General features: G+C 62.2%; 310 protein-coding genes, 4 tRNA genes, 2 other RNA genes, 2 pseudogenes and 2 riboswitches. Of the genes and pseudogenes, 134 read left to right on the top strand and 184 right to left on the bottom strand.

Annotated features, from left to right (window positions below; all coding sequences use genetic code 11):
• Positions 1–129: 129 nt before the first annotated feature.
• The 4 genes from proB to rplU all read right to left on the bottom strand — a co-directional run bounded on the left by proB (position 130) and on the right by rplU (position 3,212).
• Entirely contained in the window at positions 130–1,248 is a 1,119-nt protein-coding gene (proB, locus tag CNQ84_RS06240) for a glutamate 5-kinase (RefSeq protein WP_096004029.1), read from the bottom strand.
• A gap of 66 nt (positions 1,249–1,314) precedes the next feature.
• Positions 1,315–2,520 carry an Obg family GTPase CgtA gene (gene cgtA / locus CNQ84_RS06235; protein ID WP_096004028.1) on the bottom strand — a complete coding sequence of 402 codons (1,206 nt, stop codon included), beginning with the start codon at positions 2,518–2,520 and terminating at the stop codon, positions 1,315–1,317.
• Positions 2,521–2,618: 98 nt separating this feature from the next.
• A complete protein-coding gene (rpmA, locus tag CNQ84_RS06230) occupies positions 2,619–2,876 on the bottom strand; it encodes a 50S ribosomal protein L27 (RefSeq protein ID WP_083728244.1) in 258 nt (85 codons plus the stop codon).
• A gap of 24 nt (positions 2,877–2,900) precedes the next feature.
• Complete coding sequence (gene rplU / locus CNQ84_RS06225; protein WP_096004027.1) at positions 2,901–3,212, bottom strand: 50S ribosomal protein L21; 312 nt, start codon at positions 3,210–3,212, stop codon at positions 2,901–2,903.
• 255 nt (positions 3,213–3,467) lie between these two features.
• On the opposite strand from rplU, the gene ispB reads away from it, so the two are divergent.
• Positions 3,468–4,436: an octaprenyl diphosphate synthase gene (gene ispB, locus CNQ84_RS06220; RefSeq protein ID WP_096004026.1), complete on the top strand. Its 969-nt coding sequence runs from the start codon at positions 3,468–3,470 to the stop codon at positions 4,434–4,436.
• Positions 4,437–4,560: 124 nt separating this feature from the next.
• Here ispB and bamJ read toward each other — a convergent pair whose 3' ends face one another.
• Entirely contained in the window at positions 4,561–5,178 is a 618-nt protein-coding gene (gene bamJ, locus CNQ84_RS06215; protein ID WP_096004025.1) for a BamJ family beta-barrel-assembly machinery protein, read from the bottom strand.
• Positions 5,179–5,301: 123 nt separating this feature from the next.
• On the opposite strand from bamJ, the gene CNQ84_RS06210 reads away from it, so the two are divergent.
• Together CNQ84_RS06210 and trmA are read left to right on the top strand one after the other, a co-directional pair.
• Positions 5,302–6,594 (top strand): NCS2 family permease, encoded by a 1,293-nt coding sequence (locus CNQ84_RS06210; RefSeq protein ID WP_096004024.1) that lies wholly within the window; start codon positions 5,302–5,304, stop codon positions 6,592–6,594.
• Entirely contained in the window at positions 6,594–7,679 is a 1,086-nt protein-coding gene (gene trmA / locus CNQ84_RS06205) for a tRNA (uridine(54)-C5)-methyltransferase TrmA (RefSeq protein WP_096004023.1), read from the top strand. The genes CNQ84_RS06210 and trmA overlap by 1 nt, the downstream gene beginning before the upstream one ends.
• Before the next feature lie 7 nt (positions 7,680–7,686).
• On the opposite strand, the gene CNQ84_RS20895 is transcribed toward trmA, so the two are convergent.
• Genes CNQ84_RS20895 through CNQ84_RS21055 form a run of 6 tightly spaced genes read right to left on the bottom strand, consistent with a single transcriptional unit; the run spans position 7,687 to position 13,605 of the window.
• A complete protein-coding gene (locus tag CNQ84_RS20895; protein WP_165771232.1) occupies positions 7,687–8,070 on the bottom strand; it encodes a type IV pilin protein in 384 nt (127 codons plus the stop codon).
• 17 nt (positions 8,071–8,087) lie between these two features.
• Complete coding sequence (locus CNQ84_RS06195; protein WP_096004022.1) at positions 8,088–11,306, bottom strand: PilC/PilY family type IV pilus protein; 3,219 nt, start codon at positions 11,304–11,306, stop codon at positions 8,088–8,090.
• 17 nt (positions 11,307–11,323) lie between these two features.
• Positions 11,324–11,845: a pilus assembly PilX family protein gene (locus tag CNQ84_RS06190; protein WP_096004021.1), complete on the bottom strand. Its 522-nt coding sequence runs from the start codon at positions 11,843–11,845 to the stop codon at positions 11,324–11,326.
• 1 nt (position 11,846) lies between these two features.
• Complete coding sequence (locus CNQ84_RS06185; RefSeq protein WP_096004048.1) at positions 11,847–12,641, bottom strand: PilW family protein; 795 nt, start codon at positions 12,639–12,641, stop codon at positions 11,847–11,849.
• On the bottom strand, positions 12,638–13,129 hold the full coding sequence (gene pilV, locus CNQ84_RS06180) for a type IV pilus modification protein PilV (protein ID WP_083728254.1): 492 nt from the start codon (positions 13,127–13,129) through the stop codon (positions 12,638–12,640). The genes CNQ84_RS06185 and pilV overlap by 4 nt, the downstream gene beginning before the upstream one ends.
• Positions 13,130–13,140: 11 nt before the next feature.
• Positions 13,141–13,605 carry a GspH/FimT family pseudopilin gene (locus CNQ84_RS21055; RefSeq protein ID WP_083728255.1) on the bottom strand — a complete coding sequence of 155 codons (465 nt, stop codon included), beginning with the start codon at positions 13,603–13,605 and terminating at the stop codon, positions 13,141–13,143.
• Between the two features lie 129 nt (positions 13,606–13,734).
• Here CNQ84_RS21055 and CNQ84_RS06170 point away from each other — a divergent pair, with 129 nt between their 5' ends.
• The gene (locus CNQ84_RS06170) at positions 13,735–14,259 is read left to right on the top strand and encodes a GspH/FimT family pseudopilin (RefSeq protein ID WP_133065869.1); all 525 of its coding nucleotides are present in this window, start codon (positions 13,735–13,737) and stop codon (positions 14,257–14,259) included.
• A gap of 395 nt (positions 14,260–14,654) precedes the next feature.
• On the opposite strand, the gene argJ is transcribed toward CNQ84_RS06170, so the two are convergent.
• The 3 genes from argJ to CNQ84_RS06155 all read right to left on the bottom strand — a co-directional run bounded on the left by argJ (position 14,655) and on the right by CNQ84_RS06155 (position 19,778).
• Positions 14,655–15,872 carry a bifunctional glutamate N-acetyltransferase/amino-acid acetyltransferase ArgJ gene (argJ, locus tag CNQ84_RS06165; RefSeq protein WP_096004019.1) on the bottom strand — a complete coding sequence of 406 codons (1,218 nt, stop codon included), beginning with the start codon at positions 15,870–15,872 and terminating at the stop codon, positions 14,655–14,657.
• Positions 15,873–16,026: 154 nt separating this feature from the next.
• Complete coding sequence (gene secA, locus CNQ84_RS06160) at positions 16,027–18,759, bottom strand: preprotein translocase subunit SecA (protein WP_096004018.1); 2,733 nt, start codon at positions 18,757–18,759, stop codon at positions 16,027–16,029.
• Between the two features lie 182 nt (positions 18,760–18,941).
• Complete coding sequence (locus tag CNQ84_RS06155; RefSeq protein WP_133065868.1) at positions 18,942–19,778, bottom strand: M23 family metallopeptidase; 837 nt, start codon at positions 19,776–19,778, stop codon at positions 18,942–18,944.
• Positions 19,779–19,973: 195 nt separating this feature from the next.
• On the opposite strand from CNQ84_RS06155, the gene CNQ84_RS06150 reads away from it, so the two are divergent.
• Positions 19,974–20,438 (top strand): DUF721 domain-containing protein, encoded by a 465-nt coding sequence (locus CNQ84_RS06150; protein WP_096004016.1) that lies wholly within the window; start codon positions 19,974–19,976, stop codon positions 20,436–20,438.
• 117 nt (positions 20,439–20,555) lie between these two features.
• Here the strand turns inward: CNQ84_RS06150 and lpxC are convergent, their stop codons facing one another.
• From lpxC to rsmI, 18 genes are all read right to left on the bottom strand, one after another.
• Positions 20,556–21,467, bottom strand: a complete 912-nt coding sequence (lpxC, locus tag CNQ84_RS06145) for a UDP-3-O-acyl-N-acetylglucosamine deacetylase (RefSeq protein WP_083728261.1) — start codon at positions 21,465–21,467, stop codon at positions 20,556–20,558.
• A 107-nt stretch (positions 21,468–21,574) separates the two neighbouring features.
• Complete coding sequence (gene ftsZ, locus CNQ84_RS06140; protein ID WP_096004015.1) at positions 21,575–22,741, bottom strand: cell division protein FtsZ; 1,167 nt, start codon at positions 22,739–22,741, stop codon at positions 21,575–21,577.
• A gap of 87 nt (positions 22,742–22,828) precedes the next feature.
• Positions 22,829–24,061 carry a cell division protein FtsA gene (gene ftsA / locus CNQ84_RS06135; protein WP_096004014.1) on the bottom strand — a complete coding sequence of 411 codons (1,233 nt, stop codon included), beginning with the start codon at positions 24,059–24,061 and terminating at the stop codon, positions 22,829–22,831.
• Positions 24,062–24,070: 9 nt separating this feature from the next.
• Positions 24,071–24,931: a cell division protein FtsQ/DivIB gene (locus tag CNQ84_RS06130; protein ID WP_096004013.1), complete on the bottom strand. Its 861-nt coding sequence runs from the start codon at positions 24,929–24,931 to the stop codon at positions 24,071–24,073.
• Positions 24,932–24,942: 11 nt separating this feature from the next.
• Positions 24,943–25,860 (bottom strand): D-alanine--D-alanine ligase, encoded by a 918-nt coding sequence (locus CNQ84_RS06125; protein ID WP_096004012.1) that lies wholly within the window; start codon positions 25,858–25,860, stop codon positions 24,943–24,945.
• Positions 25,860–27,266, bottom strand: a complete 1,407-nt coding sequence (gene murC, locus CNQ84_RS06120; protein ID WP_217350062.1) for a UDP-N-acetylmuramate--L-alanine ligase — start codon at positions 27,264–27,266, stop codon at positions 25,860–25,862. Before murC ends, CNQ84_RS06125 begins: the two co-directional genes overlap by 1 nt.
• A 34-nt stretch (positions 27,267–27,300) precedes the next feature.
• Positions 27,301–28,374, bottom strand: coding sequence for an undecaprenyldiphospho-muramoylpentapeptide beta-N-acetylglucosaminyltransferase (murG, locus tag CNQ84_RS06115; protein ID WP_096004010.1), 1,074 nt, complete (start codon positions 28,372–28,374; stop codon positions 27,301–27,303).
• Positions 28,364–29,542, bottom strand: a complete 1,179-nt coding sequence (ftsW, locus tag CNQ84_RS06110) for a putative lipid II flippase FtsW (protein ID WP_096004009.1) — start codon at positions 29,540–29,542, stop codon at positions 28,364–28,366. The genes murG and ftsW overlap by 11 nt, the downstream gene beginning before the upstream one ends.
• Positions 29,539–30,888 carry a UDP-N-acetylmuramoyl-L-alanine--D-glutamate ligase gene (gene murD, locus CNQ84_RS06105; protein WP_096004008.1) on the bottom strand — a complete coding sequence of 450 codons (1,350 nt, stop codon included), beginning with the start codon at positions 30,886–30,888 and terminating at the stop codon, positions 29,539–29,541. The genes ftsW and murD overlap by 4 nt, the downstream gene beginning before the upstream one ends.
• 10 nt (positions 30,889–30,898) lie before the next feature.
• Positions 30,899–31,981 carry a phospho-N-acetylmuramoyl-pentapeptide-transferase gene (mraY, locus tag CNQ84_RS06100; protein ID WP_096004007.1) on the bottom strand — a complete coding sequence of 361 codons (1,083 nt, stop codon included), beginning with the start codon at positions 31,979–31,981 and terminating at the stop codon, positions 30,899–30,901.
• A gap of 1 nt (position 31,982) precedes the next feature.
• Positions 31,983–33,371, bottom strand: coding sequence for a UDP-N-acetylmuramoyl-tripeptide--D-alanyl-D-alanine ligase (locus tag CNQ84_RS06095; RefSeq protein ID WP_096004006.1), 1,389 nt, complete (start codon positions 33,369–33,371; stop codon positions 31,983–31,985).
• On the bottom strand, positions 33,364–34,815 hold the full coding sequence (locus tag CNQ84_RS06090) for a UDP-N-acetylmuramoyl-L-alanyl-D-glutamate--2,6-diaminopimelate ligase (RefSeq protein WP_096004005.1): 1,452 nt from the start codon (positions 34,813–34,815) through the stop codon (positions 33,364–33,366). The genes CNQ84_RS06095 and CNQ84_RS06090 overlap by 8 nt, the downstream gene beginning before the upstream one ends.
• Positions 34,812–36,557, bottom strand: coding sequence for a peptidoglycan D,D-transpeptidase FtsI family protein (locus tag CNQ84_RS06085; RefSeq protein ID WP_096004004.1), 1,746 nt, complete (start codon positions 36,555–36,557; stop codon positions 34,812–34,814). Before CNQ84_RS06085 ends, CNQ84_RS06090 begins: the two co-directional genes overlap by 4 nt.
• On the bottom strand, positions 36,554–36,859 hold the full coding sequence (ftsL, locus tag CNQ84_RS06080; protein WP_096004003.1) for a cell division protein FtsL: 306 nt from the start codon (positions 36,857–36,859) through the stop codon (positions 36,554–36,556). The genes CNQ84_RS06085 and ftsL overlap by 4 nt, the downstream gene beginning before the upstream one ends.
• Entirely contained in the window at positions 36,859–37,797 is a 939-nt protein-coding gene (gene rsmH, locus CNQ84_RS06075; protein WP_096004002.1) for a 16S rRNA (cytosine(1402)-N(4))-methyltransferase RsmH, read from the bottom strand. Before rsmH ends, ftsL begins: the two co-directional genes overlap by 1 nt.
• Complete coding sequence (gene mraZ, locus CNQ84_RS06070) at positions 37,794–38,249, bottom strand: division/cell wall cluster transcriptional repressor MraZ (protein ID WP_096004001.1); 456 nt, start codon at positions 38,247–38,249, stop codon at positions 37,794–37,796. Before mraZ ends, rsmH begins: the two co-directional genes overlap by 4 nt.
• Positions 38,250–38,548: 299 nt before the next feature.
• Positions 38,549–38,905, bottom strand: an RNA gene (gene rnpB / locus CNQ84_RS06065) — RNase P RNA component class A.
• 33 nt (positions 38,906–38,938) lie between these two features.
• A complete protein-coding gene (gene rsmI, locus CNQ84_RS06060) occupies positions 38,939–39,796 on the bottom strand; it encodes a 16S rRNA (cytidine(1402)-2'-O)-methyltransferase (protein WP_096004000.1) in 858 nt (285 codons plus the stop codon).
• A 141-nt stretch (positions 39,797–39,937) separates the two neighbouring features.
• On the opposite strand from rsmI, the gene CNQ84_RS06055 reads away from it, so the two are divergent.
• Genes CNQ84_RS06055 through CNQ84_RS06040 form a run of 4 tightly spaced genes read left to right on the top strand, consistent with a single transcriptional unit; the run spans position 39,938 to position 43,303 of the window.
• Positions 39,938–41,761 carry a penicillin-binding protein activator gene (locus CNQ84_RS06055; RefSeq protein ID WP_096003999.1) on the top strand — a complete coding sequence of 608 codons (1,824 nt, stop codon included), beginning with the start codon at positions 39,938–39,940 and terminating at the stop codon, positions 41,759–41,761.
• An 8-nt stretch (positions 41,762–41,769) separates the two neighbouring features.
• Positions 41,770–42,135 (top strand): YraN family protein, encoded by a 366-nt coding sequence (locus tag CNQ84_RS06050; RefSeq protein WP_174704246.1) that lies wholly within the window; start codon positions 41,770–41,772, stop codon positions 42,133–42,135.
• Positions 42,136–42,146: 11 nt separating this feature from the next.
• On the top strand, positions 42,147–42,740 hold the full coding sequence (locus tag CNQ84_RS06045; protein ID WP_083728279.1) for a phosphoheptose isomerase: 594 nt from the start codon (positions 42,147–42,149) through the stop codon (positions 42,738–42,740).
• Entirely contained in the window at positions 42,737–43,303 is a 567-nt protein-coding gene (locus tag CNQ84_RS06040; RefSeq protein WP_096003997.1) for a BON domain-containing protein, read from the top strand. The genes CNQ84_RS06045 and CNQ84_RS06040 overlap by 4 nt, the downstream gene beginning before the upstream one ends.
• A gap of 76 nt (positions 43,304–43,379) precedes the next feature.
• Here the strand turns inward: CNQ84_RS06040 and CNQ84_RS06035 are convergent, their stop codons facing one another.
• The 7 genes from CNQ84_RS06035 to rplM form a co-directional block, all read right to left on the bottom strand.
• A complete protein-coding gene (locus CNQ84_RS06035) occupies positions 43,380–43,781 on the bottom strand; it encodes a ClpXP protease specificity-enhancing factor (RefSeq protein WP_096004047.1) in 402 nt (133 codons plus the stop codon).
• A gap of 38 nt (positions 43,782–43,819) precedes the next feature.
• On the bottom strand, positions 43,820–44,449 hold the full coding sequence (locus tag CNQ84_RS06030; RefSeq protein ID WP_096003996.1) for a glutathione S-transferase N-terminal domain-containing protein: 630 nt from the start codon (positions 44,447–44,449) through the stop codon (positions 43,820–43,822).
• Positions 44,450–44,608: 159 nt separating this feature from the next.
• Positions 44,609–45,397 carry a cytochrome c1 gene (locus tag CNQ84_RS06025; protein ID WP_096003995.1) on the bottom strand — a complete coding sequence of 263 codons (789 nt, stop codon included), beginning with the start codon at positions 45,395–45,397 and terminating at the stop codon, positions 44,609–44,611.
• The gene (locus CNQ84_RS06020) at positions 45,397–46,620 is read right to left on the bottom strand and encodes a cytochrome b (protein WP_096003994.1); all 1,224 of its coding nucleotides are present in this window, start codon (positions 46,618–46,620) and stop codon (positions 45,397–45,399) included. The genes CNQ84_RS06025 and CNQ84_RS06020 overlap by 1 nt, the downstream gene beginning before the upstream one ends.
• On the bottom strand, positions 46,620–47,213 hold the full coding sequence (petA, locus tag CNQ84_RS06015) for a ubiquinol-cytochrome c reductase iron-sulfur subunit (RefSeq protein ID WP_096003993.1): 594 nt from the start codon (positions 47,211–47,213) through the stop codon (positions 46,620–46,622). The genes CNQ84_RS06020 and petA overlap by 1 nt, the downstream gene beginning before the upstream one ends.
• A 264-nt stretch (positions 47,214–47,477) precedes the next feature.
• A complete protein-coding gene (gene rpsI / locus CNQ84_RS06010; RefSeq protein WP_083729421.1) occupies positions 47,478–47,870 on the bottom strand; it encodes a 30S ribosomal protein S9 in 393 nt (130 codons plus the stop codon).
• A gap of 10 nt (positions 47,871–47,880) precedes the next feature.
• Complete coding sequence (gene rplM, locus CNQ84_RS06005) at positions 47,881–48,309, bottom strand: 50S ribosomal protein L13 (protein WP_083729423.1); 429 nt, start codon at positions 48,307–48,309, stop codon at positions 47,881–47,883.
• Positions 48,310–48,686: 377 nt separating this feature from the next.
• Between rplM and CNQ84_RS06000 the strand changes: the two genes are divergently transcribed.
• Both CNQ84_RS06000 and CNQ84_RS05995 read left to right on the top strand, forming a co-directional pair.
• Positions 48,687–49,727 (top strand): NADP(H)-dependent aldo-keto reductase, encoded by a 1,041-nt coding sequence (locus CNQ84_RS06000; RefSeq protein WP_096003992.1) that lies wholly within the window; start codon positions 48,687–48,689, stop codon positions 49,725–49,727.
• Positions 49,728–49,854: 127 nt separating this feature from the next.
• Entirely contained in the window at positions 49,855–50,862 is a 1,008-nt protein-coding gene (locus CNQ84_RS05995) for a GlxA family transcriptional regulator (protein ID WP_096003991.1), read from the top strand.
• Positions 50,863–50,871: 9 nt separating this feature from the next.
• Here CNQ84_RS05995 and zapE read toward each other — a convergent pair whose 3' ends face one another.
• Together zapE and CNQ84_RS05985 are read right to left on the bottom strand one after the other, a co-directional pair.
• Positions 50,872–51,963: a cell division protein ZapE gene (zapE, locus tag CNQ84_RS05990; protein ID WP_096003990.1), complete on the bottom strand. Its 1,092-nt coding sequence runs from the start codon at positions 51,961–51,963 to the stop codon at positions 50,872–50,874.
• Positions 51,964–52,027: 64 nt separating this feature from the next.
• Positions 52,028–52,660, bottom strand: coding sequence for an alpha/beta hydrolase (locus tag CNQ84_RS05985; protein WP_096003989.1), 633 nt, complete (start codon positions 52,658–52,660; stop codon positions 52,028–52,030).
• 310 nt (positions 52,661–52,970) lie between these two features.
• Between CNQ84_RS05985 and CNQ84_RS05980 the strand changes: the two genes are divergently transcribed.
• The 11 genes and pseudogenes from CNQ84_RS05980 (at position 52,971) to CNQ84_RS21050 (ending at position 65,684) form a co-directional block, all read left to right on the top strand.
• Positions 52,971–53,429 carry a Z-ring associated ZapG family protein gene (locus CNQ84_RS05980; protein ID WP_096003988.1) on the top strand — a complete coding sequence of 153 codons (459 nt, stop codon included), beginning with the start codon at positions 52,971–52,973 and terminating at the stop codon, positions 53,427–53,429.
• A 39-nt stretch (positions 53,430–53,468) separates the two neighbouring features.
• On the top strand, positions 53,469–54,605 hold the full coding sequence (locus CNQ84_RS05975; RefSeq protein ID WP_096003987.1) for an ABC transporter permease: 1,137 nt from the start codon (positions 53,469–53,471) through the stop codon (positions 54,603–54,605).
• Complete coding sequence (locus CNQ84_RS05970) at positions 54,602–55,399, top strand: ABC transporter ATP-binding protein (RefSeq protein ID WP_096003986.1); 798 nt, start codon at positions 54,602–54,604, stop codon at positions 55,397–55,399. The genes CNQ84_RS05975 and CNQ84_RS05970 overlap by 4 nt, the downstream gene beginning before the upstream one ends.
• Positions 55,400–55,407: 8 nt before the next feature.
• On the top strand, positions 55,408–56,346 hold the full coding sequence (locus CNQ84_RS05965) for an MlaD family protein (protein WP_096003985.1): 939 nt from the start codon (positions 55,408–55,410) through the stop codon (positions 56,344–56,346).
• The gene (locus CNQ84_RS05960; RefSeq protein WP_096003984.1) at positions 56,343–56,966 is read left to right on the top strand and encodes an ABC-type transport auxiliary lipoprotein family protein; all 624 of its coding nucleotides are present in this window, start codon (positions 56,343–56,345) and stop codon (positions 56,964–56,966) included. The genes CNQ84_RS05965 and CNQ84_RS05960 overlap by 4 nt, the downstream gene beginning before the upstream one ends.
• A 220-nt stretch (positions 56,967–57,186) precedes the next feature.
• Positions 57,187–59,406, top strand: a complete 2,220-nt coding sequence (locus tag CNQ84_RS05955; protein WP_096003983.1) for a TonB-dependent siderophore receptor — start codon at positions 57,187–57,189, stop codon at positions 59,404–59,406.
• 150 nt (positions 59,407–59,556) lie between these two features.
• Positions 59,557–61,848: a 5-methyltetrahydropteroyltriglutamate--homocysteine S-methyltransferase gene (gene metE / locus CNQ84_RS05950; protein ID WP_096003982.1), complete on the top strand. Its 2,292-nt coding sequence runs from the start codon at positions 59,557–59,559 to the stop codon at positions 61,846–61,848.
• A gap of 150 nt (positions 61,849–61,998) precedes the next feature.
• Complete coding sequence (locus tag CNQ84_RS05945) at positions 61,999–63,378, top strand: class II fumarate hydratase (protein WP_096003981.1); 1,380 nt, start codon at positions 61,999–62,001, stop codon at positions 63,376–63,378.
• A 270-nt stretch (positions 63,379–63,648) separates the two neighbouring features.
• Positions 63,649–64,185 (top strand): PAS domain-containing protein, encoded by a 537-nt coding sequence (locus CNQ84_RS05940; RefSeq protein ID WP_096003980.1) that lies wholly within the window; start codon positions 63,649–63,651, stop codon positions 64,183–64,185.
• Positions 64,185–65,204, top strand: a pseudogene (locus CNQ84_RS05935) (methyl-accepting chemotaxis protein); the annotation flags it as partial. The gene CNQ84_RS05940 and the pseudogene CNQ84_RS05935, both read left to right, overlap by 1 nt.
• A gap of 81 nt (positions 65,205–65,285) precedes the next feature.
• Positions 65,286–65,684, top strand: a complete 399-nt coding sequence (locus tag CNQ84_RS21050) for a CZB domain-containing protein (RefSeq protein WP_425439951.1) — start codon at positions 65,286–65,288, stop codon at positions 65,682–65,684.
• A 48-nt stretch (positions 65,685–65,732) separates the two neighbouring features.
• On the opposite strand, the gene CNQ84_RS05930 is transcribed toward CNQ84_RS21050, so the two are convergent.
• From CNQ84_RS05930 to CNQ84_RS05840, 18 genes are all read right to left on the bottom strand, one after another.
• The gene (locus CNQ84_RS05930; protein ID WP_096003978.1) at positions 65,733–67,154 is read right to left on the bottom strand and encodes an efflux transporter outer membrane subunit; all 1,422 of its coding nucleotides are present in this window, start codon (positions 67,152–67,154) and stop codon (positions 65,733–65,735) included.
• Between the two features lie 16 nt (positions 67,155–67,170).
• Positions 67,171–70,251, bottom strand: a complete 3,081-nt coding sequence (locus CNQ84_RS05925) for an efflux RND transporter permease subunit (RefSeq protein WP_425439949.1) — start codon at positions 70,249–70,251, stop codon at positions 67,171–67,173.
• Positions 70,248–73,328 carry a multidrug efflux RND transporter permease subunit gene (locus CNQ84_RS05920; protein ID WP_096003976.1) on the bottom strand — a complete coding sequence of 1,027 codons (3,081 nt, stop codon included), beginning with the start codon at positions 73,326–73,328 and terminating at the stop codon, positions 70,248–70,250. Before CNQ84_RS05920 ends, CNQ84_RS05925 begins: the two co-directional genes overlap by 4 nt.
• Positions 73,329–73,338: 10 nt before the next feature.
• Entirely contained in the window at positions 73,339–74,577 is a 1,239-nt protein-coding gene (locus CNQ84_RS05915; RefSeq protein WP_096003975.1) for an efflux RND transporter periplasmic adaptor subunit, read from the bottom strand.
• A 170-nt stretch (positions 74,578–74,747) separates the two neighbouring features.
• Positions 74,748–75,065, bottom strand: a complete 318-nt coding sequence (locus tag CNQ84_RS05910) for a DUF3325 family protein (protein ID WP_096003974.1) — start codon at positions 75,063–75,065, stop codon at positions 74,748–74,750.
• Entirely contained in the window at positions 75,058–76,740 is a 1,683-nt protein-coding gene (locus CNQ84_RS05905) for a PepSY-associated TM helix domain-containing protein (protein ID WP_096003973.1), read from the bottom strand. The genes CNQ84_RS05910 and CNQ84_RS05905 overlap by 8 nt, the downstream gene beginning before the upstream one ends.
• A gap of 10 nt (positions 76,741–76,750) precedes the next feature.
• Positions 76,751–77,047: a hypothetical protein gene (locus CNQ84_RS05900; protein ID WP_217350057.1), complete on the bottom strand. Its 297-nt coding sequence runs from the start codon at positions 77,045–77,047 to the stop codon at positions 76,751–76,753.
• Positions 77,048–77,295: 248 nt separating this feature from the next.
• Complete coding sequence (locus tag CNQ84_RS05895) at positions 77,296–78,195, bottom strand: sulfurtransferase (protein ID WP_096003972.1); 900 nt, start codon at positions 78,193–78,195, stop codon at positions 77,296–77,298.
• On the bottom strand, positions 78,195–78,815 hold the full coding sequence (locus CNQ84_RS05890) for a hypothetical protein (protein WP_096003971.1): 621 nt from the start codon (positions 78,813–78,815) through the stop codon (positions 78,195–78,197). The genes CNQ84_RS05895 and CNQ84_RS05890 overlap by 1 nt, the downstream gene beginning before the upstream one ends.
• A 20-nt stretch (positions 78,816–78,835) precedes the next feature.
• Complete coding sequence (locus CNQ84_RS05885; protein WP_096003970.1) at positions 78,836–79,540, bottom strand: porin family protein; 705 nt, start codon at positions 79,538–79,540, stop codon at positions 78,836–78,838.
• The gene (locus CNQ84_RS05880; protein ID WP_165771230.1) at positions 79,541–81,547 is read right to left on the bottom strand and encodes a TonB-dependent receptor; all 2,007 of its coding nucleotides are present in this window, start codon (positions 81,545–81,547) and stop codon (positions 79,541–79,543) included.
• Between the two features lie 235 nt (positions 81,548–81,782).
• A complete protein-coding gene (locus CNQ84_RS05875) occupies positions 81,783–82,742 on the bottom strand; it encodes a FecR domain-containing protein (protein ID WP_096003968.1) in 960 nt (319 codons plus the stop codon).
• Positions 82,739–83,266 carry a sigma-70 family RNA polymerase sigma factor gene (locus CNQ84_RS05870; protein ID WP_096003967.1) on the bottom strand — a complete coding sequence of 176 codons (528 nt, stop codon included), beginning with the start codon at positions 83,264–83,266 and terminating at the stop codon, positions 82,739–82,741. The genes CNQ84_RS05875 and CNQ84_RS05870 overlap by 4 nt, the downstream gene beginning before the upstream one ends.
• Positions 83,267–83,396: 130 nt before the next feature.
• Positions 83,397–85,997 carry a TonB-dependent receptor gene (locus tag CNQ84_RS05865; protein WP_096003966.1) on the bottom strand — a complete coding sequence of 867 codons (2,601 nt, stop codon included), beginning with the start codon at positions 85,995–85,997 and terminating at the stop codon, positions 83,397–83,399.
• A 186-nt stretch (positions 85,998–86,183) separates the two neighbouring features.
• Positions 86,184–87,158 (bottom strand): FecR family protein, encoded by a 975-nt coding sequence (locus tag CNQ84_RS05860; RefSeq protein ID WP_342745750.1) that lies wholly within the window; start codon positions 87,156–87,158, stop codon positions 86,184–86,186.
• 32 nt (positions 87,159–87,190) lie between these two features.
• Positions 87,191–87,712, bottom strand: a complete 522-nt coding sequence (locus CNQ84_RS05855) for an RNA polymerase sigma factor (protein WP_096004044.1) — start codon at positions 87,710–87,712, stop codon at positions 87,191–87,193.
• Positions 87,713–88,106: 394 nt separating this feature from the next.
• A complete protein-coding gene (locus CNQ84_RS05845) occupies positions 88,107–88,451 on the bottom strand; it encodes a hypothetical protein (protein WP_133065867.1) in 345 nt (114 codons plus the stop codon).
• A gap of 168 nt (positions 88,452–88,619) precedes the next feature.
• A complete protein-coding gene (locus CNQ84_RS05840) occupies positions 88,620–89,045 on the bottom strand; it encodes a putative quinol monooxygenase (RefSeq protein ID WP_217350056.1) in 426 nt (141 codons plus the stop codon).
• A 130-nt stretch (positions 89,046–89,175) separates the two neighbouring features.
• On the opposite strand from CNQ84_RS05840, the gene CNQ84_RS05835 reads away from it, so the two are divergent.
• Positions 89,176–90,036, top strand: a complete 861-nt coding sequence (locus CNQ84_RS05835) for an AraC family transcriptional regulator (protein ID WP_096003963.1) — start codon at positions 89,176–89,178, stop codon at positions 90,034–90,036.
• 233 nt (positions 90,037–90,269) lie between these two features.
• Positions 90,270–91,871, top strand: coding sequence for an OpgD/OpgG family glucan biosynthesis protein (locus CNQ84_RS05830; RefSeq protein WP_096003962.1), 1,602 nt, complete (start codon positions 90,270–90,272; stop codon positions 91,869–91,871).
• Between the two features lie 81 nt (positions 91,872–91,952).
• Here CNQ84_RS05830 and CNQ84_RS20325 read toward each other — a convergent pair whose 3' ends face one another.
• Positions 91,953–92,156, bottom strand: a complete 204-nt coding sequence (locus CNQ84_RS20325; protein ID WP_281254811.1) for a DesA/ISL3 alpha bundle tail domain-containing protein — start codon at positions 92,154–92,156, stop codon at positions 91,953–91,955.
• A gap of 268 nt (positions 92,157–92,424) precedes the next feature.
• On the opposite strand from CNQ84_RS20325, the gene CNQ84_RS05825 reads away from it, so the two are divergent.
• Entirely contained in the window at positions 92,425–93,147 is a 723-nt protein-coding gene (locus CNQ84_RS05825; protein ID WP_096003961.1) for an ATP-binding cassette domain-containing protein, read from the top strand.
• A gap of 366 nt (positions 93,148–93,513) precedes the next feature.
• Positions 93,514–94,794: an MgtC/SapB family protein gene (locus tag CNQ84_RS05820; RefSeq protein WP_217350055.1), complete on the top strand. Its 1,281-nt coding sequence runs from the start codon at positions 93,514–93,516 to the stop codon at positions 94,792–94,794.
• Positions 94,795–94,963: 169 nt separating this feature from the next.
• On the opposite strand, the gene guaA is transcribed toward CNQ84_RS05820, so the two are convergent.
• Positions 94,964–96,544, bottom strand: coding sequence for a glutamine-hydrolyzing GMP synthase (guaA, locus tag CNQ84_RS05815; RefSeq protein ID WP_096003959.1), 1,581 nt, complete (start codon positions 96,542–96,544; stop codon positions 94,964–94,966).
• 112 nt (positions 96,545–96,656) lie between these two features.
• Positions 96,657–98,129: an IMP dehydrogenase gene (guaB, locus tag CNQ84_RS05810; protein ID WP_096003958.1), complete on the bottom strand. Its 1,473-nt coding sequence runs from the start codon at positions 98,127–98,129 to the stop codon at positions 96,657–96,659.
• A 395-nt stretch (positions 98,130–98,524) separates the two neighbouring features.
• Here guaB and xseA point away from each other — a divergent pair, with 395 nt between their 5' ends.
• The 3 genes from xseA to leuA all read left to right on the top strand — a co-directional run bounded on the left by xseA (position 98,525) and on the right by leuA (position 102,633).
• A complete protein-coding gene (xseA, locus tag CNQ84_RS05805; RefSeq protein ID WP_096003957.1) occupies positions 98,525–99,901 on the top strand; it encodes an exodeoxyribonuclease VII large subunit in 1,377 nt (458 codons plus the stop codon).
• 2 nt (positions 99,902–99,903) lie between these two features.
• Complete coding sequence (locus CNQ84_RS05800) at positions 99,904–100,746, top strand: peptidoglycan DD-metalloendopeptidase family protein (protein ID WP_096003956.1); 843 nt, start codon at positions 99,904–99,906, stop codon at positions 100,744–100,746.
• 216 nt (positions 100,747–100,962) lie between these two features.
• Positions 100,963–102,633, top strand: a complete 1,671-nt coding sequence (leuA, locus tag CNQ84_RS05795) for a 2-isopropylmalate synthase (RefSeq protein ID WP_096003955.1) — start codon at positions 100,963–100,965, stop codon at positions 102,631–102,633.
• Positions 102,634–102,651: 18 nt separating this feature from the next.
• Here the strand turns inward: leuA and CNQ84_RS05790 are convergent, their stop codons facing one another.
• Positions 102,652–103,041 carry a winged helix-turn-helix transcriptional regulator gene (locus CNQ84_RS05790; RefSeq protein WP_096003954.1) on the bottom strand — a complete coding sequence of 130 codons (390 nt, stop codon included), beginning with the start codon at positions 103,039–103,041 and terminating at the stop codon, positions 102,652–102,654.
• A 116-nt stretch (positions 103,042–103,157) separates the two neighbouring features.
• Between CNQ84_RS05790 and CNQ84_RS05785 the strand changes: the two genes are divergently transcribed.
• Positions 103,158–104,264, top strand: a complete 1,107-nt coding sequence (locus CNQ84_RS05785; RefSeq protein ID WP_096003953.1) for an alkene reductase — start codon at positions 103,158–103,160, stop codon at positions 104,262–104,264.
• Between the two features lie 166 nt (positions 104,265–104,430).
• Here the strand turns inward: CNQ84_RS05785 and der are convergent, their stop codons facing one another.
• The 12 genes from der to CNQ84_RS05725 all read right to left on the bottom strand — a co-directional run bounded on the left by der (position 104,431) and on the right by CNQ84_RS05725 (position 116,442).
• A complete protein-coding gene (gene der, locus CNQ84_RS05780) occupies positions 104,431–105,852 on the bottom strand; it encodes a ribosome biogenesis GTPase Der (RefSeq protein WP_096003952.1) in 1,422 nt (473 codons plus the stop codon).
• A gap of 92 nt (positions 105,853–105,944) precedes the next feature.
• Positions 105,945–107,081, bottom strand: a complete 1,137-nt coding sequence (gene bamB / locus CNQ84_RS05775) for an outer membrane protein assembly factor BamB (protein WP_096004042.1) — start codon at positions 107,079–107,081, stop codon at positions 105,945–105,947.
• Positions 107,082–107,086: 5 nt separating this feature from the next.
• Positions 107,087–107,731, bottom strand: a complete 645-nt coding sequence (locus CNQ84_RS05770) for a YfgM family protein (RefSeq protein WP_096003951.1) — start codon at positions 107,729–107,731, stop codon at positions 107,087–107,089.
• A 39-nt stretch (positions 107,732–107,770) separates the two neighbouring features.
• The gene (hisS, locus tag CNQ84_RS05765) at positions 107,771–109,048 is read right to left on the bottom strand and encodes a histidine--tRNA ligase (protein WP_268877905.1); all 1,278 of its coding nucleotides are present in this window, start codon (positions 109,046–109,048) and stop codon (positions 107,771–107,773) included.
• A gap of 26 nt (positions 109,049–109,074) precedes the next feature.
• Positions 109,075–110,187 (bottom strand): flavodoxin-dependent (E)-4-hydroxy-3-methylbut-2-enyl-diphosphate synthase, encoded by a 1,113-nt coding sequence (ispG, locus tag CNQ84_RS05760; protein WP_096003950.1) that lies wholly within the window; start codon positions 110,185–110,187, stop codon positions 109,075–109,077.
• Between the two features lie 14 nt (positions 110,188–110,201).
• On the bottom strand, positions 110,202–111,176 hold the full coding sequence (locus CNQ84_RS05755) for a helix-turn-helix domain-containing protein (RefSeq protein ID WP_096003949.1): 975 nt from the start codon (positions 111,174–111,176) through the stop codon (positions 110,202–110,204).
• Between the two features lie 2 nt (positions 111,177–111,178).
• A complete protein-coding gene (pilW, locus tag CNQ84_RS05750; RefSeq protein ID WP_096003948.1) occupies positions 111,179–111,928 on the bottom strand; it encodes a type IV pilus biogenesis/stability protein PilW in 750 nt (249 codons plus the stop codon).
• Positions 111,929–111,954: 26 nt separating this feature from the next.
• Positions 111,955–113,109 (bottom strand): dual-specificity RNA methyltransferase RlmN, encoded by a 1,155-nt coding sequence (gene rlmN, locus CNQ84_RS05745; protein WP_096004040.1) that lies wholly within the window; start codon positions 113,107–113,109, stop codon positions 111,955–111,957.
• Between the two features lie 39 nt (positions 113,110–113,148).
• The gene (ndk, locus tag CNQ84_RS05740; protein ID WP_096003947.1) at positions 113,149–113,574 is read right to left on the bottom strand and encodes a nucleoside-diphosphate kinase; all 426 of its coding nucleotides are present in this window, start codon (positions 113,572–113,574) and stop codon (positions 113,149–113,151) included.
• Between the two features lie 112 nt (positions 113,575–113,686).
• Positions 113,687–114,838, bottom strand: coding sequence for an IscS subfamily cysteine desulfurase (locus CNQ84_RS05735; protein WP_096003946.1), 1,152 nt, complete (start codon positions 114,836–114,838; stop codon positions 113,687–113,689).
• 6 nt (positions 114,839–114,844) lie between these two features.
• Positions 114,845–115,663 carry a serine O-acetyltransferase gene (gene cysE, locus CNQ84_RS05730; RefSeq protein WP_096003945.1) on the bottom strand — a complete coding sequence of 273 codons (819 nt, stop codon included), beginning with the start codon at positions 115,661–115,663 and terminating at the stop codon, positions 114,845–114,847.
• A 2-nt stretch (positions 115,664–115,665) separates the two neighbouring features.
• Positions 115,666–116,442 carry an RNA methyltransferase gene (locus CNQ84_RS05725; RefSeq protein WP_096003944.1) on the bottom strand — a complete coding sequence of 259 codons (777 nt, stop codon included), beginning with the start codon at positions 116,440–116,442 and terminating at the stop codon, positions 115,666–115,668.
• A gap of 138 nt (positions 116,443–116,580) precedes the next feature.
• Between CNQ84_RS05725 and suhB the strand changes: the two genes are divergently transcribed.
• The gene (gene suhB, locus CNQ84_RS05720) at positions 116,581–117,396 is read left to right on the top strand and encodes a type III secretion system regulator SuhB (RefSeq protein ID WP_096003943.1); all 816 of its coding nucleotides are present in this window, start codon (positions 116,581–116,583) and stop codon (positions 117,394–117,396) included.
• A 219-nt stretch (positions 117,397–117,615) separates the two neighbouring features.
• Here suhB and secF read toward each other — a convergent pair whose 3' ends face one another.
• The 5 genes from secF to queA form a co-directional block, all read right to left on the bottom strand.
• Positions 117,616–118,530, bottom strand: coding sequence for a protein translocase subunit SecF (gene secF, locus CNQ84_RS05715; RefSeq protein ID WP_096003942.1), 915 nt, complete (start codon positions 118,528–118,530; stop codon positions 117,616–117,618).
• A gap of 10 nt (positions 118,531–118,540) precedes the next feature.
• A complete protein-coding gene (gene secD / locus CNQ84_RS05710) occupies positions 118,541–120,409 on the bottom strand; it encodes a protein translocase subunit SecD (protein ID WP_096003941.1) in 1,869 nt (622 codons plus the stop codon).
• A 61-nt stretch (positions 120,410–120,470) separates the two neighbouring features.
• Positions 120,471–120,803 (bottom strand): preprotein translocase subunit YajC, encoded by a 333-nt coding sequence (yajC, locus tag CNQ84_RS05705; protein ID WP_083727541.1) that lies wholly within the window; start codon positions 120,801–120,803, stop codon positions 120,471–120,473.
• 95 nt (positions 120,804–120,898) lie between these two features.
• Positions 120,899–122,017 (bottom strand): tRNA guanosine(34) transglycosylase Tgt, encoded by a 1,119-nt coding sequence (gene tgt / locus CNQ84_RS05700; protein ID WP_165771233.1) that lies wholly within the window; start codon positions 122,015–122,017, stop codon positions 120,899–120,901.
• 5 nt (positions 122,018–122,022) lie between these two features.
• Complete coding sequence (queA, locus tag CNQ84_RS05695) at positions 122,023–123,072, bottom strand: tRNA preQ1(34) S-adenosylmethionine ribosyltransferase-isomerase QueA (protein ID WP_096003940.1); 1,050 nt, start codon at positions 123,070–123,072, stop codon at positions 122,023–122,025.
• 153 nt (positions 123,073–123,225) lie between these two features.
• Between queA and CNQ84_RS05690 the strand changes: the two genes are divergently transcribed.
• Positions 123,226–123,312, top strand: a tRNA-Leu gene (locus tag CNQ84_RS05690).
• Between the two features lie 32 nt (positions 123,313–123,344).
• Here CNQ84_RS05690 and CNQ84_RS05685 read toward each other — a convergent pair.
• From CNQ84_RS05685 to CNQ84_RS05665, 5 genes are all read right to left on the bottom strand, one after another.
• Entirely contained in the window at positions 123,345–125,210 is a 1,866-nt protein-coding gene (locus tag CNQ84_RS05685) for a DUF7844 domain-containing protein (protein WP_096003939.1), read from the bottom strand.
• Between the two features lie 20 nt (positions 125,211–125,230).
• The gene (locus CNQ84_RS05680) at positions 125,231–125,545 is read right to left on the bottom strand and encodes a DUF2388 domain-containing protein (protein WP_096003938.1); all 315 of its coding nucleotides are present in this window, start codon (positions 125,543–125,545) and stop codon (positions 125,231–125,233) included.
• Positions 125,546–125,619: 74 nt separating this feature from the next.
• A complete protein-coding gene (locus tag CNQ84_RS05675) occupies positions 125,620–126,336 on the bottom strand; it encodes a ZIP family metal transporter (RefSeq protein WP_096003937.1) in 717 nt (238 codons plus the stop codon).
• A gap of 71 nt (positions 126,337–126,407) precedes the next feature.
• Positions 126,408–127,355 (bottom strand): thioredoxin-disulfide reductase, encoded by a 948-nt coding sequence (gene trxB, locus CNQ84_RS05670; protein ID WP_096003936.1) that lies wholly within the window; start codon positions 127,353–127,355, stop codon positions 126,408–126,410.
• A 102-nt stretch (positions 127,356–127,457) separates the two neighbouring features.
• Positions 127,458–128,057, bottom strand: coding sequence for a peroxiredoxin (locus CNQ84_RS05665; RefSeq protein WP_096003935.1), 600 nt, complete (start codon positions 128,055–128,057; stop codon positions 127,458–127,460).
• Between the two features lie 150 nt (positions 128,058–128,207).
• On the opposite strand from CNQ84_RS05665, the gene cysZ reads away from it, so the two are divergent.
• Both cysZ and CNQ84_RS05655 read left to right on the top strand, forming a co-directional pair.
• Positions 128,208–128,951, top strand: a complete 744-nt coding sequence (gene cysZ, locus CNQ84_RS05660) for a sulfate transporter CysZ (protein WP_096003934.1) — start codon at positions 128,208–128,210, stop codon at positions 128,949–128,951.
• Positions 128,952–128,980: 29 nt separating this feature from the next.
• Positions 128,981–130,204 (top strand): glycosyltransferase family 4 protein, encoded by a 1,224-nt coding sequence (locus CNQ84_RS05655; RefSeq protein WP_425439948.1) that lies wholly within the window; start codon positions 128,981–128,983, stop codon positions 130,202–130,204.
• Between the two features lie 23 nt (positions 130,205–130,227).
• Here the strand turns inward: CNQ84_RS05655 and CNQ84_RS05650 are convergent, their stop codons facing one another.
• The 3 genes from CNQ84_RS05650 to CNQ84_RS05640 all read right to left on the bottom strand — a co-directional run bounded on the left by CNQ84_RS05650 (position 130,228) and on the right by CNQ84_RS05640 (position 132,632).
• Complete coding sequence (locus CNQ84_RS05650; RefSeq protein ID WP_096003932.1) at positions 130,228–131,337, bottom strand: NADH:flavin oxidoreductase; 1,110 nt, start codon at positions 131,335–131,337, stop codon at positions 130,228–130,230.
• 81 nt (positions 131,338–131,418) lie between these two features.
• Positions 131,419–132,006 carry a TetR/AcrR family transcriptional regulator gene (locus CNQ84_RS05645; protein ID WP_096003931.1) on the bottom strand — a complete coding sequence of 196 codons (588 nt, stop codon included), beginning with the start codon at positions 132,004–132,006 and terminating at the stop codon, positions 131,419–131,421.
• Between the two features lie 140 nt (positions 132,007–132,146).
• Complete coding sequence (locus CNQ84_RS05640) at positions 132,147–132,632, bottom strand: FKBP-type peptidyl-prolyl cis-trans isomerase (protein ID WP_096003930.1); 486 nt, start codon at positions 132,630–132,632, stop codon at positions 132,147–132,149.
• A gap of 194 nt (positions 132,633–132,826) precedes the next feature.
• Here CNQ84_RS05640 and CNQ84_RS05635 point away from each other — a divergent pair, with 194 nt between their 5' ends.
• From CNQ84_RS05635 to CNQ84_RS05625, 3 genes are all read left to right on the top strand, one after another.
• Positions 132,827–134,026: an acetate/propionate family kinase gene (locus CNQ84_RS05635; RefSeq protein ID WP_096003929.1), complete on the top strand. Its 1,200-nt coding sequence runs from the start codon at positions 132,827–132,829 to the stop codon at positions 134,024–134,026.
• 2 nt (positions 134,027–134,028) lie between these two features.
• Positions 134,029–136,164: a phosphate acetyltransferase gene (gene pta / locus CNQ84_RS05630; RefSeq protein ID WP_096004039.1), complete on the top strand. Its 2,136-nt coding sequence runs from the start codon at positions 134,029–134,031 to the stop codon at positions 136,162–136,164.
• A 92-nt stretch (positions 136,165–136,256) separates the two neighbouring features.
• Entirely contained in the window at positions 136,257–137,180 is a 924-nt protein-coding gene (locus CNQ84_RS05625; RefSeq protein ID WP_096003928.1) for an acyltransferase, read from the top strand.
• 721 nt (positions 137,181–137,901) lie between these two features.
• Here the strand turns inward: CNQ84_RS05625 and CNQ84_RS05620 are convergent.
• Positions 137,902–138,555, bottom strand: a complete 654-nt coding sequence (locus CNQ84_RS05620; RefSeq protein WP_096003927.1) for a YiaD family glycine zipper/OmpA-like lipoprotein — start codon at positions 138,553–138,555, stop codon at positions 137,902–137,904.
• A gap of 65 nt (positions 138,556–138,620) precedes the next feature.
• Positions 138,621–139,262, bottom strand: coding sequence for an MBL fold metallo-hydrolase (locus CNQ84_RS05615; protein WP_096003926.1), 642 nt, complete (start codon positions 139,260–139,262; stop codon positions 138,621–138,623).
• Between the two features lie 152 nt (positions 139,263–139,414).
• On the opposite strand from CNQ84_RS05615, the gene CNQ84_RS05610 reads away from it, so the two are divergent.
• A complete protein-coding gene (locus tag CNQ84_RS05610; RefSeq protein WP_096003925.1) occupies positions 139,415–139,756 on the top strand; it encodes a 50S ribosome-binding protein YggL in 342 nt (113 codons plus the stop codon).
• Between the two features lie 40 nt (positions 139,757–139,796).
• On the opposite strand, the gene CNQ84_RS05605 is transcribed toward CNQ84_RS05610, so the two are convergent.
• The 6 genes from CNQ84_RS05605 to CNQ84_RS05580 form a co-directional block, all read right to left on the bottom strand.
• Positions 139,797–140,765, bottom strand: a complete 969-nt coding sequence (locus tag CNQ84_RS05605) for a PstS family phosphate ABC transporter substrate-binding protein (protein WP_096003924.1) — start codon at positions 140,763–140,765, stop codon at positions 139,797–139,799.
• The gene (locus tag CNQ84_RS05600) at positions 140,762–140,989 is read right to left on the bottom strand and encodes a hypothetical protein (RefSeq protein WP_096003923.1); all 228 of its coding nucleotides are present in this window, start codon (positions 140,987–140,989) and stop codon (positions 140,762–140,764) included. Before CNQ84_RS05600 ends, CNQ84_RS05605 begins: the two co-directional genes overlap by 4 nt.
• A gap of 30 nt (positions 140,990–141,019) precedes the next feature.
• On the bottom strand, positions 141,020–142,177 hold the full coding sequence (locus CNQ84_RS05595) for a Na/Pi symporter (RefSeq protein WP_096003922.1): 1,158 nt from the start codon (positions 142,175–142,177) through the stop codon (positions 141,020–141,022).
• Positions 142,178–142,264: 87 nt separating this feature from the next.
• Positions 142,265–143,176 carry a polyphosphate kinase 2 gene (ppk2, locus tag CNQ84_RS05590; RefSeq protein WP_096003921.1) on the bottom strand — a complete coding sequence of 304 codons (912 nt, stop codon included), beginning with the start codon at positions 143,174–143,176 and terminating at the stop codon, positions 142,265–142,267.
• 98 nt (positions 143,177–143,274) lie between these two features.
• Positions 143,275–143,649, bottom strand: coding sequence for a GFA family protein (locus CNQ84_RS05585; RefSeq protein WP_096003920.1), 375 nt, complete (start codon positions 143,647–143,649; stop codon positions 143,275–143,277).
• A gap of 74 nt (positions 143,650–143,723) precedes the next feature.
• Positions 143,724–144,320: a DJ-1/PfpI family protein gene (locus CNQ84_RS05580; RefSeq protein ID WP_096003919.1), complete on the bottom strand. Its 597-nt coding sequence runs from the start codon at positions 144,318–144,320 to the stop codon at positions 143,724–143,726.
• An 87-nt stretch (positions 144,321–144,407) separates the two neighbouring features.
• On the opposite strand from CNQ84_RS05580, the gene CNQ84_RS05575 reads away from it, so the two are divergent.
• Positions 144,408–145,754, top strand: coding sequence for an aminotransferase-like domain-containing protein (locus CNQ84_RS05575; RefSeq protein WP_096003918.1), 1,347 nt, complete (start codon positions 144,408–144,410; stop codon positions 145,752–145,754).
• Between the two features lie 264 nt (positions 145,755–146,018).
• Here the strand turns inward: CNQ84_RS05575 and CNQ84_RS05570 are convergent, their stop codons facing one another.
• A complete protein-coding gene (locus CNQ84_RS05570) occupies positions 146,019–146,894 on the bottom strand; it encodes a carbon-nitrogen hydrolase family protein (protein ID WP_096003917.1) in 876 nt (291 codons plus the stop codon).
• The gene (locus tag CNQ84_RS05565) at positions 146,894–147,481 is read right to left on the bottom strand and encodes a GNAT family N-acetyltransferase (RefSeq protein WP_096003916.1); all 588 of its coding nucleotides are present in this window, start codon (positions 147,479–147,481) and stop codon (positions 146,894–146,896) included. The genes CNQ84_RS05570 and CNQ84_RS05565 overlap by 1 nt, the downstream gene beginning before the upstream one ends.
• Before the next feature lie 100 nt (positions 147,482–147,581).
• Between CNQ84_RS05565 and CNQ84_RS05560 the strand changes: the two genes are divergently transcribed.
• Positions 147,582–147,980, top strand: a complete 399-nt coding sequence (locus CNQ84_RS05560) for a ketosteroid isomerase-related protein (protein WP_096003915.1) — start codon at positions 147,582–147,584, stop codon at positions 147,978–147,980.
• A gap of 67 nt (positions 147,981–148,047) precedes the next feature.
• Here CNQ84_RS05560 and CNQ84_RS05555 read toward each other — a convergent pair whose 3' ends face one another.
• Positions 148,048–149,409: a DUF1329 domain-containing protein gene (locus CNQ84_RS05555; protein WP_096004038.1), complete on the bottom strand. Its 1,362-nt coding sequence runs from the start codon at positions 149,407–149,409 to the stop codon at positions 148,048–148,050.
• 453 nt (positions 149,410–149,862) lie between these two features.
• A complete protein-coding gene (locus CNQ84_RS05550; RefSeq protein WP_096003914.1) occupies positions 149,863–151,548 on the bottom strand; it encodes a fatty acid--CoA ligase in 1,686 nt (561 codons plus the stop codon).
• 225 nt (positions 151,549–151,773) lie between these two features.
• Between CNQ84_RS05550 and CNQ84_RS05545 the strand changes: the two genes are divergently transcribed.
• Complete coding sequence (locus CNQ84_RS05545; protein ID WP_096003913.1) at positions 151,774–152,955, top strand: acetyl-CoA C-acyltransferase; 1,182 nt, start codon at positions 151,774–151,776, stop codon at positions 152,953–152,955.
• Between the two features lie 633 nt (positions 152,956–153,588).
• Here CNQ84_RS05545 and CNQ84_RS05540 read toward each other — a convergent pair.
• From CNQ84_RS05540 to CNQ84_RS05530, 3 genes are all read right to left on the bottom strand, one after another.
• On the bottom strand, positions 153,589–155,553 hold the full coding sequence (locus CNQ84_RS05540; protein ID WP_096003912.1) for a TonB-dependent receptor domain-containing protein: 1,965 nt from the start codon (positions 155,551–155,553) through the stop codon (positions 153,589–153,591).
• 91 nt (positions 155,554–155,644) lie between these two features.
• A complete protein-coding gene (locus tag CNQ84_RS05535; RefSeq protein ID WP_096003911.1) occupies positions 155,645–156,991 on the bottom strand; it encodes a sensor histidine kinase in 1,347 nt (448 codons plus the stop codon).
• Positions 156,988–157,680: a response regulator transcription factor gene (locus CNQ84_RS05530; RefSeq protein WP_096003910.1), complete on the bottom strand. Its 693-nt coding sequence runs from the start codon at positions 157,678–157,680 to the stop codon at positions 156,988–156,990. The genes CNQ84_RS05535 and CNQ84_RS05530 overlap by 4 nt, the downstream gene beginning before the upstream one ends.
• Positions 157,681–158,019: 339 nt before the next feature.
• Between CNQ84_RS05530 and urtA the strand changes: the two genes are divergently transcribed.
• The 7 genes from urtA (at position 158,020) to CNQ84_RS05495 (ending at position 165,845) form a co-directional block, all read left to right on the top strand.
• The gene (gene urtA / locus CNQ84_RS05525; protein WP_407920664.1) at positions 158,020–159,264 is read left to right on the top strand and encodes an urea ABC transporter substrate-binding protein; all 1,245 of its coding nucleotides are present in this window, start codon (positions 158,020–158,022) and stop codon (positions 159,262–159,264) included.
• A 99-nt stretch (positions 159,265–159,363) separates the two neighbouring features.
• Positions 159,364–161,013 (top strand): urea ABC transporter permease subunit UrtB, encoded by a 1,650-nt coding sequence (gene urtB / locus CNQ84_RS05520; protein WP_096003908.1) that lies wholly within the window; start codon positions 159,364–159,366, stop codon positions 161,011–161,013.
• A 31-nt stretch (positions 161,014–161,044) separates the two neighbouring features.
• The gene (gene urtC / locus CNQ84_RS05515) at positions 161,045–162,157 is read left to right on the top strand and encodes an urea ABC transporter permease subunit UrtC (RefSeq protein ID WP_425439947.1); all 1,113 of its coding nucleotides are present in this window, start codon (positions 161,045–161,047) and stop codon (positions 162,155–162,157) included.
• The gene (gene urtD, locus CNQ84_RS05510; protein ID WP_096003906.1) at positions 162,154–162,990 is read left to right on the top strand and encodes an urea ABC transporter ATP-binding protein UrtD; all 837 of its coding nucleotides are present in this window, start codon (positions 162,154–162,156) and stop codon (positions 162,988–162,990) included. The genes urtC and urtD overlap by 4 nt, the downstream gene beginning before the upstream one ends.
• A 2-nt stretch (positions 162,991–162,992) precedes the next feature.
• A complete protein-coding gene (urtE, locus tag CNQ84_RS05505) occupies positions 162,993–163,688 on the top strand; it encodes an urea ABC transporter ATP-binding subunit UrtE (RefSeq protein WP_088274669.1) in 696 nt (231 codons plus the stop codon).
• A gap of 333 nt (positions 163,689–164,021) precedes the next feature.
• Entirely contained in the window at positions 164,022–164,927 is a 906-nt protein-coding gene (locus CNQ84_RS05500; RefSeq protein ID WP_096003905.1) for an SDR family oxidoreductase, read from the top strand.
• A 153-nt stretch (positions 164,928–165,080) separates the two neighbouring features.
• Positions 165,081–165,845 (top strand): HNH endonuclease, encoded by a 765-nt coding sequence (locus tag CNQ84_RS05495; RefSeq protein WP_096003904.1) that lies wholly within the window; start codon positions 165,081–165,083, stop codon positions 165,843–165,845.
• A gap of 13 nt (positions 165,846–165,858) precedes the next feature.
• On the opposite strand, the gene CNQ84_RS05490 is transcribed toward CNQ84_RS05495, so the two are convergent.
• Complete coding sequence (locus CNQ84_RS05490; protein ID WP_096003903.1) at positions 165,859–166,608, bottom strand: hypothetical protein; 750 nt, start codon at positions 166,606–166,608, stop codon at positions 165,859–165,861.
• Between the two features lie 207 nt (positions 166,609–166,815).
• Positions 166,816–167,979 (bottom strand): type III PLP-dependent enzyme, encoded by a 1,164-nt coding sequence (locus tag CNQ84_RS05485; RefSeq protein ID WP_096003902.1) that lies wholly within the window; start codon positions 167,977–167,979, stop codon positions 166,816–166,818.
• A gap of 654 nt (positions 167,980–168,633) precedes the next feature.
• On the opposite strand from CNQ84_RS05485, the gene CNQ84_RS05480 reads away from it, so the two are divergent.
• Genes CNQ84_RS05480 through CNQ84_RS05465 form a run of 4 tightly spaced genes read left to right on the top strand, consistent with a single transcriptional unit; the run spans position 168,634 to position 171,071 of the window.
• Positions 168,634–169,521 (top strand): MotA/TolQ/ExbB proton channel family protein, encoded by an 888-nt coding sequence (locus CNQ84_RS05480; protein WP_202974575.1) that lies wholly within the window; start codon positions 168,634–168,636, stop codon positions 169,519–169,521.
• Positions 169,511–169,906, top strand: a complete 396-nt coding sequence (locus CNQ84_RS05475) for an ExbD/TolR family protein (protein WP_096003901.1) — start codon at positions 169,511–169,513, stop codon at positions 169,904–169,906. Before CNQ84_RS05480 ends, CNQ84_RS05475 begins: the two co-directional genes overlap by 11 nt.
• Entirely contained in the window at positions 169,903–170,331 is a 429-nt protein-coding gene (locus tag CNQ84_RS05470; protein WP_096003900.1) for an ExbD/TolR family protein, read from the top strand. The genes CNQ84_RS05475 and CNQ84_RS05470 overlap by 4 nt, the downstream gene beginning before the upstream one ends.
• A complete protein-coding gene (locus tag CNQ84_RS05465; protein WP_096003899.1) occupies positions 170,328–171,071 on the top strand; it encodes an energy transducer TonB in 744 nt (247 codons plus the stop codon). The genes CNQ84_RS05470 and CNQ84_RS05465 overlap by 4 nt, the downstream gene beginning before the upstream one ends.
• Before the next feature lie 61 nt (positions 171,072–171,132).
• Here the strand turns inward: CNQ84_RS05465 and CNQ84_RS05460 are convergent, their stop codons facing one another.
• From CNQ84_RS05460 to CNQ84_RS05445, 4 genes are all read right to left on the bottom strand, one after another.
• Positions 171,133–171,999, bottom strand: a complete 867-nt coding sequence (locus CNQ84_RS05460; protein ID WP_328587536.1) for an ABC transporter ATP-binding protein — start codon at positions 171,997–171,999, stop codon at positions 171,133–171,135.
• Between the two features lie 15 nt (positions 172,000–172,014).
• Positions 172,015–173,034, bottom strand: coding sequence for an ABC transporter permease (locus CNQ84_RS05455; RefSeq protein ID WP_096003898.1), 1,020 nt, complete (start codon positions 173,032–173,034; stop codon positions 172,015–172,017).
• A 65-nt stretch (positions 173,035–173,099) separates the two neighbouring features.
• A complete protein-coding gene (locus CNQ84_RS05450; RefSeq protein ID WP_096003897.1) occupies positions 173,100–174,482 on the bottom strand; it encodes a CmpA/NrtA family ABC transporter substrate-binding protein in 1,383 nt (460 codons plus the stop codon).
• A 39-nt stretch (positions 174,483–174,521) separates the two neighbouring features.
• Positions 174,522–175,748 (bottom strand): alginate export family protein, encoded by a 1,227-nt coding sequence (locus CNQ84_RS05445; protein WP_165771229.1) that lies wholly within the window; start codon positions 175,746–175,748, stop codon positions 174,522–174,524.
• Between the two features lie 438 nt (positions 175,749–176,186).
• On the opposite strand from CNQ84_RS05445, the gene CNQ84_RS05440 reads away from it, so the two are divergent.
• From CNQ84_RS05440 to CNQ84_RS05395, 10 genes are all read left to right on the top strand, one after another.
• On the top strand, positions 176,187–179,969 hold the full coding sequence (locus CNQ84_RS05440) for a DUF1631 family protein (protein ID WP_096003895.1): 3,783 nt from the start codon (positions 176,187–176,189) through the stop codon (positions 179,967–179,969).
• 189 nt (positions 179,970–180,158) lie between these two features.
• Positions 180,159–180,259, top strand: a riboswitch (guanidine-I (ykkC/yxkD leader).
• 53 nt (positions 180,260–180,312) lie between these two features.
• Positions 180,313–181,356 (top strand): putative urea ABC transporter substrate-binding protein, encoded by a 1,044-nt coding sequence (locus CNQ84_RS05435; protein ID WP_096003894.1) that lies wholly within the window; start codon positions 180,313–180,315, stop codon positions 181,354–181,356.
• Between the two features lie 46 nt (positions 181,357–181,402).
• Positions 181,403–182,221 (top strand): ABC transporter permease, encoded by an 819-nt coding sequence (locus CNQ84_RS05430; protein WP_096003893.1) that lies wholly within the window; start codon positions 181,403–181,405, stop codon positions 182,219–182,221.
• Positions 182,221–183,003: an ABC transporter ATP-binding protein gene (locus CNQ84_RS05425; protein WP_096003892.1), complete on the top strand. Its 783-nt coding sequence runs from the start codon at positions 182,221–182,223 to the stop codon at positions 183,001–183,003. Before CNQ84_RS05430 ends, CNQ84_RS05425 begins: the two co-directional genes overlap by 1 nt.
• A gap of 26 nt (positions 183,004–183,029) precedes the next feature.
• A complete protein-coding gene (locus CNQ84_RS05420) occupies positions 183,030–183,746 on the top strand; it encodes an urea amidolyase associated protein UAAP1 (RefSeq protein WP_096003891.1) in 717 nt (238 codons plus the stop codon).
• A gap of 11 nt (positions 183,747–183,757) precedes the next feature.
• Entirely contained in the window at positions 183,758–184,399 is a 642-nt protein-coding gene (locus CNQ84_RS05415) for an urea amidolyase associated protein UAAP2 (RefSeq protein ID WP_096003890.1), read from the top strand.
• An 85-nt stretch (positions 184,400–184,484) separates the two neighbouring features.
• Positions 184,485–188,099, top strand: coding sequence for an urea carboxylase (uca, locus tag CNQ84_RS05410; RefSeq protein ID WP_096003889.1), 3,615 nt, complete (start codon positions 184,485–184,487; stop codon positions 188,097–188,099).
• Between the two features lie 148 nt (positions 188,100–188,247).
• Positions 188,248–189,678 carry an alanine/glycine:cation symporter family protein gene (locus CNQ84_RS05405; RefSeq protein ID WP_096003888.1) on the top strand — a complete coding sequence of 477 codons (1,431 nt, stop codon included), beginning with the start codon at positions 188,248–188,250 and terminating at the stop codon, positions 189,676–189,678.
• A 54-nt stretch (positions 189,679–189,732) separates the two neighbouring features.
• Positions 189,733–191,136, top strand: a complete 1,404-nt coding sequence (locus tag CNQ84_RS05400) for an aspartate ammonia-lyase (RefSeq protein WP_096003887.1) — start codon at positions 189,733–189,735, stop codon at positions 191,134–191,136.
• Positions 191,133–192,158, top strand: a complete 1,026-nt coding sequence (locus tag CNQ84_RS05395) for an asparaginase (protein WP_096003886.1) — start codon at positions 191,133–191,135, stop codon at positions 192,156–192,158. The genes CNQ84_RS05400 and CNQ84_RS05395 overlap by 4 nt, the downstream gene beginning before the upstream one ends.
• Here the strand turns inward: CNQ84_RS05395 and CNQ84_RS05390 are convergent.
• Positions 192,155–192,982, bottom strand: a complete 828-nt coding sequence (locus CNQ84_RS05390; protein WP_096003885.1) for a helix-turn-helix transcriptional regulator — start codon at positions 192,980–192,982, stop codon at positions 192,155–192,157. The two genes, CNQ84_RS05395 and CNQ84_RS05390, sit on opposite strands and share 4 nt — an antisense overlap.
• 105 nt (positions 192,983–193,087) lie before the next feature.
• On the opposite strand from CNQ84_RS05390, the gene CNQ84_RS05385 reads away from it, so the two are divergent.
• From CNQ84_RS05385 to CNQ84_RS05365, 5 genes are all read left to right on the top strand, one after another.
• Positions 193,088–194,986 (top strand): hypothetical protein, encoded by a 1,899-nt coding sequence (locus tag CNQ84_RS05385; RefSeq protein ID WP_096003884.1) that lies wholly within the window; start codon positions 193,088–193,090, stop codon positions 194,984–194,986.
• Positions 194,987–195,176: 190 nt separating this feature from the next.
• Positions 195,177–196,763: a peptide chain release factor 3 gene (locus CNQ84_RS05380; RefSeq protein ID WP_096003883.1), complete on the top strand. Its 1,587-nt coding sequence runs from the start codon at positions 195,177–195,179 to the stop codon at positions 196,761–196,763.
• 284 nt (positions 196,764–197,047) lie between these two features.
• A complete protein-coding gene (locus CNQ84_RS05375) occupies positions 197,048–197,845 on the top strand; it encodes a TatD family hydrolase (RefSeq protein WP_096003882.1) in 798 nt (265 codons plus the stop codon).
• Positions 197,846–197,982: 137 nt separating this feature from the next.
• The gene (locus tag CNQ84_RS05370) at positions 197,983–198,453 is read left to right on the top strand and encodes a multidrug transporter (protein ID WP_096003881.1); all 471 of its coding nucleotides are present in this window, start codon (positions 197,983–197,985) and stop codon (positions 198,451–198,453) included.
• Positions 198,454–198,463: 10 nt separating this feature from the next.
• Complete coding sequence (locus CNQ84_RS05365) at positions 198,464–199,282, top strand: SDR family oxidoreductase (protein WP_096003880.1); 819 nt, start codon at positions 198,464–198,466, stop codon at positions 199,280–199,282.
• Here the strand turns inward: CNQ84_RS05365 and CNQ84_RS05360 are convergent, their stop codons facing one another.
• Complete coding sequence (locus CNQ84_RS05360) at positions 199,283–200,311, bottom strand: Leu/Phe/Val dehydrogenase (RefSeq protein ID WP_096003879.1); 1,029 nt, start codon at positions 200,309–200,311, stop codon at positions 199,283–199,285. It lies immediately after the preceding gene.
• A gap of 165 nt (positions 200,312–200,476) precedes the next feature.
• Here CNQ84_RS05360 and CNQ84_RS05355 point away from each other — a divergent pair, with 165 nt between their 5' ends.
• Positions 200,477–201,319 (top strand): Tim44 domain-containing protein, encoded by an 843-nt coding sequence (locus tag CNQ84_RS05355; protein WP_096003878.1) that lies wholly within the window; start codon positions 200,477–200,479, stop codon positions 201,317–201,319.
• 191 nt (positions 201,320–201,510) lie between these two features.
• On the opposite strand, the gene CNQ84_RS05350 is transcribed toward CNQ84_RS05355, so the two are convergent.
• Positions 201,511–202,065, bottom strand: coding sequence for a response regulator transcription factor (locus tag CNQ84_RS05350; RefSeq protein ID WP_096003877.1), 555 nt, complete (start codon positions 202,063–202,065; stop codon positions 201,511–201,513).
• Positions 202,065–203,333, bottom strand: a complete 1,269-nt coding sequence (locus CNQ84_RS05345; RefSeq protein ID WP_096003876.1) for an ATP-binding protein — start codon at positions 203,331–203,333, stop codon at positions 202,065–202,067. The genes CNQ84_RS05350 and CNQ84_RS05345 overlap by 1 nt, the downstream gene beginning before the upstream one ends.
• Before the next feature lie 175 nt (positions 203,334–203,508).
• Between CNQ84_RS05345 and CNQ84_RS05340 the strand changes: the two genes are divergently transcribed.
• On the top strand, positions 203,509–204,210 hold the full coding sequence (locus CNQ84_RS05340) for an SIMPL domain-containing protein (protein WP_096003875.1): 702 nt from the start codon (positions 203,509–203,511) through the stop codon (positions 204,208–204,210).
• 109 nt (positions 204,211–204,319) lie between these two features.
• Here CNQ84_RS05340 and CNQ84_RS05335 read toward each other — a convergent pair whose 3' ends face one another.
• Positions 204,320–204,535, bottom strand: coding sequence for a hypothetical protein (locus tag CNQ84_RS05335; RefSeq protein ID WP_096003874.1), 216 nt, complete (start codon positions 204,533–204,535; stop codon positions 204,320–204,322).
• A 62-nt stretch (positions 204,536–204,597) separates the two neighbouring features.
• Positions 204,598–205,281: an energy-coupling factor ABC transporter permease gene (locus CNQ84_RS05330; protein WP_096003873.1), complete on the bottom strand. Its 684-nt coding sequence runs from the start codon at positions 205,279–205,281 to the stop codon at positions 204,598–204,600.
• Positions 205,282–205,425: 144 nt separating this feature from the next.
• Here CNQ84_RS05330 and CNQ84_RS05325 point away from each other — a divergent pair, with 144 nt between their 5' ends.
• Both CNQ84_RS05325 and CNQ84_RS05320 read left to right on the top strand, forming a co-directional pair.
• Complete coding sequence (locus CNQ84_RS05325; protein ID WP_083727909.1) at positions 205,426–205,602, top strand: DUF3094 family protein; 177 nt, start codon at positions 205,426–205,428, stop codon at positions 205,600–205,602.
• A gap of 89 nt (positions 205,603–205,691) precedes the next feature.
• Positions 205,692–207,014: an NAD(P)/FAD-dependent oxidoreductase gene (locus CNQ84_RS05320; RefSeq protein ID WP_096003872.1), complete on the top strand. Its 1,323-nt coding sequence runs from the start codon at positions 205,692–205,694 to the stop codon at positions 207,012–207,014.
• Between the two features lie 672 nt (positions 207,015–207,686).
• On the opposite strand, the gene CNQ84_RS05315 is transcribed toward CNQ84_RS05320, so the two are convergent.
• From CNQ84_RS05315 to CNQ84_RS05290, 6 genes are all read right to left on the bottom strand, one after another.
• A tRNA-Lys gene (locus tag CNQ84_RS05315) sits at positions 207,687–207,762 on the bottom strand.
• A gap of 14 nt (positions 207,763–207,776) precedes the next feature.
• Positions 207,777–207,853 (bottom strand) — tRNA-Pro (locus CNQ84_RS05310).
• Between the two features lie 13 nt (positions 207,854–207,866).
• Positions 207,867–207,942 (bottom strand) — tRNA-Asn (locus tag CNQ84_RS05305).
• Between the two features lie 188 nt (positions 207,943–208,130).
• The gene (locus tag CNQ84_RS05300) at positions 208,131–209,678 is read right to left on the bottom strand and encodes a phosphoenolpyruvate carboxykinase (protein WP_096003871.1); all 1,548 of its coding nucleotides are present in this window, start codon (positions 209,676–209,678) and stop codon (positions 208,131–208,133) included.
• Between the two features lie 159 nt (positions 209,679–209,837).
• Entirely contained in the window at positions 209,838–210,719 is an 882-nt protein-coding gene (hslO, locus tag CNQ84_RS05295) for an Hsp33 family molecular chaperone HslO (protein WP_096003870.1), read from the bottom strand.
• A gap of 33 nt (positions 210,720–210,752) precedes the next feature.
• Positions 210,753–211,160 carry an RNA-binding S4 domain-containing protein gene (locus CNQ84_RS05290; protein ID WP_096003869.1) on the bottom strand — a complete coding sequence of 136 codons (408 nt, stop codon included), beginning with the start codon at positions 211,158–211,160 and terminating at the stop codon, positions 210,753–210,755.
• 102 nt (positions 211,161–211,262) lie between these two features.
• On the opposite strand from CNQ84_RS05290, the gene rimB reads away from it, so the two are divergent.
• Positions 211,263–211,724, top strand: coding sequence for a retropepsin-like aspartic endopeptidase RimB (rimB, locus tag CNQ84_RS05285; RefSeq protein WP_096003868.1), 462 nt, complete (start codon positions 211,263–211,265; stop codon positions 211,722–211,724).
• Between the two features lie 44 nt (positions 211,725–211,768).
• Positions 211,769–212,674 (top strand): 30S ribosomal protein S6--L-glutamate ligase, encoded by a 906-nt coding sequence (rimK, locus tag CNQ84_RS05280; RefSeq protein ID WP_096003867.1) that lies wholly within the window; start codon positions 211,769–211,771, stop codon positions 212,672–212,674.
• A gap of 161 nt (positions 212,675–212,835) precedes the next feature.
• Here the strand turns inward: rimK and yrfG are convergent, their stop codons facing one another.
• Positions 212,836–213,510, bottom strand: a complete 675-nt coding sequence (gene yrfG / locus CNQ84_RS05275; RefSeq protein WP_096003866.1) for a GMP/IMP nucleotidase — start codon at positions 213,508–213,510, stop codon at positions 212,836–212,838.
• An 82-nt stretch (positions 213,511–213,592) separates the two neighbouring features.
• On the opposite strand from yrfG, the gene nudE reads away from it, so the two are divergent.
• Both nudE and msrA read left to right on the top strand, forming a co-directional pair.
• Entirely contained in the window at positions 213,593–214,159 is a 567-nt protein-coding gene (gene nudE, locus CNQ84_RS05270; protein WP_096003865.1) for an ADP compounds hydrolase NudE, read from the top strand.
• Between the two features lie 18 nt (positions 214,160–214,177).
• The gene (msrA, locus tag CNQ84_RS05265) at positions 214,178–214,825 is read left to right on the top strand and encodes a peptide-methionine (S)-S-oxide reductase MsrA (RefSeq protein WP_096003864.1); all 648 of its coding nucleotides are present in this window, start codon (positions 214,178–214,180) and stop codon (positions 214,823–214,825) included.
• 56 nt (positions 214,826–214,881) lie between these two features.
• On the opposite strand, the gene CNQ84_RS05260 is transcribed toward msrA, so the two are convergent.
• Positions 214,882–216,378: an HDOD domain-containing protein gene (locus tag CNQ84_RS05260; protein ID WP_245841257.1), complete on the bottom strand. Its 1,497-nt coding sequence runs from the start codon at positions 216,376–216,378 to the stop codon at positions 214,882–214,884.
• A gap of 102 nt (positions 216,379–216,480) precedes the next feature.
• Between CNQ84_RS05260 and CNQ84_RS05255 the strand changes: the two genes are divergently transcribed.
• Positions 216,481–217,218, top strand: coding sequence for a helix-turn-helix domain-containing protein (locus tag CNQ84_RS05255; protein WP_165771228.1), 738 nt, complete (start codon positions 216,481–216,483; stop codon positions 217,216–217,218).
• Between the two features lie 91 nt (positions 217,219–217,309).
• Positions 217,310–218,167 (top strand): DMT family transporter, encoded by an 858-nt coding sequence (locus CNQ84_RS05250; protein WP_096004034.1) that lies wholly within the window; start codon positions 217,310–217,312, stop codon positions 218,165–218,167.
• Positions 218,168–218,196: 29 nt separating this feature from the next.
• Here the strand turns inward: CNQ84_RS05250 and CNQ84_RS05245 are convergent, their stop codons facing one another.
• From CNQ84_RS05245 to CNQ84_RS05230, 4 genes are read right to left on the bottom strand one after another with little or no spacing between them, the layout of a single operon-like run.
• On the bottom strand, positions 218,197–219,372 hold the full coding sequence (locus tag CNQ84_RS05245) for an AI-2E family transporter (RefSeq protein WP_217350054.1): 1,176 nt from the start codon (positions 219,370–219,372) through the stop codon (positions 218,197–218,199).
• Positions 219,369–219,641: a hypothetical protein gene (locus CNQ84_RS05240; RefSeq protein ID WP_096003862.1), complete on the bottom strand. Its 273-nt coding sequence runs from the start codon at positions 219,639–219,641 to the stop codon at positions 219,369–219,371. Before CNQ84_RS05240 ends, CNQ84_RS05245 begins: the two co-directional genes overlap by 4 nt.
• Positions 219,610–220,119, bottom strand: a complete 510-nt coding sequence (locus tag CNQ84_RS05235) for a hypothetical protein (protein ID WP_096003861.1) — start codon at positions 220,117–220,119, stop codon at positions 219,610–219,612. The genes CNQ84_RS05240 and CNQ84_RS05235 overlap by 32 nt, the downstream gene beginning before the upstream one ends.
• On the bottom strand, positions 220,116–220,418 hold the full coding sequence (locus tag CNQ84_RS05230) for a hypothetical protein (RefSeq protein WP_096003860.1): 303 nt from the start codon (positions 220,416–220,418) through the stop codon (positions 220,116–220,118). Before CNQ84_RS05230 ends, CNQ84_RS05235 begins: the two co-directional genes overlap by 4 nt.
• A gap of 244 nt (positions 220,419–220,662) precedes the next feature.
• Between CNQ84_RS05230 and CNQ84_RS05225 the strand changes: the two genes are divergently transcribed.
• The gene (locus tag CNQ84_RS05225) at positions 220,663–221,841 is read left to right on the top strand and encodes a saccharopine dehydrogenase family protein (RefSeq protein ID WP_096003859.1); all 1,179 of its coding nucleotides are present in this window, start codon (positions 220,663–220,665) and stop codon (positions 221,839–221,841) included.
• A gap of 69 nt (positions 221,842–221,910) precedes the next feature.
• Here the strand turns inward: CNQ84_RS05225 and CNQ84_RS05220 are convergent, their stop codons facing one another.
• From CNQ84_RS05220 to CNQ84_RS05200, 5 genes are all read right to left on the bottom strand, one after another.
• Complete coding sequence (locus tag CNQ84_RS05220) at positions 221,911–222,753, bottom strand: 23S rRNA (adenine(2030)-N(6))-methyltransferase RlmJ (RefSeq protein WP_096003858.1); 843 nt, start codon at positions 222,751–222,753, stop codon at positions 221,911–221,913.
• 57 nt (positions 222,754–222,810) lie between these two features.
• Positions 222,811–223,491, bottom strand: a complete 681-nt coding sequence (locus tag CNQ84_RS05215; protein ID WP_096003857.1) for a Fe2+-dependent dioxygenase — start codon at positions 223,489–223,491, stop codon at positions 222,811–222,813.
• Positions 223,492–223,670: 179 nt separating this feature from the next.
• Complete coding sequence (locus tag CNQ84_RS05210; RefSeq protein WP_096003856.1) at positions 223,671–225,965, bottom strand: catecholate siderophore receptor Fiu; 2,295 nt, start codon at positions 225,963–225,965, stop codon at positions 223,671–223,673.
• 283 nt (positions 225,966–226,248) lie between these two features.
• Positions 226,249–228,048, bottom strand: coding sequence for a type IV pilus assembly ATPase TfpB (gene tfpB, locus CNQ84_RS05205; RefSeq protein ID WP_096003855.1), 1,800 nt, complete (start codon positions 228,046–228,048; stop codon positions 226,249–226,251).
• Positions 228,049–228,080: 32 nt separating this feature from the next.
• Positions 228,081–229,484, bottom strand: coding sequence for a CYTH domain-containing protein (locus CNQ84_RS05200; protein ID WP_096003854.1), 1,404 nt, complete (start codon positions 229,482–229,484; stop codon positions 228,081–228,083).
• Between the two features lie 127 nt (positions 229,485–229,611).
• Here CNQ84_RS05200 and CNQ84_RS05195 point away from each other — a divergent pair, with 127 nt between their 5' ends.
• The 7 genes from CNQ84_RS05195 (at position 229,612) to CNQ84_RS05160 (ending at position 239,677) form a co-directional block, all read left to right on the top strand.
• Positions 229,612–230,289, top strand: a complete 678-nt coding sequence (locus CNQ84_RS05195) for a TIGR00153 family protein (RefSeq protein WP_096003853.1) — start codon at positions 229,612–229,614, stop codon at positions 230,287–230,289.
• An 87-nt stretch (positions 230,290–230,376) separates the two neighbouring features.
• Positions 230,377–231,636 carry an inorganic phosphate transporter gene (locus CNQ84_RS05190; RefSeq protein WP_096003852.1) on the top strand — a complete coding sequence of 420 codons (1,260 nt, stop codon included), beginning with the start codon at positions 230,377–230,379 and terminating at the stop codon, positions 231,634–231,636.
• An 88-nt stretch (positions 231,637–231,724) separates the two neighbouring features.
• Positions 231,725–232,873 carry an acetylornithine deacetylase gene (gene argE, locus CNQ84_RS05185; protein ID WP_096003851.1) on the top strand — a complete coding sequence of 383 codons (1,149 nt, stop codon included), beginning with the start codon at positions 231,725–231,727 and terminating at the stop codon, positions 232,871–232,873.
• 60 nt (positions 232,874–232,933) lie between these two features.
• On the top strand, positions 232,934–234,217 hold the full coding sequence (gene argA / locus CNQ84_RS05180) for an amino-acid N-acetyltransferase (protein WP_096003850.1): 1,284 nt from the start codon (positions 232,934–232,936) through the stop codon (positions 234,215–234,217).
• A 273-nt stretch (positions 234,218–234,490) separates the two neighbouring features.
• On the top strand, positions 234,491–235,795 hold the full coding sequence (locus CNQ84_RS05170; RefSeq protein ID WP_096003849.1) for an OprD family porin: 1,305 nt from the start codon (positions 234,491–234,493) through the stop codon (positions 235,793–235,795).
• A 150-nt stretch (positions 235,796–235,945) separates the two neighbouring features.
• Positions 235,946–237,784, top strand: a complete 1,839-nt coding sequence (ilvD, locus tag CNQ84_RS05165; RefSeq protein ID WP_096003848.1) for a dihydroxy-acid dehydratase — start codon at positions 235,946–235,948, stop codon at positions 237,782–237,784.
• 231 nt (positions 237,785–238,015) lie between these two features.
• Entirely contained in the window at positions 238,016–239,677 is a 1,662-nt protein-coding gene (locus CNQ84_RS05160) for a GGDEF/EAL domain-containing response regulator (RefSeq protein WP_096003847.1), read from the top strand.
• 15 nt (positions 239,678–239,692) lie between these two features.
• On the opposite strand, the gene CNQ84_RS05155 is transcribed toward CNQ84_RS05160, so the two are convergent.
• The 4 genes from CNQ84_RS05155 to CNQ84_RS05140 are packed head-to-tail and all read right to left on the bottom strand — an operon-like array spanning position 239,693 to position 242,576.
• A complete protein-coding gene (locus CNQ84_RS05155) occupies positions 239,693–240,202 on the bottom strand; it encodes a dihydrofolate reductase (RefSeq protein WP_096003846.1) in 510 nt (169 codons plus the stop codon).
• Positions 240,199–240,993: a thymidylate synthase gene (locus CNQ84_RS05150; RefSeq protein ID WP_096003845.1), complete on the bottom strand. Its 795-nt coding sequence runs from the start codon at positions 240,991–240,993 to the stop codon at positions 240,199–240,201. Before CNQ84_RS05150 ends, CNQ84_RS05155 begins: the two co-directional genes overlap by 4 nt.
• Positions 240,990–241,784 (bottom strand): prolipoprotein diacylglyceryl transferase, encoded by a 795-nt coding sequence (lgt, locus tag CNQ84_RS05145; protein WP_096003844.1) that lies wholly within the window; start codon positions 241,782–241,784, stop codon positions 240,990–240,992. Before lgt ends, CNQ84_RS05150 begins: the two co-directional genes overlap by 4 nt.
• Before the next feature lie 9 nt (positions 241,785–241,793).
• Entirely contained in the window at positions 241,794–242,576 is a 783-nt protein-coding gene (locus CNQ84_RS05140; protein WP_096003843.1) for a sulfite exporter TauE/SafE family protein, read from the bottom strand.
• 200 nt (positions 242,577–242,776) lie between these two features.
• Between CNQ84_RS05140 and CNQ84_RS05135 the strand changes: the two genes are divergently transcribed.
• A complete protein-coding gene (locus tag CNQ84_RS05135) occupies positions 242,777–243,532 on the top strand; it encodes an NRDE family protein (RefSeq protein WP_096003842.1) in 756 nt (251 codons plus the stop codon).
• 21 nt (positions 243,533–243,553) lie between these two features.
• Here CNQ84_RS05135 and ptsP read toward each other — a convergent pair whose 3' ends face one another.
• Both ptsP and rppH read right to left on the bottom strand, forming a co-directional pair.
• Complete coding sequence (gene ptsP / locus CNQ84_RS05130; protein ID WP_096003841.1) at positions 243,554–245,821, bottom strand: phosphoenolpyruvate--protein phosphotransferase; 2,268 nt, start codon at positions 245,819–245,821, stop codon at positions 243,554–243,556.
• Between the two features lie 2 nt (positions 245,822–245,823).
• On the bottom strand, positions 245,824–246,312 hold the full coding sequence (gene rppH, locus CNQ84_RS05125; protein ID WP_083727944.1) for an RNA pyrophosphohydrolase: 489 nt from the start codon (positions 246,310–246,312) through the stop codon (positions 245,824–245,826).
• Between the two features lie 143 nt (positions 246,313–246,455).
• Here rppH and CNQ84_RS05120 point away from each other — a divergent pair, with 143 nt between their 5' ends.
• The gene (locus tag CNQ84_RS05120; protein WP_096003840.1) at positions 246,456–247,109 is read left to right on the top strand and encodes a histidinol-phosphatase; all 654 of its coding nucleotides are present in this window, start codon (positions 246,456–246,458) and stop codon (positions 247,107–247,109) included.
• Positions 247,110–247,298: 189 nt separating this feature from the next.
• On the opposite strand, the gene CNQ84_RS05115 is transcribed toward CNQ84_RS05120, so the two are convergent.
• Complete coding sequence (locus CNQ84_RS05115; protein ID WP_096003839.1) at positions 247,299–248,492, bottom strand: class I SAM-dependent rRNA methyltransferase; 1,194 nt, start codon at positions 248,490–248,492, stop codon at positions 247,299–247,301.
• Between the two features lie 173 nt (positions 248,493–248,665).
• Here CNQ84_RS05115 and CNQ84_RS05110 point away from each other — a divergent pair, with 173 nt between their 5' ends.
• Positions 248,666–249,544, top strand: a complete 879-nt coding sequence (locus CNQ84_RS05110) for an HDOD domain-containing protein (RefSeq protein WP_096003838.1) — start codon at positions 248,666–248,668, stop codon at positions 249,542–249,544.
• Positions 249,545–249,577: 33 nt separating this feature from the next.
• On the top strand, positions 249,578–250,093 hold the full coding sequence (locus CNQ84_RS05105) for a glycine cleavage system transcriptional repressor (RefSeq protein ID WP_096003837.1): 516 nt from the start codon (positions 249,578–249,580) through the stop codon (positions 250,091–250,093).
• A 54-nt stretch (positions 250,094–250,147) separates the two neighbouring features.
• Here CNQ84_RS05105 and trkA read toward each other — a convergent pair whose 3' ends face one another.
• Together trkA and CNQ84_RS05095 are read right to left on the bottom strand one after the other, a co-directional pair.
• Complete coding sequence (gene trkA / locus CNQ84_RS05100; RefSeq protein WP_096003836.1) at positions 250,148–251,527, bottom strand: Trk system potassium transporter TrkA; 1,380 nt, start codon at positions 251,525–251,527, stop codon at positions 250,148–250,150.
• A 27-nt stretch (positions 251,528–251,554) separates the two neighbouring features.
• Complete coding sequence (locus CNQ84_RS05095) at positions 251,555–253,003, bottom strand: TrkH family potassium uptake protein (protein WP_096003835.1); 1,449 nt, start codon at positions 253,001–253,003, stop codon at positions 251,555–251,557.
• A gap of 156 nt (positions 253,004–253,159) precedes the next feature.
• On the opposite strand from CNQ84_RS05095, the gene CNQ84_RS05090 reads away from it, so the two are divergent.
• From CNQ84_RS05090 to CNQ84_RS05075, 5 genes and pseudogenes are all read left to right on the top strand, one after another.
• A complete protein-coding gene (locus tag CNQ84_RS05090; protein WP_096003834.1) occupies positions 253,160–254,077 on the top strand; it encodes a LysR family transcriptional regulator in 918 nt (305 codons plus the stop codon).
• Between the two features lie 76 nt (positions 254,078–254,153).
• A complete protein-coding gene (locus tag CNQ84_RS05085; protein WP_174704245.1) occupies positions 254,154–254,501 on the top strand; it encodes a DUF7352 domain-containing protein in 348 nt (115 codons plus the stop codon).
• Positions 254,502–254,582: 81 nt separating this feature from the next.
• Positions 254,583–254,897 carry a sodium-dependent bicarbonate transport family permease gene (locus CNQ84_RS05080; protein ID WP_217350053.1) on the top strand — a complete coding sequence of 105 codons (315 nt, stop codon included), beginning with the start codon at positions 254,583–254,585 and terminating at the stop codon, positions 254,895–254,897.
• Between the two features lie 15 nt (positions 254,898–254,912).
• Positions 254,913–255,128 (top strand): sodium-dependent bicarbonate transport family permease, encoded by a 216-nt coding sequence (locus CNQ84_RS20640; RefSeq protein WP_217350060.1) that lies wholly within the window; start codon positions 254,913–254,915, stop codon positions 255,126–255,128.
• A gap of 192 nt (positions 255,129–255,320) precedes the next feature.
• Positions 255,321–255,779: pseudogene (locus CNQ84_RS05075) on the top strand (sodium-dependent bicarbonate transport family permease); the annotation flags it as partial.
• Between the two features lie 11 nt (positions 255,780–255,790).
• Here CNQ84_RS05075 and CNQ84_RS05070 read toward each other — a convergent pair.
• Genes CNQ84_RS05070 through CNQ84_RS05050 form a run of 5 tightly spaced genes read right to left on the bottom strand, consistent with a single transcriptional unit; the run spans position 255,791 to position 259,461 of the window.
• Positions 255,791–256,111: a DUF6482 family protein gene (locus CNQ84_RS05070; protein WP_096003832.1), complete on the bottom strand. Its 321-nt coding sequence runs from the start codon at positions 256,109–256,111 to the stop codon at positions 255,791–255,793.
• 14 nt (positions 256,112–256,125) lie between these two features.
• A complete protein-coding gene (locus CNQ84_RS05065; RefSeq protein WP_096003831.1) occupies positions 256,126–256,824 on the bottom strand; it encodes an SDR family NAD(P)-dependent oxidoreductase in 699 nt (232 codons plus the stop codon).
• A gap of 52 nt (positions 256,825–256,876) precedes the next feature.
• On the bottom strand, positions 256,877–257,914 hold the full coding sequence (locus CNQ84_RS05060) for a DUF2955 domain-containing protein (RefSeq protein ID WP_096003830.1): 1,038 nt from the start codon (positions 257,912–257,914) through the stop codon (positions 256,877–256,879).
• A 9-nt stretch (positions 257,915–257,923) separates the two neighbouring features.
• Complete coding sequence (locus CNQ84_RS05055; RefSeq protein ID WP_096003829.1) at positions 257,924–258,985, bottom strand: HlyD family secretion protein; 1,062 nt, start codon at positions 258,983–258,985, stop codon at positions 257,924–257,926.
• Positions 258,982–259,461 carry a MarR family winged helix-turn-helix transcriptional regulator gene (locus CNQ84_RS05050; RefSeq protein ID WP_096003828.1) on the bottom strand — a complete coding sequence of 160 codons (480 nt, stop codon included), beginning with the start codon at positions 259,459–259,461 and terminating at the stop codon, positions 258,982–258,984. The genes CNQ84_RS05055 and CNQ84_RS05050 overlap by 4 nt, the downstream gene beginning before the upstream one ends.
• A 162-nt stretch (positions 259,462–259,623) precedes the next feature.
• Here CNQ84_RS05050 and CNQ84_RS05045 point away from each other — a divergent pair, with 162 nt between their 5' ends.
• Positions 259,624–260,034: a PH domain-containing protein gene (locus tag CNQ84_RS05045; RefSeq protein WP_096003827.1), complete on the top strand. Its 411-nt coding sequence runs from the start codon at positions 259,624–259,626 to the stop codon at positions 260,032–260,034.
• A gap of 9 nt (positions 260,035–260,043) precedes the next feature.
• On the opposite strand, the gene mgtE is transcribed toward CNQ84_RS05045, so the two are convergent.
• Positions 260,044–261,666 carry a magnesium transporter gene (mgtE, locus tag CNQ84_RS05040; RefSeq protein WP_096003826.1) on the bottom strand — a complete coding sequence of 541 codons (1,623 nt, stop codon included), beginning with the start codon at positions 261,664–261,666 and terminating at the stop codon, positions 260,044–260,046.
• A gap of 158 nt (positions 261,667–261,824) precedes the next feature.
• Here mgtE and CNQ84_RS05035 point away from each other — a divergent pair, with 158 nt between their 5' ends.
• The 4 genes from CNQ84_RS05035 to creC all read left to right on the top strand — a co-directional run bounded on the left by CNQ84_RS05035 (position 261,825) and on the right by creC (position 266,608).
• On the top strand, positions 261,825–263,804 hold the full coding sequence (locus CNQ84_RS05035; protein ID WP_096003825.1) for a marine proteobacterial sortase target protein: 1,980 nt from the start codon (positions 261,825–261,827) through the stop codon (positions 263,802–263,804).
• On the top strand, positions 263,797–264,363 hold the full coding sequence (locus CNQ84_RS05030; RefSeq protein ID WP_096003824.1) for a class GN sortase: 567 nt from the start codon (positions 263,797–263,799) through the stop codon (positions 264,361–264,363). Before CNQ84_RS05035 ends, CNQ84_RS05030 begins: the two co-directional genes overlap by 8 nt.
• Positions 264,364–264,443: 80 nt before the next feature.
• The gene (creB, locus tag CNQ84_RS05025) at positions 264,444–265,148 is read left to right on the top strand and encodes a two-component system response regulator CreB (RefSeq protein WP_096004032.1); all 705 of its coding nucleotides are present in this window, start codon (positions 264,444–264,446) and stop codon (positions 265,146–265,148) included.
• Positions 265,145–266,608 (top strand): two-component system sensor histidine kinase CreC, encoded by a 1,464-nt coding sequence (gene creC, locus CNQ84_RS05020; RefSeq protein ID WP_096003823.1) that lies wholly within the window; start codon positions 265,145–265,147, stop codon positions 266,606–266,608. The genes creB and creC overlap by 4 nt, the downstream gene beginning before the upstream one ends.
• 11 nt (positions 266,609–266,619) lie before the next feature.
• Here creC and gcvP read toward each other — a convergent pair whose 3' ends face one another.
• From gcvP to CNQ84_RS04975, 9 genes are all read right to left on the bottom strand, one after another.
• On the bottom strand, positions 266,620–269,505 hold the full coding sequence (gene gcvP, locus CNQ84_RS05015) for an aminomethyl-transferring glycine dehydrogenase (RefSeq protein ID WP_096003822.1): 2,886 nt from the start codon (positions 269,503–269,505) through the stop codon (positions 266,620–266,622).
• A gap of 80 nt (positions 269,506–269,585) precedes the next feature.
• Positions 269,586–269,966 carry a glycine cleavage system protein GcvH gene (gene gcvH / locus CNQ84_RS05010; RefSeq protein WP_096003821.1) on the bottom strand — a complete coding sequence of 127 codons (381 nt, stop codon included), beginning with the start codon at positions 269,964–269,966 and terminating at the stop codon, positions 269,586–269,588.
• Positions 269,967–269,995: 29 nt separating this feature from the next.
• Positions 269,996–271,081 carry a glycine cleavage system aminomethyltransferase GcvT gene (gcvT, locus tag CNQ84_RS05005; RefSeq protein ID WP_096003820.1) on the bottom strand — a complete coding sequence of 362 codons (1,086 nt, stop codon included), beginning with the start codon at positions 271,079–271,081 and terminating at the stop codon, positions 269,996–269,998.
• 75 nt (positions 271,082–271,156) lie between these two features.
• Entirely contained in the window at positions 271,157–272,800 is a 1,644-nt protein-coding gene (locus tag CNQ84_RS05000) for an ABC transporter permease (RefSeq protein WP_096003819.1), read from the bottom strand.
• An 88-nt stretch (positions 272,801–272,888) separates the two neighbouring features.
• The gene (locus tag CNQ84_RS04995; RefSeq protein ID WP_096003818.1) at positions 272,889–273,890 is read right to left on the bottom strand and encodes an extracellular solute-binding protein; all 1,002 of its coding nucleotides are present in this window, start codon (positions 273,888–273,890) and stop codon (positions 272,889–272,891) included.
• A 111-nt stretch (positions 273,891–274,001) separates the two neighbouring features.
• Positions 274,002–275,228: an FAD-dependent monooxygenase gene (locus CNQ84_RS04990; RefSeq protein WP_096003817.1), complete on the bottom strand. Its 1,227-nt coding sequence runs from the start codon at positions 275,226–275,228 to the stop codon at positions 274,002–274,004.
• Positions 275,229–275,231: 3 nt separating this feature from the next.
• Positions 275,232–276,428 (bottom strand): 2-octaprenyl-6-methoxyphenyl hydroxylase, encoded by a 1,197-nt coding sequence (ubiH, locus tag CNQ84_RS04985; RefSeq protein WP_096003816.1) that lies wholly within the window; start codon positions 276,426–276,428, stop codon positions 275,232–275,234.
• Positions 276,425–277,765 (bottom strand): Xaa-Pro aminopeptidase, encoded by a 1,341-nt coding sequence (pepP, locus tag CNQ84_RS04980; protein ID WP_096004031.1) that lies wholly within the window; start codon positions 277,763–277,765, stop codon positions 276,425–276,427. Before pepP ends, ubiH begins: the two co-directional genes overlap by 4 nt.
• Before the next feature lie 11 nt (positions 277,766–277,776).
• Entirely contained in the window at positions 277,777–278,349 is a 573-nt protein-coding gene (locus CNQ84_RS04975) for a UPF0149 family protein (RefSeq protein ID WP_235846723.1), read from the bottom strand.
• A gap of 245 nt (positions 278,350–278,594) precedes the next feature.
• Here CNQ84_RS04975 and CNQ84_RS04970 point away from each other — a divergent pair, with 245 nt between their 5' ends.
• The 6 genes from CNQ84_RS04970 to CNQ84_RS04945 all read left to right on the top strand — a co-directional run bounded on the left by CNQ84_RS04970 (position 278,595) and on the right by CNQ84_RS04945 (position 282,709).
• Positions 278,595–278,804, top strand: a complete 210-nt coding sequence (locus CNQ84_RS04970) for a TIGR02449 family protein (protein ID WP_065335686.1) — start codon at positions 278,595–278,597, stop codon at positions 278,802–278,804.
• Positions 278,801–279,103, top strand: coding sequence for a cell division protein ZapA (locus tag CNQ84_RS04965; RefSeq protein WP_065335685.1), 303 nt, complete (start codon positions 278,801–278,803; stop codon positions 279,101–279,103). Before CNQ84_RS04970 ends, CNQ84_RS04965 begins: the two co-directional genes overlap by 4 nt.
• Positions 279,104–279,174: 71 nt before the next feature.
• A non-coding RNA gene (ssrS, locus tag CNQ84_RS04960) (6S RNA) lies at positions 279,175–279,352 on the top strand.
• 7 nt (positions 279,353–279,359) lie between these two features.
• A complete protein-coding gene (locus CNQ84_RS04955; RefSeq protein ID WP_096003815.1) occupies positions 279,360–279,947 on the top strand; it encodes a 5-formyltetrahydrofolate cyclo-ligase in 588 nt (195 codons plus the stop codon).
• A gap of 262 nt (positions 279,948–280,209) precedes the next feature.
• On the top strand, positions 280,210–280,665 hold the full coding sequence (locus CNQ84_RS04950) for an EVE domain-containing protein (protein WP_096003814.1): 456 nt from the start codon (positions 280,210–280,212) through the stop codon (positions 280,663–280,665).
• A gap of 181 nt (positions 280,666–280,846) precedes the next feature.
• A complete protein-coding gene (locus tag CNQ84_RS04945; RefSeq protein WP_096003813.1) occupies positions 280,847–282,709 on the top strand; it encodes a diguanylate cyclase in 1,863 nt (620 codons plus the stop codon).
• On the opposite strand, the gene ilvA is transcribed toward CNQ84_RS04945, so the two are convergent.
• A complete protein-coding gene (ilvA, locus tag CNQ84_RS04940; protein ID WP_096003812.1) occupies positions 282,697–284,211 on the bottom strand; it encodes a threonine ammonia-lyase, biosynthetic in 1,515 nt (504 codons plus the stop codon). The genes CNQ84_RS04945 and ilvA overlap by 13 nt on opposite strands.
• 128 nt (positions 284,212–284,339) lie before the next feature.
• Here ilvA and rpiA point away from each other — a divergent pair, with 128 nt between their 5' ends.
• Complete coding sequence (gene rpiA / locus CNQ84_RS04935) at positions 284,340–285,014, top strand: ribose-5-phosphate isomerase RpiA (protein WP_096003811.1); 675 nt, start codon at positions 284,340–284,342, stop codon at positions 285,012–285,014.
• A gap of 19 nt (positions 285,015–285,033) precedes the next feature.
• Here the strand turns inward: rpiA and CNQ84_RS04930 are convergent, their stop codons facing one another.
• The 3 genes from CNQ84_RS04930 to CNQ84_RS04920 all read right to left on the bottom strand — a co-directional run bounded on the left by CNQ84_RS04930 (position 285,034) and on the right by CNQ84_RS04920 (position 288,153).
• Positions 285,034–285,927: an SdiA-regulated domain-containing protein gene (locus tag CNQ84_RS04930; RefSeq protein WP_096003810.1), complete on the bottom strand. Its 894-nt coding sequence runs from the start codon at positions 285,925–285,927 to the stop codon at positions 285,034–285,036.
• A 52-nt stretch (positions 285,928–285,979) separates the two neighbouring features.
• Positions 285,980–286,648, bottom strand: coding sequence for a fumarylacetoacetate hydrolase family protein (locus CNQ84_RS04925; RefSeq protein WP_096003809.1), 669 nt, complete (start codon positions 286,646–286,648; stop codon positions 285,980–285,982).
• 113 nt (positions 286,649–286,761) lie between these two features.
• On the bottom strand, positions 286,762–288,153 hold the full coding sequence (locus CNQ84_RS04920; RefSeq protein WP_096003808.1) for an FAD-binding oxidoreductase: 1,392 nt from the start codon (positions 288,151–288,153) through the stop codon (positions 286,762–286,764).
• A 175-nt stretch (positions 288,154–288,328) separates the two neighbouring features.
• Here CNQ84_RS04920 and serA point away from each other — a divergent pair, with 175 nt between their 5' ends.
• On the top strand, positions 288,329–289,558 hold the full coding sequence (gene serA / locus CNQ84_RS04915) for a phosphoglycerate dehydrogenase (protein WP_096003807.1): 1,230 nt from the start codon (positions 288,329–288,331) through the stop codon (positions 289,556–289,558).
• Positions 289,559–289,806: 248 nt separating this feature from the next.
• Here serA and CNQ84_RS04910 read toward each other — a convergent pair whose 3' ends face one another.
• Both CNQ84_RS04910 and CNQ84_RS04905 read right to left on the bottom strand, forming a co-directional pair.
• Positions 289,807–290,280 (bottom strand): 2-thiouracil desulfurase family protein, encoded by a 474-nt coding sequence (locus CNQ84_RS04910; RefSeq protein WP_096003806.1) that lies wholly within the window; start codon positions 290,278–290,280, stop codon positions 289,807–289,809.
• Positions 290,281–290,313: 33 nt separating this feature from the next.
• Positions 290,314–290,949 carry a 2OG-Fe(II) oxygenase gene (locus CNQ84_RS04905; protein ID WP_096003805.1) on the bottom strand — a complete coding sequence of 212 codons (636 nt, stop codon included), beginning with the start codon at positions 290,947–290,949 and terminating at the stop codon, positions 290,314–290,316.
• Positions 290,950–291,137: 188 nt separating this feature from the next.
• Between CNQ84_RS04905 and CNQ84_RS04900 the strand changes: the two genes are divergently transcribed.
• A complete protein-coding gene (locus CNQ84_RS04900) occupies positions 291,138–291,884 on the top strand; it encodes a DUF2059 domain-containing protein (protein ID WP_096003804.1) in 747 nt (248 codons plus the stop codon).
• 96 nt (positions 291,885–291,980) lie between these two features.
• Here the strand turns inward: CNQ84_RS04900 and CNQ84_RS04895 are convergent, their stop codons facing one another.
• The 3 genes from CNQ84_RS04895 to CNQ84_RS04885 are packed head-to-tail and all read right to left on the bottom strand — an operon-like array spanning position 291,981 to position 294,207.
• Positions 291,981–292,316 carry a DUF3325 domain-containing protein gene (locus CNQ84_RS04895; protein WP_096003803.1) on the bottom strand — a complete coding sequence of 112 codons (336 nt, stop codon included), beginning with the start codon at positions 292,314–292,316 and terminating at the stop codon, positions 291,981–291,983.
• Positions 292,313–293,899 carry a PepSY-associated TM helix domain-containing protein gene (locus tag CNQ84_RS04890; RefSeq protein ID WP_096003802.1) on the bottom strand — a complete coding sequence of 529 codons (1,587 nt, stop codon included), beginning with the start codon at positions 293,897–293,899 and terminating at the stop codon, positions 292,313–292,315. Before CNQ84_RS04890 ends, CNQ84_RS04895 begins: the two co-directional genes overlap by 4 nt.
• On the bottom strand, positions 293,896–294,207 hold the full coding sequence (locus tag CNQ84_RS04885) for a hypothetical protein (protein WP_096003801.1): 312 nt from the start codon (positions 294,205–294,207) through the stop codon (positions 293,896–293,898). Before CNQ84_RS04885 ends, CNQ84_RS04890 begins: the two co-directional genes overlap by 4 nt.
• A 107-nt stretch (positions 294,208–294,314) precedes the next feature.
• On the opposite strand from CNQ84_RS04885, the gene CNQ84_RS04880 reads away from it, so the two are divergent.
• Complete coding sequence (locus CNQ84_RS04880; protein WP_096003800.1) at positions 294,315–294,998, top strand: response regulator; 684 nt, start codon at positions 294,315–294,317, stop codon at positions 294,996–294,998.
• A 28-nt stretch (positions 294,999–295,026) separates the two neighbouring features.
• Here the strand turns inward: CNQ84_RS04880 and CNQ84_RS04875 are convergent, their stop codons facing one another.
• The gene (locus tag CNQ84_RS04875; RefSeq protein WP_096003799.1) at positions 295,027–297,018 is read right to left on the bottom strand and encodes a TonB-dependent receptor domain-containing protein; all 1,992 of its coding nucleotides are present in this window, start codon (positions 297,016–297,018) and stop codon (positions 295,027–295,029) included.
• Between the two features lie 67 nt (positions 297,019–297,085).
• On the opposite strand from CNQ84_RS04875, the gene CNQ84_RS04870 reads away from it, so the two are divergent.
• Positions 297,086–298,426, top strand: a complete 1,341-nt coding sequence (locus tag CNQ84_RS04870; RefSeq protein WP_096003798.1) for a sensor histidine kinase — start codon at positions 297,086–297,088, stop codon at positions 298,424–298,426.
• 26 nt (positions 298,427–298,452) lie between these two features.
• Here the strand turns inward: CNQ84_RS04870 and bipL are convergent, their stop codons facing one another.
• A complete protein-coding gene (bipL, locus tag CNQ84_RS04865) occupies positions 298,453–299,385 on the bottom strand; it encodes a phospholipase BipL (RefSeq protein WP_096003797.1) in 933 nt (310 codons plus the stop codon).
• 176 nt (positions 299,386–299,561) lie between these two features.
• On the opposite strand from bipL, the gene CNQ84_RS04860 reads away from it, so the two are divergent.
• From CNQ84_RS04860 to CNQ84_RS04850, 3 genes are all read left to right on the top strand, one after another.
• On the top strand, positions 299,562–301,739 hold the full coding sequence (locus CNQ84_RS04860; protein WP_096003796.1) for a malate synthase G: 2,178 nt from the start codon (positions 299,562–299,564) through the stop codon (positions 301,737–301,739).
• A 185-nt stretch (positions 301,740–301,924) separates the two neighbouring features.
• Positions 301,925–302,158, top strand: a complete 234-nt coding sequence (locus CNQ84_RS04855) for a DUF2845 domain-containing protein (RefSeq protein ID WP_245841255.1) — start codon at positions 301,925–301,927, stop codon at positions 302,156–302,158.
• A 31-nt stretch (positions 302,159–302,189) separates the two neighbouring features.
• Entirely contained in the window at positions 302,190–302,501 is a 312-nt protein-coding gene (locus CNQ84_RS04850) for an antibiotic biosynthesis monooxygenase family protein (RefSeq protein WP_096003794.1), read from the top strand.
• Positions 302,502–302,548: 47 nt separating this feature from the next.
• Here the strand turns inward: CNQ84_RS04850 and CNQ84_RS04845 are convergent, their stop codons facing one another.
• Positions 302,549–303,076, bottom strand: a complete 528-nt coding sequence (locus CNQ84_RS04845) for a DUF3087 family protein (RefSeq protein WP_096003793.1) — start codon at positions 303,074–303,076, stop codon at positions 302,549–302,551.
• Positions 303,077–303,280: 204 nt separating this feature from the next.
• Here CNQ84_RS04845 and CNQ84_RS04840 point away from each other — a divergent pair, with 204 nt between their 5' ends.
• Complete coding sequence (locus CNQ84_RS04840; protein WP_096003792.1) at positions 303,281–304,114, top strand: hypothetical protein; 834 nt, start codon at positions 303,281–303,283, stop codon at positions 304,112–304,114.
• Positions 304,115–304,160: 46 nt separating this feature from the next.
• Positions 304,161–304,862, top strand: a complete 702-nt coding sequence (locus CNQ84_RS04835) for a phosphatase PAP2 family protein (RefSeq protein ID WP_096003791.1) — start codon at positions 304,161–304,163, stop codon at positions 304,860–304,862.
• Between the two features lie 22 nt (positions 304,863–304,884).
• On the opposite strand, the gene CNQ84_RS04830 is transcribed toward CNQ84_RS04835, so the two are convergent.
• Entirely contained in the window at positions 304,885–305,427 is a 543-nt protein-coding gene (locus CNQ84_RS04830; protein ID WP_096003790.1) for a cytochrome b, read from the bottom strand.
• A gap of 162 nt (positions 305,428–305,589) precedes the next feature.
• Here CNQ84_RS04830 and CNQ84_RS04825 point away from each other — a divergent pair, with 162 nt between their 5' ends.
• The 4 genes from CNQ84_RS04825 to CNQ84_RS04810 all read left to right on the top strand — a co-directional run bounded on the left by CNQ84_RS04825 (position 305,590) and on the right by CNQ84_RS04810 (position 308,916).
• Positions 305,590–306,552, top strand: coding sequence for a diacylglycerol/lipid kinase family protein (locus tag CNQ84_RS04825; RefSeq protein ID WP_096003789.1), 963 nt, complete (start codon positions 305,590–305,592; stop codon positions 306,550–306,552).
• Positions 306,549–307,355 (top strand): metallophosphoesterase family protein, encoded by an 807-nt coding sequence (locus CNQ84_RS04820; protein ID WP_096003788.1) that lies wholly within the window; start codon positions 306,549–306,551, stop codon positions 307,353–307,355. Before CNQ84_RS04825 ends, CNQ84_RS04820 begins: the two co-directional genes overlap by 4 nt.
• Before the next feature lie 105 nt (positions 307,356–307,460).
• A complete protein-coding gene (locus CNQ84_RS04815; RefSeq protein WP_065335910.1) occupies positions 307,461–308,246 on the top strand; it encodes a sulfite exporter TauE/SafE family protein in 786 nt (261 codons plus the stop codon).
• A 49-nt stretch (positions 308,247–308,295) separates the two neighbouring features.
• Positions 308,296–308,916: a glutathione S-transferase family protein gene (locus CNQ84_RS04810; protein ID WP_096003787.1), complete on the top strand. Its 621-nt coding sequence runs from the start codon at positions 308,296–308,298 to the stop codon at positions 308,914–308,916.
• A 2-nt stretch (positions 308,917–308,918) separates the two neighbouring features.
• Here CNQ84_RS04810 and CNQ84_RS04805 read toward each other — a convergent pair whose 3' ends face one another.
• Positions 308,919–310,136, bottom strand: a complete 1,218-nt coding sequence (locus tag CNQ84_RS04805) for an MFS transporter (protein WP_425439950.1) — start codon at positions 310,134–310,136, stop codon at positions 308,919–308,921.
• A 236-nt stretch (positions 310,137–310,372) separates the two neighbouring features.
• On the opposite strand from CNQ84_RS04805, the gene CNQ84_RS04800 reads away from it, so the two are divergent.
• Complete coding sequence (locus CNQ84_RS04800; protein ID WP_096003785.1) at positions 310,373–310,813, top strand: YqaA family protein; 441 nt, start codon at positions 310,373–310,375, stop codon at positions 310,811–310,813.
• On the opposite strand, the gene CNQ84_RS04795 is transcribed toward CNQ84_RS04800, so the two are convergent.
• Positions 310,810–311,037 (bottom strand): VF530 family protein, encoded by a 228-nt coding sequence (locus CNQ84_RS04795; protein ID WP_096003784.1) that lies wholly within the window; start codon positions 311,035–311,037, stop codon positions 310,810–310,812. The two genes, CNQ84_RS04800 and CNQ84_RS04795, sit on opposite strands and share 4 nt — an antisense overlap.
• Positions 311,038–311,136: 99 nt before the next feature.
• On the opposite strand from CNQ84_RS04795, the gene CNQ84_RS04790 reads away from it, so the two are divergent.
• Entirely contained in the window at positions 311,137–312,351 is a 1,215-nt protein-coding gene (locus CNQ84_RS04790; protein WP_096003783.1) for a BaiN/RdsA family NAD(P)/FAD-dependent oxidoreductase, read from the top strand.
• 10 nt (positions 312,352–312,361) lie between these two features.
• Here the strand turns inward: CNQ84_RS04790 and lnt are convergent, their stop codons facing one another.
• On the bottom strand, positions 312,362–313,969 hold the full coding sequence (lnt, locus tag CNQ84_RS04785) for an apolipoprotein N-acyltransferase (RefSeq protein WP_096003782.1): 1,608 nt from the start codon (positions 313,967–313,969) through the stop codon (positions 312,362–312,364).
• A gap of 194 nt (positions 313,970–314,163) precedes the next feature.
• Here lnt and CNQ84_RS04780 point away from each other — a divergent pair, with 194 nt between their 5' ends.
• A complete protein-coding gene (locus CNQ84_RS04780) occupies positions 314,164–315,063 on the top strand; it encodes an acyltransferase (protein WP_096003781.1) in 900 nt (299 codons plus the stop codon).
• A gap of 22 nt (positions 315,064–315,085) precedes the next feature.
• Here CNQ84_RS04780 and ald read toward each other — a convergent pair whose 3' ends face one another.
• On the bottom strand, positions 315,086–316,216 hold the full coding sequence (gene ald, locus CNQ84_RS04775; RefSeq protein WP_096003780.1) for an alanine dehydrogenase: 1,131 nt from the start codon (positions 316,214–316,216) through the stop codon (positions 315,086–315,088).
• A gap of 85 nt (positions 316,217–316,301) precedes the next feature.
• Positions 316,302–317,411, bottom strand: a complete 1,110-nt coding sequence (locus CNQ84_RS04770; protein WP_096003779.1) for a GGDEF domain-containing protein — start codon at positions 317,409–317,411, stop codon at positions 316,302–316,304.
• Between the two features lie 242 nt (positions 317,412–317,653).
• Here CNQ84_RS04770 and CNQ84_RS04765 point away from each other — a divergent pair, with 242 nt between their 5' ends.
• The 5 genes from CNQ84_RS04765 to CNQ84_RS04750 all read left to right on the top strand — a co-directional run bounded on the left by CNQ84_RS04765 (position 317,654) and on the right by CNQ84_RS04750 (position 323,357).
• The gene (locus tag CNQ84_RS04765) at positions 317,654–318,658 is read left to right on the top strand and encodes a response regulator (protein WP_096003778.1); all 1,005 of its coding nucleotides are present in this window, start codon (positions 317,654–317,656) and stop codon (positions 318,656–318,658) included.
• Between the two features lie 19 nt (positions 318,659–318,677).
• The gene (locus CNQ84_RS04760) at positions 318,678–319,631 is read left to right on the top strand and encodes a sensor domain-containing diguanylate cyclase (RefSeq protein WP_096003777.1); all 954 of its coding nucleotides are present in this window, start codon (positions 318,678–318,680) and stop codon (positions 319,629–319,631) included.
• Between the two features lie 164 nt (positions 319,632–319,795).
• Complete coding sequence (locus CNQ84_RS20475) at positions 319,796–319,960, top strand: hypothetical protein (RefSeq protein ID WP_165771227.1); 165 nt, start codon at positions 319,796–319,798, stop codon at positions 319,958–319,960.
• A gap of 68 nt (positions 319,961–320,028) precedes the next feature.
• Positions 320,029–321,408 carry an ATP-dependent RNA helicase DbpA gene (gene dbpA / locus CNQ84_RS04755; protein ID WP_096003776.1) on the top strand — a complete coding sequence of 460 codons (1,380 nt, stop codon included), beginning with the start codon at positions 320,029–320,031 and terminating at the stop codon, positions 321,406–321,408.
• An 80-nt stretch (positions 321,409–321,488) separates the two neighbouring features.
• Positions 321,489–323,357: an SLC13 family permease gene (locus CNQ84_RS04750; RefSeq protein ID WP_096003775.1), complete on the top strand. Its 1,869-nt coding sequence runs from the start codon at positions 321,489–321,491 to the stop codon at positions 323,355–323,357.
• A 12-nt stretch (positions 323,358–323,369) separates the two neighbouring features.
• Here CNQ84_RS04750 and CNQ84_RS04745 read toward each other — a convergent pair whose 3' ends face one another.
• Both CNQ84_RS04745 and CNQ84_RS04740 read right to left on the bottom strand, forming a co-directional pair.
• Positions 323,370–323,537: a rubredoxin gene (locus CNQ84_RS04745; protein WP_096003774.1), complete on the bottom strand. Its 168-nt coding sequence runs from the start codon at positions 323,535–323,537 to the stop codon at positions 323,370–323,372.
• Positions 323,534–324,733, bottom strand: a complete 1,200-nt coding sequence (locus CNQ84_RS04740; protein WP_096003773.1) for an alkane 1-monooxygenase — start codon at positions 324,731–324,733, stop codon at positions 323,534–323,536. The genes CNQ84_RS04745 and CNQ84_RS04740 overlap by 4 nt, the downstream gene beginning before the upstream one ends.
• Before the next feature lie 153 nt (positions 324,734–324,886).
• On the opposite strand from CNQ84_RS04740, the gene CNQ84_RS04735 reads away from it, so the two are divergent.
• Positions 324,887–325,912: a helix-turn-helix transcriptional regulator gene (locus CNQ84_RS04735; protein WP_096003772.1), complete on the top strand. Its 1,026-nt coding sequence runs from the start codon at positions 324,887–324,889 to the stop codon at positions 325,910–325,912.
• Here the strand turns inward: CNQ84_RS04735 and CNQ84_RS04730 are convergent, their stop codons facing one another.
• The 7 genes from CNQ84_RS04730 to tkt all read right to left on the bottom strand — a co-directional run bounded on the left by CNQ84_RS04730 (position 325,913) and on the right by tkt (position 333,438).
• On the bottom strand, positions 325,913–327,007 hold the full coding sequence (locus tag CNQ84_RS04730; RefSeq protein ID WP_096003771.1) for a PQQ-dependent sugar dehydrogenase: 1,095 nt from the start codon (positions 327,005–327,007) through the stop codon (positions 325,913–325,915). It abuts the gene before it with no gap.
• Between the two features lie 19 nt (positions 327,008–327,026).
• On the bottom strand, positions 327,027–327,500 hold the full coding sequence (locus tag CNQ84_RS04725; RefSeq protein ID WP_245841254.1) for a hypothetical protein: 474 nt from the start codon (positions 327,498–327,500) through the stop codon (positions 327,027–327,029).
• Positions 327,501–327,530: 30 nt separating this feature from the next.
• Positions 327,531–327,815, bottom strand: a complete 285-nt coding sequence (locus CNQ84_RS04720; RefSeq protein WP_096003770.1) for a hypothetical protein — start codon at positions 327,813–327,815, stop codon at positions 327,531–327,533.
• Positions 327,816–327,865: 50 nt separating this feature from the next.
• Positions 327,866–328,930 carry a class II fructose-bisphosphate aldolase gene (gene fba / locus CNQ84_RS04715; protein WP_096003769.1) on the bottom strand — a complete coding sequence of 355 codons (1,065 nt, stop codon included), beginning with the start codon at positions 328,928–328,930 and terminating at the stop codon, positions 327,866–327,868.
• 142 nt (positions 328,931–329,072) lie between these two features.
• Entirely contained in the window at positions 329,073–330,233 is a 1,161-nt protein-coding gene (locus tag CNQ84_RS04710; protein WP_096003768.1) for a phosphoglycerate kinase, read from the bottom strand.
• A 72-nt stretch (positions 330,234–330,305) separates the two neighbouring features.
• Entirely contained in the window at positions 330,306–331,343 is a 1,038-nt protein-coding gene (epd, locus tag CNQ84_RS04705; RefSeq protein WP_096003767.1) for an erythrose-4-phosphate dehydrogenase, read from the bottom strand.
• A gap of 94 nt (positions 331,344–331,437) precedes the next feature.
• Positions 331,438–333,438 (bottom strand): transketolase, encoded by a 2,001-nt coding sequence (tkt, locus tag CNQ84_RS04700; protein WP_096003766.1) that lies wholly within the window; start codon positions 333,436–333,438, stop codon positions 331,438–331,440.
• Positions 333,439–333,657: 219 nt separating this feature from the next.
• Between tkt and CNQ84_RS04695 the strand changes: the two genes are divergently transcribed.
• Positions 333,658–334,674, top strand: coding sequence for an ArsR/SmtB family transcription factor (locus CNQ84_RS04695; RefSeq protein ID WP_096003765.1), 1,017 nt, complete (start codon positions 333,658–333,660; stop codon positions 334,672–334,674).
• A complete protein-coding gene (gene metK, locus CNQ84_RS04690; protein ID WP_083725734.1) occupies positions 334,671–335,855 on the top strand; it encodes a methionine adenosyltransferase in 1,185 nt (394 codons plus the stop codon). Before CNQ84_RS04695 ends, metK begins: the two co-directional genes overlap by 4 nt.
• 199 nt (positions 335,856–336,054) lie before the next feature.
• On the opposite strand, the gene CNQ84_RS04685 is transcribed toward metK, so the two are convergent.
• Complete coding sequence (locus tag CNQ84_RS04685; protein WP_096003764.1) at positions 336,055–336,516, bottom strand: c-type cytochrome; 462 nt, start codon at positions 336,514–336,516, stop codon at positions 336,055–336,057.
• Between the two features lie 103 nt (positions 336,517–336,619).
• A riboswitch (S-adenosyl-L-homocysteine riboswitch) is annotated at positions 336,620–336,702 on the top strand.
• A gap of 20 nt (positions 336,703–336,722) precedes the next feature.
• On the opposite strand from CNQ84_RS04685, the gene ahcY reads away from it, so the two are divergent.
• The 4 genes from ahcY to CNQ84_RS04665 all read left to right on the top strand — a co-directional run bounded on the left by ahcY (position 336,723) and on the right by CNQ84_RS04665 (position 341,809).
• A complete protein-coding gene (gene ahcY, locus CNQ84_RS04680) occupies positions 336,723–338,126 on the top strand; it encodes an adenosylhomocysteinase (protein ID WP_096003763.1) in 1,404 nt (467 codons plus the stop codon).
• A 171-nt stretch (positions 338,127–338,297) separates the two neighbouring features.
• On the top strand, positions 338,298–339,143 hold the full coding sequence (gene metF / locus CNQ84_RS04675) for a methylenetetrahydrofolate reductase [NAD(P)H] (RefSeq protein ID WP_096003762.1): 846 nt from the start codon (positions 338,298–338,300) through the stop codon (positions 339,141–339,143).
• A 120-nt stretch (positions 339,144–339,263) separates the two neighbouring features.
• A complete protein-coding gene (locus CNQ84_RS04670) occupies positions 339,264–339,995 on the top strand; it encodes a substrate-binding periplasmic protein (RefSeq protein WP_096003761.1) in 732 nt (243 codons plus the stop codon).
• 215 nt (positions 339,996–340,210) lie between these two features.
• Positions 340,211–341,809 carry a DEAD/DEAH box helicase gene (locus CNQ84_RS04665; protein ID WP_245841252.1) on the top strand — a complete coding sequence of 533 codons (1,599 nt, stop codon included), beginning with the start codon at positions 340,211–340,213 and terminating at the stop codon, positions 341,807–341,809.
• The last annotated feature ends 55 nt before the right edge of the window (positions 341,810–341,864 follow it).

The raw sequence follows: 341,864 nt of genomic DNA, 5'->3' as shown, positions 1-341,864 counted from the left end.
GGCTGAAGCCGCCTGATTCGCAGTTCTTGCTGAACAAAAAAACCGGCCTAGGCCGGTTTTTTGTGCCCGCAAACCGGGCCAGTCAGAACAACCAGGCCGGGCTTGCCGCAGCACGCCCGACCAAACCACTTACACCAGGACCAGATTGTCCTTGTGCACCATCTCCGGGTCGTCGATATAACCCAGAATACCGGCAATCTCATCGGTCGACTTGCCAGCAATACGCGCCGCATCCTGCGCAGCGTAATTGGCCAGGCCTCGGGCAACCTCGCGCCCGTCCGGCCCGACACAGACAACCATCTCGCCGCGCCGAAAACCACCCTCAACCCCCACAACACCTACGGGCAGCAAACTGCTCTTGCCCGACCGCAGCGCCCTGACAGCGCCCGCATCCAGCAATAGGCGACCACGGGTCTGCAGATGCCCCGCCAGCCACTGCTTGCGCGCCACCAGCATGCCCTTTTCGGACAGCAATAGCGTACCCAGCGACTCGCCCGCGTGCAGCCGATCAATCACTCGCTCCAGCCGACCACCCACAATCACCGTGGCTGCGCCGGAACGCGCCGCCAGCCGCGCAGCACGGAGCTTGGTAGCCATCCCCCCGCGCCCCAGCGCACCCGCACTGCCACCAGCCATCGCGTCCAGCTCAGGGTCGTCTGCCATGGCAGAGGACACCAGCTCGGCATTTGGGCTACTGCGCGGATCGGCGGTGAACAAGCCATCGCGATCAGTCAGGATGACCAGCAGATCAGCCTCAACCAGATTGGTCACCAGGGCACCCAGGGTATCGTTATCACCAAAACGAATCTCGTCAGTGATGACAGTATCGTTTTCGTTGATAACCGGGATAACCCCCAGATCCAGCAGGGCGCGCAGCGTGCTGCGGGCATTCAGGTAGCGCTTGCGATCAGACAGGTCATCATGGGTCAGCAACACCTGCGCAGTCGACAACCCATGACGCTGGAAGCTGGACTCCCAAGCCTGCACCAACCCCATCTGACCGATAGCAGCCGCCGCCTGCAAGTCATGGGTCGTCTTAGGCCGCTCACTCCAGCCCAGGCGACTCATCCCAGCCGCGACCGCCCCTGAGGACACCAGCACCACCTGAGCACCGGAGGCACGCAAGGCCGCCAACTGCTCAACCCATACCGCCATGGCCGCCTGATCGAGGCCACGACCGTCACCAGTGAGCAGCGCACTGCCAATCTTCACCACCCAGCGACGGGCCCCGGTTACCTTTTCACGCATGCTGATTCCATCAACAGATTGTCAAAGCCCACCCGTGGCGACTGCGGCGGCCGCCACGGCGCTCACTCAACGGACGTAGATAATCTCAGGCCCGTCTTCATCATCCTCATCGTCGTCATCATCCAGATCATCAGCACCGATACCCTGCTTGCGCAGAGCACGCCGATCATCCAGCTCCTGGATATGCGCCCGAGCCTCATCTTCAATGCGCTGATCAAGCTCCGCCATCGCCTCGGCGTACTCTTCATCCTCGATCAGTCGATGCTCACGCTCATCCAGCCAATTCATTACGTCCTTGGCCAGCTCAGCGGTACCCTGGCGCTCAGATGCAGAGATGACATATACCGGACCTTCCCACTCCAGACGCTCGACAACATCATCCAGAATCGCCTGCTGCTCGTCTTCGAGCAGCTGGTCGCACTTGTTCAGCACCAGCCAGCGCTCACGCAGGGTCAGCGAGGGGCTGAACTTGCCCAGCTCGTGCAGGATGGTTTCAACCGCCTCAACAGGATCAGACTGATCCAGCGGCGCCATATCGACCAGATGCAACAGCAAACGCGTGCGTGACAAGTGCTTGAGAAAGCGCGTCCCCAGACCCGCACCATCGGCAGCGCCGGCGATAACACCCGGAATGTCAGCAATCACGAAGCTGCGCAGCTGACCCACATCCACCACACCCAGATTGGGAACCATGGTCGTGAAGGGATAATCAGCCACCTTGGGCTTGGCCGCGGAAACAGAACGAATAAAGGTACTCTTGCCGGCATTGGGCAGCCCCAGCAAGCCGACATCAGCCAACACCTTCAGCTCCAGCTTGAGATCACGCAGATCCCCCAGCGAACCCTGGGTAGTCTGGCGCGGCGCGCGGTTCACGCTGGACTTGAAGCGCGTGTTGCCCAAACCATGAAAACCGCCCTGCGCAACCAGCAAGCGCTGACCCGGCTCAGTCAGATCACCAATGATCTCCTGGGTGCCCGCATCGATCACCGTCGTACCCACCGGCACCGGCAGGACCATGTCTTCGCCCTTGGCGCCAGTACAATCACTACCACGGCCATTTTCGCCGCGCTTGGCGTTAAAGCGACGCGTGTAGCGATAGTCAACCAACGTATTCAGATTGACGTCGGCCTCCAGAAAGATGGAGCCACCATCACCACCATCACCGCCGTCAGGGCCGCCTTTGGGGATGAACTTCTCACGCCGGAAGCTCATGCAGCCGTTACCACCATCGCCAGCCTTGACCGTGATGGCTACCTCATCAACAAATTTCATTCTGCTCCCCTTCCCGAAAGGGACGGGCTAATGGAAAGAATACGCTACAAACAAAAAAGCCCCGTCGCAAGACAGGGCTTTTTGCAATCTCAGGCCAATCAGGCAGTTACGACACTGACGTAACGGCGATTGAATTTACCTTTGACTTCAAACTTGACCACACCTTCCGCCTTGGCGAACAGAGTGTGATCCTTGCCCATACCGACGTTCTTGCCGGCGTGGAATTCGGTGCCACGCTGACGGACAATGATGTTGCCCGGAATGATGGCTTGGCCGCCGTAGATTTTCACACCAAGTCGTTTGGATTCTGAATCGCGACCGTTACGTGTGGAACCGCCTGCTTTTTTGTGTGCCATGAGTCTTTACTCTCCTGAATCAGCTTAGGCAGAGATGCCGGTGATCTTGATTTCGGTGTACCACTGACGGTGGCCCTGACGCTTCATGTGGTGCTTGCGACGACGGAACTTGATGATGCGAACTTTATCGCCACGACCGTGCGCACTGACTTCTGCAGTCACTTTGGCACCTTCAACAACCGGCGCACCGATCTTGATGTCGTCACCGTTGCCTACCAGCAACACCTTGTCGAACTCGATGCTGGCGCCAGTCTCAACGTCCAGCTTCTCTACTTTCAGGAACTCGCCTTCAGCGACCTTGTATTGCTTGCCGCCGGTAACAATGACTGCGTACATATTGCTTTCTCCGTAATCCTGCTCACCCAGCGCTTTATCTAATGGTTATTGGCTGGCATGGCTGCAAGTGAGCTCGCCTATCGAGTTCGACCTTGCCATTGTCAAAACAGGGATGCTTTTTATCTCAGGGCGCGGATTTTACTCAACCGCCTACCATTAAGCAAGCCTTGAAACACTGCGACAACCGGCCTTTCTTGACAGCCCGCAGCCCGCAACCTAGCATGCCGCGGAACCTTTTCTGGAATTCTGCATTCAATGAGCACGCTGCCTTTCTATGAGCCGGTCGCCGGAGACTTCGCTGCGGTCAACCAGCTGATCCTGGATCAATTGCATTCCCGGGTCCCGCTTGTGGAGAAGATCGGCCATTACATCATCAGCGCGGGCGGCAAACGCCTGCGCCCACTGGTGGTGCTGCTCAGCGCACGCGCCTGCGGTGCAGACAGCAGCGAGCAACACACACTCGCAGCCATCATCGAATTCCTGCACACAGCGACTCTGCTGCACGACGACGTGGTCGACACCTCCGACCTGCGCCGTGGCCGCTCCACCGCCAACGCACTCTGGGGTAATGCGCCCAGCGTGCTGGTGGGCGACTTTCTCTATTCCCGCGCCTTCGAGATGATGGTTGCATTGGGCAATATGGAAGTCATGCAAATTCTGGCGAACGCGACCAACGTCATCGCCGAAGGTGAAGTCCTGCAACTGTCCAAGGTGCGCGACGCCAACACCGACGAAGCCACCTACATGGAAGTCATCCGCAGCAAAACGGCCATGCTATTTGAAGCGGCAAGCCACAGCGCCGCCGTGCTGGCCGGAGCCAAGGCCGATCAAATTGAGGCGCTGCGCGAGTTTGGCGACGCGCTCGGCATTGCCTTCCAGCTGATGGACGACCTGCTTGATTACAGCGGTGACGCGGCCGAGATGGGCAAGAACGTTGGCGATGACCTGGCCGAAGGCAAACCCACGCTACCGCTGATCTACACCATGCGCCACGGCACTGAGGCGCAGGCAGCGCTGGTTCGCCAGGCGATCCAGAAAGGCGGCACCGATGACATGACCCCCATCCGCGAAGCCGTAACCGCCTCTGGCGCACTGGATTACACGGCCCGCCTTGCCCAGCAACATGCTGATCGCGCCATCGCTCTGCTGGGCACTCTGCCCGCATCTGAATACCGCGACGCACTGGAGCAACTGGCACGCTTTGCGGTCAAGCGTAGCTTCTGAAACTGGAGCAGCGGCGTAATCGCACCCGCAGCCAGCACGCTGGCCAACAACAGACCGGGAGCCAACGCTTCCTGAGACAAAAAAGGCACGCAATGCGTGCCTTTTTCGGTCCTGCCATTCGGCATCAGAGCACTTTCAGCAGCTCGATATCGAACACCAGTGCACTGTGCGGCGGAATGCTGTTGCCCGCTCCGCGAGCGCCGTAGGCCAGCTCCGAGGGGATAAACAGACGCCATTTGGCACCTTCTTGCATCAATTGCAGCGCCTCGGTCCAACCTGCGATCACGCCACCAACCGGAAACTCTGCCGGCTGACCACGCTTGTAGGAGCTGTCGAACACCTCACCGGAAATCAGCGTGCCCTCGTAATGAGTCTGTACCGTGGAACTGGCTTCAGGGGTAGCGCCGGTACCCGCGGTAACCACTTCGTACTGCAAACCAGAAGGCAGAGTCACAACGCCATCGCGCTTGGCGTTCTCAGCCAGGAAATCGACACCAGCCTGCGCCGCCTCTTTTGCAGCAGCCTCGGCCGCAGCCTGCATTTTCCCCTGCAGCACCTGGAAGGCAGCCTGCAGGTCAGCTTCCGGCACCTGGCTCGCCTGCTGACCAAACGCGTCCTTAAGGCCGGCGGCAACCAGTTCCAGATCCAGATCAGGAATATTGCTGGCCAGCAGCTGATCGCCCATCTGGCGTCCAATGCCGTAGCTGACGCGCTTCTCGTCGGTATCGATTGTATTGCTCATGGTGGCGGCACTCCGCTAGAAAAATGGCCGACAAGACTGACACATTGTCGGCAAAAATTCACCCGCAGCGGCGAATCCGCTACACTTGGCGGCTTTTCGCCCTCAGCCTGGAACGCCACACCCATGTTGGAAAAACTGTTCAAACTGCACGAACACGGCAGCAACGTACGCACAGAGGTGCTCGCTGGCGTTACCACCTTCCTGACCATGGCCTACATCATCTTCGTCAACCCGATGATGATGGCAGACGCAGGGATCGATCCGGGCGCTGCCTTTGTCGCCACCTGCCTGGCAGCAGCAATCGGCTCACTGGTCATGGGCCTGTGGGCCAACTACCCCATCGCACTGGCGCCCGGCATGGGGCTGAACGCGTTCTTCAGCTACACCGTGGTCGGTTCCATGGGCTACAGCTGGCAAGTTGCCCTGGGCGCCGTATTCCTGTCCGGCTTTCTGTTCTTTCTGCTTAGTCTGTTCCACATTCGCGAGTGGATTATCGACAGCATCCCGCTGCCACTGCGCTCCGCCATCGCGGCAGGTATCGGGCTATTCCTCGCACTGATCGCACTGAAGAGCGCAGGACTGGTGGTTGATCACCCGGTCACACTGGTCACCATGGGCGACCTTGGGCAGCCAGAGCCGTTGCTGGCGGCAGCCGGCTTCGCCGTCATCGTGGCTCTGTCCTACCGCAAGGTGACCGGCGCCGTGATGATCGGCATTCTGCTGGTCACCGCCGCCAGCTTCCTGCTTGGCCTGAGCCACCTTGACGGCCTGGTGTCGACGCCCCCCAGTCTCAAGCCCACCTTTCTGGAGCTGGATATCAAGGGAGCACTGGAAGTCGGCCTGCTAAGCGTCGTATTTGCGTTCCTGTTCGTCGACCTGTTCGACACTTCCGGCACCCTGATCGGCGTAGCGCAGAAGGCCAATCTGGTCGAAGCCGACGGCAAGATGCCGCGCCTGGGCCGGGCCCTGATGGCCGACAGCACCGCCACCATGGCCGGCGCCGCCCTCGGCACCTCCACGACCACCAGCTATATCGAGTCCACCGCCGGCATCAGCGCCGGCGGCCGTACCGGCTTGACCGCTTGCGTGGTCGCTTTGCTCTTTCTGCTCAGCATGTTCTTCTCGCCACTGGCCACGGCCGTACCCGGCTATGCGACGGCACCCGCACTGTTGTTCGTTGCAGTACTGATGACCCACGGCCTGGTACAGATCAACTGGGACGACCTGACAGAAGCGGCTCCCGTCGTCGTGACCGCTTTGGCAATGCCGCTGACCTTCTCGATCGCCAATGGTATCGCGCTTGGCTTTATCAGCTGGACGGTGATCAAGCTGCTGGCGGGCCGCTGGCGTGAACTCAACCCCAGCCTGTACATCCTGGCTGCCCTGTTCGTCATCAAACTGGCGCTGTTCAGCTAATGAGTACCGCATTCCAACCCGAGCAGTACGACACCCAACTGGCCGCCAAGCGCGAACGTCTTGAGCAGTTGCTTGCCCCCTTTGACGCTCCTGCCCCCGAGGTATTCGAGTCCGCGCGCGAACACTTTCGCCTGCGCGCCGAGTTTCGTCTTTGGTACGAGAATGGCGAGCCGCACTACGCAATGTTTGAGCAGGGCGACAAACGCAAGCCGATCCTGATCACCCAACTGCCCATCGCCAGCCGCCAGATCAATACTCTGATGATGCCCCTGCTGGAGGCCTGCAAGGCCGATCCAATCCTGGGCCGCAAGCTGTTTCAGGTTGAGTTTCTGACAACACTATCCGGCCAGGCATTGATCACCCTCTGCTACCACCGCCCACTGGACGACGCCTGGGATGGCCCCGCCCGCACGCTTGCAGCCCAACTCGGGGTACAACTGATCGGCCGCAGCCGCGGTCAGAAGCGTGTTCTGCAGACAGATCACGTAGTGGAAGTGCTGGATGTGGCTGGCCGCCAATGGCACTACCAGCAGATTGAAGGCGGGTTTACCCAACCCAACGGCGGCGTCAACCAGCATATGCTGAGCTGGGCGCTGGATGCCGCCGGCAGCAACAGCGACGACCTGCTGGAGCTGTACTGCGGCAACGGCAACTTCACGCTACCGCTGTCTACCGCTTTCCGCCGGGTTATGGCTACCGAGCTCGCCAAAAGCTCAGTACGCGCCGCACAGGAAAACCTGCGCCTGAACAACGTCGACAATGTCACCCTGGTACGCCTGGCCAGCGAAGAAGTTACCCAGGCACTGACCGGTGTGCGCCCCTTCCGCCGACTGCAGGGCATCGACCTGAGCGGTTTTGAGTTCGGCACCGTATTCGTCGATCCGCCGCGCGCCGGCCTCGATCCCGCCACGCTGGACCTGGTCAAAGACTACCGGCGCATTCTCTACATCTCCTGCAACCCGGAGACCCTGGCAGGCAACCTGCAGACCCTAACAAAAACGCACCGCGTAGTGCGGTGCGCCTTGTTCGATCAATTCCCCTATACCCACCATATGGAGTCGGGGGTGTTGCTGGAGCAAAAATAAGAGCCACTCAGTCAGCCCACTGCGGCCCACCATTTACGGTCTCAAACTCAAGCGTCTGCTCACCCGTCATAATACCTTTAGGAGCCGCGGTGATCGTAAAGGCATGAGGACTATCACGACTGTACACAGGCGTATAAAAATCACCGCCATATAGACCGTCAGGAGCGAACCTCCTAGCCGCAGCATCGTCAGCAGGGTATTCAAAGTTTTTAGCCCTGAATGCCTCCAACTCGCTGGCGTACTCCATTATCAAACCCTTAGCCTCCGCCTCTCGCGTGTTGCGGATGTGCTCTTGATAAGAGGGATAAGCGATTGCGGCGAGAATCCCCACAATCGCTACTACAATCATCACCTCGACTATCGTAAAACCGGCACTACGCGAGAACTTCATCGCTTTTCTCATCACGGTTAATCCCCCTCCCCGCCTTCATCTTGAGGCAGTTTGATAGCCCCAGCAGCGTCCGGCGTCAACTGCATCCAGCGACCATGGCGCAGATCACGCAACGTGCCGCCACCGCCACCGCCACCACCACCACCACCGCCAGCGCCCTCCGGAATGGTTTCGGTTCCAACAACGATGGCTGTATCACCGTCCTCGCCAAACAGAACAGTGACCCCCGGGGGCAGACCAGGCTGGACCAGCGTATAGCGCTCACCCTGCCCCGTCAGCAAGTTAACCCGGTGGAGATAAGACTGACCGTAGCTAACCGAACAAGGGTCACGCTCATCGTCCGAGGATGTAGTCGGAGAATACGTTGTGAACAGGACCTCATAGTTGAAGACAGCCGGTGAGGATAGCGACTTCTCGCCCTCGGCCTTATTCAACGCCATATACCAGCCACGCTTAGTTGTATCGGGCTCAGCTCCGGTCGACACATTAGTGAAGTCGCCAAGTGTCGCCGCCGATTTCGCGGGGCCACCAAAAGGCTCCCGGTCACGCAACACAAAGAGCGCATCTTGCGCATCAACATCCAGTGGGTGGCTACGATACCCCGATGCCAGCGACACGTAGTAACTGGAATAAGCTCCATCGCGCACATATGAAACCGTCGGCTGCTCATAGAATCGACGGTGGTTCTCGCCAGTACCACCGAGTCGCGCCAGCAGCGTGACGCTATGGGCACCAGCTTCCGAACCATCGATGTCAGCGCGGAACAACTGCCCACCAAGGTCGGCGAAATACAAATGATCAACCACCCCATCAGAATCAGCATCAACTACCGCGATGCTACCTGGAATCGAGTGCGTCATACTTGATACGGTTGTTGCTACATTCCCGCTCCGGCTACCCGCAGACCAAACCAACTCGCCGGTGTTGGCATTTACCACATAGATTGCGTTGCCCTTTTCATCCTGAGCGCGGCGCTCCTTGTGGTCATCGTGATCTGCTGGACTATACCCCCCACCAAAGATCACCACCGGAATACTCCCACCATCACTAGTTGGGAAACGAGCCACCTTCGGCGTAGACCAAGTCTGGCCCAAGTCGACAAAGTCACCGGTGCCGCCACTAATCTGCCATGCGAGCTGCGGACTGCTTACATTGGTGACGTCCAGCGCAAAATAGCTATTACCTCCACGCCGCATCCCACCATAAATCATGACCTTTGATGGTGCGTCCTCAAGCGAGGCACCAGGCTGCCGCAACACCGACCAGCTACCATCCAACCCGTATGTCTGGCGTTTGTTCCCCCCGGCAAGCGGCGGGCGATTAACCGTGTAGCTAGAGGCTTTCGAGATAAACTCGTAGGGCATAAAGGCAAATTTTTCATCGCCGTTACGGGTGTCGATTGCGTGCAGCATGCCGGCGTTGGTTGAGACGAAAACAATGTTGTCTTCAACAAAGTCCTCACCCACAGTGGTACCACCATAGTTAACCATGAGCGGCCGACTGTGCAGCGGATCGCCCCACATATTGAGGAGCTCGCGCTCTACATTCCCCCGCACCGCATCGGTAGCCTCCGGGGGTAACAGCAGCTGCGCATTGGTGAAATCATTCAGATCAAACCGGCGCAGACTGCCGCCAGGCGAGGCTGTATAGAAGAGCCGGCGCGACGTAGTCTGCAGTCGATCACGAGCACCGCCCAGCATGATATCGGCGCCGTCGACCGAACGACTCCACCAACTGCGGGCCGAGGAAGAGAACTCACTGCCGGTCATCGCATTACTACCGGACGCATCGTAGAAAGTTGCCTCACCATCATCCACCTCAACCCGGTAGCGCTTGAGGTTGCCGTTCCAGAAGCTATTTTGCAGCGGCTTGAATAACGAAAAATACATTTCATCAAGATGCTGAAAACGCTGACTTTGGCTCACAGCTACGCCCGGGGAAACCATTGTGCTGGCTTCGTCAGCAATCAAATCAAGAGTAGATTTAAAAGCCAAAAGCAAGCTTTCTGCGTTATCCGAGTTATAAGTACTCCCACCACCAGCACTGGAAACACTCTGCATATTCGCCAGCGTATCAGCCCCCATATAGAGTCCAATATTGTGAGTTTTAATCTCACGACCCACTGAATTACCTTCACGATTCAGGTGACGGGCAATACGCACTTGGCAGTCGTACGACGTACCGCTACAGGAAACAAGATCAACAGTGCTGGGGCTATCACCCGAAGGCGCTCCATCGGTAAACAAGATAATATGGTTAGACTCGCATTGATTCGCCTCCACAATAGGAGACTGGTAGTTAGAACCAGAAGTTATCTGCGAGTACTCAGCGCAGTCCCCAGTAGGCACAGACTCACAATAGGTCACTTCATTGACGACCGAGCCCTGCATATAACTTGCCGAGCGCTCTTGAAACTGAGACAGGTTGTAACTCCACCAGAACAAGAACCCCCTCTCAGCACACCGCACAGCTCCAGCGGGACAACGCCCACTCTTCCATCCAAGCTCAATAACCCGACACACGTCTGCATTAGCCTCATTACAGCTTGCGGCAACCGGCAACGGCTCCCAGCTGCCATAAGAAACAGTGCAAGCGGGGCTACTTACATCACAATAAGAAACCGGAACCCCCCCGGAGTACTCGTACTCTGTAGTACACTGCTCCTCGTACTCATCTTCTATACAGTACCGTCCACCATCAGTACCATAATTCTCACTACGACCACCGCCCAGCATATACTGAGCCATCTCTTCGTATGCCTGAGAGGTCGGTGTTCCACCACTTGGCATCCCCCCGCTTGGAGTTTGAATATTTCGACTTGGATTTATCGACGATAGTGCATCATCGAAATAAGGGCGTGTTTTTTCAGTCACCGGCATCACCGGCAACATGACATACCCGCCATCACTATCGCTATTAAATCGCCCAAGCCCAATATTTACGTTCTCATCAGCCTCATCAAGAATTGCCTCCATTGCATCATGCAGCAGATTAATACGTCGCTGACGCCAATCACTATTGGTGCACCATGAACTACCCGACCCTGTCTCACAGTTGCGCATAGAGCCTGACGTGTCCAGCATAATCATGACGTTAGCGATATTCTTATTCACTGAGTCGTCTGATAACACCTCAGAGTAATACACCTCAACATCTTCAGCCCACAATTGAGCCGAAGAAAACATCGCTGCCGCGGCAAAGAAAGCAACAGGAGTGTAACGAGTAAAAACCTTCATTTTCGCCTCCTCCAGACTCAAAGCTGGATGCAGTCGAGACCTACTTTCAAGGCCTCTTGCAAGTGATTATTCTCTATCTGATAGGACTGCATGTTACTTTCACCCAATATATCAATCACATAGTCTCGATATATCTCGACATCACTACCGGAAACCATTCGGCAATTATTCTTTAAATGAACAATATAACTACCAGCCTGCAGAAGCTCACGCGAATCCATCCGATCCGAATTGCCACACTCACTATTTTGCAGCGAACCATCTGACAGGAGACAGGTTTGCATTGACTCACCATTAAGAACAGACCTTGAAAGCTCGGTGTCATTTAGCCCACGCAAGCGCTCCAAGCTCATAGCCACGGCCGACTCTGCTGCATCAAAACTCATGGTGTCCGCCTGAACACCTGTGGCCACTTTGGCGGAATAAATACTTGTTCGCATCGCTGATATCCCCAGAACCGATACCATAAGTAAAATAAACAGCGCGACAATCAATGCAGAGCCTCGTTGCGCAGAACCGTTGTTAGTCAGAGAACTCATATCAAATACCATCCCAATAGACGTTGCGAACTTGAGCGGTGGTAGAGAAGACACGGCGGATTGCGCGATCTTCCGGCGTCACAACCTGCTGATCAAGCACAGAGACCGTCTGGCCACCCGCTGGAACAGGCAATGTTGTATCGCTACTACGAAGAAGCAGACCTACTCGTATGGACACAACAGAGTCAGCTGCAGCTAGATCTGTCGCCGATACAAAGCGGGTAGCACCAATTTCACCATTGAGACTTCCATCAACGCCATATAGAACCTGGAAGCTATCAACTCCTGAAATCAGCTCCACTGCATTGGGGGCTAACGCGGCATAACCGCCTCCTTCAAGCTGACGCACACTCGCACACCACAAGCTGTCGTCTACGACAAAGTAGCGATTAACAACGATCTCGCCCTCTGGATTGGCACCGCCTGCCGTCAAGTCGGCACCCTGACAAGCCCGCTGAGCCAGGTAGCTAACCACCAATACGTCGTTGCCGTTCGCCCCCCCATCTGTTGACTGGAAAGCGACGGGATTACCTTCAGAGTCATCAACAGATAGCGCCAGCACTACCGGCTGGACAAACCCTTCAATCTGACCACCGCGCCCAGCATTGCGAATATCAGCAGCGATATAGCGCAACACCGTCTGACCGTCTTCGTTCACTCCGGTCACTGCGTCCTGCAGCGAGAAAGTTCGTTGATTGCTCACCAACAGCTGTATAGCCGCGAAGCTCAGCAATAAGCCAAGCAACAATGCAATCATCAGCTCTACTAGGGTCAACCCTTGTTGTGAGTGCTTCATCGAGCGAACTCCATTACCAGACAATTTGCATCCTCGGCGAGATTCACACCGGCACCGCTAGTGCACGCATCGATACTATTCACCGCACCGTCGCGCTCTCCCCAATTCAGCACCACACAGGTCAAACCATTGAAGTCGCAGCTATCAATCTTGATCAGCCCATTTGGCAAGGTCTGATTCGCCGCCCACGCCAACTGAGCCAAGTCCAAATCGACTACGTCACACCCATTACCGCACGTCTGAGCGGGAGCGCTGGAAGGAGTGACGATCGCAGTGCCGTTCCGGTAATCGGCAATCTCAGCCGCGTTGGCTTGAATTCGCTCTACAGCATCCTGGGCGATCAGCATGGCCGCACTACGGTAATTAGCATCTTCGGATTTCTGCATCGCAACCACCTGCACACCTGCAAACCCCAGCGCACCGACAGCCAGAACAAGCACCGCGATGAGCACTTCCACCATGCTCACACCTGCTTGAGCACTCTTCATCGAAAGCCTGTTCACGCTCCACACCCCCCTGCGATCGTTTCAACCGTCACACGCCCCAGAAAAGAGAGGGTTATACGCCTACCATCGATGGTGGCATCTTCGTGACAGATCGTGATGTTGTTTCCCGCGGCAGTGAGCCCACCCTCTGGCCTGAAGACAACGGAGGCGATATCACTACGAATCCTGACCTTATCGGCAAGCTGATAAGCGTCGTCACTATTTACAGAGGCCTGATGCACTATCGTCCATCCATTCCCCCAGTCCCCACCCTGGGGTGACACGGTAACCATCGCCCTAGAACTCATAGATTCCGCCCTGGCGGCATTCAAGGCGGAGACCAGGTCGCTCGTAGTTGATCTAACGGCATTATTTGCAACAGTTCTCTGGAAGGACGGCACGGCAAGACTCAACACAATGGCAGCGACCACTAGCGTCACCATCAGCTCGAGCACAGTAAACCCTCTTTCCCGCTGCATTCTCAGAACCTCCACTTTTTGATTGGTAGATCATAAATCTCGCCTACATCAATAGCTCAGCACTGCAGATAGGCGGTCATAATCACCGGACAAGCTGACAACCGATCCGAAGGTGTGGGCCAAGTGCAGATGAAAAGTAACGGATTTACCCTGACCGAACTGCTGGTAGCAGTGGCCTTACTCGGCATTCTGATCAGTATTGGCGTGCCGTCGCTGCAGCGACTGATCGACCAGCAGCGCCTGGACAGCGCGCAGGACGCCTTAGAGCGCAGCATTCGGTTTACTCGGAACGAGGCCATCGAGCGCAATGAGCCGGTAGTAATGATGCCAATGACAGGGGATTGGAACAGAGGCTGGCAGGTGTTTGTCGACCGGGATAACAACCTTGAACTTGGCGCCGGTGACGTTCTGTTGCTGGAAGATCAGGCGGCATTGCTGTCCAGCGTCGCCGCCAGTGGTCAACTGCGAAGCTACTTGCGCTACAACGCGCTGGGCGAGTCAGAGCAGGTACACGGCGGTTTTCTGGCCGGCAGCTTTAGGCTGTGCCCGCCAGATCTGAAGCAGCGCGGCCGACAGCTGATCATCAATCGTGTCGGGCGCCTGCGCACAGAGTCTCGTCAGTTTGACGCACGGCAGTGCGCCGCCACGCCATAAGCGAAGCGCACACCCGTGACAAGGTGTGCGCCTAGGGTCTGTTGACGTTTCGTTCACCCACCTGTTGCTGCCTGTAGGGCCGCCAATCAAGAGGCAAAGAGCGCAGTTTGTTCAGCACATTCCTGTGCTTCACCCCTTTGGGGCTGGCGCACAAAAACGCTCCCTGCGTTTTTGTGGTCATTCCAAATCAGCGACGAGCGACGAGCGACGCCGAGTGGCGGCCTTACAGGCGCAACCTCGGCGGCCCCACCCGCAGGGCCGGGGCCATTTTTCGGCCATGCTACGTTGTCGGTCGCTTATGTAGATCAACGACACTACGCTTCCTCCGCCTTGCCTGACCGAAAAAATGGCCTCCGGCAGGCGGGCGAGCGAAACGTCAACAGACCCTAGGTACCTCAGGTACGGTACTCGGCGTTAATCCGGACGTATTCGTGCGAGAGGTCGGTCGTCCACAAGGTTTCACTCACCTCGCCGCGACCCAGCTCGATGCGAATGGTGATCTCTGACTGCGCCATGACACGCGCACCCTGGGACTCCTCGTACTCGGCGGCACGACCACCCTGACGGGTAATGCAGACATCATCCAGATAAACGTCGATTTTCTCGACATCCAGATCAGGCACACCGGCATAGCCAACGGCAGCCAGGATGCGCCCCCAGTTGGGATCGGAAGCAAACAGCGCGGTCTTGATCAGAGGAGAGTGGGCCACAGCGTATGCGACATCCAGGCACTCGTCGACGTTGGCCCCACCATTGACACGAATGGTCACGAACTTGGTCGCCCCTTCCCCATCACGCACAATGGCCTGCGCCAGTGTCAGCATCACATCCTTGATGGCGGCTGCGAGCTCCTCATAGCCCTGCGCATCAGCGCTGTCGATCAACGGAATATCCGCCTTACCGGTCGCAATCAGCATGCAGGAATCATTGGTGCTGGTGTCGCCATCAATGGTGATGCGATTGAACGACAGGTCGGCCGCCTCACGCAGCAGCGATTGCAGCAGCGGCTGAGCAACCGGCGCATCGGTCGCGACATAGCCCAGCATGGTCGCCATATTTGGGCGAATCATGCCGGCGCCCTTGGAGATACCGGTGATGGTGATGACTTGGCCCGCAATCTCGATACGCCGACTGCAGCCTTTGGGCTGGGTATCGGTAGTCATGATGCCTTCCGCCGCGTTCGCCCAGTTATCTTCGGCCAGATCAGCCAAGGCAGCCGGCAGCGCTGCGATAACCTTGTCGGCAGGCAACAATTCGCCAATCACACCGGTGCTGAACGGCAGCACCTGCGCCGCCTCGCAACCTACCTTCTCGGCCAGCGCCTCGCAGGTTCGCTCGGCAGCCTGCATGCCAGGCTTGCCGGTACCGGCGTTGGCATTACCGGTGTTGACCAGCAGGTACTGCGGCGACCCTGCCAGCCGTTGGCGGCACAGGGTTACGGGTGCAGCGCAAAAAGCATTACGGGTAAACACGCCAGCCATGCTGGAGCCCTGAGCGGCCTCCATGACCACCACATCCTTACGGCCAGCACGCTTGATACCCGCCGAGGCGATGCCAAGACGAAAACCGGAAACCGGATGCAGTGCGGGCAGAGGACCAAGACCAACAGGCATGTATAACGCTCCAAAAAAGAGGGAAAGGGAAGCTTCAAGCTTCAAGCTTCAAGCTTCAAGCTTCAAAAGCATACAGATTCCCCCGACTATAAAGCCGAGGGTTAACAGGTTTAACTTGTAGCTTGCCGCTGAAGCTTACAGCTGCTTTTCAGGCTCAGCTTATCTGCCCGTGACAGTGTTTGTACTTCTTACCGGAGCCGCATGGGCAGGGATCGTTACGGCCGACCTTCGGCCCTTCGCGTGTCTGCGGTGCGGCTGCCTGCGGCTGGTCCGGCTCCTGCTCGCTTTCGTCAGCGACGGCATTGACCTCTTCATGCTTGAACTGCATGCGCCGCTGCATTTCCTCGGCCTGGCGGCGCAAACGCGCCTCCTCCTCGGCCGGATCCTCGCGACGCACCTGCACGTGGCTCAGCACGCGAATGGTGTCGCGTTTGAGCGTATCCAGCAGCTCCTGGAACAGGTTGAAGGCTTCGCGCTTATATTCCTGCTTCGGGTTCTTCTGCGCATAACCACGCAGATGGATGCCCTGGCGCAGGTGATCCATCGTCGCCAGGTGCTCTTTCCACAGGTCATCCAGCACGCGCAACAGCATCTGCTTCTCAAAGGTCCGCAGGGCTTCCGCGCCTGCCAGCTCTTCCTTCTCGCGATAGGCCGCAACCAGCGCGTCCAGAATGCGCTCGGCTACGCCTTGCTCCTGCAACCGTTCATCTTCATCCAGCCACTGCTGGATTGGCAGATGCAGGCCCAGCTCGCCGGCAAGCGCCTTCTCCAGCCCATCAACGTCCCATTGCTCAGGCAGACTACCTGCCGGCATGTGCATGGCCACCATGTCGTTGACGACGTCTTGACGGATCGCCGCGATGGTTTCTTCAACCGATTCGCTGGCAAGAATGGAATTACGCTGGCCGTAAATCACCTTACGCTGTTCGTTGGCAACATCGTCGTATTCCAGCAACTGCTTGCGAATATCGAAGTTACGGCCTTCGACCTTGCGCTGGGCTTTCTCGATGGCGTTGGTGACCATGCGATGCTCGATGGCCTCACCCTTCTCCATCCCCAGGGCTTTCATGAAGTTCTTCACCCGGTCAGAGGCGAAGATGCGCATGAGGTTGTCTTCCAGCGACAGGTAGAAGCGGCTGGAACCCGGATCACCCTGACGACCAGCACGACCGCGCAGCTGGTTGTCGATACGGCGGGATTCGTGACGCTCGCAGGCGATGATATGCAGGCCGCCCGCTTCCAGCACCTGCTGGTGCCGCAGCTGCCATTCGTCCTTGATCTGCGCGACTTGCTGCTCTGTGGGGTTCTCCAGAGCGGCGACCTCGGCTTCCCAGTTGCCGCCGAGGATGATGTCAGTACCCCGGCCGGCCATGTTGGTGGCGATGGTGACGGCACCCGGACGACCCGCCTGGGCTACGATCTCGGCTTCCTTCTCGTGGAATTTCGCGTTGAGGACCTTGTGTGGGACCTTTTCACGATTGAGCAACTGGGCAACAACTTCGGACGACTCAATGGAGGCGGTACCTACCAGCACCGGACGGCCCTGCTCCATGCAGTGCTTAATATCGGCAACGATGGCGGCAAACTTCTCTTCAATGCTGAGATAGACCAGGTCGTTGTAATCCTTGCGCACCATCGGCTTGTTAGTCGGGATGACCAGCACGTCGAGGCCGTAAATCTGACGAAACTCAAAGGCTTCGGTATCCGCCGTACCCGTCATGCCCGCCAGCTTCTGGTACAGCCGGAAATAGTTCTGGAAAGTGGTGGAGGCCAGGGTCTGGCTCTCAGCCTGAATCTGCAGGCCTTCTTTCGCCTCGATGGCCTGGTGGAGCCCCTCGGACAAGCGACGGCCCGGCATGGTGCGCCCGGTATGCTCATCGACCAGTAGCACCTGGTTGTTCTGTACGATGTACTCGACGTTGCGATGGAACAGGGTGTGAGCGCGTAACGCGGAGTTAACGTGATGCAGCAGGCCGAGGTTCTGCGCCGCATAAAGGCTGTCGCCCTCATTGAGCAGCTTCTCGCGTACCAGCAGGTCTTCGATAAACTGGTGGCCGCTTTCGGTCAGCTCAACCTGGCGCGCCTTCTCGTCGATCAGGTAATGACCATCGACCGCCTCGACACCCTCTTCGGCAGTCTGGCCGCGCTTGAGCTGAGGAATCAGTTTATTGATCGCCGCATACATCTGGGAGCTGTCTTCGGCCGGGCCGGAGATAATCAACGGCGTGCGGGCTTCGTCGATCAGAATGGAGTCAACTTCATCGACCACCGCAAAATAAGGTTCGCGCTGGAACTTGTCTTCCAGACGGAAAGCCATATTATCGCGCAGGTAGTCAAAGCCCAGTTCGTTGTTGGTACCGTAGGTGATGTCACACTGATAGGCCGCGCGTTTTTGCTGCGGGTCCTGGAATGGCACCACCACGCCAACCGTCATACCGAGAAACTCGTATAGCGGACGCATGGTGTTGGCGTCACGGCTGGCCAGATAGTCGTTGACCGTCACCACGTGAACGCCCTTGCCAGCCAGCGCATTCAGGTAGACCGGCAGGGTTGCTACCAGCGTCTTACCCTCACCGGTTTTCATCTCGGCGATCTTGCCTTCGTGCAGGGTCATGCCGCCGATCAGCTGGACATCAAAGTGACGCATGCCCATCACCCGCTTACCGGCCTCGCGCACAACAGCAAAGGCCTCCGGCAGCAGCTGATCCAGGGTGGCGCCATCAGCCAGGCGTTGCTTGAACTCGCCGGTCTTCGCCTTCAGCTGTTCATCGCTCAGCGCATTCAACCCCTCCTCCTGAGCGTTGATGGCGACAACCACCTTGCCCATGCGCTTCAACTCACGATCGTTCTTGCTTCCCAACAGCTTTCTGACTAACGGCGCAAACATAATCGAATTAGGTATCCATGTGAGAGGTGACGAGCTCAGTCCCGTGCAGCCCGGACCAGCACTGAAAAAGGCATTCTACTCTGATTCTTGCCGCACATTAAACCGCGCGGCCGGCGCGACCTTTGCCACAACAATTCAGGCAAAGGCCGGTATGAAAGGATATGAGTGGGGGCGACGCGAGACTAATTCAATGCCAGGAAACGGCGTGGGTTAACGGCCATACCATTCTTGTACACTTCGAGGTGCAGGTGAGCGCCAGTGGAGCGCCCGGTACTGCCAACAGTGGCGATTTCCTGCCCCTTCTGCACCAGATCACCTTTGCTCACCTTCAGCTCCGAGGCGTGAGCGTAGCGGGTTTTGAGACCGTTACCGTGGTTAATTTCCACCATATTGCCGTACGCCCCATTGCGGGCAGCGAAGGTGACCACGCCCGCCCCCACCGCGTGGATTGGCGTGCCGCGCGGCGCGGCGAAATCCAGGCCGTTATGCATCGAAAAACGCCCGGTAATAGGGTCCGTACGACGCCCAAAACCGGAAGACAGGCGCCCGTCGGGCACCGGAATGAAATCCAAAATTGCGTCAACATCGGTCTGCCGGCTGACCATCAGGTCTTCCAGCAATTGCAGTTGCCGAGTGCGATTATCGACTCGCGCCGACAGCTGCTCGATCAGGCCCTGCAGATCAGGTGCGTTGTAGCTGAGGTCATCATCGCGCAGCTCGGGGCCGCCCATGCCGGGCTCAAGCTCCGACCCCAGACCAAAATCGACCTCGGCGCCAAAATCAAACTCGCCATCACTGAATTCACCCAGCTCGGTCAACCGCTCACCGAGGGCATCCAGCCGGGTAAGACGCATCTGCAACCGCGCCAGCTGCTGGCTCATACGCTCTATCTGCGCCTGCGTGCCGTCGTCTTCCTGCAGCGGCTCTACTTCATACTCCTGCAAGGCTTGCTGCCAGGCCGGCACAGCCCGGTCGTCAGCAACAGCGCTTCCGGAACCGGAGAGCAATTGCCAGGTCACAAGAGAAGCCACCAACGGCAAGGTAAGCAACAGGCTCACCCCCGCGGCAACCCAGTGCGCTCCCAGCGTCACGGTCCGCGACGCGCCGTGGCGTCCGGTTAAAATGATGATATTCAAATAACGACCCCAAACAATCGTGGCGGCGCTTCTGTTAGCATGGCCGCTCCTCTACTTCTCTGGCTGGCAGCAACCCCCATGGCATTCCGTCCACTGGATGCACGTCGACCAACCGACCTGTTACGCACCAACAGCACGCTCAAGGCGCTGCTGGAAAAATCCCGTCAAATTGAGCGATTGCAGGCGCTGCTGGAATCCCGTCTGGAACCGGCGGCCCGCGCGCACTGTCATGTTGCAGCGTTGGATAGCGGCACATTACGCCTGGTGGTCAGCAGCAGCCATTGGGCAACCAGGCTGCGCTATCAGCAAAAACGGCTGATTCGCGACCTGCAGGCGTTCAACGAATTCGCCACCTTAACGAAAATTCATTGCAGGGTACAACCACCACTGGTCAAAAAAGCACCACCGGTTCGCACTATGCCGCGTTCACAAGTGGCCAGTGCCAGCCTGCGCGAAACCGCCGACTACGTGGAAGACCCGGGCTTGAAAGCCGCCCTGCAACGCCTGGCTCGTCACCACGACGATGGCCAGGGACAATCTTGAGGCACACAGGGACACCCAAGCGGTCGCCAAGTTCCCCGTCCCGCCAAAAAGAAAACGGCCACCCGAGGGTGGCCGAAACAAAGTACAACGAAACGAGAAAGGGGTGGGCTCAGGCCCTCATACAGCGGTGGCCGGACGCATGAAAGAAATGGGTGCGGTGCCAGCATCATCGAAGGTCACCAGCTCCCAGGCATCCTGATTGGCCAGCAGCGCGCGCAGCAGCTTGTTGTTCAGCGCATGGCCGGACTTGTAACCACGGAACTCGCCAACCAGACTTTTGCCCAGCAGGTACAGGTCACCAATGGCATCCAGGATCTTGTGCTTCACAAACTCGTCTTCGTAGCGCAGACCGTCTTCGTTCAACACCCGGTATTCATCGACGACGATGGCGTTGTCAACGCTGCCGCCGAGCGCCAGGTTCTGTGAACGCAGGTACTCGATGTCGCGCATGAAACCGAAGGTCCGTGCCCGGCTGACTTCCTTGACAAAGGAGGTACTGGAGAAGTCGACGCTGGCGTACTGGCTGCGACCACGGAATACCGGGTGGTCGAAATCAATCCCGAAGCTGACCTTGAAGCCCTCGAAAGGTACGAAGGTCGCGGTTTTACCGTCCTCCTCGACAGTCACTTCCCGCTTGATGCGGATGAACTGCTTGGCTGCATCCTGCTCGGCAATACCCGCCGACTGAATCAGGAATACGAAGGGACCGGCGCTACCATCCATGATCGGGACTTCCGGTGCGCTCAACTCGACATAGGCGTTATCGATCCCCAGACCGGCCATGGCAGACAGCAAATGCTCGACGGTATCGACCTTGGCACCATCCTTGATCAGGGTGGTAGACATGGTCGTCTCGCCCACGCACTCGGCTCGGGCAGGGACCTCGACCACAGGGTCGAGATCCACGCGACGGAACACGATACCCGTGTCAATCGGTGCCGGCTTCAGGGTGAGATATACCTTCTCACCCGAATGCAGACCTACACCGGTTGCCCGGATGACGTTCTTCAGTGTGCGTTGTCTGATCATGTTTGCTTCCGCTCTGGTTGCGAAAAACCCTCAATAAATTGGCGTGCATCATAGCAAAGACCGCTTTTGATGAATACCAATTAGCCCTATGCCTCCGATTAACCGGATTAATCGGCCTGACGACGCAAAAAGGCCGGGATATCCAGGTAGTCCAGATCTTCTGCCGGTTTGCTCAGGTGCGCAGCAGCGCTGGTTGCAGGCTGGTTACGCATTACAGTCGGGCGATCCAGGTCGCGGTAGTTAGGCGCACCGGCATCAGACTGACGGGCAACCGGTGCAGCGGCGGCGGTGTTATCGACCACTTTGACTGGCTTTTCACGCGCACCCAGGCCGGTGGCAACCACGGTAACTCGCAGTTCGTCACGCAGTTCAGGATCGATAACGGTACCGACTACAACGGTGGCGGACTCGGAGGCAAACTCCTCAACGGTGCTACCTACTTCGGAGAATTCGCCCAGCGACAGGTCCGGACCGGCGGTGATGTTGACCAAGATACCGCGGGCGCCCATCAGGTTGACGTCTTCGAGCAGCGGGCTGCGGATGGCCGCTTCGGCCGCTTCACGGGCGCGGTTCGGGCCGCTGGCGTGGCCGGTACCCATCATTGCCATGCCCATTTCGCTCATCACGGTTTTCACGTCGGCAAAGTCAACGTTGATCATACCCGGGCGCATGATCAGGTCAGCAATACCCTGTACCGCGCCCAGCAGCACATCGTTGGCTTTGCTGAAGGCAGCCAGCAGGCTGGCATCTTTGCCCAGTACGGTCAGCAGTTTTTCGTTCGGGATGGTGATCAGCGAGTCGACGTGCTGGCTCAGTTCGCGGATACCTTCTTCGGCAACCTGCAGACGCTTGCGACCTTCAAACGGGAACGGCTTGGTCACCACGGCAACAGTCAGGATACCCATTTCACGGGCAACTTCTGCAACGATCGGCGCAGCACCGGTACCGGTACCACCACCCATGCCGGCGGTGATGAATACCATGTCGGAGCCCTGCAGGACTTCTGCAATGCGCTCGCGGTCTTCGATCGCCGCTTCACGGCCAATCAGCGGATTCGCGCCGGCACCCAGGCCCTTGGTCACGCCGGAGCCGAGTTGCAGGACAGTGCGGGCACTGACGTTCTTCAGTGCCTGGGCATCAGTGTTGGCACAAATGAAGTCAACGCCTTCCACGTTGTTGACCACCATGTGCTGGAGGGCGTTTCCGCCACCGCCGCCAACGCCGACGACTTTGATTACTGCGTTCTGGGGAACATTGTCGATAAGTTCGAACATGGCCTTTCTCCTTGAATCACTCTTTGTTTCGTTGTCGTTTCGTTTACTGCATGTGCCCGCTTTGGCGGGTCTGTTAACTGCGGGCGACTAGAAGTTGCCCTGGAACCACTTCTTCATACGCTCGACCACCGACGCCTTGTTGCTGTCAGTTGGTTGAGCGCTCTGCTCACCGTGGTGCTTGATGCCGTAATGCAACAGGCCCACACCGGTGGCATAAATCGGGTTGCGGACCACATCGGTCAGCCCTTTGAACTCCTGCGGCATGCCAAGGCGAACCGGCATATGGAATATTTCTTCGGCCAGCTCAATGGCGCCTTCCATTTTGGCGGTGCCACCGGTCAGCACGATGCCGGCCGGGATCATGTCCTCGAAGCCGGAACGACGCAGTTCCGCCTGAATCAGCGTGAACAGCTCGTCATAACGCGGCTCGACCACTTCAGCCAGCGCCTGGCGTGACAGGTCGCGCGGCGGGCGCTCGCCCACGCTCGGTACCTTGATGGTTTCCTCCGGGCCAGCCAGCTTGGCCAACGCGCAGGCATAGCGAATCTTGATTTCTTCGGCGTACTGGGTCGGCGTACGCAGCGCCATGGCGATGTCGTTGGTCACCTGATCACCGGCAATCGGAATCACCGCGGTGTGGCGAATCGCCCCTTCGGTAAAGATCGCGATATCGGTCGTGCCACCACCCACATCCACCAGGCACACGCCCAGCTCTTTCTCGTCCTCGGTCAGCACCGCGTAGCTGGACGCCAGCTGCTCCAGAATCACGTCTTCGACTTCCAGGCCGCAGCGACGGATGCACTTTTCGATGTTCTGCACCGCATTCAGTGCGCAGGTCACCAGATGCACCTTGGCTTCCAGACGCACACCCGACATGCCCAGCGGCTCACGCACGCCTTCCTGGTTATCGATGACGTATTCCTGCGGCAGGATGTGCAGCACCTTCTGATCCGCAGGAATGGCGACCGCCTGACCGGCATCCAGCACGCGTTCGATATCGGCCTGCACCACTTCACGGTCGCGAATCGCAACGATGCCGTTGGAGTTCAGGCTGCGGATGTGATTACCGGCAATACCGGCGTAGACCGAGTGAATCTGGCAGCCCGCCATCAGCTCGGCTTCCTCGATAGCGCGCTGGATCGACTGCACGGTCGACTCGATATTGACCACCACGCCTTTCTTGAGTCCGCGCGAGGGATGCGAGCCGATACCGACGATCTCCAACTCGCCGTCCGAGCCGATCTCACCGACCAGCGCGACCACCTTGGAGGTGCCGATGTCCAGGCCCACAATCATTCTGCTGCCCTGCTTGCTTGCCATAATCTCCCGTTACTCCCCCGCTGTTTCCGCCGTGGCGGCATCTCGCCAGGCCACGGCCATACCATTGCTGTAGCGCAGGTCGACCCGCGCGATCAGTTCACGGCGGTCAGACAGCATCAGCTGTTCGACGGTCATGAACCGCTGCATTTTTTCCACCAGATTGTCGCGCCCGAGCAACAGCTGCATGCCGTCCTCGGTGGTCAGAAACCAGCTGCCGCGATCACGCAACTCAAGACTGCTGACCACCATGCCCTGCGGCCGCAACAGGCCGCTAAATTGCTGGTACTGACGCATGACCTTGCGCTTGGCTCGCTCCGGCCCGCTCAGGCGCGGCAGCTCGCTGAAGCTGCCAATGTTCTGCGGCTTGAACGCCTTGCCTTCGTTGTTCAGCAGCGCACTGTCGCCCCAGCGGGCAACCGGCAGCTGCTCATCGAGCTGAATCACCAACCGGTCCGGCCAGACTCGCCGTACCGAGGCCTGGGCCACCCAGGGCATGTCCTGCAGATCTGCGTGCAGGCCATCCAGATCGATTCCCAGAAAACTGTCGTTCAGGTAGGGCTCGATCACCCCCTGCACGGCATCACCGTCGATGTACTGCAGATCGCCCTCGACGCTGATCAGCGCGATAGGGCGGTCAGCCAACGGCATCAGGCGGCTGCCCAGCTCGTACAGGCCCATACCTAGGGCCACCAGCAGCAGCGGCCATAGCAGTTGCTGCAGGCGCCGCCCGATACCCTGCAGGTCCGCGCTGGGCAGGCGCAGGCGCGGCATTTGCCGAGGCTGCGCCGGCTGCACGCGCACCGCGCCGCGGCTGCCGGCCTTGCGGCGGGGCGGCGGCGGTGCACTGCGTGTATCGCGAATAGCCTGCATTCAGTTATCCATCAGTTCAGGGTGCCGGCCAGAATGGCCAGTACCAGATCGCCAAAACTCAACCCCGTGGCCTTGGCCGCCATGGGCACCAGACTGTGGTCCGTCATACCCGGCACGGTGTTGACTTCCAGCAGGTAAAAGTTGCCCTGCTCGTCCTGCATCACATCGACCCGGCCCCAGCCCTTGCAGCCAACGGCCTCGAAGGCGCGCAGACTGAGTGCCTTGAGCTGCTCTTCCTGTTCGGTTGGCAGGCCACAGGGGCACAGGTACTGGGTATCGTTGGCCTGATACTTGGCCTCGTAGTCGTAAAAGGTGTGCGGCGTGCGCAGGCGGATCGGTGGCAACGCCTGACCGTCGAGTACCGCCACGGTAAATTCGGCGCCCTGAATCCACTGCTCGACCAGCGCCTCGCTGTCGTAAGACTGGGCGCCCTGCCACGCGTCCTGCAGCTGCTGCAGGCTGTCAGCCTTGGCCATGCCGATGCTGGAGCCTTCGTGCAGCGGCTTGATGATCAGCGGCGAACCCAGACGCTCGACAATCTCGGCGCACTGACCACCATCGCGCAGCATGGCGTAAGCCGGTGTCGGCAGGCCCAGGCTTTGCCAGATCTGCTTGGTGCGCAGCTTGTCCATACCGATCGCCGAGGCCATCACGCCACTGCCGGTATAGGGAATCAGCAAGCTTTCCAGCAGCCCCTGCAGGCTGCCATCCTCACCGCCGCGCCCGTGCAGCGCGATAAACACCCGGTCCGGGCGCTCGTTCAACAGCTGCTCCGCCAATTGCGGACCCGCGTCGATGCCGTAGGCATCCACACCCGCGACCTGCAGCGCGGCCAGCACGGCAGCACCGGATTTGAGGGACACCGCACGCTCGGCCGAGCTACCACCAAACAACACCGCTACGCGCCCGAATACAGATACGTCGATCATCAGGCTTTACCCTCCCGGAAGTGGGTTGCCAGGGCATCGGCCAACTGCACCGACAACCCGCCAATATCACCGGCACCCTGGGTCAGCAGGATGTCGCCCGGTTGCAGCACCGCTTCGAGCAGCGGCATAACGTCGGCATCACGCTCGACGTAAATCGGATCCAGCTGGCCGCGCTGACGGATGCTGCGGCACAAATGCTTGCTGTCTGCGCCGGTCACCGGCTCTTCGCCGGCCGGATAGACTTCCATCAGCAGCAGGGCGTTTGCCTCACCCAGTACCTGCACAAAATCTTCGTAGAGATCACGGGTACGGCTGTAGCGGTGTGGCTGATAGAGCATCACCAGGCGGCGCTCCGGCCAACCGGCACGCACAGCCTTGATCACGGCAGCCACTTCGCGCGGGTGGTGACCGTAGTCGTCCACCAGCATGATTTCGCCTGTACCCCAGCGGAAATTGCCCTGCACCTGAAAGCGCCGACCAACGCCCTGAAAACCGGCAAGCCCGTCAACGATGGCGCGATCAGACACGCCCTCATCGGTGGCCACGGCGATGGTTGCCAGCGAGTTCAGGACGTTGTGCACGCCCGGCATGTTGACCGATACATCCAGCGGCTCGCGTCCTTCGCGCAGCACGGTGAAGAAGGTCTGCATGCCGCGCTGGTGGATGTTCACAGCACGAATATCGGCGTCCTCGGACTGACCGTAGGTCACCACCTGACGGTTGATCTGCGGCAGAATCTCGCGCACGACCGGGTCATCGATGCACAGCACTGCCAGGCCGTAGAACGGCAGGTTGTGCAAGAACTCGACGAAGGTGCGCTTGAGCTTGCTGAAGTCGCCCTCGTAGGTCTCCATGTGATCGGCATCGATGTTGGTAACGATCGCCACCATCGGCTGCAGATGCAGGAAAGACGCGTCGCTTTCATCGGCCTCGGCCACCAGGTAGCGGCTTTCGCCCAGCTGGGCGTTGGTGCCGGCAGCGGTCAGCTTGCCGCCAATGACGAAGGTCGGGCTCATGCCGTCGGCGGCCAGCACCGAGGCAATCAGACTGGTGGTGGTGGTCTTGCCGTGGGTGCCGGCCACGGCGATGCCGTGACGGTAGCGCATCAGCTCAGCCAGCATCTCGGCGCGCGGCACTACAGGAATGCGGCGCTCGATGGCGGCGGCGACTTCGGGGTTCTGCGGGTTGATCGCGCTGGATACCACCAGCACGTCCGCTTCCAGCAAATTTTCGGCACGATGCCCAATATCGATGCGAGCGCCAAAGGACTCCAGCCGCTCGGTCACGGCCGAGCGCTTGAGATCGGAACCCGACACCTCGTAGCCCAGGTTCAGCAGTACCTCGGCAATACCGCACATGCCCACACCGCCAATACCCACAAAGTGGATATGGCGGATACGACGCATGCCCGGCAGCGTGAAAGTAGCCTGAGTAGCTGTATTAGTGCTCACGGGCAACCTCCAGGCAGGCACGCACGACGTCGGCGGTGGCATTGGGGGTGGCTTGTTCACGGGCTCGTTGGGCCATCTGTTGCAGCTGCTCCGGGTTGTTCATGTAAGTCGTCAGGGTATTGGCCAATTGCTCGGCATCGAGCTCTTTCTGGGGCATCAGCACAGCGGCGCCGCGATCCGCCAGGTAACGGGCGTTGGCGGTCTGGTGGTCGTCGATGGCGTGCGGCAGCGGCACCAGCAGCGAAGGCCGGCCAGCGGCTGCCAGCTCGCACACCGTCAGGGCACCGGCCCGGCAGATCACCAGATCAGCCCAGGCGTAGGCACCGGCCATATCGGCGATAAAGGCTTCAACCTCTGCGCGCACACCAGCCTGCTCATAGGCTTCGCGCGCCAGCAGCAGATGTTGCTTGCCGCACTGGTGCACCACTTGCGGCCGCTGGGCGGGGTCAATCTTGGCCAGCGCCGCCGGCAGCAGTTTATTCAGCGGCATAGCGCCCAGGCTGCCGCCCAGCACCAGCAGGTGCATCGGACGGCTGCCGTCCCAGCTAAGGACCGGCGTGGCAAAGATATCTTCGCGCACCGGGTTGCCGGTGCTGCGGCGGTCTGCGCCGTCGGCAAAACTGCCGGCAAAGCCTTCGCAGCGACGTTTGGCGATACGCGCCAGCAACCGGTTGGCGGTACCAACAACCGCGTTCTGTTCATGGATGATCACCGGAATACCACGCATCCAGGCCGCCAACCCGCCTGGACCGGTAACATAGCCACCCGCCCCCAGCACACAGACCGGTTTCAACTGCTTGAGCAGCCGCAGGGACTGCCCCAGCGCGCGCAGGATGCGGAACGGCGCCTTCAGCAAATCCAGCTTGCCCTTGCCGCGCAGCCCCTGAATGTCGATGTAATGAATCGGGAAGCCGGCCTGGGGTACCAGGTCCACTTCGATACCGCGCCGGGTGCCAAGCCAATGCACCTCGTACCCCTGTTCTTTCAGCAGGCGGGCGCAGGCCAGTGCCGGGAACACGTGTCCGCCGGTGCCACCAGCCATGACCAGTACCTTATTGCTCATTGCTGGCCTCCTGACGCGGTTGACGGCGCTCCCAGTCGATGCGCAGCAACAGACCGAGACAGATACAGCAGACCACCAGCGAGCTACCGCCGTAACTGAGGAACGGCAATGTCAGCCCCTTGGTTGGCAGCAGGCCGATATTGACCCCCACGTTAATCAGAATCTGCCCACACCACATGATCGCCAGGCCGTAGGCCAGATAGGCGTGGAACAGCATGCCCTCGCGCTCGGCTGCCAGCCCCACGTACAGGCCACGCACGGCCACAAAGATCAGCAAGGCAAAGGCGGCGAGCGCGCCGATCATGCCCAGCTCCTCCGCCAGCACGGCGAACACAAAGTCGGTGTGCGCCTCGGGCAGATAGAATTGCTTTTGAATGCTGTTGCCCAGACCAACGCCAAACCACTCGCCACGTCCAAAGGCGATCAACGCCTGGGTCAGCTGGTAGCCGGTGCCGTAGGGGTCTTGCCAAGGGTCGAGAAAACCGGTCAGGCGCTGCAAACGGTAGGGTTCGGCCCAGACCGCCAGCGCCGCCAGCGCACCGAGCGAGCCGAACAGCAGCAGGAAGCGGAACAGCCCCACACCACCGAGAAACAGCATGCCGGTTGCGGCACCCAGCAGCACCACGGTGGCGCCAAAGTCAGGCTCGACAATCAGCAGGCAAGCCATCGGCCCCAGCACCATGAAGGGTTTGATAAAGCCGAACCAGGCCTCTTTAACCTCATCCTGACGATGCACCAGATAGCCCGCCAGAAACACCACCGCAAACAGCTTGGCCAGCTCGGACGGCTGGATGTTGATCGGGCCGACACCAATCCAGCGCCAGCTGCCGTTGACCTCACGCCCGATGCCGGGAATCAGTACCGCCACCAGCAGGGCAAAGCCGAGGAACAGCAGCAAAAAGCGAAAACGCTCCCACACCGCCACCGGGACCGATAGCGTGACCGCCAACGCGCCCAGGCCGATCAGCAGGTAAACGATCTGACGGTTCATATAATACAGCGGGCTACCAAGGCGGCCGGCCGCCACTTCCATCGACGCCGAGGTCACCATCACCAGCCCGAGTGCCAGCAAGCCAAAGGCGCCTACCAGCAACGGCAGATCCATATCAAAGCGGCGCGCACCGAACAGCGGTGCGGCAACCTCACGCAGGTTCAGAGACAGGTTCATGCGCCCAGCCTCCCGACCGCGTCGGCAAACAGCCGGCCACGTTCTTCAAAGTTGCGGAACATATCCAGGCTGGCACAGGCCGGCGACAGCAGCACCAGATCGCCAGCTTGCGCCAGCTCAGAGGCGACAGTGACGGCGTCTTCGATAGACGTCACACGGCGCTGCACCACCGCATCGCCCAGCGCGGCGCTCAACCGATCAGCGTCACGGCCCAGCAGCACCACCGCGCGGCAGTGCGCGCTCACCGGCACCTGCAGCGGCGCAAAGTCGGCGCCCTTGCCATCGCCGCCGGCGATCAGCACCAGCTTGCCGTCCATGTCCGCAGCAAAGCCGTTGATCGCCGCCAGTGCAGCGCCCACGTTGGTCGCCTTGGAATCATCAAAGTAGGCCACGTCGTTGTGGCTACCGACCCACTGGCAGCGGTGCGGCAGGCCGGTGAAGCGGCGCAGCGTATCAAGCATCGCATCCATCGGCAGGCCAGCTGCCTGACCTAGCGCCAGCGCCGCCAGCGCGTTGGATTGATTGTGAGCGCCACGCATCTTCAACTCGCGGGTCGGCATCAGGGCCTTGAATTCATAGGCCAGCCAGCTCTCGCCATCCTGCTCGATCAGACCAAAGCCCTTGAAGTCGGGACGCGACAGACCAAAGGTCAGTCGTGGCAAGTCATCGGCCACCAGCGGACGCGACAGCGCGTCATCGCGGTTCACCACCACCTGCTGCGCGCCGCGGAAGATGCGGTGCTTGGCCAGGTGGTAGGTCGCCAGGCTGGCGTAGCGGTCCATGTGGTCTTCACTGATGTTCAGCACAGTAGCGACCATCGCGTTGAGGTTCGCGGTGGTCTCCAACTGAAAGCTCGACAGCTCCAGCACATACAGCTCGGGCTGCTCATCCAGCAGGTCCAGTGCGGGCGTGCCCAGGTTGCCGCCAACCGCCACCTTGACGCCAGCCGCAGCAGCCATTTCGCCGACCAGCGTAGTGACCGTACTTTTGGCATTCGAGCCGGTGATCGCCACGATCGGCGCCTTGGCCACGCGGGCAAAGAGTTCGATATCACCCACGATGCTGACACCCGCCTTGGCGGCGGCCTGCAGCGCAGGCACTGCCAAGGCGACGCCTGGGCTGACGATCAGCTCGTCAGCGGCGCACAGCAGCGCCTCATCCAGCTCACCGAGGTACAGATCAGCCATGGGCGCAAAACGCTTCAGCTTTTCCAAGCCGGGCGGATTTTCACGGGTGTCGGCCACGGCAAAGGACAGGCCCTGGCCCGCCAGATAACGGGCGACCGAGAGCCCGCTGCTGCCGAGCCCGACGATGATCCGTTGCTTGTCCGTGGTAATCAGTGACACGCCCTGCTCCTCAACGCAGCTTCAATGTGGCCAGGCCGATCAGCACCAGTACGACGGTGATGATCCAGAAACGCACGATCACGCGCGGCTCCGGCCAGCCTTTGAGTTCAAAATGGTGGTGGATCGGCGCCATACGAAACACCCGACGCCCGGTCAGCTTGAACGACGCCACCTGCACGATGACCGACAGCGTTTCCACCACAAAAATGCCGCCCATGATGAACAGCACAATTTCCTGTCGCACGATCACCGCGATCACGCCCAGCGCGGCGCCCAGCGCCAGCGCGCCCACGTCGCCCATGAAAACCTGGGCGGGATAGGTGTTGAACCAGAGAAAGCCAAGGCCGGCGCCCAGCAGCGCACCGCAGAAGATGATCAGCTCGCCGGCGCCCGGCACGTAAGGGATCAGCAGGTACTCGGCAAACCTGGCATTACCCGACAGGTAGGCAAAGATGCCCAACGCGCCACCAACCATGACCGTTGGCATGATGGCCAGACCATCCAGTCCATCGGTCAGGTTGACCGCATTGCTGGAGCCGACGATGACGAAATAGGTCAGCACGACAAACAGAATGCCGAGCTGAAACTCGACCTGCTTGAAGAACGGCACGATCAGTGTGGTTTCTACCGGCGTCTTCGCCGCCATATACAGCACAATGGCGGCCGCGAGGCCGAACACCGACTGCCAGAAGTACTTCCAGCGCGACGGCAGACCGCGGGAGTTTTTCTCGATGACCTTGCGGTAGTCATCGACCCAGCCCACCGCGCCAAAGCTGATGGTCACGCCCAGCACTACCCAGACGTAGAGGTTGCGCAGGTCAGCCCACAGCAGGGTGGCGATGCCGATCGCGACCAGAATCAGCGCGCCGCCCATGGTGGGGGTACCCTTTTTGGACAGGTGCGACTGCGGGCCGTCGGTACGCACCGACTGGCCAATCTGACGCACCTGCAGGGTGCGGATCATCCAGGGCCCCAGAAACAGCGCGATGGCCAGCGCGGTCAGCACGCCCAGAATGCCGCGCAGGGTCAGGTACTGGAACACCGAAAAGCCGGAGTAGTACTGCTGGAGAAACTCGGCAAGGAAAAGCAACATGTCAGCTGGCCCCGTTGTCGTTGTTGAGCGCGTCAGCCGGGGCCAGAAGGCCGGCGACGACAGTATCCATGCCCGCACTGCGCGAGCCTTTCACCAGCACTCGGGTGTTGGCGTCCAAAGTGGGAACCAGCGCGGCAACCAGCGCCTCGCGGCTATCGAACAGGCAGCCCTGCTCACCAAAAGCGTCAACGGCCAGGGCAGACAGCCGGCCGGTGGCATAAAGGGCATCCAGGCCGACCTTGCGAGCGTGCTCACCAACCTCACGATGGCTTTGCTCGGCCCACTCGCCCAGCTCACCCATGTCACCCAGCGCCAGCACGCGGCGCCCGTCCATGCTGGCCAGCAGGTCGATGGCGGCGATGACCGAGGCAGGGTTGGCGTTGTAGGCGTCGTCGATGATCTGCGCGCCGCCCAGGCCAACCGCCCAGTTACCACGACCATCAACGGGTGCCAGTGCAGCCAGGCCCGCGGCAATGGCTCTCAGGTCGGCACCAGCCTGCAAGGCGGCGCCAGCAGCAGCCAGCGCGTTGGCAACGTTGTGCATGCCGCGCAGCTGCAGTTGCACGGACACGCCACCTGCCGGCGTGATCAGGTTGAAGCGCGGACGCCCCTGCTCGTCCAGCTCAAGCGCCTCGGCGCGCAGCTGCGCAGTCGGATTCTTCAGACTGAATGAGCTGGCGGTACGCCGGCTGCCGAGCAACTGATACCACTGTTCGAACCAGGGACTATCCAGGTTCAGCACCGCGTGACCCCCGGCCGGCAGCGCAGAAACAATTTCGCCTTTGGCCTTGGCGATACTCTCCGGACTGCCAAAGCGGCCGACGTGCGCCATCTCGGCATTGGTCAGCACGCTGATCTGCGGCTTGACCAGGCCCATGCTGTAATGGATGTCGCCCACCTGAGCGGCGCCCATCTCGATCACCGCAAAACGGTATTCGCTGGTCAGTTGCAGCAGGGTCAGCGGCACACCCAATTCGTTGTTCAGGTTGCCGCGAGTGGCCAGCACCGGGCCGCATTCGCGCAGGATGGCGGCCAGCATTTCCTTGACGGTGGTTTTGCCGCTGGAACCGGTAATGCCGATGACCGTGCCGCTGAACTGCTTGCGTACCAGAGCGGCCAGGTTGCCCAGCGCCAACTGGCAGTCATGCACCAGCAGCTGCGGCAGCGGGTCATCCACCAGATACTCGACCATCGCCGCCGCCGCGCCGTTTTCACGGGCCTGGGCAACAAAGTCATGACCGTTGCTGCGGCTGCCAGCCAAGGCAACAAACAGGCCGCCACGCTCGACGGTACGTGCATCAATGCTGACGCTGTCAAAATGAGTATCGACCCCATTGAGGGTCGCCATCAGAGGTTTCAGCAGGTCGCTCAGGCGCAGCGCTTCAAGCATGGCTGACCTCCCACTGCTGCAGAGCCAGTCCGGCTTGTTCGATATCGCTGAAGGGGTGACGCACGCCGTCGATCTCCTGGTAATTCTCGTGACCCTTGCCGGCAAGCAGAATGACATCGCCGGCCTGTGCCGCAGCAATCGTCTGGGCGATTGCCTGTGCACGGTTGGGTATGACGGTCAACGCCTGCGGGTGTTCCGCGCCCTGACAAACTTGTTCAATGATCTGTGCCGACGCCTCGGTACGAGGGTTGTCGTCGGTCACTACCACTTTCGCTGCATGCTGCTCGGCAATGCGCGCCATCAGCGGCCGCTTGCCGTTGTCGCGGTCGCCTCCGCAACCGAAGACGCAAACCACTCGACCGGCAGCGTGTTCACTCAAGGCGACCAGCGCCTTTTCCAGCGCGTCCGGGGTATGAGCGTAATCCACCACCACCAACGGCAGCGTGCCGCCACCCAGGCGCTGCATGCGCCCTGCCGGTGGCAGCAGTGACGCCACCTGCGCCAGCGCGGCGTCTGCATCGATGCCAAGCGCCAAGAGGCTGCCGAGCACCGCGAGCAGGTTGCTGAGGTTGAAGCGGCCAAGCAGCGGGCTGCGCAGGTTGAATTCTTTACCCTGAATGAACAGGCGGGCACCCAGCCCCAGGCTGTCGGACTGCACGTCGGCACAATACAGCGCAGCGCTGCTGTCCTGCAGGCTGAAGCCAATGACCGGACAGGCGCAGCCGGCGGCCAACTCCCGGCCAAAGCGGTCATCCAGGTTGATCACCGCCGCACTGAGCGGGCGCTTGAACAGCTCGGCCTTGGCCTGACCGTAGGCCTGCATGCTGCCGTGATAATCCAGATGATCTCTGCTCAGATTGGTAAACACGCCGACCGCAAAGCGCACGGCCGCGACCCGCTGCTGATCCAGCGCGTGAGACGACACCTCCATGGCCACCTGACGCGCGCCCTCTGCCAGCAGGCCGGCCAACTGGCGCTGCACGGCAAGGGCATCAGGGGTGGTCATGCCATGATCGACCAGCGCCTCAGGGAAACCACTGCCCAGGGTACCAATCACGCCGCAGCGCGAACCCAGCTGATTCAGCGCCTGGGCGAGCATCTGGCTGACACTGGTTTTGCCGTTGGTACCGGTAATGCCAACCACCTGCAGCGCAGCGCTGGGCTGGCCGTAAAAACGGTCGGCCAGCGCCGACAGTTGCTGGTGCAGGCCACTGACCGCCAGCATGGGCACAGCCAGCGCCGAGGCACTGAAGCCGTCCGGCTCATAGGCAACCGCGACCGCACCCGCAGCAACAGCCTGCTCGATGTAACGGCGGCCGTCGTGCTGGCGACCGGCACAGGCAAGAAACAGGTCGCCCGCCTTCACTTGACGGCTGTCCAGGGTCAGGCCCTGAATCTCGATATCGGCCTGGGTCAGATCAGGGAGCAATTGAGACAGCTTCATCCGCGCCCCCCTTCCGCAGGCGGTGCGGGCAGTTCTACCTGCTGCAACCCGGCCAGGTTGTCCGGCGCAATGTTCATCAAACGCAGCACGTTGGACATCAACCCGCCAAACACCGGTGCCGCGACCAGGCCGCCGTAATAACCGCCTTCGCTCGGTTCATCGATCACCACGGCAATCGCGATGCGCGGATCGGTGCTAGGCCCAAAGCCGGCAAACAGGGAACGATAGGAATCCTCGCGATAGCCTTTTTCCGAGGTGCTGGCCTTGCGCGCAGTGCCGCTTTTGCCGGACACGTGGTAACCGGGCACACGTGCCCGGTAGGTGCCGCCATCGGCCTCAATCACATTTTGCAGCATGGTTTGCACCATGCGTGTCGCCTCTTCGGGCAACACCTGTTCTCCTGCGGGTCGCTCCGCTACCTGCAACAGCGACATCGGCACCTTGCGACCGTCGTTGGCCAGAACCGCGTAAGCCTGCGCCAGCTGCACAGCGGTGACAGACAGGCCGTAGCCGTAGGACAGTGCAGCGGTCTCCGCCGAACGCCAGGTACGGTAGGTTGGCAGTTTGCCGACACCCTCACCCGGGAAGCCAACACCGGTGTACTCGCCCAGGCCAACCGCCTGCATGGCGTCGTGCACGGCTTCGCCACCGATATCCAGCGCCACCTTGCTCATGCCCACGTTACTGGATTTGAGCAGAATGCCACCCAGATCCAGTACCCCGCCCGGAGCGCGCGATACGTCACGAATGGTGTACCGACCGATGCGCAGGGTGCCGGGGTACACATTCACCTGATCGCTAGGCTTCCAGCGCCCGGTCGCCAACGCTGCCGTCATGGAGAATGGCTTCATCGTCGAGCCTGGCTCGAACACGTCGATCATGGCGCGGTTGCGCATCATGCTTGGCTGCAGATTGGAGCGGTTGTTCGGGTTGTAGGAGGGGTGGTTGACCATGGCCAGCACTTCGCCGGTCTTCACATCAAGGATCACCACCGAGCCGGCCTTGGCGCCAAACTCCTGCATGCCCTCGCGCAGCTCACGATGCGCCAGATATTGCAGACGCAGATCGATGGACAGGCGCAGATCGTTGCCGGGCCGAGCGTTGGCGACCACCTGCACATCCTTGATCAGCCGGCCGCGCCGGTCCTGCAGCACCTGCCGCCGCCCCGGGACACCCTGAAGCCACTGGTCATACGCCAGCTCCAGCCCTTCCTGCCCCTGCTCGTCTACGTTGGTAAAGCCGACCAGATGCGCCGCCACTTCGCCCGCGGGGTAGAAACGGCGGTACTCTTCAATGCTGTATACGCCGTGTACATCCAGCGCCATTACCGCCTCACCGTCTGCGGGCGTCATGCGGCGGCGCAGGTAAATGAACTCCTTGTCGGCGTTGGCTTTCAGGCGTTCACTGAAGGTAACCAGGTCAGTGCCCAGCGCAGCGGCCAGCGCCGGCCAGTGCGACTGCTGATCGATCAGTTGCGAAGGGTTGGCCCAGATGGTGAGAACCGGGGTGCTGACCGCCAGCGGCTCGCCGTTACGGTCGGTAATTTGCCCGCGATGAGCCGGGATCGGCACATGACGCACACTGCGCTTGTCACCCTGGCTTTTCAGGAAACCTTCATCCAACACGTGCAGCTCGGCAATGCGCCAGCCCACGGCCACACAGCACAAGCCCAGCACGCCCACTACCAGGCGGAACCGCCAGGGGTAGAGGCTGCCATTGGACTTGAGTGCGAACTTTTTCATGGCTGCACCAGAATCACGTCGCTAGGCTCCGGCACTTTCATGCCGAGCTGCTCGGTCGCAATGCGCTCGATGCGGCTGTAGGCCGTCCAGGTGCTCTGCTCCAGCACCAGACGCCCCCATTCGGCCTGCGCTTTTTCACGCACGTCCATTTCACCAGCCAGCTCATTCAGCAACTGGCGGCTCCAGTGCGCGCTGAAGGAAACCGCCAGCGCACTGACAATCACCAGCACGGCGACCAGCAGCAGCCAGCCGCTGCCGGCGGGCAGGCCTGCGCGGCGGGATTGAGGCGCAGGGGCGCTCATCAACGTTTCTCCGCTACGCGCAATACGGCGCTGCGAGCACGGGGATTGGCATCCACTTCGGCTGCGCTCGGTTTGATCGCCTTACCCACCAGGTTGATGGACACCGGAATATCGATATCGCGAATGGGCAGGTCACGCGGAATGGGCGCGCCCTTGGCCTCACGGCGCATGTACTGCTTGACCATGCGATCTTCCAGCGAGTGAAAGCTGATCACCGCCATACGTCCGCCGGGGGCCAGCACTGCCAGTGCCGCACGCAGGCCGTCGGCAAGATCGTCCAGCTCACGATTGATAAAGATGCGAATACCCTGAAAAGCGCGGGTCGCCGGGTGCTTGCCCTTTTCCCAGGCGGGGTTGGCTTCCTTAATCACGGCAGCCAGGTCGGCAGTGCGGGTGAACGGCTGTTCGGCACGACGGGCCACCACGGCGCGGGCCATGCGTTTGGCAAAGCGCTCTTCACCGTACTCCTTGAGTACCGTCGCAATATCCGCCTCGCTGGCGCTGTTGATCCAGTCGGCAGCGCTCTGGCCTGCGGACGGATTCATGCGCATGTCCAGCGGACCGTCGTTGAGAAAACTGAAACCGCGGGTCGGGTCGTCCAGCTGCGGCGAAGACACGCCCAGATCCAGTAAAACGCCCTGTACCTGCCCGGCCAGACCGCGCGCGCGCAATTCGTCAGCCATCTCGGCAAAGGAGCGCTGTACAACGACAAAGCGGCCGTCTTCGGCCGCTAGCTGGTCGCCAACCCGGATGGCCTCCGGATCTTTATCGAAGGCGATCAGCCTGCCCTCCGGCCCAAGCTGCGCGAGGAGCGCGCGGCTATGTCCGCCGCGCCCAAAGGTACCGTCGATATAAAGGCCGTCAGCCTGAATGGCCAGACCGTCAAGCGCCTCGTTCAGCAGCACGCTGATATGTGAATAGCCGGTTGCGGCGCTCATAGACTCAGCGAATGCAGTTGTTCCGGCAGTTCGCCGGCTTCCTGCGATTCGTCCAGATAGGCACTGGTGGTAGCCGTCCAGGCTTCTTCACTCCAGAGCTCGAATTTATTGATTTGCCCGACCAGCATGACTTTCTTGTCCAGCCCGGCGTGTTCACGCAGCAGCGGCGGAATAACAAAGCGACCGTTGCTGTCCAGCTCCAGATCGTTGGCATTACCAATCAGCAGGCGCTGCAGGCGCTTGACTGCCGGGTTCATGTTCGGCGCCTTGCGCAGTTGCTCTTCGACCACTTCCCACTCATGCAGCGGGTAGATCCAGAGACAGCGCTCTTCCAGCGCGATGGTCGCGACCAACTGCCCGCCACACGACTCCAACAGACGGTCGCGGTAGCGCGCTGGCACCGCGAGTCGCCCTTTGGCGTCGAGATTGATGGCATTGGCTCCGCGAAACACGCTGCAGTCCTTTTTCCTTGGTTGGCGGCCGAAAGCGCCAAAATTTCCCACTTCGACCCACTTAACACCACTTTGCGACACTATAGAAATGCGCCCAAACAGCGTCAATAGCCGCGCAGAGGAAAAAAACCTTGCGTAGCAGTGGTTTAGCGCTATTTACCGGGAATCGGGATGCAAAGTAGGTATATGGAAGAGGACAAAAAACAGCCAAAGCAAAAAGATCGCCCCACAACTTAAAGTGAATTGTGAGGAATAAGATTTTTTTGCTCTAAAAGCGAAGGATGTCACACAGGAAAGAAATTAAGAGTTGGCCTGTAAGCCGGGTTCTGTCGAGGACAGTCATTCCTCTGGGATCGCCATCACTGACGACCTCTAGCAACCTACCCGAATCCAGTGCGGGTCACACCAACGGATTCCTATTTGGTCTTGCTCCGAGTGGGGTTTACCACGCCACAGACTGTTGCCAGCTGCGCGGTGCGCTCTTACCGCACCTTTTCACCCTTACCGGCGCTTGCGCGCTTAGGCGGTTTGCTTTCTGCTGCACTTTCCGTAGGCTCACGCCTCCCAGGCGTTACCTGGCACTCTACCCTTTGGAGCCCGGACTTTCCTCCATGACAGTGCTTGCGCACCACCACAGCGACTGCCCGGCCAACTCTCGGCGGCAAGAGTAGCGGCAGGCGCCGCGCCCGTCAACGCGCCGTGCCATCACCACGCTCAAGCGCCACCTGATACAACAGGTTCTTGCGCACCCCAGTGATGTCTGCAGCCAGCCTGGCGGCACGCTTGACTGGCAGCTCGGCCAGCAGGAGATCCAGCACACGCAGGGCCTGGGCACTCACCTCGTCAGCCTCCGGCTCCGGCGCACCCTCCACCACCAGCACGCACTCGCCGCGCTGCTGGTCTGCATCCGCCGCCACCCAAGCGACCAGCTCGTCCAGCGGCGCCGCGTGCAGGGTTTCAAAGGTCTTGGTCAGCTCGCGGGCCAGCAGCACCCGCCGCTGCGACCCCAGCACCTGCTGCATGTCTCTAAGGCACTCAAGCAGCCTATGCGGCGCCTCATACACCAGCCAGGTACGCGGCTCTGCCAGCAAAGCCTGCAGGCGCTGCTGGCGACCGTGCGCCTTGGCCGGCAGAAAGCCCTCAAAGGCAAAGCGGTCAGACGGCATGCCGGCAGCACTCAGCGCGGCGATCAGGGCACAGGCGCCCGGCACCGGCGACACCTTCACTCCCGCCTCGCGCGCCTGACGCACCAGATGAAACCCCGGATCCGAAATCAACGGCGTGCCGGCATCGGAGATCAGGGCGATGTCATCTCCCGCCAGCAGCCGCTCGACCAACCGCAACCCCTTTTCACGTTCATTGTGGTCATGACAGGCCGTCATGGGGGTAGCAATACCAAAGTGCTGCATGAGGCGCGCACTGTGGCGAGTATCCTCCGCAGCGATCAGGCTGACATCCCGCAGCACCTGCAGCGCGCGGGGTGTCAGGTCTTGCAGATTACCGATGGGCGTGGCAACCACAAACAAGGTGCCGGCAGCGATGGTCATGGCGATTCCTGAGGCTGATTTGTGACGCATTGTACAGCAGGGGCCAGACAGTCGCCGCCCGCCTTGGAGATTGGCCAACCCGACGGCTACAATAGCGCCAACCAACCGTCTGCTTTGCCCGCACGTAAGGATACCCTCCGCATGCCTCGCACGCTTCGCCTGTCTGCCCTCGCCCTGACCCTGTCTGCGCTACTGGCCGGCTGCGCCTCTACCCCGCAGAGTCTCGACGAGCTGCCACGCACGCCACAGGCTTCGGTCGATGACATCCTCAAGAACGCTGACCGCCGCGAAGGTGCCGAGGCCAACCTGCTGCGCCTGCACGCAGCCCAGACAGCGCTCAATGCCGGCAACCCCGAGCGAACCCAGCAAATCCTGCAGCGCGTCCCGCAGAGCGATCTGCCGACTGACCAGCAGATTCGCTTCAGCGAACTGCAAGCAACCAGCGCCCTGGCACTGGGCGACAACCCGCGCGCACTGCGCGCCATTCAGCACAACTCCCTGCAGCAGCTGGATTTGCGCCCCGTTGAGGAGCAACTACGCATTCAACAACTGCGCGCCGACATTCTGGAAGCCAACAACCAGCCGGTCGAGGCAGCCCAAGAGCGCGTATACATCGACGGCCTGCTGCCGGCCGGACGCCAGGCCAGCAACCGGCAAGCCATCTGGGAAAGTCTGAGCGCTGCGGACACAGCCGCGCTGCAACAAGCCAGCAAGAACGCCAGCGGTGACTATGCAGGCTGGCTTGAACTGGCACTAATCACCCGTACCGAGCGCAACCTCGACCTACAGATGCGCGCACTGCAAACCTGGAAGGACGAGCACCCCAATCACCCCGCAGCTGGCCAACTGCCGCAGCCAGTGCAACAGATCGAGGCCCTCCATGCGAGCCGGCCAACCCATATCGGCCTGCTGCTGCCGTTCAACGGCCCCCTGGCCGGCGCCGCTCAGGCACTGCGCGACGGTTTTCTGGCCGCTCAGTACCAGGCTCAGAGCGAAGGCCTGGAGCAACCGCAGGTCACCCTGTACGACAGCACCCAGTACACCCAGGTCGTCGATGCACTCAATCAGGCGCAGCGCGAAGGCGTTCAGTGGATGATCGGGCCGCTGGAGAAAGACAAGGTAGCCCAGCTGGCAAGCGCTTCGGAACTGCCTCTACCCACGCTGGCACTGAATTACGCCGAGCAACCGGCCGCCGGTAGCACTTTCTATCAATTCGGCCTGGCCCCGGAAGATGAAGCCCGTTCTGCCGCCCAGCGCGCCTGGGCCGACGGCCACCGTCGCGTCGCCACCCTGAGCACCCGTGACGATTGGAGCCGGCGCGCCAACCGCGCCTTCATTGCCGAATGGGAAGGCATGGGTGGCAGTATCATTGGTCAGGAGCTGGTCGATCAGCCCGCCGCCGTCGCCAACCAGATGGGTGAACTGCTGAAGATCCAGCAAAGCGAGCGGCGTGCCAACCGCGTCAAGGGCATTCTGGGCAGCGTCATGACCCAGCCGACCCCGCGCCAGGATCTGGATGCGCTATTCCTGGCCGCGACACCGCTGCAGGCACGCCAGATCAAGCCGACACTGGCGTTCCAGTACGCTGCCGACCTGCCGGTATATGCGACCTCCCACTCTTACCAAATTGACCCCAGCGGACTACAGAACTCCGACCTGGAAGGCCTGCTGATTGCCGAAATCCCGTGGCTACTCGATCACAGCGATCCACTCTACGGCGCTGTCACAGGCAACTGGCCGCAGGCTGGTGGCGCGCTCGGACGACTGTATGCGATGGGCGTGGACACCCAGCGCGTCTTTGCCCGACTGCCACAGATGCGCCAGTACCCTGACACCCGCATCGAAGGCGCCACCGGCACCCTTTCCCTCGACCAGGATGGGCGCATCCAACGGCAGCTGTCCTGGGGTGAAATCCACAATGGCGTGCTGCAGCCAGCCCCGGACAGTAGCGCCAACGCCCTCTGATGCTGCGCCTGACCAGCAGGCAGAAAACCGGTAATCAGGCCGAGCGCATGGCTGAACAAATCATGCGCCAGGCCGGTCTAAGCTGTCTGGCGCGCAACCACCGCTGTCGTCAGGGCGAGCTTGATCTGGTCATGCGTGACGGCGATACAGTAGTATTTGTCGAAGTGCGCTACCGGCAGCAAAGCCGCTGGGGCAGTGCAGCAGAGAGCGTCGGGCGCAGCAAGCAGCAGCGCGTTATCCGCGCCGCCGAACACTTTCTGCTGAGCCACCCCCGCCTGGCCAACCGCCCGTGTCGCTTTGACGTCATTGCCGCCGAAGGCAACCCCGCGGATCCCTCTTCCTACACCTGGATCCGAGAAGCTTTCACTTGCTAGCGAGTTTCCCTATGGATATGCAACACCGCATCAGACAGCTGTTCACCGACAGCATCGAAACCAAAACCCGCGCAATGGAGGTGCTCTGCCCCAGCATCGAGCAGGCCAGCCAACTTATGGTCAACGCCCTGCTCAGCGAGGGCAAGATTCTTAGTTGCGGCAACGGCGGCTCTGCTGGCGACGCCCAGCACTTCTCCTCCGAACTGCTCAATCGCTTTGAACGGGAGCGCCCCAGCCTGCCGGCTATCGCCCTGACTACCGACAGCTCCACCATCACCTCGATTGCCAACGACTACAGCTACCAGGAAGTGTTCTCCAAGCAGATCCGCGCCCTGGGACAGCCGGGCGACGTCTTGCTGGCCATCTCGACCAGCGGCAACTCCGGCAACGTGATGCAGGCCATACAGGCCGCGCACGACCGCGAGATGCAGGTGGTCGCCCTGACCGGGCGTGACGGCGGCGCCATGGCGTCGCTGCTGCTGCCTGAAGATGTCGAAATCCGCGTACCGGCGCGATCTACCGCACGCATCCAGGAAGTCCACCTGCTGGCTATCCACTGCCTGTGCGACCTGATCGACCGTCAACTGTTCGGGAGCGAAGAATGATCAGAGCGCCTGTTATCGCCCTGTCGCTACTGCTCGCCAGTTGCAGCAGCGTGCTCACTGCCACACGTGACACGCCTATCGAAGACAACCACGGCACTCGCACCTTTGGCAGCACCATCGACGATCAGCTGATCGAAACCAAAGTAGTGGTCAACGTTAACAAGGCCGATACCGCCATTGAGTCCGACGGGCGCATCGTCGCGACCAGCTACAACGGCGTCGTCCTGCTTGCCGGCCAGGTGCCCCGTGGCGACCTGATCGCCCGGGCAGGCGAAGCGGCCAAACAGGTCCAGCGCGTCAAGGTGGTACATAACGAGCTGACCGCCGGCCCGCGCCTGTCACTGCTGGCGCGCAACCAGGACGGCCTGATTACCGCCAACCTGAAAACCCGCCTGCTCACCGATGGCACCATTCCGGGCAGCCGTATCAAGGTGGTTACCGAAGCCGGCGTCGTCTACCTGATGGGCCTGGTCACCCATCAAGAGGCTGATCTTGCCGTACAGCAAGCCCAGCAGATCGGCGGCGTACAACGTATCGTCAAGCTATTCGAATACCTCGACTGATAGCATGCACCCCGCCATAACAAGAAGCCCCGCATATGCGGGGCTTCTTGTGTTATTACCGTTGGCAAAGCAGGCCTCACTTCACCACTTTCAATGCAGGACGCCCTGACTCCGGACGGGGCGGCGCAGCATCGTCATCACCAGGACCATCGTCCGGCGGCGGCGCACTGGGCTCCAATTCAAAGACCATACCCTGTCCATTCTCTCGCGCATAAATGGCCATTACCGCACCGACTGGAATCCAGACCTGCTGAGCAACGCCGCCAAAGCGACCATCAAAGCAGATTCGATCGTTGTCCATGTCCAGTTGACGTACCGCGCTGGGCGACAGATTAAGCACGATCTGCCCATCTTCGACAAACCCCGTTGGCACCGCGGTATCGGGATATTCGGCGTTGACCAGCAGGTAGGGCGTGCACTGGTTATCCAGAATCCACTCGTACAGCGCGCGCACCAGATAGGGCCGGCTAGAGTTCATCTCGGTCATGCCTGTCTCTCCTCAAAGGTTCAGATTGACTATTGCATGTCCCGCTCAGCCGGCGACAGGCTGGCAATAAAGCCCTCGCGCTGGAAAATCCGCTCCATATAGTCCTGCAGAGGCTTGGCCTGCTTGGGCAGCTCGACACCGAGCTGCGGCAGACGCCACAAGATGGGTGCGATACAGCAGTCCACCAGACTGAACTCATCGCTCATGAAAAACGGCATTTCAGCGAACACCGGCGCAACACCGGTCAGACTTTCGCGCAGCTCCTTGCGAGCACGCGTCACCTCGGCGCTAGCGCTCTTGGGATCGACAATAATATCGACCAGACGGCACCAGTCGCGCTGTACGCGATACATCAGCAATCGGCTGTTGGCCCGCGCTACCGGGTAGACCGGCAGCAACGGCGGATGCGGGAAACGCTCATCCAGGTATTCCATCATGATGTTGGGCTCGTAGAGCACCAGATCACGATCAAGCAGTGTCGGCACACTGTTGTAAGGATTGTTCTCGGCCAGTTCCTGAGGGTAATCACCAGACTCTACGTCGACCACGTCGACAGTGACCCCCTTCTCCGCCAGCACGATGCGGACCCGATGGCAGTAGTGATCAAGCGGGTCAGAGAAAAACGCCATGGAGGAACGCTTGTTGGCGGTAACGCCCATATTTCAACCCTCATCCTTTAAAGGACTGCGGCAGGCGCCCTGCATGGCACCCTAAATAAACAAGCGCGGGCTAGCCCGCGCACACGAACGGCCATTATACCCCAGAAACGACTGCGCGCCCGCAAGGGGCGCGCAGCGATCACTCAGGCATGCCGGCGATCAATGCACATCACGCCAGTATTCGCGCTTGAGCAAGTACGCGAACACGAACAGGAAGGCCAGGTACAGCAGCACGTAGACACCGATACGATGACGCTCCAGCTTGATCGGGTCAGCCGAGTAGGCCAGGAAGGTCACCAGATTACGCACGGTGGTATCAAACTCTTCCTCGGTCTGAGTGCCGGTATCCGGCACCACGGTCAGCACATCGCACTGCTCGTCCTTGACCACTTCACCGCTCAGCGTGTCGCGCATGATGTTGCCGCTTTCATCCTTCACCGGCATGGCCTTGCAGCCAATCACCTGGCGGCCCTGCAGCTCAGCCAACACGTTAGGCATACCCACGTTGGGGAATACCTTGTTGTTGGCACCCAACGGGCGAGACGGATCCTCATAGAAGGTACGCAGATAGGTGTACAGCCAGTCAGTACCACGTACACGTGCTACCAGCGTCAGATCCGGTGGCGCCGCGCCAAACCAGGTTTTGGCATCCTCGGCACGCATACCGTTCTTCATGTGGTCACCGATCAGGGTGCCCTCGGTGAAGACTAGGTTGTCGAGCATCAGCTGCTCCGGGATACCCAGATCAGTCGCCACGCGCTCATAGCGCTGGTACTGAGCCGAGTGACAACCCATGCAGTAGTTGACGAAGGTGCGCGCACCATCCTGCAGGGCAGCCTTGTCGGTCAGATCGATGTTGGCTTCATCCAGGTGGTAGCCGCTGCCACCGGCAGCCGAGGCCAAGGCCGGTACCAGCGCAAACATCAGGGCAATCAGTTGTTTTTTCATTAGCCAGTAACCCTCTCCGGAACCGGTTTGGTCTTCTCCATCCGGGTGTAGAACGGCATCAGGATGAAGAAGGCGAAATACAGAACGGTGCAAATCTGCGATACCAGTGTGCGAACCGGTGTGGACGGGATAGCACCCAGCACACCCAGAATCACGAAGCTAACGCAGAAGATCACCAGCCACAGTTTGCTCATCCAGCCTTTGTAACGGATGGAACGAACCGGGCTACGGTCCAGCCAGGGCAACACAAACAGAATCGCGATCGCCGCACCCATCGCCAGCACGCCCGGGAAAGCAGAGCCTGCAATGGACGGAACCGCACGCAGAATCGCGTAGAACGGCGTGAAGTACCAGACCGGGGCAATGTGGTCAGGCGTTTTCAACTGGTTGGCGATTTCAAAGTTCGGCTTCTCAAGGAAATAACCCCCCATCTCCGGGAAGAAGAACACGATCGAGCAGAACACGAACAGGAAGACCACAACGCCGACGATATCCTTGACGGTGTAGTAAGGGTGGAAGGCGATACCATCCAGCGGCTTGCCATTCTCGTCCTTGTACTTCTTGATATCGATACCATCCGGGTTGTTGGAGCCGACTTCGTGCAGCGCAATGATGTGCAGCACAACCAGGCCCAGCAGCACGATCGGCAGTGCAATCACGTGCAGAGCAAAGAAGCGGTTCAGCGTGATACCGGAGATCAGGAAGTCACCACGCACCCACTGGGCCAGATCCGGACCAATGAACGGAATCGCACCGAACAGCGAGATGATCACCTGGGCACCCCAGTAGGACATCTGACCCCAGGGCAGCAGGTAGCCCATGAAGGCCTCACCCATCAGCACCAGGTAGATCAGCATACCGAACAGCCAGATCAGCTCACGCGGCTTCTGGTAAGAGCCGTACATCAGGCCACGCAGCATGTGCAGGTAGATGACGACGAAGAACGCCGAGGCGCCGGTGGAGTGCAGATAACGCAGCAGCCAGCCGTACTCGACATCACGCATGATGTACTCGACAGAGGCAAACGCGCCATCGGCAGACGGCTCGTAGCTCATGGTCAGCCAGATACCGGTTACCAGCTGGTTAACCAGCACCAGCATGGCCAGCGAGCCGAAGAAGTAGAAGAAGTTGAAGTTCTTGGGAGCGTAGTATTTGGTCAGGTGATCTTCCATCACCTGAGTGACGGACATCCGCTCATTCACCCACTGCATCAGTTTGTTCATCAGGCGCTCTCCTGATCCACGCCGATCACGATCACGTCATCAGTCTCGTAAGAATAAGGCGGTACCGGCAGGTTCAGAGGCGCAGGCTGCCCCTTGTGGACGCGACCGGACATGTCGTAGTGGGAGCCGTGGCAAGGGCAGAAGTAGCCACCTTTCCAGTCAGCGCCCATGTCGGCAGCAGCCACTTCCGGCTTGAACAGCGGAGAGCAGCCCAGGTGGGTGCACACGCCCATGACAACCAGAAACTCCGGCTTGATGGCGCGGGTTTTGCCGTCCACGTACTCCGGCTGGTTGGAAGCAGCAGATTGCGGGTCCGCCACGATAGAGTCGGTCTCATCCAGCAGAGCGATAGCTTCGGGCGAGCGGTGGGAGACGAACACGGGCTGTCCGCGCCATTCCACTACGATCTGCTGCCCCAGCTCGATCTTGCTGATATTTACCTTCACCGGCGCACCAGCCGCCTTGGCTCGGGCGCTGGGGAACCAAGCCCCCACAAAGGGGGTTGCTGCCCCCACTGCTCCGGCGGCACCGACCACACTCGTGGCTGCCACCAGGAAGCGACGCCGGCCATTATTCACGCCGTCATTACTCATCCAGTCGTCTCCCATCAGCTAATTTCTGACCTTTTTACAAGGCCTTTTCAAAGTTGAACAGCCTGCACAAAATGAATCAGATGGTAATGAAAAACCCCTTTTTTGACAAGGTGATATCCCATTCCCAAGAAGGCCGACACTATACCGAATTCCCCGCCACTCAGGGACTTGCAAACAAGAATAGTCGACGCGACATCTTGCCGCAGACACGAAAACGCCCGGCACTCCTTCCGGAGCCCGGGCGTTTTGCAGCGCAATCTACGATTAACGCTTGGAGTATTGCGGACGCTTACGCGCTTTACGCAGACCCACTTTCTTACGCTCAACTTCACGAGCGTCACGGGTAACATAGCCCGCTTTACGCAGCTCGCTGCGCAGAGTCTCGTCGTACTCCATCAGGGCACGGGTGATACCGTGACGGATGGCGCCGGCCTGACCGGAGATACCACCACCGCTGACAGTGACGTACACGTCGAACTTCTCGGTGCTCTCGGTCAGCTCAAGCGGCTGACGAACAACCATGCGAGCCGTCTCGCGACCGAAGAAGTTCTCCAGGCTGCGATTGTTGATGGAGATGTTGCCAGAACCCGGACGCAGGAATACGCGAGCGGTGGCAGTTTTACGACGGCCAGTGCCGTAGTTTTGTGTCGCCGACATGGTGAACTCCTTAGATCTTCAGTTCTTGGGGCTGTTGTGCAGCATGCGGATGAGCGGTGCCTTTATACACCTTCATCTTGCGATACATTGCACGACCCAGGGGGTTCTTCGGCAACATGCCTTTGACGGCAGATTCGATCACACGCTCAGGAGCGCGCTGGATCAGCTTTTCAAAGTTGATCGACTTGATGCCGCCCGGGAAACCGGAGTGGCTGTAGTAGATCTTGTCCTGAACCTTGTTACCGGTTACATGAACTTTCTCGGCATTGATAATGACGATGTAGTCACCGGTGTCAACGTGCGGGGTGTATTCGGGCTTGTGCTTACCGCGCAGACGCGAGGCAACTTCGGTAGCCAGGCGACCCAGGGTCAGGCCTTCGGCATCCACGACGTACCAGTCGCGTTTTACGGTTTCAGGTTTTGCGCTGAAAGTTTTCATCAATCCTAGCCTCAGAGGCCGCCTTTATAGAAGACGGCGAATCTTACAGAACGAAATGTGTTTTTACAAGACAACAAAGCCTAGAACAGACACTCAGTGGGGGCTGCGTGGGTCTGGGTGGCATCTGTGCTGTAACAACAACGACAGGCTAGGCATCCTGTCGAGAGTGCGCGGCATTATGCCAATCGGCTGAAAAAATTCAACCTTTATTTCACCTCGCACCGCGATCCTGCCTCCCGAGCCAGACACTATTCCAATACGCCAGCGCAGGGCGCAAAATCAGCTGCATGTCGGCGTTCCCCCTCCAACAACAGAACAATCGCGCAAAACACCAGTCCAGATAAGCAAGCATCCCAAGGCAACCCAAGGAGCACCCAATGCAATACCGCCCTCTCGGCCGCAGCAACCTCAAGGTCAGTGCCCTCTGCCTCGGCACCATGACCTGGGGTGAACAGAACACGCAGCAGGAAGCCTTCGCCCAGATTGACCGCGCCCGCGATGCCGGGGTCAACTTCATCGACACGGCCGAAATGTATCCGGTGCCGCCCAAGGGCGACACCTACGGGGCCACCGAAACCATCATCGGCAACTTCTTTGCTCAGCGCGGCGAGCGCGACAAGTGGATCCTGGCCAGCAAGATAGCGGGCCCGGGTAACGGCTTGAGCTATCTGCGCGGCGGTCGTACCCGCTTCACCAAGACGCACATCAACGACGCCATCGAGGGCAGCCTCAAACGCCTGCAAACCGACTACATCGACTTGTATCAGTTGCACTGGCCTGACCGTGAGACCAACTTCTTCGGGCAACTGGGCTACCGCCACAACCCGGACGATGAACTGACCTCTTTCGAAGATACCCTGGAGGCGCTGGACGGACTGGTCAAGGCGGGCAAGGTGCGGCACATCGGGCTATCCAACGAGACGCCGTGGGGAGTCAGCCGCTTTCTGCACCTGGCCGACAGCCGCGGCTGGCCGCGCATGGCGTCGATTCAGAACCCCTACAACCTGCTCAACCGCACCTACGAGGTAGGCCTGGCAGAGATGTCGATGCGCGAGAACATTGGCCTACTGGCCTATTCGCCCCTGGCGTTTGGCGCCCTTACCGGCAAGTACCTTAACGGCCTGCGCCCGGAAAAGGCACGCCTGACGCTGTTCGAGCGCTTCGTTCGCTACAGCAACCCGCAGGCCCAGAAGGCCTGCGGGCGCTACGTGCAACTGGCCCGCGATCACGGCATGGACCCGGCACAGATGGCGCTGGCCTTTGTCACCCGCCAGCCCTTTGTCACCAGCAATATCATCGGTGCGACCAACATGGACCAGCTCAATCGCAACCTGAGCAGCATCAACATGGGCCTGACCGACAGCGTGCTCAAAGCCATCGCCGAAATCCACCAGAGCCAGCCCAACCCTGCCCCCTGAATCATCCCTCCGGGCGCCCCTCACGGGCGCCCTGCGCCACAACACTTGACCCGCCGTGGCGACCGATAGACACTGCAACACGCCATTTCGGCCAGTTTTGTCCGTTCTACCCCATAAAGATAACAACATGTCCAACAGCTCCCTGCGCCAGGTCGCGATTCTCGCCACCGACCACACCATCTCCTCCACCCTGACCCAGGCCAAGGACTTCTTTTATATGGCCAGCCTGAATACCGGGCGGCAGCAGGGGCTGGGGCTGGCGCCCGGTTTCGAGACCTTGATCGTTTCAACCGACGGCAAGCCGGTAACCAGTTTCAGTGGTGACCCGATCATCGCTCAGGCCAGCATCGATGAGGTTGAGCCACAGCTGATTATCCTGCCATCGTTCTGGGCCGACTTTGACAGCCTGCAGCAAAGCTACCCGCACCTGATTCCGTGGCTCCAGCAGCAATATCAGCGCGGCGTGCTGATCGGCGCCGTGGCAACCGGCGCGTTCTGGCTGGCTGCCGCCGGCCTGCTGGACGGCAAGGAGGCCACAACCTACTGGCGCTTCCACGACGAGTTTGCCCGGCGCTTTCCCGCCGTGGACCTGCGCCGCGACAAGCACCTGACCGATGCCGGCCAGTCACTGTGCGCTGCCGGCATCAGCTCGGGCCGGGATCTGTTCGTGCATCTGGCAGAGCGTCTGTGCAGTCCGGAGGTGTCACGCACCCTGGCGCGGGACGTGTTCTACGAGGTACAGCGCAGCTATACCCCCGGCGTCATCGGCTTTGGCGGCCAGAAGATGCATCAGGACATGGCGATACTGCAGATCCAGCAGTGGCTGGAACAGCATTTTGCGGAGAAGTTTCGCTTTGAGGATGTGGCCAGCCGTCACGGCATGAGTATTCGCAACTTCATGCGCCGCTTCCATCAGGCCACCGGAGACAAGCCCCTGCACTACCTGCAGCGACTGCGGATCGAGATGGCCAAGACCCTGCTGGTGACCGGCAACCAGAGCATCAAGACCATCAGCTACGACATCGGCTATGACGATGCCAGCTTCTTCGCACGCCTGTTTCGCCAGCACACCGGGCTGTCGCCCAACGCCTTTCGCCGCTCGCATCTGCAAAGCGGCCGCGCATCGGCAGACTGAGCGCCCCGCTCAGGGTTTGTGCGGCCGCGCCAGAAACTCGTGGGACTGCATTTCCAGCAGACGGCTCAGGGTGCGCTGGAATTCAAACTCCAGTCGCCCGCCGGCGTAGAGATCCTTGAGCGGCACCTCCGCCGAGATGATCAACTTGACGTTGCGGTCGTAAAATTCGTCCACCAGGTTGATAAAGCGCCGCGCCATATCATCCTTGGCCACGTTCATCTGCTCGACATTAGCGATCAGCACCGCATGGAACACGCGCCCCAGCTCGATATAGTCGTTCTGGCTACGCGGACCGTCGCACAGGGCCCGAAACTCGAACCAGGCCACATCCTCACAGACGCGCAGCGACTGGATGGGACGGTTCTCGACAATCAAGGCTTCGTTTTCACTGACGCTGGCCAGGTCAGGCACCAGACTTTCAAAGCTGCGCCGCAGGCTGGCATCTGCTTCACAGTCGAGCGGGTAGTGGTACAGCTCGGCCTGCTCCAAGGCGCGCAGGCGGTAATCCACGCCGTTATCCACATTGACCACTTCGGTACAGCTGTTCAGCAGCGCAATCGCCGGCAGGAAACGCGCGCGTTGCAGGCCGTCCTTGTAGAGCCCGTCGGGCACGATGTTGGAGGTCGCCACCAGGGTCACGCCCTGGGCAAACAGCTCTTCCATCAGGCTGCCCAGAATCATCGCATCGGTAATATCAGAAACGAAAAATTCGTCGAAACAGATCACCCGCGCCTCGCCGGCAAAGCGCTCGGCAATCAGCTTGAGTGGGTTCTTCTGCCCCTTGAGACCTTTCAGCTCGTGGTGCACGCGCTGCATGAAGCGGTGGAAGTGCGTACGCATCTTGCGGTCAAACGGCAAGGCGTCATAGAAAGTGTCGACCAGGTAGGTCTTGCCGCGGCCCACGCCACCCCAGAAATACAGCCCCTTGATCGGCTCCGGCTTGCGCTTGCGCAGACGATCAAGCAGGCCTGGCCGGGTCTGGTCGCTGGCAATCAGCTCGTCGTACAGACGCTGCAGGTGCCTGACCGCCCGTTCCTGGGCAGGATCATGAAAGAAATCGGGACGCTGGAGGTCCGCCTTGTATCGTTCCAGGGGAGACATGCGCGAGACACCAATAGGGGCAAACGGGGGGCAATACTCTAACGCCAGCACCGCCCCTTGGCAATCAAGCCTCTGCAGCCAGAACCCGCTCCACCTCGGCCTTCAGCGGCACCAGCTTGCCGTGGAAGAAGTGGCCGGTGTCGGCAAAGCGAACCACCTCGGCGTCCTGTTCGTCGGCAAAGGCCGCGTAAACGGCCTGCGGCGCAACCACATCGTCGGCCTCGCCCATCATCACGCTGACCGGGCCGGCCAGCGGTTTGAGTAAATGAAAAGCCTGCTTTTCCACCGAAGGCGCCACCAGCACCAGACGCTGCGGCCACTGATCCAGGCGCGAGGCTGCAGCGGCTGCAACGTAGCCGCCAAAAGAGAAACCCAGCAGCCAGAGCTCGCGGACGGCGAGGGTGTTCTGCGCCCAATCAACTACAACCAGGCAGTCATCTACTTCACCATTGCCGTAATCGTGCTCCCCGGCACTGGCCCCGACTCCACGGAAGTTGAAACGCAAGGTACTGGCGCCCAGGTCGCGAGCCGCGCGCATCAGCGTGTGCACCACCTTGTTCTGCATGGTGCCACCCTGGATCGGATTGGGGTGACAGATGACCGCCAGTACGCCTTCACGCTCACCCTCGGTCAGCACAGCCTCCAACGGCCCCGCCGGGCCATCGATCATCAGGTTTTGCTCGCCAGCTCGACTCATTCGGGATACTCCGTGACTACAGTGCGTGACCGGGCGTCGCACCAGCGGAACCTGCCGAAGGCGCAACACTCCAAACCCGTATTCTGGCCTTTGCGTCTTTGCCCTGACAAGCTGGCAGTGATACCGCTGTTCAGGCTGAGCGAGGCGGCACGCCTGCCGGGCCAAACCAGCTTTACCGACCGGTTTTGCAACGCACCAACCCAGGCAGAATTTCAACGGCCTGCTGGCCTTGCCAGCTAAAACTGTTTACCGTAAGCCAAGGCAAGGTGCACTGACCTGAACGCACCAACCGATAGATGAGGGACCCAAGGTGGAAGCAAGCGAAAACCTGTGGATTGCAACAGCCGTCGCGCTGGCAGTCGGAATTGTTATCGGCATCGTACTGGCCCAGGTGTCACGTCGCGTCAGCGGCGGCACCAGCGGCAGCACCCAGGCCCAGCTCGAGAGCCTGCAGCTGCGCTTTGAAGAGTATCAACAGGAAGTGGCCACGCACTTCAAGACGACTGCCACCCTGGCCAGTCGCCTGAACCGCAGCTACCAGGATATTCAGGAGCACCTGACCCACGGTGCAATGGAGCTGGCCCCGGACGATATGACCCGGCAACGCCTGCTGGCCGCCCTGGATCAGGAAGCCGGCACCGTCAGCGAGAATCGCAACCGCAAGGACCCTGCGTTCGACTCGCTGGAGCCGCCGCGCGACTACGCCCCCAAAGAAGCCAACGGCCCGGGCACCTTGTCCGAGGACTTCGGCATCAAGCGCAAATCCTGATGCAACGGCCCGTGTCCTGATCCGACGCGGGCCAACACCATGCCCCACTCCGATACCTCCTCTTTTATCCAGACAACCGACAACGGCAACGCTCTGCGCCTTGCCGGCGACTGGACGTTGGCCAACTACAGCGCCTTGCGTGCGCAACTGACAGAGCTGCCCCACGCCCCTGAGCGCACCGCCAGTGTCGACATCAGCGCGATAAGCAGCATGGACACGGCCGGAGGTCAGCTACTGGCAGACCTGCTCGGACACAGCCGCCTGCAAAAACTGGTCGAGCAGGACCAATCGCTCTCCAGCGAGCGCCGCGCCCTGCTGCAGCGCTTGGCGGACATTCAGCCCGAGCCCGACCCGGCAGCCAGCCCCGAGCTTAACCCGGTGCTGATTCTGCTCGAGCGTATCGGCGCCAAAATGCAGGTACTGGCCGCTGACCTGCGCGAGCTATTCGGCTTTATCGGCCTGACCCTCAGCGGCCTGTTCGGCAACCTGCTGCGCCCGTCGCGCTGGCGTGTGACCGCGGTCGCCGCGCAGATAGAACAGACCGGGATCGATGCTATCCCCATCGTGGCCCTGCTGACCTTCATGGTCGGCGCCGTGATCGCCTTTCTTGGCGCCACCGTGCTGCAGACCTTTGGCGCGGCGATTTTCACCGTCGACCTGGTCGCCTTTTCGTTTTTGCGGGAGTTCGGCGTACTGCTGACCGCGATCCTGATGGCCGGCCGCACCGCCAGCGCCTTTACCGCACAGATCGGCTCCATGAAAGCCAACGAAGAGATCGACGCCATCCGCGCGCTGGGTCTTAACCCGCTGGAGCTGCTGGTATTGCCGCGCGTCATCGCGCTGCTGATCACCCTGCCGGCCCTGACGTTTATCGCCATGCTTTCCGGCTTGCTGGGCGGCGCCATGGTCTGCGCTTTCAGCCTGCATATTTCACCGACCATGTTCATCAGCATGCTGCAGGAAAACGTGGAGGTGCAGCACTTTCTGTTAGGTCTGGCCAAGGCGCCGGTTTTTGCCTTTCTGATCGCGGTGATCGGCTGCATGGAAGGCTTCAAGGTATCCGGCAGCGCCGAATCGGTCGGTGAACACACCACCTCCAGCGTGGTGCAGTGCATTTTTGTGGTCATTCTGGTCGATGCCCTGGCCGCCCTGTTCTATATGGAGATGGGCTGGTGAGCAAAGACACGGGCCTAGCCCCGGTGGTTGAGGTGCGCGGGCTGGTCAACCGCTTTGGCAGCCAGACCGTACACGACAACCTGGATCTGGATATTCTGCCGCGCGAGGTACTGGGCGTGGTTGGCGGCTCGGGTACCGGCAAGTCGGTATTGCTGCGCTCGATCGTCGGCCTGCGTCGACCCAACGCAGGGTCGGTCAAGGTGTTCGGCAAAGACCTGCAGACGCTGCCGCCCCAGGCGCGCTCGGAACAGGAGCGCCGCTTCGGCGTGCTGTTCCAGTCCGGCGCGCTGTTCTCCTCACTGACGGTGGTCGAGAACATCGCCCTGCCGCTGATCGAGCATACCGGCCTCAGCCGCGAAGACGCCGAACACCTGGCGCGCATGAAGATCGCGCTGACCGGGCTGCCCCCGGGCGCCGGGGACAAATACCCGGCGATGCTCTCCGGCGGCATGGTCAAGCGCGCCGCCCTGGCCCGCGCCCTGGCGTTGGACCCGGACATTCTGTTTCTTGATGAGCCGACCGCCGGCCTCGACCCGATTGGCGCCGCCGCCTTTGACCAGTTGATCCGCACCCTCTGCGATGCACTGGGCTTGAGCGTCTTTCTGGTGACCCACGATCTCGATACCCTGTATGCGATCTGCGACCGCGTAGCGGTGCTGTCACAAAAGCGTGTGCTGATCGCCGATACCCTGGAGCGCGTCGCCGAGACTGATGACGCCTGGATTCAGGACTATTTTCACGGGCCGCGCGGTCGCGCCGCCGCCTATCAGCAACCCACCCCGGCCAAGGAGTAAGCCTGCCCATGGAAACCCGAGCCAATCATGTGCTGATCGGCCTGTTCACCGTCCTCGCGGCGCTGGCCTCTATCGTCTTCGCCATCTGGCTCAGCAGCGCCAGCACCAGCAGCGAGCAGAACTACTACACCGTGGTATTCAAACAGGCGGTTACCGGGCTGTCGCGCGGCAGCGCAGTGCAGTTCAGCGGCATCCGTATTGGCGAGATCACCGAACTGAGCCTGGACCACGATGATCCGCGCATCGTTCGCGCGCGCATCCTGATCGACGCCGATGTACCGATCAAGCAGGACACCAAGGCGCGCCTGTCCTTCACCGGCATCACCGGCAACTCGGTGATCGAGCTGACTCACAACGACCCGAACAGCCCACCGCTCACCGCCAAGCGCGGCGAAGACCCGGTCATCTACGCCACGCCCTCGCCGCTGGCCAGCCTGCTGAGCAACGGCGAAGACCTGATGACCAACATCAACAAACTGGTGGTCAATGCCGGCGACGTGCTGTCGGAGAACAACGTCAGACACCTCAGCGAAACCCTCGAAGGTCTGAACCAGGCCACCCAGAGCATCGCTGACCCCAACGGCAACCTGCAGCAGCTGATCGCCGAGCTGCGCAGCACCAGCGAGGCCGCTACCCAGACGCTGGAGAACAGCAGCCGGCTGATTGCCGATGCCGACCAGCTGCTCAATCAGGAAGGCGCTCAGACCCTGCAGAGCGCCCGCGAGACCATGGCCTCGGTGGCCGACACCAGCGCTCAGCTGGAGCAGATACTCAGCGAGAACCGCTACGCCCTGAAAAGCGGCATGCAGGGACTCGGCCAGCTTGACCCGGCAATCAACGAGCTGCGCGACACCCTGGCCGAGCTGCGCAGCCTTACTCGCCGCCTGCAGGACGACCCTGCGCGCTTCTTGCTGGGGCGTGACCAGCGACAGGAGTTCCAGCCATGATCATTCGCCACCTGACCGCCGGCCTGCTGCTAGCCAGCGCACTATCAGCCTGCACCGTGCTGCCCGACCGCGAGCCGCTGACCTTCTACCAACTGCCGCCACCTGACCTGGCACAGCACAGTGGCGAGCCCCTGCCGCTGGCCCTGCGCATCATCACGCCGTCCAGCAGCAACGCGCTGCAGACCATCCGCATTCTGGTCTCGCCCGACGGCAACACCCTGAGCAGCTACCAGGGCGCGCGCTGGGCCGACCCCAACCCCAATCTGCTGCGTGAACAACTGGTCCAGGCGTTTGAGCAGGACGGCAGTTTCAGCGCCGTTACCACCGAGACTCAATCGCTGCAGGCCGACGTGCATCTGATGAGCGACCTGCGCCAATTCCAGACCCGCTATCAGGGCGAACAGGCCAGCGTGATCATCGAACTGGACGCCAAGCTGATCGACCCGAGCACCCGCGAGGTTCTCGCCGCCAAGCGCTTCAGCATCCGGCAGCCGCTGCAGGACACTGCCATCGAATCGGTGGTGAACAACTTCGGCACGGCCAGCGAACAACTGGCCGGCGAGCTGCTTGCCTGGAGCCGCAGCGCGCTGGGCGACTTCGAGCCGCTGCGTATTCAGTAACCCCAACGGCGCCAGCCAGGCGCCGGACTATCCAGGTTATCCCGCCCTTCCCTGTGGCCTGAGCACTAAGCGGGCCACACCGCCAACCCGCCGTATCCCCTCTGGCAAACAACGGCTTGCGAGACAGTTTGCTTTACTGTTTTCACACAAATAGAATGCAAATCCTTATCATTAACACTAACTCTTTTTTGCCAACCCCCGACATTCAGGACCCTCCTCCATGTCTGCACTTCCCTTCGCTCGTACTGCCTCGCCCAAAGCCCTGCGCCCGCTTGCCATTACCGTCCACCTGCTTGCTGCCGGCACGGCGCTGACCAGCCTGCCGACGCTTGCACAGCAGGCCAGCCCGACCCAAGCTACCGAGCTCGCACCACTGACCGTGACCGGCCAGGGCGAACGTCGCACCACAACCGAAGGCAGCGAGTCCTACACCGCCGAAGCGGCCCGCACCGCAACGCCACTGAGTCTGTCACTGCGCGAAACCCCGCAATCGGTCAGCGTGGTCACCCGGCAGCGCATTGAAGATCAGGACCTGCAGAACATTCTCGATGTGGTCAACAACGCCACCGGTGTATCTGTCAACCGCTACGAGACCACTCGCGCCCAGTTCAACGCCCGCGGCTTTGCCATCAACGCACTGATGATCGACGGCGTGCCCACCATCTGGGAGCAACCCTGGAGCTCCGGCGAAATCTTCAGCAGTCTGGCGATGTACGATCGGGTAGAAGTCGTGCGCGGGGCCAACGGCCTGATGACCGGGTCAGGCGACCCGTCCGCCTCACTCAACCTGGCCCGCAAGCGCGCCAGCAATCGTGATCTGACCGGATCAGTGGAATTGAGTGCGGGCACCTGGGATACCTACAGCACCCTCGGCGACGTCTCCTTTGCTCTGAACGAAGCCGGCACGGTACGTGGCCGCCTGGTTGGGGAATATCAGAATGGCGACAGCTGGATCGATATGCATGCCAACCAGACCGAGACCCTGTACGGCACCATGGATGTCGATCTGAGCGAAAACACTACGCTCTGGTTTGGCCTGAGCCGACAGGACAACACCTCCGACTCGCCTATGTGGGGCGCGCTGCCAATCTGGTATGCCGATGGCTCGCGCACCGACTGGAGTCGTTCCAAGACCACGTCCGCCGACTGGAGCAAGTGGGACACCAGCTATGACACCTACTTCGTCAATCTGGATCACGAACTGGGCAGCGGCTGGCAGCTCAACCTGAGCTACAACCGCGGTGAGCGCGAGGCTGACTCCTACCTGCTCTATCTATACGGTAACCCCGGCCGCAACGGCAGCTCGCCAATGAACGCCATGGCCGGCTCCTACAACGTAAACACCGTTCAGGACGATTACAGCGTGCGCTTTAGCGGTCCCGTCTCCCTGTTCAACCGCGACCATGAAGTGGCTTTCGGCTACATCTACAGCAAGCAGGACTTCGACGCAGACTCACGCACCGCGCTGGCCGGCTCGGCCACCGTACCCAACTTTGATGCCTACGACGGCCATCACCCGGCACCCACCTGGTCCGGTCTGACGCCCTACGGCTCCGGCGAGACCATTCAGAAAGGCTACTACGGGGTCACCCGCCTGAACCTCACCGATGACCTCAAGGTCATTCTCGGTGCCCGGGTCAGCGACTATGAAAAGACCGAGTACGATTACACCCGAAACACCCGCTCGGCGCTCGACGTACACGACGAAGTCACCCCCTATGCCGGCATCATCTATGACCTGACCAACACCCTGTCGGCCTACGCCAGCTATACCGATGTATTCCAGCCCCAGTCAGAGAAGAATGCCAGCAATCAGCAGTTGCAGCCAATCGTCGGCGAAAGCTATGAAATGGGTCTCAAGGGCGAGTTCTACGACGGCGCGCTGAATGCCTCTGCCGCTATCTTCCAGATCAAGCAGGACAATCTGGGGTCCAACACAGGCGTTCGCATTGACCCGGCGGAACCGGCACTGGGCTTTGCCTACGTCGAGAGTGAGGCCGTCAGCAAGGGCTTCGAGCTGGAAGTATCCGGCGAGATCATGCCCGGCTGGAATCTAAGCGCCGGCTACACCCAGTTTGAGGTGGAAGACGGCAACGGCGACGACACCAACACCCTGTACCCGACCAAACTGCTGCGCACCTTTACCACCTACCGTTTTGCCGGCGACTGGAGCCGCCTGACTATTGGCGGCGGTGTGAACTGGCAGGACAGCATCTACACCTACGCAACCAACCCGTCCGACGAGCAGGAGAAGATCGAGCAGGACGCCTACGCGCTGGTCAACCTGATGGCCCGTTACGACATCACCGACAACCTGTCGGCGCAGATCAACGCCAACAACGTCACGGATGAAAAGTACTTCGACATCTTCGACGCGTACGGCGCCCTCACTTACGGCGCACCGCGCAGCGTGACAGCAACGGCCAAGTACCGTTTCTGAGCCCTTTGGGCCCTGTCGCCTGCCCATCACGGGCGGCGGGGCCACACCCAACATGAGCTACTTTCATTAATATCTGAATAAACATCAATTTTAATAATTCACCCACCACCCTAGCATGCCCCTGTACCCACTCACCGACAGAGGCAGCACATGGCACGCATCCACAACCTGGGGTTCCCCCGCATCGGCGCTCGCCGAGAACTGAAGTTCGCCCTTGAATCCTATTGGAAGGATCAGTCTTCCCGCGAGGAGCTGAAGACCACTGCAGCCGCCCTACGTCAGCGTCACTGGGCCCAGCAGGCCGAACTGGACCTGGTGCCGGTGGGCGACTTTTCCTTCTATGACCAGGTGCTGGACATGAGCTTCACCCTGGGCAACCTGCCCGAGCGGGTACGCGACTTCCACGGTGATGAGCTGGATAACTACTTCCGCATCGCCCGTGGCCGCTCTGCGCAAACGGCCGAAGAGCACGCCGGGTGCTGCGGCGGTGTAGCCGCTGGCGAGATGACCAAGTGGTTCGACACCAACTACCACTACATCGTCCCGGAGTTCACAACCGACAGCGCGTTCACCCTGAATGCCACTCGGCTGATTGAGCAACTATGCGAGGCCAGGGCCCAGAACGTGGCTGCCAAACCGGTCATCATCGGCCCACTCACCTATCTGGCAATTGGCAAAGAAAAGGACGACTCCAATCGCTTTGATCTGCTGGAGCGTCTGCTGCCGGTTTACCTTGAGCTGCTCACCACGCTGGCCGCCGAGGGCGTGGAGTGGGTGCAAATCGACGAGCCCATTCTGGTCACTGAATTGCCCAGCGGCCTGGATGCTGCTTTCGAACAGGCCTACCACGCCCTGGCTGCTGCGCCGGTCAAGCTGCTGCTGGCCACCTATTTCGGTCGCCTGCAGGACAATCTGGCCCTCGTCACCCGCTTGCCGGTCGCCGGTGTGCATCTGGACGCAGTGAACGCGGCCGATGAGATTGACGCGCTGATCGCCCAACTGCCGCAGCACAGCGTGCTGTCACTTGGCGTGATCAACGGCCGCAATATCTGGAAGACCGACCTGAACGCCGCGCTGCAACGGCTTGCGCCCATCGCCACCGCGCTGGGAGAGCGCCTGTGGGTCGCCCCCTCCTGCTCGTTGCTGCATGTGCCGGTAGACCTGGCCAGCGAGCAGGCACTGGATACCGAGATCGCCAGCTGGCTGGCCTTCGCCCTGCAAAAGCTGGATGAGCTACGCATCCTCGGCAGCGCGCTGAATCAGGGTCGCAACAGCGTGGCCAGCGAGCTGGCCGACAACCAGGCGGCCATCGACAGTCGGCGTCAGTCGCCACGCGTCACCAACCCGGCCGTACAGGCTGCTGTTGCCGCCATCGATAGCAGCCTGGGCCAGCGCCACAGCCCCTACGCCGAGCGCGCGGCCAGGCAGTCTGCGCTGCTCAAGCTGCCGCTGTTTCCGACCACCACCATTGGCTCCTTCCCGCAGACCGCCGATATCCGCCAGGCACGCCGACAGTTCAAGTCCGGCGAACTGGATGAGGCCAGCTACACCCAGGCCATGCAGGCCGAAATTGCCCACTGCGTGCGCGAGCAGGAGGCGTTGGGGCTGGACGTACTGGTGCACGGCGAACCCGAGCGCAACGACATGGTCGAGTACTTTGGTGAACAGCTCGATGGTTATGCCTTCAGCCAGTACGGCTGGGTGCAGTCCTACGGCTCGCGCTGCGTCAAGCCGCCGATCCTGTTTGGTGACATCAGCCGCCCACAACCGATGACCGTTGCCTGGTCCACCTACGCCCAGTCGCTGACCGACAAGCCGATGAAGGGCATGCTCACTGGCCCGGTGACCATCCTGAACTGGTCCTTCGTACGTGACGATCAGCCGCGTTCGGCCAGCTGCCTGCAACTGGCGCTGGCGATTAGGCAGGAAGTACTGGACCTGGAAAAGGCCGGCGTGCGCATCATTCAGATCGACGAAGCCGCCCTGCGTGAAGGCCTGCCGCTGCGCCGTGCACAATGGCAGGCGTACCTGGACTGGGCGGTGGAGTCATTCCGTATCAGCGCCAACGGCGTCGCCGATGACACCCAGATTCACACCCACATGTGCTATTCGGAGTTCAACGACATCATTCAGTCGATCGCCGCCATGGATGCCGATGTCATCACCATCGAAACCTCACGTTCGGACATGGAGCTGCTGGATGCCTTCAAGCACTTCGAGTATCCGAACGACATCGGCCCCGGCGTATACGACATTCATTCGCCCAACATTCCGACGCAGGAGTACATGGTCCAACTCATGAAGCTGGCTGCCGAGCGCGTGCCGGCGGAGCGCCTCTGGGTCAACCCGGACTGTGGCCTGAAAACCCGCCAGTGGGCTGAAGTAACGCCGGCGCTGGCAAACATGGTAGCTGCCGCTCGGGCACTACGCGCCACACTGTGAGTCCAAGCAGGGTCGGGACAGCAATGTCCCGGCCAGTCTTGATAATGATAACAACTTGCATTAACGTCAAGACGCACAGGTACCACAGACCGGGCGGCGACCTTGCTACTCTCTGCACCACGCTGCCCCCAGACCCAGGAGCGCAGCATCATGAGCAATACCCGAATAGAAAAAGACAGCATGGGCGAACTGGCGGTACCGGCAGAGGCGCTCTATGCCGCGCAGACCCAGCGCGCCGTCGACAACTTTCCGGTCAGCGGACAGCCCATGCCGGCCCCCTTCATCCGCGCCCTGCTGCTGGCCAAGCGCGCCGCCGCCACCGCCAACAGCGAGCTGGAGCAGATTCCCGCCGACCTGGCCGAGGCCATCTGCGGCGCCGTGGATGAGCTGCTGACCGAGGATTTCATGCCGCATTTTCCGGTCGATGTGTTCCAGACCGGCTCCGGCACCAGCTCCAACATGAATGCCAACGAAGTGCTCGCCACCCTGGCCGCACGCCGTTACGGCCAGCCGGTCAGCGCCAATGACCACATCAACTGTGGCCAGAGCAGCAACGACATCATCCCTTCCAGCATCCACATCAGCGCCGCCATGGAACTGGCCGAGCAACTGCTGCCGGCGCTGGAGCATCTGGTCAGTGTCACCCGCAGCAAGGCCGCCAGCGTCGATCAGTACGTCAAGACCGGCCGCACGCATCTGATGGACGCCATGCCCGTGCGCCTGAGCCAAAGCCTGGACACCTGGGCAGATCAGATCGAACAGAACATTCACAACCTGCGTCAGTTGCAGCCCAGCCTGCAGAGCCTGGCCCAGGGCGGCACAGCAGTGGGGACCGGTATCAACGCCCACCCCGAGTTTGCAGAACGCTTCAATCAGGCACTGAGCACCCACACCGGCCTGACCTTTACGCCCGCCAAGAACTTCTTCACGCATATCGGTTCGCAAGATATCGCGGTGTCGCTGTCCGGCCAGCTGAAGACCACCGCGGTCAGCCTGACCAAGATCGCCAATGACCTGCGCTGGATGAACTCCGGCCCGCTGGCCGGCCTGGGCGAGATCGAGCTGCAGGCGCTGCAACCGGGCTCCTCGATCATGCCCGGCAAGGTCAACCCGGTGATTCCGGAAGCCGCCGCGATGGTCGCCGCTCAGGTGATCGGCAACGATGCCACCATTACCATCGCCGGCCAGTCAGGCAACTTTGAGCTGAACGTCATGCTGCCGCTGATCGCGCGCAATCTACTGGAAAGCATCAGCCTGCTGAGCAACGTCAGCCGCCTGCTGGCCGACAAGGCCATCGCCAGCTTCACCGTCCGCGAGGACCAACTGACCCAGGCATTGGCCCGCAACCCGATTCTGGTGACGGCGCTGAACCCGGTGATCGGCTACCTGAAAGCCGCCGAGATTGCCAAGTTGGCCTACAAGGAAGGCCGTCCGATTGTCGACGTGGCCGCCGAGCACACTGACCTCAGCCGTGACGAGCTGGAACGCCTGCTCAACCCCGCCAAACTCACCCACGGCGGTATCGAATAAACAGCCAGCCGATCGCTGCAACGGGGCTGTCCGCGCAGCAAGCCTGACCTGCGTCAATACGCCCACTGCGCGCCTCTCTTAGCCTTGCCAGCATACCGACTCGCGGCTGCGTTTCGAGATGCTGGCGAGCGCCTGGCTGCCTCCCCCTAGGTCAGCCCCTTCGCAATACCAGTTTGGCAGCCGCTTTGGAGTTTGCTGCACGGATGCATCGCCGCTGGGCTCAGGGCACAACCACGTTTCCGTTTGCACAAACAACAAAAAGGCTGAGTTATGGTTGAGCGCGTATCGGTCACCCAGAAGGAAGTCTCGCTGAGCGACGACGAATTCATCGTCAGCAAGACCGACCTGAAGGGCAAACTGACCTATATCAATCGCACTTTCATGCGTATTTCCGGCTTCCCCGAGGCCGAACTGCTGGGTTTTCCACACAACGTCATCCGTCACCCGGACATGCCCCGCGGCGTTTTCAAGCTGATGTGGGACACCCTGCGCGACGGCAACGAGTTCTTTGGCTACGTCAAAAATCGCTGCAAGGATGGCGGCCACTACTGGGTGTTTGCCAACATCACCATCGACTATGGCCTCGATAACAAGCCACTTGGTTACTACTCCGTACGCCGCAAGCCCACCCCAAGAGCGCTGGACCACATCATTCCCATCTACCGCGAGATGCTGGCTATAGAAGCGGGCAGCAGCGGCAAGAACGCCGTGGAAGCGTCGTTACAGTTCTTCCGCAATGAACTGGCGCGCAACGACACCGATTATCTGGACATGATGATGAAAATCGAGAATGGGGAGCTGGGCTGATGAGTCTTCTGGCAAGGCAGGTCACGGGAGCCAGTTCCGGCTTTCTGTTCTTGAACCGACTGCTGTTTGGGTTTCTGCTGCTCATGGTGCTGATGAACCTTGCGGTTGTGGGGCTGGTTATCGCTACCGGCTATACCGGGTACTGGCTGTTGCTCGCCCCCTTGCTGGTCATCGTCAACAGCATCTTTATTGGCCGCGTCTTTCTCAAGGTCCTGCAGGCCTGCGGGCGCATCTACCGCGCCCTGCGCGATGCAACCCGGGGCAACTTCAGCGGCCGTATTACCAACCTGAAAACCATGGGCGAGATCGGCAAGATCGGCTGGGAGGTAAACGATCTGCTGGATATCGTGGAATCCTACTTCAAGGAGGTGGACTCCTGCTTTCGCAATGTGGCCAACAACAACTATCAGCGCAAAGCTCTGCATCGCGGCATGCCGGGCGCTCTGAAAACCTCGCTGACCCACATCAACGAATCGATCGAAGCGATGAAAAGGTCGGCAAGGCTGATCGCCATAAACGAGCTGCACTCCTCGCTGCACTCAACCAACATCAACAACCTGATCGTCAACCTGAAGGATGCTCAGGGTGATATAGCCGGTATTGGCGATCGCATGCAGCACGTGGAGAACATCGCCCGCGCCACCGATTCGGCCGCCAGCGAAGGTCAGGTAGCGGTAACGCAGATGGTCGACTCGCTCTCGCACATCAATCACACCATGCAGGATGTCAGCGCGGTCGTCTCGGCACTGGGCGCCGACAGTGTGAAGGTATCCAAGTCCCTGTCGATCATCACCGACATTGCCGATCAGACCAACCTGCTGGCACTCAACGCTGCCATTGAGGCCGCTCGCGCCGGTGAGCAGGGCCGCGGCTTTGCCGTGGTGGCGGACGAGGTAAAAGCGCTGTCGAGGCGAACCCTGGAAGCTGCCATCGAAGTATCGGAGACCATTGCCTCCTTCTCGCGCGCCGTTGAAAGCACCATCGCCAAGACCGAGCAATCCAATACGCTGGCGCAGCAGATCAACACGCAGATCGTCAATTTCAAGGGACAGTTCGACACCTTCTCCGAAGGCGCGCGGGAGACTCTCAACAAGTTGGGTGTGGCGCGCGACATCTCGCTCAGTGCGTTAATCAAGGTTGATCACATCATCTTCAAGCAAAATGGCTACATCGCGCTGAATGATGAGAAGAACGACGCGGCAAGAGCGGCGGTCAGCGTCACCCATCATCAGTGTCGGCTTGGCCGCTGGTATCACGAGGGCGAGGGTCCGGACAGCTTCGGCCATACAGCTGCCTTTCGCGCGCTGGATGCCTCACACGCGGAGGTGCATACCTCCGTACAACAGGCGCTGGCGCTGGCGAGTCAGCCCTGGCATCACAACCCCAAACTGAAGCAGCAGATCTACCAGGCCATGGCCAATGCTGAGCAGGAAAGCAACCGTGTCCAGCAGCATCTTGATCAGATGGTACGCGAGAAGCATCGCGACGCCAGCCTCTGAGCCGTGCCGGTCGGGCCGCCAACGGGCGGCCCGGCGATCACCATCGGGCTACTGCGCCGGCCGTTGCGCCGCACCGCCCACATCATCACCCACCTCCCAGCCACCGCCAATGCTGGCGGCCAGCTGCGCGGCAGCCGCCAGCTGCGCGCTGGTCACGCTGACCTGGCCGCGCTTGGCGTTAAGGGTGGTGTTCTGGGCGATAGCCACCTCCAGATAGGACACCAGACCGGACTGATAGCGGTTGGTGATCACCCGCTCGTTCTCTTCCGCCAGGCTGACCAGCTTATCCTGCTGCACCGCCTTCTCACGCAGGATGGCAGTGGTGGCCAGGGCATTTTCTACCTCTGTCAGGCCCTCCAGCACGGTTTGCCGGTAGCCGGCCACCTGCTCGTCGTAGCGGGCGTAGGCCGCGTCACGCGCAGCATCGCGAGCGCCGCCGTCAAACAGGGTCTGCGCCAGGCTTGGGCCGACCGACCAGAAACGTACCGGCGCATTCCACAGGTCACTGATCGACTCACCGCTGACGCCGCCACTGGCACCCAGACTGATGGTCGGCAACCAGGCCGTGATGGCCACACCGATATCGGCGTTGGCGGCGGCCACTGCGCGCTCGGCCGCCACCACATCCGGGCGGCGGGCGATCAGCTCACTGGGCAATTGCGAGGGGATCGGCGGCACCGCCGGCAGCGCATCGACCACCTCCTGCTCGAATGCCGACGGCGCTCGCCCCAATAGTGCGGCCAGCGTGTTCTCCTCAACCGCGCGCTCGGCCTGCAGGTCATACAGGTCGCTGCGCAGGGACTGCAGCTGGGTTTCGGCCTGAATGACATCAGCGCGCGAAACGATGCCGGCGTCGTACTGATTGCGCGTCAGCTGGGTCGAGCGCGCCGACGACTCCAGGGTCTGCTGCAGAATGCGCTGCTGTACATCCAGCGCGCGCAGATTGACGTAACTGTTGACCACCGCCAGCTGGATCGACAGCCGCGCAGCCGCCAGATCAGCGGCGCTGGCATCCAGTGCCGCGGTATCAGACTCCACCTGCCGCCGCACCCGCCCCCACAGATCCAGCTCCCAGCTGATGCCCAGCTGCGCGCGGCTGCTGTCGGTATTGGCGCTGTCGCTACCACCGCTGCGGCTGGCATCCAGCGCCGCACTCAGGGTAGGCAGATAGTCGGCACTGCTCAGCCGGCGCTGGGCCAACGCGGCACGATAGCGCGCAGCGGCCTGCGCCAGGGTCAGGTTGTTGGCGTTGGCTTCGACCACCAGCGCGCTGAGGTCGTCATCGGCAAAGGCCTCCCACCAGGCGCCGCTCTGTGCCCAGGGCTGAGCCGGCACCGGCTGCCAGCCCTGATCGTATTTGAGTACCAGCGGCTGGGCGATGGGCGGTTGGCGATAATCCGGCCCCATGGTGCAGCCACCGACAAGGGCGGCGGCGAGCAGGACAGTGGAGGTTAACAGCGAAGGCTTCATGGGCAGCAACCGGAGTTCAGACAGAGGATTCGGAGGGTTCAGGCGCAGCGCGGCGACGCAGCACGCGCTGGCGCAGGTTTTCCAGGTACAGGTACACCGCAGGTGTGGTGTACAGCGTCAGCAACTGACTCAGGGCCAGACCACCAAAGATAGTCATGCCCAGCGGACGACGCATCTCGGCGCCCTCACCAAAACCGAGAATCAGCGGCACCGCGCCAAGCATACCGGCCAGGTTGGTCATCAGGATCGGACGCAGGCGCAGCAGCGCCGCACGTTCAATGGCCTGGCGCGGCGCCATGCCGTCTCGACGCTGCAGCTCCAGCGCAAAATCGATCATCATGATGGCGTTTTTCATCACAATGCCAATCAGCAGGAACAGCCCCAGCATGGCAATCAGGCTGAGATTCTGGCCACCAAATTTCAGCGCCAGCAACGCGCCCAGCCCGGCCGGCGGCAGCGTAGAGAGAATGGTCAGCGGGTGCAGGGTACTCTCGTACAGCACCCCCAACACCAGATACACAGCCAGCAGCACCACCACAAAAACCCAGGGGTCCAGCGCGGTGCCGAAGTCATTGGCCGAGGGCGGCGCCTGGTGCACCGAGCTGGGCAGCATCACGTCGTTGAGAATCTGCTCGATGGCCTCACGCGCCTGAATGTCCGTCACCCCCTCAGCCAGCGCATAGCCAATGCCGAGGGAGGCAAACTGACCTTCGTGACGGATCCGGTCCTCGGCCATGCCGTAATCCCAGGTGGCAAAGGTGGAGAACGGCACCCGCTGGCCATCGCTGGTCAGTGCCTCCAGCTGGGACAGCACGGCGGGACTTTCGGTATAGCGTGGCGCCAGCTCCATCACCACCCGGTACTGGTTGAGCTCGTCGTACAGGGTGGCGACCTGGCGCTGGGAGAAGGAGTTGTTCAGCACCGAGGCGATGGTCTGCATATCCACGCCCAGGCGCCGCGCCGCTTCACGGTCGATATCCAGCACCACCTGGCGAGTCTCGTCGCCGTCCATGGAGTCCACGTCGGTCAGCAACGGGCTCTGTTCCATTGCCTGCGCCACCGTGCGCGACCACTGTTTCAGGGCCTCCAGCGAGTCCGACCGCAGCAGCACCTCGTACTCGCTGCTACGAAACGGTGGGCGGAAGAACAAGTCCTGCTGCACCATCAGGAACATCATGATGCCGGGAATCTTGGGCGCATTGGCCCGGAGTCGGTCGACCACTTCCTGCGCCGACGCATCGCGCTCGGACAGTGGCTTGAGCTTGATCGACAGCTGGGTGTTGGTCAGTCCTCGATCGCCACCAGAGGTACCGGTCAGGTCCGCCACCGCCGGGTCCTGCAGGATGTACTGCCGGTAGGCTTCAATCTTTGGCTGCATGACCTGAAAGGACAGGCCGTCATCACCGCGCAGAAAACCGTTGATCTGACCGCTGTCCTGCTGGGGCAGCGACTCTTCCGGCAGAGTGATCATCAAGTAGGCGCTAGCGCCAATCGCGCCCAACAGCAGCACAATGGCAACCGGACGAAAGCGTAGCAACCAGCGCAGAGAGCGAGCGTAACCGTCCTGCAAACTGGCAAACAGCGACTCCTTGTCCTGCTCCTGTGGCGCGGCGTGCTGTCCAGGCTTGAGCCATAACGCGCAGAGTGCCGGTGTCAGGGTCAGGGACACCAGCAGGGAAATCAGCATGGCCGCCACCAGCGTGATCGAGAACTCCTGAAACAGCTGCTGGATAAGACCGCCGAGCAGCAGGATAGACGCAAACACCACCGCCAGCGCCAGGGTCATGGCGATCAGGGTAAAGCGCAGCTCGCGGGCGCTGCGGGCAGCCGCCTGCAGGGGAGACAGCCCGTTGGCCATATGCCGCTGGACGTTCTCCAGCACCACAATGGCATCGTCCACCACCAGACCGGCGCCAACGATCAACGCCATCAGCGACAGGTTGTTGAGCGAGAAGCCACAGAGGTACATGACCACAAAACTGCCGATCAGCGATACCGGAATGGCGGTGGAAGGAATCAACGCAGCGCGCAGGTTACCGAGGAACAGCCAGACCACAACCACCACCAACAACGCAGCGAGCAGCAGCGATATTTGCGCCTCGCGCAGAGTCGCGCGGATCACCGGCGAGCGATCACTGATGATCGTCAGCTCGGCATCGGCCGGAATCAGGTTGTACAGCTGCGGCAGGCGCTCGTGGATATTGGCCACGGTTTCCACAATGTTGGCACCGCTCTGGCGGCTGATATCGAGAATCACCGCTGAGCGGTCGTTATGGAAGCCCGCGCTGTAACGGTTTTCCACCGAATCGGTGACCTGCGCCACGTCGCCAAGACGCACGGCGGCGCCGTCCTGATAGCGCACGATCAGCTCGCGGTAGGCCGCCGCCGTACGCAGCGCCTCGCTGGTCTGCACCTGCCAGCGGTGACTGCCCTGCTCGATCACGCCCATCGGGCGCAGCGCGTTAGTGCTGGAGATCACGCTGCGCACCTCGTCCAGCGAGATGCCGTAATGCATCAGCGCAGCCGCATCCAGTTGCACCCGCACCGCCGGCAGGGATGCACCGCCCACGCTCACCTCACCAACGCCGGAAATCTGCGCGATCTTCTGCGCCAGAATGGTCGAGCCAATGTCGTACAGCTCGCTGGGTGAGAGGTTGGGAGAACTCAGCGCCAGCCCCATGATCGGCGCCTGTGACGGGTCGATCTTGTGGTACTCGGGGTTGCCGGGCATACCCGCTGGCAGATCGCCGCGTACCGCGTTGATTGCCGCCTGCACCTCGCGTGCCGCCTCGTTAAGGTCGCGGTCCAGCTCAAAGGCGAGCGCCACCTGGGTCGAGCCCTGGCTGGACGATGAGGAAATCTCGGTGACCCCGGAAATGGCCCCCAGCGCGCGTTCCAGCGGCGTCGCCACGGTCGTTGCCATGCTCTCGGGGCTGGCGCCCGGCAGACTAGCGGTGACCACGATCATCGGCACCTCGACCTGCGGCAAGGGCGCCACCGGCAGCAGACGCCAGCACAGCACACCGACCAGTACCAGCGCCAGCGCCAGCAGCGACAGGCCAACCGGGCGCTGCAGCATGCCTGTCTCGGTGCTCACAGTGCGCGCTCGGGCGTCGACGCAGGCTCGGGTGTGCGCTGACGGGTCAAACGATCAAAGAACAGATACACCACCGGCGTGGTGAACAGCGTCAGCACCTGGCTAACCAGCAGCCCGCCGACCATCACCACCCCCAGCGGCTGGCGCAGTTCGGCGCCCGAGCCGCTGGCCAGCATCAGCGGCAGCGCGCCAAACAACGCCGCCAGCGTGGTCATCAGAATCGGCCGGAAACGCAGCAGGGCTGCCCGGTGAATCGCCTCGCGCGGGCTCATGCCCTGATTGCGCTGCGCCTCGAGGGCAAAGTCGACCATCATGATGCCGTTCTTTTTCACCAGACCAATCAGTAGCACGATGCCGACCACCGAGATCATGTCCAGCGCGCGCCCGGTCAAGAGCAGCGCCAGCAAGGCGCCGACCGTGGCCGAGGGCAGCGTCGAGAGAATGGTCACCGGGTGAATGGTGCTCTCGTAGAGCACGCCGAGCACGATATACATGGTCAACACTGCAGCCAGGATCAGCCACAGGGTATTGCTCAAGGAAGCGCGGAAGGCCTCGGCGGCGCCCTGGAAGCGCAACTCCACACTGACCGGCAGCTGCAGCTCCTGCTGTACGCTTTCAATCGCTTCGACCGCCTCACCGAGCGAAGCGTCGGGTGCCAGATTGAAGGACACAGTCGTCGCCGGAAACTGCCCCTGGTGGTTGATCAGCAACGCCGCGCTGCGCTGATGCACCTGCGCGACACTGGCCAGCGGAACGGAGCTGCCGGCGGCGCTGGTAACGTGCAGGTTGCGCAGGCTATCCGGCGTGCCGGCAAACTGCGGATCCACTTCCATGATCACGCGGTACTGGTTGGCCTGGGTAAACAGGGTCGCGATCTGGCGCTGACCAAAGGCGTTATACAGCGTGTTGGCCACGTCGGTGACACTCAGCCCCAGGCGCGCAGCGGCGTCGCGGTCAATCTCCACATAGGCTTCCAGGCCCTGCTGCTGCAGATCGGAGGCAACGTCCTGCAGCTCCGGGCGCGCGTTCAGCGCGTCGACCATCAGCGGCACCCACTCGCGCAGCTCGTCACTGTCCAGGCTGGTCAGACTGAACTGGTACTGGGTGCGGCTGACCCGGTCTTCAATGGTCAGCTCCTGCACCGGCTGGAACCAGGCAGTAATGCCCGGCACCTCGGCGGCGCGCTCGCGCAGCCGGTCCATCACGGTAAACAGACTTTCGTCGCGTTCACTGTGCGGCGGCAGGTTGATCAGCAAACGACCGCTATTGAGCGTGACGTTACTGCCATCGACCCCGATGAAGGACGACAGGTTCTCGATCGCCGGGTCTTCCAGCAGGGCGACGGCCAGATTGCGCTGACGCTCGGCCATGGCGCTGAACGAGATATCCTGCGGCGCCTCGGTAATCACCTGGATGACGTTGCTGTCCTGTACCGGGAAAAAATCCTTGTCCACCGCCAGGTACAGCAGCCCGGTCAACGCGATGGTGCCCAGCATCACCAGCAACGTGGCGCGCTGGCGCTCCAGCACCCAGTCGAGTGCGCGGCCATAGCGTTCGATCAGGCCATGCAAAAAGCCACCGGCGTGCTCCTGCGGCGGGGTATGCAGCATGCGCGCACACATCATGGGCGTCAGCGTCAGCGAGACCACCAGCGAGATGACAATGGCCACCGCCAGCGTAATGGCGAACTCGTGGAACAGCCGCCCCACCACATCCGGCATGAACAGCAGCGGAATCAGTACCGCGACCAGCGAGAAGGTCAGCGACATCAGGGTAAAGCCGATCTCGCCAGCGCCGGCCAGCGCGGCCTGCATCGGCGACTTGCCCATCTCCCGGTGCCGGGCCACGTTCTCCAGCATGACAATGGCATCATCCACCACAAACCCGGTGGCGATGGTCAGCGCCATCAGGGTCAGGTTGTTGACCGAGAAGTCCATCAGATACATGAAGGCGAAGGTGCCCACCAGCGACAGCGGCACCGCCACGCTGGGGATGATGGTGGCCGAGGGGCTGCGCAAAAACGCAAAGGTCACCAGCACCACCAGGCCAATGGCAAACAGCAGTTCTTTCTGGGTATCGCTGACCGAAGCACGGATGCTGTGGGTGCGGTCGGTCAGCACCGCGACATCGACCGCCGCCGGTAGGGTCGCGGTCAGCTGCGGCAGCAACGCACGCACACTGTCGGTGACATCGATCACATTGGCCCCGGGCTGGCGCTGCACGTTCAGCAGCACTGCCGGCTGGCTATTGGCCCAGGCGGCCAGGAAACGATCCTCGGCGCCGTCGACAATGGTCGCCACATCGCCGAGCCGCAGCGGCGCGCCGTCCTGCCAGGTGATGATCAGCTTGCGGTAGTCCTCTACCGAACGAATCTGGTCGTTGGCATCGAGCATGGTTGAACGGGTCGGACCATCAAAGCTGCCCTTGGGCTGATTGACGTTGGTCGCCGCGATGCTCTGGCGCACGCTGTCCAGACTCAGGCCGTAAGCCGTGAGCGCATTCGGGTTGATCAGCACCCGCAGCGCCGGACGCTGCCCACCGGCCAGACTCACCATGCCCACGCCGGATAGCTGCGCCAGCTTCTGCGCCATGCGGGTGTCGACCAGATCGTGCACCTCCGGCAGCGGCAGGCTGTCGGAGGTAATCGCCAGGGTCAGAATGGGCGCGTCCGCCGGGTTGACCTTGCGGTAGATCGGCGGTGTCGGCAGGTCGCTGGGCAGCAGGCTGTCTGCGGTGTTCATCGCTGCCTGCACTTCCTGTTCGGCCACGCCCAGGTCTTCGTCCAGGTCAAACTGCAGGGTGATGACCGAGGCGCCACCGGAACTGGTCGATGACATCTGTTTAAGCCCTGGAATTTGCCCCAGGTGGCGTTCCAGCGGCGCGGTAATGGTCCGCGCGGTGATTTCCGGGCTGGCACCCGGCTGGAAGGTAAAGACCTGAATAATCGGGTAATCGACCTGCGGCAACGCGGCGACCGGCAGCAGGCGCCAGGCCAGCAGGCCGGCGGCCATAAAGGCCAGCATCAGCAGCGAGGTGGCTACCGGGCGCAGAATAAAGGGCGTAGACAGGCTCTTCATGCCAGCGTACTCAATTGGCTGGTCGCGGACCGCGACGCTCACCGTTGCCCGGACGCTGCGCGGGCGCGGTTGCCGGCGAGGCGGTGGCGACCTCATTCTCGGCGTCAGGAATGACGACTTCCTTGCCGTCGCGCAGGCGATCCAGCCCTTCCAGCACCACCAGCTCACCGGCCTGCAACCCGCTGGTCACGGCAATTCTGCCGTCGGCGCTGGCGCCCAGCGTGACCTCACGCACATAGGCCTTGCTGTCCTCTACCACGTAGACATAGGTGCGGCTGTTGCCGAACTGCACCGCATCCGACGCAATGGTGACCACGTCGCGCAGGGTACTCAGGCGCAAACGCACATTGACGAACTGGTTGGGGAACAGCGCTTCATCCTCGTTGGCAAACTGGCCGCGGACACGCAGTGTGCCCGTCGCGGTATCAATCTGGTTGTCCAGGGTGGTGAGGTTGCCGCTGGCGATCACCTGTTGATCATTACGGTCCAGCACCTCGACCTTCAGCGGCTCTTCACCCCGGAACGAGCTGCGCAAGGCCGGCACGTCCACTTCTGGTACGGTGAAGTTGACGGCAATCGGCTGCATTTGGGTAATGCTGACAATGCCCTCGGCCTCGCTGCCGGTCACCAGGTTGCCCTGATCGATCTTGCGCAGCCCCAGGCGGCCGGCCAGCGGTGCGGTAATGCGTGTCCAGGACAGTTGCAGGCGGGCATCGTCAACGGCAGCCTGATTGGCTCGCACGGTGCCCAGCAGTTCGTTGACCATGGCGCGCTGATCACTCAATTGCTGACGGGCGATGGAGTCCTGCTCCCACAGGGTTTCATACAGGGCCAGGTCCGCACGGGCGTTTTCCAGCGTGGCGCGGCTCTGCTGCAGTTGACCTTCAGCCTGTTCCAGCTGCGCCTTGTAGGGCAAGGGGTCCACCTCGGCCAGCAGATCGCCCTGCTCAACGGCGGCGCCTTCTTCGAACACCACCCGCTCGAGCACGCCATTGACCCGGCTCTGCACAATCACGGTGTTGAGCGGCGTTACCGTCCCAATAGACTTGATCTGCACGTCCAGCTCGCTGCGCTGGGCAGGCTCCACTCGCACCACCGCTGGCGCGCCAAAGGCCATGCGATGCGACATGGGCGCCGGAGCGGCAGAACCAGAAAACTGATACCAGGCGAAAACCAGCGCAGCAACGATGGCAGCAAGCAGCAGCAGCCACTTGACCCGCGTACGGGAGAACAGAGCAGAAGAAGGCATAAAGGTCAGGGTCCGGGAATAGCTTTAAGCACTAGGGACTCTAGGCAATATGCCTTGCCAGCCCTAGAGAATTTACACACTTTTACCTAATGCGAAGACGACCTGACAAAGCCGCCTTCCAAGGTTCCATCCCGGACAGAACGCCCTCTCCGGGCGCTGGAAGCGCGCCGTTAGCGAGCGCGCAGAAACACTGGGCAAACCACACGCAACAGCGCCGGTCGATAGCTTAGCGTCATCGCCGTGGCCACAGCGGCAACCGGCAACAGGGTAAACCAGACCAGCACCGCCATTGACGGGTGGTCTGCCTTGAAACAACAGAGCACCGACACCCCTAGCGCCAGCCAGCCAAGGGGCCGCAGATAACCCGGCGCCACCTCATTGGCCACGAACACCTGGCGCCAGTGTGCCGGTAGAGACAGGGCCAGCCAACCGGTGGCCAGCCACATGCTGGCCGCCGCAGCCAGCAACCATAGTCCAGCGTTACTCATACGCCACCCCGTCAATCCGGCTGGCCTGCTTCACCTCTACGGTGCGTGCCAGGCGCCGCGCCGTGAATACCGACACCAACGCGCAGGCCAGCAGACTCAAGTCAACGCCGGCAACCGCCCAGTAGGGCTCCAGCAGCATGGTTTTCAGCAGATGATCGCCGGTGGTGAGCCAGTTGAGCAGCACCGCCGCCACGCAGGCCAGCGCCAGCGCCCAGCACTGCTCGCGCCAAGCCGGATTGCTGCGCGCCTGGGCCACCGGAGCGCTGCGCCAGAGGGCGTGCAGCAGACTCAGCAGCCAGACGGCCCAGAAAGTCCACTTCTCCCAGTCGCCACGACCGGGCATGGCGTCGGGCAGCAAGCGGTTGGCCACCAGCATGGCCACGGCCGCCAGTACCATGCCGGTCACCGTGGTCACCGCCATGGCATCGACCAGTCGACAGCCCTGCAGACCGCGCTTGGCGTGTTCCTGCTTACGCTTTTCGACAAAAAACACAAAACCGGTGGCGATACAGATACAGCCCAGCAAGCCACCAGCGACGTAAAGCCAGCGCAAGGTCCAGTGTTCGAAATGCTGCAAATGCAGGCCGGTCAGGAATTCATTGACCGCGCCCACCGGATCGCTCGGTGGCTCTTCGCGCAGCACCTCGCCGGTGCTGGCCTTGAAGTGGATACCCTCACCCACCAGCGCCACCCGGTCACTGCCGGCGCGATAGATGCTGACATAACCGTTGGCGTCGCCCAGATGCTCGATCATCAGCAGGCCCACCTCACCGGCCATGTCACGCTCGGCCCAGATACGCTTGGCCTCGGCAACCATGGCATCGACCGAGGCCAGCTCGGCCGGCACGCCCGCCTCGTCATGCGGCAGCCCGGTATGCTCGGCCTCAATGACCTCGTGCCGGTCATGCAGCGGTTTGAGCAGGGTCCCGGACACCGGGAAATAGTAGAAAGAGGCAAAGATCACCAGTCCGGTGAAGGCGAAGAAGAAGTGAAAGGGCAACGCCACCACACCGGTCATATTGTGCAGATCCAGGGTGCTGCGCTGGGTGCGCTTCTTCGGCCGAAAGGTAAAGAACTCCTTGAACAGCTTGCGGTGCATGATCACGCCGGTGACCAGCGCTACCAGCATGACCAGCGCCGCCAGCCCCACCACAAAGACGCCGATGTTCTTCCAGTGCACCTGCAGGCTGTAATGCATCGGATAGAACCAGTTGCTGCCGATTTTCAGCTGGTCATCCGGCAGCGCCGCACCGGTACGCGGGTCGATGGTGGCCCAACCGTGCACGTGCAGGTGGTCGTCTTTGGAGTCGATCGGTTTGTTGGGGATGGCGAACTCGGCGCCAATACGCAGCACCGGGTCACGGTGGGTGGTGTAGGCAAATAGCCCGACCATGGGCATGGTCTCGGGTGCCGGCAGATCGCCAATTACCCGTTCCGCGGTCGCGGCCATATCCAGCGGGTGAGGCTTGAGATCAGCAAAGACCTGTTTGAGCAGGTTGTCGTAGGACGGCATCGGCTGCGGCTCAAAACGCGTCTCCGGGATCGCCCAACGGTCGATCTCGCGGTCGAAGACGGACAGCGCGCCAAAGAAGAAGGCGACCATCAGCACAAACCCCAGTACCAGCCCGAACCAGGTATGCACCCAGGCCATGGATTGGCGGAAACTGTTCAGCATGGCGGTGCTCCTATCCGATGATCATGCGCTGCAGCTGCCAGGCGGCAGCCAGCATGACCGCGCTGCCACCAGCCAGCACCAGCCAGACTCGCCGCACACTGGCAGCGGCAAAGGTCCACAGAAACAGCCCCAGGTAAAGCAAAAAGGCCAGCATCATCATGGCCTGCTCGGCCGCGTGATACTCCAGCCCAGCGCCATGCAGCGCCGCGACGCCCAGGGCAACCACACCCCAGACAAAGGCATAGCAACCAAAAATCGCTGCCAGAATACGCGAGATGATGGCGCCACGTGACGCGCTGACCATCATGAATTGTACTCCGCCAAAGGACCTGTCATGCCATTCACCTACAGCACGCCCGGTGCTGTTGCCGGGCGGTGATAGAAAGAAGAAACGACCCGGTCAGCCCAGCGTGGGCAGATGACGCAGGTGCGCAGCCGAGAATGATAGAAATTATCATTTTACTATGCAAGCAGCAGCCGCCCGACGGTGTGCTGCGGGCGGCCAGGCCAGGCCGTGCCGTGCCGTGCCGTAGCAGCAGCATTCAAAGCTAGCGTTCAGCGCCCCCGCCAGACAGTGCCGGCCGGATTGTCGATAGGTACCCCGACGGAATTGCCGTATTCAGTCCAAGAGCCATCGTAGTTCCGCGCCGGGTAGCCGAGCAGGCGGTGCAGCACAAACCAGCTATGACTCGAACGCTCACCGATGCGGCAATAGGTGATCACCGGACGCTGACCGTCGATACCCACTCTCTGATAGAGCGCGCGCAGCTCTTCTACCGGACGAAAACGACCATCGGGCTGCACTACCTTCGACCAAGGCACGTTGACCGCGCCAGGCACGTGGCCGGCTCGCATAGACAATTCCAGCGAGCCAGCCGGGGCGATCACCCGGCCCTGATACTCATCCGGCGAGCGGATATCCAGCAACGCGACATCAGTGCGCCCCTGCGCCGCATCCACCACATCGCCCAGACGCGCACGGTAACGCTCACTGGCCTCGGGCAGTATGAGTTGGCTGGGCTTGGCAGTACTTGCCTCACGCGTCAGGACGCGCCCCTCCAGCTCCCACTTGATGCGCCCGCCGTCGAGCAGTTTTACCTGCTCCAGACCGTAGGTTTCGAAAATCCAGGCACCCCAGGCAGCAAACCAGTTGTGGTTGTCGCCGTACAGCACCAAAGTGCTGTGCGCATCGACTCCCGCCGCGCGCAGCTGGGCCTGCAACTGCTCGCGCGGAGCGATGTCCCGGCGCACCGGATCAACCAGATCGGTATGCCAATCCAGATTGAAGGCACCGGGAATGTGTCCGGCGTCATATTGCTCGGGCGCCACGCTGACCTCAAACAGCCGGATCTGCGGATCATCCAAATGCGCAGCTAGCCACTCGGTACTCACCAGCGCATCGGCACGGGCTAACCCAACACTCAACAGCAAGGCACACAACATAAGAAAACGCATCAGTGGATCTCCTCGGCAGCATCGATAGAACGGGCGACGGCAATCAAACGCTCGGCGTCAGCCAGCGAAGCAGACGGGGTAAACAGCGCAAATCCTCGGTCTGCGCCCTCCCATGCCAGCAACGTCGCCTCACTGCCCGACAGCGCCTTAAAACGCTGCAGACTGGCCGGCCGCTGATTGACCAGCAGGTTTACCTGCTCGGGGTGAAGCGCCAGCCCATCGTTACCCTCAGTCGGCAAGAACTCCCGCAGATTGGTGATCTGGCTATCACAGTTAAAGGTCATAAATTGGCCCGGTATCCGCTGGCCGCCACCCACTTTAAGGCCGCACAGCTGCGCGCACTCAACCAGCATCGAGCTGTGCACGTAATAGGAGAGCGAGCGCATGGCAGGTTGTTCACTGTCACCGGCGGGGCGACGCCAGGCCGTCAATTCCGGCTCCAGGCTATCCAGGCGAGGATCATCCAGTGGCGTTTGCACAGCGATCAGCTCCGGGGTGGCGGCGGCCTGCTGCAGGATGGCGAGCCGCGCCCCATCGACATCATTGACGGCATGACGGGCACAGCCCGCTAGACTGGCGGCCAACAGCAGGGCGCCAAACACGGTTAGTTTGGTATTCATCAGGTACTCCGGATCAGGATTCAGAAGCGGTAGCCGACTTCCAGGGTAAAGTTGCGACCAAGCTCGTAATCCAGCTCGGCGGTCGTGCTGTAGCTGCTGCTACTGCCGATGGCATTGCGGCGATTCAGCACATTGCCCACATCCAGGCTGGCAAATACCGCTTGGTGATTGCCCAGTGCCTGCTCCCAGCCAACGCGCATATCCCAGGTCAACGCCGAGGAAATGTCGTAATCCTCGTAGTTGTAGATACTCTGCCCCTCATGGGTCACACGGCCGGTGCGAATGACCTGCGAATAGTCCGCACGCCAGTTAAAGAAATTACCCAGTGTCAGCCCCCAAGCCGGAATCTGCGTGGTGGTCGCCAGTCGGGCTGACCAGGGCCGGGTGTAGTTGTCCACCGGAATATCGTAGGTCTTGATGACTTTGCCCTTGTACATCACCGGCGTGTCATCAAATTCCTCGTCATAACCGGTGTTGGTGGTTGTCACATCGTTCCAGCTGAGGGTCAGCTCGCCGTGGGTGCGGGTATCCCAGAAGTCCAGAGCGCGCAATGGACTGACACTCAAGTAATAGTTGAGGCTGTCAGTCTTGCCGTCATTGGTGTAGGTGTAATAAGTCGTTGCCAAATCCGGCCGACTGCCGTCATTGGTTACAGGCTCGCGGTGGATCTGGTCACGACCATCGCGACTAACCACCCGCAAGGTAAACAGGGTGTCGGCAACCACTTACTCAATGGCCAGGGTCAGCTCGTCGTCATAGGGCGTATCCATATCCTGCAGGCTGGTGGCATTGCGCGCGGCCAGAGTTAGCTCACCAAACTCCAGCGTGGTGCTGTCGCGCAGGGTGTAGTAGCGCAGTGACTCACGCTCCTCGCGCAGGCGAAAGTCGAAGATGTTACGGCCGTAGTAACGGTTGGCGCCGGCAATCAACCGCGTGCTGCCGTCACTGAACAAGTCCCAGGTGCCGGACAGACGGGGGGCCAGATTGGCGTTTTGCTGGTAGTCATCCCATTCAGCGCGCAGGCCGGCGCGCAATTCGACATTGCGCCACTCCATGCGGTCTTCGGCGAAGGCCGCCAATGACAGCTGGTCAACCTCGATCTCGCCGGGTAGATAGTAATAGAGCCGGTTGAACATCTGCCCTGCTCCCGGCTCCCAGCCGCGATAGGGGTTGGCGGTAATCGGCGACTCCGAGCAATACTCGGTATCCACTGCGCCGGAGGCCGTCAGGCAGCTGTAGGTCGCAACGAGGTCGGTTCCGTTGGCCTGTACAAAGGTGTTGTCGCGGACGTAGCTTGCCTCGGTGTACTCCACCAGGCTGCCGAGGCTGACGTTGTGCTGCACGCCGCCAGCGGCAAAAGGCAATAGCTCCAGCCGTAGCTCATGCCCAAGCTTCTCCTGGCTCTGCTCGATGTTGCCGTAGGTGCCTTCCATCGCCGCATTCCAGCGCTGGGTAGGGTCAGACCAGTTTTTCTCGTCCGAGGCGTACCAGGCCTTGAAGTAGTCCGCACCGTTTTGCCGTGATTGCTCTACCTCGGTGTAATACAGCGCATTGCGCCAAGTACCCCAGTTACCCCTCCAGTCCGCTTTGACGTTGAACTGCAGCCCACCCGACTCCATGTCGAAGCCGCCATTCAGGGTGTTGATATTGAAGTACTCGGCCTTTTGCGGCGCGTAATTCAGGCTAGCGCCCAGATCGAGCCGGTCACTCGCCGCCCAGACCGCTTTGAGAAACAGGTTGTCGATCTGCTGCTGTAGATCCGTCACGGTCGGCGCGGTAACACCATTGTCGGCATAGGTACGCGCGTAGATGTTCTTGTCATAGATGGTCGACTGCCGCCGCACCACACTACCCAGCAGGCCAAAGTCATCGGTCAAGTGGCCTTCGAGCGTGGCGCGGTAGGTCAGGGTTTTGAAGTCGGGCTGGATCTCAGCAGTGCCGTCGGGGTCGCCAGAGTCATAAAAGTCGTCCTGATAGCGCTCATCCAAGTGGTACTCGGTCCAGCTGTCCTTGGTCATGCTGGCGGAGATACTGCCGGCCAAGCGCTGGCTGGGGTCGCGTGTGGTGGCGTCGATCACACCACCGGTAAAGCCGCCATAGCGGGCCGGCACGTTGCTGTCGTACACCGTGATCGCCTCCAGCAGGGAGGTATCCAGGTTCATGCCCTGGCTGGTATTGGCCGGCAAATCGGTAGTCGATGAGTTGGCGGCCACCGTGCGCCCGCCCGGGTTGATGTCGTTGTTGACGTTGATGCCATCCACCGAGAAGTTGTTGTCCCAGTATTTGGCGCCGTTGATGGAGATGTTCTCGGCGCTCAGATCAGCCGGGGTTTTGCTGTCACGCGAATAGCGATCAAACTGCACCGCCGGGTGCTGTCTCAACAGCTCGGTGATCTGGCCGTTGCGTCCGGGAGCAGTGGCGATGTGTTCAGCATCGTAAACGGTGATACCGGGCACCCTCGCAGCCTCCTCCAGCGCCGCAGCAGAGACCTGCAGGGCTGGCAAGGCGCCATGTTCAGCAGAGACAATGCGATAACTACCGTCACGGTCGAGCACCGCCTGCAAACCGGAGCCGCCTAGCAACACCTGTAACCCCTCAGCCACCCCGTAACTGCCATTCAGGCCTTCGGTAAGCAGCCCCTCGGTCAGGCTGGCGTCAAAGGAGATAACCACGCGATTGCGGGCAGCAAACTGGCTTAGCGCAGCGCCCAACGGGCCCGCCGGAATGTCCATTTGCTGAACATGCGCCGTATCAGCTTGGCTCTGCGCGTGCGCTATGGCTGTCGGCGTCAAGGCCAAAACAGCGCCCAGCATCAGGCTGCGGCGCAGCGCGCTGGCAAGCGGCCTCAGGTTTAAGCGAGGGGTATGGGTGTTGGGTACTGAGATCATGACGTTACCTGTCAGTGTGTGTGGCATTACTGACTAGGTCGAACGACAAATGAAAAAGGACAGCAACTGACAATGATTTTTATTCAGGAAGAATATCCACCCAATACCGGGTGCGAAATTGCACGCGCGCAGGGAAGGAGCGAGTGATCGCCTGCAGCGCTTGGTCGGTGTCATCGATACGGAAAGCGCCGCTGATACGGTATTGCGCCAGTTCAGGCGCACAACGCACAAAACCCGAGCGGTACCGCGCCAGCTCATCGGCAAACTGGGTAAGAGGCATATTTTCCACGGCGAGAATTCCGTTAACCCAGGCATCACTAAAAGCCGGATGGGTACCGATGGACAGCTCACCCGGGGTTATTTTTACCGACTCCCCTGCGCCGAGCAGACGTTGCTGCCCCTGCGCACCGGTCACTTCAACCAGGTGCTCGTAGACCTTCACCTCACTACGGGAGCCGTCGCGGCGTACCGAAAAACGGGTCCCCAGAGCGCGCGCGACGCCTTGCCCGGTTTCGACCAGGAAAGGCCGACCAATCGGATCTTTGGCAGTTTCGATCATCACTTCACCCTGACGCAGCAACGCTCGGCGTTCTAGCTCGCTAAAACGCAGGTCTACCGCCGACGCAGAGTTAAGGGTCAGACGCGAGCCGTCGGGCAAGGTCAACATGCGCACTTCTCCGCGCGCACTATGCGCGTCGGCGACATACAAGCCTGCGGGGCTATAGCGGTACCCCAGCCAGCCAGTGGCGCCCACTCCTACCCCTAGCAGCAGAGCCCGCAGAACCGTACGACGACTGCTTTGCAACTCACGATCGCGGCGCTGAAAACTGTCAAAGGCGAGTCGCCCAGGCAGATTGCCCAGTTGTGCCTGCAGCATGCCTACCCGCCCCCAGGCCCAGCGGTGCAGCGGGTCCTGAGCCAGCCAGGCTTCCAGCTCGCCTGCGGATCGCTCTGCTGCCTCACCAGCACAGAGGGTGGAGTACCAATGGGCAGCCTCCTTGAGCGCCACCCGGCGGTCAGAGGAATGGGTAACAGTCATGACAACTCCAGCTCCAGCGCATACAACAGACAATGCTCGGTAGCCTTGGCCATATACTTTTTAACCATGCTCACGGAAACACCCAGCCGCTCGGCAATCTCGCTGTAGCGCAGCCCTTGCAGTTGGGAAAGCAGAAAGGCCTCACGTACCTTGGAGCCCAGACCAGTGAGCATGCAGTCAAGCTGCTGCAGTGCCTCCAGAAGCAACAGGCGCTGTTCCGGAGAGATATCCACCGCTTCCGGAGCCAACGCCAGCGATTCCAGCCAGGCCTTCTCCAGCGCACGGCGACGCAAGTGATCGATCAGAACCCGATTGGCGATGGTGGCAAGATAGCTACGCGGCTCTCGCACCGCTTGCACTTGGGTGGCAGCGTTATCCGCGCTGAGAATGCGAACAAAGGTATCGTGGCAGAGGTCTGCAGCTCGAAAACTGCAGCCCAAACGACGCTGCAGCCACCCAGTCAGCCACCGGTGGTGCTGCAGGTACAATTGCTGCACCTGATCTCCAGATGATTCGGCAGACACGCCCCCTCCCCCAACACATGCAAGTGGGCGCAAAAGGCACCCAAACAAGAATGCTTCTCATTATATTGAGAGAGAACACAGCATGCAATGTGTCAGCCCCTTGCGCTAGGCGAGGGGCTGACCTGCTGACTCAGATATCCCACACCAAATTGACTGCAAAGTTGCGACCTGGCTGGGTCAGGCGGTCGAGGTTGGCAGGGCTGGTGACGGTCGCTTCGCCGACGCTGTCGTAGCCGCGCACGTCATCCCACAGCCAGTACTTTTTATCGGTCAGGTTAAACAGCCCGGCGTTGACCACCAGATCGTCCGTCACCTGATAGTAGGCGGTCAGGTCCAGCAGGCCAAAGCCGGGGCTGGCGAACTGGCTGGTGGTGCCATCGGGGATGTTCAGGCTGGATTCGTCGATGCGGGTCTTGCGTTTGACCAGCGTCCAGGCCAGCTCGCCGCCGTAACGGGCCTGTTCATACCCCAGGCTGAACACACCGGTCAGCGGGTTGACGCTGTTCAGCGGTGCGCCATTGTCATCGTTGCGGCCACGGGCGTAGGCAATCGAGCCCTGCGCATACAGCCCAGGAGCCATGCCGAAGTGCTCCAGGTTCAGACGGCCCTTGGCTTCCACGCCACGGATGCTGGCGTGAGCAATGTTGCGGGTCTGGAAGGTATCACTGGTGTAGCCGGGGGTAATGGCGTTCTCGTCGATAAAGTCGCGGTACTCGTTGTAGAACAGCGCCAAATCAAAGTTGCCGGCCTCAAAGTAGCCACGCAGGCCGGTTTCCAGGCCGCGGCTCTTCTCCGGCTCCAGGTCCGGGTTGGGTTCCACCGTGTAGCCGCCGGCCAGGTTCTCAAAGCGGCCGTACAGGGCCTTGGCGGTTGGCGTGCGGAACCCTTCGGCATATTGCCCGAACCAGGTGTAGCGATCATCAAACTGGTAGGTCACGCCCAGCTTGGGCGATACCCGGTGCCAGGTGCGGTCATCATCGTTGTAGTCGGTCACGTCACTGCTGCTGACAGTCGCCAGAAACTCATCGGTCAGCTCGGGCGACAGACGGGTGTGGTCATAACGCAGGCCCGGCAGGAAGGTCCACTGATTCCAGCGAATCTCGTCCTGTACAAACAGGCTGTAGACCTTGATGGTCGGATCGGGGAAATCACTCTGCGGGGTCAGGGTGTCAGAGGCGTTACTGCTGATCGCGCCGGCGGTCGGACAACTGGCGCTGATCGCCTGCAGGCAGACGCCATAACCGGTACGCAGGCCCGTCACTTCCTGACGTTTCAGTGTCGCACCGTAGGTCAACAGGTGATCACTGCTGCCCAGACTGAACGCCTTGTCCAGCTGCAGATCCAGCATCCACTGCCGATCCTTGTAGGTGGTGTCGCGGTAGCGCTGTACGTCACGGCTGACTGCACCAGTGAAAAAGTTCTTGGGGACGTAGTGCTCTACCGTGCTCTGGTCGGTTTTGGCCAGCTGGTAATTCAGACTCCAGTTCAGGTTGTCAGCCAGCAGACTGTCGAGCGCCAGCATGTGCGACAGGCTGTAGCGCTCGCGGGTAATGGTGTCGTTGCCCTCACGCGACTCGTAGTAACCAAAGCCGCTGCCGGCGTTGTATGGCCCGCCCACGGCGCTGAGCTGGTTGGTGTCGCGGTCGTCTTCGTAGTTCTCGTAGGTCAGCTGCAGGCGGCCGTTGTCGCTGTAGTCCCAGCCGAGCTTGGCCAGAATGTTGGTGGTCTGCACGTCTTCCGGGTTGGCGGCCGTGCGATCCAGGCCGATGCCGCCGGTGGTGCCATAAGACTCGGTCTCATGGCCGTTACGCTGGGACAGGTGCAGCAAGGCATCAAGATTGCCGGTACGACCGGCCACGGTGCCCGAGGTCAGCCAGCTTTCATCAGCCGAGCTGTAACCGGTCATGAAGCGCGCGCCGGTATCGCGGCCGGGCTTGATGATGTCGTCGGCGTCCAGGGTGAAGTAGCTGACCGCGCCACCGATGGCGCTGCTACCGTACAGAGCCGAGGCCGGGCCGCGCAGAATTTCCACCCGCTTGACGATTTCCGGGTCAACATAGTTGCGCTGGGTGTTGGCGTAGGGGCCGTTGAAAAAGCTGTTGGGAATCTCGACGCCGTCTACCTGGGTCAGCACCCGATCACCATCGATGCCACGAATGTTGTAGCCGGTGATGCCCGAGCGCTGCCCGGTGCCGCCCACCGAGACGCCCGGTTCGCCACGCACCAGTTGGCGAGTGGTATTGACCAGTTCACGGTCCAGTTGCTCGCGGCCCAGTGAGCTGACCGTGCTCGGCACCTCGTCAACCATGCGCTGGCTGCGCGTCGCAGTGACGGTAATGGCCTGCAGGTTGACCGCCCGCTCGCCAGACACCAGCACGACACTACGCTGGCCCGCACTGCGGTAGCCCACGCCGGTGCCACGCAGCAGCTCGGTCAGCGCCTGTTCGGGAGACAGCCGGCCACTGACCGGTGCGGACTGCAGGTCTGCCGCCAGATCAGCCTGCAGTCCAACCTGCCAGCCACTGATATCGCTGAAGGCATTGAGCGCTGCCACCAGCGGCTGCGCCGGAATCTCAAAGCTGTAGCGCGCCTGGCTCTGCTGCAGATTGCTGGCAGGAGCGTCGGCGGCGAGCGCCTGCGGCACAGCGGCGCAGGAGATGGCCAGGGCCAGGAGCGAGAGGCAGGTGGTAGAGCGGGTTCGGGACAGGACGCGGCGAGGTTGAGCGGTCATCGAGAATCTCTTTGCAGGGTCGTGGAGCAGCAAACAATGCGAATGGTTTGCATTACTTCCTGACGAGACGAACAACCTGTCGAGATTGCGTAAAAATAATTTGGCGTGTCTTGCGAGAGGGGGCGCGCAGCCGGCCAGCAGCCACCGATCTCGGGCTCCGCCCGGCCGCCTCGGGGTCAGCCAGGATCAGTTGAGAATCAGTAGCGCCGGGTATTCATGCAGGTTGGCCGAGGTCACCTGCGCCAGCGAACGCATGACGCTGACCGGATCACTGAGCCGATAGTTACCGGTTACCCGCATGCTGTCCAACGGACCACTGGCGTTGATGATCCAGCCCGGATAGTAGCGCCGCAGCTCGGCCAGCACCTCGCCGAGCGGCTGGTCATCAAACACCAGGCGGCCTTGCACCCAGGCCAGCTGGTTGGCGGCGTTGCCGCGTACACGATTGCCGGCACCCTGCTGATCAATGCAAATGCTGTCGCCGGCGCTCAAATGAATACGCGCCCCGCTGTTGCGCGCATGCACCTCGACCTGCCCGTGGGCAACACTGACCTCGGTGGCGTCATCCAGGTAGCGCACGGCAAAGGCGGTGCCCAGCACCGAAATCTGCACCGGCCCGGCGTTGACCTCAAAGGGCCGCGCGCTGTCGCGTGCCACGTCAAAATAGGCCTCGCCGCGCAGCAGGTTCGCGGTGCGCTTGCGCCCGTCGATATCGCTGGAAAACGCGCTGTCGGTATTGAGCACCACCTGCGAGCCGTCGGCCAGATCAAGGCTTTGCCGCTGACCGACTGCCGTCACGTGATCGGCGCGCCAGTCGAGCAGCAGGTTGCTCTGCATCAGCACACCCAGCGCCAGCAGCACCGAGGCGGCCAGCGCCAGCGCGCCAGCCCAGCGTCGCCGCGGCGCGGGCGTGGTGCGGGCCTCCAGCTGCGCCGCCGCATCCACCAGGGCTGACGACTGCCAACAGGCGCGGGCATGCTCAAAGGCCGCCCGGTGCGCAGCCGACTCGGCCAGCCAGGCATCAAAGCGCGCCAGACACTCGGCGTCGGCGTCTTCCAGCGCCAGCAGCCAGTCCAGCGCCTGGCTCTGCAGCGACTCGCCGTCGGCAGGGTGGGTAGTGGGCTCGGTCATCGGCCGGCTCTCGTCATCACGGGTGTTCATTCTGGCTTATGCGGTGAACGAGCGAAAGCGGCTCATGGCGTGGGCGTGAGTCGCTCGATCAGCGTCACGCACAGCGCCATGATCAATTTCAGCTCCTTTTGCACCGTGCTGGGCGATACCCCCAACTCGGCGGCAATATCGCCTGCGCTCATGCCATGCAGGCGGCTGAGCACAAATATCCGCTGCTGACGGGCACTCAGTTGATCCAGCGCGCTGCCCAGATGCTGCAGCAGGCGCGCAGCGTGCAGGCTGTCTTCGCTGGAGGAAGCCGGCGCGGCCACTGCCTCGACCACCTCATGGGGCACGTCGTCGAGCATGGTGCGCGACTGCATGCGTTCACGGCGCAGGTGGTCCAACGCCAGATTACGGCCAGTCTGAAAAAGAAAGGGTTCAAGGTGATCAATCGGCTTGTCACGCACCGTGCGCGCCACCCGCAGATACGTCTCCTGCACCAGCTCCTCGGCGATGCTGGTGTTCTTGACGATTTTCAGCAAGGTGCGCAGCAGCGAGGTGCGCTGGCTGATAAAGACGCTGTCTAGATTGGAACTGTTCACTGGCAAGCCCGATTTGCCGACTTCACTTGCAAATGATAATTGCTTTTAATACGAACAGCCAGAGGCTTGCGGGATTGACCGGCACATACGTAAACTGCGACTCATTCTCAAAAAGAAAGCACCGCACCCTGCGCATGAGCCATTCCAGCGATCCCCTTTCCAGCGTCTATCGCGGCCATCACAGCTGGTTGCGCGCCTGGCTGCAGCGCCAGACCGGCTGCCGTGAGACCGCTGCCGACCGACATCGCTCGCCCCACCCTGCAGCGGCTGCACAGCCAGGACCGGCGCAAGACTCTCAAGGTACTGTCGCTACTGGCCCTGGGCGTACCCTTGACCGCCTTGACCGCATCACAGTTGCCCTGGGGCGCTTTATCGAGGAACAGCCATGAGACAGCTACTGCTGCAGGCGGCTGCGCGCGTGCTGATACTCGGCCAGCGCCGACTCATACTGCGCGGCCAGCGACGGGCAGTCGATGCTGGCGGGCCAGCCCTGCCGGCCGGCACGCTGACTGGCAAGCAGGACCTCGTCCAGCGACATGCTGGCCGGAAAGGCATCGTTGTAGATCCACTCGAACACCGCGCGCCGGCCATTGAGCTGCTCAATGCCCTGCTCCAGCGCAGACAGCAGTTCGCTCTCGTCACGGCATTCGACCAATGCCGCGCCCGAGGGCCGCGCGTGCGCCGGCAGTGCAAGCAGCGCCCACGCCAGACATATCCAGACTAACCTTGCCAACCCCATATCACCCCACGTCCTGATCCGTGCTGTCAGCTCCTCTGGCAGCCGGGCACCAGAGCCTCCGTGACTCCGCAGCAGAATATAGTCGCAGGCTCAAGCTGAGCGTGGATATTCCTGCCGAAGACTGTCCAGCGCCCCAGCAGGATCGCACGGGATTCTGTCTCTTCAGGCCTACAGGTGAGAGAAGCTGTCCTTGCTCATCAGCACATCCAGCCGGTGCACCCGGGCGGCGTCGGCCAAAATCGCATTCATTCGCTCCCGGTCCCTGAAGATGTCGCCGCCGCCACCCTCAACGTGGGCCTGTCTGCCCGCAATATCGGGAAACGCCTCAAAGATGCCGAACACCCGCTGGGAAAAGCGCACCGCAAACCAGGGGCCAGTGCCCGGTTCATCTTCAACACAGGCGCGAATGTCGCGCAGCATCTGCAGCACTTCCTCCTCGCGCCCCGGTTTGGCCTCGATATGAATGTAAAAGGCTTTACGCCCTTCATCGCCCGACTCTCCAATCTGCCGGACACCAACATGGGGTCCTTCAATCGCCGCTAGTGGTGCGGTTGGCCCGGGTACGGACGCGTCGTTCATCTGCTTGTCATGCATAGGTCACCTCCTGTCGTGGAGATTCCACTCTAGCCATGGGCGCGTGCAGCAGATGCCCAAAGCACCGGCAAACATGCCTGATAATCCAGGTGGCTTTACCCGAAACTCAGCGCCAGCGCAGAATGAGTACATGAACAAAGCCCTCGTCGACGCCACCCGCCACTTCTGCCAAAGGCACGCCAACAGCGGCCCGCTGATCAGCACACCGGTGCCGGGGCTGGTGCTGCTGCGCAGAACCTCGCCGGCAGCAGTCGATCACGCAATCGTCCAGCCACTGCTGTGTCTGGTCCTGGAGGGCAGCAAAGAAGTCGACATTGATCAGCGCACCGAGCGCTACAACGCCGGCGACTTCATGCTGGTGGCCCGCAATACGCCGACACTGACACGCATCGCCGGCGCCAGCGTCGCGGCACCTTATATGTCCATCGCGCTGGACCTGAATATCGGCCTGCTGGGTGAGTTGATCGAGCTGCACGACAGTGCGCCAGTAAGCCCGCCGCAGGACACCCGCGCTCCGCTGCTCGATGCCATGCGTAGACTGATCAGCCTGCTCGATGATCCCACTTCACTGGCCGCGCTAGGCACCGGCCTGCTGCGCGAAATCCACCATTGGCTGCTGCTGGGCCCCGAAGGCCCGCAACTGCACGAGCTGGCTCAGTCAGACGGTCACGCGCTGCGTATCGCCCGCGCGGTCAAGTTGTTGCGCAGCGATTACCGCAACCCGCTGTCGGTCAGCACCCTGGCCGCCACCGCCGGCATGAGCCGTTCGGCCTTTCATCTGCACTTTCGCGCCTACACGTCTCTGACGCCGCTGCAATTTCAGAAGCACCTGCGCCTGATCGACGCCCGCAACCAGATGCTGGGCCGCGGCAAGAGCATCAGCGCCGCCGCCTTCGCGGTCGGTTATGAAAGCGCCTCGCAGTTCAGCCGTGAGTACAGCCGACTGTTCGGCCTGTCGCCGGCGCAGGACAGAAAGGCCAACCCGAGCTAAGCGGCCACAATCGCCGCCGCCTGACGCCAAGCGCTCTAGAACAACGCCCTCAGGTTCTGCCAACCGGCACACAAAGTAGCCCGACTTTACCCAGTGGCAGGAACCACCACCCTGCGCTACGCCTCTAACCCGCCAGATGCAGATCCAGCACGCTCTGTTCAACGGGCGCCAGCCGACGGCACTTTTGGCCTGGATACGCAAACTCAACGCCTTGTGGAGAGCCAGCCCGGACCATGAACAGACGATACCTGCGGCAAGGCGCCGCCGCGCTCGCCGGCGCCATACTGCTGCCCACCTTCGCACTCGCCGCAAACGAGCCGCAGCCGTTCAGTTACGATGCCCTGGTAGAGCGCGCCCGCAGCATGGCCAGCACCCCCTACCAGGCGCCCGCGCTGCCCGCCCCCGAGGTCGTCCAGCAGATTGACTACGCACGGCACGGCGAGCTCGTCTTCGACACCCAGCGTGCGCCCTTCTCCGGCCAGCCTGACACCGAGGCAACCGAGGGCTACCCGCTGGTGTTCTTCCCGCTGGGCAAGTACGCGCCCAAGGGCGTACACATGTTCATGGTCAATCAGGGCGAAGCCGTCGAGATCCCCTACTCGGCCGACTTCTTCAACATGCCGGCGGACAATCCCGCCCGTGAGCTGCCTGCCGATGCCGGCTTCGCCGGCTTTCGTCTGCAGGAGTGGCACACGGCTGAGGACTGGGTAAAACAGGACTGGGTCGCGTTTCAGGGCGCCTCCTACTTCCGCTCCATCGGCGCCGATGGGCAGTACGGCCAGTCAGCCCGCGGTATCGCGATTGACCCTGCCGTCGCCGGCCAGCCGGAAGAGTTTCCGGACTTCACCGAGTTCTATATCGAGCAGCAAGGCGATGCCACGCCCGACACACCGGTCACCGTCCACGCCCTGCTCAATGGGCCCAGCGTGACCGGCGCCTATCACTTCACGATGACCCGCGGCCCGGACCGCAGCGCGCCTGTAGTCATGGACGTTGAGGCGCGGATTTTCCTGCGCGAAGACGTTGATCGGCTTGGCCTGCTGCCGCTGACCTCCATGTTCTGGTTTGGCGAATACGGCGCAGAGCGCCTCAAGGACTGGCGCCCGGAAGTACACGATTCCGACGGACTCGCGCTGTGGACCGGTTCCGGCGAGCGCATCTGGCGGCCGCTGAACAACCCCGACGCCACCCGCGTATCCGCCTTTGCCGATGAAAACCCCAAGGGCTTTGGCCTGATGCAGCGCGACCGCAACTTCGACCATTACCAGGACGGGGTCTTCTACGACCGCCGTCCCAGCGTCTGGGTCGAGCCGCTCAAACCGCTGGGCAAAGGCAGCGTACAACTGCTGGAAATCCCCACCGACGATGAAATCCACGACAACATCGGCGCTTTCTGGGTCCCGGACGGCAAGGCCAGCAAGGGCAGCGAATATGACCTCCACTACCGCCTGCACTGGCAGGATCTGAGCCCGGTACCGGCCACCAACATCGCCCAGACCATCGCCACCCGCATCGGCCGCGGCGGCCAACCCGGCCACGAGCGTCCCGACAACGTCTATAACTTCACGGTCGAATTTGATCGCCCTGAGGTCATGCAGCAGATTCCTTACGGCGTCTTTCCCGAGGTCAAAGTCAGCACCAGCGCCGGCATCGTCAGCCGCACCTTCGCCCGCCCGGTACCCAACGGCAACGTCTGGCGTGCCAGCTTCGACCTGGAGCTGGAGCCCGATCAGGTCGCCGACCTGCGCATGTACATGGAACTGGACGGCAAGCCGCTGACCGAAACCTGGCTTTATCAGTTCAAGCCCGAGTGGGCCATCGGCAAGGTGCAGTAAGCACGTCTGCGACCGCATACAAAAAAGGGTCTTCACGGAATTCCGGGGTAGCTGCTCTTGATCTTCACAAAGAAGGAGCCACTATCCCGCCAGCCCCGGGGCAGAGACGGGCGCCCAGAGCGTCTTCAGCTCGGCCTTGAACAAATACACGACTATCAGCGACTGACTTTCTACCGACAAGTCCTGCAGGTGCAGGCGCTGTTCTTCACGCTTGAGGTTCTCGGGGCTACGCAGCAGAGGCCAGCGTACCTGCTTGATGACCTTGCGCGCAGGTTTGTCGTAGATGGTTTTGCTCGCACGAACATCATTAATCCAATCGGTGTTCTTGCTTGTATCTTTACCGGAATTCCGCGGCGAAACAGAAAAAGGCGGCCCTCTACTCGAAACACGGTTCGACCATTACCAACATCCCCCAAAACACCTTCATGACCAGCGCAGCGAGGACTGACAGGCCAGTCGATGGCCTTGCGGCTAATGTGTTTCCGCGCGACGCATACCCGCCGTTTGTTGCCATGTTCGTAGCGAAACCCGCGGCCGTTTGTACATCGGACTTATGATGCAACCCGGCCTAGGCGATATTCGCCGCGTCTTCGCCCGCCAGAGCGGCAAACCTGCTGGCTTGTTTAGCAACAACGCTGCCGGGGCATGCCCGACTTGCAAAGGTCGCGGTGTCGTCCGCACTGATCTGGCCTTTCTGGACACCGTTGAATCGGTGTGCGAAGTGTGCGGCGGCTCGAGTTATAACGCTGAGGCCCGTGCTGTTCGGGTCAAAGGGTACCCCATCGATCAGGTTATGCGCATGCGTGCGCCCGATGTTCGACGGCTGTTTGATGGCAACCCAGAGATCAGGGAAACGATGGCACGAATGGAGCAGGTGGGATTGGGATACCTGCAGATAGGACAGCGCCTTTCGACCTTATCAGGGGGGGAGCGGCAGCGGCTGAAGCTGGCAAAGGAACTCGGCCTCAGTGGCCAGATATACGTGTTTGATGAGCCCACATCGGGTCTTCCCACTCAGGACATAGAGCGCCTGATACAGCTACTCGGCACCCTCGTCGAGCAAGGGATCACACTCATCATCGTCGAACACAATCTGGATATGATCGCAGCCGCTGACCATGTCATTGAAATGGGACCGGGCGCAGGGAAATACGGTGGCCACATCATTTATCAGGGGGGACCTGCAGGTCTGCAGACAGAACCAAAATCCGTGATCGGCCCGTTTCTTTGTGCGTATTTAAAAAGCCAGCCCTCACACTCCGTCTGCCTTGCCTGACTCGTGAATAGTGGTTTGTAAGCGCCAGCGCCTTGGGCGAGCGCTTACAAACCCGTTTGGCCATTCATGCGCACCTGTTGCTGTAAGGACGCTTACGCTGCATTGCAGGCGCTCAACAGCCATTGGCTTGACTACGGAGAAAGCGGTCTTGTTCTTGCTGCCGCCTCGCTTCTTGGTGCATTCACAAATTCGCCGCTGTTGCGGCGTGGTAGCAGCGCTTACGCTTGGTCCTTACCCGGCATAGCCATGCGGGCTGCACTCTACAACCGGGCAATAGCTGCAGCGACCGGGTAGTTGCGTGCTGACGAAAGGATTAGTCTGTCGCTAGACAGCTAGCCATGACAACGGGATGAGATGAACGGAATCGTGAACGATTTTCTGCTGAGTAACCAGCAGGCTCTGCACTTGGGGATCGCCCTGCTGCTGGGTGCTGTGATCGGCATTCAGCGGGGCTGGCAGGCACGCAACAGAAAGGCGGGCGAGCGCATTGCCGGCGTTCGCACCTTTGCCCTGGTGGGACTGTTTGGGGGCATCAGCGCCTTGCTGGCAGAGGAGATAACCATCTGGGTGCTGCCGGCAGCGATGCTGTCGCTGACGGCCATTACCCTGGTGGCTTTCAATCACCAGGCGCGCCAGCAAAACACCTTCAGCATCACCAACCTGATTTGCCTGCTGCTGACCTTCAGTTACGGCGCGGTAACGATTGCCATCTCACCCGCGCTGGCGGCGGCCGCCGCCGTCATCACCGCAATCATTCTCGACAATCGCGAGGAGATTCACGGCCTGCTCAACCGCCTGCAGGAAAAAGAGCTGGATGCCGGCCTGAAACTGCTGCTGATTACCGTGGTTATGTTGCCACTGCTGCCCAACAGAGGGTTCGGGCCTGGCGAAGCGCTGAATCCGTACAACATTTGGATCATGGTGGTGCTGATCGCCATGATCTCGTTCATCGGCTACTTTGCCGTCCGTGTTGCTGGGACTGCCAAAGGTATTCTGTTCACCAGCCTGTTTGCCGGACTCAGCTCTTCCACCGCGCTGACCCTGCACTATGCCAAGGCGTCACGTTCGGCCGACGAGCTGAGCCCGCAGCTGGCTGCAGGCATTCTCATTGCCTGTGGCACCATGTTCCCGCGCATTCTGGTGTATTGCACGCTGCTGAATCAGGCACTGCTGCCCGTTCTGCTGGGGCCGGTACTGATCACCGTACTGTTTATTTATATCCCTGCCCTGCTGATCTGGTATCAGCATCGAGACACACTCACCACGGAGCAGCCCACACTTAACAAGAACCCGCTGGATCTCAGTTCGGCGCTGATGTTCGGCGCGCTATTGACGGCGATTCTGCTGCTAGCCGAACTACTCACGCAATGGCTGGGCGACAAGGGCGTACTGATGTTGTCGGTGGTATCCGGCCTTGTAGATGTAGACGCGATCACCCTGGCCATCGCCCGTTTGTCTCTGGGTTCACTGGATCAGGAAACCGCGGTCATCGCCATACTGCTGGCGGCCCTCAGTAACAGCCTGATCAAGGCAGCGATGGCACTGATATTCGGCACCCGCAGCCTGGGGCTCAGGGTGGCCATTCCAATGGTCATCGCCGTCGGCGCGGGGGTACTGGCCGCCTGGCTGCAGTCAGTCATGAGCTGAAGCGGGCGAACTGGCAGCGGCCCAGGCGGGCAAGGTCGGTTGAGCGTGCTGGATATGGCGTCATGCGAGCAAAAGAAAACCCCTGGCTGCCATAACAACCAGGGGTTTGCTCCGTACGCTCATATACAGGCCATTATCCCAATAGAAACAATGACCTATATAAAGCGACTTACTCCCACTCAATCGTCGCCGGCGGCTTGCTCGAGACGTCGTAGGTGACGCGTGAGATGCCGTCGATTTCGTTAATGATGCGGTTGGAGACCTTCTCCAGCAGCTCGTACGGCAGGTGCGCCCAGCGGGCGGTCATGAAGTCGATGGTTTCTACCGCACGCAGGGCAACGACCCAGGCGTAGCGACGACCGTCACCGACCACACCGACCGACTTGACCGGCTGGAACACCACGAAGGCCTGGCTGGTCTTGTGGTACCAGTCAAAGTTGTGCAGCTCCTGAATGAAGATGTGATCCGCCAGACGCAGCAGGTCGGCGTATTCCTTCTTCACTTCACCCAAGATACGCACGCCCAGACCCGGACCCGGGAACGGGTGACGGTAGACCATGTCGTAGGGCAGGCCCAGTTCCAGACCGATCTTGCGGACTTCATCCTTAAACAGTTCGCGCAGCGGCTCGACCAGTTCAAAGGCCATGTCGTCAGGCAGGCCGCCGACGTTATGGTGCGACTTGATCACGTGGGCCTTGCCGGTCTTTGCACCGGCCGACTCGATCACGTCAGGGTAGATGGTGCCCTGGGCGAGGAATTTCACATCCTTGAGCTTGGTTGCTTCGGTATCGAACACCTCGATAAAGGTGCGACCAATCACCTTACGCTTCTCTTCCGGGTCGGACACGCCGGCCAGACGGCCGAGGAACAGGTCTTCGGCATCAACACGGATGACCTTGACGCCCATGTTCTCGGCGAACATGGCCATGACCTGATCACCTTCCTGATGACGCAGCAGACCGTTGTCGACAAACACGCAGGTCAACTGGTCACCGATGGCCTTGTGCAGCAGCGCCGCCACGACAGAGGAGTCCACACCACCGGACAGACCCAGCAGCACCTTGGAGTCCCCTACCTGAGCGCGGACGGTAGCGATGGCATCTTCCACGATGTTGGCCGGCGTCCACAGCGCTTCACAGCCACAGATATCCAGCACGAAGCGCGAGAGGATACGACCGCCCTGTTTGGTGTGGGTGACTTCCGGGTGGAACTGCACGCCGTAGTAGCCGCGCTCATCGTCCGCCATGGCCGCAATCGGGCAGCTTGGCGTGCTGGCCAGTACGTGAAAACCTTCCGGGATGGCACTGACCTTGTCGCCGTGGCTCATCCAGACATCCAGCGCCAGCACACCATCGGCGTCGACGTGGTCTTCGATACCGTCGAGCAGGCGGGCCTTGCCGACCACATCCACACGAGCATAACCAAACTCGCGCAGATTGGAGCCTTCCACCTTGCCGCCCAGCTGGTCGGCCATGGTCTGCATGCCATAGCAGATACCGAACAGCGGTACGTTCAGATCAAATACCGCCTGCGGCGCACGCGGGCTGTCAGCCGCGTGTACCGACTCCGGGCCACCGGCCAGGATGATGCCGCGCGGCGCGAAGGCGTTGATGTCCTCGGCGCTCATGTCCCAGGGATGGATCTCGCAGTAAACGCCAATCTCACGGACCCGGCGGGCGATCAACTGGGTGTACTGGGAACCGAAGTCCAGAATCAGGATGCGGTGCGCATGGATATCTTGCAGGGACATGGAATTTCCTCAGAAAAAGTAAGCTACAAGCGCCAAGCCGCAAGCTACAAGTACAGGCCGTACTGCTTGCAGCTTGAGGCTTTCAGCTTGCCGCTGGCGGGTTGAGCTGCGCTCAACCTACCCGATAGTTCGGTGCTTCCTTGGTGATCTGTACGTCATGGACGTGCGATTCACTCATACCGGCGCCGGTAATGCGAACAAACTCGGGCTGGGTGCGCATCTCGTCGATGGAGCTGGAGCCGGTGTAGCCCATCGAGGCACGCAGCCCACCCATCAGTTGATGGATGATCGCAGCCAGTGCGCCCTTATACGGCACGCGGCCTTCGATCCCTTCCGGTACCAGTTTCTCGGCGCCAGCGCTGGAATCCTGGAAGTAGCGGTCAGCCGAGCCGCCGCCGGAGTTGGCCATGGCGCCCAGCGAGCCCATGCCACGATAAGCCTTGTAGGAACGGCCCTGGAACAGCTCGACCTCGCCCGGTGCTTCTTCAGTACCGGCAAACATGGAGCCCATCATCACAACGGATGCGCCAGCGGCGATGGCCTTGGCCAGGTCACCGGAGAAGCGGATGCCGCCGTCCGCGATCAGCGGTACGCCGGTGCCTTCCAGCGCAGCAGCCACATCAGCGATGGCAGAGATTTGCGGTACGCCAACACCGGCAACGATACGGGTGGTGCAGATGGAGCCGGGGCCGATACCGACCTTGACCGCATCAGCGCCGGCCTCGGCCAGTGCCTTGGCGGCGGCACCGGTGGCGATGTTGCCGCCGATGACCTGGATATGCGGGAAGGTCTGCTTGACCCAGCTGACGCGATCAATCACGCCCTTGGAGTGGCCGTGCGCGGTATCCACGATGATCACGTCAACGCCGGCAGCAGCCAGCGCTTCAACCCGGGCAGGCGTCTCGGGGCCGGTGCCGACCGCGGCGCCAACCAGCAGGCGGCCTTGGTCGTCTTTGGCCGCATTCGGGTAGGCGCGGGCCTTTTCGATGTCCTTGACGGTCATCATGCCCTGCAGGCGGAAGGCATCGTCAACGATCAGGACTTTTTCAATGCGGTGGATGTGCAGCAGCTGGCGTACTTCGGTGGCTGCAACCCCCTCCTTGACCGTGACCAGCTTCTCTTTCGGCGTCATGACCTCGCTGATCAGCGCGTTCATGCGGGTTTCGAAGCGGATGTCACGGGCGGTGACGATGCCGACCAGATCGCCGTTGGACAGCACCGGCACACCGGAGATGTTGTTCTGACTGGTCAGCTCGATCAGGTCGGCAACCGTGGCGCTGGCATCGATGGTGATCGGGTCGCGCACCACGCCAGACTCGAATTTCTTGACCTTGCGTACTTCGGCGGCCTGCTGCTCGACGGTCATGTTCTTGTGGATGATGCCCATGCCACCTTCCTGCGCCATGGCAATCGCCAGACGAGCTTCGGTGACGGTGTCCATGGCAGCGGACAGCAGCGGGATGTTCAGTTCGATACGACGGGTCAGACGGGTCTTGAGACTCACGTCCTTGGGCAGGACCTCGGAGTATCCGGGCACCAGGAGAACGTCATCAAAGGTAAGTGCTTCTTGGCGAATACGCAGCATAGCAGGCTCCCGAGCGGGAAAAATGGAAGCGCGCCATTATACCTGTCAGCCCGGTTGCACTCAATTGGCTTGAGCACTCTAAATGCCAGAATACGCAAGGCGTGGCGGCAAGGGAAGCACTGATCAATTCCACACGCCCTCTGCGAGTGCTCAAGCGTGTAGCTGCAAGGCGCGATGTGCAGCCAATAGTGGTTCTATTGGCAAGCAGCGCAACGCAGCAGATGCATGCTTGAGCGCTCGCCGGAGGCTCTGGCAAGCGGCTGAGCGCGCAGACGCAGGCGTCTTTACAAGGCAAAAAACCGGCAAGCAGACGCAATTGTCATAAAACAAATGCGCACGGTTAACGCGGCAGCGACAATGCGGGTAGATTGTCAGCAGCCTGTTAGAATGCGCCCATGAACGACGACCACCTGTTTCAGAAGCTCACCGCCGAGCCAGACGTACTCAGCGTCAGCCAATTGAATGCCCGCGCCAGACAACTGCTGGAAGATGTCTTTCCGCGTATCTGGGTCGAGGGCGAGCTGTCCAACCTGTCGCGGCCCAGCTCCGGCCACATGTACTTCACGCTGAAGGACGACCGCGCGCAGATTCGTTGCGCCCTGTTCCGCCAGCACGCCGCCCGCGTGCGCCTGGCGATGCGCGACGGCCAGCAGATTCGCGCCCGCGGCCGGGTCAGCCTGTATGAGGGCCGTGGCGATTATCAGTTGATTGTCGACAGCGTCGAGACCGCCGGTGACGGCGCGCTACGCCAGGCCTTTGAGGCGCTCAAGGCCAAGCTGCAGAGCGAGGGCCTGTTTGCCGCCGAGCGCAAGCAGCCGCTGCCCGAACACCCGACCCGCATCGGTGTAATCACCTCGCCCAGCGGTGCAGCAGTACGCGACATCATCAGCGTGTTCGGCCGCCGCGCGCCCTTTATCGAGCTGGTCATCGTGCCGGCCGCCGTGCAGGGCCGCGAGGCCGCGCCGCAGCTGGTGCAGGCGCTGGAGCGGGCCGACCGCGCCAGCTTTGACGCCATCATCCTCAGCCGTGGTGGCGGCTCGCTGGAAGATCTGTGGCCGTTCAACGAAGAGATGGTCGCCCGCGCACTGGCCGCCTGCCGCACCCCTACCATCAGCGCGGTGGGCCATGAAACCGATATCTCGATCAGTGATTTTGTCGCCGACGTGCGTGCCCCTACCCCGTCAGCGGCGGCAGAACTGCTGAGCCCGGACCGCCAGGCGCTGCTGCGCCAGGTCGAGCAATTGCAGCGCCGCTTGCAGCAACGACTGGCCGAGCGCCTGAGCCGCGCCCGCCTGCAACTCGATGGCCTGCGCCGCCGCCTGCGCCACCCGGGCGAGCGGCTGAGCCAGCAGGCCCAGCGCCTGGACGAAATGGAACTGCGCCTGCGCCGGGCGCTGGAAACCCGCCTGCGCCAGCGCAACGAGCGCCTGCAACACCTGCAGACCCGACTGGCGACGCAGCACCCGGGGCGCCGCCTGCAGCGCCTGCAGGAACAATGGCAGCAACTGGATCAGCGCCTGCCGCGCGCCATGCAGCAACAGCTCAAGCAGCAACACACGCGCCTGCAACAGCAAGTACAGGCCCTGCATCTGATGAGCCCGCTGGCCACCCTGGGGCGTGGCTACAGCATTCTGCTGGACCAGCACGGCAAGGCGGTGCGCAGCGCCGGCGACACCCGCCCCGGGCAGCGCCTGAACGTGCGCCTGCAAGACGGCACGCTGGCGGTAGAGGTCATAAAAGACGAACCCCACACCCTGTCACTGCTGGATTAACCATGCACATACATCGACTGCGCCGCCCACTGGCGGCCCTGCTGCTGGCGGCGTTCAGCCTGCCGGCATTGGCCGACGGTTTCATCACCCGCCTGCTCGACAAACCGGTACCCGGCGGAGTGGCCGTGGTAGCCCTGCCCGAACAGGCCGAAGCGCCACGGGCCACCTATCAGGGCAAACCGCTGCTGACCATCCGCGAAGATGGCCAACGCTGGATCGCCATCGTCGGACTGGGCCTGGATACCGCTACCGGCCAGCAGCACATCACACTGGAAGACGGCAGCCAATTGAGCTTTACCGTCAATCCACGCGAGTACGACCAGCAGCACATCACCCTGCGCAACCAGAGCCAGGTCAACCCGGCGCCAGCCCAGCTGGCACGCATCCAGCGGGAACTGAAAGAACAGACCGACGCCTACGCGCAGTTCAGCCCGCGCCAGCCCAGCAACCTGTTGTTTGACCGCCCCGTCCCGGGCCGCCAGTCCAGCCCCTTTGGTGTGCGTCGGTTCTTCAATGGCGAGGAACGCAACCCGCACTCGGGCCTCGACTTTGCCGCCAGTACCGGCACACCAATCAAGGCACCCGCGGCAGGCAAGGTGATTCTGGTGGGAGATTACTTCTTCAACGGCAAAACGGTATTCGTCGACCACGGCCAGGGGCTGATCAGCATGTTCTGCCACCTGTCAGCCATTGACGTGGCCGTGGGTCAGGAAATCCCCCGCGGCGGCGTTCTCGGCAAGGTGGGTTCTACCGGCCGCGCTACCGGCCCGCACCTGCACTGGAATGTCAGCCTGAATGGCAGCCGCATTGATCCGGCCATCTTCATTGGTACCTTTGAGCCTTGACAGCCAGCCTGAAATCGCCGCGCAAACATCTGGCAGAAATCCCGAAGAGCAGGCAATAAAAACCAACATTTATCGCCCAAGAAGTGATTTCTGCCAATTTTTTTCATCTTGTTGCAAGCATAAACCACAGCCATTACCTTCTACTGCAACTAGCTCCTTATTTGTTACTGCCTTTGGCCTTCACAAGAGGCCAACCAGCCCAGGGAAACCCAAACCATGAGCATGCTCAAAGATCCGTCCAGCAAGTATCGTGCGTTCCAGCCGATCGACATTCCTGACCGCCAGTGGCCCAGCCGCACCATCACCGAAGTCCCGGTGTGGTGCAGCTCCGACCTGCGTGATGGCAACCAGTCCCTGATCGAGCCGATGGACCCGGTGCGCAAGCTGCGTTTCTTCAAGACGCTGGTGGCCGTGGGCCTGAAGCAGATCGAGGTCGCCTTCCCGTCTGCCTCACAGACCGATTTCGACTTTGTGCGCACCCTGATCGAAGATGGCCACATCCCCGATGACGTCACCATTCAGGTGTTGACCCAGGCCCGTGCCGACCTGATCGAGCGCACCTTCGAGTCCGTGCGTGGCGCCAAGAAAGCGATCATCCACGTTTACAACGCGACCGCACCCAGCTTCCGCCGCATTGTGTTCAAGCAGGACAAGCAGGGCGTAACCGATATCGCCGTCAACGCCGCCAAGCTGATCAAGAAGCTGGCCGCCAAGCAGCCGGAAACCCAGTGGACCTTCCAGTACTCACCGGAGATCTTCACCTCCACCGAGCTGGACTTTGCCGTTCAGGTCTGTGACGCCGTACTGGATGTCTGGCAGCCGACTCCGGAGAACAAGGTCATCCTCAACCTGCCGGCCACTGTCGAAGTGTCCACCCCGAACATCTACGCCGATCAGATCGAGTGGTTCTGCCGTCACATCAGCCGCCGCGACAGCGTGCTGGTCAGCCTGCACACCCACAACGACCGTGGCACCGGCGTGGCCGCGACCGAACTGGGCCTGATGGCCGGTGCCGATCGCGTCGAGGGCTGCCTGTTCGGCAACGGCGAGCGCACCGGCAACGTTGATCTGGTCAACGTGGCACTGAACATGTACACCCAGGGCCTGCACCCGGGGCTGGACTTTTCCGATATCGACGCCGTGCGCAAGGTGGTCGAGGAGTGCAACCAGTTGCCGGTGCATCCGCGTCACCCGTACGTGGGCGATCTGGTTCACACCGCCTTCTCCGGCTCGCACCAGGATGCGATTCGCAAGGGCTTCAGCCAACAGGACCCGAACGGCGTCTGGGAAGTGCCCTACCTGCCGATTGACCCGGCGGACATTGGTCGCAGCTACGAGGCGGTCATCCGCGTCAACAGCCAGTCGGGCAAGGGTGGCATCACCTACCTGCTGGAGCAGGAGTACGGTATCAGCCTGCCGCGCCGCATGCAGATCGAGTTCAGCCAGGTGGTACAGGGCGAAACCGACCGCCTGGGTCTGGAGCTGACCGCCGCGCAGATCCACGGCTTGCTGGAGAAGGAATACGTACAGGCGACCAGCCCTTATGCACTGATCCGCCACCGTCTGCAGGAAGAGAACGGCACCAGTGCCGTCGACGTGGAAGTGCTCAACAAGGGCGAGACCCTGCACTGGCGCGGCCTGGGCAAAGGCCCGCTGGAAGCACTGGTCGCCGGCTTGCCGGTCAAGGTAGAGATTATGGACTACCACGAGCACGCGATTGGCTCGGGCAGCAATGCCAAGGCGGCCGCCTATGTGGAGATTCGCCTCGACAACGGTCGTCCGCTGCACGGCATCGGCATTGACGAAAACCTCACCACCGCCAGCTTCCGCGCCCTGTTCAGCGCACTCAACCGCGCGCTGCGTCAGGCCGAAGCACAAGCCGCCTGAGCCTTAAGGAAGCGCTGATTAATTCCGCATGCCCTCTGAACTGGCAGCGCCTTGCTGCCAGTGACCTCTACCCCAGGCGCACATCGCCGCCAGTACCGGCTGCAAGCTGGCACCGTGCTCGGTGATCCGGTATTCGACCCGCGGCGGCACCTCGGCAAACACCGTCCGACTGACCACACCGTCGCGCTCCAGCTCGCGCAGCGTCTGGGTCAGCATCTTCTCGGTAATCCCCGGCACCAACCGCTTGAGCTCGGAAAACCGCTGCGGCCCCTGAATGATGTGGTAGGCCAGCACCGATTTCCACTTGCCGCCAATGACGTCCAGCGTAACTTCTATCGGTGTGGCGTAAACCTTGCCGTCGCGCTCCAGGCGCTTGCTCGCGGCGATACGCAGTTGCTCTTCGGTCATCAATGGTTACCTCAGGGTAAGTGACTGCGCAAATCGTACGTACTTGTTAAAAAGATTGCCACCCCCATAATGTCCGGCATTGGCAATTCGCCGATGACAGAATCCGGGAGACATCCATGCCCAGCACCACCCTGTTTCAACCTGCCCGCCTGGGCAGCCTAGACCTGCCCAACCGTGTTGTAATGGCCCCGCTGACCCGTCAGCGCGCAGCCCAGCCCGGCAACCTGCCGCAGGCACTGAACGTGGAGTACTACACCCAGCGCGCCAACGCCGGCCTGATCATCAGTGAAGGCGTACAGATCAGCCCCGAGGCGCAAGGCTATGCCTGGACGCCCGGCATCCACAGCGCAGAGCAGATCGACGGCTGGAAGGCCGTGACCGAGTCGGTACACAACGCCGGCGGCCGGATATTCCTGCAGCTGTGGCACGTTGGCCGCATCTCGCACACCCTGATCCAGCCCAACGGTCAGGCACCGGTCGCCCCCTCTGCCATTGTCGCCAAAGCGGACGTCTACGTGCAGGAACCGGACGGCAGCCATCACAAGGCAGCCGCCTCCACCCCCCGCGCGCTGGAAACCGCCGAGCTGCCTCAGGTGGTGGAAACCTACGCACAAGCCACCCGCAACGCACTGCAGGCCGGATTTGACGGCGTTGAAATTCACGCTGCCAACGGCTACCTGCTGGACCAGTTCCTCTGCTCAAACAGCAACCAGCGCAGCGACAACTACGGCGGCAGCGTCGAAAACCGCGCCCGCCTGGTACTGGAGGTCGTTGACGCCGTGGTGGCAGCCGCAGGCGACGCCGGTATCGTCGGCATTCGCATCTCGCCCCTCGGTACCTTTAATGGTGTTGAAGACGCCAACCCGCTGGAGACATTCAGCTACCTGCTGGGCAAGCTGAACAGCCGTGGTCTGGCCTATGTACACGTGAACAAGCCCGACTGGGCCGGCGGCAGCTACGAAGGCTTCGACGAGTTGCTGGCGGCGCTGCGCAAGGTCTACAAGGGCGACTTTATCCTTGCCGGCGGACTGGACGGTGACAGTGCCGCCGAGGCACTGGACAGCGGCCTGGCGCAATTTGCCGCCTTTGGTCGCCCCTACATTGCCAACCCTGATCTGGTGGCCCGCCTGCAGGCCGGCGCACCGTTGAATCAGGTCAACCCGCGCACCCTGTACGGCGGCGGCGCCGAGGGCTACACCGACTACCCGACCATGGATGCCTGAAGAGTGCAACTGCACGGGGATGGGCACGCAGCGCGCGCACCTTACGGACGCGACATGTTGCGTCCCTGCGAGCGCAACGACCTCCCCCACCTGCAGAGCAAATAGATGCCTGAATAGCAGACACAAAAAAAGCCGGCATGATGCCGGCTTTTTTGTGTGAGCAGGATCAGCGCTTGTCCCTGCCCTTTTTCTTCATCTTCTTGTTGTGGCTCATCAACCGGCGTTTCTTGTTCACCTGACGCTCGGTCAGCGTGTTCTTTCGGTCGGCATAGGGGTTGTCGCTGCCCTTGTACTCGACCCGAATCGGCGTGCCCTTGAGCTTGAGCACCTTGCGGAAGGTATTTTCCAGATAGCGCGTGTAGGAACGCGGTACAGAATCGACCTGGTTGCCGTGCACCACGATGATCGGCGGGTTGGAGCCACCCAGGTGCGCATAACGCAGCTTGATCCGGCGGCCGTTGACCATCGGCGGCTGGTGCTCGGTCACGGCATCTTCCAGAATTTCGGTCATGCGGCGGGTCGGAATCTTGGTCATGGCGGCGGTATAAGCCTGATCAACCGACTTGTAGAGCAAGCCCACGCCACTGCCGTGCAACGCTGAAATGAAATGGAGGTCGGCAAACTGGGCAAAGATCAGCCGGCGCTCCAGCTCGGTCTTGACGAAGTCCTTTTCTTCCTGCGCCATGCCGTCCCACTTGTTGACGGCAATCACCAGCGCCCGGCCCGCTTCCAGCACAAAGCCCAGCAGGTGAAGATCCTGCTCGACGATGCCTTCACGGGCATCGATCACAAAGACCACCACGTTGGCATCCTGAATGGCCTGCAGGGTCTTGATCACCGAGAACTTTTCGATCGCCTCAAACACCTTGCCACGACGACGAACACCGGCGGTGTCGATCAGCGTGTAGGGCTTGTCATGACGCTCGTAGGGAATGTAGATGCTGTCGCGGGTGGTACCGGCCTGATCAAACACCACAACCCGGTCTTCACCCAGCATGCGGTTGACCAGCGTGGACTTGCCCACGTTGGGGCGGCCGATAATCGCGATCTTGGTACCGATGGGCTCAACGACGCGCCCCTCTTCACCGGTCACCTGCAAGCTCTCGTCGTTGAGCACCGCATCCAGCATCGGATTGATATTGCGCCCGTGCGCAGCAGCAATACCCAGCGGCTGCCCCAGCCCCAGGGTGGCAAACTCACCCAGAATGGCGTCCGGGTCAGCCCCATCAATCTTGTTGGCAATCAGATAGGTGTGCTTGTTGCGCTTGCGCAGGTGCGCGGCAATCTGCTCATCGCCAGCAGTGCGACCAGCACGCGCGTCGACCAGAAACAGCACGGCATCGGCCTCTTCGATGGCCTGCAGGGATTGCCCGGCCATCATCAGATCCAGGCCTTCCTCGTCGCCACTGATACCACCGGTATCGACCACGATATAAGGCTTGCCCTGCCATACGGCCTCACCGTACTGGCGGTCACGGGTCAACCCGGAGACGTCGGCAACAATGGCGTCGCGACTCTTGGTCAGACGGTTGAACAACGTGGATTTGCCGACATTCGGCCGCCCCACCAGGGCGATGACAGGAACCATGATTACTCCGCGCACATCTGCTGTGCAGAAAAAACAAAACGGCCGTTACACCTGACTGTGTAACGGCCGGGAAAGTATAACCGCTTTTCGGCTTACTTCAGCTTGTAGGCAGCCAGGTCGCCACTGTTGCCATAGACAAACAGCAGGTCACCCACGGTGAGCGGGGCAGCACGCAGGCCGTCGCCGTCTACCCGAACACGCCCGGCCATACGGCCGTCGGTCTGCGCCAACAGGTGCAGGTAACCTTCATAGTCACCCACCGCAACAAAGTTGCTGAAGGCGACCGGGGCCGTGAGTTGGCGCCGGGCCAGTGCCTCGGTGCTCCACAGCTCGGTCGCACTGCCGGCATCCAGCGCCTGCACGGTGCCATCGGCTTCGCTGATGTAGACACTGCCGAAGCCAGCGCCAGGACCGGTGTAACTGGAGGCAGCATGCTGCCAGAGCGGACGACCGGACTGGGCATCCAGCGCGGCCACGTTGCCCTGGTAGGACACCACGTACAGGGTCTGATCATCCAGCAGCAGGCGACCGTCGATATCGACCATACGCTCCAGCTCGGAACGCCCTGTGGGCTGCGCTATACGCTGCTCCCACATCGGGATACCCGTCTCGGCGGACAACGCCACAACCTTGCCACTGGCCAGACCCGCGAACACCTGACGAACATCAACCAGCGGCTCGCTGTGGCCGCGCACGGTCAGAACCGGCAGAGTCGATTCGTAGATCCAGCGGCGTTCGCCGTTGCTGATATCCAGCGCAACCAGCTTGTCATCCTGGGTCTGCACCACCACGACATCACCGTTGGTCTGCGGAGCGGCCAGCACCTCGCTGGACACCTGGGCGCGCCATTTTTCGCTGCCGTCGGCTTCATCCAGGGTAATCACCTGACCATCCAGGGTACCGACCAGCACCAGGCCACCACCCGCGCCAACGGCACCCGACAGCGGCTCTTTAAGTTTGACTTCCCACTTTTCCTTGCCGGTCTCGCGCTCCAGGGCTACCACACGCCCCTTGGCGTCGGCAGCGTAAAGCGTCAGGCCGTCCAGCGCGGGGGTCAGGTTGTTATACAGGTCGCCCTGACCAACCCCAATGTTGCGCTTCCAGATGCGGTCCAGCTCGACCTCGGCATCAAATTTCTCCAGTTCGGCCGGCGGCAGCTCCTTCTTGTTGGAGCTGCACCCCACCATAATGGCCGCGGACAGACCAAGGATCAGACAACGAGACAACATCTTCACTAGGCTTCCTCCGCCAGATCATCAAGCTTCAATTGCAGTTGCGGACGTGCAGAGGCGTCAGTCAACGCATCTACCGCGGCCTGATAGGCGGCGCGCGCCTCGTCGTTGCGGCCCAGACTGACCAGCAAATCACCACGCACCTCTTCGCGGCTGGCGGTCAACTCGGCGCCACTGACCGGAGAGCTGAACAGCTCGAGTCCTTCTTCCGCGCGATCCTGCTGGGCCAGAATGCGGGCCAGACGCTGGCGAGCAATTTCCTGCAGGGCCACATCGTCTGTGCTGTCGAGCAGCTCACGCAGGCTCTGTTCGGCCACCGGGAAGTCCCGCGCCTCAACGGCCAGACGCGCCTGCATCAGCGCGGCAAAATCAGCGTAACGGGTGTGGTCAAATTCATCGCGCAGCTGCGCGGCCAACTCGGCAGCACGGGCACGGGACGCTTCGGTATCGCTTGCCAGCACCGCTTCCATCATCGATTGATAGAGAGTGGAGGCGTTCTGCGCCTGGGTGGTTTCGTAGTTCTGCCAGGCATTCCAGCCAAACACACCAGCCAATGCCAGAGCAACACCGGTCAGCAGCGGTGCGCCATGGCGCTGCCAGAGCTCTCGCAGTTTTTCTACCTGTTCTTCTTCTGTGTCGTAAGCCACGCAATGCTCCTTAGCGGTACCGGGAACGGATCATGCCGTTCAGATAATCTCTGCAAGCCGAGCCGGCAATGCCTGCCAGCTCAGGTTTTCCTGTTCTGCGCCGCTGCGCAGCGGCTTGAGGCCGATCTGCTCGGCGCTCACCTCATCTTCACCCAGCACCAGCGCGAACAATGCGCCGGACTTGTCGGCCTTCTTGAACTGGCTCTTGAAGCTGCCGCCACCGGCGTGCACCACCAGACGCAGCTCGGGCAGCGCGTCTCGCAGTTGTTCGGCCAGACGCAGGCCAGCCAGTTCGGCAGCCTCCCCTAGAGTGACGAGGTAGACATCAACCTGACGGGCCAGTTCAGCCGGCACCTGCTCGAGGGTCTCGATCAGCAGCAGCAGTCGCTCCATCCCCATGGCGAAGCCAACCGCCGGGGCGGGCTTGCCGCCGAGCTGAGCAACCAGACCATCGTAACGACCACCGGCACAGACAGTGCCCTGGGCGCCCAGCTGATCGGTGACCCATTCGAACACCGTCAGACCGTAGTAGTCCAGCCCACGCACCAGGCGCGGATTGATTTCATAGGGAATGCCAACGGCGTCGAGCAGCTTGCGCAAGCCGGCGAAGTGCGCACGCGCTTCATCATTCAGGTAGTCGGCCAGCTTGGGGGCCTCAACCAGCAGCGCCTGAGTATCCGGGTTCTTGCTGTCGAGGATACGCAGCGGGTTGCTGGCCAGGCGACGCTGGCTGTCTTCGTCCAGCTGATCGAAGCGGGCCTGCAGATACGCCACCAGATCGTCACGGTAGCGTGCGCGGTCTTCCGAACTGCCCAGGCTGTTGAGCTCCAGCTTGACCGCGCCACTGATACCCAGGCGTTGCCACAGCCGCCAGGACAGCACGATCAGCTCGGCATCCACATCCGGGCCGGCGAAGTTGAAGGTCTCCACGCCAATCTGATGAAACTGGCGGTAGCGCCCCTTCTGTGGCCGCTCGTGCCGGAACATCGGGCCGGTGTACCACACCTTGTGGCCCACGCCGCCACCCAGCAGACCGTGCTGCAGCATGGCGCGCACGCAACCGGCGGTGCCTTCCGGGCGCAGGGTCAGGGAGTCGCCGTTGCGATCGTCAAAGGTGTACATCTCCTTCTCGACGATGTCGGTCACCTCGCCGATCGAGCGCTTGAACAGCTCGGTCGGCTCGACGATAGGCAGGCGGATCTGCTGGTAGCCGTAGCCCGCCAGCAGGTCGGCTACGGTGCGCTCCAGATACTGCCAGAGCGCGCTGTCGGCGGGCAGGATGTCGTTCATGCCGCGCACGGCTTGCAGGGTCTTCAAAGTCGCTTTCCTAGTTACTGGGTCGCTTAGCCGCGGGCGATGGTATTGGCTTCCGCCGCCTGCTTGGCTGCGACCTTGTCTCGAATCATTTTTTCCAGCCGGTCGACCAATTCCAGATTATCCACCTTCTGGTCCGGCTTGCCGTCCTGATAGATCAGGTTGTTCGGGGTGCCGCCGGTCAGGCCGATATCGGCCTCCTTGGCTTCGCCCGGGCCATTAACTACGCAGCCAATCACGGCAACATCCATGGGGGTCAGCACATCCTCAAGCCGCGTCTCAAGCTCGTTCATGGTCTTGACCACATCAAAGTTCTGCCGCGAGCAGCTCGGGCAGGCGATGAAGTTGATACCACGCGAGCGCAGTCGCAGGGACTTGAGGATATCGAAGCCGACCCGAATCTCCTCGACCGGGTCAGCGGCCAGCGAAATCCGGATGGTGTCGCCAATGCCCTCAGCCAGCAGCATGCCCAGCCCGACCGCAGACTTCACCGTGCCAGAGCGCAGGCCACCGGCTTCGGTGATACCCAGATGCAGTGGTTGCTCGATTTGCGTAGCCAGCAGGCGATACGCATCGACGGCCATAAACACGTCGGATGCCTTTACGCTGACCTTGAAGTCCTGAAAGTCCAGTCGATCCAGATGCTCGACGTGGCGCATGGCCGACTCGACCAGCGCAGCCGGCGTGGGCTCGCCGTACTTTTTCTGCAGATCCTTTTCCAGCGACCCGGCGTTGACGCCAATGCGGATCGGAATGCCGTTGTGGCGCGCCGCATCGACTACCGCCTTGACGCGATCTTCTCGGCCGATGTTGCCCGGGTTGATGCGCAGACAGTCGACACCCAGATCGGCCACCCGCAGGGCGATCTTGTAGTCAAAGTGAATATCCGCGACCAGGGCAATACCCACCTGCTTGCGGATTTCACCAAAAGCCTCGGCTGCCTCCATACTCGGCACCGAGACCCGCACGATATCGGCGCCCACCTCTTCCAGGCGCCGTATCTGGGCCACGGTGGCGGCGACGTCGCAGGTTTCGGTGTTGGTCATGCTCTGTACCGAGATTGGCGCATCACCGCCAACCAGAACCGAACCGACCTTGATCTGCCGGGAAACGCGCCGTTTGACGGGCGACTGATGCTGCATAACTGACTGACCTCCTACTCGCCCAGGCGCATGCGGACAACGCCCGAACGCCCCTGCGGCGGCAGTGTGACGGAATGTCCTTGGAAACGAATCGCGGTGACCGCGCTGCGATCGCCAATAACCAGATCGAGCGCCCCGGACGGCGGCAACTCAAGCGTCTGCCCTTCACGCATCAAGGCGCTGTGCAGCACGCGGCCGTCCGCAGCAGACACCTGGACCCAGCAGTCAGCAGCAACGCTCAGGACCAGGCCAGCGCTGCTGGCCGGAGCGGCCGATTCAGTGGACGCAGCGCCGGCTGCCGCAACCTCGGCAGCGTCGTTTTCAACGTCCTGCGAGGCGGCTGCTTGAGCCGGCGCGTCATTGTTTGCGGCGGCCGGCGCGTCGCTCGGCTCAGCCTCACCTTCGGTCGAAGTGCCCGCGGACTCAGCGGGCAGCAGATCGGCGGGTACGCCGTCGGTTTGCTCCGCGATGGATTCGGGCAAGGTAATCGCATCAACCTCAACATCGTCCAGCAAGGTCTGCGAGTCCAGCTCGTCCAGCTCAGGCAGTGGAGCAAGCGCCGGCTGACTGGTTTCGTACCACCACAGTGCAGACAACACCAACGCCACGACAATCAACACCGAACTCCACCACATCAAGGTCCGGCCACTGCGGCTCGGCGGCTCAACGCGGGTGATGCTGCTGACGCTGCGCTCACGCACCTCGATACCGCGCTCACGGTCGAAGGCTAGCGCCAGACGCGCCGGATCCATCCCCATGAGACGCGCGTAACTGCGAATGTAGCCACGCGCAAAGGTATCGCCGGGCAGGCTGTCATACTGCCCCTGCTCCAGACGCTCTACCGCCTGGCGGGAAATCTTGAGTTCCTGCGCCACCTCGGCAACAGACATGCCGCGCGCCTCACGCGCCTCACGCAGTGTTTGCCCGGGGCTACCCAAGGAACCAGTTTCTGCCATGCCTGCCATTGCATCATGACGCTCGGAACTCATGACTATTCGGACTCCACAAGCGCTTTCGCTTCGGGACTGTTGGGATAAAGGCGTTTGAGTTGCAGGCCGTAGCTGACAGCGCTGCTGTGATCTTCAAATCGACGGGCCAGACGCACGCCAAGCCACAGGCTGGCGGCGTTTTGAGTGGACAGCTGGTCGAAGCGGCGATAATGGTTCCACGCCGGGACAAACTCGCCAGCATCAAACTCCAATTGTGCCAGTTCAAACAATGCCCGCGGCTGGCGGCCGTTCAGCCGCAGCGAGCGCTCCAGATTCTCGCGCGCCGAGGCGGCATCGCCCATGCGCATGTAGGTGATACCCATATTCTCAAACACACGCGAACGCTCGCTGTACAGGGTATCTTCCGCCGCCTTCTGGAAATAGCTCAGCGCCTCGGCATAACGCTCGCGATCCAGCAGAAAGGCGCCGTAGTTGTTGAGAATACGGGCATTGGCAGGGTCGGCCGAGAGTGCTGCGCGAAAATGCTGCTCGGCAGCGGGATACTCTCCCTCCTGCTGAAACACCAGCGCCAGCACCATATTGGCCGATGCCGAGCGCGGATCAAGTTTGAGGGCTTCGCTCAGCGGCTGCTTGGCACGTTCGGTTTCGCCCTTTTGCAGATAGCCTATGCCCAGCTGGATGTAGGCATCACGCGCCGCCTCAGGGTCAACCTTGCGGGGCTTGTCTCCCGTCGTGACACAGCCTGCCAGCAGCAGGCTGAGTAGCAGGATCGCGGCGCTTGGCTTGCTCATGTCAACATCCTTTCCGGCTTGAGTGTTTAACCCGCGTTGCGCTGATTGCGCTCGCTCGCGTCAGTGGCATCGGCCGCCAGCTGGCGCACCGCAATGTAGCGCTCGCTGCGTCGGGTGCGGTCCATCACCTGCCCCACCAGCTGACCGCAGGCGGCATCGATGTCTTCACCGCGCGTTGTACGCACAGTGACGTTATAACCGGCGTTGTGCAACAGGTCCTGGAAACGGCGAATGGCATTGTTGCTGGGTCGCTCGTAACCGGAATGCGGGAAGGGGTTGAAGGGGATGAGGTTGATCTTGCACGGGATATCGCGCAGCAGCTCGATCATCTCGGCGGCGTGCTCGGGCTGGTCATTGACGCCCTTGAGCAGGGTGTACTCGACGGTCAGCGAACGCTTTTCGCCAAGCCCGGCGATGTAGCTCTTGCAGGCCGGCAGCAATACTTCCAGCGGATACTTCTTGTTCAGCGGCACCAGCTGATTGCGCAGCGCGTTGTTCGGCGCGTGCAGCGACAGCGCCAGGGCAACATCCATATCCTCGGCCAGCTTGTTGATCATCGGCACCACGCCCGAGGTGGACAGCGTCACCTTGCGCTTGGAAATACCGTAGCCCAGGTCATCCATCATCAACGTCATGGCATCCACAACGTTGTCGTAATTCAGTAGCGGCTCACCCATGCCCATCATCACCACGTTGGTGACGGCACGGTCGGCGGTTGCCGGAATAGAACCGAAGGACTTGCTGGCAATCCACACCTGGCCAATGATCTCGGCCACGGTCAGATCGCTGTTGAAGCCCTGCTTGCCGGTCGAGCAGAAGCTGCAATCCAGTGCACAACCCGCCTGGGAGGAGACACACAGGGTGCCGCGTCCGTTTTGCGGAATGTACACGGTCTCGACGCAACTGCCCGAGGCGACCCGGACGACCCACTTGCGTGTGCCGTCGCGGGAGATATCTTCGCTGACAACCTCGGGGCCACGAATCTCGGCATTGGCCTTGAGCTTTTCGCGCAGAGCCTTGCCGATATTGGTCATGTCATCGAAGTTGTCCACGCCATAGTGATGCATCCATTTCATGACCTGGCCGGCACGAAAACGCTTCTCTCCCAATCCCTCGAAGAAAGCTTCCAGTTTCTGCTGTGTCAGACCCAGCAGATTGGTCTTGCTGGTGGTATCGGTCATGGCGATCACATCACTCGGCTGAGAGAACCAGACCCGGCCTTAGCGCGGGCAGAGTTCGGTTTCGGCGAAGAAGTAAGCCACTTCACGGGCAGCGGAAGTGGTGGAGTCGGAACCGTGCACGGCGTTGGCATCGATGGACTCGGCGAAGTCGGCGCGGATGGTACCGGCAGCGGCTTCCTTCGGGTTGGTAGCGCCCATCAGGTCACGGTTCTTCAGTACCGCGCCTTCACCTTCCAGCACTTGTACAACAACCGGGCCAGAGGTCATGAAGCCAACCAGATCCTTGAAGAAGGGACGCTCTTTGTGCTCGGCGTAGAAGCCTTCGGCATCGGCCTGGGACAGCTGAACCATCTTGGCTGCGACAACGCGCAGACCAGCCTGCTCAAAACGGGTCAGAATCTCGCCAATGACGTTCTTGGCAACGGCATCGGGCTTGATGATGGACAGGGTGCGTTCAACGGCCATAAAACTCTCCAGACAGATAGTTACAGAATGAAATTACAAAAGATGGTTAACCTGCGGATTATACGCAGGTTAAAGACAAATAGATAACAGCAGCATAGCTGACGGCGGACCGTCAGCTTGCACGCAGGCGCGGCACCACCTGACAGATGACCTGGGCGGCGCGCTGCACGTCTTCCAGGCTGGTATAACGCCCCAACGACAGACGAATGGAGCTATGGGCCAACTCATCGCTCAGGCCGATGCCGCGCAGCACGTACGACGGCTCGACGGCGGCCGAGGTACAGGCCGACCCGCTGGACAGCGCCAGCTCCTTGAGCGACAGCAGCAGCAGCTCGCCATCCACACCGGCGAAGGCCAGATTGAGATTATGCGGTACGCGTAACTCGGCACTGCCATTAAGGCTAACCCCATCAAGCCCCTCCAGCCCTGCAAGCAGCGCATCACGCAGCTCCGTGATACGTGCGCTCTCCTGCTCGCGCACCTGGCCGGCCAGCTCGAACGCAGCGCCGATACCAACGAGCTGATGGGTTGCCAGCGTACCCGAGCGCAACCCACGCTCGTGGCCGCCACCGTGAATCTGCGCCTGCGGCCGCGGCATCAGGCCGCGCCGCACAAACAGCGCACCCACCCCCTTGGGACCGTAGGTCTTATGAGCGCTAAAGGACATCAGATCGACCGGCAGGGTCTTCAGGTCAATCGGCAACTTGCCGGTCGACTGCGCCGCATCGACATGAAACACGGCACCAGCGCCCTGAGCCAGCTCGCCCAGCGCGCGAATATCGTTGATCGTGCCAATCTCGTTGTTCACGTGCATCAGCGAGACCAGCACCGTGTCCTCGCGCAGCGCTGAGCGCAACTGCTCGGGCGCAATTACGCCGCTGGCGTCAGCCTGCAGCCAGGTGACCTCGCACCCCTCTTGCTCCAACTGCTTGAAACAGTCGAGCACCGCCTTGTGCTCGATAGTCGAGGTGACCAGATGACGGCCGCGCGCGCTGAGCGCATGAGCCATGCCCTTGATGGCCAGATTGTTCGACTCGGTGGCACCGGAGGTCCAGACAATCTCGCGCGGGTCTGCACCCACCAGATCCGCCACCTGACGACGGGCATTCTCTGCCGCCTCCTCGGCCTTCCAGCCGTAGACGTGCGAGCGCGAAGCCGGGTTGGCAAAGTTGCCGTCCATGGTCAGGCAGGCAATCATCTTCTCGGCTACCGCCGGATCAACCGGCGTGGTCGCCGCATAATCCAGATAAATAGGCTGTTTCATATCACCTCAGGCCTTACTGTCGCTGGCAGCGTCCACTTCAACCAACGGTTGCGACTCATCCTTCAGCAACTCGAAATCCTCGCCACCCAGGGTTGGCAACTCTTTGGCGCAGTAGTCACTGCCCAGCTCGCTGAGCGCCTTGCACATGCCCTCCAGTCGGCTGTCCACCGCATGCATATGGTCGAGCATCTGACCGATGGCACGAGCCACCGGATCCGGCATGTCGCGACTCACACCATAGGCATCAAAGCCCAGCTTCTCGGCCATCGCCTCACGCTTGACCTGCTGCTCTGTCTTGGCCTCAGGCTCCGGCTCTTTGGGAATAATCCGCCCCGGAATACCGACCGCCGTGGCACCAGCCGGCACCGCCTTGGTGACCACCGCGTTGGAGCCGATCTTGGCACCCGCTCCGACCGTGAAAGGCCCAAGCACCTTGGCACCGGCGCCCACGACCACACCGTCTTCCAGCGTTGGGTGACGTTTACCCTGATCCCAGCTCGTGCCACCCAGGGTTACGCCCTGATAGAGCGTGACATCGTCGCCGATTTCGGTGGTTTCACCGATCACCACACCAAAGCCGTGGTCGATAAAAAAGCGGCGACCGATCTGGGCGCCAGGGTGAATTTCGATCCCGGTCAGCCAACGCGCCAGGTGCGAGACCATACGCGCCAGCAAAAAGGCACGGCGCACCCACAGCGCATGCGCCACACGGTGTAGCCAGACCGCATGCAAGCCGGGATAGCAGGTCAGCACTTCCAGCGTGTTGCGCGCGGCAGGGTCACGGTGGAATACGCTGGCGATATCTTCTTTCATCCGAGCAAACATGGTCAGGATCTCCGCTCACCGGCCGCTTTTACGCCGATGGCTTTTTGGGTTTCGGTCAAGATGCCACGCAGGATGTTCATTTCCATCCGATTAAGGTGCACCCGCCCGTAGAGGCGACGCAAACGCGGCAACAGCTGCCGTGGTTTCTGAGGGTCATGGAAGCCGATTTCAACCAGCACCTGCTCCAGATGCTGATAAAACTGCTCCAACTCCCCCGCCGTCGCCGGAATTTCATTAAAGACCGCCGTGGTCTCGACCTTGTGCATCTTGGTCGGTGCGCCCTCGCGCTGCAGCCCCTGCATGCGCAGCTCATAAGCCAGCACCTGCACCGCCGCAGCCAGATTCAGTGAGCTGAAATCAGGCATGGAAGGAATATGTACGTGATACTGACAGCGCTGCAGTTCGTCACTGGTCAGCCCCGAGTCCTCGCGACCGAAGACCAGCGCAATCTGCGCCTCGGGCAGCGCCGACTGATCCAGCACCAGATCCGCCGCCTCACGCGGGTCAACCACGGGCCAGGGGATACGGCGATCTCGCGCACTAGTACCCATGACCAAGGTGCAGTCGGCAATAGCCTCATCCAGGGTCGCGACAATCCGCGCATTACTCAGCAGATCATCCGCGCCCGATGCGCGAGAGTTGGCGTCAGGGTCCGGAAAGCGCACCGGATCGACCAGCACCAGCTGATTCAACCCCATATTCTTCATGGCCCTGGCGGCGCCGCCAATGTTGCCGGGATGACTGGTGTTGACCAACACCACACGCACGTTATTAAGCAAAGCGGACCCTTCACGCCAGAAAATGGACCCTGCATCTTACAAAAGCCTTGCTGCGATAGCCATGATCCATTTCTGTTCACCTACACTTCTGCTACAATTTCCGGCTTTTCATCATTCCCCCGACAGAGACATAGCCCTATGCAGCCCATGCTGAATATCGCCCTGCGTGCCGCGCGCAGCGCAGGAGAGCTCATTTACCGTTCCATGGAACGCCTTGATGTGCTCACCGTGGACGAAAAGGACGCGCGCGATTATGTGTCGGAAGTGGATCGCGCCGCCGAGCAAGCCATCATCAGCCAACTGCGCAAGGCCTACCCTGACCACAGCATCCAGGCGGAGGAAAGCGGCTTCCAACCTGGCCAAGGCGACGGCGCCGACACCGTCTGGATCATTGACCCACTGGACGGCACCACCAACTTCATTCGCGGCGTCCCGCACTTTGCTGTCAGCATCGCCTGCCGCGTAAAAGGTCGCACTGAGCACGCCGTGGTGCTGGACCCGATCCGTCAGGAAGAATTCACCGCCAGCCGCGGCCGCGGTGCTGCGCTGAACGGTCGCCGCCTGCGCGTCAGCACCCGCAAGACCCTGGACGGCGCGCTGCTGGGCACCGGCTTCCCGTTCCGCGCCAACCAGATTGACTCACTGGACAACTACCTGGGCATGTTCCGCAGCCTGGTCGGCCAGACCGCCGGTATCCGCCGGGCCGGCGCCGCCAGCCTCGATCTGGCCTACGTGGCCGCAGGCCGTTTTGACGCCTTCTGGGAATTCGGCCTGGCCGAGTGGGATATGGCCGCCGGCGCCCTGCTGATTCAGGAAGCAGGCGGTCTGTGCAGCGACTTCAACGGTGGCCACCAGTTCCTGGAGAAGGGCCAGATCGTTGCCGGCAACCCCAAATGCTTCAAGGCCGTGCTGACCGCCATCCAGCCGCACCTGACGCCCAGCATGAAGATGTAAATAGACAAGCTACAAGCTGTAAGCCTCAAGCGGCAAGCTGGCCGTACGGGGCAGAACAAAGAGGCCCACATCCTGACCGGTGTGGGCCTTTTTTTGAGCTGCAAGCTACAAGCCGCAAGCTTCAAGCCACCCAGAAAAGCAAAAACCCGCGCCGGATTCAGTTCCGGCACGGGTTTTCTTGCAGCTTGCAGCTTGCAGCTGCGCAGGCAACGCCTGCGCTCAGGGCCTTTCGTCGACCGCCTCTTCCACCTGCGGCGGGATCAGGTCTTCGCGGGTGAGCTTCATCGTCACCAGCAGGCCGCCAGCCACATAGATGGACGAGTAGGTGCCCACACCCACGCCGATCAACAGCGCGGTCGCGAAGCCATGGATATTCTCGCCACCAAACCAGAACAGCGCCAGCAGCACCAGAATGGTCGAGAACGAGGTTGCCAGCGTCCGCCCCAGGGTCTGGGTGGTAGAGACGTTGATGATCTCCACCAGATCGGTGTGCCGCATCGCCCGGATATTCTCGCGAACACGATCAAACACCACGATAGTGTCGTTCAACGAGTAACCAATCACCGCCAGCAGGGCTGCCAGTACGGTCAAGTCGAAGGACAAACCGAAGAAGGCAAAGAACCCCAGGGTGAAGATCACGTCGTGCACCAGAGCCAGAATGGCCGCGACTGCAAACTTCATCTGAAAGCGCAGGGACACATAAAGCAGAATGCCGCCAATGGCCAGCAGCATGCCCAGGCCGCCCTGGTCACGCAGCTCCTCGCCGACCTGCGGCCCGATAAACTCGACTCGCTTGACCACGACCTCGCCACCTTCGGCGCGCTTGACCATGTCCGCCACCTGATTACCCAGATTCGGGTCATCACTGGGCAACCGGATCAGCACATCGGTGGAAGCGCCAAAGTTCTGCACAACCGCGTCGTCCCAGCCGTTTTCACGCAGGGTAAGACGAATATCTTCCAGGTCAGCCGCTTCACTGTAGTTAAGCTCAACCAGCGCACCGCCGGTGAAGTCCAAGCCCAGATTCAGCTGCTTGACGACCAGACTGCCCAGCGAGGCAATCATCAGCACGACAGCTACGCCAAAGAAGAACTTGCGCAGGCCGAGGAAATTGATAGTTCTATTGATGTTCATTACGTATTCCTCAGAGCCACAGCTTCTTCACATCGCGACCGCCGACGGCCAGGTTGACCATGGCGCGGGTCACCATAATGGCACTGAACATCGAGGTCACGATCCCCAGCGACAGGGTGACGGCAAAGCCCTTGATCGGCCCCGAGCCCATGGCGAACAGAATCACACCCACCAGCAGGGTCGTCAGGTTGCCGTCGACAATCGCCGAGAAGGCCTTGTCGAAACCTTCGTGCACCGCACGTTGGGGCGACATGCCGTTAAATATCTCTTCCCTGATACGCGAGAAGATCAGCACGTTGGCGTCGACCGCCATACCCAGCGTCAGCACGATACCGGCGATACCCGGCAGCGTGAGGGTAGCCCCCAACATGGACATCAACGCAATCAGCAGGATCAGGTTGAAGCTCAAGGCGATGCTGGCAAACACACCAAAGGCGCGGTAGATGATGATCATGAACACCAGCACGGCGATAAAGCCGACCTGGGTCGCGGTCACACCCTTGGCAATGTTTTCTGCCCCCAGGCTCGGGCCGATGGTGCGCTCTTCGACAAAGTGCATGGGCGCCGCCAGACCACCGGCACGCAGCAGCAGCGCCAGTTCGGAAGACTCGGCCGGCGAATCCAGACCGGTAATGCGGAACTGGGTACCCAGCGCGCTCTGAATGGTCGCCAGACTGATGATCGACTTCTCTTCGACAAAGGCCGGAACCTCGACCTCCTGCATCACGCCATCAACCTCTTCGGTAACCGTACGGCTGATCTGACGCTGCTCGATAAACAGCACCGCCATGCCGCGCCCAATGTTGCTGCGCGTGGCGCGGTTCATCAGCTCGCCGCCGTGACTGTCGAGGTTGATGTTGACCTGCGGGCGACCGTTTTCGTCGTAGTTGGCTTGCGCATCGGTAACCTGGTCACCGGTAATGATGATGCTGCGCTCGACGTCTGCGACGCGTCCTTCGCCGCTACGGAAGGGAAAGGACTCGGTGGTCGCACGGGGCGCGTCCGGCTCGGCGGCCAGACGAAACTCCAGGTTGGCGGTCTTGCCCAGTACGCGCTTGGCCTCGGCAGTGTCCTGCACGCCCGGCAACTCGACCACGATGCGATCGGCACCCTGACGCTGCACCAGCGGCTCGGCCACACCCAATTCGTTAACCCGGTTGCGTACGGTGGTCAGGTTCTGGTTCACCGCGTAATCGCGAATGGCGGCAATCTCCGCCTCGGTCAGCGTCAGCTGCAGAACGTATTGCTCCTGACGCTCGGCAGTTTCCAGCGTGAACTGATTGTACTGCCGGGTAATCAGGCGGCGCGCCTCGCTGCGCTGATCTTCATCAGCAAAGCCAAACTGCAGGGTGTTGCCCTGGGTTGGCAGACTGCGATAGCGCAGGCCCTCGGTACGCATCAGGCCGCGAATCTCGCTCTGGTAGACGTTAACCCGCGACTCAATGGCCTTATCCATGTCCACCTGCAGCAGGAAGTGCACACCACCGGACAAGTCCAGGCCCAGCGTCATTGGACCAGCACCGATATTGCTCAGCCACTCGGGCGTGGTCGGCGCCAGATTCTGCGCCACCACATAATCGCGCCCCAGCGCGTCGCGCACCACATCCTGCGCCTTCAGCTGATCAGCGCGATTGACCAGACGCACCAGGCCTGAGCGGCCATTGGTGCCGAGCTCCGTGCCTTTGGTCGGCAGGTTGGCGGCGGCCAGCGCCTGCTCGATACGGTCGAGATCGGACTGCTGGATTTCCAGCGTGGAGCTGGCGCCGGAAATCTGAATGGCCGGATCATCCGGATACAGGTTGGGCATTGCATAGATCAGGCCCAGCGCCAGCACGGCCACGATCAGCAGGTATTTCCAGAGGGGGTAACGATTGAGCATATCAGGGCCTGAAGCAGTCCGGGCGCCTGATCGGCGCCCGGAACGGAGGTCTACGAGGGGATTAGATGGCTTTCAGCGTGCCTTTGGGCAGCACGGCCACGATCGAGCCTTTCTGGAACTTCAGTTCCTGGCTGTCGCCGACTTCCAGTACCACGAACTCGTCGGTCACCTTTTTCACTTTACCCAGGATGCCACCGCCGGTTACCACTTCATCACCTGTGGACAGACCGGCCAGCAGATTCTTGTGCTCCTTGGCGCGCTTGGCCTGCGGGCGCCAGATCATCAGATAGAAGATGACCACGAAGCCGATCAGAAAAATCCACTCGAAACCGGAACCCGCCGGTGCGGCTCCGCCTGCTGACTGTGCCATGGCGGCGGGGATGAAAAAGCTCATGTGACGCTCCTGTTATTGAACTGCGAAAAATCGGTTATGGGGGCGCTTCGGACACTATTCAAGCGCCGGGCTGCGCTGATCACATCCGCGGACGCTCAGGGCTCCAGCGGCGGTACCGGCCGGCCCAGTTTGGCGTAGAAGTTATCCACAAAGGCGCTCAATGTACCCTGTTGGATGGCACCGCGCAAACCTGCCATAAGCCGCTGATAATGCCGCAGGTTATGGATGGTATTGAGCATGCTGCCCAGCATTTCGCCGCACTTGTCCAGGTGATGCAGATAGGCGCGGGAGAAGTGCTGGCAGGTATAGCAATCGCATGCGGGGTCCAGCGGCGACTCGTCATGGCGGTGCACCGCGTTGCGAATCTTGATCACGCCCGCCTCGGTGAACAGATGCCCGTTGCGCGCATTGCGGCTGGGCATCACGCAATCGAACATGTCCACGCCGCGACGCACACCTTCCACCAGGTCTTCGGGCTTGCCTACTCCCATCAGGTAACGAGGTTTTTCCGGCGGCATGTGGCCGGGCAGAAAATCCAGTACGCGGATCATTTCTTCCTTCGGCTCGCCGACCGACAGACCGCCAATGGCCAGACCGTCAAAACCGATCTCGCTCAGCCCTTCGAGCGAGCGCAGACGCAACTCTTCGTGCATGCCGCCCTGGATAATGCCGAACAGTGCCGAGGGATTGTCACCATGCGCCTGCTTGGAACGTTTGGCCCAGCGCAGCGACAGCTCCATGGAGCGGCGCGCGGTATCGACGTCAGCGGGGTACGGCGTGCATTCGTCAAAGATCATCACGATGTCCGACCCCAACGCGCGCTGGACCTGCATCGACTCTTCCGGCCCCATGAACACCTTGGCACCGTCAACCGGCGAGGAGAAGTACACCCCCTCCTCCTTGATCTTGCGCATGGCGCCAAGGCTAAACACCTGAAAGCCGCCAGAGTCAGTCAAAATCGGCCCCTGCCACTGCATGAAGTCATGCAGGTCGCCGTGCTTGCTGATCACCTCGGTACCCGGGCGCAGCCACAGATGAAAGGTGTTACCGAGGATGATTTGCGCGCCAATGGCCTCGATGTCACGCGGCAACATACCCTTGACCGTGCCGTAAGTGCCCACCGGCATAAACGCCGGGGTTTCCACCACCCCGCGCGGAAAGGTCAGACGCCCGCGGCGCGCCTTGCCATCGGTGGCAAGCAGTTCAAAGGACATATGACTCATGACGATACCTCAGGGCCGGTCGGGGCCGGGTTGCGGGTGATGAACATGGCATCACCGTAGCTGAAAAAACGGTACTTCTCGGCCACGGCAGCGCGGTAGGCGGCCATGGTTTCCGGGTAACCGGCAAAGGCCGACACCAGCATCAGCAGCGTCGACTCGGGCAAATGGAAATTGGTGACCAGCGCATCCACCACATGGAACGGCCGACCGGGGTACAGAAAGATGTCGGTATCGCCACTGAAGGGCTTGAGCTCACCGTCGCGCGCTGCCGACTCGAGCGAGCGCACGCTGGTGGTGCCCACGGCAATCACTCGCCCGCCCCGCGCCTTGCAGGCCTCGACCGCCGCCACCACCTCAGGCGAGACCTCCAGCCACTCCTGATGCATGACATGGTCTTCAATCTTCTCGACGCGCACCGGCTGAAAGGTACCGGCGCCAACGTGCAGGGTCACCTCGGCGGTTTCCACACCCAGCCCGGCGATGGCGTCGAGCAGCGGCTGATCAAAGTGCAGGCCGGCAGTGGGCGCTGCCACCGCGCCTTCGCGCTTGGCATAAACCGTCTGATAGCGCTCTCGGTCGGCATCCTCATCAGGACGATCGATATAGGGCGGCAGCGGCATATGACCAACGCGCTGCAGCAGCGGCAGCACCGGCTCGGCAAAGCGCAGCTCGAACAAGGCATCATGCCGGGCGACCATCTCGGCCTCGGCGCCGCCATCAATCACAATCTGGCTGCCGGGCTTGGGCGACTTGCTGGAACGAATATGCGCCAGCACCCGATATTCATCCAGCACCCGCTCGACCAAGACTTCCAGCGCGCCGCCCGTGGCCTTGCGACCAAACAACCGCGCCGGAATGACCCGCGTATTGTTGAACACCATCAGGTCACCCGGGCGCAGGTATTCCAGCAGGTCCACGAACAGACGGTGTTCAAGCGTGCCGCTTGGCCCGTCCAGACACAGCAAACGGCTGCCACGCCGCTCGGCCAGCGGGTGGCGGGCGATCAGGTCGTCGGGCAGCTCAAAATCAAAATCACTGAGGCGCATGCGGCAAGCGGATCCGAAATGGCAGAAAAAAGGGCCGCTATAGTAGCGGAAAACCACCACATTCGCGATCTGTCAGTCGCCAACAGGATTGACCACAGCCATCCCGGCTCCTTATACTCCGCGCCTGTCTTGCGCAGCCACTGCGCCCGACAAGCCCCGATGGCGGAATTGGTAGACGCGACGGATTCAAAATCCGTTTCTGGTAACAGAGTGGGAGTTCGATTCTCCCTCGGGGCACCATTCGCGTTCTGTGAATGGAGCCATCCCCCTGACTATTGCTCACCTCTCAGCGCCTTGATGCGTTCGCGTAACAGCTGCAGATTATCCTGCCCGCCCTGCAAGCGTGCCTGCTGGGCAGCAGACAGCAGCGCCGGCAATACCGCGTCCAGCGTCTTTTCCAGCTGCAGCAACGCTGCGCCTCGCTGCTGCGAACGTGCTTCCAGCATTCGCCACTCGCGTGCTTGCGGCAACCCGTAACCCTCGGGCAGGAGATCAGCCGGCCGACTGAGAAAACCGCGCTCCAGCAGCAACTGACCAATCAGGTCACCGGCCTCACGCATGGCCTCCTCCGCGTCGCCGTCCAGATAGCGCAGTTTGAGACTGTGCTGTGCGGCCAGCAGCTCCCGTCGCACGGCGGCCTGCTCCAGCAACAACAAGCCGGCGCTCGCGCGCAGATCCGCAGCAGCAAACCAGGGCCGGCGCTCGGCGGGCGGCAGTGCCAGCCAGTGTTCGACCTCCTCGGCAGGCAAGCCCAGCTCGGCGCGCAGCGGCTGGAATATCTGCTGGTAACGCTCGGCATAGGAATCAAAGCGATAGCCCAGCCGCAGCGCCTCGGCCGGGTCATCCAGCACGCTGGCATCAGCCATGCTCCGTGCCTGCAGCGCCTGCAGCAGCCCTATCGGCGTCTGACTGTCGACATCCAGCAGCTTCGGGCTGTCGGTCCCGGTGCGTAACAGCTTGAGTGTCTCGACTGCACAGTTATTGCTGACAAAGTAGTAACGCCCGTCATAGCTCCAGTGCAGCATGGCGCTCTGCTGCGCCACGCCGGCAATCTGCTCTCGGCTCAGCAACAAAGGCACGGAACGCAAGGCGCGCAGCTCAAGCTTGGTATATTCATCCACCACTTGAGCCAGCGGCAGCATGAACAGGCGGGAAGGATAATTCCCTACCAGCCCGTCCCAGTGCGATAGCTGCACGTCCTGGACGAAGGCGCGGAAAGACAGCACCAAGTGCTGGTCCAGATCGAGCATGCAGTCCGGACCGCGCACACGACCCGGCGCGCAGACCACCAGCCGCAGCATGCTGTGCCCCCAGCGGCTCGCCCACTCCTCGTTAGGCTCAGCCAGCAGGTAATGCACGGCATAGATACGCTCCGGATCAAGCCAGCCAACCACGGGCTGATCGGGGCCGCTGGCGGCATTCAGATAGGGATAGCTGTCGGTACAGGCAGCCGCCTCCGGCGACCAGCCTTCAAAGTGCGCAGTGAAGTAGGCGTGCAGCGCCGGCCGGCGGCAGGCGTAATCCGGGTCCAGCAGAAAGTACTCTGCGTTGACGGCGACAAATTCGGCGGGGCTATCCAGCTCATAGGCATCCGGGGAGCGCAGCGTACGGGCGTTGTTAGCCTCACGCTGGCCACGCATCCCGACCCGCTCGGGCCAACCGGCCAGATCCAGCAAGCGCGGGTCGTCGCTCAAACGAAACCGGCGCTCGCCCTGCCCCCGGCACGCAGCCGGCAGGCCCACAGCCCCCTGCACCTGCAGACGCCCGGCGCAATACCAGTGCAGCCTGGCCGGCGGACCCAGTCGGTCGTACAGATGCACCACCTCATGCACCAGCGTACGCAATGCCAGCGCCTGATCACGCTGCATCAGCAGCCGTCGATTCAGCAGCAGACGACCGTCTGTGGTCGCTCTGCCACTGACTTTCGCGGGTAGCGAACCAGCCCAGCGTACCGAGACGTCGTGCAGGCGGGCACGCAGCGTTGGCGGCAGATGCTGCTCGGTCGAACGCAGCAGCTCCCGGGTAAATACCTGCTGCTGCGCATCCAGACCATCCAGCTCCGCGACCAGACGCAACTCGGCATAGACCGGCGCAGCCGTCAGCAGCCACAACTGCAGCCCCACACGCACCAGGCGCATGGCGCCGCAGCAAGCGCGCCTCACCGCGCGAGAATATCCTCGGCCAGCTGCATGTCACTGGCCTCCAGGCCCGGTTGCTGCGCACGCAGCTGCTGCAGCGCCGCTTCCAGCTGAACGCCACGAATCGCGCCGTTGCTGGCAACAAAGCTGGCGGCATCATCACGCGCCTGCATGACCACCTTGTTGTTGCCGCCAGTGGAGGCATCACTGGTGCCTTCTACGCTATTAGCAAGCGAAGAGCCGATGGTATCGGTGGTGCCGACGAAGCTGCTGGCAGCAGCGTTGCCAGCGACCACAAGCAGACCAGCGGCGGCCACGGCATAGAGGGTTTTCATAACGATATTCCTTTTCAGTGAGGTCACCGCCGTCACCGCAGAGGGACAGAGGCGACCGGTAAACGCTGGCAGGCTCAGGCCATCGTCAACTGATGACCGACCATCCCCAGCACAAAACCGAGCACCGCGCCCATGGGCGGCGCCCAGTGACGATCAATCTTCGCCTGCGGCGCGATGTCCTGAAATACTGAATAGCAGATACCGCCGGCGGCGAACAGCATTACCCCCGCAACAACGCTCGGGAATTGCGCCAGCCAGCCGTAGCCGAGCAGGCCACACAGCGGGCCAAGCAAGGCCATGAGGGCAAACAGCGCGGTTACCCTGCGCACAGCGTAGTGGGTACTGGCACGCAGCTCACGACAGGCGTTAAAGCCTTCAGGCAGATTCTGCAGCATCATCAGGCAGGCCAGCAGCACCCCACCGGAACCCCCAGCGGCGAAGGCGGCGCCAAGGGCGATGGACTCGGGAATAAAGTCGGACAGCATGGCGGCCAACTGACTGGCCGGGGTGTTGATGCGATAAAGCAGCAGATCCAGCCCCATGAAGGCCGCTCCGCCAAGGACAAACCAGAATGCGGAACTGGCGGGCGACAGCACCTCGATCCCCTCGGGCACCAGCACCAGCGCCACCGCCGACAACAAAGCACCACCACCGAAGGCGATAATGCCGTGGCGACGCTCTTCATCCAGCCAGTTGGGTCGGATGGACTCCACGCCGGCCAGCAGGGCTCCCGCCGGCATCGCCATGCCAGCCATCAGCGTCAGCCCGATCACCATGATCCACTCTTCCATTTACCCCGCCTCCTGCCAAGCAAAAACCCCGCCTCGACGCGACCGTCGAGGCGGGGTTTCGGACCATCAGATTACAGCTCGTCGAGGAACCGCTCCGCATCCAGCGCCGCCATGCAGCCAGCACCAGCAGAGGTAATCGCCTGACGGTAAACGTGGTCGGCGACATCGCCTGCGGCAAACACACCCGGAATATTGGTCTGAGTGGCATTACCTTCAGTGCCGCTGTTGATTTTCAGGTAGCCGTCTTTCATCTCCAGCTGCCCTTCGAACAGGCCGGTATTGGGCGTGTGGCCGATGGCAATAAAGACCCCTGCCAGGGCGATGTCCTCAGTGCCGCCGCCGTTCAGGGCGATGCGCATGCCGGTCACGCCACTGTCGTCACCCAGCACCTGGTCCAGCGTGGCGTTGAGTTTCAGCTCGATCTTGCCTTCGGCGACACGGGCCATCAGCTTGTCGACCAGAATCTTCTCGGCGCGGAAGCTGTCACGGCGATGCACCAGGGTCACCTTCTTGGCGATATTGGCCAGGTACAGGGCCTCTTCAACCGCCGTGTTGCCGCCACCCACCACCGAGACTTCCTGATTACGATAGAAGAACCCGTCACAGGTCGCGCAGGCAGACACGCCCTTGCCCATAAAGGCCTCTTCAGAGGGCAGACCGAGGTAGCGAGCCGAGGCGCCGGTGGCGATGATCAGTGCATCGCACTGATACTCGCCGCTGTCGCCCCACAGCTTGAGCGGGCGGCTGGTCAGATCGACCTTGTTGATGTGGTCAAACTGGATCTCGGTCTCAAAGCGTTCGGCATGCTTGCGCATCCGCTCCATCAGGTCCGGACCCTGCAGGCCTTCGACGTCGCCCGGCCAGTTGTCCACCTCGGTGGTCGTGGTCAGCTGACCGCCCATCTGCATCCCGGTGATCAGCAGCGGCTTGAGGTTGGCGCGCGCAGCGTAGACTGCAGCGCTGTAGCCAGCAGGGCCGGAGCCGAGGATGATCAGACGGGCGTGACGCACTTCAGACATGTAAACCTCCCAATTCGCCAGCGTACTGGCGGCAGTAATAAAACGGGCAGTCAGGGGTAAGGGGTCCCCGGAACAACGTGACTGCCCCAAAAACGAATTCGATCACAGCTCGCTGGCATGCTCCGCCAGATAGCTGGCAACGCCTGCGGCACTGGCCTGCATACCCTTCTGCCCCTTGCGCCAGCCGGCCGGGCAGACCTCGCCGTGCTCTTCGGTGAACTGCAGCGCCTCGACCAAGCGGATCATCTCATCCACTTCACGGCCCAGCGCCAGATTGTTCACCACCTGATGCTGCACGATACCCGCACGATCAATCAGGAAGGAGGCACGCAACGCCACCCCGTCCTCATGTTCGACCCCGTAGGCACGGGTAATCTCATGCCGCACATCGGCGACCATGGTGAAATCCACCGGTCCGATACCACCCTGCTCAACCGGCGTATTACGCCAGGCAAAGTGGGTGAACTGCGAGTCAATGGATACCCCCACCACCTCAACCCCCAGCGCGCGGAATTTGTCCATGCGATTGTTGTGCGCAATGATTTCCGAGGGGCAGACAAAGGTGAAATCCAGCGGCCAGAAAAACATGACCACATAACGACCACGCAGACTGCTTGAGTCAAAGGCATCAACGATGCTGCCATCGGCCAGCACGGCCGGCGCGACAAAATCCGGCGCCGCACGGTTTACCAGAACGCTCATCCCATTCTCCAGGACAATGGAGCGCAGCTTAAGGCGCTCGGACACATTAGGACATTGCAAAGACTGTATCAGCCAAATAGTTTACCCCTATAGTGCCCGGCTAGGCACTGCACAATTCTGCACGAAAACTCCCCTCCAGGATCAGGCACAATGAAGCACGTAACCGACCTCATGCGCGGCCCCGACTACCTCAAAGAAGGCTGGCGCACCCTGCGTCAACCGGGCCTGCGGCGCCTTGTGCTGATCCCGCTGGTACTGAATCTGATCCTGTTCAGCGCACTGATCGGCTGGGGCATTCAGCAATTCGATCTGTGGATGACACGCCTGATGCCGCAGCTGCCGGACTGGGCCGCCTTTGTCGAATGGCTGCTGTGGCCGCTGTTTGCCCTGGTGGTCCTGCTGGTGCTGTTTTTTGGCTTCAGCGTGGTCGCCAACATCATCGCCTCGCCGTTTTACGGCATTCTGGCGGAGAAAATCGCCGAACAGGAGCGCAACGAGGTCAGTCCGCCGACCGGCTGGCGCGACATCGCCATGCTGGTTCCCCACAGCGTCGGCCGCGAGCTGCGCAAGCTGCGCTACTACCTGCCACGCATGGTGGCGCTGTTGCTGCTCACGTTGATTCCGGTGGTGAACCTGATCGCCTCCCCGCTGCTGCTGGCCTTTGGCGTATGGATGATGGCGGTGCAGTACATCGACTATCAGGCTGATAACGACAAGGTCGGATTTCGCGACATGCTGCGCTGGATGCAGACGCGCCGCAGCCTGTCGCTGGGCTTTGGCCTGCCGGTGTATGTCGGCATGCTGATTCCGCTGGTCAACCTGCTGGTGATGCCGACCGCCGTGGCGGCCTCTACCCTGCTGTGGGTGCGCGAGCGCGAGCAGCAAGCATCATAAAAGCGTCATAAAGATGTCACGCTCCGATCATGGCGGCTGTCCATACTCGGAGCATGACCATACCAGACTCGCCCGGCCGCTGCTTCGCACTGGTCACTGAAACCTATCCCCCGCAGATCAACGGCGTCGCCAACACCCTTGGCCAGCTGTGCAGTGGCCTGCTCGCGCGCCAGCACCGCGTGCAACTGGTACGCCCGGCACTGGCCGACGAGCATCCGGGCAGCGACAGGCAGGGCGACCTGCTGGAACGCCGTGTACGCGGTATGCCGATCCCCGGCTACGCCAGCCTGCAATGGGGGCTGCCGGCCGGCCACCAGTTGCGTCGCCTGTGGCAGCGCGAACGCCCGGATGCCGTCTATCTGGCGACCGAGGGCCCGCTGGGCTGGTCCGCGCTGCGCGTCGCGCGGCGCTTGCAGATTCCGGTCATCAGCGGCTTTCATACCAACTTCCAGCAGTACAGCGACCACTTCCATCTCGGGCTGCTGCACGGGCCAGCCATGCGCTATCTGCGCTGGTTTCACAACCAGACGTTGAGCACGCTGGTCGCCAGCTCGACGCAACAACGCGAGCTGAGCCGCCTGGGCGTGAACAACCTGTGCCTGCTTGGTCGCGGCGTTGATTGCAGGCGCTTCCATCCCGCGCACCGCAGCAGCGAGCTGCGCAGCACCTGGGGCGCCGCCGACAACGATCTGGTGATGCTGCATGTGGGCCGTCTGTCGCCAGAGAAAAACCTGGCGCTGCTGGCCGAGGCCTGGGACCAGGTCAGCACCCAGGACACCAGCGGCCGCAAACTGCATCTGGTGATTGTCGGCGACGGCCCGGCCCGCGCTGAACTGCAACGCCGCCTACCCCACGCCGTGTTTACTGGCGCACTGACCGGCGAGCCGCTGGCAGCAGCCTACGCCAGCGCCGATATCTTCGTCTTCCCCAGCCTGACCGAAACCTTTGGCAACGTGGTGACCGAAGCCATGGCCTCGGGCCTGGCAGTCTGCGCCTTTGATACGGCGGCAGCTCACCAGCACATTCAGGATAGGTACAGCGGCAGTCTGGCGCCCGTGGCCCATGACCGGGTATTTATCGAGAATCTGCAATGGCTAACGGCAGACAGGGAGGGGCGGCGCAGTATCCGCCTGCATGCGCGGCATCGGGCCTGCCAATTGGACTGGAGCAGCATCGTGCAGCGCTTTGAGCGCTACCTGCTGCAGGCCGCCGGGCGGCAGCCTGCGTTGGCACAGGCAGTGCCGAGCAAGTAGCCCGGACTGCCTGATACGGCGGCTCAGACCAGCGTCTTGAGCGCGTCGCGGCTAAACGGAGCGATATCGTCAAAGCGACCTTCGCGTACCTTGTCAGCCCACTGCGGATCTACCAGCAGCGCACGACCAACGGCGACCAGATCAAACTCGTCCGCATCCAGACGCTCAAGCAGGCCGTCGATATTGGCGGTCTGCGCCACCTTGTCGGTGTTGACCATAAATTGCAGGAACTCGCCGTCCAGGCCCACGCTGCCAACGGTGATGCAGGGCTTGCCGGTGATCTTGCGGGTCCAGCCAGCCAGGTTCAGCTCGGAGCTTTCGAACTCCGGCTCCCAGAAGCGACGCTGTGAACAATGGAAGATGTCCACGCCAGCGTCAGACAGCGGTGTCAGGAACTGCTCCAGCAATTCAGGGGTCGGCGCCAGACGTGCGGTGTAGTCCTGCTGCTTCCACTGGGAGAAGCGGAAGATGATCGGGTAGTCGGCACCCACAGCCGCGCGCACGCCCTTGATGATCTCGACCGCGAAGCGACCACGGTTCTCCATGCTGCCGCCGTACTGGTCTTCGCGCTGGTTAGTGCCTTCCCAGAAGAACTGATCGATCAGGTAACCGTGGGCACCGTGCAGTTCAATGGCGTCAAAGCCCACGTCCTTGGCATCCTTGGCGGCCTTGGCAAAGGCCGCAACCACGTCATCGATATCCTGCTGAGTCATACCCTTGACCAGCACCTTGCCATCCTTCTGCTTTTCCATCGGGCCGTAGCCGGGCACGTCACCATTCGGCTCGGTGCCGAGGCGACGGACGTTGCCGACGTGCCACAGCTGCGGTGCAATCTTGCCACCGGCGGCGTGCACCGCATCAACAACCTGCTTCCAGCCGGCCAGCGCGTCTTCACCGTAGAAGTGGGGCACGTTCGGGTAGCCGTTGGCCGCCGCGTGATCAACCACGGTGCCTTCGGTAATGATCAGGCCCACACCGGATTCGGCACGGCGACGGTAGTAATCGACCACTGCCTGATTCGGCACGCCCTTGGGCGAGAAGTTACGGGTCATCGGCGCCATCACGATGCGATTGGACAGCGCCAGATTGCCCAGGGTGAAGGGCTTGAACAGCGGGGTTACGGCTGTGGACATACATACTCTCCTGAACGGGACTGACCAGAACGCTTGTCAACCTGCAAGCTGACCAGTCGTCTTGTCTTTATGGAATGGTTTTCAAGGCTGCAGCAAGCGCTCCAGCTGCTGAATGAACACGCGCAAGGGGCCGATCTGACGGTCGGCCTTCATACGCAGCAGCGCCCCCTCCCAGGCGGCACTGACAAAGCCGGCCAGCGCGGCCGGGTCCTGATCCGCAGCGATCTCGCCCGCAGCCTGCGCCTCGGACAGGCAGTCTGCCAACACCTGATTGGAGCGCTGCAGAATGGCGCTGGCAGCGTAACCGATGGGCTGGCTCTCCTCTGCCATTTCGTGACACAGGCTACCGATAAAACACTGGTGGCTAGGCTGCTCCTGATTGGCGAAATACCCCACCAGATCCCGGTAACAGCGCAGGATACGCTCGCGCGGCGACAGCTGTGACGCACTCAACGCATCGGCAAAACGCTCGATACGCGGCGTGTAGTAGTAGTGCAGCGCCTGAATGGCAAAGTCTTCCTTACTTTCGAAGTAGTGATAGAAAGACCCTTTGGGTACACCGGCACCCTGGGTGATTTCCTGCACTCCAGTGCCGTTGTAGCCCTTGCGCAGCATGACCGCGGTGCCGGAGGCCAGAATGCGCGCGCGTTTGTCTTGGATAGCGTTCATGCGAACACTATACGACCGGTCAACTTTGACTGATAGCCATAAATACACACCATAAATATTAGTGATAAAGCACTATCAGAACAGCCAGCCGCAGATACAAAAAAACCGGGCCTGAGCCCGGTTTTCTGGCGCATCAGCGATCAGTGCTGATGACCACCTTCACCGTGGACGTGACCGTGAGCGATCTCTTCGTCCTGAGCGTCGCGCACTCCAACGACCTTCACTTCAAAGGTCAGACGCTCGCCAGCCAGCGGGTGATTGCCATCGACAGTCACTTCGTCACCTTCCAGTGCCTTGATGGTGACGATCTGCATGCTGCCGTCGGGGCCGGAGGCGTGGAACTGCATGCCCACTTCCAGCTCGTCGACACCTTCGAACATATTGCGACCCAGCACCGCAATCAGCTCTGCATTGAAGTCACCGTAAGCCTCTTCCGGCTCGACAGTCACCTTGATCTCGTCACCGCTCTGCTTGCCTTCCAGCGCCTTTTCCAGACCCGGAATGATGTTGCCGGCACCGTGCAGGTAGACCAGCGGCGCACCACCGACGGACGAATCCAGCACTTCGCCATCATCGTTGGTCAGGGTGTAGTCGATGGACACGGCCTTGTTGGCAGCAATCTGCATAATCTCTTTCCTGTGGTTTTGGGGTAACAGGGGAAGCGCTGATTAATCTGCACTTCCCAAGCCCAAAGTGTACGCGCTATAGCCTAGAAACGCACGGCTTGACCCGACAGGAGGGGCACCGGAAGATGGTCGAACCCACCGGCTTCAATGCGGTCCATAACTCCAGATTCGGCTGAAAGGAATTCGCTCGTACCATGACAAACCGCCTCGTACTGGTCATTAACGGGGGCAGCTCCTCCATCAAAGTGGCCCTGCGCCGCGAGAACACCGCCGGCGCCATCTTCGAGGCGATCGCCGAGCGCCTGAATACAGCCCAGGCTCGCCTGTCCACCTCGGACGGTCTGGAACGGGAACTGTCCGGGGCCGATCACCTCGCCGCGCTGGACGCCTTGCTGCCGCTGGTGGACACCCACCTGGACCAGCCGCTCAGCGCGGTGGGGCACCGCGTGGTACACGGCGGCGAACGCTTCACCAGCGCGCGCCAGATCGATGACGAGGTGATTGCCGGCATCCAGGCCAATGCACCGCTGGCACCGCTGCACAACCCGGCCAACCTGACCGGCATCCGCGCTGCCCTGAAGCTGCTACCGGACACGCCGCAATTCGCTGTCTTCGATACGGCCTTCCACCAGAGCATGCCGCCCCACGCCTTTCGCTACGCTCTGCCCGACGAGCTGTACGCGGTGCACGGTGTGCGCCGCTACGGCTTTCACGGCACCAGCCACAAATACGTCAGCGACCAGGCCAGCGTGCTCTGTGGCAAGGAACGCGGCACCGGCGCCTGGCTGACCGCCCACTTGGGCAACGGCTGCTCCAGCTGCGCGGTGCTGGATGGTCGCAGCATGGATACCAGCATGGGCCTGACGCCGCTGGAGGGCTTGGTCATGGGCACCCGCAGCGGTGACGTGGACCCGAACCTGCACGCGCACTTGGCGCGCACACTCGGCTGGGACCTGCCGCGCATCGAGCACCTGCTCAACCGCGAAAGCGGCCTGCTCGGACTCTCCGGGCTGTCCAACGACATGCGCGAGCTGGAACAGGCCCGCGCCGACGGTCACAGCGGCGCGCAGCTGGCGATCGAGGTATTCTGTTATCGCCTCGCCCGCTCGCTGGCCGGGCTGGCGGTCGCGCTGCCGCGCATCGACGGCCTGATCTTCACCGGCGGCATTGGCGAAAACTCCGCGCTGACCCGCGCACTGACGGTCAAGCATCTGGCCGTCATGGGCCTGCAGCTGGATCCGGACAGCAACAGCCTGCTGCCGCGCGGCGAGGCGGGCCGGGTGGAAGCCGAAGGCTCACCGGCCATTCTGGTGATACCAACCGACGAGGAACGCCAGATCGCCGACGAGAGCCTCACCCTGCTCGACACGCAGCCAAGGAGCCCAATGGCATGAGCCTGCACACTTTCTTTGTCGCCCCCACTGGTTTTGGGGTCGGTCTTACCTCCACCAGCCTCGGCCTGATTCGCGCCCTGGAGCGCACCGGCCTGAAGGTGCACTTTCTCAAGCCCATCGCTCAGCCACACCCGGGCGACGACGGCCCGGAGCGCTCCAGCGAGCTGATCAGCCGCACCCTTGGCCTGACGCCGCCGCCTGCGATGACGCTGTCCCAGGTAGAGCACCAGCTCGCCATGGGCGAGCTGGACGAGGTGCTGGAAGAGATTGTCAGCCGCTATCAGCAGGCCGCCCAGGAGGCTGACGTTGTCGTGGTAGAAGGCATGGTGCCCACCCGGCAAAGCAACTACGCCAGCCAGATCAACCAGCAGTTGGCCAAGAGCCTGGATGCGGACGTGATTCTGGTAACCGCCCCGGACGGTGACGACTTCGCCACGCTGGCCGATCGTATCGAGATCAACGCCCAGACCTTTGGCGGCCTCAAGCATCCGAAGGTGCTGGGCGTGATCATCAACAAGGTAAAGGCACTGGCCACCGAAACCAGCGCCGACATCCCTGACCGCCCGACGCTCAAGAGCACCCTGAAGGACTTTGCCCAGAGCCTGCGCGAGGCCTCCAGCCGGCTCGATACCGACGACTTCCGACTGATCGGCTGCGTGCCCTGGCAAGAAGAGCTGAACGCGCCACGCACCTCCGACATCGCGGAGCTGCTCAAGGCTACCACCTTCCATGCCGGCGACATGCAGCAACGCCGGGTGATGGAAATGGCGCTGTGCTCCCGCACGGTGCCCAACATCATTCACCTGCTGCGCCCTGGCGCGCTGATTGTCACTCCGGGTGATCGCGATGACATCATCATCGCCAGCTCGCTCGCCTCGCTGTCCGGCACACCGCTGGCCGGCCTGCTGCTGACCGGCGGCTATGAGCCCAACCCGCGCGTCATCCAGCTGTGCCAACCGGCACTGGACCAGGGGCTGCCAATTCTCGGCGTACCGACCGACACCTTCGCCACCGCGACCCAGCTCGACCGCATGAACCGCGAGATCCCGATCGACGACCGCGAGCGCGCCGAAAAGGTGACCGACTTTGTCGCCAGCCATATCGACCATGTATGGCTGGCCAAGCGCTGCGACACACCACGCGAAAAGCGTATGTCGCCGCCGGCGTTCCGCTACGAGCTGGTGCGCCAGGCCCAGCACGCCGCCAAGACCATCGTGCTGCCCGAAGGCGACGAACCGCGCACCGTGCAGGCCGCCGCCATCTGCCAGCGCCGGGGCATCGCCAACTGCATCCTGCTGGCCAAACGCGAGTCGGTTGAAGCGGTAGCCCGCGCCCAGCACATCGCCCTGCCCGAGGGCCTGCAGATCGTCGACCCGGATCAGGTGCGCGAGCGCTACGTGGCTCCCATGGTCAAGCTACGCGAGGGCAAGGGGCTGAACGAGCCCATGGCCCTGCAACAGCTTGAAGACAACGTGGTGCTCGGCACCATGATGCTGGCACTGGATGAAGTCGACGGGCTGGTGTCTGGCGCCATTCACACCACCGCCAACACCATTCGCCCGGCGTTTCAGCTGATCAAGACGGCCCCCGGTTACAACCTGGTGTCGTCGATCTTCTTCATGCTGCTGCCCGAGCAGGTGCTGGTCTACGGCGACTGCGCGGTGAACCCCGACCCCAGCGCCGAGGATCTGGCAGAGATTGCCATCCAGAGCGCGCGTTCGGCCGAAGCCTTTGGGATTCCGGCGCGCGTGGCAATGATCAGCTACTCCACCGGCACCTCCGGCAGCGGCAGCGAAGTCGAGAAAGTCCGCGAGGCAACCCGTCTGGCCCGCGAACGCGAGCCCGGACTGTTGCTCGACGGCCCGCTCCAGTATGATGCCGCCGCCATCGCTAGTGTCGGCCGCCAGAAAGCGCCAGACAGCCCGGTGGCCGGTCAGGCGACGGTGTTCGTCTTCCCTGACCTGAACACCGGTAATACCACCTACAAGGCGGTACAGCGCAGTGCCAACGTGGTCAGCGTCGGCCCCATGCTGCAGGGCCTGCGCAAACCGGTGAACGACCTGTCTCGCGGCGCGCTGGTCGACGATATCGTCTATACCATTGCGCTGACCGCCATCCAGGCCTACAACAACGAATAGACGACAGCCGCATAAGCGGGCACCACGCCGTGAACGTCGTCTGAGACCAATAAGAATGGCCGCCTGCGGGCGGCCCTGGACGAGCCGAACCCATGCTGTCGTTTCTGCCTGCCCCCGTACGGGGCACCCTTGCCGCACTGCTGCTGGTGCTTAACACCCTGGTGCATGCGCCTATTCTGTTTGTCTTCGCGCTGATCAAGCTGATACCGATACCCGCGCTGCGCACCTGGTGCACCCGGGTGATGATCAGCGTTGCCGAATTCTGGATGCGCTGCAACAGCGCCTGGATGGCCCTTAGCGGCAATATTCGCTGGGACATCGAAGGACGCGAGCGACTGGACTACAACGGCTGGTATCTGGTCACTAGCAACCACCAAAGCTGGGTCGACATTCTGGCCCTGCAGCACGTGCTGAATCGCCATATGCCGATGCTCAAGTTCTTCCTCAAGCAGGAATTAATCTGGGTGCCGGTGATCGGCCTGTGCTGGTGGGCCCTCGACTTCCCCTTCATGAAGCGCTACACCAAGGCCTACTTGGCCAAGCACCCGGAAAAGGCCGGGCAGGATCTGGCGACCACGCGCAAGGCCTGCGAGAAGTTCAAAAGCACGCCGGTGGCCATCTTCAACTTTCTCGAAGGCACCCGCCTGACACCCGCCAAGCACCGGCAACAACAGTCACCGTTCAAGTATCTGCTCAAACCCAAGTCCGGCGGCATCGCCTTTGTGCTCGATGCCATGGGTGAGCAGTTGCGCTCGCTGCTGGATATCACCATCCACTACCCCGGCGGCAACCCGAGCTTCTGGGGGCTGATGTGCGGCAAGGTCACCCACGTCGTCATGCACCTGGAACTCAAGCCGATTCCGGCCGAGTTTATTGGCCGCAATTACCAGGAAGACGAAACCTTTCGCGCCGAGTTCCAGGCCTGGGTCAACCAGCTCTGGATCGACAAGGACGCACACATGGCGCGTTTGCACCAGCAATATCCGACGCCGGCTGATCGGGCGAAAGAGCAATAGCGCTGGGCGCCTGGGGCGCTAGCCGTGCGTTGGATTTACCGCTAAAAAGGCCCATCACAGGTCACCAGGATGGTCCTTCCAGTCCGCTGAGCACTTTATGCACTGAGCTGTTACCCAGTTGGCCTTTCGCCTTCACGGCGAGCCAAGGGGGGCTGCTTGCCCAGCCCCCCAAAGGGAAGCGCTGACCCATTTCACGCGCCCTCTGCGAGTGCTCAAGCATGCAGATGCAAGGCGCGATGTGCAGCCAATAGTGGTTCTATTGGCAAGCAGCGCAACGTAGTCAGATGCATGCTTGAGCGCTCGCCCTGCGGGGCGCTCAAGCCGGTCCGAACTCTGCGTTGTGATTTCTCGACAGGTCCCGACATGCCTTCGAAACCACGCCTTGATTGCGGACCGGCCTGAGCGCCAGAGGGCATGTGAAATGGGTTAGCGCTTCCCGGAATCCCCCGGGCACCCGACTACGCGGCCCTTCGGGTTCGCTGCGTTGCTCGGGCTAACGGGGGTGGCCGGCGAGGTAGTCATAAAACTCGGCTCTTCGAGCCTCAGACATCCTATGACTCTTTTTCCCGTCAGCCCTGCGCTACTCGCCCGCGTAAACGGGACGAACCCCAGTGCACACTCCACCCTTCGAGCATCCAACACACTAAGCCAGTGCAGCTACTCGGAGAATAAAAAAAGGCCAACCGGTTACCCGGTTGGCCTTTTTACTGCCGCGTCCTGATCAAAGCTGACGCAGGGTGATCTCTACACGGCGGTTCTGTGCGCGACCTGCTTCGGTAGCGTTGCTGGCAATCGGCTGGCTGGGGCCAACGCCGGCGCTGCTGATGCGCGCGCCGCTCACGCCCTGACCGGACAGGTAGGAGGCGACGCTGGTGGCACGCTCACGCGACAGGCGCATGTTCAGCTCCTGCGAGCCGGTGCTGTCGGTGTGGCCGACAATGTTGATACCGTTCTGATCGAACTCCTTGAACACCTTCACCAGCGAGTTCAGGGTCGGGTAAAAGCTGCTGGCGATATCGGAGGAGCCGGAGGCAAAGGTGATGTTGCCCGGCATGACCAGTTGCAGGGTGTCACCGTTACGGATGACCTGCACACCGGTGCCGGTCAGTTCCTGGCGCAGGCGCTGCTCCTGCTTGTCGACGTAATAGCCGTAGCCGCCACCCGCTGCACCGCCCACGGCGGCGCCGATCAGCGCGCCCTTGGCACGGTCGTCGCTGCTGGAGGTAGCGGCGCCAATGGCGGCCCCTGCCAATGCGCCAATACCGCCGTAGGTCGCTGACTTGCCGGCCTGCTCTTCGCCGGTGTAGGGGTTATTGGTGCAACCTGCAATCATCAGTGCGCAGGCACCAGCGATAATCAAACCTTGGCTTTTCATATTGATTCCCTTGTTTCGTTGGTTCCAGACCATCAGGCAGAGGCACAACCCTGCCTGTACGCAGCTTAGCCGCGAATAAACGGATTCTCGCGAATCTCCTCTCCGATGCGCGTCTCCGGTCCATGGCCGGTAACGACAACCGCATCTTCATCGAGGCTATAGAGTCTCTGACGGATGGATTGTTCAATCTGGCGATAATCTCCGCCCCACAGGTCAGTGCGACCAATACCGCGCCGGAACAGCGTATCGCCGGCAATCAACAGCTTGTCCTGCGGAAACCAGAAGCTCATCGAGCCCGGCGTGTGCCCCGGTGTATGCAGCGCCACGCCGCAGCCGCAGGCCAGTTCCTGGTCATCGCTGAGCCACTGATCCGGTGCCGGCACCGGCGTGTAGGGCACGCCGAACATCTTGCACTGCATCTCCAGATTGTCCCAGAGGAACTGGTCCTCCTTGTGCAGATGCAGCGTTGCGCCGGTCGCCTTTTTCAACTCGCCTGAGGCAAGAAAATGGTCCAGGTGCGCGTGGGTGTGAATAATGCTGACCAGTGTGAGCCCCAGCTCGTCCAGGCGTTTGAGAATAAACTGATGGTCGCCGCCCGGGTCCACCACGATGGCTTTTTTGCTGACGGGGTCACCAATCAGCGTGCAGTTGCACTGCAACGGGCCAACGGGGAAGGTTTCGCGGATCAGGCTGGGTGTCTGGTGCATGGCATATCCGGGTCAGGCGATGGGGGCGGCCGCGTACCGTGCACGGCCAGCGAATAAACCGAGTATACCAGCGCCTCCAGGCGACAGCCGGCAGCGACTGTCATCAACGAGCTGTTACAATCCGCGCACCCACCCGCCAAGAGGATTATTTAATGGCTACCAACCGCTCGCGCCGCCTGCGCAAGAAACTCTGTGTCGACGAATTCCAGGAACTGGGCTTCGAACTGAATCTGGAATTCAAACCGGACCTGTCAGACGACGCCATCAATCACTATCTGGAGCAGTTTCTGCGCGAGGCGATCATTGCCAACGGCCTGGACTACGTGGGTGGGGAAGACTTTGGTCTGATCTGTCTGGCTAAACGCGGCTCGGTCAGTGAAGAGCAGCGCAGCGCTGTCGAGAGCTGGCTGAAAGGCCGCGACGAGCTGGCCAGCTTCACCGTCAGCCCGCTGCAGGATGCCTGGTATCCGAGCATGCCGATTCCGGCAGCCTGATACCAGAGCGCCGCCGGGCAGCTGCCCGGCGGCTGTTCGGCTAGTCCTGGTACAACTCGTCCAGGCCCAGCCCCACCGCCAGTTCGCCGCCAAAGCGCGTACCGGTTTGCCCCTCTGCCAGACGCTGCTGCGCCTTGCCGTAGGCCTCCACCGACAACGGCATGTAGCCGGTCACATGCAACCAGTGACGCACGCCATCCAGGTAGCCCTCCAGAAAGGGCCGCAAGGTTGCCTTCTGCTCCAGCGCACCAGCATTCACATACAGGAACAGCGGCCGCGCCAGCGGCTGATACTGGCCACCCAGCACCTCGTTCAACGCCGGATAGACCGGTCCTTTACCGCTATCCACCGCGACGTCATGCAGCTCCTGCCAATGCCGGAAGTAAGCGCCGACACCAAAGAAGCCCAGTGCATCAGGCTCCGCCAGCATGGCCTCGACCAACTCCTCTTCGTTCTCGCTGGCCAGGTAATCACTGCGGCTGGCACGCGTTTCGCCGTTGATCACGGCGGTGAAGTAATCGTAGGTACCGGAGTTGCTGCCACGACCAAACAGACTGACAGGCCGATCCGGCCACTCGGCGCGCAGGTCCTGCCAGGTGATTTCCTGGCCCTCGGCCTGCGGCTGCCACAGTGTTTTCAGCTCATCGGTGGTGATGTCGCGCACCCAGTCATTGCTGCCATTGACGACAATGGCGATGGCGTCAAAGGCGATGGGCAGCTCGACATAACGCACACCGGCGGCCTCACAGCTCGCCATCTCCTCGCGGTTGATCGGCCGCGAGGCATTGCTGATGTCGGTTTCACCGGCGCAAAAGCGTCGGAACCCCGCAGTGGTGCCGGAGAACCGATTATCAACCACCAGCTTGCTGCGCTCAGCCGCTTCCTGGGTGATGGGAAACACGGTGCTGGAACCATCGGCCAGGATGGTATCGCTGGCAAACGCCGGCGACGCCAGCAGTCCGGCAATCAGCCCGCTCAGGGTTAGACGTCGAACAGTGCTCAGTGTCATGGCTTTTTGCTCCGCAGCTCGTCCAGCACCAGCTGGAAGAAGACTTTGACCTGCCCCCACTTGACCGGCGTCCACTCGGGGCTCAGCTCGATGCTATCGACCAGCGCATGCTGGGCGTCGGCCTCGCGCTCATCCAGCTCGGCACGGATTTCATGGATGCGCTGCTCTGTCTCGTCCAGGATGGCTTTCAATTCCTGGGTCGAAAGATGCTCAAGATCAGTCATGATGTTTCCTTCCTTTGAAGTATCTGGTGATCAAAACACCATGCTCGCCGCGATCAGCAGCAGCGGCAGCACGATAAACACACCCAGCATCCAGATGGCGGCAAAGATCTTCTTCTCGACCGCAATATCGGCCAGCCATTCGGCCCCCTTGATGGGCAGGTCACGCAGGAACGGCAGGCCAAAGATCACCACCACGGCGAAGACGTTGAACATCAGGTGCACCAGCGCAATCTGCAGCGCTGACGATGCCACCGCCCCGCCAACCGCCGTGGCGGCCAGCAAGGCCGTGACCGTGGTGCCGATGTTGGCACCCAGCATGAAGGGATAGATCTGCCTCAGGCTGAAGGTACCGGAGCCGGCCAGTGGGACCATCAGGCTGGTGGTGGTCGAGGAGGACTGCACAAAGGTGGTCACCAGCGCACCGGAAGCGATGCCGGCAACCGGCCCACGGCCGATCGCCGAGTGCAGTACTTCCTTCGCCTTGCCGACCATCAGCACCTTGAGCAGCTTGCCGGTGTAGGTGATGGCCACAAAGATCAGCACCAACCCGGCCAGCACCATTGCCGCACCCGCCATGGCCCCCGGCAGCAAGCCGGTGACGCTGTCGACCAGGTTGACGAAGGGCTTGGTCAGGCTTTTCACGAAGTTCATGTCGGACATCGAATAGCTGTCCGCGCCCACCAGCAGGGTTGCCAGCCAGGCCGATACCTTTTCCAGCAGGCCAAACATGATCTCCAGCGGTAAAAAGATCGCAACGGCAATCAGGTTGAAAAAGTCATGCACGGTGGCCGCCGAAAAGGCCCGTCGAAATTCGCTTTTGTCACGCACATGGCCGAGGCTGACCAACGTGTTGGTCACGGTGGTGCCCACGTTGGAGCCCATGATCATGGGAATGGCGATACCCACCGGCAGCCCGCCCGCGACCATGCCGACGATCAGTGAGGTAACGGTGGAGGACGACTGAATCAGCGCCGTGGCAACAATGCCGATCACCAGGCCCACATAGGGGTTGGAGGCAAAGGAGAACAGCTCCTGAGCCTGCCCTCCCGTTGCCGCCTTGAAACCGGAACCGATCATGCTGACCGCGCAGATCAGCACATAGATCAATCCGAGTACGGCCAGCCACTGGGGCCAGCGGCTGCCGCTGACTGCCTGCGGTGCCTGTAACGCTTCTGCGTTGCTGTTCATGGAAACTCCTCCGTTGAGAAAAAGCCATCATCAGCTCGCCGCATGACAGAGCGGTGACGCCCGGCAAGCTGTGCGATGGCGTCAGGGTCAGTAGCGCTTGGGAACGTAAAGCTCGTTGGGCAGGGTCTGGCGCTCGTAATCCGGATCAAACACCCGATCGGGCAGATCAATCTTGTCCTGGGTCACGCTTTGGTAGGGTATGTGGTCCAGCAGGTGATGGATGCAGTCCAGCCGCGCGCGCTTTTTGTCATTGCCCTCAACGATGTACCAGGGCGCCTCGGGAATGTTGGTACGCGCGAACATCTCTTCCTTGGCCCGGGTGTAGTCCTCCCAGCGCACCCGCGACTGCAGATCCATGGGCGAGAGCTTCCACTGCTTCATCGGGTCGTGAATGCGCATGAGAAAGCGCATCTGCTGCTCTTCGTCGGTAATCGAAAACCAGTACTTGATGAGGATGATCCCCGAGCGCACCAGCATGCGCTCAAACTCCGGCACATCCTCGAAGAACTGCTCCACCTGGCCTTCGCTGGCAAAGCCCATCACCCGTTCGACCCCGGCGCGGTTATACCAGGAGCGGTCGAACAGCACGATTTCACCGGCGGCCGGCAGGTGCGGCACATAGCGCTGGAAATACCACTGGGTACGCTCCCGGTCGGTCGGCTTGGGCAAGGCCACCACCCGGCAAACACGCGGATTGAGCCGCTGGGTAATACGTTTGATCACCCCGCCCTTACCCGCCGCATCGCGCCCTTCAAACACCACCACAACCTTCTGCCCGGTACTGGCAACCCAGTCCTGCAGTTTGATCAGCTCGGACTGCAGCGGCAGCAGCGCTTCAAAATAGTGGCGTCGTTCCAGTGTGGGGGCATGGTTGGATTTGTAGATACGGCGCAGCGCCAGCGACAGTTCCGGATCGGAGATTTCCATTTCCAGATCTTCGTCAAACGCATCAGCCAGTTCGGCTTCAAGCCAGCTCAAGGAGCCCGGGGAGTCTTGCATGACCTGATCCTGTGGTCGAAAGAGGAAGGCGGCGCATGAGGCGCCATCCCCTTAAGCTAGGATCAGTAGATGAACAAATAATGAACAGTTGCTTGCTGTCAGCCTTCGCGGTCGCGCTCATGGCCCTGTAGGCCAGCAAAGGCAGGCAACCAGGCCTCGCGGCGACAGGTCCACAGCTGGTAGCTGGGCGCAAACAGGCTCGGCGCATCCAGCGCACCCAAGTGCACTTCCATCTCATCACCACTGCGCGAATAAACCGACGAGCCGCAGACCGGGCAGAAGTATCGTCCCGCGTACTCTGCGACTTGACCTGTCACCTGCACTGCCGCACCCGGGAAAATAGCCGAGGCATGAAACAGTGCGCCATGATGCTTGCGGCAATCCATACAATGGCAGACACCCACGCGCAGCGGCTCACCCTCCGCGCGCAAGCGCACGGCGCCGCAAAGACAGCCGCCGAATACTGTGTTCATTACCCTGCCCTCCGCCGCGCAAATCCTCTCCAGAACCATCCTGCGATCAGTATCTCGCCGAGGCAAGCATGGACTTAGCCAGAGGAGCGCAGCTGCTCCAGCACGCGCTGCACCAGCGCATCCTTCTCACCCAATGGGGCGACGTAATGAATCGCCTGTGCCGCCGCCGCCTCCCCCGACAACCGCCAGATAAGCCAAGCCGCCAGATAAACCGACGCCAGACAACCACCGGCGGTGGCGATATTGCCCTGTTGAAAAAACGGCTGCTCCAGCACCTCAACTCCTGCCTCAACGACCCAGGGACGAGTAGTCAGATCAGTGCACGCGGGGATACCGTTCAACAGACCAAGCTTGGCCAGCAGCAACGCGCCTGAGCACTGCGCCGCCAGCAACTGGCGCGCGGGGTCGAGGTGCAGCTGCGCCATCAGCCCGTCGTCAGCAGCAATCTGCCGCGTCTGCATACCGCTGCCGACCAGCACCGCGTCCGCGCTGCACGCCTCTGCCAGCGAGACTTGCCGATCAACCACCAGCCCGTTCATCGAACGCGGGCGCTCGACCGCGCTGGCGATGGTCACGCGCCAGTCGTCACGGCGCACTCGATTGAGAATGCCGTAGGCGATAAAGGAGTCGAGCTCGTTGAATCCATCGAAGGTCAGGATACTGATGTGCATGGCATTTCACCCTCTGAGCAGGTTGCTGTTGCCGCGCAGAATCAGTTGAAAGACCATGACAATCAATTAATTGTCATGGATACAACAATGCCTGCAGCTCGCTACAAGCGCCTGGTTGACCACCTCGCCGAACAGATCCGCACCGGCGCGCTGCCACCCGGTACTCGCCTGCCCACCCATCGCAGCCTGGCGCGGCAGGAGCAGTTCGCCCTGACCACCGCGTCGCGCGTGTACGCCGAGCTCGAGTCAATGGGGCTGGTCAGCGCCGAAACCGGACGCGGTACCTTTGTGCGGGAAACCAGCGTGCCTGCTGGCCACGGCATCGACCAGAGCCCAACCGCACCGGGCATGTTCGATCTGAACTTCAACTACCCGGAATTGCCGGAACAGCCTGAGTTGCTGCGCGATGCGCTACGCCAGCTGGCCAACGCAGGCGATCTGGATGCGCTGTTGCGTTACCAGCCCCACGCCGGGCGCCGGCACGAACGCGCGATCATCGCAGGCCACCTGGGCACGCGCGGGTTGGCGGTTAGCGCTGAGCAGGTGTTGCTGGTCAGCGGTGCCCAGCACGGCTTGACCGTCGCCCTGATGAGCCAGCTCAAAGCGGGTGACGTGATTGCCGCCGACGCCCTGACCTACCCCGGTTTCAAGACGATTGCTCACGCCCTGCAGCTGGAGGTGCTGCCGCTCCCCGCAGACGACAACGGGCCGGATCTGGCCGCACTCGACGCACTCTGCCAGCGTCGCAAGGTGCGTGCCCTGTATTGCATGCCCACGCTGCACAATCCGCTGGGCTGGGTCATGAGTCGTGCGCAGCGTAAGCGGCTGGCCGCCATGGCGCGCAAACATGATCTGCTGCTGATCGAAGACGCCGCCTATGCCTTTCTCGCGGAGGACCCACCAGCGCCGTTATACAACTTTGCGCCAGAGCGCACCCTTTACGTTTCGGGCTTTTCCAAAAGCGTGGCCACCGGCTTGCGGGTAGGGTATCTGGTCGCCCCAAGCGACCGGGTAGCCCCTCTGGAACGCGCGATCAGAGCAACGACCTGGAATACCCCCGCCATCCTCACCCGCATCACCTGCGACTGGATAGCCAATGGCACAGTGCAGCAACTGGAGCAGGCCAAGCGCCGCGATGCGGCCGCGCGTCAGCAATGTGCTCGCCGCGTGCTGCATGGCCTGCCCTGGCACGGGCATCCAAACAGCTATTTTCTCTGGTTGCCGCTACCGGCCACGGTACGCGCCGAGCAGGTGGTCTCCGCACTCTTGCAACGCAAGGTGTCGGTATCCAGCGCAGCACCCTTTGCAGTGGGTGATCACAGGCCGCAGGCAATCCGACTGGCGCTGGGCTCGCTCGACAAAGCACGCCTTGAATCAGCGCTGCTGCTGGTCAAAGAGGTGATCGACGCCGCCGCATGTGGTGCACTCGGCTAGGGTCTGTCGACGTTTCGTTCGTCCGCCTGTTGCTGCCTGTAAGGTCGCCAATCAAGAAGCGAGGAGCGCAGTTTGGTCATTCCAAATAAGCGACGAGCGACGCCGAGTGGCGGCCTTACAGGCGCAACCCACAGGGCCGGGGCCATTTTTCAGCCATGCTACGTTGTCGGTCGCTTATGTAGATCAACTACACTACGCTTCCTCCGCCTTGCCTGGCCGAAAAAATGGCCTCCGGCAGGCGGGCGAACGAAACGTCGACAGACCCTAGGCACTCACCACCCGGAACTGCTTCGGCCAGTCCCGCCGGGTAAATACCTGACCGTGGTCCCGCAGCCGACGCACCTCGTCCAGGTCCAGCTGGCAGATCAGCCACTGACTGCTGTCCGGGCATAGCTCGAGGCTTTCGGCGACGATACCGTCGGCCGGCATGCCGTAGTCCGAAGGCACATAGAGCGCAGCGCGGCCGTTGTTTTCATCCAGCGCGGGCGACCAGCCGGCCATGCCGACGGTCGGCGACTGCAGCACCGCAATCTGGTTTTCCAGTGCCCGCGCCCGCGCGCCAGTGCGCACCCGATAAAAGCCGGCAACCGTGTCGGTACAGCTGGGCGCCAGAATCAGATCCGCGCCCTGCTCAGCCAAGGTCCGCGCCAGCATGGGGAACTCGTTGTCATAACACATCAGAATGCCAAGCTTGCCCAGGTCGGTGTCGAATACTGTCAGCTCGCTACCGCCGGCGATGTTCCACTGCTCCAATTCAAAGCGGGTCATCATCAGCTTGTCCTGACGGCCGAGACAGCCCTCGGGGCCAAACAGCCAGGCGCGGTTGCGGTATTGCCCATCGTTGTCCAGCACCGGCATCGAGCCGGGCTGCAGGTAGACGTTGCAGTCCCGCGCGATCTGCTCGCACAGCGCCAGCCAGCGCGGCAGCAGCGGCTGGATGCCGGCAATGGAGGCATGCAGGTCAGCGCGCTCGGCAGCTGGCAGCTGACCGCTCAGCACCAGCCCGGCGTACTCGGGCAACAGCAACAGCTGGGCACCTTGCTCGGCTGCCTGTTGGCACAACGAGGTGAGATGCGCGGCGTAAGCGTCCCAGGTTTCCAGCAGATCGATGTGGTACTGACAAGCTGCAAGGGTGATCATCAGACTAGCTCCTTAAGCCAGAACGACATCGGCTTGGCCGAGTCTTCGGTTTCATCCAGATCGCGCCAGCGGTAGACCGTCGCCAGCTCAGGGTGATGCTGGTAGCCGCGACGCGCCCAGAAGGCATCGAGCGGCTGGTAGTCCGCAGGCCGCCGCGGATGATCTGCCGGGCGCTGCACCGCGCAGAAAGCGGACCAGTCAAAACGCCCCAGCCGCCGAGCATGGGACTCCCGCTCGGCAAAGAAACGCACGCCCAGCCCCTTGCCGCGCCAGGCCGGCAGCACAACAGACTCGGCGCAGTAGAAGATGCGCTCGCAATCCCACCCCTGCTCGACAAAGGGCAGCTTGAACTCGTCCGTCTCATCCGCCAGCGGCAAGGCCGTGGACGCACCGACTACCTGACCTTGGTCCTGCACCAGCACACACAGGCTGTCGGGGCTACGCAGGTAAGTAGACAGGTATTGCGCTTCATACTCGCGGCTGCCGTCGTACAGATAGGGGAAGTCACGAAACACACGAATTCGCAGCTCCGCCAATGCATCAATCCAGGGCGCGATCTGTTGCCCGCTGAGCAGTTGAATGTCCATGCTGAAACTCGCTGCCAGTTTGTCTCGCCGGCGTCTGTACCGGCACTTGCGGGCAACTTATCATGGCTGCAGCCTAACCCGTAACAGGAGCTCTAGAACCGTGACCACCCAGGATCTGATTCAGGCCTACTACGACGCCTTCAATGCCGCCGACATGCCCGCCTTTCTCGCCCTGCTCAGCGACGATGTGGTGCACGACATCAACCAGGGCGAGCGGCAGGTCGGCAAGGCAGTATTTGCCGAGTTCATGGACAAGATGAATCGCTGCTACCGCGAACAACTGACCGACATGGTCATCATGGTCAGCGCCGACGGCAGCCGCGCCGCTGCCGAGTTTGTCGTCAACGGTGAATACCTGGCCGACGACGAGGGCCTGCCGCCGGCCAACGGCCAGAAATACGTGCTGCCGGCCGGCGCCTTTTTTGAGGTCAAAGACGGCAAGGTCGCCCGTATCAGCAACTACTACAACCTGAACGACTGGGTCGCGCAGGCCTGCTGAAAGCAGCGCTACCGCACAACGCAAAACGCCCGGCAAAGCCGGGCGTTTTGGTTACTGCAAAGAACGCTTAGCGCACGCCGGACTGACGCAGTGCGGTCGGAGTGAACTCCGCGCCGGTCAGTTCATAGCCATAGCTGTAGTTGCTACGCTCTTCGTTGTTGGCACCCATGACCAGGTAGCGACCGGCGATCAGGTCGTACAGGGTTTCCATGGTGTAGCCCAGCACGCCGTCAGCATAACGCTGGATCGCGTGCGCCTCGCCTACACGCCACAGCTCGCCACGACCATCGTAGTGGTCGATGTGCGCTGCCTGCCAGGAGTCCTCGTCGATGAACATGTGACGCTTGGCATAGATGTGGCGCTCGGTCGGCTTGACGTTAGCAACCACTTCCCAGACGCGGTGCAGCTCATAGCGAGCCAGATCCTGGTTGATGTGGCCAGCCTGGAAGATCTGGTCGTACTTGACCTGCGGCGAACCCAGCTCGTAGTTGTTGTAGGAGATGAACATCTCGCGCTTGCCGACCAGCTCCCAGTCGTAACGATCCGGCGCGCCGTTGTACAGGTCGAGGTTATCGGAAGTACGCATGCCGTCAGCGGCAGTACCCGGACCGTCGTAGGACACCTGCGGGGCACGGCGCACGCGACGCTGACCGGCATTGTAGATCCAGGCCATACGCGGGGTGGCGACCTGGTTGATGGTCTCGTGCACCAGCAGCACGTTACCGGCCAGACGTGCCGGGTCGGTCACCTGTTGCTTGAAGTAGTACAGCATGTCGGTCGCGCTGCCGGCCTCGTAGTCCTGCAGGCCAGTCGGGATCGCATACTCTTCTACAAAGCGAACAACGTTGTAGTTGCCATTAACCTGCGGAGTAGCCTGCACCACAGTGCGCTGGAAGGACTCACCACGGTAGCGGGTAACATGGTTCCAAACGACTTCCAGACCGTCAGCCGGGATCGGGAAGGCGTTGGCCACGGTGTAGTTCTCCAGACCGTTGCCGCCCTGTACCAGAGTGGTGTTGGTCGCGTTCTTCGCAGTGGCGTCGTAGACGGCCTGCGGGAAGGCAGCTGAACGGTGGCTGGGGAATACGCGCATCTTGAAGGTGTCGGGGTAGCGCTTGAACATCGCGATCTGACCCGGCGCCAGGTTGTCAGCATATTGCTCGTAGTTGGCGGCGGTGATCACGAACAGCGGCTGCTCGCCACTGTAGGGGTTGGACAGAAAGCCGTTGGCATCAACCGGCGCGGCGTCCGTCGCCAGACCACCGGTCCAGGCCGGGATGGTGCCGGCCGCATTGCCTGCGGTTTCTGCACCGATCGGTGTCAGGCTGTCGCCCAGCTTGGCGGCTTCCTGCTCGCTCACAGCGGCAAAGGCAGACGGTGCCAGCAGCGCGGAGGCCAGGAGTGTAGATGCAAGATGTGTGGGTTTCATTGATTCGCCCTGTTCTGCTTGGAGTTGTTTGGGGTAACCGGCCCAGCGCAGAGCTGCAACGACCATGACCGGTGTGATTCCCTCAAGGGGCACACGCGGTGCCTGCCGTCATACTTTCAGACGCACAACATCGCCCGCATTACCCAGAGCATAGACAACGGGGTAAGCAGCGACGGATTTATTAGGTTTTTTATAGGACTTGAGAGGGCCATGACTCTACTGCGTGAGTGCGAGCTAATCAAGCCTGAGTGTCCCGCGAACGTGCGGCAATAAGCCAGGTGAATAACGCAAAAACCCACCAAAATCGCCCCATACAGCAGCAAAATCAACATCTTGTGCAAACGATCGTTTGAGACACTTACCGCCTGATGAATCATTCCAAAAAGTAACCGGCGCGCAACAAAAAGGCCGCAGCGGGTTACCCCGTTGCGGCCTGTTTTCAGCAGTGCCTGCTCAGTCCAGCGAGGAGATGCAGCTTGCCTCGGACTCGAGCCAGCCGGCGATGTCCCCGCGAATGCGCTTCTTGTCGAGTTTACCGACGCTGGTCTTGGGGATTTCCGATACCACAGCGATCTGACGCGGAATGGCCCACTTGTTGATATGGCCTTCTTCGACACTCGGCATCAGGTGATCGGCAATCGCCTGGGCGCTGACGGTCTGCCCTGCTGCCGGCACGATCAGCGCAAACGGACGCTCATCCCAGCGCGGGTCAGGCACCCCGACCACGGCCACCTCGGCTACCAGCGAACTGCGGCTGATACGGTCTTCCAGCTCCAGCGAAGACAACCACTCGCCACCGGTCTTGATCACATCCTTGATGCGGTCACGGATCTCGATGGTGCCGGTGGGGCTGATGGTCGCCACATCACCGGTGTGCATCCAACCGCCGGCCCACAACTCTTTGCTCTTTTCCGGCTCACGGTAGTAAGCCTGGGTCAGCCAGGGCGCGCGCAGCACCAGTTCACCCTGGGTCACACCATCCTTGGGCAGGAAGCTGCCATCCGCGGCAATCACCTGCGCCTCGACCAGCGGCCCCGGCACACCGGCCTTGATGCGCTGGCTAATACGCTGCTCCTCGCTGGCGGCTTCATCCTCCAGGTTGATATAGCCGGCGGAGATCAGCGGGCAGGTCTCAGACATGCCGTAAGCCGCCCCCAGCTGCATGCCCTTGGCCTTGGCCGCGTTGTACAGCGAGCGATTCAGGGCGCTGCCGCCGATGATCACGCGCATGCCGCCAAAGTCGAAGTTCTTGGCGCCTTCGGCATTGAGCACCATCTGCAGGATGGTCGGTACGCAATGGGAGAAGGTGACCTTGTGCTCCTTGATCATCTGCACCAGGCGCTCCGGCTCATAACGACCGGGGTAGACCTGTTTGACCCCCAGCATGGTCGCGGTATAGGGCAGGCCCCAGGCGTGAACGTGGAACATCGGGGTGATCGGCATGTAGACGTCGCGGTTGCCCAGCAGACGCACGCTGTCCAGCGCGGCCATGGACGTAGCCTGCCCAAGGGTGTGCAGCACCAGCTGACGATGGGTGAAATACACGCCTTTGGGGTTGCCGGTGGTGCCGGTGGTGTAAAAGGTCGTGGCGACCGAGTTCTCGTCAAAGTCCGGGAAGTCGTAGGTCGGCTCAGCGGCGGCGAGCAACTGCTCGTATTCGCCTGCCAGGCCAGGCAGATCAGCCGTCTTGTCTTCTTCGTCGGTCAGCAGGATGGTGGTGGTGACGGTGGTCAGCTGGTCTTCGATGGCCTTGTAGATCGGCACGAACTCACTGTTGATCAGCACCACGATGTCTTCGGCGTGATTCATCGTGTAGAGAATCTGATCCGGGGACAAACGGACGTTGATGGTGTGCATCACCGCACCGATCATGGGGACGGCGAACATGCACTCCAGATAGCGGTGGCTGTCCCAATCCATCATCGCCACCGTATCACCCGCCTTGACGCCCGCTTTGGTCAGGGCATCGGCCGCACGGCACACACGCTCATTGAAGGTGCGGTAATCGTAGCGTACCAGGTCACGGTAGATGATCTCCTGCGTGCGCTCGTAGCGCTGGCCGGTCAGCAGCAGGTTCTTGATCAGCAACGGTGTGGAGTGAGCCTCATCGGCCGGCTTGAGGATTCGAGTATTGAGCATTGAATGACCTACTGTTGTTGGGATTGTCAGGGCATGGAAGCGGTCGTAAAGCGCTGCCGACCAGCCATATCAAGTGTGCAGACTGATTCGCCGAGCGCAAGCGGAAATCATCATACGGATTTTCATTGGCACCATCATGCGTATAATTGTAAACAAAGTCGTTTTGTGACCAGAACGCCTGCCGCAGTCTAAACAAGCAAAATCAACCTTAAATCAGGAGCGGTCATGTCGGACCAGAGCATCGTAATTGTTGGGGGTGCACGTACTCCCATGGGTGGTTTTCAGGGCAGCCTGTCCAGCGTCAGTGCAGTCGATCTGGGCGCCATCAGCATCCGTGAAGCAGTGGCGCGGGCTGGCATCGCCGCCGCTGACGTCGACGAAGTCATCATGGGCTGCGTGCTGCCCGCCGGCCTGAAGCAGGGGCCCGCCCGCCAGGCCAGCCTGAACGCCGGCCTGCCAGCCGCCACCGGCTGCACCACCATCAACAAACTGTGCGGCTCCGGCATGAAAGCCGTGATGCAGGCCCACGATGCGCTCAAGGCTGGCAGCAACAGCGTGATGGTCGCCGGCGGCATGGAAAGCATGTCCAACGCGCCGTACCTTCTCGAGAAAGCCCGCAACGGTCTGCGCATGGGTCATGGCGAGATCAAGGACCACATGTTCTTTGACGGTCTGGAGGACGCCCGCACCGGTCGCCTGATGGGCTCCTTCGCCCAGGACACCGCCGACCAGTACGGCCTGACCCGCGAAGACATGGACGCCTATGCCATCGAGTCGCTCAAGCGCGCCCAGGCCGCCATCGAGAACGGCACCCTGGCCAGCGAGATCGTCCCGGTCACGGTCAAAACCCGCAAGGGCGAGGTCGTGGTCAAGGATGACGAGCAGCCGCTGAACGCCAATCTGGACAAGATCCCGACCCTCAAACCGGCCTTCAAGAAAGACGGCACCGTGACCGCCGCCAACGCCAGCTCCATTTCCGATGGCGCCAGCGCCCTGGTGCTGATGACCGCCGCCGAAGCCGAACGCCGTGGCCTCAAGCCGCTGGCCCGCATTGTTGGCCATGCGACCCAGAGCCAGGATCCGAGCGAGTTCACGCTGGCCCCCATCGGCGCCATGACCAACCTGTTCAACAAGACCGGCTGGAGCGCCGCTGACGTCGACCTGTTCGAAATCAACGAAGCCTTTGCCATGGTCGCCATGCTGGCAATGCGTGAACACGGTCTGGATCACGCCAAGGTCAACATTTACGGCGGCGCCTGCGCCCAGGGCCATCCGGTCGGCTCCACCGGCTCACGCATCATCATCACCCTGATCAACGCGCTGCAGCAGACCGGCGGCAAGCGTGGCGTTGCCTCGCTGTGCATTGGTGGTGGTGAGGCGACGGCGGTTGCCATCGAGCTGGTCTGATTCAGAGGGCGGGCTATCGGTGAATTGCTTTCTGCGTCGTGCCGCCCCTGACTCAGCCTTTCGCCTTCCCGGCGAGCCAAGGGGGGCTGCTTGCCCAGCCCCCCCCAAAGGGAAGCGCTAACCCATTTCACACGCCCTCTGCGAGTGCTCAAGCATGTAGATGCAAGGCGCGATGTGCAGCCAATAGTGGTTCTATTGGCAAGTAGCGCAACGCAGCAGATGCATGCTTGAGCGCTCGCCCTACGGGGCGCTCAGGCCGATCCGTACCCTGCGTTGTGATTTCTCGACAGGTCCCGACATGCCTTCGAAACCACGCCTTGATTACGGACCGGCCTGAGCGCCAGAGGGCGTGTGAAATGGGTTAGCGCTTCCCTGAATCCCCCAGGGCACCCGACTACGCGGCCCTTCGGGTCCGCTGCGTTGCTCGATTTATCGGGGAGTCGCAGAACTCGTCGCTGCGCTCCTCAGACATGCTGCGACTCTTTTTCCCGATAAATCTGCGCTACTCGCCCGCGTAAACGGGACTAATTTCCGTGCCCACGCCATCATCTGAGCATTCAGCCCGAAACCTAAAAAAACGGCCAACCCTCACGGGTTGGCCGTTTTTTATGGGCCGCAGCTCAAGTGAAACGCTTAAAACCGCATCGTCATGCCCAGACGAATTTCACGGCCTGGCTCGTAAGCGCCAATCACGCCTTCATAGCCGGGAATAGCCTCAAAGTCGCCATTGCTGGCGTGATCCAGATACTGCTTGTCGAACAGGTTCTTGACCGTCAGCGACAGGGTCAGGCGTTCGTCATCGAGGACCATCCAGTTGGCGTAGAGGTCTTGCACGCCATAGCCGGGCTTGTCGACTTCACCCACCAGCGTATCCATCGAGACGCGCTCGACAAAGCGGCCCTGCCAGCCCATTTCCAGCGACTCGCTGAAGCGATAGTCAGCGCTCAGGGTCCAGGTGTCACCAAGGGTGGTGCCCAGGCCATTGTGCTGCCACATGTTCAGGTCGTAGCCGTCGTTCAGGTCAGTGTCGTTATGGTGGTAGCTCATGCCGACGCTAAGCTGGCTCCAGCGATAGGCGGTTTCCAGCAGGTAGCCCCTGGACTCCAGATCACCCGCGTTTTCATAGATACGTGGACGCGGCTCCGGATCGCCGATGGCGTCCTGAATCGTCGAACGGTAGTACTTACCGGACAGCAACCAGCCGCCACTGATGTAGTCGAAGCCGACCTCGTTGCTGCGCGCCTTCTCGGGCTTGAGGGCCGGGTCCAGCGGCGCAATGTCGACCTTGAAGCCGTCACGAATCTGCGGGCCGCGGAAAGCACGCGCGTGGGAGACCCATAGCGCCAGGTCGTCGGTGGCCTGAAAGCGCAGGCTGGCGTTGGGGCTGAAGCCGCTTTCGCGATAACGCTCACCCAGATTGCCATCGAGCTGGTAGCGATCGTAACGTCCGCCCAGGCCCAGCAGCCAGCGCTCACCCAGACTCCAGTAATCCTGCACGAAGACACCGTAAACCTTGCCCTCCTGCTCGTTCGCATCCGGATCGCTGCCAGGCCCGGCAGTCAGGCTGTCACGACGGTAGTCGACGCCATAAGTCAGCTCATGGCCACCCAGGCGACTGGTGTTACGCACATCACCACCCCAGGACTGGGTTTGCGCGCGATAAATGCCCCAGCGGCCGATGACGTTCTGCTCCAGCTGGTTCTCGGTGTGATAGGCCGACACCTCCAGGTGCAGCAGCGGATTGTCGCTGGGGGCCAGTTCATAGCCGACATTCCAGGTTTCACGCACATTCTCAAGCGGGTAGCTCGGGTTCCAGCTGCTGGCCTGCCATTGCGGGCGCTGGTTGCGCAGCCCGGTATCCTCGCGACGCTCATAGCTCAGACGAAGGGTCTGGGCCTCGGTCAGGTGCCCCACCACCTTGCCAAAGCCAAGTGACTGACGGGCGCCAGTGGCAGGAACAGTGTCGCCATTGCCGTCTTCGTAATCATCCAGGTCTTGGTAGGTGGCCATCAGCATGCCGGACCAGGCATCGTTGAGACGACCAAACAGGGTGCCATTACCCTTGAAACCTTCGGCATTGCTGAAGTAGGTGGTTTTGAGCAGCGCGCCAGCAGACTCGCCCGGACGCAGCAGGTCTTCCGGGTCCTTGGTTTCGAAGCGGATGGCACCACCCAGCGCACCGGGGCCTGCCAAGGCATCGGGCGTGCCTGCCTTGACGTCGACTGCCTTCAGCAGCTCAGGCTCGACATTGATCCGCCCGGTGTGGTGAAAGGTCTGACCGACCTGCTGGGCGCCATCAATACTGATATTCACCATGGTGTCTTCAAGGCCACGCAGATACAGCTTCTGCGCCACGCTGTGGCCGCCGCCGACGCTGACTTCCGGCTCGGACGCAAACACGTCTTCCAGGTCGGTGGCCTGATAATGCTCCAGCGTCTCGCTGGTCACGTCAGCTTCCTGAATGTGCTGGCCGGTAATCTCCAGGGTGGGCAACTCTGCCGGCTCGTCAGCCTGGGCGCTGGCCGCTGCCAGCGCGAGGGCCAGAGTACAAAGCCGGAAAGGCAAGCCGGCGCGACCGGCTGTAGGGTAACGGTGCATACTGCATCCTCTGCGTAGTTGTTGGCATAAATTCTTATTTGGGTGCCATTCTTGTTTAGCAGAGACGTAAAGCAAACCGCTTTTACATTTGTTACGCCTTCGGCAGACGAATTTCCATGCACAAGCCACCACCCGCCGCAGGACAGGCGCGGATACTGCCGCCGGTGGCGATGATCTGTCGCCGGGCCAGCGCCAGCCCCAGGCCAAAACCAGCGCGCTCGGCCGCTCCCGCCGCAGCTTGCGGGGCGCGGAAGAAAGGCTGAAAGATGGCCTCCAGCAGGGGCTCGGGTACCCCTTTGCCCTGATCACTGATGCTCAGCAGCCATTCGTCTGCTGCCTCAGCCAGCGTCAGCTGGACCACGCCGTCGACCGGCGTATGGTCCAGCGCGTTGCGCAGCACGTTTTCAATGGCTTGCCCAAGCGCGCGATGGCTGCTGCGTGCCAGCGGTGCGACCGCCGGCAGGGACACCTGCAGCTGGCGGTCGGCAAATTCAAAGCGGGCGTCGTCAATCAGACTGTCGAGCAATTCGGTCAGATCCAGCGACTCATCGCGTAAGACCGGTGCTTCCTGCTCGATCCAGCTCAAGGTCAGGGCATCCTCCACCAGCTGGCGCATGCCGTTGCATTCGGCGTGAATGCGCTCGAGCAGCAGGGCATCACCGCCCTGCTGCCGCGCCAGGCTGACCGCCATCTCGATGCGGGTCAGCGGCGTACGTAGTTCATGGGACATGTCTGCCAGCCGCTGACGCTGGTGCAGGATCAGCTCCTCGGTACGCTCCGCCATGGCATCGAAGACCTTGGCCAGCCCCGCCAGTTCGTCTTTGCGCCCGCGCAGCTGATCGCCCACCCGGGCGCTGTAGTCACCATCGCGAAAACGTCGGGTCGCCAGCTCCAGCCTGCGCAGCGGATGCATCAGGTGCCGGTAGAGCAGCAGACAGATGATCAGCAGCACGGTGAAGGGCAGCACCACCTGCAACAGCACACGCGAGTGGGTCCAGTAATTGCCGGGGCGCATACGCTGCGGCAACTTGATCAGAAAGCGCGTATGCCCATCGGCAAAGGGCACATCCATCACCGGGTTTTCGGCAAAGTAGAGGTGAATCTTCCATGACAGATCGCGCCCCAGCGCAATGCCGTCATCATAGCCAGCAGGAACGACGGTGCCGCCCAGCGGTGTCAGTTGCGTGCGTACCACACCGGCCCAGGTGTTCTCCTGCTGCTGCACCGTCTGCAGCCAGCGCGCCAAGGCCTGCTCGTCCCCGGCGTTGTGCAGCGCCTCAGCCTGAGCGGCGTAACTGCGCAGGGTTTGCTGGTGGTCCTCATCAATGAAGCTCATCGCCTCTTCCGTTTGCAGCGCCAGCTGCGAGATCGACCAGAACAGCACCAGCATGCCCACCACCAGGGTCAGGCACAGCTTCCACCACAACCGCCGATTCATGCGAACAGGTACCCCCTGCCATGCTGGGTCTGCAGCACATCGCCCAGGCCGGCATCAATCAGACGCCGCCGGATACGGCTGATGTGCATGTCCAGGCTGCGGTCGTAGCGGCTGAACTCGCGATCCAGCACCACACGGTAAAGGTAAGGCTTGGAGAGGACCTCGCCGCGCTGGGCGACCAGCTGCCAGAGCAGACGAAACTGCAGAGGCGTGAGATCAAGGCGCATATCGCCCGCCTCGGCCCATTGCTGCGCGCGATCAAGCCGCAACGAGCCAACCGTCAGCTGCTCCGGCTCGGCCTGCCGCGCACCAAGCGGGCGCACACGACGCAGCACCGCATCAATGCGCAACTGCAGCTCTTCCAGACTGTAAGGCTTGGCCAGATAATCGTCAGCGCCGTGTCGCAGGCCGCGAATGCGCTCTTCTTCGGCGTTGGAGGCGGTGACCATGATGACCGGCATGCGACTGTGCTGACGCAGCCGTTTGAGCAGGCTGAAGCCGTTCAGGCCCGGCAGTTTGACGTCCAGCAACAACAGATCGTGCTGCTCGCGCAGCGCCAGCTCCAGGCCGGCGCTGCCGTCATCGCAACACTGCACGGCGTAGCCGGTGTGTTCCAGCAGTTGCCCCAGCTGCCCACTCAGCTGCCGGTCGTCTTCAACAATCAGAATGTGTCCCAACGGCGCCGGCATGCTGCTCCCTCCTTGCAAACAAGAATGCGCATCATATCCAAATGACAATCAAACGCCCAGCTGACGACCTCGCACCACGTCAGGGCATAGCACCAAAAAAGTGCGCACCATTTCAGGGAAGCCCCTCCTCCGGCTCTCGCCACAACCACTGCCAACCCCGCTGAAACGCGCTCTGCAGCTGACATTGTCAGTCATTGTCAAACATTGGCACGTTCCCTGCTCTTGGGTCTGCAGGCGGCGAAACACCTGCCGACACTCCAGACAACAACAGAGAAGGAAAGGAACATGACTCTGAAGAAGATCGTCAAACAGGTCGGCGCGCTGGGCGTTGCCTGTGGCATGGCCCTCGGGGCAATGAGCGCCCAGGCCGAGGACACCATCAAGGTCGGCGTACTGCATTCGCTGTCCGGCACCATGGCTATCTCGGAAACCACGCTCAAAGACACCATGCTGATGCTGATCGAAGAGCAGAACAAAAAGGGCGGCCTGCTTGGCAAGCAGCTTGAGCCAGTCGTTGTAGACCCGGCCTCCAACTGGCCGCTGTTCGCCGAGCGCACCCGCGAGCTGCTGGAGCAACACGGCGTCGATGCCATCTTCGGTTGCTGGACCTCCGTCTCGCGCAAATCGGTTCTGCCCGTCGTTGAAGAGCTGAACGGCATCCTGTTCTACCCGGTGCAGTACGAAGGTGAAGAGTCTTCGCGCAACGTGTTCTACACCGGCGCTGCGCCGAACCAGCAAGCCATTCCGGCGGTTGACTACCTGAAAGACGAACTGGGTATCGAGCGCTGGGTGCTGGCCGGTACCGACTACGTCTATCCGCGCACCACCAACCGCATTCTGGAAGCCTATCTGAAGGCCAACGGCGTAGCTGAAGAAGACATCATGATCAACTACACCCCGTTCGGTCACGCTGACTGGCAGAACATCGTTGCCGAGATCAAACGCTTCGGCAGCGCCGGCAAGAAGACCGCGGTGGTGTCCACCATCAACGGTGACGCCAACGTGCCTTTCTACCGCGAGCTGGGTAACCAGGGCGTATCCGCCGAGGACATCCCGGTTGTTGCCTTCTCCGTGGGTGAGGAAGAGCTGTCCGGTATCGACACCGCTCCGCTGGTCGGCCACATGGCTGCCTGGAACTACTTCATGAGCGAAGAGACGCCGGAAAACGAAGCCTTCATCAAGGCCTGGCACGACTACATCGGCGACACCAAGCGCGTCACCAATGACCCGATGGAAGCCCACTACATCGGCTTCAACATGTGGGTCAAAGCGGTTGAAGCCGCCGGCACCACCGATACCGACAAGGTCATCGACGCCATGGTTGGCGTGGAAGTCCCCAACCTGACCGGCGGTACCAGCACCATGCTGCCCAACCACCACATCACCAAGCCGGTTCTGATCGGTGAAATCCAGGACGACGGCCAGTTCCTGACCGTGTCCAGCACCGAAGAGCTGGTACCCGGCGATGCCTGGTCCGATTACCTGGAAGGCAGCAAGGACCTGATCTCCGACTGGACCGCGCCGATCAGCTGCGGCAACTACAACACCCAGACCAAGAGCTGCGTCGGCACCACCGCCGAATAAGCAGTCCACCTGGCGGGCAGCTAACGGCCCGCCTCTGCCGACGGGGCGCAACGACGCCCCGTTGAGCTGTTCCACCCGATATCCAATCAGGACATGACCATGATCCCGATCTGCCGTCTGACACCCCGGCATGCCGTACAGCAATGGCTTACCCGTTTGCTGCTGCTGTGTCTGTGCAGCCTGCCCCTGCACACCAGCGCCCAGGAAGCCCCTGAGGCCACGCCCGCACAGCCAACCTTTGACGAGTTGGTACGCCAGTTGCCCAGCGGCAACCTTCGCCAACGCGCCACCACCGTTGAACAACTCGCCAGCCAGCAGGACGAACGCCTGGCTGACATTCTTGCCGCCCTGATCGTCGGCGATCTGCTGGCCAACAAGGACAAGCCCCCGGTCGTTGCCATCCGCAACGGCGACACCCTGACCGATGCTCTGAACGGCAGTGACCTCACCGGCACCAGCGGCCTGCGCCGCATCCCGGTCAACAACAGCCTGCGTACGCAGCTACGCGGCATGGTCGCGCAGCTCAACCTCAGCCACCCCGATAGCGACAAGCGCTACGCCGCCGTTCAGCGTTTTATCCGTGACGGCGTGGATGGCGAGACCGCCGCCCTGCTGCGCCAGCACCAGCCAAGCGAGGAGTCCGGCCGCGTGAACGACGCAATCGACGCGGCGCTGGCCCTGTTTGACCTGCAAACCGGTGACCGTGATCAACGCATGGCCGCCATCGACACCCTCAGCGGCTCGCTGGAACAGGAAGCCCGCAACGCCCTGCGCAGCGTCGCCGAGAACGATGAAGACGCAACACTGCGCGCCGCAGGCGCCAAGGCGATCGAGTCCATTCAGGGCCGCATCAGTTTCTACCGCTTTATCGAAAACGTGTTCTTCGGCCTCAGCCTGGGCTCCATCCTGCTGCTGGCCGCCATTGGTCTGGCCATCACCTTTGGCGTGATGGGCGTAATCAACATGGCCCACGGCGAGCTGATCATGATCGGCGCCTACACCACCTGGGGTATTCAGGTGCTGTTCCCGGATCTGATCGAGTGGAGCCTTTTGATCGCCATTCCGGCCGCATTTCTGATCACCGCGCTGGTGGGCATTGCTATCGAGCGCGGCGTGATTCGCTTCCTTTATGGCCGTCCGCTGGAAACCCTGCTGGCCACCTTCGGCCTGAGTCTGGTGCTGCAGCAGGCCGTCCGCACCCTGTTCAGCCCGCTCAACCGTTCGGTCAGCTCACCGGAGTGGATCAGCGGCACCCTGAGCATCAACCCGGTGCTGTCGATCACCTACACCCGCCTGTACATCCTGCTGTTCGGGCTGGCGGTGTTCTTTGCGCTGATGCTGGTTATGAAACGCACCAGCCTCGGCCTCAAGGTCCGCGCCGTTTCGCAGAACCGCGCCATGGCCCGCGCCGTGGGCGTGCGCTCCAACTGGATCGACGCACTCACCTTTGGTCTGGGTTCCGGTATCGCCGGGGTTGCAGGCGTTGCGCTGTCACAGATCACCAACGTCGGCCCCAACCTCGGCCAGGCCTACATCATTGATTCGTTCATGGTGGTGGTATTCGGCGGCGTGGGTAACCTCTGGGGCACGCTGGTCAGCGCCATGAGCCTGGGTCTGATCAACAACTTCCTCGAGCCCTGGGCCGGCGCGATGCTCGCCAAGGTACTGGTGCTGATCATGCTGATCCTGTTTATCCAGAAGAAACCCAAGGGACTCTTCCCGCAGAAAGGTCGCGCCGCGGCTGACTGATCGCCGCCGCCGTTTCCTTTTTACAACCGAATTGAACGAGGGAAGTATGCTTACCCAACGACTGTTACTCAGTGATCGAGGCGGAATGCTGGTGCTGGGCCTGGTGCTGCTCACCGCCATCATCGTGCCGATTCTCAATCTGGCGGTGCCGTCTGACTCACCGCTGTACGTTTCCAACTACACCGTGGCGCTGCTCGGCAAGTTTCTCTGCTTTGCCCTGCTGGCCCTGTCTGTCGACCTGATCTGGGGCTACGCCGGCATCCTGTCGCTTGGCCACGGCGCCTTCTTCAGCCTGGGCGGTTACGCCATGGGCATGTACCTGATGCGCCAGATTGGCGATCGCGGTGTCTACGGCCACCCGGAGTTGATGGACTTCATGGTGGTGCTCAACTGGGACAAGCTGCCCTGGTACTGGCAGGGCTTCGACATGTTCTGGTTCGCCATGCTGATGGTGCTGCTGGTACCGGGCCTGCTGGCTCTGGTGTTCGGCTGGCTGGCGTTCCGTTCGCGGGTGACCGGCGTGTACTTTGCCATCATCACCCAGGCGCTGACCTACGCCCTGATGCTCGCCTTCTTCCGCAACGAGATGGGCTTTGGCGGCAACAACGGCCTGAACGACTTCAAGGAAATCCTCGGCTTTGATCTGGCGGCCAAGACTACCCGGGTCGGGCTGTTCGTGGCCTCGGCCTTCGCCTTGATCATCGGTTACATGGCCTGCCGCTACATCGTTACCTCGCGCATGGGCCGGGTGATCATCGCCATCCGTGATGCCGAAAGCCGCACCCGCTTCAGCGGTTATCAGGTCGAAAGCTACAAGCTCTGGCTGTTCGTGTTTTCGGCCATGCTGGCGGCAGTGGCCGGCGCGCTGTACGTGCCGCAGGTCGGCATCATCAACCCGGGCGAGTTCTCCCCGCTCAACTCCATTGAAATGGTGGTCTGGGTCGCAACCGGCGGCCGTGGCACCCTGTTCGGCGCCATTGTCGGCGCGTTCAGCGTTAACTACGCCAAGACCTTCTTCACCACCTTCTCACCGGAAACCTGGCTGTTCATCCTCGGCGGTCTGTTCGTACTGGTAACCCTGCTGCTGCCCAAGGGCATCGTGGGTCTGTTCGACCGCTTCAGCCGCAAGGGAGACAAACAATGAACCCGCTAGAACAACTGCGCGAAACCTGGCGCCGCGACCAGGTCTTTGACTTCGTCCAGCCGGCGCCGGATTTCTCCACCAAGGTCGACACCACCCACGGCCCGATCCTGTATGTAGAGGACGTCAGCGTCAGCTTTGACGGCTTCAAGGCACTGAACAACCTGAACCTGTACATCGATGACGGCGAACTGCGTTGCATCATCGGCCCCAACGGCGCCGGCAAGACCACCATGATGGACGTCATCACCGGCAAGACGCGTCCGGATACCGGCAGCGTCTGGTTTGGCCAGCGCATGAACCTGCTGAAACTGTCCGAGCACGAGATCGCCCGCGGCGGCATCGGCCGCAAGTTCCAGAAGCCGACCATCTTCGAAGCACTCTCGGTGTTCGAGAACCTGGAACTGGCCACCGCCTCCAACAAGCACGTCTGGTACACGCTGAATAAAAGCCTGACCGGCGAACAGCTCGACCGCATCGACGAGGTGCTCAAGCTGATCGGCCTGAAGGAGCAGTTCCGCATGGAAGCCGGCGCCCTGTCTCACGGCCAGAAGCAGTGGCTGGAGATCGGCATGTTGCTGATGCAGAACCCGCGCGTGCTGCTGGTTGATGAACCGGTCGCCGGCATGACCGGTGAAGAGGTCGAACACACCGCCGAACTGCTGACCTCGCTAGCCGGCCGTCACTCGGTCATCGTGGTCGAGCACGACATGGCGTTCGTGCGCTCCATCGCCCGCAAGGTCACCGTGCTGCACCAGGGCTCGGTGCTGGCAGAAGGCACCATGGATCAGGTGCAGAATGACCCGCGTGTGGTCGAAGTCTATTTGGGGGAATGACCATGCTCAGCATTCAAGGCATCAACCAGTTCTACAACCAGAGCCACATCCTCTGGGATCTCGACCTCGAGCTGAAAGAAGGCAGCTGCAGCTGCCTGCTCGGCCGCAACGGCGTGGGCAAGACCACCCTGCTCAAATGCATCACCGGCCTGCTGCCGGTGAAAAGCGGGCAGATCAGCCTGATGGGCCGCGACATCACCAAGCTCTCGACTGAAAACCGCGCCCGCTCCGGGATCGGCTATGTGCCGCAGGGGCGGGAAATCTTTCCGCTGCTGACGGTGGAAGAGAACCTGAAAATCTCCCTCGGTGCCCGCCCCGACCGCGCCCGGCAGATTCCCGCGCACATCTACGAGCTGTTCCCGGTGCTCAAGGAAATGAAACACCGCCGTGGCGGCGACCTGTCCGGTGGTCAGCAACAGCAACTGGCGATTGGCCGGGCGCTGGTGCTCGACCCCAAGCTGCTGATTCTCGATGAGCCGACCGAGGGCATTCAGCCCAACATCGTGCGCGACATCAGCGACGTGATCCGCAAACTCAACACCGAGCTGGGGCTGACCGTGCTGCTGGTCGAGCAGAAGCTGCCGTTCGCCCGCCGGGCGGCAGAAAGCTTCTTCATCATGGAACGCGGGCGCATGGTCGCCAACGGCCCGATGACTGAGCTGAACGACGATCTGATCCAGCGCTATCTGACCGTCTGACTCCACCACCGTGCGCAATCCGGCCACGGCATGCCGTGGTCCTGCGCAGGCGGGGGCAGGTGGCCCACCCAACCAGCTAACGCAGCCCTCTAAATAGGTTCCTGGCATACCGTATACGGTGATACGTCACTTGGCCCGCGCCCACGACAAACATCACCACCTTCCACCGTAGGGCCACGACATGTCGTGGCCGCTGCCCCTGCAATACACCCAACACCGCCGCCAGCCCCATTTATAAGCCACTATTCACCACTGCCCCACCCCTTGCCATGTTCAAACAACTGTTCGACACTGGCTGCCTTTTTCAACCCGCACAAACCAAGGGGACAACCCATGAGCGATATCCGTTTTGACGACAAAGTCGTCATCGTAACCGGTGCTGGCGGCGGTATTGGCCGCGCCCACGCCCTGCTGTTCGCGAAACACGGCGCCAAAGTCGTCGTCAACGACCTCGGTGGCAGCACCAACGGCGAAGGCGCCAACAGCGAAGCCGCGCTCAAGGTTGTCGAAGAAATCAAAGCCGCTGGCGGTACCGCCATCGCCAACCCGGACAACGTCATCAACGGTGATCGCATCGTCGAGTGCGCGATGGACAACTTCGGTCGCATCGACATCGTCGTCAACAACGCCGGCATCCTGCGCGACAAGAGCTTCGCCAAGATGACCGATGCCGACTGGGACCTGATCTACAAAGTCCACGTCGAAGGCGCCTACAAGACTACCAAGGCCGCCTGGGACCACATGAAGAACAACAACTTCGGTCGCATTATCTTCACCTCGTCCACCTCCGGCATCTACGGCAACTTCGGTCAGGCCAACTACGGCATGGCCAAGCTGGGCCTGTACGGCTTCACCCGTACCCTGGCTATCGAAGGCCGCAAGAACAACATCTTCGTCAACGCCATTGCCCCGACTGGCGGCACTCGCATGACCGAAGGTCTGTTCCCGGAAGGCGCATTCGAAAAGCTGAAGCCTGAACTGGTCAGCCCGCTGGTTGCCTACCTGTGCTCCGAAGAGTGCAAGGAAACCGGCAGCCTGTTCGAAGTCGGCGGCGGCTGGATGGGCAAGGTACGCTGGGAGCGCTCCCTGGGTATTGGCTTCAACCCCGACGAAGGCTTCACCCCGGAAGACGTCGCCGCCAACTTCGAGCAGCTGTGCAGCTTCGAAGGCGCCGTCCACCCGAAAGACAACATCGAAGCACTGCGCGAGCTGATGGCCAACATCCAGAAGTTTGCCTGACGGCTACTTCTGGAGCGGCAAGCTTTAAGCCTCAAGCTGCAAGCTAGAAGCAACAGCACTGCCCGATGTTAAAAAGCCCGCCCCTGGGTTCAGGGGCGGGCTTTTTGTTTGTATTGCGGTAGGATGCTCACTACCCACACACAAGGAGGTTGTATGGCAAAGCGCTGGACTCAGGACGAGTTGCTCGTCGCGCTCGGCTTGTATTGCCAACTGCCATTTGGCCAGTTTCACCGTCGCCAGCCGCTGATTATTCAGGCCGCCAAGTCGTTGCAACGCACGCCGGACTCGCTGGCAATGAAGCTGAGCAATCTTGCTAGTCTCGACCCCCAAATAACCGGCACTGGCCGAAAGGGCCTACCTGGCGCGTCAGAGCTTGATCGTCAGATGTGGCAAACCTTTACCAGTGACACATCCACGCTAATGCCACTAGCAGAACAAGCCCTGGCTTCTGCGCTTGGTACAGAGACAACCAAAGAGCCTGAAGAACCAGCCTCTTATCAAGAGTCTGATCATTTCGCTAGAACCAAAGTCCGCAAGGGCCAACAGCTATTTCGTGCAGCAGTTCTATCGGCCTACAACAATAGCTGCTGTATCACAGGACTGAGTGATGACCGATTCCTGATCGCCAGTCATATTCGCCCATGGCGCATCGACATCCAAAACCGGCTAAACCCAAGTAACGGGCTGTGCTTAAGCCTGATGTTTGACAAGGCTTTCGACAGCGGTCTTATCACGTTCTCCGACGACTACCGACTACTGCTATCGAATGAACTGCGTGACCAACAACGCAATGCGTATATGGCCGCTACCTTTTTCGCCCACCAAGGGGCGGTCTTGCAGCTTCCAAGTAAGTTCTCACCCGACGCGACCCTCCTAGCGTGGCATCGCGAACATTGCTTCGTAGGTGAACCGCTTTGAAACACAACCATCATTAGCCACGCGCCACAGCCCGCCTGGCACCTCGCCGCTTCAACGCTGCCACAATCGCTCTCCCCGGCCACACCGAGCGCCACGTCATCACAAAGGCCCCGTACAAGGTGAGTGACCGCTTGCCGTCGGCATCGATTTCGGGTTTGACCAGGCCCTTATCCAACAGCGCATCAGACTCTTCGCGCAGGAAGGCGGTGATTTCGGCGAAGCCTTGCTCCGCCTGGTAGTCGACTGGCTGCAGGCCACCCTTGAGGCGCTGCCGCAGCTGCGCGTGCAACGACAGCAATTGCTCAACGACCTGCACCTCCGGGAACTGAAAACTCTGCTTGATCGGTAGCGCCGGATAGGCTTCCGGGCGGTTGCTATTGGAGACGTTCAGCCAGCGGCCGTCGGAGAATTTCTGCGAGAACTCGCAGTAGGTGAGATCCGGCTGATTGGTTGCGCTGATGCCGACCACAGTCCCGGCCAGCTTCAATTGCGCGTGCCAGTAGACGCGAAACCAGGTATCGGTGTGGCTATCGTGCAGCGACGAGTTACCTACCACAACGAATCCGGCATCTATCATCTGCTCGTCAAAATAGGGAACGCCTTCGGTGCAACGCTCGAAAAAGTCTTCGTCGCTGACCAATTCAAACTGGACGATGGTGGGTATTCTCTGGGTGCGCCAGACGATGAAGGGTCCGACGATGTTCATAAACAACGGCCCAATCAGCACCAGTCCGACCAGCCCCCAAAACGCGATCTCAAGCATACGGCTCCCTATATGCGGTTTGTGTGTCCTGCCCGGACTGTAACAAACCAGAGAGCAACCAGTGACCCGCTGCCCACCATTCCAGCTGATGGCACATTGAAACTGCGACCCATGCCCATAAACAAAAACCCCGCGCCGTTACCGACGCGGGGTTTTCACTTGCAGCTTGAAGCTTACAGCTTGCGGCTGTCTAAAGCGCTACGCGCTTTAGACGTAAAACGCTTCCAGCGGCGGGAAGCCGTTGAACTCGATGGCGCTGTAGCTGGTGGTGTAGGCACCGGTGGACAGCCAGTAGAGGCGGTCGCCGATGGCCAGGTTCAGCGGCAGGCCGTATTTGTAGTGTTCGTACATGATGTCGGCACTATCACAGGTCGGGCCGGCGATGACGGCTTCTTCCAGTTCACCCTGCTTTTCGGTCCACAGCGGGAACTTGATGGATTCGTCCATGGTTTCGATCAGGCCGGAGAACTTGCCTACGTCGGTGTAGACCCAGCGCTCCAGTGCGGTGTGCGACTTGCGCGACACCAGCACGACTTCGCTGACCAGAATCCCGGCGTTGGCAATCAGCGAGCGGCCCGGTTCGAGGATGATTTCCGGCAGTTCGTCACCAAAGTCTTCCTGCAGGAAGCGGGTGATTTCTTCCGCGTAGGTCTGCAGGGTGTTGGTCTTGGTGATGTAGTTGGCCGGGAAGCCGCCACCCATGTTGATCATCTTCAGGGTGATGTTGTCTTCTTCCTTCAGACGCTCGAAGATCACCTTGACCTTGGCGATGGCAGCATCCCAGGCGCCGATATCGCGTTGCTGCGAGCCGACGTGGAAGGAGATGCCGTAGGGCTCCAGGCCCAGCTCACGGGCCAGCACCAGCAGGTCCATCGCCATATCGGTCTGGCAGCCGAACTTGCGCGACAGCGGCCAGTCGGCGGTGGTCGAGCCTTCGGTCAAAATGCGGACATATACCTTGGAGCCAGGGGCGGCCTTGGCGATATTGCGCAGGTCGGCTTCGGAGTCGGTGGCGTACAGGCGCACGCCCTTTTCATAGAAGGCACGGATGTGACGGGCTTTCTTGATGGTATTGCCGAAGCTGATCTGCTCGGGCTTGACGCCCAGCGCCAGTACTTTCTCCAGCTCATAGATGGAGGCGATGTCGAAGTTGGAGCCCTTGTCGCGCAGCAGCGAGAGCACTTCATTGGCCGGGTTGGCTTTGACTGCATAATAGACCTTGGCGAAGGGAAAGCCGTCGACCAGGTCGTCGTAGGCACGATCGATGGTTTTCAGGTCAACCACGAGAAAGGGGGTTTCGTGTTGATCGGCACAGGCCTTGATGCGACCGAAAGTGTCGCGGTCGAAATAGTCTTCCAGTTTGATGGACATGGCGTCGGCTCCAAAGCATTAAGTTCTGGTGACGGACCGTGTGAGGACGAATAGAGGATCAGATATGCAGGGCAGAGGTGCACGCGTGCCCTCCGCTCGCCTGAGCAGGAACCTGCAGTACGCCTTCCGACGGAAGCGACTCTGAACGTTTTCAGCCAACACACAACCCGGGGGTGCGAACGTCTGATCAGTATCCCCACTTTGGTTCGCCTACTTCCCAAGGCGTGCGCCGAAAGCAATAAGTCTGTCTATAAAAGGCAGTCTTGCTGTCTCGTCGTCAGTACTTGAGCCGTATGGATCGTGCCAGCCTCAACGTTCGGAGCGAACCTTAAAACCAAGCGATCCGGCGGTCAATAGGGAGGCACTGATTAATTCCGCATGCCCTCTGGCGTTCAGGCTGGGCTGCAATCAAGGCGTGATTTCGAAGGCATGTCGGGACCTGTCGAGAAATCACAACGCAGAGTGCGGCCCAGCTTGAGCACTCGCAGAGGGCATGTGCAATTGATCAGTGCCTCCCTGGGGGCGTTAATTTCTCTGTTGACTCCGTTGGTCAGATCAAATTCCCTCGATTGGCAACATCCGGTCACAAGCACTTGCACCAAGAAATGAGAACCCATATCATTTGCGCCTTAATTTTCCCTCTTGGAGGCCATTGTGACCACCGAAGCCGCCGCTCCAGACGCAACCGAAACCACCTCCACCACCCCTGAGACCACGGCGACGGACGCTTCCGGTACCCCGGTAGACGCGGCAACCCAAGGTACTCCGGGCGCTGAGGGCTCCCTGCCCGGCGGTGATCTGACCGGTGCCACCGATGCTCTGACCGGTGCCCCCCTGGACCCCAGTATGGCCGCTGCAGTTGACAATGCCGAGACAGCCCGCTCGCTGGCCGAAACCCTGCAGGACTGGCTGGTCGTCGGTGGTCCGGTGGTCTGGATTCTGCTGGGTATGTCGGTGGTCGCCCTGACCATCCTGTTGATCAAGCTGTGGCAATTCTACCTACCCGCTCCCGAGGGCACCCGCGCGGTCCGTCGCAGCCTGGCGCTCTGGCACCAGGGCCATACAGACGATGCTATCGCACAACTGAACACCCGCCAGACCGTCCCCTCGGTGCTGCTGCTGGCCATGCGCGGCAAGCGCAACGGCACCGACCTGGCCCTGCTGCGTGAAGAGCTGGAACGCGTTGCTACCTTCCGTCTGAACCAGCTGAAAATGCTGCTGCGCCCGCTGGAAGTCATCGCCAACCTGGCTCCGCTGCTGGGTCTGCTGGGTACCGTACTGGGCATGATCGTCGCGTTCCAGAACATGGAAGCAGCCGGTAGCCGTGTTGACCCCTCGGTTCTGTCTGGCGGTATCTGGCAGGCGCTGCTGACCACGGCAGTGGGTCTGGCCGTGGCGATTCCGACCGTTGCCGTACACAGCTGGCTTGAGCGCCGCGTTGAGCGTGTTGCGGCCAGCATCAACGACGCGGTCACCCAGGTCTTTACCCACCAGCCCAAGGCGCAGTCCAGCGCGAGCGGGAAGGTGGTCAATGCAGCTTGAGGCCTTTCCGGGCAAGAAGCGACGCGGCATCAGCCTGACACCCTTGATTGATGTGGTGTTCATTCTGCTGCTGTTCTTCATGCTCTCGTCCAACTTCATGCACTGGCGGCAGATTTCCCTGTCCTCGGCGAACCAGACCGAGAACAAGCCCGATGAGATTGAAATCGTGCGGGTGGAGTCTGACGCCGGCCGCGTGACCCATGATGGCAAGACCTACCAGCTGACTGACCTGGACGGTCTGCGCACTTTGGTGGCAGCAGCACCTGAAGCGGTCTACGCCGTTGAGGCAGCGCCCGAGGTCAAGACCCAGACTCTGGTGAGCCTGCTGGATCAGCTGCATCGTGCCGGTGCCCAGAAGGTATCCATGACCGGAGTATTGCCGTGAAGCTGGTTGCCGAAAACACCCACCGCAAGGATAACGGTGACGATGCGCTGATCCCGCTGATCAACATCGTGTTTCTGATGCTGATCTTCTTTATGGTCGCCGGTCAGATCAGCAAGTCAGACGCTGCGTTCGTTTCTCCGCCCGAGTCCATCAGCGAAGCCTATGTCGATGACGAGGCGCTGCAGATCCTGCTCGATGCCGACAAGCAGCTGTGGCTGAACGATGAGCAGATCGCCCTGGAGGATCTGGACGCGCCGCTGATCGCCGCCTTCGAACAGGTCGAGAACCCGGACAGCTTCAGCCTGGCCATCAAGGCTGACGGTGACGTTCCCGTCGAAGCCCTGCAGGCACTGATGCAGCGTATCAAGGCCGCCGGCTTCCGCCGTATCACCCTGCTGACGCAGCCCGGTGAGGAACAGCCATGATTCGTCCTCAACACTGGTTGATCGCCTTGGCGATTGCCCTGGCCGTGCACCTGGGAGTCTTCGCGTATATTGCCTTCAACCCGCCAGCCGCTACAGCGGCCGCCGAGGGTGTGCTGGGCGTGGAGATCGACCTGGGTATGCTCGGCGATCTCGGTGAGGCCGAAGAAACCGAGCAGCCGGAAGAAGTCGCGCCGCCCAAGCCGACACCGCCACCGCCGCCGCCCCCACCGCCGCCACCGGAGCCACCGCGCCAACAGGCCCAGGCGCAGGTGCGTGAAAAGCCCAAGCCCAAGCCGGAGCCGCCGCGTGAGGAGGACCCGGAACCGGCACCCGAGCAACCCTCGACCAACGAAGCTGTCGAGCCTGGGCAGTCGGACAATCGCGCGCAGCTGAGCCGTTCCAGCGGTGTGGGTAGTGCGACCACCACCGGCGGAGCCGGCGGCGCCTCGACCGACTACAAGTCAAAGATCGCCGCCCAGCTGGCGCGCCACAAGCGATATCCGCAGGCCTCGCGCCGGCGCCGTGAAGAGGGCGTTGCCACGCTGAGCTTTGTCATCCATCGCGATGGCAGCGTAACCGGTGCAGAAATCAAGCGCAGCTCGGGCTACGCCCGACTGGACCGCGCCGTTATCCAGATGTTGGAGAAGGCATCGCCCTTCCCGCCGTTCCCGGATGACATGCTGGAGCAACAACTGGCGCTGACCATTCCGGTCAACTTCGAAGTGGTCAACGGGCGCTAACCCTGAGGCAACAACGACAAAGGGCCCACACAGGGCCCTTTGTCGTTTCAGGTGGTGCAGATTACTCCACCGGGCGCCGCTGACGCTCGTACAGAAAACTCAGCACCTGCGAGCGGAAGTGGTTGTAGCGCTCGTCACTGGCCAGCGCCAGCCGGTCCCGCGGCCGCGCCAGGTCCACCTCCAGCACCTCTCCCACAGTCGCCGCCGGCCCGTTGGTCATCATCACGATCTTGTCTGACAGCAGCACCGCTTCGTCGACATCGTGGGTCACCATGATCACCGTGTTGTTCAGATCGGCCTGAATCTCCATGACCGAGTCCTGCAAGTGCGCTCGGGTCAGCGCGTCCAGCGCCCCGAAGGGCTCATCCATGAGCAGCACTGAGGGCTCCATTGCCAACGCCCTTGCTATCCCTACCCGTTGCTTCATCCCGCCGGAAATCTCGGCGGGATACTTGTGCATGGCGTGATCCATGTGCACCAGTTTGAGGTTGTGCTCGATCCACTCGCGCATCTCCCGCTTGTTCTTGCGGCCCTTGAACACGGTCTTTACTGCCAGTTCCACGTTCTGATAGCAGGTCAGCCAAGGCAACAATGCGTGGTTCTGAAATACCACCGCGCGTTCTGGTCCCGGCTGATTCACCTCGCGGCCATTGAGAATGGCGCCGCCTTCGGTGGCCTGATACAGGCCGGCGACAATGTTCAGCACCGTCGATTTGCCGCAACCGGAGTGCCCGATGATGGAAACAAACTCGCCTTTGGCGATCTTCAGGCTGACGTTGTTGAGGGCGCGAAACGGTCCCTTGCGCGTCGGAAAGTCGATAGATACGCCGGACAGATCAAGGAAGGCGCGCGGGCGGCTCGGTGCTTCACCGGCGGTCTCGGCCGGCAACTCGTGCAGGTGTTCTTTACGCATGGCGATAACAGACATGGGATTCTCTCCTGATCAATGGCCCGCGGGCTTCTGGTGGGACAGCAGGCTCTGCAGCGTGACCATCAGCCAGTCGAGCAGAAAACCGATGATGCCGATCGTGATGACTGCCACCATGATGCGGCCGAGGGAGTCGGAGCTGCCGTTCTGGAACTCATCCCAGACGAACTTGCCCAGGCCCGGGTTCTGCGCCAGCATCTCGGCGGCAATCAGCACCATCCAGCCCACCCCGAGCGACAGACGCAGGCCGGTGAAGATCATCGGCAGCGCCGCCGGAATGGCGATCTTGAAGACCTGGGTGCGCCAGTTCAGACGAATCACGCGGCCAACGTTGATCCAGTCCTTGTCGATGGAGGCCACCGCCACGGCGGTGTTGATCAGCGTCGGCCAGAGGGAGCAGAGGGTCACAGTGACCGCCGAGGTAATAAACGACTTCTGAAACAGCGGGTCGTCGGAGATATACACGGCGCTGACCACCATAGTGACAATCGGCAACCAGGCCAGCGGCGACACCGGCTTGAATATCTGCACCAGCGGACTGATGGCGCCGTAGAGTTTCGGGCTGAGACCGCAGGCAACACCCACCGGGATAGCGATCAGACTGGCCAGCACAAACCCGGTAAACACGGTCAGCAGGCTGGTGCCGATCTGGTCGAAAAAGGTCGGCTTGCCGGTGTAATCGCGCCACTTGATCTCGGCATCGGGGTTGCGCTCCAGCTTGGCTGCGTTGCGCTCCTCCTGGCGCTGATAGAAGGCGTCGGCCTTCTCCCGTTGTGCCTGATGCTCATCGTAGAGATTGACCGCCTGGTGCCACACCGCCGCCGGGCCGGGTAGCACGCCCAGGCTGGTCTTGACCTGAGAGGCGCCAACCGACCAGACCAGCAGGAACACCAGCACGGCGATCAGCGGCAAACCGACCTTGGTAAAGAGTTCACTGGCCTGCTCGCGGGCATCCTCACCACGACATAGCCGCACCACGGGCACGGCCCAGTTCAGGCCAGCGGTTTCCAGATAGTTGATCAGCTTGTTGCTCATAGCCTTTTACCTCCGCCATCACGGGATGGATGTCCCGGCCGCCAGGGCCAGGACGCTGTTGGGGGTTACAGTTGGGTATCGCCCTTGAGGCCAATCTCGAACTGCTGCAGATAGGCGTTGGGCTGGCTGCCGTCGTAGGTCACGCCATCGATAAATTCACTGGTCGCCGGCTTGAAGCCGGTCTCGCTGGCAAAGTCGGGGAAGGCCTCTGCCGGCAATGTGCCCTCGTCGATCAGTTCCTGCGCCGCCTGGGCGTAGATGTCCGGGCGGTAGACCTTCTTGGCGACATCCATGTACCAGCTGTCCGGCTGCGCCTGACCGATCTGCCCCCAGCGACGCATCTGGGTCAGATACCAGATGGCGTCGGAGTAGTAGGGATAGGTCGCGTTGTAGCGGAAGAACACGTTGAAGTCGGGCACTTCGCGCACGTCACCTTTCTCGTACTCGAAGGTGCCGGTCATCGAGTTGGCGATCACCTCGGCATCGGCGCCCACGTAAGCCGGCTGCGAGAGGATCTCTACCGCCTCGCCACGATTGGCGTTGTTGTCCGCGTCCAGCCAGGCGGCTGCGCGGATCAGTGCCTTGACCACGGCAATATGGGTGTTGGGGTTTTCATCCGCCCAGGCCTGGCTGACGCCGAATACCTTCTCGGGGTTGTTCTTCCATATCTCGTAGTCGGTGATCACCGGCACGCCAATGCCCTTGAACACCGCCTGCTGATTCCACGGCTCGCCCACGCAGTAGCCATAAATGGTGCCGGCCTCCAGCGTGGCCGGCATCTGCGGCGGCGGGGTAACCGAGAGCAGCGCCTGGGCGTCGATCTGCCCCGACGTATCGCCCTTGTGCGGAGCGTAATAGCCCGGGTGAATGCCGCCCGCCGCCAACCAGTAGCGCAGCTCGTAGTTGTGGGTGGACACCGGGAATACCATGCCCATGTTGAACGGCTTGCCGTCCGCGCGGTACTGCTCGATCACCGGCTTGAGTGCCGCGGCGCTGATCGGGTGCTGCGGCTTGCCGTCCGCATCCAGCGGGATGTGTTTTTTCATCTCCTGCCAGACGTCGTTGGACACGGTAATCCCGTTGCCGTTGAGGTCCATCGAGAAGGCGGTGATGATGTCGGCCTGGGTGCCAAAGCCAATGGTCGCGCCCAGCGGCTGGCCGGCCAGCATGTGCGCCCCATCCAGCTGGCCGTCGATTACCCGGTCCAGCAGCACCTTCCAGTTGGCCTGGGCTTCGAGAGTGACATACAGCCCTTCGTCCTCGAAAAAGCCCTTCTCGTAGGCAATCGCCAGCGGTGCCATGTCGGTCAGTTTGATAAAGCCGAACTTCAGGTCTTCCTTCTCCAGATCCTCAACCGCCTGCACCGAGGTCGAGAGCAGACTGCCGAGACCCAGCGACACAGCGAGCGACAGGGTGGCAACAAGGGATTTGCGCTTAAACGTGTTCATGGTTGTGCTCCGTTAAACAGTGATCAAAGGCATCGCGGCTCAGAAGGCGACCTGCGCCATCAGCCAGAACTTGTCGGTATCGGTGGCAAAGTCGTCGGCGTTGTAGCTGGCGTACTTGGCCAGCAGCGTCACGTCGCCAAAGCTACGAGCGGCCTGCAGATCCACTTCGCTGCCGTAATCGGCGCTGCCACGGTCGGCGGAAAAATCGTGATAGCGAGCGCTCAGTTTGAAGTCGGCGAGGCTGCCATCCAGGCGCAGGTAGCGGTCCTCAAGGCCGTCTGCTGGTGTAGCAAGAAACTTGTCCGCCCAGCCGTTGAAGGCGTGACCGGTGGCCAGCGGCGTGCTGAAGGCCGAGTCGTCGGCGCCCAGCAGCTCATAGCCGCCGGTCAGCTGCCAGCCGCCCCGTTTCAGGCCCAGCTCACCGAGCCAGTAGTCGGCACCGATGTTGGCGCCGTCGGCGTAATCACTCTGGCGCGCATATTCCAGCGCGTAACTCAGGCTCAGGCCTGAGACAACGGCCGGCGCACCCGTCAGGCGCACACCCAACGTCTTGTTGGAGGCCGCTGGCGCGTCCTGCAGATCGAGGAAGTAGCCGTAACCCACCAGGCGCGCCGAGGCAAAGCCGTCATAGGCCAGATTGACAAAGTGTGCACGGGTATCCAGATCGCCGTTGGGCGAGTCTTCGCCAAAGATACGGTTGACGTTGTAGACGTAGGCGTAATTGAGCGTGGTGTGACTCAGGCTGCTATTGCTCAGGCTGAAACCGTCGTAAGTCTGCTCGTTCTGACGCCAGCCGACGTTACCGATAAAACGCGCGTTGTCGTAGATGAGGCGCTGGCGACCAAACTTCAGGGTGGTGGCATCAAGACCGGTGTAGCTCAACCAGGCCTGATTGAGCTCGGTGCCGTCCGGGTCAGCAACAACCGGATACTGGGTCTTGGCGCTCGGCAGGCCGGTGGCGTTATTGTAGCGCTCGCTGCCGATCACGGTAACGTCGTCCGCCTCGACAAAGGCGCCAAAGCCGCGATACGCCGCAGTCGCAAAATTGATTCGGGTGCGCAGTGTCGATGCTCCGGCACTCTTGTCGATGCCGTCCTGATCCACGTACTCATAGCGATAGCGCAGATCCAGCCCCGCCTTGCCGCCGGTTACCGCCTCACTGATGGAGCTGACCTCGGCCTGGGCCAGGCCGCCGCCCAGCGCCAGCGCAACGCCCATCAGCAAGGCTGCGGTTGTCTGCGCGCCCCACTCGTTCTGTCTCTGCATCTCCGCCCCTCCCCGAAAAAAGCACAAAAAAAAGCGCCCACCGCCATGGCTGCTGCACGCAGACATGTGGGTGGACGCCTTTGTCCGAAAACCTGTGATCGCGGCCCGCCGTTGGGCTCGCTGACGCAAGACCCAAAGCAAGCCCTGTGCCAGTTCTTTCAAGTCATTGTTTTTATTTGCAACGCGTGCTGCCAACCAGCCAATCGCCAGCGGAGGAAGAGTAACCACGGTGCAAGCGGCCCGGCACACGCACCGAAGGCGGGCAGACTTTTGGCTGGCCAGCCCTTAGACTGACAGAGTCTGTGCGGCGCACCTTTTTTTGCCAAGGCGAGACGCAACAGGCATTGAGCCGTTATTCTATTCACAGGGCCAACAACGCGAAGGCGACAACGCCCCGAACACGACATACGGCATGCGCGGTCATCTCGAGCCAGGACCATGGAACTACGCAAAGAGCCACGTCACGCCTGTGCAGTAGAGGCAGTGCTGGCAATCACGGATAGCGACACACACCGCTGCATCATCAGTGAGTACAGCCGCAACGGGCTGCGCCTGACCTTTGCTCCAACCGAGGCCACGCGTGTGCTGCGTCATCTGTCACTGCGTCCCGGCTTGCACGGCACCGCTACGGTCAGCTTCCAGCAGGGCCGCCAGCCGCTGCATCTACCTGTCACCCTGATGCACATCGGCGAGCACTACGTGGGCCTCAGCCTGCGTCACCCGGACCCGGCGATCTATCACGTGCTGCAACACCTGACCGCCGCGCAGGCCGCCCAGCAGGATGACCACGGCGCCTCCCCAGGCGCGTTGCAAGGTCGTCAGCCGATGTTGTCACCACGGCAGAAGCAGCACCTCATGCAGGCGGCCTGCAGCCGCATTCATCAATATCTGCACCAGCACTATTCCGGGTTCTGCCACCAGCTTGATCACGCCCTGCTCGCGGCGGCCGACAAGGAGCTGACCAATGAGGCGCAACAGCACTTCCTGATTGCCCAGCGCGCCTTTCGTCAGCAGCGTCAGAGTATCTTCACGGCGCTGAGTCGCAGCCTGGTCACCCATGCTCTGGCACTCAGCCGGGGCGAGATACCCGAGGCCCCTGCCGACCCGCAACAGAACGCGCCCTTGGCGCTGGTGACCAAGAACGACTTTGAAGACTGGTTGCTGGTGCGGGTGATCATCTCGCGCTTTGAGCTACGCCTGCGCAACGAGTTGATCGAGCTGCAGATTCGAATCGACGCAGCCTTTGGCCGGCCCGGCGGCAAGCGCAATACCAACCCCTTTTCACCGGCAGCGCTGTGCAACGGATTCTTCGACCAAATTCGTCACCTGGAGCTGGGCAACCCGCAGCTTGAAGTCGTCTACGGCGTATTGCAGCAGACCGTTCTTGGAGGGCTGGAGCCACTCTACCGGCAGTTGAACCAGCTGTTTATCGACGCCGACATCCTGCCCGGTATCGACGTGACCCGCTATCTGGCCGATCAGGCGCGGCCCGCCGCCGCTGCCCAGCCCGATACACCCCAGACAGCACAGCCGGCGACTGCCGAGCAAACGCCCAGGACGCAGCCCGAGGCTGCTGCGCCTGCGCGCCGCAGCAATAATGCGGCCACAGCGTACGGCACCGCCAGCCAGCTGATGGCCCTGCACCGTCAGGCCCAGGGCCAGCGCGCCGGCGCCAGCAACTCGCCTGAGCAGCAGCAGGCAACGCTGGCGCAACTGGCCGAGCTGCAGCAGGAGCTCATGGCCAACGGCGACCGTCTGCAGCGCAGCGGCGGTCTACGCCAATTGCTGCAACAGGCCAAGGGGCTGGGCAAGTTACTGTCAGAGCAGGAGCAGGACGCCGCCGATACGGTAGAAAGCCTGTTCGACAACATCATGCAGGGCGAGCGCATCGACGGTGAGCTGGCCGATGCCTTTCGCAAACTGCAGGTGCCGTTGTTGCGCAGCCTGCTGGACAACCCCGACCTGTTTGCCGAAGACAGCCATCCGGCGCGGCAGGCACTGAACCATATCGCGCTGCTGGCCGACCGGGGCAGCAGCAACCTTGCGGCCAACACACCGGTCATTCTCGAGGCCATCAACGGCATCCTCGGCGACAGCTCCAGCAACGCCGGCTTCACCCAGGGCATGGCGCAACTCGACCAACTGGTAACCCGCGAGAAGCGCCTGATCGAGCGCAACCTGCTGCGGCTGCGCCAGAGCTGCGACGGCAAACAGCGGCTACGCCATGCCAATCGGCAGATCCATCAGGAGCTGAGCCGCATTTTGTCCAAGCCGGTACCGCAGGCGGTGCCCGACCTGCTGGAGCACGGCTGGCGCAGCCTGCTGCTACTGAGCTACCTGCGTGAAGGCGTAGCCAGCCGCAGCTGGTCGATGACCCTGCAGGTCATTGAGCAACTCGCGGCCAATCGCGATCCGCAATATCTGACTGCGCTGGAACGGGTGCTGGACGACGCCGAGCTGTTGCAGGTGGTGGAAAAGGGACTGGCGAAAATCCCTACGCTGCATTTCAGCCCGCAACAACAACTCAAGCAGGTCGCCAGCCTGCTGGCCTGCGACCCGGCCGGCGTGCCACTGGTCAGCGTCGAGGTGCCGCCGCTGCTGGCCGATGACCAGCCGCCGGCCGCCAACCCCACCCCGGCGCTGCAACGCTGGATACGTCGTGCCCGCGCTCTGCGCAGCAATCAGTGGTTCCAGTACAGCCAGGAGGGGCAACCCGACACCCTGCTGCAGCTGGTCTGGATAGCCGACGATTACGGCCTGTTCGTGTTTGCCAACCACCAGGGCACCCGCAGCCTGGATCTGGGGCAGAAGCAGATCGCCATGGCCCTGCGCGACGGCCGCCTGAGCCTGCTCAGCGAAGCGGCAATGCCCGCCGTAGAGCAAGGCCTGGATGCGCTAGTGCAGAAAGTCTATGACAAGCTGGCGTTCGACTCCTGCCATGACCCGCTCACCGGCTTTCTTAACCGCAAGGCCTTCTGCCGCGCCCTGGCACAGCAGATCGCCTCACCGGCGCCCGATGAGGAGTCCAGTCATTGCAGCCTGGTGTTCATCGACATTCTGCAATTCAAGGTGATCAACAACGCCTGCGGCTACGACGCCGGCGATCAGTTCCTCAACGAGCTATCACGGCGACTTGCCAACTTCCTGCCCCCGGGCACGCTGATTGGCCGGCTCGGGGCTGACCAGTTTGCCCTGCTGCTGGACGAAGAAGTGGAAACCCAGGGCTACGCCAGCGCCCGCCAGCTCAAGGCGGTGATTGAGGAAGCGCGCTTTCATTACGAAGAGCACAGCTTTGTCATTACCAGTGCCCTGGCCGTCGCCGGTATCGCCCGCGGCAGCAATCAGGCCATGGAGCGCCTGCGCTCGGTCGAGGCCGCCGCCAGTCTGTCCAAGAAGAAAGGCTACAAGGACGTGCTCATGGTGCGCCCCGGCGACCGTCAGCTCGAGGCCCTGGATCAGGTCATGGTCTGGGTCACCCGCATCAATCGCGCTCTGGACAACGACAACCTGGCCCTGCGCTGTCAGCAGATCACCCCGATTGGCGGCAACAAGAGCCTGCCCCACTACGAGATACTGCTCAGCGTGCTGGATGAACAGGGCGAGGCCATGCCTCCCGCCGAGTTCATCAAGGTGGCCGAAGAGTACAACCGCATGGCGGCTGTGGACCGCTGGGTGATCGAGCACGTGCTGCTGTGGATGCATGAAAATCCCGAGCAGTTACCGCTGTTTGGCGGTTTCTCCGTCAACCTGTCGGGCCAGAGCCTGAACGACGACACCTTTCTGGACTTCATCTTCGACGCCATGGTCCGCTACCCGGTGCCCCGCGAGAAGCTGGTGTTCGAGATCACCGAGACGGTGGCCATCACCAACCTGGACGATGCCGCCGACTTTATTCGCGAGATGCGTGGCATTGGCTGTCGCTTTTCGCTGGACGACTTTGGCGTCGGCCAGTCCTCCTACTCCTACCTCAAGCAGCTGCCGGTCGACTTTATCAAGATCGACGGCAACTTCGTGCGCGATATCAACAACAGCGACGTCGACTTCGCACTGGTCAAATCCATCACCGAGATGGGGCATTACCTGCGCAAGAAGGTCATCGCCGAATACGTCGGCAACCAGGCCACCCTCAACACGGTGACCGAGCTGGGCGTGGACTATGCCCAGGGTTACCTGTTCGGCCAACCGCTGATGCTTGAAACGCTCGACCTGCGCCCTCGCTAACCGCCGCTACGCGCACCAAAGCAGACCACCCCTACCACCCGAACCGCACCATACCAGTGCGCACCACCTTCGACCGGCCACCAGGCGCCGACCGTCAGACCGCGTCACTGCGGCCTTCTGCGCTCTTGGTCTGCAAATTGCTTTGCAACAGGTGTTCGCACTCCGTACCACTGCGCAACACACAATTTGCAAATAGAGCGCTAGGGTTCCGACCGCAATCGCGGTGACTGGTCCGAGAGCACTCGACCTTTCAGACAAAGGTTACACGGCGGGATAAAAGCCCGGGAGACGATTGGCAACACTGCCAGGAGTGCTCCACGTGACATTGATTGAGAGGTTTGTGATGAAACGATTTTCCGCCCTGCTGCTCAGCTCCCTGCTGCTATCCACCACCGCCCAGGCACAAGACAGTTTCAAGGTCTGCTGGTCGATCTACGCCGGCTGGATGCCCTGGGCCTACGGCGGCGAAAGCGGCATCGTCAAGAAATGGGCCGACAAGTACGACATCAACATTGAGGTCGTGCAGATCAACGATTACATCGAGTCCATCAACCAGTACACCGTGGGCGAGTTCGACGCCTGCACCATGACCAACATGGACGCGCTGACCATTCCGGCCGCTGGCGGCGTCGACAGCACCGCACTGATCGTCGGCGACTTCTCCAACGGCAACGACGGCATCGTGCTCAAGGGTGAAAGCGAGCTGGCCGCCATCGAGGGTCAGAACGTCAATCTGGTCGAGCTGAGCGTGTCCCACTATCTGCTGGCCCGCGCACTGGACTCGGTAGGTCTCAGCGAAGCCGACGTGCAGGTGGTCAACACCTCGGACGCCGACATGGTCGCGATCTACGGCACCGACGACGTCACCTCGGTCGCGACCTGGAACCCGCTGCTGAACGAAATCAGCCAGCAACCCAGCAGCACCGTGGTGTTCAACTCGGCGCAGATTCCGGGCGAGATCATCGACCTGCTGGTGATCAACACCGATACCCTCAGCGCGCACCCTGAACTGGGCAAGGCCCTGACCGGCGCCTGGTACGACATCATGGCGACCATGAGCAGCGACAGCGAGCAGGGTGTCGCCGCCCGCAGCTACATGGCAGAAGCCTCCGGCACCGATCTGGCCGGTTACGAAGCCCAGCTCGCCGCGACCAAGATGTTCTATACACCGGCCGCCGCACTGGAGCTGACCAACAGTGCGCAGCTCAAGCAAACCATGCAGTACGTCGCCGAGTTCTCCTTCGACCACGGCCTGCTGGGTGACGGCGCACCGGATGCCGGTTTCATCGGCGTGCAGATGCCCGCCGGCGACTACGGCGACAGCGGCAACCTGAAGCTGCGCTTTGACCCGACCTACATGCAGATGGCTGCCGACGGCGCGCTCTGAGCCCTGAAACACACCGGGCGCGGCTGCGCGCCCCAGCGGGATGCATATGAAGCGACTGATCAACCTCACTCCGCCACCAGCCAGCAAACTGTTCCTCGGCTTGCTGCCGTTCGCCCTGCTGCTCCTGCTCTACGTAGTGGCCTCGGACGCGCGGCTGGCCGAGAACGCCAACGACAAGCTGCTGCCCGCCTTCAGCCAGATGGGTGAGGCCATCGACCGCATGGCCCTGGAGCCGAGCAAGCGCACCGGCGAATACCTGTTCTGGCAGGACACCGCCAGCAGCCTCAAGCGCCTCGCGCTGGGCGTGCTGATCGCCGCCGCCATCGGCCTGGCGCTGGGGCTGTTTACCGGCGCGCTGCCGCTGGTACACGCCGGGGTCAGCCCGCTGCTGACGGTGGTGTCGCTGATACCGCCGCTGGCGATTCTGCCGGTGCTGTTCATTCTGTTCGGCCTCGGTGAAGCCTCCAAGGTGATCCTGATCGCCATCGGTATCACCCCGTTCATCGCCCGCGACCTTCAGCGCCGCACCCAGGAAATCCCCAGCGAGCAACTGGTCAAGGCGCAGACTCTGGGCGCCAACACCAGCCAGATCATGGTCCGCGTGCTGCTGCCGCAACTGATGCCGAAACTGATCGACGCCGTGCGTCTGTCGCTGGGCGCGGGCTGGCTGTTCCTGATCGCCGCCGAGGCCATCGCCGCCACCGACGGTCTGGGTTATCGCATCTTCCTGGTCAGGCGCTACATGTCGATGGACGTGATCCTGCCGTATGTCGCCTGGATCACCCTGCTGGCCTTCCTCTTCGACTGGCTGCTGGCGACCCTGTCGCGCCGCCTGTTCCCGTGGAACGCCCAAGGAGCCCACTGATGATTGAAGTCAAGAACGTCGGCAAGCGCTACGGCGACAACGTGGTACTGGAGCGCCTGAATATCAACGTGAAGGAAGGCGAGTTCGTCACCCTGGTCGGCGCCTCCGGCTGCGGCAAGAGCACCTTTTTGAAAATGCTGCTGGGCACCGAGTCGCCCACCAGCGGCGAGCTGCTGCTCGACGGCAAGCCGATTGCCTCCGAACCCGGCCCGGATCGCGGCATCGTGTTTCAGCAGTACTCGGTGTTCCCGCACATGACCGTGCTGGAGAACGTCATGGCGGCGGTCGGCTTTGCCCAACGCGGGCTGACCGGTTACCTGTTCGGCAGCAAGCGCAAGCAGGCCCGGCAAGACGCCGAAGCCATCCTCACCGAAGTCGGCCTTGGCCACGCGCTGAAGAAGTACCCGCATGAGCTGTCTGGCGGCATGAAACAGCGTCTGGCGATTGCTCAGGCTCTGCTCGGCAAGCCGCGCATTCTGCTGCTGGACGAGCCCTTCGGCGCACTCGACCCGGGCATCCGCGCCGACATGCACGAGCTGGTGCTGCGGTTGTGGCAGGAGCATAAGCTGACCATCTTCATGGTCACCCACGACATCAAGGAAGGCTTTCACCTCGGCACCCGCCTGTGGGTGTTCGACAAGCTGCGCCACGACCCGCACGCACCGCAAGCCTACGGCGCCACCATCACCTATGACCTGCCGATCGACCACCGCGCCCGGCAGCCGGCGCCGCAAACCACCGCACAAACCATTGCCCCGCTGCTGGCCGAAGCCGCCAGCTGAGCCACCGAACCACGGAGACAAGGCAGATGACGCTGAATACCTATACCACCGACATTCCCGGCGCCAGCCACTGGTCCCTGCGCGTGCGCAAGGGCACCCTGATGCGCCTGACCGACCTGGTCGGCGACGCCAACGTCGGCATGCTGTTCTACAACCCGGAAAACCTGCTGGAGCGCTACAACGCACCAGACACCCTGAAGGGCCAGCACACCTTCAAACTGACCCGCGGCAACTGCCTGTACTCCGACATGGGCCGCATCTTCGCCTCCATCGTCGAAGACGATCTGGGCTGGCACGAAAGCGTTTGCGGCAACAGCAACGCCGCTCAGGTGGCCGAACGCTGGGGCGCGCGTGACTACCAGAACGCCCGCAACGCATGGCACCAGAACGGCTACGACGCCTTCCTCGTCGAGCTGGCCAAATACGGTCTGGGCCGCGCCGATATGGCCGCCAACCTGAACCTGTTCAGCAAGGTCGCCACCGACGACGAAGGCCGTATGCAACTGGTCTCAGGCCACAGCAAGGCGGGCAGTCAGGTGGCCCTGCGTTTCGAGATGGACACGCTGGTGCTGCTGCATACCTGCCCGCACCCGCTCAGCAGCGCTGAAAGCTACCCCTACACGCCGGTGCGCATCGAGCTGAGCCAGGCCGCACCGGTCAGTGATGACGATTTCTGCCGCAACTTCCGCCCGGAAAACCAGCGCGGCTTCCAGAACAACGCCCTGTACCACCTGGGCAAGTAAGCGAGGACACCATGATCAAGCACAGCTCCCTGCTCCCCGAGAACGCCGCCTCGCGCACCACCATCGGCGCCGGTGATTACTACATCGGCATCGTCAAGGCCGGCCAGACCCTGCGCCTGCTGGACCTGGAAGGCAATCAGGCCGCCGACACCCTGTTCTTCAGCGCCGCCAACCCGGTCGAGCGCTACAGCGCCACCGACACCATCCGCGAACAGGGCAACGTCTACCTGACCGCCGGTTCGGTGATTCGCTCGAATGAGAACAACCCGATGCTGGAAATCGTCGCCGACACCTGTGGCCGTCACGACACCCTCGGCGGCGCCTGCGCCAGCGAAAGCAACACCGTGCGCTACGACCTGGAAAAGCGCTGCATGCACTCGTGCCGTGACAGCTGGATGCTGGCCGTAGCGGAGAACCCGCAGTACGGCATCAGCAAGCGCGACATCACCCACAACATCAACTTCTTTATGAACGTGCCGGTCACCGCCGAAGGCGGCCTGACCTTTGAAGACGGCATCTCCGGCGCCGGCAAGTATGTCGAGCTGACCGCGCTGATGGACGTGGTGATCCTGATTTCCAACTGCCCGCAGCTAAACAACCCGTGCAACGGTTACAACCCGACGCCAGTTGAGTTGCTGGTTTGGTCTGAGTAACCCGTACAACGAGACATCACAGCTTCAGTGGACGGCCACTGTCGTAAACAAAGCAGCCTGGGACGGCCCGGCAAAGGCTAGCGACATGTTCAACAAGGTTCTGATCGCCAACCGTGGCGCCATCGCCACCCGTATCATCCGCACCCTGCGCACCCTCGGCGTCGGCTCCGTTGCCGTCTACGCCGAATGCGACGCCGACAGCCTGCACGTACGGCTGGCTGACGAGGCCTACAGCCTCGGCGAAGGCGCCGCCGCCGATACCTATCTGCAGGTCGACAAGCTGCTGGCCATCGCCGCCGACACGGGCGCCCAGGCCATCCACCCCGGTTACGGCTTCCTCAGCGAGAACGCCAACTTCGTGCGCCGCTGTGAGGCCGCCGGTGTCGCCTTCATCGGCCCGACACCCGAACAGATGCTGGCCTTTGGTCTCAAGCACCGCGCCCGCGAGCTGGCCGAGCAGGCCAATGTGCCGCTGCTGCCGGGCACCGACCTGCTGACCGATCTGGCTGCCGCCAAGGCAGCAGCCGCGCGTATCGGCTATCCGGTGATGCTCAAGAGCACCGCCGGTGGCGGCGGTATCGGCATGCAGCTGTGCCACAGCGAAGACGAACTGATCGGCGCCTTCGACAGCGTCAAGCGCCTCGGCGCCAGCAACTTTGCCGACGATGGCGTATTCCTGGAAAAATTCATCGCCCGCGCCCGGCATATCGAGGTGCAGGTGTTTGCCGACGGCAAGGGCAACGCACTGGCACTCGGTGAGCGCGACTGCTCCAGCCAGCGCCGCAACCAGAAGGTAGTGGAAGAGTGCCCGGCACCGAACCTGAGCGACGAGGTACGCAGCGAGCTGCACGCCACCGCTGAAAAGCTGCTGTCCAGCGTCAGCTACCGCAACGCCGGCACCGTCGAATTTATCTACGACGCCGACAGTCATCAGTTCTACTTCCTGGAAGTAAACACCCGCCTGCAAGTTGAGCATGGCGTCACCGAGGAGGTGTTCGGCGTTGATTTGGTCGAGTGGATGGTACGTCTGGCCGCCGGCGAAGAGCTGGAGCTGAACGCTCGCCGCGCCAGCCTCGTGCCCAAGGGCCATTCCATTCAGGTGCGTCTGTACGCCGAAGACCCGTTCCGCGACTTCCAGCCCTTCGCCGGCCTGCTCAGCGAAGTGGCCTTCCCGTCCGGTGACGGCATCCGCATTGACCACTGGATCGAATCCGGGCTGGAAGTACCGTCCTACTTCGACCCGATGCTGGCCAAGGTCATCGTCCACGCCGAAGACCGCGCCGCCGCGCTGACCAAGCTGCAGGACACCCTGGACGCCACCCGCCTGTACGGCAGCGAAACCAACCTCGACTACCTGCGCGCGCTGACCCGCGACCCGGCGCTGCTGGCTGGCGAGGTCACCACCCGCTACCTCAACAGCTTCCGCTTCCAGCCGGCGCGCATCGACGTACTGGCCGGCGGCACCCAGACCACCATTCAGGACTTTCCGGGCCGCACCGGCAGCTGGGATGTCGGCGTGCCGCCGTCCGGCCCGTTCGACAGCTACGCCTTCCGCCTCGGCAACCGCCTGCTGAACAACCCGGCCGACGCCGCCGGGCTGGAAATCACCCTGCAGGGTCCGACCCTGCGCTTTGCCAGCGCCAGCCAGATCGTGCTGAGCGGTGCGGAAATCGACGCCAAACTGGATGATCAGCCGATTGCCGCTTGGCAGGTGATCGACGTCGCCGCCGGTCAGACCCTGACCCTCGGCCGCATCAAGGAAGCCGGTGCGCGCGCCTACCTGGCGGTGCTCGGCGGCCTGCAATGCCCCGACTATCTCGGATCAAAATCGACCTTTACCCTCGGCCAGTTCGGTGGCCACAACGGCCGCGCGCTGCGCACCGGTGACGTGCTGCACCTGAGTGCCGCAGTCAGCCCGGTCGCGGCGGCAGAGGTACCGAGCGAACTGCGCCCGGCGATCGGCAACCAGTGGGAGCTGCGGGTGATCTACGGCCCGCACGGCGCGCCGGACTTCTTTACCGGCAAGGACATCGACAGCTTCTTTGCCACCGACTGGGAGATTCACTACAACTCCAGCCGCACCGGCGTCCGTCTCATCGGCCCGAAACCGGAGTGGGCGCGCAAGGACGGCGGCGAAGCCGGCCTGCACCCGTCCAACATCCACGACAACGCCTACGCCTTCGGCACCGTCGATTTCACCGGCGACATGCCGGTGATCCTCGGCCCGGACGGCCCGTCACTGGGCGGCTTCGTCTGCCCGGCGACCGTGATCACCGCCGACCTGTGGAAGCTCGGCCAGCTGCGCGCCGGCGACACCGTGCGCTTCGTGCCGGTCAGCATCGAACAGGCGGTCGCACTGGAAGCGGCGCAGATAAGCGAGATCGACGCGCTGGCCGCCACGCCGGTTGACTGGCAACCGGTGGCGGTAGACACACCGATTCTCAAACGCCTGCCCGCCGAGCAGTTCGGTGACGAGATCGTCTACCGCGCTGCCGGTGACCACTTCCTGCTGGTCGAGTACGGTGAGCAGATGCTGGATATCCGCCTGCGCTTCCGCGCCCACGCGCTGATGCAGTGGCTGCAGCAGAACCCGGTGGCGGGTCTCCGTGAACTGACACCGGGCATCCGCTCACTGCAGGTGCACTTCGACAGCCAGCAATTGAGCCATGACGCCCTGCTCGATCATCTGCTCAAGGCCGAGCAGGCGCTGTCGGAACGCCTCAACGAACTGGCCGTACCCTCGCGCATCGTGCATATCCCGCTGTCGTGGGATGACGAGGCCTGCCAGCTGGCGATCGAAAAATACACCCAGTCGGTGCGCAAGAACGCGCCCTGGTGCCCGAGCAACCTGGAATTCATCCGCCGCATCAACGGGCTGGAGAGCATCGACGACGTCAAAAAGGTGTTGTTCGAGGCGTCCTATCTGGTCATGGGCCTGGGCGACGTTTACCTCGGCGCGCCGGTGGCCACACCGACCGACCCGCGCCACCGCCTGGTGACCACCAAGTACAACCCGGCGCGCACCTGGACCGCCGAAAACTCGGTCGGCATTGGTGGCTCCTATCTCTGCGTCTACGGTATGGAAGGCCCCGGCGGCTATCAGTTCGTCGGCCGTACCCTGCAGATGTGGAACCGCTACCGCCAGACCCGCGAGTTCAGCAAACCGTGGCTGCTGCGCTTCTTCGACCAGATCCGTTTCTACGAAGTGAGCCACGAGGAGCTGCAGCAGATTCGCCGCGACTTCCCGCAGGGCCGCTACCCGCTGCGCATCGAGGAAAGCCAGTTCAGCCTCGCCGAGCACGAGGCCTTTATTGCCGACAACGCCGATGACATCGACGCCTTCAAGCAAAAACGCAACGCTGCGTTCGCCGAAGAACTGCGCCAGTGGCACGCCAACGGCCAGTTCAACTTCGAGAGCGAAGAGCTGGAAAGCAGCGACGAGGATGTCAGCTGGCCGGAGGACAGCGTCGGCGTCGACAGCCCGGTGTCCGGCAGTCTGTGGCAGGCCGAGGTCAAGGTCGGTGATACCGTCAAGGCCGGGCAAACCCTGCTGATTCTCGAATCGATGAAGATGGAGATTCCGCTGCAGGCGCCGTGCGCGGGTGTGGTAACCCATGTGCTGCAGCAGCCCGGTGGCCGGGTACAGGCCGGTCAGCCGCTGGTGGTGCTGCGCGACGAGGCATTGGAACAGATCGCCTGACGCAGAAAAACAGACGCTATCTGATGCTAAAAAAGCATCAGATAGCGTCTTTTCGTATCAGTTTACAAACTCCCCAAGCGCGCACTCGCGCGTTTCAATGAGCCTCCCCAACCGACAATAAAATTCGGCTCACCGAAAGGAGTAGATCATGCTATCCGCCCTCAGCGACCTGCTGTGGAGCAAGATTCTGATTGCCATGCTGGTCGGCATCGGAGTCTGGTTCACCATCGCCACCCGCTTCGTTCAGTTTCGTTACTTCGGCAAGATGTTCGGCATCCTCACCGCTAAGCATCACGAGGCGGACGGACGCCACCTCAGTTCCTTTCAAGCGCTGATTCTGTCGGTTGCCGGCCGGGTCGGCGGCGGCAATATCGCCGGCGTGGCAGTGGCCATCACCCTCGGCGGCCCCGGCGCGATCTTCTGGATGTGGGTTGTCGGCCTGATGGGCATGGCGACCAGCTTTATCGAATGTACCCTCGCCCAGCTGTACAAGACCGCCGAGCCGGATGGCGCCTACCGTGGCGGCCCGGCGCACTATATCGAGCGCGGCCTGGGTCGCAACTGGAAGTGGCTGGCGGTGGTGTACTCGGTGCTGCTGCTGGTGACCTTCGGTATCGGCTTTATCGCCCTGCAATCCTACGCGGTCGCCACCTCGCTGCAGGATGCCTTCAGCATTCCGCTGTACTACAGCGGCATCGGTCTGGCGCTGGTGGTCGGCCTGATCATCTTCGGCGGCGTTAAACGTATCGCCCAGGTCGCGGAAGTGCTGGTGCCGATCATGGCTGGCGGCTACCTGCTGATCGCCGTGGTGGTACTCGGTCTGAACTTCAGCGAGATTCCCGCGACCCTCAAGCTGATTGTGGAGAGCGCCTTCGGCATCGGCCCGGTGGTTGGCGGCGGTATCGGCGCGGCGATCCTGATGGGCGTCAAGCGCGGCCTGTTCTCCAACGAAGCGGGCCTCGGCAGCGCGCCCAACGTGGCATCGGTGGCCTTCGTCCCGCACCCGGCCAATCAGGGTGTGGTGCAGTCGTTCTCGGTCTTCATCGACACCATCGTGCTGTGCACCTGCACCGCGCTGATCATTCTGATGGGCACCGCCTATGACCCGACGCTGGGCGACGCCAGTCAGGGCGTGGCCTTGACCCAGGCCTCGCTGGCAACCCATATCGGCGAATGGGGCCGTGTGTTCGTCAGCATTGCCATGCTGCTGTTCGGCTTCAGCACCGTGCTCTACAACTACTACCTCGGTGAGAACAGCGTCAGCTACCTGACCACCGGCCGCAGCAACGAGTTCGTCATGAACGGCTTTCGGGTGGTGGTGATCTGCCTGTGCTGTCTGGGCGCGATCATGGATCTGGGTACCGTATTCGGCTTCGCCGACCTGACCATGGGCCTGCTGGCACTGGTCAACCTGGTTGCCCTGACCCTGCTGTTCAAGACCGGCAAGCGCGTGCTCGCCGACTACGACCGACAGCTCAAGAGCGGCAACAAGACGCCGACCTTCCACGCTGAAGAGTACGCCGACCTGGATCTGGACCACGAGTCCTGGCCGGCCAGCCAGCGCAAAGACAACCACTGACCCCTGCCCCGAGCGCCGGATCCCCGGCGCTCCGTTTCCTCTGGAAGCACACCCATGAATACCCGTTCAGAACACGATCTGCTTGGTGATCTCGATGTACCCGAAGATGCCTGGTACGGCATCCAGACCCTGCGTGCGGCGGCCAACTTTGCCATTACCGGGGTGCCGATTTCCCACTTCCCGGAACTGATTCAGGCACTGGCGCAGGTAAAACAGGCCTCGGCGCTGACCAACCGCGACTTCGGCCTGCTCAGTCAGGAAAAGACCGACGCCATCGTCTCCGCCTGCGAAGACATCGCCAGCGGTCTGTATCACGACCAGTTCATCGTCGACGTCATTCAGGGCGGCGCCGGCACCTCGACCAACATGAACGCCAACGAGGTGATCGCCAACGTCGCACTGGCCAAGCTCGGGCACGGTCGTGGCGAGTACCGCTATCTGCATCCGAATGACGACGTCAACCGCTCGCAGTCAACCAACGATGCCTACCCGACCGCCGCCTGTCTCGGCATTCAGTTTGCCGCCGACAACTTTGTGCCGGCGCTGGCCTCGCTCAAGGCCGCGCTGGAAGACAAGGGCCGGGAGTTCGCGCATATCCTGAAGATGGGCCGCACCCAGCTGCAGGACGCCGTGCCGATGACCCTGGGTCAGGAGTTCGACGCCTTTGCGGTGAACCTCGGTGAAGACCTGGACCGTATCCGCGAAGCCTGCGCGCTGCTGTGTGAAGTCAACCTGGGCGGCACCGCCATCGGCACCGGCATCAACACGCCCGAAGGCTACTCGGCCAAGGTCGTCGCCCGCCTGGCGGCCATTTCCGGCAAGCCGCTGGTGCCGGCCAGCAACCTGGTCGAGGCCACGTCCGACATGGGCGCCTTCGTGTTCTTCTCCGGTATCCTCAAGCGCCTGGCGATCAAGCTGAGCAAGATGAGCAACGACCTGCGCCTGCTCTCCAGCGGCCCGCGCACAGGGCTCGGTGAAATCCAGCTGCCGCCGATGCAGCCCGGTTCCTCGATCATGCCGGGCAAGGTCAACCCGGTGATTCCCGAAGCCATGAACCAGACTGCGTATCAGGTCATCGCTGCGGATCTGGCGGTGACCTTGGCCGCCGAGGCCGGGCAGCTGCAGCTCAACGCGATGGAGCCCATGATCATCTACAACCTGCTCAACTCGCTGAAGATGCTCAAGGAAGCCTGCCAGATGCTCGAACATCGCTGCATTCGTGGCATCATCGCCAACGAACAGGCCTGCGCTGCCCACGTCGACAACAGCATCGGTATCATCACCGCGCTGGTGCCACACATCGGCTACAGCAATGCCTCGCGCATCGCCCATACGGCGCTGATGACCGGCAGTACGGTCAAGGCGCTGATCATCGAGGAGAACCTGATGAGCGAATCGGAACTCAACCGCCTGCTGAGCCCGCAGTCCATGCTGGCACCGCAAAAGGCCGCCTCATGACCGCCGAGGTGCTGATCCTGCACACCGGCGGCACCATCGGCATGGTGCCCGGCCCGCATGGGCTGGCACCGGCCCCCGGTCTGCGCCAGCGTATCGAGCAGCAGTTGGGCAGCAGCCTGCAACAGTTGCCCGGCTTCGACCTGCTGGAGATCGACCCACTGATCGACAGCGCCAACATCACCCCGGCGCACTGGCAGCAGCTCGCCGCGCTGCTGGCCGAACACTGGGAGCGCTACCGCGGCTTCATCATTCTGCACGGCACCGACACCATGGCCTACAGCGCTGCGGCCCTAGCGTTCATGCTCGGCGCCAGCGAACGCAACGTGCTGTTCACCGGCTCGCAGGTGCCGCTCGGGCTGCCGCGCAGCGACGCGGTGGCGCATCTGCAGGCGGCGCTGCAATTGGCAGCCGGGCCGCGCCTGCGCAATGTCAGCCTGGTGTTCAACAACCGACTGCTCAACGGCAGCCGCCTGCGCAAAGTCAGCAGCCAGCAGTTTCACGCCTTCGACACCCCCAACGCGGCGCCGCTGGCCGAACTCAATATCCGCCCGCAGCTGTATACCGAGCGATTGCTTGGCGAAGCCATCGCCAGCCGTCATCCGCGCGAAGCCGCCGCCCTCGACTTCCAGCCGGGTGCGGTTGCCATGCTCTGCCTGCATCCATCGATGCCGCCAGCCCTGTACGACGCGATTCTGGCCGACAGTAACTGCAAGGCGGTGGTGTTGCAGAGTTTCGGCGCGGGCAACGTGCCCAGCCGCGATCCGGCGTTCGATGCCTTTATCAAGCGCGCCGGCGCACGTGGCAAGGTCGTGGTCAACGTAACCCAGTGTCTGCAGGGCGGCATCAGCCCCGGCACCTACGCCGCGAGCGCGGGCCTGCAGGATCAGGGTGTGCTGAGTGGCGGTGACATGACACCGGAAGCGGCGTTCTGCAAACTGCACTGGCTGCTGGCGGGCGGGCGCGATACAGCAGCCGTAATCCGCGACTGGTCACTCAACCTGAGCGACGAACGGACGATCTAAAACCGTGCCCGGAAGTGCCACTCTCCCGGGCCAATGTCGTTGCGGATCGCCGCGCGGATATCCGCGTCCAGCGCCGGATCATCACAGGCGTACAGCCCGCACAGCGCCAGCACCCGCTGCCGATCCACCTCACGCCCGAGGTACTCGTACAGCACCCGTGTACAGCACGGCACCCGCTCGCCACTGCCGGATACGCCGATGCGCAGACCGGTCAGGCGATCCACCCGGTTGCGGAACGAGGGATAGAGTACCGTCTGGGTCATCTCGAAGTTGGTCAGGGTTTCGTAGTCGGAGAGAAAGATACGGTCCGACAGGAACTGCACCATGCCCCGGTAAACACCGTGAAACGGTTTGCTGCCCGTCCGCTCGCGAATGCGCTCGGTACGCTGGTAATAGGTCTTGCCGTCGTGCTCTTCCAGGCATACCAGGGTGCGCAGAATGCTGCCTGGATAGGCCATCGACAGGTAATACTCGAAGTAGTAACCCAGATACTTGTCGAGACCGTGTTGGCCGACCCGGTTTAGCCGCTCCAGGTAGTCCTGCTCAAGCGAAGCCGGCTGTAGCGTCGCCAGCGCTGGTCGCTCTCCCGGCTGCGGACGAACCTGAATCAGTCGCTGGAACTGCCCATGCGGCAGCAGTATCTCGTGTACTTCAACGCCAAAGAAGTCGCACAGCCGGCGCATGGTGCTGTCGGAGGGGCGATTGACGCCGTTCAGGTAGCGATTGAACTGCGGTCGATTGATACCCAGCCGTCGACACACCTCGGCAGTGGACTTGTAGTAGCTGCACAGCAGCCGCAGGTTGTCGCCAAAATCGTCGCCCATAACCCCTCGCTTCGCGTTCGCACCTCCCCCCCCTGTTTACGGGCTGCCCGGTGCGCAGGCCCATGGCTAGCCTACCGGAACAAGTACATGAAAAGGGAGTGGGACATGATCAATCATCCATGGAGTTACCTGAAACTGCCGGGCACCCTGCTTGGCGCCGCGCTGTTGAGTGCCTGTCTTGGCGGCGGTGGTGGAGGTGGCAGTGATGGCGGCAGCGCCGCAGCAGGTACCACCGTCAGCGGCACGGCAGCCACCGGCGCGCCCATTGCCAGCGGCACGGTGACCGCCGTCTGCGCCGACGGGTCGGGGTTCACCGACACCGTAACCACCGATACCGACGGCAGCTGGAGCGGCGAGATCAGCAATGCACAGGCGTTGCCCTGTGCCCTGCGCATCAACGGCGGCACCCCCAGCGTGACGCTCTACAGCCTGGCCACCGCCAGCGGCAACGTCAACATCACCCCGCTCACCGACCTGGCGCTGGCGCTGCAGGTCAACGACCTGTCGGGGCAGACCCTGACAGACTGGTTCAGCGCCCCCGATGACGGCAGCGCCGACCTGGCAACCCTGGGCGCTCAGCTCAGCGCCGCCGCCGATACCCTGCGCACGCTGCTGGAAGCTGCCGGCTACACGCTGCCAGCCAGCTGGAGCGCCGGCTCCACGGCACCGTTCAGCACCGCGTTCACCCCGGACCCGAACAGCGATCCCTACGATCAGTTGCTTGAAGCGCTGGCCCAGGCGATCAGCGACAACCCGAACCTGACCGACTACAACACACTGGTCAGCTCTCTGCTCGGCGGCGCCAGCCTGCCGGCAGCGCCCGGTTCGCAAAATGGCGGCGGCAGCGTGCCGGCCACCCTGAACAGTGCGCTGGTCGGCAGTCTCGATCTGGTCTTCAAGCAAGGCAGCGGGGCCGGCTGCGGCAGCGTCTGCGCCTTCAGCGAAGATCAGGCCGTCAGCGTGGTGCTGGGTCCCGACAACAGCCTGACCATCAACGGCAAGACCCTGACCAACCCCATCCACCGCATTCTTGGTGACAGCCCGCATCTGCCGGAAATCATCTGGCAGGACGGCAACATCGACTATGCCCTGAGCGACAACGAGGTGGGGCATTTCAACGAGATCAACGTGGGTGATCTGAGCAATACCAGCGGGCCATTCAACATCCCGGCCTTCCTCGGCCAGCTGCGCGTAGAGCAACCGGCCAACCCCGCCGCCACCGCTGTTGGCGCGCTGGCTGGCACCTACACCCCGACCTTCGTCAACCGCAGCGCCCGTTTTGAAGACACTGCACTGACGCTGGGCGATCAGGCCCAGGTGCTGGTGCAGAACAACGGCGTCGTCAGCATCGAAGACTTCACCTTTGACCCGAGCGACCCCACCTTCAACTTCTGGAACGGCAGCACCTCGCCCTACCAGAACACGCCGGTATACCAGCTCACCGTCAAGCCCAGCGAGGATGTGACCCATACCCTGACCATCACGCTGGACCCGCAGCGCAGCAGCCCGGTCGCCTGGCGCATTGCAATCACTACGCGCATCGGCTCCGGCGCCTACAGCAACAGCTACATGGACCTGGAAGAGCGCCCGCTGGCACCGCAAATCACCACCCTGTTCCAGACCCTGCAGGCGCGCAGCCCGATCACCCTGACCGGGTTTGTCGACAGCACGTTGCAATCAGGCTTTACCCTCTGCGAAGAAGTTGACCTGCTGATCGAGGGCGACGGCAGCATCGCCGACCCGTGGCGTTATGACCTCAATCCCAAGGGCGTCACCACACCCGGTATCAGCAACGGCCAGAAAGGTACGGAAACCTTCAGCCTGCGCAACGCCTACTACGCAGCCGAAAGCAACGGTGAGCGCGCGGCCATGGAGCGTTTGCAGATCCTGTTGCGCGACGACGGCGAGGTGGAGCTGCAGCAGTTCAACGGCGGTATCATCCGCGATCAGGCCAGTACCGACCCGACGCAAATCGCCACCGCCAATTGCGAGGCTTTCCAGTAACCCCTGAACAGCTGCCGGCAGGCGGCTGAACGAGAAGGCAACAGACCCTCAAGCCGGCGGGCCCGCCCGCCGGCTTTTCCCTTTGTCATCCCCCGGTTGATCGGCGACAATACGCAGCCAATTTTCTTGCCGGGCCGCAGCACGCTTAAGCGTGCCACCATCGCGCCCCGCCAACTGCCCAGTAGCCGACATGTCCAACGCCATCGAAAAAGAAGTCGCCAAGCGGCGCACCTTCGCCATCATCTCCCACCCGGATGCGGGTAAGACCACCATCACCGAACGCTTGCTGCTTATGGGCCAGGCGATCAGCGTGGCCGGTACGGTCAAATCGCGCAAATCCGACCGCCACGCCACCTCCGACTGGATGGCGATGGAAAAGGAGCGGGGCATTTCGGTGACCACCTCGGTGATGCAGTTCCCCTATCGCGATGCGATGGTCAACCTGCTGGACACCCCCGGTCACGAAGACTTCTCCGAAGACACCTACCGCACCCTGACCGCGGTGGATTCGGCGCTGATGGTGCTCGACGGCGGTAAAGGTGTCGAGCCACGTACCATTGCGCTGATGGACGTCTGCCGCCTGCGCGACACGCCGATCGTCAGCTTCGTCAACAAACTCGACCGCGACATCCGCGACCCGATCGAGCTGCTCGACGAGATCGAAGCGGTACTGAACATCAAGGCCGCGCCGATCACCTGGCCGATTGGCTGCTACCGCGACTTCAAGGGCGTCTACCACCTGGCTGACGACAAGATCATCGTCTACGTGCCGGGCCACGGCCACGAACGCACCGAGCAGCAGGTGATCGACGGCCTGGACTCGGATGAGGCCCGCGCGCACCTGGGCGATCTGTACGACAACTTTGTCGAAGAGCTGGAACTGGTGCAGGGCGCCTGCCACGAATTCGATCAGGACGCCTTCATCAAGGGTGAAATGACGCCGGTGTTCTTTGGCACCGCGCTGGGCAACTTCGGTGTCGATCAGGTGCTGGACGCTATCGTCGACTGGGCCCCGCGCCCGCAGCCGCGCGCCAGCCATGAGCGCGAGGTGCAGCCAACCGAAGCGCCGTTCACCGGTTTCGTATTCAAGATTCAGGCGAACATGGACCCCAAGCACCGCGACCGCATCGCCTTCGTGCGCATCTGCTCCGGCCGCTACGAGAAGGGCATGAAGCTGCACCACGTGCGCACCGGCAAGGAAGTACGCATCGCCGACGCGCTGACCTTCTTCGCCGCCGAGCGCGAGCATCTGGAAGAAGCCTGGGCCGGCGATATCATCGGTCTGCACAACCACGGCACCATCCAGATCGGCGACACCTTCACCGAAGGCGAGAAGATCGGTTTTACCGGCATCCCGCACTTTGCCCCGGAACTGTTCCGCCGCGTGCGCCTGAAAGACCCGCTGAAATCCAAGCAGCTACGCCAGGGCCTGCAGGAACTGGCCGAAGAAGGCGCCACCCAGGTGTTCTTCCCCGAGCGCAACAACGACATCATCCTCGGCGCGGTCGGTGTGCTGCAGTTTGACGTCGTGGCCGAGCGCCTGAAGCAGGAATACAAGGTCGAGTGCATTTACGAGCCGGTCAACGTCTGGTCAGCGCGCTGGGTCGATTCCAGTGATCGCAAGAAATTGGACGAGTTCAGCAACAAAGCCAATGACAACTTGGCGGTTGACGGCGGTGGCCACCTCACCTACCTGGCACCCACCCGCGTCAACCTCAGCCTGACCGAAGAACGCTGGCCGGAAATCAACTTCCGCGCGACGCGAGAGCACCACTGAGCCGCGCAGCGGCTCAGTGGTGCTCAGCTGCAAGCCTCAAGCGGCAAGCTACAAGCAAAACCCGCGCGGTCACCAGCTGCGCGGGTAGTTTGAGGGCACTGCAGCTGCACACGACCGCTATACCCCCCTCCGCACTCCCGCAAGGCCCACAGCCTATCCTCGCTTTTCGCTTTTCGCTTTTCGCTTTTCGCTTTTCGCTTGTAGCTTGCGGCTTGTGGCTTGCGGCTGCGCCGCGCAGCGGCTTCCGGCTTGCAGCTCGCTACGCGTAGGCGTAGCGTCCCCCCATGCCCTACATCGACACCCACACCCATCTCGACTTCGCTGCCTTTGATCCTGATCGCGATCAGGTGTTGAGCGACTGCGCGCGCCTGGGTGTCGAACGGCTGGTGGTGCTGGGCGTTACTCGCAGCAACTGGGAGGGGGTCTGGAGACTCTGTCAGCAGCACGACAACCTGTTCGCTGCCTTTGGTCTGCACCCGATGTTTATGGCCGACCATCAGCCGGAGCATATTGCGGCGCTGCAGCAAAACCTGGCTGAGCGCCTGAGCGCAGCGCAGTGCTGTGCTGTCGGCGAGTACGGCCTGGATTACTGGGACAAGCGTGCCGACCGCGCCGCTCAAAAGCAGCTATTCGAGGCACAGCTGCAATTGGCGGTCGACTGCAAGCTACCCAGCCTGCTGCATGTCCGCAAGGCCCACGCTGACGTCATCGCCACGCTCAAGCGCTATCGCCCGGCCCGAGGCGGCGTCATTCACGCCTTCAGCGGCAGCCCGGAAGAGGCCAGCGAATACCGCAAGCTCGGCTTCAAGCTGGGGTTGGGAGGCGCCGCTACCTGGCCGCAGGCACACCGCCTGCGCAAGACCGTCGCGGCCCTGCCCGCCGAGCAAATCGTGCTCGAGACCGACAGTCCGGATATGGCGCCGACCTTCCACGCCCATCAGCGCAACAGCCCAACCCTGCTGCCGGCTATTGCCGCGGCGCTGGCCGAGCTGCGCGCCGAGCCGCTCAATCAGTTCAGTGCACGCTGCTGGCAGAACAGTTGCGAGCTGTTTCAATGGCCCTGTGCAGCAGACCAGATTTGATAGGCTGAGCACCGGGACAGTGATACAGGTGCCACTTGCGCCCTGACACGTCGTACACTGCCAGCGGCTCATCATGCACTTGCCGGCATACGGCCTCCCTGCCCGACGCGGCAAACTGCTTCAACGAGGACCCCATCATGCCCTACGGCATTGCACTGTTTCTAATCTGGCTGGTACTGCTGCTGCGCTTCCCCCGCGTGATGCTGCCGGTCAGCGGTATCGTCGCCGCTCTCGGCCTGCTGCTCGCAGCGGTCATGGGCGTCCTGCAATGGCAGCAGGGCCAACGTATCGACAAGCTGGCGTTCGAACTGCAATACCAGCCAGAGAGCTGCCCGTTCGGTCAGCCGTTGTTTGTCAGCATCCGCAATCACGGCGACCGGACGGCGCGCAATATCAGCTGGCAGCTGTGGGCAAACCAGCCCGGGTACAACTCGAATCTGGTCGATGTGGCCGCCAGCGACCAACGTTTCAACCTGGGCATCGATCTGCAACCGGGCGCTGATACCCAGGTGTGCTACAGCCTGCCGCGCCTACGCAGCGGCTACCGTGAGAGCGAGCTGGAATACCGGGCCGACACGGTACGCGCGGACTTTATCAAAGAACAATAAGGAGAAAAGCATGACCCAGCCCGTCGCCCTGATTACCGGCTGCTCGTCCGGTATCGGCCAGGCATTGGCACTGGCCTGCCTTGCGGCCGACTATCAGGTATTTGCTGCAGCGCGCCGTACCGAGACCCTGACCCCGCTGACCGACAAGGGCGCCATCGCCATTGCTCTGGATGTCAACGACCCGGAGCAACGCCGGCAGTGCATCGAGCAAATCCGCACGCAAGCCGGCCGTCTGGACCTGCTGGTCAACAACGCCGGCTACGGCGCAATGGGGCCGATTCTCGACGCTGACCGCGACACCCTGCTGAAGCAATTCGACACCAACGTCTTTGCGCCACTGCAATTGGTGCGCGACAGCGCCGATCTACTGCGCACCGCCAAGGGTCTGATCGTCAACATCGGCAGCGTCTCTGGCGTTACCACAACCCCCTTCTCCGGCGTCTACTGCGCATCCAAAGCGGCTCTGCACGCCATCTCCGACGCCCTGCGCCTGGAGCTGCATCCCTTCGGCATTCAGGTACTGAACGTCATGCCGGGGGCGATTGCTTCGGATTTCGGCAACAACGCCACCGCCGCCATCACCATGGCAGAGACCTCCTGGTTCAAACCCTGGGAAAAGGCGGTGCAGGCACGCGCCAAGGCCTCGCAAAACGCACGCTCGACCAGTGCCAGCGACTTCGCCAACGAACTGCTCGGCTATATCCGCAACCCGGTACGTCCGGAAAATGCGCTGATCGGCTCAGGCGCGCGCAGCATGGTGCGCCTCAAGCGCTGGCTGCCGACCTCGATCCTCGACAAGCGCCTGCGCAAACGCTTCAAACTGGAGTAGTCAGGTCGCGTCGGCGAACAGCACCTGCTCAGCCTGACGATCTGCCACCTCGGCAGGCGAGCGTCCCTCAGCCCGACTCTCGGCAAAGATCGAGTCCAGTCGTGCGCCAATGCCCTTGACCCGGGCGGCGATCTCGCCGGCGTCGACCCCACGATGCGTCAGCGCCACGTGCAGCAAGCCGCCAGCATTAATCACATAGTCAGGGGTGTACAGGATATCGCGAGCGACCAGTTGCTCGGCCAACTCCGGCTCCACCAGCTGGTTGTTGGCCGCGCCGGCAATCACCGCACAGCGCAAAAGAGCCGCACTGCGCTGACTGATCGCGCCGCCCAGCCCGCAGGGCGCGAACAGATCGCACGGCGTTTCGTAGACCGCGTCCGGCGCCAGCGGCTGGGCGCCCAACTCCTCTGCCGCCAGCCGCACCTTGCCCTGATCCAGATCGGCGACCAGCAGCTCGGCGCCTTCGGCTTGCAGCAACTGCGCCAGGGCATAACCGACATTGCCGAGCCCCTGCACCACCACCCGTACGTCGGCCAGCGAGCCCTGACCCAGGCGCGCGCGGACCGCCGAGCGCATGCCGGCCAGAACGCCCAGCGCGGTGTGTGGAGATGGATCGCCGGCATGGGTCGTACTGGTCACGTGCCCGGTGTGCTGGGCAATGCAGTCCATGTCGGCGCTACTGGTGCCACTGTCGACCGCCGTGATGTAGCCGCCGCGCAGCGATTCGATGCAGCGGCCAAAGGCCTCGAACAACGCCGCACGGTCAGCTATGTGGGGTTGGCGCAGAATCACCGCCTTGCCGCCGCCCTGCTCCAGGCCGGCCAACGCGGCCTTGTAGCTCATGCCGCGAGCCAGCCGCATGGCATCGGCCAGAGCGTCATCCAGCGAGTTGTAGGCCAGGTAACGACAGCCGCCCAGCGCTGGGCCAAGCCGGGTGTTGTGTATGGCGACCACCGCTTCCAGCCCGGTTGCCGGGTCGCTGAACAGATGCAGCGCTTCCATTCGCTCTGACCGCATGGCTGCAAACATGTATGCTCTCCCACCTTTCAGAGTGTCTGATCAGGCGATTGAGAAACGACCTGCGTGCGAGCGCCAAGGTTCGCCATCGCCTGTGAAATAACCATACACACTATTCCCCGCCATTGCCCGTGACGCTTTGGCAAACTTGCCGTCCCGCCTAATGGAGAGTTGAACATGCGTTGGTTACTGCCTTTTTTCACCGTGCTGCTGATGATTACCGTCAGCGCTCCTGATGCCGAAGCGCGCCGTATGGGTGGTGGCAAAAGCTTTGGCAGCTCACCGACGCACCAAAGCCAGCCGGCCCAGCGCCAGCAAGCTCCGCGTGATCAGCAGGCGGCACCACGCCAGCAACAACCGGGCGCTGCGGCCAACTCCGGCGCCCGTCGCTGGCTGGGTCCGCTGGCCGGTATCGCCGCCGGTGGTCTGCTGGCTGCCATGCTGTTTGGCGACGGTTTTGAGGGGATCCAGCTGTTCGACATCCTGCTGCTGGGCCTGATTGCCTTTGTCCTGTTCAAGCTGTTCAGTCGCCGCGCGCAGCCGCAGATGCAGTCCGCTGGCGGCCCCGCGAGCATGCAGCGCGAAGCCTCGCCACTGTTCACCCCGACAGCCAGCGCCTCGCGTGCGCAGCCGGCCCAGCCATACGACACGCCGGCCTGGTTTGATGCCGAGGTTTTCCTGCGTGGCGCCAAGGAGCACTTCTACACCCTGCAGCGCCATTGGCGCGACAATGACATCGCCGGCATGAGCGAGTACATGACGCCTCAACTGGTGCGCCAGTTGCAGCAGGAGCGCGCATACCAGCCCCCAACCGAGAACGGTTTTGTCGATCACCTGGAAGTCCGGCTCGACGGCATCAGCCAAGGCGACGGCCACACCCTGGTTACCGTCAGCTTCAGCGGCCTGGACCGCGACAGCGCTGAAGATGCCGGTCAGTGGTTCGACGAAAGCTGGGCACTGGAACGCGCCGACGGCGACAACCAGCCTTGGATCATCACCGGTATTCGGCAGAACGGTTAAGCGTGCCGCAGGCGCGCTTTAGCGGCAAGCGGCAAGCGGCAAGCGTGCTTAGTTTGGGTTGGGCGGCTAGGCCATCAAATGATTTCTACGGCCTTACTGCCATGCGTAGCTACAAAGAAACCCGCGCGATTCGCAACCGCGCGGGTTTTGCTTGCAGCTTGTGGCTCGCCGCTTGCGGCTAGCGCGGCGCGCTAGCGGCGCACTGGCCTCTTCTGCAGTTTGCGCTGCAAGGTGCGGCGGTGCATGCCCAGGGCGCGGGCAGTGGCAGAGATGTTGCCTTCGTGTTCGGCGAGCACCCGCTGAATGTGCTCCCACTGCAGCCGGTCCACCGACATCGGATGCTCGGGCACCAGCGTTTCGGGGTCAGCCTGTTCGGACAACAAGGCGGTCAGTACGTCGTCGGCGTCGGCCGGCTTGCACAGATAATTGCAGGCGCCACGCTTGATGGCCTCGACCGCCGTGGCGATGCTGGAGTAGCCGGTCAGGATGACGATGCGCAGCTCCGGATAGAGCTCCAGCAAGCGCGGCATCAGCACCAGGCCCGAATCCCCCTCCATCTTCAGATCAAGTACCGCGTAATCAGGACGCTGGGCGCGGGCAACCTCCATCGCCTCCTCCGCCCCACCGGCCGTATCCACCTGCAAGCCGCGCCGGCTGAGGGCGCGCGCCATCACGCGGGTAAAGGTCGGATCATCGTCCACCAGCAGCACACGGGGCTGCTCTTCCTGATTCAACTCGTCGGTCATCAACGTTCTCCTGCCGCCACCGGCAACTGTACTTCGGTCAGGGTACCACCACCGTCCTGATTGAACAGCCGTACACTGCCCCCCAATCGCTCCACCGCAGCCTGGCTGAGGAATAGCCCCAGGCCAAAGCCCTTCTTGCCCTTGGTCGTGACAAAGGCCGTGCCCAGTTGCTCAGCGATATGCAACGGCACGCCCGGCCCATGGTCACGAATGCGCAGCGTCAGTTGCTGGGTATCCCATTGCAGGCTGATCTGAATATTGTCCGGACAAGCATCGGCGGCATTGTTCAGCAAGTTCAACACCGCCTGCCCCAGCTCAGGCGTCGCGCGCATCACTGGCGGTGTGCCCTGCTGCAGCGGCAACCATTGCCAGGCCGCTTCCGGCCGCATCAACTGCCAGCGCTCCAGCAGGGCACGCAGCCAGACATCCGCCGACTCGTCCTGCTCCGGCTGCAAGCGACTGCTTTCGGCGCTGCGCACCATGTGCTGCAGACTTTCCTTACAGAGCCTGACCTGCTCTTGGAGCACGGCCATGTCCTCCTGCAGCTGCGGGTCGGCGTAATCCTTGCTGATCTCCTTGAGCAGCACGCTCATGGTGGACAGCGGTGTAGACAGCTCATGCGCCGCCCCTGCCGCAACACTGGCAATGCCCAGCAGTTGTGCGTCGCGCGCGCTCTGTTCCCGTCGCTGGGCCAGGCGCTCGGCGTGCTGACGCAGGGCATCGGCCATACGTACCACAAACAGGCTGATCAGCCCGGCACTCATGGCAAAGTTGAGCCACATGCCAATCACGTGCAGATTGATCAAGCCTCCGCCCAGCGGGATTTCAAAGGCCGTCAACGGCTGATACCAGACCAGCAAAGCGCTATAGGAGGTGACCGCCACTACCGCCAGCACCGCCGTAAAAAACCACGGCAGAGTTGCCGCAGCGATGGTCAGCGGCACCAGGTAATAGGACACAAAGGGGTTGGTGGGCCCGCCGGAGTAATACAGCAGCACACTGTGAATGACCATGTCGAACAGCAGCTGCAGGGCATATTCCAGGCTGGTCACCGGCCAGCGAGTGCGCAGCCTTAGCAACGTCAGGATACTGACCAGCGCCGAGACACTCAGAGCCGCCAGCAGCGGTGTCCAGGGCAGCGGAAACCACCCACTGAGATAGGCAGCCAGCACCGACACGCTCTGCGCCAGCAACACCAGCAGGCGAATCAGCACCAGGCGCCAGAGGTTCTGCCGAGACGGGGACAAAGCCAAGGTGTTGGGACTCATGAGGGTACGATGGGGCACGCAAAAAACTCCAGTATAGGGCGCCCGCCGCCGGGGCCGATGTGACACAGGGTCGCATAAACTGCCGGGGCGCGACTGAAAAACTACCTGCGACAAGCTGTCCGGGAACCCGCCGGCAACCCGCCTGTCTGATCCAGCACTGCACAAGGAGAACACCATGCGTACACTGTTTCTGCACCTGACCGGCCTGCTACTGAGCGGCAGCCTGCTGGCCAGCGCCGCCCAGGCCGACGAGCCACGTTACAACCAGATTTCCCTGCAAACCCAGGTCGAGCAGGCGGTCAACCATGACACCATGCAAGTGACCTTCTACGCCGAGGCGCAGGATCGCGACCCGGCCAAGCTCGCCGAGACCATCACCCAGCGCCTCAACGCCGGGCTGCAAACCGCCCGCCAGAGCCAGAACATCCGCGTCAGCAGCGGTAGCCGCAGCAGCCATCCGGTATATGACGAGAAAGGTGAAAACATCATTGCCTGGCGCGAACGTGGCGAACTGAATATCGAGGGCAGCGACTTTGCCGCCATTTCAGCGCTGACCGGTGAGCTGCTGGGCGACCTGAGTCTTGGCAGCATGCAGTTCAGCCTGTCCGCCGACAGCCGCCGCGAGACCGAAGACCAGCTGATCGCCAAAGCCATCGAGGCGTTCAAGGCACGGGCCGACATCGCCACGCGCAGCCTCGGCGGCAGCGACTACAAGATCGTTAACCTGAACCTCAACACCCAGTACATGCAACCGGTGCGCTACCGCGCAGAGAAGCTGATGATGGCCTCCGACGCCGCTGGCAGCGCGCCGCAGGTCGAAGGCGGTCAGTCAGACGTCAGCGTCAGCGCCAACGGCGTGATCGAAGTGCGCGACTAAGCTAAGGTCTGTTGCCGTTTGGTTCACCCGCCTGCCCGGTGGGGCCGTTGCGCCCATAACAGGAGGAGCACGAAACAGCAACAGACCCTAGCCAGCCCCTCTGCGCCCCTCAGGGGCGCATGAAGGCGTAATCCTGGTCGTCATCCAGATTGTTGGCCAGGAAATCCAGCTCGCTGGCAATATCGGCCTGCGAGCGGCCTTTTTTGTACACCGCAATCACTTCACTCATCAGCGCGCGTGCCAGCGCCTGTTCGTCGTACCCCGCCGCCGCAGCCTTCTCGATAGCCTCGGCCATGACCTGTTGCGCAATCTTGTATGCAGACATCGGTTTTCTCCTGTTCGATGATGCATTTGAGCACAGGCGCCAATCCCGGACATTGACCTGCCTCAGGGCTTGTCGTCATCCAGTGGCGCCTGCAGATACCTGTCGGTATTGAACGTCTCAACCCAGTCCGGATGGAAGACAATCAGCGCCGCGATTGCCGTGCCATTGACGAATCCCTCGGGAAACATCACCAGCAGCAGATAACCCAGCAACTCGACCAGGCTGCCCGGCGGCACCAGCTGCCCGGACCAGTGCAGCAACCCCATGCCGGTCAACACCGTCCCCACCGCGCTAAGACCGGCGGCAAAAAAGGCACTGATGAAGATGTAGAGAAACAGGTTGCGTGGCTGGCGCGCCTCCAGCGCCCGGCTGAGCGCCAGGGTAATGGCGACCGGCACCAACACCCGCAGCAGCCCGTTGGCCCCCAGTGCGGCGAGGTCGTCGAGCCCCAGCAGCACCAACGCCAACTGCGCGATGGCGCCGGCAACCAGTGCCAGTGGCCAATCGAGAATCAGCGTCACGGCGGTCAGGCCGAGAAAATGCACCGTCAGCCCGCTGTCAAAGCCGCGGCGTACCAGCCACAGTGCAAACAGGGCAAAGGCGCAACCGTAGAACAGGTGCTGCCGACGGCTGTCGGCCACCAGCTCGACCCAACTGACCCGGGTCAGCGCCCAGAGGGTCGCCGCAGCATAAATCAGCAGGCAGAGAAGCGATTGCACGGGTGTTAACAGCGCGGCGGACAACATGACAACCTCCCATTGGTGACAGCGATGATAGCAGGCAGCTCCAAAGGAGTAATGCAATCAGGCGGGCGAGGGTCTAGAATGAGCGCAAAGTCAGTCAAGCCTTGGCGCAGCAACGCACTGCAATGCACACAAAAAAGGCCGCCCATGCCCAGTCGTCTACACCCCGAAGACCAGAAGCGTGTTGACCAATACCTCGCCTCACCGGTTCACCAGGTAGAGCGCCGCCCGTTCCGGGTCTGGATACTCATCGCCCTGGTGGTCGGCTCGGTTGTTGGCCTGGGTTTACTGTCACGCCTGCTGGCCCAGCTCGTCGCCGTCTGATCACTCGACCACGCCAGCTCCCGCCCGCCTGATGACAGCCAACCGGAGCGCAGACTGACGCCCGTTTCCATTATCCGTGAGAAACCAAGATGTCAGACTCAGCAAACCCCAGCGCGCCCCCGCGCATTGTCGTTGTCGGCGGTGGCGCCGGCGGCCTGGAACTGGTTACCCGCCTGGGCCGCAAGCTCGGCCGCAAGGGCAAGGCCAAGATCACCCTGGTCGATGCCAACATGACCCACATCTGGAAGCCGCTGCTGCATGAAGTCGCCGCCGGCTCGCTCAACTCCACCGAGGACGAGTTGAACTACGTGGCCCAGGGCAAGTGGAACCACTTCGCCTTCCAGCTGGGTGCCATGACCGGTCTGGATCGCGAGCGCCGTACCATCCAACTGGCCGCCATTCAGGACGAGAACGGCGTTGAGCTGATCGCCCCGCGCGAGCTGGACTACGACTACCTGGTCCTCGCCGTCGGCAGCACCACCAACGACTTCAACACCCCCGGCGCCGCCGAGCACTGCCTGTTCCTCGACACCCGTGCCCAGGCTGAACGCTTCCACCGCCAGCTGCTCAACCAATACATGAAAGCGCAGGCCAGCGAACGCGGCGCCGCCCGTGAGCCGATCAATGTGGCCATCATCGGTGCCGGTGCCACCGGGGTCGAACTCTCCGCCGAGCTGCACCACGCCGCCCAGCTGCTGCGTGCCTATGGCTTCAACCGCATCAGCCCGGAAGACCTCAACATCAATATCATCGAAGCCAGTCCGCGCCTGCTGCCGGCGCTGCCCGAGCGCATTGGCGGGCCGGTGACGCAGATCCTGCGCGATCTGGGTGTGCACCTGCATACCGGCTCGCCAGTGAAAGAGGTCAAGGCCGACCGCCTGGTCCTCGGCAATGGCGAGGAGATTCCCGCCAGCCTGAAGGTCTGGGCCGCCGGCATCCGCGCCCCGGCCTTTCTCGCCGGCCTGGGCATGCCCACCAACCGCATCAACCAGTTGGAAGTCGACCGCACCCTGAAGGTCAATGGCGAAGACCGCATCTACGCTTTCGGTGACTGCGCCGCCTGCCCGACCGATGAACCCGGCAAGTTTGTCCCGCCGCGCGCGCAAGCGGCTCACCAGCAGGCCAGCCTGCTGGCCAAGAACCTGCGCAACCTGCTCGAGGACAAGCCGCAGAAAGAGTACAGCTACCGCGACTACGGCTCGCTGATCTCACTGTCCAGCTTCAGCGCGGTAGGTAACCTGATGGGTAACCTGACCGGCAGCGTGATGCTGGAAGGCCGTCTGGCGAGGATGTTCTATGTCTCCCTCTACCGCATGCACCAGATGGCTCTGTACGGCGTGCCACGCACGTTGATGCTGATGTTGAGCGACCAGTTCGGCCGACCCACCGAGCCGCGCCTGAAGCTGCACTGAGCGCCTCTGAGGTCACCAACAAACCCCGCCGCGTGCGGGGTTTTGTTTTGGTGAGTCGCGCAAGCCTAAGTTAGAGCTACAGGCAAGCAACCAAAACCGTTAACCAAATACTCGAATGATTGAGTGTGCACCCGGGGTTCGTCCCGTTTACGCGGGCGAGTAGCGCAGGCCTGACGGGAAAAAGAGTCATAGGCTGTCTGAGGAGCGCAGCGACGAGTTTTATGACTCCCCGTTAGCCCGAGCAACGCAGCGAACCCGAAGGGCCGCGTAGTCGGGTGCCCCGGGGGATCGCTAAGGGGGGCTGGGCAAGCAGCCCCCCTTAGCTCGCCGGGAAGGCGAAAGACTGACCCAGTAACAGCACAATGCAAGAAGTGACGGCGTTTGATAGCGCTCCGCGTCCGATGTTCCGACAACACGATTACCCCGGGCTGCCCTCTTCCGAAGGTGCCTAGCAATACGGAGAGCGCTCTAAGTGCTGCTGGGGCTAACCCTGGCAAAGCCCCGCCAGTCCATGCCCGACATTTAGCGACGCGTGTTGAGCCAGCAAGCCAGGCTGCGGACAAACTAGATGCCGTGCCCACACGCCAGCCAGAAACGCAAAAAACCCGCAACAGGCAGGCCAGGAGAATTAATTCAGATAGAAAGGAAAGGTTCTGCTAGGAAGGTTTTGAGTGGTGGGTCGTGTAGGATTCGAACCTACGACCAATTGGTTAAAAGCCAACTGCTCTACCAACTGAGCTAACGACCCATGCTCAAAAAAACTGGTCGGGGTAGAGGGATTCGAACTCTCGACATCCTGCTCCCAAAGCAGGCGCGCTACCAGGCTGCGCTATACCCCGTACTATTTCAAGTTGGCTCCGCGACCAGGACTCGAACCTGGGACCCAATGATTAACAGTCATTTGCTCTACCAACTGAGCTATCGCGGACCGGCCTTGAAACACCTCAACAAAGGCAGTGGTTGGTACACATATCCCCTGCTGAGGCGCGCCATTTTACCGGCCAGCGCTGGAGTGTCAACCCTTTTTATCTCTTTTATTTCAATGTTCTATGCCTGTCGCCCAGAAACACGAAACCCGCCAGCAGGCGGGTTTCGTCAGAGCAGCGGATTAACGGCTCAGGCCAGTTGCGGACCTGCTGCAACGATGGCGTCGGAAACCTCAAACTTCTTGAAGTTCTCGACAAACAGCTTGGCCAGATCCTGCGCCGCCTGATCGTAGTCTGCGCCGTTGGCCCAGGTGTTGCGCGGGTTCAGCAGCTTGGTTTCAACGCCCGGAACGGCCTTGGGCACATCCAGGTTGATAACCGGCAGGTGCTCGGTCTCGGCACCGATCAGCGCGCCAGACTGAATCGCGGCGATAATCGCGCGGGTCGTCGGGATGCTGAAGCGGCTGCCGGTGCCGTAGGAGCCACCGGTCCAGCCGGTGTTGACCAGGTAGACCTTGCTGCCGAAGGCGTTGATGCGCTTGATCAGCAGCTCGGCATACTCGCCGGCCGGACGCGGGAAGAACGGCGCGCCGAAGCAGGTAGAGAAGGTCGACTTGATGCCGCCGCCAGAACCCATCTCGGTAGAACCGACCAGTGCGGTGTAACCGGACAGGAAGTGGTAGGCCGCCTGCTCGTTGTTCAGGATGGAGACCGGCGGCAGAACGCCAGTCAGGTCGCAGGTGAGGAAGATAATGGCGTTCGGCTCGCCGGCCAGGTTGGCCTCGACGCGCTTCTCGACGTGTTCCAGCGGGTAGGCTGCGCGGGTGTTCTGGGTCAGGCTGACATCGGTGTAGTCGGCGTGACGGCTCTGCGGGTCGATCACTACGTTTTCGACGATGGAGCCAAACTTGATCGCATTCCAGATAACCGGCTCGTTCTTCTGCGACAGGTCGATGCACTTGGCGTAGCAGCCACCTTCGATGTTGAACACAGAGCCTTCGGCCCAGCCGTGCTCGTCGTCACCGATCAGGTTACGCGCCTCATCGGCGGACAGGGTAGTCTTGCCGGTACCGGACAGACCGAAGAACAGGGTGGTGTCACCGTCGTCGCCCACGTTGGCAGCGCAGTGCATCGGCAGCACGTCTTTGGCCGGCAGCAGGAAGTTCTGCACCGAGAACATGGCCTTCTTCATTTCACCGGCGTACTGCATGCCAGCCAGCAGTACCTTGCGCTGCGCAAAGTTGATGATCACACAGCCTTCGCTGTTGGTGCCGTCACGCTCAGGCTCGCAGACAAAGTAAGGCGCGTTCATGATCTGCCAGGCGTCCTTGGCGGACGGATTGTACTGCTCGGGATTGATGAACAGGGTACGGCCAAACACGTTGTGCCAGGCGGTCTCGGTTTCCATCACCACCGGCAGGTAGTGCTGCGGGTCGGCACCAACGTGAACGTGGGAGACAAAGCTTTCCTTGCTACCCAGATAATCGGCAACGCGGGCCCACAGGCCATCGAATTTGTCGGCCGGGAAAGGACGGTTGACGGCGCCCCAGGCGATCGCAGCGCTGGTGGAGGGCTCATCAACGATGAAGCGGTCCATCGGCGAACGGCCAGTGCGCTCGCCGGTCTTGACTACCAGAGCGCCGGTGTCGGCCAGCTGGCCTTCGTTGCGCTGAATGGCCAGCTCGATCAAATGTGCGACGCTGAGGTCGGTATACACGGTGTTGGTAGCTTGCGTCATCAAACAGGGTCCTCTTCGACTTTGACCGAATATAGCGCTAAGACCGACCAATTCGGTCTAAGTCTGTGGGGTTCAATTAGGTTTCATCCATGGAATACAGCGCTGGCTAGCGCGCAGGCGCGCCATTATGCCAAAAAAAAGACAATGACGCAGCCTGCCTCAGTGCAGACTGCGCGCGTGCTCGGCGGCGGCATCGAACAGCGCCTGCACTGCCGCCTCATCGTAACGGTAACGGCTATTGCAGAACTGACAGTCGACGGTGATCTCGCCACCCTGTTCCTGCAGCAGTTGCAGCACATCCTCGCGCCCCAGGCTGACCAGCGCATTGCCCGATCGCTCGGCCGAACAACTGCATTCAAAGCGGGCCGGGCGCGCGTCAAACAGTCGCACCTCTTCCTCGTGGTACAGCCGATGCAGCAGCGTCTGGTTATCCAGGCTGATCAGCTCTTCGGCAGTCAGCGTGTCGGCCAGGATATTCAGCCGCTGCCAGGTTTCCTCACGCTCCTGGACATCGCGCTGGCGATCCGCCGGCAGCGCCTGCAGCAGGAAGCCCCGGGCCACGCGACCATCGGCCCGCAGACGGAAACGGGTGGGCAATTGCTCGGAGTTGGCAAAATAGCTGTCCAGCGCAGCGGCCAATGAACCGCCTTCCAACGGGACGATCCCCTGATAGCGCTGACCATTGGTCGGGTCGATGGTAATCGCCAATACGCCATCGGGCATCAGCTCACTCAGCGTCTCGCCCTGCAGGTCATCGGCATAACGTGCAATGCCGCGTACTGCCTGCTCGCTGGAGCACTCAACCATCAGCGTAGACAGCGGGCCACTGGAGCGCGCTTGCAGGATCAGCAAGCCATCGAACTTGATGGTGGTCGACAGCAGCACGGCAGCAGCGAGCATTTCGCCAAGCAGCGCCTGCACCGGCTGCGGGTAGGCATGCTTGGCCAGGATCTCGCGATAGCTGCTGTCGAGCGACGCCAGCTCACCGCGCACATCGGCGTTGTCGAAGATAAAGCGCTGGGTAATGTCCTGAGCGGCCATGATGCACCTTTAAAAAGCCGCGATTATAACCAATCAGTCCGCTGACGGTGTATTACGCTCATCGCGAAAACGAAAGATCTGCCGCCGTTGCTTCTTGCTGGGTCGGCCATCGCTGATCAGTCCGCCGGCGCCCTGCGCCTTGCGTTGGGCAGCCGCCGCCTCACGGGCAGCGATGCTCTCGGCGCTTTCGCGGTAGAGCAACTGAGCCTCCGGTGCACCACGGCGCTGATCAGATAACTGCAATACTTCGACGCTACGCTGGTCCAGGCCTTGCCGGATCTGCAGCTGATCGCCAACACGGATTTCCTTGCTGGCCTTGCAGCGCTCGCTGCCACAGTGCACCTTACCCCCTTCAATGGCGCTTTTGGCCAGTGAACGGGTCTTGAAAAAACGGGCCGCCCAGAGCCACTTGTCCAGGCGCAACTTGCCAACATCCTGCATAGGGTCTGTACTCCTCTTGCCGCGTCACTATAACAGGCTTGTCGAATTTTCAGAGTTGCCGCATGATGCGCGCCCAACGGCCTGCGGCCTGGAGAATCCAGCGTGAAAACCTTTGATCATCTGAGCGTGATCGGCCTGCGCGAGTGGGTCGCGCTGCCCGACCTTGGCATCAGTCAGATGATTGCCAAGGTCGATAGCGGTGCCAAGACCTCAGCCCTGCACGCCAGCAATATCTGCACCTTTGAGCGCGATGGACAGGACTGGGTCCGCTTTGACGCCCACGTCGGCAGCCGCAGCAAGCAGAAAACCCGCACCTGCGAAGCCCTGCTGATCGATCTCAAGCGCATCAAGAGCTCCAACGGCCAGATGCAGGAGCGCTTCGTCATCCGCACCTCCATGGTGCTGGGTGACCGCAGCTGGCTGGTCGACTTCACCCTGACCTGCCGCAAGGCGATGCGCTATCGCATGCTGCTGGGCTGCACCGCCATGCAGGATGGCCAACTGGTGATCAATCCGGGTCTGCGTTTCGTGCAGGACAAACCACAGCCCGATAACCTCGGCTGACCCCTTACCCCTCATTCCGCCGTAGCCGCGCCAAGGGAAGTACCATGAAACTTGCGATTCTGTCGCGCAACGCCAAGCTGTATTCCACCCGTCGCCTGATCGAGGCCGCGACCGAGCGCGGCCATGAGGTACGTGTGATCGACACCCTGCGCGCCTATATGAACATCGCCAGCCACAAGCCGTCGATTCACTACAAGGGCGAGGAGCTGGAGGGCTTCGACGCGGTCATTCCGCGTATTGGCGCTTCCATCACCTTCTACGGTACAGCGGTGCTGCGCCAGTTCGAGATGATGGGCGTGTTCCCGCTGAACGAGTCCGTCGCCATCAGCCGCTCGCGCGACAAACTGCGTTCATTGCAGCTGCTGGCGCGCAAAGGGGTCGGCCTGCCGGTCACCGGCTTTGCGCACTCCCCCGACGATATCCCTGACCTGATCAGCATGGTCGGCGGCGCGCCGCTGGTCATCAAGCTGCTGGAGGGCACCCAGGGTATCGGTGTAGTGCTGTGCGAAACCGAGAAGGCCGCCGAATCGGTGCTGGAAGCCTTCATGGGCCTGAAGGCCAACATCATGGTGCAGGAGTACATTCGTGAGGCCGGCGGCGCCGATATTCGTTGCCTGGTGGTGGGTGACAAGGTGATTGCCGCCATGAAGCGTCAGGCCAAGCCCGGCGAGTTCCGCTCCAACCTGCACCGCGGCGGCAGCGCCAGCCTGATCAAGATTTCCCCGGAAGAGCGCATGACCGCCGTACGTGCGGCCAAGGTCATGGGCCTGAACGTCGCCGGTGTGGACATTCTGCGCTCCAACCACGGCCCGGTGGTGATGGAGGTCAACTCGTCACCCGGCCTCGAAGGCATCGAAGCCACCACCGGCAAGGACGTTGCCGGCCTGATCATCGACTATATAGAGAAAACCGCACGGCCCAATCAGACGCGGACGAGGGGGAAGGGTTAGCGGCAGCTGCAAGCCATAAGCTGCAAGCCGCAAGCTAAAAGCCTTGGCGGACACGCCTTTGGCTTTGCCCGCCCTACCGCACCATGCTCTCGTCATGGCGCAAAGAACCATACAAACCCGCGCGATTCAACACCGCACGGGTTTTGCTTGAGGCTTGTGGCTCAATCCGCGCTTGCGCGGATGACCCCTGCGGCCAGCGCCGCATAACCCTCTACCGCCTCAAACTCCTCCGTGTCACGGCGTGCGCCGCGACTATCGGGTTCGCGTACGGCGAGCAGGTGGGCGATGCCGTAGTCACGGGCTGAGCGCAGCACGCTCAGGCTGTCGTCGATAAACAGGGTACGCTCCGGGTCAAAGGGCATGTCCGCCTGCAGGGCATGCCAGAACGCCTGCGTTTCCTTGGGGTAGCCGTAATCATGGGAGCTGATCAGGCGCTGAATCCAGGTGCGCAGCTCCACCCGTTCCAGCTTGAGCGACAGCGAGTCGCGGTGGGCGTTGGTGATCAGCACCACTTCGCGCCCGGTTTGCTGCAGCGTCTGCAAAAAAAGATCGGCATCCGGTCGCAGGCTGATCAGGTGGGCAATCTCGCGCTTGAGTTCGACAATCGGCAAGCCCAGTTCACGGGTCCAGTAATCCAGGCAATACCACTCCAGTTGCCCCTGAATCGCCTGCATCATCGGATACAGCTCGGACTTGGCCCAATCGACCGACTGGCCGTGATGACGGGCGTAGCAGGCGGGCATATGCTCCAGCCAGAAGTGGTTGTCAAAGTGCAGGTCCAGCAGGGTGCCGTCCATATCCAGCAAGACGGTATCGATCATGTTCCAGTTCAGCATGGCGGCTCGGACTTGGGCTTGGGAATGTGCTTTGGGTGCGGCTATGATACCCAAGCCCCCGGCCTATCACCACGGAGTCTCCATGCCGCAAAAGCCGCAAACGCTGGAAGCCAAGATCGTTGCCAAAAGCCGCCTGTTCACCGTCGAGCAAGTGCAGCTGCGTTTCAGCAATGGTGTTGAACGCACCTACGAACGCCTGGTCAACAAGGGGCAGGGTTACGGTGCGGTGATGGTGGTCGCCATGCAGGATGCGCGCACCGCCCTGCTGATCGAGGAATATTGCGGCGGCACCGACGACTATCAGCTGTCGCTTCCCAAGGGGCTGGTCGAGCCCGGCGAGGACGTGCTTGATGCGGCAAACCGTGAGCTGATGGAGGAAGCCGGCTTTGGTGCGCAGCAGCTGGAGTTTCTGACCCATCTGTCGCTGTCACCCGGCTACATGAGCCAGAAGATCGCCGTGGTCCTGGCGCGCAACCTGTTTGAAAAACGGCTCCCGGGCGATGAACCGGAGCCCATCCGCGTCGACCAGGTCGACTTGTACCAGCTCAGCGAGCTCACTGCGCGGCCCAACTTTACCGAGGGCCGGGCGCTGGCGGCGCTCTATCTGGTGCGTGATCTGCTGGAGCAACGCGGCGAGCTGCAACGCTGAGCCACACAGGAGGTTCCGATGTTTTTCCAACGCATCCCCGAACACAAGCTGCGTCTGCCCACGGCAGAAGAAGCCCTGCCCGGCCGCGACACGCCGCTTGCCACTAACCAAACCCATCACAGCGTGCTGAAAACGCCGCTGCACGGCCCCTTTCCCGAGGGCATGCAGCAGATCATCTTCGGCATGGGCTGCTTCTGGGGCGCTGAACGGCGTTTCTGGCAGGTGCCCGGCGTCTATACCACCGCCGTGGGTTACTGCGCCGGCCTGACGCCCAACCCCACCTACGAGGAAGTGTGCAGCGGCAAGACCGGGCACAACGAGGTGGTGCTGGTGGTATTCGACCCGCATGAGGTGCCCTTGCAGCAACTGCTCAAGGTGTTCTGGGAGTCCCATGATCCCACCCAAGGCATGCGCCAGGGCAACGACCAGGGCACCCAGTACCGCTCCGGCATTTACGTCAGCGACCTGTCGCAACGCGCCTTTGCCGAGGCCAGTCGAGCCACTTTTGCCGATGCCCTGCAACAGGCAGGCAAGGCCGAGATCACGACCGAGATACAGCCGGCGCCGACCTTCTACTACGCCGAGGATTACCACCAGCAGTACCTCGCCAAGAACCCCAACGGCTACTGCGGACTGGGCGGCACCGGCGTCTGCCTGCCGGGCTGAAGCAAGGGAAGCACCGAACAATTCCACTCGCAGGCGCGGAGTGAATCAGTGCTGGCTTAGCGCTGACTCAGACGTTGCAGACACTGCCCGGTCAGTTCGGCCATACGGGCAAAGGCCGCCAGCTGGGGCTGCGCCAGTTCGCGGCCCGACAGGCGCATATCGCCATACAACACACCCACCCGGCGGCTGCCGGCCACCACGGGCGCGATCACCAAAGGGCCGCTGCCAACCAGCGCCACCACCTCCTTTGTCAGCAACGCAGTCAGCGCACCCTGCTCGGCGCCGCCCAGCAGCAAGCAGTCACGCTGCTCAAGGGCGTGGGAGAATACATTTGGTTGACCACTGCAGGGCAGCACAAAGGTGTCACGCCAGCGCTGCGTCCCCTTGCCGATGGCGGCCCTGACCCGAAACTGGGTTTTCTGCTCGGCCAGCACCATCAAGGCCACGCGCTCGATACCGGCACCCCGGTGCAGCCCCTGCATGAGGGTATTGAGGATGGTGTCGACGTCCATGGCCGCCCGCACCATCAATTTCAGGTGGTCGACCGACAGCTTGAATAGCTCCAGATTAGGCTGCTGCAGGGGCTCCGGCTCGGGCTCCGGGGCTCGCTCAGACGGCGTTTGCTCAGGCTCAGGAAGCACCTCCATCTGCAGCAGTGCGGACAGATCCAACGGCAGGTCGTCGGCACGCGGAATCCACTGCTGCAGGTCGGCGTTGGAACAATGACCGGCCACGCGCACGGCCTCCTGACCACTGCTGACCAGCTGCTGCCAGGCATGCTCGGCATCGGTGCCGATCAGCTCGGCGACCGGCTCGATCAGTGCCTGCACCGAGGCATCAGTCCAGCCAGCGCTGGCCACTCGCCCCGCCAGCTCACTACCCAGGGCAACCGCTCTGGCCGCCGGACCGTCGCTGGTGCGGCTGGCCTGCACCAGTTGGCCGATCTCGCCCATGTTCCAGGTCTTCAGCAGGCCCACCGTCAATTGCTCGAAGGTGACACCCAGCTCGCGGCGCAGGACCTTTTCCGGCTCGGCACCGAGTTCTGCCAACGCGGCGGCCAGGCGATCGCCCTGCTTGCCCGCGTGGCTCCAGAACGCCAGCTCACCGATATGGCTCAGCAGCGTGGCGATAAACACCTCCTCCTGCTGCCGCTGGTCCAGATACTGGGCCAGGTTGCGGGCCTGCACCGCACCATGAAACGAGCGCGCCAGCAACGCCTGCAGCTGCTCACGGGGCGACTGTGTCAGCAAACCGTCGAGCAGGCTGACCGAAAGCCCGATCATGCGCACCTGATCAAAGCCCACCACCACCACAGCCCGCGACAGGGTCTTGATCACCTCGCGCCCCGGGTTGCAGTAGACACTGTTACTGACCCGCAGCACCTTGGTGGCCAATGCGGCATCGCGCATCAGCACCTCGGTCAACTGCCCGACCGACGCGGTTTCGGACTGCGCCAGACGCAGCAAGTCATGCACCACCACCGCCATGGCCGGCAGCTCGGATCGATTGAGCTGATCCATCCAGGCCCGCAGCCCGAAGATTTTGTTGTCCAACGTCTTATCTCCACTTATCTAGTGGCACTATAGCATCAGCCAGAGACACGCTCGCAGCACGCTGAAAAATCCCTGTCTGGCAGATACAATGGCCGCATGCCCATGACTCGACTCGACATTCACCATTACCCTGACGCCAGCGCGGCGCACAGCCACGAGCTGCAGACGCAGCTGGTGTTTGGCCTGCAGGGCAGCCTGGAACTCGAGTACGGCGCAAGCGGTGGGCGCGTGCAACACGGCAGCGTGGCAATCATCGCGCCGGGCGAGCGTCATGCCTTTTTCAGCCCGGATCAGGGCCACTGTCTGGTGCTGGATATCGACAGCGACTCGCCGCTCGCCGGCCTTGAGCATGACCGCAGTCGCCAGCGTCGACTGCTGGAGGGCAACCAGCTACTGACCCTCAGTAGCGAACAGGGTGCCCTGGTGCGCAGCCTGGCCGGGCTGATCCGCAGCCAGCCCCACCTGGCCGACACCAGCGCCGCTCTGCTGGTCAGCACCCTGCTGGGTCAGCCAGCCGCGCCCAGCCGCCTGCCGCTGGTACGGTTGAATCGCTACATCGATGCGCACCTGGCGCACCCACTGGGCGTGCAGGACCTGGCCCGCGTTGCCGGCCTGTCGGCCTCTCGTCTCAACCACTGGTGCCTGCAGGAGCTGGGCTGCGCGCCGCTGGAATACGTGCGCCAGCGCCGCCTGCAGTATGCGCGCCAGCGGCTGCTGCACAGCGCCCTGCCCCTTTCGCGCATTGCCGCCGAGTGCGGCTATACCAGCCAGAGCGCCTTCAGCCAGGCATTTCGCCGGCACTGGCAGGTCTCGCCCAGCGCGCTGCGACGCCAGCAATAAGGCGACAATATTCAACACGCGCGCAACAGCCAGCGCGCGGCGGCAGCGCTAAGATGGCGCCTCACTCTGCCCCGAGAGCGCCATGACTGACCTGACCCACAACCGCGCCCTGCTGTTCATGCATATTGCCGCTCTGCTGTTCGGGCTGACCGGCATCTTTGGCAAGCTGGCCAGCACCTCACCCGACACCATTGTGCTGGGACGCGCCGTGTTCGCAGTCGGTGCACTAGTGCTGTTCGCCCTGTGGGCGCGCACCCCGCTGGCTGCCGGACTGAGCGGCAAGCGTCTGGCCAGCCTGCTGCTGTGCGGGGTATTTCTGGCGATCCACTGGCTGACCTTTTTCCACGCCATCAAGCTGTCGGGCGTTGGCATCGCCACCCTCGGCTTTGCCAGCTTCCCGGCCTTTGTGGTGGTACTGGAGGCGGTGTTCTGGCGGGAGAAGCCCAGCGCCTCAGACCTGCTGAAAGTGGCTTTGGTGTGCGCCGGCCTGCTGCTGATTCCGCCGCAGTTTGATCTGGCCGCCAGCAACACCACCGGCCTGCTGTGGGCGATCCTCTCGGGCTTCTGCTTTGCTGCCGTCTCGGTCGGCAACCGCCTGACCAGCGGCCACCTGCATCCGGTACAGATTGCTTGCTGGCAGAATCTGGTCGTGCTGGCGTGCGTATTGCCCTTCGGTGCCGGCGCGATGTGGCGGATGCCACCACTGGACTGGCTGTGGATCGGCCTGCTGGGGGTTCTGTGCACCGGTCTGGCGCATGTACTGTTCGTCTCCAGCCTGAGCGTGCTGAAGGCGCGGGTGGCCTCGCTGTTCTTCGCGCTCGAGCCGGTCTACGGCATTCTCATCGCCTGGTGGCTGTTTGCCGAGCAGCCCACCCTGCGCATGCTGCTGGGCGGCGCGCTGATTATCAGCGCCGTGCTGCTGGTGCAACGCGCGCCCAAGCCAGCCTGAGCGCCCCGTCGAATGCGTGTCAATAACGCCTAGATCGGGCTTTCGATCAGCTTGACCCAGTGCGGGAACAGCCGTAGCCGCGCCGCCGCGAGCTTCAGGCAGACCAATAGCGGCACGGCGATCAGTACACCGACCACACCCCACATCCAGCCCCAGAGAATCAGCCACAGCATCAGCACCAGCGGGTGCAAACGCATGTTGTGGCCCAGCACGGTCGGCGTGACAAACTGCGCCTCGACCAGATTGATGCAGAAATAAATCAGCGCGGGCAGCAGCGCCGCCAGCACCGGACCGTACTGCACCACGCCGGCCAGGCAGAGCACCCCCATACCAATGACCGGTCCGACGTACGGTGCGAAATTGAGCAACGCAACCATCACGCCCCACAGCAGCGCGTCTTCCACGCCCATGAAAAACAGCACACAGCCGGTCACCACACCCAGCAGCGTATTGATCACGCTGACCGTCAGGATGTAGCGCGACAGTTCATATTGCACCTGCTCCAGCAGGTCCGTCGCCGCCTGTTTGTCACGAATCTGCGGAAATACCCGAATAAAGGTGCTGTACAGGGTCGGCCCGAAGATCAGCATGAACAGTACCAGCACCAGAAAGGTGAAGAACTGCGCCAGTACCGCAGGGGTCGCGCCGAGCATCTGCACCATCAGCTCGACACCACCTTGCATCAGCCGGTCCGAGACGGCGCTGTCCCCCACCGGCGCGGGCGTCGGCGAGGGGGCGGAGCGTGGCTCCGGGTCATCACGAAACCAACCAAAAAAACGAAACCCGCTGTCCTTTTCCGGCTCGGTCACCGTGACAGGAGACTCGCTGACGGACAGTCTGCGACTGAACTCATCCAGCTCGTCGGTCAACTGCGCAGACAGCTCCGGAATGCGTTGAAACCACTTCTCCGCCGGCTCGGACAGCTGCATGCCCATCACCGTGAACGGCACGCCAATCGACGTCAGCAGCACCAGCGCCGACAGGGTCCGCGGGATGTGGAAACGCTTGAACAGCCCGACCAGCGGGCTCAGCAACAAGGCGAACAACGCCGCCACCAGCACCGGCAACAACAGCGTCTTGGCCAGGTACAGGGTGTACAGACAGGCCAGCGCCAGCAGCCAGTAGAGCGCCATCTGTACCGGCGGCATCTTGGCTCTGGGCCCGGTAATTTCTTCGATCTCGCTCGGCGGTGTCTGCTCGGTCACAGCACCAGCCCCAGGTTGCGCAGCAGCGGCAGCAGGCTCTGTGCCACCGGCAGCAGACGCACCCCGGTCAGGCCCATGCCCCAGGTCCGTCCCAACCCCAGGCGTTGCGTCGCCGCGCCGGCCAGGGCACCGCCACCTACCAGTAAAGCCGGATTAACCTGGCGCAACTGATGGCGCACCAGCGCGCCACTCAGCTCGACGATGTCCAGGCGCAGCGCCAACTGCTTGTCCAGTTGCTCAATCTCGTCGATCAGTTGCTTTCGCTTCATCATCTGCTCCCTGCATGAGTCGCTTCAGGTGGGCGCCCGTGCGGCGGAATCCCTGGGACCGTTGATAGATACCGATCTGCCTGGCCAGCAGCCCGGCGCACAGCAACTGCAGCGCCAGCGCGGTGAGTAGAGCAAGGCTGACCGACTGCGTGGCCTGCCATGCCCACCAGCCCAGCAGCGCACTGAGCAGCAACCAGGCGAACAACAGCAGCGGAATCAAAATCACACCCAGCAGCAACACACGTTTGGCGTCGCCCAGCGTCAGTTTCCACTCCAGGCGGAACAGACGCAGCAGCTCGCCGCTGGCCGAGGCAATCTGTTCCAACCAAGCGGCCGTCTGCTGCACCAGCGCCTCGCTGACAGCCTCCTGATCAGCTTGCTGTTCGGATTGCTGTTCGGATTGCTGTTCGGATTGCTGTTCGCCGGAAGCGGCGCCCTGAGGCTCCGCTTCCGGCTGATCGCGCGTCGGCTCAATCATTTGCGCGAGAGCAACTGCGACAGCACAAAGCCGGCCGCAAAGGCCAGGCTGATGGTTGCCAGTGGTTTCTCGCGAATGTAGGTGTTGGCCTGAGCGCCCAGTTCTTCGGCCTTCTCGCGCCCCTTGAGCAGATGTTCAAGGGCGTCGTGTCGCACTTCCAGCCCAGCGGCCTGAGCCGCGGAGGCAAAGTGGTCGCGCGCCTCCAGCAGCTTCTCATAGGCCTCACCGACCGCCACCTTGCTGGCGGCCAGCTCACTCTGCTTGTTCGTGGCGCTCTGCGGTGCCTTCTCTGCAGCCATGTCGATCTCCTTGCATTCGTTGTTTGTAGGCCGGTCAACGGCCATCAGTCCACTATAGGTGCCGCCCGTCATCGCTGCGGATTATTGGCCGCCATTCGCCCCGGAGAAACCGGCGCGAGCGCTCAACCCTGCCCCGCAATCTGTGCCAGACTAGCTTGAATATCAGGCACCCACACTGGCTGGGACTGGCTCGCATGACACAAAGTTCAGCCGCCACTCCCCGCCCACCAGGAGGACACCCCGCATGAGCAGTACGCCAGAGTTTGACATCATCGTCTACGGCGCCACCGGCTATACCGGCCGTCTGGTTGCAGAATACCTGAGCCAGGAGTATGCCGACGACAGCGGCCTGCGCTGGGCCATGGCGGGCCGCAGCCAGAGCAAGCTGGAAGCCGTTCGCGATGAAATCGGCGCCCCTGCCGGCACACCGCTGGTGGTTGCCGACACCGGCGACGCAGACAGCCTGCGCGCCATGGCCGAGCGTACCCGCGTGGTACTGACCACCGTTGGCCCCTACCAGTTGTACGGTTCTGACCTGGTGCGCATCTGCGCAGAAACCGGTACCGATTACGTCGACCTTTGCGGCGAGCCGGCGTGGATGCGTCAGATGATCGATGCCCATGGCGAGACCGCCAAGCAAAGCGGCGCGCGTATCGTCTTCTCCTGCGGTTTTGACTCCATTCCATTCGATCTGGGGGTCTACTTCCTGCAGCAGGCCGCGCAGGAGAAATTTGGCGCGGCGCTCTCCCGCGTCAAGGGCCGCGTGCGCAAGATGAAGGGCACCTTTTCCGGCGGCACTGCCGCCAGCCTGAAGGCCACCCTGGCGGCGGCCAAGGCCAACCCGGAAATCTACCAGTTGCTCGGCAACCCCTTTGCGCTCACGCCAGGCTTCACTGGCCCGGCCCAGCCGCCGGCGGCCAAGCCGGAGTTTGACGAGTCACTGGGCAGCTGGGCGGCGCCCTTCGTCATGGCGGCCATCAACACCCGCAACGTGCACCGCTCCAACGCGCTGCTGGGGCATGCTTACGGCAGCGATTTTGTCTACGACGAGATGATTTTGACCGGCCCGGGCGAACAGGGCGAAGCCATCGCCAAGGCAGTCACAGGCGACAAGTCACTGGCCGGCGACGACGCGCCCAAGCCGGGTGAAGGCCCGACCAAGGAGGAGCGTGAAAACGGCTTCTACGATGTACTGTTCATTGGTGAAGGCGCCGACGGCAAGACGCTGATGGCCAGCGTGGCGGGCAAACGCGATCCGGGTTACGGCTCGACCTCGCGCATGATTGCCGAAAGCGCCATCTGCCTGGTACGCGATGCCACCGATACCCAGGGCGGCATCTGGACGACCGCACCGGCCATGGGCGACAAGCTGATCAAGCGTCTGCAGGAACACGCCGGGCTGACCTTCCAGCTGGAGGGTTGATCGCACGGCAATCGTGGCGGGCACGGCATGTCGTGCCCCTCGACAATCCGGCGGCGGTGCGCCCTGACCTCAGGGCGCGCCAGCCAGCCAATCCATCCGCCAACTCCCGCCACCGGACTGCGCCAGCTCCCGGCTCAGCCACGGCAATATCTGCTCCAGCTCTTCCCAGATCGGCCACGGCGGGTTGATCAGCATCATGCCTGAGCCGTTCAGCCCCAATTGATTATCAGCCGGACGCACGTTCAGCTCGACTCGCAGCGCCTTGGGCGCGCCGCTATCGGCGATGCCTTGGTAGAAGTCCTTGAGCAGCCGCTGATCCTTGATCGGATACCAGATCGCAATCACCGTCTGACGCATGCGCGCGACTGCCTGCTCGACTGCAGCCACGCAGCGCTGCAGGTCGTCGGTCTTTTCAAAGGGAGGGTCCAGCAGCCAGAGCGCGCGTTTTTCCGCAACCGGCAGGAATGCCTTGGGCAGCTCGTAGCCATCGCGCTGATGCACCGCGATCTCCGGCTGCGGCGCAAAATACTGGCGCAGGGTATCGGCGTCCTCGGGGTGCAGTTCGCTGAGGATCATACGGTCCTGCTCGCGCAGCAACTCAGCCATGATCTGTGGCGAGCCCGGATACCAGCGCAGCTGTCCGTCCGGATTGTGCCGCGCTACCGCATCCCGGTAGTCAGCCAGCCACAGCGGCAGGTCATCGCGGGCCCAGAGCCGGCCAATACCCTCAACGTATTCACCGGTCTTGCCGGCGGCCTCGCCCTGCAGATCATAAAAGGCAGTACCGGCGTGGCTGTCCAGACAGCACAGCGGCGTCTGTTTGCGCTGCATCAGCACCAGCAACTGGCGCAACAGCGCGTGTTTGAACACGTCGGCGTGATTGCCGGCGTGATAACTGTGACGGTAGTTCATGGGGCGGCTCCGCGCGATCACTCAGCGTAAGCCGCGCATTCTAACAGGCCGCCGGCCTTATACCTCGGCCCATTGTCGCAGCAGATTATGGTAGTGCCCGGTCAGGGTCAGCACCTCGGGGCAGTCACCCAGCTTGCCGCGCAATTGCTGAATGGTGCTATCCAGCTCATACAGCTGCGAGCGCTGGGCATCAGAGCGCACCATGCTCTGGCTCCAGAATACGCTGCACACCCGCTCACCCCGGGTGACCGGCGTTACCTGATGCAAGCTGCTGGACGGATACAGAATCAAGTCACCCGCCGGCAGCTTGACCTCGTGAATGCCGTAGGTGTCCTGCACCTCCAGCTCGCCGCCGTCGTATTCCTCCGGCTCAGCCAGGAACAAGGTGGACGAGACATCGGTACGCAGGCTGAGCTGATTAAACGGCAGTTGTCGTACCGCGCCATCGACATGAAACCCGTAGTGCTCGCCCCCGCTGTAGACGCTGAACAGCGGCGGTACCGAGCGCAGCGGCAAGGCGGCGGCCATGAACAGTGGATGGGCGTACAGGCGCGTCAGGATGATCTCACCCAGTTCGCGCGCCACCGGCGAGTCTACCGGCAACTGGCGATTGCGCTTGACCACCGCGCCCTGCTGCCCGACCGTCGCGCGACCGTCCACCCAGTCGGCCGCCGCCAGGCGCTTGCGCACCTCAGCCACCTCGGCCTTGCTGAGAACTTCTGGAATATGTACCAACATAATGCGTTCACCTGCTGAGGGCCACGGTCACCGCCGGCGCTGCCCCTGCGAGCAACGGCACGGGCAATCAGTCCGGGCCGACGACTGAAAACAGCAGCACCCGCAGAGTGCGGGTGCCACCGGTAAAACACCACGGCAATGGCTGCGACCGAGCGCCGGGACAGGGCCCGGCACGCGGATCAGAAGCTCATGTCGGCGCTGAGCAGATAGGTCCGCGCCGCGCCGGGCGTGTAGCGATAGCCGCTCTTGTTGATCGCCGCCACGTACTCTTCGTCCGCCAGGTTATAGGCATTCAGACGCAGCGCCAGGTTATCCGATACCGGATAGGACACTACCGCGTCGAACACAGTGTAGGAGTCGGTGTGATCGGGCGTGCCCACGGCGCCGTCGCGGCCACGGGTGAGGCCCGCGGTGTAGCGCGCACCGCCGCCCACCGTCAGCCCAGACGGGAAGCGATAGGTGGTCCAGCTGGTAAAGGCGCTGTCAGGCGTGTAGGTCAGGTCGCTGGAGCCGCTGGCGGTGATCGCATCACCTTCAGTCACTTCGGTGTCCAGATACGTGTAGCCCGCCGACACGGCCCAGTTGGGGGTAATGTTGCCATTCATCCACAACTCAACGCCCTGCACGCGCTTCTCACCATCCTGTGTCGGGTTGCCCAGGTCATCCTCGCTCACCTCATTGAGCACGTCGGTGCGGAACACCGCGGCATTCAACGTCAGCGCGTCCGGAACCGCATCCCACTTGACGCCAACCTCGTAGGTGCGCGCTTCCTGCGGGTCCATGCTCGGGTTATTGGCGCTGGTGGCAGAGTCGCTCAGCTGGAAGTTGAGACCGCCCGGTGGCTGCTGGGACAGCGCGTAGTTGATGTACAGACTGGTCTGCGGCACCGGCTTGTAGACCGCGCCCAACTTCCAGTTGATCAGGGTGTCGCTGTCATCGGTGTCGATCGTATTGACGATACTGCCGGTCGGCAGCGTGCCGCAGGGCACGGCGCGACGCCCGGTGCCACCACAGATGGCATCGTTGCTGTACTCGGTTGAATAGTGATCGGCACGCACGCCGCCGGAGATCAGGAACTGCTCGCCAAACTTCAGAGTATCGAACACATACAACGAGTAGGTGTCGGTCGAGCCTTCACTGTTCGCACCGTTGCGCCCGTAGGTCAGGTCCCCGGTGTCATTCCAGTTCGGGTTGAACAGGTTGGCATCCGGGCGGCTGCCGGCAGAACTCACACCATAGCTGGTCTGCTCTTCGCGGGTCAGCTCGACGCCGGTCAGCAGATTGTGCTCGATAGTGCCCGTCTCGAAATCAACCCGCAGGTTCAGCTGATCGGTGAGGATGGTGTTCTCGATGTCCTTGAAGGTCGGCAGGCTGCGCGCCAGTGCGTAGGTGGAGAGGTCGTTGATGTCGGTGTAGGTGATGTTGGTACCGGTGCTCATAAAGGCGGTCAGCAGGTAGTCCTGCTTGGTCTCGCCCCAACGCACCACGTTGGTCAGCCGCACCCGCTCGGAAAAGTCGTGCTCCAGGCGGAAGGTCGCCATCTTGGCGGTCACGTCGTCGTGGTCCTGCTTGGTGCCGTAAAAATTCTCGCTGTCGACCGGGTTGCCCACCAGGTTTTCCAGTCCGGGCTGGGGGCTCCAGTGATCAATGCCCACGGTCGGCACATAGCCGTCGGGAATATTGTCCTGCTTGACGTACAACAGATTGAGATAGGCGCGGGTAGCGGTGTCCAGACCAAAGCCGAAGGAGGCCGCGACGCCGTTGCGGCTGTTGTTGACGTGGTCACGCCCTGCGACATCGCTGTCCTGCCACAACAGATTGAGGCGCACGGCGCTTCCCGGCAGGCCATCCAGGGTCTGGTTGAGATCCGCCGTTGCGCGTTTCTGACCGTCAGTTCCCACGGTGGTGCTGACCAGGTTGCTGTCGCGCAGATTGGCCTGCTTGGTGCTCAGGTTGATGGAGCCGGAAGGCGAACTGCGACCGCTGTCGGTGCCGGCCGGCCCCTTCTCGACTTCCACCTGCTCAATATTGAACAGATCACGCGAGATCGACCCGATATCCCGCACACCGTCGACAAAGATGCTGCCGGAGGTATCAAAGCCGCGCATGTAGATGGAGTCACCGGTGGTCGTGTTGCCATTCTCACCGGCGTAAAAGGTGCCCACCCCGGCGCTATTACGCAGGGCTTCAGTCAGGGTAGTGGCGCCCTGCTCGGTAAAGACCTGATTGGTGATGACCTGAATGGTCTGCGGGGTATCCAGCAGCGGCTGGGTAAATTTGGCGGAGCTGACCGAGTCGGCCCGGTAGGAGGAGGCTTCGCCCTCAATCTGGATGGCGTCCAGCTCCACTACATCAGTGGCTTCCTGCGCGATGGCAGTACCGGACAACAGCAACAGTGAAGAGACCGCAGTGGCGACCGGTTGCTGCAAACGATGCTTTCTGGCACGAATGAACGGCGACGTCGATTTTTGCATGGCTTAGCTACCCTTTCCTCTAGCATGTTCAGGAGTCAACATGCTCCTGATTTATAATCAGACGCGGATAGTAATGAGATAGATTCTCACCATCAAGCAATTTGTGAACAAATGTTTCGCCTTGAGGCCCCGCGGATCACGCAGAGCCCGGCCTAGAGCGGTCGAGCCCCGCAGCCAGCGTTAGCAAGAGGAATTAGCTGCCCTCGCCCCCGCCAGGACTTCATGCGGGGGCGACGACGCGCGGCCTACTCAACCGCGCCAGAAAGGCAGGTGGTGAAGCGGATCAGGTCTGCTGGCTCTGCGGCGTCACCCGCAACACCTCTTCGATGGTGGTGAGCCCGGCGCCCACTTTCTGCGCCCCTGACAGGCGCAGGCTGTGCATACCTTCCTTGTAGGCCTGACGGCGCAACTGGCCCAGGTCGGTGTCACCGTGAATCAGCGCTTTGATGCCATCGCTCAGCGGCATCAGCTCGTAGACACCGGCGCGGCCCCGGTAGCCGGTCTCACGGCATTCCAGACAGCCTTCGGCGTGCCGCGATTGCGTCGGCAGCGGCGCATTCCAGGGTTTGGTCAGCGCGGCCCAGGCCTCCTCATCGACCGGCGCCGGGGCGCGGCAATGCGGGCACAGCGTACGCACCAGACGCTGAGCCATGACACCGAGCACCGTGGCCTTGATCAGGTAGGGCGGCACGCCCAGCTCGATCAGACGACTGATGGCGCTGGGCGCATCATTGGTGTGCAGGGTTGAGAGCACCAGGTGACCGGTCAGCGCCGCCTGAATCGCCATCTCGGCGGTTTCCAGGTCACGGATCTCGCCCACCATGATGATGTCCGGGTCCTGCCGCATCAGCGCGCGTACACCACTGGCAAAGTTGAGCTCGATATTGTGCTGCACCTGCATCTGGTTGAAGCTGTCCTCGACCATCTCGATCGGGTCTTCAATGGTGCAGACATTCACCTCGGGCGTGGCCAGTTGCTTCAGCGTGGTGTACAGCGTGGTGGTCTTGCCGGAACCGGTTGGCCCGGTCACCAGCACGATACCATTGGGCTGGCTGACCATCTGCTGCCAACGGCGCTGATCCTCGCCGGAAAAACCCAGCTGATCAAAGGTGCGCAGCAGCACGTCCGGGTCGAAGATCCGCATCACCATCTTCTCGCCAAAGGCCGTGGGCAGCGTCGACAGACGTAGCTCCACCTCGTTGCCCTTGGGCGTACGGGTCTTGATGCGGCCATCCTGCGGCTTGCGCTTTTCAGCCACGTTCATCCGGCCCAGGCTTTTCAGCCGGCTGACCACCGCCACGGTGACCTGCAACGGGAACTGATACACCGTGTGCAGCACACCATCGATGCGCAGGCGCACGCTGCCGGTTTCGCGGCGCGGCTCGATATGGATATCACTGGCGCGCTGCTCAAAGGCGTACTGGAACAACCAGTCGACAATGTTGACCACGTGGGCATCGTTGGCGTCCGGCTCCTGACTCATGCTGCCCAGGTTGAGCAACTGCTCGAAGTTGCCGACACCCCTGCTCTTCTGATCGGTGGCGTTGGCACCGGTCACCGAGCGGGCCAGACGGTAGAACTCTACCGAATAGCGTTGCAGGTCTTCCGGATTGGCAACCACGCGGCGGATATCGCGTTTGAGCACATGCTGCAGATTGGCTTCCCAGCCATGTACAAAAGGCTGGGCGCTGGCGATGGTCACCTCGCGATCATTGACCTCGACCGCCAGAATCCGGTGGCGCTGGGCAAAGGCGAAGGACATCAACGGCGTCAGCGCCGTGACATTGATCTTCAGCGGGTCGATACGGAAAAACGGCTGGCCGCTCTCGCTCGCGAGCCAGCGGCTGAGGGTATCGAGATCCAGCTTCTTGCCCGGCCGAGCCTGATCCTCGACATCCTGCGCGGCAATGAACTGCAGCGGGTGCAGCTTGGCAGTGTCGCCCACGGCGGCGCGGCGCAGGCTGACCAGGTGATCAGCGCTGTCCTGGCTCAGCCGCCCTTGGGCAACCAGTGTGTTCAAAAAATCGCCCAGGTCCAGTGGTCGATCACTGCCCGGGATCGCCAGGTCGGCCAGTGTCTTCATCGGTCTCTCCCTTTACTCAGATAGGACTCAGCTCAGCCGTTGAGCGCGCGCCAGCCGTTCAGCCGGCGCACGCGCACACCCTGCTTGCGCAGCGCATCCAGCAGCAGCTCGCGCTGCTCCTCGGCGACCTGCGGATACTGCTCCAGCAGTGCCTGCAACTTGTTCAGTTCACCAAACAGCCGGTCCGGTTCAGGCACCTGTACAAAGGCGCGGAAGTGCCCCAGCAACAACTGGAGGCGCCCCAGACGCGGCAACTGATCCAGCCATTCGCTGACCCGGTGCTCCGGGTCATTGTTGTGCGGTACCCGCAGCTCCTGGATCTCTTTGCCACAGGCCGCCAGCAGCCAGCGCTCCAGCGGCAGGGCCGCAATCTTGTCGCCACGCGGCGGCCGATTCAGCGTCCAGCGCTGCTCCAGCAACCACAGCGCCAGCTCGACAAACAGCGCCCCCCAGGCCGTTCCGCCCAGCTGTTGGTCGAACACCGATTCAGCCTCGCGGCGCGCCGCCTCACCGTCGGCGTCGTCCGCCCAGCCAGCCAGCACCAGCGGCTGAAAGGCCGCCAGCAGCGCATCCAGCGGTGCCACGAAGGGGCTGGCTGCCGAGCGCGGCAACGCCAGGTCAAATACGCCGAAGCAGGCCCGCAGCTGGGCCATGGCGGTCGTCAACTCGCGGAACAGCTTCCATTGGCGCGCATAACGATACTGCTCGGCCAGACGCTGCACCCGACCCAGCAGCTGGCCAACCAGCTCGGCAATCACCTGATCAACAGGCGTGTCGGCCTGCCAGCGGGGTTGCTCCAGTCGCAGGCTGAAACTGCCGGCATCAAACAGGCGGTAACCGCGCTCAGCCTTGGAAATGTCGCAGGGCATGAGCGGCAGTTCGCGAGCCAGCTCCAGGGCCAGCTCCAGCAGGGCAACCGCTGGCCCCTGCCTGACTTCCAGTTCCAGTTCGCTGATCGGCTCGGCAGCGCCGTCGGTACGAACCTCGCCACTGTCCAGCGCCGCTTCCACCTCGACCAGCTCGCCGTCGCGCTCCCAGCGCAGCAGTGCACGGGTGCGCTCAAAGTCCGTGGTAAACAGCGGTTGCAGTTGCTGCTTGTCCAGCTCCGCCAGACTGGCCGGCCAGCAGCTGTCATCCAGCAGCGCCAGATCCAGGGCGTCGGTCTTCAGATACCAATCCCACTCGTTGCGCTCGGACAGCCCGGCCACGCTCTGGCCTCGGCTTTTCAGCGTCTGGATGTGGGTATCGCCGTCGCGGCGCAGGCGCAAAGCCACCCGAGCGGCGCTCAGGTCCCGCGCAGCGGTGTCGAAGTACTGGTTGTAAAGGGTACTGCGCTGCCAGTCGCTGGCGCGGCGTTCATTCAGCAGCGGGTGTTGCTGCAGCGCTGCAAGCGTGTCGGCGCTGGCGCGCAGCTTGATTTCGGTTTCCTTGACCATGTGCGATTCTCTAACGGCTCGCTGGCGGTGAAAGCCAGCGCGCAAAAATGTTCATTTCGTTTCAATCTGATGACGGCTGCAAGCTCAGCACCTATACTCTGCGGCCTCAATTCCAGCGGGAGGCGTCATGCCAAACAATCCGTTCCTCACCCTGTTCGGTCGTTCGCCGATTGGCCCCATGCAGCAGCACATCGCCAAGGCCCACGAGTGCGCAGCGCAGTTGCTGCCCTTTATCGAAGCGCTGCAGGCCGAGGACTGGGCCGAAGCCGCACGACTGCAGCAGCAGATTGCCCAGCTTGAGCGCGATGCCGACAAACTCAAGAAAGACGTGCGTGTGCATCTGCCCAAGAGTCTGTTCCTGCCTGTGCCGCGCTCAGACCTGCTGGAGCTGCTCAGTGTACAGGACAAAGTCGCCAACCGCGCCAAGGATATCGCCGGCCTGATGCTGGGTCGGCGCATGGTCATTCCCGAGCCGCTGTTCCCCGCTTTCAAGGCGTTCGTTGCCCGCTCCATTGACGCTGCAGCCCAGGCGCTGACGGCGATGAACGAGCTGGACGAGCTGCTGGAGACCGGCTTTGCCGGCCGCGAAGTCACCCTGGTCGAACGCCTGATCGAAGAGCTCGATCGCATCGAGCACGACACCGACAACATGCAGATCAGCCTGCGCTCAGAGCTGTATCTGCTGGAGAAGGGTCTGCCGCCAGTGGACGTGATGTTCCTGTACCAGATCATCGAATGGATTGGCGATGTTGCCGACCGCGCACAACGCGTGGGCAACCGCTTGGAACTGCTGATGGCTCGCTAGGACAGCGAATACCCGGCCATCAGCACGCATGCCGGCGCACACCCAGAAACGCCGGCGGCCCATGCACCCGTATAGAGAATGTGACATATGACCCTGATTGCGGAATACGGCACCATACTGCTGATTCTTGCCTGCCTGTTCGGCTTTTTCATGGCCTGGGGCGTCGGCGCCAACGACGTTGCCAACGCCATGGGCACCTCGGTAGGCTCGCGCGCGCTGACCATCAAACAGGCGATCGTCGTCGCCATGGTATTCGAGTTCCTGGGCGCCTATCTGGCCGGCGGCTCGGTGACCCAGACCATCCGCAGCGGCATTGTCGATGCCGAAGCCATCAGCCCGGACCAGATGGTCCTGGGCATGCTGGCCGCCCTGCTCGCCGCCGGCACCTGGCTGCTGGTCGCCTCCATCAAGGGCTGGCCGGTCTCGACCACCCACTCGATCATCGGCGCGGTCATCGGCTTTGGCGCGGTTGGCGTGTCGATGGACGCCGTGCACTGGGATGGCGTCGTGCCGATTGCCGCCAGCTGGGTCATCTCGCCGCTGCTGTCCGGCATCGTCGCCTTCATGATCTTCATCAGCGTACACAAGCTGATCCTCGACACCGATGACCCCTTCGCCAACGCCAAGCGCTACGTCCCCTTCTACATGTTTGCCGTCGGCTTTGTGGTCACCATTCTGACCCTGACCAAGGGCCTCAAGCACATCGGCCTGGAACTCAACGGCTGGGAAAGCCTGGGCCTTGCCCTGCTGGCGGGTATCGCGGTGTCGACCCTTGGCGTCGGCCTGCTCAGCCGCATCAAGGCCGATCCGGAGGCGGACCGCAGCTTTCATTTTGCCAGCGTGGAAAAGGTCTTCGCGGTGCTGATGATCTTCACCGCCTGTGCCATGGCTTTCGCGCACGGTTCCAACGATGTAGCCAACGCCGTCGGCCCGCTGGCCGCCATTGTCGGCGTACTGCACTCGGGCGGTGACATCGTCGCCAAGTCGGTGGTCCCAGGCTGGGTACTGCTGCTCGGTGCCGTGGGTATCGTGGTCGGTCTGGCCACCTACGGCTACCGGGTGATCGCCACCATCGGCAAGCACATCACCGAACTGACCCCCAGCCGCGGCTTTGCCGCCGAACTGGCCACGGCTACCACCGTGGTCGGTGCCTCCAGCATCGGCCTGCCGATCTCCACGACCCACACCCTGGTTGGCGCCGTACTGGGCGTCGGTCTGGCCCGCGGTATCGGTGCACTGAACCTACGCGTGGTCGGCACCATCTTTACCTCCTGGGTGGTTACCCTGCCGGCCGGTGCCTTCCTGGCCATCATCTACTTCTTCACGCTTACCAGCATTTTCGGCTGACGGCGCCGCGCCTGGCGCGTAAGCTCAAGAGACCTTTACTGCCTGCCCGCCGCCTTCCGGCGGGCAGGCTCCGGTCCACGGAGTTGCCATGTCACTGCCGACGCTGAAGGCGCAATTCGACGCGCTGCTCAAGCTACCCTCCATCAGCTGTACCCAGCCAGCACTCGACCAGTCCAATCTGGCCGTCATCGAGCAGCTCGCCAGCTGGTTCGAGACGCTGGGATTCAGTTGCCGCATCCAGCCCATCGCCGGCCAGGACGGCAAGGCCAACCTGATTGCCACACTGGGCAGCGGACCGGGCGGGCTGGTGTTCGCCGGCCACACCGATACCGTGCCCTGCAACCCGGAACGCTGGCAGCACGACCCCTTTGCCCTGACCGAGACCGACAACCGCTGGTACGGCCTGGGTAGCTGCGACATGAAGGGCTTCTTCCCGCTGATTATCGAAGCGGTAAAAGCCTACGCCGAGCAGCCCTTCAAGCAGCCGCTGATCATCCTCGCGACGGCCGACGAGGAATGCTCCATGAGCGGTGCTCGGGCGCTGGTCGAGGCGGACTTGCTGGGGGCCCGCCACGCGGTCATCGGCGAACCGACCGGCATGCGGCCAATACGCCTGCACAAGGGCATTCTGATGGAGCGCATCGACATCGTCGGGCAGGCCGGACACTCCTCCGACCCGAGCCTGGGGCACAGTGCCATGGAGGCGATGCACGCCGTGATCGGTGATCTGCTGCAACTGCGCAGCGACTGGCAAAAGCGCTGGAACAACCCACTGTTCGGCGTGCCAACGCCCACACTGAATCTGGGCTGCATACACGGGGGTGATAATCCCAACCGCATCTGCGCCAAATGCGCGCTGGAGTTTGATATTCGCCCGCTGCCCGGCATGGCCAGCGACGCCCTGCGCGAGGCCATCCGCGAACGCCTGGCGCCCATTGCCGCCGAGCACCAGGTGCAGATCGACTATCGTCCATTGTTCCCGGGCGTGCCGGCCTTCGAAACCCCGGAAAACGCGCCCATCGTGCAGGCCTGCGAAGCCCTCACCGGCTACCGCGCCGACGCCGTGGCCTTTGCCACCGAAGGCCCCTATCTCAACCAGCTGGGGGCGCAGACGCTGATCCTCGGCCCCGGCGACATTGCCCAGGCACACCAGCCAGACGAATTTCTGGCCATGGACCGTCTGCAACCCACAATCGACCTGCTGCAAGGGCTGATCCGCCGATTCTGTCTGCAGTAAGCGGCTTGCCGCCAGCGTTGCAAACACCGTTAAATAGCTCTCTTTTCTGGAACACCGCGCATGCTCGACTACGTCAACTGGTTCCGCCACTCGACGCCCTATATCAACCAGCACCGGGACTGCACCTTCGTCCTGATGCTGCCGGGCGAGGCCATGATCCACGCCAACTTCAGCAATATCATCCACGACATCATGCTGCTCAGCAGCCTGGGCGTGCGTCTGGTGCTGGTGCACGGCTCACGACCGCAGATCGAGGAGCGACTGGCCGCACGCGGTGTGCAGTCACGCTATCACAACGATCTGCGGGTGACTGACCTGGATACCCTGGGTTGCGTGATCGACGCCGTCGGCAGTCTGCGCATCGCTATCGAGGCCCGGCTCTGCACCCAGCAGTCCGGCAGCCGCCTGCGCGTGGTCGGCGGCAACCTGGTCACCGCCAAACCCATCGGCGTGGTTGACGGGGTGGACTTCCATCACACCGGCGAGGTGCGCCGCATCGACCGCAAGGCGATTACCCGGCATCTGGACGACGACGACATCGTCCTGCTCTCCAGCCTCGGCTACTCGCCGACCGGCGAGGCCTTCAATCTGGCAGCCGAGGATGTCGCCACCAGCGTGGCCGTAGCCCTGGGGGCGGACAAGCTAATCCTGTTTGGCGAGGACACCGGCATCCGTGACGAGCGGGGTGAGCTGCTGCGCGAGCTGAAACCGACCCGCGCCGCACCATTGCTGGCCAAACTCGGCACCAGCCAGGCCGGCTGTCTGCTGCAGGCAGCCTGCAAGGCCTGCAATGCCGGGCTGCGGCGCAGTCATATCGTCAGCTTCGCCGAGGACGGCGCCCTGCTGACCGAGCTATTCACCCGTGACGGCGGCGGCACACTGGTCAGCCAGGAGGCCTTCGAGCAGATTCGCGGCGCCAGCATCGACGATGTTGGCGGGCTGCTGGAATTACTGCGGCCGCTGGAGGAAGCCGGCATCCTGGTACGCCGTTCTCGCGAGGTGCTGGAAACCGAAATCAGCCAATTCACCCTGATCGAGCGCGACGGTCGCATCATCGGCTGCGCTGCGCTGTATCCACTGGAAGGCTCCAGCTCGGCGGAACTGGCCTGCGTAGCGATCGACCCGACCTACCGCCAGGGTGGCCGCGGCGATCAGCTCCTGCAGCACATCGAAAGCCAGGCACGCAGCCTGAAGATCGACACCCTGTTCGTGCTCACCACCCGCACCGCCCACTGGTTCCGCGAGCGCGGCTTTGAACCCAGCAGCGTAGAACGGCTGCCGGCCAAGCGCGCAGCGCTCTACAACTTCCAGCGGAACTCCAAGGTTTTCGAGAAAAAGTTATAAGTAAATAACTTTCTATTTCTTCTGGCTTAAAAATATTTCAATTATGTTACCGGCGCCATCTCCACCGAGATGGCGCCCATTCGCGCCTGCCTCACCGCTGACGCGGGCGCCCCACCCTGCGCGCGGCTGAGCTGATCCAGGCAGCCACCCCAGGGCATACGCCTGCGCCGACCGCCTGTGAAGCAGTTGCCGCACGACGCCAGCGCATCCCCCGCCGCCCGTCCAGCCGCCCCAGCGAACCGCTTGCCACTCTTGTTCATCGGAGCAGACACCATGCGTTACACACCCATTGCCGGCGCCATGGCCGCCAGCCTTCTTGGCCTCGTCCAGCCAGCCCTCGCCGGAGGCTTTGTCGAGGACAGCAAAGCCACCCTCAACACGCGCAATTTCTACATCAATCAGGACAACCGCAGCGGCGATGCCGCCCCCTCCTACGCAGAAGAATGGGGCCAGGGCTTCCTGCTGAACTTCCAGTCCGGTTACACCGACGGCCCTGTCGGCGTCGGCCTCGATGCCCTGGCGCAACTGGTTATCCGTCTGGACTCGGGTGGCCGCACCACCAAGGCTGGCCGTAGCCGCAACCCGGGCAGCGTGTTCCCGCTGGACAGCGATGGCAGCGCCGTCAACGAATTCAGCCGCATCGACTTTGCCGCCAAGGCACGTGTGGCCGACACCGAGCTGCGCTACGGCGTACTGCAGCCCAAACTGCCGGTACTGACCTACAACGACGGCCGCCTGCTGCCACAGACCTTCCGCGGCACTCAGCTGACCTCCAGCGATATCGACGGCCTGACGCTGACCTTCGGTGAAATCCGCGAGGCCAGCGGCCGTATTTCCAGCGACTACGACGACCTGCGCATAGCCGGTGGCACTGAGCGCGTTGACCGCTTCCGCTACGCCGGCGGTGACTACGCGCTGACCGACAACCTGACTACGTCCTACTACTTCGCCGAGTTGAAGGATTACTACCGCCAGCACTACCTGGGCGCAGTGCACAATCTCGCGCTGGGTGACGGCAAGCTGACCACCGACCTGCGCTACTTCGACAGCAACGCCTACGGGGCCAACGACGACCAACGCGCAGGCTACGGTGCCAGCGGCTTCAACAACAACGGCAAAGTTGATAACCAGGCAGCCAGCGCGCTGTTCACCGTCAGCCAGAGCGGCCACAGCCTGGGGCTGGGCTATCAGCACCTGAGCGGCACCAGCCACTTCCCGTTCATCAACAACGGTGACGGTGCCAGCGCCTACCTGATCACCGACTCGCAGATCGGCAAGTTCCAGCGCGCCGGCGAGCGCACCTGGCTGGCCCGCTATGGTTACGACTTCGCCGGCGTTGGCCTGCCCGGCCTGAAAACCACCGCCGCCTACCTGCGCGGCACCGACGTGGACAGCGCCGTTGCCGGCGCGGACAGCGAGTGGGAGCGCGACCTGCGCGTGGACTACAAGGTGCAGAGCGGCTACCTAAAGGACCTCGGTATCTCCCTGCGCCACGCCAGCCTGCGCAGCAACGTGGTCGGGCAGCGCGATATCGACGAAGTACGCGCAATCCTCAGCTACCGCTTCGTACTGCGCTGAGCCCAACCGAGGCTGGCGTCCAGCCAGCCTCGCCTCCCTCGAACACGCATTGGCCTGCAGTGCACCGGGTCCAGCTGATCGCCGCTTACTGCATGCCGGGCAGCGAATTGGTATGCTTGGCAGTCTGCACTACACCACGAGATCTCCGTCATGCCTGATTATCGCTCGAAAACCTCCACCTTCGGCCGCAACATGGCCGGCGCACGCGCCCTGTGGCGTGCCACCGGCATGAAGGACGAAGACTTCAAGAAACCGATCATTGCCATCGCCAACTCCTTCACCCAGTTCGTGCCCGGCCACGTGCACCTGAAGGATCTGGGTCAGCTGGTCGCGCGCGAAATCGAGAAAGCCGGCGGCGTTGCCAAGGAATTCAACACCATCGCGGTCGACGACGGCATCGCCATGGGTCACGACGGCATGCTGTACTCGCTGCCCAGCCGCGAGATCATCGCCGACTCGGTCGAGTACATGGTCAACGCGCACTGCGCTGACGCCATTGTCTGCATCTCCAACTGCGACAAGATCACCCCCGGCATGCTGATGGCAGCCCTGCGTCTGAATATCCCGGTGGTCTTCGTTTCCGGCGGCCCGATGGAAGCCGGCAAGACCAAGCTGGCCAGCCACGGCCTGGACCTGGTTGATGCGATGGTGGTGGCTGCTGACGACAGCTGCTCGGACGAGAAAGTAGAAGAATACGAACGCAGCGCCTGCCCGACCTGCGGCAGCTGCTCCGGCATGTTCACCGCCAACTCGATGAACTGCCTGACCGAAGCCCTCGGCCTGTCGCTGCCCGGCAACGGCTCGACCCTGGCCACCCATAGCGACCGTGAACAGCTGTTCCTGCGCGCCGGTCGCACCATTGTCGAGCTGTGCCAGCGCTACTACGCCGAAGGTGACGACAGCGTACTGCCGCGCAACATTGCCAACTTCAAGGCGTTTGAAAACGCCATGACGCTGGACATCGCCATGGGTGGCTCGACCAATACCATCCTGCACCTGCTGGCCGCCGCTCAGGAAGCGGAGATCGACTTCGATCTGCGTGACATTGACCGCCTGTCGCGCAAAGTGCCGCAGCTGTGCAAGGTGGCGCCCAACATTCAGAAGTACCACATGGAAGACGTGCACCGCGCTGGCGGTATCTTTTCCATCCTCGGCTCGCTGGCACGCGGCGGCCTGCTGCACACCGACGTCAGCACCGTCCACAGCCGCAGCATGGCCGATGCCATCGCCCAGTGGGACATCACCCAGACCAGCGACGAAGCAGTCCATACCTTCTTCCGCGCCGGCCCGGCCGGCATCCCGACCCAGACCGCGTTCAGCCAGAGCACCCGTTGGGACACCCTGGACGACGACCGCGCCGAAGGCTGTATCCGCAGCGTCGAGCACGCCTACTCGAAAGAAGGCGGCCTGGCCGTGCTGTACGGCAACATCGCGCTGGACGGCTGCGTGGTGAAAACCGCCGGTGTCGACGAGTCCATCCATGTGTTCGAGGGCAACGCCAAGATCTTCGAAAGCCAGGACACTGCCGTCAAAGGCATCCTCAACGATGAGGTCAAGGCGGGCGACATCGTGATCATCCGCTATGAAGGCCCGAAAGGTGGCCCGGGCATGCAGGAAATGCTCTACCCCACCAGCTACCTGAAATCCAAGGGCCTGGGTAAGGACTGCGCGCTGCTGACCGACGGTCGCTTCTCCGGCGGCACCAGCGGTCTATCCATCGGCCATGCCTCCCCCGAAGCAGCGGCCGGTGGCGCCATTGGTCTGGTGCAGGATGGCGACAAGGTCCTGATCGACATCCCCAACCGCAGCATCAACCTGCTGGTGTCAGATGAAGAGCTGGCTGCTCGCCGGGCGGCTCAGGACGCCAAGGGCTGGAAACCCGCCGCCTCGCGCCCGCGCAAGGTCAGCACCGCGCTCAAGGCCTACGCCCTGCTCGCCACCAGCGCCGACAAGGGCGGCGTGCGCGACAAGACCATGCTCGAAGGGTAAACCTGCCGGCGCAGGGGCGTCCGCCCCTGCGCCAACTTTCTGCCTTTTCATCGCGTAGCACATTTTTTCAGCCGACGCATTGACACTGAAGGCATTTAGCCATACCGCTGGTCGGAGATTTCGGCCATTGACTCAACAGCAGAGGTGCTACAAAACCGTGACGGCGTTAACATACCGCCGTCAACAATTTGTGCATGGACGATAACAAGCTCCCACAACAGAGCACACCTAATGGATCCCGCACGCACCATACTGCTGGTTGAAAGCAATCCCACCAAGCGCGAGCAACTGCTCGGGCTTTGCCGTTCCTCTTCGCCGCAAGCGCAGGTCGAGATCTGCACCAGCCCGCGCGAGGCCGTCTCGCGCCTGAGCCAACAGCCCTACAGCGCTTGCCTGCTGCCCAACGACCTGGGCCTGCTGAACGAAGCCCGGCGTACCGCCGAACATACCCTGTTCCTGCTGATCAGCGACGATGACAACGTCGAACGCGACGCGGGCGCGATTGCCGAGGGTGCCGACGACATCCTGCCGCGCGAGACGCTCAGCAGCGAGAGCCTGCAACGCGCCCTGATCAATGCCGAGCGCCGCCGCGACAGCGGCCGCAAACTGCAGGAAATGGCCCGTCAGGATCCGCTCACCGGGCTGGGCAACCGTGCCCTGCTGGAAGCCGAGCTGGACCGCATGATCCTGCGCGGCCAGCGCAGTCCGACCGGCTTTGCCCTGCTGTATATCGACCTGGACTACTTCAAGCAGATCAATGACAGCTTTGGTCACGGCCTGGGCGACCTGCTGCTGGCCGTGATCGCCAACCGCCTGCGCCGCACCATGCGCCAGGACGACCTGATTGCCCGTATCGGCGGCGACGAGTTCGTCGCCCTGCTGAACGATCTGCACGACCCGAACGACGCTGCGCTGATCGCCAGCAAGATTATCCACGCCCTGAGTGAACCCGTGACGCTCAGCGGCCATCATCTGCTGGTCTCGGCCAGTGTCGGCATTGCCACCTACCCGAGCCACGGCTCTACTGCGGCCGAGTTGCTGCAACACGCCGACCAGGCGCTGTACCGCGCCAAGGCCAACGGCCGCAACGGCTATGCCTTCTTCAATCCGCAGAAAGATGCCGCTACCCGGCACAACCTGGACATCGAACAGGGCCTGCGGCACGGACTGCTCGAGGGTCAGTTCCGTCTGCATTACCAGCCGATTGTCGACACCCGCAACGGTGACACGGTCTCCTGGGAAGCCCTGCTGCGCTGGCAACACCCGCAACTGGGCCTGCTAACGCCGGACGCTTTCCTCAAACTGGCCGAGCACAGTGGCTTGATTCTGCCGATGGGGCACTGGGTCATCGCCCAGGCGCTGGATGCCGTCAAGCAATGGCTGGATGCCGGCATCCAGTGCCGACTGTCGATCAACCTGAGCGACCGCGAATTGAAGCAGCCGCGCTTTGCCGAGCAGCTTCGCCAGTTGCTGGAGCGCAGTCAGGTGCCACCGCAGATGATCCAGCTGGAGCTGCGCGAAGACACCCTGCTCAAGCACGCCAACCAGGCCAGTAAACTGTGTCAGGCGCTGCATGCACTGGGCGTGGAGATCTGGCTGGATCACTTCGGTTCGGAATACGGCGCGCTCGGCTATCTGAGCCGTCTACCGATCACAGGTGTGAAGCTCGACAGTCGCGAGCTGGTCGGCAGCAAGGGAGAGGAACACGGCGCCTACCTGCAGAGCCTGATCACCCTGTCGCGGCAAATGGACAAGCAGGTGGCAGCCAACTATGTCGAAGACGCGCGTATCGCCGACCAGCTGTCACGCTGGGGCGGCAACCTGCTGCAAGGCTACTGGATTGGCCACCCGCGCACACTCGACGAGCTGATCAGCCAGAACGCGCTGCACTGAGCCACGGGGCGCGTTTCAGCGCCGCTCAAGCACCTGATAGACATGCGCTGGATAGCCATCGCCAGCCGCCACCGCACGCTCACTCGCCAGCGTCCAGGCCTGCTCATCAAACGGCGGAAACCAGGCGTCGCCCTCAGGCTCGGACTCGATACGGGTCAGATACAGGCGATCGGCCTGTTCCAGGGTTTGGCGATAGAGATTTTCGCCACCAATCACCATCACCTCAGCAACACCATCAGACAAGGCTTTCCGACGAGCAAAAGTCAGCGCAGCGGCAATGGAATTAAACACCTGTGCGCCCTCGATCTCCAGACCCGGCTGCCGCGAAACCACGATATTGGTCCGCCCCGGCAACGGTCGCCCCAAAGAGTCGAAGGTCTTGCGGCCCATCACGATGGGCTTGCCCAGCGTGGTGGCCTTGAAGTAACGCAGATCCTCCGGCAGGTGCCAGGGCATGGCGTTGTCGCGGCCGATCACGCGGTTACGCGCCATGGCTGCAATCAGCGACAGCTTGATCTCGCTCATACCGCCACCGGCGCCTTGATGTGCGGGTGCGCCTGGTAGCCCTGCAACTCGAAGTCCTCGAAGCGGAAGGCAAACAGATCGCGCACCTCGGGGTTGAGCTGCATGGTCGGCAGCGGCAGCGGCTCGCGGGTCAGCTGCAGGTCGGTCTGTTCGATATGGTTGGCGTACAGGTGGCAATCGCCCCCCGTCCAGATGAACTCGCCCGGCTGCAGGTCGCAGACCTGCGCCACCATCAGCGTCAGCAGCGCGTAACTGGCGATGTTGAACGGCACACCGAGGAAGATATCAGCCGAGCGTTGATAGAGCTGGCAGCTCAACTTGCCGTCTGCCACATAGAACTGGAACAGCGCATGGCAGGGCGGCAGCGCCATCTGGTCAACCAGCGCCGGGTTCCAGGCCGAGACGATCAGGCGACGGGAGTCCGGGTTGCTCTTGATCATCGCAATCAGCTTGCTGATCTGGTCAATCGACTCACCATTGGGCGCCGGCCAACTGCGCCACTGATAGCCATAGACCGGCCCCAGGTCGCCATTCTCGTCTGCCCACTCGTCCCAGATGGAGACGCCGTTTTCCTTCAGATACCGGATGTTGGTATCGCCCTGCAAAAACCACAGCAGCTCGTGGATGATGGACTTGAGATGACACTTCTTGGTGGTCACCAGCGGAAAGCCCTCGGCCAGATCAAAGCGCATCTGATGGCCAAACACACTGTAAGTGCCGGTGCCGGTGCGATCACTCTTAAAGGTGCCGTTCTCGCGCACGTGGCGCATCAGGTCGAGATATTGTTTCATGCGGTGCGCCCCTCACGCCGGTAGGCCAGCCCCATCAACAGGGCGCCAAATACAATCATGGGAATACAGAGTAGCTGACCCATGGTCAGCCAATCGAAGGCCAGATAGCCCAGTTGCTCGTCCGGCACGCGGACAAATTCCACGGCAAACCGGAAGCAACCATAACAGATGGCAAACAGGCCGCTGACCGCCATGGTCGGACGCGGCTTGCGTGAATAGAACCAGAGAATCGTGAATAGGGCGACGCCTTCCAGCGCAAACTGGTACAGCTGCGACGGATGGCGTGCCAGCTGCTCGGGGTCAGTCGGGAAGACCATGGCCCAGGGCAGGTCGGTCGCCTTGCCCCACAGCTCGGCATTGATGAAATTGCCGATGCGACCGGCGCCCAGACCGATGGGGACCAGCGGCGCGACAAAATCGACCAGCTCGAAGAAGCGCTTGTTGTGCTTGCGGGAGAACCACAGCAGCGCCAGCAACACACCGAGCAGGCCGCCGTGAAACGACATGCCGCCTTTCCATATTTCCAGGATCAGCACAGGGTTGCTGATATAGGCGCCCAGATCATAGAACAGCACATACCCCAGACGCCCGCCGGCGATCACCCCGAGGGCCACCCAGAACACCAGGTCAGACAGCGTTTCCTTGCTCCAGGTAGGGTCAAAGTCGGCCAGCCGACGCTTGGCGAGCCACCAGGCACCGCCGATACCGATCAGGTACATCAGGCCATACCAGTGGATCTGCAGCGGGCCAATGGCCACTGCGACCGGGTCAATTTGCGGATAGGTCAGCATGCTCTATTCCTAGACAAGAAAGTTGATTCCAACACACAGCAGCAGCAGGGCAAACAGGCGCTTGAGCACATCCTGGGATAACCGATGTGCCAGGCGAGCGCCAAAGCCCGCAAACAGCATACTGGTGGCAGCGATACCGACCAGCGCCGGCAAATACACATAGCCCAGACTCCATGACGGCAGTGCGGTTTCATGCCAGCCGGTAACAATAAATGACAACGCACCGGCAACCGCAATCGGCAGACCACAGGCCGACGAGGTGGCGACCGCCTGCTGCATCGGCACACTGCGCCAGACCAGAAAGGGCACGGTCAGCGAGCCACCACCAATGCCGAAAATCGCCGATGCCCAGCCGATGACACCACCGGCCGCGCCAAGAGTCGGCTTGCCCGGTTCGCCCAGACTGGCTTTAGGCTGCAACTTGAACGCCATCTGGATAGCAACACAGATGGCAAACACCCCAATGATCTTTTGCAACAGCGGTCCGCTGATCTGCGCGGCGGTCAAGGCACCCAGCACGGTGCCCAGCACAATACCCACGGTCAGCCAGGCGAACAGATACCAGCGCACGGCGCCCTTCTTATGATGCGCGCGAATGGCATTGATAGAGGTAAACACGATGGTGGCCAGCGAGGTGCCCACCGCCATATGCGTCAGCACCTCGGCGTTCATGCCCTGCAGCGAGAAGCTGTAGACCAGCACAGGCACGATAATCATGCCGCCGCCCACGCCAAACAAGCCGGCAAGAGTGCCCGCAAATCCACCGAGGACCAGATAGATCAGAAACTCCACAATACCCCCAGACTGCCCGCCGGACTTAAGGAGGCACTGACTAATGCCACTCGCAGAGGGCTGGCGAAATGCATCAGCGCATCCCTGACGCGCAAAGCCGCTAGTCTACTTAAATCCCCCCGCTGGCGCACCGACATCGTGCACTGCCGCCGCCACAACAGGTAGACTCCAAGGACAATTAAAAAGGAGCCTAGAGCCGTATGTGTTTGATTGCCTTTGCCTGGCAGACGTCCAAGCACCACCGCCTGACCCTGATCGGCAACCGTGATGAATTCCACCGCCGCCCCACTCGCCCTCTGGACTGGTGGGACGATCTCGACCAACCCGACCTGCTCGCTGGCCGAGACCTCGAAGCCGGTGGCACCTGGCTGGGCGTCACCCGCGACGGGCGCTTTGCCGCCGTCACCAATATTCGCGCGCCGGGTGCGGCCAAGGCGCCGCTGTCACGGGGCCAGTTGCCACTAAACTACCTGCAAGGCCGACAAACACCCGAGGCCTTTATGCAGCAGCTGGCCGCCCAGCGCGAACAGTACAGCGGTTTCAACCTGCTGGTCGGCGATGCCGACGCACTCTGGTTTCTCAACAGTCTCGACGGCCAGCCTCGCGAGCTCGGCCCCGGCATATACGGCCTGTCCAACGCCGACCTGGACAGCCCCTGGCCAAAAACCGGCTACCTGCGCGACGCACTTTCTGCAGATGTGGACGCAGACAGTGAGCACCTACTGAGCCTGCTGGCCGACAGCCGCAGCTACCCGGATGAGCAACTGCCCGCCACCGGCATCAGTCAGGAGTGGGAGCGCATGCTGGCACCGGCGTTCATTACCGGCAACCGCGAATACGGCACCCGCGCCAGCAGTCTGCTGCGAATCGGTCACGATAACGGGATTAGCCTGATTGAAAAACGCTTCGGGCCATTAGGTCAGCCGGAGGGGGAGCGCCTCTGCGAGTGGGCCTGAGGCGCTCGCAGGTCAGCCGTGCTAGCGCGGCTGGCTGAGCACCTTGCCGAGCCCCATGCGGCGCAACGCCAGGTGCAGGGTACTGAGCACCAGATGCGGGTTATCCAGCTCGATCACCTCGTCGAGCAGCGCCTTGGCATCAGTCAGCTTGATCTGACGCAGCAGCCACTTGACCTTGGGCAGGTTGGTGGCGTTCATCGACAGGGCGTCGCAGCCCATGGCCATCAGCAGCACTGCCGCAGCCGGGTCGCCCGCCATCTCGCCGCACACGCTCATCGGCTTACCGGCCTCACGACAGGCCGTTGCCACCTTGATCAGCGCCTGCAGTACTGCCGGGTGCAGCGAGTGATACAAATCGGCCACGCGCGGATTGTTGCGATCAACCGCCAGCAGATACTGCGTCAGGTCGTTGGTACCCACCGACAGGAAATCCACCATCTGGATCAGCTCGCGCGCCTGATAGACCGCCGCAGGCACCTCGATCATCACACCGACTGGCGGCATCGGCACGTCGACCCCTTCGTCCAGCACCTCACTGTAGGCACGGTGAATCAGGTGCAGCGCCTCTTCCACCTCAAACAGGCTGCTGATCATGGGCAGCATGATGCGCAGGTTATTCAGGCCCTGACTGGCCTTGAGCATGGCCCGCGTCTGCACCAGGAAGATTTCCGGATGATCCAGCGTCACGCGAATGCCGCGCCAGCCGAGGAACGGGTTTTCTTCGTCAATGGGGAAATAGGTCAGCGCCTTATCACCGCCGATATCCAGCGAGCGCATGGTGACCGGCAGCGGGTGGAAGGCTTCGAGCTGCTCGCGGTAGGTCGCCTGCTGCTCCTTCTCGCTGGGGAAGCGATCCTGAATCATAAAGGGCACTTCGGTGCGGTACAGCCCGACACCCTCGGCGCCCCGATCAAGTGAACGCGCCACATCGGCCTGCAGGCCGGTGTTGACCATCAGCGGCATACGGAAACCGTCGAGGGTGACACAGGGCACGTCACGCAGTTTCTCCAGCCCCTGGACCAGCTCACGCTCCTCGCGTACCAGCTCCAGGTAATGCCGACGCAGCTCCGGGGACGGGTTGGAATACCCCTCGCCGCGGTTACCGTCGACGATCAGTTCCATGCCGTCGAGCCGGGTGTAGGGCAGGTCCAGCGCGCCCATCACCGTAGGAATGCCCATGGCCCGTGCCAGAATGGCGACGTGAGAGCTACCTGAGCCGAGCACCGACACCAGGCCAACCAGTTTTTCCTTGGGCACCTGCCCGAGCATCACCGGCGACAGCTCTTCGCTGACCAGAATAGTCTGATCGGGGAGTACCAGCTCCTGGCGACCGACCTCCTGCAGATAGGCAAGAATACGCCGCCCCAGATCCTTGACGTCCGCCGCACGTTCGCGCAGGTAGGGGTCATCCATCAGCTCGAAGCGGGTCACGTGGGCCAGCACCACCTCACGCAGTGCGCCCTGGGCCCACTGGCCGGACCGGATGATACGGGTCACTTCATTGCCCAGCGCCGCATCGTCCAGCATCATCAGGTAGACGTCGAACAGCGCCAGCTCTTCCGGCCTGAGCTGGGAAGACAGCTTGCTGGACAGCTGCTGCATGTCGGCACGCACCGCGTCCAGCGCCCGACGGAACAGGGCAATCTCGGCGTCGACATCCTGTATCTGCTTGTCCGGCACCGATTTCAGGTCCGCCGGAGGCAGAATCACCACCGCATGCCCCATGGCAATACCCGGCGCCCCGGCAACGCCGTCGAAGCGGGTATCCTGCACCACTTCGCCACCCCAACCGAGGCCGCCGATGGCGCCGGTTGCCTCGGCATGGGCAATCACACCGGCCAGCTGCGCACTCATGGTCACCAGGAAGGCTTCCTCGCCCTCGTCAAACTGGCGACGCTCTTTCTGCTGCACAACCAGCACGCCCATTACCCGCCGGTGGTGGATGATGGGGACACCCAGAAAGGAAGCAAAGCGCTCTTCGCCGGTCTCGGCAAAGTAACGAAAACGGGGGTGGGAGGCAGCATCCTCGAGGTTGACCGGTTCTTCGCGGGCGCCGACATAACCGATCAGACCCTCGCTGGTACCCAGGGTCACCGCGCGCACGGCGTCCTTGTTCAACCCCTCGGTGGCCATCAACACGTAGCGACCGATCTCCGGGTTAAGCAGGTAAACCGAGCACACCTCGGTGCCCATGGCCTCGCGCACACGCTGCACGATAATGTCCAGAGCCGCTGCCAGATCTCTGGCAGAGTTGACCTCTTGGACAATACGACGCAGCGTGTTGAGCATCATCAACTACCCGGTAAACTGGAAAGCAGACGGGGCGCCAATTCTTTCATGGCGCGGCGGTAAACATCACGTTTGAACGGGACAACCTGTCCCAGAGGATACCAGTAGCTGACCCAACGCCAACCGTCGAATTCCGGTTTTGCGCTGCGCGTCATGCACACGCGCTGATCTTCACTTTTCAGCCGCAACAGAAACCACTTCTGCTTCTGTCCGACGCAAACCGGTTGCGAGTGACTGCGAATCAGCCGCTGCGGCAATCGATAGCGCAGCCAGCCACGGGTGCAAGCCAGAATTTCGACATCGGCAGGCAGCAGACCAACCTCTTCATGCAGCTCGCGGTACAGCGCCTGCTCTGGACTCTCGTTGCGCTGAATCCCGCCCTGCGGGAACTGCCAGGAGTCCTGACCGATGCGTCTGGCCCAAAGCACCTGACCCAACTCATTGGTCAGGATGATGCCTACATTGGGTCTGAAACCATCGGGGTCAATCACAGCCGTTATCCTTGTACAGTAACCTCCGCATTGTTCCACAAAGGACGCCGGGGCGGCAATTCTGGAAGCGCCTCCTCGGCGTGGGCAAATGCGCGCAGACTGCTTTATCCTATGCAGCCGTTTCCCAGCCTTGGAGAGCTGCCTTGTCACTTGCCATCTTTGATCTCGACAACACCCTGCTTGGCGGGGACAGCGACCACGCCTGGGGCGAATTTATCGTTGCCCACCGCATTGTCGACCCGGAGCAATACCAGGCACGCAACGACCAATTCTTCCACGACTACCTGGCCGGCAAGCTGGATATTCAGATCTACCTGAATTTTTGTCTGGCGCTGCTGGGCGAGCACTCCCAGGACCAGCTCGACGCCTGGCACGCGCAGTTCATGCAGGAGAAGATCCTGCCGATCGTGCTGCCCAAGGCGCAGGCGCTGATCGAGCGTCACCGTCAGGCCGGCGACACCCTGATGATCATCACCGCCACCAACCGCTTCATCACCGGCCCGATCGCCCGTCACCTGGGCATCGATCTACTGCTGGCCACCGAGTGCGAGCGCAGCGAGGGTCGCTACACCGGCCGCACCACGGACATACCCTGTTTCCGCGACGGCAAGGTCACGCGCCTGGAGCGCTGGCTGCTGGAAAACAACCGCACTCTGGAAGGCAGCTACTTCTACAGCGACTCGCACAACGACCTGCCGCTGCTGGGCATGGTCGACCACCCCGTCGCCGTCGACCCCGACGACACCCTGCGCGCCCATGCACAGGCGCAGGGTTGGCCGGTTATCAGTCTGCGCTGAAGCGCAGCAGCGGCAAGCGGCAAGCGGCAAGCAAAAACCAGATTCGCACCTGCAGCGAGATCCTCACGGGTTTGAATAAGGAGCTGCCGCTACCGTCAGCATAAAAAAACCGCGCGGTTCAACTCCGCGCGGTTTTTTCTTGCAGCTTGAAGCTTGCGGCTTGCAGCTCGCCGGCGCGAAGCCGGCGCCTCAGGCCGGCGTCACCCGACAAAACAACGCCTTGATATAACCGGTTTCCGGAATCGCCGGGTGCAGCGGGTGGTCGGCGCCCTGGAAGCCGCGCTCGGTAATGATCAGGTTGCGATCCAGGTGGCGGCTGGCGCCCAGCAGGGCGTCGCGCAGGCGGTCTTCTTCCAGGTGCATCGAGCAGGAAGCGGAGACCAGAATGCCGTCCTTGTTGAGCAGACGCATGGCCTGTTCGTTGAGGCGACGATAGGCCGCCTCGCCGTTGCGGATGTCCTTGCGTTTCTTGATAAACGCCGGCGGATCGGCAATCACCACATCAAAACGCTCGTTCGCCCCCTTGAGCTCACGCAGCGCCGCCATCACGTCACCCTCAACGACCGCCATCTTCTCCGCCACACCGTTCAGCTCGGCGTTGGCTTCGACGCAATCCAGCGCCGGCGCCGAGCTGTCCACGCACATCACCTCGCTGGCACCAAAGGCCGCCGCCTGCACGCCCCAGCCGCCGATGTAGCTGTACAGGTCGAGTACCCGCTTGCCAGCCACGTAAGGGGCGAGGCGGGCACGGTTGGCACGGTGATCGTAAAACCAGCCGGTTTTCTGGCCGTCACGTACCGGCGCCTCGAAGCGCACGCCGTTCTCTTCCAGCGCGACCCGTTCGGGCATCACCCCAAAAGCATCCTCGACGTAGGCGTCCAGCCCTTCCAGCTTGCGCGCGCCGCTGTCGTTCTTGAACAGCACCGCCTGGGGTTTGAACACCTGCACCAGCGCTTCAACGATCTGGTCGCGTACCCGCTCCATGCCGGGGTTGGCGATCTGCACCACGAAGTAATCACCAAAGCGGTCCACCACCAGCCCGGGCAGCAGATCGGACTCGCCGTACACCAGACGATAGAAGGGTTTGTCGAACAGGCGCTCGCGCAGACTCAGCGCCACCTTGAAGCGGTGCACCAGCAGTGACTTGTCCAGCAGGTGGCCGGTATCGCGACCGAACAGGCGAGCACAGATCAGGTTGTTGGGGCTGACGCACACCAGGCCCAAGGGCTTTCCGCTGCTGGTTTCCAGCTGGGCCTGCTGGCCGGCCTCAAAGGCCGTCAGCGGCGTCTGTGCGGTATCCACCTCGTTACTGAAAACCCACAGGTGCCCTGCGCGGATGCGCCGTTCGGCATTAGCTTTGAGACGCAGACTGGGCAGTGACATGAGAAACTCCTGGGGAACAAGCGGGATGTAAAAACACAGCGACCGATTATACAGGCTGTCGGCCCTTCGCGCCGCGCCAGCGAAGGGCCTTTGCGCCAGAGCCTCGCGGGGGTTTCCCAAGCGCCCCCCTGTGGCGCTAAACTCGGTGATTCAGCCACCAGCGGATCACGCCCATGAATGCCGAACTCACCGACCAGCAGATCAGCAGTGCACTGCAGGGCATCAGCGTGCCACCGCAACCACAGATCATGGTCGATCTGCAGATGGAACAGCTGATGCCCGACCCGGACCTGAAAGCCATCGCCCGCCTGATCAGCCAGGACCCGGGCTTGTCCGGCAGCCTGCTCAAGGTAGTCAACTCGGCGTTCTTTGGTCTGACCAACCGCATCAGCTCGATCCAGCAGGCGGTCAACCTGCTGGGTGTGTCGCGCGTCGTCAACATCGTCAACGCCCAATCCATTCGCGGCGAGCTGACCGATGAAAACATCGTCAATCTGAACCGTTTCTGGGACAGCGCCCAGGATATTGCCGTGACCTGCATGACGCTGGCCAAGCGCATTGGCTGCGTAGAACCGGATGAAGCCTACGCGCTGGGGCTGTTCCACAACTGCGGCATTCCGCTGATGCTCAGCCGCTTTCCCTACTACATCGAAGTGATGGAAGAGTCCTACGCACAGAACGAGGTGCGCATCGTCGATGTGGAAAACCAGCGCATGAATACCAACCACGCGGTAATCGGCTATTACACCGCCAAATCATGGCGGCTGCCGCCACACCTGTGCGAAGCCATCGCCAGCCACCACAACGCCGAGCAGACCTTTCTGTCGCCGCTGGGCAAGGATGTGGAACAAAAGAACCTGCTGGCGATTCTGAAGATGGCAGAGCATATCTGCCAATCCTACCGAGTGCTCGGCAACCACCCGGTGGATCACGAATGGAACGCCGTCGGCGCGGCCATTCTCGAATACGTTGGCCTGTCGGATTACGACTTTGAGAACCTGGAGGCTACCTGCCAGGAAATGACCGCCACCGGCGAAGGTCGTTACTATTAAACCGGCCCGCCACCGGCCCAAAGGAGACACCCCATGACCACCCCGCTCGTACTTACCGTCATTTCAGCCGACAAGCCCGGCCTGGTAGAGAGCCTGGCCCAGACCATCAACCGCCACGGCGGCAACTGGCTGGAAAGCCGCATGGCGCGTATGGCCGGTCAGTTCGCCGGTATCCTGCGGGTTGACGTTGGCAACGATCAGCTCGAAGCCCTGCGCATCGACCTGGAAGGCCTGACCAGTCTGGGCATCAACGTACAGGTGGCGATCAGCGGCCAGGCCGAGGAGCCGGTGCAGAGCGCGCTGATTCTGAATCTGGTCGGTAACGACCGCGCCGGCATCGTGCATGAAGTTTCGCGCGTGCTGGCCAGCCATGGCGTGAACGTCGAATCGCTGGAAACCGAATGCGTGCCTGCGCCGATGAGTGCCGACATGCTGTTCAAGGCCGAAGCCCACCTGGGCGTGTACCCGCAGACTGACCTGGATGCCCTGCGCGATGCGCTGGAGAATCTGACCGACGACCTGATGGTCGAACTGCGCAACGCGGACTGAGCTAACAGACGGCGCGTTCAGGCACCTCAAGCCCCACCTGAACGCGCCAGCCCGTCACAGCAAAAACGTCAGCCCCACCTGGAACAGGCGCTCTACCGCCTGCATGTCACGCTTGTCCGGCACCAGCACGATGACATGATCCCCCTCTTCGATCTGGGTGCTGTCATGGGCAATAATCACATCCTCCCCGCGCACCACAGCGCCGACCATGGCGCCGGGCGGCAGCGGCAGTTCGTCGATGCGCTTGCCAACCACCTGCGAGCTTTGCGGATCACCGTGGGCAACCGCTTCCATGGCCTCAGCGGTGCCACGACGCAATGAGTGCACCGCCACCACGTCGCCGCGTCGCACGTGGGTCAGCAGGGCGCCGATGGTGGCCTGCTGCGGTGAGATGGCGATATCGATACTGCCGCCCTGCACCAGCTCGGCGTAGGCGGGGTTGCTGATCAGGGTGATCACCGTGCGCGCGCCCATGCGCTTGGCCAGCATGGACGACATGATGTTGGCTTCATCGTCATTGGTCAGGGCCAGAAAAACGTCGGCCGACTCGATGCTCTCTTCCAGCAACAGCTCACGGTCCGACGCACTGCCGTACAGCACCGTGGCCTTGCGCAGGCGCTCGGAAAGATACTGACAGCGCCCCATATCCTGCTCGATCACCTTGACCCGGTAATCGTCCTCCAGCACGCTGGCCAGCCGCGCGCCGATATTGCCGCCACCGGCGATCACCAGGCGTTTGTAGGGCTTCTCCCGGCGCCGCAGCTCATTGAGCACCAGCCGAATGTCGGGGCGCGCAGCAACAAAGAACACCTCGTCACCATCCTGAATCAGGGTATCGCCGTCAGGCACCACCGCGTGATTCTGGCGAAAGATGGCCGCCACGCGGATTTCTACCGCCGGCAGGCGCTCGCGCAGCGCGGAAATACGCTGGCCGACCAGCGCGCCACCGGTCGTCGCGCGGACGGCAACCAGCTGTGCCAGACCACCGGCAAAGTTGATCACCTGCAACGCGCCAGGGTAGCGAATCAGCTTCTTCAAATGCTGGGTGATCAGCGCCTCCGGGTTGATCAGCACATCCACCGGCACCGCCGCCTTGGCAAACAACGCGTGATTCTGCTCCATGTAACCCGGCTCTCGTACCCTCGCCACCTTGTTGGGCACATGGAACAGGGACTGCCCAACCTGACAGGCAATCATGTTCACCTCGTCGCTGTTGGTCACGGCTACCAGCATGTCGGCATCGTCGGCACCGGCCTTGGACAGGGTCACCGGATGCGCGCCATGGGCGCACAGGATGTTCACATCGTGCAGCTCGTGCACCATCTGCAGGCGGTCCGGATTGGTATCCACCACGGTTATGTGATTCTTTTCACTGACCAGATGTTCGACCAGACTGCGGCCCACCTGGCCGGCGCCAAGAATGATAATGCGCATCAGACTGTCTCCCCGGATCCCATGTATTCACCCACGCCAGAACATGGGGGTAAAGAGTACCATCAGCGTCAGCAACTCCAAGCGTCCCATCAACATGGCGAACGACAGCAGCCACTTGGCCGCTACCGGCAGGCTGGCAAAGTTACCCGCTGGCCCGACAATGTCTCCCAGCCCCGGACCGACGTTGGTCAGCGCCGTCGCCGCGGCGGTGAGACTGGTCATCAGGTCCAGTCCCATCAGCGCCAGCAGCAGAGTGACGACCGCCAGAGTGACAAAGAACAGAAAGGAAAAGGCCACCGCCGAGAGAATGATGTCGTCCTGCACCGGCCGGCCGTTGTACTGGGTAACGAACACCCCGCTGGGGTGAATCAGCTTGCGGATCTGACTGCGCAGAAACAGGTAGCTGAGCTGAAAGCGAAATACCTTCATGCCGCCACTGGTCGAGCCCGAGCAACCACCAATAAAGGTGACCACAAAGAACAGCGCAATACTGAAGCTGCCCCACTGGGTGTAGTCGGCCGAGGCAAACCCGGTGGTGGTAATCACCGAGACAAGGTTGAAGGTCGCCTGGGTAAAGGCTTCGAACGGCGCGAACACGTGCAGGTCGATCAGATCGGCGGTCAGCACCAGCGACACCGCCGCGATGATGGCAAAAAAGCCCCGCACCTGCTGATTTCGCAGCAGATCCATCGAGGGGCGGCGGAAGAATCCGATCAGCAGGGTGAACGGCAAGGCGCTGAGCAACATGAACAGGATAGAAACCCACAGTGTGCCCAGCGAGAACCGGCCCATGGAACGATCGTCCGTGGCAAAACCACCGGTGGAGACGGTCGCCATCGCATGGTTGACCGCATCAAACAGGCTCATGCCCGCCAACCAGTAGCTGAGCACACAGCAGACTGACAGGGTCAGGTAGGTCAGTACCAGCAGGCGCGCCAGCGACTGCACGCGCGGAATCGACTTTTCCGACCAGTCCGACGATTCGGTGTGGAACAGCCGCATGCCGCCCACCCGCAGAAACGGCAGGATGGACACCGCCATGCCGATCACCCCCAGGCCGCCGAGCCACTGCAGCAGTGAGCGCCACAGCAACAGGCTGGGTGCCAGATGCTCAATGCCACTGAGAATGGTCGAGCCGGTCGTCGTGATGCCCGACACGGCCTCGAACACGGCATCTTCGGCGCTCAACTCGAAGTGGCTGAAAAACAGAGGCAAGGCGCCGAACAGCGACATCAGCACCCAGCTCAGACTGGTCAACAGGTACAGCTGACGCGAGACCAGATGAAAGCCGCGATCACGACAGCTGAAGACCAGCAACAGACCGCAGCCAAGGGTAATGCCGAACGAGATCAGGAAGACTTCCATCTCCGGGTCCTGCCGCCACCAGGCAAAACAGGCAACCGCGAGCATCAGCCCTGCCATCAGCAGGGTCAAAATGCCACAGACAAAGAGTACTGGACGCAGAAAGCGCGCCATACAACAGCCCCCAACGGCGCAAGAATGCAGCACATGATAGCCAAAGCACGGCGTCGGTGCCCGCTTTCGCTGTCACGCCAACAGCCGACGCTGCAGGTCGGGCCCCGACAGGCTACCATGGCTCGACGGGGCGACTCGCACGGCCGGGAGACACATGTGGACCATCTCAGCCTTCGTCATCTGCACTATTTCTGGATGATCGCGCGCAACGGCTCCATCGTACGCGCAGCGGAAATTCTCAAGCTATCGCCACAGACATTCAGCGGCCAGCTGGCTACTCTGGAAGCCAACCTGGGCAATGCACTGTTTCAGCGCCGGAATCGCTCGCTGCAGTTGACCAACTTCGGACAGACCGTCTTTACCTACGCAGAGGAGATCTTCCAGAGCGTTCAGGCGCTGGACGATCTGCTGCAGCAACCACCGGAAACACGCCCTCTCAACCTGTCCGTAGGCATTGCCGCATCCATTCACAAACTCATCGCCTATCATTTGACCGCGCCGGCACTGGCGCTGTCGCGGCCGGTCCACCTGCGCTGCCAGACCGGGGAAACCGGCGAACTGCTGAAACGCCTGGGGCGCCGTGAGCTGGACATCCTGCTGACCGACCGCCAGCCCGACTTCAACGACGCCGGGCAGTTCCGGGCCACTCAGCTCGCCAGCTCCTCCATTTCCCTGTTTGCAGCACCCGCGCTCAGCGATCGACTGATGTCGGGATTTCCGGCCAGCCTGGATCACCAACCCTTCCTCACCACCTCCCTCAACGCGCCCTACATCAACGACTTGATGAACTGGTTCGCCGCTCAGCGTATTCGTATCAACGTGGTCGCCGAGGTGGATGACAGCGCACTGATCAAGGTATTCGGGCGGTCAGGGCTCGGCTACTTTGCAGCCCCCACGGTGATTCGCGAGGAGGTATGCAGGCAGTACGAAGTCACCTGCATTGGCGCCATCGAGCAGGTACGCGAAACCCTCTACGCTGTCACACGCGGGCGCTCCAGCAGCAACCCGGGGGTGAACGCGTTGCTGCATGCGCGCCCAGACCTGGATGACAGCATCGAAAAAACCGAACAATAAATAAGAAATAACTCTATTTATTACGATCTCTTGCCGCGCGATCCTAGCCACGTCATCCCCGGCTCGGAGAACAGGCATGAAGACCATTCACCAGTACATCCTGAACAGCGACAAGAAGACCACCACCCTCGCGCTGCGTGAAGGCTACCGGATAGTGCGCTGCGAGTACCTGTTGGCACAGAAGAAGATTTACCTCTGGGTCGAAGAGTCGCTAAGCATCGATCTGCCGACCATCCAGCGCCAGTTCGTGGTGATCGAATCCGGCGCCGCGGTGCCGTTGAGCTACCGTCACGTCGACACCGCTCTGGATCCTTTCGGCCCGCAGGCTTTTCACGTCTACGAGGTAGCCCAGCCGCATGAAAACCAGCACGCCGGGCATTTCGCGCGACCAGCAGCAACGCTGCATCAGGCCCAGCCAGCCTAACGGCTAAACAGCGTGACCAGAGCCCCGAGATCGGGGCTCTTTTTTGCCCGCCCCACCCACTACCCGCAGGACTGCCGCGCAATGCCCGACATCATTGTCATGTTTTTTATCCTCGGCCTGATTGCCGGTTCGGTACGCTCGGACCTGGCCATCCCCAAGGCGGTCTACGACATTCTGTCACTGCTGCTGATGTTGACCATTGGCCTCAAGGGCGGCATGGCGCTGCACGGCAACCTCAGCTGGTCGTTGCTGGGCGAGGCGCTGGCGGTCACTGCGCTTGGCTTTCTGATCCCCCTGCTGCGTTATCTGGTCAAGCTGACGCTGGCCGACGCCGCGAGCTTCTGCGCGCACTACGGCTCGGTCAGCGCCGGCACCTTTGCCGTCGCACTGGCCTGAACCGAGTCGCGCGGTCTGGCTACCAGCGGTCAGGTAACGCTCTATCTGGTGCTACTTGAGTTACCCGCCATTCTGACCGGCCTGTGGCTCTATCGCCGCTTCACGGCCGGCGGGCAACAGCGCGACGACAACGCCGTTCCGCTGTGGCAGGAAACCCTAGGGTCTGTTGCCGTTTCGTTCACCCGCCTGTTGCAGCCTGTAAAGCCGCCAATCAAGGAGCGAGAAGCGTAGCGTGGTCATTCCACGTAAGCGACGAGCGACGCCGAGTGGCGGCTTTACAGGCGCAACCCGCAGGGCCGGGGTCATTTTTCGGCCATGCTGCGTTGTCGGTCGCTCATGTGGACTAACCACACTGCACTCCCTCCGCCTTGCATGGCCGAAAAATGACCTCCGGCAGGCGAGTGAACGAAATGGCAACAGACCCTAACCAACCGCAGTGTGATCCTGCTGGTGGGTGGCCTGATCATCGGCATGCTGTATGGCAAGCACAACGGCAGTCAGGTTACTGCGCTGCTGACCCAGGCCTTCCCGCTTATCCTCGCCCTGTTCCTGCTGGAGATGGGGTTGGTCGCGGCCAAGACGTTGCGCAAGATTCAGCTGCGCCACTGGCGTGTGATTGCCTTCGCGCTGTGCACACCGCCGCTGCTGTCGCTGGCGGGGCTGTTCACCGGCATTGCGCTCGGACTGACGCCGGGAACGACCATCGTACTTGCAACGCTGACCGCCAGTGCCTCGTACATCGCCGCCCCTGTCGCCGTGCGACACGCCATCGAAGACGCTGACATCGGTCTGGTGATGCTGGCATCACTGGGCATCACCTTTCCCTTCAACGTATTGATCGGTATCGAGCTATACGCCAGCTTGCTTGCCTTGCTCGGCTGAGTCAGCGCGCTTCAACTGCCCGGAGCCGCAGCCACCCTCAATGGCAGGCGCAGCGGCTCAACCGGCCCGCTGCGCGCGGCGCAGGCCTCATCATGCGCAACGTACTGCACCAGCGCACAGGGCAGCGCCTGCAACACCGGACACTGGCCCAGCAGCGCGCGCACCTCGCTGATCGAGCGCAGGCAGTAGCGCTTGCCGCGCCTGTCCTGCACGGTTTGGCAGCCATCTGCCAACTGGGCCCGCAGCATATAGCGCCCGCCTTGCAGCGACAGTACCTCCAGCGCGTGGACCTGACCTGCGTTGGCCCGGCTAACCAATTCTGCCAGCGTCATACACTCGCTCCCGGTTACCAGGGTACGGCTTGCCCGTCATAAGCATAGAAATGGCCACTCTCAGCGGCGGTGCTGTTGTCCACCACCGTCAGCAGCTCGGCCGCCGCCTGGCGCGCAGGCCGGGCCGCCGCCGCGCCCCGGAACGGTTGTGATAACGGAGAGATGACCGTACCGGGGTGCAAACACAGCAGCCGCGCCTGCGGGTGCTTGCGCGCATGCTCGATGGCTGCGGTCTTCAGCAGCATGTTGAGCGCAGCCTTGGACGCGCGATACCCATACCAGCCACCGAGACGGTTATCGGCAATACTGCCGACCCGGGCGGACAACACGGCCAGCGCGCCACCCGGATCGAGCAGCGGCAGGAAGTGCCGAAGGACCAACGCCGGGCCGATGCTGTTGACCTGAAAGACCTGCTGCAACACATCGGCATCCAGCGCGGCCTGGGACTTCTCCGGTTGAATGTCGGGACCATGCAGGACACCGGTAGCCAGCAACATCAGCTGAAAGGGCGCTGCGCCCGCCAGCGCTTCAGCGGCGGCGGCGATGCTCTCGGGCTCCTGCAGGTCCATGCCCGGTGTTGTCCGGCGCCCCAGTTCGACTACCTCGGCGCAGGCCGGGTCGCTGCGCAGCAGCTGGCAAAAAGCGCTACCTAGCGCACCGCTACTGCCGATCACCAGCGCGCGGTAGTCGTCCCCAAAAGATGTCAACTGCAATGCAGCACTCCTGTCTCCATGCCGCGCAGCTGCAGCCCCCCAGCTCTGGCGCTCAGGTCTGCAACCGCGTGGCGGCAAAACGGTTCAGCAACAGGTGCATCAGATACACACCGGTCAGCGACAGCACCACCGCGACCGAGAGCGACCAGAACCGATAGAGGTCACTATAGAACAGGTCCTGCCGGGGCGAGAGGTACTGGCCAAACAGGATCGACATGGTGGTCAGTGCGGCAAAGCCGGCACCCGTGCCCCCTTCCAGCAGATGAATACGGGCAAACAGCATAAGACTGACCCACAGCCCCACCGCGACAAAGGGCAGCACGTCAAAGTGGTCCATCAACACGAACTGCACCAGCAGCCCGACGTTACACCCCACCAAGGTCCCCAGCGCCCGGTTCCAACCGGCCGGCCCTGCCCCCTTCCAGTTCAGCGGAAACAGGACCAGGATGCTGGCCACCTGCGCCGACAGGCCGCTTTGCAGATTGAATACCTGAAACACGATAAATGACAGGGTTGCCACTGTGGTGGCCAGAATCACCTCATGACGTTGGTTGGTCAACGGCTTGACCGGCATCTGCCGTGGCTGGCGCGGCGCCACATCGGCGAATACCACATGCATCAGCATGGCGATGCCCAGGGTGGTGAACACCGAGACGATATTGGAGGCGACGATGTCACCGATGTCAGCCGAGGGGTAACTGGCGAAGTGCAGCTGCATCGACATATTGACGATCGACATGGCCCCGAACAGGAAGTGACTGCCTGCGCTCATCTGCCGAAACAGCACCGCGAACATGCCGGCCACCAACACGATCATAGGTACCGGCTTATCGCCGAACAGCCCCTGCACCACCAGCACGGACAGGCTGACCAGCAGCATATTGGCGAGGAACTGGCGCATGATATGCCCGTTCAGCGTCGGCACCATGCCCAGCAGCAAAATGGGCTGCACCACGAAGAAGGCACCATAGTTCCAGCCCATCAGCTTGCACAGCACAAACCCCAGGGTGCCGCCAAAGGCAATGCGCAGACATTGGCGCACATCGTTGGCATCCAGGTGGCGTTTGCTCATCAGCAGTATGGGTTTCATCACCGGACCTCAGTAGATGTAATGCATCAGGCTGACCAGACGGATCTGCGCACCGCCGAGCAACGCGGCTAGCCCGCCCACCGGGTACAGCTGCACCGTGGCCCGGGCACCTGTGGGCAATTGTGCCAGCAGTTGCGGCTCATCCAACTGCAGATGGATGCGCTGACGCTGCGCGTCACGGACCCAGCGGTCAGAGGTTTCCGGAGCGGCCAGGGAGCCGTCGGGCAGCAGTTGTCCCTGCTGCGTGCCAGCATCGACGGCCGTCACGCTAGCGTCGAACACGTGTCCCGGCATGGCATCAAAGACAATGGCGGCGGCTTCACCGCGCTGCATGTGTACCAGCGACTTCTCGCGAAAATCGGCAATCACGTCAGCGTCATCGCTGACCAGCGCCGCCAGCGAATTTCCCACACTGGCGAAGGTACCGGGCTTGACCTGCAGGTTGGAGATAACCCCGGCACTCTGTGCACGTACCTCGGTGTAGCTCAGATTCAGCTCGGCACGCTCAAGATCGTTGCGCGCCTGACGCAGGCGCAGGTTGTCCTCGTCGGTCAAACCGCGTTGCACGCGCAACTGCTCGGCACGCGCCTTGGCGCTGGCCAGGCTGGACTGCGCCGCCTGATAGCTGGACTGGGTCTGGTCGTACAGTTGCTGCGACACGTTGCGGCTGGCCAGCAGGGTCGACAGGCGGTTGTGTTCGCGGGCCAGCTCATTGACCTGCACTTGCGCCGCGCGGACATCGGCCTCCGCCGCCGCCAGCGAGGCATCGTAACCGGCGTTGTCGCGCTCAGCTGCCTCCAGTGCCAGCTGCGCCTGTTGCACCGCCAGCTCATAAGGGCGCGGATCGATACGAAACAGCACATCACCTGCCTGCACGTGCTGATTGTCGGTGACCGGCACCGCAACGATCTGACCACTGACCTGGGGTGCCACCCGGATGACCGGGTGCATGACCCGGGCCTGCGGGGTCAGCGGCATCCACAAGTCCGCTGCCAGAAAGTAGACAAACACCACAGCGAACAGCACCAGTGATGCGCGCACCCAGCGCGCGAATACCTGATCGGGTGTCATTGCTGTTCCTCCCCGGAGCCAAGCAGGCCGCGTACATTGGCTTCCATTTGCAGCAGCACCTCGGCGCAGGCATCCAGCTGGGCGGCACTCAGCCCCTGATAGATCTGCTCACGTACCCGTTCGACGTGCACCGACAGATCGGCCACCCGCTGACGGCCTGCGGCAGTGAACCACAATGTATGCACCCGCCCGTCGGCCGGATCGCGTCGACGTTCGATCAGTTGCTGCGCCTGCAACTGGTTCAACGTGCGCGTTAACGACGGCATCTCGATAGCCAGTTCATCGGCCAGCACCTGCTGGGTGCAACCTTCACCGAGCTTGGCCAGGTGCAGCAGCACCGCCCAGCGCGCCTCGGTCATGCCCAGCTCACCGACCGCCTGATTGATCGCACTGCGCCAAAGGCGGTGGAGTCGCCCCATGGCGGCGCCCATCGAGGGGCGCAGCGTTTGATGCAGCGCAGGTTTGTTGTCACTCATGCCTCACCTCAATTACTTAGCTTGCTAACCAACAGTCTACGCCGATCAAATTATTTAGCAAGCTAAGCATTGGTGCCGTGACGGAACAGCCTGTCGCGCCGCGGGTCACAGTCAGGCTACAGTTGAGCCTGATCACCAGCCACAAGGGAGAGGAAGCACCGCATGTCCTACATCGAAGAGTCGCTATCGAGCGGCGAGACCATCCACAAGGTCTTCCAGCTGCACTGGTTTGCCAGGGTGCCCATGTACTGCTGGCTGGTATTGGGGCTGATCACCTTCGGGCTGACCTGGCTGATTGCGCTGTATGAGTACTTTCGCTTGCGCTCCATCGAGCAGGGTGTGACCAATAAGCGGGTGATCCTCAAGACCGGGATCATCAGCCGGCATACCGAAGAGATGAAGCTCAGTTCGATCGAGACCGTCGAGATCGAGCAAAGCATCTGGGGACGGATGTTCGGTTACGGCACGGTCAAGCTGACCGGCCGCGGCATCAGCGATGTGAAGTTTCGCAACATTGACGATCCGATGTACGTCAAACGCGAGATCGAAAGCGTCAGCAATCCAATCGACTGAGCGGCAGGCTCAGAGCAGAAACAGCGTCGCCAGTCCAAGGAAGGCCAGAAAGCCCACCACATCGGTGACGGTCGTCAGAATCACGCTACCGGCCAGCGCCGGGTCAACCCCGAAGCGGCGCAGCAGCAGCGGGATCGCCAAGCCAGAGACCGCCGCGCAAAGCAGGTTGAGCAAGATGGCGGCGGCGATCACCGCTCCCAGCTGCCAGTTGCCGAACCAGGCAACAGCCAGCCCAGCCACCACCAAGGCCCATAGCACACCGTTAAGACAGGCAATGCCCATTTCCTTGCTGAGCAGCAGCCGCGCGTTACCGCCTTCTACCTGGCCCAGAGCCATCCCCCGTACCACCAGAGTCAGCGTCTGACTGCCGGCGATCCCGCCCATGCTGGCCACAATCGGCATCAGCACGGCCAGCGCCACCAGTTGCTCCAGCGTACCCTGGAACAGGCCAATCACCCAGGCGGCCAGAAAGGCGGTCACCAGATTGATCCCCAACCAGACCGCACGGCGACGGCTGCTGGTCAAAACCGGCGCGAACATGTCTGCCTCATCATCCAGGCCCGCCATACTCATCATCGCCCGCTCGGAGTCTTCGCGGATGATATCCATCACGTCATCCACGGTGATACGGCCGATCAGCAACTGGTTCTCGTCAACCACCGCCGCCGACAGAATGTCCAAATCCTCGAAGCGACGCGCGACGTCCTGACTGGGCAGCATCACATCAAAGGGCTGAAAATCGGCGTCCATGACATCGCTGACCACCGAGTCCGGCGTGCTGGTCACCAGCCGACTGAGGCGCAATACGCCCTGATAGCGGTTCTTGCGGTCGACCACCATGACCTTGTCGGTGTGGTCCGGCAGGTCTTCCAGCAGCCGCAGATAACGTAATACCGAGCCCACCCGCACATCAGCGCGCACCGAGATATGGTCGGTGTTCATCAGACCGCCAGCGGAGTCTTCCGGGTAGGACAGCATCGACAGCAACTGCTGACGCTTGCGCACGTCCATCGCCTGCAGCAGCTGTCGGCCACTGCCGCTGGGCAGCGCCTGAATCAGGTCAACCAGGTCGTCGAGATCAAGCTTGCGCGCGGCAGCAACCAGCTCGTCCTCCTCCATCTCCAGCGCCAGACGCGCGCGTACTTCGTCATGCAGATGGACCAGAATCTTGCCCGCGCGCTCGGCGTCGAGCATTTCCCAGACGCTGCTGCGCTCGGCCGGCGGCAGCGCTTCAAGCAGACCGGCCGCCTTGGCCGGATGCATCTGCCGGAAAGCCTTGCCCACGCGCTTGAACTTGCCTGCCTCCAGGGCATCACGCACGCGAGCGATCTGCGTCGCCGCGCCGTCACCCTCCTCGCTTTCTTCCGCCAGATCGGATTCTTCCGGCTCGCGGCGCAGCTGGGCACCCAACAGCGGGCTCAGGTGCTTGAGTACCTGCTCCTCCGACTCGTCCTCGATTTGCTGCCAGAGCGCGGCTCGCAGCTCGCCATCCAGCGCCTCCAGAAGACTCGCCACCTTGCCTGGATGCATACCGCGCAGCAGCTTGCGCACCCGCTTGCGCTTGTCGCGCTGCAGCGCCTCGACGATGGCATCGAGTTCAGTGCGAATGCTGAGGCTGTCGGTATCGGTCATAGGCAGGCAGGTTCCGGCAGGGGGAGGAAGTACAACAATGTACCGTCGGAAGACGACATGCACCAGAACAGGGTCACCGGTAAAAACCACACACAAACCACATACGCAGCACAAAGGCGGCCAACACACTGCCAGTCACAGTCCACAGGGAGACCGACATGAAGACCGCATTTATCTGGCTAGTGCTGCTTGGCGCCCTCGCCTCACTCAACGCGCAGGCCGCTGCAAACGACCAACCGGGCACCGGCAGCTTCCTGCTGCGTGCCGACGATGGCAGCTGGCAACCCGCCCTGCTGCTCAACACCGATATGCAGGTGCAGATCAGCGGCCCGGTCGCCGAAGTACAGATTCGCCAATCCTTCAGCAATCCCGGTGGCGCCTTTGCCGAGGGCCGCTATGTGCTGCCCACCAGCGAAAATGCCGCCATTCACGCCATGACCCTGGAAATCGGCGAGCGCCGCATCAACGGCCAGATTCAGGAGCGCGAACAGGCGCGCAAGACCTACGAGCAGGCACGGGACAACGGCCAGCAGACCGGTCTGGTCGAGCAGGAACGCCCCAACCTGTTCAGCACCTCGGTCGCCAACATCGGCGCAGGTGAAACCATCAGCGTCATCCTCAGCTACACCGAACTGCTGCAGCCGGACGCAGGACGTTACAGCCTGCGCCTGCCGCTGACCATGACCCCGCGTTACAACGCTCGCCCGCAGCCGGTCGATGGTCAGCAGCAGCCCGTCGCCGCCAGTGATGCACGCCCGGAAGGCCCGATTGTCGGCAGCCTGTGGCGTGACGGGCCATCCCATCAGGCCGACATCCATATCAACCTGCACAGCGGCTTTGCCCTGCACGAGGTGAGCAGCCCGAGCCACGCCATCAGCAGCCATTTTGACGGCCGCCAGTACCGCATTCAGCTGCAGGACAATCCGGTGGTCATGGATCGCGACTTCGTCCTCAACTGGCAGCTGCCCAGCGAAGCCGGCAACCAGGTCGCCGTATTCACCGAACAGGTGGGCGACGACCACTACGCGCTGATGATGCTTTCGCCTGCTGCCGAACCGGTCAGCCGTGAACGCCAGCCACGCGAGGTGTTTCTGATTCTCGACACCTCGGGCTCAATGCAGGGCGAGCGCATTCGCCAGGCACGTGACAGCCTGATCCAGGCGCTGGGCCGCCTGCAGCCCGAAGACCGTTTCAATGTGCTCGAATTCAACAGTGAATACAGCATGCTCTACCGTGAGCCGGTGAACGCCACCCAGGACAACCTGCAGGAAGCGCGCAGCTGGGTGGCCGGACTGCCGGCCGGCGGCGGCACCGAGATGCTGCCCGTGCTGCGCGAGGCGCTGACTCAGCCAAACGAGCCGGGCTACCTGCGCCAGCTGATCTTCATCACCGACGGCTCGGTCAGCAACGAGCGCGAAGTCCTGCAGATGATTCAGCAGCGCCTGCGTCAGGCGCGGATCTTCACCGTCGGCATTGGCGCTTCGCCCAACAGCTTCCTGCTGCGCAAGGCAGCCGAAGTCGGCCGCGGCCAGTTCACCTCGATTGATGACCGTGCAGGGATTGAAGACGCCATGGAGCGGCTGTTCGAAAAACTGGAGTCACCGGTACTGACCCACCTGCAACTGGAGCTGCCGGAAGGCATCGATGCCGAAATCTGGCCGCAGAAACTGCCCGATCTGTACTCGGATCAGCCGTTGCTGATCGCCATGAAACTGAACCAACTACCGGAGAAAGTGGCCCTGCACGGCCGTCAGCCAGAGCCTTGGGAGCAGCACCTGCACATCCCCGAGCCACAGCAGGGCAATGGCATCGCCAGAATCTGGGCACGCCGCAAGATCGAAGCCGCCATGGACCGTCTGAACGAGGGTGCTGGCGAGGACGAAGTGCGTGACCTGGTGTTGCCGGTAGCGCTGGAACATCAGCTGATGAGCCGCTTCACCAGCTTCGTCGCCGTCGAGGAGCAGCCGGTACGCGCCGCTGACGAACCGCTCGACAGCCAACGGGTGCCCAACCTGAACCCGGTCGACCACCGCCTGTACCCGCAGACCTCGCTCGGCCTCAATGGCCTCTGGGCGCTGGCACTCGCGCTGTTGTTGGCCGGCCTGCTGATCCTGAACTGGAAACCACGCCATGCGTAAGCTGATTGCCATCGTACTGCTACTCGGTGCCGTGGCCGTCGCAGCCCAGGGCAGCTGGCTGCAAGCCAAGGCGTGGCTAGCCCAATGGTTGATTGCCGACGCCTGGGCCGAGCAACTGCAGGCTGGGACCCCGAGCAAGCCCTGGCCCTGGGCCGATACCTGGCCGGTTGCCAAACTGACCACGCCCGACGGCGAGGCCCGCTATGTGCTGGACAGCGTCAGCGGTCAGGCTCTGGCCTTCGGCCCGGGGCAACTGGATAACGGCGTGGCGCCCGGGCAGACCGGCACCCTGCTGCTGGCCGGCCACCAGGACAGCCACTTCGCCTTTGTCGAGCAGTTGAAAACCGGGCAGGTTCTTACCCTGCAGGCTGCCAATGGCCAAGAGTACCGCTACCGCGTGGCGACCCAGCGCATCGTCGACAGTCGCAATGAGCCAATGATCCTGCAATACGACCGCGCGGAGCTGCGGCTGGTCACCTGCTACCCGTTCCGCGCCCTGACCAGCGGCGGGCCGCTACGCTATGTGGTCACCGCCTGGCTGGAGGCACCCGCCTCGTGATTGCCGCAGGCCCCTGCATGATTGCACTGCCCCCGGCGAAACCGCCACAATCGGCGGACGATTCACGGACAGAGCAGACCATGCCGGACAGGATTCTGATTATCGAGGACGAGCCCGCCATTGCCGATGCGCTGGTCTACGCACTGGGCACCGAGGGCTTCGACGTGCACTGGTGCGGCCTGGCGGGCGACGGTATGCAGTGGTTGCGTGACAATCCGGTCGACTTGCTGGTACTCGACGTTGGCCTGCCCGACGAAAGCGGCTTCGAAGTCTGCCGCCGCATCCGCCAGTTCTCGGCCATGCCGATCATGTTTCTGACCGCACGCAAGGAAGAAGTCGACCGCATCGTCGGGCTGGAAATCGGCGCTGACGACTACGTGGTCAAGCCCTTCAGCCCGCGGGAAATTTCCGCCCGGGTGCGCGCCATCCTGCGCCGCACCCGCGCCGAACCTGTCGCCAGCGAGCAATCAGCGCCAGCCGAGCTGTTTCTGCACGACGCCGAGCGCCGCCGCATCCGCTACCACCAACAGTGGCTGGAACTGACCCGCTACGAGTATCTGATTCTCAGCACCCTGCTGCGCCGCCCCGAGCATGTACTCAGCCGGGATCAGTTGATGGAAGCCGTCTGGGCCGACCCCGGCGCCAGCCTTGATCGGGTGATCGACACCCACATCAAGGGCATCCGCACCAAGCTCAAACGCATCCTGCCCAGCCACGACCCGATCGTCACCCACCGCGGACTGGGCTACAGCATCAACCCACAGCTGCCGGACGCCCACCCATGAGCCTCACTACTCGGCTGCTGCTTGGCTGGTTTCTGATCGCCGGGCTGGCCACGGTGCTGTTTCTCAACAGCATCCTCAATCAGGTGCCCTCGTCGGTGCGCCAGGCCAGCGAGGAGGTGATGGTCGACAGTGCCAACCTGCTGGCCGAAATCGCCGAACAGCATTGGCAGGAGGGCTTTGCCGCAGACAGTCCGTTTGCCACCGCCATCGATCGTTACCTGGCGCGCCAGCTCGATGCGCAGATCTGGTCCCGGCACAAGACCGGCACCGAACTGGTGATCTACCTGACGGATCTTAACGGCAGCGTGCTCTACCACACCGATCCGCAGCAGATCGGCGAAGACTATTCACAGTGGCGCGACGTATCACTGACCCTGCGCGGCGAGTACGGCGCGCGCACCACACGCATCGACCCCGAAGACGACACCAGCAGTCTGATGTACATCGCCGCGCCGGTGTATCAGGGCGGCCAGCTGGCCGGTGTACTCACCCTCGGCAAACCCAACGCCAGCCTGCACCCCTTCATCACCCTGGCGCACGGCTACTTCTGGCAACGCGGCGGCATCATTCTGTTTGGCGCGCTGCTGCTGGGTGCCGGTATGGCGTTCTGGCTGACGCGGTCGGTGCGCCAATTGGTCGATTACGTCGAACGGGTGCGCCACGGTGAGCGGGTCAGTCCGCCGCAACTGGCCGACAAGGAGCTAGCAAGGCTGGCCGCCGCCACAGAGGCCATGCGCCGCGAAATCGACGGCAAGGCCTACGTCGAGCAATACGTGCACACCCTGACGCATGAAATGAAGTCGCCGCTGTCGGCCATCCGCGGCGCGGCCGAGCTGCTGCAGGAAGCAGACGTGCCGGAGCCCATGCGCGCGCGCTTTCTGGCCAATATCGACAGCGAGTCCAGTCGTCTGCAGCGCCTGGTCGACCGCCTGCTATCGCTGGCCGGGGTGGAAAAACGTCAGGCGCTGGAGCAGACCGAGAGCCTGGATCTGGCCGAGATTGCCGCGCTCGAGCTGGAAGCCAAGCGCCCGCTGGCCGAACGCAAGGAGCTGACGCTGCACCTTGAGTGCAACGTCGACAGTCGGCTCGCCGGCGACCGTTTTCTGCTCGAACAGGCGATCAGCAACCTGCTGGATAACGCCATCGAGTTCAGCCTGTCCGGCGGCGCCATCACCCTGCAAATCAGTACCAGCGGCACGGCACTGAGCCTGCGCGTGCGCAACGACGGCCCGGCCGTACCGGACTACGCGCTGGATCGGGTATTCGAGCGTTTCTATTCCCTGCCGCGACCGGACGGTCAACGCAAGAGCACCGGGCTGGGTCTGAGTTTTGTCAGAGAAATCGCCAGACTGCACCGCGGCCGGGTGAGCCTGCATAACCGCGCGGAAGGCGGCGTAGAAGTGGAGATGATGCTGGACAGAACCCAGCAGGAGAGAGAGGGCAGCGCCCCTCTCTCCTGACAGGCCCGATCTTAGCCCTCGTAGGCTTCGATCGGCGGGCAGGCGCAGAACAGGTTGCGGTCCCCGTACACGTTGTCGATCCGGTTCACGTTTGGCCAGAACTTGTTGGCCGCGACCCAGGGCTGCGGAAACACGGCTTCCTCGCGGCTGTAGGCACGCTGCCAGTCGCCGGTGATGTCAGCCAGGGTGTGCGGCGCGTTGTGCAGCGGGTTGTCCTCTGCCGTCCACTCGCCCTGCTCGACCTTGCGGATCTCGGCACGAATGGTCAGCATCGCGTCGATAAAGCGATCCAGCTCGGCCTTGGACTCACTCTCGGTCGGCTCGATCATCAAGGTGCCGGCTACCGGGAACGACATGGTCGGCGCATGGAAACCAAAGTCCATCAAACGCTTGGCCACGTCTTCTTCACTGATACCCGAGGCCGCCTTGAGCGGACGGATGTCGATGATGCACTCGTGCGCCACCCGGCCGTTACGGCCGCTGTACAGCACCGGGTAAGCATCGCCCAGACGCTTGGCCAGGTAGTTGGCGTTGAGGATGGCGACCGAGGTGGCCTGACGCAGACCGATAGCGCCCATCAGGGCGATGTAGGTCCAGCTGATCGGCAGGATGCTCGCGCTGCCCCACGGCGCCGCACTGACCGCACCGTTCTCCGGGTTCGGGCCATCCAGCGGGACCACTGGGTGGTTGGCAACGAAGGGCGCCAGATGCGCCTTGACGCCGATCGGGCCCATGCCCGGGCCGCCGCCGCCATGCGGAATGCAGAAGGTCTTGTGCAGGTTCATGTGCGATACGTCGGCGCCGATGTCGGCCGGACGGGTCAGGCCCACCTGTGCGTTCAGGTTGGCGCCATCCATGTACACCTGACCACCGTGCTGGTGGATGATCTCGCAGATCTCGCGGATACCTTCCTCGTAGACACCGTGGGTCGACGGGTAGGTGATCATCAGGCAGGACAGGTTGTCGGCGTTGTCTGCAGCCTTCTGACGCAGGTCAGCCACATCCACGTTGCCCTGATCGTCACAGTTGACCAGCACCACGCGCATGCTTGCCATCATCGCCGAAGCCGGGTTGGTGCCGTGCGCCGAAGTCGGGATCAGACAGACGTTGCGGTGACCTTCGTCGTTGCTTTCATGGAACTTGCGGATCGCCAGCAAACCGGCGTACTCGCCCTGCGCGCCGGAGTTCGGCTGCATGCAGATGGCGTCAAAGCCGGTGATGGTGCGCAGCATCGCTTCCAGCTCGTCGATCATCTGCTTGTAGCCCTCGGCCTGCGCCAGCGGGGCAAACGGGTGCAACTGACCGAATTCCGGCCAGGTGATCGGGATCATCTCGGTGGTGGCGTTCAGCTTCATGGTGCACGAGCCGAGCGGGATCATCGCGTGGTTCAGCGCCAGATCCTTGTTCTCCAGCGACTTGATGTAGCGCAGCATCTCGGTTTCCGAGTGGTAGCTGTTGAACACCGGGTGAGTCAGATAGGCGGACGTGCGACGCAGAGCCGCCGGAATGCCCATCTCGGTGGCGCTGACCTTGGCGTCCAGCGCGGCAATATCCTGACCGTGCGCGGCACCGGCGAAGGCAGCCAGCAGTTGGTCGATGGTAGCGCGGGTGGTGGTTTCATCCAGGCTGACGCCCAGGTGATCGGCATCGATCACGCGCAGGTTGATACGGGCGGCGCGGGCGCGTTCCAGAATCTCGCGGGCCTTGCCCGGCACCTTCAGGGTCAGGGTGTCAAAGAAGGTCGCGTTGCGACGCTCGATACCCTGCGCGCTCAGGCCTTCAGCCAGAATCGCGGTAAAGCGCTGCACCCGCTCGGCGATCTGCTTGAGACCCTGCGGGCCGTGGTAGACCGCGTAGAAGCTGGCGATATTGGCCAGCAGCACCTGTGCGGTACAGATGTTCGAGTTGGCCTTCTCGCGGCGAATGTGCTGCTCACGGGTCTGCAGCGCCATACGCAGGGCGCGGTTGCCACGGGTATCGACAGACACACCGATGATGCGACCAGGCATGGCGCGCTTGTACGCGTCGCGGGTGGCAAAGAACGCCGCGTGCGGTCCGCCGTAGCCCATCGGCACGCCAAAGCGCTGCGCCGAGCCGAAGACTACGTCGGCGCCCAGCTCACCCGGCGGGGTCAGCAGGGTCAGGCCGAGCAGGTCGGCGCCCACGCAGGCCAGACCTTTCTGCGCCTGAACCTGTTCGATCAGCGGCTTGAGGTCGCGGATCTCACCCCAGGTTGTCGGGTACTGAAACAGCGCCCCGAACACCTCGTAGTCGCCCAGCGTGCTGACGTCGTCGACCACCACGTCAAAGCCGAAGGCCTCGGCGCGGGTCAGCACCACGGAGATGGTCTGCGGATGGCAATCCTGATCAACAAAGAACAGGTTGCTCTTGCTCTTGGCAACCCGCTTGGCCAGGGCCATGGCTTCGGCAGCGGCGGTGGCTTCGTCCAGCAGCGAGGCGCTGGCCAGCTCCATGCCGGTCAGGTCGATGGTCAATTGCTGGAAGTTCAGCAGCGACTCCAGACGGCCCTGGGCAATTTCCGGCTGATACGGGGTGTAGGCGGTGTACCAGCCCGGGTTTTCCAGCACGTTGCGCAGGATCACAGTCGGCGTCAGCGTGCCGTGGTAGCCCATGCCGATGCAGGAGGTGAAGATCTGGTTGCGGCCGGCAACCTGCTTCAGATAGTCCAGCACCTCGGCCTCGCTGCGCGGGCCGTCCAGCGGCAGCAGGTCATTGCGCAGAATGCTTTGCGGCACGGTCTGTGCGACCAGCGCCTCCAGTGTGTCGGCGCCCAGAGTCGACAGCATGGCTTGCTGCTCTGCGGCATCGGGGCCGATATGGCGGCGAATGAAGGCGTCGGTCTGTTCCAGCTCGACGAGGCTCGGGGTGTGGCTCATGGGGTGTACCTGTGCAAAGTGTGAAAGCAAAAAGCCCCGACGCGAATCAGGGCTTCAGCACAACAACCAGCGAATAGCGATCAGATGGAGGCGCCGTAGGCGGCCGCATCCATCAGCTTGTCCAGCTCGGCAGCGTCGCTGGGCTTGATCTTGAAGAACCAGGCATCGCCGTAGGGCGCGCTGTTGACCAGCTCGGGGGAGTCGGCCAGCGCCTCGTTGACCGCAATGATTTCGCCGCTGATCGGCGCGTAGATGTCGGAAGCGGCCTTGACCGACTCGACCACCGCACACTCTTCACCGGCAGCGACTTCGCGACCGACCTCGGGGCACTCGACAAACACCACGTCACCCAGCAGGTCCTGAGCGTGGTCGGTAATACCGACGGTCACGGTGCCATCGGCTTCCAGACGGGTCCACTCGTGGCTGGAGGCGTAACGCAGTTCGGCAGGAATGTTGCTCATGGGAATATCCTCGGAAGTTGAATCAATACTTATTCGATGACCGACTGGCCGTTACGCACGAAGCTGGGCTTGACCACGCGCACATCCAGCAGCTTGCCGCGAATCTCGACCTTGGCGCTGCTGCCGGTCGCACGGGGCACACGGGCCAGCGCGATGGAGTAACCCAGCGTCGGGGAAAAGGTACCGCTGGTAATTTCGCCTTCGCCGACACCGTCGACGATGACTTTCTGATGGCCGCGCAGCACCGCGCGCTCTTCCAGTACCAGACCCACCAGCTTGGGCTGGTCGCCGGCGGCTTTCTGGGCTTCCAGTGCCTGACGGCCGATAAAATCGCGCTCGGCCGGTTCCCAGGCAATGGTCCAGGCCATATTGGCGGCCAGTGGCGAAATACTCTCGTCCATGTCGGCGCCGTACAGGTTCATACCGGCCTCCAGACGCAGGGTGTCGCGCGCACCCAGACCACACGGCTTGCAGCCAGCGGCCAGCAGCGTTTGCCAGAAATCGGCAGACTGCTCGGCCGGCAGCATGATCTCCAGACCGTCTTCGCCGGTATAACCGGTACGACCGATAAACCAGTCGCCAGACGGCAAGCCCTGGAAGGGCTTGAGATCGCTGATCAGTGCAGCGCGGTCATCGCTGACCACCGATTTGACCAATTCCAGTGCCAGCGGGCCCTGCACCGCGATCATCGCCAGCTCGCTACGCTCGGTCAGGTTTACGGCAAAGGAGTCGGCCTGCTTGCTCATCCAGGCCAGGTCCTTCTCGCGGGTCGCGGCGTTAACCACCACACGGTAGCCGTCGCCGGCCAGGTAGACGATCAGGTCGTCGATCACACCGCCCTGCTCGTTCAGCATGCCACTATAGAGGGCCTTGCCCGGTGTCTTCAGACGCGCTACGTCGTTGGCCAGCAGGTATTGCAGGTAAGCCTGCGCTTCGCTGCCATCGACATCGACCACGGTCATGTGCGACACATCAAACATGCCAACGGCACGACGTACCTGATGGTGTTCTTCCAGCTGGGAGCCATAGTTGATTGGCATGTCCCAGCCGCCAAAATCGACCATCTTGGCGCCAGCAGCCAGGTGCTGGTCGTACAGGGGAGTCCGCAGTGCCATTGCGCCATCCTTCGGTTCGGGGGGTTGCAAAGGCCGAATTGTAGCCGCAAACCCGGTCGCTGTGCAGCCCGCCGATCAGTGCGCGTTGCCGCGACCGACCGACTGGGCCGAACGGCGGATCAACACGATCACCGGCAACAGGCCGGTTGCCACCAGCGTAATGGCTGGTAGTGCCGCTTCCGGCCAGTTACCTTCAGCGGTCAGGCTGTGGATGCGCACGGCCAGCGTGTCCCAGCCGAAGGGGCGCATCAACAGGGTGGCGGGCATTTCCTTGAGTACGTCGACAAACACCAGCAGGCCGGCGCTGAGCAGCCCCGGCATCAACAGCGGCAAATAGACGCGCCAGAACACGCTGACTCCCGAGTGCCCAAGGCTGTGCGCCGCTTCCGGCAAGGCCGGCCGGATACGCGCGAGCGCAGTATCCAGCGGCCCGCTAGCCACCGCCATAAAGCGAATCAGGTAGGCCAGCAGCAGGGCAAACAGGCTACCCAGCAGCAAGGGAGCGGGCGATTCGACTCCCAGCCAGCGCTGCAGCGGCACCACCAGCTGATTATCCGCCACGCTGAAGGCAAACATGATACCCACCGCCAGCACCGAGCCGGGCAGCGCGTAGCCGAGGTTGGCCAGCGCCACCGCCGAGCGCACCCGACGAATGGGCTGCAGACGTCGCGCCAGTACCAGCAACATCGCCACCACCACCGTGGTCACAGCGGCGATGCCGCCAAGGGTCAGGGTATTGCGGATCAGCGACCAATAGCGCTTGTCAAAGTCACTGCCGCTGGTGAACAGCCAGTAAAACAGCTGCACAAGCGGAATCACAAACGCGACCGCCAGTATCAGCAGGCAGTAACCCGTGGCGAGCCAGCCGCGCACGCCGCGCAGCTGAAACAGCGGCCCCTGCCGCGGCTTGTCGCTACCCGGAAAACGCTTGCTGCCCTGCGCTCGCCGCTCGGCATACAGCGCCAGCAGCACAAATAGCAGCAGCAGGCTGGCCAGCTGGGTTGCCGTCTGCAGGCTGTAAAAGCCGTACCAGGTCTTGTAGATCGCGGTGGTAAAGGTGTCGTAGTTGAACACCGACACCGCGCCAAAATCAGCCAGGGTTTCCATCACGGCCAGCGCCGCGCCGGCGCCGATAGCCGGCCGCGCCATCGGCAAGGCCACCCGCCAAAAGGCCTGCCAGGGGCTGTGGCCAAGGATGCGCGCCGCTTCCATCAAGCCGCGCCCCTGTGCCAGAAAGGCGCCCCGGGCGAGCATGTAGACGTAGGGATAGAACACCAGCACCAGCACAAAAATCACACCGCCGGTGGAGCGAATGGAGGCCATGCGAAAGTCGTTGCCCAGCCAGCCGCGCAAGGTGGTTTGCAGCGGCCCGGCAAAGTCCAGAATGCCGATCATGACAAAGGCCAGCACATAGGCAGGCACCGCAAAGGGCAGCATCAAGGCCCAGTCCAGCCAGCGCCGACCAGGGAAGTTACACAGGCTGGTCAGCCAGGCCAGGCTGACACCCAGCAGCACGACCCCGACGATCACGCCAATGGCCAGCACCAGCGTATTGCCCAGCAGGCGGGCCATCTGGGTTTCCAGCAGGTGATTCCAGATGGTGCTATCCAGCGAGTTCCAGCTCAGCGCCAGCACCAGCAGCGGCAGCAACACCAGCACGGCGCCGGCGTAGGCGACAACGCGCCACTGGGGCTTGGAAACAACGGACGGAAGCGGCACTCAGACTCCTGTGAGCAAAAGCAATGAGGCAAAAACAACAACGCCCGGCGAGGCCGGGCGTGCAGTATATCGGCAAAACGGCAGTGAATCAGTGCCAGCCGACACGATCCATCAGCATGATGGCTTCTGCCTGACGGCGACCAGCCACTTCGACATTGACGTCGTCACGCTTGAAGTCACCCCAGGAGGCCACTTCTTCAGACGGGGCAACCGACTCGTTGGCCGGAAACTCCTGGTTAACGTCAGCGAACACACGCTGCGCTTCTTCGGTGGTCAGCCACTCGAGGAAGGCAACAGCCTCATCCGCGTGCTTGGCGTGAGCAGTTACACCGGCACCGGAGATATTGACGTGCACACCACGGTCTTCCTGGTTCGGCCAGAACAGCTTGACCGGGAAGGACGGATCAGCCTTTTCCAGGCGACCGAAGTAGTAGCTGTTGACGATACCCACGTCACACTGGCCGGCAGCAATGGCATTGAGCAGCGCGGTGTCATCACCAAAGGCCGGCGTCGCCAGGTTGTTGACCCAGCCCTGCAGTACCTCAGTGGTGCGTTCAACGCCGATGCTTTCCATCATGGTCGCGGTCAGCGACTGGTTGTACACCTTGCGCGAGGTACGCAGACACAGACGGCCAGCCCAGGCTTCATCCGCCAGCGCCTCGTAAGTGCTCAGCTCGGCCGGATCGACCCGCTCGGTGGAGTAGGCGATGGTCCGTGCACGCAGCGACAGGCCGGTCCATTGGCCCTCGGCGGAGCGGTACTTGGCCGGGATGTTGGCGCTGATGGTCGCGGAGTCGACAGCGCGCAGAACGCCCTGCTGCTCTGCCTGCCACAGGTTACCGGCATCAACGGTGATCAGCAGGTCAGCCGGGGTATTGGCACCTTCGGCCTTCAGGCGAGCCAGCAGCGGCGCCTCACTGTCGGTGATGTATTTGAAGGTGGTACCGGTTTTCTCGGTGTAGAGATCGAATACCGGCTTGATCAGGTGGTCCTGACGGGCCGAGTACACTACCAGTTCTTCGGCCTGGGCGACGCCACCCAGAGTGCTGACGGCCAGCCCGAGGGCGGCGAGCTTGCGGATCACAGACATGAAAGGTCGCTCCGTTGCGTGTGGATGGCGGATGATAATAATTCCTGTTTTAACTGGCAATGCGGCGTTGCGCCTCATTACGTCGCCAGATGTTGCCAAAGGCTGCGGGTGTCAGCGCGCCAGGCTCGGCAACTCGCCATCCAGCCCCATTGCCTGGCGCATGACCCGAGCCTTGAGCAACGGCGCACGCTCAAACAACTGCATGCCGGTGTTGCGCAACCAGCGCAGCGGCAAGGCGTCAGCATGAAACAGGCGCTCGAAGCCCTCCATCGCAGCCATCACTGCCAGATTGTTGCCCATGCGCGCACGCTCGTAGCGCTCCAGCACCGCCAGATCCGCGATGTTCTCGCCACGCTCACAGGCGGCCAGCAGCACATCGGCCAGCTGGGCAGCATCGAGAAAACCGAGGTTGACGCCCTGCCCGGCCAGCGGATGAATACTGTGGGCGGCGTCACCCAGCAACGCCAGCCCCGGCATCACGTAGCGTTTGGCATGTCGCTGGCGCAGCGGAATACAGACCCGCGGATCAGCCGCTTGCACCGTGCCAAGCCGCCCTTCCAGCCCGTCAGTCAGGGCCAGGCAGAAGGCCTGATCGTCCAGCGCCATGACCTTCTCGGCGGCGTCTGGCAGTAGCGACCAGACAATCGAGCAGAAATGCCGGCCGTCGCGCGACGGCAACGGCAGGTAGGCCAGTGGGCCGCTGGGCAAAAAGCGCTGCCACGCGGTGTCCTGATGGGGCCGGCCCAGCTCAACCGTGGTCACTACCGCGTGGTGCAGATAGTCCCACTCTCGCATGGCAAAGCCGGCCAGCTCACGCAGCCGGGAGCGTGCGCCATCGGCGCCCAGCACCAGCGGCGCGCGCAGCTGCCGGCCATCGTCCAGGTTGAGCCGCCAGCCTTCGTCTTCGCGCACCAGGCCTTGCACCCGGCTTTCGCCCAGCAAGGTCACATCGGTCTCCTGCAGGCGAGCCAGCAGCGCGTTCTGTACCTGCCCATTCTCGACGATATGCCCCAGCCGCGGCTCACTCAGCGCGTCAGCATCAAAGCGCACCTCGCCGGTGCCCTCGGCATCCCAGACACACATGTGCCGATAGGCGCAAAGGCGCTCTGCGGGAATCCGCTGCCAGGCGCCAACAGCGCGCAGGATATTCTCAGAAGCCGCGCTCAGCGCACTGACCCGCGGGTCGTAACCCGAGGCGCTGCGCGGCTCAGGCAACGCCGCCAGCGGCTGGGCGTCCAGCAGCGCCAGGCGCAGCCCCTTGCCCGCCAGCGCACAGGCGAGTGCCGAGCCGACCATACCGGCCCCGACGACGATCAGATCAAATTGTCCGCTTTGCATGCCCTATCCCTTGAGTCCCATTGCCTGCCGGGCAAACACTGATTTGAGCGGCGCGACGATATCCATCCCCAGCAACCCGAGGTTGCGCCCGGCCGCCAGCACCGGACGACGGTTGCTGAACAGGCGCGTCAGCCCGTCACTGAAGGCAATGGTTTGCTGTTGATCCTGACGCTGGCGCTGCAGATAGCCGTTGAGCAGCGCCAACTCACCCGGTGACTGATCGGGCGCGGCGCTGGACAGCGTATCGGCCAGCGCCATCACATCCCGCAGGCTGAGATTGAAGCCCTGACCAGCGATCGGATGCAGGCTGTGCGCTGCGTTGCCCAGCACCACCAGCCCGGTGCGTACCTGCTCTTCGGCCTCGATCAGGCTGAGCGGGTAACTGTGGCGTGCACCGACGCGCTTGAGCGCGCCCATGCGAAAACCGAAGGCATCCTGCAGCGCGTGCAAAAAGCCCGCATCAGACAGCGCCATCACGTCGTCAGCCTGCGCCTCGGGCTGGGTCCAGACCAGCGCACTGCGCCCGCCGGACATCGGCAGCAGCGCCAGCGGGCCGCTCTCGGTGAAACGCTCATAGGCAACACCCTCATGCCCTTGGCTGCTGGCGATATTGGCAATAATCGCGGTCTGCCCGTAAGGGCGCACCTGGCGGTGGATACCCAACTGCTCCAGCAGGCCCGAACGGCCGCCGTCAGCCAGCACCAGAAGATCGGTCGCCTGCTCGTGCACCTGCCCATCCTGCTCTACCTGCAGCAACCAGCCAGTGCGAGCGGGTTCAGCGCGCACCACCCGCGCCGGCGCCTGCCACTTCACCACCCGCTCGTCCAGCGCGCCTAGCAGCGCCCGGCCCAGCTGCGCGTTCTCGACAACGTAGCCGAGTGCCGGCACCCGCTCCTGCTCGGCATGCAGACGGGTGACACCCGGATGACCGCGGTCGGAGACATGGATCTGTCTGATCGGCTCGGGCGCCGCCTCGGCCTGCACGCCGGCCCACACGCCCAGCCGCTCGAACAGCAGCCGACTACCGTGGGACAGCGCCGTGGAGCGCGCATCAAAACTGGGTTGCAACTCACCACTGACCGGCGGCTGCGCCTCGATCAGCTCAATGCGCCAGCCACAATGTCTCGCCTGCGGCTGTAACGCCAGCGCCAGACTGGCGCCGACCATGCCGCCGCCAACAATGCTGATGCGGCGGCTCACGCAGGCTCAGCCTCGGCCTGGCGCGCAGCAGCCATCAGCGCCTCGATCTCGTCCGGGTCCTTGGGCACCTTGGCGGTCAACACCTCGTGGCCTGTCTTGGTCACGACCACGTCATCTTCGATCCGCACGCCGATGCCGCGCCATTTGCGTGGCACGCTGTCGTCATCCGGCGAGATGTAAATGCCGGGCTCCACGGTCATCACCATACCCGGCTCCAGCTGGCGCCAAACGCCGCCCACGCGGTATTCACCCACGTCGTGCACATCCATGCCCAACCAGTGGCCGAGGCGGTGCATATAGAAGCGGCGATAGGCCTCGCCGGCGATCAACTCGTCAACCTCGCCCTGCAACAGACCCAGCTCCACCAGCCCGGCCGTAATGGCGCGCACGCTGGCATCGTGCGATTCGTTCCAGCTGTGCCCCGGGCCGATCACCGCCATAGCCGCCTCCTGCGCCGCCAGCACGATGTCGTAAATGGCACGCTGCTCGGGGCTGAAAGTGCCGCTGGCCGGGAAGGTACGAGTGATGTCGCTGGCGTAGCAATCCAGCTCGCAGCCCGCATCAATCAGCACCAGGTCGCCATCGCGCACCTGCGCAGTATTCTCGGTGTAATGCAGGATGCAGGCATTCTTGCCGGCGGCGACAATGGATGAATAGGCCGGTGAGCGACTGCCGTGATGCATGAAGCAGTGCTGCAGCTCGGCCTCCAGCTGATACTCGTAGCAGCCCGGGCGACAGAACTGCATGGCCCGCACATGGGCCTCGGCGGAAATATCGGCCGCGGCCTGCATGACCTTCTGCTCGCCGGCGCTTTTGTACAGACGCATGTCATGCAACAGGTGATCCAGCGCAACAAATTCCTTGGGCGGCTGGGCACCGAGGCGCGCCTTGCTGCGAATCAGGTTGATCCAGTTGGTCAGCCGACGATCAAACTCGGCGTTGGCGCCCATGGCGTAGTAGACACGCTCGCGACCCTCGATCAGCCCGGGCAGAATGTCGTCGATATCACTGATGGGGAAAGCGTCGTTGGCGCCATATTCGACGACCGCGCCCTCCTGTCCGGCTCGATAGCCGTCCCACAGCTCCCGTTCCTTGTCCTTTTCACGGCAGAACAACACGTACTCGCCATGCTCGCGGCCGGGAATCAAGACAGCCACTGCCTCTGGCTCAGGGAAGCCGGTGAGATACTGAAAATCGCTGTCCTGGCGATAATTGTGCTCGACATCACGGTTGCGGATAAACACCTGAGCCGCCGGCAGCACGGCAATGCTGTTGGCTTCCATCTGGTTCATCAGCGCCTTGCGGCGGCGGGCATATTCCTGCTTGCTGATTCGCATCTTCACCTCGATCAATGCAGTGCGGCGGGCGGGGCGTCCTGTTGCTTATCATTGCTCTGACATTCGCTGAACACCATCAGCGTGGCCATACGCACGTACTCCATCACTTCCATGAAGTCGACCTCGTTGCCCTCCGAATCATCCAGATCGGACTGCACCTGCGCGATGGCGGCGAAATCACGCAGCACGCCATCGGCCTCCTCGCTCAGCTCTGCGCTGCGTTCGACCAGGCCAAAGCCGGCCAGAAAGCCATCACACCATTGCCCCAGCGCGGCGGTGCGCAGGTCTATCCCGGCGTCATCGTCGGGCAGCAGCAAGGTCAGGCTGAAGCCGCTACCGGCCAGCTCGGCGAGACTGGCATCGTAGAGCTGGATCAGCGCTACCTTACCCGCCTCGGACAGGCTGCCGCGCCCATCCAGCAACTCCTGGGCAACATTCAGCCAGGTGGTGTGATCCAGGCGCGAACCCGCGCTCAGACGACCGACCAGGTGGCCGTGCAGCTCAGGCGGACGACCCACGGCAGCCAGATCGCTGCAGATCTGCGCGTAACGGTCATAGTCAAATACAGCGTGCATCAAGGCCATGCGGTGCTCCCACGAAAAACAGTCGCTGCCGAGCGGCGCGGATACAGGTATGCTGTCGCCGGCACCGCGTTGCAGCGGGTGAACCCAATGGGGCTATTGTGCCTGTGCGCAGCGGTTTAAATCTACCGCCCGGGCCGCTGATGCAGCGCAGACCAACCGCCCCACGCAGCCACCGGCTGCGGGTTTGACCACCCTGCAGGGCGCCTCTATAGTGGCTCAACCCCCGGGAAGACAGAATGGCGGCAATGGACGATTTGGATATCCAGGCACTGACCCAGCGCATCAGCCAGCTGATTGATCTGTGCGACCAGCTGAAACTGCAGAATCAGCACCTGCAGGCGCAGGAGCGTCTGTGGCGCGATGAACGCCTGCAGTTAATTGAAAAGAACGATTTGGCCCGTCAGAAGGTCGAAGCCATGATTCTGCGACTCAAATCCCTGGAGCACGACTCATGAGCCAACCCCTGACCGTCACCCTGCACATCCTCGACAAGGAATATCGCGTCAGCTGCCCGCCGGAAGAGCGCTCCAACCTGGAGCAAGCAGCGCGCCACCTGGACACCACCATGCGCGACATCCGCAACAGCGGCAAGGTGGTGGGCGTCGAGCGTATCGCCGTCATGGCCGCGCTGAACATCAGCCATGACATGCTGACCGGCAGCCACCAGAAAAATGCCGACCTGAGTGCTCAACAAGCCCAGATCAGCGAGCTGGTGAAGCGCCTGGATCAGGCCCTGGAAGGGCACCAGAGCTGAGCCCGGCCCGCGCGCAGCGGGCAAGAGCAGACAGCCATCGAAGTCAGCGACAAACTTCTGTATAGTGACTCCCATCCCTGGGGTGTTGGCCAGCCGGAGATGTCCCTGAGCCGATACTCCTGTACCAGGGGACTACGCGCGGTGCCAGTGTGCACGTCCGCATGACGGAAAGCCTGAGGTATCGCCGTAATCTCCGCCTTGAACTTTCGGGTTCAAGGGCTAACCCGGCAGCGGCACTCTGGGGACTCCTTTCAGCATGAACCCGCCTGTTTCCCGCACCCAATTACGCCGTCAACTGCGCCAGCGGCGCCGCGCCCTCAGCCGCGCCCAGCAACGTGCCGCTGCACGTCGTCTGCAGCGCACCATGGCACAGGATCTGCGGTTCATTCGCGCCCGGCATATCGCTTTTTATCTGGCCAACGACGGTGAAATCGACCCCGCTCCGCTGATGCGGCTCGCACGGCGCCTGGGCAAACACTGCTACCTGCCGGTGCTCAGCCGCTGGCCCGCCACAGCCATGCGTTTTCAGCGCCTGGTCAAAGGACAGCGCTGGCAGCGCAACCGCTTCGGCATCCGCGAGCCGCAGACACAGCGCGCCCTGCAAGCCAAGGCCTGGCGTCTTGATCTGGTGTTTTTGCCCCTGGTGGGGTTTGATGCTGCGGGCAACCGTCTGGGCATGGGGGGCGGCTTCTATGACCGGGCCTTCGCCTGGCGACGCTGGCGCACCCACACGCGCAGGCCTCGCCTACTGGGCCTGGCGCACCACTGCCAACAGGTTGAACATCTGGATGGCGCGAGCTGGGATATCCCGCTCGACGCCGTTGTCACCGATCGCAGGCCCTGATCAGGGCGCGCGCTGCATGTGCGTCTCAGCGCTTCGATCAAGGTAACTCTGGGTATACCCCGTGGTCACCACTCCCAACCCGAAAACAATAACCAATACCCAAAGCAAATCTGGTTTGCGTCGCACGCGTTGCCTCCTGACGATAATGGCAATCTAATAATATGAATTGCGCAGCGCCCCCTGAATGAGACTAATTGTCGCTGCGTATCCATCGTTTTCCTACACCCTTGTCATAAACTTGTCAACAATCGGGGAACACATCATGGCCTACTGGCTGCTCAAGTCTGAGCCTGACGCCTTCGCGATCGACGACCTGCAGCACCTGCAGCAAGGCGTCTGGGATGGAGTACGCAATTATCAGGCGCGCAACTTCATGCGAGAGATGCAACCCGGAGACAGCTTTCTTTTCTATCACTCCAGCTGCCAACCGCCAGGTCTGGCCGGCGTCGGTCGCATCACCAGCTCGCCCTACCCTGACCGCACAGCGCTTGACCCGAACAACCCGTATCACGACGCCCGGGCCAGCGAGGATCGCCTTCCTTGGGTCGCGGTGGACGTCGCCTTCGAAGAAAAGTTCCCGCGCCTGTTCAGCCTCGACCAGCTGCGCGAGCTGGCCGGTCTGGAGGATCTGGCCCTGCTGCGGCGAGGCAACCGTCTGTCGGTCATGCCGGTGAAACCAGACCAATGGCAGATTATGTTGGCGGCTGCGCGCGGCTGAGCACTGGCCTGGCTGCAAGCACTGTGCTATCACTATGCTAACGAGGCAGGGCGACAACACGCAGAACCGCCACAGGGGTGGGTGGTGACGCAGGTATAGGCTTTGCTGGTGGCCGGGCAGGCTGCTTGCAACCTGGTGCCAAAACAGCAACAGCCCAGCCTCTGCCGTCCAGAGAACTGCCATGCCCGCTATAGCCATACCTGCGCCAATCAAACAGTTTCCGCGACTGATTCTCGCATTATTCTGCATCCTGGCATTGGCGCTGTATCTGCTGTGGCAGGCGCTGCTGAACGCGGAGCAAGAGCAAGCCCGTGCCCGCCTGCAGATCGAGGCTGACGCCCTCGCCCACCAGATTCAGACCCGCTTCGAACAGCAGGCCGCCACCTTGCTGCGCCTCGCCGAACGCTGGCCGCAGCACCGCGAAAACCGGGACCTGTGGACCCGCAACGCGAGCCAGCTGCTACGCGACTATCACAACTTTCAGGCCATCGAATGGATGGATGCCAGCTTTCGCATGCGCTGGATCGAACCACTGAATGGCAACGAGGCCGCCATTGGCCTGATCTATAAACCCGATCACCCCAACTATCCGCTGCTGCTGGCGGCCCGTGACAGCGGCCAACCGCGCCTGAGCAACTCCTTCGAGCTGGTGCAGGGCGGATTGGGGCTTGCCTACTACATACCGCTGCACCGCATCAGCGGCGACGTACGTCGCTTTGACGGCTTTCTGCTGGGCATCTTTCGCGTCGAAGTACTGATCAACGACCTGCTCAGCGAGCTGCAGGCAGCAGATCGCAGCCTGCGCTTCGAGGAGCAAGGCGTGGCACTGTACCGCTCCGAGAGCGACTATCAGGCGGCGCCGTGGCGCGTGAGCAGCCCGGTCACCCTGGCGGACAACAGCAATTTTGCGCTGGTCATGCAGCCCACTCATCAATTGCTCGCCAGCACCACCACACACCTGCCGCTGATGGTTGTGGTCTCCGGCGCGCTGGCCGCACTGCTGCTGTGCATCTCGCTATTACTGACTGTGCGCGGCGCCCAGCGCAGTCAGCAACTGGCACGCAGTAATCATCAACTGCAGGCCGAGGTAAAGCGTCGCCAGGACACCGAGGAAAGCCTGCAGCACAACCAGGCACGCCTGAAACTGATCCACGATATGACCGATCACAGCCACGACGCCCTGTTCATACTCGGGCTGGACCCGCTTGAGGTCGTCTATCTCAACCGTACCTGCTGGCAAAGTCTGGGCTACAGCGAAGCAGAGCTGCTTGAGATCCTGCGCATAGCACCCAATGACGTGATGCCGGGTGCCATCAAGTGGCTGGAAGAACTGAGCAGCATGATTCACAGCCAGGGCGACGCCATCTTTCAGAAACGGGTGATAAGACGCGATGGCCAGAATCGGCCGCTGGAAGTCAGCGTGCGCCACCTGCGCCGTATGGGCCGGGACTACCTCATCTGCGTGGGGCGCGATAACAGTGAGCAGCTGCAGCTGGCGGCACGCCTGCAGCAGCTATCCCACCAGGACGGACTGACCGGCCTGTTCAACCGGCGCTACTTTGACAAGACGCTGATCAGCGAATGGCGACGCCTACGCCGAGAGCAAACGCCGCTTGGACTGCTGATGCTGGATGTCGATCATTTCAAGCATTTCAACGATGAGCTGGGGCACCAGGCCGGGGACGATGCGCTGCAACAGGTTGCCACGGCGCTGAACAGCTGCCTGATGCGTGAAGGGGATTGCGTATGCCGCTACGGCGGGGAAGAGTTTGCCGTCATTCTGCCCGGCGCGGGCGCCAGCCAATGCCTGCAGGTTGCCGAGCGGATTCATGACGCCATCGCCAAGCTGAATATCCGCCACCCGCACACCACCGTGGAGCACGGACGCCTGACGGTCAGCATCGGCGCTGCGAGTCTGATACCCCAGCCGCAATGGAGCCCGCACGACCTGGTCCACCAGGCCGACACCGCGCTTTACCAGGCCAAGGCCGCTGGACGCAACCGCTCGCAGCTGAGCAAGCCCGAAGAGGCTCAGCCCAGGTAAAGACGGTAGGCCGGGTTATCGGTTTCGTCCCAGTACTGGTAACCGATGCCATCGAGCGCCGCCGGCAGCAGATGGCGCTCACTTGCCGGTACCTGCAGGCCGGCGACGACGCGACCATAGGCTGCGCCGTGGTTACGGTAGTGGAACATCGAGATATTCCAGCGCCCGCCCAGCTTGTTGAGGAAGTTGAACAGCGCGCCCGGACGCTCCGGAAACTCGAAGCGAAACACCTGTTCGTCGGTTACGTGCTCGGCGTGCCCACCGACCATGTGCCGAATATGCAGTTTGGCCAGCTCGTTGTCGGTCAGATCCAGCACCGGAAAGCCATCTTCGGCCAGTTGACTGACCAGCTTGTCGCGCGGATCGAGTTCAGGGTGAGTCTGCACACCCACGAAGATGTGCGCCTCGCTGCCGGTGTGATAGCGATAGTTGAACTCGGTAATCGCGCGCTTGCCGATGGCTTCGCAGAAGTGCTTGAAGCTGCCGGGCTTTTCCGGAATGGTCACCGCCAGCAGAGCTTCCCGCTTCTCGCCGATCTCGGCACGCTCGGCCACATGACGCAGACGATCAAAGTTGATGTTGGCGCCGGAGTCGATGGCCACCAGCACCTGACCACTGCAGCCCTCCCGCTCGACATATTTCTTGATCCCGGCAACGCCCAGGCAACCGGCCGGCTCGCAGATGGAACGGGTATCGTCGTAAATATCCTTGATCGCGGCGCACATCTCGTCGGTGGTCACGGTAATCACTTCATCAACATACCGGCGACAGACCTCGAAGGTGTGCTCACCGATCTGCGCCACCGCCACGCCGTCGGCAAACAGCCCCACCTGGCCGAGCACCACCCGCTCATCGGCGGCCATGGCGGCCTGCAGACAGGCTGAATCCTGCGGTTCGACGCCGATCACCTTGATGTCCGGGCGCAGATACTTTACGTAGGCGGCGATACCGGCGATCAGGCCGCCCCCACCGACCGGGACGAAGATCGCATTCAGCGGACCCTGCACCTGACGCAGAATCTCCATCGCCACGGTGCCCTGCCCGGCAATGGTGTCCGGGTCGTCGTAAGGGTGGATATAGACGAAGCCCTTTTCCTTAACCAGCTTCTGCGAATAGGCCAGCGCTTCATCAAAGGCGTCGCCGTGCAGAACCACCTTGCCACCACGTGCGCGCACCGCCTTGACCTTGATCTCGGGCGTGGTGCGCGGCATCACGATAGTCGCCTTCACGCCCATGTGACGAGCCGCGTAGGCCAGGCCCTGGGCATGGTTGCCGGCAGACGCCGCCACCACACCACAAGCACGCTGTTCGTCGGTCAACTGCGCCAGCTTGTTGTAGGCACCGCGAATCTTGAAGGAGAACACCGGCTGCAGGTCTTCGCGCTTGAGCAGCACGCTGTTGCCCAGCCGCTCGGAGAGAAAGGGCGCGGGGTGCACCGGGGTTTCCACCGCCACATCGTAAACCGGAGAGCAGAGGATCTTCTTGACGTAGGTTTCCAGCATGGGTGAGGTCAACTGATCGGGGAAATGGGAAAGGCGCAAGTCTAGCGAATCACAGCCCCCGCGACTACACGCGCCCCGTGCTGCACCGTATAATCGCGCTTTTGCACAGCCCGCGATGAGGAGCCAAGATGACCCAGGACGAAATGAAACAGGCGGTAGGACAGGCCGCCGTTGAGCGTCTGCTGCCGCATCTGGATGCAAACAGCATTGTCGGCGTTGGTACCGGCTCCACCGCCAACTGCTTTATCGACGCTCTGGCCAAACACAAGCTGGCCTTCGACGGCGCCGTCGCCAGCTCCGAAGCCACTGCCGAGCGCCTGAAAAGCCACGGCATCACGGTCTACGACCTCAACGGTGTGCCGCAGCTGGACTTCTATGTCGACGGCGCCGACGAAAGCAACGAAAACCTGGAGCTGATCAAGGGCGGCGGCGCAGCCCTGACCCGCGAGAAAATCGTTGCCGCGGTTGCCGACACCTTCATCTGCATCGCCGATGAGAGCAAGCTGGTACCGGTGCTCGGCAACTTCCCTCTACCGGTCGAAGTCATCCCGATGGCGCGCAGCCATGTAGCCCGCGAGATCGTCAAGCTCGGCGGCGATCCGGTCTACCGCGAAGGCTGCGTGACCGACAACGGCAACGTCATCCTCGACGTTTACAACATGTCGATTGTTAACCCCAAGCAACTGGAAGCCGACCTCAACGCCATCGTCGGGGTGGTCTGCAACGGCCTGTTCGCCGCCCGTCCGGCTGACGTGCTGCTGCTGGGCACGCCCCAGGGTGTACGCAGCATCGAACGCAACTGAGGCAGCAGACCCGGGCGCGCTAATCACCCGGCACAAAGCGATAGAACAGGTTCGGCTCGCTGACCAGATACAGCCGCCGCTGCTCATCCATCGCCAAGCCTTCGGCCTGTGGCACCGTGTGTTCCAGGCCGTGCATGCCGCGCCACAACCCCAGCAGACTGCGAGGGTGGCTGTCTTCGTCGTACTCGACCAGCATGTTTGACTCGTCGCTGAGCAGCAGCAGATGCCCGGTGTCATCGTGCAGGCTCAGGGAAGACAGGTCGCGCATGAACAACCAAGGCGAGTCAGGGGATTTCAGTTCCTCGATACGAATGGCGATCGGAGCGCCCGGCGGCGCGCTGACAAAGCCGGTGACCGCCAGCACGCGCAGCGGGTCCCGCTCCTTGACTACCAGCAAACGCTGCTGCCGCTGATCCCAGGACAGGCCCTCAAAGCCCTTGTTGCCATTGAGATCAAGCCCGATGGTCAGGCTAGGCGCCCCAGTGACGTCCAGCTCTGTAGCGTCATCGGCAATCTCGATCTCGATCAGCCGCTGGGTGCGCTCCTCGGCGATAACAAAGCGGCTTCCCGCCACATAGGTGAGCCCCTCCATGTCCTGCACACCGTTGATGCGCACCTTGCGCAGCAACTGGCCCTCAGCCGACAGCTCGACCAGCAGCGGCTCACCGTTAAGCACCGCAAACAGCGTGCCGGTCTGCGGATTGAAGGTCAGGGCCGACACATCGTCGTCCAGCCCCTCGATGGGTTGCGCCTGAATATCCACGCGATAGCGGTCCAGCGCGAGCAAGTCATGATGCGCTGGCGCCTGCTGCATCCGCCAGCTGTGCCACCAGAGCACGTCCAAATGCAGGTAATGGAGCACGGCACCGCCCAGCGCCAGCAGCAGAGCAACGGCAATCAGCAACTTTTTCATCGGCGCTCCAGACGTTGACAGCCCTGCTGGGACCGGCGCCAGCGCCGCAGGTTCATCCGGCGATACGCGTGTCGATTTGCAACCGGCCCGGGATCGCCAGACTCAGCGCATCGTTTGGCTTGAGTACTCCTACACCGGCAGGGGTCCCGGTGATCACCACGTCCCCCGGCAGCAGAGTGAACTGGGTAGCGATATGCCGCAGCAGCGCCACAATCGGCGTAATCATCTCGGCAGCCGTGCCGTACTGGCGGCGCTCACCGTTGATATCCAGTTGCAGGGCCAGCGCATGCAGATCACCCGCCTCGGCTTTCGGCACAAAGGGCGACAGCGGGCAGGCACCGTCGAAGCACTTGGCACGCTCCCAAGGGTGGCTCTTGCTCTTCAACTGATCCTGCAATTCACGCAGGGTCAGATCGAGCGCCAGCCCCACGCCAACGATCGCCTCCTCTGCTTCCTGGTCGCTGACCAGCCCAGTGAGCGGCGCACCGATCAGCAGGGCAATCTCGGTTTCGTAGTGCACCGGCCCACGGCCCTGCACCAGCTCGATCGGCGGCGTCATCGGCACCACCGAGGTGGCCGGCTTGATGAACAGCAGCGGCTCGGTTGGCACCGGGTTGTTCAGTTCGCGGGCGTGCTCGGCGTAGTTGCGCCCGACACACACCACCTTGCCCATCGGCAGATCGATCACACTGCCGTCCACATACTGATGCTGGTAGGTCATATACCCTGCTCCCGCCCTGGCTGTTACATACCGCTTTGCTTTCGCCTGTCGCTTTTCGCTTGAGGCTTTGCTTTTGGTTTTGCTTGAAGCTTGCCGCTTGCCGCTTGCCGCTGTCAGTTAAATATCTTGCCCGGATTCATGATGCCGTTGGGGTCGAATACCGCCTTGATCGACTTCATCACGGCAATCTCGGCCGGGCTGCGGCTGTAGGTCAGGTAGTCGCGTTTGGTCATGCCAACACCGTGCTCGGCGGAGATCGAGCCGTTGTACTTCTCGACGATCTCGAACACCCACTTGTTGACCGTCGCGCACTTGGCGAAGAACTCGTCCTTGGACAGGTTCTCCGGCTTGAGGATATTCAGGTGCAAATTGCCATCGCCAATATGGCCGAACCAGACGATCTCGAAGTCGGGATAGTGCTCGCCGACGATGGCGTCGATATCGTGCAGGAAGGCCGGCACCTTGCCGACGGTGACGGAGATGTCGTTCTTGTAGGGCGTCCAGTGGGAGATGGTCTCGGAGATGAACTCGCGCAGCTTCCACAGGTTTTCCAGCTGCTGCTGACTCTGGCTCATGACGCCATCGAGCACCCAGCCCTGTTCGACGCAATGCTCGAAGGTCGCCAGCGCATCGTTGGCGATGTCTTCGCTGATCGCCTCGAACTCCAGCAGCGCGTAGAACGGGCACTCGGTTTCGAACGGCGCGGGCACATCGCCACGGCCCATGATCTTGGCCATCGCCTTGTCGGAGAAGAACTCGAAGGCGGTCAGATCCAGCTTGTCCTGAAAAGCGTGCAGCACCGGCATGATGGAGTCGAAGTCCGGCGTACCAAGGACCATCGCGGTCAGATTCTTCGGCGCACGTTCCAGACGCATGGTCGCCTCAACCACAAAGCCCAGCGTGCCCTCAGCGCCGATAAACAGCTGACGCAGATCGTAGCCGGTGGCGTTCTTGATCAGGTCACGGTTCAGCTCCAGCAGCTCACCGGTGCCGGTAACGACTTTCAGGCCGGCCACCCAGTTGCGGGTCATACCATAGCGAATCACCTTGATACCGCCGGCATTGGTGCCGATATTGCCGCCAATCTGGCTGGAACCGGCAGACGCGAAGTCCACCGGGTAGTACAGCCCCTTTTCCTCGGCAAACTGCTGCAGCTGCGCGGTGACAACGCCGGGCTGACAGACCACGGTGCGGTCGTACGCATTGAACTCGCCAATCTGATTCATGTAATCGAACGACACCACGATCTCGCCGTTGGCGGCCACGGCAGCAGCCGACAGACCGGTACGACCGCCAGAGGGCACCAATGCCAGCTTCTGCTCGTTGGCAAAGCGCACCACCGCCTGCACCTGCTCGACCGTCTTGGGAAAAACAATCGCCAGAGGGGCCGGCGCAAAGTGCTTGGTCCAGTCCTTGCCCCAATTGTCGAGGGACTCGGCGTCCACCCGCACCTTGTCCGGGTCGACCAGTGTCTTGAGGGTTGCAATCACAGCATCTGGGGTCATGGCGAGCTCTCAAAGGGAATTCATGCAGTGCCTGAACACATTTCATGCGTTCACGGGCATCAAAAAAGGCAGATTATGCTAGCATACGCGACTTCCGAAACAGGCCCCTTCTGTCATCTGTGACCAAAGTGGCCTGCTCGGACTTTCCGATATCAGCACCCGGGTAACTCACACCATGGCCAACACCTCGCTGGACAAAAGCAAGATCAAGTTCCTGCTGCTCGAGGGCGTACACCAGACCGCCGTTGACACACTGAAGGCAGCCGGTTACACCAACATCGAGTACCACACCGGCTCGCTGCCTGAAGAGCAGCTGAAGGAGTCCATTGCCGACGCCCATTTCGTCGGCATTCGCTCGCGCACCCAACTGACCGAAGAGGTCTTTGCGCAGGCGCACAAACTGGTCGCGGTTGGCTGCTTCTGTATCGGCACCAACCAGGTAGACCTGGACGCGGCCATGCGTCGTGGCGTAGCCGTATTCAACGCCCCCTACTCCAACACCCGCTCGGTTGCCGAACTGGTGCTGGCCGAGGCAATCCTGCTGCTGCGCGGCATTCCGGAAAAGAACGCTGCCTGTCACGAAGGTGGCTGGAGCAAGAGCGCAACGGGCTCCTTCGAGATCCGCGGCAAGAAGCTCGGCATCATCGGCTACGGCTCGATCGGTACGCAGCTGTCCGTGCTGGCTGAAGGCCTGGGCATGCAGGTACTGTTCTACGATGTGGTGACCAAGTTGCCGCTGGGTAATGCCACGCAGGTAGGCTCGCTGGCAGAACTGCTGGCCGAAGCCGACATCGTCACCCTGCACGTACCGGAAACCGCCGCGACCAAATGGATGATCGGCGAGAAGGAAATCCGCACCATGAAGCAGGGCGGCATCCTGATCAACGCCGCCCGCGGCACCGTGGTCGACATCGACGCGCTGGCCGCCGCACTGGGCGACAAGCACCTGAGCGGCGCCGCTATCGACGTGTTCCCGGTTGAGCCACGCGCCAACGGTGAAGAATTTGTCAGCCCGCTGCGCGAGTTCCAGAACTGCATCCTGACCCCGCACATCGGCGGTTCGACCATGGAAGCGCAGGCCAACATCGGTCTGGAAGTCGCCGAGAAGCTGGTACGTTACAGCGACAACGGCACCTCCATCACCTCGGTCAACTTCCCGGAAGTGGCGCTGCCGTCGCACCCGGGCAAGCATCGCCTGCTGCACATCCACGAGAACGTGCCGGGCGTCATGAGCGAGATCAACCAGGTGTTCGCCGCCAACGGCATCAACATCTGCGGTCAGTTCCTGCAGACCAACGAGAAAGTCGGCTACGTCGTCATCGACGTCGACGCCGAGTACTCGGACCTGGCACTGGAGAAAATCCAGCAGGTCAAAGGCACCATCCGCGTTCGCGTGCTGTTCTAAGCAGCTCGCCGCAACGCAAAAGGGGCGCAACCACAGGGTTGCGCCCCTTTTTTCTCGCGTAATGCTGGGATTCACGCCGGACGCTTCGCCGCGATAGCCAAGACTGGGCTGCGCGATCACCCTCTCTGCAGATGAAAGGCGCGGCAGGGCGGCCTAAGCCGAAGGCGTGTCCGCGCCTGCGATGCTTGCACTGCTGCCAGTTTTCGCTCGCTACGCCGCACAGCCCCCTGTTATAGACTGCGGCCGACTCAAAGCAACACCGCCAGCTCAGCGATCTGCTCTTCATTAAACACTCGCACCCCCTCCTGTCGCAGCGCAGCAGCGGTAACCCCTTCGCCGCTGACCCGCACACCAGAAAAGCTGCCATCGTAATTTTCGACATTGCCACAGGAAGGACTGCGCGCCTTGAGCAACGCGTAGCGAATATTGTGCTGGCGTACCAGCGCCAACGCCTGCTCTGCGCCGCGAATAAAGGCCTGGGTAACGTCCTCGCCCTGATCGGTACGCACCGGCCGCTCCCCGCCCAGCACCAATGCGCCCTGCCCACCCGGAATTTCCGCCGGCGCGCGCGGCGTTGGTAATCCACCCACCACTTCAGGACAGACGACCACCAGACGCCCCTGCGCCTGCCACGCCAGCAGCTGTTGCAGCGGCTGAAAACCGCCGCCGTCATAGCGAACGCGCTGCCCAAGCAGGCAGGCGCTGACCAGAATTTTTTCCACGCACACTCCTGTCGACGCTGCGCGACTGGGGGGTCAGCGCAGCAGCGGATTATCCGGGCGACGGCGAAACCAGCCGGTCAGGCTGGCGCGCTCAAAGCGCGAAGCCAACACTTCGTGCTCGATGTCGGCACTGGTAAAGACCACGACAGTGCCGGCGCGAGGCGCCACATCCACCTCGCCGTCCGGCAGGTAAAGACGAAGCTCACCGCCATCACCCGGCTGCCAGGCCGTATTCAGGTAGCTTACCACCGAGATGGTACGCAGCGGGTTATCCTGAAAACGGTCGAGATGGCGCTGATACCCTGCACCCGGCGGGTACAAGGCATAGTGGGTCTCAAAGGTATCCAGCCCCAGAAACAGGCTGCGGTTGAGGGTTTCGCGCACGCCGTCCATCAGCGCCAGGTAGGTGCGACCGGCGGAGGTTTGCGGACAGTCATCCAGCCAGCGCGTGTAATCACCACGAATGCCAGGCGCCACCAGCTGGCCGTCACCCCGCCCGATGGCGGCCGGGCTCAAGTCATCCTGCTGCCACAGGGCACGACAATCAGACTCCAACGCCTGCGCCAGAGGCTCAGGCAACAATTGCTCCTGTACCGACCAGCCGCGCTCGGCCAACTCATCGGCCATGCTCACGAAGCGACGGGCCGACACCAAAGGGAACTCGGGCATAGTGACACTACTCAAAGGGAAGGACGCCTGTTCGCCACTGATACGGAGGGCCTAATCACGCGCACGGATGAACATCCGCCCGAGTGAGCAGCAACGAAGGCAACATCGCATTGTTATGCCAATGCCGGTTGCAGGCAAGATATTTCACGCGGCTGTTATGCAGCTCCCGCACTTCAACAGAGAACACCATGACCCGACTTTTACTGCGCGCCACTTGCGGTGCCCTGTTTGTCAGCCTGCTCAGCTTCGGCATGAGCGCTCAGGCCGACACCTCCCCGCTGTACCGTGCCTCTGGCATGGAAACCCATCAGGCGCACTTTCAGCAGGCGCTGGAAAAAGCGCGCAGCCGCTATGCTGCACAACTGCCGGCTGCCGTCGCCGAGAACCTGCTGCGCAAAAGCAACGAACGCTTTGAGCCCGAGCGCATGCACGCCCGTGCAATGGCAAGCCTGGCGGTCAACCTGTCCGATGAGCAGCTGACCGACGCCCGCGAGTTCTATCGCTCAGAGCTGGGCCAGGCAGTGGTTGCTGCCGAGACCCGCGCCACCTCTCCAGCAGAAGTCAGCCGAATGCAGAACGGCCTGCCACCGCTGACCCTCAGCGCCGAGCGCGAAGCCACCCTGCAACGCCTTGGCCAGCAGCTGCCGGCGCTGGATATGGGCGAGGAGGTTTCCCTCGCGCTGGCCAGCCTGGCCACGCAAAGCGCCAACGACATGCTCGGTGGCCTGCTGACCATTCCCGACGGCCTGGCCAGCCAAGGTCGCGGAAGCCTCCGCGCGCAAATGGAGCCAAAGCTGCCGCAGACCCTCGGTTATGTGTACCGCGACCTCAGCGATGCCCAGCTCAGCGCCTACGCCGACTGGAGCGAAACCGAGAGTGGCCAGGCGTTTTTCCGCGCCAGCAGCGCGGCGGCCAGGGACGCGCTGAATCCGTAACCTGTTGCGCACGCTAGTGCGGTGCAGAGCTGAGATCGACACCGGGTATACGCCCCAGCGCGGCACAACCAGTCAGGCGTTTGCTGGCGGCCACGACTACCTGCTGTGGCGCGACACCCTGGTTGACGGGCTGATCGGGCTGAACAACAACAGCAGCGGTGACAGCCAGCGAGGGCGATAGCTGAGCAGCAGTAAACTGAACATGGCCGCTGGCGTCAGCGCGGCGGCCCACAGTGCAAGCCCTACCGACGGGCCCGCCGCGCGCACAGCAGGCCACAACGCCAGCAATAACCCTCCCCAACCAAGCAGCCGCAGGGCCGCCGTCTGGCCCGCAGCGAGCTTGCGTCCAGAGGCAGCCTCAAAGTGCTTGGGCATCGCCAGACAAAGACAGGCCATGCCCAGCAGGCACAGCAACAGCGTCCACCCGATCACAGCGCAACCTCCTTCTGCCGCGGTGCCGGACGGGGGCGTGCTGCACGCACCAGCGGCTGGTGCCGGGCCAGCTTGCAGCCAGCAAAAGCCAGTACCGCTGCGGTTGCCAGCAGGGTCAGGTCCATGCCGACCAACAACCAGTCACCGCGCCCCAGGCTACTGAAGAGCCCACTGTGCGCCGTCAGCAAGCCGAGCAGCGGCAAACTGACGAACAACGCTGCGCCCAGCGCCAGTTGCTCCAGCCAGGCCTGCCGCGCCGTACGCAGCAGCGGATGCAGCAGACAAAGCGCCCAAACCAGAAAGAACGCATTGATCTCCCAGTCCAGCCGCCCCGGCAGCTGCGCTGGCAGCAGCCGGTTGGCCAGGAAATAAGCCGCAATGGCGCAGGGCAAACCGGCAATGGTGCCAACGTTCAGCACCTCAACCAGGCGATGCCCAAAGGGCGTGCGCCCGGCCTTAAGTCGCTGCGGCAACCGCTTGACCACCCAGAGCACCAGCCCGGTGGCAATCATTGCGGTGCCCAGCAAGCCACTGACAAAGAACAGCCAGCGCAGCGGCGGGCCGGCAAAGCGAATCAGGTGCAGGCTGGAAAACACGTTGTAGACCGCACTGGCCGCTGGCGGGCTGGCCTCGGCTGGCTGCGCGAGCGCCGCACCAGAGACACCATCAAACACCAGGCGCTCGGCACCACCACGCTGCAGCAGGCTGTCACCACCTTGCTCGCGCAGCTCCACCTGCGCTGCCGTGGTATTCGGCCGGGTAATGCGGATACTCGCCACGCCTCGCTCCCAGCGTGCATTCGCCTGCTCCAGCAGTGGCGCCAACGGGGTCAACGCAGCGGGCTCAGCAGCCACCTCGGCCACGGGTTCACCCCGACTCCGCAGCTCGCCAAAGAACGCCTGCATATTGCCCTGATACTGGCTCTGCACACCCCATGGCATCAGCATGAACATCAACAGCAGCAAGCCGCTGTAGGTGATCATGAAGTGAAACGGCAATGCCAGCACGGCAGTGGCGTTGTGGGCGTCCAGCCAGGAACGCTGCCCCTTGGCCGGGCGGAAGGTGAAGAAATCCTTGAAGATCTTCTTGTGCGTCACCACTCCGCTGACGATGGCCACCAGCATGACAAAGGTCGCAATGCCGACGATCCAGCGCGCGGCCTGGCGCGGCATGGCGTACAACTCAAAGTGAAAGCGATAGAGAAAGCCCCCGCCCCGCGTTTCACGCACCTGCAGAGGCTCACCGCTTGCCGCGTCCAACGTCAGCCGCTCGCCTCCCCTTTTGCCGATATGCTCACCCGGCGCAAACCACTGAATCTGCAACTCAGGATCGCGCTCGTCCGGCAGATCGATCTGCCACAACTGCGCGTCCGGGGCATGCTTTTGCAACTGCTGCAGCGCCAACTGGGCGCTCTGCGGCCCCGGAGTGGCGGCGTGCAGCTCAGGTTTCATCCAGTAGCTGATCTCATCCTGGAAAAAACTCAGGGTGCCGGTCAGAAAGACCGCGTACAGCAACCAGCCCAGCAGCAACCCGACCCAGGTGTGCAGCCAGGCATTACTTTGACGAAAACCCATGCCGTTCATAACACCTCCACCCACAGCAGATGCGCCAGCGACGGCAGGCAGCAGAGCACCGCGACCAACCAGGCGCGCAGCGCACTCCCGGCAGAAAACGCCCAGATCACCAGTACGCAGTAGATCAGAAAGGACAGCTGGGTTGCCGCCAGCACCGCCTGTGCCGGCTCGCCAGGCAGCAGCCGTGCCAGACTGGCGGTGCAAAGCGCGGTCAGCACATAGCCGCCCAGCACCGCCAACAGACAGCGTGCCGCGACATCCATACGCCGCCGCGCCAGGACCGACAGCCAGGGCGTCGGCGAAGAAAGATCACTCATCGGGAGGTTCCATGACTTGCGCCCAGCACAGGCGCTGAATAAGAATGCCTATCACTATCGCAAACCCGGCTGACCACAGACTGACACGCCGACAGGAAATCCAGGCTATGAAGCTACTCATCGTCGAAGACCATCCCTCCCTGCGCGATCTGCTCGGTCGCCACCTGCGCCGCAGCGGTTTTGTCGTCGACAGCGCCGAGGACGGCAAGGCCGCACTGGCGATGCTGGAACTCAGCCAGTACGACGCCATGCTGCTGGATCTGGGGCTGCCGGACATGGATGGCCTGCAGCTGTTGAGCCAGCGCAGCCGCAGCCGCAACCTTCACCTGCCCTGCCTGATTCTCACCGCCCGCGACGCACTGGACAGCCGCATCGCCGGCCTGGACGCCGGAGCCGACGACTACCTGCTCAAACCCTTTGAGATGGCCGAACTCGAAGCCCGCCTGCGCGCCATATTGCGTCGCGCGGGGCCGCGCCCCGACAGCCGCCTGCACATAGGCAACCTGAGCTTCTGCGAGCAGCACCGCGATGTGCAGGTCGATGCCCGCCCGCTGGTGCTGCCCAAGCGCGAACTGGCGTTACTCGAAGAGCTACTGCGCAGCGCGCCACGGGTCGTGGTCAAGGATCATCTGGAGGAGCGCCTGTACGCACTGGACCAAGCCGTCACGCCCAATGCCATTGAGGCGGCGGTATCACGACTGCGCCGCAAACTGGCGAAGGCAGGTGCCGACGCCAGTATTGAAACCCTGCGCGGGCTGGGCTACCGGCTCACACAGCGTCAGGCCCTCTGAGACCTGACGCCACTCGGCGCGCCGCGACCTAGAAGTTGAAAGCAACACCCAGGTTCAGGCGGCGACCATCCAGGGTCTTGCCGTAATCCTCGGCGGTCACTTCCTTGTCGAACAGGTTGTAGAGCCCGCCATAGACATCAAAGTTGTCGCTCACGCGATACAGCGCTCCGACGTCAACCAGGGTGTAAGACGGCAGCTGACTGCTGGAGTCCTCCACCGTACGGCTCTTGTATCGGGCTTTGGCCCAAACGCCCAGCGCCTCGGTTGCGGCCCAGTCCACGCCCACGTTGACCATATGCTTGGGCAGGTTGTTGAACGGCTGACCAACGCTCTCCGGCGAATCCTTGGACTCGGTGATTTCGCTGTCGGAGTAGGTGTAGTTGGTCTTCAGATCAACCGGCCCCAGCGGCACATTGAAGAACAGCTCCACCCCGCGCAGCTCGGCGGAGTCGTGGTTGGTGTACTGGTTGATGTACTGGCGCTGCACCCCGTTAACTTCGCAGACCGGGTCCGAGCCGTCGCGGGTATCACAGATCACCTTGCGGCCGATCTGATCTTCAAACTCGGTGTAGTAGACGGTCGCACCGGCGTTGATGCCGTTAGCCGCGTCCCACATCAGGCCGGCTTCGTAGTTGATGCTGCTTTCCGGTTTGAGGTCGGCGTTACCCATGTCAAAGGCGCGGCTGCGAGCGGCGTTCTCAACAATGTTCGGATCTGCCTGTTTCAGTGTTGGCGCCTTGTAGCCGCCGCTCACCCCGCCCTTGAGCACCCAGTGGTCAGTCATGCGGTAGACCGCATACAGACGAGGAATCAGCTCTTCACCATAGTGCTCGTTTTCGTCGTAGCGCAGGCCGCCGGTTAGCGACAGATCATCGGTGACATAGTATTCATCTTCGATAAACAGCGCGCGCTGCCAGCGCTCCAGCGACAGGCTGTTGGCGCCACCGTAGAAGCGGCTGGCGTCGTGATCGGTGGTTTCCCACTTGTACTCGGCGCCCAGGGTCATGGTCTGGTTTTCCAGCGGCAACACGGTCTTGGTGTTGGCCAGTGTGCTGGTGTACGCCGACTCGACACTGCCATTCTCGATCTCCACTTCCTCATCGATCAGGAAGCTGCGCGTCTCGAATCGCTCGCCCCAGCGCAAGGTGTGGGTCAGGCCGTAATGGGTGCGAATGTTGTTCATCTCTCCCGGAGAGCCGGACTTGGCGGTGCGCTCGTTGTCGTGCTCGGCACGGCCACCCTCCAGCTCAAGACTGTTAGCGTCATTGACTTTCAGGTTCAGCTGGGCAGTGCCATCGATGCGCTCCTTGGCGGTGTAGCCACCCTGGATTTCATCCTCGTCGCGCTCATAGCTGGAGCCATACAGGGTCAAACCCAGGCGATCTTCGACCAGCGGACCGCTGAGGTAGAAGTTGGCCTGACGGGCCGTGCCGGCGTCGTCATTTTCCTGCAGCAGATGGTCATAGCTGATGCGCCCGTTCCACGCGTCTGCCACTTCCTTGGTGATGATGTTGATCACCCCGGCCAGCGCACTGGAACCATACAGCGAGGACATCGGGCCGCGAATCACCTCGATCCGCTCGATCGCGTTAAGCGGCGGCAGCCAGCCAACCTGAGTCGCGCTGCCAAAGCCGTTGTAGTAGGCCTCGGTGGAGGCGCCCAGCGGTTTGCCGTTGATCAAGAACAGCGTGTAACTCTCACCCAGGCCACGAATATTGATGCTGGTGCTTTCCAGCTTGCCGCCAGCGCCCCCTTCGATGGATACACCGGGAATATCCTGCAGAGCGTCAGTCACATCGCGGTAGTATTTGCCTTCCAGGTCTTCCTGGGTAATGACCGTGATAGACGCCGGCGCATCGATCAGCTGCTGCTCATAACCAGCCGCCGTGACCACGACCTCCTTGAGCTCGACCACGTTGCTGCTGTCACCTTCCTCGGCAAAGCCCGGCGTTGCGGCCACGGCCAGCGCCAAGAGCGCTGGGCTAAACCGCTTGTGCAGATGTGTGCTTTGTGCTGGCATGCGTGCTGACTCCCCTGATGAAAAATACAAATGATAAATATTCTCAATATTATTGGCGGGCGCCACTATGCCAGCGCTAGCTGACAGCAAGCTGACAAGATCTGGGCGCAGCCTGCGTCTGCGCATCCTCGTCGCCCTGCTGCTGGTCTTTGTACTGGGTTCCAGCCTGTCAGCGGTGCATACCTACGGCACCCGGGACGATCTGCGGCGCAGCATTCTGCTGCTGCAAGCACGCACGGTCAGCGAGGGATACAGCGCCGATCAACCGATCAGCGCGTTGCCGCGCTACCACGCTGGCAACGAAATGGAGTACACCCTCTACACTCCCGACGGCAGCCTGCACAGCTTCGCCGACTACATGCCGCGTCCGCGGCGCCTGCGCCTGCCTGCCCCGGAGGATCACGACAGCTGGTGGCACTGGAGCCCCTTCGGCGGGCAGGTGATCAATGTGCCCATTGCCCTGGCCGACGGCTCCGTGTTGATGGTCTCGCGCAACGACGCGGCGGAACGCGCCATGCTCAACCAGTTGCTCCTGGATCGTCTGCGTCACAGTGTGCTGTTTGTCATCCCGCTCGGTTTGCTGGCCGCCGGTCTGATTCTGAGCCTGCTGCACTGGACCCTGCGCCCCGTAGGCCGGGCCACTGCGCTGGCCGCGAACATTGGTCCGCAGGCACCGGCCCAGCGCATTCCCCTGGCCGACCTGCCAAGGGAAATACAACCCCTGGCCAATGCCGCAAATCAGGCGCTGGACCGCCTGGCCAGCGCCTACGACGCCTCGCAGCGTTTTATCGCCGATGCCGCTCACGAACTGCGCACACCACTGACAGTGCTGGACCTGCGTCTGCAGGACGCACGCCGCAGCGGCAATCCGGACTGGCCGGCGCTGGAACAGGAGATGCGTCAACTCACCCGATTAGTCGAGCAGTTGCTGACACTGGCGCGGCAGGATGAGGGGCAGCACATGACCAGATCGGGCGAGAGCACCGCGCTGTCGCGGCTGGCCCGCGAGGTAGCGGCCTCACTACTGCCTCTGTTCGAGGAACAACAACGCACGCTGGAGGTAGTGATAGAGGACGGGCTGCAGTGTCAGGGACAGGCAGAGGAGCTGCGTCAGGCGCTGATCAACCTGCTGGAAAATGCGTTGTTGCACGGCCAGGGCAAGGTTCGACTGCAGGCGAGGCGCGACGGCCAATCAGTGGAGGTCAGCATCAGCGATGAGGGCCAGGGCGTGCCGCTGGCTCATCAGGAAGCGATGTTCGAGCGTTTTCGCAAGGGTAGACAGGGCAGCAGCGGGACAGGGCTGGGCCTGCCGATTGTTCGACGGGTGATCGAAAATGCCGGCGGCAGCGTCAGCTTCGACGCCGCGTTGCCGAGCACCCTGCGTCTCAGCCTGCCGGCCGCCGACTAGCGTCACCCGTCGCTAAACGCATCTGCTCAGGACAGCAGACGCGGTGCCAGCCAGTCCAGATACTGCTGCCGCAGGCTCTGGTGCTCGTTGGCCAGATGATGACGCGCGGTCGGCAGATAGAAGGTGTCCAGGCCGGCGAACTTGCTCTCCAGCACCTGAATATTGTGCTGCCAGTCCACAGTGCCGTCTTCCTGCCCCTGAATGATCAGCGGCTGATGCTCTACCGCGGCGGCCGATTCGATGCGCGGAATCCAGCGCTCCAGCGCCTGCACCCAGGCCACCGGCAGCACCTGGGGCTGCAGCGGATCGCGCGAGCGAATGAATTCGAGAAAGGCCTCATCGGTGGAGTTATCGGTAAAACGTCGTCCCAGCTGCTGCACGAACCCGCCAAGCAGCTTCAACCCCATTTGCGAGAACAGCCACTGGCGCGGACGCACCAGCGGCGCCATCAGCACCGTGCGTCCCAGCTGTGCGGGCAGCTCACCGTGCAACAGACGGTCGATCAAAATCGCACCACCGGTGCTCTGTCCCAGCATGTGCCAGGGCGCCGGCAGTTGCCACAGCAGCGCCTGCTCCAGCACCCCGTCGAGTACTTTCTGGTAGCGCAGAAAGCAGTCGATACTGGCGCGCTCGCCACTCGACAGGCCGTGCCCGGGCAGATCGAAGGCCAGCACCGCGTAGTGCTGCTCCAGCGCCCACTGGATCAGATGCCGATACAGCCCCATATGATCGTAATAGCCGTGCAGAATCAGCAGCGTGCCGCGGGCCACCGGCGGCTTCCATATCTGCGTGGCAACGCTGAAACCGTCCACCTCGATGCGCCCCAGGTGCTGGGCCGCGCGGTCGTGAAAGTCGATACCGTAATAACCCGCATAACGGCGCGCAGCTTCATCGGCAGCACGGCCAGGCTCAAGCTGCGGCAGGGAGTCGGCAAGGGAAGAAAAAAAAGCCTGGTCCATCGAGTGTCTCGTCTGGTGGTATGACCCGCGAGTCACTCCCTGATCTGCGGTGGCCCCGGCACAATTGCGCCCGTCAGGCATGCTTTGCAACAGATCATCGTGTAACATACCGCGTCTCCAATTTCCACGTCCTGATGCGCGTAGCGCGCAGGTTGTCAGCACAGTGAGGGTGTAACATGACAGATCGCGTCCAAGTTGGCAGTTTGCAAGTAGCCAAGGTTCTCCACGACTTCATCAACGAGCGTGCCATCCCCGGCACCGGTGTCGAGGCAGCCGCCTTCTGGGCCGGTGTAGAAGCCCTGATCAAAGACCTGGCTCCCAAGAACAAGGCACTGCTGGCCAAGCGCGACGACTTCCAGGCGCAGATCGATGCCTGGCACCAGGCCCGCGCCGGTCAAGCCCACAACGCCGCCGAGTACAAAGCCTTCCTGCAGGAAATCGGCTACCTGCTGCCCGAGCCGGCTGACTTCCAGGCTACCACCCAGAACGTTGACGAAGAAATCGCCACCATGGCCGGCCCGCAGCTGGTTGTGCCGGTCATGAATGCCCGTTTTGCCCTGAACGCCGCCAACGCCCGTTGGGGTTCGCTGTACGACGCACTGTACGGTACCGACGCCATCTCCGAAGAAAACGGCGCCACCAAGGGCCCGGGCTACAACGAAATCCGTGGCAACAAGGTCATCGCCTTTGCCCGTGCCTTCCTTGATGAGGCAGCTCCGCTGGCCAATGGTTCCCACGTTGACTCCACCAGCTACACCGTCAAGGACGGCCAGCTGAGCGTTGCCCTGAAAGACGGCAGCAGCACCGGCCTGAAAGACGCCGCCCAGTTCATCGCCTTCCAGGGCGACGCCGCAGCCCCGACTGCCGTGCTGCTCAAACACAACGGCCTGCACTTCGAAATCCAGATCGATGCGACCAGCAACATCGGCCAGACCGACGCTGCCGGCGTCAAAGACGTGCTGATGGAATCGGCACTGACCACCATCATGGACTGCGAAGACTCCGTTGCCGCCGTTGATGCCGCCGACAAGACCGTGGTCTACACCAACTGGCTGGGCCTGATGAAAGGTGACCTGGCCGAATCCGTCAGCAAGGGCGGCAGCAGCTTCACCCGCACCATGAACCCGGACCGCGAGTACACCAAGGCCGACGGTTCTACCCTGACCCTGCACGGCCGCTCGCTGCTGTTCGTGCGTAACGTTGGCCACCTGATGACCAACGATGCGATCCTCGATCAGGACGGCAACGAAGTGCCGGAAGGCATCATGGACGCAGCGGTTACCAGCCTGATCGCGATCCACAACCTGAACGGCAACACCAGCCGCAAGAACACCCGCACCGGTTCGGTCTACATCGTTAAGCCGAAAATGCACGGTCCGGAAGAAGTGGCCTTCACCAACGAGCTGTTCGGCCGCGTTGAAGACATGCTGGGCCTGACCCGCAACACGCTGAAAGTCGGCATCATGGACGAAGAGCGTCGCACCACCATCAACCTGAAAGCCTGCATCAAGGCCGCCAGCGAGCGCGTTGTGTTTATCAACACCGGCTTCCTCGACCGTACCGGCGACGAGATCCACACCTCTATGGAAGCCGGCGCTTTCATCCGCAAGGGTGAGATCAAGGGCGCAGTCTGGATCGGTGCCTACGAGAACAACAACGTCGACATCGGTCTGGCAACCGGCCTGAAAGGCCGCGCGCAAATCGGTAAAGGCATGTGGGCAATGCCCGACCTGATGGCTGCCATGCTGGAGCAGAAGATCGGTCACCCGATGGCCGGTGCCAATACTGCCTGGGTTCCGTCCCCGACCGCCGCTACCCTGCACGCCCTGCACTACCACAAGGTCAACGTGGCCGAGCGTCAGGACGAGCTGGCCAAGCGCACCCCGGCCTCCGTTGACGACATCCTGACCATCCCGCTGGCGCCCAGCACCGACTGGTCCGCTGCCGACATCCAGCAGGAACTGGACAACAACGCCCAAGGCATCCTCGGCTACGTTGTACGCTGGATCGACCAGGGCGTTGGCTGCTCCAAGGTTCCGGACATCAACGATGTAGGTCTGATGGAAGACCGCGCCACCCTGCGTATTTCCAGCCAGCACATCGCCAACTGGCTGCGCCACGGCATCTGCAGCGAAGAGCAGGTGATGGAAACCATGAAGCGCATGGCTGCAGTGGTTGACCGTCAGAACGAAAGCGACCCGGCCTACAAGCCGATGGCGCCGAACTTTGACGACAGCGTTGCCTTCCAGGCCGCCGTTGAGCTGTGCGTTGAGGGCACCAAGCAGCCGAACGGCTACACCGAGCCGGTCCTGCACCGCCGCCGCCGCGAGTTCAAGGCCAAGTTCGGCCTGTAAGCCTCGCTGCAACAAAAAGCCCGGCTAGATGCCGGGCTTTTTTGTGTGCGCAGTTCGACCTCACGAGCCAACGCAGGCATGATGACAAGCGACAAAGCCGACGAAGGAGGCGTCTCATGCCCGCTAGAAACGTTGCCGTTTTCATCATCGCTCTTGTGACGGCTTCAGCCTCACAGGCGGCCACCATGCGCTGTGATCACGGCATTATCGCAACCGGCGCCTCGATCGCGGAGGTGCTTGAGACGTGCGGTGAGCCCGATACCCGCGAGCGTACACCGCAATACATCGACCCCGACGGCTACCAGGCCGAGGGTAGCGTCAATATCGAGCAGTGGAGCTACGGCCCCACCAACGTGATGGTGCGCAGCCTGCGCTTCATCGACGGTCGGCTGGTCGAAATCGACAGTACACGACGCTGAGTCAGCTGCACGACAAACCAGGGAGTCGACAATGAAATATATCTTCGAGGTCACCATCAAGCCCGGCTACCGCGCCGAGGATTATGCCGAAGCCTGGGTACATGCCAGCGAGCTGATCCAGCAGGCCCCCGGTGCGCGGGGCACCGAGCTGCACCGCAGCCTGCAATCGCCGGACAAGCTGATTGCCATCGCCCACTGGGACAGCAAGGCCCAGCGCGACGCGATGGAAGGCAAGCCAAACGCCGAGGTGGCCGACATCATTCGCGGCGCCGCACGCTTTTGCGATATCCGCCTGATCGGTGAGTTTGATGAGCCTGAATGGGTAGTCATGCCACCCAAGTGACCGCTGCCGGCCCGAACTCAGCCCGGCAAACCCGGCCGCAGCGGCCCTTATTCCTTCAGCGCCTCAAGCCACTCGCTATACAGGGCTGGCTGATCTTCCGGTAGACCACGGGCGAGCAACGTCTCACGCAGTTGCTCGCGTTCGGCAACCAGCTCCAGCATATCGCTGCTGTTACCCTCCAGGTGATGCATTTCCTGCAGACCCAGATGGTAGAAACGCAGCACTCGCAGCGCGTTCTCGTCGCCGGCCTGTACCCCGTCCTTGACCTGATGCATCTGGTTGGTGACCCGCATCAGCGCGCGCTTGAGCCGCCAACCATAGGCCGCCGACGCCATCCAGCGCTGCTTCAGAAACACCGTGCGCACCAAGGTCACAGTCAATACGAGCGCCAGCAGGACGCCGGTCAGATTCCAGCCAAAATTGCTGCCATCGGCGCCGCCAAACAACGCAACCAGCAGGGCCGGCAACCCCATACCGAGCACCGCGAAGACCACCACAACAATCACACTGCTGCGCCGGGTCTCTCTTCTGAAGGTGTCGGGATCACGATGTTCGATACGAAAAAGTTCACTCACTGGCTGTTACCCTGACGACATGCGAAGAGACTAGTGTACGTGTCCTGGCGACCCACGCGCATCAATGCCGCTCGACGAGCCAAGAAAGATTCTGCTGCAGATTGTTGCACCGCCTTCAACGCGATACCATTTGCGGTCCGCCAGACCGCTGTCAACTGACATCCTAGTCGGTCCGCCACTCTATTTCCCAAGGAACGTTACGCCGTGAACCGACGTATACTCGTCTCCCTCCTTGCGCTGGGTCTGTCGATCCTGCAAGGCTGTGCGACTTACACCACCCCCGCCGCGGGGGTCAATATGGCCGCCCTGGGCGACGGAGACATCAGCGCACTGATGTCCCTGGAGCCTGCGGTACAGTTTCCCGCGCGCCTGGCTACCGTGCGCGTGCAGTCCTCCGGCTACCACTCGCTGACAGCAGACAGCTATGGCAGCGGCCAGTTCAGCGTGGTCACCACCCGTGATATCGAAAGTGCCGATGATCTGCAGCGGCTGGCCAGCCAGAACCAGCTCAGTGCGGTCGCGCCCATGACCCGCCTGATCCTGCCGCAGGAACTCAACACCCTGCGCGACCTGCGCCTGGGTGCTGCGCGCCTGAAGGCCGATCTGCTGCTGGTCTATACGCTGGACACCAGCTTTAACGTCGAGAGCACGGCACTGGGTCCGTTGTCGGCTATTACCCTGGGCTTTTTGCCGAACAAGCAGGCCTTTGTCAGCGCCACAACGTCAGCCCTGCTGGTCGATGTCCGCACCGGTTTTGTATACGGAGCCGCCGAGGCCACCGAGCGCGAATCCCAGCGCGCGACCGTATGGAACAGCCGGGAAGCCATTGACTCCGCACGTCAGCGCGCCGAAGCGCAGAGCTTTCACAGCTTTGTTGGCGAGTTCGAGCGTCTCTGGCAAGCCACCCTGGCTGAGCACCTGACAGTCGTCGAACCAGAACCGGTCGCGCCGCCCGCCCCCCGGCCGACGCCCGAGCCAACGCTCACACCTTCGCTGCCGCCCGTGCTGGACCCGACACCCGGCACCTACACCTTCTGATCCACCCGCTGCCCGCCTCTGGGCAGCCCGCCACGGCGCATAATCGATGCCCAACCCATGGATGCTGCCACTATTGCTCGCCACCGGGTACGGCCTCTGGTTGGCGCTGCGGCGGCCCGCTGACGGCGCTGCGCCCGCAGGCCCGACTCCCGCGCTGCACCTGCCGCTGTTTTTGCTCACATTGGCGCTGATCAGCACGGCACTGATGCTGAGCGGCCTGGTCGCCGAACTGGACCAGCAGCTATTGCTGAGCCTGCGAGCCAGCCTGACACCCTTGCTGATGTCCGGCTTTGGCCTGTTTACCCATAGTGGCTCGGCGCTCTTCCTTACTCCGCTGATCGCCCTGCTGAGCGGCTGGCTTGTCTGCCAGGGCAGGCGCGCTGACGCCCTGCTGCTATGCCTCAGCGGCCTCGGGGGGGCGTTGCTGGTGGTGCTGCTCAAGGCTGTCTTTGCCCGTCCACGCCCCGCGCTGTGGGACACCCTGGAGCTGGCCAGCTTCAGCTTTCCCAGTGGCCACACCATGGGCACGGCCGCGTGCGCCAGCGCATTGGCGGCTGTCCTGTGCAGGGTATACCCGGCACAGAGCCGCACTTGGTGGGGGCTGGCACTAGGCTGGATCGCGCTGGTTGGCCTGTCGCGCCTGACGTTGGGAGTGCACTGGCCGAGTGACGTGTTCACCGGCGCAACCCTAGGCATTGCGCTGACGCTACTGGTGAGCAGGCTACCCGGTTGCCGCCAGCAGCCCTGAAGTCCCTAGGGGCAGGTCAATGTCAGCGCAGCTGCCGGCCCGGCAGCATGCGCCGGAGCGTGTCGTCGCGCAGCACATAGTGGTGCAGCACCGCCGCAGCCGCGTGCAGGCCAATCAGCCAGTAGCCAGCTACACCAAGCCACTCATGAATCTCCTTTAGCTGACCGGCCAGCGCCTGGTTCGGCGCCAGCAATGGCGGTAGCGTAAAGCTGAGAACCTGCGTCTTGTCCGCCGCACTGAGCACCAGCCAGCCGAGCAGCGGCAGGCCAATCATCAGGCCATACAACGCGAGGTGCATCGCCGCTGCCAGCTTGTTCTGCCAGCCAGCGGCGACCGTGGCGGGTGGCGCTGGCAACAGCATGCGTGCCAACAGCCGAGCCCAGACCAGCGCCCAGACCAGCATGCCCAGCGCAAAATGCCACTGTTTGAGCAGCTCTCTGGGTTCACTGCCACGCGGGAAGTTTCCCTTGAGCTCGATGCAGGCGTAGACGGCTGCAATGAGCAGCAGCATGAGCCAGTGGAGGGCAATGGAAAGGCCGTGATAACGGCGTGGCGACGCGTGCATGGCAGGTACCTGTAAGCAATTTGGAGAAGTGGCCGCGACGTTACGCTCACCACCTTAACCCAACCTTAAGGCTTGGCCTGCCGAAGCGCTGACATTGAACCTTCCGGCGGCGAATCAGGACTAAAACCCAAACCCACCTTATCATCAGGTTAAAGACCGACCATGCCCACAACCGCAAGGACGCCACTGGCAGCGGACACACCGCTGTTTATCGTGCTCAACACCGGCTCCGGCAATCACCGCGGCAATGAAGTGGAGGACAGCATCCGTCGCGTACTGGACGCGGCCGGACGGCGCTACGAGCTGTTCAAGGTTGGCTCCGGCAGTGGCCTGGAAAGCGCCGCGCAACAGGCGCTGGAACGCGCTCGCAGCGAGGGCGGCGCGGTGATTGCAGCGGGCGGCGACGGCACCTTGAACGCCGTCAGCAACGTGGTGCTCGGCGCCGATGTGCCCTTCGGCATCCTTCCCCAGGGAACCTTCAACTATTTCGGCCGTACCTACGGCATCTCCCAGGACACCGAAACGGCGACACGCTGCCTGCTGGACGCGGTCATCGAGCCGGTGCAGGTAGGTCAGCTCAATGGCCGCGTGTTTCTGGTCAACGCCAGTCTGGGTCTGTATCCGGACCTGCTTGAGGACCGTGAAGACTACAAGCAGCGCTACGGACGCAGCCGCTGGGTCGCGCTGTGGTCAGCACTGGTCACCCTGTTACGCGCACACCGCCAGCTCAACTTGCAACTAGACAATGGCGAACAAACACGCCAGCTGCGTACCCAGACCATCGTGGTCGGCAATAACGAGCTGCAGCTGGAGCACATCGGCATTCACGAGCAGACACGCCTGCAGCAGGGCGAGCTGGTCGCCATGACCGCACGCCCACTTGGCACACTGGCGCTCTACGGGCTGGTCCTGCGCGGCCTGCTGAGCCGCATGGGCGAGGACGAACACGTCATCAGCTTCGGTTTCAAGCGGCTGCGGATACACCTCAGCCATCGTCGTCGGCGCGTCAAGGTGGCGATGGATGGCGAGATATGCTGGATGCAGTCACCGCTGGAGTTTCGCGTTGCCGAGCAGCCGCTGCCTCTGCTGGTGCCGCGCGACGACCGTCTGCGGGAGCGTGCGTGACCCGTATCCTGCACCTCTCCGACCCGCACTTCGGCACCGAACAGCAAGCCGTCATGACCGCGCTGATGCAGCTGGTAGAGGAACAGCGGCCCACCCTGGCGCTGCTCAGCGGAGACATCACCCAGCGCGCCCGGCCAGATCAGTTCCGCCGTGCCCGGCTGTTCATGGAACAGCTCGGCATTCCGATGCTGGCGGTACCCGGCAATCACGACATGCCGCTGTTCAACCCCTTCAAGCGCCTGCTGCGTCCCTATGGCCACTATCAGGACAACTTTGCCGCCGACCTCGAACCCCTGCTGGAAACCGAGCGCCTGCTGGTAATCGGCGTGAACTCCTCGCGCGCCGACCGGCACAAGAACGGCGAGCTGACTGCTGAGCAGATCGAACGCGTTGAGAATCGCCTGCGCCAGGCCAGTGCGCGCCAGCTGCGCCTCGTCATGCAGCACCATCCGGTGCGCGCGGTGGAAAGCTCGGACCGCAGCAACCTCCTGATCGGCGGCGATGCCGTGGTGCCGCGCTGGGTCGATGCCGGGCTGGACCTGCTGCTCGCCGGGCACATTCACCTGCCCTACGTGCGCCCGCTGAACGGGCAGACCAGCGGGCGCCAGGCCTGGACTGCGCAGGCCGGCACCGCGCTGTCGTCACGTGTGCGCGGCGACATCCCCAACTCGGTGAATCTGATCGAGCACAGCACCGACGGCCCGTTTCACGCCTGCTCGGTGGCGCGCTGGGATTACGCCGACACCAGCCGCAGCTTTCGCCTGTACAGCCATACCGATCTGGCGCTGGACCGCAGCGCCTGAATCGCGCGTTGATCCGCGCGGGCAACAGAGCGTCCGCCGCAGCGCAACGCCAACCTGGCAGCAAGATCGGTATACTGAGCGGCTTTGTTGATCCGGCGGGCACCCATGACCGACTTGAGTCTCTGGCAATACGTATTAATCGGTCTGGTCTTTGTCTGGAGCGGCTTTGTGCGTTCCGGACTGGGCTTTGGCGGCGCAGTACTGGCACTCCCCTTCCTGCTGCTGATACACGATGATCCGCTGGTATTCCTGCCCCTGATTGCCGCCCACCTGCTGCTGTTCTCCTCGCTAACGGTGATCATGAACAACCGGCGACAACCCAGGACGGCGCAGCAGCAAGGCAACGCAGGTGGCTCGGTCGACTGGCGCTACCTTGGCCATATGCTGCTGGTAATGATGGTCCCCAAGCTGATCGGGGTATTCGGCCTGCTGACCCTGCCGCCGAAGATCATGAGCCTGATCATCTTTGTGATCGTCTCAGGCTACGCCCTGTCGTACATCTTCAACCGCCCCTTTCGCAGCAACAGCCGGGTAGTCGATACCCTGTTCCTGATGCTCGGCGGCTACATCAGCGGCACTTCGCTGATCGGCGCTCCGCTGATCATTGCTGTAGCAGCGCAGCATGTTGCCCGCGAACAACTGCGCGATACGCTGTTCGTACTCTGGTTCGTGCTGGTCTCGATCAAGATGGCCGCCTTTGTCTGGGCCGGCGTAGACCTGCAACTGATCCACCATCTCTGGCTGCTGCCCTGCGTCACCGTAGGCCACCTGATTGGCTTGCGCTTTCATCACCGCATGCTGCACAACGACAGCGGCCAGTTCTTCCGCGTGCTCGGCGTTACCCTGCTGGTGACCAGCGCGGTGGGGCTGGGTAAGGTTTTCATGACCTGACGCCGCCGCAAGAGCTATGCTGAGTGTTGGCCAAAAAGGAGAAACACCCATGCATGGACTCACCCTGTACAGCAACCCGCAATCGCGCGGTCGTCTCGTTCACTGGATGCTCGAAGAGCTACAGATGCCGTATGAAACCGTCTGGATCGACTACGGCGACGACATGAAGAGCGACCACTACCGGGCTATCAACCCGATGGGCAAGGTGCCTGCGCTGATGCACGGCGACCTGCTGATTACCGAATGTGCCGCCATCTGCGCCTATCTGGCCGATCGTTTCCCCCGCGCCCAATTGGCGCCGCCGGTCGACGACCCGCGGCGCGCCGCCTATCTGCGCTGGCTGTTCTTTGCCGCCGGGCCGCTGGAACAGGCGATTACCGCCCGCAAGCTTGCTTGGGAGGTGCCCGAAGAGCGCACACGCATGGTCGGCTTTGGCACCTTTGAAGACACCTTGAACACGGTGCAACAGGGGCTGCTGGGCGGCCCCTGGCTGTGCGGCAACCATTTCACCGCCGCCGACCTGTACCTGGCAGCACAACTGGGCTGGGCGATGAGCGAGGGTGTGGTGCCCGAGCGTCCAGGCTTTGCCGACTTTGTCGCCACTGCGTTCCAGCGCCCGGCGGCCCTACGCGCCAAGGCCTTCAACGATCAGTACCTGACCAGCGCCTGAGGTCAGATCGGCGGGCTGAGCTCTTCCGGGTGGCGACGCTGACGCTGCCAGGAGAGCAGGAACAGGCCCAGGCCAGCTACGGCGGTCAACGCACCAACATAGCCGGTGGCCGTCCAGCCCAGTCCGGCGCCGATCGCCAGGCCACCCAGCCAGGGGCCCAGCGCGTTGGCAACGTTGAAGGCCGCGTGATGGGAGGCGGCGGCCAGCGTCTGCGCATCGGCGGCCACGTCCATCAGGCGCGTCTGCAGCGGGGGTGACAGCGCCACCATGGTGCCCACCAAGAATGCCGCCAGCAGTGCGCTCCACAGGGTCTGCACGGCAAAGGGAAACAGCAGCAGCACGCCGATACTCCAGAGCAACACCACCCCTACCGCAGCAAACTGTAGCCGCTCAAACAGCCAGCCCCCGGCCAGGTTGCCCAGCAGCGTGCCGGCACCAAAGGTCGCCACCGCCAGTGGCACAACCAATGGCGTGACACCGGTCACCTCCAGCAGGGTCACCGCCAGGTAGCTGAACACACAGAACATGCCGGCAAAACCGATGGCACCAATACCCAGCGCGTACCACACCTGAATACGGCGAAAGGCCTGCAATTCGGCCAGCGGATTGCTGCGCACCACGCCCCGATCCAGCGGTAGAAACAACGCGATCAGCAGCACCGTTAGCAGCGCAATGACTGCCACGGCAACAAAGGCATAGCGCCAGTCGATTTGCTGCCCGAGCAAGGTCGCCAGCGGATTGCCCAGAAGGATCGCCAGCGTCAGCCCCAGCATCACCAGGCTGACCGCCGCCGCGCGCTTGTTCGGTGCCACCAGCGAGGCCGCCACCAGTGCCGCCACGCCAAAGTAGGCGCCGTGCGGCAAGCCGGCAACAAAGCGCGCCAGCAGCAGGCTGTGGTAGTCCGGAGCCAGCGCACTGGCGAGGTTACCCAGTGCAAAAAACACCATCAGCAGCAACAGCAGATGCCGGCGATACAGTCTGGCGCCAAAGATCGCCAGAATCGGCGCGCCAACCACCACACCGAGGGCGTAGCTGCTGATCACATGCCCAACCTGCGGCTCGGTAACCGCCAGATCCGCGGCAATGGTGGGCATCAGCCCCATAATCACGAACTCGCCGGTGCCAATGCCAAACCCGCCCACGGCCAGCGCCAGCAGGATCAGCCAGGATAACGAGCCAGCGGGGTGAGCGGGGGAAACATCGGTCAGGTCTGCAGACAACTCGGACATGCACACTCCAGTACGGCGGGAAAAACGCGCCATTATTCCTGCTTTGCCTGACACGGTGAAGCATTGATTCGATATTTATGGAAATTAGAAATAAATCCCTGGCATCAACCCACCTGCCAGCAATGCCACCGGCCCAGACGCACAACGACACACAATCATCTGGCGGTACGCGGTCAGCCGCCAGCCTCGACTGCTATGCTGGGGCGCCGAACCGCGCCGGAGCCGCCATGTGGGAGTTGAGTAGTTATATTGGTCTGTTCCTGATCGCCCTTGGCGCCGCTACCGTGCTGCCGCTGCAGTCGGAGTTTGCGCTGGTCGCCATGCTGCTGAGCGGTCACTACGCTCCACTCCCGGTTCTGCTGGTCGCCACCACCGGCAACCTGCTGGGGGCCATCCTCAACTGGTGGCTGGGGCGCTACATTACGCACTTCCAGCAACGCCGCTGGTTTCCGCTGACACCCGAGCGCCTGGCCCGTACCCAGGCGGCCTACCACCGCTGGGGCTACTGGTCGCTACTGCTGAGCTGGGCGCCCTTCGTCGGTGACCCGCTGACCATCGTCGCCGGGGTCATGCGAGAGCCGCTCTGGCGCTTTACCCTGATCGTGGCCGTAGCCAAAGGTGGGCGCTACCTGCTGCTGAGCGCCGCAACACTGGGCTGGATGGCTTAGCGCTGAGCGGCGATATACAGGGCCTCCACCTTCTCTCTGGCCCAGGGCGTGCGACGCAGAAACTTGAGACTGGAATTCATGCTCGGTTCATGCAGGAAGCAGTTGATGGGTACCCGACGTCCCAGCTCGTCCCAACCATAGTGCTCTACCAGCCACTCCAGCAACGCCTTCAGAGTAACGCCGTGCAAGGGGTCTGCAGAGCCCGGGGGGTGGTTCGATGACATACCGTTTTCCTCCAATAACCGATAAGGCCGCATTCTACGCAGGCTCCCCAACAATGCTAGAATTCGCCGCTTCCAGCCATCCACTCGCGGACTCCTGACGTGCCCCAGCCAGCCTCCGACTTTGACGTGATCGTACTCGGCGCCGGCGCCTCCGGGCTGATGTGCGCCGCAACGGCAGGCCAGCGCGGACGCAGGGTGCTGGTGCTCGAGCGGGCTAACCGCATCGGCAAAAAGATCCTGATGTCCGGCGGCGGGCGCTGCAACTTCACCAATTACAGCGTGGAAGCCGACAACTTTATTTCCGCCAACCCGCACTTCTGCAAGTCGGCACTCAAACGCTATAACCAATGGGACTTCATCTCGCTGGTCGGCAGCTATGCCATCGACTACGAAGAACGTAAACATCAGCAGTTGTTCTGCCGCGATTCGGCCAAGCCGATTCTCGACATGCTGGAGAATGAGTGCCTGCAAGCCCAGGTGGACATTCGTACCCGCTGTGAGCTAACCAGCGTAGCGCGCCAGGAGAGCGGCGGTTTCATCCTGCAGGTTGAACAGCAGGGCCGCGCGGTTACCCTTCGCTGCCAGTCGCTGGTAGTCGCCACCGGCGGCCTCTCGATCCCGACACTGGGCGGTAGCGGTCTCGGCTATCAGCTCGCCGAACAGTTCGGCCTCAAGCTGACGCCACGCCACGCAGGCCTCGTGCCCTTTACCTTCAGCGACCAGTTCAAGGCCGTTTGCGAGCGGCTGGCCGGCCTGGCGCTGGATGTCGAGGTCAGCTGCAACGGGCGCCATTTCAGCGAAGCGATGCTGTTTACGCACCGCGGCCTGAGTGGCCCGGCGATGCTGCAGATATCCAACTACTGGCACAACGGCGACACACTGCGCATCGACCTGCTGCCCAGCCTGGACGCCGCCCGGTGGCTGCTGGATGAAAAGCAGCAGCAACCGCGCAGCCGGCTGAAAACCCGCCTCGGCATTCACCTGGCCAAGTCACTGGTGGCGGAACTGCAAACGCTCTGGTGGCCTGCCGACGACGACACCGCGCTGGCCGAGATGCCGGACCGCCAGCTGCGGGAGATTGGCGCTCTGCTCAACGACTGGCAGCTCAAACCATCAGGCACCGAGGGCTACCGCACCGCGGAGGTCACACTGGGGGGCGTCAGTACCGACGACGTCAGCTCCAAAACCATGGAAGCCAAAACCTGCCCGGGGCTGTTCTTTATTGGCGAGGTGCTGGATGTCAGCGGGCATCTGGGAGGATTCAACTTTCAGTGGGCCTGGTCCTCAGGCTACACCGCCGGCCAGTTCGCCTGAGCAGACGGCCTCAGCGCCGCCGACGCGGCCACAGCGCGCAGCCCAGCAAGACGGCCAGCGCCGTGTACCAGACCCCGTTCAGGTATTGCGCATGACGAGTAAAAAAGCTGCCGCCGCTGGTTGGCGAATAGGGTAGATCAACCAGCATTTCGGCACGACTGAAGGCCGGCGTACCGGCGATCGCGCGACCGCTGGGCAGGGCCGCCACAGAAGGGCCATTGTTGATCAGGTGCAGCATGGGCACGCGATTCTCAACCGCGCGCACGATCGACATCGCGCGGTGCTGAAAGGGTTGAGAGCTTTCGCCGAACCAGTTGTCCTGGGAGACAAACAGCAGCACCTTACCACCGGCATCGCTGCCGATGGCCTCCGCGATAAATTCGGGAAAGGCCGTTTCGTAGCAGATTTTGGGCACTACGCGCATGCCCTCTATAGGGAAGTCGACATGCTCCTGCCCCTCCCCGACCTCACGCAGGTAGTCGCCAAGAAACCGGGTGGTCAGCCAGTTGATGCCCGGCAACGTCCAGAACGTCGGCAGGTACTCGCCAAACGGCACGCGCTGCATCTTGCGATACTGAGCCACTAACGAGCCATCCTGCCCCAGCCAGCCTAGGGTGTTGTAACTGATCGGCGTGGCATGCCGGTTACGGGTTTCCACGTCATGAAAGAACAGGTCTGACGACATGCCCAATATCTGGTCTGCCCAGGCCTGACGCACGCTTTGCTGGTCAAAGTAGCCCTTGTAGCGCGCCTCCGGCCAGGCCACCCAGCGCGCCCCCGCCGCCGACAGCCGGCGCGTGGCTTCCATTTCTTCCGGGTATTCGCGCGAGTAGCCTTCAGGCGGCTCAGGAATACGCCGGGTCGGCGCGTCATTGGGCTGTACCAGTCCGACCCGCATGCTTTGCCATGATGCGGCTTGGCGATCCCAGTGGCCCAGGGCAAACCAGCCGTAGACAAACCAGGCAAGTATCAGCGTCGCGCCGACCGCGGCCAGCCCCCCTTTCGCCCCCGCGATATCACGCTGCAGCCACTGAAATAGCAGCATGTTGCTCAACAGCATAAGCATGTCGAGCCCCTGCGCGCCGACCAGGTCAACGCCCTGCAGCGCCAGTAAAAAGGCTGCCTGGGTTTCACTGAAGCGCAGGTCAAACAACGTCGGGTACAACGCGCAGCACATGACGATCGCAAGCGGAAAACTGATCAGATCAAGCTGCGGCAAACGCCGCGAAATCAGGCGAAACAGCAGGCAGCCGACGGCGAGGGAGGCGCCGGCATAAAGCCAGAACAACGATGCCAACAGCAGGCTGACCGGCAGCGACAGCCCCTTCAGGTGGATGGCGAAGTCAACCATCCAGTAGGCCGTTCCGAGGTAAAACACGGTACCGCAGCACCAGCCGATCAGGGTGGCCTGACGTAGGCTGCTGCCATGCAGCGCAAACAGCAGAGGCACCCAGCCGACCCAGCCACTCCAGTACAGACCACCGTCAACCCAGGGCAGCGACAGCAACGCCCCCGAGATCAACGCCAGCAGCAGCCGGGTCAGGCTGCGCTGACGCAGTCCCGCACATAGCGCAGCCGATGCCGCGTATTTCAGCTCGGGCTTACCCACCGCCGCCATAACAACCTGCTCCAGAGCCGTGCCGGTGCGCTCTCCGGCGGATTAGTCAGCGCGTCTGCAGGGCTTGCGTCCCCGGACATTGACGATAGAAACCGCTTACCACGCTGCCCATCCCCTGTACGGGTGAACGCCGGCTGGCCGCTCGGCCACAAAACTCGCTATGCTTGGCGCTTGCCAGCGACAAGGAACCCGCCATGCCCCACTGGATGACAGGCCTGCTGACCTGCCTGCTGATATTGCTCAACACCCTGATCGGTATTGGCCCGATGCTGCTGCTGGGGCTGATCAAGCTGCTGCCGTGGCCGCCCCTGCAGCGAGCCTGCTCGGCTGGCGTCATGTGGATCGCCGAGACCTGGGCCGAGGGCAACAAAACCATTTTTGCCCTGCTTACCCCCACCCACTGGGACGTCCGCTGCGATACACCGCTCAGCAGCCGACATTCCTACCTGGTCATCAGTAACCACCAGTCCTGGGTAGACATCCCTGCTCTGGTCAAGGCGTTCAATCGCAAGACGCCGTACTTCAAGTTCTTTCTCAAGCGCGAGCTGATCTGGGTGCCGTTTCTCGGGCTGGCGTTCTGGGCACTGGATTACCCCTTCATGAAGCGCTACAGCAAGGCGCACCTGGACCGCCACCCCGAAGACCGTGGCAAAGACCTGGAAATAACCCGCCGCGCCTGCGAAAAATTCCAGAGCCTGCCGGTGACCGTGGTCAACTACCTGGAAGGCACGCGCTTCACGCCAGCCAAGCAACAGCAACAGCAGTCGCCTTACCGCCACCTGCTTAAACCCAAGGCTGGTGGCATCGCCTTTGTAGTCGCCGCGCTGGGTGCTCAGATGCGCACCGTACTGGATGTCACCATCGTCTACCCGGAGGCCAAGCCGCCGGGCTTCTGGCGCCTGGTCAGTGGCCAGGTTGCGCGCGTCATCGTCGATATCCGCGAGTGTCAGCTGCCCGGCGAACTGCTGCAGGGTAACTACAGCGACGACCCGGCGTACCGGGCTGCTTTTCAGCAGTGGGTTTCAGACCTGTGGCAGGCGAAGGACGAGCGCATCAGCGCCCTGCGCGCCGAGTACGCAGCGGCAGACGGCTGAGCGCCGCCTGCCGGCGCCTTGCTCAGGACGCGCTTCCGAGGGTGGCCAGCGCCTCTTCCAGCGTCTGCACCGGCATATCCAGCGCCGCCCCAACCTCGGCGTTGCAAAGCGCACCGTGGCTCACGTTGAGGCCATTGGCCAGATGCGCGTCCTCGCGCAGCGCTCGCGCCACACCTTTCTCGGCCAGCGCCTGCACAAAGGGCAGCGTTGCATTATTCAACGCCTGGGTCGCGGTCCGAGCGACGCCTCCCGGCATATTGGCCACGCAGTAGTGCACCACCTCGTCAACCAGATAGGTCGGCTCCGCGTGGGTAGTTGGCTTTGAGGTTTGCGCACAGCCCCCCTGATCAATCGCCACATCAACCAGCACGCTGCCGGCCGGCATCGCGCGAATCAGCTCGGCGCTGATCAGCTTGGGCGCCGCAGCGCCGGGCACCAGCACCGCACCGATCACCAGATCGGCCTGCAGCAGCGCCGCCTCCACCGCCGTCGCTGTGGCGTAACGGGTCTCGATGCGATTGCCATACTGGGCGTCCAGCCGACGCAGCACATCCAGACTCTTGTCCAGCACCATAACCTGCGCGCCCAGGCCCACCGCCATGGCCAGCGCATTGCTGCCCACCACACCGCCACCCAGGATGACGACGCGGCCCGCCGGCACGCCCGGCACCCCGCCCAGCAGGACGCCACGACCACCGCGTGCCTTCTCCAGACAGCCGGCACCAGCCTGAATGGCCATACGACCAGCCACTTCGGACATCGGCGCCAGCAGCGGCAACCGTCCCTGTGCGTCGGTAACGGTTTCGTAGGCAATACAGGTTGCACCAGAGGCCAGCAGGTCGCGGGTCTGTGCGGGGTCTGGGGCCAGATGCAGATAGGTAAACAGCGTTTGCCCGGGACGCAGCAGGCGTCGCTCTTCAGCCTGGGGCTCCTTGACCTTGACCACCAGCTCACTGTCGCTGAAGACCTGCTCGCGTGACACCAGTCGGGCGCCAGCTTCACGGTAGTGCTCATCGCTAAACCCGATGGCACTGCCTGCCCCGGATTGCACCAGCAGCTGGTGCCCATGGGCCGTCAATTCACGCACCGAGTCAGGCGTCAGCCCCACGCGGTATTCATGGTTCTTTATTTCAGTCGGCACACCGATGTACATGATTGCTCGTCTCCTCACTGCTCGGCAGGAATCTACCCCCAGTGTAGAAGAGCCTCTGGCCGGCACAACCCCGGTGCAGACGCGCTCACACATCCTTCGACGCGCCATCGTCCGCCTCCGCCACACGCGCAGTCGCCCCGGCCCGCGGCAGCTCGGCACCCAGCGGGTAGCGCTGGCCGGCGGCAACAACCTGATCTCGACCGCTGTGCTTGGCCTCGTACATGCGCCGGTCTGCCGTGCGCAACAGGGCACTGAGGTCGTCACCGTCCTCGCCCAAGGTGGCAACGCCGGCGCTGAAGGTGATCACCACCTGCTCCTGCCCTACCTGCAGCGGCGTCTGTGCCAGCTGGGCGCGCAACCCGTCGGCCAGCTCAGCGGCCTGCGCCAGACTAGCCCCCGGCAGCAACAAGGCAAACTCCTCGCCGCCGATGCGGCAGGGCAGATCCGAGTCTCGCAAACGTGCTGCCAACAGCTGCGCCGTGTGCTGCAGCGCGCAATCGCCCACCTCATGGCCAAAGCGATCATTCAGCCGCTTGAACCAGTCCAGGTCCAGGACCACCAGCGACAGATCCTGATCACTGCGCTCCACCTGGCTGCGAATGCGCCGAAATTCTTCAGCCAGGCGCATGCGGTTGGCCAGTCCGGTCAGGCTGTCGGTACCGGCCAGTTCGATCAGCCGCCGCTCGTTATCGACCCGGCTACGCTCGTAGATATGCGAGAAGACCATCATTGCCAGACTGCTGAAGCCCACATTGGCGACCACAACCATCTGCAGCAGGGCACTGTCACCGGTCAGATAGCGCACGTTAAAAGCCACCACGCCAAGACTGATAAATACCAGAGACATCCAGAAACCACCGCGCCGCCCAAGCAACAGATAGGAAATAATGGGGATGGTCTGAATCCAGGCAAACACGGTAAAGGAAGTGTTGGGCAGCACCAGCGCAAACTCCATGATGCAGAAAAACGGCACCAGGTAAGCCACCGTCCAGCGCCACAGATGACGCGTGGTGCCGACTATCGGCAGCAGGGCGCCGGCGAACAGCGCGTAGGCTACTTCCAGGCTGGCCAGCGCATAGAGCCCGCGGGAAAAGTTGATGGCGGCGAACACCAGCCCGGCCGCAACGGTGATCCACAACAGCGCGCGCAGCACCGAACGGCGATGTTCCTCACTCTGTCCCAGACGTTCTGGCATCGACTTCCCCATTAACGTGCGTAGCAGCCAACCAGGACCAGAATAGATGGCAGCACTGCCTGTCCCCCTGAAATGTGCGACCTTTCTCCGAAAAAGGCCCGACATTTCTGCAAGATTGCTTCTCAAGAGGTCAATAAGTTGTCATGCTTGGACGGCACGCTGGCTACTGGCCATGTGCCCTTGTCGGCCACCACCGCGATAACTGAAGCCCAGCGGCACCGATTAGCAACCAGGACTACACCGTGAGTGCTATCCCACTGCTCGTATGCGACGACTCCAACATGGCTCGGAAGCAGCTGATCCGGGCCCTGCCGGCTAACTGGCCATTTCGCATCACCCAGGCGACCAACGGCCTCGAAGGCATGGAGGCGATCCGTCAGGGCCATGGCCAGATCGTCCTGCTCGACCTGACCATGCCAGAGCTGGACGGCTTTGGCGTGCTGACCCAGCTGCGCGAGGAAGGTCTCAGCGCCGAGGTTATTGTCGTCTCCGGCGACGTCCAGGAGGAAGCGGTACGCCGTGCCAAGGCACTGGGCGCCCGTGCCTTTCTGAAAAAGCCGGCCGATCCGATGCAGCTGGCCGAGGCCCTCAACTCCCTGGGCGTCGACGTGCCGCTGGCGCCAGCGCCTGCTGCACAGGACGACATCTACCGCCCCTTGCCCAACGTGTCCTTCCGCGATGCCTTCCGCGAAGTGTCCAATGTCGCCATGGGCCGCGCAGCGGACTTGCTCGGCCGGGTGCTTGGGGTGTTCATCAAGCTGCCAATCCCCAACGTCAATATCCTCGAGGTAGGCGAACTGCACATGGCGCTGGCCGATGCCCAGCGTGACGAGCGCCTGTCCGCCATCTGCCAGGGCTATATCGGCGGCGGTATTGCCGGCGAGGCGCTGCTGATATTCCACGACTCGGAAATCGACGATGTCGCCAAACTGCTCAACACCCAGCGAGATGAAAGCGCGCAGCTGGAGATGCAGCTTGACCTGGCCAGCATCATCATCGGCGCCTGCCTGAACGGCCTGTCCGAGCAGTTGAATATCACCCTGTCGCAGGGTCACCCACTGGTGCTGGGCCAGCACTGCCCCATCGAGGACCTGATTCGTATCAACCAACGACGCTGGAAGCGTACGCTGGCGGTAGAAATCAGCTATGGACTGGAAAACCTCGACATTCACTTCGATCTTCTGCTGCTGTTTACCGAGGACTCGGTGCCCAAGTTGCGGGAGCGGCTCGATTACCTGATCGACTGAGCACAACCGGACCCTACAGATGGCCGAACACATCGATATCAACGAACTCCACTGGTTGCTCGACATCGTGCAGAGCATTGATGTCGGCGTCGTGGTCATGGACCGCGACTACAATGTCGAGGTCTGGAACAGCTTTATGGAAAACCACTCCGGGGTCGGTGCCGACAAGGCCGCCCGGCAGTCGCTGTTTGCGCTGTTCCCCGAAATTGACCAGGGCTGGTTTACCCACAAGGTCGAAACGGCCGTAATGCTGGGCACCCGCGCGTTCACCATCTGGGAGCAACGGCCCAATCTCGTACACTTCAAAAGCTACCAGCCAATCACCGGCATGGCTGACGAGATGTACCAGAACGTCACCATCCTGCCCCTGCGCAGCAGCACCGGCAAAACGGACCATGTCTGTTTGATTATTTATGATGTGACCGGTGTCGCTGTAAACAAACGGCAACTGGAATCAGCCAATACTAAGCTCCAGGAACTGGCCCTGCGTGATGGCCTGACCGGCCTGCTCAATCGCCGGTACTGGGAATCCTGCCTGGAACGCGAATTTGCGCGCCATCAGCGTTACGACAATCCGGTCAGCCTGGTGATCTTTGATATCGACCATTTCAAACGGGTCAACGACACCTATGGCCACCAGACCGGGGACGAGGTGATCCGCGAAACAGCGCGCATCACCTCGCAACTGGTTCGTGAAACCGATTTTGCCGGACGCTACGGCGGTGAGGAGTTCGTGGTGCTGCTGCCCGGCACCACCCTGGATGGGGCAGCGCAGTTTGCCGAGCGCCTGCGCAGCAGTATTGAGCGCCAGCAACTGGACTATCAGGGTAGCCCGCTGACCTTCACCATCAGCCTGGGGGTAGCCACCCTGACCGATGATATGGCTGGCTACCTGACGCTACTGGAGCGCGCGGATAAGGCGCTGTACCAGTCCAAGGAAGGCGGGCGCAATCAGGTGACACTGTCCCGCTGAACCTTTTCACACATGCTCGGTCAGTTGGGACACGTTTCACAGAACACGAATTCGCGATATGCTACGCCCATAAGCAGTCAAAAAAACGACAAAAGACAGAAGCCCCCCACAAAAGAGCGGCTTTTTTGACGATAAATTTCAGACCTCAGGACAAGGCAGTAACTATGGAAGAGCGCAAACGAGGATGGCTCTGGGCATATCGTAAAACCCGCAGCTACCACACCAGCATGCCCCAGGCGTTTTATCGCGCCACGCGCTTCTGGATAACCGGCGATACCGGCTCGTTTGTCAGCCACGGAGGTTTTCGCAAAACGCGCATCCGTCGCTGACGCCAGCCGCCGTGCGGGCGCTCTGATACACTGCACACCCTCTTTGCGCAGATCAGGCTCCGGCACCCGTGACTCAAGTCCCCTTCAGCTCTCTCTCTTTGCCCGCTCCACTGCTGCAGTCACTTGCGCAGCTCGGCTATGAACACACCACCGAGATTCAAGCCAGCGCGTTGCCGCTGATTCTGGCGGGCCGCGACCTCATCGCCCAGGCACCGACCGGCAGTGGCAAGACCGCTGCCTTTGGTCTGGGCCTGCTGGCACCACTCAACCCGCGCTTTTTTGGCTGCCAGTCGCTGGTGCTGAGCCCGACACGTGAGCTGGCAGGCCAGATCACCGAGGAACTGCGCAAGCTGGCACGCGGTATGGGCAACATCAAAATCGTTACCCTCAGCGGCGGGGTCCCCTTCGGCCCGCAGGCGGCCTCGCTGGAACAGGGCGCCCACGTCATTGTCGGCACCCCCGGCCGGGTACAAGACCACCTCAATCGCGGCACCCTGCAGCTCGACAGCCTGAACTGCCTGGTGCTGGATGAAGCGGACCGCATGCTCGACATGGGCTTTGTCGATGCCATCCGCGAGATCGTCGGCCATACGCCAGCCCGGCGCCAGACGCTGCTGTTCTCCGCTACCTACCCTCCGAGTCTGGCCCAGTTGACCGGCGACCTGCTGCGCGACCCGGCGCAGGTCAAGGTAGAACGCGCAAGCGCCGACAGTCCGATCGAGCAGCGCTTCTACGAGATCGAGGCCGAGCAGCGCTTCGCGTCGGTGCTGCGCCTGCTGGCCGCCAACCGTCCTCAGCCCTGCATCGCCTTCTGCCACACCCGTCAGCAATGCCAGGAGTTGGCCGACTACCTCGGCGCCGAAGGCATCAGTGCCCTGGCCCTGCATGGTGATATGGAGCAGCGCGAGCGCGACCAGGTACTGGCCCTGTTTGCCAACCAGAGCTGTAGCGTGCTGACCGCCACCGACGTGGCCGCGCGCGGCATCGATATCGCCGGTGTTGCGGCGGTCATCAATGTCGAACTCGCCGCGGATCCTGCCGCGCACACCCATCGCATCGGTCGCAGCGGCCGCGCCGGTCAGCCTGGCCTGGCCCTCAGCCTGGTTGCCCCGCGGGAACTCAAACGCTTGCGGCCAATCGAAGAGAATCATCAGGGTCCGCTGCAGTGGGGCGAGATAGAGCAGTTGCCGGAACGGCCCGAGCGACCGCTGATCGCGCCGATGCGCACCTTGGCCGTCGCCGGTGGACGCAAGGACAAGCTGCGCCCCGGCGACCTGCTGGGCGCCCTGACCGGCGATGCCGGCCTGCCAGGCGATGCCATCGGCAAGATCAGCATCAGCGACTTTCAGGCGCTGGTAGCCATCCGCCGCGAGCAGGCCAAGCAGGCACTGCAACGCTTGAGTGATGGCAAGATCAAGGGAAGGCGCTTCAAGGTGCGCCTGATTTAACCCAGGCCTCAACCGGCCCTTAGCGCGACCAGCCCCGGCTGAGCGCCACAGGCTCGCAGGGCCAACCGGAGCAGTACATCATGGACGCCAGCCAGCAGCTTATTCTGCTCATCCTCGCCTGCACCATTGCCCTCTTCCTCTGGGGCCGCTGGCGGCACGATATTGTTGCCCTGGCCGCGCTGCTGGCCTGCGTCGTGACCGGCCTTACCCCCGCCGCCGACGCCTTCGTCGGCTTTGGTCATCCTGCCGTCATCACCGTCGCCGCCGTGCTGATCCTCAGCAAAGGCCTGCAGACCACCGGCGCCGTCGAGGCACTGGCTCAGCGCGCACTGCCGCAACGCGGCGGGGTGCTGCTGGGGTTGGGCTTTCTGACCCTGCTCGGCGCCGCTCTGTCCGCCTTCATGAACAACGTCGGCGCCATGGCGCTGCTGATGCCGATTGCCATGCAGCTGGCCAACCGCCAGGGCGTGCCCCCCGGGCGCGTGCTTATGCCACTGGCCTTCGGCACCATTCTGGGTGGCATGACCACGCTGATCGGCACGCCGCCCAACCTGATCGTATCGGGCTTTCGCGCACAGACCGAACTCGGCGCCTACAGCATGTTCGACTTCACGCCGGTGGGCCTGGCGGTCGCGCTGGGCGGCGTGCTGCTGGCCGTGCTGGCGAGCCGCTGGCTGGTGCCCCACCGCCCGCAACCCGAGGCAGGTAGTTTTGACACCGGCACCTACCTCACCGAGGTACACATTGATGCCGACAGCAAGATCGATGGCAAGCCCCTGCGCGAGGTGGAGCAGCTGCTGGATGACGGCGATGCGCAGATTGTCGGCATGGTGCGCAACGACTTTCGCGTGATCGCACCGCTGTCCAGCCGCATCCTGCGCGCCGGCGATATTCTGGTCATCGAATCCGACCCGGAGGCATTGGGCGCGTCGCTGACACGCCTGGGCTTGAAGCTGGAAGAGGCCGTGCCGCCCGGCAACGCCGAGAAAGACAAAGAAAAGGAAAACGAAGACAGCGACGAGCCTGCCGGCGAGACGACGCCGAACAGCGAGAAAGGCGCAGAAGAACAGACGCCACCGGTACGCCACAGCGACGAGATCGTGTTGCAGGAAATGGTCGTCCAGCCCGGCGCCGACATCCTCGGCCGCAGTGCTTCGGACATTGCCCTGCGTACCCGCTTCGGCATCAACCTGCTGGCCATCTCGCGCCAGGGGCATCGTTCTATCCGCCGCCTGCGCTGGACCGAGGTCGAGGCCGGTGACGTTCTGTTACTGCAAGGCGATCCGGAGGCCATCGCCGGCTTTGCCAGCGAATACGGCTGCGCCCCACTGGCCCCGCGCAGCATCCTCATCCCGGACCGCCGTCTGGCGCTGACAGCGGTACTGATCATGCTCGGCTCGGTGGGCCTGGCCGCATTCGGCATTCTGCCGGCGGCCGTCGCCTTCACCGCCGGCGTACTGGGCTACATGCTGACCCGGGTGATTCCGTTGCGGCGCCTGTATGAAGCCATCGACTGGCCGATCATCGTGCTGCTCGGCGCGCTGATGCCGCTGGCCGCTGCCATGGGCGATACGGGCGCTGCCGATGTGCTGGCCCGCACTCTGCTGGAACATGTCGCCCAGGGCAGCCCGATCATAGCCCTGACCCTGATGCTGGTGGTGACCATGACCCTGTCAGACTTCATGAACAACGCCGCGACCGCAGCCGTCATGTGTCCGATTGCCCTGAGCGTCGCCAGCCAGCTCGGCGTGAATCCCGACAGCTTCCTGATGGCCGTGGCCATTGGCGCCTCCTGCGCCTTCCTGACCCCCATCGGGCACCAGAACAACACCCTGATTCTTGGCCCGGGCGGCTTCCGCTTTGGCGACTACTGGCGCCTGGGGCTACCCATGGAGCTGCTGGTGGTCACCATCAGCATCCCCATGCTGCTGTGGGTGTGGCCGCTATAAGCGGCCACGGCCTCACTCCTCAAGGGCGCGAAAGTCTTCCTTGTAGCGCACAGCGCAGTCCGGACAAGTAAAGGTCTCGGGCAGGCTGTCCCAGGCCGTACCCGCCGGATACCCCTGATGCGGATCACCCGCTGCCTCGTCATATTCATAGCCACATTCCGGGCATTGGTAGCGCGTCATGCTGCCGCTCCCGCACCGTCCAGCGGCGCCTCACTCAGCCCATAACGCCGCATCAGTTGCTCACGCTTGGCCGGCAAAAAGTTGATGCGCTGCGGGTCATGCCCCACCGCTTCCAGCAGGCGCGGATCCATGACCCGCTGCCACAGCGGCGGAAAGTAGGCCAGCAGGTACATGCCAAAGTAACCATTGGGCAGCCGAGGCAAATCCGGAAAATCACGTAACGACTGATAGCGCCGAGTCGGGTGAGCGTGATGATCGGAATGCCGCTGCAGGTGAAACAGCGCCCAGTTGGAGAACAGGTGATTGCTGTTCCACGAATGATGCGGCTGACAGCGCTCGTAGCGCCCGCTCGGTTCCTTGCGACGCAGCAGGCCGTAATGCTCGATGTAGTTGGCCTGGGTCAGCTGGAAGGCCCCCCAGAAGGCAATCAGCAGCATCACCGGCAGTATCTCGATACCCAGCCAGGCAATCAGCAGCGCATACAGCACCGCACTGATCAGCGCCGGCTGCAGCACTTCGTTGTCGAGACTCCAGACCGACTTGCCACAGCGCTCAAGGCGTTGCGCCTCCAGATCCCAGGCACGGAAAAAGGCACCGGGCATCTCGCGAAACACAAAACGATAGATGCTTTCACCCATACGCGCGGAGGCCGGATCTTCCGGGGTGGCTACATCCCGGTGATGGCCGCGGTTGTGCTCCACAAAAAAGTGGCCATAACAGCCCAGCGCCAGCGTAATCTTGGCCAGCCAGCGCTCCAGCCCGGTCTTCTTGTGGCCCATCTCGTGCCCCAGGTTCAACCCAAAGCCCAGACTACCGCCGGTTGCCAGTATGACCGCCAGCGTGCCGTACCAAGGCAGTTCATGCAGCCCCAGAAAGGCGATATTGACGATAAAGCTGACCCACAGAATGGGCACCAGCGCATAGGTGACATAGCGGTAATAGGGGTCAGCTTCCAGCGCCGGCACGGCCTCCTCCGGCGGGTTGCTCAGGTCTTCACCCAGCACCCCGTCCAGCATCGGAATCACCACGTAGCCGAAAATCGTCGAGAGCCACAGCCAGAGCACATTGGGCGACACCAGCATGTACAGCAGCGGCCCGACCAAGGCCAGTCCGGGCACCATCAGGGAAAACAGCCAGAGTCTGCGCTTGCGGTCTACGTAGCCGGCCAGGCCGTTATCTGCAGCAAGGTGTTGCATGGGGGCGTCCTCTTATTATTGTGTTTGAGCAGTGCGCTTGAGCTGGCGCGCCTGCTGTGGCCCATCATGCGCTGCAGTCACGACAGCGCCACCCGTTGCAAGCGGCAAATAACCGTCATATTGTGACACCACAAGCACTCAACAAGAGCTACCATGCCGTCCGAACACTACTGGCTCAGCCCAGCCGTTCACCCGATCTACGCCCGCCTGGTGCTGGCCGAACTGCGCCGTCAGGGCTACCAGGACAACCCGGCGCTCGACGTGCTGGGGCAGAACTGGGAACAGCAACTGCAGGGCAACCGGTTTCTCAACCTGGAGACGCTCTGCCATCTGCTGCAGGCCGTGATCCTGCGCACCGGCCACCCCGGTCTCGGCTTTGCTGCCGGCATGCACACCGACGTGTCCACCCACGGCCCTGGCGGCTACGCCGCCGTCACCGCTGCCACCATTGGCGAGGCCATTGAGCTGGCACAACACTACGCGCCCCTGCGCCAGCACCTGGCAACCTTTGTCGTCGAACAGCGCAACCCGCCCGTGCTGCGCCTGGACGAACACCTGGTGCCGCCGGCGGTACGCGATTACCTGCTCGGCCATTTCACCACCGGCATGCTGCGCCTGCTGGAAACGGTCAGCGGACAACCGCTGGGGCCGGAGTTGACGCTGGAATGGCCGGGCGCCAAACCTGACTGGGCAGAAGCCGTCCGCGACTACGCCGCCAACTGGGTGTTTGACAGCGACGCACTGCGCCTGCACCTGCCAGGCGGCCTGCTGGAGCAACCCTGCCTCGGTGCTGACGCCGAGCTGCACCGGCAGGCGCTGCGTGACTGCGAGCATCAGCTGCAACATCAGCATAGCGGTGGCGATCTGAGTCAGCGCATCAAGCAGCGGCTGCTGCAGTGTGAATACCACTACCCGACGCTGGCGCAAATGGCAGCACAGGAGCATCTCACCGCACGCACGCTGATTCGTCACCTCGCCAGCGAGGGCGTGCGCTATCAGCAGATTCTGGATCAGGTACGCAGCGAGCAGGCCTGCTGGCTGCTGGAACATACCGAGTTGAGTATGGAAGTGATCGCCGAACGGCTTGGCTATCAGGACACCAGCAATTTCAGTCGCACCTTCCGGCGCTGGCTGGGTTGCCCGCCACGCAGCTATCGCCAGCGCGTGACGGGCGGCTGATCAGTTGGCCGGCACCACCCGCAGCAGTTGCCCGCTGGGGCTGTCGGTCAACAGATAGACGGCGCCATCGGGGCCAGTGCGCACATCACGGAAACGTTGACCCAGCTCGGTAAACAGCGACTCTTGCTCGCCGGCCGTATCGCCATTCAGCTCAACGCGACGCACTTCCTTGCCGGCCAGCGCCGACACCAGCAGGCTACCCTGCCACTCGGGGAACAGCTCGCCCTGATACAGGGTCATGCCGGACGGCGCGATGGACGGATCCCAGTAGACCAGCGGTTGCTCCAGACCGGGCAGCTCGGTATAGGGCGAGATCTGCGAGCCGTTGTAGTCAATGCCGTAGGTGATCTTCGGCCAGCCGTAGTTCTTGCCGGCCTCGATCAGGTTGATCTCGTCTCCGCCGCGTGGGCCGTGCTCGTGACTGAACACGCGTCCGGCGTCGTCGACCAGAATGCCTTGCACGTTGCGATGGCCGATGCTGTACAGCTCGGGCATGGCACCTGCCTGACCAACGAAGGGGTTGTCCTCTGGCGCCGAACCGTCGCGATTGAGGCGCACGATGCTGCCCAGGTGGTTAGCGGTGTTCTGCGCCTGTTCGCGGTAGTCAAAGCCGTCGCCCAGGGTCAGGAGCAGGGTGTTGTCCGGCAAAAAGGCAATGCGTCCGCCATAGTGGGCGCTGCCCTTCTTGGCCGGCTGTACGCGAAAGATTTCATGCGCGTTTTCCAGCGCCTCGCCGTTAAAGATCGCCGCCGCCAGGCAGGTGTGGTTGGCCTCGCGGGTGCCGCAGCTGTAGCTGAGGAACAGCTCGCCGGACTCGGCAAAATCCGGCGCCAGCGCGACCTCCATCAAACCGCTCTGACCGTTGACGAAGGCCTCCGGCACGCCCGCAACCGGCTCGGCGCGCAACTGACCTGCGGCATCAATCAGTCGCAGCTGGCCACTGCGCTCGGTGACCAGCATGCCGCCGTCCGGCAGAAAGGCCAGCGACCAGGGATTGGACAGGCCGTCAGCCAGGGTTTCAACCTGATAATCGGCTGCCGTGGCAGCACCGGCACAGAGCACCAGCGAGGTACCCAGCAAAGCAAACTTGTTCATTGCCCTTCTCCTTGCACAATCAACCGAGCACACGCAGACCGCGCCGCGCCTTGGGTTTGGTCAAGCGGCCAAACAGTGCGCTGCCCAGGCCGACGGCCGCCATCAATGACAGCAGACCGGGCGTCTCGCGGGTGGCAGCGATAAAGGTTGGCATCGGCAGCAGGTAATTGGCCAGCGCACAGGCGGCCCAGATGCCGACAAAACCGGCGAGAAAATACAGCAACCAACGCCAGGGCTTGAAGATACGCCCCAGTGCTTCGGCCAGCGGCAGCGCCAGCAACAGGCAGGCAGCCACCATCAGGGCCAGAAAGGGGCTGAAAAAGCGTAGGTCGTGCAGGCTGCTGTGCAGCCGGGTCGACGCATCGACCGGCACATCCAGGGCCTGCAGTGCGGCCAGATTGAATTGGGTCTGTACCAGGCTGCCCAGCAGGGTCGCCACCAGCACAGCCAGCAGATAAAGGAAGACGATCCGCAGCACGGTCATCACTTTCATTGTCGTTATCCTGTTACGCGGTGCGAGCACTCAGCTCGCGTCAGAACCATCGGGCAGGGTCGGCAGATTGCGTAATGCCTGCTCGTAGGCGGGGGTATCAAAGGGAACATCCTCTTCCAGCATGCGGTTGATGCTGTAGGCCAACACCTGAGCCATAAGGTCGAGGCTGTCCTCACGCGCATAACCAACCAGCGTCAGCTTGTTCAGTGTCGCCTGGGCCGCCGGCGGCTCACCCGCGGCCAGCTGGTTTTCAATCGCCTCAATCAGTCGGCTCTCGGCGAAGGACTCGTCGTCCTGTTCGTCCTGATTACTCATCGCATTGATCCTGTCGCAAAAAGGGCGGCTGTCGCCGCCCTCTGACCTGCTTAGTTGACCTTGGGGTCCAGCTCGCCACGGGCGTAGCGCTCGAACATGTCGTCCAGCGAGATCGGCTTGATCTTGGACGCATTGCCGGCAGTGCCAAAGGCTTCGTAACGGGCGATACAAACATCGCGCATGGCATCGACGGTCTTGGCCAGATACTTGCGCGGATCAAACTCGCTGGGGTTCTGCGCCAGGAAGCGACGTACCGCACCGGTCGAAGCCAGACGCAGGTCGGTGTCGATATTGACCTTGCGCACGCCGTACTTGATGCCCTCGACGATTTCTTCAACCGGCACACCGTAGGTCTCCGGAATCTCGCCACCAAACTCGTTGATGATCGCCAGCCACTCCTGCGGCACAGAGGAAGAACCGTGCATGACCAGATGGGTATCCGGGATGCGCGCGTGAATTTCCTTGATGCGCTGGATCGACAGGGTGTCGCCTGTCGGCGGCTTGGTGAACTTGTAGGCGCCATGGCTGGTGCCGATGGCAATCGCCAGGGCATCCACACCGGTCTGCTTGACGAAGTCGGCAGCTTCTTCCGGGTCGGTCAGCAGCTGGCTGTGATCCAGTACACCTTCGGCGCCAATGCCGTCTTCTTCACCGGCCATGCCGGTTTCCAGACTACCCAGGCAGCCCAGCTCACCCTCGACGGACACACCACAAGCGTGGGCCATTTCAACGGTGCGACGGGTAACGTCGACGTTGTATTCGTAGCTGGTCGGGGTCTTGCCGTCTGTACCCAGGGAGCCGTCCATCATCACCGAGGAGAACCCCAGCTGGATGGAGCGCTGGCACACCGCCGGGCTGGTGCCGTGATCCTGGTGCATGCACACCGGAATGTGCGGAAACTCTTCGATAGCCGCCAGAATCAGATGACGCAGGAAAGGCGCGCCAGCGTACTTGCGGGCACCGGCAGAGGCCTGCACGATCACCGGGGAATCGGTCTTGTCGGCCGCTTCCATGATGGCGCGCATCTGCTCCAGGTTGTTGACGTTGAAAGCGGGTACGCCGTAACCGTATTCGGCGGCGTGGTCGAGCATCTGGCGCAGGCTGATAAGAGCCATAATCAATCTCTCCGTTAAAAAAGTCGTTGCGGCAAGCGACAAGCCCCAAGCGGCAAGCTGTCCGGGCGATCCCGACAGTCTACCCGCCTGAGCTGAGGCTGGTCACCCCTTGCCGCTTGAAGCTTGAGGCTTGCAGCTGCGCTTAGCGCGCACGCTGCTCCAGAATCTCGACAGCCGGCAGCACTTTGCCCTCGACAAACTCGAGGAAGGCGCCACCACCGGTGGAAATGTAGGAAATCTGCTCGGCGACGCCGTACTTGTCGATCGCAGCCAGGGTGTCGCCACCACCGGCAATCGAGAAGCCTTCACCGGCAGCGATGGCGTGCGCCAGCGCCTTGGTGCCTTCACCAAACTGGTCAAACTCAAACACACCAACCGGGCCGTTCCAGAGGATGGTGCCGGAGGCTTTGAGCATCTCACCAAACTGCGTCGCAGTCTGCGGGCCGATGTCGAGAATCATGTCGTCTTCCGCTACGTCGGCTACCGCCTTGATGGTGGCAGTAGCTGTTTCGGCAAACTCCTTGGCAACCACCACGTCAACCGGCAGCGGCACACTGACCTTGGCGGCAATCGCTTTGGCGGTGTCGACCAGATCAGCCTCGTAAAGCGACTTGCCAACCGGGTAACCGGCCGCCGCCAGGAAGGTGTTGGCGATACCCCCGCCAACGATCAGCTGGTCACACTTCTCGGACAGCGCGTTCAGCACATCCAGCTTGGTCGAGACCTTGGAGCCGGCAACGATGGCCAGCATCGGGCGAGCAGGCTTGTCCAGTGCCTTGGCCAGCGCGTCCAGCTCGGCGGCCAGCAGCGGGCCGGCGCAGGCGAGCGTGGCGAACTTGGCCACGCCGTGGGTCGAGCCCTGGGCGCGGTGGGCGGTGCCGAAGGCGTCCATCACGAACACGTCGCACAGCGCCGCGTACTGCTGGGCCAGCTCGTCGGCGTTCTTCTTTTCGCCCTTGTTGAAACGCACGTTTTCCAGCAGCACCAGCTCGCCCGGCTGGACCTCGACGCCGCCGAGATAGTCGCGCACCAGCGGCACGTCACGGCCCAGCGCTTCGCTCAGGTAAGCGGCGACCGGTGCCAGGCTGTTCTCTTCGCTGAACACGCCCTCTTCCGGACGGCCCAGGTGCGAGCAGACCATCACGGCGGCGCCCTTCTCCAGTGCCAGCTTGATGGTGGGCAGGGAAGCAACGATACGCGCATCGCTGGTCACCTTGCCGTTCTTGACCGGCACGTTGAGGTCTTCACGAATCAGTACTCGCTGGCCCTTGAGGTCCAGCTCGCTCATGGTCAATACGGTCATAGCCCGCTCCTTGCTTGGTAAGTGTGTCAATCTTTTCGGCGCCGCCGCAGCCTGCGGCCACGCCACCTGTATTCAGTGCGACGGCTGCTCCAGCCAATAGCGCGCCACATCCAGCATGCGGTTGGCGAAACCCCACTCGTTATCAAACCAGACCAGCAGGTTCACCAGCCGCGGCCCGGAGACGCGGGTCTGACTGCCATCGACAATCGCCGAGTGCGGGTCGTGGTTGAAGTCACAGCTGGCATGCGGCAGCTCGGTGTAATCCAGCAGCCCGGCGTACTGCCCGTCGGCTGCTGCACGCAGCAGTTGATTGATTTCCTCGGCGCAGGTGTCACGCGCCACCTGCAGGGTGATATCCAGCGCCGACACATTCACCGTCGGTACGCGGATAGCCTTGGCCTGAATACGCCCGCCCAGCTCCGGCAGCAGGCGCTCGATACCGCGCGCCAGGCCGGTCGAGACCGGAATCATCGACTGGAACGCCGAGCGCGTGCGGCGCAGGTCAGCGTGGTGGTAGGCATCGATCACCGGCTGGTCGTTCATCGCCGAGTGAATGGTAGTAATAGAGACGTACTCCAGCCCCACCGCCTCGTTCAGCAGCTTGAGCAGCGGCACACTGCAGTTGGTGGTGCAGGACGCGTTGGACACCAGTCGCGCATCAGTCGGCAGGCTGGCGTGATTAACGCCATACACCAGCGTGGCATCCACCGCCTCTTCGCTGACCATCGGCTGGGAGAACAACACCCGCGGCACGCCGGCATGCACAAAGCGCAGACCCTGTTCGCGGGTGGTGTATTGGCCGGAGCACTCCAGCAGCAGATCGATATCCAGCGCGCGCCAGTCAACGCCCTCAGGCTCAGCCGAGCGCAGCACCTCAATGGGCTGGCCGTTGATCAGCAACTGCTCGCCCTGCAGCTGTACCTGCCCGGGAAAGCGACCGTGAGTCGAATCAAAACGGGTCAGGTACTCGATGCTCTCGCGGTCGGCCAGATCATTCAACGCCACCACCTGGACGTCCAGATCACCTCGCTCGTGCAGCGCGCGCAGCACGCAGCGACCGATCCGGCCGTAGCCGTTCAGGGCGATTCTATAGGGACGCGGGTGGGACATAACAGCAGGCTCCGCCTGGCTGCAAGCTGCAGGCTACAAGCTGCAAGCAGGCCGAGCGCCGCTTGCAGCTTGAGGCTTGAGGCTTGCCGCTGGTTTAGTCTTCCAACAACTCTTGCGCGGCGGCGAGCACGTTGTCGAGGGTGAAACCGAACTCCTCAAACAGCGCCGCAGCCGGGGCGGACTCGCCGAAGCTCTGCATGCCGATGATGCGGCCGTCGAGGCCGACGTACTTGTACCAGAAGTCGGCGTGGGAGGCTTCGATGGCGATGCGTGCACCGACTTCCAGCGGCAGGACCGACTGTTTGTAGGCGGCATCCTGCTGGTCGAACACGCTGGTCGACGGCATGGACACCACGCGTACCTTGTGGCCCTGCTCGTTCAGTGCAGTCCAGGCGTTAACCGCCAGACCGACTTCGGAACCGGTGGCGATCAGGATCAGCTCGGGCTCGCCGTCACAATCCTTCAGCACGTAACCACCACGGGCAACGTTGGCCAGTTGCTCGGCATCACGGCTCTGGTGCGGCAGGTTCTGACGCGAGAACACCAAGGCGCTCGGGCCATCGGCACGCTCCAGCGCGTACTTCCAGGCAATCGCCGACTCAACGGCGTCAGCCGGGCGCCAGGTATCGAGATTCGGCGTGCCACGCAGGCTGGCCAGTTGCTCGATCGGCTGGTGGGTCGGGCCGTCTTCGCCCAGACCGATGGAGTCGTGGGTGTAGACGTGGATCACGCGCTGCTTCATCAGAGCCGACATGCGCACCGCGTTACGGGCGTACTCCATAAAGATCAGGAAGGTCGCGCCGTAGGGCACGAAGCCGCCGTGCAGGGCCATACCGTTCATGATCGCGGTCATGCCGAATTCGCGCACGCCGTAGAACAGGTAGTTGCCGGAGGCATCCGCAGCCTCGACACCCTTGCAGCCCTTCCACAGGGTCAGGTTGGAACCGGCCAGATCAGCCGAGCCGCCGAGCATTTCCGGCAGCAGCGGGCCGAAGGCGTTCAGGGTGTTCTGGCTGGCCTTGCGGCTGGCGATGGTTTCTTCCTTGGCGACCACCTCGGCGATGTAGGCATCGGCCTTTTCGCTGAAGTCGGCCGGCAGGTCACCTGCCAGACGGCGCTGCAGCTCGGCAGCCAGCTCGGGGAAGGCGGCCTGATAGGCGGCAAACTTGTCATTCCAGGCGGCTTCAGCCTTGGCGCCGGCTTCATGAGCATCCCACTCGGCCTTGATGTCTGCCGGAATCTCGAACGCAGCGTGCGGCCAGTTCAGCGCTTCACGGGTAGCGGCGATTTCCGCCTCGCCCAGTGCGGCACCGTGGCACTCTTCCTTGCCCTGCTTGTTCGGCGAACCGAAACCGATGATGGTCTTGCAGCAGATCAGGGTCGGCTGCTCGGTGTTCTTGCGGGCGGTGTCGATCGCGGTCTTGATCTCGTCGGCGTCGTGGCCGTCGACATTGCGGATAACCTGCCAGCCGTAGGACTCGAAACGCTTGGGCGTGTCATCGGTGAACCAGCCTTCGACTTCGCCGTCGATGGAGATGCCGTTGTCGTCATAGAAGGCAACCAGCTTGCCCAGGCCCAGAGTGCCTGCCAGTGAAGACACTTCATGGGAAATGCCTTCCATCATGCAGCCGTCGCCGAGGAAAACATAAGTGTTGTGGTCAACCACCTCATGACCTTCGCGGTTGAACTGCGCGGCCAGCACCTTCTCGGCAATGGCCATGCCCACGGCATTGGCAAGCCCCTGCCCCAGCGGGCCGGTGGTGGTTTCAACGCCCGGGGTGTAACCGTATTCCGGGTGGCCTGGCGTTTTGCTGTGCAGCTGACGGAAGTTCTTGATGTCGTCAATGCTGACGTCGTAGCCGGTCAGGTGCAGCAGCGAGTAGATCAGCATCGAGCCGTGACCGTTGGACAGCACGAAGCGGTCGCGGTCGGCAAAATTCGGGTTGGCCGGGTTGTGCTTCAGATAGTCACGCCACAGGACTTCGGCGATATCCGCCATACCCATGGGCGCACCGGGGTGGCCGCTGTTGGCTTTCTGCACGGCATCCATGCTGAGGGCACGAATGGCATTGGCACGGTCACGACGACTGGGCATGAACAACTCCTGTGGCTTGCAAGGCGTGGGCTTTCAGTCGGCAAAGCGACTGGCCGGGAAAAAGAGGCGGGCATTTTCGCGCAATCCGCCGTCCCCGGCAACGAAAACCCCGTTTCAGCTGCGCTTATCCCCTCCTCGCCAGACGAACGGACACACCTATATCAAAGTATTTTGATATAGCCGTTGCGACACCGGCCGTTCGCTACTACACTGCGCCGCATGAACCAGATTGCGCGCATTCCCGCCGCCAAACCCAGTCAGACCGAGGACCTCGCCGCCTTTTGCAAGGCAGCGGGCGATGCGCTGCGGCTGGACATCCTGCGCGTGCTGCGCAGCGATTCCTTTGGCGTACTGGAGTTGGCGCAGATCTTCGACATGCGCCAATCCGGCATGAGCCACCACCTCAAGGTGCTGGCTAACGCGGGCCTGGTCAGCACCCGGCGCGAAGGCAACTCGATCTTCTATCGCCGCAGCCTGCCGGTCAGCGAGCAGCCATGGCATCGCCTGCACAGCCAACTGCTGAGCGAGCTCGACAACCAGCCCGATGACGCCCAACTGCAGCAGGCCATCGCCGCAGTACATGCCCAGCGCGCCGAGCTGTCACGCCAGTTCTTTGCCCGCTTTGCCGATGGCACCCCGGCGCAGCAGGACCTGATTGCCCACTTCGGCATCTACCGCGAGCCACTGCTGAGCCTGATCGACGCCCTGCCGCTGCCCGCCACGCAGCTGGCCATCGAAATCGGCCCGGGCGAAGGCGGCTTTCTACCGAGCCTGGCCAGCCGTTTCCAGCGTGTCATTGCGCTCGACAATGCCGACGCCATGCTCGAGCGCGCGCGCCAGCAATGCAAAGAAGCAGGCCTGACCAACGTCGACTGCCTGCTGGCCGATGCCCTGCAGCCCCAGCAACTGCCTGCTGCCGACTGCGTGGTCTGCAACATGGTGCTGCACCACATGCCGGCGCCCGCCGAAGCGCTCAAACGTTTTGCCGCACTGCTCAAACCCGGTGGCAGCCTGGTGCTGACCGAGCTGTGCAGCCATGACCAGAGCTGGGTACGCGACAGCTGCGGCGATCTCTGGCTAGGCTTTGACCAGGAAGATATTGCCCGCTGGGCCGAGGCGGCCGGACTGCGTCCGGGCAACAGCCAGTACATCGGCCTGCGTAACGGCTTTCAGCTGCAACTGCTGCAGCTGGCCAAACCCGATTCCCTTTCTCCCGAGGACAGGAAAGACCCATGAGCGATTATTCGATTTTCACCTCTGAATCCGTGTCCGAAGGCCATCCGGACAAACTGGCCGACCAGATTTCCGACGCGGTGCTGGACGCCATTCTGGCCGAAGACAAGTTCGCCCGCGTGGCCTGCGAAACCATGGTCAAGACCGGTGTGGCCATCGTCGGCGGTGAAATCACCACCAGCGCCTGGGTCGATCTGGAAGATCTGGTACGCAGCGTCATCAAGGATATTGGCTACACCTCTTCCGAGGTCGGCTACGACGCCGACACCTGCGGCGTGATCAACATCATCGGCAAGCAGTCGCCGGACATCGCCCAGGGCGTTGACCGCCAGAAGCCGGAAGATCAGGGCGCCGGCGACCAGGGTCTGATGTTCGGCTACGCCAGCAACGAAACCGACGTACTGATGCCGGCGCCGATCACCTTCGCGCACCGTCTGGTCGAGCGTCAGGCCGAAGCGCGCAAGAACGGTACCCTCGCCTGGCTGCGCCCGGACGCCAAGTCGCAGGTCACCTGCCGCTACGAAAACGGCATTGTCACCGGTATCGACGCCATCGTGCTGTCGACTCAGCACAACCCGGACATCAGCCAGGCGGATCTGCGCGAAGCGGTGATGGAGGAGATCGTCAAGCAGGTGATCCCGGCCGAGCTGCTGCACGCCGACACCCAGTACCACATCAACCCGACCGGCAAGTTCGTCATCGGTGGCCCGGTCGGCGACTGCGGTCTGACTGGCCGCAAGATCATCGTCGACACCTACGGCGGCATGGCGCGCCACGGTGGCGGCGCATTCTCCGGCAAAGACCCCTCCAAGGTTGACCGCAGCGCCGCCTATGCCGGCCGCTACGTCGCCAAGAACATCGTGGCTGCCGGCCTGGCCGACAAGTGCGAGATTCAGGTGTCCTACGCCATCGGCGTGGCGCAGCCGACCTCGGTGTCGATCAACACCTTCGGCACCGGCAAGATCAGCGACGAGAAAATCATCCAGCTGGTCCGTCAGCACTTCGACCTGCGCCCGTACGCAATCACCCGCATGCTCGACCTGCTGCACCCGATGTACCGCGCCACCGCCGCGTACGGCCACTTCGGCCGCAACCCGTTCGAGATGACGGTCAAGGGCGACACCTTCACCGCCTTCCCGTGGGAGAAAACAGACAAGGCCGACGCGCTGCGCGCGGACGCCTAAGGGCGTAGCGGCAAGCTACAAGCTACAAGCTACAAGCTACAAGCAGGTTCGGTTGAGCGATGACCCCAGGTGTTTCTGCTGACGTCCAGTTGCTATCTGAGCCAAAAGAAAACCCACACGATTCGCAACCGCGCGGGTTTTACTTGAGGCTTGAGGCTTGAGGCTTGAGGCTTGCAGCTGCAGCTGCAGCTATCGCCGCTCAGCGGCGATAGCTGTCATGACAGCTCTTGCAGGACTCCTGCACCGCCCGCAGCTCATCGGCTGCCTGGTCCAGGGATTTGATGCCGACAGCGGTAACGGCATGCAGGTCGGCGACCTTGGTCTTGAAGTCATCGATGGCCAGGGCAAAGCCTTCGGGATCGGACCAGACGGTGTCCTTGGTGCGATTCGGCTCCGGGTCATCGCCCGGCGTCGGGAAGTGCTGCCAGGGCTGATCGGCGAGCTCGGCCAGGGTATCGGCCTTGTTCATGAACTCGCCCATGCTGGGCGTAACGCGGCCGGTCAGCATGCCGCTCATCGGCTCGGTCTGGCGCAGCATCTGCTTGAACAGCGCCTGACGCTTGCCTTCATGCGAGTTGGGGTCAGGCTCGTTGCTGCAGCCGGCCAATGCCGCACCCAGCAACAGGGCGACAACGAGTTTTCGGTGTGGAACAGAGGTCATGTTTCATCCAGACGACATACAGGAGGGGCGACAGTATCGCCTCTGAACCGATTCCGGCCAAGGCGTCTCCCCTGAGGAGAATACTGGCCGGGTAACTTCTGCCCCGGACGAGGGGCGCTGCAGCAGGGGCTCCGGCCACTGCCAGGCTCGTCCGGGGCATGCGACATTTAACCGCGCCCATTCGCAACCACGAATGGAGAAATCAGATGAGTGCCGTGATCAATAACGCCTTCACCGACTACAAGGTCGCCGACATCAGCCTGGCCGACTGGGGCCGCCGCGAAGTCATCATCGCCGAGTCGGAAATGCCCGCGCTGATGGGTCTGCGCCGCAAGTACGCCGGCGAGCAGCCGCTCAAGGGTGCCAAGATTCTGGGCTGCATCCACATGACCATCCAGACCGCCGTGCTGATCGAAACCCTGACTGCGCTGGGCGCCGAAGTACGCTGGTCTTCCTGCAACATCTTCTCCACCCAGGATCAGGCCGCTGCTGCGATCGCTGCCGCCGGCATCCCGGTATTCGCCTGGAAGGGTGAGACCGAAGAAGAGTACGAATGGTGCATCGAGCAGACCATCCTCAAGGACGGTCAGCCGTGGGATGCCAACATGGTGCTGGACGACGGTGGTGACCTGACCGAAATCCTGCACAAGAAATACCCGGCGATGCTGGACAAGATCCACGGCATCACCGAAGAAACCACCACCGGCGTACACCGCCTGCTCGACATGCTGAAAGCCGGCACCCTGAAAGTCCCGGCGATCAACGTCAATGACTCGGTCACCAAGAGCAAGAACGACAACAAGTACGGCTGCCGCCACAGTCTGAACGACGCCATCAAGCGCGGCACCGACCACCTGCTGTCCGGCAAGCAGGCGCTGGTCATCGGCTACGGCGACGTGGGCAAAGGCTCGGCGCAGTCGCTGCGTCAGGAAGGCATGATCGTCAAAGTCTCCGAAATCGACCCGATCTGCGCCATGCAGGCCTGCATGGACGGCTTCGAGCTGGTGTCGCCCTACCTGAACGGCCTGAATGACGGCACCGACGCCTGTATCGACACCGCCCTGCTCGGCAAGATCGACCTGATCGTCACCACCACCGGCAACGCCAACGTCTGTGACGCCGGCATGCTCAAGTCGCTGAAGAAGCGCGCTGTGGTCTGCAACATCGGTCACTTCGACAACGAGATCGACACCGCCTTCATGCGCGCCAACTGGGGCTGGGAAGAGGTCAAGCCGCAGGTGCACAAGATTCACCGCACCGGCAAGACCGTTGACGCCACCAACGACGATTACCTGATCCTGCTGGCCGAAGGCCGTCTGGTCAACCTGGGTAACGCCACCGGCCACCCGTCGCGCATCATGGATGGCTCCTTCGCCAACCAGGTGCTGGCGCAGATCCACCTGTTCGAGCGCAAGTTCGCTGATCAGTCTGCCGAAGGCAAAGCCGCCGCACTGACCGTGGAAGTGCTGCCGAAGAAGCTGGACGAAGAAGTCGCACTGGAAATGGTCAAGGGCTTCGGTGGCGTTGTCACCCAGCTGACCAAGACCCAGGCCGACTACATCGGCGTTGAAGTCGAAGGCCCGTTCAAGCCGGACAGCTATCGGTACTGATCGCTGCAAGGCGGACGGCCGCCCCCTGCAAGCTGCAAGCTGCAAGCTGCAAGCTGCAAGCTGCAAGCAAAAGAGCCTGAGACCGCGCCTCTGAGGGGGCAAGGTTTTGGGTTTACTTGAAGCTTGCGGCTTGACGCTTGCAGCTGACCAACCCACAAGAGCACAGAAACAATGACGATCAACAAAACCGTCCCCGTCAACTTCGAGTTCTTCCCGCCGAAAACCGAGGCTGGCCAAGCCAAGCTGATCGCGGTAGCCAACGTGCTGGCCGGCGAGCAGCCCGAGTTCTTTTCCGTCACCTACGGTGCCGGTGGCTCAACCCGTGACGGCACCCGCCGTACCGTGCTGCAGCTGAACAACGAAGTCGGTGTACCGGCAGCGCCGCACCTGTCCTGTGTGGGTGACTCGCGCGAGGATCTGCGCACCCTGCTGAACGACTACCGCGACTGCGGCATCCAGCGCATTGTTGCCCTGCGTGGTGACTTGCCCTCCGGTATGGGGCACGCCAGTGGCGAGCTGCGCTACGCCAATGAGCTGGTGGAGTTCATCCGCGCCGAGACCGGCGATCACTTCAAGCTGGAGGTCGCCGCCTACCCGGAATCCCATCCGCAAGCGCCGAGTTTCGAGGCCGACCTGAAGAACTTTATCCGCAAGGCCAAGGCCGGTGCCGACAGCGCTATCACCCAGTACTTCTTCAATGCCGATTGCTACTTCCACTTTGTCGACCGTGTGCGCAAGGCGGGCGTGGACATCCCGATCATCCCCGGCATCATGCCGATCACCAACTACAGCAAGCTGGCGCGCTTCTCCGACGCCTGCGGCGCCGAGATTCCGCGCTGGATTCGCAAGCAGCTGGAGTCCTATGGTGACGATAGCGACAGCATCAAAGCGTTCGGTACCGAGGTGATCAGCCAGCTGTGCGAGCGCCTAGTCGAGGGCGGCGCACCGGGTCTGCACTTCTATACCCTGAACCAGGCCGAACCCACCGTAGCAGTGCTGCGCAACCTGCGCGGCTAAGCTGTCGCGCCGCTTGCCCGGGTGTGCTGACGGCAGCGACACCCGGCACGCACAGGCTGCAGCCAGACCCGGGGCAGGCCCAGCGTTTGTGAAGCCACGCAAAGGCCCTATACTGCCCCCATGAAACCGACAGTCGCGCTGCTGTTCGCACTCGCCCTGCTGTTTTGCGGTGCGCCGCGAGCCGAACCCATCACCGTTGTTACCGAGCCCTGGCCGCCTTATGTCTTTCTGCAAGACGGCCAGCTGCGCGGTGTCGACTATGAAGTCAGCCAGCACATCTTGCAGGACCTTGGCTATCAGCCCGACTGGCGCGTCATGCCCTGGAAGCGCGCCCAGCATGACGTCCTCGCCGGCCAGGCCGATGCGATCCTCGACATTACCGTCAACGCCGAACGCCAGAACCAATATCATTTTCCCACCGAGCCACTGTCGAACAGCGAGTCGGTGCTGTTTTACCGCACCAGCGATCCCTTCCCCTACAGCACCCTCGACGACTTGCGCGGCCTGCGCATCGGCGTGTCTGCCGGCTACAGCTACGGCAACCCGGCATTCAATCAGGCCGAACACCTGACCCGCGAACCCTGTCCCTCGATCGAGTCATGTCTATTGATGCTGCAGCGTGGCCGGGTCGACATGACAGTGATCAATCGCCAGGTGGGCCTCTACACCTTGTCCCTGCTCGGGCTCGAAGGCATTGCCTACCACCCGCAGCCCTTGAGCAGCGGGCCGCTGTACCTGGCCTTTGCACGCCGCCCCGACCTGGCCGATCTGGCCTTGCGCTTTGGCGAAGCACTGAAGACTTACAAGCAGACAGCCGGCTACCAGCAGATCCTGCGGGCGTACGGCCTGTAACGCAGCCACCTAAAACCAGACAGACCGCTGCCTGCGCTTGCAGACTCCCCGTACAGCTCTGTTATACTCCCGATTCCCGTCAATCCCGCGTTCGGATGCCGTCTACCTCTTTCGGCAGGCCCGAACGGAATCGCCCCTAGTCCACAGCGTGGCGATTTGTGCCTGACGATATTCTCTTGATTACATCAACGGGCCTCGGCCCAACAGGATTGCTCATGTCCTTTGCCTCTCTGGGGCTGTCCGACGCGCTAGTTCGCGCGGTGGCCGCCACTGGTTACACCACACCCACGCCGGTGCAGCAACAAGCGGTTCCGGCTGTTCTCGAAGGCCGCGACCTGATGGTCGCCGCCCAGACCGGCACCGGCAAAACCGCCGGCTTTGCCCTCCCCGTGATCGAACGCCTGTTCCCCAACGGCGAGTCCGACGGCCAACGCGCCAAGCCCAAGCAGGTGCGCGTTCTGGTATTGACCCCGACCCGCGAACTGGCCGCCCAGGTGCACGACAGCATCCGCGCCTACGCCACCGAACTGCCACTGAAATCCGCCTGCATCTTCGGCGGCGTTGGCGCCAACCCGCAGATGAAAGCCATCGCCCCCGGCCTGGATATCCTGGTCGCCTGCCCCGGCCGCCTGCTCGACCTGGTCGGCCAGAAGGCTGTCGATCTGTCACAGGTAGAAGTACTGGTGCTTGATGAAGCGGACCGCATGCTCGACATGGGCTTTGTCCATGACGTCAAGAAAGTCATCGCCAAGCTGCCGGCCAAGCGTCAGAACCTGCTGTTCTCCGCGACCTTCTCGAAAGACATCACCGACCTGGCCAACAAGCTGCTCGACAACCCGGCACGCATCGAAGTCACGCCGCCGAACACCACCGTCGAGCGCATCAATCAGAAGGTCTACCGCGTTGCCGCCGGCCACAAGCGCGCGCTGGTCGCCCACCTGATTACCCAGGGCGCCTGGGAGCAGGTGCTGATCTTCACTCGCACCAAACACGGAGCCAACCGCCTGGCCGAGTACCTGGTCAAGAACGGCCTGCCGGCGGCGGCGATTCATGGCAACAAGAGCCAGAGCGCCCGCACCAAGGCCCTGGCCGACTTCAAGGCCAACACCCTGCGCATTCTGGTGGCGACCGATATCGCCGCCCGCGGCCTGGATATCGACCAGCTGCCGCACGTGATCAACTTCGAGCTGCCCAACGTGTCGGAAGACTACGTGCACCGTATCGGCCGCACCGGCCGTGCCGGACGCAGCGGCGAAGCGGTCTCGCTGGTCAGCCCGGATGAGGACAAGCTGCTGCGCGCGATCGAGCGCATGACCAAGCAGCGCATTGAAGAAGGCACGCTGGAGGGGTTTGAGCCGCCGGCCCAGGCCGAGCTGAACAGCGACCGTCCGGAGCGTCCGCGCGAGCAGAATGGTCGCGGCGGCCAGCAACGCAACAACCGCGGCCAGGGCCAGCAGGGCAAACGTGCCGGCAACGGCCAATCCGCCCAGAAAAGCAGCAACGGCGGTAATGGCGGCAACGGCAACGGCCAGCAACGTGGCCAACGCCGCAACGAACGCCAGCGCGCAGAACAACGTCCGCACCAGCAGCGTCAGCGTGCAGCGGCCGGCCAGAACCGCGCGATGCCCGGCATCCATGAGCCGGAAGATCCGGTAGCCATCGAGCGTCGTCGTCAGGCCCTTGGCAACCGCATCGACGTTCCAGAAGAGAGCAAGCCCGCCGCCGCCCGCAAGCAGGGCAACGGCAATCGCAAGCCAAACGGCGGCGGCAACCGCAAGCAACGGGAAAAGCCTGCGCTGCTCGGCGCACGCTAAACCGCGCTTGACCAAAAACGGGGCCTCGGCCCCGTCAGACTGCTGACGAACCCCG

Origin of the sequence: Pseudomonas abyssi (assembly GCF_002307495.1) — a bacterium.
In the GTDB taxonomy this organism is placed as follows: domain Bacteria; phylum Pseudomonadota; class Gammaproteobacteria; order Pseudomonadales; family Pseudomonadaceae; genus Halopseudomonas; species Halopseudomonas abyssi.
This window is presented reverse-complemented; position numbering and strand designations above follow the sequence as displayed.

What these genes read in the sequence shown, in the direction of transcription:
- bipL (WP_096003797.1), bottom strand. Translation starts at nt 299,385, where the DNA reads ATGGACCAGGCTTTTTTTTCTTCCCTTGCCGACTCCCTGCCGCAGCTT.
- CNQ84_RS06020 (WP_096003994.1), bottom strand. Translation starts at nt 46,620, where the DNA reads ATGAACAAACTGATGCAGTGGGTGAATGAGCGGATGTCCGTCACTCAG.
- CNQ84_RS04760 (WP_096003777.1), top strand. Translation starts at nt 318,678, where the DNA reads ATGGCCGAACACATCGATATCAACGAACTCCACTGGTTGCTCGACATC.
- creB (WP_096004032.1), top strand. Translation starts at nt 264,444, where the DNA reads ATGCCGGACAGGATTCTGATTATCGAGGACGAGCCCGCCATTGCCGAT.
- CNQ84_RS05615 (WP_096003926.1), bottom strand. Translation starts at nt 139,262, where the DNA reads ATGCACCAGACACCCAGCCTGATCCGCGAAACCTTCCCCGTTGGCCCG.
- CNQ84_RS05500 (WP_096003905.1), top strand. Translation starts at nt 164,022, where the DNA reads ATGAGCGATATCCGTTTTGACGACAAAGTCGTCATCGTAACCGGTGCT.
- rimK (WP_096003867.1), top strand. Translation starts at nt 211,769, where the DNA reads ATGAAACTTGCGATTCTGTCGCGCAACGCCAAGCTGTATTCCACCCGT.
- petA (WP_096003993.1), bottom strand. Translation starts at nt 47,213, where the DNA reads ATGAGTAATGACGGCGTGAATAATGGCCGGCGTCGCTTCCTGGTGGCA.
- CNQ84_RS05675 (WP_096003937.1), bottom strand. Translation starts at nt 126,336, where the DNA reads ATGGAAGAGTGGATCATGGTGATCGGGCTGACGCTGATGGCTGGCATG.
- urtA (WP_407920664.1), top strand. Translation starts at nt 158,020, where the DNA reads ATGGCCCTCGGGGCAATGAGCGCCCAGGCCGAGGACACCATCAAGGTC.
- CNQ84_RS04740 (WP_096003773.1), bottom strand. Translation starts at nt 324,733, where the DNA reads ATGCAACACCTTGCTGCAGATAACGGCCTGGCCGGCTACGTAGACCGC.
- CNQ84_RS05430 (WP_096003893.1), top strand. Translation starts at nt 181,403, where the DNA reads ATGAAGCGACTGATCAACCTCACTCCGCCACCAGCCAGCAAACTGTTC.
- CNQ84_RS04850 (WP_096003794.1), top strand. Translation starts at nt 302,190, where the DNA reads ATGAAATATATCTTCGAGGTCACCATCAAGCCCGGCTACCGCGCCGAG.
- CNQ84_RS05620 (WP_096003927.1), bottom strand. Translation starts at nt 138,555, where the DNA reads ATGAAAAGCCAAGGTTTGATTATCGCTGGTGCCTGCGCACTGATGATT.
- CNQ84_RS05340 (WP_096003875.1), top strand. Translation starts at nt 203,509, where the DNA reads ATGCGTACACTGTTTCTGCACCTGACCGGCCTGCTACTGAGCGGCAGC.
- CNQ84_RS05570 (WP_096003917.1), bottom strand. Translation starts at nt 146,894, where the DNA reads ATGATCACCCTTGCAGCTTGTCAGTACCACATCGATCTGCTGGAAACC.
- CNQ84_RS05605 (WP_096003924.1), bottom strand. Translation starts at nt 140,765, where the DNA reads ATGACACTGAGCACTGTTCGACGTCTAACCCTGAGCGGGCTGATTGCC.
- CNQ84_RS05325 (WP_083727909.1), top strand. Translation starts at nt 205,426, where the DNA reads ATGCCCAGTCGTCTACACCCCGAAGACCAGAAGCGTGTTGACCAATAC.
- argA (WP_096003850.1), top strand. Translation starts at nt 232,934, where the DNA reads ATGCTCGACTACGTCAACTGGTTCCGCCACTCGACGCCCTATATCAAC.
- CNQ84_RS05360 (WP_096003879.1), bottom strand. Translation starts at nt 200,311, where the DNA reads ATGTTTGCAGCCATGCGGTCAGAGCGAATGGAAGCGCTGCATCTGTTC.
- CNQ84_RS05640 (WP_096003930.1), bottom strand. Translation starts at nt 132,632, where the DNA reads ATGCAGATTGCTGCCAACAAGGCCGTGTCCATCGACTACACCCTGACC.
- CNQ84_RS05255 (WP_165771228.1), top strand. Translation starts at nt 216,481, where the DNA reads ATGACTCGACTCGACATTCACCATTACCCTGACGCCAGCGCGGCGCAC.
- CNQ84_RS05085 (WP_174704245.1), top strand. Translation starts at nt 254,154, where the DNA reads ATGAAGACCATTCACCAGTACATCCTGAACAGCGACAAGAAGACCACC.
- CNQ84_RS04670 (WP_096003761.1), top strand. Translation starts at nt 339,264, where the DNA reads ATGAAACCGACAGTCGCGCTGCTGTTCGCACTCGCCCTGCTGTTTTGC.
- CNQ84_RS05995 (WP_096003991.1), top strand. Translation starts at nt 49,855, where the DNA reads ATGTCCAACAGCTCCCTGCGCCAGGTCGCGATTCTCGCCACCGACCAC.
- queA (WP_096003940.1), bottom strand. Translation starts at nt 123,072, where the DNA reads ATGCGCCTCAGTGATTTTGATTTTGAGCTGCCCGACGACCTGATCGCC.
- CNQ84_RS05490 (WP_096003903.1), bottom strand. Translation starts at nt 166,608, where the DNA reads ATGCTTGAGATCGCGTTTTGGGGGCTGGTCGGACTGGTGCTGATTGGG.
- CNQ84_RS05535 (WP_096003911.1), bottom strand. Translation starts at nt 156,991, where the DNA reads ATGAATCGGCGGTTGTGGTGGAAGCTGTGCCTGACCCTGGTGGTGGGC.
- CNQ84_RS06025 (WP_096003995.1), bottom strand. Translation starts at nt 45,397, where the DNA reads ATGAAAAAACAACTGATTGCCCTGATGTTTGCGCTGGTACCGGCCTTG.
- mraY (WP_096004007.1), bottom strand. Translation starts at nt 31,981, where the DNA reads ATGTTGCTTTTCCTTGCCGAGTTTCTCCAGCAGTACTACTCCGGCTTT.
- pepP (WP_096004031.1), bottom strand. Translation starts at nt 277,765, where the DNA reads ATGCGAATCAGCAAGCAGGAATATGCCCGCCGCCGCAAGGCGCTGATG.
- secF (WP_096003942.1), bottom strand. Translation starts at nt 118,530, where the DNA reads ATGAACATCAATAGAACTATCAATTTCCTCGGCCTGCGCAAGTTCTTC.
- CNQ84_RS05600 (WP_096003923.1), bottom strand. Translation starts at nt 140,989, where the DNA reads ATGACTGATCTTGAGCATCTTTCGACCCAGGAATTGAAAGCCATCCTG.
- CNQ84_RS05785 (WP_096003953.1), top strand. Translation starts at nt 103,158, where the DNA reads ATGCCCAGCACCACCCTGTTTCAACCTGCCCGCCTGGGCAGCCTAGAC.
- uca (WP_096003889.1), top strand. Translation starts at nt 184,485, where the DNA reads ATGTTCAACAAGGTTCTGATCGCCAACCGTGGCGCCATCGCCACCCGT.
- CNQ84_RS05475 (WP_096003901.1), top strand. Translation starts at nt 169,511, where the DNA reads ATGCAGCTTGAGGCCTTTCCGGGCAAGAAGCGACGCGGCATCAGCCTG.
- secA (WP_096004018.1), bottom strand. Translation starts at nt 18,759, where the DNA reads ATGTTTGCGCCGTTAGTCAGAAAGCTGTTGGGAAGCAAGAACGATCGT.
- CNQ84_RS05240 (WP_096003862.1), bottom strand. Translation starts at nt 219,641, where the DNA reads ATGAAGCGAAAGCAACTGATCGACGAGATTGAGCAACTGGACAAGCAG.
- metK (WP_083725734.1), top strand. Translation starts at nt 334,671, where the DNA reads ATGAGCGATTATTCGATTTTCACCTCTGAATCCGTGTCCGAAGGCCAT.
- CNQ84_RS06030 (WP_096003996.1), bottom strand. Translation starts at nt 44,449, where the DNA reads ATGGGCGTTACCGCCAACAAGCGTTCCTCCATGGCGTTTTTCTCTGAC.
- CNQ84_RS05370 (WP_096003881.1), top strand. Translation starts at nt 197,983, where the DNA reads ATGCCCTACGGCATTGCACTGTTTCTAATCTGGCTGGTACTGCTGCTG.
- CNQ84_RS04830 (WP_096003790.1), bottom strand. Translation starts at nt 305,427, where the DNA reads ATGCACGCGTCGCCACGCCGTTATCACGGCCTTTCCATTGCCCTCCAC.
- CNQ84_RS06210 (WP_096004024.1), top strand. Translation starts at nt 5,302, where the DNA reads ATGTTGGAAAAACTGTTCAAACTGCACGAACACGGCAGCAACGTACGC.
- CNQ84_RS05755 (WP_096003949.1), bottom strand. Translation starts at nt 111,176, where the DNA reads ATGAGTTCCGAGCGTCATGATGCAATGGCAGGCATGGCAGAAACTGGT.
- CNQ84_RS05150 (WP_096003845.1), bottom strand. Translation starts at nt 240,993, where the DNA reads ATGAAACAATATCTCGACCTGATGCGCCACGTGCGCGAGAACGGCACC.
- CNQ84_RS05080 (WP_217350053.1), top strand. Translation starts at nt 254,583, where the DNA reads ATGCCCGACATCATTGTCATGTTTTTTATCCTCGGCCTGATTGCCGGT.
- tfpB (WP_096003855.1), bottom strand. Translation starts at nt 228,048, where the DNA reads ATGAAGACACTGGCCGACCTGGCGATCCCGGGCAGTGATCGACCACTG.
- epd (WP_096003767.1), bottom strand. Translation starts at nt 331,343, where the DNA reads ATGTCCCACCCGCGTCCCTATAGAATCGCCCTGAACGGCTACGGCCGG.
- rpmA (WP_083728244.1), bottom strand. Translation starts at nt 2,876, where the DNA reads ATGGCACACAAAAAAGCAGGCGGTTCCACACGTAACGGTCGCGATTCA.
- CNQ84_RS05955 (WP_096003983.1), top strand. Translation starts at nt 57,187, where the DNA reads ATGTCTGCACTTCCCTTCGCTCGTACTGCCTCGCCCAAAGCCCTGCGC.
- CNQ84_RS05030 (WP_096003824.1), top strand. Translation starts at nt 263,797, where the DNA reads ATGCGTAAGCTGATTGCCATCGTACTGCTACTCGGTGCCGTGGCCGTC.
- der (WP_096003952.1), bottom strand. Translation starts at nt 105,852, where the DNA reads ATGGTTCCTGTCATCGCCCTGGTGGGGCGGCCGAATGTCGGCAAATCC.
- CNQ84_RS05985 (WP_096003989.1), bottom strand. Translation starts at nt 52,660, where the DNA reads ATGAGTCGAGCTGGCGAGCAAAACCTGATGATCGATGGCCCGGCGGGG.
- CNQ84_RS04925 (WP_096003809.1), bottom strand. Translation starts at nt 286,648, where the DNA reads ATGACCTACCAGCATCAGTATGTGGACGGCAGTGTGATCGATCTGCCG.
- guaA (WP_096003959.1), bottom strand. Translation starts at nt 96,544, where the DNA reads ATGTCCCTGCAAGATATCCATGCGCACCGCATCCTGATTCTGGACTTC.
- CNQ84_RS05860 (WP_342745750.1), bottom strand. Translation starts at nt 87,158, where the DNA reads ATGAACACCCGTGATGACGAGAGCCGGCCGATGACCGAGCCCACTACC.
- CNQ84_RS21055 (WP_083728255.1), bottom strand. Translation starts at nt 13,605, where the DNA reads ATGCAGCGGGAAAGAGGGTTTACTGTGCTCGAGCTGATGGTGACGCTA.
- CNQ84_RS05595 (WP_096003922.1), bottom strand. Translation starts at nt 142,177, where the DNA reads ATGAACAGCAACGCAGAAGCGTTACAGGCACCGCAGGCAGTCAGCGGC.
- CNQ84_RS05680 (WP_096003938.1), bottom strand. Translation starts at nt 125,545, where the DNA reads ATGAAAACCCTCTATGCCGTGGCCGCCGCTGGTCTGCTTGTGGTCGCT.
- ilvD (WP_096003848.1), top strand. Translation starts at nt 235,946, where the DNA reads ATGCCTGATTATCGCTCGAAAACCTCCACCTTCGGCCGCAACATGGCC.
- tkt (WP_096003766.1), bottom strand. Translation starts at nt 333,438, where the DNA reads ATGCCCAGTCGTCGTGACCGTGCCAATGCCATTCGTGCCCTCAGCATG.
- CNQ84_RS05625 (WP_096003928.1), top strand. Translation starts at nt 136,257, where the DNA reads ATGCTGTCGTTTCTGCCTGCCCCCGTACGGGGCACCCTTGCCGCACTG.
- CNQ84_RS04745 (WP_096003774.1), bottom strand. Translation starts at nt 323,537, where the DNA reads ATGACGCGCTACCAATGCCCGGAATGTGGCTATGAATATGACGAGGCA.
- cgtA (WP_096004028.1), bottom strand. Translation starts at nt 2,520, where the DNA reads ATGAAATTTGTTGATGAGGTAGCCATCACGGTCAAGGCTGGCGATGGT.
- CNQ84_RS05845 (WP_133065867.1), bottom strand. Translation starts at nt 88,451, where the DNA reads ATGGGGTTGGCAAGGTTAGTCTGGATATGTCTGGCGTGGGCGCTGCTT.
- CNQ84_RS05495 (WP_096003904.1), top strand. Translation starts at nt 165,081, where the DNA reads ATGGCAAAGCGCTGGACTCAGGACGAGTTGCTCGTCGCGCTCGGCTTG.
- CNQ84_RS05445 (WP_165771229.1), bottom strand. Translation starts at nt 175,748, where the DNA reads ATGCAGAGACAGAACGAGTGGGGCGCGCAGACAACCGCAGCCTTGCTG.
- trmA (WP_096004023.1), top strand. Translation starts at nt 6,594, where the DNA reads ATGAGTACCGCATTCCAACCCGAGCAGTACGACACCCAACTGGCCGCC.
- CNQ84_RS05135 (WP_096003842.1), top strand. Translation starts at nt 242,777, where the DNA reads ATGTGTTTGATTGCCTTTGCCTGGCAGACGTCCAAGCACCACCGCCTG.
- CNQ84_RS05055 (WP_096003829.1), bottom strand. Translation starts at nt 258,985, where the DNA reads ATGACACCCGATCAGGTATTCGCGCGCTGGGTGCGCGCATCACTGGTG.
- CNQ84_RS04945 (WP_096003813.1), top strand. Translation starts at nt 280,847, where the DNA reads ATGCCCGCTATAGCCATACCTGCGCCAATCAAACAGTTTCCGCGACTG.
- CNQ84_RS04750 (WP_096003775.1), top strand. Translation starts at nt 321,489, where the DNA reads ATGGACGCCAGCCAGCAGCTTATTCTGCTCATCCTCGCCTGCACCATT.
- ispB (WP_096004026.1), top strand. Translation starts at nt 3,468, where the DNA reads ATGAGCACGCTGCCTTTCTATGAGCCGGTCGCCGGAGACTTCGCTGCG.
- creC (WP_096003823.1), top strand. Translation starts at nt 265,145, where the DNA reads ATGAGCCTCACTACTCGGCTGCTGCTTGGCTGGTTTCTGATCGCCGGG.
- CNQ84_RS05290 (WP_096003869.1), bottom strand. Translation starts at nt 211,160, where the DNA reads ATGCAGGATGTTGGCAAGTTGCGCCTGGACAAGTGGCTCTGGGCGGCC.
- CNQ84_RS05225 (WP_096003859.1), top strand. Translation starts at nt 220,663, where the DNA reads ATGAGCAGTACGCCAGAGTTTGACATCATCGTCTACGGCGCCACCGGC.
- CNQ84_RS04800 (WP_096003785.1), top strand. Translation starts at nt 310,373, where the DNA reads ATGTGGGAGTTGAGTAGTTATATTGGTCTGTTCCTGATCGCCCTTGGC.
- CNQ84_RS04920 (WP_096003808.1), bottom strand. Translation starts at nt 288,153, where the DNA reads ATGACCCCAGATGCTGTGATTGCAACCCTCAAGACACTGGTCGACCCG.
- CNQ84_RS06000 (WP_096003992.1), top strand. Translation starts at nt 48,687, where the DNA reads ATGCAATACCGCCCTCTCGGCCGCAGCAACCTCAAGGTCAGTGCCCTC.
- CNQ84_RS05220 (WP_096003858.1), bottom strand. Translation starts at nt 222,753, where the DNA reads ATGAACTACCGTCACAGTTATCACGCCGGCAATCACGCCGACGTGTTC.
- CNQ84_RS05440 (WP_096003895.1), top strand. Translation starts at nt 176,187, where the DNA reads ATGGAACTACGCAAAGAGCCACGTCACGCCTGTGCAGTAGAGGCAGTG.
- urtB (WP_096003908.1), top strand. Translation starts at nt 159,364, where the DNA reads ATGATCCCGATCTGCCGTCTGACACCCCGGCATGCCGTACAGCAATGG.
- CNQ84_RS05910 (WP_096003974.1), bottom strand. Translation starts at nt 75,065, where the DNA reads ATGAGTAACGCTGGACTATGGTTGCTGGCTGCGGCGGCCAGCATGTGG.
- CNQ84_RS04725 (WP_245841254.1), bottom strand. Translation starts at nt 327,500, where the DNA reads ATGAAAGTGATGACCGTGCTGCGGATCGTCTTCCTTTATCTGCTGGCT.
- ilvA (WP_096003812.1), bottom strand. Translation starts at nt 284,211, where the DNA reads ATGCTGGAAACCTACGTCAAGAAGATCCTCTGCTCTCCGGTTTACGAT.
- CNQ84_RS06055 (WP_096003999.1), top strand. Translation starts at nt 39,938, where the DNA reads ATGCCTCGCACGCTTCGCCTGTCTGCCCTCGCCCTGACCCTGTCTGCG.
- fba (WP_096003769.1), bottom strand. Translation starts at nt 328,930, where the DNA reads ATGGCTCTTATCAGCCTGCGCCAGATGCTCGACCACGCCGCCGAATAC.
- CNQ84_RS05650 (WP_096003932.1), bottom strand. Translation starts at nt 131,337, where the DNA reads ATGTCCACAGCCGTAACCCCGCTGTTCAAGCCCTTCACCCTGGGCAAT.
- proB (WP_096004029.1), bottom strand. Translation starts at nt 1,248, where the DNA reads ATGCGTGAAAAGGTAACCGGGGCCCGTCGCTGGGTGGTGAAGATTGGC.
- CNQ84_RS05825 (WP_096003961.1), top strand. Translation starts at nt 92,425, where the DNA reads ATGATGCAACCCGGCCTAGGCGATATTCGCCGCGTCTTCGCCCGCCAG.
- CNQ84_RS05800 (WP_096003956.1), top strand. Translation starts at nt 99,904, where the DNA reads ATGCACATACATCGACTGCGCCGCCCACTGGCGGCCCTGCTGCTGGCG.
- argE (WP_096003851.1), top strand. Translation starts at nt 231,725, where the DNA reads ATGTCACTGCCGACGCTGAAGGCGCAATTCGACGCGCTGCTCAAGCTA.
- CNQ84_RS06085 (WP_096004004.1), bottom strand. Translation starts at nt 36,557, where the DNA reads ATGAAAAAGTTCGCACTCAAGTCCAATGGCAGCCTCTACCCCTGGCGG.
- CNQ84_RS05635 (WP_096003929.1), top strand. Translation starts at nt 132,827, where the DNA reads ATGACAAACCGCCTCGTACTGGTCATTAACGGGGGCAGCTCCTCCATC.
- CNQ84_RS05610 (WP_096003925.1), top strand. Translation starts at nt 139,415, where the DNA reads ATGGCTACCAACCGCTCGCGCCGCCTGCGCAAGAAACTCTGTGTCGAC.
- CNQ84_RS06150 (WP_096004016.1), top strand. Translation starts at nt 19,974, where the DNA reads ATGGCATTCCGTCCACTGGATGCACGTCGACCAACCGACCTGTTACGC.
- ahcY (WP_096003763.1), top strand. Translation starts at nt 336,723, where the DNA reads ATGAGTGCCGTGATCAATAACGCCTTCACCGACTACAAGGTCGCCGAC.
- CNQ84_RS05095 (WP_096003835.1), bottom strand. Translation starts at nt 253,003, where the DNA reads ATGGCGCGCTTTCTGCGTCCAGTACTCTTTGTCTGTGGCATTTTGACC.
- CNQ84_RS05565 (WP_096003916.1), bottom strand. Translation starts at nt 147,481, where the DNA reads ATGGACATTCAACTGCTCAGCGGGCAACAGATCGCGCCCTGGATTGAT.
- CNQ84_RS05685 (WP_096003939.1), bottom strand. Translation starts at nt 125,210, where the DNA reads ATGCGCCTGGTGCGTGTGGGGCTGCAGTTGTGGCTGCTGACGGCTGCG.
- CNQ84_RS04735 (WP_096003772.1), top strand. Translation starts at nt 324,887, where the DNA reads ATGCCGTCCGAACACTACTGGCTCAGCCCAGCCGTTCACCCGATCTAC.
- CNQ84_RS04720 (WP_096003770.1), bottom strand. Translation starts at nt 327,815, where the DNA reads ATGAGTAATCAGGACGAACAGGACGACGAGTCCTTCGCCGAGAGCCGA.
- CNQ84_RS04710 (WP_096003768.1), bottom strand. Translation starts at nt 330,233, where the DNA reads ATGACCGTATTGACCATGAGCGAGCTGGACCTCAAGGGCCAGCGAGTA.
- rpsI (WP_083729421.1), bottom strand. Translation starts at nt 47,870, where the DNA reads ATGTCGGCGACACAAAACTACGGCACTGGCCGTCGTAAAACTGCCACC.
- CNQ84_RS05190 (WP_096003852.1), top strand. Translation starts at nt 230,377, where the DNA reads ATGACCCTGATTGCGGAATACGGCACCATACTGCTGATTCTTGCCTGC.
- CNQ84_RS05115 (WP_096003839.1), bottom strand. Translation starts at nt 248,492, where the DNA reads ATGTCACTGCCCAGTCTGCGTCTCAAAGCTAATGCCGAACGGCGCATC.
- ftsL (WP_096004003.1), bottom strand. Translation starts at nt 36,859, where the DNA reads ATGAGCGCCCCTGCGCCTCAATCCCGCCGCGCAGGCCTGCCCGCCGGC.
- CNQ84_RS05335 (WP_096003874.1), bottom strand. Translation starts at nt 204,535, where the DNA reads ATGTCTGCATACAAGATTGCGCAACAGGTCATGGCCGAGGCTATCGAG.
- CNQ84_RS05540 (WP_096003912.1), bottom strand. Translation starts at nt 155,553, where the DNA reads ATGCACCGTTACCCTACAGCCGGTCGCGCCGGCTTGCCTTTCCGGCTT.
- CNQ84_RS05060 (WP_096003830.1), bottom strand. Translation starts at nt 257,914, where the DNA reads ATGAAACCCATACTGCTGATGAGCAAACGCCACCTGGATGCCAACGAT.
- CNQ84_RS05395 (WP_096003886.1), top strand. Translation starts at nt 191,133, where the DNA reads ATGACCGCCGAGGTGCTGATCCTGCACACCGGCGGCACCATCGGCATG.
- CNQ84_RS05545 (WP_096003913.1), top strand. Translation starts at nt 151,774, where the DNA reads ATGTCGGACCAGAGCATCGTAATTGTTGGGGGTGCACGTACTCCCATG.
- CNQ84_RS20475 (WP_165771227.1), top strand. Translation starts at nt 319,796, where the DNA reads ATGGAAGAGCGCAAACGAGGATGGCTCTGGGCATATCGTAAAACCCGC.
- CNQ84_RS05975 (WP_096003987.1), top strand. Translation starts at nt 53,469, where the DNA reads ATGCCCCACTCCGATACCTCCTCTTTTATCCAGACAACCGACAACGGC.
- CNQ84_RS05550 (WP_096003914.1), bottom strand. Translation starts at nt 151,548, where the DNA reads ATGCTCAATACTCGAATCCTCAAGCCGGCCGATGAGGCTCACTCCACA.
- rlmN (WP_096004040.1), bottom strand. Translation starts at nt 113,109, where the DNA reads ATGACCGATACCACCAGCAAGACCAATCTGCTGGGTCTGACACAGCAG.
- CNQ84_RS05105 (WP_096003837.1), top strand. Translation starts at nt 249,578, where the DNA reads ATGACCACCCCGCTCGTACTTACCGTCATTTCAGCCGACAAGCCCGGC.
- CNQ84_RS04665 (WP_245841252.1), top strand. Translation starts at nt 340,211, where the DNA reads ATGTCCTTTGCCTCTCTGGGGCTGTCCGACGCGCTAGTTCGCGCGGTG.
- CNQ84_RS06190 (WP_096004021.1), bottom strand. Translation starts at nt 11,845, where the DNA reads ATGAGTTCTCTGACTAACAACGGTTCTGCGCAACGAGGCTCTGCATTG.
- CNQ84_RS05530 (WP_096003910.1), bottom strand. Translation starts at nt 157,680, where the DNA reads ATGCCGGCGCCGTTGGGACACATTCTGATTGTTGAAGACGACCGGCAG.
- CNQ84_RS05460 (WP_328587536.1), bottom strand. Translation starts at nt 171,999, where the DNA reads ATGTCTGTTATCGCCATGCGTAAAGAACACCTGCACGAGTTGCCGGCC.
- CNQ84_RS05035 (WP_096003825.1), top strand. Translation starts at nt 261,825, where the DNA reads ATGAAGACCGCATTTATCTGGCTAGTGCTGCTTGGCGCCCTCGCCTCA.
- murG (WP_096004010.1), bottom strand. Translation starts at nt 28,374, where the DNA reads ATGAGCAATAAGGTACTGGTCATGGCTGGTGGCACCGGCGGACACGTG.
- CNQ84_RS05485 (WP_096003902.1), bottom strand. Translation starts at nt 167,979, where the DNA reads ATGTCCATCAAACTGGAAGACTATTTCGACCGCGACACTTTCGGTCGC.
- trxB (WP_096003936.1), bottom strand. Translation starts at nt 127,355, where the DNA reads ATGTCTGAAGTGCGTCACGCCCGTCTGATCATCCTCGGCTCCGGCCCT.
- CNQ84_RS05110 (WP_096003838.1), top strand. Translation starts at nt 248,666, where the DNA reads ATGAATGCCGAACTCACCGACCAGCAGATCAGCAGTGCACTGCAGGGC.
- CNQ84_RS04905 (WP_096003805.1), bottom strand. Translation starts at nt 290,949, where the DNA reads ATGCCCGAGTTCCCTTTGGTGTCGGCCCGTCGCTTCGTGAGCATGGCC.
- urtE (WP_088274669.1), top strand. Translation starts at nt 162,993, where the DNA reads ATGCTCAGCATTCAAGGCATCAACCAGTTCTACAACCAGAGCCACATC.
- bamB (WP_096004042.1), bottom strand. Translation starts at nt 107,081, where the DNA reads ATGTTGTCTCGTTGTCTGATCCTTGGTCTGTCCGCGGCCATTATGGTG.
- ftsZ (WP_096004015.1), bottom strand. Translation starts at nt 22,741, where the DNA reads ATGTTCGAACTTATCGACAATGTTCCCCAGAACGCAGTAATCAAAGTC.
- CNQ84_RS04965 (WP_065335685.1), top strand. Translation starts at nt 278,801, where the DNA reads ATGAGCCAACCCCTGACCGTCACCCTGCACATCCTCGACAAGGAATAT.
- leuA (WP_096003955.1), top strand. Translation starts at nt 100,963, where the DNA reads ATGAGCATGCTCAAAGATCCGTCCAGCAAGTATCGTGCGTTCCAGCCG.
- CNQ84_RS05915 (WP_096003975.1), bottom strand. Translation starts at nt 74,577, where the DNA reads ATGCCTTCTTCTGCTCTGTTCTCCCGTACGCGGGTCAAGTGGCTGCTG.
- secD (WP_096003941.1), bottom strand. Translation starts at nt 120,409, where the DNA reads ATGCTCAATCGTTACCCCCTCTGGAAATACCTGCTGATCGTGGCCGTG.
- CNQ84_RS06195 (WP_096004022.1), bottom strand. Translation starts at nt 11,306, where the DNA reads ATGAAGGTTTTTACTCGTTACACTCCTGTTGCTTTCTTTGCCGCGGCA.
- suhB (WP_096003943.1), top strand. Translation starts at nt 116,581, where the DNA reads ATGCAGCCCATGCTGAATATCGCCCTGCGTGCCGCGCGCAGCGCAGGA.
- trkA (WP_096003836.1), bottom strand. Translation starts at nt 251,527, where the DNA reads ATGCGCATTATCATTCTTGGCGCCGGCCAGGTGGGCCGCAGTCTGGTC.
- CNQ84_RS04955 (WP_096003815.1), top strand. Translation starts at nt 279,360, where the DNA reads ATGAACCCGCCTGTTTCCCGCACCCAATTACGCCGTCAACTGCGCCAG.
- CNQ84_RS05355 (WP_096003878.1), top strand. Translation starts at nt 200,477, where the DNA reads ATGCGTTGGTTACTGCCTTTTTTCACCGTGCTGCTGATGATTACCGTC.
- ftsW (WP_096004009.1), bottom strand. Translation starts at nt 29,542, where the DNA reads ATGAACCTGTCTCTGAACCTGCGTGAGGTTGCCGCACCGCTGTTCGGT.
- CNQ84_RS04730 (WP_096003771.1), bottom strand. Translation starts at nt 327,007, where the DNA reads ATGAACAAGTTTGCTTTGCTGGGTACCTCGCTGGTGCTCTGTGCCGGT.
- CNQ84_RS05435 (WP_096003894.1), top strand. Translation starts at nt 180,313, where the DNA reads ATGAAACGATTTTCCGCCCTGCTGCTCAGCTCCCTGCTGCTATCCACC.
- CNQ84_RS05390 (WP_096003885.1), bottom strand. Translation starts at nt 192,982, where the DNA reads ATGGGCGACGATTTTGGCGACAACCTGCGGCTGCTGTGCAGCTACTAC.
- CNQ84_RS06170 (WP_133065869.1), top strand. Translation starts at nt 13,735, where the DNA reads ATGAAAAGTAACGGATTTACCCTGACCGAACTGCTGGTAGCAGTGGCC.
- CNQ84_RS05215 (WP_096003857.1), bottom strand. Translation starts at nt 223,491, where the DNA reads ATGTTGGTACATATTCCAGAAGTTCTCAGCAAGGCCGAGGTGGCTGAG.
- CNQ84_RS05455 (WP_096003898.1), bottom strand. Translation starts at nt 173,034, where the DNA reads ATGAGCAACAAGCTGATCAACTATCTGGAAACCGCTGGCCTGAACTGG.
- gcvH (WP_096003821.1), bottom strand. Translation starts at nt 269,966, where the DNA reads ATGAGCAACATTCCTGCCGAACTGCGTTACGCCTCCAGCCACGAGTGG.
- CNQ84_RS05585 (WP_096003920.1), bottom strand. Translation starts at nt 143,649, where the DNA reads ATGAACACAGTATTCGGCGGCTGTCTTTGCGGCGCCGTGCGCTTGCGC.
- ptsP (WP_096003841.1), bottom strand. Translation starts at nt 245,821, where the DNA reads ATGCTCAACACGCTGCGTCGTATTGTCCAAGAGGTCAACTCTGCCAGA.
- CNQ84_RS05170 (WP_096003849.1), top strand. Translation starts at nt 234,491, where the DNA reads ATGCGTTACACACCCATTGCCGGCGCCATGGCCGCCAGCCTTCTTGGC.
- CNQ84_RS04870 (WP_096003798.1), top strand. Translation starts at nt 297,086, where the DNA reads ATGCCAGCGCTAGCTGACAGCAAGCTGACAAGATCTGGGCGCAGCCTG.
- CNQ84_RS05300 (WP_096003871.1), bottom strand. Translation starts at nt 209,678, where the DNA reads ATGACGCAAGCTACCAACACCGTGTATACCGACCTCAGCGTCGCACAT.
- CNQ84_RS05890 (WP_096003971.1), bottom strand. Translation starts at nt 78,815, where the DNA reads ATGAATACCAAACTAACCGTGTTTGGCGCCCTGCTGTTGGCCGCCAGT.
- CNQ84_RS04885 (WP_096003801.1), bottom strand. Translation starts at nt 294,207, where the DNA reads ATGAGTGATCTTTCTTCGCCGACGCCCTGGCTGTCGGTCCTGGCGCGG.
- CNQ84_RS04990 (WP_096003817.1), bottom strand. Translation starts at nt 275,228, where the DNA reads ATGCAAAGCGGACAATTTGATCTGATCGTCGTCGGGGCCGGTATGGTC.
- CNQ84_RS04695 (WP_096003765.1), top strand. Translation starts at nt 333,658, where the DNA reads ATGAACCAGATTGCGCGCATTCCCGCCGCCAAACCCAGTCAGACCGAG.
- CNQ84_RS05380 (WP_096003883.1), top strand. Translation starts at nt 195,177, where the DNA reads ATGTCCAACGCCATCGAAAAAGAAGTCGCCAAGCGGCGCACCTTCGCC.
- guaB (WP_096003958.1), bottom strand. Translation starts at nt 98,129, where the DNA reads ATGCTGCGTATTCGCCAAGAAGCACTTACCTTTGATGACGTTCTCCTG.
- ndk (WP_096003947.1), bottom strand. Translation starts at nt 113,574, where the DNA reads ATGGCCGTTGAACGCACCCTGTCCATCATCAAGCCCGATGCCGTTGCC.
- CNQ84_RS05920 (WP_096003976.1), bottom strand. Translation starts at nt 73,328, where the DNA reads ATGAAGAGCCTGTCTACGCCCTTTATTCTGCGCCCGGTAGCCACCTCG.
- CNQ84_RS05320 (WP_096003872.1), top strand. Translation starts at nt 205,692, where the DNA reads ATGTCAGACTCAGCAAACCCCAGCGCGCCCCCGCGCATTGTCGTTGTC.
- CNQ84_RS04855 (WP_245841255.1), top strand. Translation starts at nt 301,925, where the DNA reads ATGCGCTGTGATCACGGCATTATCGCAACCGGCGCCTCGATCGCGGAG.
- bamJ (WP_096004025.1), bottom strand. Translation starts at nt 5,178, where the DNA reads ATGAGCAATACAATCGATACCGACGAGAAGCGCGTCAGCTACGGCATT.
- CNQ84_RS05875 (WP_096003968.1), bottom strand. Translation starts at nt 82,742, where the DNA reads ATGACTGTTACCCATTCCTCTGACCGCCGGGTGGCGCTCAAGGAGGCT.
- CNQ84_RS06040 (WP_096003997.1), top strand. Translation starts at nt 42,737, where the DNA reads ATGATCAGAGCGCCTGTTATCGCCCTGTCGCTACTGCTCGCCAGTTGC.
- serA (WP_096003807.1), top strand. Translation starts at nt 288,329, where the DNA reads ATGGCCAACACCTCGCTGGACAAAAGCAAGATCAAGTTCCTGCTGCTC.
- CNQ84_RS05575 (WP_096003918.1), top strand. Translation starts at nt 144,408, where the DNA reads ATGCCTGCAGCTCGCTACAAGCGCCTGGTTGACCACCTCGCCGAACAG.
- CNQ84_RS04970 (WP_065335686.1), top strand. Translation starts at nt 278,595, where the DNA reads ATGGACGATTTGGATATCCAGGCACTGACCCAGCGCATCAGCCAGCTG.
- CNQ84_RS06045 (WP_083728279.1), top strand. Translation starts at nt 42,147, where the DNA reads ATGGATATGCAACACCGCATCAGACAGCTGTTCACCGACAGCATCGAA.
- ispG (WP_096003950.1), bottom strand. Translation starts at nt 110,187, where the DNA reads ATGCAGCATCAGTCGCCCGTCAAACGGCGCGTTTCCCGGCAGATCAAG.
- CNQ84_RS05050 (WP_096003828.1), bottom strand. Translation starts at nt 259,461, where the DNA reads ATGAGTGACAACAAACCTGCGCTGCATCAAACGCTGCGCCCCTCGATG.
- CNQ84_RS04825 (WP_096003789.1), top strand. Translation starts at nt 305,590, where the DNA reads ATGCCCACAACCGCAAGGACGCCACTGGCAGCGGACACACCGCTGTTT.
- CNQ84_RS05330 (WP_096003873.1), bottom strand. Translation starts at nt 205,281, where the DNA reads ATGTTGTCCGCCGCGCTGTTAACACCCGTGCAATCGCTTCTCTGCCTG.
- CNQ84_RS05195 (WP_096003853.1), top strand. Translation starts at nt 229,612, where the DNA reads ATGCCAAACAATCCGTTCCTCACCCTGTTCGGTCGTTCGCCGATTGGC.
- CNQ84_RS05555 (WP_096004038.1), bottom strand. Translation starts at nt 149,409, where the DNA reads ATGAAACCCACACATCTTGCATCTACACTCCTGGCCTCCGCGCTGCTG.
- ppk2 (WP_096003921.1), bottom strand. Translation starts at nt 143,176, where the DNA reads ATGCAAGACTCCCCGGGCTCCTTGAGCTGGCTTGAAGCCGAACTGGCT.
- CNQ84_RS05835 (WP_096003963.1), top strand. Translation starts at nt 89,176, where the DNA reads ATGAACAAAGCCCTCGTCGACGCCACCCGCCACTTCTGCCAAAGGCAC.
- CNQ84_RS05235 (WP_096003861.1), bottom strand. Translation starts at nt 220,119, where the DNA reads ATGATTGAGCCGACGCGCGATCAGCCGGAAGCGGAGCCTCAGGGCGCC.
- CNQ84_RS05375 (WP_096003882.1), top strand. Translation starts at nt 197,048, where the DNA reads ATGCCCTACATCGACACCCACACCCATCTCGACTTCGCTGCCTTTGAT.
- CNQ84_RS04770 (WP_096003779.1), bottom strand. Translation starts at nt 317,411, where the DNA reads ATGCCAGAACGTCTGGGACAGAGTGAGGAACATCGCCGTTCGGTGCTG.
- zapE (WP_096003990.1), bottom strand. Translation starts at nt 51,963, where the DNA reads ATGTCTCCCCTGGAACGATACAAGGCGGACCTCCAGCGTCCCGATTTC.
- lpxC (WP_083728261.1), bottom strand. Translation starts at nt 21,467, where the DNA reads ATGATCAGACAACGCACACTGAAGAACGTCATCCGGGCAACCGGTGTA.
- metF (WP_096003762.1), top strand. Translation starts at nt 338,298, where the DNA reads ATGACGATCAACAAAACCGTCCCCGTCAACTTCGAGTTCTTCCCGCCG.
- CNQ84_RS05230 (WP_096003860.1), bottom strand. Translation starts at nt 220,418, where the DNA reads ATGGCTGCAGAGAAGGCACCGCAGAGCGCCACGAACAAGCAGAGTGAG.
- rplM (WP_083729423.1), bottom strand. Translation starts at nt 48,309, where the DNA reads ATGAAAACTTTCAGCGCAAAACCTGAAACCGTAAAACGCGACTGGTAC.
- CNQ84_RS06130 (WP_096004013.1), bottom strand. Translation starts at nt 24,931, where the DNA reads ATGCAGGCTATTCGCGATACACGCAGTGCACCGCCGCCGCCCCGCCGC.
- CNQ84_RS06090 (WP_096004005.1), bottom strand. Translation starts at nt 34,815, where the DNA reads ATGAAGCTGTCTCAATTGCTCCCTGATCTGACCCAGGCCGATATCGAG.
- CNQ84_RS06095 (WP_096004006.1), bottom strand. Translation starts at nt 33,371, where the DNA reads ATGCTTGAAGCGCTGCGCCTGAGCGACCTGCTGAAACCTCTGATGGCG.
- CNQ84_RS04780 (WP_096003781.1), top strand. Translation starts at nt 314,164, where the DNA reads ATGCCCCACTGGATGACAGGCCTGCTGACCTGCCTGCTGATATTGCTC.
- CNQ84_RS05425 (WP_096003892.1), top strand. Translation starts at nt 182,221, where the DNA reads ATGATTGAAGTCAAGAACGTCGGCAAGCGCTACGGCGACAACGTGGTA.
- CNQ84_RS04900 (WP_096003804.1), top strand. Translation starts at nt 291,138, where the DNA reads ATGACCCGACTTTTACTGCGCGCCACTTGCGGTGCCCTGTTTGTCAGC.
- CNQ84_RS05415 (WP_096003890.1), top strand. Translation starts at nt 183,758, where the DNA reads ATGATCAAGCACAGCTCCCTGCTCCCCGAGAACGCCGCCTCGCGCACC.
- msrA (WP_096003864.1), top strand. Translation starts at nt 214,178, where the DNA reads ATGTTTTTCCAACGCATCCCCGAACACAAGCTGCGTCTGCCCACGGCA.
- CNQ84_RS05790 (WP_096003954.1), bottom strand. Translation starts at nt 103,041, where the DNA reads ATGACCGAAGAGCAACTGCGTATCGCCGCGAGCAAGCGCCTGGAGCGC.
- hslO (WP_096003870.1), bottom strand. Translation starts at nt 210,719, where the DNA reads ATGGCCGCTCAGGACATTACCCAGCGCTTTATCTTCGACAACGCCGAT.
- tgt (WP_165771233.1), bottom strand. Translation starts at nt 122,017, where the DNA reads ATGTCCTTTGAACTGCTTGCCACCGATGGCAAGGCGCGCCGCGGGCGT.
- CNQ84_RS05200 (WP_096003854.1), bottom strand. Translation starts at nt 229,484, where the DNA reads ATGGTCAAGGAAACCGAAATCAAGCTGCGCGCCAGCGCCGACACGCTT.
- lgt (WP_096003844.1), bottom strand. Translation starts at nt 241,784, where the DNA reads ATGCTGACCTATCCGCAAATTGACCCGGTCGCAGTGGCCATTGGCCCG.
- CNQ84_RS05905 (WP_096003973.1), bottom strand. Translation starts at nt 76,740, where the DNA reads ATGCTGAACAGTTTCCGCCAATCCATGGCCTGGGTGCATACCTGGTTC.
- pilV (WP_083728254.1), bottom strand. Translation starts at nt 13,129, where the DNA reads ATGAAGAGTGCTCAAGCAGGTGTGAGCATGGTGGAAGTGCTCATCGCG.
- CNQ84_RS04860 (WP_096003796.1), top strand. Translation starts at nt 299,562, where the DNA reads ATGACAGATCGCGTCCAAGTTGGCAGTTTGCAAGTAGCCAAGGTTCTC.
- rplU (WP_096004027.1), bottom strand. Translation starts at nt 3,212, where the DNA reads ATGTACGCAGTCATTGTTACCGGCGGCAAGCAATACAAGGTCGCTGAA.
- CNQ84_RS20895 (WP_165771232.1), bottom strand. Translation starts at nt 8,070, where the DNA reads ATGAAGTTCTCGCGTAGTGCCGGTTTTACGATAGTCGAGGTGATGATT.
- CNQ84_RS06185 (WP_096004048.1), bottom strand. Translation starts at nt 12,641, where the DNA reads ATGAAGCACTCACAACAAGGGTTGACCCTAGTAGAGCTGATGATTGCA.
- cysZ (WP_096003934.1), top strand. Translation starts at nt 128,208, where the DNA reads ATGAAGCACGTAACCGACCTCATGCGCGGCCCCGACTACCTCAAAGAA.
- rsmI (WP_096004000.1), bottom strand. Translation starts at nt 39,796, where the DNA reads ATGACCATCGCTGCCGGCACCTTGTTTGTGGTTGCCACGCCCATCGGT.
- CNQ84_RS05655 (WP_425439948.1), top strand. Translation starts at nt 128,981, where the DNA reads ATGGCGGCTGTCCATACTCGGAGCATGACCATACCAGACTCGCCCGGC.
- CNQ84_RS05155 (WP_096003846.1), bottom strand. Translation starts at nt 240,202, where the DNA reads ATGAGCGAGATCAAGCTGTCGCTGATTGCAGCCATGGCGCGTAACCGC.
- CNQ84_RS05900 (WP_217350057.1), bottom strand. Translation starts at nt 77,047, where the DNA reads ATGATGGTCAGCGCGTCACGTGGCGCCATCATCTCGCGTATTCTGGCA.
- CNQ84_RS05580 (WP_096003919.1), bottom strand. Translation starts at nt 144,320, where the DNA reads ATGCACATCAGTATCCTGACCTTCGATGGATTCAACGAGCTCGACTCC.
- CNQ84_RS05735 (WP_096003946.1), bottom strand. Translation starts at nt 114,838, where the DNA reads ATGAAACAGCCTATTTATCTGGATTATGCGGCGACCACGCCGGTTGAT.
- CNQ84_RS04890 (WP_096003802.1), bottom strand. Translation starts at nt 293,899, where the DNA reads ATGAACGGCATGGGTTTTCGTCAAAGTAATGCCTGGCTGCACACCTGG.
- cysE (WP_096003945.1), bottom strand. Translation starts at nt 115,663, where the DNA reads ATGTTTGCTCGGATGAAAGAAGATATCGCCAGCGTATTCCACCGTGAC.
- murC (WP_217350062.1), bottom strand. Translation starts at nt 27,266, where the DNA reads ATGCGTCGTATCCGCCATATCCACTTTGTGGGTATTGGCGGTGTGGGC.
- CNQ84_RS05830 (WP_096003962.1), top strand. Translation starts at nt 90,270, where the DNA reads ATGAACAGACGATACCTGCGGCAAGGCGCCGCCGCGCTCGCCGGCGCC.
- CNQ84_RS05045 (WP_096003827.1), top strand. Translation starts at nt 259,624, where the DNA reads ATGTCCTACATCGAAGAGTCGCTATCGAGCGGCGAGACCATCCACAAG.
- CNQ84_RS04685 (WP_096003764.1), bottom strand. Translation starts at nt 336,516, where the DNA reads ATGACCTCTGTTCCACACCGAAAACTCGTTGTCGCCCTGTTGCTGGGT.
- CNQ84_RS04835 (WP_096003791.1), top strand. Translation starts at nt 304,161, where the DNA reads ATGCCCAACCCATGGATGCTGCCACTATTGCTCGCCACCGGGTACGGC.
- CNQ84_RS05865 (WP_096003966.1), bottom strand. Translation starts at nt 85,997, where the DNA reads ATGACCGCTCAACCTCGCCGCGTCCTGTCCCGAACCCGCTCTACCACC.
- CNQ84_RS05930 (WP_096003978.1), bottom strand. Translation starts at nt 67,154, where the DNA reads ATGAAGCCTTCGCTGTTAACCTCCACTGTCCTGCTCGCCGCCGCCCTT.
- ftsA (WP_096004014.1), bottom strand. Translation starts at nt 24,061, where the DNA reads ATGGCAAGCAAGCAGGGCAGCAGAATGATTGTGGGCCTGGACATCGGC.
- xseA (WP_096003957.1), top strand. Translation starts at nt 98,525, where the DNA reads ATGAACGACGACCACCTGTTTCAGAAGCTCACCGCCGAGCCAGACGTA.
- CNQ84_RS04975 (WP_235846723.1), bottom strand. Translation starts at nt 278,349, where the DNA reads ATGGCCTTGATGCACGCTGTATTTGACTATGACCGTTACGCGCAGATC.
- CNQ84_RS04930 (WP_096003810.1), bottom strand. Translation starts at nt 285,927, where the DNA reads ATGAAAAAGTTGCTGATTGCCGTTGCTCTGCTGCTGGCGCTGGGCGGT.
- CNQ84_RS05965 (WP_096003985.1), top strand. Translation starts at nt 55,408, where the DNA reads ATGGAAACCCGAGCCAATCATGTGCTGATCGGCCTGTTCACCGTCCTC.
- CNQ84_RS04875 (WP_096003799.1), bottom strand. Translation starts at nt 297,018, where the DNA reads ATGCCAGCACAAAGCACACATCTGCACAAGCGGTTTAGCCCAGCGCTC.
- CNQ84_RS05160 (WP_096003847.1), top strand. Translation starts at nt 238,016, where the DNA reads ATGGATCCCGCACGCACCATACTGCTGGTTGAAAGCAATCCCACCAAG.
- CNQ84_RS04815 (WP_065335910.1), top strand. Translation starts at nt 307,461, where the DNA reads ATGACCGACTTGAGTCTCTGGCAATACGTATTAATCGGTCTGGTCTTT.
- CNQ84_RS06125 (WP_096004012.1), bottom strand. Translation starts at nt 25,860, where the DNA reads ATGATCGACGTATCTGTATTCGGGCGCGTAGCGGTGTTGTTTGGTGGT.
- CNQ84_RS05385 (WP_096003884.1), top strand. Translation starts at nt 193,088, where the DNA reads ATGATCAATCATCCATGGAGTTACCTGAAACTGCCGGGCACCCTGCTT.
- metE (WP_096003982.1), top strand. Translation starts at nt 59,557, where the DNA reads ATGGCACGCATCCACAACCTGGGGTTCCCCCGCATCGGCGCTCGCCGA.
- mgtE (WP_096003826.1), bottom strand. Translation starts at nt 261,666, where the DNA reads ATGACCGATACCGACAGCCTCAGCATTCGCACTGAACTCGATGCCATC.
- urtD (WP_096003906.1), top strand. Translation starts at nt 162,154, where the DNA reads ATGAACCCGCTAGAACAACTGCGCGAAACCTGGCGCCGCGACCAGGTC.
- nudE (WP_096003865.1), top strand. Translation starts at nt 213,593, where the DNA reads ATGCCGCAAAAGCCGCAAACGCTGGAAGCCAAGATCGTTGCCAAAAGC.
- gcvT (WP_096003820.1), bottom strand. Translation starts at nt 271,081, where the DNA reads ATGGCACTGCGGACTCCCCTGTACGACCAGCACCTGGCTGCTGGCGCC.
- CNQ84_RS05645 (WP_096003931.1), bottom strand. Translation starts at nt 132,006, where the DNA reads ATGAACGCTATCCAAGACAAACGCGCGCGCATTCTGGCCTCCGGCACC.
- CNQ84_RS04795 (WP_096003784.1), bottom strand. Translation starts at nt 311,037, where the DNA reads ATGTCATCGAACCACCCCCCGGGCTCTGCAGACCCCTTGCACGGCGTT.
- CNQ84_RS05345 (WP_096003876.1), bottom strand. Translation starts at nt 203,333, where the DNA reads ATGAGTCCCAACACCTTGGCTTTGTCCCCGTCTCGGCAGAACCTCTGG.
- CNQ84_RS05465 (WP_096003899.1), top strand. Translation starts at nt 170,328, where the DNA reads ATGATTCGTCCTCAACACTGGTTGATCGCCTTGGCGATTGCCCTGGCC.
- pilW (WP_096003948.1), bottom strand. Translation starts at nt 111,928, where the DNA reads ATGAGCAAGCCAAGCGCCGCGATCCTGCTACTCAGCCTGCTGCTGGCA.
- CNQ84_RS05960 (WP_096003984.1), top strand. Translation starts at nt 56,343, where the DNA reads ATGATCATTCGCCACCTGACCGCCGGCCTGCTGCTAGCCAGCGCACTA.
- CNQ84_RS05880 (WP_165771230.1), bottom strand. Translation starts at nt 81,547, where the DNA reads ATGGACATTCCGGCGGGCCCGTTGGGCGCTGCGCTAAGCCAGTTTGCT.
- CNQ84_RS04810 (WP_096003787.1), top strand. Translation starts at nt 308,296, where the DNA reads ATGCATGGACTCACCCTGTACAGCAACCCGCAATCGCGCGGTCGTCTC.
- ald (WP_096003780.1), bottom strand. Translation starts at nt 316,216, where the DNA reads ATGTACATCGGTGTGCCGACTGAAATAAAGAACCATGAATACCGCGTG.
- CNQ84_RS06035 (WP_096004047.1), bottom strand. Translation starts at nt 43,781, where the DNA reads ATGAACTCTAGCCGGCCCTATCTGGTGCGCGCGCTGTACGAGTGGATT.
- argJ (WP_096004019.1), bottom strand. Translation starts at nt 15,872, where the DNA reads ATGCCTGTTGGTCTTGGTCCTCTGCCCGCACTGCATCCGGTTTCCGGT.
- yajC (WP_083727541.1), bottom strand. Translation starts at nt 120,803, where the DNA reads ATGAGCTTTTTCATCCCCGCCGCCATGGCACAGTCAGCAGGCGGAGCC.
- CNQ84_RS05400 (WP_096003887.1), top strand. Translation starts at nt 189,733, where the DNA reads ATGAATACCCGTTCAGAACACGATCTGCTTGGTGATCTCGATGTACCC.
- CNQ84_RS05940 (WP_096003980.1), top strand. Translation starts at nt 63,649, where the DNA reads ATGGTTGAGCGCGTATCGGTCACCCAGAAGGAAGTCTCGCTGAGCGAC.
- CNQ84_RS04880 (WP_096003800.1), top strand. Translation starts at nt 294,315, where the DNA reads ATGAAGCTACTCATCGTCGAAGACCATCCCTCCCTGCGCGATCTGCTC.
- CNQ84_RS05210 (WP_096003856.1), bottom strand. Translation starts at nt 225,965, where the DNA reads ATGCAAAAATCGACGTCGCCGTTCATTCGTGCCAGAAAGCATCGTTTG.
- CNQ84_RS05365 (WP_096003880.1), top strand. Translation starts at nt 198,464, where the DNA reads ATGACCCAGCCCGTCGCCCTGATTACCGGCTGCTCGTCCGGTATCGGC.
- CNQ84_RS05070 (WP_096003832.1), bottom strand. Translation starts at nt 256,111, where the DNA reads ATGACGCTGGCAGAATTGGTTAGCCGGGCCAACGCAGGTCAGGTCCAC.
- CNQ84_RS04950 (WP_096003814.1), top strand. Translation starts at nt 280,210, where the DNA reads ATGGCCTACTGGCTGCTCAAGTCTGAGCCTGACGCCTTCGCGATCGAC.
- CNQ84_RS05405 (WP_096003888.1), top strand. Translation starts at nt 188,248, where the DNA reads ATGCTATCCGCCCTCAGCGACCTGCTGTGGAGCAAGATTCTGATTGCC.
- yrfG (WP_096003866.1), bottom strand. Translation starts at nt 213,510, where the DNA reads ATGCTGAACTGGAACATGATCGATACCGTCTTGCTGGATATGGACGGC.
- CNQ84_RS05665 (WP_096003935.1), bottom strand. Translation starts at nt 128,057, where the DNA reads ATGAGCGTTCTGGTAAACCGTGCGGCGCCGGATTTTGTCGCGCCGGCC.
- lnt (WP_096003782.1), bottom strand. Translation starts at nt 313,969, where the DNA reads ATGGCGGCGGTGGGTAAGCCCGAGCTGAAATACGCGGCATCGGCTGCG.
- CNQ84_RS05945 (WP_096003981.1), top strand. Translation starts at nt 61,999, where the DNA reads ATGAGCAATACCCGAATAGAAAAAGACAGCATGGGCGAACTGGCGGTA.
- CNQ84_RS05895 (WP_096003972.1), bottom strand. Translation starts at nt 78,195, where the DNA reads ATGCGTTTTCTTATGTTGTGTGCCTTGCTGTTGAGTGTTGGGTTAGCC.
- gcvP (WP_096003822.1), bottom strand. Translation starts at nt 269,505, where the DNA reads ATGAGCCACACCCCGAGCCTCGTCGAGCTGGAACAGACCGACGCCTTC.
- rsmH (WP_096004002.1), bottom strand. Translation starts at nt 37,797, where the DNA reads ATGAGCGCCGCAACCGGCTATTCACATATCAGCGTGCTGCTGAACGAG.
- CNQ84_RS05350 (WP_096003877.1), bottom strand. Translation starts at nt 202,065, where the DNA reads ATGACCGACGAGTTGAATCAGGAAGAGCAGCCCCGTGTGCTGCTGGTG.
- CNQ84_RS05450 (WP_096003897.1), bottom strand. Translation starts at nt 174,482, where the DNA reads ATGAACACGTTTAAGCGCAAATCCCTTGTTGCCACCCTGTCGCTCGCT.
- rpiA (WP_096003811.1), top strand. Translation starts at nt 284,340, where the DNA reads ATGACCCAGGACGAAATGAAACAGGCGGTAGGACAGGCCGCCGTTGAG.
- CNQ84_RS04995 (WP_096003818.1), bottom strand. Translation starts at nt 273,890, where the DNA reads ATGTCTGTGATCCGCAAGCTCGCCGCCCTCGGGCTGGCCGTCAGCACT.
- CNQ84_RS05840 (WP_217350056.1), bottom strand. Translation starts at nt 89,045, where the DNA reads ATGCATGACAAGCAGATGAACGACGCGTCCGTACCCGGGCCAACCGCA.
- CNQ84_RS05420 (WP_096003891.1), top strand. Translation starts at nt 183,030, where the DNA reads ATGACGCTGAATACCTATACCACCGACATTCCCGGCGCCAGCCACTGG.